The organism is Pseudoalteromonas sp. MEBiC 03607, assembly GCF_004792295.1.
Taxonomy (GTDB): Bacteria; Pseudomonadota; Gammaproteobacteria; order Enterobacterales; family Alteromonadaceae; genus Pseudoalteromonas; species Pseudoalteromonas lipolytica_C.
On the sequence record NZ_SRRY01000002.1, the window covers coordinates 173,015 to 634,387 of the forward strand.

General features: G+C 40.4%; 410 protein-coding genes and 2 pseudogenes (2 of these 412 only partly in view). 244 read left to right on the forward strand and 168 right to left on the reverse strand.

What is annotated here, in order from left to right:
* Positions 1–196, forward strand: the final stretch of a protein-coding gene (locus tag E5N72_RS17745) for an antitoxin Xre/MbcA/ParS toxin-binding domain-containing protein (RefSeq protein WP_135926452.1). The gene continues 257 nt to the left of window position 1, outside the view; 196 of the gene's 453 nt are visible here — the last part of the coding sequence; the start codon falls outside the window, past its left edge; the stop codon is at positions 194–196.
* Positions 196–666 carry an RES family NAD+ phosphorylase gene (locus tag E5N72_RS17750; protein ID WP_135926453.1) on the forward strand — a complete coding sequence of 157 codons (471 nt, stop codon included), beginning with the start codon at positions 196–198 and terminating at the stop codon, positions 664–666. Before E5N72_RS17745 ends, E5N72_RS17750 begins: the two co-directional genes overlap by 1 nt.
* Before the next feature lie 98 nt (positions 667–764).
* On the opposite strand, the gene E5N72_RS17755 is transcribed toward E5N72_RS17750, so the two are convergent.
* Positions 765–1,574, reverse strand: coding sequence for a hypothetical protein (locus tag E5N72_RS17755; protein WP_135926454.1), 810 nt, complete (start codon positions 1,572–1,574; stop codon positions 765–767).
* A 105-nt stretch (positions 1,575–1,679) separates the two neighbouring features.
* On the opposite strand from E5N72_RS17755, the gene E5N72_RS17760 reads away from it, so the two are divergent.
* The gene (locus E5N72_RS17760; protein WP_135926455.1) at positions 1,680–1,883 is read left to right on the forward strand and encodes a hypothetical protein; all 204 of its coding nucleotides are present in this window, start codon (positions 1,680–1,682) and stop codon (positions 1,881–1,883) included.
* Between the two features lie 125 nt (positions 1,884–2,008).
* Here E5N72_RS17760 and E5N72_RS17765 read toward each other — a convergent pair whose 3' ends face one another.
* Complete coding sequence (locus E5N72_RS17765; protein ID WP_062565606.1) at positions 2,009–2,494, reverse strand: GNAT family N-acetyltransferase; 486 nt, start codon at positions 2,492–2,494, stop codon at positions 2,009–2,011.
* 304 nt (positions 2,495–2,798) lie between these two features.
* Between E5N72_RS17765 and E5N72_RS17770 the strand changes: the two genes are divergently transcribed.
* The 18 genes from E5N72_RS17770 (at position 2,799) to E5N72_RS17855 (ending at position 25,442) form a co-directional block, all read left to right on the forward strand.
* Entirely contained in the window at positions 2,799–3,551 is a 753-nt protein-coding gene (locus E5N72_RS17770; protein WP_054552068.1) for a DUF3450 domain-containing protein, read from the forward strand.
* Positions 3,552–3,561: 10 nt separating this feature from the next.
* Complete coding sequence (locus tag E5N72_RS17775) at positions 3,562–4,929, forward strand: MotA/TolQ/ExbB proton channel family protein (protein ID WP_135926456.1); 1,368 nt, start codon at positions 3,562–3,564, stop codon at positions 4,927–4,929.
* Between the two features lie 3 nt (positions 4,930–4,932).
* Entirely contained in the window at positions 4,933–5,460 is a 528-nt protein-coding gene (locus E5N72_RS17780; RefSeq protein ID WP_054552070.1) for a MotA/TolQ/ExbB proton channel family protein, read from the forward strand.
* Between the two features lie 45 nt (positions 5,461–5,505).
* Complete coding sequence (locus tag E5N72_RS17785) at positions 5,506–5,919, forward strand: biopolymer transporter ExbD (protein ID WP_036971869.1); 414 nt, start codon at positions 5,506–5,508, stop codon at positions 5,917–5,919.
* A gap of 12 nt (positions 5,920–5,931) precedes the next feature.
* A complete protein-coding gene (locus tag E5N72_RS17790; protein ID WP_065979085.1) occupies positions 5,932–6,537 on the forward strand; it encodes an energy transducer TonB in 606 nt (201 codons plus the stop codon).
* A 17-nt stretch (positions 6,538–6,554) separates the two neighbouring features.
* On the forward strand, positions 6,555–7,862 hold the full coding sequence (locus tag E5N72_RS17795; protein WP_135926457.1) for a hypothetical protein: 1,308 nt from the start codon (positions 6,555–6,557) through the stop codon (positions 7,860–7,862).
* Between the two features lie 290 nt (positions 7,863–8,152).
* Positions 8,153–12,253: a hypothetical protein gene (locus E5N72_RS17800; protein ID WP_135926458.1), complete on the forward strand. Its 4,101-nt coding sequence runs from the start codon at positions 8,153–8,155 to the stop codon at positions 12,251–12,253.
* 65 nt (positions 12,254–12,318) lie between these two features.
* A complete protein-coding gene (locus E5N72_RS17805) occupies positions 12,319–15,009 on the forward strand; it encodes a TonB-dependent receptor plug domain-containing protein (protein WP_135926459.1) in 2,691 nt (896 codons plus the stop codon).
* A 125-nt stretch (positions 15,010–15,134) separates the two neighbouring features.
* Entirely contained in the window at positions 15,135–16,031 is an 897-nt protein-coding gene (yegS, locus tag E5N72_RS17810) for a lipid kinase YegS (RefSeq protein WP_135926460.1), read from the forward strand.
* Between the two features lie 122 nt (positions 16,032–16,153).
* Positions 16,154–17,296, forward strand: coding sequence for an aspartate-semialdehyde dehydrogenase (asd, locus tag E5N72_RS17815; RefSeq protein ID WP_135926461.1), 1,143 nt, complete (start codon positions 16,154–16,156; stop codon positions 17,294–17,296).
* 61 nt (positions 17,297–17,357) lie between these two features.
* Positions 17,358–17,981: an FMN-binding negative transcriptional regulator gene (locus tag E5N72_RS17820; RefSeq protein ID WP_135926462.1), complete on the forward strand. Its 624-nt coding sequence runs from the start codon at positions 17,358–17,360 to the stop codon at positions 17,979–17,981.
* 349 nt (positions 17,982–18,330) lie between these two features.
* Positions 18,331–20,289 carry a methyl-accepting chemotaxis protein gene (locus tag E5N72_RS17825; RefSeq protein ID WP_135926463.1) on the forward strand — a complete coding sequence of 653 codons (1,959 nt, stop codon included), beginning with the start codon at positions 18,331–18,333 and terminating at the stop codon, positions 20,287–20,289.
* Between the two features lie 130 nt (positions 20,290–20,419).
* Positions 20,420–21,958: an EAL domain-containing protein gene (locus tag E5N72_RS17830; protein ID WP_135926464.1), complete on the forward strand. Its 1,539-nt coding sequence runs from the start codon at positions 20,420–20,422 to the stop codon at positions 21,956–21,958.
* Entirely contained in the window at positions 21,955–22,410 is a 456-nt protein-coding gene (locus E5N72_RS17835) for a GNAT family N-acetyltransferase (protein ID WP_135926465.1), read from the forward strand. Before E5N72_RS17830 ends, E5N72_RS17835 begins: the two co-directional genes overlap by 4 nt.
* A gap of 240 nt (positions 22,411–22,650) precedes the next feature.
* Positions 22,651–23,028, forward strand: coding sequence for a hypothetical protein (locus E5N72_RS17840; RefSeq protein ID WP_135926466.1), 378 nt, complete (start codon positions 22,651–22,653; stop codon positions 23,026–23,028).
* Between the two features lie 56 nt (positions 23,029–23,084).
* Complete coding sequence (locus E5N72_RS17845; RefSeq protein ID WP_135926467.1) at positions 23,085–23,378, forward strand: hypothetical protein; 294 nt, start codon at positions 23,085–23,087, stop codon at positions 23,376–23,378.
* Positions 23,379–23,381: 3 nt separating this feature from the next.
* Entirely contained in the window at positions 23,382–24,860 is a 1,479-nt protein-coding gene (locus E5N72_RS17850; RefSeq protein ID WP_135926468.1) for an EAL domain-containing protein, read from the forward strand.
* 201 nt (positions 24,861–25,061) lie between these two features.
* Positions 25,062–25,442, forward strand: a complete 381-nt coding sequence (locus E5N72_RS17855; RefSeq protein ID WP_135926469.1) for a VOC family protein — start codon at positions 25,062–25,064, stop codon at positions 25,440–25,442.
* A gap of 73 nt (positions 25,443–25,515) precedes the next feature.
* Here the strand turns inward: E5N72_RS17855 and E5N72_RS17860 are convergent, their stop codons facing one another.
* Positions 25,516–26,322: an ion transporter gene (locus tag E5N72_RS17860; protein ID WP_205994341.1), complete on the reverse strand. Its 807-nt coding sequence runs from the start codon at positions 26,320–26,322 to the stop codon at positions 25,516–25,518.
* 88 nt (positions 26,323–26,410) lie between these two features.
* Here E5N72_RS17860 and E5N72_RS17865 point away from each other — a divergent pair, with 88 nt between their 5' ends.
* The 7 genes from E5N72_RS17865 to E5N72_RS17895 all read left to right on the forward strand — a co-directional run bounded on the left by E5N72_RS17865 (position 26,411) and on the right by E5N72_RS17895 (position 29,177).
* Positions 26,411–26,617 (forward strand): hypothetical protein, encoded by a 207-nt coding sequence (locus E5N72_RS17865; protein ID WP_135926471.1) that lies wholly within the window; start codon positions 26,411–26,413, stop codon positions 26,615–26,617.
* Entirely contained in the window at positions 26,610–26,882 is a 273-nt protein-coding gene (locus tag E5N72_RS17870; protein ID WP_135926472.1) for a hypothetical protein, read from the forward strand. The genes E5N72_RS17865 and E5N72_RS17870 overlap by 8 nt, the downstream gene beginning before the upstream one ends.
* A 2-nt stretch (positions 26,883–26,884) precedes the next feature.
* Positions 26,885–27,325, forward strand: a complete 441-nt coding sequence (locus E5N72_RS17875; protein ID WP_135926473.1) for a hypothetical protein — start codon at positions 26,885–26,887, stop codon at positions 27,323–27,325.
* Positions 27,326–27,384: 59 nt separating this feature from the next.
* A complete protein-coding gene (locus E5N72_RS17880; protein ID WP_036971837.1) occupies positions 27,385–27,579 on the forward strand; it encodes a YwbE family protein in 195 nt (64 codons plus the stop codon).
* On the forward strand, positions 27,576–28,103 hold the full coding sequence (locus E5N72_RS17885; RefSeq protein ID WP_135926474.1) for a DUF4240 domain-containing protein: 528 nt from the start codon (positions 27,576–27,578) through the stop codon (positions 28,101–28,103). Before E5N72_RS17880 ends, E5N72_RS17885 begins: the two co-directional genes overlap by 4 nt.
* 212 nt (positions 28,104–28,315) lie before the next feature.
* Positions 28,316–28,729: a DUF805 domain-containing protein gene (locus E5N72_RS17890; RefSeq protein WP_199527695.1), complete on the forward strand. Its 414-nt coding sequence runs from the start codon at positions 28,316–28,318 to the stop codon at positions 28,727–28,729.
* A gap of 55 nt (positions 28,730–28,784) precedes the next feature.
* A complete protein-coding gene (locus tag E5N72_RS17895; protein WP_135926476.1) occupies positions 28,785–29,177 on the forward strand; it encodes a DoxX-like family protein in 393 nt (130 codons plus the stop codon).
* Position 29,178: 1 nt separating this feature from the next.
* On the opposite strand, the gene E5N72_RS17900 is transcribed toward E5N72_RS17895, so the two are convergent.
* Entirely contained in the window at positions 29,179–30,075 is an 897-nt protein-coding gene (locus tag E5N72_RS17900; RefSeq protein ID WP_135926477.1) for a LysR family transcriptional regulator, read from the reverse strand.
* Positions 30,076–30,195: 120 nt separating this feature from the next.
* Here E5N72_RS17900 and hutH point away from each other — a divergent pair, with 120 nt between their 5' ends.
* Together hutH and E5N72_RS17910 are read left to right on the forward strand one after the other, a co-directional pair.
* Positions 30,196–31,701: a histidine ammonia-lyase gene (hutH, locus tag E5N72_RS17905; protein WP_135926478.1), complete on the forward strand. Its 1,506-nt coding sequence runs from the start codon at positions 30,196–30,198 to the stop codon at positions 31,699–31,701.
* A complete protein-coding gene (locus tag E5N72_RS17910; RefSeq protein ID WP_135926479.1) occupies positions 31,701–33,701 on the forward strand; it encodes a urocanate hydratase in 2,001 nt (666 codons plus the stop codon). Before hutH ends, E5N72_RS17910 begins: the two co-directional genes overlap by 1 nt.
* Positions 33,702–33,750: 49 nt before the next feature.
* On the opposite strand, the gene E5N72_RS17915 is transcribed toward E5N72_RS17910, so the two are convergent.
* The 3 genes from E5N72_RS17915 to E5N72_RS17925 are packed head-to-tail and all read right to left on the reverse strand — an operon-like array spanning position 33,751 to position 40,873.
* A complete protein-coding gene (locus E5N72_RS17915; RefSeq protein WP_135926480.1) occupies positions 33,751–34,974 on the reverse strand; it encodes a response regulator in 1,224 nt (407 codons plus the stop codon).
* Between the two features lie 26 nt (positions 34,975–35,000).
* Complete coding sequence (locus E5N72_RS17920; protein ID WP_135926481.1) at positions 35,001–36,206, reverse strand: EAL domain-containing response regulator; 1,206 nt, start codon at positions 36,204–36,206, stop codon at positions 35,001–35,003.
* A gap of 20 nt (positions 36,207–36,226) precedes the next feature.
* Positions 36,227–40,873, reverse strand: a complete 4,647-nt coding sequence (locus E5N72_RS17925; RefSeq protein WP_135926482.1) for an ATP-binding protein — start codon at positions 40,871–40,873, stop codon at positions 36,227–36,229.
* A gap of 69 nt (positions 40,874–40,942) precedes the next feature.
* Between E5N72_RS17925 and E5N72_RS17930 the strand changes: the two genes are divergently transcribed.
* The 8 genes from E5N72_RS17930 to E5N72_RS17965 all read left to right on the forward strand — a co-directional run bounded on the left by E5N72_RS17930 (position 40,943) and on the right by E5N72_RS17965 (position 45,653).
* Complete coding sequence (locus tag E5N72_RS17930; protein WP_135926483.1) at positions 40,943–41,425, forward strand: GAF domain-containing protein; 483 nt, start codon at positions 40,943–40,945, stop codon at positions 41,423–41,425.
* 153 nt (positions 41,426–41,578) lie between these two features.
* Positions 41,579–41,989, forward strand: coding sequence for a GFA family protein (locus E5N72_RS17935; protein WP_135926484.1), 411 nt, complete (start codon positions 41,579–41,581; stop codon positions 41,987–41,989).
* A gap of 89 nt (positions 41,990–42,078) precedes the next feature.
* Positions 42,079–42,471 carry a hypothetical protein gene (locus E5N72_RS17940; RefSeq protein WP_135926485.1) on the forward strand — a complete coding sequence of 131 codons (393 nt, stop codon included), beginning with the start codon at positions 42,079–42,081 and terminating at the stop codon, positions 42,469–42,471.
* 26 nt (positions 42,472–42,497) lie between these two features.
* Positions 42,498–42,860 carry a hypothetical protein gene (locus E5N72_RS17945; protein ID WP_135926486.1) on the forward strand — a complete coding sequence of 121 codons (363 nt, stop codon included), beginning with the start codon at positions 42,498–42,500 and terminating at the stop codon, positions 42,858–42,860.
* A 200-nt stretch (positions 42,861–43,060) separates the two neighbouring features.
* The gene (locus E5N72_RS17950) at positions 43,061–43,426 is read left to right on the forward strand and encodes a hypothetical protein (protein WP_135926487.1); all 366 of its coding nucleotides are present in this window, start codon (positions 43,061–43,063) and stop codon (positions 43,424–43,426) included.
* 59 nt (positions 43,427–43,485) lie between these two features.
* Positions 43,486–43,956, forward strand: a complete 471-nt coding sequence (locus E5N72_RS17955; protein WP_135926488.1) for a DUF4262 domain-containing protein — start codon at positions 43,486–43,488, stop codon at positions 43,954–43,956.
* A gap of 251 nt (positions 43,957–44,207) precedes the next feature.
* Positions 44,208–45,020, forward strand: coding sequence for an AraC family transcriptional regulator (locus E5N72_RS17960; RefSeq protein WP_135926489.1), 813 nt, complete (start codon positions 44,208–44,210; stop codon positions 45,018–45,020).
* A 75-nt stretch (positions 45,021–45,095) separates the two neighbouring features.
* Complete coding sequence (locus E5N72_RS17965; protein WP_135926490.1) at positions 45,096–45,653, forward strand: YbhB/YbcL family Raf kinase inhibitor-like protein; 558 nt, start codon at positions 45,096–45,098, stop codon at positions 45,651–45,653.
* Between the two features lie 692 nt (positions 45,654–46,345).
* On the opposite strand, the gene E5N72_RS17970 is transcribed toward E5N72_RS17965, so the two are convergent.
* The gene (locus tag E5N72_RS17970; protein ID WP_062567998.1) at positions 46,346–46,777 is read right to left on the reverse strand and encodes a hypothetical protein; all 432 of its coding nucleotides are present in this window, start codon (positions 46,775–46,777) and stop codon (positions 46,346–46,348) included.
* A gap of 183 nt (positions 46,778–46,960) precedes the next feature.
* On the opposite strand from E5N72_RS17970, the gene E5N72_RS17975 reads away from it, so the two are divergent.
* Both E5N72_RS17975 and E5N72_RS17980 read left to right on the forward strand, forming a co-directional pair.
* The gene (locus E5N72_RS17975) at positions 46,961–47,416 is read left to right on the forward strand and encodes a hypothetical protein (RefSeq protein WP_062567997.1); all 456 of its coding nucleotides are present in this window, start codon (positions 46,961–46,963) and stop codon (positions 47,414–47,416) included.
* Between the two features lie 58 nt (positions 47,417–47,474).
* Positions 47,475–47,948 (forward strand): mechanosensitive ion channel domain-containing protein, encoded by a 474-nt coding sequence (locus E5N72_RS17980; RefSeq protein WP_135926491.1) that lies wholly within the window; start codon positions 47,475–47,477, stop codon positions 47,946–47,948.
* A gap of 57 nt (positions 47,949–48,005) precedes the next feature.
* Here the strand turns inward: E5N72_RS17980 and bfr (E5N72_RS17985) are convergent, their stop codons facing one another.
* From bfr (E5N72_RS17985) to E5N72_RS18010, 6 genes are all read right to left on the reverse strand, one after another.
* Positions 48,006–48,470 carry a bacterioferritin gene (gene bfr / locus E5N72_RS17985; RefSeq protein WP_062567995.1) on the reverse strand — a complete coding sequence of 155 codons (465 nt, stop codon included), beginning with the start codon at positions 48,468–48,470 and terminating at the stop codon, positions 48,006–48,008.
* Between the two features lie 11 nt (positions 48,471–48,481).
* Positions 48,482–48,955 (reverse strand): bacterioferritin, encoded by a 474-nt coding sequence (bfr, locus tag E5N72_RS17990; protein ID WP_130052506.1) that lies wholly within the window; start codon positions 48,953–48,955, stop codon positions 48,482–48,484.
* A 209-nt stretch (positions 48,956–49,164) separates the two neighbouring features.
* On the reverse strand, positions 49,165–51,300 hold the full coding sequence (locus E5N72_RS17995) for a TonB-dependent receptor (protein ID WP_135926492.1): 2,136 nt from the start codon (positions 51,298–51,300) through the stop codon (positions 49,165–49,167).
* 163 nt (positions 51,301–51,463) lie between these two features.
* Positions 51,464–51,799: a DUF3703 domain-containing protein gene (locus E5N72_RS18000; RefSeq protein ID WP_135926493.1), complete on the reverse strand. Its 336-nt coding sequence runs from the start codon at positions 51,797–51,799 to the stop codon at positions 51,464–51,466.
* Positions 51,800–51,827: 28 nt separating this feature from the next.
* On the reverse strand, positions 51,828–52,898 hold the full coding sequence (locus tag E5N72_RS18005) for a PepSY-associated TM helix domain-containing protein (RefSeq protein ID WP_135926943.1): 1,071 nt from the start codon (positions 52,896–52,898) through the stop codon (positions 51,828–51,830).
* Positions 52,899–52,962: 64 nt separating this feature from the next.
* Positions 52,963–53,823 (reverse strand): cation diffusion facilitator family transporter, encoded by an 861-nt coding sequence (locus E5N72_RS18010; protein WP_062567993.1) that lies wholly within the window; start codon positions 53,821–53,823, stop codon positions 52,963–52,965.
* 170 nt (positions 53,824–53,993) lie between these two features.
* Between E5N72_RS18010 and E5N72_RS18015 the strand changes: the two genes are divergently transcribed.
* The 9 genes from E5N72_RS18015 to E5N72_RS18055 all read left to right on the forward strand — a co-directional run bounded on the left by E5N72_RS18015 (position 53,994) and on the right by E5N72_RS18055 (position 63,134).
* The gene (locus tag E5N72_RS18015; RefSeq protein ID WP_135926494.1) at positions 53,994–54,371 is read left to right on the forward strand and encodes a hypothetical protein; all 378 of its coding nucleotides are present in this window, start codon (positions 53,994–53,996) and stop codon (positions 54,369–54,371) included.
* A gap of 58 nt (positions 54,372–54,429) precedes the next feature.
* A complete protein-coding gene (locus tag E5N72_RS18020) occupies positions 54,430–55,554 on the forward strand; it encodes an efflux RND transporter periplasmic adaptor subunit (protein ID WP_135926495.1) in 1,125 nt (374 codons plus the stop codon).
* A 9-nt stretch (positions 55,555–55,563) separates the two neighbouring features.
* A complete protein-coding gene (locus E5N72_RS18025; protein WP_135926496.1) occupies positions 55,564–58,674 on the forward strand; it encodes a CusA/CzcA family heavy metal efflux RND transporter in 3,111 nt (1,036 codons plus the stop codon).
* 127 nt (positions 58,675–58,801) lie between these two features.
* Positions 58,802–59,287, forward strand: coding sequence for a GNAT family N-acetyltransferase (locus E5N72_RS18030; protein WP_135926497.1), 486 nt, complete (start codon positions 58,802–58,804; stop codon positions 59,285–59,287).
* Between the two features lie 122 nt (positions 59,288–59,409).
* On the forward strand, positions 59,410–59,916 hold the full coding sequence (locus E5N72_RS18035) for a hypothetical protein (RefSeq protein ID WP_135926498.1): 507 nt from the start codon (positions 59,410–59,412) through the stop codon (positions 59,914–59,916).
* A gap of 15 nt (positions 59,917–59,931) precedes the next feature.
* On the forward strand, positions 59,932–60,546 hold the full coding sequence (locus E5N72_RS18040) for a superoxide dismutase (protein ID WP_135926499.1): 615 nt from the start codon (positions 59,932–59,934) through the stop codon (positions 60,544–60,546).
* Positions 60,547–60,621: 75 nt separating this feature from the next.
* Positions 60,622–61,971: an AlkA N-terminal domain-containing protein gene (locus E5N72_RS18045; protein WP_135926500.1), complete on the forward strand. Its 1,350-nt coding sequence runs from the start codon at positions 60,622–60,624 to the stop codon at positions 61,969–61,971.
* 2 nt (positions 61,972–61,973) lie between these two features.
* The gene (locus E5N72_RS18050) at positions 61,974–62,441 is read left to right on the forward strand and encodes a methylated-DNA--[protein]-cysteine S-methyltransferase (RefSeq protein WP_135926944.1); all 468 of its coding nucleotides are present in this window, start codon (positions 61,974–61,976) and stop codon (positions 62,439–62,441) included.
* Between the two features lie 108 nt (positions 62,442–62,549).
* Positions 62,550–63,134, forward strand: coding sequence for a thymidine kinase (locus E5N72_RS18055; RefSeq protein WP_135926501.1), 585 nt, complete (start codon positions 62,550–62,552; stop codon positions 63,132–63,134).
* Here E5N72_RS18055 and ltaE read toward each other — a convergent pair.
* Both ltaE and rlmF read right to left on the reverse strand, forming a co-directional pair.
* Complete coding sequence (gene ltaE, locus E5N72_RS18060) at positions 63,117–64,124, reverse strand: low-specificity L-threonine aldolase (RefSeq protein WP_135926502.1); 1,008 nt, start codon at positions 64,122–64,124, stop codon at positions 63,117–63,119. The genes E5N72_RS18055 and ltaE overlap by 18 nt on opposite strands.
* A 10-nt stretch (positions 64,125–64,134) precedes the next feature.
* Positions 64,135–65,040, reverse strand: coding sequence for a 23S rRNA (adenine(1618)-N(6))-methyltransferase RlmF (gene rlmF / locus E5N72_RS18065; RefSeq protein ID WP_135926503.1), 906 nt, complete (start codon positions 65,038–65,040; stop codon positions 64,135–64,137).
* A 386-nt stretch (positions 65,041–65,426) separates the two neighbouring features.
* Here rlmF and E5N72_RS20650 point away from each other — a divergent pair, with 386 nt between their 5' ends.
* From E5N72_RS20650 to E5N72_RS18090, 6 genes are all read left to right on the forward strand, one after another.
* Positions 65,427–65,594 (forward strand): hypothetical protein, encoded by a 168-nt coding sequence (locus tag E5N72_RS20650; protein WP_168246760.1) that lies wholly within the window; start codon positions 65,427–65,429, stop codon positions 65,592–65,594.
* Positions 65,595–65,772: 178 nt separating this feature from the next.
* Complete coding sequence (locus E5N72_RS18070; protein ID WP_135926504.1) at positions 65,773–65,976, forward strand: hypothetical protein; 204 nt, start codon at positions 65,773–65,775, stop codon at positions 65,974–65,976.
* Between the two features lie 117 nt (positions 65,977–66,093).
* On the forward strand, positions 66,094–66,513 hold the full coding sequence (locus E5N72_RS18075) for a hypothetical protein (RefSeq protein WP_135926505.1): 420 nt from the start codon (positions 66,094–66,096) through the stop codon (positions 66,511–66,513).
* Positions 66,514–66,638: 125 nt separating this feature from the next.
* A complete protein-coding gene (gene fos / locus E5N72_RS18080; RefSeq protein WP_135926945.1) occupies positions 66,639–67,037 on the forward strand; it encodes a FosG/FosC2-related fosfomycin resistance glutathione transferase in 399 nt (132 codons plus the stop codon).
* Positions 67,038–67,179: 142 nt separating this feature from the next.
* Complete coding sequence (locus E5N72_RS18085) at positions 67,180–67,464, forward strand: hypothetical protein (protein ID WP_135926506.1); 285 nt, start codon at positions 67,180–67,182, stop codon at positions 67,462–67,464.
* A 1,066-nt stretch (positions 67,465–68,530) separates the two neighbouring features.
* Complete coding sequence (locus E5N72_RS18090; RefSeq protein ID WP_135926507.1) at positions 68,531–69,433, forward strand: alpha/beta hydrolase; 903 nt, start codon at positions 68,531–68,533, stop codon at positions 69,431–69,433.
* Here the strand turns inward: E5N72_RS18090 and E5N72_RS18095 are convergent.
* The 3 genes from E5N72_RS18095 to E5N72_RS18105 all read right to left on the reverse strand — a co-directional run bounded on the left by E5N72_RS18095 (position 69,366) and on the right by E5N72_RS18105 (position 74,022).
* Positions 69,366–70,850, reverse strand: a complete 1,485-nt coding sequence (locus tag E5N72_RS18095; protein ID WP_135926508.1) for a sulfotransferase — start codon at positions 70,848–70,850, stop codon at positions 69,366–69,368. The two genes, E5N72_RS18090 and E5N72_RS18095, sit on opposite strands and share 68 nt — an antisense overlap.
* 144 nt (positions 70,851–70,994) lie before the next feature.
* Complete coding sequence (locus E5N72_RS18100; protein ID WP_135926509.1) at positions 70,995–73,580, reverse strand: TonB-dependent receptor; 2,586 nt, start codon at positions 73,578–73,580, stop codon at positions 70,995–70,997.
* A 286-nt stretch (positions 73,581–73,866) separates the two neighbouring features.
* Complete coding sequence (locus E5N72_RS18105; RefSeq protein ID WP_135926510.1) at positions 73,867–74,022, reverse strand: oxidoreductase-like domain-containing protein; 156 nt, start codon at positions 74,020–74,022, stop codon at positions 73,867–73,869.
* 106 nt (positions 74,023–74,128) lie between these two features.
* On the opposite strand from E5N72_RS18105, the gene E5N72_RS18110 reads away from it, so the two are divergent.
* Together E5N72_RS18110 and E5N72_RS18115 are read left to right on the forward strand one after the other, a co-directional pair.
* The gene (locus E5N72_RS18110) at positions 74,129–74,539 is read left to right on the forward strand and encodes a hypothetical protein (RefSeq protein WP_135926511.1); all 411 of its coding nucleotides are present in this window, start codon (positions 74,129–74,131) and stop codon (positions 74,537–74,539) included.
* 88 nt (positions 74,540–74,627) lie between these two features.
* Positions 74,628–75,989, forward strand: coding sequence for a leucyl aminopeptidase family protein (locus E5N72_RS18115; protein WP_135926512.1), 1,362 nt, complete (start codon positions 74,628–74,630; stop codon positions 75,987–75,989).
* Between the two features lies 1 nt (position 75,990).
* On the opposite strand, the gene E5N72_RS18120 is transcribed toward E5N72_RS18115, so the two are convergent.
* Positions 75,991–76,377: a VOC family protein gene (locus tag E5N72_RS18120; protein ID WP_135926513.1), complete on the reverse strand. Its 387-nt coding sequence runs from the start codon at positions 76,375–76,377 to the stop codon at positions 75,991–75,993.
* Between the two features lie 70 nt (positions 76,378–76,447).
* Positions 76,448–77,521, reverse strand: coding sequence for a ketoacyl-ACP synthase III (locus tag E5N72_RS18125; RefSeq protein WP_135926514.1), 1,074 nt, complete (start codon positions 77,519–77,521; stop codon positions 76,448–76,450).
* Between the two features lie 151 nt (positions 77,522–77,672).
* Here E5N72_RS18125 and E5N72_RS18130 point away from each other — a divergent pair, with 151 nt between their 5' ends.
* From E5N72_RS18130 to E5N72_RS18190, 13 genes are all read left to right on the forward strand, one after another.
* Positions 77,673–78,983 carry an amidohydrolase family protein gene (locus E5N72_RS18130; protein WP_135926515.1) on the forward strand — a complete coding sequence of 437 codons (1,311 nt, stop codon included), beginning with the start codon at positions 77,673–77,675 and terminating at the stop codon, positions 78,981–78,983.
* A gap of 8 nt (positions 78,984–78,991) precedes the next feature.
* Positions 78,992–79,396, forward strand: coding sequence for a DUF4440 domain-containing protein (locus E5N72_RS18135; RefSeq protein WP_135926516.1), 405 nt, complete (start codon positions 78,992–78,994; stop codon positions 79,394–79,396).
* 17 nt (positions 79,397–79,413) lie between these two features.
* Positions 79,414–80,625: an ATP-binding protein gene (locus E5N72_RS18140; protein ID WP_135926517.1), complete on the forward strand. Its 1,212-nt coding sequence runs from the start codon at positions 79,414–79,416 to the stop codon at positions 80,623–80,625.
* Complete coding sequence (locus E5N72_RS18145; RefSeq protein WP_135926518.1) at positions 80,622–81,155, forward strand: response regulator; 534 nt, start codon at positions 80,622–80,624, stop codon at positions 81,153–81,155. The genes E5N72_RS18140 and E5N72_RS18145 overlap by 4 nt, the downstream gene beginning before the upstream one ends.
* 153 nt (positions 81,156–81,308) lie before the next feature.
* On the forward strand, positions 81,309–81,713 hold the full coding sequence (locus E5N72_RS18150) for a DUF1761 domain-containing protein (protein WP_135926519.1): 405 nt from the start codon (positions 81,309–81,311) through the stop codon (positions 81,711–81,713).
* A 41-nt stretch (positions 81,714–81,754) separates the two neighbouring features.
* On the forward strand, positions 81,755–82,006 hold the full coding sequence (locus E5N72_RS18155) for a hypothetical protein (RefSeq protein ID WP_135926520.1): 252 nt from the start codon (positions 81,755–81,757) through the stop codon (positions 82,004–82,006).
* 147 nt (positions 82,007–82,153) lie between these two features.
* Positions 82,154–82,423, forward strand: coding sequence for a hypothetical protein (locus E5N72_RS18160; protein ID WP_135926521.1), 270 nt, complete (start codon positions 82,154–82,156; stop codon positions 82,421–82,423).
* Between the two features lie 174 nt (positions 82,424–82,597).
* A complete protein-coding gene (locus tag E5N72_RS18165) occupies positions 82,598–84,580 on the forward strand; it encodes a TonB-dependent receptor (protein WP_135926522.1) in 1,983 nt (660 codons plus the stop codon).
* A 23-nt stretch (positions 84,581–84,603) separates the two neighbouring features.
* Positions 84,604–86,343: an ATP-binding protein gene (locus E5N72_RS18170; protein WP_135926523.1), complete on the forward strand. Its 1,740-nt coding sequence runs from the start codon at positions 84,604–84,606 to the stop codon at positions 86,341–86,343.
* Positions 86,340–87,710, forward strand: coding sequence for a sigma-54 dependent transcriptional regulator (locus E5N72_RS18175; RefSeq protein WP_135926524.1), 1,371 nt, complete (start codon positions 86,340–86,342; stop codon positions 87,708–87,710). Before E5N72_RS18170 ends, E5N72_RS18175 begins: the two co-directional genes overlap by 4 nt.
* A 213-nt stretch (positions 87,711–87,923) precedes the next feature.
* Complete coding sequence (locus E5N72_RS18180; protein ID WP_135926525.1) at positions 87,924–88,883, forward strand: porin; 960 nt, start codon at positions 87,924–87,926, stop codon at positions 88,881–88,883.
* A 57-nt stretch (positions 88,884–88,940) separates the two neighbouring features.
* On the forward strand, positions 88,941–90,371 hold the full coding sequence (locus tag E5N72_RS18185) for an SLC13 family permease (protein ID WP_240704577.1): 1,431 nt from the start codon (positions 88,941–88,943) through the stop codon (positions 90,369–90,371).
* Positions 90,372–90,509: 138 nt separating this feature from the next.
* The gene (locus tag E5N72_RS18190; protein ID WP_240704555.1) at positions 90,510–91,922 is read left to right on the forward strand and encodes a coniferyl aldehyde dehydrogenase; all 1,413 of its coding nucleotides are present in this window, start codon (positions 90,510–90,512) and stop codon (positions 91,920–91,922) included.
* Between the two features lie 71 nt (positions 91,923–91,993).
* On the opposite strand, the gene E5N72_RS18195 is transcribed toward E5N72_RS18190, so the two are convergent.
* Entirely contained in the window at positions 91,994–92,716 is a 723-nt protein-coding gene (locus tag E5N72_RS18195) for a tetratricopeptide repeat protein (protein ID WP_135926527.1), read from the reverse strand.
* A 549-nt stretch (positions 92,717–93,265) separates the two neighbouring features.
* Here E5N72_RS18195 and E5N72_RS18200 point away from each other — a divergent pair.
* The 3 genes from E5N72_RS18200 (at position 93,266) to E5N72_RS18210 (ending at position 97,226) form a co-directional block, all read left to right on the forward strand.
* On the forward strand, positions 93,266–94,117 hold the full coding sequence (locus E5N72_RS18200) for a DUF6279 family lipoprotein (RefSeq protein ID WP_135926528.1): 852 nt from the start codon (positions 93,266–93,268) through the stop codon (positions 94,115–94,117).
* 111 nt (positions 94,118–94,228) lie between these two features.
* A complete protein-coding gene (locus E5N72_RS18205; RefSeq protein ID WP_135926529.1) occupies positions 94,229–96,064 on the forward strand; it encodes a serine hydrolase domain-containing protein in 1,836 nt (611 codons plus the stop codon).
* Between the two features lie 118 nt (positions 96,065–96,182).
* Complete coding sequence (locus E5N72_RS18210) at positions 96,183–97,226, forward strand: GGDEF domain-containing protein (RefSeq protein WP_135926530.1); 1,044 nt, start codon at positions 96,183–96,185, stop codon at positions 97,224–97,226.
* Between the two features lie 12 nt (positions 97,227–97,238).
* Here the strand turns inward: E5N72_RS18210 and E5N72_RS18215 are convergent, their stop codons facing one another.
* Entirely contained in the window at positions 97,239–98,183 is a 945-nt protein-coding gene (locus E5N72_RS18215; RefSeq protein WP_135926531.1) for a LysR family transcriptional regulator, read from the reverse strand.
* A 118-nt stretch (positions 98,184–98,301) separates the two neighbouring features.
* Here E5N72_RS18215 and E5N72_RS18220 point away from each other — a divergent pair, with 118 nt between their 5' ends.
* From E5N72_RS18220 to ppiC, 7 genes are all read left to right on the forward strand, one after another.
* Positions 98,302–99,468, forward strand: coding sequence for an efflux RND transporter periplasmic adaptor subunit (locus E5N72_RS18220; protein WP_135926532.1), 1,167 nt, complete (start codon positions 98,302–98,304; stop codon positions 99,466–99,468).
* Positions 99,469–99,474: 6 nt separating this feature from the next.
* Positions 99,475–102,621 (forward strand): multidrug efflux RND transporter permease subunit, encoded by a 3,147-nt coding sequence (locus tag E5N72_RS18225; RefSeq protein ID WP_135926533.1) that lies wholly within the window; start codon positions 99,475–99,477, stop codon positions 102,619–102,621.
* Positions 102,614–104,020, forward strand: a complete 1,407-nt coding sequence (locus E5N72_RS18230) for a TolC family protein (RefSeq protein WP_135926534.1) — start codon at positions 102,614–102,616, stop codon at positions 104,018–104,020. The genes E5N72_RS18225 and E5N72_RS18230 overlap by 8 nt, the downstream gene beginning before the upstream one ends.
* A 13-nt stretch (positions 104,021–104,033) precedes the next feature.
* Positions 104,034–105,056, forward strand: a complete 1,023-nt coding sequence (locus tag E5N72_RS18235) for a zinc-binding dehydrogenase (RefSeq protein ID WP_135926535.1) — start codon at positions 104,034–104,036, stop codon at positions 105,054–105,056.
* 2 nt (positions 105,057–105,058) lie between these two features.
* A complete protein-coding gene (locus tag E5N72_RS18240; RefSeq protein ID WP_168246761.1) occupies positions 105,059–105,457 on the forward strand; it encodes a DCC1-like thiol-disulfide oxidoreductase family protein in 399 nt (132 codons plus the stop codon).
* 58 nt (positions 105,458–105,515) lie between these two features.
* Positions 105,516–106,148: a lysoplasmalogenase gene (locus E5N72_RS18245; protein ID WP_135926537.1), complete on the forward strand. Its 633-nt coding sequence runs from the start codon at positions 105,516–105,518 to the stop codon at positions 106,146–106,148.
* Between the two features lie 63 nt (positions 106,149–106,211).
* Positions 106,212–106,490 carry a peptidylprolyl isomerase PpiC gene (ppiC, locus tag E5N72_RS18250; protein WP_054552145.1) on the forward strand — a complete coding sequence of 93 codons (279 nt, stop codon included), beginning with the start codon at positions 106,212–106,214 and terminating at the stop codon, positions 106,488–106,490.
* Between the two features lie 209 nt (positions 106,491–106,699).
* Here ppiC and E5N72_RS18255 read toward each other — a convergent pair whose 3' ends face one another.
* From E5N72_RS18255 to E5N72_RS18275, 5 genes are all read right to left on the reverse strand, one after another.
* Entirely contained in the window at positions 106,700–107,065 is a 366-nt protein-coding gene (locus E5N72_RS18255; protein ID WP_135926538.1) for a hypothetical protein, read from the reverse strand.
* A 132-nt stretch (positions 107,066–107,197) separates the two neighbouring features.
* Positions 107,198–107,587 (reverse strand): hypothetical protein, encoded by a 390-nt coding sequence (locus E5N72_RS18260; RefSeq protein WP_135926539.1) that lies wholly within the window; start codon positions 107,585–107,587, stop codon positions 107,198–107,200.
* A 339-nt stretch (positions 107,588–107,926) separates the two neighbouring features.
* The gene (locus E5N72_RS20760) at positions 107,927–108,091 is read right to left on the reverse strand and encodes a hypothetical protein (protein WP_240704556.1); all 165 of its coding nucleotides are present in this window, start codon (positions 108,089–108,091) and stop codon (positions 107,927–107,929) included.
* Between the two features lie 86 nt (positions 108,092–108,177).
* Positions 108,178–108,882, reverse strand: coding sequence for a hypothetical protein (locus tag E5N72_RS18270; protein WP_168246762.1), 705 nt, complete (start codon positions 108,880–108,882; stop codon positions 108,178–108,180).
* Between the two features lie 119 nt (positions 108,883–109,001).
* Entirely contained in the window at positions 109,002–109,406 is a 405-nt protein-coding gene (locus E5N72_RS18275) for a hypothetical protein (RefSeq protein WP_135926541.1), read from the reverse strand.
* 364 nt (positions 109,407–109,770) lie between these two features.
* Here E5N72_RS18275 and E5N72_RS18280 point away from each other — a divergent pair, with 364 nt between their 5' ends.
* Both E5N72_RS18280 and E5N72_RS18285 read left to right on the forward strand, forming a co-directional pair.
* Entirely contained in the window at positions 109,771–110,058 is a 288-nt protein-coding gene (locus E5N72_RS18280) for a type II toxin-antitoxin system RelE/ParE family toxin (protein WP_135926542.1), read from the forward strand.
* Positions 110,059–110,068: 10 nt separating this feature from the next.
* Positions 110,069–110,398: a HigA family addiction module antitoxin gene (locus E5N72_RS18285; RefSeq protein ID WP_135926543.1), complete on the forward strand. Its 330-nt coding sequence runs from the start codon at positions 110,069–110,071 to the stop codon at positions 110,396–110,398.
* A 226-nt stretch (positions 110,399–110,624) separates the two neighbouring features.
* Here the strand turns inward: E5N72_RS18285 and E5N72_RS18290 are convergent, their stop codons facing one another.
* Positions 110,625–112,031, reverse strand: coding sequence for a TIGR00366 family protein (locus E5N72_RS18290; RefSeq protein ID WP_135926544.1), 1,407 nt, complete (start codon positions 112,029–112,031; stop codon positions 110,625–110,627).
* Positions 112,032–112,191: 160 nt separating this feature from the next.
* Positions 112,192–113,412, reverse strand: a complete 1,221-nt coding sequence (locus E5N72_RS18295) for a Xaa-Pro peptidase family protein (protein WP_135926545.1) — start codon at positions 113,410–113,412, stop codon at positions 112,192–112,194.
* A gap of 129 nt (positions 113,413–113,541) precedes the next feature.
* On the opposite strand from E5N72_RS18295, the gene E5N72_RS18300 reads away from it, so the two are divergent.
* Positions 113,542–114,621, forward strand: coding sequence for a Xaa-Pro peptidase family protein (locus E5N72_RS18300; protein ID WP_135926546.1), 1,080 nt, complete (start codon positions 113,542–113,544; stop codon positions 114,619–114,621).
* Positions 114,622–114,624: 3 nt separating this feature from the next.
* Here E5N72_RS18300 and E5N72_RS18305 read toward each other — a convergent pair whose 3' ends face one another.
* Together E5N72_RS18305 and E5N72_RS18310 are read right to left on the reverse strand one after the other, a co-directional pair.
* The gene (locus tag E5N72_RS18305) at positions 114,625–115,233 is read right to left on the reverse strand and encodes a flavin reductase (protein WP_135926547.1); all 609 of its coding nucleotides are present in this window, start codon (positions 115,231–115,233) and stop codon (positions 114,625–114,627) included.
* A 10-nt stretch (positions 115,234–115,243) separates the two neighbouring features.
* On the reverse strand, positions 115,244–115,990 hold the full coding sequence (locus E5N72_RS18310) for an SDR family NAD(P)-dependent oxidoreductase (RefSeq protein WP_135926548.1): 747 nt from the start codon (positions 115,988–115,990) through the stop codon (positions 115,244–115,246).
* Positions 115,991–116,413: 423 nt separating this feature from the next.
* Here E5N72_RS18310 and ppc point away from each other — a divergent pair, with 423 nt between their 5' ends.
* Positions 116,414–119,059, forward strand: coding sequence for a phosphoenolpyruvate carboxylase (ppc, locus tag E5N72_RS18315; protein WP_135926549.1), 2,646 nt, complete (start codon positions 116,414–116,416; stop codon positions 119,057–119,059).
* Here the strand turns inward: ppc and E5N72_RS18320 are convergent.
* Entirely contained in the window at positions 119,056–121,092 is a 2,037-nt protein-coding gene (locus tag E5N72_RS18320; protein ID WP_135926550.1) for a HAMP domain-containing sensor histidine kinase, read from the reverse strand. The genes ppc and E5N72_RS18320 overlap by 4 nt on opposite strands.
* Positions 121,093–121,431: 339 nt before the next feature.
* Between E5N72_RS18320 and E5N72_RS18325 the strand changes: the two genes are divergently transcribed.
* Together E5N72_RS18325 and cdd are read left to right on the forward strand one after the other, a co-directional pair.
* Positions 121,432–121,800 (forward strand): hypothetical protein, encoded by a 369-nt coding sequence (locus E5N72_RS18325; RefSeq protein ID WP_135926551.1) that lies wholly within the window; start codon positions 121,432–121,434, stop codon positions 121,798–121,800.
* Positions 121,801–121,998: 198 nt separating this feature from the next.
* Entirely contained in the window at positions 121,999–122,898 is a 900-nt protein-coding gene (gene cdd / locus E5N72_RS18330) for a cytidine deaminase (RefSeq protein ID WP_240704557.1), read from the forward strand.
* Here the strand turns inward: cdd and udp are convergent.
* Positions 122,895–123,650 carry a uridine phosphorylase gene (gene udp / locus E5N72_RS18335; RefSeq protein ID WP_135926553.1) on the reverse strand — a complete coding sequence of 252 codons (756 nt, stop codon included), beginning with the start codon at positions 123,648–123,650 and terminating at the stop codon, positions 122,895–122,897. The two genes, cdd and udp, sit on opposite strands and share 4 nt — an antisense overlap.
* Before the next feature lie 145 nt (positions 123,651–123,795).
* Here udp and E5N72_RS18340 point away from each other — a divergent pair, with 145 nt between their 5' ends.
* The 4 genes from E5N72_RS18340 to E5N72_RS18355 all read left to right on the forward strand — a co-directional run bounded on the left by E5N72_RS18340 (position 123,796) and on the right by E5N72_RS18355 (position 128,220).
* Entirely contained in the window at positions 123,796–124,575 is a 780-nt protein-coding gene (locus tag E5N72_RS18340; RefSeq protein ID WP_135926554.1) for a DUF2189 domain-containing protein, read from the forward strand.
* A gap of 288 nt (positions 124,576–124,863) precedes the next feature.
* Entirely contained in the window at positions 124,864–125,973 is a 1,110-nt protein-coding gene (locus E5N72_RS18345) for an arginase family protein (protein ID WP_135926555.1), read from the forward strand.
* Positions 125,974–126,101: 128 nt separating this feature from the next.
* Entirely contained in the window at positions 126,102–126,800 is a 699-nt protein-coding gene (locus E5N72_RS18350; protein WP_135926556.1) for a transporter substrate-binding domain-containing protein, read from the forward strand.
* A gap of 130 nt (positions 126,801–126,930) precedes the next feature.
* Complete coding sequence (locus tag E5N72_RS18355) at positions 126,931–128,220, forward strand: hemolysin family protein (protein ID WP_135926557.1); 1,290 nt, start codon at positions 126,931–126,933, stop codon at positions 128,218–128,220.
* Between the two features lie 17 nt (positions 128,221–128,237).
* On the opposite strand, the gene iadA is transcribed toward E5N72_RS18355, so the two are convergent.
* From iadA to E5N72_RS18370, 3 genes are all read right to left on the reverse strand, one after another.
* Positions 128,238–129,404, reverse strand: a complete 1,167-nt coding sequence (gene iadA, locus E5N72_RS18360; RefSeq protein WP_135926558.1) for a beta-aspartyl-peptidase — start codon at positions 129,402–129,404, stop codon at positions 128,238–128,240.
* An 11-nt stretch (positions 129,405–129,415) separates the two neighbouring features.
* Positions 129,416–130,825: a putative basic amino acid antiporter YfcC gene (yfcC, locus tag E5N72_RS18365; RefSeq protein ID WP_135926559.1), complete on the reverse strand. Its 1,410-nt coding sequence runs from the start codon at positions 130,823–130,825 to the stop codon at positions 129,416–129,418.
* A gap of 148 nt (positions 130,826–130,973) precedes the next feature.
* Positions 130,974–133,901 (reverse strand): TonB-dependent receptor, encoded by a 2,928-nt coding sequence (locus E5N72_RS18370; protein WP_135926560.1) that lies wholly within the window; start codon positions 133,899–133,901, stop codon positions 130,974–130,976.
* A gap of 383 nt (positions 133,902–134,284) precedes the next feature.
* Here E5N72_RS18370 and E5N72_RS18375 point away from each other — a divergent pair, with 383 nt between their 5' ends.
* The 7 genes from E5N72_RS18375 to E5N72_RS18405 all read left to right on the forward strand — a co-directional run bounded on the left by E5N72_RS18375 (position 134,285) and on the right by E5N72_RS18405 (position 144,291).
* Positions 134,285–135,979: a cyanophycinase gene (locus tag E5N72_RS18375; protein ID WP_135926561.1), complete on the forward strand. Its 1,695-nt coding sequence runs from the start codon at positions 134,285–134,287 to the stop codon at positions 135,977–135,979.
* Positions 135,980–136,066: 87 nt separating this feature from the next.
* Positions 136,067–136,480 carry a hypothetical protein gene (locus E5N72_RS18380; RefSeq protein ID WP_135926562.1) on the forward strand — a complete coding sequence of 138 codons (414 nt, stop codon included), beginning with the start codon at positions 136,067–136,069 and terminating at the stop codon, positions 136,478–136,480.
* A 71-nt stretch (positions 136,481–136,551) separates the two neighbouring features.
* On the forward strand, positions 136,552–137,640 hold the full coding sequence (locus tag E5N72_RS18385; RefSeq protein ID WP_135926563.1) for an ATP-dependent 6-phosphofructokinase: 1,089 nt from the start codon (positions 136,552–136,554) through the stop codon (positions 137,638–137,640).
* A gap of 195 nt (positions 137,641–137,835) precedes the next feature.
* Positions 137,836–138,999: an efflux RND transporter periplasmic adaptor subunit gene (locus E5N72_RS18390; protein WP_135926564.1), complete on the forward strand. Its 1,164-nt coding sequence runs from the start codon at positions 137,836–137,838 to the stop codon at positions 138,997–138,999.
* 12 nt (positions 139,000–139,011) lie between these two features.
* The gene (locus E5N72_RS18395) at positions 139,012–142,143 is read left to right on the forward strand and encodes an efflux RND transporter permease subunit (protein WP_135926565.1); all 3,132 of its coding nucleotides are present in this window, start codon (positions 139,012–139,014) and stop codon (positions 142,141–142,143) included.
* Entirely contained in the window at positions 142,143–143,546 is a 1,404-nt protein-coding gene (locus E5N72_RS18400; protein ID WP_135926566.1) for an efflux transporter outer membrane subunit, read from the forward strand. Before E5N72_RS18395 ends, E5N72_RS18400 begins: the two co-directional genes overlap by 1 nt.
* A 127-nt stretch (positions 143,547–143,673) precedes the next feature.
* Positions 143,674–144,291 (forward strand): TetR/AcrR family transcriptional regulator, encoded by a 618-nt coding sequence (locus E5N72_RS18405; protein WP_135926567.1) that lies wholly within the window; start codon positions 143,674–143,676, stop codon positions 144,289–144,291.
* 8 nt (positions 144,292–144,299) lie between these two features.
* Here the strand turns inward: E5N72_RS18405 and E5N72_RS18410 are convergent, their stop codons facing one another.
* The 6 genes from E5N72_RS18410 to E5N72_RS18435 all read right to left on the reverse strand — a co-directional run bounded on the left by E5N72_RS18410 (position 144,300) and on the right by E5N72_RS18435 (position 149,897).
* Positions 144,300–145,397 carry a HupE/UreJ family protein gene (locus tag E5N72_RS18410; protein ID WP_135926568.1) on the reverse strand — a complete coding sequence of 366 codons (1,098 nt, stop codon included), beginning with the start codon at positions 145,395–145,397 and terminating at the stop codon, positions 144,300–144,302.
* Between the two features lie 8 nt (positions 145,398–145,405).
* Positions 145,406–146,398: a tetratricopeptide repeat protein gene (locus E5N72_RS18415; protein WP_135926569.1), complete on the reverse strand. Its 993-nt coding sequence runs from the start codon at positions 146,396–146,398 to the stop codon at positions 145,406–145,408.
* 39 nt (positions 146,399–146,437) lie between these two features.
* Positions 146,438–146,956 (reverse strand): Ig-like domain-containing protein, encoded by a 519-nt coding sequence (locus E5N72_RS18420; protein ID WP_135926947.1) that lies wholly within the window; start codon positions 146,954–146,956, stop codon positions 146,438–146,440.
* Positions 146,957–146,970: 14 nt separating this feature from the next.
* Positions 146,971–148,563 carry a DUF4331 domain-containing protein gene (locus E5N72_RS18425; RefSeq protein WP_135926570.1) on the reverse strand — a complete coding sequence of 531 codons (1,593 nt, stop codon included), beginning with the start codon at positions 148,561–148,563 and terminating at the stop codon, positions 146,971–146,973.
* A 120-nt stretch (positions 148,564–148,683) separates the two neighbouring features.
* The gene (locus E5N72_RS18430) at positions 148,684–149,370 is read right to left on the reverse strand and encodes an anti-sigma factor (protein WP_135926571.1); all 687 of its coding nucleotides are present in this window, start codon (positions 149,368–149,370) and stop codon (positions 148,684–148,686) included.
* The gene (locus E5N72_RS18435) at positions 149,367–149,897 is read right to left on the reverse strand and encodes a sigma-70 family RNA polymerase sigma factor (protein ID WP_105180286.1); all 531 of its coding nucleotides are present in this window, start codon (positions 149,895–149,897) and stop codon (positions 149,367–149,369) included. The genes E5N72_RS18430 and E5N72_RS18435 overlap by 4 nt, the downstream gene beginning before the upstream one ends.
* Before the next feature lie 331 nt (positions 149,898–150,228).
* Between E5N72_RS18435 and E5N72_RS18440 the strand changes: the two genes are divergently transcribed.
* On the forward strand, positions 150,229–151,848 hold the full coding sequence (locus E5N72_RS18440) for a diacylglycerol kinase family protein (RefSeq protein ID WP_135926572.1): 1,620 nt from the start codon (positions 150,229–150,231) through the stop codon (positions 151,846–151,848).
* 3 nt (positions 151,849–151,851) lie between these two features.
* On the opposite strand, the gene E5N72_RS18445 is transcribed toward E5N72_RS18440, so the two are convergent.
* Positions 151,852–152,118: a VF530 family protein gene (locus E5N72_RS18445; protein WP_105180288.1), complete on the reverse strand. Its 267-nt coding sequence runs from the start codon at positions 152,116–152,118 to the stop codon at positions 151,852–151,854.
* Between the two features lie 57 nt (positions 152,119–152,175).
* Positions 152,176–152,475: a DUF1496 domain-containing protein gene (locus tag E5N72_RS18450; protein WP_135926573.1), complete on the reverse strand. Its 300-nt coding sequence runs from the start codon at positions 152,473–152,475 to the stop codon at positions 152,176–152,178.
* A 95-nt stretch (positions 152,476–152,570) separates the two neighbouring features.
* Here E5N72_RS18450 and E5N72_RS18455 point away from each other — a divergent pair, with 95 nt between their 5' ends.
* On the forward strand, positions 152,571–152,801 hold the full coding sequence (locus tag E5N72_RS18455; RefSeq protein ID WP_105180290.1) for a TIGR02647 family protein: 231 nt from the start codon (positions 152,571–152,573) through the stop codon (positions 152,799–152,801).
* Positions 152,802–152,858: 57 nt separating this feature from the next.
* Here E5N72_RS18455 and maiA read toward each other — a convergent pair whose 3' ends face one another.
* Both maiA and hmgA read right to left on the reverse strand, forming a co-directional pair.
* A complete protein-coding gene (gene maiA / locus E5N72_RS18460) occupies positions 152,859–153,488 on the reverse strand; it encodes a maleylacetoacetate isomerase (RefSeq protein ID WP_135926574.1) in 630 nt (209 codons plus the stop codon).
* Complete coding sequence (gene hmgA, locus E5N72_RS18465) at positions 153,488–154,792, reverse strand: homogentisate 1,2-dioxygenase (protein WP_135926575.1); 1,305 nt, start codon at positions 154,790–154,792, stop codon at positions 153,488–153,490. Before hmgA ends, maiA begins: the two co-directional genes overlap by 1 nt.
* A 103-nt stretch (positions 154,793–154,895) precedes the next feature.
* On the opposite strand from hmgA, the gene E5N72_RS18470 reads away from it, so the two are divergent.
* From E5N72_RS18470 to E5N72_RS18490, 5 genes are all read left to right on the forward strand, one after another.
* Positions 154,896–155,351 (forward strand): MarR family winged helix-turn-helix transcriptional regulator, encoded by a 456-nt coding sequence (locus tag E5N72_RS18470; RefSeq protein ID WP_135926576.1) that lies wholly within the window; start codon positions 154,896–154,898, stop codon positions 155,349–155,351.
* A 96-nt stretch (positions 155,352–155,447) separates the two neighbouring features.
* Positions 155,448–156,260: a hypothetical protein gene (locus E5N72_RS18475; protein ID WP_135926577.1), complete on the forward strand. Its 813-nt coding sequence runs from the start codon at positions 155,448–155,450 to the stop codon at positions 156,258–156,260.
* Positions 156,260–157,300: an extracellular solute-binding protein gene (locus tag E5N72_RS18480; protein ID WP_135926578.1), complete on the forward strand. Its 1,041-nt coding sequence runs from the start codon at positions 156,260–156,262 to the stop codon at positions 157,298–157,300. Before E5N72_RS18475 ends, E5N72_RS18480 begins: the two co-directional genes overlap by 1 nt.
* Positions 157,300–158,799, forward strand: coding sequence for an iron ABC transporter permease (locus E5N72_RS18485; protein ID WP_135926579.1), 1,500 nt, complete (start codon positions 157,300–157,302; stop codon positions 158,797–158,799). Before E5N72_RS18480 ends, E5N72_RS18485 begins: the two co-directional genes overlap by 1 nt.
* 11 nt (positions 158,800–158,810) lie before the next feature.
* Complete coding sequence (locus tag E5N72_RS18490; RefSeq protein ID WP_135926580.1) at positions 158,811–159,821, forward strand: ABC transporter ATP-binding protein; 1,011 nt, start codon at positions 158,811–158,813, stop codon at positions 159,819–159,821.
* A 313-nt stretch (positions 159,822–160,134) separates the two neighbouring features.
* Here E5N72_RS18490 and E5N72_RS18495 read toward each other — a convergent pair whose 3' ends face one another.
* Together E5N72_RS18495 and E5N72_RS18500 are read right to left on the reverse strand one after the other, a co-directional pair.
* Positions 160,135–163,257, reverse strand: a complete 3,123-nt coding sequence (locus tag E5N72_RS18495) for a TonB-dependent receptor (RefSeq protein ID WP_135926581.1) — start codon at positions 163,255–163,257, stop codon at positions 160,135–160,137.
* A gap of 34 nt (positions 163,258–163,291) precedes the next feature.
* Positions 163,292–164,155, reverse strand: coding sequence for a S1/P1 nuclease (locus tag E5N72_RS18500; protein ID WP_135926582.1), 864 nt, complete (start codon positions 164,153–164,155; stop codon positions 163,292–163,294).
* 219 nt (positions 164,156–164,374) lie between these two features.
* Between E5N72_RS18500 and E5N72_RS18505 the strand changes: the two genes are divergently transcribed.
* Positions 164,375–165,280 carry a hypothetical protein gene (locus E5N72_RS18505; protein ID WP_135926583.1) on the forward strand — a complete coding sequence of 302 codons (906 nt, stop codon included), beginning with the start codon at positions 164,375–164,377 and terminating at the stop codon, positions 165,278–165,280.
* Between the two features lie 106 nt (positions 165,281–165,386).
* Complete coding sequence (locus tag E5N72_RS18510; RefSeq protein WP_240704558.1) at positions 165,387–166,214, forward strand: hypothetical protein; 828 nt, start codon at positions 165,387–165,389, stop codon at positions 166,212–166,214.
* A gap of 47 nt (positions 166,215–166,261) precedes the next feature.
* Here the strand turns inward: E5N72_RS18510 and ushA are convergent, their stop codons facing one another.
* Complete coding sequence (ushA, locus tag E5N72_RS18515; protein WP_135926584.1) at positions 166,262–167,866, reverse strand: bifunctional UDP-sugar hydrolase/5'-nucleotidase UshA; 1,605 nt, start codon at positions 167,864–167,866, stop codon at positions 166,262–166,264.
* Positions 167,867–167,940: 74 nt separating this feature from the next.
* The gene (locus tag E5N72_RS18520) at positions 167,941–168,138 is read right to left on the reverse strand and encodes a hypothetical protein (protein WP_135926585.1); all 198 of its coding nucleotides are present in this window, start codon (positions 168,136–168,138) and stop codon (positions 167,941–167,943) included.
* A gap of 246 nt (positions 168,139–168,384) precedes the next feature.
* Here E5N72_RS18520 and E5N72_RS18525 point away from each other — a divergent pair, with 246 nt between their 5' ends.
* A complete protein-coding gene (locus E5N72_RS18525) occupies positions 168,385–169,122 on the forward strand; it encodes a peptidylprolyl isomerase (RefSeq protein ID WP_135926586.1) in 738 nt (245 codons plus the stop codon).
* Positions 169,123–169,172: 50 nt separating this feature from the next.
* Here the strand turns inward: E5N72_RS18525 and E5N72_RS18530 are convergent, their stop codons facing one another.
* On the reverse strand, positions 169,173–169,586 hold the full coding sequence (locus tag E5N72_RS18530) for an MAPEG family protein (protein WP_135926587.1): 414 nt from the start codon (positions 169,584–169,586) through the stop codon (positions 169,173–169,175).
* Positions 169,587–169,752: 166 nt separating this feature from the next.
* On the opposite strand from E5N72_RS18530, the gene E5N72_RS18535 reads away from it, so the two are divergent.
* Positions 169,753–172,638 (forward strand): insulinase family protein, encoded by a 2,886-nt coding sequence (locus E5N72_RS18535; RefSeq protein ID WP_135926588.1) that lies wholly within the window; start codon positions 169,753–169,755, stop codon positions 172,636–172,638.
* A 49-nt stretch (positions 172,639–172,687) separates the two neighbouring features.
* On the opposite strand, the gene E5N72_RS18540 is transcribed toward E5N72_RS18535, so the two are convergent.
* A complete protein-coding gene (locus E5N72_RS18540) occupies positions 172,688–174,070 on the reverse strand; it encodes a Na+/H+ antiporter NhaC family protein (protein ID WP_135926589.1) in 1,383 nt (460 codons plus the stop codon).
* A gap of 287 nt (positions 174,071–174,357) precedes the next feature.
* Here E5N72_RS18540 and E5N72_RS18545 point away from each other — a divergent pair, with 287 nt between their 5' ends.
* Both E5N72_RS18545 and E5N72_RS18550 read left to right on the forward strand, forming a co-directional pair.
* Entirely contained in the window at positions 174,358–174,762 is a 405-nt protein-coding gene (locus E5N72_RS18545) for an NUDIX domain-containing protein (RefSeq protein ID WP_135926590.1), read from the forward strand.
* Between the two features lie 3 nt (positions 174,763–174,765).
* Positions 174,766–175,257 carry a GNAT family N-acetyltransferase gene (locus E5N72_RS18550; RefSeq protein ID WP_135926591.1) on the forward strand — a complete coding sequence of 164 codons (492 nt, stop codon included), beginning with the start codon at positions 174,766–174,768 and terminating at the stop codon, positions 175,255–175,257.
* Here E5N72_RS18550 and E5N72_RS18555 read toward each other — a convergent pair.
* The 3 genes from E5N72_RS18555 to E5N72_RS18565 are packed head-to-tail and all read right to left on the reverse strand — an operon-like array spanning position 175,240 to position 178,741.
* Positions 175,240–175,851, reverse strand: a complete 612-nt coding sequence (locus tag E5N72_RS18555; protein ID WP_135926592.1) for a PqiC family protein — start codon at positions 175,849–175,851, stop codon at positions 175,240–175,242. The two genes, E5N72_RS18550 and E5N72_RS18555, sit on opposite strands and share 18 nt — an antisense overlap.
* On the reverse strand, positions 175,851–177,506 hold the full coding sequence (gene pqiB, locus E5N72_RS18560) for an intermembrane transport protein PqiB (protein ID WP_135926593.1): 1,656 nt from the start codon (positions 177,504–177,506) through the stop codon (positions 175,851–175,853). Before pqiB ends, E5N72_RS18555 begins: the two co-directional genes overlap by 1 nt.
* Positions 177,503–178,741, reverse strand: a complete 1,239-nt coding sequence (locus E5N72_RS18565; protein ID WP_135926594.1) for a paraquat-inducible protein A — start codon at positions 178,739–178,741, stop codon at positions 177,503–177,505. The genes pqiB and E5N72_RS18565 overlap by 4 nt, the downstream gene beginning before the upstream one ends.
* A 138-nt stretch (positions 178,742–178,879) precedes the next feature.
* Between E5N72_RS18565 and E5N72_RS18570 the strand changes: the two genes are divergently transcribed.
* Complete coding sequence (locus tag E5N72_RS18570; protein WP_235381942.1) at positions 178,880–179,653, forward strand: transporter substrate-binding domain-containing protein; 774 nt, start codon at positions 178,880–178,882, stop codon at positions 179,651–179,653.
* On the opposite strand, the gene E5N72_RS18575 is transcribed toward E5N72_RS18570, so the two are convergent.
* Positions 179,642–180,442 (reverse strand): thioesterase family protein, encoded by an 801-nt coding sequence (locus E5N72_RS18575; RefSeq protein ID WP_135926595.1) that lies wholly within the window; start codon positions 180,440–180,442, stop codon positions 179,642–179,644. The genes E5N72_RS18570 and E5N72_RS18575 overlap by 12 nt on opposite strands.
* Before the next feature lie 239 nt (positions 180,443–180,681).
* Between E5N72_RS18575 and dnaK the strand changes: the two genes are divergently transcribed.
* Entirely contained in the window at positions 180,682–182,604 is a 1,923-nt protein-coding gene (gene dnaK / locus E5N72_RS18580) for a molecular chaperone DnaK (RefSeq protein WP_135926596.1), read from the forward strand.
* Between the two features lie 183 nt (positions 182,605–182,787).
* On the forward strand, positions 182,788–183,924 hold the full coding sequence (gene dnaJ, locus E5N72_RS18585) for a molecular chaperone DnaJ (RefSeq protein WP_135926597.1): 1,137 nt from the start codon (positions 182,788–182,790) through the stop codon (positions 183,922–183,924).
* A 75-nt stretch (positions 183,925–183,999) separates the two neighbouring features.
* Here dnaJ and E5N72_RS18590 read toward each other — a convergent pair whose 3' ends face one another.
* Positions 184,000–185,130 carry an HlyD family secretion protein gene (locus tag E5N72_RS18590; RefSeq protein WP_135926598.1) on the reverse strand — a complete coding sequence of 377 codons (1,131 nt, stop codon included), beginning with the start codon at positions 185,128–185,130 and terminating at the stop codon, positions 184,000–184,002.
* A gap of 3 nt (positions 185,131–185,133) precedes the next feature.
* Positions 185,134–185,478 carry a DUF3302 domain-containing protein gene (locus E5N72_RS18595; protein ID WP_135926599.1) on the reverse strand — a complete coding sequence of 115 codons (345 nt, stop codon included), beginning with the start codon at positions 185,476–185,478 and terminating at the stop codon, positions 185,134–185,136.
* A 467-nt stretch (positions 185,479–185,945) separates the two neighbouring features.
* Here E5N72_RS18595 and ybaK point away from each other — a divergent pair, with 467 nt between their 5' ends.
* The 3 genes from ybaK (at position 185,946) to E5N72_RS18610 (ending at position 188,884) form a co-directional block, all read left to right on the forward strand.
* A complete protein-coding gene (gene ybaK / locus E5N72_RS18600; protein ID WP_135926600.1) occupies positions 185,946–186,407 on the forward strand; it encodes a Cys-tRNA(Pro) deacylase in 462 nt (153 codons plus the stop codon).
* A gap of 119 nt (positions 186,408–186,526) precedes the next feature.
* Positions 186,527–187,009 carry a DUF3015 domain-containing protein gene (locus E5N72_RS18605; RefSeq protein WP_135926601.1) on the forward strand — a complete coding sequence of 161 codons (483 nt, stop codon included), beginning with the start codon at positions 186,527–186,529 and terminating at the stop codon, positions 187,007–187,009.
* A gap of 33 nt (positions 187,010–187,042) precedes the next feature.
* Positions 187,043–188,884, forward strand: coding sequence for a DUF4105 domain-containing protein (locus E5N72_RS18610; protein WP_240704559.1), 1,842 nt, complete (start codon positions 187,043–187,045; stop codon positions 188,882–188,884).
* On the opposite strand, the gene E5N72_RS18615 is transcribed toward E5N72_RS18610, so the two are convergent.
* The 3 genes from E5N72_RS18615 to E5N72_RS18625 form a co-directional block, all read right to left on the reverse strand.
* Positions 188,881–190,137: a Y-family DNA polymerase gene (locus E5N72_RS18615; RefSeq protein ID WP_135926602.1), complete on the reverse strand. Its 1,257-nt coding sequence runs from the start codon at positions 190,135–190,137 to the stop codon at positions 188,881–188,883. The genes E5N72_RS18610 and E5N72_RS18615 overlap by 4 nt on opposite strands.
* Positions 190,125–190,538 carry a translesion error-prone DNA polymerase V autoproteolytic subunit gene (umuD, locus tag E5N72_RS18620; RefSeq protein ID WP_054552219.1) on the reverse strand — a complete coding sequence of 138 codons (414 nt, stop codon included), beginning with the start codon at positions 190,536–190,538 and terminating at the stop codon, positions 190,125–190,127. The genes E5N72_RS18615 and umuD overlap by 13 nt, the downstream gene beginning before the upstream one ends.
* Before the next feature lie 63 nt (positions 190,539–190,601).
* Positions 190,602–191,036: a MarR family winged helix-turn-helix transcriptional regulator gene (locus tag E5N72_RS18625; protein WP_135926603.1), complete on the reverse strand. Its 435-nt coding sequence runs from the start codon at positions 191,034–191,036 to the stop codon at positions 190,602–190,604.
* Between the two features lie 112 nt (positions 191,037–191,148).
* Between E5N72_RS18625 and E5N72_RS18630 the strand changes: the two genes are divergently transcribed.
* From E5N72_RS18630 to E5N72_RS18650, 5 genes are all read left to right on the forward strand, one after another.
* A complete protein-coding gene (locus tag E5N72_RS18630; protein WP_135926604.1) occupies positions 191,149–191,922 on the forward strand; it encodes a siderophore-interacting protein in 774 nt (257 codons plus the stop codon).
* Positions 191,923–191,989: 67 nt separating this feature from the next.
* The gene (locus tag E5N72_RS18635) at positions 191,990–192,985 is read left to right on the forward strand and encodes an LLM class flavin-dependent oxidoreductase (protein ID WP_135926605.1); all 996 of its coding nucleotides are present in this window, start codon (positions 191,990–191,992) and stop codon (positions 192,983–192,985) included.
* Between the two features lie 173 nt (positions 192,986–193,158).
* Positions 193,159–194,115: a patatin family protein gene (locus E5N72_RS18640; protein WP_135926606.1), complete on the forward strand. Its 957-nt coding sequence runs from the start codon at positions 193,159–193,161 to the stop codon at positions 194,113–194,115.
* Between the two features lie 120 nt (positions 194,116–194,235).
* Positions 194,236–195,645 carry an alanine/glycine:cation symporter family protein gene (locus E5N72_RS18645; protein ID WP_135926607.1) on the forward strand — a complete coding sequence of 470 codons (1,410 nt, stop codon included), beginning with the start codon at positions 194,236–194,238 and terminating at the stop codon, positions 195,643–195,645.
* Between the two features lie 30 nt (positions 195,646–195,675).
* Complete coding sequence (locus E5N72_RS18650; protein WP_135926608.1) at positions 195,676–196,725, forward strand: patatin-like phospholipase family protein; 1,050 nt, start codon at positions 195,676–195,678, stop codon at positions 196,723–196,725.
* On the opposite strand, the gene E5N72_RS18655 is transcribed toward E5N72_RS18650, so the two are convergent.
* From E5N72_RS18655 to E5N72_RS18715, 13 genes are all read right to left on the reverse strand, one after another.
* Positions 196,718–198,277 (reverse strand): PAS domain-containing methyl-accepting chemotaxis protein, encoded by a 1,560-nt coding sequence (locus tag E5N72_RS18655; RefSeq protein ID WP_135926609.1) that lies wholly within the window; start codon positions 198,275–198,277, stop codon positions 196,718–196,720. The genes E5N72_RS18650 and E5N72_RS18655 overlap by 8 nt on opposite strands.
* 398 nt (positions 198,278–198,675) lie before the next feature.
* Complete coding sequence (locus E5N72_RS18660; protein ID WP_235403975.1) at positions 198,676–198,990, reverse strand: excalibur calcium-binding domain-containing protein; 315 nt, start codon at positions 198,988–198,990, stop codon at positions 198,676–198,678.
* 738 nt (positions 198,991–199,728) lie between these two features.
* On the reverse strand, positions 199,729–200,040 hold the full coding sequence (locus tag E5N72_RS18665; RefSeq protein WP_240704560.1) for an excalibur calcium-binding domain-containing protein: 312 nt from the start codon (positions 200,038–200,040) through the stop codon (positions 199,729–199,731).
* A gap of 11 nt (positions 200,041–200,051) precedes the next feature.
* Positions 200,052–200,477: a hypothetical protein gene (locus tag E5N72_RS18670; protein WP_135926611.1), complete on the reverse strand. Its 426-nt coding sequence runs from the start codon at positions 200,475–200,477 to the stop codon at positions 200,052–200,054.
* 136 nt (positions 200,478–200,613) lie between these two features.
* A complete protein-coding gene (locus E5N72_RS18675; RefSeq protein WP_135926612.1) occupies positions 200,614–201,480 on the reverse strand; it encodes a hypothetical protein in 867 nt (288 codons plus the stop codon).
* 69 nt (positions 201,481–201,549) lie between these two features.
* Positions 201,550–201,960, reverse strand: a complete 411-nt coding sequence (locus E5N72_RS18680) for a hypothetical protein (RefSeq protein ID WP_135926613.1) — start codon at positions 201,958–201,960, stop codon at positions 201,550–201,552.
* A 342-nt stretch (positions 201,961–202,302) separates the two neighbouring features.
* Positions 202,303–203,514, reverse strand: coding sequence for a zonular occludens toxin domain-containing protein (locus tag E5N72_RS18685; protein WP_135926614.1), 1,212 nt, complete (start codon positions 203,512–203,514; stop codon positions 202,303–202,305).
* Between the two features lie 2 nt (positions 203,515–203,516).
* Entirely contained in the window at positions 203,517–203,858 is a 342-nt protein-coding gene (locus E5N72_RS18690; RefSeq protein WP_135926615.1) for a DUF5455 family protein, read from the reverse strand.
* Positions 203,859–203,869: 11 nt separating this feature from the next.
* A complete protein-coding gene (locus E5N72_RS20765; RefSeq protein ID WP_135926616.1) occupies positions 203,870–205,291 on the reverse strand; it encodes a hypothetical protein in 1,422 nt (473 codons plus the stop codon).
* A 55-nt stretch (positions 205,292–205,346) separates the two neighbouring features.
* Positions 205,347–205,583, reverse strand: a complete 237-nt coding sequence (locus tag E5N72_RS18700; RefSeq protein WP_135926617.1) for a hypothetical protein — start codon at positions 205,581–205,583, stop codon at positions 205,347–205,349.
* 268 nt (positions 205,584–205,851) lie between these two features.
* On the reverse strand, positions 205,852–206,169 hold the full coding sequence (locus E5N72_RS18705; protein WP_240704561.1) for a hypothetical protein: 318 nt from the start codon (positions 206,167–206,169) through the stop codon (positions 205,852–205,854).
* Between the two features lie 43 nt (positions 206,170–206,212).
* Complete coding sequence (locus tag E5N72_RS18710; protein ID WP_135926619.1) at positions 206,213–208,204, reverse strand: replication endonuclease; 1,992 nt, start codon at positions 208,202–208,204, stop codon at positions 206,213–206,215.
* 206 nt (positions 208,205–208,410) lie between these two features.
* Positions 208,411–208,599 (reverse strand): hypothetical protein, encoded by a 189-nt coding sequence (locus E5N72_RS18715; protein ID WP_135926620.1) that lies wholly within the window; start codon positions 208,597–208,599, stop codon positions 208,411–208,413.
* 133 nt (positions 208,600–208,732) lie between these two features.
* Here E5N72_RS18715 and E5N72_RS18720 point away from each other — a divergent pair, with 133 nt between their 5' ends.
* Positions 208,733–209,083 (forward strand): DUF3693 domain-containing protein, encoded by a 351-nt coding sequence (locus E5N72_RS18720; protein WP_135926621.1) that lies wholly within the window; start codon positions 208,733–208,735, stop codon positions 209,081–209,083.
* A gap of 92 nt (positions 209,084–209,175) precedes the next feature.
* On the opposite strand, the gene E5N72_RS18725 is transcribed toward E5N72_RS18720, so the two are convergent.
* On the reverse strand, positions 209,176–209,739 hold the full coding sequence (locus E5N72_RS18725) for a YSC84-related protein (protein WP_135926622.1): 564 nt from the start codon (positions 209,737–209,739) through the stop codon (positions 209,176–209,178).
* Between the two features lie 140 nt (positions 209,740–209,879).
* Here E5N72_RS18725 and E5N72_RS18730 point away from each other — a divergent pair, with 140 nt between their 5' ends.
* Together E5N72_RS18730 and E5N72_RS18735 are read left to right on the forward strand one after the other, a co-directional pair.
* Positions 209,880–211,091, forward strand: a complete 1,212-nt coding sequence (locus E5N72_RS18730) for a tyrosine-type recombinase/integrase (RefSeq protein WP_135926623.1) — start codon at positions 209,880–209,882, stop codon at positions 211,089–211,091.
* Positions 211,091–212,278 (forward strand): cation:proton antiporter, encoded by a 1,188-nt coding sequence (locus tag E5N72_RS18735; protein ID WP_135926624.1) that lies wholly within the window; start codon positions 211,091–211,093, stop codon positions 212,276–212,278. Before E5N72_RS18730 ends, E5N72_RS18735 begins: the two co-directional genes overlap by 1 nt.
* A gap of 53 nt (positions 212,279–212,331) precedes the next feature.
* Here E5N72_RS18735 and E5N72_RS18740 read toward each other — a convergent pair whose 3' ends face one another.
* Complete coding sequence (locus tag E5N72_RS18740; RefSeq protein ID WP_135926625.1) at positions 212,332–215,376, reverse strand: FAD-binding and (Fe-S)-binding domain-containing protein; 3,045 nt, start codon at positions 215,374–215,376, stop codon at positions 212,332–212,334.
* A 146-nt stretch (positions 215,377–215,522) separates the two neighbouring features.
* Here E5N72_RS18740 and E5N72_RS18745 point away from each other — a divergent pair, with 146 nt between their 5' ends.
* Positions 215,523–215,732 (forward strand): PGPGW domain-containing protein, encoded by a 210-nt coding sequence (locus E5N72_RS18745; RefSeq protein WP_135926626.1) that lies wholly within the window; start codon positions 215,523–215,525, stop codon positions 215,730–215,732.
* Positions 215,733–215,826: 94 nt separating this feature from the next.
* Here the strand turns inward: E5N72_RS18745 and ppsA are convergent, their stop codons facing one another.
* Positions 215,827–218,202, reverse strand: a complete 2,376-nt coding sequence (gene ppsA, locus E5N72_RS18750) for a phosphoenolpyruvate synthase (RefSeq protein WP_135926627.1) — start codon at positions 218,200–218,202, stop codon at positions 215,827–215,829.
* A 152-nt stretch (positions 218,203–218,354) separates the two neighbouring features.
* Between ppsA and E5N72_RS18755 the strand changes: the two genes are divergently transcribed.
* Entirely contained in the window at positions 218,355–219,164 is an 810-nt protein-coding gene (locus tag E5N72_RS18755; protein WP_135926628.1) for a pyruvate, water dikinase regulatory protein, read from the forward strand.
* 64 nt (positions 219,165–219,228) lie between these two features.
* Here E5N72_RS18755 and E5N72_RS18760 read toward each other — a convergent pair whose 3' ends face one another.
* Entirely contained in the window at positions 219,229–220,578 is a 1,350-nt protein-coding gene (locus tag E5N72_RS18760) for a 3-deoxy-7-phosphoheptulonate synthase class II (RefSeq protein ID WP_135926629.1), read from the reverse strand.
* 434 nt (positions 220,579–221,012) lie between these two features.
* On the opposite strand from E5N72_RS18760, the gene E5N72_RS18765 reads away from it, so the two are divergent.
* Positions 221,013–221,888 carry a DNA replication terminus site-binding protein gene (locus E5N72_RS18765; RefSeq protein ID WP_135926630.1) on the forward strand — a complete coding sequence of 292 codons (876 nt, stop codon included), beginning with the start codon at positions 221,013–221,015 and terminating at the stop codon, positions 221,886–221,888.
* Between the two features lie 58 nt (positions 221,889–221,946).
* On the opposite strand, the gene E5N72_RS18770 is transcribed toward E5N72_RS18765, so the two are convergent.
* Complete coding sequence (locus E5N72_RS18770) at positions 221,947–223,161, reverse strand: hypothetical protein (RefSeq protein ID WP_063703764.1); 1,215 nt, start codon at positions 223,159–223,161, stop codon at positions 221,947–221,949.
* Between the two features lie 770 nt (positions 223,162–223,931).
* On the opposite strand from E5N72_RS18770, the gene E5N72_RS18775 reads away from it, so the two are divergent.
* From E5N72_RS18775 to rmuC, 4 genes are all read left to right on the forward strand, one after another.
* A complete protein-coding gene (locus E5N72_RS18775; protein WP_135926631.1) occupies positions 223,932–225,170 on the forward strand; it encodes an AAA family ATPase in 1,239 nt (412 codons plus the stop codon).
* A gap of 14 nt (positions 225,171–225,184) precedes the next feature.
* Positions 225,185–226,147, forward strand: a complete 963-nt coding sequence (locus tag E5N72_RS18780; RefSeq protein ID WP_135926632.1) for a transcriptional regulator — start codon at positions 225,185–225,187, stop codon at positions 226,145–226,147.
* A gap of 415 nt (positions 226,148–226,562) precedes the next feature.
* On the forward strand, positions 226,563–229,706 hold the full coding sequence (locus E5N72_RS18785; protein ID WP_135926633.1) for a DEAD/DEAH box helicase: 3,144 nt from the start codon (positions 226,563–226,565) through the stop codon (positions 229,704–229,706).
* A gap of 228 nt (positions 229,707–229,934) precedes the next feature.
* The gene (rmuC, locus tag E5N72_RS18790) at positions 229,935–231,401 is read left to right on the forward strand and encodes a DNA recombination protein RmuC (RefSeq protein WP_135926634.1); all 1,467 of its coding nucleotides are present in this window, start codon (positions 229,935–229,937) and stop codon (positions 231,399–231,401) included.
* 71 nt (positions 231,402–231,472) lie between these two features.
* Here the strand turns inward: rmuC and E5N72_RS18795 are convergent, their stop codons facing one another.
* Entirely contained in the window at positions 231,473–232,177 is a 705-nt protein-coding gene (locus E5N72_RS18795) for a hypothetical protein (RefSeq protein ID WP_135926635.1), read from the reverse strand.
* 126 nt (positions 232,178–232,303) lie between these two features.
* Between E5N72_RS18795 and E5N72_RS18800 the strand changes: the two genes are divergently transcribed.
* The gene (locus tag E5N72_RS18800) at positions 232,304–232,879 is read left to right on the forward strand and encodes a DJ-1/PfpI family protein (protein ID WP_135926636.1); all 576 of its coding nucleotides are present in this window, start codon (positions 232,304–232,306) and stop codon (positions 232,877–232,879) included.
* On the opposite strand, the gene E5N72_RS18805 is transcribed toward E5N72_RS18800, so the two are convergent.
* Positions 232,874–233,755 carry a LysR family transcriptional regulator gene (locus E5N72_RS18805; RefSeq protein ID WP_135926637.1) on the reverse strand — a complete coding sequence of 294 codons (882 nt, stop codon included), beginning with the start codon at positions 233,753–233,755 and terminating at the stop codon, positions 232,874–232,876. The two genes, E5N72_RS18800 and E5N72_RS18805, sit on opposite strands and share 6 nt — an antisense overlap.
* A gap of 97 nt (positions 233,756–233,852) precedes the next feature.
* Between E5N72_RS18805 and tmpT the strand changes: the two genes are divergently transcribed.
* From tmpT to E5N72_RS18820, 3 genes are all read left to right on the forward strand, one after another.
* Positions 233,853–234,485 carry a thiopurine S-methyltransferase gene (tmpT, locus tag E5N72_RS18810; RefSeq protein WP_135926638.1) on the forward strand — a complete coding sequence of 211 codons (633 nt, stop codon included), beginning with the start codon at positions 233,853–233,855 and terminating at the stop codon, positions 234,483–234,485.
* Between the two features lie 112 nt (positions 234,486–234,597).
* Complete coding sequence (locus E5N72_RS18815; protein ID WP_135926639.1) at positions 234,598–235,398, forward strand: class III extradiol ring-cleavage dioxygenase; 801 nt, start codon at positions 234,598–234,600, stop codon at positions 235,396–235,398.
* 94 nt (positions 235,399–235,492) lie between these two features.
* The gene (locus E5N72_RS18820; RefSeq protein WP_135926640.1) at positions 235,493–237,823 is read left to right on the forward strand and encodes a DPP IV N-terminal domain-containing protein; all 2,331 of its coding nucleotides are present in this window, start codon (positions 235,493–235,495) and stop codon (positions 237,821–237,823) included.
* 218 nt (positions 237,824–238,041) lie between these two features.
* Here E5N72_RS18820 and E5N72_RS18825 read toward each other — a convergent pair whose 3' ends face one another.
* A complete protein-coding gene (locus tag E5N72_RS18825) occupies positions 238,042–239,052 on the reverse strand; it encodes a prolyl oligopeptidase family serine peptidase (protein ID WP_135926641.1) in 1,011 nt (336 codons plus the stop codon).
* A 70-nt stretch (positions 239,053–239,122) separates the two neighbouring features.
* A complete protein-coding gene (locus E5N72_RS18830) occupies positions 239,123–239,971 on the reverse strand; it encodes a LysR family transcriptional regulator (protein ID WP_135926642.1) in 849 nt (282 codons plus the stop codon).
* A gap of 119 nt (positions 239,972–240,090) precedes the next feature.
* On the opposite strand from E5N72_RS18830, the gene E5N72_RS18835 reads away from it, so the two are divergent.
* Entirely contained in the window at positions 240,091–240,753 is a 663-nt protein-coding gene (locus tag E5N72_RS18835) for an NAD(P)H-dependent oxidoreductase (RefSeq protein WP_135926643.1), read from the forward strand.
* A 70-nt stretch (positions 240,754–240,823) separates the two neighbouring features.
* On the opposite strand, the gene E5N72_RS18840 is transcribed toward E5N72_RS18835, so the two are convergent.
* A complete protein-coding gene (locus E5N72_RS18840; RefSeq protein ID WP_135926644.1) occupies positions 240,824–241,282 on the reverse strand; it encodes a GyrI-like domain-containing protein in 459 nt (152 codons plus the stop codon).
* 190 nt (positions 241,283–241,472) lie between these two features.
* Here E5N72_RS18840 and E5N72_RS18845 point away from each other — a divergent pair, with 190 nt between their 5' ends.
* The 6 genes from E5N72_RS18845 (at position 241,473) to E5N72_RS18870 (ending at position 246,173) form a co-directional block, all read left to right on the forward strand.
* Positions 241,473–242,099: a fused MFS/spermidine synthase gene (locus E5N72_RS18845; protein ID WP_135926645.1), complete on the forward strand. Its 627-nt coding sequence runs from the start codon at positions 241,473–241,475 to the stop codon at positions 242,097–242,099.
* Entirely contained in the window at positions 242,084–242,974 is an 891-nt protein-coding gene (locus E5N72_RS18850) for a fused MFS/spermidine synthase (protein ID WP_135926646.1), read from the forward strand. Before E5N72_RS18845 ends, E5N72_RS18850 begins: the two co-directional genes overlap by 16 nt.
* Positions 242,971–243,447 carry a TlpA disulfide reductase family protein gene (locus tag E5N72_RS18855; RefSeq protein WP_135926647.1) on the forward strand — a complete coding sequence of 159 codons (477 nt, stop codon included), beginning with the start codon at positions 242,971–242,973 and terminating at the stop codon, positions 243,445–243,447. Before E5N72_RS18850 ends, E5N72_RS18855 begins: the two co-directional genes overlap by 4 nt.
* A gap of 135 nt (positions 243,448–243,582) precedes the next feature.
* On the forward strand, positions 243,583–244,059 hold the full coding sequence (locus tag E5N72_RS18860) for a MarR family transcriptional regulator (RefSeq protein ID WP_135926648.1): 477 nt from the start codon (positions 243,583–243,585) through the stop codon (positions 244,057–244,059).
* Positions 244,060–244,063: 4 nt separating this feature from the next.
* Complete coding sequence (locus tag E5N72_RS18865; RefSeq protein ID WP_135926649.1) at positions 244,064–245,125, forward strand: HlyD family secretion protein; 1,062 nt, start codon at positions 244,064–244,066, stop codon at positions 245,123–245,125.
* A gap of 13 nt (positions 245,126–245,138) precedes the next feature.
* The gene (locus E5N72_RS18870; RefSeq protein ID WP_135926650.1) at positions 245,139–246,173 is read left to right on the forward strand and encodes a DUF2955 domain-containing protein; all 1,035 of its coding nucleotides are present in this window, start codon (positions 245,139–245,141) and stop codon (positions 246,171–246,173) included.
* 20 nt (positions 246,174–246,193) lie between these two features.
* Here E5N72_RS18870 and E5N72_RS18875 read toward each other — a convergent pair whose 3' ends face one another.
* Both E5N72_RS18875 and arfB read right to left on the reverse strand, forming a co-directional pair.
* Positions 246,194–246,511, reverse strand: coding sequence for a hypothetical protein (locus E5N72_RS18875; protein WP_135926651.1), 318 nt, complete (start codon positions 246,509–246,511; stop codon positions 246,194–246,196).
* Between the two features lie 135 nt (positions 246,512–246,646).
* The gene (arfB, locus tag E5N72_RS18880; RefSeq protein WP_135926652.1) at positions 246,647–247,060 is read right to left on the reverse strand and encodes an alternative ribosome rescue aminoacyl-tRNA hydrolase ArfB; all 414 of its coding nucleotides are present in this window, start codon (positions 247,058–247,060) and stop codon (positions 246,647–246,649) included.
* 111 nt (positions 247,061–247,171) lie between these two features.
* Between arfB and E5N72_RS18885 the strand changes: the two genes are divergently transcribed.
* On the forward strand, positions 247,172–247,720 hold the full coding sequence (locus E5N72_RS18885) for a short-chain dehydrogenase (RefSeq protein WP_135926653.1): 549 nt from the start codon (positions 247,172–247,174) through the stop codon (positions 247,718–247,720).
* A 47-nt stretch (positions 247,721–247,767) separates the two neighbouring features.
* On the opposite strand, the gene E5N72_RS18890 is transcribed toward E5N72_RS18885, so the two are convergent.
* From E5N72_RS18890 to E5N72_RS18905, 4 genes are read right to left on the reverse strand one after another with little or no spacing between them, the layout of a single operon-like run.
* Positions 247,768–248,502: a phytanoyl-CoA dioxygenase family protein gene (locus tag E5N72_RS18890; RefSeq protein WP_135926654.1), complete on the reverse strand. Its 735-nt coding sequence runs from the start codon at positions 248,500–248,502 to the stop codon at positions 247,768–247,770.
* Positions 248,503–248,505: 3 nt separating this feature from the next.
* Positions 248,506–249,087, reverse strand: coding sequence for a uracil-DNA glycosylase family protein (locus E5N72_RS18895; RefSeq protein ID WP_135926655.1), 582 nt, complete (start codon positions 249,085–249,087; stop codon positions 248,506–248,508).
* 19 nt (positions 249,088–249,106) lie between these two features.
* Positions 249,107–249,469 (reverse strand): VOC family protein, encoded by a 363-nt coding sequence (locus E5N72_RS18900; RefSeq protein WP_135926656.1) that lies wholly within the window; start codon positions 249,467–249,469, stop codon positions 249,107–249,109.
* Between the two features lie 9 nt (positions 249,470–249,478).
* On the reverse strand, positions 249,479–250,171 hold the full coding sequence (locus E5N72_RS18905; RefSeq protein WP_135926657.1) for an aspartate/glutamate racemase family protein: 693 nt from the start codon (positions 250,169–250,171) through the stop codon (positions 249,479–249,481).
* Between the two features lie 201 nt (positions 250,172–250,372).
* On the opposite strand from E5N72_RS18905, the gene E5N72_RS18910 reads away from it, so the two are divergent.
* Genes E5N72_RS18910 through E5N72_RS18920 form a run of 3 tightly spaced genes read left to right on the forward strand, consistent with a single transcriptional unit; the run spans position 250,373 to position 252,647 of the window.
* On the forward strand, positions 250,373–250,717 hold the full coding sequence (locus tag E5N72_RS18910; protein ID WP_240704562.1) for a hypothetical protein: 345 nt from the start codon (positions 250,373–250,375) through the stop codon (positions 250,715–250,717).
* A complete protein-coding gene (locus E5N72_RS18915) occupies positions 250,714–252,315 on the forward strand; it encodes a PepSY-associated TM helix domain-containing protein (protein ID WP_135926658.1) in 1,602 nt (533 codons plus the stop codon). The genes E5N72_RS18910 and E5N72_RS18915 overlap by 4 nt, the downstream gene beginning before the upstream one ends.
* Positions 252,312–252,647, forward strand: a complete 336-nt coding sequence (locus E5N72_RS18920; RefSeq protein WP_135926659.1) for a DUF3325 domain-containing protein — start codon at positions 252,312–252,314, stop codon at positions 252,645–252,647. Before E5N72_RS18915 ends, E5N72_RS18920 begins: the two co-directional genes overlap by 4 nt.
* Before the next feature lie 213 nt (positions 252,648–252,860).
* Here the strand turns inward: E5N72_RS18920 and E5N72_RS18925 are convergent, their stop codons facing one another.
* Positions 252,861–253,394 carry a lipocalin family protein gene (locus tag E5N72_RS18925; RefSeq protein ID WP_135926660.1) on the reverse strand — a complete coding sequence of 178 codons (534 nt, stop codon included), beginning with the start codon at positions 253,392–253,394 and terminating at the stop codon, positions 252,861–252,863.
* Positions 253,395–253,496: 102 nt separating this feature from the next.
* Here E5N72_RS18925 and E5N72_RS18930 point away from each other — a divergent pair, with 102 nt between their 5' ends.
* The 6 genes from E5N72_RS18930 (at position 253,497) to E5N72_RS18955 (ending at position 259,308) form a co-directional block, all read left to right on the forward strand.
* Positions 253,497–253,946, forward strand: a complete 450-nt coding sequence (locus tag E5N72_RS18930; protein WP_135926661.1) for a YaiI/YqxD family protein — start codon at positions 253,497–253,499, stop codon at positions 253,944–253,946.
* Complete coding sequence (locus tag E5N72_RS18935) at positions 253,943–254,485, forward strand: hypothetical protein (RefSeq protein ID WP_135926662.1); 543 nt, start codon at positions 253,943–253,945, stop codon at positions 254,483–254,485. Before E5N72_RS18930 ends, E5N72_RS18935 begins: the two co-directional genes overlap by 4 nt.
* A 69-nt stretch (positions 254,486–254,554) precedes the next feature.
* A complete protein-coding gene (locus E5N72_RS18940; protein WP_135926663.1) occupies positions 254,555–254,923 on the forward strand; it encodes a response regulator in 369 nt (122 codons plus the stop codon).
* A 13-nt stretch (positions 254,924–254,936) separates the two neighbouring features.
* Complete coding sequence (locus E5N72_RS18945; RefSeq protein WP_135926664.1) at positions 254,937–255,749, forward strand: transporter substrate-binding domain-containing protein; 813 nt, start codon at positions 254,937–254,939, stop codon at positions 255,747–255,749.
* A 135-nt stretch (positions 255,750–255,884) separates the two neighbouring features.
* Positions 255,885–257,582: a gamma-glutamyltransferase gene (gene ggt / locus E5N72_RS18950; RefSeq protein WP_135926665.1), complete on the forward strand. Its 1,698-nt coding sequence runs from the start codon at positions 255,885–255,887 to the stop codon at positions 257,580–257,582.
* A 340-nt stretch (positions 257,583–257,922) separates the two neighbouring features.
* Positions 257,923–259,308, forward strand: a complete 1,386-nt coding sequence (locus tag E5N72_RS18955; RefSeq protein ID WP_135926666.1) for a hypothetical protein — start codon at positions 257,923–257,925, stop codon at positions 259,306–259,308.
* A gap of 368 nt (positions 259,309–259,676) precedes the next feature.
* On the opposite strand, the gene E5N72_RS18960 is transcribed toward E5N72_RS18955, so the two are convergent.
* The 5 genes from E5N72_RS18960 to E5N72_RS18980 all read right to left on the reverse strand — a co-directional run bounded on the left by E5N72_RS18960 (position 259,677) and on the right by E5N72_RS18980 (position 265,908).
* Positions 259,677–260,339 (reverse strand): class I SAM-dependent methyltransferase, encoded by a 663-nt coding sequence (locus tag E5N72_RS18960; protein ID WP_135926667.1) that lies wholly within the window; start codon positions 260,337–260,339, stop codon positions 259,677–259,679.
* 9 nt (positions 260,340–260,348) lie between these two features.
* Positions 260,349–264,002: an SbcC/MukB-like Walker B domain-containing protein gene (locus E5N72_RS18965; RefSeq protein WP_135926668.1), complete on the reverse strand. Its 3,654-nt coding sequence runs from the start codon at positions 264,000–264,002 to the stop codon at positions 260,349–260,351.
* Positions 263,999–265,231, reverse strand: coding sequence for an exonuclease SbcCD subunit D C-terminal domain-containing protein (locus E5N72_RS18970; protein WP_135926669.1), 1,233 nt, complete (start codon positions 265,229–265,231; stop codon positions 263,999–264,001). The genes E5N72_RS18965 and E5N72_RS18970 overlap by 4 nt, the downstream gene beginning before the upstream one ends.
* A gap of 69 nt (positions 265,232–265,300) precedes the next feature.
* Entirely contained in the window at positions 265,301–265,537 is a 237-nt protein-coding gene (locus E5N72_RS18975) for a hypothetical protein (protein WP_135926670.1), read from the reverse strand.
* 134 nt (positions 265,538–265,671) lie between these two features.
* Positions 265,672–265,908: a hypothetical protein gene (locus tag E5N72_RS18980; protein ID WP_135926671.1), complete on the reverse strand. Its 237-nt coding sequence runs from the start codon at positions 265,906–265,908 to the stop codon at positions 265,672–265,674.
* Between the two features lie 363 nt (positions 265,909–266,271).
* Between E5N72_RS18980 and E5N72_RS18985 the strand changes: the two genes are divergently transcribed.
* The 4 genes from E5N72_RS18985 (at position 266,272) to E5N72_RS19000 (ending at position 270,812) form a co-directional block, all read left to right on the forward strand.
* On the forward strand, positions 266,272–268,710 hold the full coding sequence (locus E5N72_RS18985; protein ID WP_135926672.1) for a M1 family metallopeptidase: 2,439 nt from the start codon (positions 266,272–266,274) through the stop codon (positions 268,708–268,710).
* Positions 268,710–269,210 (forward strand): DUF6702 family protein, encoded by a 501-nt coding sequence (locus tag E5N72_RS18990; protein ID WP_135926673.1) that lies wholly within the window; start codon positions 268,710–268,712, stop codon positions 269,208–269,210. The genes E5N72_RS18985 and E5N72_RS18990 overlap by 1 nt, the downstream gene beginning before the upstream one ends.
* A 126-nt stretch (positions 269,211–269,336) precedes the next feature.
* A complete protein-coding gene (locus E5N72_RS18995) occupies positions 269,337–269,954 on the forward strand; it encodes an HAD family hydrolase (RefSeq protein WP_135926674.1) in 618 nt (205 codons plus the stop codon).
* Positions 269,955–270,086: 132 nt separating this feature from the next.
* Positions 270,087–270,812, forward strand: a complete 726-nt coding sequence (locus E5N72_RS19000; RefSeq protein ID WP_105180590.1) for a YebC/PmpR family DNA-binding transcriptional regulator — start codon at positions 270,087–270,089, stop codon at positions 270,810–270,812.
* Positions 270,813–271,008: 196 nt separating this feature from the next.
* Here E5N72_RS19000 and E5N72_RS19005 read toward each other — a convergent pair whose 3' ends face one another.
* Positions 271,009–273,186 (reverse strand): malate synthase G, encoded by a 2,178-nt coding sequence (locus E5N72_RS19005; protein WP_135926675.1) that lies wholly within the window; start codon positions 273,184–273,186, stop codon positions 271,009–271,011.
* 226 nt (positions 273,187–273,412) lie between these two features.
* Between E5N72_RS19005 and E5N72_RS19010 the strand changes: the two genes are divergently transcribed.
* Entirely contained in the window at positions 273,413–275,014 is a 1,602-nt protein-coding gene (locus E5N72_RS19010) for an isocitrate lyase (RefSeq protein ID WP_135926676.1), read from the forward strand.
* A 758-nt stretch (positions 275,015–275,772) separates the two neighbouring features.
* Here E5N72_RS19010 and E5N72_RS19015 read toward each other — a convergent pair.
* On the reverse strand, positions 275,773–277,794 hold the full coding sequence (locus E5N72_RS19015) for a S9 family peptidase (RefSeq protein ID WP_135926677.1): 2,022 nt from the start codon (positions 277,792–277,794) through the stop codon (positions 275,773–275,775).
* A gap of 152 nt (positions 277,795–277,946) precedes the next feature.
* Between E5N72_RS19015 and E5N72_RS19020 the strand changes: the two genes are divergently transcribed.
* The 3 genes from E5N72_RS19020 to E5N72_RS19030 all read left to right on the forward strand — a co-directional run bounded on the left by E5N72_RS19020 (position 277,947) and on the right by E5N72_RS19030 (position 280,234).
* A complete protein-coding gene (locus E5N72_RS19020) occupies positions 277,947–278,324 on the forward strand; it encodes a VOC family protein (protein WP_054563159.1) in 378 nt (125 codons plus the stop codon).
* A gap of 279 nt (positions 278,325–278,603) precedes the next feature.
* Positions 278,604–278,918: a hypothetical protein gene (locus E5N72_RS19025; RefSeq protein ID WP_135926678.1), complete on the forward strand. Its 315-nt coding sequence runs from the start codon at positions 278,604–278,606 to the stop codon at positions 278,916–278,918.
* Positions 278,919–279,253: 335 nt separating this feature from the next.
* Entirely contained in the window at positions 279,254–280,234 is a 981-nt protein-coding gene (locus E5N72_RS19030) for a WD40 repeat domain-containing protein (protein ID WP_168246763.1), read from the forward strand.
* Positions 280,235–280,283: 49 nt separating this feature from the next.
* On the opposite strand, the gene E5N72_RS19035 is transcribed toward E5N72_RS19030, so the two are convergent.
* The 5 genes from E5N72_RS19035 to E5N72_RS19055 are packed head-to-tail and all read right to left on the reverse strand — an operon-like array spanning position 280,284 to position 285,385.
* Complete coding sequence (locus E5N72_RS19035) at positions 280,284–281,141, reverse strand: aminotransferase class IV (RefSeq protein ID WP_135926680.1); 858 nt, start codon at positions 281,139–281,141, stop codon at positions 280,284–280,286.
* A 2-nt stretch (positions 281,142–281,143) separates the two neighbouring features.
* Positions 281,144–282,007 (reverse strand): glutamate cyclase domain-containing protein, encoded by an 864-nt coding sequence (locus E5N72_RS19040; RefSeq protein ID WP_135926681.1) that lies wholly within the window; start codon positions 282,005–282,007, stop codon positions 281,144–281,146.
* Positions 281,992–282,723 (reverse strand): 5-oxoprolinase subunit PxpA, encoded by a 732-nt coding sequence (locus tag E5N72_RS19045; RefSeq protein WP_135926953.1) that lies wholly within the window; start codon positions 282,721–282,723, stop codon positions 281,992–281,994. Before E5N72_RS19045 ends, E5N72_RS19040 begins: the two co-directional genes overlap by 16 nt.
* Before the next feature lie 7 nt (positions 282,724–282,730).
* Positions 282,731–283,528: a putative hydro-lyase gene (locus tag E5N72_RS19050; RefSeq protein WP_135926682.1), complete on the reverse strand. Its 798-nt coding sequence runs from the start codon at positions 283,526–283,528 to the stop codon at positions 282,731–282,733.
* Between the two features lie 48 nt (positions 283,529–283,576).
* Positions 283,577–285,385, reverse strand: a complete 1,809-nt coding sequence (locus E5N72_RS19055) for a glycoside hydrolase family 3 protein (protein WP_135926683.1) — start codon at positions 285,383–285,385, stop codon at positions 283,577–283,579.
* Positions 285,386–285,735: 350 nt separating this feature from the next.
* Here E5N72_RS19055 and E5N72_RS19060 point away from each other — a divergent pair, with 350 nt between their 5' ends.
* Complete coding sequence (locus E5N72_RS19060; protein WP_135926684.1) at positions 285,736–288,603, forward strand: FAD-binding and (Fe-S)-binding domain-containing protein; 2,868 nt, start codon at positions 285,736–285,738, stop codon at positions 288,601–288,603.
* A gap of 51 nt (positions 288,604–288,654) precedes the next feature.
* Here the strand turns inward: E5N72_RS19060 and E5N72_RS19065 are convergent, their stop codons facing one another.
* A complete protein-coding gene (locus E5N72_RS19065) occupies positions 288,655–289,842 on the reverse strand; it encodes a heparan-alpha-glucosaminide N-acetyltransferase domain-containing protein (protein ID WP_135926685.1) in 1,188 nt (395 codons plus the stop codon).
* Positions 289,843–290,195: 353 nt separating this feature from the next.
* Here E5N72_RS19065 and E5N72_RS19070 point away from each other — a divergent pair, with 353 nt between their 5' ends.
* Together E5N72_RS19070 and E5N72_RS19075 are read left to right on the forward strand one after the other, a co-directional pair.
* On the forward strand, positions 290,196–291,821 hold the full coding sequence (locus tag E5N72_RS19070) for a sensor domain-containing diguanylate cyclase (protein ID WP_346763509.1): 1,626 nt from the start codon (positions 290,196–290,198) through the stop codon (positions 291,819–291,821).
* Between the two features lie 53 nt (positions 291,822–291,874).
* On the forward strand, positions 291,875–292,576 hold the full coding sequence (locus E5N72_RS19075; RefSeq protein WP_205994331.1) for a M15 family metallopeptidase: 702 nt from the start codon (positions 291,875–291,877) through the stop codon (positions 292,574–292,576).
* Between the two features lie 211 nt (positions 292,577–292,787).
* Here the strand turns inward: E5N72_RS19075 and E5N72_RS19080 are convergent, their stop codons facing one another.
* Positions 292,788–293,282 (reverse strand): hypothetical protein, encoded by a 495-nt coding sequence (locus E5N72_RS19080; protein ID WP_135926686.1) that lies wholly within the window; start codon positions 293,280–293,282, stop codon positions 292,788–292,790.
* Positions 293,283–293,409: 127 nt separating this feature from the next.
* Between E5N72_RS19080 and E5N72_RS19085 the strand changes: the two genes are divergently transcribed.
* Positions 293,410–297,417, forward strand: coding sequence for a rhombosortase-dependent M36 family metallopeptidase (locus E5N72_RS19085; protein WP_135926687.1), 4,008 nt, complete (start codon positions 293,410–293,412; stop codon positions 297,415–297,417).
* A 321-nt stretch (positions 297,418–297,738) separates the two neighbouring features.
* On the opposite strand, the gene E5N72_RS19090 is transcribed toward E5N72_RS19085, so the two are convergent.
* The gene (locus tag E5N72_RS19090; RefSeq protein WP_135926688.1) at positions 297,739–299,904 is read right to left on the reverse strand and encodes a M3 family metallopeptidase; all 2,166 of its coding nucleotides are present in this window, start codon (positions 299,902–299,904) and stop codon (positions 297,739–297,741) included.
* Positions 299,905–300,393: 489 nt separating this feature from the next.
* Between E5N72_RS19090 and folE2 the strand changes: the two genes are divergently transcribed.
* The 14 genes and pseudogenes from folE2 (at position 300,394) to E5N72_RS19155 (ending at position 313,008) form a co-directional block, all read left to right on the forward strand.
* Entirely contained in the window at positions 300,394–301,278 is an 885-nt protein-coding gene (gene folE2, locus E5N72_RS19095) for a GTP cyclohydrolase FolE2 (protein WP_135926689.1), read from the forward strand.
* A gap of 124 nt (positions 301,279–301,402) precedes the next feature.
* Entirely contained in the window at positions 301,403–303,562 is a 2,160-nt protein-coding gene (locus E5N72_RS19100; protein ID WP_135926690.1) for a S46 family peptidase, read from the forward strand.
* A 186-nt stretch (positions 303,563–303,748) separates the two neighbouring features.
* Positions 303,749–304,390: a thermostable hemolysin gene (locus E5N72_RS19105; protein WP_135926691.1), complete on the forward strand. Its 642-nt coding sequence runs from the start codon at positions 303,749–303,751 to the stop codon at positions 304,388–304,390.
* 41 nt (positions 304,391–304,431) lie between these two features.
* Positions 304,432–305,382 (forward strand): annotated as a pseudogene (locus E5N72_RS19110) (AMP-binding protein); the annotation flags it as partial.
* Between the two features lie 474 nt (positions 305,383–305,856).
* Entirely contained in the window at positions 305,857–306,546 is a 690-nt protein-coding gene (locus E5N72_RS20675) for an iron-containing redox enzyme family protein (protein ID WP_205994345.1), read from the forward strand.
* Complete coding sequence (locus tag E5N72_RS19115) at positions 306,543–307,319, forward strand: SDR family oxidoreductase (RefSeq protein ID WP_135926692.1); 777 nt, start codon at positions 306,543–306,545, stop codon at positions 307,317–307,319. Before E5N72_RS20675 ends, E5N72_RS19115 begins: the two co-directional genes overlap by 4 nt.
* A 50-nt stretch (positions 307,320–307,369) precedes the next feature.
* Positions 307,370–307,987: a hypothetical protein gene (locus E5N72_RS19120; RefSeq protein WP_240704578.1), complete on the forward strand. Its 618-nt coding sequence runs from the start codon at positions 307,370–307,372 to the stop codon at positions 307,985–307,987.
* A gap of 3 nt (positions 307,988–307,990) precedes the next feature.
* Entirely contained in the window at positions 307,991–308,650 is a 660-nt protein-coding gene (locus E5N72_RS19125) for a response regulator transcription factor (RefSeq protein WP_135926694.1), read from the forward strand.
* Positions 308,650–309,960: an ATP-binding protein gene (locus tag E5N72_RS19130; RefSeq protein WP_135926695.1), complete on the forward strand. Its 1,311-nt coding sequence runs from the start codon at positions 308,650–308,652 to the stop codon at positions 309,958–309,960. The genes E5N72_RS19125 and E5N72_RS19130 overlap by 1 nt, the downstream gene beginning before the upstream one ends.
* Positions 309,961–309,979: 19 nt before the next feature.
* Positions 309,980–310,297, forward strand: coding sequence for a cupredoxin domain-containing protein (locus E5N72_RS19135; protein WP_135926956.1), 318 nt, complete (start codon positions 309,980–309,982; stop codon positions 310,295–310,297).
* Positions 310,284–311,030, forward strand: coding sequence for an iron transporter (locus E5N72_RS19140; RefSeq protein WP_135926696.1), 747 nt, complete (start codon positions 310,284–310,286; stop codon positions 311,028–311,030). The genes E5N72_RS19135 and E5N72_RS19140 overlap by 14 nt, the downstream gene beginning before the upstream one ends.
* Positions 311,018–311,722 (forward strand): hypothetical protein, encoded by a 705-nt coding sequence (locus tag E5N72_RS19145; protein ID WP_135926697.1) that lies wholly within the window; start codon positions 311,018–311,020, stop codon positions 311,720–311,722. The genes E5N72_RS19140 and E5N72_RS19145 overlap by 13 nt, the downstream gene beginning before the upstream one ends.
* Positions 311,723–311,923: 201 nt before the next feature.
* The gene (locus E5N72_RS19150; RefSeq protein ID WP_036972536.1) at positions 311,924–312,133 is read left to right on the forward strand and encodes a cold-shock protein; all 210 of its coding nucleotides are present in this window, start codon (positions 311,924–311,926) and stop codon (positions 312,131–312,133) included.
* A 173-nt stretch (positions 312,134–312,306) separates the two neighbouring features.
* Positions 312,307–313,008, forward strand: a complete 702-nt coding sequence (locus E5N72_RS19155) for a transporter substrate-binding domain-containing protein (RefSeq protein ID WP_135926698.1) — start codon at positions 312,307–312,309, stop codon at positions 313,006–313,008.
* Positions 313,009–313,010: 2 nt separating this feature from the next.
* On the opposite strand, the gene E5N72_RS19160 is transcribed toward E5N72_RS19155, so the two are convergent.
* The 3 genes from E5N72_RS19160 to udk all read right to left on the reverse strand — a co-directional run bounded on the left by E5N72_RS19160 (position 313,011) and on the right by udk (position 315,766).
* Positions 313,011–313,736, reverse strand: coding sequence for a transporter substrate-binding domain-containing protein (locus E5N72_RS19160; RefSeq protein ID WP_135926699.1), 726 nt, complete (start codon positions 313,734–313,736; stop codon positions 313,011–313,013).
* A gap of 158 nt (positions 313,737–313,894) precedes the next feature.
* Entirely contained in the window at positions 313,895–315,118 is a 1,224-nt protein-coding gene (locus E5N72_RS19165; protein WP_135926700.1) for a NupC/NupG family nucleoside CNT transporter, read from the reverse strand.
* A gap of 18 nt (positions 315,119–315,136) precedes the next feature.
* Positions 315,137–315,766 (reverse strand): uridine kinase, encoded by a 630-nt coding sequence (gene udk, locus E5N72_RS19170; protein ID WP_135926701.1) that lies wholly within the window; start codon positions 315,764–315,766, stop codon positions 315,137–315,139.
* A 191-nt stretch (positions 315,767–315,957) separates the two neighbouring features.
* Here udk and E5N72_RS19175 point away from each other — a divergent pair, with 191 nt between their 5' ends.
* The 4 genes from E5N72_RS19175 (at position 315,958) to E5N72_RS19190 (ending at position 319,691) form a co-directional block, all read left to right on the forward strand.
* Positions 315,958–317,187, forward strand: a complete 1,230-nt coding sequence (locus E5N72_RS19175) for a phosphopentomutase (RefSeq protein WP_135926702.1) — start codon at positions 315,958–315,960, stop codon at positions 317,185–317,187.
* Positions 317,187–317,888, forward strand: a complete 702-nt coding sequence (gene deoD / locus E5N72_RS19180) for a purine-nucleoside phosphorylase (RefSeq protein WP_036972525.1) — start codon at positions 317,187–317,189, stop codon at positions 317,886–317,888. The genes E5N72_RS19175 and deoD overlap by 1 nt, the downstream gene beginning before the upstream one ends.
* Positions 317,889–318,099: 211 nt before the next feature.
* A complete protein-coding gene (locus E5N72_RS19185) occupies positions 318,100–318,840 on the forward strand; it encodes a ferredoxin--NADP reductase (RefSeq protein WP_135926703.1) in 741 nt (246 codons plus the stop codon).
* A 71-nt stretch (positions 318,841–318,911) separates the two neighbouring features.
* A complete protein-coding gene (locus E5N72_RS19190) occupies positions 318,912–319,691 on the forward strand; it encodes a nuclear transport factor 2 family protein (RefSeq protein ID WP_135926704.1) in 780 nt (259 codons plus the stop codon).
* Between the two features lie 463 nt (positions 319,692–320,154).
* Here E5N72_RS19190 and E5N72_RS19195 read toward each other — a convergent pair whose 3' ends face one another.
* Positions 320,155–321,045, reverse strand: a complete 891-nt coding sequence (locus tag E5N72_RS19195; RefSeq protein WP_135926705.1) for a tetratricopeptide repeat protein — start codon at positions 321,043–321,045, stop codon at positions 320,155–320,157.
* A 272-nt stretch (positions 321,046–321,317) separates the two neighbouring features.
* Here E5N72_RS19195 and E5N72_RS19200 point away from each other — a divergent pair, with 272 nt between their 5' ends.
* Positions 321,318–322,691, forward strand: a complete 1,374-nt coding sequence (locus E5N72_RS19200) for a GAF domain-containing sensor histidine kinase (protein ID WP_135926706.1) — start codon at positions 321,318–321,320, stop codon at positions 322,689–322,691.
* Positions 322,692–322,754: 63 nt separating this feature from the next.
* On the opposite strand, the gene E5N72_RS19205 is transcribed toward E5N72_RS19200, so the two are convergent.
* Positions 322,755–323,012, reverse strand: a complete 258-nt coding sequence (locus E5N72_RS19205) for a hypothetical protein (protein WP_135926707.1) — start codon at positions 323,010–323,012, stop codon at positions 322,755–322,757.
* Between the two features lie 264 nt (positions 323,013–323,276).
* On the opposite strand from E5N72_RS19205, the gene katG reads away from it, so the two are divergent.
* Entirely contained in the window at positions 323,277–325,454 is a 2,178-nt protein-coding gene (gene katG / locus E5N72_RS19210) for a catalase/peroxidase HPI (RefSeq protein WP_135926708.1), read from the forward strand.
* Positions 325,455–326,040: 586 nt separating this feature from the next.
* Here katG and E5N72_RS19215 read toward each other — a convergent pair.
* On the reverse strand, positions 326,041–327,639 hold the full coding sequence (locus tag E5N72_RS19215) for an ABC-F family ATPase (protein ID WP_135926709.1): 1,599 nt from the start codon (positions 327,637–327,639) through the stop codon (positions 326,041–326,043).
* 484 nt (positions 327,640–328,123) lie between these two features.
* Between E5N72_RS19215 and E5N72_RS19220 the strand changes: the two genes are divergently transcribed.
* Positions 328,124–329,749 carry a methyl-accepting chemotaxis protein gene (locus E5N72_RS19220; protein WP_135926710.1) on the forward strand — a complete coding sequence of 542 codons (1,626 nt, stop codon included), beginning with the start codon at positions 328,124–328,126 and terminating at the stop codon, positions 329,747–329,749.
* Positions 329,750–329,817: 68 nt separating this feature from the next.
* On the opposite strand, the gene E5N72_RS19225 is transcribed toward E5N72_RS19220, so the two are convergent.
* Positions 329,818–330,225 (reverse strand): phosphate ABC transporter substrate-binding protein, encoded by a 408-nt coding sequence (locus E5N72_RS19225; protein ID WP_135926711.1) that lies wholly within the window; start codon positions 330,223–330,225, stop codon positions 329,818–329,820.
* Between the two features lie 12 nt (positions 330,226–330,237).
* The gene (locus E5N72_RS19230; protein ID WP_135926712.1) at positions 330,238–331,383 is read right to left on the reverse strand and encodes a porin; all 1,146 of its coding nucleotides are present in this window, start codon (positions 331,381–331,383) and stop codon (positions 330,238–330,240) included.
* Positions 331,384–332,220: 837 nt separating this feature from the next.
* On the opposite strand from E5N72_RS19230, the gene E5N72_RS19235 reads away from it, so the two are divergent.
* Entirely contained in the window at positions 332,221–333,240 is a 1,020-nt protein-coding gene (locus tag E5N72_RS19235; RefSeq protein WP_135926713.1) for a hypothetical protein, read from the forward strand.
* A complete protein-coding gene (locus tag E5N72_RS19240) occupies positions 333,240–333,581 on the forward strand; it encodes a hypothetical protein (protein ID WP_135926714.1) in 342 nt (113 codons plus the stop codon). Before E5N72_RS19235 ends, E5N72_RS19240 begins: the two co-directional genes overlap by 1 nt.
* 524 nt (positions 333,582–334,105) lie before the next feature.
* Here E5N72_RS19240 and E5N72_RS19245 read toward each other — a convergent pair.
* Positions 334,106–334,882: an EAL domain-containing protein gene (locus tag E5N72_RS19245; protein WP_135926715.1), complete on the reverse strand. Its 777-nt coding sequence runs from the start codon at positions 334,880–334,882 to the stop codon at positions 334,106–334,108.
* Positions 334,883–335,957: 1,075 nt separating this feature from the next.
* On the opposite strand from E5N72_RS19245, the gene E5N72_RS19250 reads away from it, so the two are divergent.
* The 4 genes from E5N72_RS19250 (at position 335,958) to E5N72_RS19265 (ending at position 339,955) form a co-directional block, all read left to right on the forward strand.
* On the forward strand, positions 335,958–336,551 hold the full coding sequence (locus E5N72_RS19250) for a class I SAM-dependent methyltransferase (protein ID WP_135926716.1): 594 nt from the start codon (positions 335,958–335,960) through the stop codon (positions 336,549–336,551).
* A 242-nt stretch (positions 336,552–336,793) separates the two neighbouring features.
* On the forward strand, positions 336,794–337,876 hold the full coding sequence (locus E5N72_RS19255) for an HNH endonuclease (protein WP_135926717.1): 1,083 nt from the start codon (positions 336,794–336,796) through the stop codon (positions 337,874–337,876).
* A gap of 328 nt (positions 337,877–338,204) precedes the next feature.
* Positions 338,205–339,077 (forward strand): nuclease-related domain-containing protein, encoded by an 873-nt coding sequence (locus E5N72_RS19260; protein WP_135926718.1) that lies wholly within the window; start codon positions 338,205–338,207, stop codon positions 339,075–339,077.
* Positions 339,078–339,229: 152 nt separating this feature from the next.
* Positions 339,230–339,955 (forward strand): hypothetical protein, encoded by a 726-nt coding sequence (locus E5N72_RS19265; RefSeq protein ID WP_135926719.1) that lies wholly within the window; start codon positions 339,230–339,232, stop codon positions 339,953–339,955.
* 76 nt (positions 339,956–340,031) lie between these two features.
* Here the strand turns inward: E5N72_RS19265 and E5N72_RS19270 are convergent, their stop codons facing one another.
* The gene (locus E5N72_RS19270) at positions 340,032–340,886 is read right to left on the reverse strand and encodes a LysR family transcriptional regulator (RefSeq protein WP_105173755.1); all 855 of its coding nucleotides are present in this window, start codon (positions 340,884–340,886) and stop codon (positions 340,032–340,034) included.
* A gap of 81 nt (positions 340,887–340,967) precedes the next feature.
* Between E5N72_RS19270 and E5N72_RS19275 the strand changes: the two genes are divergently transcribed.
* Together E5N72_RS19275 and E5N72_RS19280 are read left to right on the forward strand one after the other, a co-directional pair.
* A complete protein-coding gene (locus E5N72_RS19275) occupies positions 340,968–341,189 on the forward strand; it encodes a DUF2798 domain-containing protein (RefSeq protein WP_105173754.1) in 222 nt (73 codons plus the stop codon).
* On the forward strand, positions 341,186–341,476 hold the full coding sequence (locus E5N72_RS19280; RefSeq protein WP_135926720.1) for an antibiotic biosynthesis monooxygenase: 291 nt from the start codon (positions 341,186–341,188) through the stop codon (positions 341,474–341,476). The genes E5N72_RS19275 and E5N72_RS19280 overlap by 4 nt, the downstream gene beginning before the upstream one ends.
* 851 nt (positions 341,477–342,327) lie before the next feature.
* On the opposite strand, the gene E5N72_RS19285 is transcribed toward E5N72_RS19280, so the two are convergent.
* Positions 342,328–342,633, reverse strand: a complete 306-nt coding sequence (locus tag E5N72_RS19285) for a hypothetical protein (RefSeq protein WP_135926721.1) — start codon at positions 342,631–342,633, stop codon at positions 342,328–342,330.
* A 113-nt stretch (positions 342,634–342,746) separates the two neighbouring features.
* On the opposite strand from E5N72_RS19285, the gene E5N72_RS19290 reads away from it, so the two are divergent.
* Together E5N72_RS19290 and E5N72_RS19295 are read left to right on the forward strand one after the other, a co-directional pair.
* Positions 342,747–343,676, forward strand: a complete 930-nt coding sequence (locus E5N72_RS19290) for a LysR substrate-binding domain-containing protein (RefSeq protein WP_135926722.1) — start codon at positions 342,747–342,749, stop codon at positions 343,674–343,676.
* 87 nt (positions 343,677–343,763) lie between these two features.
* Entirely contained in the window at positions 343,764–344,456 is a 693-nt protein-coding gene (locus E5N72_RS19295) for a hypothetical protein (RefSeq protein ID WP_135926723.1), read from the forward strand.
* A 50-nt stretch (positions 344,457–344,506) separates the two neighbouring features.
* On the opposite strand, the gene E5N72_RS19300 is transcribed toward E5N72_RS19295, so the two are convergent.
* Positions 344,507–346,801: a hypothetical protein gene (locus E5N72_RS19300; protein WP_135926724.1), complete on the reverse strand. Its 2,295-nt coding sequence runs from the start codon at positions 346,799–346,801 to the stop codon at positions 344,507–344,509.
* A gap of 83 nt (positions 346,802–346,884) precedes the next feature.
* Positions 346,885–348,342, reverse strand: coding sequence for a dGTPase (gene dgt / locus E5N72_RS19305; RefSeq protein WP_135926725.1), 1,458 nt, complete (start codon positions 348,340–348,342; stop codon positions 346,885–346,887).
* A 353-nt stretch (positions 348,343–348,695) separates the two neighbouring features.
* On the opposite strand from dgt, the gene E5N72_RS19310 reads away from it, so the two are divergent.
* A complete protein-coding gene (locus tag E5N72_RS19310; RefSeq protein ID WP_135926726.1) occupies positions 348,696–349,889 on the forward strand; it encodes an ectonucleotide pyrophosphatase/phosphodiesterase in 1,194 nt (397 codons plus the stop codon).
* 165 nt (positions 349,890–350,054) lie between these two features.
* On the opposite strand, the gene E5N72_RS19315 is transcribed toward E5N72_RS19310, so the two are convergent.
* Positions 350,055–350,591 (reverse strand): hypothetical protein, encoded by a 537-nt coding sequence (locus tag E5N72_RS19315; protein WP_135926727.1) that lies wholly within the window; start codon positions 350,589–350,591, stop codon positions 350,055–350,057.
* Positions 350,592–350,785: 194 nt separating this feature from the next.
* On the opposite strand from E5N72_RS19315, the gene E5N72_RS19320 reads away from it, so the two are divergent.
* The 3 genes from E5N72_RS19320 (at position 350,786) to E5N72_RS19330 (ending at position 353,350) form a co-directional block, all read left to right on the forward strand.
* Entirely contained in the window at positions 350,786–351,733 is a 948-nt protein-coding gene (locus E5N72_RS19320; protein WP_135926728.1) for a RimK family alpha-L-glutamate ligase, read from the forward strand.
* Between the two features lie 143 nt (positions 351,734–351,876).
* Positions 351,877–353,025, forward strand: a complete 1,149-nt coding sequence (locus E5N72_RS19325) for a benzoate/H(+) symporter BenE family transporter (protein ID WP_135926729.1) — start codon at positions 351,877–351,879, stop codon at positions 353,023–353,025.
* A 13-nt stretch (positions 353,026–353,038) separates the two neighbouring features.
* Positions 353,039–353,350 (forward strand): cupin, encoded by a 312-nt coding sequence (locus E5N72_RS19330; RefSeq protein WP_135926730.1) that lies wholly within the window; start codon positions 353,039–353,041, stop codon positions 353,348–353,350.
* A 32-nt stretch (positions 353,351–353,382) separates the two neighbouring features.
* On the opposite strand, the gene hemH is transcribed toward E5N72_RS19330, so the two are convergent.
* On the reverse strand, positions 353,383–354,405 hold the full coding sequence (hemH, locus tag E5N72_RS19335; protein ID WP_135926731.1) for a ferrochelatase: 1,023 nt from the start codon (positions 354,403–354,405) through the stop codon (positions 353,383–353,385).
* Positions 354,406–354,483: 78 nt separating this feature from the next.
* The gene (locus E5N72_RS19340) at positions 354,484–355,791 is read right to left on the reverse strand and encodes an HD domain-containing phosphohydrolase (protein ID WP_135926732.1); all 1,308 of its coding nucleotides are present in this window, start codon (positions 355,789–355,791) and stop codon (positions 354,484–354,486) included.
* Between the two features lie 96 nt (positions 355,792–355,887).
* On the opposite strand from E5N72_RS19340, the gene E5N72_RS19345 reads away from it, so the two are divergent.
* The 5 genes from E5N72_RS19345 (at position 355,888) to E5N72_RS19365 (ending at position 361,461) form a co-directional block, all read left to right on the forward strand.
* A complete protein-coding gene (locus tag E5N72_RS19345; RefSeq protein WP_135926733.1) occupies positions 355,888–356,844 on the forward strand; it encodes an ATP-binding protein in 957 nt (318 codons plus the stop codon).
* Between the two features lie 86 nt (positions 356,845–356,930).
* Positions 356,931–357,578, forward strand: a complete 648-nt coding sequence (locus E5N72_RS19350) for a UPF0149 family protein (protein ID WP_135926734.1) — start codon at positions 356,931–356,933, stop codon at positions 357,576–357,578.
* A gap of 313 nt (positions 357,579–357,891) precedes the next feature.
* A complete protein-coding gene (locus E5N72_RS19355) occupies positions 357,892–360,435 on the forward strand; it encodes a TonB-dependent receptor (protein ID WP_135926735.1) in 2,544 nt (847 codons plus the stop codon).
* Positions 360,436–360,553: 118 nt separating this feature from the next.
* Positions 360,554–360,988 carry an antitoxin Xre/MbcA/ParS toxin-binding domain-containing protein gene (locus tag E5N72_RS19360; RefSeq protein ID WP_135926736.1) on the forward strand — a complete coding sequence of 145 codons (435 nt, stop codon included), beginning with the start codon at positions 360,554–360,556 and terminating at the stop codon, positions 360,986–360,988.
* Positions 360,988–361,461 (forward strand): RES family NAD+ phosphorylase, encoded by a 474-nt coding sequence (locus tag E5N72_RS19365; protein ID WP_135926737.1) that lies wholly within the window; start codon positions 360,988–360,990, stop codon positions 361,459–361,461. The genes E5N72_RS19360 and E5N72_RS19365 overlap by 1 nt, the downstream gene beginning before the upstream one ends.
* Positions 361,462–361,942: 481 nt before the next feature.
* Here E5N72_RS19365 and E5N72_RS19370 read toward each other — a convergent pair whose 3' ends face one another.
* The gene (locus tag E5N72_RS19370; protein WP_135926738.1) at positions 361,943–363,820 is read right to left on the reverse strand and encodes a monovalent cation:proton antiporter-2 (CPA2) family protein; all 1,878 of its coding nucleotides are present in this window, start codon (positions 363,818–363,820) and stop codon (positions 361,943–361,945) included.
* Between the two features lie 230 nt (positions 363,821–364,050).
* On the opposite strand from E5N72_RS19370, the gene arfA reads away from it, so the two are divergent.
* The 6 genes from arfA (at position 364,051) to E5N72_RS19400 (ending at position 374,619) form a co-directional block, all read left to right on the forward strand.
* Entirely contained in the window at positions 364,051–364,242 is a 192-nt protein-coding gene (arfA, locus tag E5N72_RS19375; protein ID WP_054563243.1) for an alternative ribosome rescue factor ArfA, read from the forward strand.
* A 464-nt stretch (positions 364,243–364,706) separates the two neighbouring features.
* Entirely contained in the window at positions 364,707–367,871 is a 3,165-nt protein-coding gene (locus E5N72_RS19380; RefSeq protein WP_135926739.1) for a glycosyl hydrolase family 18 protein, read from the forward strand.
* A 61-nt stretch (positions 367,872–367,932) separates the two neighbouring features.
* Complete coding sequence (locus tag E5N72_RS19385; protein ID WP_346763510.1) at positions 367,933–369,531, forward strand: lytic polysaccharide monooxygenase; 1,599 nt, start codon at positions 367,933–367,935, stop codon at positions 369,529–369,531.
* 65 nt (positions 369,532–369,596) lie between these two features.
* Positions 369,597–372,230, forward strand: a complete 2,634-nt coding sequence (locus E5N72_RS19390; RefSeq protein WP_135926741.1) for a glycosyl hydrolase family 18 protein — start codon at positions 369,597–369,599, stop codon at positions 372,228–372,230.
* 247 nt (positions 372,231–372,477) lie between these two features.
* Positions 372,478–373,305 carry a MipA/OmpV family protein gene (locus tag E5N72_RS19395; RefSeq protein WP_135926742.1) on the forward strand — a complete coding sequence of 276 codons (828 nt, stop codon included), beginning with the start codon at positions 372,478–372,480 and terminating at the stop codon, positions 373,303–373,305.
* A gap of 561 nt (positions 373,306–373,866) precedes the next feature.
* Positions 373,867–374,619 carry a transporter substrate-binding domain-containing protein gene (locus tag E5N72_RS19400; RefSeq protein ID WP_135926743.1) on the forward strand — a complete coding sequence of 251 codons (753 nt, stop codon included), beginning with the start codon at positions 373,867–373,869 and terminating at the stop codon, positions 374,617–374,619.
* Here the strand turns inward: E5N72_RS19400 and E5N72_RS19405 are convergent.
* The 3 genes from E5N72_RS19405 to E5N72_RS19415 all read right to left on the reverse strand — a co-directional run bounded on the left by E5N72_RS19405 (position 374,616) and on the right by E5N72_RS19415 (position 380,758).
* Positions 374,616–376,121 carry a DUF2235 domain-containing protein gene (locus tag E5N72_RS19405; RefSeq protein WP_135926744.1) on the reverse strand — a complete coding sequence of 502 codons (1,506 nt, stop codon included), beginning with the start codon at positions 376,119–376,121 and terminating at the stop codon, positions 374,616–374,618. The two genes, E5N72_RS19400 and E5N72_RS19405, sit on opposite strands and share 4 nt — an antisense overlap.
* Positions 376,122–376,249: 128 nt before the next feature.
* Positions 376,250–379,768 carry an ATP-binding protein gene (locus tag E5N72_RS19410; protein ID WP_135926745.1) on the reverse strand — a complete coding sequence of 1,173 codons (3,519 nt, stop codon included), beginning with the start codon at positions 379,766–379,768 and terminating at the stop codon, positions 376,250–376,252.
* 42 nt (positions 379,769–379,810) lie between these two features.
* Entirely contained in the window at positions 379,811–380,758 is a 948-nt protein-coding gene (locus tag E5N72_RS19415; protein ID WP_135926746.1) for a diguanylate cyclase, read from the reverse strand.
* A 118-nt stretch (positions 380,759–380,876) separates the two neighbouring features.
* On the opposite strand from E5N72_RS19415, the gene E5N72_RS20770 reads away from it, so the two are divergent.
* Entirely contained in the window at positions 380,877–382,157 is a 1,281-nt protein-coding gene (locus E5N72_RS20770; protein ID WP_240704563.1) for a response regulator, read from the forward strand.
* Positions 382,158–382,160: 3 nt separating this feature from the next.
* The gene (locus tag E5N72_RS20775; RefSeq protein ID WP_240704564.1) at positions 382,161–383,348 is read left to right on the forward strand and encodes a bifunctional diguanylate cyclase/phosphodiesterase; all 1,188 of its coding nucleotides are present in this window, start codon (positions 382,161–382,163) and stop codon (positions 383,346–383,348) included.
* On the opposite strand, the gene E5N72_RS19425 is transcribed toward E5N72_RS20775, so the two are convergent.
* The 3 genes from E5N72_RS19425 to E5N72_RS19435 all read right to left on the reverse strand — a co-directional run bounded on the left by E5N72_RS19425 (position 383,345) and on the right by E5N72_RS19435 (position 387,559).
* On the reverse strand, positions 383,345–383,917 hold the full coding sequence (locus tag E5N72_RS19425) for a manganese efflux pump MntP family protein (protein ID WP_135926747.1): 573 nt from the start codon (positions 383,915–383,917) through the stop codon (positions 383,345–383,347). The two genes, E5N72_RS20775 and E5N72_RS19425, sit on opposite strands and share 4 nt — an antisense overlap.
* A gap of 88 nt (positions 383,918–384,005) precedes the next feature.
* On the reverse strand, positions 384,006–386,129 hold the full coding sequence (locus tag E5N72_RS19430) for a hypothetical protein (RefSeq protein WP_135926748.1): 2,124 nt from the start codon (positions 386,127–386,129) through the stop codon (positions 384,006–384,008).
* A gap of 125 nt (positions 386,130–386,254) precedes the next feature.
* The gene (locus tag E5N72_RS19435) at positions 386,255–387,559 is read right to left on the reverse strand and encodes an NAD(P)/FAD-dependent oxidoreductase (protein WP_135926749.1); all 1,305 of its coding nucleotides are present in this window, start codon (positions 387,557–387,559) and stop codon (positions 386,255–386,257) included.
* 259 nt (positions 387,560–387,818) lie between these two features.
* Between E5N72_RS19435 and E5N72_RS19440 the strand changes: the two genes are divergently transcribed.
* On the forward strand, positions 387,819–389,753 hold the full coding sequence (locus E5N72_RS19440) for a RecQ family ATP-dependent DNA helicase (RefSeq protein ID WP_135926750.1): 1,935 nt from the start codon (positions 387,819–387,821) through the stop codon (positions 389,751–389,753).
* Positions 389,754–389,930: 177 nt separating this feature from the next.
* Here E5N72_RS19440 and E5N72_RS19445 read toward each other — a convergent pair whose 3' ends face one another.
* The gene (locus E5N72_RS19445; protein WP_135926751.1) at positions 389,931–391,385 is read right to left on the reverse strand and encodes a potassium transporter TrkG; all 1,455 of its coding nucleotides are present in this window, start codon (positions 391,383–391,385) and stop codon (positions 389,931–389,933) included.
* 189 nt (positions 391,386–391,574) lie between these two features.
* On the opposite strand from E5N72_RS19445, the gene E5N72_RS19450 reads away from it, so the two are divergent.
* The 3 genes from E5N72_RS19450 to E5N72_RS19460 all read left to right on the forward strand — a co-directional run bounded on the left by E5N72_RS19450 (position 391,575) and on the right by E5N72_RS19460 (position 394,545).
* Positions 391,575–392,876, forward strand: coding sequence for a DUF4118 domain-containing protein (locus E5N72_RS19450; protein WP_276605839.1), 1,302 nt, complete (start codon positions 391,575–391,577; stop codon positions 392,874–392,876).
* Positions 392,869–393,537, forward strand: coding sequence for a response regulator transcription factor (locus E5N72_RS19455; protein ID WP_135926753.1), 669 nt, complete (start codon positions 392,869–392,871; stop codon positions 393,535–393,537). Before E5N72_RS19450 ends, E5N72_RS19455 begins: the two co-directional genes overlap by 8 nt.
* A 99-nt stretch (positions 393,538–393,636) precedes the next feature.
* Positions 393,637–394,545, forward strand: a complete 909-nt coding sequence (locus E5N72_RS19460; protein WP_199527471.1) for a diguanylate cyclase — start codon at positions 393,637–393,639, stop codon at positions 394,543–394,545.
* Between the two features lie 74 nt (positions 394,546–394,619).
* Here E5N72_RS19460 and E5N72_RS19465 read toward each other — a convergent pair whose 3' ends face one another.
* Together E5N72_RS19465 and E5N72_RS19470 are read right to left on the reverse strand one after the other, a co-directional pair.
* Positions 394,620–395,237 (reverse strand): glutathione S-transferase, encoded by a 618-nt coding sequence (locus E5N72_RS19465; RefSeq protein ID WP_063527596.1) that lies wholly within the window; start codon positions 395,235–395,237, stop codon positions 394,620–394,622.
* Positions 395,238–395,284: 47 nt separating this feature from the next.
* Entirely contained in the window at positions 395,285–396,316 is a 1,032-nt protein-coding gene (locus tag E5N72_RS19470) for an NADP-dependent oxidoreductase (protein ID WP_135926754.1), read from the reverse strand.
* A gap of 185 nt (positions 396,317–396,501) precedes the next feature.
* On the opposite strand from E5N72_RS19470, the gene E5N72_RS19475 reads away from it, so the two are divergent.
* Both E5N72_RS19475 and E5N72_RS19480 read left to right on the forward strand, forming a co-directional pair.
* Entirely contained in the window at positions 396,502–396,903 is a 402-nt protein-coding gene (locus E5N72_RS19475) for a hypothetical protein (protein ID WP_135926755.1), read from the forward strand.
* Between the two features lie 10 nt (positions 396,904–396,913).
* The gene (locus tag E5N72_RS19480) at positions 396,914–397,759 is read left to right on the forward strand and encodes an SMP-30/gluconolactonase/LRE family protein (protein ID WP_135926756.1); all 846 of its coding nucleotides are present in this window, start codon (positions 396,914–396,916) and stop codon (positions 397,757–397,759) included.
* Here the strand turns inward: E5N72_RS19480 and E5N72_RS19485 are convergent.
* Entirely contained in the window at positions 397,756–397,989 is a 234-nt protein-coding gene (locus E5N72_RS19485; protein WP_135926757.1) for a helix-hairpin-helix domain-containing protein, read from the reverse strand. The two genes, E5N72_RS19480 and E5N72_RS19485, sit on opposite strands and share 4 nt — an antisense overlap.
* A gap of 143 nt (positions 397,990–398,132) precedes the next feature.
* Positions 398,133–400,868, reverse strand: coding sequence for a TonB-dependent receptor (locus E5N72_RS19490; RefSeq protein ID WP_135926758.1), 2,736 nt, complete (start codon positions 400,866–400,868; stop codon positions 398,133–398,135).
* A 258-nt stretch (positions 400,869–401,126) separates the two neighbouring features.
* On the opposite strand from E5N72_RS19490, the gene E5N72_RS19495 reads away from it, so the two are divergent.
* Positions 401,127–402,332: an anhydro-N-acetylmuramic acid kinase gene (locus E5N72_RS19495; protein WP_135926759.1), complete on the forward strand. Its 1,206-nt coding sequence runs from the start codon at positions 401,127–401,129 to the stop codon at positions 402,330–402,332.
* A 3-nt stretch (positions 402,333–402,335) separates the two neighbouring features.
* Here E5N72_RS19495 and E5N72_RS19500 read toward each other — a convergent pair whose 3' ends face one another.
* Together E5N72_RS19500 and E5N72_RS19505 are read right to left on the reverse strand one after the other, a co-directional pair.
* Positions 402,336–402,812 carry a hypothetical protein gene (locus E5N72_RS19500; protein WP_135926760.1) on the reverse strand — a complete coding sequence of 159 codons (477 nt, stop codon included), beginning with the start codon at positions 402,810–402,812 and terminating at the stop codon, positions 402,336–402,338.
* Positions 402,813–402,992: 180 nt separating this feature from the next.
* Positions 402,993–404,825 (reverse strand): GGDEF domain-containing protein, encoded by a 1,833-nt coding sequence (locus E5N72_RS19505; RefSeq protein ID WP_135926761.1) that lies wholly within the window; start codon positions 404,823–404,825, stop codon positions 402,993–402,995.
* 202 nt (positions 404,826–405,027) lie between these two features.
* Here E5N72_RS19505 and E5N72_RS19510 point away from each other — a divergent pair, with 202 nt between their 5' ends.
* Positions 405,028–405,891, forward strand: a complete 864-nt coding sequence (locus tag E5N72_RS19510) for a hypothetical protein (RefSeq protein WP_240704566.1) — start codon at positions 405,028–405,030, stop codon at positions 405,889–405,891.
* A gap of 420 nt (positions 405,892–406,311) precedes the next feature.
* Here E5N72_RS19510 and E5N72_RS19515 read toward each other — a convergent pair whose 3' ends face one another.
* Positions 406,312–406,647 carry a hypothetical protein gene (locus E5N72_RS19515; RefSeq protein WP_135926762.1) on the reverse strand — a complete coding sequence of 112 codons (336 nt, stop codon included), beginning with the start codon at positions 406,645–406,647 and terminating at the stop codon, positions 406,312–406,314.
* A gap of 344 nt (positions 406,648–406,991) precedes the next feature.
* A complete protein-coding gene (locus tag E5N72_RS19520) occupies positions 406,992–410,750 on the reverse strand; it encodes a TonB-dependent receptor (RefSeq protein WP_135926763.1) in 3,759 nt (1,252 codons plus the stop codon).
* Positions 410,751–411,243: 493 nt separating this feature from the next.
* Between E5N72_RS19520 and E5N72_RS19525 the strand changes: the two genes are divergently transcribed.
* Entirely contained in the window at positions 411,244–411,657 is a 414-nt protein-coding gene (locus E5N72_RS19525) for a VOC family protein (protein WP_135926764.1), read from the forward strand.
* Between the two features lie 242 nt (positions 411,658–411,899).
* A protein-coding gene (locus tag E5N72_RS19530; RefSeq protein ID WP_135924186.1) for an IS3 family transposase occupies positions 411,900–413,071 on the forward strand; the annotation gives its coding sequence in 2 pieces (ribosomal slippage) (positions 411,900–412,173 and positions 412,173–413,071; 1,173 coding nt in all).
* A gap of 65 nt (positions 413,072–413,136) precedes the next feature.
* Here the strand turns inward: E5N72_RS19530 and E5N72_RS19535 are convergent.
* Entirely contained in the window at positions 413,137–414,174 is a 1,038-nt protein-coding gene (locus E5N72_RS19535) for a methionine synthase (protein WP_135926765.1), read from the reverse strand.
* Positions 414,175–414,185: 11 nt separating this feature from the next.
* The gene (locus E5N72_RS19540; protein WP_135926766.1) at positions 414,186–415,163 is read right to left on the reverse strand and encodes a DUF1852 domain-containing protein; all 978 of its coding nucleotides are present in this window, start codon (positions 415,161–415,163) and stop codon (positions 414,186–414,188) included.
* Positions 415,164–415,538: 375 nt separating this feature from the next.
* On the opposite strand from E5N72_RS19540, the gene E5N72_RS19545 reads away from it, so the two are divergent.
* Entirely contained in the window at positions 415,539–416,348 is an 810-nt protein-coding gene (locus E5N72_RS19545; RefSeq protein ID WP_135926767.1) for a sulfite exporter TauE/SafE family protein, read from the forward strand.
* Positions 416,349–416,385: 37 nt separating this feature from the next.
* Here the strand turns inward: E5N72_RS19545 and E5N72_RS19550 are convergent, their stop codons facing one another.
* Positions 416,386–417,300, reverse strand: coding sequence for a LysR family transcriptional regulator (locus E5N72_RS19550; protein WP_205994333.1), 915 nt, complete (start codon positions 417,298–417,300; stop codon positions 416,386–416,388).
* A 97-nt stretch (positions 417,301–417,397) separates the two neighbouring features.
* Here E5N72_RS19550 and E5N72_RS19555 point away from each other — a divergent pair, with 97 nt between their 5' ends.
* The 8 genes from E5N72_RS19555 (at position 417,398) to E5N72_RS19590 (ending at position 423,797) form a co-directional block, all read left to right on the forward strand.
* Positions 417,398–417,814, forward strand: coding sequence for a lactoylglutathione lyase (locus tag E5N72_RS19555; RefSeq protein ID WP_135926769.1), 417 nt, complete (start codon positions 417,398–417,400; stop codon positions 417,812–417,814).
* A gap of 11 nt (positions 417,815–417,825) precedes the next feature.
* The gene (locus tag E5N72_RS19560; RefSeq protein ID WP_135926770.1) at positions 417,826–418,929 is read left to right on the forward strand and encodes an alkene reductase; all 1,104 of its coding nucleotides are present in this window, start codon (positions 417,826–417,828) and stop codon (positions 418,927–418,929) included.
* Positions 418,926–419,873, forward strand: coding sequence for a polysaccharide deacetylase family protein (locus E5N72_RS19565; protein ID WP_135926771.1), 948 nt, complete (start codon positions 418,926–418,928; stop codon positions 419,871–419,873). Before E5N72_RS19560 ends, E5N72_RS19565 begins: the two co-directional genes overlap by 4 nt.
* Positions 419,870–420,115, forward strand: a complete 246-nt coding sequence (locus E5N72_RS19570) for a hypothetical protein (RefSeq protein ID WP_135926772.1) — start codon at positions 419,870–419,872, stop codon at positions 420,113–420,115. Before E5N72_RS19565 ends, E5N72_RS19570 begins: the two co-directional genes overlap by 4 nt.
* 211 nt (positions 420,116–420,326) lie before the next feature.
* Positions 420,327–421,091, forward strand: coding sequence for a metalloregulator ArsR/SmtB family transcription factor (locus tag E5N72_RS19575; protein ID WP_135926773.1), 765 nt, complete (start codon positions 420,327–420,329; stop codon positions 421,089–421,091).
* Positions 421,092–421,167: 76 nt separating this feature from the next.
* Entirely contained in the window at positions 421,168–422,178 is a 1,011-nt protein-coding gene (locus E5N72_RS19580) for an ArsJ-associated glyceraldehyde-3-phosphate dehydrogenase (RefSeq protein ID WP_135926774.1), read from the forward strand.
* 5 nt (positions 422,179–422,183) lie between these two features.
* Positions 422,184–423,392, forward strand: coding sequence for an organoarsenical effux MFS transporter ArsJ (gene arsJ / locus E5N72_RS19585; protein WP_135926775.1), 1,209 nt, complete (start codon positions 422,184–422,186; stop codon positions 423,390–423,392).
* A gap of 126 nt (positions 423,393–423,518) precedes the next feature.
* Positions 423,519–423,797 (forward strand): hypothetical protein, encoded by a 279-nt coding sequence (locus E5N72_RS19590; RefSeq protein WP_135926776.1) that lies wholly within the window; start codon positions 423,519–423,521, stop codon positions 423,795–423,797.
* Positions 423,798–423,860: 63 nt separating this feature from the next.
* On the opposite strand, the gene E5N72_RS19595 is transcribed toward E5N72_RS19590, so the two are convergent.
* Together E5N72_RS19595 and E5N72_RS19600 are read right to left on the reverse strand one after the other, a co-directional pair.
* Positions 423,861–424,196: a zinc ribbon domain-containing protein YjdM gene (locus E5N72_RS19595; protein WP_135926777.1), complete on the reverse strand. Its 336-nt coding sequence runs from the start codon at positions 424,194–424,196 to the stop codon at positions 423,861–423,863.
* A gap of 74 nt (positions 424,197–424,270) precedes the next feature.
* Positions 424,271–424,837: a DUF3365 domain-containing protein gene (locus E5N72_RS19600; protein ID WP_135926778.1), complete on the reverse strand. Its 567-nt coding sequence runs from the start codon at positions 424,835–424,837 to the stop codon at positions 424,271–424,273.
* A gap of 153 nt (positions 424,838–424,990) precedes the next feature.
* Here E5N72_RS19600 and E5N72_RS19605 point away from each other — a divergent pair, with 153 nt between their 5' ends.
* From E5N72_RS19605 to E5N72_RS19615, 3 genes are all read left to right on the forward strand, one after another.
* On the forward strand, positions 424,991–425,446 hold the full coding sequence (locus tag E5N72_RS19605; protein WP_135926779.1) for a thioredoxin: 456 nt from the start codon (positions 424,991–424,993) through the stop codon (positions 425,444–425,446).
* 97 nt (positions 425,447–425,543) lie between these two features.
* On the forward strand, positions 425,544–426,131 hold the full coding sequence (locus tag E5N72_RS19610) for a DUF4202 domain-containing protein (RefSeq protein WP_135926959.1): 588 nt from the start codon (positions 425,544–425,546) through the stop codon (positions 426,129–426,131).
* Between the two features lie 21 nt (positions 426,132–426,152).
* Entirely contained in the window at positions 426,153–426,668 is a 516-nt protein-coding gene (locus E5N72_RS19615; RefSeq protein WP_135926780.1) for a zf-TFIIB domain-containing protein, read from the forward strand.
* 51 nt (positions 426,669–426,719) lie between these two features.
* Here E5N72_RS19615 and E5N72_RS19620 read toward each other — a convergent pair whose 3' ends face one another.
* The gene (locus E5N72_RS19620) at positions 426,720–427,718 is read right to left on the reverse strand and encodes an NADP-dependent oxidoreductase (RefSeq protein WP_135926781.1); all 999 of its coding nucleotides are present in this window, start codon (positions 427,716–427,718) and stop codon (positions 426,720–426,722) included.
* Between the two features lie 193 nt (positions 427,719–427,911).
* On the opposite strand from E5N72_RS19620, the gene E5N72_RS19625 reads away from it, so the two are divergent.
* Positions 427,912–428,352, forward strand: a complete 441-nt coding sequence (locus E5N72_RS19625; protein ID WP_135926782.1) for a MarR family transcriptional regulator — start codon at positions 427,912–427,914, stop codon at positions 428,350–428,352.
* A 12-nt stretch (positions 428,353–428,364) separates the two neighbouring features.
* Here E5N72_RS19625 and E5N72_RS19630 read toward each other — a convergent pair whose 3' ends face one another.
* The 10 genes from E5N72_RS19630 to ndk all read right to left on the reverse strand — a co-directional run bounded on the left by E5N72_RS19630 (position 428,365) and on the right by ndk (position 439,259).
* Positions 428,365–428,745, reverse strand: a complete 381-nt coding sequence (locus E5N72_RS19630; RefSeq protein WP_135926783.1) for a VOC family protein — start codon at positions 428,743–428,745, stop codon at positions 428,365–428,367.
* Positions 428,746–428,864: 119 nt separating this feature from the next.
* On the reverse strand, positions 428,865–430,334 hold the full coding sequence (der, locus tag E5N72_RS19635; RefSeq protein WP_135926784.1) for a ribosome biogenesis GTPase Der: 1,470 nt from the start codon (positions 430,332–430,334) through the stop codon (positions 428,865–428,867).
* Between the two features lie 75 nt (positions 430,335–430,409).
* On the reverse strand, positions 430,410–431,588 hold the full coding sequence (gene bamB / locus E5N72_RS19640; protein ID WP_135926785.1) for an outer membrane protein assembly factor BamB: 1,179 nt from the start codon (positions 431,586–431,588) through the stop codon (positions 430,410–430,412).
* A 9-nt stretch (positions 431,589–431,597) separates the two neighbouring features.
* A complete protein-coding gene (locus E5N72_RS19645; RefSeq protein WP_135926786.1) occupies positions 431,598–432,218 on the reverse strand; it encodes a tetratricopeptide repeat protein in 621 nt (206 codons plus the stop codon).
* Positions 432,219–432,242: 24 nt separating this feature from the next.
* Positions 432,243–433,517, reverse strand: coding sequence for a histidine--tRNA ligase (hisS, locus tag E5N72_RS19650; protein WP_135926787.1), 1,275 nt, complete (start codon positions 433,515–433,517; stop codon positions 432,243–432,245).
* Positions 433,518–433,649: 132 nt separating this feature from the next.
* Entirely contained in the window at positions 433,650–434,768 is a 1,119-nt protein-coding gene (ispG, locus tag E5N72_RS19655) for a flavodoxin-dependent (E)-4-hydroxy-3-methylbut-2-enyl-diphosphate synthase (protein ID WP_054553525.1), read from the reverse strand.
* Positions 434,769–434,773: 5 nt separating this feature from the next.
* A complete protein-coding gene (locus tag E5N72_RS19660; RefSeq protein ID WP_135926788.1) occupies positions 434,774–435,646 on the reverse strand; it encodes a RodZ domain-containing protein in 873 nt (290 codons plus the stop codon).
* A complete protein-coding gene (gene pilW / locus E5N72_RS19665; RefSeq protein ID WP_135926789.1) occupies positions 435,643–437,412 on the reverse strand; it encodes a type IV pilus biogenesis/stability protein PilW in 1,770 nt (589 codons plus the stop codon). The genes E5N72_RS19660 and pilW overlap by 4 nt, the downstream gene beginning before the upstream one ends.
* 114 nt (positions 437,413–437,526) lie before the next feature.
* A complete protein-coding gene (locus tag E5N72_RS19670; RefSeq protein ID WP_135926790.1) occupies positions 437,527–438,657 on the reverse strand; it encodes a bifunctional tRNA (adenosine(37)-C2)-methyltransferase TrmG/ribosomal RNA large subunit methyltransferase RlmN in 1,131 nt (376 codons plus the stop codon).
* A gap of 170 nt (positions 438,658–438,827) precedes the next feature.
* Positions 438,828–439,259 (reverse strand): nucleoside-diphosphate kinase, encoded by a 432-nt coding sequence (gene ndk / locus E5N72_RS19675; protein ID WP_036972405.1) that lies wholly within the window; start codon positions 439,257–439,259, stop codon positions 438,828–438,830.
* Positions 439,260–439,979: 720 nt separating this feature from the next.
* Between ndk and E5N72_RS19680 the strand changes: the two genes are divergently transcribed.
* The 4 genes from E5N72_RS19680 (at position 439,980) to yegQ (ending at position 445,508) form a co-directional block, all read left to right on the forward strand.
* Positions 439,980–440,591 (forward strand): hypothetical protein, encoded by a 612-nt coding sequence (locus tag E5N72_RS19680; protein WP_199527499.1) that lies wholly within the window; start codon positions 439,980–439,982, stop codon positions 440,589–440,591.
* On the forward strand, positions 440,591–443,212 hold the full coding sequence (locus E5N72_RS19685) for a hypothetical protein (protein ID WP_135926791.1): 2,622 nt from the start codon (positions 440,591–440,593) through the stop codon (positions 443,210–443,212). The genes E5N72_RS19680 and E5N72_RS19685 overlap by 1 nt, the downstream gene beginning before the upstream one ends.
* Before the next feature lie 79 nt (positions 443,213–443,291).
* The gene (locus tag E5N72_RS19690; protein ID WP_135926792.1) at positions 443,292–443,777 is read left to right on the forward strand and encodes a hypothetical protein; all 486 of its coding nucleotides are present in this window, start codon (positions 443,292–443,294) and stop codon (positions 443,775–443,777) included.
* A 345-nt stretch (positions 443,778–444,122) separates the two neighbouring features.
* Entirely contained in the window at positions 444,123–445,508 is a 1,386-nt protein-coding gene (yegQ, locus tag E5N72_RS19695) for a tRNA 5-hydroxyuridine modification protein YegQ (RefSeq protein ID WP_135926793.1), read from the forward strand.
* Between the two features lie 101 nt (positions 445,509–445,609).
* Here yegQ and E5N72_RS19700 read toward each other — a convergent pair whose 3' ends face one another.
* The 4 genes from E5N72_RS19700 to E5N72_RS19715 form a co-directional block, all read right to left on the reverse strand.
* Positions 445,610–446,530, reverse strand: a complete 921-nt coding sequence (locus E5N72_RS19700; protein ID WP_135926794.1) for an EamA family transporter — start codon at positions 446,528–446,530, stop codon at positions 445,610–445,612.
* Between the two features lie 98 nt (positions 446,531–446,628).
* A complete protein-coding gene (locus E5N72_RS19705; protein WP_135926795.1) occupies positions 446,629–447,336 on the reverse strand; it encodes a helix-turn-helix domain-containing protein in 708 nt (235 codons plus the stop codon).
* 62 nt (positions 447,337–447,398) lie between these two features.
* The gene (locus E5N72_RS19710; RefSeq protein ID WP_135926796.1) at positions 447,399–448,001 is read right to left on the reverse strand and encodes a LysE family transporter; all 603 of its coding nucleotides are present in this window, start codon (positions 447,999–448,001) and stop codon (positions 447,399–447,401) included.
* A 26-nt stretch (positions 448,002–448,027) separates the two neighbouring features.
* Positions 448,028–448,858 carry an AraC family transcriptional regulator gene (locus E5N72_RS19715; protein ID WP_135926797.1) on the reverse strand — a complete coding sequence of 277 codons (831 nt, stop codon included), beginning with the start codon at positions 448,856–448,858 and terminating at the stop codon, positions 448,028–448,030.
* A 264-nt stretch (positions 448,859–449,122) separates the two neighbouring features.
* Between E5N72_RS19715 and E5N72_RS19720 the strand changes: the two genes are divergently transcribed.
* Entirely contained in the window at positions 449,123–449,977 is an 855-nt protein-coding gene (locus E5N72_RS19720; protein WP_130167741.1) for a DUF417 family protein, read from the forward strand.
* 38 nt (positions 449,978–450,015) lie between these two features.
* On the opposite strand, the gene E5N72_RS19725 is transcribed toward E5N72_RS19720, so the two are convergent.
* The 6 genes and pseudogenes from E5N72_RS19725 to E5N72_RS19745 all read right to left on the reverse strand — a co-directional run bounded on the left by E5N72_RS19725 (position 450,016) and on the right by E5N72_RS19745 (position 454,741).
* Positions 450,016–450,900 carry an alcohol dehydrogenase catalytic domain-containing protein gene (locus E5N72_RS19725; protein ID WP_240704581.1) on the reverse strand — a complete coding sequence of 295 codons (885 nt, stop codon included), beginning with the start codon at positions 450,898–450,900 and terminating at the stop codon, positions 450,016–450,018.
* 60 nt (positions 450,901–450,960) lie between these two features.
* Positions 450,961–451,767: pseudogene (gene dkgB / locus E5N72_RS20780) on the reverse strand (2,5-didehydrogluconate reductase DkgB); the annotation flags it as partial.
* A gap of 244 nt (positions 451,768–452,011) precedes the next feature.
* Positions 452,012–453,214, reverse strand: coding sequence for a low temperature requirement protein A (locus tag E5N72_RS19730; RefSeq protein WP_135926798.1), 1,203 nt, complete (start codon positions 453,212–453,214; stop codon positions 452,012–452,014).
* Between the two features lie 12 nt (positions 453,215–453,226).
* Positions 453,227–453,592: a hypothetical protein gene (locus E5N72_RS19735; protein WP_240704567.1), complete on the reverse strand. Its 366-nt coding sequence runs from the start codon at positions 453,590–453,592 to the stop codon at positions 453,227–453,229.
* 9 nt (positions 453,593–453,601) lie between these two features.
* The gene (locus E5N72_RS19740; RefSeq protein ID WP_135926799.1) at positions 453,602–454,150 is read right to left on the reverse strand and encodes a redoxin domain-containing protein; all 549 of its coding nucleotides are present in this window, start codon (positions 454,148–454,150) and stop codon (positions 453,602–453,604) included.
* Between the two features lie 9 nt (positions 454,151–454,159).
* Positions 454,160–454,741: an NAD(P)H-dependent oxidoreductase gene (locus tag E5N72_RS19745; RefSeq protein WP_135926800.1), complete on the reverse strand. Its 582-nt coding sequence runs from the start codon at positions 454,739–454,741 to the stop codon at positions 454,160–454,162.
* Between the two features lie 127 nt (positions 454,742–454,868).
* Between E5N72_RS19745 and E5N72_RS19750 the strand changes: the two genes are divergently transcribed.
* Complete coding sequence (locus E5N72_RS19750; protein WP_054553546.1) at positions 454,869–455,225, forward strand: helix-turn-helix domain-containing protein; 357 nt, start codon at positions 454,869–454,871, stop codon at positions 455,223–455,225.
* A gap of 29 nt (positions 455,226–455,254) precedes the next feature.
* Here the strand turns inward: E5N72_RS19750 and E5N72_RS19755 are convergent, their stop codons facing one another.
* The 3 genes from E5N72_RS19755 to E5N72_RS19765 form a co-directional block, all read right to left on the reverse strand.
* On the reverse strand, positions 455,255–456,316 hold the full coding sequence (locus E5N72_RS19755) for an acyl-CoA desaturase (RefSeq protein WP_135926801.1): 1,062 nt from the start codon (positions 456,314–456,316) through the stop codon (positions 455,255–455,257).
* Positions 456,313–457,356 carry an iron-sulfur cluster-binding domain-containing protein gene (locus E5N72_RS19760; protein ID WP_240704568.1) on the reverse strand — a complete coding sequence of 348 codons (1,044 nt, stop codon included), beginning with the start codon at positions 457,354–457,356 and terminating at the stop codon, positions 456,313–456,315. Before E5N72_RS19760 ends, E5N72_RS19755 begins: the two co-directional genes overlap by 4 nt.
* Positions 457,357–457,757: 401 nt before the next feature.
* Positions 457,758–457,970 (reverse strand): DUF2061 domain-containing protein, encoded by a 213-nt coding sequence (locus E5N72_RS19765; RefSeq protein WP_063527308.1) that lies wholly within the window; start codon positions 457,968–457,970, stop codon positions 457,758–457,760.
* 473 nt (positions 457,971–458,443) lie between these two features.
* Between E5N72_RS19765 and E5N72_RS19770 the strand changes: the two genes are divergently transcribed.
* The 3 genes from E5N72_RS19770 to E5N72_RS19780 form a co-directional block, all read left to right on the forward strand.
* Entirely contained in the window at positions 458,444–459,016 is a 573-nt protein-coding gene (locus E5N72_RS19770; RefSeq protein WP_063528325.1) for a cytochrome b, read from the forward strand.
* Positions 459,017–459,295: 279 nt separating this feature from the next.
* On the forward strand, positions 459,296–460,045 hold the full coding sequence (bla, locus tag E5N72_RS19775) for a subclass B1 metallo-beta-lactamase (protein ID WP_135926802.1): 750 nt from the start codon (positions 459,296–459,298) through the stop codon (positions 460,043–460,045).
* Positions 460,046–460,277: 232 nt separating this feature from the next.
* On the forward strand, positions 460,278–461,373 hold the start of the coding sequence (locus tag E5N72_RS19780) for a TonB-dependent receptor (RefSeq protein WP_135926803.1). The gene runs 1,595 nt beyond the window's last position; 1,096 of the gene's 2,691 nt are visible here — the first part of the coding sequence; the start codon lies at positions 460,278–460,280; its stop codon lies beyond the right edge, outside the window.

The window sequence follows — 461,373 nt, forward strand, 5'->3', positions numbered from 1 at the left end:
CGCGATTTATAGGCTAGCAATGCTTATTAAGTTAGCTACTGAATTATTTAATGATGAGAAACGTGCATTAGAATGGATGCGTGAAAGTGTCTATGGGTTAGGAGGCAAAAGGCCGTTAGATATGGTGTCTACAACTGTAGACTTTGAAATTGTAAAAGATCTTATCGGTAGAGTTGAGCACGGTGTATTTTCATAATGAAAATGTACCGTTTAATACAAAAAAAATTTGCAGATACACCTTTTAGTCCTGCTGGAGCAAAGTTATTTGGTGGTAGATGGAACTCAAAAGGAACTGAAGCATTGTATTTCGCTGAATCAGAATCCCTTTGTTCATTAGAAGTCTTTGTTCATGTAAACAATGATCCAAATATTGTCGATAAATATGATCTTTACCGAATTGAAATTCCAGACGAATTTATAGCAAAACTTGATAAAGAAGACTTACCTAACACGTGGAGAAATATACCAGTTAGTGAGGAGACACAGGAAATTGGAGATGAATTTCTGAATGTGTCACAGCCCCAATTTGCGGCACTCCAGGTGCCATCTATAATCTCTCCTAGAGATAACAACTATGTTGTAAATCCAAACCATCCCGCAATGAAAGAAAGTTTTAAAAATTTTGAAAAGCTTGAGTTTGAGTTCGATCCACGAATTTTTAAATAGCCTTTATTATTAACGAAAATTTTATTGAGCAAGTTTATATCTGCGCCTGGCTAACGCTTTATAACTTCACTGTATCAATTTGATTTAAGCTTTGAATTTCATTCAGACTGTTGAGACCAATGGCTAATGATTGAGCTGATCTGATTTTGCGCTAAAGAAAACGTTGAAGAATGATTGCCATTTTCAATTTTTAATAAACTTATCCTATTACGCGTAACAACATCTTCAATTTGATTTAATGGCGTGATGCTATCTTGACTCCCTTGAACTATTAATATATTTGCCGTTTTTTGTTTCTGTAGTAAGTCTTCAATAATGTAGTTATGTGGTAATAACAGCTTAATCGGTAAAATCTGATAGGGGTATAAATACCATTTATTCTGAAGTTTAGTTTCTATTGCTCTATCAAGGGAGAGAGCTACGCTTTCAAGAATTATTCCTTGAGAATTTACATTCACCGAAACATTTGCAGCTAACATCGCACCTAAAGAGCGGCCATAAAAAAAGGTTTTTGAACAGTCACTATCTTTTTTAGTTTTATTTATAAGCTGAACGACTAAGTCATTAAAAGCTTCCAAGTTTGTAACTTTACCTGAAGCACCATCTTGAGATGGATAAGAAAGGATAATTGTATTAAAAGTTTTAAATTTGGTGTTATTTGCTATTTCTCTCTCATATCTAGTTATGCCACCATGTTGGCCAGGAAAGAAAAAAAGGCAAGGAGTTCCTTTCATACCGTATGATCGTGCAATGATTTCTAAACCATTTTCTTGAATTGTATATTTTTCGACTTCGAATGTGGGTTGCTCAAGCTCTATGGTTGGGAAAAGAAAAAATGGAATCGCGAAGCGTAATAAAGCCGCCCCAATTGCAAAATAGGCTGAAATTAAAAAAATGGTGACTTTCATATGCTCATCCATAAAACTGACTTATTTACCATGAGAAAAATATGTGCATCTAAATATTTTTCGGGCTCCAAGTGCTGCTAAGTTAGTATCAGAGTCATTAACTAATTGCTAGAAAAAAACGTATTCATTAACGAAATAGAAAGTGAAAAAATAAATTCGTTACTTATGGCCGAAATAAACCAAGCCAGAAGCTTTCCTATTCAAGGTTTTCCATCTTTAGTCCTTGAAAATAAAGGACTCTACATTGCTATTCCTGTTAATTACCAAGACTGGCAAAACAATTATCAGCAAATTATAGACGTTATTTAATTTGGTTGCTGGTTAAGCCTATTGAATTAAAAAGTTTTAAGCCAAACGTGATAATTAACCTCGTTTTGGCTTTGTAACGAGCCCGAAGATGAAAATAGCTCAAATAAAGATCATATATCAGGGAGTTAGGCCAAATGTATATGCTCAAAATTAAAAATCAATTCAATCTCATCATCTAGTCTTCTTCCTGTTGGAGCAAATCCAAGCTTTTGATAAATTGAAAGTGCATTACCATCTTCTTTATCCATTGTGGTTAGTGACACACCTTGCAAACCTACGAGTGAGGCGTATTGCTTACTAAAATTAATTGCTTGTTTTCCCAGCCCAAGACCTTGAAAATTATAGTCAACCATAACGCGCCACAAGTAGAGATAATCTTTTTGAAAATGTTCATCGAAATCTTCGAGTATTCTTGGATCGATTAAAGATATTAATCCAGCAGGTTTATTATCTACATAAATGCCATAACTGATACTATCTTCGTTGAAAATAGCCTGAATAATCCACTCGGCATTGTTGTCGATAAGATGCTTTTGAGATTCTTTAACTTTGAGGTTGATAACTTGATCTGCAATATTACCGTTTAATTTTAAGAAGCTGACTTTACCCATACTGTTTATCTCAGATATATTTTGAGTTGTAATATATCAAAGAAACTTTTTAGTATTCTACTTTGTTAGTATTTTACCTTTCTTTAGGGTAACAAACCGAACCCAAAGCTAAAAATTGAAAATTAATAAGGACACAATTCTGCAACTTTTGCCTTATTCTTGCCCAATATAAACTAATTGTTACAGCTGTCATATTTTTGTATTTTTTGCGCAACATGCTTGTCATTTTTCATCGTTATCCTTTCGCACAGTAAAACAACCCAACTAGCAAATTAAGCTAACTTAACGAGTAAAGGTGTATGCGATGAAAGGCGTTAAACCACTGATTTTAGCAGGTATTGTAGCGGCATCTGCAGCAGTACATGCAAACGATCTAGATAAAGTAATTGATAAAAGCAGCGAGATAAACAAATCTGCTGCGCAATCACAAACTAAAATCGACAAGATTGCAGATTCAATGCAAGGTCGTTTACAACAATTCAAAGCCCTTAATAAAGAAATTGACGGCTTAACTGTTTATAACGCGCAACTTACTAAGCAATTAAACAACCAAATTGCTGAAATGGACGCGTTAAACGAGTCAATGGATCAGGTATCGGTTATCGAGCGTCAAATCACGCCGTTAATGATGCGTATGATCACAGGTCTTGAGCAATTTGTTGCACTAGACGTACCTTTCTTAACTGAAGAGCGTAGCAAGCGTATTGCATCATTAAAAGAAATGATGGACCGCGCAGACATCACTTCAAGTGAAAAATTCCGCCGCTTACTTGAAGCTTACCAAGTAGAAGTTGATTACGGTCGCACTATCGAAGCGTACACATCATTACTGAATGTAGATGGCCAAGAGCGCGAAGTGGATTTCTTACGCATCGGTCGTTTAGAACTTATTTATTTAACACGCGACGGCAAAAAAGCAGGTAGCTGGGATAAAGAAACAAAATCGTTTGTTGAATTACCAGATTCTGCAATCAGCCAAATCAACAAAGGTTTACGCATTGCACGTAAGCAACTTGCCCCAGATATGTTAACACTGCCAGTCCACGCTGCTGAATAAGAGGTTTGAGATGAAATTATTAACGAAAATGACAAAAATGGCCGTGTTTGCAGCTGGCCTTGGTTTTGCTGGTAGCAGCCTAGCGGCTGAGCCAATGGATTTAGACTCATTACTAAAAACATTAGAGCAAGGTAAAGCACAACAAAGCGCTGAGAATAAGCAACGTGAACAAGAGTTCATGGCGCGTCAAAACGAACAAGTACAAATGCTTAAAGATACACAAGCAAAACGTACTGCAATGCTTAACGAGTCTGAGCGTTTAGAAACTCAGTTTGAAGAAAACGAAGTAAAGCTAGCTAACTTAACAGACACACTTTCAAACCGTATGGGTTCACTTAAAGAGCTATTCGGTGTGTTACAACAAGTAGCAGGCGATTCAAGCAACAAATTCATGACGTCAGTTGTTTCTGCTGAGCTTCCAGGTCGTAGTAACTTTATGGATGAGCTGGCACAAAAAATGGGTTCAACGTCAAAGCTTGCTTCTATCGATGATATCGAAAAAGTATGGTTTGAATTACAACGCGAAATGACTGAACAAGGTAAAGTATCTCGCTTTACAACAGATGTTATCGTTGAAGGTGGCAGCAAAGCACAAAAAGAAGTGGTGCGTGTTGGTGCATTTAACTTAATCGCAGATGGTAAATACCTAGAGTACACACCGGCTACAAATACAATCAGCCAGCTTACGCGTCAGCCAAGCAGCCGTTACACCGCAACTGCAGCTGACTTACAACAAGCAAAATCAGGCGTTGTACCGTTCGCACTTGACCCAACAGGTGGTTCAATTTTAGGTCTTTTAGTACAAGCACCAGATACTGAAGAGCAAGTTCACCAAGGTGGTACAGTTGGTTACATCATTTTAGGTGTTGGCTTAATCGCTTTACTAATTGCACTTGAGCGTTTTGTATCTCTGATGATTATGGGTAGCAAAATCCGTCGTCAGCTTAAAGACACAGTGGCACGTGATGACAACCCACTTGGTCGTGTAATGAAAGTGAAAGATCAGTACCCAGATGTTGCGTACGACACACTTGAGCTTAAATTAAGCGAAGCAATCATTCGTGAAATGCCAAAAATTACCCGTAACCTGACGCTAATTAAGATTATCTCTGTAGTAGCACCATTACTTGGTCTACTAGGTACGGTAACCGGTATGATTAACACCTTCCAAGCAATTACATTGTTCGGTACAGGTGACCCTAAACTAATGGCGGGTGGTATTTCTCAGGCACTTGTAACAACGGTACTTGGTCTGGTTGTGGCTATCCCAACAGTATTCTTATACACACTTCTTAACACGCGTTCTAAAAACATGCTGTTGATTTTACAAGAGCAAAGCGCAGGTATCATCGCAGAGCGAAGCGAGAAAGGAGCATAAATCATGGTGCTATTGATTGATGCAATCAATGCTCTACGTGATTTCCTCGACACAGGTGGCCAAGTTCTCTTGGTCATCGGGGTCCTCATCTTCGCGATGTGGTTATTGATACTTGAGCGTTTTATGTACTTCTTTGGTGGCTTTAAACGCTACAAGAAAGACGTAAAAAGCACTTGGAGCAATAGAGCAGAGCGTAACAGCTGGAACGCAGAGCAAATTCGCCAAGCGATGATTTCACGCGCTGGCATGCAACTAAATAATAACCTTGCGCTAATTAACGTAATGGTTGCGTTATGTCCACTTTTAGGTCTGTTAGGTACCGTAACCGGCATGATCGAAGTATTTGATGTAATGGCAATCACAGGCACAGGCAGTGCACGTTCGATGGCATCAGGGGTGTCTAAAGCCACTATCCCAACAATGGCCGGTATGGTGGGTGCACTTTCAGGGGTTTTCGCATCAACGTTCTTACAACGTCGTGCAAAACGCGAAGTGCAATTACTTGAAGACAACATGGTCTTAGACCACTAAACGAATTTTAGGGTGATGTAAGCATCACCCACTAGGAGACTAACAATGAGAGCGCCACTAGGTAATTTATTTCAAGAAGACGACGCTGAAGAAATCAACATGACGCCAATGCTAGACGTTGTTTTCATCATGCTTATCTTCTTTATCGTAACAGCATCATTCGTAAAAGAAGCCGGTATTGATGTAAACCGCCCTGAAGCGGCAACGGCAGTGAAAAAAGAGCGTGCCAATATCTTAGTTGCTATTTCTGACAAAGGTGAAATTTGGATCAACAAACGCCAAGTAGATGTTCGTGCAGTCCAAGCAAATATCGAGCGCTTAAAAGCAGAAAACCCACAAGGTAGCGTGGTTATTCAAGCTGATAAAAAAGCCACAACCGATGTACTTATCAAAGTAATGGATGCATCGCGAGCTGCAGGCGCATTTGATGTGTCGATTGCTGCGCAAGAAGCATCATAAGGAATGTGAGCAATGCGTTATATAGTTGCATTAATCATCGCGGGTATCGTGACTGTCATGCTGTTTTTAGGCATGCAGGCACTGATCACCGGTGGTGAAGGGGCCATGTCTGAGCCCGTAAAAGGAAACGTACTTGATTTTGTTCGTCTGAAAAAAGAAGAGACAGTGCAAAAGAAAGAACGTAAACCGCAAAAGCCACCAACGCCAAAAGAGCCACCTCCGCCAATGGAATCACCGCAAATGCAAAACAGTGATCCTAACGCGAGCAATGCCAATTTTGACTTTGGTGCCAGTGTTGAAGCCGACGTTAACTTATCCGGTGGTTTAGCGCTTGAATCAAGCGACGGTGAATACCTACCGATTGTAAAAGTAGCGCCTGTTTATCCGCGCCGAGCTTTATCACGTGGAATCGAAGGCTATGTGATTGTTGAGTTTACAGTAACGAAGCAAGGCACAGTACGTGACCCAAAAGTGATTAAAGCTGAACCTGAGTCACTGTTTGACCGCGCTGCGATGGATGCAGCACTTAAATTTAAATATAAACCGCGCGTTGTTAACGGTGAAGCCGTTGAAGTAGCGGGCGTACAGAACAAAATTTCTTTCCAGATTAACGGTTAGAAAAGAGGAATGCGATTATGAAACCTTTAAAAGTTGCCGTGGTTTGCGCGGCTGCTTTCACAAGCAGCCTGGTAATCCCAAGCGTTGTTAGCATGTTACCAGGTGTCACACTGGCAACAGCTTACGCTGAGGAACAAAAAACTAAACGAGTGCCTGCACTGCGTGAAAAAGTGTATAGCCAATTAGCGCGAGCACAAAAGCTGGCTGATGATGGAGATGCAAAAGCAGGGCTAGAAGCACTTGATAGTATTCAAGAGCGCTCTTCAAGCATGAACTCGTATGAAATTGCCATGATGCATAATTTCTACGGTTTTATTTATTACAACGAGAACGACTTAGATAAAGCAATTGCATCGTTTGAAAAAGTAGTAAACGAAGACGCGATCCCAGAAACATTACGTGTAAGTACTACGTTTAGCCTAGCGCAACTTGCCATGGCTAATAGTGATTACGAAAAGGTAATCAAATATTTAGCACAGTGGGATGCGATTAACGACAAGCCTAAAACAGATGCTTATTACGTATTGAAATCACAAGCTTATTATCAGCTTAAAGATTACCAAAAAGGCATTGAAAACATTAACCTTGCTATCGCAGAAGCCGACAGTAAAGGCGAAATGCCAAAAGAAAACTGGTTAATCTTACAGCGTGCTATGTACTACTCACTTAATCAGTCTGACAAAGTGGTCGAGGTACTTGAACGCTTAGTGAAGCTTTATAACAAGCCAGAGTACTGGGTTCAGTTAGGTGGCATGTACGGTGAAACGGGCGCAGAGAAAAAGCAATTAGCGATTTTAGAAGCGGCCTATCAACAAGGTTTCATGAAATCTAAATCAGATTTACGTCAATTATCACAAGTGTATTTATACAACGGCCTGGCTTTTAAAGCTGCGAACGTGATGAGTAAAGCAATGCAAGATGGTGTGGCTGAAAAATCAGCAAAAAACTACGCCTTTGTTGCAGAAGCAATGGTGCAAGCTAAAGAAGACGAAAAGTCGCTGCAATACTTTGCAAAAGCAGCTGATTTAGTAACTCATGGCCAGTACGATCAGCGTATTGCCGAGGTGAGTATCAACCTTGAAAAATACGAAGAAGCAGCGGATGCAGCGCGTAAAGCGCTCGATAAAGGCGGATTAGAGTTTGAATCAAATGTGTATGTTGCCTTAGGTATGGCGCAGTACAATTTACAAAACTTTGATGCCTCGATTTTAGCGTTTGAGCAAGCGGAAAAGCACAAAAAGTCACAGCGTTTAGCTGAGCAATGGATCAAGTATGTGAAGCGTGAAAAAGTGCACGCCGAAACATTACGTACCGCTTTACTCTAAATCGTATTCAACAGGTAAGCGTACAAAAGAACTAATTTATAATCGCAACACCAAAGCTGCCTTCGGGCGGCTTTTTTCCGTTTCTAAAATTAACTAACTTCCTCTTTTTTAAATAATTAATATTGTCATTTTATGTTTATTAAAGTGTAACTAGTTTGTCATACAGCTCCCGTAAGGTAGTCGCAGTTTAAAACTCAAGTGACCCAAAAGCATTAAGTTTCAGTGCTTTTTGGTGACTTGAGTTTATGCGCTAACACAATAATTAAATATCTATCTTAACGGAGTGAACAATGAAATTATCTGACTTATTTAAAGTTAGTCTGGTAGCTGCTGCAGTTTCTTTAGCTGGTTGTGGTGGTGATTTAGTCGTTAAAGAAGGCGACACCACTGTAAATGAAGGCGATAACATCACTAATATCATCGATAACGGTGGTGACAATGGTGATAACAGCGGCGATCAGTCAGGTCGTGATGATTCTCAAAATGCGACTACAGGTTTTCCAACTGACATCGAAAATGCCTTAACACAAGGTTTAGCGACAGATGTTTCTTCAGAATTCCCAACGATCACTGATAAGCCAGTTTACCGTTTGAAAGCAGATACTACTTTTACTGCAGATGTAACGTTAACAAATGACGCTCACTGGATTTTAAATGGTCGCACAGCGGTTGGTAACGATCGTGCAGATAATGCTGTTCTTTACATCCAACAAGGTACTACATTAATTGGCGAATCGGGTGACGACTTCTTAGTTGTTCGTCGTGGTTCACAAATCGAATCGGTAGGTACTGTAAGCCAGCCAATCACAATGACTTCGATTCAAGATGTGACTAATGTTGAAACGTCTATCGGTCAGTGGGGTGGTTTAGTTCTTCTTGGTAATGCTCCAGCAAACTCATGTGGTGACCAACAAGGCGAAGCAACGGCAGACGAACTTGCAAACTGTGGTGTTGCAGCAGAAGGTGATGCAGGCCAGTTCGGTGGTAATGTTGCAGATGATAACTCAGGTACATTGAAATACTTAGTTGTTAAACATGCAGGTAAAACACTGGGTAATGGTGACGAATTAAACGGTATTTCATTTGCAGGTGTTGGTTCTGCAACGACTGTTGATTACATTCAAGTACACGAAAACTTAGATGATGGTATTGAGTTCTTTGGTGGTACAGTAAACGTAAGCAACGTGGTACTTACAAGCATTGGTGATGACTCACTAGATTGGTCATTTGGTTGGACTGGTACTGCGAAAAACGTATACATTCAACAAGCTGCGAACTTAGGTGACAACGCGATTGAAGCGGATAACTCTGAGTTTGATTCAGACGCTACACCACTGACTAACCCTACAATTGAAAACGTAACAATCGTGGGTGCTGAAGGTAACAATGGTATTCGTCTACGTGCAGGTACTGCAGGTATGCTGAAAAACGTTTTCATTACAGGCCCTGCAACGTATGAAAACTGTTTACGTGTTGGTTCTGATTCAGTTCCTCGCGCTGAAGATGGTTCACTCACTATCACTAACTCTATTGTTGCTTGTCAAACACCTGCTAATAACTTCGGTAGTGAAACCATTAATGGCGGTACTGTAAAAGCATGGTTTGAAGGCCAAGATGGTAACCAAACTCTAACACCGGCTGATTTAATGCTAGATGATAATGGTTATATGCCTTTAGCTGGTTCACCATTATTAGCAAATGGTCAAATCGGTGCATTTAGCGCAACAAACAACTGGATGGAAGGTTGGACTGTTGCTATCAATGGTGGCTTCCCAACTGATATCGAAAATGCAATGGCGCAAGGTCTTGCAACAGACGTTTCATCTGAATTCCCACAAATCACTGACAAGCCTGTTTATCGTTTAGCTGAAGATACAACCTTCACAGCAGATGTAACATTAACAAATGACGCACACTGGATCTTAAACGGTCGTACAGCAGTGGGGGGTGACCGTACCGATAGCGCAACATTATATGTTCAAGCAGGTACTACATTAATCGGTGAAACAGGTGATGACTTCTTAGTTGTTCGTCGTGGTTCACAAATCAATGCTAATGGTAATGCAACAGCACCAATTACTATGACATCTATCCAAGATATGACAGGTGCAGAAACAGGCATCGGTCAATGGGGTGGTTTAGTATTACTTGGTAATGCACCGGCTAACTCATGTGGTGACCAACAAGGTGAAACAACAGCGGAGGAGCTTGCAAACTGTGGTGTTGCAGCTGAAGGTGATGCAGGTCAATTTGGTGGTGACGATGCTGAAGACAACTCAGGTGTTGTTCGTTATGTTGTTGTTAAACACGCAGGTAAAACATTAGGTAACGGCGATGAGCTAAATGGTATTTCATTCGCGGGTGTTGGTTCTAAAACAAAAGTTGAATACATCCAAGTTCACCAAAACCTTGACGATGGTATCGAGTTCTTCGGTGGTACTGTAAACGTTCGTAACGTTGTACTAACTGATATTGGTGATGACGCGTTTGACTGGTCATTTGGTTGGACAGGTCGTGCACAAAACGTATATATCCAACAATCATCAGTTGAAGGTGACAATGCAATCGAAGCTGACAACTCAGAATTCGATTCAAACGCTACACCATTAACTAAGCCATTACTTTCTAACGTAACGATTGTTGGTGCTGACGGTAAAAACGGTGTTCGTCTTCGCGCAGGTACAGCGGGTGTTATCCGTAACATGATTATCACAGGCCCAGAAGGTTACAAAAACTGTTTACGTGTAGGTTCTGACTCTGTTGCAAATGCTGAGTCTGGTGAGCTTTCTATCGAAAACTCAGTGGTAGCATGTAGTGCAGAGAATAACTTCGGTACTGAAGCAATTGGTTCTGGTAATGTTCAATCTTGGTTCGAAGGTCAAACTGGTAACCAAACGCTAACTGCAGCGACATTAAACCTTGCTACAGATGGTTTCACACCTAAATCAAGCTCGCCGCTATTAGGTGCAGGTGTTGATGCGTCAGAGCTTGACCCATTCTTCACTAAAACAAGCTACATTGGTGCATTTGACGGTGACAATAACTGGATGGAAGGTTGGACAGTTGCTGTTAACCCTAGCTTCCCTACAGATATCACAAACGCAATGGAACAAGGTCTAGCGACTGATGTTTCAGCAAGCTTCCCACAAATTACCGATAAGCCAGTGTATCAGTTAGCACAAGATGTTGTTTTCACATCTGACGTAACTCTAACTAACGATGCTCACTGGATCCTTAAAGGTCGTACAGCAGTGGGTGGTGACCGCACTGATAGTGCTACTCTTTATGTTCAATTTGGTACAACGCTAATCGGTGAAAGCGGTGATGACTTCTTAGTTGTTCGTCGTGATTCTAAGATTGAAGCGGTAGGTACTGCAACTCAACCAATCGTGATGACATCAATCCAAGATATGACAGGTGCTGAAACGGGCATTGGTCAATGGGGTGGTGTGGTACTTCTTGGTAACGCACCAGCTAACTCTTGTGGTGACCAAGTGGGTGAAACAACAGCCGATGAACTTGCAAACTGTGGTGTTGCTGCAGAAGGTGATGCTGGTCAATTCGGTGGTAACCAACCAGAAGATAACTCAGGTACACTTAAGTATGTTGTTGTAAAACAAGCCGGTAAAACACTTGGTAACGGTGATGAGCTTAACGGTATTTCACTTGCAGGTGTTGGTAGCCAAACTGAACTTGATTATATCCACGTTCACGAAAACCTGGATGACGGTGTTGAGTTCTTCGGTGGTACTGCAAGCATCAGCCACTTAGTACTGACAAACATCGGTGATGACTCGCTAGATTGGTCATTCGGTTGGACTGGTAATGCACAATATGTATTAATCAAGCAGTCTTTATCTGAAGGTGATAATGCAATTGAAGCTGATAACTCAGAATTTGACTCAAATGCATCACCTTTAACTACACCTACTATCTCTAACGTAACTATCATCGGCGCAGATGGTGTAAACGGTATCCGTTTACGTGCTGGTACTGCGGGTATGCTGAAAAACGTAGTAGTAACAGGTGGTGAAGGTTATAAAAACTGCTTACGAGTGGGTGCAGATTCAGCTCCTCGCGCTGAAGATGGTTCACTAACAATCAGCCACTCAGTAGTTGCATGTACAGCAGATAATAACTTCTCAAGCCAAGCAATTGGTACAGGTAATGTTCAATCTTGGTTCGAAGGCCAAGAAGGTAACTCTATCATGGACGCAGCAATGTTAGGCCTAAGCTCTAACGGTTATCAACCAAGTGCTGAATCAGCATTACTTGGTAGCGGTTTCGATGCTTCAAGCCTAAATAGCTTCTTCGACCAAGTAGATTACATCGGTGCAATGGATGCGCAAACAGACTGGACAGCAGGTTGGGTAAAAGTAGGTCTTAACTAAGCCCTTCTAATCCATGGTCGGGGGCAACCCCGGCCAGCTTCTAGTTTTGTTTTCGGAGTATAATAATGAAATCTTTTACCCCCTCTAAACTTGTGCGTTCAAAGATAAACCACGCAGTGCTTGCAGCATTAGTTGGCTTATCAGTCAATACTGCCTATGCAGCGGATGAAGCACAAGAAATTGAAGAAGTGGTTGCTGTAGGACAGCGTTTAAAAGGGAGTGCTGGCGCGGTTCTTCAAGAGCGTCAAAATCAAGCGTTTGTTGCCGATATCATGGGTGCAGAGCAAATCTCTCGTACTGGTGATGGCGATGCTGCATCGGCACTTCGTCGTGTAACAGGTTTGACACTGGTTGATGGCAAGTTCATTTATGTTCGTGGTTTAGGTGAGCGATATTCGAGTACTCAGCTCAATAGTATGTATGTGCCAAGTCCAGATCCAACTCGCTCAGTTGTACCGCTTGACTTATTCCCATCGGATATTATTGAAAGTTTAAGCGTTCAAAAATCGTTTTCACCCGATATGCCTGCGCATTTTGGTGGTGGTAACGTAAATATTAGAACAAAATCAATCCCGACTGATTTTTTGTTTAAAGTCGACATTGGTACTTCTTACAACACCAATAACAGTGATACAGGCTACTTTTATGAAGGTGGCGATGATGACTGGATGGGCCGTGATGATGGTACTCGTGCGTTACCTACTGAAATAATTAATGCCTTTTATGGTGCGGGCCTTGAAGGCGATATCAACACAACACTGGCTGAGCGCCAAGCATTGATGTCGGCTCTTGATTGGAACATTTCGGCAACTGAAAAAGACGTTGATCCTGAAATGAGCTTTTCAGTTTCGCTAGGCGATCGCTTTGAAAGTGAAATGGGTACGTTTGGTGTACTTGCCGCTGTTTCTTACGAAAATGAGTGGGAAGTAGCACAAGAAAAAAGTGGTACTAACCTTGGCAGCTTAGGTTGTGAAGACAAGTGTTTTGCACAGTATTACGATGGCACATCAACGGAACAAAATGTGCGTTGGAGTGGTACATTCAATATTGGTTATGAGTTTAATTCAAACCATAAAATTGAGATGACAAACATTGCACTGCATGACATGCGTGACCGTGTTCGTAATCGTAATTTCTATGATGCCAACGAAACTGAAGAAGGTGTTCGTGACCTTCGTCGCGTTGATGTTGTGTACGAAGAGCGTGAAATGTTCTCTAGCCAATTAAAAGGCACACACAACTTTATCGACTTTAACAACTTGTTTGTTGATTGGTATGCCGGCACAAGCCGTGCAAATCGTGATGCACCAGGTGGTGTAGATGCTGTTTTCCAACGTAACTACGACGATGGTTCGTTTGTTTCTGAGCAATTACAAGATGTTTCAGCTACTAACGTAACCCGTGAATTCCAAGTTCTTCATGATGAAGTTGATACTTGGGGTTGGAACATGGGCATGCCATTTTATGGTGAAGGCTATGAGCTTGAACTAAAAGTGGGTGGCGATTTCTCAGAGAAAACACGTACTGCAAATAATACGACATTTGGTATTACGCACCGTGGTATTGCTGATGATTTTACCTATGGCTCACGTTTAGATGAAATTTTTGCTTACGATAACATCAACAATGATGCTTTTTACGCAAGTTCAACCGGTTCTGGCATTTTTGATGACAGAACAACAGACGGTGATAAATACAGTGCGGCGCATAAGTTAGATGCTTATTACTTTATGGCTGATTATTTCATCAATAATACTTGGCGTATTACTGGTGGGGTTCGCTGGGAAGATTTTGCCCAAGTATCGGTTCCATTTAAGGCTCACAGTAATTTATTTGATGCGACAACAGAAGAGCTAGCTGAAGTAGCAATTAAAGAAGATGATTTCTATCCATCTTTAGCTGTGACTTATATTATGGATGAAGAAATGCAATTTCGTTTAAATTTAAGCGAAACAACCATTCGTCCAGATATGCGTGATGTAAGCTCAACGTTCTTCGTTGATCCATTAACTGAATTCCTAGTTCGTGGTTCACCGACACTGCAAAGTTCAAAACTTAAAAATGCTGATTTCCGTTTTGAATGGTATATGGCATCGGGCAATAACTTATCAGTTGCATTGTTCTACAAAGACATTACGAACCCTATCGAAATGGTAGAGCTTGCAGGTGTAGGTGGTGCTGCGCCACAGCTATTAACTGCAAACGCTGAATCGGGTGAGTTAACGGGTATTGAAGTTGATTTCTTGACTGATTTTAGTTTTATCAGTGCCGATTGGTCGAGTGTGTTCTTGTCGGGTAACGTTACGCTATCTGACTCAACTGTGAAACTAGGTATTGATGATTCTGACGGCGTTGATTCGTTGTTTGAGCAGCAATTAAAAGATGCACTTGATGCCGATACCGTGTCTAACATTGTTACTAACGATGAGCGCCGTTTAGTAGGTCACTCTGAGTGGGTAGCAAACTTACAGATGGGTTATGACTCTGCTGATGGTTTCCACTCGACATCGCTTGTATATAACGTGTTTGGTCCGCGTATTATTGTACCGGGTACTCGCGGTAATGAAGATGCAGAAGAGAAGCCATTCCATTCGCTTGATTTAGTTTACTCTTACTTCCCGAACTTTAACACAAAAGTGAAGTTCAAAATTGAAAACATCCTTGGTCAAGATAAAGAAATTGAGCAAGAAGGTTTATCACTTTGGAAGAAAGAAGAAGGCACTAAGTTTAGCTTAGGCTTCAGCTACGAGTTTTAATTAAACTCCCCAAGGAAGGATACAATAATAAATCCTAACGTTGATTTAGCCCTGCAATAGCAGGGCTTTTTTGTTTAAACCATTGCGTGTTATGGTAGTTCTAAGTGTTAAAACAGGGATTAAAAATGGACTTACGATTAATTTTAAATGGCAAAAAAGCGGCTGATGAGCAGCTTCGTGAAGCAATTAGTCAATTTCGAGCCAGTCAGTCTCTTGCTGTGCGTGTTACCTATGAAGGGGGTGACATTGAGCGCTTTATTAATGAGGCCGCTGACGAAGGCGTGAAACGTGTTGTTGTGGCTGGTGGCGATGGCACTGTTAATGAAGCCGTAAATGCATTAATGAAAATGGAAAAATCACAGCGTTTAGAGCTTGCTATTTTACCTATGGGCACGGCAAATGATTTTGCCACAGCCGCTAAGATTCCTGACGGGTACTTGCCAGCACTTGAACTTGCTGCAAATGGTCAGCCGCATGCTATTGATACAGTTGAGGTTGATAAGCGTTATTTTGTAAACGTAGCCAGTGCTGGCTTTGGGGCAAAAATTACCGCAACCACACCACCTGCACTGAAAAATTTACTCGGTGGTGGCGCATATACCTTGGCAGGGCTTGTTCAAGCGCTGAGTTTTGTACCTTACAGTGGCGAGCTTACCCTCCCTGATGGTGAACGAACTTCGGGCGATATTATTGCTGCTGCCGTTTGTAACGGCCGCCAAGCGGGTGGTGGTCAGCAACTTTCACCACATGCATACATAAACGATGGCTTGGTTGATTTAGTGGCGTTTACATCATTTGCAATTTCAGATGTACCAGCGGTTATAGAAGAGCTCAGCAATTATCCTAATTCATCACAACAGTGGGTAAAACGTTTTCAAGTGCCATGGCTTGAATGGCAAACACAAACAGAAATGCCAATAAACTTAGATGGCGAGCCAATCACTTCAAAACAACAACGTTTTGAAGTGCATGCTGGTGCGCTTAACTTAGTGCTGCCAGACGCTTGTCCGCTAATACGATGATGAAAAATTTTGATGTTACTCGGTTTGCGCTGGTTTTGCTTTGGCCGCAATGCTAGATTATCCCTGTAAAAATTAAACTCTCACGCAATGGACTTTAATTTTTAACAGTTTAGGTAATTGGAATGAATCAAACAGTGGAACAAACAATGAGAAAAGTAGGATTAGTCGGGTGGCGGGGCATGGTTGGCTCTGTGTTATTAGATCGTATGCAACAAGAAAATGATTTTTCTAAAATCGACACCACTTTTTTCACCACCTCACAAACCGGTCAATTAGGTCCTGATCTTGCGGGTCCTGCTAAACCGCTTTTAGATGCTAATGATATCGCTGAGCTTGCGAAGATGGACATTATTGTCACTTGCCAAGGCGGTGACTATACCAAAGCCGTTTACCCGCAATTACGCGAATCAGGTTGGCAAGGTTACTGGATTGACGCAGCATCGGCACTGCGTATGAGTGACGATAGCATTATTGTTCTTGATCCAGTCAATAAAGACGTGATTGATCAAGGCTTAGAGCAAGGTGTTAAAACCTATGTGGGTGGTAACTGTACTGTATCATTAATGCTGCTAGCGCTAGGCGGTTTATTTGAACAAGACTTGATTGAGTGGGTTAGCCCAATGACATATCAAGCCGCTTCAGGTGCTGGTGCACGCAACATGAAAGAGTTAATTGCGCAAATGGGTGCAATTCACGAAACAGTGGCAGACAAACTTGCTGATCCTAATGCTGCGATTCTTGAAATTGATAAATTAGTTACCGAAAAAATTGCCTCAAGCGATTTACCACAAGATCAGTTTGGTGTGCCTTTAGCCGGTAGCCTTATCCCTTGGATTGATGTACCAATGCCAAGCGGTCAGAGTAAAGAAGAGTGGAAAGCGCAAGTTGAAGCGAACAAAATTTTAGGTAGCAGCCAGCAGCCTATCCCTGTTGATGGTTTATGTGTGCGCATTGGTGCAATGCGTTGTCATTCGCAAGCAATGACAATTAAGCTACGCAAAGATATTAGCGTTGAGAAAATTGAAGAGATCCTTGCCTCTCACAACGAGTGGGTGAAAGTGATCCCGAATGATCGTGACATTACTGCAACAGACTTAACACCTGTAAAAGTAACCGGCACCTTGTCTATTCCGGTAGGTCGTATTCGTAAATTAGCGATGGGCCCTGAATATATCAGTGCGTTTACGGTTGGTGACCAACTGTTATGGGGTGCAGCAGAGCCACTTCGTCGCATGTTACGCATTATTGTTGATGGCCAACATTAATTACACATTTCAATATTAAGGCTAGCAGTTTGCTGGCCTTTTTTAGCACTAAAGGAAAGTAATGCACACCCCCAATAAATGGAAAATGACACCAGAGCGAGTGTCGCAGTTTATCAAAAACTACAGCTTTGCATTGATGGTTGATAGTGAGTTTGAGGCAACACATTTGCCTTTAGTTTATAAACCTGATGAAGGCGAGTTGGGCACTTTATATGGTCATGTGTCACGAGCGAATCGTCATGGCAAAAGCTTGCAAGATACGCGTGTATTAGTGGTTTTTAATGGCCCGCATAGTTATATTTCACCCACTTGGTATGCAGAAAAACCTGCTGTATCGACTTGGAACTACGCTGCGGTTCATGCCATGGGGAAAGTAGAGTACCTCGATGATGACAACACCTTAGCATGCCTCGATGAGCTAATTAGCCAATACGAGCCGAGTATTTTAAACGACACTAGTTTGTTGCCAGCCGATTACCAAGCAAAGTTACTACGTGGCATAGTGGGTATTAAAATTGAACTTGACTCAATTCAGGCAAAAGAGAAGTTAGGCCAGCATAAATCGGATGAAGATCAACAAGGTGTTGTAACAGGGTTAAAAGCAGATAAACACCCAGATGCTCAGGCTTTACTTAGCTATATGCTTAAATATGGGGTAGGGATAGGCAATTTAGACGCTAGCTGATTTATCGATTCAGTAACACTTACTACGCTAAGTTGTTTTAATACTATCTAAACTGCACTGCTGTTTATTAAATTAAGAGAAGAATAGGCAGCAATTTTGCTTCCTGCAAATGCTGCCAATTGGTTGGAAACCGCTAAGTCCATTGTTGTTAAAATCGTGTTAATCACAATATTTAAAGTTAGTACATTACAAGTTTGTGTCAATATAAAGTGTAGGTACATATCAATTCTTATTGCTTATTTTATTAATCTATCAATGGTGGTTTAGTTGTATTGAATATAAGTTAAATAGCTTGCTGAAAGTTAAGTGATTAACTATATTTTCGTAAGTACCTAGCTGAGAACTCTCCATGAACATTTCTAAAAAATTAAAGTTATCTTTTGCGTCGGCCATTGCGCTTCCTCTTATAATTATTGCCGTTTTAGTCATTACTCAATTAAGACAGCAGGCATTAGATAATTTCGCTGAACTAAGTGAACGAGAGGCGAGACAAGTCGATAACGGCATTAGTATGTTTTTTGACGAAATAGAGAAAAACGTCGATTATCTTGCTTCTCATTCCGCTATTTTAGACGCCGAGCAAGGCGTTAAAACCCACATGCAATCGCCTAATTCAGTGAAACTTGATCACGTCAATGGCAGTAACACAGAAAAAACCGCTTTTAACTTATTTGATCATTTTGGCAAAACCCATCCAGGCCTTGCTTACATCTACATGGGGAACGAGCAAGGTGGTTATATTCAATGGCCAGAGGGTGAAGTGACAGCAAATTATGACCCAAGAGTTAGGCCTTGGTATAAAACGGGTAAAGCAGCAAATGGTAAAACAGTAAGAACCAATGCCTATTATTGGGCGGCGGATGATATGGTTATAGTGTCCACAGTAAAAGCCATTAAACAAGCTGGTGAGTTTATTGGCGTACAGGGCATGGACGTCTCTTTGCAGGGCCTTACAGATATTATTGCTAACATTAAACTTGGTGAAACCGGCTATCTAATGCTGATTGAAGATAGCGGCAATGTGCTGGTTGATGTTAAAAATGCTGATTATCGGTTTAAACAATTAAGCCAGATTGATAATGGTAAATACAAACAGCTTGCCAATAACAATCATGGTCAGTTTGAAATAGACATTAATGGCAAAGATTACTTGGCTAATATTTATACTTCGCAAAAGCTAGACTGGAAATTTATCGGTCTAGTTGAAAAATCTGAAGTAATGAGTGCAGCAAACGCAACGACTATTACCATTTTAGTCATCAGTGCAATTCTGATTGCTGTATTCATTCTTGTTGCTAGCTATATTTCTAAATTAATTTCTGCACCAATTGTTGAGGTAAGTGATGGCCTTACGGAGATATCCCAAGGTGGAGGTGATTTAACTAAGCGTTTAGTTATTAAAACACGCGATGAAACAGCAAAACTAGCAAACAGCTTTAATTTATTTTTAAACTTGATATCGGACTTGGTTAAGCAAATTAATGACTGCGCACAGAATGTTAGTGAGACTTCTGCACACACCTCGTCACAAGCTTCTCAATTATCGGGTTCAACATCTCAACAACAGCAAGCTCTTGAAATGGCGGCAACAGCTATTAATGAAATGGCGGCAACAGCAAATGAGGTTTCTGCCAGTTGTGCAAATGCAGCCGAACTTGCTTCGCAAACTCAACAAGCCTCTGAACTTGGACAAAGTGTTATTACTGAGACGGTTGATAGCGTTGTATCTTTGTCAGAAGTGATCACCAAAGCAACTCAAGATATAAACCAACTCGATGCTGAAAGTGAAAATATCATGTCGATTCTCAGTGTTATACGTGGCATTGCTGAACAAACTAATTTATTAGCGCTAAATGCTGCTATTGAGGCTGCACGTGCCGGTGACCATGGTCGAGGATTTGCTGTTGTTGCAGACGAGGTCCGAGCGCTATCGCAAAGAACATCAGAGTCAACAGAAGAAATAGCAAGTCAACTCGATACGTTGCGCAAGATGTCTGATCAGGTGTCTAAAGAAATGACAACCAGCTTGAACCGCACAAATAAAACAGTTGAGTTGGCGCATTCTGCACAGCAGCAATTTAGCGAAATTACTGCTTCAATCGTTAATATAAGTGATTTAAACACACAAATAGCGACCGCAGCCGAAGAACAACAGCACGTAGCTGAAGATATTAATCGTAATGTTGTAGAAATTAAAAACGCCGCTGACGATGTTAGTGATATTGCACAGGGAGCGCGTGAAAATGGCGAGCGGTTGAATCAGCTATCTCATCTACTTACCGACCTAGTCGGTAAGTTTAAGGTGTAGTTAAAATTGGGTCAAAATGCATTTTCTATATCAGGAACAGATTTTCTGTTCCTTTTTTATTGGAATTTGTTGATTTAATGGTAATTAAGGTTTAGTTTTTGTAATAATATAACTAAAAGATAAGTTACGCATGAAAGGAAAAACATTAAAGACAAACAATAATAAACAAACTATCTATATAGTTTTTATCATGGTTTTTTTTATCTTTTCCTTTCACCTCATTGTTAGTTATCTACAACTAAATTACCAAAAACAGTTTGCCAATTCTTTATTATTAAAAGCAGAAAGCATATCGAGTGATTTAGCGGCTTCGATGCGAGATGTTTCTGCTATATCCCCGAGTCAGTGTGATGCAACGACAATAAACGAACTTCGTATAATTCTTTCAAAATATGAATACACCCATGATTTAGGATTGATTTTTGATGATAGGGTTTTGTGTTCAGCTAACTGGGGATTATTAGACGCTCCTTTTTTACTTGAAGGGGGTTTTTATCATTCACCTTCTGGTTATCAATTTGCTGCTAAAGTTGGTGGTATTTTCCCTGTTCCGGCTAAATATGACATTACAAAAAAAGATAACGTTATTGCTTTTACTATCAATCAGCCATTTAAGAGTTTTGATCATTTAGATAAGGGGTTTTCTTATAAAATTGTGTCAAAAAATAAGCAGCATACTTTTCATAATTACTCGTCGCAGTACCAATTAAAAAACAATACTTTTTTGAAATCTCAGGTATTAGAAATATGTAGTAAAAAGTTTCAATACTGTGTTGAAACAACGAATAATCGTCCTGGATTACTTTATTTACCTCTGTACGTATCTGCATTACTTATTTGTTTGATCGGGTTAGTCAGCTTTTTAATTGCTTACTCTATTATTTCATTTTTAGATAAGAATCATTCAATCGAGTTTAGGCTGCGTAAGGCCATTCAAAGCGGCGATTTATATTTAGAGTATCAACCAATTATTGAATTAAAAAATTGTAAAATTGTCGGTGTTGAGAGCTTGGTTAGGTGGAAAGACGCGGTTCATGGAAACGTATCACCTGAACTATTTTTAAGTATTGCAGAGCAGTTAAGTTTGTACTCAAAGTTGGCATATGACTCGGTTAAACGTGCATTTATAGAGCTTTCCCCGATTTTGCATCGTGACCCAGAATTCACAGTTGCCATTAATGTAAATGCTTATGAAATTAAGACTCCAGAATATTTAGACCGCTTGAATAAGCTTTGTGATAGGTATCAGATAAAACCTCAGCAAGTTAAAATTGAAATAACGGAGCGTATAGGTTTGCCTCTAAATGAGTTATCTGATTTTGCGACAAGGGCAAAAGATTTTGGCTTCGTCATAGCACTTGATGATTTTGGAACCGGGGTATCTAACCTTGTTTGGCTGACAGAGATTAACTTCGATATCATTAAAATTGATAAAATACTTACCCAATCGATCACAGATGAATTCAAAAAGGATATGGTATTAGCCATCATGTCTCTGGTTTCAAATCTAAATCGTCTGGTCATTTTTGAAGGTGTTGAGACCGTTGAAGAATACAGCTTTATAAAAGAATATAATTCTGATCATCAAGTCCAAGGTTGGTACTTTTATAAATCTTTATCATTAACCGAACTACATAAAGTACTTGATGATAAAAAAGGATTACAGTGAAAATAGAAAGTGTGAACTCTGATGATTATCCAGAGCTACTTGATGTGTGGGAAAACTCAGTACGAGCGACCCATGATTTTATAACAGAAGACGATATAGCCTTTTTTAAGCCAATTATTATTGAGCAAGCTTTTCCCAACGTAACTTTAAAGTGCATTAAGAGTGAACATAAAACAATTTTAGGCTTCGTTGGTGTACACGATAGCAAAATAGAAATGCTGTTCATTTTAGATGCCGCAAGAGGTAAGGGGGTTGGTAAAGCACTTCTGAACTATGCAATTGAGCAATTAGCTGCCAACAAAGTGGATGTAAATGAGCAAAACCCACTTGCAGTTGGGTTTTATCAGCACATGGGTTTTAAAGTTGCCTCACGTTCCCCTTTAGATGATATGGGCAAGCCTTTTCCAATATTGCATATGAGACTTAAAACACCCTGTGAGTCTAATCTATAAGACATAGATAGAATGAACACACTATGTGTTACAGCTTGTATTGCTAGGTATTTGGCGGAGTTGCTATACCATTATGTGGCATGTTTCCAATTTGTTTAATATTAACTTATTGAAATTGAATGTACTTAAAATAAAGAGACTTTAGAACTAAGGTAAGCTGTATTTTATAGTTAAAATTCACTGTTCAAAACAAGACTAATTTGTTAGTTTAAGGTTGTTGTCCCGATACCTGAGTTTTGTGTGAAATCAGTTTTCTCTATGTTGATTTGTGTATTACTACTCCAGCCTTTGCTGGACAGTTTTGATGTTGCAGATCACAACACTGCATTTAATTACACATCAGTACTTTTGTTAGAGGAAGTCGATCTTGAAACTCATTGCGCTGCTAATGGCGATCATCAACTACACCAATCTGAGCATGCTGAACTTGCAACAAAATTAGCTGACTCTGCCGAGAAAGGCCATTGTCATGTTTGTCATAGTCCAGCTTTTGTTGAATCATTAGCATTTTCAAAGCCGATATCAGCGTATTTTACTAAGATTGAGTCATTGAGTGTCGATTTTCAATCTGCCGATTTAACACCCATTCATCGCCCACCAATAACATCTCTTACATAACACTAACCTTTTATATTCGCTTTCGAGCTTAGTCTAATTTAAGTAAGAGTAACTATATGTATTTAAGTAATTTTATACGTTACGCACTGCTGTGCGTAAGTCTTGTGTATCAAAAAAATAATCATCAGAATATTGTTTTAGCAGAGCCTTTGTCAGTTTGCAGAACAGTGCAAATTTATTTAAGTTTAATCTCTAAACTAGATAATAAAACTACCGCCAATTTAAGAATTTACAGTAATCAATTTCCAGTAGGTGTAACAAAAGAAATTGATAGTATTAATCAGCTGATATTTATTATTGCAACACAGCTCGCAAAAGACGGACTTGATCCGCATGACTTGCAGAGGTGACGCATGTTTAATCTATCAATAGCAGCGATGAATAAAAACGGCTGTATTTTGCTTTTGGTTTTACTGGCGGGAACTGCACTGTGCACCTTGTTGGCGTTCAAATATAATTTTGAGTCAATTACTGACCTAGTCAACATGCATGAATCGCCGAGGCCAGCAAATGAAGATAATCGGCCTTTGCGTAAAAAACCAATCAAAAATGCTGTATATGTAATTTCTCAGGTAAACCAAATACGCTTTATTTTTAAAGCGGGGAGCTCGGTGCTTTCTAAATTAGTAAAAGATAAAGGTGGTATATCATTGATTTTTAGGGATAGCTATAAGCTTGGTCATGTTCATAGCTATTTACAACTAAACGAATCAGATACAAACAATCACATTAAAAAGTGGCTTGGAATCAATAAAAGAAGCAACAATTTGCTTCTTGTTTTAAGTAACCTAACAGACCTAGTGTTATTTGCTAAGCAAGAAGGGCTGCCTCAGGTTAAGGATAAGAGGCGCGAACCTTCTAAAATACTTGAACCATGCAGTTATGGTTTTAAATATGGTAATAATATTAAGGAAAAAAGTATAGCAGGCCTAATGGGCTTTCCCCCTTATATTTCTGTTCTTCTTATTTGCTTGCTTACTATTATCAGTTTCTTATTTATATATTCTTTAATTTCATACTTAGATTTGCGACGTTCAATAGAGTTCAGATTAAAAAGGGCAATTAGAAAAAGGGAAATATACCTTGAGTATCAACCAATAGTAGATGTTAAGACTAATAAAATTACTAGCGTTGAAAGTTTAGTGCGCTGGAAAGACTCTATTCATGGGCAAGTCTCACCTGAGCAATTTTTGGAACTCGCTGAGCAATTATCTCTTTATCCTATATTAGCAAAGCAATGTTTGACAAAAATGATTGCAGAGCTGGCTCAGCTTATGAACACTGATCGTCTTTTTTCAGTAGCGATAAATGTCAATAGCTATGAAATACAAGATCCTGAGTTCTTGGACTATTTGCATCAGTTATGTTGCAAGCATAAAGTAAATCATGAGCAAATAAGAATAGAGATCACTGAACGAATTGGCCTGCCTTTGCAAGAGATCTCTTGTTTTGCCTTAAAAGCCAAAACTTATGGCTTTAAAATAGCATTAGATGACTTTGGTACTGGAGTGTCTAACCTTCTCTGGCTAACAGAGATCAACTTTGATGTGATAAAAATTGACAAGGTGTTCATACAGTCAATCATGGATGATGAAAAGCAAAATATGATTGTAGCTATCATATCACTGGTAACTAATTTAAATCGAATCGTTATTTTTGAAGGTGTAGAGACTGTTGAACAATATAGTTTCATTAGGAAATATAATAAAGGGTACTTGGTTCAGGGTTGGTACTTTTATAAATCTTTATCATTAGCAGAGCTTCTAAGCGAGCTCAATAATCAGCAAGGTAAGCACGAAAATACACAATGTTGGGCTTCACTAAATACTTAGTTGTTGATCATACAGGATAAAACCTTACGCCCGATATGGATTTTGGGCGTGTATCTAAAATGTTCATTTTGTAAAATTAACCTGCAATTATGCTCCTGCTTCTTATGTTTAACTCAATAATTTGTTACAGCTTATCTTTTGCTTAATTAGCTGTACGCGATATGCTGAAGCAACGAATAAAGCATTACATTGGAGTGACTAATGAATCTCAATCAGGTGACGTTGCCTGTAAAGGATATGAACGAAGCGGTGGCTTTTTACTTAACACTGGGAATGATTCAGATTGTGGATACCCCGCATTACGCACGCTTTCAATGTCCAGATGGTGATGCCACATTTTCGTTGTCATTAGAAACTGAAGAGTTTAGTAATGATGCGGTCATTTATTTTGAACATGAGCAGCTCGATGAGTTTTACGCAAGCCTTGTTGAAAAAGGCATTAGTTTTGAACAGCCACCAACCGCCCAGCGCTATTTATGGACGGAAGCAATTCTAAAAGACCCATCAGGGAATAAAATTAAATTGTATTGGGCAGGAGAGAACCGCTTAAACCCACCATGGAAGGTAGAAAAACGAGGATAAAAAAGGCGCTAAGGTCTTGCCCCTAGCGCCTAATATCTAAAAGCTATTATCTAAAAAGTAAGCTCTAAAAACCTTAATGCTTTTCTTTCAGTAATTGTTTTAGTTCGGCCATTTCAGCTTGTAGCTGAGCAATTTGTCCTTTGGTTGCAGGCATGTCGGCATCAGATGTTTGCTCTTCGCGGGCGTTCCGATGCTCTTCAGACATAACTTCTAAAATTGCACCAACCATCATGTTTAAAAATACAAAGGCTGTTAAGAAGATGAACGTTAAGTAGAAAATCCAGCTGAGCTCATACACAGCCATAGTTTCATACATAACATCAGTCCAATCTTCAAACGTGGCAATTCTGAACAGGGTGAGCATAGAAATAGATACATCGCCCCATAATACCGGGTTAATATCAGCAAATAACATGCTACCCATAGCGGCATAAATATAGAAGATCACAAACATGAGTAGGGCGATATAGCCCATTTGTGGAATGGCTTTTAAAAGCGAGTTAACCAGCAGTCTAAGCTCTGGGATCATTGATACAAGTCGCAACACGCGGAAAATACGCAGTAATCGAGCGATAAAAATTGTTGAACCAGCTGCAGGGTAAAGGCTACCAACTACGATTATGAAATCGAAAATGTTCCAACCTTTGCTGAAGAAATCTTTAAAGCCCCGGCTTGCAATAAAGCGGATCACTAGCTCAACTAAAAAGAAAACCGTGATGCCTAAGTCCATCCAATGTAAGGCAAGCTCTGCCGTTGGATGAAGTGAATAGGTGTGTGCCCCGACTGTTAATGCCGAAATAACAATAACAGCAATAACAAATGATTGAAAAATTTTACTTTTATCGATACGCTGAAACAGCTGTTGTAACTGCGACAACATCATATAGAACCCTTTGGTAATAATATTAAAACCCACGCAATATACAGGAAAATGCAGCACCAATGTATAACTACATAAAGGAAATTAAATGTTTTTTAATGCTTTAAAATTGGCCGTAATCGCGACTGTTGCTGTGTGTTTATCAGCGTGTAGCTCAGATGCCCGTTATCATGAAATTCAATCGGCACGTTTAAGTGAATGCAATTATATGGCTGATAAAGAGTATCACGAGTGTGTAAAGCGCCAGCAGGACAGTTACGAAGAGTTTAAAAAACAACAAGCAGAACATGACTAAAACTGAAAAACGTCAAGACAAAGCAATTCGAGTTGCGTTAACACAAGCGTGTGAACTAGCAAAAGATCAGGTACATGAATTCTCATGGTTAACTCATACTGCTGATCTAAAAAAGCTACCGCAATCACTAAAAGTAAGTTGTTATTGTAAAGAACTGCCGTTAACCGCTGAGCAAACCCAGTTAATTACCAATCTAATTATCAAAGAATTGAGCGCTGTAGATTTAGCTATTAATGCAAAAGCAATTTCATTTTTAAAGGAATAATGATGAATTTAACCTCAAAAAAGTTAGTTACTCTAAATTTAGCACTGGCTGTGCTATGTGTTGGGTTCGGTGTCTATAGTGTGCAATCAGGCCCACATACTCTTGTATCTTATAACGGGTTTATATTTGCAATCGGTTTTATGGTGCAGGCCTATCGCTCAACAGAAAAATTCGCAGCCAAAACAGCCCTTAGTAAAACACTCACGACAACAGACACAAGCCTAACGGTTAAGCAGGTTTATTATGGCGATAAAGAAGAGACACTTGAATTAAGCCGTATTACCCAACTGAAAGTTGCTGATAACTATTTAGCCGTCATATTAGATGGCAACGGCCAAGGTTACGACTTTCAAATTAAAGGCAAGGCTGATGCTATCATTAAACGCTTAAATGAGATATTGCCAAAGGAGCTGCTTAAAAACAGCCCAATCAAACAGGTTTAATTTGGTAAGCCAGCCGCAAATAGCTATAATCTGCAAAAATTATTGAAAGAGATATTGCAATGGCAGTGCCTACGCGTTCACAAATTTCAATTGGCTGCGAAGTCAACATTGTATTAAAACAAGATCAACGAACAGGTCAGTTAACTCAAGGCGTGGTGTCACGTATTTTAACTAAATCACCGAATCACCCGCATGGCATTAAAGTTCAACTTGATGATGGTCAAGTAGGGCGCGTGAAAGAGATTTTATCATGAGTGTTTTAAGCGAAAGTGAATTTTGGCAACTCGTGACCGCCGAAGATAAAACTGCTGAGCCTGAGTCTGTTTGTAATGCATTAAAAGCAAAGCTGACTGATTTATCTGACGAACAGCTGATGGAATTTGATAAGCAGTTTAACCTACGTATGCGCAAAGCCTATACCTGGGACTTATTTGGTGCCGCTTATGTAATGGCCGGTTGTAATGACGATTATGGTTTCTCTGAGTTTTTATGTTGGCTTATTTCACGTGGTGAACAGGCGTTTTTAAAGGCGCTTGAAAACCCAGACTCAATTGCAGAGTGTACGCCGGTTTATCATTTAAACGAACAGCCTTACCCGTATTTAGATGAATACGATTTAATTGCCGGTATGCTTTACGAAGAACGTAATGACGACGAGTTACCTTTTATTCCATCAGGTCTTGAGCAACCAAAAGGTAAACGCTTTAAAGATAAAGCCAAGTATTTAAAACAAACCTATCCAAATTTATATGCCAAATATTGGCAACAACCGAGTTAATTAAAAGCACCTTCATGGTGCTTTTTTTATGCTCTGTAAGCTACTAACTTAGGGTAAAAGGTTACATAAAAAGAGCTAAGAAATTTATTAGTACCCAAATTAACTAAATTTATGTTATCTTATTCTTGCTAAAACTAGTTTAGTTAATGTTATAAATCAGTGAGCTAACAAATAATAGTAGCTTACTAAAACACAATTCAAAGGAAATGACAGTGTCAGAAAACGTATATCAAGCCCCAGAATCAAATGTAGTATCAACTTCAACAGAAACAACAAGCCTTAGTGTAAAAGAAATACTATTTTCTTTTAACGGCCGCATTCCTCGCAAAACCTATTGGTTTTCAGTACTAGGAATGATTGCTGCTTCATTCGTTTTAATGTTTATTGCCGCATTGCTTTCGGGTGGTAGCGAATCAGCTATTTCTATAATTATGCTTATCTTATATGTGCCACTTATATGGTGTTCGCTAGCTATTCAAATTAAACGCTGGCATGACCGTAATAAATCAGGCTGGTGGGTACTAATTGGTTTTGTTCCTGTAATCGGTGGGATCTGGGCACTCATAGAAAATGGTTTCCTAGCAGGTGATGCAGGTGAGAACCGTTTTGGAAAACCAACAGTATAATACTTATTTGTTGTGTGTTCTTTTAAAGAACACACAACGCGTTTAATAGGCTATTATGAAAAATCTAACGGTAGTGCAAATTTCACGGTTTATTATTAGCTTTACTTGGCTTTACCATGGCCTTTTCCCAAAAATTATCCATATCTCTCCACTTGAACAACGGATGACAGCCAGTTTTGGTTTTAATGCCGAAATATCAATGCTCATAACACGAGCTGCTGGGGTTGGTGAAATCATCTTTGCGGTGTTGTTTTTTATTTTCTATCGTTCAATTTTAATCAATATAGTCAATATTTTATCTTTAATAGGTTTAATACTGTTTGTAGCTTTTTTACAACCAGCACTATTGATTGAAGCATTCAATCCGGTGACTACAAATCTTGCGCTGATCGCGTTTAGTACTGTACTAATAATCGAGCTCAAGAATAGCGAAACTAGCAATAAGTAAATTAAACACCATAGCAGTCTTTGATTTCTTTGATCATGGCGCTTGCAAGTGGTGAATTGGCATTTGTTTTAGAGGTTATTAATACAACAGGAATATCGTAGTGATATTTGTTTGGTTGAATAGCTTTAAAAATGCCTTTATCAACCCAGAACTGAGCATAGTGGTCGGGTAAATAACCAATAAATTCACCCGATAAAATCAAATGTGCGATACCTTCATCATGGTAGGCTACCGCACTATTTTGGTAGTTTAAGCCATCGTTTCTACTTTCTTTATCGCGCATGTAGTTACTGGTAATAACTTCGGCTTCTTTTATAAGCTCATTGATTTGTTTGTCTTCACACTCAAACAGTGGGTGACCGACTGCGCAATACAAAAAGTTAGTTTCGTTATGTAGGGCAGTGTAATCTAATCCGCGAATATGATGACGGCTAACACCAATACCCACTAATGAACGGCCATTGGCTACTGCGGTTTCTACCTCACGGGCTTCACAGACGTTAATATCAAACTGAATGTTTTTACCTTTGCCTTTTAACCTTGCAATTGCGCGGGGAATGGCGCAGCGAGGGTCACTTACCATGGTATCTATCATAGCAATACTTAAACGCCCCGATAGCTCGTTTTTAGAGCTTGCGACGGTATTAGCAAAGGCTTCGCATTGCTGAAGCAGTTCAATTGATGCTTGGTAGGTAATAGCACCTGCATCTGTAATTTCAAAACCACTGCGGCCACGTTTACATAATTTAATGCCAAGCCTTACTTCTAAATCTGATAAATGCGCACTGATCGTTGAGCGGCCAATATTCAAACGTGACTCTGCGGCTGAAAGCCCGCCACACTCAACAATTGCTACAAAAACACGCAATAATCGTAGGTCTACATCATGAACTTGCATAGTGGCTCTTTTAGTTCGATAAATCTGGAATGAATAACGATAATTATGCATTTGTAAAACAACTAGAGCAAGCTAGACTGCCAATAATTAAAACTTAATCCTGTTTTTTAGGAGTTATAAATGACATTTAAGTATGGTGTTGACCAATTAACGATAGATAACGTTAATGCGATTGCAGCCGGTACGTTACAGGCAGAGCTTTGCCAAGAAGCCATTGATAAAATAAATAAAAGCCGCCAAAACGTAGATAAAATGGCTGCCTCAGATAAAGCCATTTATGGTATCAATACGGGCTTTGGTCCACTGTGTGATACACAAATTTCTCCACAAGAAACAAACCTATTACAAAAGAACTTATTGATCACACACGCTGTTGGTGTGGGTGAGCCAATAGCTAAGCCTATTTCAAAGTTAATGCTAATCACCAAAGTACATGCATTAAGCCAAGGTTTTTCAGGTATTCGTTTAACTGTTGTTGAGCGTATGCTTAAGTTTATTGAACTAGATATTATCCCGGTTGTACCAGAGCAAGGCTCAGTTGGCGCATCGGGTGACTTAGCACCATTATCACACCTATTTTTACCGCTTTTGGGTGAAGGCGAGTTCTGGGTAAACGACACAATCAAACCCGCGGCAGAGGTATTAAAAGAGCATGGCTTAGAGCCACTTGATCTGCACGCTAAAGAAGGTCTTGCGTTAATCAACGGTACTCAGTTTATTTTATCGCACGCCATTACAGCGCTTACTAAAATGCGTTACTTATTAGACCTTGCAGATATTGCAGGCGCTATGAGCATTGAAGGTATGCAAGGTAGCCAATCACCGTTCCGAGAAGAGTTACACGCAATTCGAGCTTTTAAAGGCAACGTTGAAGTTGCCGCGCGTATGCGTAGCTTTTTTGCTAATTCTGAGAATATGGCCTCACATACCAATTGTGATCGTGTACAAGACCCTTATTCACTGCGTTGTATTCCTCAAGTTCATGGTGCGTCACGCAATGCGTATTACCACTTAAAAGAGCTTGCAGAGATAGAAATGAACTCAGTGACTGATAACCCAATTGTTATTAGTGAGGAAGAAGCGATTTCGGGTGGTGGTTTTCATGGTCAACCATTAGCTATGGCTTTAGATTATGCATCTATAGCTGCGGCTGAGCTTGGTAACATTGCTGATCGTCGTTGTTACTTATTGCTTGAGGGTTTACACGGCTTACCACGCTTATTAACCACATCGGGTGGCTTAAATTCAGGCATGATGATCCCGCAATATGTAACCGCTGCTCTGGTTACAGAAAATAAGTCATTGTGTTTCCCACCATCAGCAGACAGCGTACCAACATCAATGGGCCAAGAAGATCACGTATCTATGGGGAGTATCTCTGGTCGTAAGTTAAACCAGATTTTAGGCAACCTAGATAAAATCTTTGCTATTGAGTTGATGTATGCCGCACAAGCAATCGAATTTAGACGTCCTAACAAGTGCTCAGACATTATTGAAGAAAACTTTGCATTAATTCGCAGTAAAGTTGCCAAACTAGAAGAAGACCGCTTACTTAAGCCAGACATTGATGCCATGGTTGCAATTGTTAAATCACAAGCGTTCACAGTAAATTTAGGGAGCAAATAATGACTTTTCAAGAACAAATTAAGCAAGGTATTCCAAGCGTATTGCCAGAGCCAAAACCGTATCCAAGTGATGCAAACCGTGCTCCAAAACGTAAAGACATTTTATCGGCTGATGAAAAGCAATTAGCGATTCGTAACGCATTGCGTTATTTCCCTAAAGAATGGCACAAAGAATTAGCCGCTGAATTTGCCGCTGAGCTTAAGCAATTTGGCCGTATTTACATGTATCGTTTTAAGCCTAACTATGAACTTAAAGCGCGCTCAATCAGCGATTATCCGGCTAAATGTGAGCAAGCTGCCGCTATCATGTTAATGATCGACAACAACCTTGATCCCGCAGTAGCACAGCACCCAGAAGAGCTTATCACTTACGGTGGTAACGGTGCGGTATTCCAAAACTGGGCGCAGTACTTATTAACCATGAAGTACTTAAGCGAAATGGAAGAAGATCAAACGCTTCATATGTATTCTGGTCACCCTATGGGATTATTCCCATCATCAGTAGAAGCACCGCGCGTGGTTGTGACTAACGGTATGATGATCCCGAACTATTCAAAACCGGATGATTGGGAAAAATTCAATGCACTGGGTGTAACTCAATACGGTCAAATGACTGCGGGTTCATTTATGTATATTGGCCCACAAGGTATTGTTCACGGAACAACTATTACGGTAATGAATGCATTCCGTAAAGTGCTTGAAAAAGGCGAATCACCAAAAGGTAAGATCTTCTTAACTGCTGGTTTAGGTGGTATGAGTGGTGCGCAGCCTAAAGCGGGTAACATTGCTAACTGTATAACCGTATGTGCTGAGGTTAACCCTAAGGCGGCTATTAAGCGTCACCAACAAGGTTGGGTTGATGAGCTAATCGATAACATGCCAGAGCTTGTTGAGCGTGTACGTACGGCTCAGCAAAATGAAGAAGTAGTTTCAATTGCCTTTATCGGGAACGTGGTTGATGTATGGGAAAGCTTCTTAGCAGAAGATATTTTCATTCACTTAGGTTCAGACCAAACTTCACTTCATAACCCATGGTCAGGCGGTTACTACCCGGTTGATATCAGCTATGAAGAGTCAAATCGTTTAATTCGTGAAGAGCCAGAAGTATTTAAAGAAAAAGTACAAGCGACACTTAAACGCCATGCTGATGCTGTTAACAAGCACACGGCAAAAGGCACTTACTTCTTTGATTACGGTAATGCGTTCTTGTTAGAAGCATCACGCGCTGGTGGCGATGTAATGGCCGACAATGGTATTGATTTTAAATACCCATCGTACGTACAAGATATTCTTGGCCCGATGTGTTTTGACTACGGCTTTGGCCCGTTCCGCTGGGTATGTACCTCAGGTAAACCAGAAGATCTTGATAAAACAGATGCCATTGCTGCAGATGTTTTAAATAAAATCATGGCGGAGTCGCCTGAAGAGATCCAACAGCAAATGCAAGACAACATCACTTGGATTAAAGATGCGAAGCAAAACAAACTCGTTGTTGGCTCGCAAGCTCGTATTCTATATGCAGACGCACAAGGCCGAGCTGAAATCGCTAAAGCCTTTAATGATGCCATTAACCGTGGCGAGATAGGGCCAGTTGTACTTGGGCGTGACCACCATGACGTAAGTGGTACGGACTCACCTTTCCGTGAAACATCAAACATTTATGATGGTAGCCGCTTCACAGCAGACATGGCGATTCACAATGTAATTGGTGATGGTTTCCGTGGTGCTACTTGGGTATCTATCCACAATGGTGGCGGTGTTGGCTGGGGCGAAGTGATCAACGGTGGTTTTGGTATGCTACTAGACGGTAGTGAAGCTGCCGAGCGTCGTTTGAAATCTATGCTATTATTTGATGTAAACAACGGTATTGCTCGTCGTAGTTGGGCGCGTAACGAAGAAGCTAATTTTGCGATTAAACGTGAAATGGCTCGTACCCCTAAACTTAAAGTGACCTTGTCTAATAACGTTGATGATGACGTTTTATCAAACTTAGATTTCTAATTTTGCATAAAATACTAAACCAGCTCGTTTTTGATTAAAAACGGGCTGGTTATAGTGTTTGCAGTAATGCTTTATCAACTGCCTTTAACAAAGAAGACTTTGTGGAAGGTTTGGTAATGTAGGCAGTTAAGCCAAGGGTTGCCCACTTGCGAATGATCTCTTTATTTTTGTTGGCACTAATTGCAACAATTGGCAGGTTTTTGCAATTTGGGATACTGCGTAAGTTTTTAGTTGTGTTATACCCATCTAAATTAGGCATGAATAAATCTAGTAACACGAGTGAAAAGCGCTGTTTTTTCAGTTTTTTTATTGCATCTAGCCCGCTTTCAACACTGACGACCTGATATCCCTCTCCAATCAAAATCCTCGATACCATTTCCCTGTAAAATTCGTTGTCTTCTACCACCATAATTTTTATATCGCTCTTTTTTTGTGGCGTCTCAGAGAGGGTACTATGCTGTTCTGATGGAATGGGAGAAGGTTTATCTTTCATTTCAGCAGTTTTATTTTTTGTTTCTTGAACGGTTTCAGCTGTGTCAGAATTATCTTTTTCATTTAATAACGCAGCAAGTTCAGCAAGAGAAAAGCGTCTTTCTTGTAACCTCTTTTTAAGCTCCTCAGCTACTTTTTCAAGCTGAGACTCTAAAGAGTCGATTAACGGTGACAGGTGCTCTTTTTGTAGGTCTTGTAGTAATTGGTCTTGTAAGACATTTATACCCTTATGATTATTCAGCTTTTCACGGGCATTATTTAAAGTCTCAGTGGCTTGACTGCGATAACTAGCAGCTTCATCAATTAAGTTTTTTAAATCGTCGTCAATTTTACCAAAGTGTTCATCTCTGAGTTTATTGACTTCAGTTTGGCTTTGAGTTCGTTTTAGCGCGTTATGTAAAATCATCTTAAAGCGATAATTTTCGTACATAGGTTTATAAACAAAGTAATCAGAAAAAATACCCTTAATACAACATTTAAAAGCGATCCCTGACTCTTTATTTTCGCATAGTAGAATATTTTCGTGCGGATAATTTAATAATCCAGACTCAGCAAGTAATTTATAACTTTCAATGCTTTTTGAGACACTCTCTCTGGCAAGAATAATGAGCTTTGGCTCTGTGGTAGCGATAACCTCTTCAGCATCTTTATGGCTTGTTAGTGTTCTAAATTCATCAACTTGAGAAGAAAGTACTTCTACTGCACCAGCTAACTCTGTAGGTTTGTCACATAAAATGATAACTTTTGGTCTTCTTTGCGCGTGGTCGACTTTTATTTGCATTGATAGTGGCTCATTTACTAGTCGTTTTATAAAGAATTTGAGTAAGTAACTTCTTTATTTTGCTGAAATAGTTGTAAAAACTCAGTTTGAGTGCATGGCTTAAAGTAATAAAACCCCTGAATTGACTTAACACCAAGGTTTTTTATCAATAGAAGATCTTCAAACTTCTCAACACCTTCGGCTACAATATCTAAACCGAGTTTATGGGCGATTTCACAGGTACTTACTACTATTGCTTTTTTACTTGGATCTTCGGCACTTCCGTTGACAAAACAGCGATCAATTTTGAGTTCATCAAAGGGAAGCTCATTAAGTTGCTTCATTGAAGAATAGCCTGTTCCAAAATCATCAATTGATAATTTAAAGCCTTTTAGTTTAAACCGTAAAAGAACATCCAACGAAGAACGTATATTGTTAATAATATTACTTTCCGTTAGCTCTAGGGTGATCTGTGAAGTGGGCATGGAAGCATCGGTGCATATGCGCTCAAGTTTTTCAGGAAGACTAACATCACTGAGTTCATTGGCACTAATATTAATACTAAATTGAAGGTTCGATAATAAGGTTCTGTTGATAGACCAAAATTCTACAGTTTGTTTTAAGAGTTGCTTGGTGAGCTCAGCTGTATGATTTGCACTTTCTAGTGTCTCAATAAAGTAGAATGGTGAAACAATACCATTTTGTGGGTGATTCCATCTCGCAAGCGTCTCAACACCAATAATCTTCTCAGTTCTACTACATACTTTAGGCTGGAAGTAAGCGATATATTCGTGTTTATAAAGTGCGTTGATTATCTCTTCACTTGGATAAGTGATATCTTTCTTTTGTGAAGGGGGAGCTTTATTAAACTGACATAGTGCTTTATATAACTCTGCCAACTTACTAACTGATAATGGTTTTTCAATGCATGATATAATATTCAAGCCGTGCAGGGAGGCGAGTGAAGCGGCATTTTTAAGAAAAAGGCTGTTCTCACCACTTAATAGAGCTAACGGTTGCTGAAGGTTTAACTCGCTTAGCTTTCTTAGCATTTCTACACCATCAATAGAAGGCATATTCATGTCTAATAAGATTAGAGAAGCTTGATGGATCTCGGGGCTTGATAAAGCCTTATAACCGCAATCAAAACCAATGAATTTACACGGTGTTTGATTAGAAATTAGAAACTCTAATTGCGTTAATACAAGTTGACTATCGTCGATGGCTAGAATCAAAGGAGGTTGCTCCAACATACGTTCTACCCTTGGGTGTCTTAATTAGTATTAATTAGTATAGATGTAATTTCATCTTGTGCACTCCTGAACAGCATTTTACACTGCTTAATTAACATTTCGATTTCTTGTAATGATCCTTTCTGACTCACCTCTTCTAATTCTTGAAGTGTGTCAGCTAGTTGGTTGCTCCCTACCGTTTTAGCAGAAGTTTTTAGCTGATGGGCAATATCTTTAATATTATTAGGCTCATCAAGATTCAACTGGTTAATTAGCTTCTCTGAGTCGCTAACAAATTTCTCTAGAAACAATTTTTGTAGGCTTTTATCTGTTCCTACATAGTTTTCTAGCACGTCTAATTGTATAAAAGGAGCTTTGTTTCTAGACTCAGTTTGTAACTTGCTAATTTGAGATGCTTGATCTTCCTTCTCAATTGGTTGTGTCGATTTACCATTTAACCAACGTTTTAATTTTTTATTCAATTCTTGCAGTAATATTGGCTTCGCTAAATAGTCATTCATGCCACACGCCAAGCAAATTTGCTCTTCGCCATCTAAAGCATTAGCAGTTGCGGCGATAATTGGTAATGCAGGCAGGTTATTTTGCTTTTCAATGATGCGCCTTTGTTTTGTGAACTCATAACCATCCATCACTGGCATATGGCAATCAGAAATAATTAGCGCAAAATCAAATTGCTCTAGCAATTGCAGTGCTATTTTGCCGTTGTCTGCAATGACGCATTGAAAGCCCAGAGTTGCTAACTGGCGTTTAAATAAGTCTTGATTATAAACATTGTCTTCAACAACAAGTATTAGCTCTTGCAAGCGCTCAGCCTCTTTAATACTTGGTAGTGACATTGCTGAGTTTAAGCTTCGGGAGTCTTCATTTTCTTTAGCGATGATATTTTCTAATTGTGCTATGTGTGTACTCACCTTTGAGGCATAGTATGGGTATAAAGGCAGACTAGAGATATTAACATTGCTTGGTTTAGGTAATTTATCTTGGTTATTATCAAGTAAGATATAATGGCAACGACTACCATCTATGAATACGTCTTTGCCTTCTGTAGTAAGCTGCTGGAAAGACTCTGCAGTGATAATAAGATAGTCATATCTTTGACTATCGACTAGTTGCGCATTGAATAATTCTCTTGGGATCACTTCGCAATTAGCTTGCAGTCTAGTGAGGTGAGCATTTAAGTCGGTTTCAAACTTATCTTCATCACCGACAACGGCAATTTTTATTTCTGTAAGCTTGAACGAAAAGTCTGCGACTTCTTGCTGCGCATTAAGTGGTAACTTTACAACAAACTGGCTACCAACACCTTCGAGACTTTGACAATCAATTTCACCCTGCATCATGCCAACCAGTTTGTTGGTGATAGATAACCCTAAACCTGTGCCGCCATATTGGCGCTGAATGCTGTTATCTGCTTGTTCAAAAGGTGTAAAAAGTTTATCTACTTGTTGATTCGACATGCCTTTACCATTGTCTTTTACACCGATTAAATAGAAGCCTGGCTGCTCACTTGGCGTTATAGACACTTCTATTAACCCAGATAAAGTCGCTGTTGTTTTAGTAAATTTAAGCGCATTTCCTACTAGGTTAAGTAAAATTTGTCTTAGCCTTACAGGGTCACCTAGCTGTTTAATTGCTAATTCAGAAGAAAAGTAAAAGGCTAACTTTAATTTTTTATTATTAGCTTGGTAGGCCAGCAGCTCAGCTAACTCTTTAATTATGTCTAGCCAATCAAATGCTAAGTATTCTAATTGCATTTTACCCGCTTCAATTTTAGAAAAGTCTAAAATATCATTGATTATACGAAGTAAAATTAATGCTGAGCTTTTCGCTACATGTGCTAAATGTTGTTGTTCAGGGTCTAAATGTGACTCACCCAACATATCCAACATTCCAATTACGCCATTCATAGGTGTCCTAATTTCATGGCTCATGGTTGCTAAGAAACGTGATTTAGCTTCACTTGCTAATTCTGCATTCACTTTAGCAGCTTGTAACTCTTTAGCTGAATTTATATTACTGGTTATATTCGTTTGGTAAATTAAGGTGTATTTTCCCGAATCAGTGGCAATATTCTTTAATAAGATTTCAAACCAATACTCAAAAGAGTCAACGAGATACTTGCATTTTAATTCGCAGCAATATTCTTCTGCTGCAGAACTGCTATGTAACATATCTAGTAATTCATCTTTTTCAACTAAAGGTAAATTTTTAATAATATTTAGTACGTTATCTCCTTTTGATATTTCAACCCCCATGAATGTAGCTGTATTAACTTGGCTCGTAACAAGCGGATCAGGGTAAAGGTTTTTCATCGTAATTTCTTGCTCACTATTAAGCATAATTATCGAAGCCGGAAAAGCATTTATTGCTTCTTGTAGCAGCTTCTCTGTAGAGCGTTTAATTGTCAGTAGTTTTTGTGTCTCTTTTCTTTCTTTTTCAGCTTCACTCATTTTGTTAAGAGCTTCTTTGCGAGCTGAGTCTAATTCAAGCTGGATCCTTTTTTGTTTTTCGGACTCGTAAACTTGAGTCGTTGTCTCTTTTACAACACCAACTAATGTGTATGTTTGAGAGCTTTCTTTGAAGCGTATTTTTGAAACAAGGTTGAAGTGTCTTGTTTGACGTTCTGCAAGCGTTAACTGTAACTCAGAGGTTTGCATTAAATTTTGGTTTTTTAATTGGTTAATAATTTTGTTTCGCTGAGTTTGATCAAAACGCTTTAGGATAGCTTTTATTTTTACGAATTCAGTATCTAAAGGAAGATTGAATAAGTTTCTAAATCCTTCAGATGTATTTACCCATTTTGTCTCTATGTCTACTTCAAAACTGCCAATAGAAGCGAGCTGTTCGGAAGCACTCATAAATAGCTGTCTTGTTTTTATATTGTCTTGTGCGAGTATTGCTTGTTTTCTATTTTTTTGTTGTGACTTATTACTTACATATAGGATTAGTAGAAATAAGAAAAACAACGAACTAACTTGCCAGATAAATTTACTTTGAATGGTAGATAAAAACGCATTTTTATTTTTTGAGCTTTCATATGAGTAGCTCCCTAAATTTAGCTCTTGATCCCATACATATGCACTGAGTAGCTCTGATTTATCATATTGATTAGAATTGTTGTTTATCAGGCTTTTAAATGAAAGTAAGTCGTCTTCTACAAAGTAACCAGCTCTGGGCATATTTTCTAATGTGATTATTTTCTCTCGCGCTTTAGCTATCAAATGGTTAAGACTCACCTCATAGACTATGAGTGTATTAGTTAATCCACTTTGCGAGATTTTTAAACCTGCGATGAGGTAAATAACACCATTTGCAGGTGTCTCAATTGCTTTTGAAATAATTCGACCTTCATTGATAGCTTCACGCTCAGATTGGATGATACTTTGCAGGTTCATACTATTTAGAAATTGAAGATCACGGGGCTCATCTAGATCCATATCGTTAAAATCTAGATGATTTTGATGTTGTATGGAGGAAAGTGCGCTCAACATTTGATTGGCTTTCTGCTTTTGCCAAAGTTGGTCAAATGTATAGATATTATCTATCGCTTGAAGGTTTAGGTTTCTTAATATCTCAATGTTTGATTGATATTTTAAAAGTTTTTGACTTGCATAGTGTTCAACAAACAAAACAGAGGTTATTCCCACAAAGGTAATAATAAGTTGAATTGTGGTTGCAGTACTGTAGTTTAAACGCTTGTCCTTGCTTAGCGATAATAGCCGAATAATCATACATATTGAAGCAACACATAATATCCCGCCAATAACGGCAAAGCAAAGTGCAAGCAAAGTCTTTTCTTCACCTTGCGTCTTCAATTTTTGTGCACTCAACCGCATTTCAGAGATGATGGTATTACTGTGTTCTATAAGCTCATTCAAATAAGCTGTACTGATATCCCACCATTCAAACTTGGTGATTTTTCCAGTTGCTTTGCCTTGAGATAGTGAGTTGATTAAATTTTCTATTAATAGCTTGTTTTGATTATTGTAGATATTAGCATCTTGGTCATTAAATAAATTTTTAATCAATGAATTATGTTGAGAATGAAGATTAAGTGCTTCTCGTAAGACTACTAATTTAACTTGTTCATCTTCAGATGTTATGTATCTTGCAACTTTTGCTCTGAGCTGCCCACCTAATTCAATTGCTCTTAGTAAAGTGTATAAATCTAACGCTTCAAGGTTATTATCATTACTTTGGCGAATAAAAAACTGCTGCTCGGCTTCAACAATTCGTACTTTTTTTAATAGCAGGGTAATTAAAACCGAGTAGCTTTTAAAAATACTTTCTTTGCTTTTACTTGCTAGTTGGTTTTCATTTCTAATAGACCTTATGTCATTTTCAACTTGCGTCGCAAACTCCTTAAAATAATCTGACTGATCGGCCGCTTTCACATCATCAATGCTAAAATTAGTTGCCTTGATATAGGTGTTAAGTCGCTCTAAATAATTCTTTTCACCCTTTAACCCAGTTGACATTCCGCGTTCACGTTGCAGGGAAAAAATAAGGTTATTTACTTTAGCTAGCCCTTCAAGGTTGACAATGTATTGATTAAGGCTTTTGTTAAAGACCTTTTGTTGGTTGTACTCGTTAATTTCGACATAAAAGAGTGATATGCCAATAATTGATAAAAGAAAGTACAGAATGAACTTAATAAAATAATTCACATCAGGTCCTAACAAAAACGGTTAATGGAAACTATAGTTTATTAATACAATCTGTCTAATGGCGAGAAAATGAAGGTTCCAATACAACCTGAAAATGAAACTTTGAGGCTTGAATATCTGAATTCGTTAAATTTGTTAGATTCAGAAGAAAATGTTGATATAGATCGAATTACAGATTTTATAGCTAAACTGTTTTGTGTTCCGATCGCATTAGTTAGTATTGTAGATTCGCACCGTCAATGGTTTAAATCTAAAGTAGGGCTGGATGTTTGCGAAACCCCTCGTGATATATCATTTTGTGGTCATGCAATCCTTGATACTAAACCCTTGATAGTTACTAATGCTCTATTTGATGAACGTTTTTTAGATAATCCGCTTGTTACTGGGGAGCCTTATATCCGCTTTTATGCCGGAGCACCTTTGATTGCTAAGACTGGTGTTATACTTGGGACACTTTGTATTATTGATACACAGCCAAGAGATTTTTCTGAAAATGATACTCAAATTTTAGTCAAACTAGCATCAGATGTAATGCAACTAATTGAAAATTAATTATCTTTATTGTTTTTCGTCGTAAATTGTTTTCTAATCTGTATCAATCACATAGATTATACTGAATGTCAGTATAAACTTTTTTATTACCTAAAATTAATTTTTAGCGCATTGTTAAACGCCGTTTTATAACACAATAATAAGGAGCATATAATGGCAAAAACTCTAACCGGTGGGTGTTGTTGTGGTGAAGTAAGCTACAAAGTAACTGACAACTTTAAACGTTTTTTCTTTTGTCATTGCGAGCAGTGTCGAAAATTATCAGGCACAGCACATGCCGCAAATTTGTTTACCTCGCCGGATGCTATTGAATGGGTAAAAGGCCAACAGCACATTACGCGATTTAATTACCCTGGTCGTGCGTTATCACGGGCGTTTTGTAAAACCTGTGGTTCCGCTTTGCCATTCACTGCAAAAGATAACAGTTATTTGCTTGTTCCTGCAGGCAGTCTAAACGAAGAGCCAAGTAAAGAATTAGATGCGCAGATTTTCTGTGAAGAGCAAACCGAATGGCATAAAAATGGCCTAAATGGCAAAAAGTTGATTGGTTTTGGTCGCGATTAAGCTCGTTGATAATTTGCTTTCTTGTATAAAGTTTGACCAGTTAATCTCGTTTGATTAATCTGTAAACACATTTTAAAGGGAGGTTTAATATGTTTAAAGTTTTAACCTTAGCTGCTTTAGTCTCGTTAGCAGTACCTACAAACGCAAATGAAATTACAGCTGAGTTTCTTAAAAAAGAGCTAGAACTTGCTCATTCTCAGTACATAAATGGCTCACATGATAGTGCGCTCTATGCGTTAAATTCACTTGCAAGAATTCTTGAGCTTGATACTGCTAAAACTCTGCAAACAGAAATAGGCCCAAATAATCTTGCTTTTACTTATCTTCGAATTGGAATCATTCATGAGCATGCAGGTGATCAGCAGCAAGCCAATAGCTATTTTGCCAAAGCGATGAATGCTCACCAAGGCGAAAAACTTCAGCTTGCAGAGCTCAAAGCTTATGTAACTAAATTAGACAAATCAGCTGCTCACTTAATTTAAATGTAACTGGGAATACAAAGAAAACGATGATCAAATGGCAAGAACTAACTAAATATCAAAAAGCTGCATTTTGGTGCTTGATAGCTATTGTTGGTTGGTTCTCACCTGAGATTGCACTGTTATTTCATTTTGGTGGAATAGAAGTTGTATTTGCTTTTTTAGCAATTTACAGCTTGCCAATCATCAGAGTAGCGTGTTCTTACCTTCAAAAAATTAGAGAAAACCTGTTACTTGCCTATGTGTCATTTCAAAAAAGTGCCACTGGTAAACCCAACGTCTTTTTAATGCAAACTGCATTTTGCTGTCTTGCAGTTGCACTCACCGGATCATTTTCTTTTGCAATGGTATTTTTAATGCCAGGAATGATATTAAACAGTATGCTTGTTTGATTGGGTTAAAGTTAGCAAGTTGCGAAAGTAAAGTTTGTAGGAGGCGTTTTAACGCCGAACAAGTAGCAGCGATTTTACATCGCGTCCTAGAGCCTAAATCCTAGTGCCTAATGTTTTCTAAAGTAGGCGTGAAACCTGTTTAGCATCTCTGTATGTCGTGCTTTAGCGCGTAAGGTATAAATTTAAAGGTTAATGCACAAATGGATTTAGATGAATTAAATGCTTACCTCGCAAGGTTGCATGGGCAGGCAACAGTTGAAAAAATTAATGTACCAACAGAACAAGCTTCTGGTTCCTTAAAAATAAAGTTTAATGGTGATATTGGTACTAGAGACAACGGGGAAATAGAAGTAGAGTTTTTAGATGTTGATTCTTTAAGTTTAGCATTTAGTTTAGTTGGGCCTATTAAAATTGTTATCGCAAATGAGCTTGTATCAAGCTACCTAAATGAGAATTACCTAGAAACAAATTTTAACTTTTATCAATTAATTGATGATGTAGGAGTTAAATGGTGGATATACGCTAAAAACTTTAGAGCAAAGAAATTGCCTGCTTTTTACAAATAATGTTTAAATTTTATAGTTTATTTTCGACCGTAAAAAAATTACTTAAATCAAAGGTTATCATGAACGAACAAGATCAGGTTGCTTTAAACAACATTGAACACTTTGGATGCCATGTATTGAAAGTTATGGAAGGGGAGGATGCGCCTGAATTTACTTACTCAATTGGTATTAATAAAAATCAGAAGAAACCGGACTTAATCATTCTAGGTTTAGATAATTCATTGGCTCACTCAATGATTAATAACTACAAAGATAGATTACTTAAAGGTGAGGTTTTTGAAGTAGGTAAATTTTATAGTGATTTTCTTGAAGGCTTCGATGTGACTTTCATCGATGTAGATAGTTCACATTATAAAGAATACTTAGGTTATGGCCTGTGGTTACATAATGGAAGTAATTTTAAGATGCTTCAAATGGTATGGCCAACAACAAAAGGTTTATGGCCATGGGATGAAGGTACTTCTGATTATTATCAATGGGCACAACCTATATTAAATAAGACAGGAATAATCGAAAAAGCTTGTATGTAGGAGGCGTTTTAACGCCGAACATCTAAGGTTCACGGCTGAAGCCGTTCCTACGTGAAAATCTTCAATGTTTTGTCGCCATAAATGGGCGACCTACAAGGGAATCATTGTAGGCGTGAAACTTGTTTCGCACCTTTGTAGGTCGTGCTTTAGCGCGATTAAAGTGTAAAGTTAGCCGGTAGCGTTTTACGCCGAATAACTAAGAATCACGGTCCAATCCGTTCCTTCGAGTTCAATAAAAAACACTGAAAAATATGAATGAATTGATAGAGATAGGTTTAAGCGCAGTAAAGCAACATCAGTCTTTACCGTTTTCGATTTATTGCGCTAATGATGAACAGCACATAGTTAATGTGCCTATCGCAAAACCATTACTTGTCGTTGTGTTGTCTGGCAGTAAAAGACTAATTGATACAGAAGAAGTTAACTGCAATGCAGGCGATTTTGTCTTTATGGCAAATACACCTAAGGTCGCCATGCGCAACATTCCGCAAAATATTGGTTATATGGCGTTATTGATTGAGTTTGATTACACAGACTTTGAGTGTTTGAAATATCAATCGGGAGCAAAGAAAAAGTTCATTAATGGGCAAGTAGACTCTTTGTTTCAAATGTCCTTAAAACAATTTATTGAATGGGCTGCAGTAACACCATCACAATTATGGCCAATTAGAAGGCAAGAGCTTCTACAGGTGTTATTTTTGCAGGGCTTTATAGATTTAGGTTCAATTATTGAGCCACCAACACTGACTCATAAAGTACATACTATTATCACCAGTGATTTAACGCGTGATTGGGATGCAAACAGTATTGCAACGACGTTAGCGATGAGCGAATCGACACTCAGAAGAAAGTTAACCGCAGAAGAAAGTAGTTTTCAGTTAATTAAAGACAAAGCGCGTTTAAGCCATGGGCTACATTTAATTCAAAGCAGCTCAGAGCCTATTGGAGCTATTGCCCAGCAATGTGGTTTTTCGTCGCAATCTAGATTCACAGATAAATTTAAACTGTTGTTTAATACGACTCCAACAGCTCTTCGTAAAACAATAATGAGCGAAGTAGGCTAATAATTGACAGTTTTGGTAGTAATTTGATCTCTCTTTGCTAGGTATTATGATTATTCTTATTAATCGGAGAATATTATGAAATCATCAACATTGAAAATTGCCACGCCATTATTCCTACTAAGTTTGTCTGGCACCACATTCGCTGAGTCTTTTACCTTAACAAGCAAAGACATTGCCCATGGTGACTTTATGGAGAGTGCGCAAGAGTTTAAAGGGTTTGGTTGTAATGGCGATAACCTTTCTCCACAACTTGCTTGGCAAAATGCACCTAAAGGAACTGAAGCATTCGCATTGACCGTTTATGATCCTGATGCCCCTACAGGCAGTGGCTGGTGGCATTGGCAAGTTGTAAACATTCCTAAATCAGTATCAAGCTTAGCGAGCGGTGCGGGAAATGCTGACAAGAATGCTTTGCCAAAAGGCAGTGTGCAGATCACAAATGATTATGGTTTCAAAGGCTTTGGCGGTGCCTGCCCACCAGAAGGCCATGGCGCTCACAGATATCAATTTACACTACATGCGTTATCACAAAAACTTGAATTACCAGAGAACGCATCAGGTGCGTTAGCAGGTTATATGATCAATGCTTATTCGCTTGATTCAGCAACAATTGAAGCGCTTTATAAGCGTTGAGAGAGTAACGAGCTGCAAGAGTAAAGTTAGCGAGTTTCGAGCGTTTGTAGGTCGTGCTTTAGCGCGATTAAGGGTAAAGTTATCGAGTTACAAGTTTGTAGGAGGCGTTTCAACGCCGAAGTTTTCAGGTTCACGGCTGAAGCAGTTCCTACGTGAAAATCTCCATGGTTTTTGTCGCCATAAATGGCGACCTACAAGGGCACTCGAAGGCGTAAAATTTGTTTCGCGCGATATTATGTAGGTCGTGCTTTAGCGCGATTAAAGGGTAAAGTTATCGAGTTACAAGTTTACAAGGGCGTTTTAACGCCGAACATCTAAGGTTGACGGTTGAAGCCGTTCCTACGTGAAAATCTCCATGGTTTTTGTCGCCATAAATGGCGACCTACAAGGGCACTCGAAGGCGTAAAATTTGTTTCGCGCGATATTATGTAGGTCGTGCTTTAGCGCGATTAAAGGGTAAAGTTATCGAGTTACAAGTTTACAAGGGCGTTTTAACGCCGAACATCTAAGGTTGACGGTTGAAGCCGTTCCTACGTGAAAATCTCCACGGTTTTTGTCGCCATAAATGGCGACCTACAAGGGCACTCGAAGACGTGAAACTTGTTTCGCGCGTCTGCTCTTAAAAAAGTAGCGGCATAAAGAGGCCGCTACTTGTGAAAGTGTATGGCCTCAAACATCATTGACTCGCAACTTTAATCATCTTTCTTTGCTTTTTTCGCGAGAATTTCAACTTCGGCTTTTTCGGTCACACCAGCCATACTAAGTGCTGTGCTGCCTACAGATTCATATTCAAGTTTTATTTTATCGAGTTTAGCGTCGTTTTTGTCTGGTAAACTTAAGCTACGTGATGACATCCCTTTGGTTAGAACACCCAGGTTTTCAAATACCTTTTCTTCACCATTGTTCATGATGACTTTAATACTTTTAAGGTTCACTGTGCCATGTGTGCATTTAACCTTAATGTGACTATAACGGCTGCTGGTAATAGGGTTTACGGTATCAGTTTCGCTCTTGTAACTAACTTTTTTCTCAGCGATAGTTTTCCACTCGTCATCACCAGCAAAACTATGTGTACTGGCTAATGTTAGTAAAGTAGTTAAAGCTAATAGTTTAATTATTTTCATTTGATTCCCTCCAAAATTATGATCATTCAAAGATATAGCACATAAATAAAGTAATTGCTTATCTAGAAATGACTAAATAAAACCAAATTCATATTTTAGTCGTATTAACAATATGGTTCTTAGATTCACCAAGCTTAAATGGCATGCTATGCTAATTAAGTGTTTATAGTTTATGGAATTTAAATGAGATCTTACTTTTGGATAGTTGCTTTTTTGTTCTCAAACTCAGCGTTAGCAAGTGCATTGCTAGATGTTAAGCCGAGTAATAAAACCCAATTTTTGTCTTTAATTAAAGATAAACAAGGGGAGTATGCAGCCAAAGAGGGCAGTGACGCAGTTTGCCAAAATGCATCATTCTCATTAATCAAAACACCCACACAAGGTTTTAGTTTAGGCACGCTAATTGACTTTAGTGATTTGCATAACGGTACGCAGGTAAAAAAAATCCCAAACTTTTGTGTTGTTAGCTCGAAGCTAAAGTACTTTGTAAATGGTATTGTTAGAACCAAGCGCTACTTTCGCTGTGATAATGAAGACGATAATGGCTCAACAACTGAAGATTTGCGTTTTAAAGATAATGGCAATATCACTTATACATTGGATAAACCTGACATTTCATGTGTGTTTGAAAAACAATAAATGTTTTCCTCATGCAAATTTAAGCCTATGATGGGCTTTATTTTTAATTGAAAACCTTATGACTAGCCAACTCATTCAAGCATTTTTAGTGCTTTCTGCCTTTTATATAGCAAGCCTCATAATTGACCGGGCAATTAAACAGTTTCAACGTCGGTTTGATTCAACTGCACTTGAAACTTTCCGGCTAATTTCTAACTCGCAGCGCGCTATTTTATTATTCATTGCTATTGTGCTTGCGTTATCGAAACTCGGTTTTGATGTTGCGGCGTTGGTCGCAGGCTTAGGCTTAACGGGCTTTGCACTGGGTTTTGCGTTGAAAGATGCTATTTCAAACCTAGTTGCTGGTGTCATGATTGTACTTTATAAACCTATTAAGCTTGGTAATTACATAGAAGTGAGTAATTCAAAGGGCACTGTGATTGATCTTAATTTGCGCTATATCACAATTAAAGGCGAAGGAGCTGTGCATTTAATCCCTAACTCTTTAATTTTAAGTAATAAAGTGTCAATCATTGATCGTGAAGACGATTAATAGCAAAAACTAGCTATAAAAAAAGCAGCCTAGGCTGCTTTTTGAAGTTTTAGCAAATTACATTTGAGATTGCAGGTAATTTTCAAGCCCTGCGGTTTTGATTAACTGCTGCTGTGTTTCAAGCCAATCAATCTGTTCTTCTTGCTCATTTAAGATGTTATCGAGCGCTTCACGGCTGATGTAATCTTTTTTCTCTTCAGCAAGTTTAATTGCTTCTTTAAGATCAGGTAATGAATCAAGTTCAAAGCTCATGTTAGCTTCGATCATTTCTTCAGAGTTTTCACCAATACGTAGTCGACCTAAATCTTGTAAATTTGGTAAACCTTCTAAAAACAAAATACGCTCGATTAAACGGTCGGCATTTTTCATTTTTTGAATAGATACTTTGTAATCAGCTTTGTCTAATTTTGAAAAACCAAAATCTTTAAACATACGAGCGTGTAAAAAGTATTGGTTGATACCCACTAATTCATTCGCTAATACTTTATTAAGTGCAGCAATGACGCTTTTATCGCCTTTCATACAATTAGCCTCTATTCGCCCATTTGAGATTGGTGGTAGTTTTGGCTACCAATTTTGTCGATTAGACCAAGCTGTTGTTCTAACCAGTACACATGATCTTCTTCTGTATCAAATAATAGCTTTTCAAGCACTTCGCGTGATTGATAGTCTTTTTCTTGTTCACAGATAGAAATTGCTTCTTTAACACAATCAACAACTTCTAATTCAAGTGTTAAATCGTTCTGCATCATGCTTTTAACGTCTGAACCAATTAATAAATCACGACGTTTAGTCATGTTTGGTACGCCTTCTAAGAATAGAATACGTTTAATTAACCAATCAGCGTGGTCTTTTTCTTCTTCCATTTCGTGGTTAAGACGCTCATACAGCTTATTTAGGCCCCAATCGTCATACATACGAGAATGAATAAAGTATTGATCTATAGCGGCTAATTCGTTTGCGAGTAGTTTGTTAAAACTATCGATGACTTTTTGGTTACCTTTCATAATGCTGTCCTCGAATTCCAAGTTGCGGTAATTGTAGTATATAAAAACAAGATTGCAAACTTTTTCCTTTGTAAATCAGTTATTTACTATTGAGTGTGATTCTCGTTTAAGTTTGCGTTAATGGTTGATAAATGAACAATTTATCGTTTTTATTCTTAAATGAAAAAAGCCCTTACTAAGAAGGGCTTGTTGTTCTAATAAAAATTAATTTAGAAGCGATAAGTTGCACCAAGTGTTACAGTGGTACCTAAACCTTTAATGTTATAGCCACCGTAGGTGTATGACTGGGCGCGGGCAGGGTAGTAATCATTGTTAAATAGGTTTTCAACACCCATAAACGCTTGCCAGTTTTTACTAAAGTTATAACGACCGCTTAGGTTGAATAGATTGTAACTGCTAATAGGGCCTTGATCGCCAACATAATCACCGTTTGCATTTGGTTCAAAGCGTTTGCGTGAACCCACATATAAATAACTCACCGTAAGTGATAATTCATCATTAGGCTGCCAGTTTAAGTTAGCTGTACCTTTTGGTGGGCTGATTTGGCGAGAACCTAAGTAAATATCGTCTTCGGTGTTTTTACCTTCAACATAGCTGTAAGTTGCAACCAGTTTTAGGGTTGGGTTAATTTTATAATCAACCAGTGTTTCGTAACCCCAAATCTCTTGCGGCGCACGTACTGGCTCATAAACCCCCGTTGCTTCATTAAAGCTATTCGTGGTGCCAAATTCTGATGTGCTGCGGTAAGCTGCAAATTCAAAGCGCAAGTCATCAAACTGTGAGGTAAAACCAACTTCATAGTTATCGATGATTGATGCTTCTGTTTGAATTAGACCAATATCGTTTACCGTTGCAGAGCGTAATAAGCGACCAATATCAGAGATATCAGATCCTTGCGAGTAATTGGCAAACGGGCTGAAGGCCTCAAGTAAATTGTATTTCACACCTACATTGTAAGTGGTTGCATCGTAATCAATGGTGTCACCTTTTACGCTAAGTGGTACTGAGCATTGTGTTGCTGAGCGGCACAGTTTTAAGGTTTCATAGTCCTCTACAGCAAGATCTATGCTTTCTTGGCGTACACCCGCTTTAATAACTAAATCATTATCGATTACCCACTTAGTTTGTAAAAAGCCAGCAAGGCTTTCCATATCCATTTCTGGTACCCAAACACGGCCATCTACTAGCGGCTGAGACGTCACATCATTAAGTGCATCTAGGCCATAAATGAAAGTGGCTTCAACATTGTCAAAATCAACAAGTGTATTGAAGGTAGCGCGCGCACCTTTCTTTTCAGAGCGAATAATTGATTGGCCGCCTTCGTAGCCTTCGTCTGGGTTAGCTAAGCTTGTAGAAAAGAAAAACACATTCTCGATATCTTGCATGTAAAGGTCGAGCGTCATTTGTGTATTACTAAACAGGGCGTAGTCTGTGTATTTTAAGGTAATGTTTTCGTTACCATCTGGGCCTTGTGGTTTACCTTGCTTTTGCAGCTCTTTAGGTACATGAATGGCATAGGTTTTTTCGCCATTATTAAGATCCCCTACAACATCACCTAAATCGGTTTTTTGCTGAGAGCTAAAGTAGTTATAGCTAAATTGTAGCTGCTTCTCTTCATCAAAATCATAACCCAGTTTGGTGAAGTAGTTTTCTGTTACTGCGTCAGATAAACCATATTGCAAGCCAAGAATATCACCTTCTGCGTCGCGTTGAACGCCATTTTCTTCGTAACTTGCGGTAAATAAATAGCTAATTTTATCAGCACGACCATTAATTGCCGCAGAGACTCGCGCACCGGCGCTTTCCTCTAGTTTTACTGCACTAAAACGTGACGATAGGCTGATCTCACCTTCTGGCTGACCATCACTTGTTGCTTGTTTTGTGATGTAGTTAATAATACCGCCCGATGCACCATTACCATAAACGGAGGTAGCACCTTTGATCACTTCGATACGAGCAATGGCACTTGGGTCGAGTGTTTTAACCCCTAAAGAGCCGTTTCTCAGTGGTGTAGATTGTGGCACACCATCAATCATCACAAGTGGTGCACGGCCACGTAAACTCTGACCTGTATTACTCGAGCTACCCGTATCTGGTGCAAGGCCAGGTACCATTTGCGCCAATAAGCTTTGTAGTTCTGGATTAACTTTTAAATGCTCTTCAATTTGCTTTTGGCTAATAATCGTGACTGAAGCGGGTACTTCATCAATGCTTTCAAATACACGGCTGCCTGATACAACAACGTGTTCCATTTCTTCTGCGGTGAGTTTTTTATTAATGGCATCATCAGCAAACGATTGGCTACTTAGTGCGAGTGCAATCAGAGTAAGTGAAGTTTTTAACATGTTTATCCTTGTTAAATCAGTATTAATTATTATGTGATTGTGCGGAAGTCTAAATGTAAAGAAGTGTAAAGGCAAGGCTAATGATAATTATTTGCAATAATAATTGTGGCTTTTTAGTTACTCGCGATAAGAAGGGTACAAGTAAGTGCGGTTCCAGTTGATGCTAGTTTAAATAACGTTTTAGGTCATCAGGAATAGGCATTGGTTTGAAAGGGCTAACATTGGTGCCGCCAGTGTTACCGAGTGGGACCCAAATACGCGAAAACATAATTGACGCAGCCATGCGAGCAAACTGACCAATTATTTCCTTGGCATTATGGTTTTTAAAACCAATTTTACACATCCACCAATGTGAGTAAGTATGCGCAATGATATAGCTTTGGCCAAGAATATGAGCCCGCTCTAAGTGATAAAAAGCGCTTGTGTAATCCGTCTTTGCATAACTAGTTTTAGCCAATATCATTTCAGTGTTAAAGGCTTTTTTGAGCTCAATATTCATGGCGAATGTCACTTTCAGTAATGGTTGTTCATTTGTAGTGCCGTTTGTACCAAAAGTAAACACCCGAAATCGTGAAAAATAACGGTGATAAAGCAAATAGTAACCATAGTAATTGCACAATAGGCCCTGCAAAATCACCAATATGAAACTTATATTTAAAGTTCCATGTTTGCGTGGTCCATGAGCTTTGGCTGGCGTCATAGCTTGCAACAATATCTGCTGAATATGGGTTTGCCCATACCCAACTATAGGCATGGCTTTCACCCGGGTTCTCTATTCTAAAACCTATGTTATCAGTTGGTTTTTTCGGTAAATAAATTCTAAATAACTTACCCTCAGGAAATACAGTTTGTGCGTTATCAAACGCTTTTTGCACTTGAAAAGGCGTATCAGCTGAAGGGGAAATAACTGCTGGTGGTTTAGGTCTATCTTCAACTGTGCCTTGCATCACAAATTCTAATACGGCTTTGGTTTGTTCTTTCCAGTTAAATGCCATACCTGTGTAGGCAATTAAAATGAGTGGAATTAAAAAATACACACCTAGAACGGTATGTAGTTGATACATCAGCACTCTAAACTTTGCTTTACGCTTAATAGCCAAGCGCTTAATACGATTTTTTGGCTTCACCCAAATATAAAAGCCAAGCAGAATTTCAATAATAAGAATCAGCGCACACACCGATACCCAGTTTCTTAAAGGGCGGTTTTTATCGCCACCTTCATAAAGCAGCCAGCGGTGCAAAGCCATGGTAAAGCCATAAATTGTACTGTAGTAATCGTACTCATGTAACACTTGACCGTTGTATGGATTAACACTGACATAGCGGTTGTTTGCCAACTGTAATTGCCAAGCAAGATCACTGCGCTGCTCTGGCATTAACAGGGTAACGGGTTGTTTTGTTGTAGCTGAAACGTGTTGGATGAGGTCATCGAAATCTAGTGCTGAAGGTGCTGGCGTTACTGTCCATTTATCGCTTTGAGTAAGGTATTGAATGTCTTTTGCGTAAATAAGCAACGCGCCGGTCAAGCTTAAACAAATTAAAAATAAACCGCTTACTAAGGCAAGCAATAAATGCGTACGACGTAACCACAACTTCAACAAAGTTTGTTCCTTCAGTTTGCTGTTAAAACAAAACTGAATTGTAAATGATAACGCGATACATTTACACTAAAACTTGTTCAATGGTGCAGCTTTCAATAGCAAAGTTTTCATGTAAAAAGTGACGTATTTCATCGTTTTGAATGCTTTGCTTGGCACTAAACTTAAGCTCACAATGAATGTGATGGTCATCTATCTGCCATGTTTTAAGGTAATCAATATCAGTGATTGCAAATTGGGCTTTAAGTTCAGTGATAGCTTCTGGTAGCGCAAAACTATCGGGGGCTGCCTGCATTAAAATTTTACTGCTCGCTATTAGCAGCAAAATACCATGGTAAATGACGTACACCGAAATCAGCATGGTGGCAATTAAATCAACAACATACCATTGATAAAGAATAATTAAGGTACCCGCAATGATCACCACCACAGACGCTAATGCATCAGACACATTATGTATAAACGCAGCACGAATATTCATGCTGTCTTTCGCACCTGCTTTGTAAGTTAAAAGCGCGGTGAATAGGTCAACAACCAGTGCAAAACCAGCAACCCAAATGATGATCCAACCATCAATGGGCTCAGGGTTTAAATAGTTGGATATGGCTTCAACAATTAGGTAACCACCAATCACGATTAAACTTAAACTGTTAAATAAGGTTGCTAAAATTTCAGCGCGTTTATAACCGTATTGATAACGATCATTGGCAGGTTTGGCACCTATTTTTCGGGCAATTATGGCAATGAATAACGATGAGGCATCACTTAAATTGTGCAGCGCATCAGCAATTAAAGATAAGCTGCCAGAAACGAGGCCGCCAATCACCTGAGCGACGGTTAATAACACATTAATTACCACTGCCAGCATGAGTTGGCGGGTGCTTTGGTTATTTGTATCGTGATGATGGTGGTGTCCGTGTCCCATAAAAATACCTAGTTATTGATTTGCTTTATTTTTATACCATGCGTGCTGTGATATTGAAAAGTTTATAATGATTTGTTCGTGTACAGATTATAATTTTCTGTTCAAATGCTGATGGATTTGTTAATTTAACACTGTTGTACCATTTTTTAGTTCTAATTTTTAGGCTCAATGTGAAAGCTGCATTTTTTATTTTGATTAGCGTATTATTGCTCCAGCCCACGCTGGATAGCTTTGATGTGGCCGATCATAATGCTGCGTTTAATCACACCTCGGTACTACTATCTGAAGAAATTGATCTTGAAGCCCATTGCGCTATCAATGGCGATCATCAGCTACACCAATTAGAGCACACCGAACTTAGCAAACAGTTGTCTGATTCAGCCGAAAAAGGCCATTGTCATGTTTGTCACAGCCCTGTGTTTGTCGATTCGCTGCAATTGACCGAGCCTGCTGATACCTATTTTACTAAAATTGAATCTCTCGATTTAAACTTCACATCAGCAGATTTAGCACCGTTACATCGCCCACCTATTTTAGCTCTTACTTAATCCAAAACCCTTTTTAGATTTTATTTGGGCTTAGCCCATTTTAAGTAAGAGACGATATATGTTTTTAAGAAATTTTATGCGTTACGCATTACTGTGCGTATGCTTTATGTATGTGACAAATAATTCTGCGAAAGAAGCACATGAACATCAAGAAAATGAACAAGCTGAGCATGCTAATGAAGTCAATTTAACTGAGCAGCAACAGCAACTAGCTAATATCAAGGTTGAGCGCCTTGTACTGAAAAAACACAATCAAACCTTATATGCACCGGGCGAAATTAAAGCCAATGGTTATGCAAGTTATGTGGTGTCACCGCGCGTTGATTCAATCGTTGTAAAGCGCCATGCCTTGTTAGGGCAACATGTCAATAAAGGTGACTCTTTAGTCACCTTATTTAGTGGCGAAGTTGCCAGCCAGCAAACTGAATTTAGATTGGCCGAAGCAGAGTTAAAACGGCTAACTAAAATGACACCAGGCACGGTGAGCAAAAAGCAAATCTTGACTGCCAAAGCCGAGTATGAAGTAGCTTATAGCCGCTTAGTTGCCTTTGGTTTATCAAAACAAGCCATAACTAAAACACTGACTATAAGCCCAGAAAAACTCGGCGAATACACCTTATTTGCACAAACATCTGGTGCTGTTTTAACCGATAACTTCGCACAAGGCCAGCGAGTTGATTCGGGGATTGAGTTGATGCTAATAGCCGATGAATCTGCGCTTTGGGTTGCAGCTCAGCTTTCATCGAACCAAGACCGTATTATTAATAATGGCTCGACAGCGCTGTTAGAAGTAAACGGTAATCGCTATCAAGCAACAGTCATTCAAGAAGCACATACCATTGATGAACAAACACGCTCACGAACCGTTAGGCTCGAAGTAAAAAACACTCAGCATAGTTTGCATCCGGGCATGTTTGCCGATGTGTATTTTCAGTTTGAAACAGAGCAAGCGGTACTTGCTGTACCAGAAAATGCTTTAACTCGCAGCGCAGATGGTGACTGGCAATTATTTGTTGTTGATGACGATGGTGGTTTTGTCGCACAAGAAGTAAGCCTTGGCAGAAGTTTTGGTGATTATCGCGAAGTATTTGGTATTGAAGCCGGACTTGAGGTTGTCACCCAAGGTGCATTTTTTATTGCATCACAGCTAGCTAAAGGCGGATTTGATCCGCATAACCACTAGAGGTGACGCATGTTTAATTTATTAATTGAAGCGGTGATAAAAAATCGTTTACTGGTGCTATTGGCCTTGCTTGCGGCGATTGCTGTGAGTTTATTTATGATCCCAAAACTCAATTTAGATGCCTTTCCTGACGTGACGAATGTGCAAGTTGCAGTTAATACCGAAGCGCCAGGGCTGGCGGCTGAAGAAGTTGAGCAGCTGATCACATACCCGATAGAAGCGGTTATGTATGCACTACCCGATGTAGAGCAAGTTCGTTCTATTTCTAAAACGGGGTTATCGGGCGTCACTGTTGTGTTCAAAGAAGGTGTTGATATTTACTTTGCTAGGCAGCTGGTTTTTGAACGTTTGCAGTCTGCTAAAGAGTTGATCCCAGACGGTGTAGGTATGCCAACAATGGGCCCTAACACATCAGGGCTTGGACAAGTTTATCAGTATTTACTTGAAGCAAAGCCAGATGCAAACATAGATAGCATGGCACTACGTAGCTTAAATGATTGGGTGGTTAAATTACTTATATTACCTATTGATGGTGTTACTGATATTTTGTCATTTGGCGGTGAGGTCAAGCAGTATCAAGTAAACTTAAATCCCAATAAGCTACTAGCCTATGACTTAACACAGCAAGATGTTAGTGACGCACTAGATGCTAACAATAGCAATGTGGGTGGCTGGTATATGAACCGAGGTCAAGAGCAGCTGGTTATTCGTGGTACAGGTTGGTTTACCCCAGGCGAAAAAGGGCTTACTGAAATTGCGCAAACGCCTATCAAAACCATTGATGGTACGGTCGTTAAAGTGGCTGATGTTGCGAATGTTGAGCTTGGCAGTGAAATTCGCCAAGGCTCAGTCACCTTATCTAAACGCAATGATCAAGGCGAAATAGTGAATCGGGGTGAAGTGGTCACAGGTATCGTGCTGAAAAGAATGGGCGCTAATACCAAGCAAACGATTGATGGCATTAACGCGCGTGTCGAGATGATAAATCAAGCACTGCCAAATGGGGTTGAATTTAAAGCAATTTACGACCAAGCAGAGCTTATAAGCCAAGCGGTACAAACAGTTATTGATGCACTGCTTTTAGCTTTTGTATTTATTATCATAGTATTAGCGCTATTTTTGTTGGATTTAAGAGCAACATTTTTGGTGTTATTATCGATCCCTATTTCGATTGGTTTAGCACTGAGTGTAATGGCATGGCTTGGCTTATCGGCTAACTTAATGTCATTAGGGGGTATAGCTGTTGCCATCGGCATGCTGGTAGATGGCTCGGTTGTTATGGTAGAAAATGTATTTAGGCACTTAGGGATGAAGCACAATCAACATAAGCCACCCGCCGAGCTGGTTGCAATTGCTGCAAAAGAAGTCGCACGGCCTATCTTTTTTGCCTCTTTGATTATTCTTACGGTATTTTTACCACTGTTTAGCTTTGAAGGCGTTGAGGCTAAGTTATTTCAGCCAATGGCTGTGAGTATTATGCTTGCGATTATTAGCGCTGTAATTGTTGCCTTAGTTGTGGTGCCAGCACTGTGTGTTTATTTATTTGCTAAGGGCGTGACAGTAAAGCAAAGTATCTTACTAAAACCTATCGATATGCTTTATCAACGGGCTTTACAAAAAGCATTGCAGGCTAAACACAGCGTTTTAGCTATTGCAGGTTTATTACTAATTGTAGCGGCTGTTATGCTACCAAAGCTGGGTACTGAATTTGTGCCAGAACTTGAAGAAGGCACGATTAATCTACGTGTGACTCTTGCTCCATCTGCAAGTCTCGAAACAGCAATCTCAGTGGCTCCAAAGCTTGAAGCCATGTTGCTTGAATTTAACGAGGTGGAATATGCACTGAGCCGAATCGGTCGGGCAGAAGTGGGGGGCGATCCTGAACCGGTTAACAACATTGAAATCTATTTAGGTTTAAAGCCACATGAGCAATGGGTTAACGCGAAAACACGTGTCGAATTGCAACAGTTAATGGAAGCCAAGCTTGAGCAATTTCCTGGGCTTTTGTTTAACTTTTCACAACCCATAGCAACCCGAGTAGATGAGCTTTTATCGGGTGTAAAGGCTCAATTGGCCATTAAGTTGTTCGGAAGTGATTTGGCTGTTTTAAGTGAAAAAGGCCAACAAATTGAGCTGCTAGTTCAGCAAATACCTGGCGCTAAAGATGTCGCGATGGAGCAAATAGGCGGCGAAGCACAGCTTATAGTTAAACCCAACCGTTTGGCGTTATCGCGTTTTGGTTTATCGGTAGCTGATCTAATGGATGTAGTCCAGCACGGTATTGGTGGTCAATCAGCAGGGCAAATTATTAATGCCAATGAGCGCTATGATATTTATGTGCGTATAGCGCAAAGTTATCGCCAAAACCCAAATGTGATTGCTGATCTTCGACTGCGTACTCCCGCGGGTGCCATTGTTAGGGTAGGTGATGTAGCCGATGTACAGATTGAGTCTGGCGCTCCGCAAGTTCGTCGCGATGATGTTCAAAGACGCATAGTCATTCAAGCGAATGTACAGGGGCGTGATATGGGCTCTGTGGTTGCGGATATTCGTACTGCGATTGCTGATAAAGTGCAGTTACCAAGTGGTTACAGCGTGGCGATTGGCGGCCAGTTCGAAAACCAACAACGGGCACAAAAGCGGCTAATGATAGTGGTGCCAGTGGCCTTATTACTCATCGCGTTATTGCTTTATTTTGCCTTTAGTAACTTATCGCAAGTGATGCTTATTCTTGTCAATGTTCCTCTCGCTGTAATTGGTGGGGTGATTGCATTGTATGTCTCTGGGCAATACTTATCTGTACCCAGTTCAGTAGGGTTCATTACGCTGTTTGGTGTTGCGGTATTGAATGGTGTGGTGATGGTTGAAAGCATTAATCACCGAGTGAGTCACGGCGATAGCAAAGATAAAGCGGTATTTGAAGGGGCTGTTTCACGGCTCAGACCCGTACTAATGACCGCGCTTACTTCAATGCTTGGGCTTATTCCGATGTTACTAAGCACAGGCATAGGGGCTGAAATACAAAAGCCACTTGCAACGGTTATCGTTGGCGGCTTGGTCAGTGCAACATTCTTAACTTTATTTGTACTGCCGGTACTTTATAAGTCGATGAGTAAATAAAGCAAATGGGGCTAACTTTTAGTAGCCCCCTTTTTTAATGCCGTGTAATTCTGTAAAGGGCGTTTACACCATGCTAAAGCCCTTATAAACTGGGCGTTACAATAATGATGTAAAAAAGGAATACAGAGTGAGTAACGCAATTACAATTCGTCCGGCAGTCGCAAGTGATGCTGCAACAATACTACATTTTATTACCGAACTTGCTATCTACGAAAAAGAACCCGACGCAGTTAAAACAGACGAGCAAGCTATTTTAAAAACGTTATTCAGTGAAGGCGCAACGGCGCATAGTATTATTTGTTTAGACGGCGACACACCAATTGGTTTTGCTGTGTATTTTTATAATTACTCTACATGGCTTGGCAAAAATGGTTTGTATTTAGAAGATCTTTACGTCAGTGCTGATAGCCGTGGTAAAGGCGCTGGTAAGCAAATTATGCAATATCTTGCTAAGCAAGCACTCGAAAAAGACTGTGGTCGTTTTGAGTGGGTGGTACTTGATTGGAATAAACCAGCCATTGATTTTTACGATAGTATTGGTGCTAAACCACAAAACGAATGGATTATTTACCGCCTGACAGGCCAAGAGCTTATCGACTTTGCGCATCAATAAGTAATTTTGATATAGCTCAAAATTGACAAACACCAATATAAATAAAAATCATTTGCATTTGGGTTTTTCTGTGTGTAGTTTAAATACACATACAAAGATTGGTATAAGTGCAGGTGATTTTTATGACTCAAACAACACGCCACACACCTTTAACTGCAAACGCCATTGATGATGCGCTTGCCCCTTGGCAAAGTGCAATTTATCAAGGCAACTTAGCATTTGAATCTGGCGAGCTTATTACTGCACGTGATCATTACATGGTTGCAAGCAGCTGCGCCGAAACACTTCTTGCGCAATTTTCTAATATCCCAGTCAATCAGTCGGTAACACGCTCGCTAGAACATTGTATTGCAGCATTTGTTGTTGCTACTTTGAATCTTGCCGACACTTTTAAAGTGATGCAAAAACCCGATAAAGCCTGCACCTGGCTTTGCCATGCTCATCAAAGATTAAGCGTGCTATTAAATCACCCTGAGCAGCAGGTTCGCACCTTGGTGCTGCACCATCATCATAAAACCTATTATGAGCTGGTTAAGTTTGGCAGCATGGCATCGGCATTTCCGACACTCATTAACCGTATTAATCAGCTATTAGCTGAGCATCCCCACAAAACGCAGTTATTACATTAACGATAAGGAATCAGTATGCCTTTTACATTACCCGATTTAGCGTATGACTATGATGCACTTGAACCGCACATTGATGCGAAAACCATGGAAATTCATCACACTTTGCATCATCAAACCTATATCAATAAAGCGAATGCTGCACTAGAGGGCAGCCATTATTCAGAGCAAGATGCTGAAACATTACTCCGCACTATTTCATCAATGCCTGAGTCATTACAAAAAGCAGTGCAAGAGCATGTAGGTGGCCATCATAATCACTCATTATTTTGGCAAGTTATGTCACCTAATGGCGGCGGTATGCCAAGTGCAGAGTTAAACACCGCCATTGTTGATACGTTTGGTAGCTTTGATGAGTTTAAAGAGCAATTTACTAATGCAGCGGTAAGCCGCTTTGGCAGTGGCTGGGCGTGGTTATGTGTTGATGATAATAACCAGTTGGTTGTTGAAAGTAGCCTTAATCAAGATAGCTCACTAATGCAAAATCACACGCCTATTTTAGGGCTTGATGTGTGGGAGCATGCGTATTACTTGAAGTATCAAAATCGTCGTCCTGAATATATTGCGGCATTTTACGAAGTGATCAATTGGCCGGAAGTTGAGCGCCGATATTTAGCAGCAATTAAAAAATAGTTAAGGTCCGAAACTGGCTAGTCAAAAAATAATATTCAGTTAAGCTAACGGTATTAGCGTGTAACGAGAATAATTATGACTAGCCAACAATGGCAAACTGCAAGGCAAAGCCGTGACCCACGCTTTGATGGGGTGTTCTTTGTAGCTGTAAAAAGCACCGGCATTTATTGCAGACCAATTTGCCCTGCACCAACGGCACAAGAAAAGAACGTTGAGTATTACCAATACGCGCACTTGGCTGCGCAAGATGGTTTTCGACCCTGCATTCGCTGTCGCCCAGACAGTGCTCCGAATAGCCCAGCTTGGTTAGGTACTAAAACCACCGCATTACGTGCCAAACAACTGATTGATAAAGGCGAGGCCTACGATTGCGAGGTTTTAGCAGACAGACTAGGGGTGTCAAGCCGCTATTTACGCCGTTTGTTTAACCAACATTTTGGACTGTCGATCACCCAATATCGATTATTTAACCAATGCAATTTTGCCAAGCAGCTATTACAACAAACTGATTTGTCGGTAGCTGATATCGCATTTGCGGCAGGCTTTAATAGTATTCGTCGTTTTAATGATGCTTTTTTAAAGCAGTTAAATATCGCCCCGTCAAAGTTACGCAAGTCAGATAAAAAACCAGCATCAACATTAACTTTAACACTAGCATTTAGGCCGCCTTATAACTGGCAAGCACTCCATGACTTTTTACAGCGCCGCTTAATTAGTGGTCTAGAATGGCTAAGCGCAACGAGCTATGGTCGCACTTTTAAAGATAAATATTGCCAAGGGCAATTTACCGCGCATTTTGTTGAGCATAAAAACCATTTTAAAGTGGTTATTGATATCGATAACACCCGCTATTTACAGCAAGTGATCCATAACATTCGTCGTGTGCTTGATTTAGATGCCGACACGCACACTATTGAACAGCATTTAAATGCAGAGCTAAAAGGTGCAATGCCGCTTTGTGTTGGACTTCGTTTGCCGGGAATTTGGTCTGAGTATGAAGCAGGTATTCGTGCGGTACTTGGTCAGCAGGTAAGTGTTACAGCGGCTCATAACTTAGTAACACAGCTTGTAAATGAGTTTAATCAGCAAAGTAATAACCACTATTTTCCAAGCCCTGAATGGGTTGCCAATTCTGAGCTCGATTTTTTTAAAATGCCACAATCACGCAAAGATGCGCTACGGCGTTTAAGTGCCTATTGTCAGCAAAACCCAGATAATCAAGAGCTTAATAATTGGTTAGAGCTCAAAGGCATTGGCCCATGGACAGTTAATTACGCCAAACTACGCGGTCAAAGCCACCCCGATATTCTATTGGCGGGCGACTTAGGGGTTAAAAAAGCCCTCGCTGAAATAAGCGAATTTAATAGCGAGCACTGTGCGCCATTTCGCTCTTATTTAACTTTTCAACTATGGCAACAATTATGAGTATGCAACAAGTTATTATGCCAAGCCCGATTGGCGATATTACCATTCAAAGTACGTCAAAAGGCGTCAGTTACGTTGGCTTTTACCCGGTGGTTGAGATGCAAACAGAGGTTGTTGATGAGCACACCCTTACACCCATTTTAATATGTGTAAGTGAGCTTAATGAATACTTTAACGGCGAGCGTACGCGTTTTACTGTTCCGCTAGATACCCAAGGTACCCAGTTTCAAAAGCAAGTATGGCGTGCACTGATGGATGTTGAGTTTGGTCAAAGCAGAAGTTACCAAGATATTGCAAGTGCCATTAATAATCCAAAAGCGGTGCGTGCAGTGGGGGCTGCAAATGGTAAAAACCCCATTAGTATTATTGTGCCATGTCATCGGATTATTGGCGCAAACGGTAAACTCACAGGCTATGCGGGTGGCCTTGAAAGAAAAGAGTGGTTACTGAAACACGAAGGCTTGTTATAAAACAGCAATTTTACTGGGACAAGGTTTCAAGTAATAAGAGTAAGGTAATAGATGATGTTGCCGCGCGATTAGGGTAGCATATTGCGACTTTAAAATTTGGGCAACATCATGGCACAGCTGTACTTTTATTATTCTGCAATGAATGCAGGCAAATCTACCACACTTTTACAATCTGCATTTAACTACCGCGAGCGTGGTATGGAACCGGTTATTTTAACTGCGGCTATTGATGATAGAGCAGGTGTTGGCAAGGTGTCTTCACGAATTGGTTTACAAGCTGATGCCCATATTTTTGATGCTGATATCGATGTATTTGAATTGATCAAATCATTAAATGCAGAGCAAAAGCGCCATTGTATTTTAGTTGATGAGTGCCAGTTCTTATCAAAAGAGCAAGTAATGCAATTAACAGATGTGGTTGATGAGCTTGGTATTCCGGTGCTGTGTTATGGCTTACGTAACGACTTTAGAGGTGAGTTATTTAGTGGCTCACAATATCTACTTGCCTGGGCTGACAAACTTATTGAGTTAAAAACGGTGTGTCATTGCGGGCGTAAAGCTAATCATGTATTGCGTACTGATGAGCATGGCAAAGCGATTGCAGATGGTAATCAGGTAGAAATTGGCGGCAACGACCGATATGTATCGGTGTGCCGCAAACATTACAAAGAAGCGTTAAATCTCGGCCGCTAATGCCGAGATAAAGCTATCAATATCTTGCTTAGTGACGCCTAAATGGGTCACTAATCGCAGTGGTTTACCCGGTGAAAACAGCATGTTTTGCTCTTTTAACGCATGTGCCACTGCTTTTAAATCGATATGTTCGGCAACATTTGCGTAAACAATGTTGGTATCGATTTGAAAAGTTGACGTATCAAAACCAGCTAACGTGTTTAACTGCTCAGCTAAATACGCCGCGTTATCGTGATCCTCAGCAAGCCTTGCTACGTGATGCTCAAGTGCATATTGGCCTGCAGCTGCAAGCATACCCGCTTGGCGCATACCACCGCCGAGCACTTTACGCCAGCGACGCGCTTTATCAATCAGTGCTTTGCTACCTAATAATAGTGAGCCAACCGGCGCACCGAGTCCTTTTGATAAGCAAATAGACACTGAATCAAAATACTGGGTGATTTCAGTGATATCAACACCTAACTTAACCGCAGCGTTATATACGCGGGCACCGTCTAAGTGCAGAGAAAGGTTATGTTTATCAACACACTCTCTAGCTTGTTTAAGATAACTAAGCGGGAGAACTTTGCCGCCAATGGTGTTTTCTAAGCTAAGTAGTTTGGTTTTAGCAAAGTGAAAATCATCAGCTTTAATCGCAGCCACAACTTTGTTTAAATCTATGCTGCCATCACTATTATTTTCAATTGGTTGCGGTTGAATAGACCCCAATACAGCGGCACCGCCACCCTCAAACTTGTAGTTATGCGCTTGTTGACCACAAATGTATTCGTCGCCACGCTCACAATGTGCCATTAATGCCAGTAAGTTTGCTTGCGTGCCTGAGCTACAATAAAGAGCACTTTCGAAGCCATGGCGCTCAACAGCATATTGTTCAAGCCGATTAACGCTTGGGTCGTCACCATAAACGTCGTCGCCTACTGGGGCGTCATTCATGACAGCGCGCATAGCTGCTGTTGGTTTTGTAACTGTGTCTGAACGAAAGTCGATCATTTTATTGTCCTTATACTAGTTCGTTAAGAATGGCTTCGCGGTCGGCTTGGTCAAAATAGCTCCAAGCAATAAAGCGGCTTATTTTTTGGCCTTGTGCCATTTTTATAACTTTTACGTCTTTCACATCAAGTGTGCTAAGTAACTTTTTTATATGCGGTAAAGTGTCAGACTTAGAAACAAGCGATGTAAACCAAATACATTGCTCTGCAAACTCTTGGCTCTCAATGCACATTTTACTGATAAATTCGCGCTCACCGCCTTCACACCAAAGCTCGTTTTGGCGGCCACCAAAATTAAGCGCTTTTTGTGGCGCTTTGTTTAGGTTATTCCATTTGCGCTCAGTACCTGCTTTGGCCTGTTGCTCGCTGGCATGAAACGGTGGGTTGCATAAAGTTAGGTGAAAGACATCTTTATTCGATATCACGCCCGTAAACATTTTATCGGCGTTGTTTTGCTGCTTAACATTAATTTTAAGGCGGTTGAATTGCACGATTTGTTTGGCAATTTTAACAGACAAAGCATCAATATCTGAGCCCGTGAAGTGCCAGCCATATTCGTGATTACCCGTAAGCGGGTAAATCACATTTGCACCCGTGCCTACATCAAGCACTTTTACTTGCTTACCCGTAGGAATATGACCTTGGTTATCGTTTGCTAATAAATCGGCCAAGTGGTGAATGTAATCAACTCTGCCAGGAACCGGTGGGCAAAGGTAGTTGTCGGGCAAATCCCAAAAATCGATTTTATAATGGCTTTTTAATAACGCTTGGTTGAGGGTTTTAACCGCTAATGCATTGGTGAAATCAATGGTATCAGTGCCCGCTGGAGTTTGCGTTATATAAGGTGTTAGGGCAGGAGTATCTTTGCATAGCAAAGTAAAGTCGTAGCCATTTAAGTGGCGATTTCGCGGATGCATTAAGGAAAACCTATCTGTTAGCCATATCAAAGGCTGATTGTACCAAATAAATCTTTGCTCTGAGTTAGTTTGCGGTGGATATTTTTGCTTAGTCTCATTAATAACATGGTATGCAAAAATCATTTTTAACTTGAAATAGTTAGAAAAAATAATTAAAAATGAAGATGAAGCACTTTATCTTGTAAAAGACAATCGAAGGAATCGAGCTTCTGTGTATTTTAATTGAATATTAAAAACAACAAGGAAGCTTATAAAAAATGACTAATAGTATTTTTCTTTGTTCTTTTACCTTTTACGTCTTAAGCAACTGGTAATGTGAGCCTCTATGCCCCATCAAAAGAGCAAAATCGTTGTGTTTTAAGTAGTCTGTTTTCAAAGGAATGTTTATGTCTAAATTTAAAAAAATAGTGATAGCTGTAGTAATTTTGCTAAGCCTTGGCGCAATTGCTAAACAATACAATGAGCGCAATCACACTGAAATGGCAATTAAAGCGTGTGGCAATAAAGACAACATTGTCAAAGTTGACTCTAAAGGTTTTGAGTGTAAAGACTAATTGAGGTAAGTGACAGCTGATTAATGTTATAAATACGAAACAGCAGCCGCTGCGTTAAATAATGCTTTTTGAGTAAGACGTTAGTTTAAACTATGAAGGAAGCAGAAAAGAAAATAGTACAAGTAATTGAGCAATAAGGGTGTTATGTAACATAAAGTTTAGATCGCGCGGTACTATTTTGTCTGATTTTAAAAAGCGGACAGATGAAAAAGCTAACTTGTTTCTGCCCCAAGACGTGTTTGGCGAATTTCTCAAAAAAGCGGGCTTCGAACGTCCGCAATTGCTTTTCTATTTTGTCAAAATATATTGCTTGCATAGTCAGAAAAACGACCCAATCGCTCGTTTTTATCCTGAGGTAAAAGCGAGAACTCCTAAATTTTAATAACACTGGTAATTAGTTAACAAGTTTGTTAGAAATAATCTAATAAGAAAAACGAGCTACGCTGTGGTAGAAAAACGCGCGATTAGCTCGCTATAAACATGTTAGGTGTACATATAGATGCAACCCAGATTAGAGCTCGAGTTTTTGCAAGATGATCCATCCAAAATATGGGTTAAGGCATGCAATGAGCGATTCGCAGGAGAAACGGAGCAGTATTTTAATGCTCAATCGCTGCGTGATCTCGCAGAAAATTTGTCTAGTTTTCCCAAGTCTAATTCGGATGAAATAATCTTCGAAGTAGGTGAAGTCGGCTCATCTTATGGACACTGTTTTCTTAAGTTTTATTGCATCGATTCTGCTGGCCATACTGCTGTATTTATTTCAGTTTCAGATGGCGAATCGAATTCAGCAAAATTTACGGTTCAATTTGAAGTTTTATCATTGGATATGTTTGTTTCTTCAATAAATTTCGCTTTAAAATCGGGTAATGGTGTTTTCGAATTAATTGGTATTAATGCATATACACAAAACATTTGAGTGTAAGTACACCTAACAAGCGCATTAAAAATGGACGTCTAAAGTTTGGCTGGCGCTCATTCTTCGCGATTTTAGCCAAGCTTTATCCGCCCATTATGCGGGCGTTATGTTTAATGGAGAAAGCGGTGATTTTAGGACTAAATCATATCACTATTGCAGTTAGTGACTTGGAATCCTCTCTTGAGTTTTATAGAGATATTTTGGGGTTCACTGCTCATGCTAAATGGGACAAGGGAGCTTACTTATCTGTAGGTGAACTCTGGTTTTGTCTTTCACTCGATGAACCTTGCCTAAAAGCCGACTATACCCACGTCGCTTTTGATATTGCATCTGAAGAATTTGACGCCTTTGCGAAGCGCATCGTTTCATTGGGGGTAGATGTTTGGAAAGAGAACAAAAGTGAAGGGCAATCACTGTACATTTTAGACCCTGATGGCCACAAGCTAGAGATACATTCAGGTTCGCTGGAAAGCAGGTTAGAATCTCTAAGAACGAAACCATATAGTGGGCTTGTTTGGCTTTAAACATAACAAACTGCTCAAGATGGACTGTCAACGCTCGGCAATTTTGATTCTAGTTTGATACAGTGTTTACGGTGGTTTGTTCAAGTAGAGTAGCTATGCGTTGTCAGCCACTTAGCAAGGGCGTTATGTTGCTAGGAGAGTTATGAGTACTACTGAGAAGTGGAAGCTAATATCAGAAGAGTTACTAGCCGCGTATAAACTTTTGCCCTCAGATATTAAAGAGTCTGATTTTGGTTACAGTAAAGAAGATTTTTTACATTACTTATCAGTAAACGAGCTTCGTTTGGCTATGGAAGAATTAGATGGTGTAATGGAAAACAACATCAGCCCTGGTGTTTTGTTTTGGGAGCATATGATTAATGCCGCAAACTTAATGAACCGACCTGAACATGCTACAAAATACGAGCGGTTTAAAATAGCAACATAACAAGGCAAATAAAGCGGGACTGCTAAAAGTTTGCTCGGTTCCTCTCCGCATCACATTTTAGCAAACTATTAATCAGCCCCTTATTGTGGGCGTTATTGATTAAATACTCTAACGTGTTTTTGTCCAAAGATGGGTTATAAATATAACTGCCACAAAGCGAGTTAACGTAAATGCTCTAAGGATCTATTCTTCAGAGGTAGCTAAACATTGAGGTTCCCTCTTGAGCGTTTTGTTACGGAACGACCTTCATCAAAATCTTTGTGTGCACACGTTGCTTCTCTACATTCTTGGTACCATAGCCCGAAGGGTATTTGCTTGATGTACTGGACGGAAAATAATTCGTATTGATTTGTATATTCGGATGCGGTGAGAAGTTCGAATTAAAAAGGCTCCGGTAAGTTTATTTTAAATCCAGAAGCTTTCTCATTCAGTATGTTTAGAATATCTAGGCCTAAAATACATTTTGATTTTTCGGTTCAATGCTCCATTGTTTCATAATATTGATGAAGGTCTTAAATCCTACTAGTGAAAGCTGGGAAGTCCAGTTTTCCGTAAGAAATAATCGTTCCTGGTTAGTAAAGGAAATACCAAACTTTGATAGCTTAAAGATATTAATAAACCTAAATAATGCCTAATAAAGCAAGCAATAAAGCATATAATGCCTACTTTATTGTGCATCATGATTGCTAGAACTTATAAGTGAAGCCCACGAAAAATGTTTGTTGGTTAGACATGCCCTCGCGTTTATTCGGTGTTTCCTACATAAAATTTTGTATCTTTATCTATAAAGACATCAGCCCCGAAACCATAGAAATCATCAAACAAACTTTTTCAGCACCATTTCATAGCTTTTCGTTAGTGATCATTTAGCCAAAGGCTTCTGTAACTCGAACTTCTAACATCGATAAATAATGGCTCTGCATTGGTGTTACAATTTAGTCAAAATCTCATCGTGCCTGAGATTCTCATTTTGAGTGGCACTCGCCACATTCACACTTGCTTTGCTGAATAGACTGGCGTAACTTAACACTGGTACGATGAGTCTATAAGAATAAAAAGGTCAAACGTGACGATTAAACAAGAATCGGTGTTTATTAAACTAGCCGAAAGCCAAACCTTACATTTACGCCGTATCAGTAAGACTGATACGAAAGGCCCTGCGGTGTTTTTTATGCATGGTGCCGTTGAAAATGGCAAAATTTTTTACACCCACAGCAATAAAGGCTTGGCGCCATTTTTAGCTGAGCATGGTTATGTTTGCTATGTAGCTGATTTGCGCGGTCGTGGTGAGAGTAAGCCTGCGATTTCAAAGCATGCAAAGTATGGTCAGACCGAGGCTATTTTAGAAGATATTCCTGCATTTCTAGATAAAATTAAACAGCTTGAAGGCGAGCCTGCCCGTTATTGGGTTGCTCACTCATGGGGCGGGGTGTTGATGAACAGTGTGTTTGCCCGTTTTCCTGAGTTGATTAATGATGTGAAAGCCTGCGGCTACTTTGGTTCTAAACGGTCTTTGTATAATCATCATCCGAGTAAGTATATTCAAGGTAATTTAATTTGGTATGGCTTGGCACCCTTAATTGCCCGTAAGCATGGCTTTGTGCCGGCTAAAAAGCTGAAGTGGGGCAGTGATGATGAAACCCGTAAATCGCATTACCAAAGCATGCAATGGGCTAAACGTAAACCTTGGGTCGACACCGATGATGGCTTTGATTATGCCAAAGCATTAGCCGATAAAGCGCTACCACCTATCATGCACGTTGCGGGTATCAAAGATAAAGCACTATGTCAGCCAATTGATATTGCAAAGTTTATGGAAGAGTCGGGCACAGGCAAGCAAACCATGACCATTTATGGCCGTAAGTTTGGCCATAAGGTCGATTATGATCACATTAATATGCTTACTCACCCACAGGCGCGTTTTGATCAGTTTGTTGATCTGCTGAACTGGTTTGAGGCTCATTCATAAGTGTGTGCATAGCGCTCTCGTAGCGTTTATATTTATCAATTGCTTTGTCGTTAAGCGGCTGTCTTACAGCCGTTTTACTGAGCGTTGCCACTGGCTTTTTCGATTTATAAAAAGTTAAAAATTGCTTGTTATACTCAATGTTTAAGAATTTACACAATGCTGTTAATGTTTGTTCGCTTTCTCTCACTAGTTCCTCATAGCTTAAATCAAAAATAGCTTCTGGCATTACGTTGTGCCAATGTGCCATTAACTGCTGATATAAATCACAGTATTGTTTAAACTCGGGTAGAGAACAAAAGTAGGGCTCATTTTCTGCGAAGTAGTTGCTAAACACCGACCAAGCAATGGCATTGTAATCCCGTTGCATATTGATGAATTTAGCGTTTGGAAACAATAAATAAATTAGCCCAAGTGATTGATAGTTTGAAGGTAGTTTATTGATCATAAAGGGGCGCACCACTGGTGCTTGCTTTAAGCGTTCAATATAAATATTCCGGGCTGTGTTGATAAGCCCTTGATCTAATTCAGCTAAGCAATCAGGGTAGGGGCGCTGAGTTTTTTGTTCAATATAAGCAACAACCTGATTACTGATACTGGCATCTTCTCCGAGGCTCGCAAAGTCACTATGACTTGTTAGCATTTGCTCTATGAGTGTAGAGCCGCTGCGTGGCATACCAATTATGAATATTGGTGTAACTGTCCCTTTAAAAGTTTTATCGCGTGAGGCAATTAATTGGGCGTGACTTTGTTCAATAACACGTTGATAAAATGGAACTAGCTCAGCGGTTTTAAATTGCGTCAATTTAGACTGAAACTTATTTGCAAGCTTGTAATAATCAAACGCCTGTTGTGTATCACCAAGTACATCGTAACTCTTGCCGAGGGCGTAGTAACAGACCATTTTTAAGCGGACGTTATCGGTTAGCGTTAAGAAGTGGTGGAGTTCGTTTATATAGTTTTGTTCGTTGTTAAACCGAGCAAACTGTACCAACTCAAATAAAATATAAGCTTTTACAGGGTAGTTACCCATAGTTAGCGCATGTTTTAAGATGTTATAGGCTTTATCGAGTTCGCCATAAGTCAAATAGTGTTGGGCTAAGTAATAATGTGGTTCAGGGTTATGGCTGGCAATTGATTTTGCGTATTCAAGTACAGTTACTGCATCTTGCGGTGAGTGAACGCCATTAAAAGCATCCGCTAAGGCATGCAGTGGCTCGAGCATGTGCGGCAGTCGCTCGCAAGCTCGCTGTAATAGATATACTGCCGCATCATAGCGTTCTAGGCGCAGAGCGATTCGCCCTAAACCAAATAATGCTTGGCCATTTTCGGGTTCAGCATCAAGAATCGTTTTAAAATGAAACTCTGCTTCTTTTAGTTTGTTTTCAGCAAGTAGTTGATTCGCTTTTTCTAACAGCATAATGATGGGGCGATGTTGATTATTTTTATTTACTATAAAACGAAAAAGGCGAAATGTCTTTCGCCTTGATTAACTATAAATATCCAGAAAAGTCTGGGGTATAGACTCTCTAGGTTGATCTCTCAACCTAGAAAGCACCTCTATTTAGAAAGTATATGTAGCTTTCACGTAATAGAAGCCACCGTTAATACCATATGGTGAAGTCTCGTAGTATTTACCACCCCAGTTGTTATTAGGGATGCCAGTACGGTCGAAGAAATCAAGCTTTTCTGCTTCTTGGTCGAATAAGTTTGTCGCACCAACTGACAAGCTAATTTCTTCAGTTAGGAAGTAAGTAACTTCTGCATCAATTGTTACTGCTGCATCAGCTGTTTTAGCTGTTGCATCGTAATCTACGTGAACGCCTTGGTATTCGCCATAGTAGTTAACACGTGTAAATGCAGAGAAGTTCTCCCACTGTTGTGCCCAGCTAAGCGTTGCACGGTGATTTGGTAAGTCATTTTCTAAACGGCTTACTTTAAATTCACCTGTAATTGGGCTCGACTTAGTTACTTCAGTGTCGTTCCAGTTATACGCTAAGCTGAATGTTGAACTACCACCTAATAATTCAGTTGAATAGTTTGCAACAGCGTCAACACCTTGTGTTGTTGTATCAAAGTCATTTGTGAAGAAGCTTACTTGCGCTAAGTTTTGTACGTTTGGTACACCAGCCGCTTCAAGCGTGTCTTTGTCTGCTTGGCTCAACTCAATTTTGTCTGATTGACTGATACGATCATCAACTTGGATGTTGTAGTAATCAATAGTGAAGAATAAGTCGCCAATTGTCCATACAGCACCAAAAGTGTAGCTTTGCGATTCTTCAGGTTGAAGTTCTGTACCACCTAATTGCACAGCAATTGGGTTTGTTGGTGGTAATAGTGCTGAGTCAACTAGAACACCGCTGCTTAAGTTAGTTTGTACGTTACTTACGTTAGCTTGACCAACTGTAGGAGCACGGAAACCAGTACTGATTGAACCACGAATATTCAGGTCTTCAGTTAAGTGGTATTGAGCAGTTAACTTATAGTTAGTTGTTGAACCGAATGTATCGTAATCTTCATAACGTAGCGCTAAGCCCATTAGGAAGTCGTCAGTGAATGGTGCTTCAACATCAACGTACGCTGCATAGTTACGACGTGTATATTCGCCTGCATCAGATGGTTTGAAACCAGGGAAACCATTTGAACCGATACCAAAACCTTGCTCTGTTAGTGGGCCCGCAGTAAATGAAGCTACGTCGCCAGATACAACTGTAAACGTTTCTTCGTGCCATTCAAGACCACCTGCAACGTTAACGTCATACGCTAAACCAAAGTCAAAACCTTTTGATAAATCAGCGTTAAAGTTTTTCTCTAATTGTGAGTACTTACCAGGGCTAAAGTCACGCGGGCTGTCTGGGCCTAATGACGCATTGATTGTGTCGTAGATGAAGTAACGAGATTCGTTGTAACCTACTGTACCGCTTAAGTCATAGTAAGCACCTTCAAGGAAACCAGAAGTGATTTCACCTTTAGTACCAATTGTTAATGCCGTATCTGTGATGTTACCACCGAAGTTAGGTGTAAAACCGCCCGGAAGCATTTCGTTAAATGCAAAACAGTCTGGGTTGTTAGCAACTAGATCGATGTATCTTTGGTTATCTAAAACGTTATCATCAATCATGATATCGGTAGGACAGTTACCGCTCATATCGCCAGTTAAATCACCAACAAGTAGTGTTTCACCGCCATCATTTGAATAAACACCCGGACGAGTATGTGGGTTACGATAGTAGAAACCACCACGTACATCACGCTCAGAGTAGTTACCAAACATATAGAATTGCGCTGTGTTGCTTATATCTAAACCGATGTTACCGAAGATCGAGATATCGTCATCTACCTCAGGTGCACCCCAAACTTGCGCAAGAGAAGATACTTCTGGTACACCCGCTGCGTTAAGTGCAGCAGCATCTGGGCGTTGAACTGAACGGCTTGTCGCGTCAGCTGTTTTATATTGGAAGCTTAAGTTAGCAAAGCCGCTATCGGTAAATGGTAAGCCCACGTTACCTGAAATTTGCGTTGTATCGCCATCGCCTTCATAGTATTCGCCTTGACGAATTTCGAAAGAGCCACCTTCTGAGGCATCTTTTAATACAAAGTTCATTACACCGGCGATTGCATCAGAACCGTATTGAGCTGCTGCACCATCACGAAGTACTTCAACTTGCTTTAAGGCAATGCTTGGAATAACTGAGATATCGGCACCCTGAGCACCATCATTGATACCACCACCTAAGAAAGCGATTACTGATGCACGGTGACGGCGTTTACCGTTAACAAGCACTAGTGTACTGTCAGAAGGAAGACCACGTAAGTTTGCTGGACGAACAAGTGATGCAGCATCACTGATTGGGTTTTGGTGAACGTTAAAAGATGGTACAGAGCCTTTTAGTAGCTCAAGCATATCGGTGTTACCACCTTTGTCTAGCTCTTCACCACCGATGATATCGATTGGTACCGGTGAGTCACCGATTGAGCGAGGTGCAGAGCGGGTACCAACTACCGCAATCTTCTCTACATTTTTATTAACCTTTGTTTCTTCAGTTGCTTCTTCTGCCGCAATTACAGATCCAGATACAAACAGACCTGCAGTTGTTGTTGCTAAAGCAAATTTAATTGCTTGTTGCAGCGCGCTATTTTTGAATTTCATTCTGACTTCCCCAGTTAGAATAGTTATGATTAGGTCACCAACTCTAAATTGGTGTAAATAACTTATACAGACTGTGAAAATAATTTGCAAATTGTTAATTTAATGTTGTTTTGCTTGTGTTGGTTATTCTGGTGTTCACTTTATTTGGATTATGTGTATGAATTTTAAGGGGATAATTTATTCTTTACGATTTATTTTTTTGTGAAAATTTATATAAAATATCTAAAAAAATTTTAAAAACAGAAAGTTTTGAGTGAAATGTAGGCAAAAAAGGAATTGGAACGGTCTATTTTGTTTGTTGCTTATCGTTCAGTAGTTGCCACTGTTGAAGCTTTTCTTTGTATTCATCCCACACGCATGGGCAACAGCTACCACCACCGCAACATTCATCAGAAGCAGGCTTTGTTGGTTTTTGCTCGTCCTTTAGTTGTTTTTGGTCCATTTGAATTAATGAAAAATAATTAATAATAGAGTGCTAAGGATAAGTCAAAAACTAATATAAGTAAATTATGCTTTGTGAACTTCGTATGCTGTGTGAAAATACCTAAATGCGATTATACAAAGTTATTCATAGGGCTCCGTTCAGAGTAGCCAAAATTACCAAAAAGCGTCAAACATTACGTTTTAAGCGCGCTATGGTAGCACTTAAAATCGCGCTTGCTCAAGAAAAGCAAGAAACCAAAGAAATGCTTCATATATATAGGCGGTACACTCAAGGCCTAGCTAGTAAAGAAGAGTTACATACTGCTAATGAACAATTCTTAGATATCTTGAAAGGCTTAGGTTTGGGTGTATTTGCTGTATTGCCATTTGCACCCATTACCATCCCCCTTGTTGTTAAGTTAGGGCAGTGGGTTGGTGTTGATGTATTACCAAGTTCATTCAATATTAATAAGTCACTTAAAGAGCTAGACCAACAAGTCGAAAAAGAAGAAAAAGAGAAGCAAAACAAACACTGATTTGGGTTTGGCAATCTGATTTTGCCTATACCTTTTGTACCAAGATATTGGTATGCTTAGTTATCTTTTCTTTATAACGAGTCGTTTAATGAGTGCATTAATTCGCCATTCTTCAACGGGTATTCCCCTTTCTTTTATTGCAAAAGCAAATCTTACCGATTGGTTAACTGAGCAACCACAATCACTTCAAAACTGGTTATCAAACTGTGATTTTAAAAATAAAGGCATTGCCCTTATTGCTGATAGTGAGTCGGGTTCATTGGAGCATGTTTATTGCTTAGTCAATGATCTTAATGACTTTTGGTTAGCAGGCGACCTATCTACGAAGCTTCCTGCAGGTTGCTATCAAATCCAGGGTGATGACACTTTCGTTGAGCAAGTTGCACTTGGTTTTGTGTTAGGTGGGTACGAGTTTAGTGAATATAAAGAAAAAGCTTCACCGCGAGCGCAGCTTGCTATTGCTGATGAGAGCCTAGTTAAGCGTTTAACTGAGCATGCCAGCGCAATTAATTTAGTGCGTGATTTAGTCAATACACCTGCTGCAGATATGATGCCACAACATTTATCACAAGTGATGGCTGATTTAGCTGACACCTTTGATGGTGAGTTCAGCGAATGGGTGGGTGATGAATTATTAGAGCAAAATTACCCAACGATTCACATGGTTGGTCGTGCTTCGGAAAACAAACCGCGTTTACTTGATTTACGTTGGGGTGCAAAAGATGCTCCGCAGATTACCTTAGTTGGTAAGGGTGTTTGCTTTGATTCTGGCGGTTTAGATTTAAAACCAAGTTCTGGCATGCGTAACATGAAAAAAGACATGGGCGGTGCCGCGCATGTTATTGGCCTTGCACAGTTAATTATGGCTGCCAACTTACCAATTCGCTTACGTGTATTGGTACCTGCGGTTGAAAATGCGGTTTCTAGAAATGCATTTAGACCAGGTGATGTGATCAAAACACGTAAAGGGATCACTGTTGAAATTGATAACACCGATGCCGAAGGCCGTTTAGTTCTGTGTGATGCACTTGCTGAAGCACAAAACGATAATCCAGATCTAATCGTAGACTTTGCAACCCTAACAGGCGCTTGTAGAGTAGCATTAGGTACTGAATTACCAGGCTTTTTCGCCAATAATCGTGATGTTGCGAACAAATTAATAGATGCAGGCGAAAGCTGTCATGACCCTGTTTGGCAACTTCCTTTATTTGATCAATACAAAGCATTATTAAAAAGTGATGTAGCAGATATCGCCAATTGTGCTTCAACGCCATTTGGTGGTGCAATCACTGCCGCGCTTTACTTAAAAGAGTTTATCGAACCAAGCACGCCTTGGGTTCACTTTGATGTGATGGCTTGGAACGTCCGCTCATTGCCGGGTCGTCCTGCAGGCGGTGAAGCATTGGGCATTCGTGCCGTGTTTAATTATCTACAAGATCGTTTTCAATAATTTAGAGTTGATATAGCTCTAACGGTAAATCATCGGGATCGGCAAAAAATGTAAATTGCTTCCCGGTGATTTCATCTACTCTTATTTCTTCTACGCTAATACCCTGTGTTTCTAAATAGTGTTTTGATTTTGCAATATCGGCAACTTTAAACGCTAAATGGCGAAGCCCTTGAGCTTCTGGGTAGCTTGGTCTTTGTGGCGCGCCAGGAAACGAAAACAACTCTAATTGGCTGCCATCAGGAAGCGCTAAATCTAATTTATACGAGTCACGTTCAGCGCGGTATAGTTCGTGAATAATCGGCAGTTTTAAAACTTCACTATAGAAGTGCTTTGACTTTTCATAGTTGCTACAGATGATTGCAGCGTGATGTATGCCTAATAATTCCATGGTCTAATCCTTTTATGCTCATAAAAAAACGCGGACTAAGCCGCGCTTTTCTATTAATGAGTGTAGGGTATTACTCTGCCGCTTTACATGCCGCAACAGCTGGCGCAACAAGTTCAAGACCTGTTTTATCACACTCAGGTAGAGCAGCATCAGATACCGCAATTGGTGTAACGCGTTCGCCCCATTTAATATAACTTGCAGCCCAAGTTAAACCAGCACCAAAGGCTGCTGACATAATGTTTGAGTTAGGCTTGATGAGGCCTTGCTCAACAGCTTCACAAATTGCAATTGCAATTGTCGCTGCAGAGGTATTACCGTAATCGGCAATGTTCACCATGACTTTGTCGTCAGCTACTTTTAAGCGTTGCTGAATGGCTTGGATGATACGTAAATTAGCTTGGTGAGGAACTAATACATCAATATCATCAAGTTGCAATTGCGCTTGGTTTAGCACGTCATCACAGGCTTCACTCATGCCTTTAACTGCACGTTTGAAGATTTCGCGACCTTCGAATAATAAGTTTGACGGACCAATTGGCTCATATTTATTTAAATCGCTACCAAAGTTCTCAATATGCAGGATATCGCGGTCTTCACTATCACAGCCTGTTTTAGTCGCAAGTAAGCCTGATGGCGTATCTGAGGCTTCTAACACAACGGCACCCGCACCATCACCAAACAGTACAGCACTGTCTCGACGTGACCAGTTGACATACCAAGTCATGCGCTCAGCAGCAATAACCACGGCCTTTTTAATCATACCGGCACGAATTTGTGCTGTGGCAGCTTGTAAAGCGTATAAAAAGCCTGAACATGCAGCGTTAGTATCCATTGCTGCAGCGCCAACAGCGCCAATGTTTTTTTGCACTAATGAAGCAGTATTTGCCACCATCGTTGATGGTGTACAGGTTGCTAATAACACTAAGTCTATGTCTTTGCCGTCAACGCCAGCACAAGCTAGGGCATGTTTTGCAGCAACAGTAGCAAGTTCAGCAGTAGAAACATGGCTGACACGGCGAGATTTAATGCCTGTACGTGTAGTGATCCATTCATCGTTGGTATCAACAATGTTACTTATTTCATCGTTGCTAATGCTAGCGGGTGGTATACATTTACCCCAGCCAGTAATTTGGGCATAAGACATAATGTGTTCTCTTTATGTGGTCAGACTTGTTAAAATTTTTCAAAGTTATACCAAAAATCACCTCTCAACACTAGCTTAACGCTTTACTGCATCGTAAATAATGGCATTTGTTCGATATTTAAGTTAAACCTAGTATAAAAAAGAGGCGATTATGAAAAAAATAAACTTAAAAATAAGCACATTATCGGTACTGTCCTTATTATCTTCGTTTACGGTTAATGCACAAACCACCATTATTCACGCTGGAAAAATGCTGGTAGGCACAGAGCAAGATGTCAAAGAGCAGCAAACACTGGTTATTGACGATACCAAAATTACTGCAATTAAAGCAGGCTATTTAACAAAACAGCAGTTAAACCTTAGTAATGCAGATGTTATTGATTTAAAAAATCAGATGGTTTTACCAGGCCTGATTGATATGCACGTTCATGTTACCTTTGAGCGTGATGCAAAGCGTAACCCACACCAATGGGCAACTGAATACGAAGCAGATTATGCACTTCGTTCTCTAAAATATTTACAGCACACGGTCGATGCCGGTTTTACTTCTGTGCGCGACCTTGGTAGCAGCTATAAAGTGATCTTCCCATTAAGACGAGCTGTTGAACGTGGCGACATTGTTGGTCCGCGTATTTTTGCTGCAGGAGACATGATCACACCGACCGGTGGTCACGGTGACATGCATGGCTATCGTCGTGATATTACCAAAGCAACACAAGGCGGTGGCTTGGGTGTGTGTGATGGTGCTGATGATTGTACTCGTGCGGTACGCGATGTTATCAAAAGTGGTGCCGATGTGATTAAAATTACCGCGACAGGTGGTGTGTTAAGTAATACCGCAGCGGGTGTGAATCAACAATTTACTGATGAAGAGCTCAGTGCCATTGTTAACACGGCTCATCATTTAGGTCGCAAGGTAACGGCCCATGCTCATGGCACAGAAGGTATAAAAGCGGCACTCAGAGCTGGGGTTGATTCAATAGAACATGGTTCATTTTTAGATAAAGAAACCGTTAAATTATTTAAAAAGCAAGATGCTTATTTAGTCCCAACTTTACTTGCTGGTGCTACAGTAAAAGAAGAAGTGCAGAATAACCCAAATATGCCAAAAGCAATTGCTGATAAAGTCGAAGTTGTAGCGCCCAAGATGGAAGCATCGTTTAAGTTAGCGCTTAAAAATAACGTGAAAATTGCTTTTGGTACTGATTCAGGAGTGTCTAAGCATGGTGATAATGCCAAAGAATTTGAATTACTGGTTAAATACGGTATGACACCTAAAGAGGCAATTAAGTCCGCAACTGTTGAAGCTGCTAAACTATTAGGCCAAAGTGATAACCTCGGTGACTTGAGTGTTGGTAAACAAGCAGATATTATCAGCGTTAATATGAATGTGCTTGATAACATTAGTGAACTTAGACAAGTTAACTTTGTTATGAAGGGCGGTAAAGTGCTCAAACAGTAAGGGTTACTATGGGCGGCAAAATTAAAGAAACTTTATTTAATCATTTGATTGATGCCGAAAGGCAGTTGTTAGAGCCTGAGGTAAGACAATCTGCAGAAGCACTTGATGCTTTGCTAGATGATGACTTCATCGAAATTGCAGCAGATGGCACGTCTTTTAATAAGTTCCAAGTATTAACCCGTTTGCCTACTGAGGTGGTACCGCAGTTTTACAACCAACATTTTAAAGGCCGTATGCTAAGCGATAACATAGCGCAATTGAGCTATCAGGCGGCCTTTAGACGTTCTGCTCGCTCAGAATTTAACTATTCAATTCGTATGTCATTGTGGCGTTTTAACGGTAAACAATGGCAAATGGTGTTTCATCAAGGCACGCCATGTGCTGTTTTTACAATTTCTATGGATGATGAATAATCATTAACACCTCTGCTATGCAAACTGATCCGGCTCTTAGCCGCTTACTGGTGTTAAGAAGTGCCGCAATTGCAGTGCAATTTATTGCTGTAATGGTTGTGTACTTCTTATTTGAACATCAAATTGCCTTACTGCCTTTACTATCCGTTATTCTAATTGAAGCTATTTTTCAGCTGTTGAGCATATTTGCTTATCGAAAAGTAACAAAAGCGAAACCTTCTGCTGTATTAATGCAGTTAACTGCTGATTTATTGTTTTTGACGATACTTTTGTCATTGAGTGGTGGGGCAACTAACGCGTTTGTGTCGTTATTGTTGTTACCAATTATGATAGCTGCGGTATCTGTTAATGCCAAAGGACTTGCCTATACCGCTGTGCTGGCAATTGCAGCTTATAGCTTTTTATTGATAAAGATGCCTGAACACACCATGCACCAAATGCAAATGACTCATCATTTTATTGGCATGTGGATTAATTTTGTTATCAGCGCCATTGTTATCGCATTTGTTATTGGCACATTAAATAGCACGTTAAGGGCCAGAGAAGCTACTATTGCAAAGGCCCGTGAACAGCAACTTAGGCATGAGCAGCTATTAACACTCGACGGCGCTGCCGCGCAAGTTACGCATCAATTAGCAACACCTCTTGCAAATTTGCAGCTTTTATTTGAAGAGTTGCAAGAACAACAAGCTGATGATCCCATTGTGCAAGAAATGGCTAAGCCATTGGCACAGTGTAAACAGCAACTTGAACATTTTAGGGCACTATCAAATGCCTTAAGAACCGGTGAAACACAAAAGGTGATCAGCGCTCAAACATTACAGCATACAATTGAAGATGCCATGACATTGCATTTTCCTGAGCAAAGCTTACAGTGGCTCAATGATGCACCACAGTGCTCCATTTTGAGTGATGCTATGTTATTACCAGCAATTTTGAACTTGTTACAAAATGCAGTTTTAGCGAATAAAAAAAACCAACAAAATACTATAGAAGCTCACTGGCAAATAGATAACCAACAACTGTCGCTTTCTTTAAGAGATTTTGGGCAAGGTTTTAGTGAGCAACAAATGTCCGCATTAGGAGGGCAGTTAATGCCAAGCAAAAGCGGTATGGGCATGGCAGTACTGTTATCAAATGTAACTTTAGAGCGTTTAGATGGTTCATTAACGCTATGTAATCACCAACAGCAGGGTGCAATTGCCACCGTAAGTCTTAAGATCGTATGAAACTGTTAATAATCGAAGATGATGTAAACCTTGCCACCACACTGGCAAGGCGTTTTACAAAACATGGCTTTGCATGTGAGCTTGCCCATAATAAAGAGCAAGCAATGCAAAAACTAAACGCTGTTGATGCGAGCCACTATTTGGTTGATCTAAAACTCGGTGACGACAATGGCTTAACCTTAATTAAACCGATAAGAACACAGTTTCCAACTGCTCGCATTGTGCTATTAACCGGTTTTGCAAGTATCGCTAGTGCTGTTGAAGCAATTCGTTTAGGTGCTGACGACTACCTACCAAAACCTGTTGATTTTAATTCATTATTAAAAACAATCTTGGGTGACGCTGAAGCAAACCCATCATTAGAAGATACAAAGCCGAGCCAAGTTATGTCGCCAGAGCGATTAGAATGGGAGCATATTCAACATGTACTCCATAGTAATAATGGCAATATTTCCGAAACAGCACGACAACTCAATATGCACAGGCGAACTTTGCAGCGCAAATTACAAAAAAAACCAGTTCAACAATAAATAAGCTGTTTCCTTGGTGGGAACGTGTGTTGAGTAACATCCTAAAGTATTATTTTGATATAGACAGGTATAAATCTAAGTCTTTTTGGTTTGCTGCATCGCAGATCCTTAACTACAGTCAAATTAGTACTGTTCGTTGTATGAGTTTGCAATATGCATTTTTCAGAACTTAATTTTTTTGCTATTTTTTTTGCTGGCCTTGCCTCATTTCTTTTAGGCGCGCTGTGGTACTCACCTTGGCTATTTAAGCGAATTTGGATGGAAAGCTGTGGTTTAACAGAGCTTGATTTACAAAGTATCAATCCAATTAAAGTCTTTGGTGGTAGTTTTATTTTATGCTGCATAATCGCCTTTAGTTTATCCTTATTCATTGGCTCGCACGTCAATGTAGGAGTGGCAGTAGGTACTGGCTTTATTATTGGTTTATGTTGGGTTAGCTGTGCCTTGGGGATTGGTTATATTTTTGAGCAGCGCCCATTAAAGCTTTTTTTGGTGAATGCAAGTTACTCTATATTACAGTTTTCACTTATTGGTCTAGTTTTGGGACTGTGGTCTTAACATGGTAGGATCACCGTTTTAGAAGTAAAATCGGGTAGTTAATGGCTAAACCAAATAAAAAAGGCCCAACTAAAACAGTCGATATTTTTTGCTCACAATGTAAAAGCCAATTATTTAAATACCGCAAAGGTGGAAAAGGGGCCTTGGTTAAATGCTTTATAGAGCGTATTAGCCAAGACTTTACCAATGAAACAGGCATTTGCCCTGACTGCCAACGTCAATTTGCCCGTGAGACCATGATCCGTGGCGCACCTGCTCTAAAAATCATCGGTGGTAAGGTGATACATAAATAGGTTTAAAATACGGACATTTATCCTCGTTTCTTCCTCATGCTCTGATACTATTGACCGGTTTGCTGTTTCAATGAATGAAAACAACCCTCCCCATGGATTGGGCCAGTTGTATGGGTATAAACACATGAACAAAATGGATTCACGCACGTGATAGCACTTTTATTTGATATTATTGGCATGACAGGCACATTCTTAGTGGTTGGTGCTTTCTTTTTATTACAACTGAATAAAGCATCGCCAACCGGCCTTGTTTATAACATGATGAACTTAACAGGGGCAATTCTGTTACTGATTAGTCTTTGTTATAACTTTAACCTTGCTAGTTTTGTTATCGAAATTTTCTGGATAGCAGCGTCACTTATTGGTTTATATAAGTACATCAAAGCAAAGCGGACAGGTAATATTGAAACAGCTTAATTAAGCTTCATATTAAAACCCATTTTTAGTTTAAAATGGGTTTTTTGTATCTACTTCCGAGAACTCTTCAACTAAAATTATAAAAACATTGCAAGCTTGCCAATCTTTTGTATTAATAGTGTAAACAGTGTGTTGCTTTTGCAGCATGGGCTATTAGTACAGGTATCTCGCAGCGTGAAGCTATTAAGATGTTCAGCACTTTTTTCAATTGTAGTTGCTTCAACCATCTCTTCGGTTGCTCATTCAACTGAAGAACAAGACTTATTTTCTTTAAGTTTTGAGGACTTGCTTGAGGTACATGTTGATCTGGCAACTAAAACTACTGAGACCTTGTCGTCAGTTCCTTCTACTATGACGGTGTTTAACCGCAAGCAAATTCAAGCACTCGGTATCGATAATGCGTATGAGATAATGAACTTCGTACCAGGTATGCAATCAACGCGTGGAGACTGGGTTGGCGCCGTGCCTAAAGACCATGCACGAGGCGTTTATCTTGATAGCGGTAATGTATTAGTGATGATCAATGGTGAGCGAGTTAATGAGTCATCATTTGGCAAAGCCTCTGTTTACATGCCTTATATTCCTATTGAAGTCATCGAAAAAATAGAGTTTATCCGCGGTCCAGGCTCAGCGATTTATGGTAGTAATGCGTTTTTAGGGGTGATGAATATTGTTACCTCTAAAGAGCGAAATGCTATGCAACTCGTGGTTGGCAATAATGGTCGCTATGGGGCAACAGGGCAGTTTAACCGCACTGTTAATGACAGTACCGCTGTGTATGCGACATTTTCTTATGATCAAAAAGACGGTGAAAGCTACCCGCAAGGGGTTAAAGATCCACTTGAAGCAATTTATCTCGAAGCGGGTGTCGATTACAAAAAGCTCAAACTAAGTGCTCGTTACAACAAAACAGAACTCGATGAGTTTTTAAATCTTGCAGGCTACTCAAAGCAAAACCAACATACTAGTGATAACACCTTTGTTGGTATTAAATATAACTGGGTTAATAACGATAAGCTAAAGCTTGACTCAAGTTATTCATACACTGAGCATAATATTTCTAGCGCAGGTTTAATCGTTGCATTTGATGATATGCCTGACTTTTTAGTTGGCCCAGCTTGGCAAACTACAGATAGTAAGTTTGAAACTGAGTTGAGTTATCAATTTAATAATCAATGGCAGCTTGCTGCAGGAGTAGAGTACTCAGAGGCTAAACAAGTTGAAGCTGGAGTTCGCACCAGTTATTACGACGACCAATCAGGTCTGATAATTATAGATCCTAGCTATTATCAGCAAGGTATTGTTACTGTGATGGATTTTCCCGAGTTTGCGGCCCTCAAATACACCTTTGAAACATATAGTGCGTATGGGCAACTAAAAATCCCTTACACAAAAGCATTTACTTTATATGTTGGAGCACGCTATGACGAGGTGAACAACATCGACAGCAAACTTTCGCCTCGTCTTGCTGGTGTATATGTCATAAACCCAGAGCATACCGTTAAGTTACAATATGGCGAGTCATTCAGAACACCTGTTACTAACGAGCTTTTTTCAAATGATGATGTCACAGTAGGCAACCCGGCACTTCGCTCTGAGTCAGTAAAAACCACTGAGCTGGTTTGGCATTTTCAAACATCTGAGTTACAAGCTAATGCAGTGCTTTTTTATAATGAATTAAACGACTTTATAAACATTGAACCTACACAATCTAATGATGCCTTATTTACCTTTGCAAACTCCTTTAATAGCCAAAACAGTGGTATTGAACTTGATGGTACTTGGCAATCAAATAAAGAGTTCTCTGTAACAGGCACCTATACTCAATACTTCGAAGACCCAATTAATGCAAGTTTCAAGCGGTTTGCAAGCTTAGTAACTAGTTATAACTTATCTGACAGTTGGCAACTAAGTTTAAATGTATTGTGGCGAGACAAAGTTGAGGTGAGCTCGGTGAGTGGTGCCTATTTTAAACAGTCAGCCTATACTTTGCTAGGCGGTAGCTTAAAGTGGCAGCTAAATGCCAAAAGCCAGCTAATGCTTAAGGCAGAAAACCTGTTAGGCAAACAATATAACGTGTTTGATCCACGCATGGACAATGGCGCAGTTGCTGGTACAACTGAAGATTTATCGTTACACTACCAGTTCAATTTCTAGTTGCGCTTATCTCAAAGGTTTGAATGTCGTCATTAAGTAAAAAGTTAGTTTTTGCAGGTGCAATGCTTTTATTGTTGCTTGTGTTAGTTTTTTACCTTGGACGCGCTCACGATTATCAACAAGCAGAGCAACAAAGTCGTGTTCAAGCTACTCAGTTAAGTCATTATTTTTCAAGCGAGTTAGCCCGCTTTAAAACTATTCCTACCTTAGTTAGCGCCAATGATTTGGTTAAATCTTTTTTGGTTAATAAAGGTACTGGCGAACAGGCTGTTAACTATTACCTCGAAGATATTCAACGAGCCAGCGGTGCATCTGATGTTTATTTAATGGATTTAACAGGCTCGGTCGTGGCAAGTAGTAACTGGCAAGTTGATTACACCTTTTTGGGCAGTAATTTTGCATTTCGGCCATATTTTTATTTAGCCAAGCAAGGTGAAAAAGTTGCTTATTTTGCTTTAGGTATGCGTTCCAGTGAGCGGGGAATTTACTTTTCAGAGCCCGTTATAGAGAAGGGCAAAGTGATTGCCGTTGTCACGTTAAAAGTGAATGCTAAAAAGTTTGAACAAGACCGCCAGCTTCTTAATGCATCAGACAGCACCCATTTTTATATCGCGCTAGAAGATAGCGTGATTGTGATGTCGGATGTCGCCGATTGGCGTTTAAAGTCACTTAATACACTAAGTGGTGAACAAATGGCCGCTTTGGTTAAGTCACGCCGATACTTATCACATAAACCAAGTTTGCTTAATCATAATCATAAGCCATTAAGTGAAAAAACCGCTCAGCAAAGTATTCAACTTGATGGCAAAGAAGCGCGCTTTATCAGTGCGACAGAAACAATAGATATTATAAACGCCAAAGCTAATGTGCTGGTGGATGTGACGAATGTAGAGCTTGCGCAAATCCCAAGGCTCCTCTGGTTTTGTGTGTTTTATGCCATTGCGGTGGTATTAATTCATATGGCAATGGTGCGTTTTGCTGGTTATAAAAAGCTTTTGTTTTCAAGACACAGCCTTGAGCAAGAAGTGATTGAACGAACTCAAGCGCTCGAAAAAGCCCAAAAAGCGCTGATCCAAACAGCCAAACTTGCAACGATAGGTCAATTAAGTGCAGGCATTAATCATGAAATCAATCAGCCTTTAAGTGCTATGAATACTTATTTAGTGAGTGCAAAACGGTTACTTATTAAAGGCAATATTGAGCAAGCCAGCGAAAATCTGGTACTGGTGCAGTCACTCATAGAACGTGTCCATAAGATTGTCGCGCAACTTAAGCATTTTAGTAAACCGGCGCAAACTCAACTTAGGCAGCAAAGCCTCGCAAGTATGTTAAAAAATGCCTTAATGATTGCCAGTGCACAATTAAAACAAGACGATATCGAAGTGAAAGCTGCTGATATTGACGCACACATAACCGTGTGGGTTGACAGCGTTAAGTTTGAACAAGTATTGGTAAATGTGATCACTAATGCCAGCCAAGCAATGAGTGAATCTGAAAAACGCGAATTGAGTTTTGAGCTCGAACTTTTCGATGACCGCGTAAAACTCTCTATTCTTGATACGGGCCCGGGTATTGATCAACACGCGTTAGGTAACATCTTTGAGCCATTTTACAGTACTAAAACCAGCAATGGCTTGGGTTTGGGCTTATCGATTTCACGGCAAATTATCGACTCATTTAACGGTCGATTATCTGCGCACAACCGCCCTGAAGGCGGCGCACAATTTATAATAACCTTACAAACAAATAAGGAACCATCATGAGTGTAGTTGCAGCGACCTGTAATCAGGTAATCGTTATTGATGACGAAGCGGTGATCCGCGATTCATTAAAGCAACTCCTTGAGATTGAAGGTTATCAAGTTCAGTGTTTTAGTGAACCAACCGCGGCGCTTTCAAAATTGAGTCGTCGTTTTGAGGGAATTGTATTAAGCGACATAAACATGCCAAAAATGGATGGCTTGGCATTTTTAGAACAAGTTAAAGCCTTCGATAGCGAGTTACCGGTTATTTTTCTTACCGGCTTTGCTGATGTATCTGTTGCCGTGAAAGCTATGCAGCTTGGCGCTTATGATTTATTTGAAAAGCCACTAACAGAGCAGTTGTTAGATTGTATCGCTCGCGCTTCAGAAAAGCGTGCTCTAGTGATGGAAAACCGCGCGTTAAAAATAGCAGTAGAGAAAACCTCTGCGCCCGGTGTGCGTATTTTAGGTGAAACTGAGCAAATGCAGCAAATGATGCATTTACTCAATGCGGTAATCGACACTCCCGCCGATGTTTTAATAGAAGGTGAAACAGGCACAGGTAAAGAGTTAGTTGCCCGTTACCTGCATGATCAAAGTAATCGTTCTGGGGCTAATTTTGTTGCCATAAACTGCGGCGCTATCCCTGAGCAACTCATTGAGAGTGAACTTTTTGGTGCAGCCAGTGGCGCGTACACTGGTGCAACGCAATCTCGCCAAGGTAAGTTTGAATTTGCTAAAGGCGGTACTGTGTTTTTAGATGAAATAGAGTCAACACCTGCAAGCTTACAAGTCAAGTTATTGAGAGTGCTTGAAGAGCGAAAAGTAACCCCTGTAGGTGATAACCACGCCATTGATTTAGACGTGCGCATAGTTGCGGCTACAAAAGTAGACTTAATGACACTGGTCGAAGCAGGGGAGTTTAGAGCCGATCTCTATTACCGCCTAAATTTAGTAAAAGTGAGTATTCCGGCATTGCGCGACAGAAAAGCCGATATTCCATTACTTTTTAAACATTTTAGCTCAATAGCGGCTACACGTTTTCATAAACCACCGGCACCATTGAGTAGTGAGGCAAAACAACGACTACTTGCTTATGATTGGCCTGGCAATGTGCGAGAGCTTAGAAATCAAGCCGAGCGTGCTGTATTGCTGGGCTCTGATCTAGCCTTTGCCTCATACAGCGATTCAAACAATGAGAACGAACTTGCTCAGGACTTAAGCCTAGCCGAAAAAATTAGCTTTTATGAACAATCACTCATCGAAGAAGCCCTTGAGCGTAACAACGGTAGCATCAAAGACACCATGGTCACCTTACAAATTGCGCGTAAAACTCTCTACGACAAGATGACCAAATACGGTATTAATCGCGAAATGTTCAAAGACTAAACAACCCTCTCAGATTAAACTCTTCACAATGGGTGGAACTGGTGACAGCATGTTTTTAAAAATGTGTGGATATCCACCCATAAAAGCCAGTCTTATATAGATAAATAAATCTAACGTATTGTTATTTATTATTTTTTATAAAATTAACTAAGTTGGCAACCAACTTGCCTTACTTGTTAGGAACAACAATTTGAACCTAATAAGGGGCGCATAATGACAACAATATTCACTCATACAAAAACACGCGTAGCAGCGGCTGTAATTTTAGCGAGCACAACAGGCTCAGCAATGGCAGCAGAGTACGCTGTATACGGTAAAGCAGAAGTTCAAATAGCAAACACAGATACCGGCGTTATGCGCTATGTTGACGAAGGTACACAAATTGAGGCACCTTTTTCGCGAATTGGTATTAAAGGCAGCCACAAACTAACAGAATCGCTTAAAGCGGTATTTAAATATGAAGTACAAGTAAAAGGCTTTGAGCACGATGACACAAACGAGCCATTTTCAGCGCGTAATACTTATTTAGGGCTTGCTGGAGATTTTGGTGAGGTCGTTGTGGGTCGTAACGACACTCGTTTTAAATACTCTGAAGGTAAACTAGACGGCTTTAATGAAACACAAGCAGATATCGCTCAGCTGATCCCAGGTCAAGACCGTATCGGCGATACCATTACCTATAGCTCAAAAACATACGGTGGCGCATCACTTGCGCTGACTTATGCACCAAAAGATGACAGCAGCAACGATGAAGATGGTTTTGCGGCAACGGTTATTTATGGTGACCGTGCATTAAAATCAAAAGACTACTATGTTGCTATTAGCCATGTCGATGCACTTAACAAATTGACGGCAAGCCGTGTGGTTGCAGCATGGAAACTTGAAAACCTCCAGCTTGCGGGTTTGTTCCAGCGCAGCGAGTCAACAGATGGCACGAAAGAAGGCAATGGCTATGCACTCAGTGCAAGCTATGCAATTGATAAATGGGTACCTAAACTGCAATACGTTAAAGATGACTCAAAAATTCGCCATGCTGAAGAAGGTAAACAATGGACAGCGGGTGTTGACTATAATTTTGATAAACAAACCACAGCATACTTATTCTATACTGATTTAGATTTAGAACTTGAATCAGACAACAGCGTTGCAATTGGCCTTAAATACAAGTTCTAAGGAGTCGGTATGTCATTAGTAAATCAAACAAAAGATGGCTCACAGCCACGCCCATTAATGAGCACAGTAATGTTACTTCTGGGCCCATTAATGATGTTATTAACCTGTATTATTGAGCCTCCTGCAGGTATGAGTGTAGCTGCACTTCGTACCGCAGGCCTAGCATTTTGGATGGCTTCTTGGTGGGTCAGTGAAGTTGTGCCAATTCCTGCGACTTCATTATTGCCACTTGTAATATCACCTCTTGCTGATATTGCAGCAATCAAAGGGGTCGCGTCACCGTATGCACACCCTTTGATCTTTTTATTCTTAGGCGGCTTTTTGATCTCAATCGCGATGGAGCGTTGGGGTTTACACAAGCGTATTGCACTTAACACAATGCTTCGTGCCGGAACTAAACCTAGCCTGCAAATTTTAGCCATGATGTTAGTAACAGCATTCTTATCAATGTGGATGTCAAATACTGCAACAGCAGTAATGATGCTACCTATTGCTATGTCGATTACTATGTTGGTTAAACAGTCTAACCCTGATAATGACCAATTTGGTAAAGCATTGTTATTATCAATTGCTTATGGCGCAAGTATCGGTGGTATTGCTACTTTAATTGGTACACCACCCAATGCATTAATGGCTGCGTATTTATCAGACAGCTACAAGATTGATATTGGCTTTGCCGAATGGATGAAAGTAGGTGTACCACTTGCGACTGTTATGCTTATTTTATGCTGGGTTTGGTTAACTAAATTTGCTTATAAAGTAGATACACAATGTGCAAAAGCAGCGAGTAAAGATACTAAATCGCTATTTTTATCACAGTTACAAGAGCTCGGTGCTATGCAGCGTGCAGAAAAAGGTGTAGCAATAGTATTTGTTTTGGCAGCTGTTTGTTGGATCTTCAGACCGTTACTGGCTGATCTTTCTGGCTTAAAAATTTCTGACACCGGTATAGCAATCGCAGCAGCCTTATTATTATTTGTGTTACCAGCGAACAAAGGTGATGGTGAGCGTATTCTTGACTGGGAAAGCGCAGCTAGAGTGCCATGGGGTGTGTTACTTTTATTCGGTGGTGGTTTAACACTGGCTGCACAAATCAAGTCATCAGGCCTTGCGGAATACATTGCCCATATGATTGAAGGGGCAAGTGCAATTCCATTGGTTTTAAGTGTACTAGCAGTGGCTACCTTAATTACCTTCTTAACTGAGATCACTAGTAACACAGCAACAGCAGCAGGTTTCTTACCACTATTAGGCCCGGTAGCTGAATCTGTATTTGGTACGCCGCTTGTGTGGGTTATTCCGGCAGCGATTGCGTGTAGTTGTGCGTTTATGATGCCAGTTGCGACACCGCCTAATGCGATTGTTTTTGGCTCTGGGCAAATTCAAATGCGCGATATGATCCGTTCTGGTTTTGCACTGAATATTATTGCGATTGTTATGATCACTCTTGTCACAATGACAATTGCAGGAGCAGTATTTGGTTTTTAATAACTAGATTATCTTCTCAACCATTTTCCAACCACCGACAGCGCTCCTAGTGAGCGCTGTTTTTTTGATACGACTAATGTTGCCCATACATGCATTGCTGGTTATAGTTGATAAAATCGCTTTGAAAGAGATGACGTTTTGACTGACACAGATGTACCTTTGCAAATACAATTTAAACAACTTGATGAGGCATTTTTAGCTCAGCCTTATTTACCTATCGCCAGTCGTATTAAGCTGTTGAAACAGATTAAAACTCGGCTTATTGAAAATGAACAAGCATTGGTCGCTGCAACGAGTAAAGATTTTGGTTATCGTACTTCCTTTGATACCGTACTTGGTGATTTATTACCAACGGTTAAAACAATTAGCGACATAATTAAACGTTTACCTAAATGGTCACGTAACGAAAAGCGTGCAGTTGGTATTAGTTTATGGCCTTCAAATGCACATATTCTGTACCAGCCAAAAGGTGTCGTAGGGGTTATAGCGCCGTGGAATTATCCTATTCAATTATCTTTAGTACCTGTGATAAGTGCCTTAGCAGCAGGTAATCGGGTAATGTTAAAGGTTAGTGAGTTTACACCCCACACTAACCAGGTAATCAAATCAATAATGACTGATGAGTTAGCACAGCACTGCGTTGTTGTTGAAGGAGATGCCCAAGTAGCCGCAAATTTTTGTGATATCCCATTTGCTCATTTGTTATTTACAGGTTCAACTTCTGTTGGTCGTAAAGTCATGCAAGCAGCAAGTAAGCATTTGACACCTGTTACTTTAGAGCTTGGCGGAAAATCACCCGTTGTTATTCTCGATGACGTAAATATTAAGATGGCGGCAAAAACACTGTTATTTGGAAAGCTCAACAATGCAGGCCAAATATGTGTTGCCCCAGACTATGTATTTGTACCTAAAAAGCTTGAGCACCAGTTGGTATTGCAGCTATGTGAACTGTATAAAAAAGTTTATAAACAAGGTGTTGAGGGCAAAAACTTAACTTCAATAATATCAGATGCTCAGTATCAACGTTTAAAGTCATACCTACACGATGCAGAGCAAAAGGGGGCGCAACTGTTTAGCCCACTTGATGATGATCAACATGATGACTTAAAACATCGTATGGGCTTGCATTTAATCACACAAGTGAATGACGATATGCAAGTTATGAAGGATGAAATTTTTGGCCCTCTGTTACCAATTATGACCTACGAAACAGAGCAGCAAGTCATAGATTACATCAATCACCGCTCTCAACCTTTAGCCCTGTATATTTTTGGCCATAATAAAGAACAAATCAAAAGAGTCAGTCAATCTATTCGCAGTGGAACTTTAGCAATTAATGATTTACTTATGCAGGTGACAGCAGATCAATTACCGTTTGGCGGAATTGGTGAGTCTGGAATGGGTAATTACCACGGTATTGAAGGGTTTAAAACTTTCAGTCATGCGCGCAATACTTTGGTTTCGGGTAAATTCAACCCACGCACACACTTGTTATTAAAGCAGAATAAGTGGCTTATTAAGATATTAAAATGGATGTACTTGCGCCCTTAGGCGCAAGTACAAAACATTTAATGCTCATTTTTAGCTAACTAGTTATCACTGAATTAAGCAAGTAGTTACACTTATAAGCGGCCATCAGGGGCATATAAACCTGCCTGAATTTTTGCGTAAATTGCATCAGCTTTTTCTTTTGCGGCTTCAATTTCTGCAGGTAACATACTGCGTTCATCAAGCTTGCGGCTATGGCTTGCATCCATGTTGCCGTTGTATTCAGCAATGGTATTCCAAATATAAGATTTCTCTAGGTTTTTTGGAACGCCAAGGCCTTCATAGTACATCAAAGCCATATTAAACTGGGCAAGTGTGAAATTATTCGCTGCCGCCTTTTGATACCAGCTAAGTGCAGTGCGGTAATCTTGTAATACACCTTCACCATTTGCATACATAACACCTAGGTTATATTGAGCTGCGGGGTGATTCTTCTTAGCTGCCATCTCAAACAGCGAAATAGCTTTTTCTTTGTCGAGTTTTACACCTTTGCCTTCTTGGTAAAGAACTCCAAGTGCAAACATCGAATCAGCGTGAACTTTTTTTACGGCTTGTTGATAAAGCTCAGCTGCTTTTTGGTAGTTACGCTGTACACCAAAACCACCTTCGTACATTTTAGCAAGTTCATACATTGCCGGCGCAAAGCCCCGATCTGCTAAATAGTTGTATTCTTTTAATGCTTCTTCAAAGCGACCTTCATTAGCCGCTAATTGAGCATCTTCTAGGCTAGCATGTACAAAAGGTGAGAGGATTAATGCGCTAGTAAGCAATAGTGATTTCAAGTTAGGCTTGATCATTGTCTGCCTCCAAATGTGTGTTAGTTATCAACAGCTACAAACTTAGATATTGATAAATGCATTGCCAAACTCGCAAAAGGGCAAAACATTATTTTTAGTTTAGACCCAACAGTATTAAATGCCCAATTTGAAGGCAATAGCAAGTACATAATTAAAAAAGTAGACACAAGATACAGATTTTACAGAAAAATTAAAGAAATAAAAAAAGCCCATGATGGGCTTTTTAGTGTCATATCTACCGTCACCGATATGAGCAATGTAGCAAGTAAAGTGTAACGTTTTATGTCGCTGCTTGGGTCGAGGAAGCCGCAAACAATCAAGTGTTAAATCTTGAACAAATCCAGAAAAACACCATCAAAGCCTTATAGACATTGATATTGTTGTGAGATTAATAGCCTACCTGAACTTGTTGATAACGATTATTACTTAGATTAACGTGGGCGTCAACACTTAAATGATAATTAATTTCATTTAGAGGATCTTGCTGATTATTTATTCTCAGTGTTAACTTAATAAGGTACTAATTAAAATTAGATTAATAAATTGAGCATGATGAAAAAAATAGCAAAGTGTTTAATCACATTGAGTTTACTTTTGGCAGTTGCTGGTTGTTCTCCTAGCTTCACTTATAACAATTTAGGTTGGCTGTCAGGATTCTGGATTGATGATTATGTTGACTTAAACAATGAGCAAGCTGAAAAGTTTGAACATATAGTTAAAACCAGCCGTGATTGGCATCGAGAGACTCAACTACCTCTTTATAAACATGACTTAGAAAGTTTAAAACTAATGTTAGAAACTGACGTTAATCACGCTCAATTAAAACAGCATTTCAGCCAAGCAAAGCAACATTGGCAAACACTAGTTGATAAGCTAGAACCAGAATTGATCGATTTAGCAAACGCATTGAGTTATGAACAACGAGTTGAATTTGTAGCGGCACTGCAAGATAAAATCAATGAAGAATATTTAGAGCATCAAGAAAAATCTGCTGAGCAGCACAAACAAGAACGTCTAGATGAAAATCTTGATAACTATAAAGAGTGGTTTGGCACAAAGTTATCAGCTGAACAAAAAGCACTGATCGAATCGGCATCTAACACTCGCATTAGTACATTTTTACTTTGGATGCAGTACAAACAAAAGCGCTTAGATGCTTTAAAATCCTTGTTTATGCAAAAAACTAAGCCTGCGGATTTTGATCAACAGTTAGCGGTGATCATTAATAATCGTTTGGCTTTTATGAGTGATGAATTAATCAAAGCAGACGATAAAAATCTAGATGACTACGTAACCTTACTGCTTGCCTTAAAACCCACTCTTACAGACAAACAGCGTCGAAATGTTCGTGAAGAGCTTGATGATCTAATCGATGATGTTACAGATTTAATGAATGACTAAATAATCACGCCTCGCTCATAGTCGTAATTTTAATAAATAACTTTCTAGCTTGCGGTTATCAAATACGCCGCAGGTCAACTTCTTGTTGCCTAAGGAATGGTTTAATAAAACATGAAACACCTTGTAAAATTTTTAGTTATTGCTGTAACGGCATTATTTTTTGTATCTCATGTAACCTTGGCTAACGAAAAGTTTGGGTCAGAAATAGAGTTAAGTAATCAAATTGAACACTCTTTGCATAACGAATCTCTAATAGGCGTTGTTTGGTCAACAGTGAGTGCAAATAAAATTGCGCAAGGTGCAAAAGGCTATGCAGACTTTACGAATTTAAAACCTATGACGACAGCTAATAAGGTGCAAACAGGCTCTATCGTTAAAACACTTATTGCTACAGGGGTGTTGCATCTTGTAACAGATAACAAACTCTCCTTGGATACCCCGGTTACTGAAATATTACCAGATATTGGCTTGCAAAATCCTTGGGCCTTGAACACACCTGTTCGGGTTAGACATTTACTTGATCATACGTCAGGGCTTGAAGACATTCGGCTTTGGCAATTATTAACGACACAAGCAAAGCCTGATACGGCTCTAAAAGAAACCTTTACTGAAAGTCAGTTGCGTATTAGAAATCGCCCCGGAAGCCGCTTATCCTATTCTAATCTTGGTTATGCAATTTTAGCTATGGTGATTGAAGCCGTTGTTAAAGAGCGCTATGAATCTTACTTAGATAAACACTTGCTTGAACCGCTGGGTATGCACATGAGTACATTTAATTTTGTTTCTCAAGTCGGGCAGTTTAGCGATCCTGCGCTTGCTATGGGCCATTTTGAAAATGGCGTTAGCCAAGCCACGTTACCAATGTTTTTAAGACCGGCAGGGCAGTTCACAACGACTGCTTATGATATGGCTTTGTTTGCGCAGTTTTTAATGGGCGATGGCAAGATTAATGACCGCATATTTATTGAACCGACATTATTAACAAGCATGGGAAAGCCTTTTAAAACAGAAGCTGCCTTAAATAATTTAACTGATATCGGCTATGCGCTAGGGGTAACTACACGCGACCGGCATAATGTGGTTGGCAAATGCCACAGTGGCTCTACTTTAGGTTACCGCACCAACTTTTGTTTTTTTCCTGAGCAAAAAAAAGCATTTTTTATCGCTTTTAATGCCGATGTAGAAACTGCAAATTACAAACAATTTGATAGCATGCTGATTAGCAACCTTGGTGTAAATAAGGCCGATGCAATAGCTCCATCAAAAGCGCAAGTAGCGCTTGATGATTGGCAAGGGTTTTACACGCTTTCCCCAAACAGAATGAAAAGATTTGCCTATTTTGATCGCCTACTTCATTTTGCAACAGTGAGCTCAAATGGCGAAACGCTAACACTGTCACCATTTCAGTCTCAGCAAAAAACCTTGCTAGCTATAGGCGGTAATTTGTTTCGTGAAGAAACAAAGCGATTTCCTTCACACACTCTGTATATTTCTGAAAATGGTCAACATATGATCAGTGATGGTTTTCGAACATATGAACAAACCAGTCTTTGGAAGTTACTGCCGATGTGGCTCAGCCTCGCCATCGGCGTAATCGCCATACTATGGATATTAGTATATGGCGCTATTTGCTTGGTTAAGGGACAATTACGCTTGTCGTCAGCTCTATTATTGCCTTTTACGGCGACGTTATTTCTTTTTGTACCGCTGCCTTTATTTTTAACTCAATCATTTTTAAATATTGGTGAGTTTACACTTGCCAGTGCATTGTTAGCATTAGCCACGACAATATTACCGTTTGCTATGACTTACGGGTTATGGCGTATATTTACTCATGAAAAGTTGAGTAAAATGAATTTGTTAAATAGTTTAGCAATGGTAGCAGCTTTGCAATGGTCACTCATTTTAGCACTTTGGGGTGTATTTCCGTTATTGCTTTGGAGCTAAAATGTTTAACAATTGTAGGTAAAAAAGCGCATTGTTATGCACTGTTTGGTAATAAAATGTTCCTAATTATGGTGAATCACGTTAAAATCTGCTGACTATAATTACGGCAGGAAATCTAATGGATATCGGCGCACTGAGAGGTACTCAGGCTTTACGAAATAACGTTCTGAAATGGATGGGATTTTGCTTGGGTGTGCTTGCTAGTATCTTTGCCGTTTTTAATTTACTTGTTACAAACATGATTTTATTAGGGGCACTTGAAGTTATCTTCGCCCTGTTCTGTTTTTATATTTTCTTTTATACACGAAATCACAATGGTCATCGCTGGCAATCCGTTACATTATGTATTTTTTTAACGGTTTTAATCACGCTCGGCACGTATTTAAGTAACATAAAAAGCGTGTTGTTTATTTGGACCTGTTCATTACCTATTTTGTTTTACTTGCTATTAGGTAAACAAGTTGGTTTGTACCTTTCATTAATAGCCGCTGTCACTCAAGCCGTGATTCTATTGGCTAAACCCAGTTTAGAACCCCTTAATACTATTAATTTCTTGCTTAATTTTTCTTTCACCTACATCAGTATTTGGGCGGTGTCTCATACCTTTGAAAACAGCCGTGCAGAGTATGGACAGCGGCTCGAAAACTTAGCTTTACTTGACCCGTTAACGGGGGCTGGTAATCGCTTAGCAATGACACACTATTTTGAAATTGAACAAACAAATAAACATGGTTTGTTTATCCTTATGTTAGACCTTGATTATTTTAAAAAAATTAATGATCACTATGGCCACGAAATGGGAGATCGCGTTTTAATTGAGGTGACTAGGTTTTTCAGACAAAGGATTACTAAAGGATATGTGTTTCGTATTGGTGGTGAAGAGTTTGCTATTTTTTTACCAAACAGCGACCCTCAAGGTGCATTAGATTTTGCACAAGAATTAAGAGAGCAGTTAGCATCGACAATTCACAATATTGACGAGCAAGCGATCAACCTCACTGTGAGTATCGGTGTTGCTTGCTATACACCAAACCAAACCCTAAAAAGCTTTATAAAACGAGCTGACGATGCACTTTATCAAGCTAAACAGCAAGGCCGAAATAGAGTCGTAACGGCTTATGAGTTAAACCAACAATTAACCCGGTGTAATAAAGCGAGCTAGCGCTTTATAGACTTAACCCTTGTACATAGTGTCAAAATCAGGAATGTTCGCTTCCCATATTGGAATATCTTTGCCTATGTACTCGCGCATAGCATCAAAAAATAAACGTGTTCTTACTGGTAAATCTCTGTGTGGGTAAACCGCGTACACGGCGCTGTAATCGAGTAATTCCATATCGGTTAAAATGGGCACTAAATCACCGCGTTTTACTTCATCATCAAGAATAAATGCCGGGGCAAGAACATAAGCATTGCCTGAAATAGCTTTCATCAAAAGTACTTCAGCATCGTTTGCACGAAAGACACTTTTAATGTTTTGCTCAATAATATCGCCATCGACATTACGATAGCGAATACCACTAATGCGTTTACTTGGGCTTGAATAGCTCGCAGCAGGCAACTCTTTTAAATCTTCAACATGCTTTGGCATACCGTAAGTTTCGATAAACTCAGGTGAGGCTAAAAGTAACATACGGTTGCGGGCAATTTTTCGGGCAATGAATGATGAGTCTTTTGGCTCGCCAACGCGAAAAGCTAAATCATAACCTTCTGACACTAAATCAATTAGTCTGTCGTCTAAGCGAAGCTCTACTTCTACTTGCGGAAAGCGTTTTTGAAAGTCATTAATGACTGGCTGAATGTATCGTTTGCCAATAATACTTGATGAGGTAATTTTTAACGTACCTCGGGGTTCTTGGTGGTAATTCTCTGCAAGTCTTACGGTATCTGATAACAAATCTCTGAGTTCAGCTGCTTTTTTTACCATTTCAGCGCCAGCGGCAGTTAACGAAAAGGAACGCGTAGTTCGATTAAGTAAACGTACCCCTAATTCATCTTCAAGACGGCTAATTTGTTTTGATATGACTGAACGGTCTATATTTCTAGACTCTGCGGCTTTAGCAAATGAGCCTCGTTCAATCACTTCGAGTAACATTAATAAGCGGCTGGTGGTATCCATAGCAGTTCCTTAAACTTTATTGGTGCCATTCTGGCATTAATGAATTTAAAAATCTATCGTTTTTATCCTCTAATTAGTTCCGTAACATTGTCTCCAATCTATTAACAGGAGAGTCGTGATGAACAAATCTATTCTTGCAGTGGCGGTGACCATTGCGAGCTTAACGCTTGCAGGGTGTGGCACAGAAGCCAACCAAGCAGCGCAGCAACAGCATTTACAACCTATCGATGTAGCACAAGTACTTGTTAAGCCAGTACAAAATTGGCACACCTATACAACGCGTTTAGAAGCACCCCAAGAAGTTGCCCTTATGCCGCGTGTTTCGGGTGTGATTGATAAAATTAACTTTAAAGAAGGTGACAGCGTTAAAGAAGGCGATTTGCTTTTCACCCTTGATGCTCGTCCTTTTGCTGCCGTGGTTGATAGCTTAAAAGCGCAAATCGAGAGCGCAAAGGCGGCACTTGAGCAAGCAAAAAGTGAAGCAAAACGAGCAGAGCGCTTAACTGAACGTAAAGCGATTTCTACTGAGCAAGCAGAGTCTCGTAAATCAACGCTAAGACAACGCGAAGCGCAATTGCTAGCTCTACAAGCTGAGCTTACTGCCGCTGAGCTTGATTTAGCATTTACCCAAGTGCGTTCGCCAATCGATGGCATTGTATCGCGTGCGAATATCACCAAAGGTAACAACGTACTTGCCGGTCAAAGCGTGTTAACAAGCATTGTTTCAAACCAGCAAATGTATGCTTATTTTGATATTGATGAGCGCACGTGGAATCAATCATTCGCTGATGTGACTGCGCAAAGCGAACAAGCGGTTGTGATGCAAAAAGTGGGTGAAACCAGCTTTAACTTTAATGGCAAAATCAACTTCATTGATAACCAAATTAACGAAACTACCGGTACTCTTCGTGTTCGTGCCGTGTTCGAAAACGATGAGCAACAACTGCGTGCAGGTTCATTTGCTCGTATTAAGCTTGCAGCCAATAAAGTAAGCGAAAAAGTAATCGTGCCAGAGCGTGCAATTGGGACAGATTTGAAAAACCGTTTTGTTCTCACTGTCGGTGAAGGCAATGTTCTTGAATATAAATTAGTGACAGTTGGTGAGCGTTACGGCAGCCTACGAGCGATTACATCGGGCTTAAACGAAAATGATGTGATAGCCGTAAATGGCCCTGCGCGTGTTGGCCCTGGTATGCCTATTTCACCAAACACAGTCACTATAAATAGCGACGGAATTGCATTCACTCTTTCAAATAATCAATCTGATCTAGTCGCGAAGAAGTAGGGCAAAATGAAATTTTCACACTTTTTTATCCAGCGACCCATCTTTGCAGCGATGCTGTCGCTTATCTTTCTCATTGCAGGGGCAATCTCGTTATTTCAATTGCCAGTGAGTGAGTACCCAGAGGTAGTGCCGCCAACGGTTGTTGTGACGGCAAGTTACCCAGGTGCAAACCCAACGGTGATTGCTGAAACAGTGGCGACGCCACTTGAGCAAGAAATCAATGGTACTGAAAACATGTTGTATATGTTTTCGCAAGCAACCAGTGATGGCCGCATGACGTTAACGGTAACATTTGCGTTAGGAACTGATTTAGACCGTGCACAAGTCCAAGTGCAAAACCGTGTAAACAGTGCACTACCACGCTTGCCACAAGAAGTTCAGCGTTTAGGTGTTGTAGCCGAAAAATCATCACCAGATTTAACTATGGTGGTTCATTTATATTCACCTGAAAAAACGCACGATACGACTTACTTAGCGAACTATGCTGACTTATATATCAAAGACCAAATTGCACGTCTTCCTGGGGTGGGTGATGTTCGGATGTTTGGTGGTGGTCAGTACTCGATGCGCGTTTGGCTAAACCCAGATGCACTCTCTGCACGCGATTTAACGGCAATGGATGTTGTTAACGCATTACGCGCGCAAAACCAACAAGTTGCTGCGGGTAGCTTAGGTGCACAACCTACCTCGAAAAGTAATCAGTTTCAAATTCTGATGAATGTTAAAGGGCGCTTAAGCTCACAGGAAGAATTTGAAAATGTGATTATCAAAGTAGGTGAGCAAGGTCAGCTTACACGCCTAAGTGATGTAGCACGCCTTGAATTAGGCCAAGACACCTATGCACTAAGAGCAATGTTAGATGGTCAACCAGCCTTGGCTATGCCAGTGTTCCAACGCCCGGGTTCAAATGCTATTGAGCTTTCTGATCAAGTGCGTGAAACCATGAAAGTATTATCAAAAGACTTTCCGGCAGGTGTTGAATACGACATAGTTTATGACCCAACAATTTTCGTACGCGGCTCTATCGATGCTGTTATTAAAACGCTACTTGAAGCAATTGCGTTAGTGGTAATCGTTGTTGTGGTGTTTTTACAAACATGGCGTGCATCGGTTATCCCACTGATTGCGGTACCGGTTTCTTTAATTGGTACGTTTGCGGTTATGCAATGGTTAGGTGTATCGATTAATACCTTATCGCTATTCGGTTTGGTTCTTGCCATTGGTATTGTTGTTGATGATGCCATCGTGGTGGTTGAAAACGTTGAGCGTAATATCGAGCAAGGCTTATCACCACTTGAAGCAACCCGAGTTGCGATGACAGAAGTAACAGGGCCGATTATCGCCATTGCACTTGTACTGTGTGCGGTATTTATTCCTACGGCTTTTATTACGGGTTTATCTGGTCAATTTTATAAGCAATTTGCATTAACCATTACTATTTCAACGGTTATCTCTGCGTTTAACTCGCTAACATTATCGCCTGCGTTATCGGCGTTATTATTAAAAGGACATGATGCAAAACCAGACCGTTTAACTAAGTTATTAAACCGCGTATTCGGAAATTGGCTGTTTAAACCTTTTAACCGCTTGTTTGATAAAGGCGCCAATGGCTACGAAAAGCTGGTGCAAAAACTGATTCGTATGAGTGTGATTGTATTAGTCGCTTATGTTGCACTTGTGGGTGGCACAGTTAAATTGTTTGATGCCGTTCCGGGTGGTTTTATTCCACAGCAAGACAAGCAATACTTAGTGGCTGTTGCACAGTTACCTGATGCGGCAAGCTTAGATAGAACCCAAGAAGTCGTGCAAGAAATGGAAAAAATTGCATTACAAGTACCGGGTGTTGCAAACACAGTATCGTTTCCTGGTTTATCTGTGAACGGTTTCACTAATAGCCCAAATAGCGGCATTGTGTTTACTCCGCTTGCCCCTTTTGAAGAGCGTCAAGATCCGAGTATGTCGGCAATGGCAATTGCGGCTCAGTTAAATCAAAAGTTTGCCAGTATTGATGAAGCGTTTGTTGCGGTATTCCCGCCACCGCCAATTCAAGGTTTAGGTACAACGGGTGGCTTTAAACTACAAATTGAAGACCGTGCTAATAAAGGCTTTGAAGCACTCTTTAATAGTTTACAAGCAACTATTGCTAAAGCGCAGCAAGACCCTGCATTAATGGGCCTTTACTCAAGCTTTAGAATTCAAGTGCCACAAATGGATATCGACATCGACCGTGAGCAAGCGCTTATTCAAGGTATTCCACTTGATGAAGTGTTCAATGCCTTACAAGTGTACTTAGGTTCGATGTACGTAAATGACTTTAACTTGTTTGGTCGTACTTATCAGGTTAATGCGCAAGCTGATGCTGATTACCGCCAAGATCCTGAGCAAATTTTGAATCTAAAAGTACGTAACCGCATGGGTGAGATGGTGCCATTAGGCTCTGTATTAACGGTAACGCCAACAACAGGGCCAGATCGAGTGATGCACTATAACGGTTATCCTACAGCTGAATTAAATGGTAGCCCAGCACCAGGTTATAGCTCTGACCAAGCACAGCATGCGATTGAAGCAATCCTTGCTGAGACATTACCAAATGGTATTGAGTTTGAGTGGACGGAAGTAACTTATCAGCAAATATTAGCGGGTAATACCATGGTGTATGTTTTCCCACTAGTTGTATTGCTTGTGTTCATGGTACTTGCGGCGCAATACGAGAGCTTAAGATTACCACTGGCTATTATTTTGATTGTGCCTATGACGATTTTCTCGGCCTTGTTAGGTGTTTGGTTTGTTGGTGATGACAACAACATCTTCACGCAAATCGCATTAATTGTACTGGTTGCACTAGCAAGTAAAAACGCCATCTTGATGGTTGAGTTTGCAAGAGATCAGCATAAAGGGGGGATGTCTCACCTTGAAGCTATCATCAAAGCGTGTCGCTTACGACTTCGCCCAATTTTAATGACATCAATAGCCTTTACGGCAGGTGTTGTACCCCTTGTTTTAGCAACAGGTGCTGGTGCTGAAATGCGTCATGCCATGGGTAACGCGGTGTTCTCAGGCATGATTGGTGTAACTGTGTTCGGCTTATTGTTTACTCCGGTGTTTTATATGTTAGTTACTAAAAAATCGCAGAAGGAGCAACACGATGCATAAGCCTCTTCATGCAATCTTTAAACAAGGCAAACTAGTCAGTGCGATGCTGTTAGCCGGTGCACTGGCAGGTTGCGCACAAAGCGTCGATATGCAAGAGCAGCAAGTGAGCCTGACACAATTTGTTAGCGATACACAAATAGGTGCACAAAACGAAGGTGCGAGCGAAAACAACTGGTGGCGCCGTTTAGATTCGCCGCAGTTAAACAATTTAGTGACTGATGCATTAGCAATGAATCACGACCTAAAAACCAGCCAACTTCAACTTGATGCAGCCATTGCCCGTTTAGGTGCAGCTCGTGCGGATTATTATCCGCAGGGCAGCTTAAGCGTAGGCGCAGATCGCAGCAGCTTAGATGGCGCAATTACCCGCCAATCAAACGCGGGGGTTAATGTTAATTGGCAACTTGATTTATTTGGTCGTATTACCGCATTAGTCGATGCTGCTAATGCAGGTGCACTAAACCAAGCAGAGCAACTAAGAGCATTACAGGTTGAAGTGGTTTCTGCTGTGGTGCAAGGCTATGTAAGCTATCAAGGTAATGTGCAAAAGCAAGCTATCATTGAGATGCAAATCGAAGCACTCGAGCAAAGTATTGATGTGCTCAATGCGCGAGTAGAAGAGGGGGTTGCAAATGAGCTTGATCTTAACCGCACCCTTGCGCAGTTAAAGCAGCAACAAGCGCTTATTCCTGAGCTTAGTTACTTGCAATATCGCGACTTAGCAACCCTAGCGGTGCTAACCGGCCGACTTGCAAGCGACATAACATTGATTGAAGAGCCTGAATTATTAAGCCACGAGTTTAGCGTGTCGTTTAGTAAAGCCAGCGAAGCAATGGCTCTCAGACCAGATATCACCAGTGCTTTATATCAGTTTAGTCAGGCTTATTCGCTAAGTGTTGCAGCCTCAAAAGCACTTTTGCCAGATATTAGTCTGGCAGGGTTTGCAGGTGTGGTGAGTTTAACCAGCAATGGTTTAGAAGATACCGTGCAACAATGGCAAGTAACGCCAAAAGTTGAATGGTCATTGCTCAGCTATCCTGCATTATTAGCTCAACGTGATGCACAGCAGTTTTTAAGTGAAGCCGCTTACAGTGACTATCAGAGTAAAGTATTAAAAGCGATTAGCGATAGTGAACTTACTTTGCAAAGACTAGTCAAACAGCAGCAACAGTTAAATTATGCTGATCAGCGTTTTAATTATGCGAATAAAGCATTTGGTCAAGCTCAAGCAATGTATCAAGAAGGACAAATTCCTTACTTAGAGTTGTTAGATGCGAGACAGGATGTTTTAATAGCGCAAGAGAACGCTGTTGATTCAACAATTGCTTCATTGCAGGCCAAAGTAAGTGCTTATCAAGCGTTTAATGGTCGTTGGAGCTTTGAACTAAACAACCTTTAACCCAGAGTATTAAATGTCGCATATTCAACAAACTACAGATCTTCCGTCAACAATGCGCGCGCTAGCAGTGGTTGAGCCAAATGACGCAATTGCGTTAGCTGAGCTTTCTTTGCCAGTACCGAGCCCTGAAGGCAATGAGCTTTTGATTAAAGTTGAATATGTGGGCTTAAATCATGTTGATGCCAACTTTGCAAAACAAGGTTTTTGTAAGTGGCATTACCCGCATGTATTAGGTCATGATGCTGTAGGGGTGGTTGTTCAGGCAAATAAAGGTGTATTCCCTGGTGTTGGTGCTCGCGTTGTATGGCACGCTAGCCTTGGTGATCAAGGGGTGTTATCTGAATACACCACGGTACCTAATTATGCGGTATCGGTTGTGCCAGATAACGTATCTCCTGCAGACGCTGCAACCTTACCTTGTTCAGGTATGACGGCATTAATTGCCCTTGATAAGTTGCAGCTGAGCGAAGGGGATTCACTATTTATTGACGCAGGGGCAGGTGGCGTTGGCCAATTTGCTATTCAATTTGCTAAGCAACGTGGCGCAACCGTATTTACCACTGCCAGCAAACACAATCATAAGTTACTTAAGCAATTAGGTGCTGATGTGGTGTTTGATTACAAAGACCCAAAACTTGAAGATAAGATTCGCCGTGAATTAGGCCCGCAAGGCTTTGATGCGGTGCTTGATTGTATTGGTGGCGATACCACCATTCGTAACGTTGAATTAATGCGTTTTTGTGGCCGTATTGCCTGTTTAAATGAATTACCTAAGTTTGAACAAGAACTGATGTTTAGACGCGCCCCAAATATTGGCATTGTATCGTTAGGCGGAGCGTGGCTTGCAAATAGCTTATGTGCGCAGCAAAAGCTGAGCTTTATGGGTAACTTATTACTCGATAATGCAGCCCGTGGCGAGATCAAATTACCGCAAATTCATGCTGTTGATTTTACCGCCGAGGCCGTTTCAGCGGCATTAAATAAACAACTTGCTGGTGGCTTTACCGGTAAACAAGTTGTGCAAGTAAGCGGTTAATTTTGCAAACTCACTGCCCAATCATACTGTTTGATGGTCAGTGCAATCTGTGCCATTTTTGTGTTCGTTTTATTGTTCGCTTTGATAAGCAAATAACCTTTAAGTTATGCCCCATGCAAAGCGATAAAGGTGAGCGTTTATTAAAGGCTCACAAAGTTAAAGATCCACTTTCCTCAATGTTAGTGATTGATAAAAACCAGCTATATAAACAAAGCGACGCTGTGTTATTTATCGCAACACAATTAGGTTTTCCATTCTCTTTGGCTAAGGTGTTCAAGCTACTGCCAAAAGGCTTTCGCGATCGTATGTATGATTGGCTTGGCCGTAATCGTTATCGGTTTTTTGGCAAACAAACACAATGTAAGTTACTGACCGAAAAACAAAAGCAGCATTTTTTATAAACATTTAAAGTAAAGCTTGCTATTCTCGTTATTGGGAACAAACAACAATAATAACAATATGAACATTGTCTTTCTAACCCTAAGTACGTTTTACATTGCTTTACTGCTATTACAGCCAGCATTGCCTCAGCCTTTACTGGCGCTTTTTAAAACCTTACCAATCGGTATATTGACTGTGATGGTATTAAAAGCACGAAGTCAGTTACAAAATCGCACTTTTACTACTTTATTATTCGCTCTTAGTTTTTCAGCACTAGGTGATGTGCTACTTGCAATCGATAGTGGGCAGCTGTTTATTAGCGGTTTAGCGGCATTCTTTGTAAGTCACGCTTTTTATATTATTACCATGTTGCCAATTAAAAATTGGCGAATAGAAGTTGTACTCCTTTATCTATTTTTGGCCATCATTGTTTTTTGCTTATTTTATCCAAACCTGAATGACATGCTCATTCCCGTGCTTTTCTATATGTTGGTGCTCACTATAATGGCAAGCCTTACTTGGATGACAGATAAATCGAACGGTTTATTAGTGCTAGGTGGCGCAGTGTTTGTTGTATCAGACTCTATACTTGGCCTAAACCGCTTTTATTTAGAAATAGCGCATGCAGATATCGCAATCATGTGTAGTTATTATTTAGCGCAATTTTGTTTGATTAAAGGGTTTTTGCAGGCAACGAGTAAACATAAATAGCCGCAGTGGCTCAGTGTTGATTGCCGTGATAAAATGCGTGCGTTTTAATTTTCGAGATTTCCCATGGCAAATACAGCGCACGCACTGCACATTCTTGTTAAACATAAAGAACAAGCTGAAGACATCATCAAGCAACTTAAAAAAGGGGCTAAGTTTCAGACTTTAGCTAAAAAATATTCAACCTGTCCGTCGGGTAAAAAAGGCGGCGACTTAGGTGAATTTAGGCGCGGGCAAATGGTGCCACAGTTTGACAAAGTAGCTTTCAGCGGCGAAATCTTAGAGCCACATTTAGTGAAAACGCGCTTTGGTTGGCATGTAATCAAAGTGCTATACAGAACGTAAAGTTTAACGCCTGCCTAAATAGTGTAAGACACGTTGTTAGTCTTTTTCATGTCATTATTAATGAGTTGATACTTTAGGTGTTAACTCATTTTTGTTCAAAAATGCGTTAGAACAATAGCTGTATTGGGTGAGTTTCGGATAAAAATTCTGATGAGGTAACGACGCAACCTAGAACGTTTAGTATCCACTGTTTAATTAATTTTTTAGGTTTATTTACCATTTTTAAGTCTGTTTTTGAGTTTTAAGTATATTGGCGGGCCAAAAATGATACTTAAAAAAATGAATACAGAAGACAGTAAAACATCATCCTTTTCAATAATGCCAAATTCATTAAGTCCAATCCCTGAAAAAAAAGAAATAAATACTAAACAAGTTAAGGTAAAAATATACTCCCATAATCTAGGGATGTTTTTATTCACATAAGTAACTATTCCACCAATAAGTACTATTGGTATCCACCATAGAGTTCCACCGCTACCTCCACGACCACGCCTAGCTTCAGCGACATCTGGAAATAAAATCATTAAGAAAATAACTATCAGCAAAAAAAAGAAAGTCTTTCTACTAAATGGCATTTAGATAAGCCCCTTGCTTGAGAAAACCTAACGCTTGCCTAACCGATGCAAAATAGCAGGCTAAACTTACAGACGAAGGAGCGTAAGTATGCTGTTTTACTATCATTGGTTTTGGCACTTGTTATACCCGTGTTACCTGCTTAGTGAAATCATGTGTAGAAGTGGTTTTTTTATCTGTTCTACTAATACAGGAAATAACGAAGCTATCAGTTGTTTTCTAACTTCATATCTTTCGTCGAACCATTTGATTTCATCTGGATCCAAATGTGATTCGTCAATTTCTGAGAGTAATGCTTTGAATCCACCTGATGGTGATTTGGTTAAGTCTTGAACAGTTTCGTAAAATCCGTCGACGCTATCTGGAATGTCTAAAAGTATTGTATTCTTATCTTCAGAGTACCAAAGGCTTTTGGGATAACTAGTGATGAGGTAACTTTCGAGACCTATGGTTGCATCAGATTGCTCTCTACGTTCAACTGGTAGCTCTATTTTAAATAAATTATACGAACTGACATTAGACATTGTTGCTCCTTTTATCTGTCATTATTTCACCGGAGAGTATAACACCGGTATACTTTTGGGATTTAAGCTTGGCTAGAATTAGCTATGAACGAGAGCAAGCCAAGCTATGTTCTTTCATTCATTAATGCGCTTGTTATAAATGCTTACACATATAGTGCGAAAACTCCTTTATTTCAGTGAGATAAGTATGCACATTTCAACTCTAATAAATGACCAGTTAAATCCATAGTGTCAACATCAGTTTTTTCCATGAGTGTTCCTACGACCTATTAACAGCTGTTCTTTTTAATTGCTCGTCATCAATCGTAACGAGTTATTCCGAAAAATCATAGGAAATACTCAAAGATTGTCGCTCACAGTGAGTGCAGAATAGTTAAAGCAACTAAGTAATTCACCGATTTGCTCTTTGGAAAAGCACCCATCACCTAGAATTGAGCCTTCAGGGACTTCTTCGAAACTATTTAGATCGCAATTTTCTTGTTCTGCGGAAAATGTAACGTTCATATTCAATCCTTTAGGTATTTATAACACCCGCATAAACGGCGGGGCGCGATAGCAGCGTCTGAGGTGGAGTGAATTAGATGCGATTGTTATACACTTTTCTTCCCTCGATTGCCGATAACAGCGGTTGCAAAACCTGCAACCATTGAGACAAGCATACCTAAACCTAGGGAGGTAACAATTGAACTATCTAAAAACTTTGGAATGATATCGAGACTCTCAGTAAAACCTGCGACAGTAAGGCTAGCCGCGATAACTGCAGCTAAGCTGGCAATAGCGCCAAATATCTCTGGGGCTTTCGAGGTTTCCGCAGATTTTTCTTGAATTGATTCGATGTCTTTTTGAATCTGCTCGGTAACTTTTTCTGAGTTGTCATTAGGTTTTACATGTTCTATAAATTCGGAAAAAACTGATCGGTCTTTTCTAATTGTATTGAATATTTGACCTAAAGTATGGACTTCACTCAATTCGTTGATCAGGGATTCCTTTTTAGTACTTTCTAAAAGAGGGCTAGAAACAGTTTCAGCGATTAAATCTTCAATAACTGAGTTTGATGATATTGATCCTGACTTAAGTCGTTTTTCACGGACTAAAGAATCGATGATTGCATTCAGCTCGAAAAGACCAATATTCCGACCTTCACCAATCTGATGAGATAGACGTTTAACAATTTCTCTTCGAACTTCGGTATATTTTTGTACTTGTCCCTTCAGGTACAAATATATAGCTAAGGGCACACCAACTATCGATGCAAGTGACCCAATTAGTTGCAAAAATTCATTCAACTCTGACACTCTCCATTGTCTATATAACGCCCAGTTAAGGTATAAAGCAAGTATACACTCCACTCAATTTGAGCACCATAATCACTAAACTTGCCATAAACCTTAATACCAAACGTTCTGATTCAATCTTAAATTGTTTGTTTTGAGCCTTTTGGCTTATTTAATGCTGACTTAATTCCAAAACCTGCCCCAACAGCGAGACTGGAAGTTAATATAGTTTTCACTAATTCTTTTTCACTAAGCAACATCGCTGTAAAAACCAAAGCAAAAACCCCCAAAACTGTAGCTCCTACAATAATAACAGAACGTTTATGAATAATATTTTCAAGATCGACTTCTCGCTGGTGCTTAGCATTATCGAGTTCTAGTTCTTTTTGCTGCGTTTCCTCTTTATGATCCATGTGCTTCACAAACGCTTCAACCCCTTTTTCTGCAAGGTCCTCAATAGTTGATGCGATGCGTTCTATATTAGCTACGCGATCATTTATACGTTCAATTTCATTGTTAACTTCGATTAATTCTTGTTTTTCCATCGCCATACTTCCTTATAAAACTCTTGGCTTATAATAATTTTATAGTGCGCATGTTGTGCACCTCTCTTTCGATGACACGCTCATCTATCTAATTAAACTACTATTAGCAAATAACGTATTGCATTGCCAACTATAAATTTCTCATTGGTACAAGAGATCTAAAAAATTTCTGTCGAAGCTCATTCTTTTTAATATATGAGCAATCTACAAATCGATAACTTGCACTGTCTCTATTCGCTTCACTTATCAGCTGGTTTTTAAAAATCTCGGATAGGCATTGTGGTTTTAAATTTATATGTATTGTGCACATTGCTACTGTGCGCTACTATTTGTACATTAATGCACAATAGGACAGTGCAAGGATATGGCTGTAAATTTTAAGGATGAATGGCTCGAAGCATTCTATGAAGAGGATAAACGACATCGATTAATCCCTAAGGTTATAGAGAATGCTTTATATCGTAAGCTAGAAATATTAGATGCAGCAAAGGCTGAAGCTGACTTAAGAGTACCACCAGGTAACCGGTTTGAACATCTTGAAGGTAACTTGAAAGATTGGTGTTCAATACGAGTGAATAAACAGTATCGATTGATTTTTAAGTGGGTTGATGGTGTAGCAGAAAACACCTATTTAGACCCTCATAAGTATTGAGGTAAGAGTTATGCGTATAACAAAGCGTCGTCCTGTGAGTGTAGGTGAAATGCTCAAGCTAGAGTTTTTAGAACCTATGGGCATTACATCAAAAATTTTAGCTGAAGCAATGGGTGTACATAGAAATACAGTTAGTAATTTGATTAATGGCGGTAGCTTAACAGCGCCCCTTGCAATTAAACTTGCTGCATCGTTAGGGAATACCCCAGAGTTTTGGCTTAATATCCAGCACTCTGTAGATTTATGGGATACGAGAAATCGTTATCAAGAAGAAGCTAAATCTGTAAAACCTTTGTTTTCTGCTCAAGAATCTTCACTACGTACATCACAAACTATTTAAAGAACCCATAACGTATATTGTTAATACACAATCTTGATCATTCCGGCAAATTCATTTGCTAGTGAAGCTGAAAAAGATGAGTTAAAAGCTTTCGTACAGAAGTTTTTATAATTAGCTTTTTCATCTGACAATATTTCGTGGCAAGTAATGCAAAAAGCCACGCTAACACATAGGTGTTAGCGTGTATCATTCATTTAATTGGAGCCAATTAACTCACTCAACTAACTTAATTAAGTGTGGGCTGCACATCTAAGCCATAGCCAAACATTACTGCTAAAACTAATACAACCGATGCTGCGACCATTAGCTTAATCAATAGTGGTAAACAGAATCTAAACCAATGGCCATAAGGGACACCAGCCATGCCTAAAATACCCATAAGTACGGCATTAGTAGGAATGATCATATTTGAAAAGCCATCACCAAATTGATAAGCAAGCACGGCAACTTGTCTCGGTACTCCGACTAAATCACCTAGTGGTGCCATCAGTGGCATGGTGACATAAGCTTGCCCTGAACCAGAAGGAATAAAGGTATTAAGCAGGGTTTGAATAACCAGCATGCCAATTGCTGATATTTCTGCTGATACATAAGAAAGCGGTAACGACATGCCATGTACAAGGCTATGCAGGATTTGGCCGTCTTCTAAAATAAGGGCAATACCCCGTGCAACACCAATTAACACTGCGGTGGTAACAAGATCAGATACGCCCTCTATAAATTTGTTTGCTGCTTCGTCAGCAGAGAGTTTGCCTAAAATGGAGACAACCACACCCCAAGCAATAAAAACACCGCCTAGTTCGTATAAGTACCAGCCCTTTGTAGCGATGCCCCATACTGCAATTGCAAGGGTAATAATAAAGCTGCCTAAAATGAGTTTATGGCGCAGGGCAAGTGCTGGGTAACTTGTTGCTGTTTGATTTTCGAGTGGGCAAGGCACGCCAATCATCATTGACTTAGATGGGTCGTTAGCTACCTTTTTGGTGTATTGCCAAACATGATGAAAACCAATGAGCACGAATGGAATAAAAATGGCTAAACGTAACCACAGGCCAGAGTAAACAGGAATACCTGCAATTTGTTGTGCGATTAATACGGTAAATGGGTTAAATGCCGAAACACCATAACCAATACCATAACCTGCGACTATCATACCTACGGCGGTCATTGCGTCTAAGCGCATTGCTTTACAAAGCGCGACGAGAATAATAACAAAAGGAATATATTCACCGGCGGTACCAATACTGCTTGATGCTAAGGCAAAGCAAAACACCACCATAAAAATTAACCGCTGCGGCTTTTTACCGTGGCGCTCTAAAAGCCTACCAATGAGTGCATCGACAGTGCCTGTCGCACGTGCAACAGCTAATACGCCGCCAACAATTAACACAAAGAAAATAACATCTTGAGCAGCAGCAAAAGCACGAGGTATGGCTTGTAATAAATCCCATGGGGTTAAGTAATGCCGCTCAGCAACCGTTTGATAGGTGCCTGCAACGACCATTTCGCGGCCAGATTCACTTAATGTGGTAGTGAAAAAACCTTGCGGTACTAACCATGTAGCAATAAGCGCAACGACCATCATGCTAAGCAGAAGTATCAAGGTATGTGGAACTTTAAAACGTAAACCCATTTATTCTCCGTAATTATGTTAGGTATTTAAGTTAAATTCTTAAAATCATAACATGATAAAAGCTGATAGGTTGTCTCTTAACTAAACACACTGTTAAAGATTGTAATAATTTAGATACAAAAAAGGCCAGAAAACTGGCCTTTTGATAATGATTGAAATTTTATTTAGCTAAACCAAATGGGTCATCAATGCTATGAGCAGGCTCGGTAAACCAGCGCGGGCCTTCGTCTGTCATATAAAAGTGATCTTCTAAGCGAATACCAAACTCATCAGGTACGACAATCATAGGTTCATTACTAAAACACATACCTGTTGCGAGTGGTGTAGGGTTTCCACCAACTAAGTATGGCCATTCATGAATATCTAAACCAATGCCATGACCTGTTCTGTGTGGGCAGCCTGGTGTTTGATATTCTGGCCCCATGCCATTTTCGGCTAGGTACTGTCTTGCAGCATCATCTACTTTGCCACATGGCTCACCATTTTTTGCAGCAGCAAAAGCAGCAAGTTGGGCATTTTTCTCGTGCTGCCAAAACATACGTTGACGTTCGGTTGCTTCACCAAATACATAAGTACGGGTAATGTCTGAGAGGTAATCATGCACTTTACAGCCAGTATCAATCAGTACCACATCACCTTTTTTTAGGGTTTGCGGGTTTTTAACGCCATGCGGGAAAGACGACGCAACACCAAATAACACAATACAAAAATAGTTACCCGGTGCGCCGACCTTTTGGTGCGCTTTTTTAATAAAGGCTTCAACCTCAGTGGTGGTAATACCTTCATAAAGCATACTTGCCGTTGCTTTATGTACTTCTAAAGTCATGTCCATAGCACGTTGCATTAAGGCAAGTTCACTGGCTGATTTATGCATGCGGCAGTGAGCTGTTACGCACTGTGCGTTAACAATGTTGTAATTGCTATTAGCTTTATTAATGCCGTCGTAGATGAAAAACTGTGCGCTTTCATCAATACCAAGGGTGCCGTTTTTGCTAATGCCCATTTCTGAAAGTACATCTACACACAGTTGGTAAGGATTTTCGTGCTCTTGCCAGCCACGAATTGGGCCATCAATCACCATAAAATCGTTTAAGCTGCCGATTTCAAAAAACGGTGCTATGTATTGCACATCACCTTTAGCAGGTAAAATCGCGCCAACTAAACGCTCACTTGCGTACCAACGCATACCCGTAAAATATGCAAGGTTAGTACCTGCATTTAAGTAAATTGCGTCAATATTGTTTGCTTGCATATACGCTTGTGCTTTTGCGATACGCGCATGAAATTCGTCGTTTTGAATAGGGGTTAAATCTGTTGTCATATCTGACAAAGAGTCAAGCGCCTGCTCTGGCGTTTGTGTGCCAATACCATATGTTGTCATTGTGTACTCCTTGGTTTTTTGTGCATTGTGGCTTGAGTAAACAGCTGATGCAAACTCACTGCGACTAATCGCATAATATTCGTATTTGTGGCGATTATTGTTAGCATGCGCAAAAAATAAGGAGCGACAATGCAAGTTAATTACTTAAAAAGACAAGCTGAATTTAAAGCCTTGCTAGAACAACAAGGTTACAGCGCCATGTTAGTACTAGGTCATGAAAATATTCGTTACTTAAGTGGTTTTAGTGGTAATGCCGCTTATGCATTAATTACTCAAAATGATTGTGTGTTGATCACTGATTACCGATACCACCAACGTGCAATTGCAGAAACAACAGGATTTGAAGTTATTTGCCGAGACAGAGACAACGAAACTCTTGGTCATTGTATTAACAGGCACCTTAGCCCAAACAGCCATGTCGCATTTGATGCAAGTTATGTCACAGTAGCAATTTGGCAAGGTGTGGCAGATGATCTTAGCGGCCATACTTTAACAGCAGTAAACGGCTTAATAGAAAAACTAAGACGCGTTAAAGATAGCTGGGAGGTGGCGCAAATCAAGGCTGCCGCAGCCATCGCTGATGAAGCATTAGCACAAACGCTACCTTATTTTAAACCGGGTGTAACTGAACGTGATCTTGCCTTAGAGCTTGAATTTAGAATGCAAAAACTAGGATCAGAGGGTATGTCGTTTGCAACCATTATGCTGTTTGCAGAGCGTTCTGCCTTGCCACATGGTAATCCCTCAGATCAGGTGTTAAAGCAAGGTGACTTTGTAACCCTTGATTTTGGTGCAGTTGTAAATGGTTATCGCTCAGATATGACTCGCAGTTACATTATTGGCGAAGCATCAGAAAAACAAACCCGTATTTATAATACTGTTCTAGATGCACAAAATGCAGCACTAGAAATGGTTAAACCGGGCGTTAATTGTTTAGATTTAAATGCCATATCAAACAAGGTAATTGCTGATGCGGGCTTTGGCGAGTACGCAGGTAAAGGTCTTGGCCATGGTTTAGGGTTATTTTTACATGAAGTGCCATTTATCAACACACTGACAGACTACAACCTTGAAGTAGGAAATGTGATCACCATTGAGCCTGGCATTTATATACCAGGCTACGGTGGTGTGCGCCTTGAAGATGACATAGTTGTCACTGAATCTGGCTTTGAGGTGTTAACCCAAGCGCCTAAGCCATTCATAATCTAAGATTCATTTTTTAGCATAGGCTAAGCGGGCTAAACGATCAGTTACGTGGTAACTATCAAGCCCGCTAACGGCCACAGTGCCAATGGCTTCAATATCGACAAAGCCATCTTCTTGCAGACACGCCTCATCTAAATAGATATCGGTTATTTCACCTATGATCAGCTCAGTGCCATTGATGGCAAGGTGGTGGTGTTCTTTGAGCTCAAGCGCATATTTAAGCTTACTTTCTTTAACAAAAGGCGCTGTAAAGTCATTTAGGTATTGAGTAGTAAGCCCTGTTGCATCAAATTCAGACTCGTCTTTATCGTAGCGTGCTGATGTTTGGTGCGCTTTGCTATAAATGTCTTTGTTGACATGGTTAATCGTATATTGCTTAGTCGCTAATAAGTTCTCTAGGGTGTGGCGAGGCACTGAATGAGGGCGAATTATCATACCCACTAAAGGGGGATGTGCGCCAAGATGAAATACTGAACTAACAATGGCTAAATTAGTTTGGCCGTTACTATCTTGTGTGCCGACTAGGTTAGCACTTTTAAATCCCGACAAACTATTAATTAAATGGGCGCGGTAGCGGCTTTCTAAATCTGCAATGGCTTGCTTTGTTAAATGCATAATTTTCCTGTTACCAGTCTATGGGTTTTCCTTGCCAGTCAAAGTAGGCTGGGCTGGGTGATTGTTGTAAATAATCAGCATCACTTATCAATGAATACAGCTGCTCGGCTACAAACTCAGGGGTAAATAACTTTCCTTCGGGTACATTTGCCTGAAACGGTTTTGATAGTGGTGTATCAGTGGTACCTGGGTGAAATAACACGCAGTGGCATTGTTTATAGCGCCTAATAAGTTCGATCGCAGCAGATTTAAATAACATATTTAAAGCTGCCTTCGAGGCACGGTAGCTATACCAACCGCCTAGATTATTATCACTAATGCTGCCAACCCGCGCACTAAGAGCACAAATCACTGTTGCTACTTGCGGCTTTAAAAGCGTTGAGAATAAAGTCACACAGCGAATTGGCAGTAGGGCGTTTGTATGCATACTATTGATAAAGTGCTGCTCAGATATTTGTTCAAGTTTACGTTCAGGCGCATTAGCTGGATCATGTAATAGGCCATTAAATATCATTAGTTGGGCTAAGTCATATTGGCTGCTGGCAAGTTCTTTGGCAATTTCACCTAAGCTTTGCTCTGAGTAATCAGTTGTAAAATGCTGGTGGCTGATTTCATTGTTCGATACCTCATCAAAATTAGCATTAAATTTATATCGGCTGATGGTGACGATATGACCACGACTGATTTGTTTTTTTAGTGTTGTGAAATAGGCTTTTGCGATTTCACTGCTTGCACCGCACAGAATAAAGAGTTGCATTTTTGACCTGTAATAAAATATTTAAAAAACTTTTTTAGCTCAATCTATCATCAATAAGTATTGCGATAGCGGTTTAGAATCTAATTTACCTAAACTAAAGTAGATAAAAAGGCTCGGTAAAAATTTGACCAAACTGATATTAAGAATGCCTTAATTTACGCGTATTTTGAGAATTTAATTGGTAAGTCCATTTTACCAATTGTGTTTGTCGCTAAACCTTGTATCAAAACAAACTGCGTATTTATTACACTTTTATGTTGATAGATTGGCTATTCTTTTTTACGAGTTTGTTAGAAAATTCGATCTATTAAATTAACGCCGACAATGATATTAATAGAAAGGATCAGTATTTAGCTGCGTTCGTGCTTGGTTAAATACTGCGCAGTAAGTACTTTCAACTTAGCTAAAGAAAGGAGTATGAGAATGAGTGAACAATATGCTGCACTTCGCGGTAATGTTAGTATGCTTGGACAAATGCTGGGTCAAACCATTAAAGATGCACAAGGACAAGCCATTTTAGATAAGGTAGAAGAAATTCGCGCTTTATCTAAATCGTCACGTAGTGGTAACGAAGCCGACAGACAAGCGCTTATCGATGTACTACACGCTCTCACAGATGAAGAACTATTACCGGTTGCACGCTCATTTAATCATTTTTTGAATCTTGCTAATGTTGCTGAACAATTTCATACCGTATCGCGTTTTAATGATGTTGGCTTTTGCCAATTAAACCCTCTCACTCAAACATTAAAAGCGTTAGCAACAGCGGCAAAACAAGGTCAAGTAGATCCAAATCACTTGGCACAAACACTCTCAAAACTCCACATAAACCTTGTACTAACCGCACACCCAACAGAGGTGACGCGTCGTACTATGATTAATAAACACGTTGAACTTAGTGATTGTCTTGCATCTTTGGAGCGTAAAGATAATTTACCAAGCGAACGTGCTGACTTATTAAACCGTATTGCTCAGCTAATTAGCCAAGCATGGCATACTGACGATATTCGCCGTTCACGGCCAACGCCAATTGACGAAGCAAAATGGGGCTTTGCTGTTATTGAAAATAGCTTATGGCATGCCGTACCGCGTTTCTTACGTGAATTTAGCGAAGATGTAAAAACTGAGCTCGATTTAGAGTTGCCGATTGATTACAGCCCAATTGAGTTCACTTCTTGGATGGGCGGAGACCGTGATGGTAACCCGTTTGTAACTGCTGAAGTGACACAGCAAGTACTTGATCATGGCCGCTGGATGGCGCTTGATTTGTATTCGCGTGATATCGAAACGCTAAGCAATGAGTTATCAATGTCAGATGCAAGTGATGAGCTTATTGAACTTGCAGGCCAAGACTTTGAACCATATCGTGCGGTACTTAAAAAACTCAAGAATCAAATTGCCGAAACTGTGACGCATTTAGGCGCTAAAATTAAGAAAAAGCGTACTGATTCTGAAGATTTAATTACAGATATAGCGCAAATTAAACACCCAATCGAAGTGTGTTATCGCTCGCTGATTAAAACCAATATGAAGGTAGTTGCCGATGGTTTACTGCTTGATGTACTGCGTCGTATTAACAGCTTTGGTCTACGCCTTGCTAAATTAGATGTTCGTCAGGATTCGTCGCGTCATGGTGATGTTTTCTCTGAGTTAACACGTTATTTAGGCTTAGGTGATTATCATCAATGGCAAGAAGAAGACAAACAAGCATTCTTACTTGCTGAGCTAAACTCTCGTCGTCCGCTTATTCCAAAACATTGGCAACCGAGCCCTGAAGTACAAGAAGTGCTTGATACATTTGATGTAATAGCAGCGCAAGATGCACAAACATTCGGCCTGTATATTATTTCGATGGCTCGTACTGCATCTGATGTACTGGCAGTGCAGTTATTGCTTAAAGAAAGCGGCTGTAAGTTTAACTTACCGGTTGCACCATTATTTGAAACGTTAGACGACTTAAATAATGGTAAAGATGTTATTGAATGTTTACTTGATAACACCTGGTACCGTGGTCATATTCAAAACCAACAAAATGTCATGATTGGCTACTCAGATTCTGCAAAAGATGCAGGTATGATGGCTGCAGGCTGGGCACAATATGAAGCAATGGATAAGCTGGTTCAACTAGCCGAGAATCGCGGTATTGAGCTTATTTTATTCCACGGACGTGGTGGTACGGTTGGTCGCGGTGGCGCGCCAGCTGCGCAAGCACTTCGCTCACAACCTCCTGGTTCACTAAAAGGTGGTCTGCGTGTAACAGAGCAGGGTGAAATGATCCGCTTTAAGTTTGGTTTACCAGCTGTTGCTCTACAAAGCTTAAATATTTATGCCGGTGCAGTACTTGAAAGTAACCTGCTACCACCGCCAGAGCCGAAAAGCGAGTGGCGTGAAGTGATGGAACTTATCAGTGCTGACTCGTGTGAGCATTACCGCCAAGTTGTGCGTCATGATGAAAACTTTGTACCTTACTTTAGAATGGCAACGCCAGAGCAAGAGCTTTCTAAATTACCACTGGGTTCTCGCCCTGCGAAGCGTAACCCAAATGGGGGTGTAGAAAGCCTTCGTGCAATTCCATGGATTTTTGCTTGGAGCCAAAACCGTTTAATGCTGCCTGCTTGGTTAGGTGCGTTAACAGGTCTTAAAGCTGCTTTAGATAAATATGGCATCGAGACACTTCACGAAATGAGCTTAAAGTGGCCTTTCTTCCGTGCTCGATTAGAAATGCTAGAGATGGTATTTAGTAAAGCCGATAGTTGGTTAAGTGCTCATTACGATGATGCATTGGTAACTGAGCAATATAAACCACTTGGTGTGAAGCTTCGCCAAGAGTTGAGTGAGGCAATTGAGCTGGTGCAGTCATTAAGCCCACAAAAAAGTTTACTTGCTGACCAACCTTGGATCAAAGAGTCGATTGCACTGCGTAACCCGTACACTGATCCACTTAACTTACTACAAGTGGAGTTATTACGTCGTTCACGTGCAGCAGATGAAAACTCTGAAGGTGATATCGATAATGCCCTAATGATTACAATGACTGGTATTGCTGCAGGTATGCGTAATACAGGTTAATTGATGTCGTCAACTAATCGTGCATCAATTGGTAATGTAATCACAAACCGTGCGCCGTGCTTTGATGGTACGGCGCATATATTGCCTTTCAAGTTATATTTCACAGCATTAAAAACCACGTTCAAACCAAGCCCTAAGTGATGGCCACCTAAATTAGTGGTATAGAATGGGGTAAAAATTTCTTGCAGGATTGATTCCTTAATGCCTACGCCGTTGTCTTGATAGATAATTTTGACATAGTCATGACCTGCGCGGATGGTAATGTCTACCTTTCCTTCTGCTGTATGTGTAAAACCATGTTCATAGGAATTAATAACCAGAGTTTTTAGAATATCCTCTAAAATTGAGGGGCAGGAAGTAATGGCTACACTGTCTCCATCAACATGATAAGTAATTTTCTTACCTAAATATTTACTCATAGGCTCTAGTTTATGATGAATAAAGTTTTTTAATGGAATACTTGATAACGGTTTGTCTAAGTTAATAGACACATTAAGTGCTTTAAATTCCTCAACAATACCTGCTAAGCGGTTAATAGCAGAAATAACAAGATCCTTGGCCTTGTCGGTGTTGGTAATAAATTCATGGAAGTATTTGCTTGATAAGTTTTGTTGTTTAAATTTATCTGACAAAGACTCTAAATATTCGTCGATGAGTGAGCTTGCTGTGACGATTGTGCCTATTGGTGTGTTTAATTGATGGGCCATGCCAGAGACTAATGAGGTTAAAGAGGCTATCTTCTCGATTTCAATTAAATGATCCTGCGTTTCATTTAATTGTACTAGTATCTTTTCAAGTTCTTGTTTTCGCTTATCAATATTATTTATCGCGATAAAAGAACCAAACAAGATGATTACCAAGCATATTGATATGACGATAGTAAGATCTTTAAACGCCTGCGCTTTTGTTGCTTTTAATTGCTCTGCCCGTGTAAGTTCTGCAATTTTGAGCTCTTTGGCTTTTGCATCAGCCTGCGCTAACGCTTTAGCTAAATTAACATTTGCTTGGCGTTTTAAAATTTCCGCATTGATCTGTGCATAGTGTTTGTATGCAATCAGTGCTTCAGCATACTGTTCTTGCTTTTCAAGTAGTTGTGCAGTCAACTTGGTTACTTCAAGCTGAGTCGTGATATCAGAGAGCTTAAAAGTATCTGTTTCAATCGAAGCGAGTAAATTTAGAGCTTTGTTCGCTGAATCTTGTGCATCGTATGTTTGCGCTAAACATAAAACCACACTTAAGTAATCACCGCTGTAGGCTTGAGTTTTTATAAGCTCTACAGCATCAGTTAGAAATTCTTCTGATTCATTTAACATACCTTTTAAACGTAATACCTTTCCCTTCAATACAAAACTTTTACTTAGATGAGCAGTAAAATCGTGGCGTTGTTGTAATATTATCGCGTCATTTAATACATCTAATGCATGATCAAAATCACCTAAACCAATTAGCGCCATTGCAAGGTGGGTACTTGCAAACGACTCATCTAGGGGCTGATTCTCTATTTTTGCGGTATTTCTGTATTGTTCAAAAGCGATGGTAGCGTCACGGTAACGTTTTAAATTGAGGTTAATCAGAGCAATATTGATTTCGGTTTGTTGTAAAAGGTGCTTTCCGATTGTTTTTGCCACAGGTAATGCATCGCTATAATAGTGTAATGCATCTTGATACATGCCTAATCGGGCATAAATACCGCCAGATATGTTTAAGTAGCCATACATTAAATCCTTATTACTCGACTGTAATGCTATATCCATGAAATGAACTAGTGTTTTCATGGCTTGCTCTAATTCATCGTTTTCAAGTAAAAACCAAGCCTTATAATTTGTGATTATTGCTCGTTGTTCTAATGAAAATATTACTGTGTCAGAGGATAATAATGAATTGACTAGCTGTAGGGCATTGGTAGGAGAGCTGGCATAGGTTTCAGTAATTGAGGTTTCTATTTCTTTAAATTCAGTTTCTGTGATTGCTTGTGACAGAGCAGTACTTGTGAACAGCATCAAGCATAGATAAAACAGAAAACGAATTTTCATTACAAATAATCCTTTATACAAACCAGAGTAAGGATGGAAAGTGCATAATCCTTTCGTCTACATATGTGAGGTTATTTATTATGGATTTTAATTAGAAATAGAGTTATACGAAAAAGCTTAATAATGGATTAGAAAACTCATACATGTTCAAAAGGTAAATAGATTATGAAAGTAGGTAACATTTGCGGGCATAAATCCAATCCTTAAGTGTGAACTTTGCAACTGGTCATACCTATTTTATTGCTAGGTATTGACTAAGCAAGGCAGATCCATAAAATAGCCCGGCTTTTATTCAGCAACCATTAATTTTACCTTTACCCACGCATTTTAGAGTAACCTATGTCGAACGTGTCAACGTGCATCACTTATGATGCATCGACGTCTTTAGTGATGATGACGTTAAGAGGGACTGCAAGTGCACAGGATGTGATTAATTTTTACCAAATAGCCCATCAATATTCAGTATTATATGGGTCAGAAAAAATTCTTGTTGATGTATCTGAGTTAACCCATGACTTCGCACCAGCAGACTTGTTTACTATAATGCCAGTGATTGCTAACTCGTTAAAGCGAGCTGTATTAGCTATTGTGGTGAGTTTCGATGGCTTTATGCATGACTTATTTGTGCAAAAAGCTAAACGTTACAACCTTCAAGCCGAGAATTTTGAGTGTTTTAGTAAAGCTAAAAATTGGCTAGTTCATCAATAAACAGAGAAACTAGCTGAAATTCATTTTCTGTGTATATTTGCGCTTACAAAAAATGCCTATTTAACACTTTTTTTGTTGTAAATTTCGAGACACAGCGCGTTGAAACCTAGTATTTAAATGCATAACCTTTTAAACTGTTTAGCCAATTAATAATTATAATTTGTTATGACAGTAACTAGGAAAGACGTATCTAATTCTGTGTCAAGAACAACACCTTTTGACTTCAGTGATGAGCAAAAGCAATCTCTTTTTAGTCAGTTGAAAAGCCAACGTGGCATCTTATCTCAAGCTGATATTTTATTACTTTGTGAGCAACATCAGTTAACAGAGTCACAACTCTTAAAAGCGTGTGTACCTGTTGCGAGTTTGTTTTCTGTCGCACCAATTTCAAAATTCTATGTCGGTGCTATTGCACAAGGTAAAAATCAGCAAGGTGAAACGACATTCTATTTTGGTGCTAATGTGGAGTTTTCTCATCAAGCGCTAAGTTTAGTTGTTCACGCAGAACAATCTGCGATAAATAATGCGTGGTTAAACGGTGCTCAATCAATAGATAAAATTGCGATCAGTGATGCCCCTTGTGGATACTGTCGCCAGTTTATGAATGAGCTCAGCACAGCGCAATCACTCGAAATATTACTTCCTGAAAGACACTTTACTTTACATGAGCTTTTACCGTATTCGTTTGGGCCAACAGACTTAGGGAATAACGAAAGCTTATTCTCACAGGAAAAAAACGACGGTCATTTCGATAGTGTTAATGAGCTCGATCAGAAATTAGCTGAAACAGCGCTAAAAGCTTACGTACCTTATACCGCGAACTACTGTAGCGTTAAAATCACGACTTTTGAAAACGGTAATTTTTACGGAAGCTATGCTGAAAATGCGGCTTACAGCCCAAGTTTATCACCGCTTCAAAGTGCTTTAAGTCAGTTTTATCTTGCTGGGTTAAAGTTTGATGATAAGACGGTTAAGTCGATCACCTTGTTAGAAACACAAGGGGCCGAAAATCAGTATGAGGTGGCTAAAAGTGTGCTGGCAAGTTTTGATAACCCACCAGCATTTAAGCACTGTATTGCTAAGCTAGTTAAAGATTAGTTTAGCAATAGTTTTGCAGCTTCAATGACTACGGCGACTGACTTTTTCTCAATCTCGCCGTGGTCAACATTAGGAATTTCTTGCTTAGTACGGTTTACTAATACACCTGCAACACACGCTGCGCGTAAGCCAAGTGCTGCACACATAGTGAAAAGTGTTGCTGATTCCATTTCATAGTTCATCACACCAAGCTTTTGCCACTCTTCACAGCTACCTTGTAATGAACGAGGAACATAACCTGAATAGGTATCGTAACGTTCTTGGCCTGGATAGAAGGTGTCACTTGAAGCTGTAATGCCAATATGGAAATTAATGCCTAAATTATCACAAGCATTAACCATAGCTTGTGTTGCAAAAAAGTCAGATACCGCAGGGTAGCTCAATGGCGCGAAGTGCTGACTTGCACCATCTAAACGAACAGATGCTTGGCTAATTAAAATGTCGCCTTCATTAATGTGTGGTTGAATAGCACCTGTTGTACCAATGCGTAAAAAGGTATCAATACCTAGCTGTGCAAGCTCTTCAACAGCAATTGATGTAGATGGCCCACCAATACCGGTTGAACAAACTACCACGCTGTGGCCGTTTAACTCACCACGATATACATGAAATTCACGGGTCTTCGCTAAGCACTTTGGGTTATCGAGAAGTGTTGAAATGCGGGCAGAGCGATCAGGATCACCAGGGACAATTGCCAGTGTTGCACCGTTTAAGTCCTCACGAGTGAGCCCTAAATGAAATACCTTTTCCATTATTAAACCTTATTTTTGTCTAAAGCGTAATACTTTAATCATACGTGTTTAAAGTACAGGACAGATGTCCTATTAGATTACGAATGTTGCAAGATTTGCACAGATAACCTAAACCTAAAGATGTAACGATAAAAGAGGACCTATTATGCCTGCTTCATCATCTATGAGTAAACATCATGAATTTGCTCGCTGTTTAGAGAGTGCTCATGTTTCTATGGCTGCTCCGTTTCATTGGCTTGCTTTAGCGTTTAAAGATATTGCCAATGCGCCAATCCTAAGCTTAGTGTACGGTTTAGTTTTTACACTAATACCTGCAGCAATAATGTACTTTGTGTATCAATTTGATACACATCTTGTCATTTTGCCAGCGGTTGTTGGCTTTGCTCTTATTGGCCCTGCATTTGCGGCTGGGCTTTACGATGTTGCTTGGGAGCTAGAAAAAGGGCATAAACCGACCTTAATGCACAGTTTAAAATCAATGTTTAGAAACCCCGCTGGTGAATGGGGATTTGCAGTATTATTAATGGTGATTATGATTGTGTGGATGAGACTTGCTGCATTGATCCACGCACTGTATCCGAATGTTGTAGATCCTAGCTTTGAACAGCTATCTGCGTTTCTTACGCTTGGCTCGATAGTTGGCGGCATTTTGCTGGTAACAGTCTTTGCTATTTCAGCATTTACCCCACAGATAATGATGGAAAGACGCGTAGATATAATGACGGCGGTTGTCTCATCGATGAATGCAGTAAAAACCAATGTAGGCGCAATGGTTGTTTGGGCTGCTTTAATAATATTCATGGTATTTCTGGGATTTGTCACAGGAACGGCAGGGTTTATTGTTATTATGCCATTATTAAGCTACGCGAGTTGGCATGCTTACATTGCGGTGATAAAAACTAAGAAGCCAAGGGGTTACGAATAATGAGTATTCACCTTGCTTGAATATAAATCTATTGCAGCAATCTAATAGGTTGCTGCAAAATTTGACTTTCCCTCCGTGCATGTTATACCTGCCAAAATACCACGCTCATTGAGTTATTGAGCACCCATAATAAGTCTCTTTAGAAATAATAAACTATAAATTTCAAGAGGTTAATTTTTCCTTCTTCTCATGATAAATGTGATGCTTGCATCGCGGTTTCTAGATTATGAGAAAGCGTAATTTTAACGATTACGAATGAATATGCAGTTATTTAGCAGCGGAGTAGAAATGAGTAACACACAAAAAGCATTTCACGAAAAACTAAGTCAATGTCTTTGCCCACCAGGCGATGGTGTTTTTACGGTAAATACAGCGAAAGAACGTAAAGATGCCTTACGAACAAAATTATACGGTCAGACAGAGAACGTAGACGTTCTTTGGAAAGAGTCATTAGAGACACTAGCAGACTCAGAACATAAAGCTGTGATTCTTGGGATCAGCTCTGATTGTGGTGGGGGTATTTTACGTGGTGCTAACTGGGGCCCGTTATTTTTACGTTCTACCTTAATTGATCAACAACCACAGGCTCGCGCGTTCGACTTAGGTGACGTTCGTGTTATTCCGCATTTATTGCATGATAAATACCTAAACGAAGCTACAATCACAAACTGTCAAAAAGCACTCTATGCTGATGAAAACAGCGAATACCATGTATCACCATTGTCTATCACTGAAGATGTGTGTGATGGGTTTTATGCCAACTACCCAGATAAAGGTATTTTCGGGATTGGCGGTGACCATTCAATCAGTTATCCGCTAACCAAAGCGTATTTAAAAGCAAAGCGTGACGCAGGTAAACGCACTGCAATTATACATTTTGACGCCCACACTGATTTACTTGTAGAGCGCTTAGGTATCGATTTATGTTTTGGTTCATGGTGTACACATATCCTTGAGTACCTACCTGCACCGCGTAACCTTATTCAATTTGGTATTCGTTCAAGTGGTAAACCGAAACAACACTGGGAAGAGACTTTTGGTGTTAAGCAGCACTGGGCACATGAAATTATTGAGCGTGGTGCTAAAGCTGTTGCTGAAGAAGTAATTGCCCAGCTTAAAGCTGATAAAGTTGATGAGCTTTATGTGAGCTTTGATATTGATGCACTAGACGAAGCATTTGCTTCTGCGACAGGCACACCTGAAGCAGGTGGCTTAACACCACAGCATGCGTTAGACATTTTAGTTGCTTTAGCTGATGAGTTTCCAATTACCGGGGCTGATATGATGGAAATTGCACCATTTACAGACAGCTCTTTGATTGGTCAAACGAGTTCTGAAACAACGCTTAAAGAAGGTGCAAAAATTTCTGCCTTTTTAATTGCTGCGATGAACAAGTAGTTTGCCTTGATGCAACAGGGGAGTGTGTTACTCCCCTTACTCATTCCTTAGTCTTAAAAAACATTCCATTATTCCTAACTACACGCTATATTATTATAAAAAATAATTATAAATTTGGTTTGTCTGCGATGTGGAAATCTCTAGCCTTGTTATTGCTTATTATTGCTAAACCTAGTTTTGCAGCAATAACAGTGGTAACTGAAAACTTTCCAAACTTCCAATATCAGAACGAACAAGGTGAGTTAGTTGGCTCTGTCGTGGGCAAAGTTAAAGCTGCCCTCGAAAAATCAGGGATGCAGTACGACATATCAATTAATACTTGGTCAATTACATACAATGCTGCTTTACGTGACGCAAACACGTGTATTTTTTCATTAGCACGTATTCCTTCGAGAGAGAAAAAATTTAAGTGGATACATAAACTTGAAGGCTTTTCAGCATCTTTTTATGCATTTAAATCAAATCGGCTGAGTATCAATAACCTCGATGATGCGAAAAAATATCGTACTGCAGTTCCAAAAAATAACTATTCCCATGTTTATTTAAAAGAGCAGGGGTTTAATGAAAATAAACAGTTAATCCTGCTTGATAGCTTTGAAAATATTTACGACATTCTTAAGAGTCGTCGTACAACTGTTGATTTAGTGGTATTAAGTGACCAACAATATCAATTTGAAAGTAAAAATGATCAAAGCCTTTCTTTTCTAGAGCCCGTTTATCAGCTACCTGTTGCACGCGCTGATTTATACTTTGCTTGTAACGGAAATATCGACCCAGTGACTTTAGATAAGCTCAATAAAGCCTTTGTATCCAGTGATTCAAAATAGCACTTGTTGATTGCTATAAAGCAGTTATAATCAGCTGCTTTTTGACCATTCTCGCCAAACTCTAAACAGCATAAGTGAGCAAAAAGTTGTTTGCATTCAACAGTCTGAATGCTTTTTACTAGGAGCCACAATGAGTGACTTACTCGTTATTATGATATTAATTTTGATCAGTGCGTTGTTTGCAATGAGCGAAATAGCTATTGCTGCATCACGTAAGATAAAATTAAGGGTTATGGTCGACGAAGGCAATAAAAAAGCCCAGGCAGTATTAACGTTGCAAGAGCAGCCGGGGGCATTTTTTGCGATGATACAAATTGCCTTGAATGCGATTGCTATTTTAGGTGGTATTGTCGGTGAGCAAGCCTTATCACCTTATATTGAACAAATTTTAGGGATGATTTATCAAGGCCCGTTACTAAGTCAAATTAGCTTTTTGATTTCGTTTTTTAGCATAACCTCATTATTCATTTTATTTGCAGATTTACTGCCTAAACGCCTGGCGATGATTATGCCAGAGGCTGTTGCTGTCAATGTGGTGTCTATAATGCGCTGGGTTACCTTTGCATTAACGCCATTTGTTGTGTTCTTTAATGGCACTACAAACTTTATTTTACGCGCCTTTAAAGTTCCGGCTGAACGAGAAGATATTGTTACCACAGAAGACATCGTTGCTATGATGGATGCTGGGGCTGAATATGGCAGCCTACAGCAACAGGAATATGAGTTAATAGGCAATGTGTTTGATTTGGAGGCCCGGTTTTTATCGAGTGTGATGACTCCACGTGATCAAATTGTATTTTTTGATGTAAAAGCTGATGCCCAAGAAGTCGCTACCAAAATTATTGAGCACCCGCATAATCACTTTTTAGTGTGTGATGGTAGTTTAGACAAATTAATTGGTTCGGTTGAATCAAAAGATATCCTTCGTAAAGTACTTAAAGGGCAAACTGCTGAGATAGATAGTGAGTTAATCAGCCGTGATATTTTTTACTTACCAGAAACACTCAGTCTTTCTGAAGCATTAAATACCTTTAAAAAAGCAGCAGAGCCATTTGCTGTTGTTGTTAATGAATATGCACTGATGGTTGGCATTGTCACTGTTAAAGATTTAATGAAAGGCTTTATGGGTGATTTGATCAGTCATCAGGGCGAAGAGTTAATTATTCAACGTGATAACACTTCTTGGTTAGTGGATGGCCTGACACCTGTGGTTGAGCTTGCTAAAGTGCTAGAGATAGAAGAGTTTCCTGATCAATCACATTATGAAACTGTTGCCGGATTCCTTATTTATACGATGAAGCGACTTCCGAAGCGCGCCGAGTTTATACACTTTGGCGGGTTTAAATTTGAAGTGGTTGATGTTGAAGGAGTGAAGGTCGAGCAACTCTTAGTTACTCGAATTTCAGAAGAAAGCAATTAAGGCTGCTCATGCAGCCTTTATTCAAAAGTATCTTTCACTATTGCCTTAGCTTGATGCACCATGTGTACGCCATTTGACCAACACTCAATGGGCTGCAGTGATGCATTATCAAGTAACACCAGATCTGCATCTGCATTGATAGTCACTCTACCTTTATTAATACCAAGCACATCAGCTGGATTTGAGGTAATAGCCATTAATGCGTGTTCAACCGATACACCATATTCTTGAACGGCTTCTACAAACGAGCTATGCAATGTTGATTCTTTACCAACTTCAAGACCTAATAGATTAAAGTTATCATCAAAAATAGGTAAGCTTGCATGACCATCAGAGCTCATGGTGAGCTTAGTCGGTTGTACATTATTTTTAAGGCAGTAAGCCAGTGCCTGCGCGGCTGAATATTCACCATGGGCAAGATCATACTCTGTCGTGCTTGTGGTAAAGTCGATAGTGCCACCCGCTTTGCAAAACGCCACGCCCGCATTGAGTAAAGCTAGATTACGATTCATATGCGTAGGATAAAACTGGCTAAGCGAAATATCAGTTAAGCTATCTATCTCATGTAATAAAGATAAGTGACTATCTACTGGACCTACATGAATACTAACCGTGCCTTTTTTGCCACTTAACATGCCAGCCACTTTTGCTTCAGCGGCTAGTTCAGCAAGTTGCTGAGCCGTTGGCTGACTACTGCGATGATCAGAAATGGCGACTTCACCGACACCAATAAACTCCTCAATATACATAATGTCATTCGTTATTGAACCAGTCAGTGTTTTAGCAGGTAAGTGATATGAACCTGTATGGCAAAAAACATTCAATCCTCGTTCTTTAAGTGCTTTTGCTTTTGCAATTAAATTACTATGGGTTCGACTACTTGAGTCAGTACCAAGCGCGGCGATAACCGTTGTTGTACCATGCAATGTTGCATCTGTTAGGTTCATTTCAGGTGTTCTGCTAGCAAAACCAGCCTCACCGCCACCACCTGTTATATGGACTAAAGAGTCAACAAACCCCGGAGTTAAAATGCAATTAGATCCATCAACGATGGTAACACCATGATAATTTTCGATATTAATTTCAGGCTGTATATCCACGATTTTTCCGCCCGCGATTAAAACATCTTGGTTTCCAAGCGGCGAAGGAGCGAAAATATCTGCGCCTTTTATAAGTGTTAACATAATTAAATCTTTTACTGATAGTTAATAAAATGTGCGAGAAAAATAAAGCAACTAGCAAGGCCAAAGAGCGCTAAGGTAAAACGCCAAATAAAGCTTGCCCACTCACTCCAATCAAGTTTGACAATGCCTAAACAGCCGATGAGGCTTGCTGAGGTGGGAATAAATATATTGGTTAGTCCATCACCTAATTGAAACGCCAGCACTACAATCTGCCGTGAAATATTTAATAGATCACCCAGTGGTGACATTAGCGGCATTGTGATTGCTGCTTGTCCTGAACCTGAAGATACAAAAAAGTTAAACACACTTTGAAATAATAGCATACCCCAAGCGGCTATATAGTCTGGTACAACTGAGATGCTGGTGGCGCTATAGTAAAGCAAAGTATTTAGAGTTGAAGGCGATGTTAAATCGCTACCGCCAAGTATTAAAATAACGCCTTTTGCTAAAGCAACCAAAAGCGCTGCGGGTAGGAGTTCTTGTGCACCCTCTTTAAATGCATTTGCGCTTTCATTTGCTGCTTGTTTTTTAAATAGACTAGCAATCACAGCAGAGGCTACACCTAAGCAGAAGAACTGCGCAGCTAATTCAGGAATATAATACTGCCTTGCCATAACACCCCAAATAACCCAAATAATACCTGCAATAAAGGTTATTAAGATAAGCTTATCTGCGCTGTCTAAGCTAATTGACTTGTTATTTTCTTGAGCACTTAGGTTCTTTGCCGATCTGATTGAATTAGCATATCGGATAGTAAATAGAAGGCCAAATGAGGTAAAAACCAGCCACGCAACCATTCTGAATCCGGCACCAGAAAACACCGGGATCTCTGCAATTGATTGAGCAATAGCGATACTAAATGGGTTCATCCAAGAGGTAGCAAAGCCAATCTGTGTCGCAACATAAGTTGTTAATACGGTTACTTTTGCATCATAACCGAGTTGTTTCATAATGGGGAATAACACAATACAAAAGGCGATGGCTTCTTCACCCATACCAAATACTGCGCCTCCTAATGAAAAAAGCACAAATAGCAAAGGAATGAATATCCACTCTACGTGTTGTGTTTTATTAATCAGCGCCATAATGCCGTTATTAATCGCACCCGTTTTTAAAATAACGCCAAAGGCGCCACCTGTGATTAAAATAAATGCCATTACCCCGATGGCTGCACCATATTTATCACCAGAGACTAAGCCTTCAAACAATACATTGGCTAGACCAATGCCTCCTCCTTCTGCAAAAAGGGCAGGTGGTGTATGTTCTGTTGCTTTTTGATACTGTGATAATTCAACACTGTGACTATCTTGTTCGGCATTAAACACACCGGGTGTTATAAATAAACTGGCTAAATAGGCGATGACTGCGACGCATAACAAAATGATGCTCGCATCAGGCATCGCAAACTGTTTGTTTTTCATAAAGTCACTTAACGATTGTTCGAAGAATGTGAGAAAAGCAAGGTATTGTAGCCCTTGCTGAGAAAGATTAACACTGAGAGTCGCGAGTTTGAGTTATTGATAACACAAACTTAGCAATGTGGGCGACATAGAGCCGCCCAGATTAATGTTAAAAGCGATAGCTCAGACTCAACGTATAGCGAGTGCCATATGCATTATGATTGATTGAATCAAACCCGCGGCTTGAGCCATATAGCTTAGGGGGTTCTTTATCGAAGATATTATCAATACGAGCGCGGATTGATAATGCATCATTGACAAAATAGCCAGCTGATAAATCCCATACTAACCAGTCATCAACGTCACGTTTTAACTCCTCGTTAAGCTCGCCAAGCTCTTCTAGTTCGTCTATTTCACGACCACGCAGCCCTTCGATATCATCCTCATAGCTACTGGTATAATTGGCGCCAAGGTTTAAATAATAACTATCGGCATCCCAATCGATAGAGAATCTGCCTATATTTTCAGGGTAACGATAAGTGCCGATTAGCTTTTCGATTGCATCTGAACCTGGTTTATTTCTCTCAAACTCTAAATAGTGTGTACCATCGAAAGCGAGTGTTAAACTACCTTTTGCAAAAAGAAAACGATGATCAAATTTAAAATCGATACCTGCTAATGTCTGGGTGCCAGTATTTTCAAGAGGAATAACATGGTCTCTAAATAATGGCAGGAATAGCTCATCTTCTCGCGGGTTAAACTCACTAATATAGTTTGTGAGGATCTCTGAAAGATTAGCGCCATCACTTTCGATATTGAGTCCAGCATTATCGGTTACTTCACACAGCTGCTTCTCGTACGAAATACCTTGTTGACCTTGTGGTACTAGCCCACAGTGACGAAGAGAAGCATCTGTTATAGCTCTATCTAGCACTGCAGTCATATTGGTATCGATAACTTGTTCGTGATCAAAATGCCAATAATCAACCGTTAAGTTAGTATTTACAGATGGGCTCCATGCAAAGCCAATGCTGAGCGCTTCAGACTCTTCGGCTTTAAGTGCTTGATTACCGAGTTCTAGGCTGTTAACACTGACCTCGGTGCCATCACCCATACAATATAAATCTGCAACAGCCTGATTAGCACCGCAATCGAAGCGTGATTGTGTGGTACGTAATTTTACGCCTGCTTGAGTTAATGAAGGTGCCCTAAATGACGTTGACCAAGAACTTCTAATGATAAGAGAATCTGAAGGACGATAGCTTAAACCAACTTTAGGGTTAAACGTTCCACCAAAGTCATCGTAATAATCGTAACGACCAGCGACTTGCAGTTCTAGCTGCTCAGTGAGTGGCACATTCAACTCTAAAAATGCAGCGTACTGAGTACGATCGGCCTCAGACAAGCTAGAGCCGAAACCAAATACATCTACCAAATAACCATTTTCAGGACGGGCTTGTGAGTCTAACGATGGAATATCTTTTAATTCTTCTCGTCGAGCTTCAATACCAAATGCAGCATAAATGGGTAACTCATTAAACGTAAATAAATCGCCATTAAAGTTTAAATCCCAACCGTATACTGTACTTTCACCGCTTCTACTTGGGTTTGCCTTTGCAAGATCAAGCACTGCATCGTTATTACTATCCCCCTGTAAAAACGGGTTGTAGAACGGCATTAACTGACCTTGTGCACAATTGAGCTGTGTTCCATCGTATGTAGTTAATGATCCGTCAGAGCATAATTCACCAGTGATAGCTGCATGAAATTGATAGCGGTTATAAATACCATCAATTGCTTGTTGCTCTGACTTAGAGCGAGAGAAGGTTACTCCCGACTCCCAACTCCAATCACCAATGTAACCGGCAAGGCTACTGACTAAGCGAAAGTTTTTGGTTTCGACTTCAACCGTTCGTGGTGAATTAAAGCGCGCATCAAATGCAAAGCCATACACATCTCGACCCGCTTGAGTGGTAAATGGATCAATATAAAGCTGGTCCATCAGCTCGTTACTGCCGTCAGCGTTATCATAAATAAATAACGCATCTTCAATAATATAAGGGCCGTCTTCGTCGTTTATTTGATTGATAGGGGCTGGTGATGAATACGCTTTTGATTTAGTTTGGCTATAGAAGAAATCGGTATGCCAATCTAAATCACCTAAGGTGCTGTTAAACATAAAGCCAGTTGATAGGCTTTCAAATGGGGTTTCTAGGTAATCATCTTGGTTAGCATAGTAAGCACAAATTTGCTCCCCATACTCAGTCGTAACAAGTTCTGTTTTACAGTTTGGCGCAGGTAGCTCATTGCCATCTCGACTACTGTAGTAATAAATGTTCGGCGAGTTCTCAAGTTTGGGTAAGTATGAGTAACCATTCACTAAATTTGGGGTTGCGGTATAGCTTCTGTCGGTCGCTTTAAAGGCATTGCGATCGTAAATATCGGCAAATACCGTTAAGTTACTCTCACCTATATTCGTGCCGTAAACTAAGTTAAGTTGTTTCTTACCTTCGTCATGACTGTCAAAACTATTGGTGTAAGAAGTGTTTACTTCAGCTCCTTGAAAGTCATCTTTAAGAATATAGTTAATAACACCAGCAACAGCATCAGCCCCATATATTGCCGATGCACCAGTGGCGAGAATATCAATGCGCTCGATTGCGGCAAGTGGAATTGAGTTCACATCAACAAAGTTTTCAGTGCCTGCTGCGAACGAGCTCGGCGCGACACGACGGCCATTAATCAGTGTTAATGTAGCTGAGGGCCCCATACCTCTAAGGCTCGCAGCGGATTGGCCCGCTGGCGTTGAGGTTGATGTACCGCCGCTTTCAGACGTCGAAAAGGTACCTGATCCGCCTTTGAATACAGATAAATCTTTTAATAACTCATGAATAGTGTTCGCTCCTGAGCGCTTGATTGCATCTTGGTCAAGCACTGTAAGCGGGATGGTTCCTTCTAGATCAACCCCTTTAATTCGTGATCCTGTTACTTCTACTCGTTCAATTTTTTCTGATTGTTGGTCGTTTTGAGCATACACAGCATGAACTGGGCACAGCACAGCGCTGATTGCTACAGCAATTGATAACTGACGAAACATATTGATTTACCTTTGTCTTATACCAATCCGCAAAAATACTTAATTAAGCGAATTGGTATTAAATACCCACGGCAAAACCGTGACATTTTAAATAATTGTTATAATTTTTTTAGACAGGGCAGTGGGTTATAGACACAACTAGCCCCTCACAGGAAGTGAGGTGTGGCTACTCGTCAAACCACTCCGAAAGGTAGTGTGGAGAGTAGAAATATGTACAAAGCGATAATGCGTTTTTCAACATAATTCCAATCCGTAAGGTCTTTTGACAAAGCTAGTAATACAGTGCTAGCTTACTCGCGTTTTAAATGTTCCTTTTTTTTATAGCAAGCAACAAAAAGCTGTGCAAGTAATTTTCTAATATTTTTTTACAAGAGTGTAACAATATGAACATCCTTAAGGAGCAAAGTGCTAAATACCACATTGGGTTTATTTTTGGGGTATTTAGTGTTGTTTTCGCGTCATTTGGCAGTAAAGTTTATGCAAGTGAGCAACAGCAAACGTTAGTTTTAATTGGTGGGGCATTGACAACCTGCTCAAGTATGAGCCCTAAAAACTGCCTTTCCAATAAACAGATTAGTGGTAAACAAACTAATCAATTTCGATTAAATAATGATGCTTTATCTGCAATAAAGACAAACTGGCCAACAAATAATGAAAAAAATCGCCAGCAAACGCTTAAGTTGTTAGCACAGATTGCACGTCAACAGTCTGATGTGAACACTAAAAGTGATATTTTATGGGCATGGCGTGATTTAGATAATACGTTATTGAACGCGTTAACAGATAAAGAGTATAACTTCGTGCTAGATACTCTCGAAGTTCCTGTGTTAACAGCCGATTCTACAAGACAAAAAGAGCAAGTTAGTGTACCGGATAACAATGAAAGTGCAGCAAGTGATATTTTAGACTTTGTGTCTGCTTCGTTAAAAACAACTGATGAATCACCAACCATTTTAGCGGTTACAGCTTCAAGCAGAGACCCTTATGAATCAGCAGATTTTTATGAAGGATTATTAAGCTTTAATGGTGTCGAATCAAAGTGGTTACCTTTAACACCCGCTTTAGCAAGAGCGATTACCAGTAAGCAATGTGAGAATTTAGATGCTTTACGTACTGAGACAATGGCTGTTTTTAACCGTGAGACTATTTACCCTGACCGAATTAAGGCCGAAAAAGCGCTTTGTGATCAAGGGGTAGAGCATTTAGTTAAACTGATTGAAAACGCAACGGGCATTATGTTTAACGGTGGTGATCAGAGCTTAACTAGACAGGTGCTTTTTGATGATAACGGCAAGCAATACCCTTGGACCCATGCAATTTTACAAAGGCCATTACTTGTTGGCACAAGTGCAGGAACAGCGGTGCAAAGTGGTGGTAAAAATGCCTACGGCACAGTGCCGATGATTTCAAATGGTACAAGTTTAGCGGCAATGAGAGAAGGCTCGTTTGCGGTGTCTGCGCCGAGTGAGCGCTGTAAAAATGAATGTGATAATAGCCTTTCAGCAGATTCATTAACCTATGAAAAACAAGGCGGTTTAGGTAGCTTTACTTATGGGGTTCTAGATACTCATTTTAGCGAGCGCAACAGAACCATGCGTTTGGCTAGATTACTGGCAGATTCTGGGCAAAAACATGGTTTTGGCATTGATGAAACTACGGCGCTTGTATCAATTCGAGCAGGTGAAACCGCATTAATGACGGTGATTGGTAAAAGTGGTGTAGTACATGTTCAATCAGACGCTAAAAACAAAGGAGCAATCAGTTATTGGCCTGCAGGGGCGGTTATTGATGTAACAAAGGATGGTTTTAGTCTTGCGAAGCGAACTGTTGATAATGCACTGCCTAGTATTAAAATTCCGCGATTACCGATGCAGCGTTTTGGCACTATTTTTTCTGATGCTAAATTGCGCTCGCTTGTGCAAGCTATGTGTTTAACTCAAGAACAACAAGCTGTAGCCCAGCATGATGAGTTTCTACTCGATTTAAATGCTACTGAAGATACGCATTACTACCGTGTTAATAAAAGTAGTACGGGCTGTGCTGTAGAGAATCTAGCCTTTAGTGTTAAATCCTTTTAACACTATAAAGCACTGAAAAAGTGGTAGATTATTTGTTCGTTATTAGTTAGCGTAACACTAATAACGAACAAATCATGGAATGAGTTAATGAAATATAATCTACTACTTTTATTTATTTTTGGCTGTTTGTTTGCTTATTTATCTATTCCAGTAGTAGGGGTTGGCTCAGCTTTAGCGATCCCTAGCGAAATTCTTACACCTCTTTATGATTTGTCACCTAAATTTGCTTTAACAGTGATTGATATTGTTACGTTAGGTATCCCACTAGTTGCATTACTTTTTGTGTTCTTATTATTAAGTAAATGGCTCTACCTAAAAGACAAAGCGTATTCATATTTTATATTACTGATACCTTTTTTAGCACTGCATTTATATTTTGCTTTTAATACCTTTTCTGCAATTTTTGATAATACGACTTTGCTTGCAAGTTTGCCTAAGTATCTATTATTAATAATTTTTGTGGCGCTGTTTTCTAATCATAAAAAACCGAACTTTAGTTGATGTAAGTCATACGCGAAAGTTCAACATATAAGCTAATCTCTAATTAATCAGTGAAAGAAGTTGGTCATAGAATGAAAAAATTACTGCTATTAACAAGTGGGGGTGATTGCCCTGGGCTAAATGGGGTGATCAGAGCTGTGGTTAAAGCAGCCGAACATGATGGCAATTGGCAGGTATATGGAAGCCGAAGAGCTTACTGTGGTGTTCTTGAAAAGCCAAATGATATTATTCACTTAACTAGTGAAGTAGTGGCCGGTATTCATGTTCGTGGCGGCACAATTCTAGAAACAGTTAATAAAGGGAATCCTACCGCATTTCCTGCAGAGATAGCAGGCGAGCAAGTATTTATTGACCGTTCAGATGAGTTAATAAGTATTGTTAAACAATTGGGTTTTGATGCAGTCATTAATATCGGGGGCGATGGTTCTCACAGAATTTCTCAGCATTTATTTGAGCATGGCTTAAATATCGTAGGCGTGCCAAAAACCATTGATAATGATTTATATGGCACTGATTACACAATTGGTTTTCAAACTGCCGTTGACACTGCAACAGAAGCCATTGATCGATTAATACCAACTGCGCAAAGTCATAATCGCGTGATTGTGACGGAAGTTATGGGTCGTGATGCGGGTTGGATTTGTTTACATTCAGCAATTGCAGCAGGCGCTGAAGTAGCACTTATTCCTGAAATTCCCTACGATATTGAAGCGATTAAAGCAAAACTTAAATCACGTTTTGATAATGGCCATGGATTTGCAAATATCGTTATTTCAGAGGGAGCTAAACCTGTTGCAGGAAGTGTTGTAAGTAAACAATCAAGTGAGTTTGGCTACGAAAACCCAGTTCTAGGTGGAATTGCTGAGCAACTGGCTTCGCAGATACGTATTGCACTTGACCTTGATGTAAGAGTCACTGTGTTGGGGCATATTCAACGTGGTGGCACACCCAATGCGTTTGATAGGGTGCTTGCAGCAGAGTTTGGGGTGCAAGCATTCGAACTTGTTAAGAAAGGCCAGTTTGGTTTTATCCCCGTAAGTAAAGAGGGTGAAATTAAACCAATCAGTTTAAAAGCCGCAACTTCTGAATATCGTGTTATCCCTTTAGAGCATTCATTAATAAGCAGTGCCCGCGCAATGGGTATGTGCTTAGGTGACTAATCAAGCAGTTCTAACTGATAGTTTTAAAATGATTTTCTTAACTAGCTGCTAAATTATTCAATTAGCAATTTATTTATTGCACAAAAAACACACTGCAAAGCAAGCAAAATATTTAATGTAAAGATACTTAAAGGTGGTTGATCTGTGCCTTTTTTAGTTTAGAATGATCGTTCACTCTAAATTAAGGAACTACACATGCAGCGCTCTCGCATTCCATTTTTTGCAGTGTCAGCTTTGGCTGGTGCTGTTTTATTATCAGGCTGCGGCCAATCAGAATCGGCTCAAGGGCAATCGCAGGCAGCTCAAGCTGTACCTGTTGGTGTTATTGAGATGCAAAGCAAACCACTTACGCTAACTAAAGAATTGCCAGGTCGTGTGGCTGCTTCACGTATCGCGCAAATTCGTCCACAGGTTAACGGTATTATTCAGTCTCGTATGTTCGTTGAAGGTGCTGAAGTAGAAAAGGGCCAAGCCTTATATCAAATTGACCCATCTACATTTGAAGCAGAGGTCGCTACCAGCAAAGCCGCTATTACTAAAGCTCAAGCAAGTATTGCTAATGCCAAAGCAAAAGCTGAACGCTATAAAGAGCTATTGAATATCAAAGCTGTCAGTCAGCAAGATTATGATGAAGCGGATGCGGCATACAAAAGTGCAAAAGCCGACTTATTGACTGCTCAAGCACAGCTTAAAACCGCTGAAATTAATTTAAACTACAGCAAAGTGTTAGCACCAATTAGTGGTCAAATTGGTAAATCGGATGTCACTGCCGGTGCCCTTGTTAGCGCTAATCAAGCAACAGCATTAGCTACTATCACTCAGCTTGATCCAATCTACGTTGATTTAACACAGTCAAGCAGTGAACTAACACGTTTGAAAAAAGCTATCGCCGCAGGTGAGCTTGATAAAGATGCCGCTTTACATTCAAAAGTTGAATTAATAATGGAAGATGGCAGCACTTATCAACACAAAGGCACATTACAATTTTCTGAAGTAACCGTTGATCCAAGTACAGGCTCTGTGACTTTACGTGCTGAATTTCCTAATCCTGAAAAATTACTTCTACCGGGTATGTATGTTCGCGCAGTGATTGTTGAAGGTGTGAAAAGTGATGCGATTTTAGCACCACAACGTGGTGTGAGCAGAAACACCAAAGGTGAACCTACTGCCATGGTCGTAAGTAAAGATAACACCGTTGAAGCACGTGTGCTGAAAACTGACCGTACTGTAGGCTCAAACTGGTTAGTGACAGATGGCCTAAATAATGGCGATAAGCTGATTGTTGAAGGTTTACAGAAAATCCGCCCAGGTGCCCCAGTAAACGCAATGCCAGCAGAATCAGTAGCTAACAGCCAGTAACGGAGAAACTTAATGTCACGATTTTTTATTGATCGGCCCATATTTGCATGGGTACTTGCTATCGTTGTTATGCTGGCAGGTATCTTAGCAATTAGAAGTTTGCCGGTTGCGCAGTATCCATCAATTGCACCGCCTGCAATTAGTATTCAAGCCTCATACCCTGGTGCGTCGGCCCGTACTTTAGAAGATACGGTTACACAGGTTATTGAACAAAAAATGAAAGGGCTTGATGGCTTGCTCTACATGTCGTCAACCTCTGAATCGAACGGCTCTGCGACTTTAACGTTAACCTTTAGTGCAGATACCGACCCTGATATCGCACAGGTTCAAGTGCAAAACAAATTGTCGCTTGCAACACCGTTATTACCAGAAGAAGTACAACGTCAAGGTGTCTCGGTTGCAAAATCGGCTCGTAACTTCTTAATGGTTGTAGGCTTTGTATCTGAAGACGGTAGCATGAACAACATCGATATCGGTGACTATGTTTCATCTAACGTACTTGATATTATTTCTCGTGTTAACGGGGTGGGTGAAGTACAACTTTTTGGCTCGCAATATGCAATGCGTATTTGGTTAGATCCAGCTAAATTACTTAAGTACTCATTAACTCCTGCTGATATTAGCGCTGCAATCAGTGCCCAAAATGCACAGGTGTCGGCAGGTCAACTTGGTGCCTTGCCAGCAGTGAGTGGCCAACAACTGAATGCAACAGTGACTGCGCAAAGCCGCTTACAAACACCTGAGCAATTTAGAAATATCTTTGTAAAAACCAATGCTGATGGCTCGGTTGTTCGTTTAAGTGACGTTGCCGATGTTGAATTAGGCGGTGAAAACTATGGTGTTGTCGCTCGTTTTAACGGCAAACCGGCATCAGGTTTAGGTGTTAAGCTTGCCAGTGGTGCTAATGCACTTGATACAGCTGATGGCGTAAAAGCGGCACTTGCTGAACTTGAGCCTTTTTTCCCTGAAGGTTTAACTACGGTTGTTCCTTACGATACGACACCATTCGTATCACTTTCAATTGAGAAAGTAGTTAGCACTCTAATTGAAGCTGTTGTGCTGGTATTCTTGGTAATGTACTTATTCTTACAGAACTTCAGAGCAACACTTATTCCAACTATTGCAGTACCTGTTGTATTGCTAGGTACGTTTGCCATCTTACAAGTGTTTGGCTTCTCAATTAATACTCTCACCATGTTTGCTATGGTCCTTGCCATTGGTCTACTGGTTGATGATGCGATCGTTGTTGTTGAAAACGTTGAACGTGTAATGACCGAAGAGAACTTGTCTCCTCTTGAAGCGACACGTAAATCAATGGATGAAATCAAAGGCGCGCTTGTGGGTATTGCCATGGTGCTCTCGGCAGTATTTGTGCCTATGGCGTTCTTCCCGGGCTCTACAGGTGTTATTTATCGTCAGTTCTCAATCACCTTGGTAACGGCAATGAGTTTATCAGTGCTGGTTGCGTTAATTCTAACACCGGCCCTTTGTGCAACAATGCTAAAACCAAGTCATGTTCATAATGATAAGTCTTTATTTGGTCGTTTCTTCCTTGGTTTTAACCGTGGTTTTGATAAAACAAACTCGGGTACACAAGGTTTTGTGTCTCGCATGATCAAACACAGTAAACGCTATTTACTTATTTACGGTTTAATCGTGGGTGGCATGGTGTTTATTTTCTCACAATTACCATCGGCATTCTTACCAGATGAAGACCAAGGGATTTTGTTTAACCAAGTAAGCCTACCTGCTGGAGCAACAACAGAACAAACCTTAAAAGTTGTTGAAAAGATGGAGCACCACTTCTTAGAAGATCAATCAGAAGCGGTTAAATCTATCTTTACGGTAACAGGTTTCAGCTTTGCAGGTTCTGGGCAAAACGCAGCAATCGGCTTTGTTGGCTTGAAACACTGGGATGAACGTCAACGCCCTGATTTATCAGTAGGCGCTGTTGCTGGTAAAGCCATGGGATACTTCTCAACCATTAAAGAAGCATTTGTGTTTGCTTTCCCACCGCCTGCGGTTGTTGAGCTTGGTACTGCAAATGGTTTCACTTTATACCTACAAGACCGTGTTGGTTTAGGGCATGACAAACTACTTGAAGCTCGAAACATGTTTTTAGGTATGGCGGCACAAAACCCTGTGTTATCGGGTGTGCGCCCAAATGGTCAAGAAGATAAACCAGAGCTGGAGCTTGATATTGACTTAGCAAAAGCCGAAGCATTAGGTCTGACTCAAGCAGATATCAATAATACGTTATCAACGGCTTGGGGTAGTCGCTATGTAAATGACTTTATTGACCGTGGTCGTGTTAAAAAAGTGTATTTACAAGGTACGCCTGAATCACGCATGGTGCCAGAAGATTTAGACAAATGGTACGTGCGCAATGCCAATGGCGATATGGTGCCATTCACTGCGTTTGCTCAATCTTATTGGACTTATGGCTCACCGCGTCTTGAGCGTTATAACGGTTTTTCAGCGATGGAAATCCAAGGTGCTGCTGCACCGGGTTATAGTACAGGTCAAGCGATGGCCGAAGTTGAGAAAATGGTTAAGAAGTTACCGCCAGGTGTGGCGTTCGAATGGACAGGTATTTCATATGAAGAGCGTTTAAGCGGTGGTCAAGCACCATTACTTTATGCACTTTCATTATTGGTTGTATTCCTATGTTTAGCGGCATTATACGAGAGCTGGTCAGTTCCTGCAGCGGTTATGCTCATTGTACCGCTTGGTGTATTTGGTGCGTCGATTGCGTCATTTGTATTTAATTTATCTAACGATATTTATCTACAAGTGGGTCTATTAACCACCATAGGTCTGGCATCAAAAAATGCCATACTAATTGTAGAGTTTGCTATTCATAAAATGGATGAAGGTATGAAACTTGTCGATGCTGCTGTTGCTGCTATTCGCCTTCGTTTACGTCCAATCTTTATGACATCAATGGCATTTGTGTGTGGTGTACTACCACTTGCAATTGCATCAAGTGCAGGCTCAGGTGCACAAAACGCACTAGGTATTGCTGTTATTGGCGGTACTCTTGCGTCATCGACCATTGTGGTGTTGTTTGTACCATTGTTCTTTGTACTGGTGCGCCGAGTATTCCCAGGCAAAACAAAATCAACTAATGAGGAGCAGGCATAATGAAAGCTAAACTTATCTCAGTGTCTGTTGCTGCACTTATGTTATCTGCCTGTAATATGGCGCCAGATATGGAGCAACGTGAATTACCCGTTGCTCAAAACTATGATATCCAAGGTACTGCAGGTGATATCAATGCACTTAATTGGCAGTCATTTTTCACTAATACTCAGCTGCAACAATTGATCGCACTAACACTTGAAAACAACAAAGACATTAAAACTGCTGCACTCAATGTGCAGCAGGTAAGAGCGATGTATCAGATTGAAGATTCTGCGCTTTACCCAAGCATTGATTTAAATGCAGCGGGAACCCGTCAGCGTCTTCCGGCAGATTTATCTGGTACTGGTCAAGCGACTATTTCTGAAAACTATTCAGCGACTGTTGGTTTAACTGCTTACGAAATTGATCTTTGGGGCAAAGTGCGCAACCAATCAGAGCAAGCTTTACAAAACCTCTATGCCGCTGAATACAGTTTAACCAGTGTGCGCATTAGCTTGATTTCGGAGTTAGTGAATGCGTGGCTTAACTATGCGACGGATAAAGAGCTATTGGCGCTTGCAAACGAGACTTTAAAGTCTCAGCAGGAGTCTTTAGAACTAACCCGTAAAACATTTGCTCTTGGTGCTGCGTCTCAGTTAACGCTATCGCAACTGGAAAGTACAGTAGCAACCGCTAAGGTCGATATTGCAAACTATCAGCGCTTACTAAAGCGTGATAAAAATGCTCTCGATTTTCTAGTGGGTAAAACCGTCACTGCTGATTTACTACCTAATCAAAATATAGATGATGTACTGAACTTACCGGATGTGCCTGTGGGGTTGCCGTCAGAGTTACTGACGCAACGACCAGACATTAAGGCCGCTGAGCATGATTTATTGGCTGCCAATGCAAACATTGGTGTGGCAAAAGCGGCATTTTATCCAAGCATCAGTTTAACCGCGAATGCGGGGACAGCTTCAGCTGACTTAAGTAATCTTTTTGATTCGGGCTCAGGTACATGGAGTTTTGTACCATCGATTAACTTACCTATCTTTAATATGGGTCGTAATCAAGCCAATCTCGATGTTGCAAAGGCACAACAAGAAATGGCGCTTACTAGCTATGAGCAAACCATACAACAAGCATTTAAAGAAGTATCTGATGCCCTTGCTGATCGAGAAGGTTATATGCATCAGCTAGATGCACTCAACGATTTGTACCAAAGTAATGAGTTATCTTTTACTTTATCAGATGCGCGTTTTCAAAAAGGAGCAGACAGTTACTTGCAAGTGTTGGATGCGCAACGAAATTGGTACAGTGCTGGGCAACAGTTAATTTTGGGTAAACAAGCGTATCTTGCTAGCCAAATTAATTTGTATAAAGCACTTGGTGGTGGCTGGAATGCGCAAAAAAATGTGCATTAAAACAGCAAAAGCATAATTTATTTAAGGTTTTGCAGGATCTTAGTTGTTTTGACTCTCCTGTGATATTAAGATCCTGTAAACCTTGTTTAAGTAAAAGTTAACCATTTCAAAAGAGCTTGGAGAAACCATGACGCAAAAAACGAAAAGACACAATGACCCTGCGCTTGCTGAGGCAAGACGTAATCAAGTGCTTTGTGCTGCAGCGGATTGTTTTCGACGTAAGGGCTATCATGGCGCGGGAATGGCTGAAATTTCTAAAACAGCAGGCATGAGTGCAGGCCATATCTATAATTATTTCGCTAGTAAAGAAGCGATTATAGAATCGATTGTTGAACGTGATATGGAAGAAATGTTCTCAATCTTTAAAGAGTTTGCAGATAAGCCGGGCGATCGTGTCACCGTGTTGCTAGATGGACTCGATAGAGGTGTTGAGCGCCATACCGATTTAAATCAAGGTGCGCTTGATTTAGAAATGCTCGCAGAAGCTGCGCGCAATGAAAAAATAGCTAACTTACTGCGTGAGTCAGATAGCCACGCCCGTGATTCTATGCGCGAATTATTAGTGGGTGAAAGAGGGCCGTTACAAGGTACCGCACTTGAAGAAGTGAATGCCCGTATTGAAGTGATGTTTTCTGTGATGGGGGGCTTACTACTACGTAAAATGCTTAATCCTTCTTTAAACATCAGTGAGCTTTTAAAAGCACTTCGTCCAGCGATGAAAACCTTATTGTTACCCTTTGAATAAAGCGCTTATTAAAAGCGCTCTATAGACCATTGGATTGCCATAATGGCAATTAGCACTGAGCCTGCTGGCATAATAGCTTTTTTGTACCAGGAGTTATTTCTAAGTAGCATTAGTAGTGGTAAACAGATTGCTAAAATAACCAGTTGACCAATCTCAACCCCTAAATTAAAGGCTAAAATACTCATTAGCTGGTATTCATTTGATAAACCAAGCTCACCTAACACACTTGCAAACCCCATACCGTGGAGTAGACCAAAACAGAAGGTGATCCAACCTAAACGGATAATCATTGGCCAGATATTATTTATTGCAGCAAATAATACAGAAAGCGCGATACCTAATTCTACCCATCGGGTGTTTGGCGATATGATATTCATAGCAGTCGCTGTTAGGGTCATTGAGTGAGCAAGTGTAAAAGCGGTGATGATCCACGCAGTATCAACAAGGATTTGTTTTTTAGACTCGACACGTTGCCACTGTCCTTGCTTACGAACTAACACACAGCCCAGCAATAAAGCGATTAAAAATAAGATATGATCTGTGCCCATCCAAATATGTAATATGCCTTGCTGTACATATTCAACAAACGTTTCTAAATAGCTCGTTTCATCAAAACTAAAAATTTGAGTTTGTTCATTTAAAGTAAAAACCCGGCTTATATTTCCAATTGCAGAAATGGCTTTGTGATTCGCATCGACTTCGAACAATGCACTGTAATTTATAGAAAAGCTTTGGCTATTTGGGCAGCTAATGTGTATAGGGGTAACGATATATGATTCATTAAAATGTGAGTCAATTTTTAAATCACCCTCACTGTTAATTGCACATAATTCATTATTTTGCTGTGCGCTAATCTTTTCAACTAGGTATTGATGAATAGCTCCTTTTTGATTTTTAATTTCTTGCCAAGTGATCACGTCATCTGCATTTTTATCAAATTCGACAACGTGTTCTAAGTCCATCACAGCCACTTTCCATTGACCATTTAAAGTTAATTGTTCATTTTCGGACTTCGTTAATTCTAAGTATGCCGTACTAAGTTGATGAGCGTTTAGTTTAAAACTAAAGACCAAAAGAATTAAAAAGACAGATGATAATATTTTCATAAATTTCCTCAATTAATGAGCCCTGTGAGTTCAAGCAGACGTTTATCGCTTTGTAGTTTCGCTTGTTGCCAATTTATTCGAGCCCAATATTTGGCCTTGGTCATATTCCTATTTATAGTTAAATAATACCAAGCTAAATCACTTGCGTGATAGGTGTCTTGTCTCAATTCTCTGAGTGTTACTCGCTTTGCCATCTGTTCTTGCCATTTAGTCGATTGGCTTTTAACTTTTTCAGCTTGTGCTAAACGCAGTAAAATAGCATCTTCAAGGTTGGCATTTTCAGATGTTAAAACGGCTAAAGTAGAAAGCACTGCCGAGCCATTTTTTTGAGCTAATTGTGCATCAGCCCAAAGAACCACTAGACTTACAGGTGCCGTTTTTAAATCAACGTTACTAAGATATGATAAAGTTTGTTCTGTGTAGCCTAATCGATATGCCATTTCAGCGAGTACATGACGAGTATTAATACTCATAGATGAAGAGCTCGCTATTTTTTGAAGCCCTTCATAGCTTTGTTTCAGTTCTCCATTTTGACTTTTAACATCTAAAGAACATGTTGATATTGTTTCAATGCTTGCCAAGCCAAACAATGATAAACACTGACCTAGCGCTTCATCAAATTTACCCTTTACCATCAATAAATTAGCTTTAAGTAAAATAGCATTAACGTGCTGAGGAGCTTGATCGGTCACATCACTTAGGATCCGAATTGCCTCGTCAAATTGATGTTCACGTTGTAATAGTCGTGCATAAAAGTAATGTATATCAGGATCATCGGACTGTGAAACTTTATGCTCTAAGTAACGCTTTAAAATACCTTGATTGCTTTCGGTGTTACCAACATGTTGGCTTTCTGAAAAAAGCTTGCTCAGCTGTGCTTTAGTAAAGTCGGTTTTGATCTTCTTGCTGGAAACGGCTATGACATCTGAATCTTTTGGAGTATAAGGTTCAGCATGAACAAAGACACTAATAACCATCGCAATGTAAAATAAATATTTCATGATTTCTCCAAAGAAAAGCCATCCGTGGCCAAGATTTAACTAATTCCCGTTCACTAAATCATCAAAATTTGCTTCATCACCCGTATTTATAAATTCACGGCCATTGATTCTTAAGGGCTGTGCGCTTGGGTCTTGATTAAATGCGGCCCGTCCTATGGTTGAAAAATCAACTTGCAATGTTTTTATGGTGATACTAACAGTCGCTGTAGCCTGACTATTAACGCCATCACTAACTGCAAATTGAAAACTATCCGAACCTACGGTCTCAGGGTTAGGTGTGTAGCTATAGCTGCCATCAGAATTTACATTTACGGTGCCTAAATTTGGTTCACTGACTAAACTGTACGTTAATTCATCGCCATCGGGGTCTGAGCCTTCAAGCATATCGTTAATAACGACTTCAGTTTGGGTTGTAACCATTGCATCAACAGCGCTTGGTGCATTATTGACAGGTTCAGGCTTCATCATATTTTTGTCATCTTTGTCATTATCACTACAAGCTGTTAATAATCCTGTGATAATAATGAGTGTGATGCTTGAGAGTTTTAAATTACGCATCATTAATTTCCTCATTACTTAGAGCCAGCAATCGGGGTAGCAAGATAAGGAAAACTGCTATCCATCATACTTGCATCAAGTGGTGCACCATCTGTAAATGGAACATTACCTACACTTGCATCCTCTGCTGTACACAAGCCAAGATCAGTATCTGTGCCATTCACTGGGATTGGGTAACATAAACGACCCATTACTACACGTAATGCAATGTCGACTACGTCATCTCCAGGTCGACGACCATTTGGGAAACCTGCTAAATCATCACCAGCTACACCAAAAGCTGATTGCTCATTTTGTGGAGTTGCAGCGATCGCTGTATTTAAACGCAGCATTTCAGATGGCGTAACAGTTGAAAGTTGATTAACACCAGGGAAACCCGTTAAAAATGCTGTAACTAAATCATTTCTTGGGAAGTTAGTAGGTGCCAATGTTTCAATATTGGTACCCAACGTTGAATTCACAGCATCTTTAAATAAGATATTTAAAAGCTCAGGTAGTGAAGGGTGGGTTACATAATCAGCAAATTGCGTATCATCAGATGGCGCTGATGTTGAAAATGTATCTTTGTCTTTCAAGCCAATAACTAACTCATTGACCAATGGGCTACCAAGGCGAGAAACCTGTGTTAACGCACCGCCATTTACTGCTGGTTTAGCAAATGATGCATTTGGGTTTAATATACGTGCTTGTGGCAAGCTTGCAGTTGTCCAACTACCAATTGTGCCATTACCTTCACCTGTTACACAGGCTTTTGGTACTTCGACAGCAATTGAAGTGACATTTTTCATTGCTAAATCATCATTATCGGCTGATTGAGTGATACCTCCAGGGAACCCTTCACCATCGCCTGCGCCAGGCGAACTGTCACCTTCGACTGGAACATAATTAACAAGGTCAAATGTTTTGCCTAGATTCACAACAAATGGGTCTTTTCTTTGACCTACAAACACTTTACCCATGCCATCACAACCTGGAAGTGCGACATTATAAATAAATTGATCAGCGTATTCTTGGTATGAAGCCATTGATGAGAATGTCTTATTACCAATGTAATCTAGTGGTTTATAAAAATCATTGCTGCTATTGGAGGTGTTAGTCAGCATGCTTTTTGTGCCAGAACGTTGTGGCCCAGAAATAACACTCACAGTATATGACTCACTGAAATTAACGGCAGAATTATTACCTGCAGAAACACCACCGACATTTTTTAGAGGAACTGCAACTGTTCTTTGATTACCTTCAGGTCCAACAGTAAGTGCTACACCCATATTATTGTTTGGCAACATACTTTTGAAATTAAATGCAAATGTCATGTCTTCAATAGCATCACCATCGTTATCAATATGGATGCTATAAGTAGCGTCTGGGTCCATAGCAAAGTAGTTAGGACCACCATAAGCATCTTGCAATGGGATGTAGTTAGCAATAAATGTTACGTAGTCACCTCGGCCTTCTTCGTAACTGTTAAATGCATAAAAGTCTGTCGAATCTAACGTTGGAAAGCGCGTAATATTTGGCGCTTCACGATGGCTAGATGCTTCAGATATAGAAGTAAATAAGGTACTACAAACTGCAATCGTAATTAGGGATGGTATTACTTTCTTCATGACTTTTTCCTTAGTTTTAATTTAAGTCATAATGAAAACGTTTACCTAATAAGATTGGATGCAAAAAAATTGAATTATATTTTAAAAAGTTTAAAAGCCGAGTTAAACACGGCTTTTATATTAAAGGATTACTAAATTTGTAGTGTAGAGTACTTCAGTTGGTGAGCCATTAGGGGAGCCACCTAATGGCTCTAAGCTGACTGCTAGAATAGAAATGTCGTCCGCATTAAATTGACTATTTTTTATCAGTTCTATGTTGCCACTTTTAGGTAGTAAACCTAATGAAATTGGTGCTTCTTGTCCTTTTAAAATCATCCAAAGCTCATAGTCTTTATCAGATCTTGGGCTAAGAACATTTGATGCTTTGACAGATAAGGTTTTATCTTTCACATCAATAAACCACAGTGGCTGCTCAGTTTCATTTTTAAATAATGCAATTTGTTGTGATCCAGTAGCAAGCTCTTGCTGTGGCTGCCAAATAATCAATGCTAAGACTATACATGCAGCTGAGGCAATTAATGACCATGCTTGGAGTAATGACCTATTTGTTTTCTTTGGTTTATTTATAGGGATAACATTAGGGTCAATGCGATTGATAATTTTTTCCCACACATGATCATCTGGTGGAACAGATTCAATTGAACTTGCAAGATTATTTAAATGTTGCTCCCACACCCAAGTTGCTTCTCTGGCACGTGTAGAGTTCAGCATTAAGCGAGCAAAACGGTCGCGTGCAGGACCTCGCAATGTACCTAGTACGTATTCGGCGGCTAACATGTCTATAAGCTTTTGGTTTTCATAATTCATAACGTTAAGCACCTCTGTAATTGCTGTAAACCACGTCTGATCCAGCTTTTAACTGTACCAAGAGGGGAAGCAATATGATCTACAAGCTCATGATGAGTCAGTCCTTTATAATAAGCTAAGTGAATAGCTTGCTTTTGTTGTGGATCAAGTTGTTCTATGCAATCTACTAATTTAGAGTCATCTTCATAGCTGATTTGAAGTGATGAACCATCCCCTAAGTCATGTTCATCTGTGAGGCTTTGCTCTTTACGTACTTTGTTGTGACGAATAAGGTCAAGGCTTCGATATCTCACTATGCTGATCATCCAGGACATAACAGCCCCTTTGGATACTTGATATTCACTAGCATTGTGCCAAATCTTAACAAATGAATCTTGCAAAACCTCTTCCGCTTGTGCTCGATTACCGAGCATCTTGAGGCTGATTGCAAATAGTTTGGCACTCGTATTTTGGTACAAATTTGCAAAGGCATTTTTATTACCTTTTGCTGTTGCACTCAAAAGCGCTAAAAGTTCATCGTTGTCCATATAATTCCTGTTATGTTATTAGTAACGCTTTAAAGGTGGTTTTAGATGCAAAAGAATTTTTAATAAAAAATAACCAGTGAATTTAAAACTCAAAGCATTTTTCTACTGGTTATCCTAGCAGTCTTGTTTAGGTTAGCAACCTACATGTAAATTATTTGTAAGTTAGTGTAAGTTATTCATAAAGTTGTGAAAAAATGTCCTAAACTTAAAGTGTAGGTTTTTAAGTGAACGCTAAGTTACTGATTTTAAATAGTCACCAAGTTTAAATAAGGCGGTTTTACTGGAGTGAAATTTGCAACGTACTATGTAATTAGAATAACAAGGAGTGATTATGTGGGCAGCAATTAGCTATCTTGCGCTGGCAATTATTTTTATAATCGTGGCTATTCGAGTTGAGCTCGTTTATTTTGCGCTATTTTTTTATTGGGCTGCATTGTCGCTACTACTAGTCAGTGGCGCTTATTTTTTTAACATTGCGCGAATTTTCAGAAAGCGTGAAAACGGTGTAATACCAATTTACATTCGTTGGGCGTTTATTCCCTTTTTACTAGGGGCTCAAATATACAATGCTTGGTCTCGTAAGCATGATAAAGTGCCTCCCTTACAACAAATAAATGAACATCTGTTTTTAGCTTGCAGGCTCTTTCCATCAGATATTGACACCATGAAAGAGTTAGGGATTACAGCAATCTTAGATGTTACCTGTGAGTTTGATGGCCTTGAATGGTCATCGACCCAAGAAAATATTCGCTATTTGAATATCCCCGTTTTAGACCACAGTGTGCCAACTCGCGCGCAATTACATCAAGCAATTAACTGGATCCACCATCAAGTAAAGGCTGATAGACGTGTTGTTGTGCATTGCGCATTAGGTCGCGGACGTTCAGTGTTTGTTATGGCTGCATACTTACTAAGCCAAGATAAAGATGCAGATGTTCATACTGTTTTGGAGCAAATCAAAGAAACTCGAGAAACTGCTAATTTAAACAAGCGCCAACTTCGTCACTTAATAAAACGTCATCGTCGAGGCGATTTAATAATTAAAAACAAAGCTGTCTTAATTGCTAATCCAGTCTCTGGTACAAAGCTGTGGCAAGAAAAGAAAAAGCAGATAACCGCAAGGTTAAGTGAATATTATGATTTAACTGTACACACTACAACAGAAGAAGTGGACGGTATTCAATTAGCTAAAGAGGCTATAGAAACAAATCCCGATGTTGTTATCGCATGTGGCGGTGACGGTACAGTGACAGAAGTAGCCAGTGTATTAGTCAATACCGACTGTAAGTTAGGCATTATTCCTTTAGGCACTGCTAATGCATTAGCTCATGTATTAATGGGGATCCAATCTAAGTTAATCCCAGTCGAACAAGCTTGTGAACTTATTATTGAGGGACAGGCAAGTCGGATCGATACCGCTTTGTGTAATGGCGAGCGAATGCTGTTATTAGCAGGAATTGGGTTTGAGCAGAAAATGATTGAAAAGGCGCATAGAGATGCTAAAAATGAGTCAGGCCAACTGGCTTATCTACAAGGATTTTGGCAGGCACTAAGCGAACATGAAGCACAAGATTATACAGTTACATTAGACGACAATGAACCTCAGTCTATAAATACCAATAGTTTAATCATTGCAAATGCAGCGCCGTTTACTACATTGTTGGCTCAATCAGCAGGTCAGCCAGATCATAATGATGGTTTACTTGATGTTAATTGGTTAACGCCTAATTCAGAGGCTAAAGCCAGTACGTTAAGTATTGCTGAATTAGTATTTTCAAGCATAACGCAAACAAGCTTTGCCATTAATAGCCATCATACAAATGCTAAACGAGTTTCTGTAAGTGCAGAAAAAGACATAAGTTATGTGATTGATGGTGAGGTTAAAACAGCAGAAAAGCTGGTGGTAGAGGTATCACCGAAGTCACTTTCGGTGATAATGGCGGAAACCTAACAGTTATTTTTTAATACTTTTCCATTCAAAAGGTGCGTCATCATCGGCCTTTTGAGAGGAGAAAGTATCAATGTATAGTTGTTCAACTTTTTCACGGGCCCAAGGTGTTTTACGTAAAAATTTTAAGCTTGATTTAACACTTGGGTCATTTTGAAAACAGCGCACATCAACATGCTCAGCTAGTCCTTCCCAGCCAAGTTTTTCTTCAAGTTGGGTTACGATGTCGGCAAGCTTGATACCGTGCAAAGGGTTATTTGGTTGATTGTCCATGCTTAATCTTTGGTTATTTCTAAACTGAGTAATAGTAACGTATCTAGCGTCTTTAAGCTAATTGACGTTTATACTCTTGCCTCGTTTTGGATAGACAATATCGCCGTTTTTATCCAGTCTTAACCACGCTAAGTCGCTGTTTGAAAAATTTGGCTGTTTGGCTGCACAAATTAACGTTATATCGCCAACAGCAATATAAGCGCCTTCGGTATAACGCTTATTTTCATACCAACACACTTTGTGGTTGTTAAGTGCTTCTTGGCCATCTAGCACAACTAATGCTTTATCCTTTGCTAAAACGAACTGTGAAAACAATAAAATAAACAAGGTAGTTAAGATTAAAATCTTTCTAAACAAAATACACCTCTCATTGTGCAGTTTTTTGTATCTACACTAAGCTTATGACTGTATTCTATAAAAGCACAATGACGTGATAATAAAAAGGTGAACACATGCAATTTAATAAAAATATGATTGACGAATTAACCCTGCTTGCTAAGTTTCCCCGCGACTCACAAATGCAAGGCATTAAAATCCACTCTGATGCAGAAGAAACAGTAAAAAATGCTGCAAAACGTCTTTATGACAAAGGCATTACTGATAGCCCTGATGGCGGCTATTTAACGGATTTAGGGCTAGATTTGATCAATCACGTGAGTGTTATTAATTCCGCACTGAGATAAAAATTAGATAATAAAAAGGCCCAAAATGATTGGGCCTTTAGTTTTAATAACAACGAATTAGATTGCGTCAGGTTGGTTCTGAGGAGCCGCATCAATAAAGGCATCTAGCTTATTACAATGCTCATAAACTGCGGAGATTTTTGGGTACTTACTCATATCAACGTTAAAGCGTAAGGCATTAAATACTTGCGGCACTAAACAGACATCAGCAAGTGTTGGTTTGTCGCCAACGCAAAAAGTGTTCGCTTCATCAAGTAACTTTTCGATACTCTCAAAGCCAACTTCTACCCAATGCTTATACCAAGCCGTTTTTGCTTCTTCATCAACACCAAGATCATTAGCTAAGTACTTTAATACTCGCAAATTATCGATAGGGTGGATATCGCACGCAACGGCATAACATAAATTGCGGATCTGGGCTTTTTGCCATGCATCACCTGTTAAAAGCGGTGTTTCTGGGTGCGTTTCTTCAAGCCAATCTAAAATAGCCAGTGATTGTGCAAGCACACCTTGATCAGTTTCTAGTGCCGGTAATAACCCTTGTGGGTTTTTTGCTAGGTACTGGTCGCTTTGCTGCTCTGATTTTAATAAATTAACGGTGACCAACTCGTGATCAATGTTCTTTAAATTAAGAGCAATGCGAACTCTGTAAGCGGCTGATGAACGAAAATAGCTATAAAGTTTCATTATGCGTCCTGTTTACCTGTGAAATGTTTTTTAATAGTGCGCCAACAGTCAGTGTAATTAGGCTGACGCTCTTTACCTTCAAGAGCATATTTAGTTGGTGAAATAACGTAACGCGATTCGAACATAAATGCCAAGGTGTTTTCGTAGCGTTGTGGTTTAAGTTCGGCATTTGATGCTTTTTGAAATACATCTGCTTCTGGACCATGTGGCGACATGCAATTATGTAAACTTGAACCCCCAGGCACAAAACCATGCTCTTTTGCATCGTATACGCCTTCGATAAGCCCCATGAATTCACTCATAATATTACGGTGGTAATAAGGTGGACGGAATGTGTTTTCAGCCACCATCCAACGTGGAGGGAAGATAGCAAAATCGATATTAGCGACACCTTCTGTACCCGATGGTGACGTTAGTACGGTGAAGATTGAAGGATCTGGGTGATCATAACTCACGGTATTCATAACATTGAATCGAGCAAGGTCATACTTGTATGGTGCACTATTACCTGTCCATGCAACGACATCTAATGGAGAATGACCAATATCGCAGCGGAACATATTGCCATTAAACTTTGCAACTAGTTCAAAGTCTCCCTCTACATCCTCATAAGCCGCAACAGGGTAGTGGAAGTCACGGTCATTGGCGTAACCATTAGCTCCTACAGGACCGCGCTCTGGTAAAATATAGGCATGGCCATAGTTTTCACAAATATAGCCGCGGGCTGTGTCCGTTAATAAATCAACAGCAAATTTAATCCCGCGAGGAATTACGGCAATTTCACCAGCTCGGACTGTTAGTTTTCCACACTCAGTTCTTAGTAATAGTTCACCTTGTTGTGGTACGAACAGCATTTCACCATCAGCATTATAAAAGTAACGGTGTTGCATTGATTTATTGGCTACATAGATATGAATACCTATACCTGTTTGTGCATTTGCACTGCCATTAGCTGCAATGGTAATCAAACCATCAATAAAATCTGTTGGCTGCTCAGGAATTTCAATTGGATCCCAACGTAGCATTGTCGGCGGCGTTGGGACTTCTGTGATAGGAGCGGTACGAATAAGGCCATTGTCTATAGGTTTATAATCACCTTGTACTACTGACGGGCGAATACGATAAAACCAAGTACGGCGGTTATCAGCACGCGGCGCTGTAAATGCTGTTGTGCTGAACTGTTCAGCATATAAATCGTATTTTACTTTTTGAGGGCTGAATTGACCGATAGGTAATGCACCGGGTAATGCTTCGGTTTCGAACTCATTACCAAAGCCTGTCATATATTGTAATTCGTTATTCATCACTAGACTCCTGAAAGGTTTTAGGTAAGATACTCTCATGTGAGACTAAATTCAAACTGCACTGAATTTACTTGTGTAAATAATTTTTGACAGTAGTGAAGCCATGACAACAAACAAACACCCAACGCTCGATTTACAGCAGTTCTTACCTTACTCATTAACCAATATTGCAATGCAGATGAGTGAGCAATTTAGTGAGCTATATCAAAAGCAGTTTGATTTAACCGTGCCACAATGGCGAGTAATCGCGAACCTAGCTCAATACGGTGAATGCACTGCTAAACAGTTGTGTGATATGGCACAAATGGATAAGTCAACGGTGTCCCGTGCAGTAAAGTCGTTATTAACAAGAAACCTTATCGCAGCAAAAGCGAACCCAACTGATAAACGCGCAAACTTGTTATCGTTATCAGAGGCAGGAGTAGGTTTGCATAAACAAATTGTTCCGTTAGCAAACGAATGGCAAGCAAGTTTAGTGAGTGACTTAGACAGCCAAGAAATTAAACAATTTATGAACACTCTTAGTAAGCTTTCCAATTACTTAAATAAAAATGTGTAAATCTGTAATCAATGCATTATAGCAATTGATTTAGGGAATCGATACGTATATGATAATGGCTATCATTTACAATTAGCAATTTGGATGTCTCCTGTTATGAAATTAGCGTTAAACACCGTGAAGACACTAGGTTTAAGCCTAGTATTAGCATCTACTTTTATTGCCCAACCTGTATTGGCAAATGGCCCAATTGGTGAGCACGTTAATCATCTAAAAGAAAATTTAAAAGATTACTCTGATGACGTTGAATGGATGATCAACAAAGTCGATGTCATGGTGAGTGATTACGAAAGCAAAGGTGCTAAAGCTGTAAAAAGTGATGACCTAATCGAATACTGGGAATCAGTAAAGTTCCATAGTGCAATTGAAACAAACTATGTACCGGTTTATGCATCAATTTGGCAAAGTATTTATGGCATCAAAATGGCTATTGATGATAAAAAACCTGCTGCTGAAGTACGCACTCATCAAAAGGCGTTGAATGCTGCCTTGTGGCAAGGTTTAGGGGCTGTTAAACTTGCCGCGGATTTCCAGCAAAATGGCTTGTTAAAAGCTGTAAAAGCGACTGCTTCAGAAGAAATGACGCAAAGTGCTACCATCGATGAAATCAAACACAAATTAGACCGTGTTGTTGCAAAGTACGCAGAGCGTTTAAGTGACGAAGCAACAAAAATCGTACATGATACTTACTTGCATTTATTCGAAGGTGTTGAAGGTACACTTATCGAAAAAGATGCGAAGTTAGTCGAAGTGCTCGAAAAAGATTTTAATGTAACCCTGCCAAAAGCGATTTCTGATAAAGGGTCTGTTGACCAAGTACGTGCAGTGGTTGTTGATATGCAAGAAAAGCTAGATCGCGCTAAGGTGTTATTAGAAGAAGCCGAAAAAGCTCGTAAGGATGTATTTTAGTGAAGCGTAGAACCTTTATTCAAGGACTTGCTGCGTTCGGGGTAGTAGGCGCAATGCCACTACCTCTTTCTCGTGCCTTCGCAGCCAGTGCTGCAAGCCCCGTTTCTGTAAAAGACTTACCCGCCCTTGAGGGTGACTTAACATTATATTTAGGCCGCGGCGAAGGCGGCTTGTACGAAAACGTACTGCAGTCGATCGAAAAGAATAATCCAAAATTAAATTTATCAATTCGTAGAGGCCCAACGGCTGCGCTTGGCAATATGATTGTCGCTGAAGCGAAAGCAGGAGTTAAACGTGCTGATTTATTTTGGGCTGTTGACTCAGGTGCGATTGGTTTAATTACCGACGCGGGTTTGGCTAAACCATTACCAAGTGATTTAGCAGCACAGTTACAGCCACAATTCCGTTACCCTGGTTGGGCACCGGTTACCGGGCGTATTCGAACTCTACCTTATAACACCAAGCGTCTGAGCAAAGATGATATCCCCGACAGTATCATGGCAATTGCTGACAGCGATTTATCAATAGGTTGGGCACCTGCTTATGCTTCTTTTCAATCATTCGTAACGGCTATGCGTATTCTTGAAGGTGAAGATAAAACCGCTAAGTGGCTTAAAAAGGTTCAAAAACGTTCGAAAACCTATGCTGGTGAGCTTGGTGTAGTAATGGCAGTTGAACGTGGTGAAGTCGATATTGGCTTTGCAAACCATTATTACACATTACGACTTAAGTCAGGTAAACCAGACGCTAATCTTGATCTTGCTTTTACCAATCAAGATGCCGGTTGTTTAGTTAATGCATCAGGTGTTTTATCGTTAACAGATAACCCTAATGCGATGAATTTTATGCGTTACTTACTAAGTTCTGAAGTACAAAGTTACTTAGCCCGTGAAGCCTATGAAATTCCACTGATCCAAGGTATTGAACAACCAGCTGGCTTACCAGCATTAACGGATGTGTCACCGCCGAAAATCGATTTAACTCAATTGGCAGATTTAAGGCCAACACTCGACCTTATGCGCAGTAGCGGTGTTTTATAATGCGCATACCTGCTTCTTATCCGATGGCGCTGCTTGCAGCGCTTTTGGCGTTAGTGCCAGTTTATATTCTGATCACTTTAGCAAGTGATGCGACTGCTGTATTTGATAGTCATAACTTAAAAATTCTTGGTAACACCTTATCACTTATGGTGTTAACGGTAATAGGCTCTATTTTAATTGGCGTACCTCTGGCGTTTATTAGTGCCTATGTTCAACTTCCTTTTAAAAAGCTGTGGCTTGTTCTGTTTGCCGCTCCACTAGCAATTCCAAGTTATATTGGAGCGTTTACTTTGTATGCTGCATTTGGCCCCGGTGGTGAGATAAATCAGCTGCTCGGCTTCGAAACGCCGCCTATGTATGGACTAACAGGCGCTGCCATTGTAATGACCCTGTATACGTTTCCTTTTGTAATGCTAACAACTCGATCATCTTTACTTAGCTTAGATGCCAGCATGGTTAATGCTGCACGTACTTTAGGTATGTCGATGACAATGAGTGTATTTAAAGTTATTTTACCTCGGGTTATCAATGGTATAGCGGCAGGCTCTTTACTGGTTGCGCTTTATACCTTATCAGACTTTGGTACACCGGCGATGATGCGTTTAGATACGTTCACTCGGGTTATTTATGTAGAATACAACGCTTTTGGTTTGAGTCGTGCGGCAATGTTATCGCTACAACTGATGGTTATCGTTGGATTTTTATTGTTTATCGAGTCACAAATTAAAACAGCTTCAGAACGCCATGGACGTTCATTGATGTTATTTCCATCGAATGGTCAAAAAGTTGCGATGTTACTGACATTTTTACCAGTATTGCTACTTGCGATTTGTTTACCTTTGGCAATTTTTTTACTTTGGCTTGCCCGTGATGGAGTTGCAGATTTTGACTTCAGTATTGCTTGGCATTCAGCCTATGCATCGGGTATTGCTGCTATCGTTGCTGTTGTTGTTGCTGTACCTGTTGCTCATGCAGCGTTGAGTGGAAAAGCAGGGCGTATTATGGAGCGTGTAACTTATTTTGGATTTGGTATTCCGGGTATTGTGATGGGAACGGCATTGGTATATGGCGGTCTACAGTTGCCACTCTTTTATCAAACCTTAGCTCTATTAGTAATTGCTTATGTGCTGCGCTTTTTGCCGCTTGCAGTTGGCTCTGTAAGAACCAGTACTGAGCATCTAGATTCAAGTTTAATAAAGTCAGCACGAGTACTGGGTGCCAGCCCGCGTGAAGCATTTATGCGAATTACTTTACCTTTAACTATGCGCGGTATTATCGCAGGTGCTGCTTTGGTATTTTTAGAATCAATGCGTGAACTTGAAGCAACACTTTTACTTGGCCCAACGGGTTTTGAAACCCTTTCAACATATTTGTGGCGTGTTTATGAAGCCGGTTACTTTGGCCGTGCTGCTATTCCTGGCTTATTGTTGGTAGTGATATCAGCTTGCGGCTTGGCTATAATGCTCTCAGGTGAAAAGCGCAGTCAATTAGAACATTAAGGATCAGTTTAATGCTATCAGTTAGTAAGCTGTCTATCGATTATGGTAGCAATCGTGTGGTAAGTGAACTTAACTTATCACTTGGGGAAAGTGAGATCCTCATGCTAGTTGGTCCAACTGGCTGTGGTAAAAGTACAATTTTACAAGCGTTAGCTGGGCTTATTCCTATTAGCGAAGGCGAAATAAATTTAGGTTCATGGCGAGCTACGCCAAAACTAAAAGTTCCCCCGGAAAAACGTAAAGTAGGAATGGTGTTTCAAGATTTTGCCCTTTTTCCACATTTAACTGTTGAACAGAATATTTGCTTTAGACTTAACGATACTTCTAAAGCCGATCATTGGATAAAGCTACTAGGTCTTGAAGCATTTCGAAGTAAAAAGCCGGCAACCTTATCTGGTGGTCAAAAGCAGCGTGTCGCACTCGCTCGAACTCTTGCTCATGAACCAGACTTTGTTTTACTTGATGAACCATTATCTAACCTAGATGCAGCTCTAAAAGATACTCTTCGATGGGATATTAGAAATGCATTAAAGGCTGCAGGTGTTCCCGCTATTTGGGTGACCCATGACCAAGAGGAAGCCTTATCTGTCGGTGACCGTGTAGGGGTGCTTAAAGAGGGGGTAATTCAGCAAATTGATACTCCTGAGCGTTGCTTTAGCTTGCCAAGTAATCGTTTTGTGGCACGCTTTTTAGGTGAGGCAAGTTTCATTGCCGGTAATTGTGTAGGTGATACAGCCACAACAGATATAGGCAATGCACCAGCAATCAAAATTGATCATGATGCAGCAAAGGTTGATGTATTGTTGCGCCCTGATGATGTGCATCTAATTAATAATGCTAATACAAATAACGGTGAAGTGACCTGGGTACGTTATGAGGGTGGCAGCCGATTATGCGCTGTTAAACTTGCATGCGATACTGTGGTGACAAGCCGTGTGAGCCATGAGGTGATAGTGCGCCCGGGTGATGCTGTGCATGTTTCAATCAATACAACCCATCCACTTGCGGTTTACGCAGCTTAAATAAAACTTTGTGTGCAGGTCAAATTGGCCTGCATTTTCATATCAGGGTAGGTCGGGCTTTAGTCCTTGATCATTCAAGTTTAAAGATTTGTCGCCATAAATGACGACTGACATAACAACGCTGGATCGCGTTAAACATCAGCCCTCAGCCATCAAACGCGATATAAAATCGCTGCTACTAGCAACTTGCTAACTTTACTCTTGTTCCTTGCTAACTTTCCCCTAGTAACCTGTAACTCACTCACTTTCTTCTAAACGTAAAAAGCCCGCCAGTAGGGGCGGGCTTTTGCTTTATAACAAGGTTAACTCGTTATTAGAATGTGTAACGTACACCTACACGCATTTCCCACACTGATGCGCTGCTTTGAGTTGCAGTTTTACCATTGTTAGGGGTAAAGTTTGAGTATACATAACGACCTTGGTCATCAAGGTCAACAGTCACCATGCTGTTACCAACAAAACTACCTTTCTTAAGTACGCCCCAGTCATCGTTTAACATGTTAGTTAAGTTATCGATAACGAAGAATACTTCACCTTTGTGACCAGGCATGAAACCAGGTAACTCTTGAGTCATCTTGAAGTTAACTTTCGTGAACCAATCAGCATTTTGACGGTTACGACCAGAGATTTGACCGCGTTCAAGGCCTTGAGCAGAAATCCATTGGTTAAACTCAGTTACTTCTTCAGGTGTCATGTTGTAAACAACGTTAGGATCATTCACTTCAGGGATATACATTAACTGACGACTACCGTTTGAGTTGTTATCACCCCAAACATCATTGTCTCTATCATTAAACGTGTAGCTGTAAGGTAGACCTTTATACGTTTCGCTGAATAGGTTGAAACGTGTGTTGTAACCATCAAACAACTCAGTTGTGTAACCTAATGTCATAGTAAAGCGATGTGGGATCTCGTAATCAGATGTGTGTGCACCCGGGTTAGTCGGATCGTATGTCGCTAAGTTACCATAGTTTGAGCTCGCTACCGAGCTTGTCATAGGGTTAACATCAGTTGAGTCAGTGTAAGCGTAAGCTAGTTGTAAGCTAATGCCGTTATCAAAGCGTTTGCTCATCGCAGCAGAGATAACATGCGACTCACCACTGTCGCCACTCACATTAGTAAGTAATAAGTCACCGCGACGACCTTCTTTAGACTTAAGAATTGGACGACCATCAAACGTTGTTTCACCAGAATCTTGTAACGCGATATCTTCTAGGAATGCAGCATCTTTACGTTTAGTGAATAAGTAATCTAGTGAGAATACGTACTCATCTTCAGTTGTGTATGTTGCACCCACTGAGTATTTCCACTCTGATGGCATTTCGAAATCAGGGTCAACAGCGTTTACAGATGAATCACCTGAACCAATAACTGTGTTTGCAACTTCATCATACATATCTTGTGGAACTTCGTAACCTGGCGTACCACCGTTAACGTTTGGCGTATTGAATAAATCGATACCGCCCGAACGGTAAGCACTGATATTAGTAATACCATCGTTAGAGTATGAGTTAGATAACCATACGTTCGGGTTACCACCAGAGAATAAGCCAACACCAGCGCGTACTTCTAATGCATCCGTTGCGTACCATTCAAAACCAACACGTGGTTGAATTAAATCGATACCATCGAATGTTGCTTGGTTGCTGAAACCGTAGCGATTAGTAAAGTTTTCATTGTAGTTTGGTTTGTCGTCACTTGTGTATTTGTCGTAACGAAGACCAAATGTTAATGTTGCATCTAAATCTGTGAAGCTGTACTCATCTTGTACATAGAAAGTGTGTTGTGCGTATGAGAAGTTAGCAGCTGCGTCAGTTGGGTTGTTTGTACCCGCTGCATTGTTATAGTAGATACGGTCTGCTAAACCTGCTTCAAAATCATTAACTGATTTAAAACGCCACTCACCTTGCGTATGCTGAACGAATTGGTTGAATACGTCTAATTCTTCAAACTCATATCCAGCAGTAATTGTGTGTTGATCAAGGTAATAAGTACCTGCAATTTTTGCTGTTACTGTTTCGTAGCTAAGAGCATTAGATTGACGAGAGTCATCTGGGCCAATATAGATTGTACCACCATCAGCAGTACGAATTTGCATCTCACCGAAGCTACTTGCCGCATCTAAAGAACGTACAGTTTGGTCAAGCTCAGATTTACCTAGACGAACCTCAGTTGAAAATTCATCAGACCAATCTGAGTAAAGTGAACCAATGATTGATGTAAATTCAGCACTTTGCTTGAAGAAGTGATTATCTAAAGTAACAGTGTTGCTGTAAGCATCCGATTGAGACAGTGTAAAACCATCATTGTAGTTATAGATTAAGTTTGCACGGTGATCGTCGTTGATGTTCCAGTCTAACTTAACTAAGATTTTTTCATCTTCAACTGGTGCGCTTGATGGCATTCCACCTGCGTCATAACCGTAAACGTCTTGAGCAATTTGCTGTACACGAGCAACATCTGCCGCTGAAACACTACCAGTGTCTAAACCGCCGTAGTTGTACTGTTTAACACCTTCAAGTTTTTCGTAAGATGTGAATAAGAAAAGGCTATCTTTAATAAGTGGTAAGCCAACGTTGAAGCCATAACGTTTTTCAGTGTAATCACCGTTGTCGTAGTCTTCACCTTCGATTTTGTCGCCTTTCATTGAATCATTTGTGTAATCGAAGAACATACCACCGTGTACTTCGTTACCACCAGATTTAGTAACTGCGTTAATGTTACACGATGTGAAACCACCGTATTGAACATCAAAAGGCGCTAGTTCAACGGCAACCTGCTCGATTGAATCGAAAGAGAAAGGAGCACGAATTGTCGGGTAACCGTTTGAGCTTAGACCGAAGTTATCGTTCATACGAACGCCGTCTAGCGTTAAGCTGTTGAAACGTGGGTTACCACCACCACAGTTGATTGAACCGCGGCTATCATCGATTGTTACACGTGGGTCAATACGAACGATGTCACGTAAGTCACGGTTGATGGCTGGTTGGTTTTCTAAATCTTCAAGTGTGAAAGTCGCAGCAGGACCTGTGCCACCAGACATACGGCTGATAGGACGACCTGTAACAACGATTTGTTCGATGTCTGATTGCGGCTCTAACGTAACATTAACAGGGTAGTCAGCACCAACTTGTAGGTTAATGTTGTTGAAAGTTTGATCTGCAAATACGTCAGAATCTACAACAACGCGGTAAGGACCACCTACGCGTAGGCCTTTAGCTGTGAAGTAACCCGCATCGTTCGTTTCAGTTTCTTTAGTTGAACCTGAAGGTAAGTGAACGATAGTAATCTTAGTGCCAGCAGCAGGGTTGCCGCTAGGACCTTTGATTTGACCCTTGATAGCAGATGTTGTTTCATTTGCTAACGCTGCACCACTCACACCAACACATGCTGCAATAGCAAGTGATAGAGCTGTTTTGCGGAGTTGGATTTTCATTATGTTATTTCCCGTGTTAGAGGTTATGTTTCATTTATAGTTTGCTGTCAGTTGGCATCTTAAGTGCCTTTACTAACGGTTTTGCTGATTTATCAAATAAACTATTTAATAAACCGGCCAATCTTATCCCGCCTTGCTGTAGGCGAGTTTTAACAATTGGTAAGTTTTTATAGATATAACTATAACTTACGTTTGTTTCATTTTCTTTATAGATTGAATTTGCAATATTATGTGATTCGATTAACCAATCGCTTGGTGAACTGGTAAGGTAGTCCATTATCAACGCTTGATTTGTTGTATTTATAAATTGCGCAAATTCAGTATAGGACAAATTTTCATTTTCAATGAGTTTTGAGTCCCATAGGCTATGTAAATTGGTATCTTGCCCGAAGAATGTGACAGAAATATTGTTGCCGCCACGATCTTCACTGCGACCTGCATGGAATGGTTGGTGACTATCACCAACAAGATGAACTAAAAAGCGTAAAGCAAACTGTTTTTCTGCAAGTGATGCTTTTTGGTTTTGTAAAACTGAAATTGAATATTCCATCCCTTCAAGGATGTCAGACACTGTGTCTTTATTGTGGTGGGCATGAGAGTCGAAATGGGGATCAGCATCACCCTCTTTGAAATTGATGTAATGCCAGCGAGATGACTTTTTTTGCCAAAATTTCTCAGGGGCAGAGCGCATTTCATCGGCCCAAGTGGCAATTTGAGGGAGTGACTCGCCATCAAGTAAAGGAATTAATGCTTGCCTCGTGGTGTCAGTAATATGCTTAGATGCAATTTCACCAACAATACGATGACCATTTTGTCCCCATGCATTAGCCGGAGTACTTAACACCGCTGAAATAACAGGTGTCGATAACAGCAACATCTTTATTGTTTTTTGTAACATTGACTCAGTGTCCAAAAATGAATGTGCCCTGAAGCACGATTACTTGGTGCTAATTCTCCTGAATTTTAAAACAAATAGAAAGGACTCAATAAGATTCATAATTTCTTGTTCATATATATTTAAAAACAATGAGTTATTTATTTCAGGTAAAATTACCTGTTGTAATAAGTAAGAATAATTGTTCAAATAGAGGCAAGGGTGCGTTGTTGGCTATAAAAATTGAATTTAAGAACAATACTAATAAAAAAATCTTTGATTGTTACATTTTTGTTTCTGTCGTTTGGCTTGTTTTGTTTTGTGGGAATTTTACAAGCAAATAAGCCTATATCTGATATCGATACGTTTATTGAAACTTCTTTTCAATGTGATACTAAATCTGAGGTTAATCTTAATGAACTTGTCGTATATTCATCTGGTAAACGGCTAGCTGAAGATGTCGCGTTTTCATTATGTCAAGACGACACTATCAGTAAGCAATATGGCAAGGTTACCTCTTATTGGGGTTACAAGACATCTGATACAGTTGAGTTTTTGGGTAAAGGATTAGCAGATTTGATCCTCGCAAAAGAAAACTTAATTAACGCTTTTATGGCAGAATCAACTTACAACTATAAAGCCGTTGTTGGTTTTCCTGATTACACCGCCTACTTTATTTCAAGCAAAGAAAAGCCGCGGCTAGATAAAAGTTATTTTCTTGACAAACGAATTGGCCTTTTAGATTACCCTACAAGCCGTTCTGGTCATATTTTGCCGAAACAGTTGTTTAAAAAGTTAGATATTAATTTAGAGAATTTAGACATTACCTATGCTGGCTCTCATTCAGAGCTGAGAGAATTACTAGCAAGCGGTAAAGTTGATCTAATTTCTTCTTATTGGCAAGACATAGACCAGCAACGTTTTTCAATCAATTATATTACTCCCATCAGTGACAACATTAGTGGCAGCCGTTGGTACCTTAAAATGCAAGATGAAAACACAGATCTTCTCTGTGCTGTTCAAAAACGTTTAATTGATTTAGCGCATGACCAAAATTCTCATTATTTCAATCACGTTCAATCATTCTTTAACTGTAAAACGCAACACTCGTTGCGAATTAATGCTGAGGTAAACAATGCTACCAATTAGAGTAAAGCTAATTTATGGTTGTTTATTCTTCGTTATTTGTCTGGTCTTATTTGGTAGCTATATTCTTGCAAAAGCGGTTAAGTCAACAGAGAATAATCAATTAAGCTTGGCAAATATAGAGAAGCGAATCGCCTTAGATTTAACTCATTTAAACCTTCCTGATGACTTTTTAAAGCATTCTGGTAGTAAAGAGGCTGTTATTGACTACCTTGCTAAGCTTAATTCGCAGCTCAAAGAAACCCCGATTTTTGTTTATTCCATCGAAGGAATTACAGAGTTTCCAGCAAGAGCAGATCTGATTGAAAAGCAACTTCAAACACCACAAAAAGTTTTTACTATTAGTTTTGTTATTAATAACAATATTTTAAATAAAAATGATATTGCAGTATTTATTTTGGTATGTTTGTTTTCACTTGCGATTAGTTATTTATTCTTCTTAAGTGAACGCACAAAATTACAAGTTGCAAAACAACTTCCTGAACCTGAACCGAATAGTAAAACAAAACCTATTTTGATTGTCGATCTTCAAAATAAAACATTGGCAGCAAATTGTAGCCCTGATAAACCTGTTGCATTAGCCAATAAGCCGTTATGTTTTTATTTGGCTTTGGTTGAGTTTTGTACTGAAAATCCTGATGTAGTGCTCAATCAGAATAAGGATGTTCCTGAAGAGTTACTTACACTTGCTAATAAGTATTTTTACCGGTTAGTTGAATTAGGTCATACAGTCCGTAAAAGACCAAATTTTACCAATAGTTTAGAAAAAACCTTGAGTGAAATCCGCGCTGCGCTTGATGATGTTTGGCAAGATCAACCAGAAGTTAAAGATGTTTATTATCCACCGAAAGCGCATGGTGAAGGTTCGCGTTCACGTTTACATCATTATGGATTAAAGAACATAACGTTAGAAAATATTGAAGTGATAGGTAAGTAAAACTAAAAAAGGGAAGTCATTGACTTCCCTTTTTACTTTTAATTTGTTTATTTAGGCGCGAAGTCGGCCGCTTTAACAGGACTATTTTGCTCAAAGAAACGTTTTAATGCCTGTGCGTCAGTATCATCTGTACTGACAAAGCCTTCTTTGTTTGTAAGAGTAGGGTAGCCATCACCACCTGAGGCGTTGTAGCTGTTAATACTCATACGATATGTTTTCGTCATATCAAGTGGTTTACCAGCAATTTTAACATCAGATAATGTGTCGTTTTCACGCTTAAAGCTTAATTTATAATATTGTAAGTAAGCACCTGAATCAGGTGGGAAAGAAGTCACAACAGATAGGTAATCAAATAATGCCTTCCCGGTCATATCAATATAGGTGATACGGTTTTTAAAAGGGTGAACTTTTAAAATGTCTTTATAGCTCACATCGCCAGCTTGAATGCTATCACGAATACCACCGCCACTTATTATACCAAAATCAGCACCAACAGATTGCATTTGTGCAGCAATTATTACCCGTGCTAGGTTTACTTGCTGGTAACGAACTTTGTTACGGTCACCCTCTAGCTTTTCATCAACTGCACCAATCTTTCCAGCAATTTGCGCTGCCCCTTTTGCTTGATAAACAGAAAGTACATCTTGTAAGTTTTTGTTTGGTTCGATGTAATCAGCTGCCAACTTTTTATTGCCGTTTTCATCATTGATATAAAGATTTACCGGAATAAGCGCGTAATTAAGTAGTGTTAGTTGACCATTTTCTAATTTGAATTCAGCTTTACCAACATATTTACCCCACTCATGTGCTTGCATGATCCAAGTACCATTTTGTTGATCTGGCTTACACTCTTTGCCTGGTATAAAACTCTCATCTGCAACGTTGGCTTCTTTCATACAGACCGGTTCTTGTGAATGCCCACCAACAATTATGTCAAGTGTACCCTTTGGTAGATTACGAGCCATTGTTACATCACCCGGTGCATTAATGCCAAAGTTTGCATCAACATAATGGCCCATGTGTGTAACTGCAATAGTGATATCAGGGTTGTATTGTTTATCGATTTCAGGAGCTAGCTTTGCTGTAACTGCTGTTGGGTCTTTAAACTCAAGGTTGCCAATATATTGAGGGTTACCTATTTTAGCTGTATCTGTGGTTGTTAAACCGATTACAGCTATTTTTAGGCCATTCTTCTCAAAGATCTTATATCCTTGATAACGTGTCTCGCCAGTTGCCTTATCTATAATATTGGCAGATAAAAATGGGAAGTTAGACCATTTTTGTTGTTGATCAAGTACTGCCAGTGGGTTATCAAATTCATGATTACCTATAGCCATGGCATCATAACCAATGATTGACATACCTTTAAAATCAGGCTCTGCATGCTGTAAGTCAGACTCGGGAATACCTGTATTGATGTCGCCACCTGAGAGTAATAATACTGCATGACCTTTTGCTTTAGCATCAGCTCTTAATTGATCAATTAAGGTCTTACGAGCTGCCATACCATACTCACCTTGCTCATTGTGCCAAAAGCGACCATGGTTGTCGTTTGTATGGAGTAATGTGAGGTATTGTACTGAATCAGTGTGAGTAGAAGAGCTGCAAGCCGCTAAGGTAAGCAGTAAAAAAGAAGATAAAAAAAAGCGCATAATTGTTTGCCTGTTAAAAGCAGTAGTTAATTAAGCGCTTAGTTTAAACGACTTATATTTAAATTAAATGTCTTTTATAGATTTTTATTGCTATTTTCGGTATTTAATTGTCCAGTCGCAGCGAGTTGCCTACGAATTAACTCTTGTTCTGCATAATGTGATTTTTGATGGTTATTACCAACCATCCAGTTTAAGAAGCTCGCTGGTAATTTACTATACGGCTCACCTTGGTGTAAGCCAAAATCGCATATTGCGTTTTCTTCATTCGCCATGGTTTATTCCTGTGTGTTCTTTGTTGTCATGCAAATACTAACAAACTCAGTCTATTTGATAAGACGATTTTGATTTAAGATTTATATTTTTTATAACCATAATGAATACGCGGTGTAAATAAATGTAACTAACTTGTAATTGATTTGGCGCGTTTTGTGTAACTATTTTGTTTGCTATTTAAGCGCCTAGCGTTTTTGTTTAGTCTTGCTGCAGTTTTAGAATAAAAATATCAGGAAAGATAAAAAATGAAAAAATATTTAATTGCCTCTGTGCTTTGTGCAGCAAGCTACAGCGCCAACTCAACTATCATTGAAATGCAAACTAACCAAGGCACGATTACAGTTAATCTATTTGATCAACACACCCCCATAACTGTAGAAAACTTTTTAAATTATGTAGAAGAGGGCACTTATAATAGTAGTGTCATTCATCGCTCTGTTGAGAATTTTGTTTTACAAGGCGGAGGATTTAAATTTGATTCTGATTTTAAAGCTATTGAAACAAATGATGCGATAAAAAATGAGCCTAAACTATCTAATGTGAAAGGCACCATTGCGATGGCTAAGCAAGGTGGTAATGCAAATAGTGCAACTAGCCAATGGTTTTTCAATTTAAAAGACAATAGTGCTAATTTAGATCTTCAAAATGGTGGTTTTACTGTGTTCGGCCAAATTACAGCTGAAAGCCAAATGGTGTTAGATAAAATCACTGAACTCACACACTGTGGTGATATTCCTGTTGTTGGTTTAAATAACGATCAATGTCCAACAGATACCTCAGGCTTTAATGGTGAGAATTTAGTAACTATTAATAGTGTGGTAATTCTTGATGATGATCCGAACTCTTCTCAATTATTAAAACCAAAAGAAAACACGCTGATCAAACAAGATAAGCCTTCAGGTGATTTAGACAGTGGCTCAGGTGGTAGTATGGCGTGGATGCTGTCTTTACTAGCTTTGTTTGGCTTTTGTCGTCGTAAATAATTCCTTGATAAGGCGCTTAAAAGCGCCTTATTTCTTAGTATTACTGAGTATTAAAAGATTGTTATTAATATCAGTACCCACATAATCAGCATAATAAAGCTACTGATAACAAAGCTATAATATCTAGCCTTTAACGTATTAGAGGTTAAATGTATAAAGCTATGGATTATGCGCAAAACGACATAAGCCCAAGCAAAGCCAACAAAAACAGTACCTACAGCATTTAGTTGTAGTGCAGTTAAACACGCAATAAAAAACAGTACAGGCATTTCGAACTGATTTATAAAGTTACGATCTGCAACACGCACGTGCGCACCTGCTTTTTCTAAATCCATTGTAAGAAAGTCTTTCATTTCTATGGTTTTTTTCTTAGCTGCGCTAAAGCGGCGCTTGCCCATAATGTACATTACTATGAATGTAAGTAATACCTGAGTAAACATCGCTACGATTAGCCACTTTTCCATAACTCATCCTTTTATATTGTAATTATTATGATTATTAGCCTTTTGCATTGCTTTTTCACAATGTGTTACAAACTTTTAGTGTTAGTCTGTTAAAAAGCATTGAATTGCGGCTGATGAAAACTCATCATAAATAAAAATTGATTCAATATCTAATGGATACATAATAATGAAAAAAATAATGGGCCTTAGTGCAATCGCATTTGCTGTATTAGCTGGGTGTTCTTCAACATCTACTATGACTTCATCTACAGCTAATAGCAGCCTTATACCTGATTCTTTGGTTGTCAGTCCAAATGATGCCCGAGAATATAAAACACTAAAACTAGATAATGAGATTGATGTTATTTTAATCTCAGATCCGAGTGTAGAAAAGTCAGCAGCTGCACTTAGTGTTGGTGTCGGTTTACTACACGACCCTATGTCGCAACAAGGTATGGCACATTATCTAGAACATATGCTTTTCCTAGGTACAGACCGCTATCCTGATACCAAAGGTTATAGTGATTTTATGACCAAAAACGGTGGTGCGCACAACGCTTACACTTGGTTAGATATCACTAATTATATGTTTAAAGTAAATAACGATGCCTATGATGAAGCATTAGACCGTTTTTCTGACTTTTTTAAAGCACCTAAGCTTTACCCTGAATACACTGATAAAGAAAAAAATGCGGTTAATGCTGAATGGTCAATGCGTCGTGAAATGGACTTTTTTGGACAATTTAAATTAGCACGCAAAATGATGGGAGACCATCCTGCAAACCGTTTCTTAATTGGTAACCTAGAAACGCTAGGTGATAAAGAAGGCAGTGATTTACATAAAGAAACGGTTGCTTTTTATAATAAATACTATTCATCTAATATCATGAAAGTGGCGATGATTTCTAACCGTCCGCTAGCTGAAATGGAAGCAAAAGCTAAACAGTATTTTGCAGATATCGAAAATAAACATATCGAAAAACCAACAGTAACAGATAAACTTGATTTTGATAAAGCTGGTGGTAAACGTGTTTACTATTCACCAAATGAAGACGTAAAACAATTACAACTTGAATTTACAATCACCGATAACAGTTCACAGTTTGCAGTTAAACCTAATCGCTTTGTGTCTTACTTGTTAAGTAATGAAATGCAAGGCAGCCCGGCACAAATATTACGCGATAAAGGCTGGGTATCACGTTTATCTGCTTCTGATTCACCTACACAATATGGTAACTACGGCAGCTTAACAGTAAGTATTGAACTAACTGACGCCGGCATGCAAAACCGTGAAGAAATTGTTGCTATGGTAATGCAGTATATTGCGTTAATTAAAGAGCAGGGTGTTGATAGCAAGTATTTTAATGAAATTCGTACTTCTTTAAACAATGAGTTTCAATTTCTTGAAAAAGGTGATGAGTTTGGCTACGTAAGTAACCTTACTGATAGTATGCAAAAGTTCCCAGTGAACAACGCAATTAATGCACCTTACTATTATGCAAAGTTTGATGCTGACGCTGTGCAAAACGTGCTTTCACAGTTAAACGAAGAGACGCTACGTATTTGGTATATTTCAAAGCAAGAAGAGACAGACTCGCAGCTACATTTTTACGATGGTAAATATCGTATTGAAGATATCAGCGACGAAGAAGTTGCAAGCTGGAATAAACCAAGCGAATATGCTTTAGCTTTACCTACTGTAAACCGCTTACTGCCAGAAAGTTTTGCTATTAAGACCGCGGAATTTAAACAGCAAGCACATCCTAAACTGGTCTTTGATAAGCAAGGTGTCAAAGTTTGGCGCCAAGCAAGTCAGCAATTTGCTGAGCAACCTAAAGGGCTTGTTGAAGTTTACATTAACACACCTGATGCATTAGTTGATGTAAAAGCACAGGTGCTTTACTCAATTTGGGCTGATCTGTATAACTTAGAGCAAAGTAAATTAAGCACTGAAGCGGCTGTAGCAGGTATGAGTTTGGGGTTACAGCCAAGCAATGGTCTTATATTATCACTGAGTGGTTTTACTGATAAGCAGGACGTATTATTGGCTCAGGCGCTTGAAAATCTTACTTTAAATGTATCAGAAGATGGTTTTGCACAAGCGATTGACCGTTATAAGCGTGATTTACTAAATCAACAAAAGCAATTTCCTTTCTATCAAGCATTTGGTGAATATTCTAAGCTAACACGAAGTGGTAAATTTGATACCGAAACCTTAATTGCGGCGGCAGATACGCTAACCCTTGCTGATTTTACTGCTATTAAGCAATCAACTCTTGCTGCAAATGATTTACGTGTATTCACGTTTGGTAACTACAACCAAAATGATGTTGAATCTATTGCTAATAAGCTAACAGCTATATTACCTAAGGCTCATAAATCTACTGAGTTTGCTCGCAGCAAAGCATGGTTGCCACAAATAGGTGAACGTATTGTATTGCAAAAGGATATTGATGTAGCTGATGTAGCGATTATCGATATGGTTGTTCATCCAACACCGGGTTATAAGCAAAAGGCTCAAGCGCAAGTGTTACAAAGCCACTTCAGAACGATTGCTTTTGATAAGCTTCGTACCGAAGAGCAGCTTGCTTATGCTGTTGGTGCGTTAGCCCGTCCGATTGAAGATTACTCTGCACTAGGTCTTTATATCCAAACACCAGTTAAAGGCCCTAAAGAAATGCAAGAACGCTTTGATGAGTTTAAAAAGCAATACGCAGTAGAGCTTGATAACATGACAGAAGAAACATTTTCACAACTTAAAAATGCAACGCTGGTATCTTTAAAAGAGCAACCTAAGAATCTAAGTGATGAAATGTCACCACTTATCACAGATTGGTATCGTGAAAACTTTAACTTTGACTCTAAAGAAAAGCTTATTGCTGAAGTTGAAAAAGTAACCTTGGCTGATTTGAAAGATTATTACAAGAAAACCATGCTGAACAGTGAAGCACCACGCTTGAACATTCAAATGCGTGGTAGCAAGTTCGCTGATAAGCCATTTGCAGATCTTAAAAACCAAACAAAAGTTGAAAACTTAGAAACTTATTACAAAGGAATTAAATTCCAAAAGTAACTTATTAGTTGATAAATAAAAGCCCAAGCAATTGCTTGGGCTTTTTAATTTAGGCGATGAGCAAAAACCCTATTAATGCAGCGGTTGCCGCCAGTAAGGTGTAAGGTAATTGAGTAACCGCATGGCTGACTAAGTCACACCCTGAGCCTTGTGCAGCAAGTACTGTGGAGTCAGAATAAAAGCATGCTTGACTACCAAACGATGACGCCGACAACAAAGCACCAATTACTAGAGGAATGTTGGCATCAATTGCATAAGCCAGTGGCATCACAATTGGAATAGTTACTGCGAAAATCCCCCAGCTAGAACCCGTTGCAAAAGCAAGTACTGCCATTGCTAAAAACACCACGGCAGGTAGGTACTGTGCTGTCATATAAGGGCTTAAAGTATTAATGACATATTGCGGAAGCATTAATTGATCACACACATCTTTAAATATAAAGGCCGCAACGACAGTACCAATTGCTGGGATCATACTTTTAAAACCATCTAACATACGCTCCACTAGTTCTGACAATGTCATTAGTTTTTGCAACATATAAAACGGTAACACCACAGCAAAGGTTGCAAGCAATCCTTTATATACGTCAATGTCGAAATAAACAGTAAACGCAACAAGTAAAATAATCGGCACTAAAAAGTTATAGAGTTTGCCATTGGATGCTGCTGTTTCAAAGTTCTCTTCTGCGGCTTTAACAGCGTATTCATCCGCAGTTTGTACATCGGTGTATTGGCTATTTGAGATCTCGATTTGATTATTCATTGCACGTAGTTGTGCCTTTTTCATCGGCCCAAAAGCAGGGATCACATTTAAGCTGACAAGCAATACAACAAGTACTGCAAACCATGCGTACAACATATAAGGGATTGCTTCGATGTATACGGCAATACCTTGGCCTTCTGCTGCAACATTATTATCGACTAATAGGCCACCAAAAAATACCGCCCATGTAGAGAGTGGTACAAGCACACAGATAGGTGCGGCAGTTGAGTCAACAACATAAGCTAGCATTTCGCGGCTAATTTTAAACTTATCGGTGATACGCTTCATGGTTTCACCAACTGTTAATGCATTGAGGTAATCATCGATAAAAATAATCACACCTAACACAAAGGTCATTAGCAAAGATGAGCGTTGACCTTTGGCAAACTTTAACGCTAATTCAGCAAATGCACTTGCTCCACCGGTTCTTACCAATAAGGCAATCAAGGCACCAAACCCGCCACAGACTAAAATTAGCCAGGCAATGGTTTCATCCTGCATCACTTTTAACGATATATCAGAAAAGTTTGACAGTATAGCTGTTGGCCCAAGCATGGCTAAACCAAACAAAGCTCCAACAAGTAAAGATAAAATAGGGCGGCGTAACAACACGGCCAAAACAACCACCAATACTGGCGGTAGTAAACTTAACGCAGAAGGTTCTTGCATTATATTTTTCACACAGTTAAGCAATGCGAGATTGCTTACAGAAATCCGAAGTCTATCGACTTAAGTAACTGCTTTACGCGAACACACTTTTATGGACCCAGTAGGGAAAGTGCCTGCGTTGGCTGGCGCCAGACAGTATAGAGGGTATACTGCTTTTGTTTTGCCCAAAACATCGAAAGAAAAATAATCTTGAATATAAATTTAGTCAATAAGAATTTTTATTGCGATGGTAATTATTTTACACTCTTCAACGGTGTTACTTTTTTAATTTAATTAAGCAAGGGTTTATGGCATTTTCAGATACATACAGACTCAGTAGTCACGCGGTTATAACTAACAACCAAGGTCAAGTGCTATTACTTAAAGCTAATTATGGTCAAAAAAGTTGGGGATTACCTGGCGGCGCTTTAGATAAAGGCGAAACAATTCATCAAGCGTTACTTCGCGAATGCCAAGAAGAGCTTAATTGTGAGGTAGACATCGTGTATTTAAGTGGTGTTTATTATCACACTGCATTTAATTCTCATGCGTTTATTTTTCGAGCACATCTGCCTAATGATGCCCAGATAGTGTTGAGTAATGAGCATACTGAGTATGCTTATTTCGCTATTGACGAGCTCTCAGCAGTGCAAAAAGAGCGTGTTTTAGATTGTCTTAATTTTACCAATGATGTGGTAAGTAAGGTATTTTAATATATGACAGATATATATTTACGTGCTGGCCAGCCTGATGATGCTGCATTTATTGTTGAGCTTTTAAACCAAGCAACATTTTTAGAGCATATCGGAAATAAAAATATAAATACACCAGCACAAGCAGAGCATTATATTCAACAAACGTTTATAAATAGCCACCAGCAATATGGCTTTGGTAGTTATATTGTCTGTTTAGCTGATGGTACACCGGTTGGTATGGTGGGGCTGTTTCAGCGTGATGCATTAGCTATTCCTGATTTAGGGTTCGCGTTGTTAGGCAACTATGAAGGCAAGGGCATTATTACATCGGCAGCTAGGTTGTTGATGGCCAAAAAACACGTATTAGATCTTGGGGTGCTTGCAGCAATAACCTCGCAAACAAATATTGGCTCGCAAAAGGTACTACAAAAACTAGGCTTTGAGTTTATAGGAGATGTCATCATTAACGATGACAATCAGCCACTTAAACTCTTATTAAATAGCAAGCTTTGACACTTCGTTTGCAACTTGTTTGTTAACCTTTAGCCAAGTTGATTCAAGGGTGGCTACAAGTCCCTCGTAATCACTTGCTTGTAACGGTGTAAGCTCATTGAAGTAATTGACCGCCTTCAACTTTCTGCCAGATTCAGGAGTTGTATAGTACAAGCGCCAAAGCCCCGCAATGTTGGCATTACCTTGCTCATCACCATTAAAGTGATGTAGCTCATACTCTAATTCATAAAAGCTTTGCTGGTCTAAATCGGTGATCACAGGTAAGCCTTTTATAACCATCCAATTATCAAGCTCAGTGTAAAGTTGTTGATGAGCACTGGCAGTTAACATCAAATCAGGAGATTCACTCCATAAATGATAGTTAGCAGCATTCACTCTGTTGTTATCAAGCACCATGGCGATACCACGATTATTTAGCGCACCACGTAACTTCACTGTGTTAATTCTGAGCTGAGCTTGGGTATTCTCCGCTAAGCGTTGCATTGCCACTATCGGCTGCGAAAATTGATAATACTCAATGGTTGAGAATGAAGTTTGGCTACAGGCCGAAAGTAACAGCACTGATGCAATTGAAGCACAGAGTTTAAAGTTCATTATTGTTTCCTCGGCGTTGGATCTGCAGGTAGCTCTTTATCAAAGATCAACATATTCGGTTGCTGGTTTAAACCACGTGTAAGTGGTTGTAGCTCTTCACTTAAACGTTTAAATTCAGACAAGGTTGTTTGTAATTGCTCATGGAATGTTGATCCTTGTTCGTAACTTGCCATGGTTTTTTCAAATTGCTTCATCGTCTTATCGAACTGTTGCATGCTTTTGGTCATCTCAGCAAAGTTGCGATTAATATCACCCGGTAAATCTTGAGTATCTTGTTTATTAAGCAATTCACGCATGTCATGTGCAAGTGCTTGGTATTCTGCAAAGGTCGTTTGCATTTGTGCCAAACTGTCTTCGATTTTGAGATTATTGACTTTATTTAATACATCAGAGACTTGATCAGCAATGACTGTAATTCCACTTGAAACACTCGGGAATACTGTATAGTCAGCAATAGTTGTTAATTCTGCAGGTTCAGCATTATCATAAATGTCCAAGTCCACATACACTGCACCTGTTAATAAGTTTCCTGGCTTTAATGAGGCTCTTAAACCACTTTTAATCCAGCCATCTAAACTTGACTGCCAGAACTCTCTGGCTGCAACATTGTCATGGTAGAGTCTTCCATACTCAATTTTAATCAGTGCTGGCACTGCAGTGTTATCGACCCTAAAGTGGGCTGGTTTGCCATTTATAATGACATTTGCAGGTGCTTCAACAACAGTACCGATGCGCATCCCTCGATATTCAACTGGCGCACCAGGACGTAATCCACGAATTGATTGTTCAAAGTCAATTAGATAATAATCAAAGTCATAAAATCGCTCTTCAAGAGCAGCTTTGTAGCTATTACTTAGTGAGAAGCTATGGCCATTTGTGGCAATTTCCCCTGGTTTCTGTTGCTCAGGAATACCAACAGAAATCCCTCCTTTAAGTAACTTACTCAAAGAGCCCGTATTGACATTAATACCATCGGCAGACAAATCAATTTGTATACCTGAGTTAACCCAAAAGATAGAATTAAGCGTGATCAGGTTTTGATAAGGCTCATTAATGAAAATACCATATTTCATGGCTTGATTTTTCCAATCAAAAGTAGCCGTTTCTATTTGCCCTATTTTGTAATCCTTAAAATAGATACCTGTACTCACATCGAGCACTTCAGCGTTATAGCCATGGAGGATAAAGCGACCTCCTTTTACATCATTGGCAATTAGCGCAGGTTCATCTTGTAGTTCAAATCGCTCGGATGTTTCTTTACTTTCGCCTGGAGCAAACTCCAGATAAACACCCGACAATAGGGTACTCATCCCACTAATACCGGTATCATCAATGCGTGGTTTAACAACCCAAATTTTCGCATCATCCGTTAAAAGGTCTTCATAGTGTTTATCTATTTGTGCTCGTGCAATTACACTATCTTGTTCATCTGAGAGTCTTACATGGTCAATTTGACCAATTTTTACACTGCGTACCTTTATTTCTGTTTTGCCTGCGATAATACCTTCAGCATGGGGCATTTTGATAAAGATTGTTGTACCTTTATTTGCTTGGTATTGATACAGCATCCATGCGCCGATGAATAAAGCGATTACAGGAATAATCCAGATTGCCGATATGTTTGGCGCTGTTTTTATATTTGCTTTTTCGCTCATGCCAAGGTCTCTTGTTTTACTTTATTTAAGTTATTAGGGGAATCCCACAATAAACGTGGATCAAATGCATGGGCTGCCAGCATCTGGCAAATCACCATTGTTGTAAAGAATATAGTTCCTATACCAGGCGTTACTGACATCAAATTTCCTAACTGTACTAAGGCTACTAAAATTGCCACAACAAATACATCGATCATTGACCATTTTCCAATAAATTCAGTTAATTGATAAATTCGTGTGTAGCTTTTGGTTTGTCTGTTTGCCGGCTGCATCACCATAAAGCATAAAAAACTCAAAATGAGAGCTTTTGCAAGTGGTACGACAACACTCGCTAAAAAGATGATCATTGCGATAGGATAAGAACCACTATTCCACAAGATCATCACCCCACCAATTATGGTTGAGGGGGTTTCATCACCTAGGCTAGTGGTGTACATGATTGGGTAAATATTTGCAGGTATATAGCAGGCAACGGAAGTGATCAGCCATGCTGCCGCTTTTTGTACACTAAAAGGGTTACGAGTGTATGTTTTAGATTCACAACGAGAACAGATTTCACTGTCGCATAGTTGACCACATACATGACAAGCCCTAAGGCCTTGGTCGATTGCACGAGTATTCGGCTTGATTTGCTCTATAAAAACAGGCTCTTTGAGTTGATACCATAGATTTTGTTTATTGAGCTTAGCTGTGGTGGCAATATAACTAATAACAAATGCGCCATAAGCCCAAAAGCTCACACCAAATTCAATGTCAGCCATCGACATTATTTTTACCATGCTGACCATGACGCCAATTAAAAATATTTCTGACATAATCCAAGGCTGCAGTGCAAATGTTGTTTTTAAGAGCCTTTTTCCCCATTGATAAGGGAGTATCTTAAGTAACCCTAAATGTAATGGGATTATCAGCACAAGCAGTAACATAGGTAAGCCTATAATGCTGATATCTATGAATAATCCTAAAAAATCATTGTCGTAGTTAAACAGAATACGTGCCGCATCAGGTAAGGTTATAGTTTGGGTGATGCCACTGCTTGAAAAAGATAAAAACGGGTAAAACATGCTACTTAACAGCATTAAGATCGCACTTAAGCTCAGCGCTACGACAGCACTATCTTGATTTGCTTGCGAAGAAGACAGTTTGGTTTTGCAATGAGGACAAACCGCTACTTGTTTCGCACTTAAATGTGGGATCTCAACGACAAGGTCGCAGCTAGGACAGGCTGTTTGCAAACTTAGGGTCTCATAAACAAGAACTTAGTTTAGTTTGCATCAATAACTCGATAAATTCAAATGCACCCTTTCCTAAAATAGGCTAGAATTTACGCAAGGCGCATAGATTAACTATGCAACTGTCTATTAAGGTGTGTAGTGAAACATTTTTTTATCCTTTTGTTGTTTGTAAGTTGTAAGGGCCTATGTTTATCAGAGCAAGCTGGAGAAGACCCTATTGTTGTTGCAGCCAGTTCTTATCTCCCTCCTTATGTTATTAAAGATAACGATAGTGGTATTCAATTAGAAATATTAAAAGCAGCGTTTAAATCTCAAGGGATCAGTAACATTGTTGTGCAATACATGCCAAACAAGCGTGTAGAGCAGCAGTTGCTGCAAGGAAAAGTTGATATAGCTTTAAATTTCGCTTCTGGAGCGAGTACAAATATATACCAAAGTGAACCACTATTACGCTATCAAAATGTAGCGATAAGTTTGGCTGAACAAAATTTAAAAATAGACAGCATTTATGATTTAGCTGGTAAAAGTGTGCTGGGTTTTCAAAATGCGACCAATTTTATTGAAGCACCTTTCAAATCAGTGACACGTATACTTCGTTCTTATGATGAGGTAGTAAACCAAGAGGCACAAGTTGACCATTTAATGAAGGGATGGGTTGACGTTATCATTCTCGAAAGACGTGTTTTTTTATATTATCTTGAACAATATAAGCAGACAGCCGAAATAAAACCTTTCGTTGTGCATCCAATATTTAATGAAGCACCTCGACCTGCATTTTTCAATAGTGAAGTTTTAAAGGATACCTTTAACACAGGTCTAGGCCAAATTGTAGAATCTGGCGAATATCAAGCGATAATTCGCCTTGATGGCACTGAATATGCGCAAATAAGCAGCCATGAATTACGCAAATAAAGCAACAGTTTGGCGGCTTAGTGCGATGAGCTTGCCATCATCACTCCAAATACAGCCATCTTCAAGACCGTAACCATCTTTACTATGATGTGTAACAGCTTCATAGCCAATCCAAGCATCATCAGCGATGTTTGGCTCTTCAACAAACTCGATATACCACGACATGCTACTGGCTGGGGCTGGCTGTTTATACATTTGTAATAGGGTAGGCGGCCATGCATCCGTAAGGGCAATGATATGCGCTTCGCTCATGTGTTCTGGTTTATGTTTAAATTTCATCCAGCCGCCTAAATGTGATGTGTCAGCGCCAGAAAATGGCATATTTCCGTCTTGTAAGCATAGTGCGACGTGCTGGAAAAATGCCGGCATTAAACCTTCTTTATAAGGCAGAGTAAAACGTTCGTCTACTGGTTTAAGCTGCATGCTTTTTGACACATCTACGCGTACTGCTGATTCTCTATTAGCGCCAAAACAGGCTTGTGTGATAACACAAACATCGCCATTTTGAATTACTTTAGCAAGTACTTGCGCACTGTTTTTACCTTCGCGTAAAACTTCAACATCAATTGAAAAGTCGCAGTCAGCGATTAACGGACCAACAAAGTTAGTGCTTAAAGATAGTAAACGACGAGAGTTGTCGATATGTTGACGAATTGCTTGATATAATAAAGCTGCTGATAAACCACCAAACGCAGTGCGACCTTGGCACCAGTTTTCTGGAAACTGCATTACTTTTGTTTTGTCTTTGCCAAGTTCTGTTGCCATGGCGAGTAATTGATCAAAATGCATAATTTTCCTTAACATTTATTGCTATGGACAAGGTTATAGCACAGCTAAAGTCATCAGACCAGTTTGTTTGTATTACTATAAGTGTTAAAAAACCCCTCTTTTTGAGGAAAAAATACCCATTTGGAAAATATTTCAAAAAAAAGTAAATTTTTTTCATTTTTACAGTTGAATTCAGTTTCCTGCACCCCTATTTACTAGTCATCGAACGTTTTAACGAATTTTGAAGTTGGAGAAGATTCATGGGTAGAATTATTGGAATCGATTTAGGTACTACTAACTCTTGTGTAGCAGTACTAGACGGTGATAAAGCACGCGTTATCGAAAACGCGGAAGGCGATCGCACAACACCATCGATCATTGCATACACGCAAGATGGTGAAACATTAGTTGGTCAACCTGCAAAACGCCAAGCAGTAACTAACCCAACTAACACATTATTTGCCATCAAGCGTCTAATTGGTCGTCGTTTTGAAGACGAAGAAGTACAACGCGATATCGGTATCATGCCTTTTAAAATTGTAAAAGCTGATAACGGTGATGCATGGGTTGAAGCGCGTGGCGAAAAACGTGCTGCACCACAAATTTCAGCAGAAGTGCTGAAGAAAATGAAGAAAACAGCAGAAGACTTCTTAGGTGAGCCAGTAACAGAAGCAGTAATCACAGTACCTGCTTATTTCAATGACTCACAACGTCAAGCTACTAAAGATGCTGGTCGTATTGCTGGTCTTGAAGTTAAACGTATCATCAATGAGCCAACAGCCGCTGCACTTGCATACGGTATGGACAAAAACAAAGGTGAAAACGTTGTTGCTGTTTACGACTTAGGTGGTGGTACTTTCGATATCTCTATCATCGAGATTGATGAAGTAGAAGGCGAGCACACGTTTGAAGTTCTTGCAACTAACGGTGACACTCACTTAGGTGGTGAAGACTTCGATAACCGTGTTATCAACTACTTAGTTGAAGAGTTCAAGAAAGATCAAGGTATCGACCTTAAGAACGACCCACTTGCAATGCAACGTGTTAAAGAAGCTGCTGAAAAAGCGAAGATTGAACTGTCTTCTGCACAGCAAACAGAAGTTAACTTACCGTACGTGACTGCTGACGCAACTGGTCCTAAGCACATGAACGTTAAAGTTACTCGTGCAAAACTTGAGTCTCTTGTTGAAGACTTAGTAACTAAGTCAATCGAGCCACTTAAGCGTGCACTAGCTGATGCTGATTTATCAGTAAGCGACGTAAATGACATCATCCTTGTTGGTGGTCAAACACGTATGCCTCTAGTACAAAAAACAGTTGCTGAGTTCTTTGGTAAAGAGCCACGTAAAGATGTTAATCCAGATGAAGCAGTTGCAGTAGGTGCAGCGATTCAAGGTGGTGTACTAGCTGGTGACGTTAAAGACGTACTACTACTTGACGTATCTCCGTTATCACTAGGTATCGAGACTATGGGTCAAGTAATGACAGCACTAATTGAGAAAAACACGACGATTCCTACTAAGAAATCGCAAGTATTCTCAACGGCTGAAGACAACCAATCAGCGGTAACGATTCACGTACTACAAGGTGAGCGTAAGCGTGCAAGCGATAACAAATCTCTAGGTCAATTTAACCTAGAAGGTATCCGCCCAGCGCAACGTGGTACACCACAAATCGAAGTAACATTCGACGTAGACGCGGACGGTATCTTACACGTATCTGCTAAAGATAAAGATACAGGTAAAGAGCAGAAGATCACGATTCAAGCTTCTTCAGGTCTAAGTGATGAAGAAGTAGAAAAAATGGTTCGTGATGCTGAAGCACACGCTGAAGAAGATAAAAAATTCGAAGAGCTAGTAGCTACACGTAACCAAGCTGATGCAATGGTTCACGGTACACGTAAGCAAATCGAAGAAGCGGGTGATGCATTACCAGCAGAAGATAAAGAAGCAATCGAAGCTGCGCTTACTGAGCTAGAAGCGGCGATTAAGAGTGATAACAAAGAAGAGATTGAAGCGAAAACACAAGCTCTTGCTGAAAAATCACAAAAGCTAATGGAAATTGCGCAAGCGAAAGCACAACAACAGCAAGGTAGTGCTGATGCAGGTGCACAGCAATCTTCTGCAAAACAAGACGACGATGTTGTTGATGCAGAGTTCGAAGAAGTGAAAGACGACAAGTAATTGCTCGTTTCGCTTCTGCCTAACGCAATAATGGCTGCTTTGTTTAGCCAATTAAGTTAGGATGAAATGATTGAGGCGCGCCAGCGATTTCGCTTGACGCGCCTTTTGCATGTATATGAACGGTAAAGTCGTTCGACTTACCTTACGCAGTGTAACTGCAGTAAAAAGAGTAGTGTGATAGATATGTCAAAAAGCGATTATTATGAAGTTCTCGGCGTGAGCAAAGATGCCAGCGAACGAGACATAAAAAAAGCGTATAAGCGCTTAGCGATGAAATATCATCCAGACCGTACCGCAGGTGATAAAGACCTTGAAACTAAATTCAAGGAAGTAAAAGATGCCTATGAAGTACTAACTGATCCACAAAAACGTCAGATGTATGATCAATACGGCCATGCAGCCTTTGAACAAGGTGGTGGTGGTCATGGCGGTGGCTTCGGCGGTGGTCATGGTGATTTTGGCGATATTTTTGGTGATGTGTTTGGAGATATCTTTGGTGGCGGTGGTCGTCGACAATCGCGCCAACAACGTGGGTCTGACTTACGTTACAACATGGACTTAAGCCTGGAAGAGGCGGTTCGTGGTAAAGATGTTGAAATTAAAGTGCCAACTTGGGTTAGCTGTAAACCATGTGACGGTAGCGGTGCAAAAGCGGGCTCTAAGCCAAAAACCTGTACTACGTGTCACGGTGCTGGCCAAGTACAAATGCGCCAAGGTTTCTTCGCGGTTCAGCAAACATGTCCTACGTGTCAGGGCACGGGTCAAATTATTTCTGACCCATGTGACAGCTGTCATGGCCAAGGTCGCGTAGAAAAAACGAAGACCTTATCAGTTAAGATCCCAGCAGGTGTTGATACAGGTGACCGTATTCGCTTATCAGGTGAAGGTGAAGCGGGGATGCATGGCGCACCGGCAGGTGACTTATATGTACAAGTGTCAGTACGTGAGCACCCAATCTTCCAACGTGATGGTAACAATCTGTACTGTGAAGTACCTATTGGCTTTACAACAGCTGCACTGGGTGGCGAAATTGAAGTACCAACTTTGGATGGTCGCGCAAAACTGAAGATCCCTTCAGAAAGCCAAACAGGCAAAATGTTCCGTATGCGTGGTAAAGGCGTTAAGTCTGTTCGTAGCGGCGCACAAGGCGACTTAATCTGTAAAGTGGTTATTGAAACACCGGTGAACTTAAATGACCGTCAACGTGAATTACTTGAAGAGCTTGAGCAAAGCATGGGTAAAGATGGCTCTAAAAATCGTCCAAAAGAAAAAGGTTTCTTTGACGGTGTGAAGAAATTCTTCGATGATCTAACTAAGTAACTCCTAGTTAAGTAACTTGAGTTAGATAGTAAAAAGGCGCTAATCAGCGCCTTTTTTTACGCTTCAATTTTGAGTTTAGTGATCTAAGAATAAGTAGTTTTGCCAGCTTTTCATTCTGATCAACACCTTACGCATCACAGAAACATGTTCAAAATGTTCTGAATAAACAGCTACTTCAGTGCTTGTTCCTTGTGGCAGATGATATTCACTCATGTCGTCAGTGATTTTTAAAGTAACAATTGCGCGGCCTTGACGGGCAAAAAATTCAGTGCCCATCAGTGTTCCTTGTGCTTGTACTTGTCCCTCACCAATTGCGGGTAACACATCGATTACTTCTCCAGCGAAGGTTTTGCCTGGAATTGCTTTAAAGATAAAGTCAGCTTTATAACCAGGTTCGAGTCTTAATAATGAATTTTGTCGAAATGCCGCAACATAAACAGTGTCTTCTTTATGCACAAAGGTCATTACTGGTCGCAGTGGCATAGGCACGGCAATCATCCCCGGACGTAATGTCAGTTGTGTGACATAGCCGTCGGTGGGTGCATGCACACTAGTGCTGTCTAAGTTAAATTGGGCTTGCTCTAAATTAGCGCGAGCAGTGGCTATTTTTGTTTGTTCGCCGTTAATTTCTGACTCAAATGCTAGTTTCTGACGTAACTCTTCGGCTTGTGCTGCTTCGTAACTTGCTTTTGCCGCTAAATACACCCCTAATTTATTATCAACTTGGCCTTTTGAATAGGCGCCGCTTTTTGCGCCTTTTTCATAGCGTTCGTATTCTTTCTTACTACGGTCATATTCAGCTTTAGCCATCAGCGCACTGGCTTGTGCTGATTTATAGGCAGCTTCTAAACCAAGTACCGATTGTTTTGCATCTTGTAAAGCTGCAATAGCTTGATTTAGTTTTGCTCGATATAAGGTGTCGTCTAGGCGAAACAATAAGTCGCCTTTTTTAACTGGTTGATTCGGCTTTACCGCAACTTCTTCTACTGTACCACGCACATTTGGCACAATCGGCGTTGTAACATACGCACTACTCGCCATATTTGAATGTGGGTGGTTATAGTTCATTAATAGAATTAATGCGCCGATCAGTACTACACCACCAAGAACAGCGGTTGGCACTGTCCATTTGTTAAGCGGGATTTTAAAGAGTTTGAAGATGCCAATGCACAATGCGGTATATGTAAGTATTAATAACAAATCCATATTCTATTTCTCTTTATTATTCGATTGAGCATTAATTTGTGCTTGTAGTGCTGCCACTGTGGCTGTCAGGCTAGCCACTTTCTCAGCTAAGTCTTCTTGTTCCTTTTGAATTTGGTTAAAACCCCAGCCGCGGTCATCACGCCACAAGGTGGCCCAAACCCATAAAAATGGCCATAGTACGTGTAGGGTAAATAGGCTAACCCAGCCTGCATAATGGATGGCATCTTGGTGGGGGTGATTACGTTTTTTGGCAATTTCGTAGGGAATATCGTGAATGGCTATCACACCATAAAATATTACGACGGTCACAAACACTAGCATGGCTAGTGCAAAGTAGTCTAAAAACATGTAGTTTCCTTTCCTTAACTAATACTGAATTCATAATACGTTATATTTTTTTAATTCCTAGTGGGTATTTTCAGATTCAGTTTAGTACTACGTAGTAATCATTTTCAGCTAGGCATCGGCATAATATGACATCGTCCTTAAAGGTTGTTTCTTGGATCTGACCTTTTTCTATTCCTAGTGTTTTGCATTTACTTTGGCAATCTATAAACGCGGTCCATGCTACGTATTCATTACAAACAAAATTAATTGAATACAAGAGTGTGATGATGATAAAACATTGTTTCGCCAAATAGAGACTAATGTGTTTTGACATAGTTGCCACGCTTTATCTATTGCTCATACTTTTAGTGTAGCTTATCAGTGTGGTTTTTCGGGATATTTACTATGCAAAGCCTGTATTTTCTTACTATGCCAAGTGCCCAAAGCTTTGATAAAGTTCAGGCGCTTTTTTGTTAAAGGAACTTTTAATGACACCTGCAATCAATTTATTAAAAAACAAAGGTATTTTTTATGATGTGCTGAGTTATCATCACGATCCTGCACATACCCAATTTGGCCTTGAAGCGGTTGAAAAGCTTAACTTGCCCGCTGAGCAAGTGTTTAAAACTTTAGTCCTTGAAAATGCCGAACAACAGCTTTTGGTTGCAGTAGTCCCTGTGAGTCAACAGGTAAATATGAAGATGCTTGCTAAGGCAGCAAAAGTAAAAAAAGTAACTATGGCCCCTCAGCAGAAAGTAGAAAACACAACTGGTTATATTTTGGGGGGAGTCAGTCCGCTTGGCCAAAAGAAGCGTTTACCGACTTTTATTCATCAATCTGCAATAAATTTCGATACTATCTATGTTTCAGCCGGTAAGCGAGGCCTTGAAATTGCGCTTAAGCCCCATGACTTGTGTAGTCTATTAAATGCTAGATTGGTTGATTTTTGAACATTTAATGTAACTAATTTTACTTTTTTTTAAAAAAGAGTTTGTCCTTAATCTGAATCTAGCTAAGCTAATAATGCGTTATTAATTCGAATAACGATTTATCTTAAAGGATTCAGGATATGAAAAAAATTATTGCTATTTCTGCACTTTCTCTACTTCCACTTTCAAATGCAATGGCTGATCAAGACATCGGTTGTGGTTTAGGTTCAATGTTATTTGCTGGTCAACAAGGTAAAGTTGTTAAAGTTCTTGGTGCAACGACAAATGGTATTTCAGGTAACCAAACATTTGGTATTACATTTGGTACTTTAGGATGTAACGGTAATGGTACAGTGACAGCTTCAACTAAAGTTGCGACATTCATTGATGGCAATATGGAACAACTTGCACGTGATATGTCACGTGGCGAAGGTGAAACTCTTGATACGCTGGCTGAAGTATGGGGCGTTCAAGCGCAAGATAAAGCAGCATTCAATAAGTTAGTACAGACACAGTTTACTAACGTATTCACATCAGAAAATGTGACATCTCAATTAGTTTTAGAGAACCTTAATACGCTTGTTGCTAGCGATGCGCAACTTGCTACTTACACACTATCTTAATCTAGCGTGTACTTTTTAAATATAAAGCCCTTAATGGGCTTTTATTCTATTATGCGTGGTATTTTACTTTCTTCTTGTTTGTTATTCAGCTGTTTAGCATATTCAACAACACCGACACTCGAAATAGCTCATCATCCTTATTGGCTTAAGCTCGGTCATTATAATCAGCCTTTTCTTTCTATGTATGAAAGTGAAGTGGATAGCTCAGAATTTTTCTTTTCTGAGGTGGGAAAAACAGACCCTCATGCAGAGCTTTTAGCGACTATAGCGGCGTTTAAAAGCGATGATGATAACCAGGCAAAGTGCCGTTTTCCTGCTCGCTATAACTGGCTAAAAGAACATTTCTTTACAAATTGGCCTGCACTTTCTTGCCCTGAATTTGAAACATGGCAACAGCTTATCAACCCAAAAGGTATGACTCTAGTCTTCCCGACCGCGTTTATGAATGATCCGTCCTCGATGTTTGGTCATACTCTATTACGTATTGATGCGAAGGACCAAACCCGCAGTAGAGAGCTCATCGCTTTTGCTGTTAACTTTGCTGCAGAGCCTGATGTTACTGATAATGCCGCTTTATATGCTTTAAAAGGTATTATTGGTCAATATCCAGGTAAGTTCACTTTAATGCCGTATTATCGCAAAGTCCGTGAATATAATGACTTAGAATCTCGTGATATATGGGAATATAAACTCTCATTATCTGATCAAGAAATTCAGCGTGTGTTATTACATTTATGGGAAATGCAGTGGGCCACGTTTGATTATTTTTTTGTTGATGAAAACTGCTCGTATCAGCTGTTAGCATTACTGCAACTTGCACGAGATGATTTATCTTTAACTGCTCCATTTTCTTCGCATGCGATCCCATCAGATACGGTTGCAGCTCTTAAGCAACATGGATTATTACAGCCGCCTCGATACCGTGCTGCATCGGGCACTAAATTGATCAATTATGAAAGCCAACTCACAGAGCAGCAGGTTTACCTTGCTCGTTTACTGCGTGATGGAGTAGCGCTAGATGAATTATCGCTCACACCTGAGCAGGCTGTGCCTATCCTTGAGATGGCGTATGAGTGGTTAAATTACCAATATTATGATCAAGGATTAGCACGTGATGCAATTGCTCCTCGATTAACAAAGCTGTTGCATCAACGCAGTCAATTCCATGTGGTTTCGCCTTTCAAGCCTGCGCCAAAGCCTCGAGTGAGTCCTGATAATGGTCATGGCTCTAGTCGTGTTGGTGTAATATTTAATGATTATGAGCATACCGCTAGTCGGTTTGGTTTAACATATCGTGTTGCTTATCATGATTTACTTGATAATCCCGGTGGTTTTATTCCTGGTGCGCAAATTAGTTTTTTTGACTTAGAGGTAAACCAAGATAGTAACGAGAATCTTCATCTCGAGCGTTTGCTTTTAATTGATGCAATGTCATTAGCACCTGACAATGGCTTATTTAATTCTTGGTCATGGAATGTTCGTGCTGGGTTTGACCGTCAACCAACACAGACGAAGCGAGAAGGTCGTCTGTTTTTACAAGGCGGCTATGGCAAGTCTTTTGGTGATGCATCACACTTGCAAAGCTATTTGCTTGGCTCATCAGTTGTTCAATCAGGTGATTTGATAGATTCTGTCTCGTTTGGGCTAGGAAGCGAAGCAGGTGTTATTTGGCAAGTTACCGATTCACAAAAGCTTGCTTTGAGTGGTCAGGCTTTTTGGCTGATGAATGAACCAAGTGTTGATTATCAGCTAACGTTTTCTGCTCATTGGCAAATAGCGTTGGCTCAGAATTGGGGGCTTAGAAGCTCAGCTATTTATCAAGATTGGCAACGTTCTGAACAGCAATTTAAATTGCAGCTTTTCCATTACTTTTAGCAGTGTATTTTTGGTAGGTTATGCCAGCGAGTAGTGTAGTGCGGTGATAAATACTCTCGCTTCATATGCCAACGAGTGGTTGTGGTTTCGCTTGCAAGGGCAAGCGTACCAACACCGTAACGAGCATTTATTTTGTCTAAACATTTCATTAGGCTTGGGTTATCGATAGGTGCTTGAAATAAATCAGGTTGCTGAAACATTTGGCTCGATAACTCTAGCGCACCGACACCACATTTGTAAAAGGGTACGCCGGGTTTATATAAGTCTTTAAAGACTTCGCTGATAGCGTTAGCAAATACACGGCTGTCAGCTGTGGCAACACTAAACTCATAAATATAGGATTTTTTATAATAGCCATCTTGATGAGGTGAGCTGGCGACAAACATTAATAAACGTTGTGTGAGTGACCCTTGTGTGCGTAACTTACGGGCAACAATAACGGCGTGATTAATAAGTGCGGTTTTTAGCGCTGTGGCATCGGTGATACGTTCCCCAAAACTACGGGTCGAAAATATCTCTTTTTTATCTTGGCGCACGTCATCCCATGCTAAACAGCTTTTACCACGTAACTCGTTTACTGTACGCTCGAGTACAATACTGAACAGGCGTTTCATTTTTCGAGGCTCTTGTTCGGCTAAATCAAAAGCAGTATTGATATTCATCGCTTTGAGCTTTTTAGCTAAGCGTCGACCAACCCCCCAAACATCTTGTACATCCATGGCTTTTAAAATGGCTATTCGTGACGCTTCTGAATCAATCACTGCTACGCCATCAAAGCCCGATAGTTTTTTTGCTGCATGATTGGCGGCTTTAGCAAGGGTTGCCGTTGGGCCAAAACCCACTCCAACAGGCAGTTTTGTTTCGCGCCATACGGTACGGCGAATATGATGACCATAACTATGCCAATCATCAACAAGCTTGTTGAAACCTGTAAAGTTTAAAAACGACTCATCAATAGAGTATATGTGCTGATTATCGCAAAAGCGGCCAATCACGTTCATCATCCGTTCGCTTAAATCCGCATACAGCTCATAGTTAGATGAGCGGATCACCACCTGGTTATCTTCGAGTAATTGTTTTACCTGAAAATAGGGCTGAAACTTTGGAATAGCTAGCTTTCGTGCAATAGGACACACAGCACAAATACAGCCATCATTGTTGGTGAGTACCACTACAGGTTTACTGCGAATAGCTGGATCAAATACTTTTTCGGCACTGGCATAAAAGGCCACCGCATCGACTAAGGCGTACATGCTAATAGCTCTTTACTACTGCGATGTAAGCGAATTGAGCGGGTGACCACGCCTTCTAATTGAAATTCATCAGATTGACGTAGTTGCACTGCAGGGTATTTAGGCGAGGCTGATAATAACTGTGCATTGTGTTTATCTAGTAGTTTACAAACAAATAAACCATTTAGATTCGCCACGATGACATCGCCATTTTTAACGTCTTCGGCGCGATCAACCAGTAATAAGTCACCATCAAAAATCCCCACACCTTGCATTGATTCGCCAGAGGCAATACCAATAAAGGTTGCATCAGGGTGTTTAATCAACAGCTGATCTAATGATAGGCCAAGCTCTTTGTATTGTGCTGCTGGTGATTCAAAACCACACACGCCAGCTTCGATATAAATAGGAATAACACGCATAACAAAACCACTATACTGTATGTTTGTACAGTATAGTGGTTTGTGGTTATCTTGCCAATAAGATCACGGGGTGTTGTGATTGATATTTTTGATCATGGTTGTGGCTATATCGATAAAATCACGTACTTGCTGATCAGTTAAACCTTGGCAAAGTTTGGCATCAACCTCTTGCTCAGCAACTTCTAAGCGCGAGAACAGAGCGTTACCTTGTTCAGTAAACGATAAAATTAAACAGCGCTTATCATTTTCGTCAGCACATTTAGAAACCAGTTCAAGTTTTATAAGCTCTTTTAATAAGCGTGCTATTTGTGCTTTATCTCGACCCGTTTTGGCAACAATATCATTCGCGGTACAGTGCTGTGTTTCGGCAATAATATGTAAGCAGCGGACATGTAGTGCATTAAGACCCAACTCGTTGGCGTTAATGGCTTTGCGTACAGTGACGCGATAACTTTGTGCCAGTGTAAATAAAGCAGAAGAAAGAGAGGTTTGTGGCATGGTTCACCTAAATTAAGCTAGTTAGCATTAGTTGACAAAGTCAATCAAAAGCGTATAGTTGACTATATCAACTATTGGGGCGTTGTGCAATTTAACCAGCTAGGAGACCAACATGGCTAGAAAAGTTCGTCGTGCAAACGTAATAAGTACTACACGTATTTCCCCACATCTACAAAGGATTGTCGTTGGCTCAGACGAGTTTGCCGATTTTCCACAAGACGCAAAAGGTGCGTACGTAAAGGTACTACTTCCTCATGCCGGTGAATCTAAGGTTGAACTTGATTTACACGCTGAACACCCAGCATTAATGCGCTCTTACACGATTCGCGAAATTAACCCTGCTAACGGTGCAATTACCCTCGACTTTGTGGTTAACCAACATCAAGGTGTGGCAACTAACTGGGCACAAAATGCGAGAGTTGGCGACGAGGTGGGTATTGCAGGCCCGGGCCCTAAAAAACTCACAGACTTCACGCAAACACATTATTTAATGCTGGCAGATTTAACCTCTGTAAATGCAATCAATGGCTATTTACAAGCGCTGCCGCAAGATGCCACTGTCGATGTCATTATTCATGTTGCTGATAAAGCCGACATCATTGAGCTTGAACAAATTAAAGCACACACTCAACATAGTGTTGAATGGCTAGTTACAGATGAACCAGAAACAGATTTACTCGACCAAGTAACACGCTTATGTGCAGGTTATAACACGCAACCAATGGTGTTTATGGCACTAGAAGCAAGCTTGGTAAAAGTAATTCGCCGTTTAGTAACAAGCAGTTTTGAAATTAACCGTGAGCACATTGTTGCATCTGCCTATTGGAAGCATGGAATTGATGCCGATGGCCTAAAGGTGGAAAAACAGCAACAAAGCCGTGCCTAATTAGCATTTGAAAAATAGCTATTCGCTCTCATTAACTAACTATAAAGAGTTAAATTTTGGAGAGCGGATGTCAGACCTTACAAATACACCTTTTTCATTGCTTGAATTAAGCCCAATGAAAGAGCACGAAACAGTTTCGCAAACACTCGCTAACAGTGTTACCTATGCGCAAACAGCTGATAAGCTTGGCTTTAATCGGTTTTGGATGGCAGAGCACCATAATATGCGTGGTATTGTGTGTGCAGCCACCTCAGTACTGATCGGCCATATAGCAGGTAAAACTCAGAATATCCGCGTAGGTGCGGGTGGGGTGATGCTACCTAACCATCCACCGCTGGTGGTCGCTGAGCAATTTGGCACCCTTGAAAGCTTATATCCGGGAAGGATTGATTTAGGTCTAGGCCGTGCTCCTGGTAGTGATCCAATTACCAGCCGCGCACTGCGCAGAGACGAGCAAAGGGCAGAACACTTTGCAAATGAAGTGACAGAGCTGCAAGGTTTACTTGGCCCATATAAAGGTGACTCTCCAGTACGCGCAATCCCAGGTGAAAACACTAATGTACCAATCTGGTTACTAGGCTCAAGCCTTTATAGTGCACAGCTTGCAGCTAAAAAAGGCTTGCCATATGCATTTGCAGGGCATTTTGCACCGCGCTTTGTTGAAGAGGCCATTGCATTGTATCGCAAAGAATTTCAACCATCTGACGTGTTAGATAAGCCATATGTGATGCTTGGCTTACCTGTTGTTGCAGCAGACACAGACGAACAAGCACAGTTTTTAGCAACCACAGCAAAACAACGTATTTTGGCACTTATGCGTGGCAAGCCACTTTGGCTAAAAGAGCCAGTTCAAACTATGGAAGGGTTATGGACAGCACAAGAAAAAATGCAAGTAGAGAGCTTTTTAGGGCTTTCAGTTGTTGGCGGTCAAGCGAGCGTTAAGCATAAGTTGAGTATGATTAAACAAACGCTACAGGTTGATGAGTTTATTTTTACTAATGACCTGTATGAATTGAGTGACAGGCAGCATGCGCTGGAAATACTAGCAAGTATTATGAAATAAACAGCTATTGCACTACTTGAGCGCGTGATTAGTCGATTACGCGCCTTTATAAAAACTTGTTACTTATTTAACAAACGGTTTTTTAGATTGAATTGATTTAATTATTCCGTTTTAAGGATTGAATTTAACTTAATACAATACATTTATTAATCATAACCCTAGGAAGGTGCACCGTGAAATCTCAAACAATTGCCGCAGTAGAGCCACAAACAAAAACAGCATTAATCGCTGAGGGTGGTGGGCAACGTGGGATTTTTACCGCAGGTGTACTCGATGCATGGTTAGAAAATAATTACGATCCATTCGATTTATTCATTGGTACATCAGCTGGTTCACAAAATTTAACGAGTTATTTAGCGCGTCAAAAGGGCTACGCAAAGCGTTTAATTAGAGGTCTTTCGCGCCATAAGCGTTTCTTTCAACTTGGCCGAGGTCTTATCGGAAAAAGCATCGTTGATCTTGATTGGTATTTTGAAAAAACCAAAGAAGTAAACCGTGCCCTTGATTTTAAAACCGCGACTCAAAGTTTAGGTAATCGCGAACTGTTGATCACAACCACAAATGCAGCAGATCGTAAACCGTATTACTTGAGCCCAAATGGAGAAGATACGCAATGGTTAGCACTGTTAAAGGCATCAAGCGCTTTACCTTTTTTGTATAAAGATGGTGTGAACTTAACGCCTTGGATGACAACCAAAGCGGCTAATGATGCTATTATTCAAAGTTCGAATACTGATTTAGTTCATGATATGTATTTAGATGGCGGCTTAGCAGCACCTTTGCCAGTTAAAGAAGCTTATAATCGTGGTGCACGGGACATTGTAGTAATTCGTACCGTTGACCAAGATTTTCAAATTCAGTCGGAGTGGGTGAATAAATTTAAATCATTTGTTCGCGTTTCTGGCTATTGCCCTAAAACAATCGATTACTTAGTTCAGCATGAACAAGCTTATCAAGACGAACTCGACTTTATCGCTAACCCACCAAGTGATGCGCGGATCACGCAAATTTTTGCAGGTGATAAACTACGCAGTAAGTTGCTGGGTAGTACAGATTCAGATCTGCGCTTTGATCACAAATTAGGCTTAGCGGCAGGTCGTGCCTTTTTACAGCAGCAACTGCTAAATTAGTCGGTAGCATGCACAGTTAATTAATCCCATTGCCTACTTGAGATATTCGTAAATAAAGTTAAAGTGGTTAGCTATTCACTTTTTGTGATTTTTTATCTAAAAGAACAATAAAGGCTTGCCATGTTTAACACTGCGGTATCGACAATAAATGGTCTTCTCTGGGGAGAAGGCCAAATTCTTATTTATATTCTACTGTTTGCTGGAATTTGGTTTTCGGTACGCTTAAAAGCAATTCAATTGGTTAAGTTTCGCCATATGTTTAGCTTGTTAAAGTCGAGTAGCAGCACCGATAAAAACTCAATCAGTTCATTTCAAGCTTTATGTACTGGCCTTTCTGCACGAGTAGGCACAGGAAACCTTGCAGGCGTTGCCGTAGCAATTTCGTTAGGTGGCAGTGGCGCAATATTTTGGATGTGGGTCATTGCCATTTTGGGCATGGCTACTGGCTTTGCAGAAAGCGTACTCGGGCAAGTGTATAAAGTCAGGGATGCCAACGGTGAGTTTAGGGGTGGGCCTGCTTATTATATCCAGCAAGGGCTAGGCAGCAGAGCACTGGCGGTGTGTTTTGCTTTTTGCCTGTTTCTTGGTTATGGCTTTACCTTCAGTGCCATGCAAACAAATACCATAACTGATGCCCTCAATTACGCATTCGAAATTCCAACATTGTATTCAGGCGTTGTGATCACAATACTGGCAGGCTCAATTATTTTAGGTGGCTTTAAAGCTATAGCCCGTTTTGCTGAACGTATCGTGCCAGTGATGGGGATTTTATTTGTTCTAGCCGCCATCATAATTACTTTACTAAATATCGGCAAAGTCCCTGCCATGATTGAAGATATTTTACTGTCGGCTTTTGGCTTACAAGAAGCAGGCGCAGGAGCTATGGGCGCAGCAATTAAAAACGGTATTCAGCGCGGGCTTTATTCGAATGAAGCGGGTGCCGGTAGTGTGCCACACGCATCAGGCTGTGCATCACCAGTACCCAATCACCCGGTCACTCAAGGCTACATTCAAATGCTAGGGGTGTTTTTCGACACTATTGTGCTGTGTAGTTGTACAGCCGTCATTATTCTATTAGCTGATATTGATATAAGCGGCGAAATGGAAGGAATACGTTTAACTCAATCTGCGATGACAGCACACATGGCCGCTGGTGGCATTTACTTTGTAGCGGCTGCGATTTGTTTATTTGCGTTTACTTCAGTGGTTGCAAACTATGCCTATGCAGAGAGTAACCTGCACTTATTTAAGCTAGATAATAAACTTGGTCGAGGTATTTATACCAGTTTATATTTATCAATGATGATTTGGGGCGCCTCGGCGACCATTAAACAAGTATGGGATCTCGCTGATATAGCACTTGGCCTAATGACAGTGGTGAACGTTATCGCTATCATACGCTTAACGCCAACTATCTTATCTGTTACTAAAGACTACCATAGTCAACGAGAAGCAGGACAAGAGCCTAGTTTTGATTCTGAAAAAGTAAAAGTACAAGGACAAACGGAACTGGGCATTTGGCGAAAATAACCGATAACAATAACCAAAAAGCAGTTGCACATGATAGATATTTACGCAGGCCCAAGCGCAGCAAAAGCGATTAAAGAACAAGGAATGACACCAGACCTATTTAGCACATTTTTAGGGGCGAGTGGTGGTCCAAAATGGTTTACATTATTTGGTCTTGATAAATATTTGTTTGGTGAGTTTTTTAAAGAGCGAAACACAACATTAAACTTATTAGGGTCAAGCGCTGGCGCATTTAGAGCTGCGTGTTTTGCTCAAAATGACCCCGTTGCAGCAATATCGCGATTAGCAAAGTCATACTCTGAAACACGTTATTCATCAAATAAAGCAAAGCCTGAAGAAATAACGACAAAAGCAAGAGAGTTATTAAGCACTGTTTTTGCTGAAAATGGCATTCAAGAAATCATAGATAACCCCGTTTTTAAAGCCCACTTTATTGTTGCAAAATCGAATGGGTTTGTAGCCTCAGAAAACAAACTGATGCAGTTAATGGGTTTATCTAAAAGTTACTTAGCGAATAGATTAAACAGACGCTTTTTAAACAAACAGTATGAGCGTTATGTGTTTCAACCTTCAGATAGCCAGTTATCATTTTCAGATAACAATACCTTCAATACCCATACTATTGAGCTAAACGAAGATAATTTAGCAGATGCTTTACTTGCTTCAGGCTCTATTCCGTTAGTGATGCAAGGTATTAAAAATATAACAGGAACACCACCAGGGATGTATCGTGATGGTGGTATCATCGATTATCACTTTGATTTAAATATTCATAATGATGGGCTTATCTTGTATCCGCACTTTAATAACAAACCAAAAGCAGGGTGGTTTGATAAAAGTTTAAAGCGCGGAATTACACCAAAAAACTATGACAAAGTAGTTATGATCACCCCATCAGCTGAGTTTATTGCGTCATTACCTTATGGCAAGATCCCCGATAGAACTGACTTCACCGAACTCGATGCTGACACACGTATTAAATACTGGCGACAAGTGCTCAGCGAAACAGAGCGCCTTGGCGAAGCCTTCGTTAAGCTTTGTGAGCACCCTATAGAGCCAAAAATTCAAATTATTACTTAAACTGATTAACTAGCGCTGTTTGTTCATTAACCTTGTTCAATAATGCTGCACAGAGTTGTTGCGAAGTATGGCCAAGCTCAGTGCATTCAAGAGTAAATTCTTGTGCTGAGGTTATGTTTGTTGCAATCAGCTGACTTGCTGTTAGTTGCTCAGTCATTGCGTGTGCAATAATGCTGTTAAGTTCACTCAGTTTCACTGATTGTGCTTTGATATGCTCTAAGCTCTCACCACTTTGATGAGCAAGTTCAACACTTTTAGCTGACAAAGCAAGGCCATCAGACATCGCATGCTGTGCTTGTTGCGAAGCCTCAGTTAAATGATTGAGGACAGTTTTAATTTCTTCTGTTGATTGTTGAGTCCGATAGGCAAGGGCACGTACTTCACCTGCGACAACAGCAAACCCGCGTCCATGTTCACCTGCTCTTGCTGCTTCTATTGCTGCATTAAGTGCTAATAAATTTGTTTGATCAGCAATTGCATTAATCTCATTCAAAATTGCAACAATATGTTTATTTCCCTCAATAAGGTCGACCACTTGTTCACTTGCAATGTGTAATTTTTTGTCTAATTCACTAATTGAATCAATAGTTTGGTGAACAGAAGTTACTCCTTGTTCTGTTGATTTTTTAGATGCTTCAGCAGCTTGAGTAGACGCTGAAGTACTCGATGAAAGTTCATTGATTGAAGCAGTCATTTGCTCTGTAGCAACAACAATTTGCGCAACTTCATCAGTTTGTTTGGTCAAAAGTTCTGTTACAGCTAACCCAGAATCAGCGCATTGCTGGGCATTGTTATTTACACCCATGGTCACATCGTTAACTCGACCAACAACAGCTTTTAACTTTGCTTGTTGCATTTCAAGAGCTAAGTGTAAAAAACCAATTTCATCATTACTACCAGAATATAAATAAGCCATGAGAGGGTTATCGTAAATACTTTTTGCTTTTTGTATGAGCGCTTTATATTTCATTCGCCAAAAAAACAAACCTAGATTTATTGAAACTAAACTGCAAAGTAATAATAAAGATACTGCAGAAAACCCACTTGTAAATAAAAGCACAAAAGAAAGAATTAAAGTTAAAAATAAAGACCATGATAAATATAAAGTTGAATCAAAAGGCTGTTTCAGTGCTTTTGAGTTAGAAACCTTATTAATCTTTTCGTATTCTTCAGTTGCTCTAGCTAAAACATCATCATTAAGTTTTGTACGTACAGATTGGTATTCTACAGTTTGGCCGCTCGCGTCTTTGATGGGGGTAACAAATGCATTAACCCAATAGTAATTACCATCTTTACAGCGATTCTTAACAGGGCCCATCCAAGATCTACCGTTATGTAGGTGTTGCCATAAATCAGCAAATGCAAGTTTAGGCATGTCGCTGTGGCGTACTAGGTTATGGGGCTGATTAACCATTTCAGCTAATGTAAAACCTGAAATATTACAAAACTCTTGGTTTGCATATGTTATGTAACTATCTAAATCGGTAGTTGAAAGCAAAATGTCAGAATCTGAAAATTTAACTTCTTTATTGTTTGTTTTATCAATTTTCACGTTTAAATTATCCAAATCAGAAATAGAGGAGGTATTTGTACAAGAAACTAAACTAAGATTTGAGATTTTAATTAATTACTAAAAAATCAATTTAAAGCAAGTTGTTGAATTTAATTACATAATGTAGCGGTAAATTGATTAGAAAGAAGTAGGAAATTTCTCATTTGTTGAATTATTTAGATTAATATAAATCACGCAACATTAAAAAAATTACAAATTGAAAAGTGATTTACTTAAATCAAAGGTGTCAAGCGTGTTTAAGTGAATTTTGGCTTTGTTTAACGTTGGATTCTGGAATCTTTGGTAGATTAAATGACTAGAATTTAAATGCTCAGAGATGGTTATTTAACTACACCAACAAGAGTCGTTGGTGTAGCAAGATTAATTATATTTAAATACTAGCGGTTATGTAACCTTGGTTCATCCTGACATGGAATGCCATCAAAATTTTTATCTAAATTTGTATCAGGGCAGTTACGCATAAAAAAAACAGCTTCTTCTAGAGAGTTCATTTGACTGCAGTATTTCCTACCATCACATGTATAGATAGGTTCTTGTGAAATATCAGTTTGTCTTTTATGCGTATATTTATTTTGAATTGGCTCAATGATTTGCTGCTGTATTGTGTCGACAGCAGAAGTTTCCCCGTAATTATTTGCATAGAATGCCCAAGCTCCAAAAGCAATTACAATTAGTAAGAAAATTTTTCTCATATGAGCTCCTGTTGAAGATACTAAAAAATGGATAGTAATATTTATAAAATCGAGATTAAGGTTGTAATACATATTAAAATCAAACGACTGATTTTTTAATGGGTATTCGCTGAAAATTAGAAAATCTGAAATATCTTAGAATTCGGATATATATACTTTTATTTATAGCAAGTATTAAAATCAATAAAACTTTAAAAATAGGGTGATAAATCAGAAAGGTAAAAGGTTGGAAATTTAAAAATATGAAATTTCTTATAGTATTTATTTTGGGTTTTACGTTTGTTTATACATTGCTATCATGATTTTTATAACCAATCCTTTAAAAGGATTGGTGAAAACTTTGAAAGCGTCGCTGACATTAAGCGTTATTTTTGTAGCATTTTTAAAGCTGTATTGCTTTAAAAAACTCAATACAGTGTAATAAACAGCAAAGAAACTTGATTGCACAGCAAAGGCATTCTTATCTGAACTTATGCGAGATAATAGATTGCTTAAAATTTAGTTTTTAAAGGGTTGATAAAAACATAGCTATTTCATCTATGAACACAGATGAAATGATTAACACATTAAAAATGTAGATGATGTTGATTGCTTGGTTGATAGAATAATTATACGTAAAAATTAAAATATCAATAACAGCCCATAAATTACGGTACGTAACATAAAAGAAAAGGGCGAAAAGCCCTTTTTTATTAGTTACTTAATACTGCTGTCGTTCTTGACAGTTTGGCATCGGGGCTAGTGAAACCTTGTGTCATTTTCACAAGGTCTACCATCATTATCACCATCCATTTTTGTATTAGGACAATTACGAATAAAGTAATTTGCTTCAGCCAGTGAATTCATCTGACTACAGTACTGCCTTCCATCACACTTGAAGTTTTCTTCTTCTAAGGAATACCTAAAAGAATCATTTTCTAGAGTATGAGATTGTATTGGTTCTATAATTTCATACTGGATGATATCAACAGGGGTTACATTGCTATAATTGTTTGAGTAGTACTTCCAAGCTCCCATTGAGAACAATAAAATTATGATAAGTTTTTTCATATTAAGTCCTTTTAATTTGATTTTTTGTCTAGCCAATCACCACGTAAGTTAACCTCAGTAGTTCCTGTACTTGGCCTTTTAGCAGCTCGTGCACAAGCACCATCCATCATTGATTTATTACGATCTGATTGCAACTTCTGGTATTCACTTCTCCAGAAATCACAAATCTCGTTATTGGTTCTTTGAGCATTATTAATTGCTTGTTGCTTTGCTGCCTGCTCAGCTTGTCTTTTTCTGAGTTGGCGTTGAGATTCTTCTAGCTTTAGCTTTGCACGAACGGCAGCAGCTTTAGCATCACGTTCTGCTTGATTGGCAATTGCTTTTGCTTCTTTAGCTAGAACATGTGCTCGGTATAAATAGTAACTTTCCATCGTAGCGAAGATGGAAATACCTGTAAAAGTAAGGCAGAAGTAAAGTTTGATGTAATTGATATGCATAACTAATCCTTTAGTAAAAATATATGATTCAGCGGAAACTTAAATTTTAAAACCATCTATAAGTTGTTGTTAATATAAAAAAGGGCGTGAACCCCTATTTATTTAACTGTAATATTATCTTTATAAGTTAAAAGTTTTACGAATCTATAATGTTATAAGTATTAAAAGAAATTTGGTCTTTCCCTATCGTCAATTGGTTAAGGTATGACTCAGAAAGTCTATTCTCAAGGTATTCATGGTAACCATACTCAAAGGTAAATCTAAAAGTATCAAATCGGTGAATAAATTCACCCTTTATCGGAACTGTGCATTGGCTGAGAGTATCAAGAATACTAGAATTAATTATTTTTTTAGGTTCTTTCTGATTGCATGTTTTTAATACTTCTAAGATATCTGAAGAAGATTCATTAGATAAAAATTCATCGACATTTTCTTTCATCTCGGTTTCCCATTGAGTTTTTATGAAGTTTTCAATCGCAGGGTTTATTTTGAATAAATATTTTGAATCTTTAATGTGGACTTTTTGCAGTATAAAGTTATTTGCTTTTAAAGGCTGGATGTCTTCATCATTAGAAATTAAAGTTCTTTCACTAATTGTTAAGTGCCTCAAGGTTTGTTTTTGCCAGTATGATAAGTGTGAAAATGAATCTTTAATTTTTTCCAAGATAATTTCATTAGTTTTATTGAGGTTATCAAGGGCTATATTTAACTGATTTTGTTCATCTTCTTTTGCTTTTTTTTGAGCAATATTAGCCTTATATCTTTTATGAAGCTTATCATAAATGGTGGAAAGTATATGTCCTATAAGAGCACCAGTACCAACTCCGATAAAAGAAAGAGCAATTGTAAGCCTATCTTTAGATAACTTTAAATCAACTAAAGCCGGTTCTACCCAGACCAATGTTATAAGAATAAATAGCCCAATAGATATGTATTTGATACAAGCTTGGGGTGAAGTTAAAGCCGATGTAATCTTAATCAGTGTAGCGGCAGTATCGCTCATATAAATCTCCATTTAATTTAAGGGCTACAATAGCCCTATTAGGATACACTAAAACATATATAAGAATATTTAGCTACCTGTTTTAATTGCAATTTCTCCCACAATCCCAAGCAAAGTCTCCTGAAGATCAAATAAATATTTATCTTGAACTTTTGTTTCAGATTTAAGCTTTTTGTACATACTTTCATGCTCTTTCGCTGACCATTTATATCGATGAACAAACTGTACGTCTGATGGCTTTACTTTACCCCAAGGTGTTGTCATAACGTTGTTGTGATATGAAATACTACATTCAGCCCAAGGGCCAGTATCTGGTAAGTATCCTCGATACATTATCCAAATCAATTTTTCGACTGGTTTACTTGCTTTGTTAGCTTTTACATATCTCCTTACTTGACGTTCACTTACTCCGAGTTCTTTAGCTCCTTTTGCGTAGTCATAACCGAATAGCGTAACGAACTGCAATTTAAAGTTGCCCATTGTGATTTACTCCTTTATTAAAAATCACAATGCACACTCGGTATCGGTGTAAGTGGTTTCGCTCCCCCCCTATTAGTTTTTGAGGGGAGGGTGTTTGCCTTGGCTGCTGTAATGTCGTTAACTCAGCTTGGTTTATCAGAAGGCAATCAACTTTTTTTGAATACAAACTGATACTTACAGTGCGTTTAGCATCACTATTGAATTGATATCCGACCATAATAAACCGTCTATAAATTGGAAACAGATTCTCGATGAACTGCTGATTTTCTGGAATGTTTGACATGGCTACGCCATGCCGCCAAGCCCAAAGTCAGCCGCGGCAAGCGCTGGCGTGACTTTGGGCTAATTGGCGGCTAGTAAGTCTTTGTTTTGTGAATTTTCTTGCTTAGCCGCTGAATAGGACTCGACCCGATAAGGCAAACAATGAAGAGTGTATTCAGAGTCCATATACTTAACTTTTGCAGTACAGGCTGATACAACATTTACAACCGCATCTATTGAGCTTGGGTAAAATGGTGTGCCATTTTTTTCAAAGCAATATGTTGAGTTTTGCTTGGTTGATATGACTGAGCAGGTGATATACACACCATCAAGAATATCGGGTAATTGTTGAGGTGAATTTGCTTGCTGCTTTGGTGTATCGCTACTGGCCTTTGCTGTTGATGTTGACTCAGTTGAATTTGCACCAGAGGGATAAAATAAATAAGTGAGATAACCAACAAGGGCAAAAAGGGCGAGTTTATGCCATGTTTTTAGTATGGGGTCTTTGTCTTTTGGGGCTTTCTTCTGTTCAATAACTTCGTTTACGCGGTCTTTGACTAAATACCACTTCTTAAGTTGTTCAGTTGGCACCATTGAATACATGGCGCGCATATCAACTAAACGACCGTCTTTAGCTGTCATTACATCAGGTAAAAATTTCTGTGCGGTGTTATACCAGGCATGTGTCCAATCTTTAATATAGAATTGATAACCGTGAGCTTTACGTGTTTTTGATTTACCATCATAGAAACGGGCAACAGAAAATTTCGGTATATGGAGCGCTGAAAATACACGTTGAACAACCGCATTGATAAAGCCAAAACCAAAGTAGTTAACACCAGATTTAACAGACACTAGTTGGTCAATCGTCGTATCTCGTAATTGTTTATCAACACCTTCAAAGTCTTGACCTATGAGCACTAAATCCCAACCGTATTTACCCATTTGAACAAACCAAGATACGATAGCTAAACGGTCTTTATCTTTGAAAGAACGTGAGTTCAAGTGTGTTAATAATTCATCGATAACAACTAAACCATTTTTCGATTCATCATAGTTTGAATCGCTTTGCTCAAGTTCTTCGTAACCAACACCGAGTGCATGCAAATCTTCACTGCGTGGGTGGTCGGGTAATCTGATTACATGGGGGTTTTGAACGGGCATTTTATCGAGAAATAAATCAAGATTTGTTGCGACTTTTCGACCACGTTTAAGGTAATCGTTAATTAAGTCGACAGCGTATTTTGTTTTGCCAGAGCGTTTTACGCCCTCTATAAATTTACCAGATGCCATAATTAAGCCTTAAGTCGAGAACGTAAAACACCAATCGTAAAATAAAACACCATTTGTGCAGCTTTAGCTGATACAACAACAGTTGCGCAGGTAATGGCATTGTTAGGAACAAGGGATAAACCTGCTAATGAAAATGAGTTGTTAGGTAAGGAGCGAAGTAAACCCGAAAACTCATTGTTTAATGTCGATACAAATGCAACAAGGGCAGCGGTATAGACAGTTATAAAAATTGTACCGATAACGACTTTACGGCCATATTTGGCTAAGAGTGTGGTTATAATTGAAGAAATACCCGCGGCTAAGCCTGCGAGTATGGCGGGAATTGCTGCTAAAATTGCGGGCATAAATCACCTATTTAAATGCTAGAAAATGCACGGAAAGATTGAGACGAAATGTTCAATAGCGCGATGGCTGTGAACGTCCAAATAAGCCACTCAACAAGTGGTTTAAAATAAGTTTCGTATGGCTCACAGTGTTGAGAGACTGTAATAGTTTTAGGCTTTCCAGCTACCGAAACATCAAGTGTGAAAGGTTGGCAGCTCCCCGTAAATCCAGCAAAATTTTGGCTCACAAATGATTTAAATTTGCCCGTTAAGGTGGTTACTTCTGGGGCTATTTTTACATCTTCTTCCATCCAATCTTGAAATTCTTGGTCTAAATCGGATAGTTCAGATTCGATATCTTGTTCACATAAATCACCAATACAGTCAGGTTGTTCGCCACCGTCATCTTGAAGAACATCTAAAATTTCAGAAGTATTATCTGATATATCTTGTAGGTGATTATTACTATCACCTTGACCGGATATAAGCTCTTCAACTGCGGATAGTAAATCCGATAGCAAGCCGTTAGCTTCGTCTAGGCCATCAACCAAATTATTGTTAATTGCATCTAAGTTATCGTTAGATTGATTTAACGCATCAATAATTTCTGTTTGGTCTGTATTGTCTGTCGGGTCTGGCTCATCAGGGTCTGTTGGGTCATCAGGGTCTGTTGGGTCATTAGGGTCTGTTGGGTCATCAGGGTCTGTTGGGTCATCAGGGTCTGTTGGGTCGTCAGGGTCTGTTGGGTCAGTCGGGTCTACTTGAGTACAAGCAACAGGTTCTTGGGAACCATAAGACGCAGGCATACGATAGCCGCCGTTTGAATCGGACTCGATAGAACATTGTGAACCATCCGGATTATTAAAACAGACTGTTCGTTGTTGGCCTGTACCAAATACAAATGGGTCATTTTCTGTTGGTGCAGGGCAATCAGGGTCAGGCTCTGGTTCGGGCTCTTCATCATCCAAAGGTTTGGCGCACATAAAAGTTGGGTCTTCTTCTGGTGTGGGATTTTTAGGTACAGCAATTCTATATAAGGGTGCATTGTCAGGTGGACAGCTATAAAACAACTCTTCACTAATTTTTGAACCAACAAAAGAGCCAGATGCCTTTTTAGTCTCACCTTTTCCGAATGTGCCACAGTCACCATAACGACAAAGAGTGTATGAATATTCATAATAGTTGGAGGACGTCCAAATAATAGCGCCCGCATTAGCATAAAAACCTGATGATAAGTGAGTATCGATTGTTGATTGAATTTTTGGTGTCCAAATTGATTGGCATGCAGCAATATCATCAGATTCTGAAGAAACAACAGGGGCATCAGAAGTTATTCCACATCTAAATTTATAAATAGCCTCTAATTTAGGGTTTTTTAAATCTGTTAAATCTGGCTGCTCTGAATAGACAAAAAAAGCGCTTGTAAGCGCCAATATAAATATTAGTATTCGCATAGTCGCGCCTATAAATTGGGAAAGGTGGAGACAAGCCCCACCAATTTAGGAGAGGTTAGCCCCCGTTAGCGCCTTTAGAAATAAAGCGACCAAGTAGAGAGAAACCGATAGATGATGCAAGAACAACAGCAAGCACTGCAAAACCAGCCTGAACTGCAGTACTCACATCACCAAGTACCTCAGTTTGAATTGCTGTTACGGTTGCTTCATCTAATGCAGCATGAGCGCTAGAGCTTAAAGTAGCTCCAACAGTTACGAAAGTTGCTATCACAGCAGCTTGTAGTTTTTTCATAGGAGTATTCCTTTTACATTTAATGTGAACGTGACGCTTTTTTAAATATTTCCGCCACGAAATGAAAAACTTTGCCAGTACAGTAACCTGTTAACCAACAAAGAATTGCTGACCCAATTATCTTGGCGAGTAATGGGTCAATACTATTAACGGTTTCCACTGATGAACCCCGCATAAAATGAACCAAGCATAATGGCTGTAACAATGAGTGTCTGATAATCCATAATGAGATCCTTTATTAATGGGTAAATCTGCGGCATACCGAAAATTACTTAGGCTTACTTTCAGTTGGTAGACTGTGTAAGCGGAAACCTTTCCAATCCATCTGGCGAGCTACGTTCGCACCTTCGTAATACTCGATATTGAGTAAAACAGGTTTTAAACCCCAGCCGTTCGGGTCTGATTGCATTTGCTCTAACAACTTGTAAGTGCCGTCTGTGTATTGGTCAGCTGAGACTTTTACAGACAGAATTTGTGCAGGGTTCTTCGTGTGAAGTTTAAACTCTGCGGTAGTTGGGAGTGGGGCACCTTTATCGTCAGTACGGTTTACTGGTGCTAAATCCGTAATTGCGCCTTCAATATTCATAATAAATTTCCTTAATAAGTGGTCTTAAAATTAAAAGTTACAGTTAATGACACAAGTCCAAGTTCGCGATTTCATCGCTCATAATGTTGCCTGCCAGTGCTTCGTAATCCATGAACAAACACATGTTTTGATAGTCTTCTAAAACACATGCTTCTAGGAATTGCATTTCTTCTTTGGTTGGCTCGAATAAACGACCATCGTCATGCCAGCCTTGAATCTGCTCTGATACGCCTATCATGATTTTGCGCTGAGCTTTGATGTCTGTTTCAGTCAAAATCTGTGACGTACCGCGACGAGTGATAACAACAACGGCATCCCATGCCACGCCTAAAATACGGTTGGCTGGTTGGTCGCCGTATTTGGTGGCAAAGTAGGGCGATTGGGTTTCGCTTCGGCTAATCTCACCTGTGATTTGGTCAACAATGTCAGGTATCTGGTAATGGAGTCTTAACGTTTGGTCTTTACGTTTAACTTGTACGCCGCCCATTGCTAAACAAAATGCTTTCCAGTCAGAGGAGTCAGCAGCTTGACGAACCTTTTCTAAGGCATATTTTGAAACTGTATCTAGTGTGGTTTTCATTGCGTTAGCAACCTCGCATTTGCCTTGTTCGCCTTGGCCTAGTCGTCTAAGTTCACGCCATAAACTGACAGATGGACCACCGATTTGTTGAAAGCGTCTAATGTTAAAAGTGCTTGCCCATGTTGATGCACGTTCGGCGGCATCAGCGGGGAGTACGTTCATTTCACCAGCTTGAGAGCAAGTGACTTTATCAATGCAATCACCAGTAACAGCTTTGGTAATGTATTTAGCAATGTAACCAGCAGCAGAGCCTTTATTTTTGTTTATGGCTATTGCTTTAAAGCGGGTTGTTTTTGATTTGAATTCGTCCGGTGTATCTTGGGTGCAAAGCTTTCTAAGTATGTTACGTACTTGAGTTGCATCACCTTTTTCCATGAATAAAAGCATGTGCCAGTGTGGGCAACCGTCATGATGTGGCTCTACAACTCTAAAACCGTATGGTCTTAAATCTTGCTTAGCGAATAGGGCGCGGGCACGTTTCCAAATATCGTTAAAATATTCTTGTGCTTCTTGGGGTGTAGAGCCGTTATATTTTTTGTTCGGTATACCTGTATGGTGTACTGAATGAAAACGACTCGGCGCTGATAAAGTATAAAACTCACCACGATGGCCATGCATGTCGGCCAGTTCTTCAAAACCACGAATACGAACCATGAGTTCGGCTGCTTGTTGTTTGCCCGATGTATGCGAACGTTCAATGATAGATTGGAGTGTTTCAAATTCTTCAAATGGATTTGATTCATTCGGAACAACAAATAAATCAGACATGATTTGTTCTGATTTTCGTTTTCTATCACGACGGTTTTGAATGGTTGGTTGTGAGACATACGCACTCGCTTTTTTGTGAACGAGTCTTAAATCACGCGCTAATTGTTCGATGGTTACAGCTTGGATTTTTCGTAATTTTCTACGCCACCAAATAGGGTCTGCAAAACGGTTAAGTGCGCCAACTAATGATGTTGCTGATAAGGTTGAACAGTAAGGTGAAACGAGAACCGGTGCATCGATATTAAATGAATTTGCCAATTCTTTTAATTGTACAAATACATGCAAGTTATGACCATTTTTAGCGATTTTAAGCTCGCAATAGCGAGCTTTTTGCTCTGCAATATCGCAAAGTTCATCATCAGAAACGGATAAATTAATGTGTCCAAACTTCACATTTCCAAGTTTTAACGCTTCATCAGCACGCTTTAAACGGGCGTTTGCATCGGCTAAATTGCCGAATTTTTCAGCTAAAAAATAGCCCGTACTAAGCATGTGAGCAAGGTTAGAATGACGTTCAAAGATACGATTTCGCCAAGTTTGATAGTCGAAAAAACGTTCTTTCATTGGTTTCGATAAGTTCTCGAAAACGTCTTTTGCCGTGTTTGCAGGGTGCAAATTTGCCGTTAAATTCATTGCAGCATTTAACGGGAATACTTGAGCGTATTGGGTAGATGATAGCGCAGCCATTATTTTTCACCTCGATTTTCAGAGGTAGAAGTGTATTTCACATATAATCGTAGTGACTGAAAAGCAAGTTCTAACAAAAGACAGATAATTATTGCAATACCAGTAAACAAATTAAGGGATGCAGATTCAAGAGTATCAATCTTTGAAGTGACTAAATATATTGAAAACATTCCAAGGAATGGGACTAGTCTATAAAAAAACATGGTCTAATCCTTACTATCCATATATGAATCTTTAAGTGTTTCGTTAATAGCCAAAAGCGCAGCAATGATTACAAACAAATACAGGCCGAAAAAAATAGTTAGAGTAACTGGGTCAGGAATATCGATTGAGAATGTATCGAGTAAATATTGAGATAAAGTTTGGTTTAGCTCATGTAATTTAGTGAAACTCATATCCGTATTCCTTGTTAAAATTATCGTTTGTCAAAATTGACAATTTGTCGAAGTGTAATTGTCATCTTTGACAATTGTCAACTTTTTATTTATCAACATTTAAAGTTATAATTAAAAAAGTGAGGAGAACGCTATGAACTTTAGTTACGAACTAATTGAAAAATATAAAATTTTTAAAGGTTATACTCAGGACAAACAAGTTGTTTCAGACTTTGCTGAATTTAACTCTGGAAACCTGACTCAGATTAAACAGGGCAAACGTCATTTAACAGCTAACCAATGTATTAATCTTGCTAATATTGTTGGTATGGATCAAAAAGAAGCTTTACTAAAACTTGCTATCGAAAAATCAAAATCGAAGGAAGAAGGTAAGATCTGGTCTGATATTGTAAAAAAGATTAGCGCTGCGTGTATTGCGGGAATCCTTGCAGCTGCGAGTCTTACTGGTCAAGTAGCGACCCCGCCTTTGCGGTATCGTAGATAGCTCATAAATTACGTTATGTTAAATAGGCTAGAATAATAAAAAGTGGACGTTAAGTTACTAACTAGCCCACTTTTAGAAGGGTCTTTACTTAGTTAATTCAGTTCAGAATCTACCCAAAATTTTGTGCCTTTTAGTACAGCTTGCAAAGCAAGGCCATTTTCGGTTAATGAATAGACAGTAACTTGATCAGCAATAGCTTCCGCAACTAATGCTCCACCTTTATCTTCATATTTTGCGGCTGCATCAGCGTTACCACCAAAGGTCCAGCCATGTTCAATGAAGCGATTTAATGCAGACTGGTTATGAAAGACCATTACTACATTAAAGTCTTTTACTCCTAAACCAAGCCCTAAACCAGCTTCGCCCATATTCATGTAAGTTGATTGGCCTGTTAGGTTATTTTTTACAACACCATAGCCGCCACCGAAACTTGCTAAAACAACATTTACATTTGCGTTATCAAAAACAGCATAACCTGCAGAATTTGCAATTTGTTGTTTAACATCAGGTTTTTCCGCATATAATTTGTTAAGTGTATTAGTTCTCATGCTTTGAACTAATGCACGTTTTTCTTGTGGTGATGCACTACCTGTTGTGGCACAACCCGTTAAAAGCGTTGTTAAAATAACAGAGGTAATGATTAATAACTTTTTCATACTTAATTCCTTGAATACTCGTATGGCAAAATGATACCTATATAATAGACTAATTTTCAGATATGTTAAGTCCAATACTAGACAGTATCGGACTTTATGGTAATCTTATAACTAGTTATTTTACAAGATATTTATATATTATGCTCGTTGCTCTCGTTGATACACTCAAACAACTTCGCTACCAAATTGCCCATCTTGAAGATGATACTCTCGCAACAGAATATCCTGAACTTGATACATTTATACATCAGGTTGGATTGACTGTTGCTGAATCAAAAAATGACTTAAGTTTCGTTTATCAATTCTTATACGTTTATGGCAGGAAATCTGAAGCAACGTTTAATCGCTTTCGAAATGAGCTTGAACGTTTTTGTTTATGGTCATGGTTAGTTGCTGAAAAATCAGTATTTGATCTGAAACGAGATGATATCGAAGCTTATGTAGATTTTATGGTTGATCCCGACTCTGCTTGGTTATCAGATTCGGTGCAATGGCGTTATAAAGATGAGCAAGGTATCAGGCGATTAAATTCAAATTGGCGCCCTTTTATAAATAAAGAAAATATTGCAAGCCAACAAACACTTGCTGCAATGTTTACTGCACTTAATGTATTTTATAAGTTTGCGATTTTAGAAGAAAAAACCTTTGCTAATTTTGTACCGGTAGTAAAAAAGAACAGCCCTTACCTAGTTGTGCAATCACAGATTAAAATTCCAGATACGCTCAGTGATATTCAATGGGAATATGTATTTGGTGTTACCCGGGATTTATGTGAACAACAACCTGATTTAGAAAGAAATTTATTCACGCTCGCTTGCTTAAAAGGATTGTATTTACGAATTTCTGAGTTATCAGAAAGACCACAGTGGTCGCCGGTTATGTCGCATTTTTGGCAAGACAATGATGGCTTTTGGTTTTTAAGAATTATGGGTAAAGGTAATAAATTACGTGATGTAACTTTAAGTGAAGATTTTATCACTTATTTAAAACGTTATAGGCTTTACCGTGGTTTACCTGCCCTGCCCCGAGTTGATGAATCGGAGCCATTAGTTCATAAAATTCGTGGTAAAGGTGGTATGACTGTTAGGCAAATTCGACGTTTAGTTCAACAAAGTTTTGATTTAGCAAAACAATCTTTATTAGACGATGGCTTTAAAGATGATGCTGAGCAACTTGAAGCGGCGACGGCACATTGGTTACGACATACCGGTGCAACACACGATGCACAAACAAGGCCGCTTAAACATTTATCTGAAGATTTAGGCCATGCCAAAATTGCCACAACAGACCAAATTTATATTCAAACAAATATAAAAGAACGCGCAAAGTCTGGAATAAAAAGGAAAGTTTAATGGAATATACAATACTAGCGATTGTTGGTTTAGCCCTGTTATTTTATTCTCTGACAATTCGTCAGCTAGAGCGAACTGAAATTACTGGTCCAATGTTTTTTGTTTTTGTTGGTATCGCAATGACTTATTTTTTGCCGAGCGAATTTAAGTTAGGAGAAGCAGGACTCAGTGACATCTTGCCTTTGGTTGAATTAACCCTAAGTATTTTTTTATTTACAGATGCTGCAAAATCAAAACTGCCTGTATTGAAACATAGTTTTCAATACCCTAGCCTATTACTGTTTGTTGCTTTACCAATGACACTAATGTTGGGTGTTGCTGGCGGATTATTTTTCTTTTCTGAGTTGTCACTTTATCAATCTGCCTTGATCGCTATTATTTTAACGCCCACTGATGCGGCGCTTAGTAAAGGCATTTTAGAATGTACTTCTGTACCTGAAAAAGTTCGAGAAGGAATAAATACAGAAAGCGGTTTAAACGATGGGCTTTGTGTTCCAATATTTTTAGTTCTTCTTTTGTTAGCTCAAAATCCAGAAAGTGCGGTAACAACGCTTGATACTCTATTTGTTTTTACAAGAGAGTTAGGCGTGGCGCTTGTTATTGCCGGCGTGTCAATGGCCATATTTATTCCATTATTAAAAATAGCATTAGCACGTCATTATTTTGCAAATAATAGCAGCCCATTTTTATTAATTGGTTTGGTCATGGCCATTTTTTCTTTGACACAAAACCTGCATGGCAGTGGATTTATAGCCGTATTTGTAGCGGGGCTTTTATTTGATTACTTAGCACCTAAAAAAATTCGTTCAACATTAGTTAAAGATTCTGAACATATTGCTGAATTTGTAGCATTACTTATATGGTGTTTATTCGGTTTTGTTTGTGGTCATTTAATTGTGAATGATATTACTTGGCCAAGTGTATTTTATGCTTTATTAAGTGTGACAGTTTTTAGAATTGTGCCGGTATTAGTTTCGCTGATGTTTACTAATTTAAATTTAAAAGACAAGTTCACGTTTGCTTGGTTTGGTCCGCGAGGATTAGCATCTATCGTATTCACTTTAATGGTGATGGACACTGCAATTGCGAACAAAGAGCAAATTGCTACAGTAACTTTAACAACAATTTTATTTAGCGTGTTCATTCATGGTATGAGCACCAAGCCCATCGCAAAAAGTTACCAATAATAAAGGCGCATTAAGCGCCTTTAATTTTTTTACTTTAAATTAAAATCTATTTTTTAAAGTAGCTCTGCAATTAATTGCAATGGATGCTTTGGTTTGAATTTTTCATACCGCTTAACTTGGCTACGGCATGAGAAACCTGTTGCTAAAATAGTTTCAGGCTCATTATTAGAAATAATTGGTTGCCAACTCATTTCATAAAGTGCGCGTGAATTTTCTTGGTTTTGTTTTTCGTGGCCATACGTTCCTGCCATACCACAACAACCCGTACTCGTTGTGTCTAGATGTAAATTTAAATCAGCAAAAATTGTTTGCCAAACTTTAGACGCATTTGGCATTGCTGTTGTTTCAGTACAATGACTTAATAATTTAAAAGTAGAATTCGACTTAGTGGTAAGTGAAAGCTGATTGAAGTTTTGTGTTTGAAGCCATTCATGTGCAAGCTCAACTTTAAAATCACCACGGTCTTCTTTTAAAATTGATACATACTCATCTCGGTAACACATAACTAAAGACGCATCGAGTCCGACAAGTGGCGCATTAATTTCACTGAGTGAATTTAAAAACTCTGCTGCATTTTTTGCTGTCGTTTTAAATTCATTTAGAAAACCTTTAACATGCTGTGCTTTACCATTTGGCTTAAAGGGTAATAGCATCGGTTTTTTGCCTAACGCTTTAATTACTTTAATAAAGCTTTCGACTAATTCTGCTTCGTAAAAACTAGTAAATGGATCTTGTACTATCAGTACATATTCGGCTTGTTGTTCTTTTGAGAGCGAATTTAGTAATTCAAAATTGAATTGCTGATCTTTTGAAATACGTTTTGAAAGTTGCGGTACGCTTAAACTTGGCGTATCAACATAACCGATGGTATTTTTAATTAGTCCAGATACAAGTTTGCTATTTACTATCGGATTAATAACTTTTGCAAACTTTGCCATAACCGGTGCTGTTTGTTCGATACCCGCAACAAGGTAATCTTTTGCAGGACGTGCATAATAACTATGGTAGAAATTTAAAAAGCGTGAACGGAATGTAGGAACATCAACTTTGATAGGACATGCAGTAGTACATGCTTTACAAGCTAAGCATTCGTCCATTGATTCTTTTACTTCGTGAGAGAAATCATAAACGCCTTTTTTCTTATCGCGACTATGTTGATAGCGCTCCCACCAAGTGATTACTTCACCATTCATCAATTCTTTTTCAACATTGAGTAAATCAATATTTTCAGACTCTTGCAGTCGTAACCATTCGCGCATTAAACTTGCGCGACCTTTTGGCGAATAACGGCGGTCACCTGTTACTTTATAAGATGGACACATTGGTGATTTTTCATCGTAATTAAAACACAGGCCATTACCGTTACAGGTCATAGCGTTATTAAATTCTGTTTTAACATCGATAGAAATTTCTTTGTCGAACCAGGCACGCTTTTGATCGTCAACAGAAACTAGTGAGTCTTTACTTTCAATTGGCGTACATATTTTTCCTGGGTTTACTCTGTTATTTGGATCAAATGCCGCTTTGATTTTTCTTAGTTGTGTAAATAAATGATCGCCGAAAAATTCAGGGCCATACTCACTACGATATCCTTTACCGTGCTCGCCCCACATTAAGCCGCCATATTTGGCAGTCAGTTTAACGACTTCATCTGAAATATGGCGAAGCAATTTTTCTTGTTCAGGATCACACATATCAAGTGCCGGTCGTACGTGTAGTACGCCAGCATCAACATGACCAAACATACCATATTGCAAATTATGGCTATCAAGTAGTTCGCGAAACTCTACAATAAAATCGGCTAAGTTTTCAGGTGGTACAGCGGTATCTTCGGCAAAAGCTAACGGTTTTTGACTGCCTTTTACATTGCCTAAAAGTCCAACTGATTTCTTACGCATTGCATAAATTTTTAAAATATCAGCTTTATCATTGGTTAACTGATAACCGATGACCCCATTAGTTTGCTCTTCGACACATTTATCAAGTAACTTACATAGGGACTCAACTTTATCTTTAATATCTTCTGGTGAAACCGCATTGAACTCAACCATGTTGAGGCCTTGCATATCTTTGTTTTCAACATCGGTTATTAAGTCCGATACTGAATGCCAAATAATATCTTCTCGAGCAAGATTCAGTACTTTGCTATCGACTGTTTCTACAGAAGTCGCATTTGCTGCGACTAAGAATGGCGAATGACGAAGAGCAGAATCAAAGCTATCGTATTTAATGTTGATTAATGTCTTAAATTCAGCAATTGGTGTAATGTTTAATTTTGCTTCGGTAACTATACCTAACGAACCTTCAGAACCAGTAATTAATCGGCTCATATCAAAGGTCTGTAAATCATCAGAAAAAATATGTTCTAAATCATAACCGGTCAGAAAACGGTTTAAACGTGGGAATTTTTCTAAAATAGCGTCTCGATTATCAAGGCCAATATCGATAACTGTTTTATATAATTTACCTACCGTGGTGTTTTGTTCAGCAATTACTTTAGCTTTTTCTATAGGCATGGGGGTTGTTGACATTTCAGTGCCATCAACAAGATAAGTTGTAAGACCTAAAACATGATCACTGGTCTTGCCATAAACCAAAGAGCCTTGACCTGATGCATCTGTATTTATCATTCCGCCAATTGTTGCGCGGTTACTAGTAGATAAATCGGGCGCAAAGAAAAAACCATAAGGCCGTAAAAAGTCGTTTAGTTGATCTTTTATTACACCTGTTTGTACTCTAACCCAGTTTTCTTCGACATTGATTTCTAATATTTCACGCATGTATCGTGATAAATCAACAACAATGCCAGGAGTTAGTGATTGACCATTGGTACCTGTACCACCGCCACGCGGGCCAAAAGTCAGTGATAAAAAAGGATCACGAGAGGCAATTTGCATAGCCAGTTGTATATCTTTCGCTGACTTTGGAAAGATAACACCCTGCGGTACTTGTTGATACACGCTGTTATCGGTCGATAAGCTCAAACGCGTTGAAAAACTTGCATCAGTATCGCCGTTAAAACCTTGCTTTTTAATCGTTTCTAAATAATTAGCGACTAATTCAGATGCGACTTGTTGTTGACTTATTGTTGCTATCATGACGGTGACAAATTAAGACATTTTGCAAATTATATCATGCTAGTAGCTAAGTTAAATTGAAGATTTTACAGTTTGTAACACTCTTTTTATCGATTTTGAAAGCATTACTTTTATACTGTTTATAAAAGCATCAAAGAGATATGGATATGAAGAAAATTGCATTAATCAGTTTGGGTTTACTAAGTTTACTACTGGGCTTAGTTTTTATTGTTGTACCTGGACCTTCGCTTATTTTTTTTATTGCCGGGCTTTTTTGTTTATCATTTTATTACCCTAAAGCGCGTGATTATTTAACCTTGTGTCAAAAGGCACTCACTAGGTCATGTGCTTATATTGATAAAAAACTTGCTCGCTGATTTAAAGGGCGTGTTGTCCTTCAAAGTAACAAAAATGCCAGCTAATTGCTGGCATTTTTTATATTAGGTTCTTTATTTTAGCTAAATAAAGTACTTAGTCGGCTAATTTTTTAGCAAGATATAACCAAGTTTCTAATACTGTATCTGGGTTTAGAGAAACAGAATCAATGCCCTGCTCAACTAACCAAGCTGCAAAGTCTTCATGATCTGAAGGACCCTGACCACAAATACCTACGTATTTGCCTTTTGCTTTAGCTGTTTGAATAGCCATTGATAATAGTTTCTTGATTGCAGGGTTACGCTCATCAAATAGATGTGCAATTAAACCTGAATCACGGTCAAGACCTAATGTTAACTGAGTTAAGTCGTTTGAACCGATAGAGAAACCATCGAAATACTCTAAGAACTCATCTGCTAGTAAAGCGTTTGATGGTAATTCACACATCATGATTACTTTAAGGCCATTTTCGCCACGTTTAAGACCGTGCTCTTCAAGTAATTCAATAACGCGTTTACCTTCTTCAAGTGTACGTACAAATGGGATCATGATTTCGATGTTAGTCATACCCATTTCGTTGCGAACACGTTTAATTGCTTCACACTCTAACGCGAAACAGTCACGGAAATCTTCAGAGATATAACGCGCTGCACCACGGAAACCAATCATTGGGTTTTCTTCTTCCGGCTCATATTGCTGGCCGCCAACAAGGTTTGCATATTCGTTAGACTTAAAGTCAGACATACGAACGATTACACGCTCAGGTGCAAATGCACAACCTAGTGTTGCAATACCTTCAACAAGCTTAGAAATATAGAATTCAACTGGCGATTCATAACCTGCCATCATTTCTGAAATTTCAGCTTTAAGCTCATCAGATTGCGCATCAAAGTTAAGAAGTGCTTTAGGGTGAACACCGATCATACGGTTGATTACGAATTCAACACGAGCAAGACCAACACCAGCATGTGGTAAACGCGCGAAGTCGAATGCACGATCTGGGTTACCCACGTTCATCATAATTTTCATTGGTAATTCGGGCATTTCATCAACACGTGAAGTAAGTACTTCGTAATCTAAAATACCTTCGTAGATATAACCTGTGTCACCTTCGGCACACGATACTGTTACATCCTGACCTGCTTGAATTAAATCAGTTGCATTACCACAACCAACAACTGCAGGAATACCAAGTTCACGAGCAATGATTGCAGCGTGACAAGTACGACCACCACGGTTTGTTACAATCGCAGCGGCACGTTTCATGATCGGCTCCCAATCTGGGTCAGTCATGTCAGTAACTAGGATGTCGCCTTGTTGTACTTTGTCCATTTCGTCAATTGAATTAAGTACACGAACAGTACCTGAACCAATTTTGTGACCAATAGCACGGCCTTCAACTACAACAGCACTTGTGCCGTTTAGTTGGAAACGTTCCATTACGTTTGCGTCTTCATTTGAGCGAACAGTTTCTGGACGTGCTTGAACAATATAAAGCTTGCCGTCGTTACCATCTTTTGCCCACTCGATGTCCATTGGACGACCGTAGTGTTTTTCAATGATCACAGCTTGCTTTGCAAGTTCTTGAACTTCAGCATCTGTGATTGAGAATTTGTTTGATAGTGCAGAATCTACATCAACAATTTCAACTTGCTTGCCGTGTGATTCATCTGCAGAGTAAATCATTTGGATTGCTTTAGAACCAATGTTACGGCGAACTACAGCAGGTTTACCGTTAGCAAGTGTTGGTTTGTGAACATAGAATTCATCTGGGTTTACAGCACCCTGTACAACCATTTCCCCAAGACCATAGCTTGACGTTACAAATACTACATCTTCAAAGCCAGATTCAGTATCAATACTGAACATAACACCTGAAGCTGCTTTATCTGAACGAACCATGCGTTGGATACCAGCTGATAATGCAACACCACGGTGATCATAACCTTGGTGAACACGGTAAGAAATAGCGCGGTCATTAAATAGTGAGGCAAACACGTGTTTGATTGCAGTCATAACTGAATCAATACCACGTACGTTTAAAAACGTTTCTTGTTGTCCTGCAAATGAAGCGTCTGGCATGTCTTCTGCTGTTGCAGATGAGCGAACTGCAAATGATACATCTTGAGATGCGTCGCCATGTAATTGGCTGTATGCGTCGCGAATGGCTTGGTCTAGGTTAGGTTGGAATGGTGTGTCGATAATCCATTGGCGGATTTCGGCACCGACTTTAGCGAGTGTATTTACATCATCCACATCCAATGTGTCTAAAATATCGTGGATTTTTGAGTTTAAACCAGATTGCTCTAGAAACTCATTGAATGCATCAGCGGTTGTAGCGAAACCACCTGGCACTTGAACACCAGCGTTAGCTAGGTTTGAGATCATTTCACCCAGTGAAGCGTTTTTACCGCCAACACGTGGAACATCTTGCATACCAAGCTCTTGATACCAGAGAACGTATTCTTGCACGGATCTTTCTCCATAAACAAATTGTAGTACTAACTGTGAGAGTTAAGAAAGAAAACCTTCTAAAAAGGTCGTAGTCATTCTACACTGGCAACAGACCTCACGTAAACCGTGAAGCCCCTATTTTGCAGATAAAGGTAATAAAAAGGTTAAATATGAGAACTGCATTTTATATCTCTGATGGAACAGCTATCACCTCCGAAGTCTTTGGTCATGCGACCTTATCTATGTTTCCTGTGGAGTTTAATCACAAAACGATTCCTTTTGTTGAAACAGAAAAAAAAGCAAACGAAGTTAGGAACTTAATTAACTCAACAGCTCAACGAGATGGTGAGCAACCTTTGGTATTTTTCACTTTTGTGAACCATGAATTAAGTGAAATTATAAAATCGTCATGTGCGGTATGTTATGACTTTTTATCTCAATACAGTGATAAAATCGCTCAAGAGCTCAATGTTGCCCCTGTACCAAAAGTACATAGAACACATTCAATGCATGAGAAAAGCTATGACTTTAGAATTGATGCGGTGAACTATGCACTGACCAATGATGATGGCGCTAATATAAAAAATTATTCTGAGGCAGACATTATTCTTGTCGGCGTTAGCCGAAGTGGTAAAACACCTACTAGTTTATATCTAGCATTGCAGTACGGCATAAAAGCAGCCAACTATCCACTTACAGAAGATGATTTAGAGCGTGGCACCCTTCCTGAATGTTTAAAGGCCTACAAACATAAGCTATTTGGTTTAACAATTGATCCTGTTCGCCTTGCTGATATTCGCCAACGTCGTATGGCGAACTCTAAATATGCGTCTTTAAAACAGTGTCGTATTGAAGTTCGTGAAGTAGAAATGCTTTATAAAAAACAAAAGATTCAATATTTAAATTCAACACATCATTCTGTTGAAGAAATATCTGCAAAGATTATATCTGATACAGGTCTTGAAAGACGTAAGTACTAACTTTCTTTAGTATCGGACATTAAAAAAGGCTGCAAATAGCAGCCTTTTTTGTATAACTTATAAGTTACTTACGTGCGTCTTTTAATAAATCTGCGACTAAGAAACCAAGTTCTAATACTTGGTCAGCATTTAAACGCGGGTCGCACTGTGTGCGATAACGTTGTGCTAAGTCTTCATCAGATAAACCATACGCACCACCGGTACATTCAGTTACGTGTTGGCCAGTCATTTCAAGGTGAACACCGCCTGGGTATGAACCCTCAGCTTTATGAACTGCGAAGAACTGGCTAATTTCACGAAGAATGTTATTAAAGCTTCGTGTTTTGTAGCCTGAGCTCGCTTTTTCTGTATTACCGTGCATTGGATCAGAGCTCCAAATTACTTTACGGCCTTCTTGTTGTACTTTGCGTACCAGTGCCGGCAGTTTCTCTGGAAGTACATCAGCACCCATTCTGGTAATTAATGTTAAGCGCCCAGGAATGTTATCTGGGTTAACAGCATCAATTAATTTAATAAGCTCGTCTGGGTCCATACCAGGGCCAACTTTCACACCGATTGGGTTTTTAATACCTTTAAAGAACTCGATATGTGCGTGATCTAACTGACGTGTACGCTCACCAATCCAAACAAAGTGTGCAGAACAATCGTACCAGTCACCTGATAGATGGTCACGACGTGTTAATGCTTCTTCGTAGCCTAATAATAATGCTTCGTGTGATGTAAATAAGTCTGTTTCTTTTAAGCTTGGTGCAACTGTTGAGTCGATACCGCACACTTCCATAAATTCAAGGGCATCTTGAATTCTGTCTGCTAACTGTTGGTATTTCTCTTTAAGTGGATTTGCTGCAACAAAACCCATGTTCCAACGGTTTACTTGATGTAAATCAGCTAATCCACCTTGGGCAAATGCACGTAATAAATTCAACGTTGCTGCACTGTGATGGTACGCCGTCATTAAGCGCTGTGGATCTGGGATACGCGCTTGCTCTGTAAATTCAAAGTTATTGATGATATCACCACGGTATGAAGGCAATGAAACACCGTCAATCGTTTCGTAATCTGATGAGCGTGGCTTAGCATACTGACCTGCCATACGTGCAATTTTAACAACAGGGCATTTACCACCATAAGTTAAAACGACGGCCATTTGTAAAAGTGTTTTAAAGGTGTCGCGGATATTCGCAGCGTTAAAGTCACTGAATGACTCTGCACAATCACCACCTTGTAATAAGAAGGCTCTGCCCTCACATACAGCTTCTAGTTGTTTATATAAGCTACGCGTCTCTTCAGCAAAAACTAAAGGTGGTGCACTTTTTAATTGCCCCTCAACTGATTTTAGGGCTTCTTGATCTGGGTACTCTGGCTGCTGAAGTATCGGCAGTTTTCTCCAGCTGTCTGGGTTCCACGATTGCATGTTCTTTCCTCATTCCTAACATAGACCGTTAACGAAAACTAACTTATTGCAGGTACTAAGTTCAAGGACAATATTCAGCTAATTGTAATTATTTAGTTATTTGATAAATACTTTAGCTATGAATAATTAAAAAATAACGATTTAAACATTATAGAACAGTAAGTTACCTGTTCTATATAGCGAGCTGCTATTACAGAAATATAAGAACACATCTTACTATAAGATAGCACTAGTGTAACCTCAGCTTTACGCTAGTTAAAAACACTTTTTATCACTAAGTTGAAATAATAAAAATACATGCTAAGCACCAATATATAAGAACACATCATACTTAATTAAAGTTCAATGTAAGGTCAACATATAAGTGAAATAAATATTTAAAACAACAGGTGATAAGGTTAAACTTAGGGAATCTATATGTAAGATGTGTTCCTATGAGTACTAAACTTGAAATTCGCAGTCAGTTTGATTTAGTTAATGAGTTAACCCACCTATTTTGTGATGAATTAAAACAGCTTGATTTTCATAAAGCGTCATATTATCAATTACCTGATATTGATATAAACGATGAGAAAAAAGTCCCTTCGGCAATACCTGTCATAAAAGTTGAAGGTGCTGATGCACAAAAACAAATCATTAATTCGTTTGGTGATTTTTATAAAAAGACGGGCTTAAGTAGTCGAGTACTTAAAAGGCATCCTGGCTTATTAGTGCTTAAAGATGTTGATAAACAAAATATTACCGCCAGAATCAATCAAATAAACAAAGCCAAAGCTGATTTTAAAAATTGTGTGTTGGCTATCGATAATAACGATGCACGCTTTGAAGCTGTTCATAATGCTGTGCCAAACTTAATTACTTTAGCTGCCTATCGTAAAATTCACTATGAAACAGAGTCACCCTACTCTGTTCGTTTTACTTGGATGCACAAACATGCAACTAAAACACTAACGAAAAAAATGGCACTCGCTATGTTAGAAAAGTCTGCAAGTTATTCAAATCCAAGAATGATCGATCAACATTCTTGGCAAGCACTTGTTGCACAAGAACAAAGTCGTGTTGCAAGTTTAGGTGATAAAGAGAAATTACGAATTCGTAGACCAACAAGGGTAAGCCCACAAGTTAATGTGAGATACACTGCTCAGAACAGATATCATGTTAGCGCTGCTTTACCATTTATATTGATAAACCCTGAACCAGTTGTAAAACTTGGTACGTTATCTGATTATCAAAAACCACAAAGCCATCCTCGTAAAAGAGAATATGATTTCTTAGTTGATAGACTTTACTTAGAACAAGTAACAGATTGATTATGTTAAAAAGGCCACTTACGTGGCCTTTTGTTTGTAGTTAGTAGTATTAAAAAAATTAGTCTTCTACTATTTCTTCAATTTTATCTTCATCAATTAAAACTGCATTCTCAACAATGCGTTTGCCACCTTGTATTTCGATTCGTTTATTATGCTTATTTAGTGTAAGAATCTCGTCACAAAATTGGTCAGACGGATGCATCTCGTAAGTGTAATCAATAATATTACCTGTTTTATCATCTTTAACGTTGGTAATGTTATATTCTGAAATTGCACCTTTTTCGATCAAATCTTTCATTGTTGTCGTCATATCACGACGCAATGCTTTCAATTTGTTTTCTGTTATTTCATCTGTCGAATAGATTGAGCCGTACTTTTCCATAATTGATAAAAGTCGAAAATGGTAGGTTTTACCCGGTGCAGCATAACGCCATAAATGATACAAACGCAGCATCATCCAACGTGATAAACCACGCTTTAATTCTTGTGCACTATTAAAGTAATAACCTTTATATTCAAGATTATCGATCATGTTATGTACGAACGCATTTAAACATGCAACACATTTTACGTTACCACCTTGACCTTTCTTGCCACTAAAGTGCAGTGACGATAAAAAGTTCATATTCGATTCGTAAAATGAATCATCAATATCAGAATTGCGGGTGTCGGTTGCTGAGTATCTAAATGAAAGTTTAGAACCTTGTAATGCTTCTAAAGATTCTTTAATTTGAGGATATGGCATCGACTGGCCAACAGCTTTCAGCTCTTGCGCCAATTCATTCATTGAAAAAACAACCGCGTATTGAATACCCGATTTAAAATTAATTTTTACAATTTTACCTTTAGAAGCTAAACGGATCAGAGCTCGCTCGACTTTTTCTTCTCGGTCAGATGGCCAAACAAGATATTCTACATCTTCACCATCTTTACGAGTGCTTACTACCGCAGGTGTAATTTTTATTTCGCCATCATAAAGAATGCCGTCTACTTTTTCAGAGATTCTGCGTGTGACGATTGTTTTCTTTGGTGCTTCTTCAACCGGAAGCTTTTTATGACCGGAACGGACAAAACGTCCCCATAAATCATAATGATTAAATGTATTTGAGTAAGCTCTCAAACCATGAGCAGCATTTTCAATTGAAACGCGCACATCTTTGTTGTCTGTAAATAGTGCTAGACTTTCATTATCTATTGCACTTTCCACCCCGTGGATCTGCCCGCGTAATGTATCGGGTAAGTTATCTACCGAGATGTTGACCTTTCGGCTCATTGTTCTTATTTCCAATTTTTCTTCGACAGTTAATAACAACACATAAAACTTAAAAAGTTAAATGTTTAAGTTAGTAAAAACTTGATCCGATCTCAATTAATTTCTTAGGATCAGATTTATACTAACTCTCTCGTAATTGCTAATTTTCAGATCAGATTTTTACTAAGTTATAGTTCATAGGTGGCGATTTTACTAACTCAGTTCAATTTATGTCCGGTGAATCTACTTTTTAAGGCTTATTTACACGACATAAATCTCTATTTTTTAAATCGCATGTGGATAAACCAAGTTTAAGTTAGCATAGATCTGATCTGTACCAACTATAGATCAGATCCGTACTAACTAAATGCTTAATTTTACCTGGGTACCAGTGTATAACTTTCTAATTTAGTTAGTAAAATTTTGATCTACACAGACATAATTGTGAGTAATTTGGTGATTAAGCTGTGCATAACTAAAAAGCCCATTTTTTACTTAGTAATAAGCTGATCTGTGAGTAATAAGAGATCTGATCTTAACCAAGTAAAACTATGATCTGCTATTTTATAAAATATTCAATCAAATCAGCTAGATATTACACTATTTTAGCATCTTAACCTTATATACCTATATATTTAACCGATATTAAACTTACTTATTTATACTTAGCATAAGTAAAGTTACAATTTTTTATTAAATGTCTTATTAATAAAAGGCATGTCGTCTTAAATACTTGTTTACAGCAATTTGAATGGACATTATACTTAAAGCATAACTTTGAGGAAGAAAGTATGTCTATCAATAATAATGCGCTAGCCACTTATAGGTTACTAAAAGCGACAGCAGAAGTTGCTGAAAAATCGCTAGAAGGACGTATTCAACATTACCGTGCCCATCTTAAGTCTGAAGAAAAAGAACTTCGCACTTACACTCAAAAAGCCGCTGCTGATCTACTAGGTTGTAATAATCGCACCCTTAAAAGACGCCATGACAATGGTGACTTTGATGAATTAAATATCAAACGTGGCGCAAATGGTCACTATGCTTATACGTTAGTCAATATTTTTGCTATGGCAGATATCATGGATATCAAGCCAGATCACCGAACTCTAGATGATAAATTACAAGTTATTGTTATTAATTCACTAAAAGGTGGATGTGGTAAAACAACTAGTATGGTTAATATAGCCGCAGCTCTGGCTACCACCAATATTAAACGTTATCGCATTGGTATCATTGACCTTGACCCACAAGGTTCATCTTCAAGCTTTTTCCCACCAAGTGAACCTGATCCAATCACTGTAGGTGACTTAATGCGTGATTGTATTGAACTTGAAGATAATGAAACCTGGGATGAATTAGTTACAAGCGCATTTCTACCTACTCATATTCCTAATATCCGTATCTTACCTTCAGGTATGGATGACTTTTATTTTGAGCATGAAACAGCCACTTTACTAAAAGACAGCTCAAGCTACGATAAAACACGTCATTACCACAAGTTATTAGAGAAAGTTATTGAGCCAGTAAAAGATCAATTTGATATCATTCTAATTGACACCGCTCCTTCTCTTAACTTTATGTTTTATAATGCATTAATGGCTTCTACATCAATGCTTATTCCTGTTCATCCAGAAGCAGTAGACTTTGATGCCAACAATAAATATTTAAAACGATTAGGTGAGATATACCATACAGTTGCAGCCCTTGGTCACGAGGGATGGGATTTTATGCAGTTCTTAGTTACTAACTATGTGAAAGGCAATCACTCACAGCGTGATATCGTAAAAGATGTACGTAGTGCCTTCGGTCGTCAAGTAATGAGTTACCCTATAAATCATAGTTCTGCTATAACAGCCAGCTCATCATCATTTAATACCATTTTTGATCAAAAGACTTCTGACAGCTTAGCAAGTCGCGAGTCACTATTACGTGCTCAAGAAAATATCAAAGATGTGGTTGATGAACTTGAAATGTTGATCAGATCTAACTGGCAATCAACTCAATCAACACTAAATACAGCTAAGTAAGGTTAATAATAAAGATGGCTAAAAAACGTAAAAATGATACCAGCTTAGATCCTTTTTCAACCTCTATTGAAAGTAGCAGTTTAGATGCATTGCTTGAAAAAGCATCTGCCGGTGATGTTATCAGTATGCCTGCTCCTAGTGATCCTACCCGTCAAATTACGTTGGTATGTAAAGTGATCCCTAGCTCTGAAATTGAAGCTAAAACAAAGGTATATGGTAAAAACCGCCGAGTACAATCACTTCTAAACGAAAAGTCAGTTGCCGATATTCTACCTGCAATTGCTGAAGACGGTCGTAACCAGCACCCTGCCCTATGTTGGGATAAAGGTGACGAAATGCTTGTATTAGCAGGCTCACGTCGTCGTAAAGCCTGTATTTTAAGTAATTCTGATTACTTAGTATTAAGCTCTGCAGACTTTACAGATCAAGATGCAAAAATTCTTGCCGTTTCTTCAGATCAATACATTGCCCCGAGTTTATGGGAGCTTGGTCAAGCATATCAACAGACCCGTGATGAGCTTATTGCTGAAGGTAAAAAAGGCTCTTATCGTGAAATTGCTGCTATTGAAGGCGTATCTCACACTGCAATTGCTGATGCAATCAAAGCTTATGAGAATCTTCCAGCAACGGTTTTAAGCCTTTACCCTACTGCAAATCACGTAGGTCGTGAGGTCGCTAAAAAGCTCATAGCAGCTAAAGAGCGAGACGAGCAAGCGTTTACTCAGCTTGTTGACGAAATCAGTTCTGATGCTGAGCTTGTGGCTATTAGCAGTGATGACAAACGCGCTTTAGCTATCACTAAACGTTTAACGGCAGAGCCAGTATCGGCCAGTCGCCGTGAAGCAATACTTGATAGTGAATTTGTTGTTGTACAGCGCAACATTAAAAGTGGTGATCTATCTGTGAAAATAGATAATAAAGTTATGACTGACAAACGCTTAGAGCAATTAACAAAGCTATTAAATAGCTTTAATTAGTTAGTAAAATAACGATCTATCACGCTTTTTATGTTAGTAAAAGCGTGATCTGTTCTCCTGTTTAGTTAGTAAAATAATGATCTCATTTGGCAATAATCATAAGATCCTACCCTCTCAGATCACTATTTTACTAACTTATAACCCCTTTACAGCTCTTTTTTGGTTTTCCTTACGTATCTTAGTAAAAAAGTGATCTGTAAAGCCCCTTCGTTGTTTATAAGTTGTTCATAACTTGTGCGATTGCTGTTTGTTAAATCAGCTTTTTATGTTTTAAGTCGATTTGCTGTTTTATAAAACACTTTTTTACCAACTTATCAGCTCCAACCAGTCCAAAATGGCTTATTAGTGCTTTAGCTCATCGCCGATAGATCATATACTGGCAGAATTATTTTTTGTTTTTACTGCCAAAAACTTTATGTCTGCTAACTTATCCAAAAATGACTTATTAGCTATCTTTGAGGAAATCAAACAAGAGCAAGAAACCCAGTTTCCTCTTTCTGAACGATTCATCAAACAGCTATTTAAGCCGCATGTGTTAAGTAAAGCTAAAGAGTATCATCAGAACGGTCAAATCAACTGGTTAGAACACAATAGTGATTTTAGTGTTATAGATGCATCTATGTTTGGTAATGAAGGGAATACATTTACCCAGCATATTGAGATCAGTAAATTACCAACTGGTTTTTCGGTTGATTCACACTGTACATGTGGTTCAAAAACAAAATGCCGCCACATCGCTGCAGTTTTACTTAAGTTAAAAATTGAACATTCAGGCAATTATGGCGAAGATTATATTATTAATGATTGGTTTAGTGAGCTTAAAACATTAAAGCAAGCATCGAATGATACAGCCAAACAAGTTCTACTTTTTGTTTTAGATGTTGAAAAATCGGTTGTAACATTAACGCCTAAAATAGCTAATTTCGATCCCGATCATAACTATACCCTTGGCCGCAACCTTACTGAACAACAATTAAATAGCTTTGTTACACCAACAGATTTACTAGAGTCTGACTTTCGACTTTATAGTTGGATCCGCTCGCAAAATGCCCTTGGTAAGTTAGAGCTTAAAGGTCAATGGGGGTTTGCGGCCCTGCAACAACTTATTGCCACACAGCGTTTATTTTTAGGTCGTTCTCGCCAAGCTATTAAAGCAGATACCATGCAAGCTCTAGAGTTTGATTGGAAACAAAATAAAGATCTAACCTCATTGAGTATGACACTCGCAGGTCAAGATAATTGGTTATTATTAAAAACAACACCGCCTACTTACCTTGACCCTGATAAGCTAAAAGTCGGTCGCATCAGAACACCTTTAACTGCTGATGAAATTGCCTTACTAGCAAATATGCCTGCAATACATAGTGAAAACTTTGATCGAGTCTATCAGCAGCTCAGTGATAATTTTGGTGAAGGGGTAATCCCTCATGCGTACAAAGAGAATAAAATTTGTAATGCGCGTAGTGTTTTTCCTGTCATTAGCTTAAATAATGATGAAGGAACTATTCGGTTATCACTTAAGTTTAATTACCAACGTTCTTTGTATGATTTAAGCCAAGCTCCTGCAGAGATTATTAATCAATCATTCGAGAATACCGTTGTAAATGAATTAATCAACCTTGGTTTTGAGCTTTGTAAAGGGGCTTTACAAACTGATTTTATATTTAATAAACAATCAGTTATACATGAGCACTGGTTAAAGTTTGAAATTATTCCAAACTTGTCAAAACGCTGTTGGAAAATTAACGACGATCTAAATGTAGGTAAAGCTTTAAAGCAACTTTCACTTCAAGTACAGCGCGGCAAAGGTCACCAAATAGTTAGTAAAATAGTGATCTCTGGTGTTAAGACGCAGCAGCTTTTCACTACTGATGATAAAAACTTTCAATCGCTTAACAGGCAAAGTGAGCAGTTCTTCTATTTTAATGTAGGCAAGCGTTTCGCTGTTATTAATAAAGCTGCCATAGCGCAACTAAATGAATACCGTGAACGTTTTGAACACATAAAAACACGTGATGAAATTTTAATGCCGCTGTCATTTTTACCACAATTAATAGAGCAGACAGCCATTAAAGTGAATATTGTTGATGATACGCTTGATGCCTATTTAGCGGAATTAAGTCATTCGCAACAGTTAATTAAAAAGTCCGATATTCAAGGATTAAACAAGGGAGTGCAGTTAAGAGAATATCAGCAACACGGTGTTGATTGGCTCAACTTTTTAAAACGACACCAACTAGGTGGGATTTTAGCTGATGACATGGGGCTAGGGAAAACCCTTCAAGTTATTGCCTTTTTGGCAAACGCAAAGCAATTACCTCAGGCAGGGCCAACTTTAATTATTTGCCCTACCAGTTTGGTTGGAAACTGGCAAAGTGAAATTAATAAGTTTGCCAGCCACCTTAAAATTACTACCGTGTTTGGTGCTGCTCGCAGCGAGCAATTGCAGCAGTTATCACAGGCTGATTGTATTTTAACGACCTACCCTTTACTTAAACGTGATATCGCTTTTTATTCACCGCTGTATTTTGAAAATATTATTCTTGATGAAGCGCAATACATTAAAAATGATGCTGCGCAGGTTTCGCGCTTAGTTAAACGACTTAATGCTGACTTTAAGTTATGTTTAAGTGGCACACCTATCGAAAACAACCTCTTTGAGCTTAAGTCGTTACTTGATTTTGCTATGCCTTCTTTACTTGGCTCACAAGCTCATTACAAAGATTATTTCCAGACGCCGATTGAGCGTGATAACGATGTACAGCGTGCTGATGAATTGAAGTCTTTGATCATGCCATTCATCTTACGCCGCACTAAAGCACAGGTTACTCAAGAGCTACCAGAAAAAACTGAGCTAATTAAAGAGTTTGAGTTTGAGGCAAAACAAAAAGAACTCTATACAGGAATTACAGAATCTCTTGAGCAAAAGCTTGTCGATTTATTTGCTCAGCAAGGTGTGCAAAAGAGTAAACTTGCGTTTTTAGATGCGTTATTAAAGTTACGCCAGATTTGTTGTCATCCAAAACTGATTGATCCAAGCTCTCAAGCTGGCAGCGCCAAGCTTGATTGGTTGTCTAAGCATTTACCAATTATGCTCAGTGAAGGTCGTAAGGTGATTATATTTAGTCAATTTACCATGGCGCTTGATGTCATTGCTGAACGATTAAATGAATTGGGTATCAGTTTTAGTATGCTCACAGGTCAAACGCGCCATCGCGATAAAGTAATTGCTGAGTTTACTCAGGGAGATACCTCTGTATTCTTAATTAGTTTAAAGGCCGGAGGAACCGGTTTGAACTTAACTCAGGCCGATACAGTGATTCACTTTGATCCTTGGTGGAACCCTGCCGTAGAAAAACAAGCAACAGATAGAGCCTATCGAATTGGCCAAACTAACCCTGTGTTTGTTTATAAATTAATTATGGCCAACTCAATTGAACAAAAAGTATTTAAAATGCAGCAGCATAAGCAAGCACTTGTTGATGCATTATTCACTGAAAAATCAATGAGTTTCACTCAGTTTGATGAAGATCAAATGCTTGCTCTGATAAAAAATTAAATTTTTTGAAAGTTTTTTTGAACTAATCAAATTTTAGGGCGTCTATTATTATGCTTGTTGTTAAATTGCAGTTTACATAAGCATTATGTTGATTTCCCATTTGGTTACTAAATTTTAGTAATGTTAGAGCCAGCTCACCTTGAGCTGGCTTTTTTTATGCTTGCTCCCCTACTCTGCCGAGTACTAATTCGTTATGATGATGTGTCTTCAAGTTATTGAGTTTTCGTTATGATTACAGAGCTAATTGCACAGATTAATTGGCAAAGTGTGGTACTTGGTGGTGCTGTAGGTGCAGTTGCAAGTGGTGTTATTTTTGCCTTGCAAAAAAGTCGCTTAAAAAATCAGTTAACCGAGCTGCAAAATAGCTATCAAATTCAGCAAAGCAATCTAGAGCAAAAGCAGCTGCAACTGCAAGAAAGCCAACTTTCGCTTTCACAGTTACAGCAAGATTACGCTGAACAGCGTGATGAATCGCAACATTTTAAAACCCGTTTTGTAGAACAAGAAAAACAAGCGCAACAATACAACCAATTTTGGCGTAGAGTTGAAGCCGAACTCACTGAGACTAAAGCGGCTCTTAATCAGCGAGATGTTGAATTAAGTACCTTACGCAGCACGATAGAGCAAAAAGAGCTGCACTTTAAAGAGCAGCTTAGTCATATCAAAGAGAGCAAAGAGCAACTCAAAAAAGAGTTTGAAAACCTCGCTAACCAAATCCTTGAAGAGAAGTCTCAGCGTTTTAAAACTCTAAACCAAGAAAGCATCGAACAACTATTAAAACCGGTTCAAGGTGAGCTAAAAGGCTTTCGCGATAAGATGGAATTGATCCACGTTGAAGATCTTAAACAACGTGCTGCGCTAAAAACAGAGTTATTGCATTTACAGGCTAAAAGCCAAGCTATTACTGAGCAAGCAGATAGGCTGAGTACAGCACTACAAGGACAAAAGAAAACCCAAGGTAATTGGGGAGAGTTAATGCTTGAAAATGTACTCGACAGCGCCGGACTGCGTGCTGGGGTAGACTATCAACGTGAAGTGTCGTTTAACACTGAAGATGGTCGTCTACGCCCAGATGTTGTGGTGTATTTACCCCAGCAACGCCATTTAGTTATTGATGCTAAAACCTCTTTAAACGCGTATACACGCTATGTAAACGCCGATACCGAGCTTGAAGCACAGCAAGCGATTAAAGAGCATGTAGCGGCGGTGCAATCACGTATTAACGAGTTAGCAAGCAAAGCCTACGATAGGCTACCCGGTATTAACTCACCTGAAGTGGTGATCATGTTTGTACCGATAGAGTCGGCTTTTGTTGAAGCACTTAAATACCAAAGTGATATATATCAGCAGGCTATCGAAAAAAATATCTTAGTTGCAACACCAACAACGTTATTAACCAGTTTGAACATCGTAAAACAACTGTGGCGTTTTGAAGAGCAAACTAAATACTCAAAAGAGCTAGCCGCCCGAGCAGAGCGTTTTTACAACAAGCTCAATGGTTTTCTAACCAGTATGGAAGGGGTTGGTAAGCAATTAGACCGCGCCAAAGAAAGCTACGATAAAGCGTTTTCTCAGCTGTACCGTGGTAAAGGAAACTTAATTAAGCAAGCCTCTGAGTTCAAAGAATTAGGGGTTTCTGTTCAAAAAGAATTACCCGCGGAAAGTGTTGAAAAAGCCCAATTAGAGTTAGATTAAATAGGATACAAAAAAGCCAACATGATGTTGGCTTTTTTGTATCCCAATTCGCTTAATTAAGCGGATTGGTATTAGTTAATTAGTTCTGCTGAAACAATATCGTTGAGCATTAAAAAGTGGTTAAGAACAGACTCCTCAAGTTCGAATACTTGCGCTACTTTTTCGCCACTTGCTGACATCCCCGTTTGCGCACCTGCAAACTCTATATGTAACCCTAAACGTTTTAGAGTTTGGGCATCGTAACTATACATAGCTGAATCACGTTTCTCGGTAATACCTGGCATCATCCCTATGATAGTAACGGCTTGTTCAACATTGATGATATCGAAAAATTGTCGCTCTGCGGTTTGCCATTTTGCAATATAGCTAGCAACTTCAGGAGGCTGTTCCATAGGCACGTATAGTGGCTGTAATGAGCCGCCATGCCAGCCTATAACGGCTTGCTCTTCAACAAGCACATGTGGACTAGCGGTAAGTACATAATTAGCGCAAGACGATGCACAAAGCTCGCGTACCACAACATTGAGTTGATACTCATGCACTAAGCCACCTAAATGTAGGCCGGCCATAACGTCGCCGCCTTCACTATTGATCACTAAGGTATCTATTTGGTTACGGCTACTAACTAATAGTTTTTCAAACTCTTCGACACTTTTTTTGGAAGTTTCGCCTTTGTAGTAAATTGTGCCCGGCGATATCTCACTGATTTCATTCACTGCATGCTCTGTTGTTTTACAGCCAACAAGCAATACTGTCAGTAATAATAATAAACGCATTAACAATGCCTTAAAGTTTTGTTTCTATACCGCGCTCAGTTTAATAATATGTTATTAACGGACTGCGAAAATCGCATAGTACGATTTTTTGCTTGAGAAATAAATCCAGTTATTAGGAACAATTGTATGAATATTGGAATTTACATTTATGATGATGCTGAAGTACTCGATTTCTCAGGCCCATTTGAGGTGTTTAGTACTGCCAGGCGTCTAGCGGATAATGACTGGCAAGTGAGTTTAATTGCTGAAAATGATAGGCCTGTACTTGCCCGCGGTGGTTATAGTGTAAACCCCCATTACAGCTTTGCTGACTGCCCTTTGCTTGATCTACTTGTTGTGGTTGGAGGTGATCATACACGAGAGCTAGAAAAAGCAGAGGTTCTTGCTTGGTTAAAAAACACAGCCACTAACACCAAGCGTGTTGCGAGTGTTTGTACAGGGGCGTTTTTGCTTGCTAAAACGGGGCTTTTAAGTGGTAAAAATGTCACGACACATTGGCAAGATCAACCTGAGCTGGCTGCTATGTTTTCTGATCTAAACGTGATTGCAGATACTCGTTGGGTCACTGATGGTAAGTTTACCAGCTCAGGTGGTATTTCTGCTGGCATTGATATGAGCTTGGCTTTAGTCGCTGAGTTTATTAGCTACGAACACGCCTTGTTGACTGCTAAACAGATGGAGTATCAATGGCAGAATTTATAATTTTTCAGCAATGTAGTCGGTTATAAACTGTTTTAAACAGGCAGCCTTTTTACTCAGTAAACGTGCGCTTGGCCAAATCGCATAAATATCGCGGTTTTCGCCTCGCCAGTGTGGCAATACTTGAACTAGTTGCTGAGATTTTAATTCATCTATTACCTCAAACCGAGGTAACAAAGCGATACCTTGCTCATCACAAACTAAGTATTTTACAAATCCAGTGTCGTTAAAAGTGCTCGCAAATCGGCACATATGGTTATAAGTTGCATTCGTTTGTGTATTGGTCAACTGCCATTTACTTCTTAGTGTGGTGCCAATTAACCTATGCTGTTTTAAATCAGCTGGCTCTTCTAAGGCAGGTGCCGAATCAAGGTATGCTTTAGTGCTTACAAATAAAGTATCAACACTGCCTAACTTTTTTTGATGAAGCATAGAATCGGCCTGTGGCCCTACTCTTATCGCTATATCAGCTTGGCTTTTACTCAGATCCTCAAGTTGATTATTAAGTAGCAGCTCAAGTTGAATATCGGGGTACTGTTTAGTAAATGCGAGCCACATTGGTTTTAAGAAACCATGACTAATATTCAGAGGTGCTAAAACTTTAAGCTTTCCTGACAATTGTGCTTTTTGCTCATTAAGCTGGCGATGGGTTTGTTCAAATTGCTCAATTAATTCAACATAACTTTGAAAATACACCTCCCCTGCTTGCGTTAACGTGCATTGCCTTGCTGAGCGGTTTAATAGCTGCTCCCCTAGGCGTTGCTCAAGTCGTTGTAAGCGTCTTGATACTGTCGCGGTAGGTAGCGACAAACTTTCAGCTGCGCTACTCAGGCCACCTTGTTTAACAATCTGTATGAATAGAGCGATATCGTCAATCATGTTCTCATTTATGCAATCATAGTTTGTTTATCTTGCTATTTTTATCACTTTTGTAATTAGTTATCATGTTTTTATTGAAACATTTTAGGAGCAACTAATGGACGCAACGCATTGGCATCAACGTTGGGAAAATAACGAAATAGGTTTTCACGAGGGAGACGTTAATCGTTATCTAGATCAGTATTTTACTAACTTAAATTTACAGCAAGGCGATACTGTTTTTGTGCCACTGTGCGGAAAAACTCACGACATTCATTATTTGCTAGCGCAAGGTATGCGTGTTGTAGGGGCTGAGCTTAGTGAAATTGCCATTAAGCAGTTATTTGATGAGTTAAAGCTTGAACCCGAAATTAGCCAACATGGCGAACTATTACGTTACCAAGGTGCAAATCTAACCGTTTGGGTAGGTGATATTTTTGCGCTTACCGCGAATGAACTTGGCACTATCAACGCGGTTTATGACCGTGCCGCTTTAGTTGCGCTGCCAAAGCCGATGCGTATTCGATATACCCAACATTTACTAGAGTTGACCAATAGGGCAAAGCAGTTAGTGGTGGTATTTGAGTATCAGCAAAGTGAGTTTTCGGGCCCGCCGTTTAGTGTGGTAGCCGATGAGCTACATCAGCACTACGATGCTTTTTATCAACTAACATTACTGTGTAAAGAGCCTCTCGAAGGTGGCTTAAGAGGGCAAGTCCCTGCCATGAACGTAGCTTGGAGTCTAAGTTAGTGCTTACAAACTAATGATGTGTAAATTCACACCCTAATTGTGCGTTTTTGTGGCTGGTTATTGTATCTCTGTGCGTGCACTATAGTGATAAGCGTATTTAAGGAGCACATTTATGCAAAAGCCACGCGTTTTCTTTGTTTCTCATGGCGGCGGTCCTATGCCTTTACTTGGCGATCCAAGTCATGCTGATATGGTTACTTGTTTGCAGTCTATTGCTGCAAAAATTCAAAAGCCGTCAGCTATTTTGATGTTGAGTGCGCATTGGGAAGCAAACCCTATTAGCATCACTTCGAGCGCTGCTCCAGAGCTAATTTATGATTACTATGGTTTTCCTGAGCCTGCTTACAGTATTGAGTACCCAAGCCCTGGCGAACCAGCCCTTGCCGAAAAAGTACATCAAGCATTGGCAAAGGCTAATATTGATAGCACTTTAAACCCATCTCGTGGCTTTGATCACGGTATGTATGTGCCTTTGAAGATTATGTATCCAGAAGCAGATATACCTTGTGTGCAATTGTCGTTACATCCAAGCCTTGAGCCAAGCTTACACCTAGCGATAGGTGAGGCTTTACAACAGCTTGATTACGATAATTTATTGATCATTGGTTCTGGCTTTACTTTTCATAATATGCGCGCATTTTTTACGCCTGAAACAGCTGAAATTAAAGCGCAAAATATCGCTTTTGAGCAATGGTTAGTCGATGTATGTGGCAATACTGAGCTGAGTGAGCAGCAGCGACAAGCTAAGTTATTAGAGTGGCAAATGGCCCCTGCGGCGCGTTTTAGTCACCCTCGTGAAGAGCACTTATTGCCGTTACATGTTTGCTATGGTGCGGCGATGCGCCCTTGTAGTGATATCTACGAACTACGTATTGCCAACAAGCAAGCCAGTATGTTCTTGTGGGACGATTGAGTTTAAGTTCAACCCCCCTGATAACACGATAAAAGCTCAGATTTTATAAGTTTATTTTGGTACGCTAGGTAAATTAAAACCTAGGAACAACAAAATGAACTTAATAAAAACATCAACCCTTGCGTTTGCTGTGGTTGCGGGTTTAGGTTTGCAAGCATGCTCAAGTACTGAGCAAGCGAGCACGCCATCAGCAACAGTGAACGCAACGGCTAATCCGCTCTCGCTTGAACAAATTTATAAAGAAAAAGACTTTAAAGCTGAGCGTAGCACCTATTTTACGTGGCTCGATGATGGTACTGGTTATACGGTACTTGAAGAGCGCGAAAGCGATAAAAACAACCAAGACGACAAAGCTAAAGACGATGAGCACGGCGTAAAAGGCAATGATATTGTGTTTTATAACGCCGATGGCACGGGTCGTAAGGTACTTGTTAGCTACGAAAAATTAATTCCCAAAGGTGATAAAGAGCCACTCACCGTTGAAAGCTACCAATGGTCTAAAGATGGTAAATGGCTGATGGTTTTTACCAATGGCGAGCAAGTGTGGCGCTCACGTAGCCGTGGTGATTTTTGGCTTTTAAACCTCGAAACTGATTCGCTATATCAGTTAGGTGGCGAAAACATCGAAGCGAAAAAGCTGATGTTTGCTAAGTTCTCACCAGATAGCTCAAAAGTAGCTTACGTGCGTGATAACAATATCTACATGGAAAAAGTGGGTAGCAAGGCTGTGACTGCTTTAACCACTGATGGTAACGACACCATTGTTAATGGTAATTTTGACTGGGTATACGAAGAAGAATTTACCATTCGTGATGGTTTCCGCTGGAGTCCAGACAACAAATCAATTGCCTATTGGCAGCTTGATACCAGTGGCGTTAAATACTTCACCATGATCAATAACACCGATGATCTCTACCCTACCCTTAAAGAATTTCCGTATCCAAAAGCCGGCGAGATGAACTCTGCGGTTAAAGTGGGTGTGGTCAGTCTTAGCGACAAGAAAACTCGCTGGGCTGAACTAGGTGGCGATAATCGCGATCGTTATATTCCACGTATTAGCTGGGCAGGCACTGGTGAATCTTTGATGATCCAAGATCTTAACCGTCCGCAAAGCCACAACAAGGTTTGGTTATTCGACTGGCAAAAACAGCAGCTGACTAAAATTCTTGAAGATAAAGACGATGCTTTTATTGAGTGGTTTTATAAAGCAAACTGGTCAAAAGACGGTAAGTTCTTTATTTGGCACAGTGAGCGTGATGGTTGGCGTCATCTATACCGTGTATCTCGCGATGGTAAAACGGTTGTTGATTTAACACCGGGCGAGTACGACATCATTGATATGCTAGCGCTCAACGAAGATAAAAACGTTATGTACTTTACTGCATCACCGGATGATCCTGGCCAGCGTTATTTATTCCGTACCTCGCTTGATGGCAGCTCTAAACCGGTGCGCGTAACGCCTGAGTCATTTGATGGTTCAAACAGCTATTACATGTCTAAAGACACCTCTTGGGCGATGCATACCTTCTCTAAATTTGGCACGCCACCAATGAAAGAGATCATCAAAGTAAGCGATCACAGTAATGTGAAAACCTTAGTTGAGAACAAAGCATTAAAAGAGAAATTAGCGACTGAACAATTACCGACTCACGAGTTCTTTAAAGTTAATGCCCGTGATGGTGTTGAGCTTGATGGCTACATCATGTTCCCAGCGAATATGGATAAAAGCAAAAAATACCCAATCGTCTTTTATGTTTACGGTGAGCCATGGGGCTCAACAGTTCAAGACCGCTGGGAAGGCGACAGTTACTTATACAAGTCGTATTTAACTCAGCAAGGCTTTATTGTTGCCTCAGTTGATAACCGCGGCACGCGCGCACCAAAAGGCAGAGATTGGCGTAAGTCTATCTACAAAAAAATAGGCTCTATTACCGTGCGTGACCAAGTTGACGCCCTTGATGCAATGGCAAAACGTTGGGATGTCATTGATACCGACCGTGTTGGTGTATGGGGTCACTCAGGTGGCGGTAGTTCAACGCTTAATTTGTTATTCCGCCATGGTGATAAATATAAAGTGGGTATTGCCTCTGCCCCAGTGCCAGATATTCGCTTGTACGATACTATCTACCAAGAGCGCTATGCGGGTAACCCAAATACCGATCCAGAAAGTTACGACAACACGTCTCCGATCACCTTTGCAAAAGACCTGCAAGGTAAGTTGCTACTGATCCATGGTACAGGAGATGATAACGTTCACTACCAAGGTTCAGAGCGTTTAATTAACGAATTAGTTAAGCACAATAAACAGTTCGAGTTTTTCTCTTACCCGAACCGTTCTCACAGTCTACGTGAAGGTGATGGCACTACCCTGCACTATCACACTATGATGGCTAACTTCTTCGAAAAGCATCTACTCAATAAGTAAATATGCTTTAGTTAAAAACCGCAGCTTAGACGTTAAGCTGCGGTTTTTTTATGCAAACTGTAAACCCCCGTTACACAAAGAAAGCGATTAGATGAAAGCTATCAAATGTTTGAAGCAAATTATCAGTGCTGGCAATGGCGGCTGCGAGCTATTGGATTATCGAGCGAAGTGTGTAATGAAAAGGGCCTTGTTTGGCCCTTTTTAGTTTCAAAACAAAGTTACAAATAGCTGTTAAACCAATCAACTAGCTCTGTTTCTAGTTGTTCTTTATGGTCCATTAAAAAGTGGTTGTCACCGTCATACACCACGAGTTTATGGGGTATATGATGCGCTTCTAGCGCTTTGGCAAATTGAATTGAGTTATCGACCGATACTCGTTTATCGTCACTGCCATGAATAAGTAATATGGGCACTTTAGGCGATAGCTTATCAACCCAGTTCATAACAGAGCGTGCTTCAAGCTCTGCTTGTTTGTTCTCTTTATAATTGGGGATACGACGCACATATACGTTTTTTTCCATGTTAGGTCTAAACGTAAGCTCTTTGACTAAATCGGTCGGCCCCGCAATGGTTGCAATGGCTTTAACCTTGTTTGTGTGTTGCATCGCAAGGTGGGTTTGCATGCCGCCTCTACTTACTCCTAACATGCCAATGCGGTTTTCATCTGCACTTGCTATGTGCGGAATAAAATCAATAAGCGCAAGTACGTCATTAACATCTTTGCCACCAAACTCATCTAAATCATCATTTTTAGTTAATGTACCGCGGTATTGGCTGCCGATAACCACAAAGCCTTGCTCTGCTAAAGGAAATAAATTGCGCATCATTGCAGCAAAATAAACATTGCCAAAATTACCGTTACCGCCGCGGTTATAAATTAATACTGGGAGCTTATTCTTGGTGACTTTAGGTTTGATGATATATCCAAGCACCTCAACATTATCGACCTGATATTTAAAAATATGGCAGGTTAAATTCGTTTTAAAGTTATCGAACATACTTTGTGGAAAGATTTCTTCAAAGGCTTTTATGCGCTTTAAGTATGCTTCTTCGTTTTTAGCTTTGCGTTTATTCTTTTGCGCTATAAATTGGTGCCACGATTCATAGTCAGCGAAGGTGCCTGTAAAGCAGTCTGTTTCTTTTGTGACGCGTTCATCATCGATAATTTTTGCTGCGCTAGTAGAAAAAACAGCGAGAGATAAGCAGGTAGATAAGAGTAATTTATACACAACAACATCCTTATTGGTGACTAAAAGTTACAAAACCACAGTAACTTAAATGATGGTTATTTGTACATCATTAATTCAGTAAGCGCTCAAGCCATTCAATCACAACGTTATGCGTTGCTGTTTCGAAGCGAGATTTTTCGGGAATGTAGTAACACAGTTTTGATTCAACATCTTGGCTATTAAACGATGTTAGTAACCCTGCATTTAGGTAAGGTTGCACTAAGGTTTTTGAGCAAAAAACCACGCCTTTATTGGCGAGCACCTGATTTATACCAAACAGTTCTTGATCGAATGTTTTTACCTTGAAACATGAATCACTTAGGTTATTTACTTTGAGCCACTGCATTAATGGTGGGGCTGGTAGGGCATTATTTTTCCATTGGCTGGTGTATAAAGTAACCTGCTTATCAAGCCAAGGGGCGCTTTGTTGCGCGTTTGCCGCAAACATATCAAAGCGCTCATATTTGATGATATCTGCTTTGTTTACTTCCTCACTATTTCCTAGCCTAACAGGCAAGGTATGCAGTTGCTTATCTAAAGTTTCACTGGTTGATATATCAAGCTGTAAATGCGGTTTTTCGTTATTTAGCTCTTCTAAAGCGGGTATTAATCTTAGGGCTGCTAGAGATGATGTTGTGGTGATGCGTACTTGGTTATGTGCTTGGCTCAATTGTTCAATTGCCGCAAAAATAAGCTTAAAGCCGCTAGTTGTGTTTTGGCTTAGGTACTCGCCTGATGCAGTTAAGGTAATCTTTCTCACTTCGCGATGAAATAAATCAGTATTCAAGCGACTTTCTAGATTAGCAATGTGGTGCGATACCGCTGTAGGCGTAATCGCAAGTTCAGCGGCGGCTGCTTTAAAGCTACCTAATCGTGCAGCTGACTCAAAGGCTTTTAAAGCTTGTAATGATATATGCATAGTTGAACCCGTCTAAATTTATAGATGAGTATAACTTACTTATAGTGAATTATAACTCGTTTGTTAAATGGCCCTCATTTAATGATGATACCAACACATTAACTAATGAGGTATTTACTATGACTACTCTGCTACACATTGATGCTAGTGTGCGTTCAGCTAAAAATGCAAACCCTAACCACGACTCAATCTCTAAAAATATTGCTAAGCAATTTGTAAATCATTTACAGCAAAACAATGCTATAGCTGAGTATATTTACCGTGATGTTGGGATTAATCCACCTTCATTTATTAACCAATCTTGGATTGCTGCTGTGTTTACGCCAGTCAACAAGTTAACGCTAGAGCAAAAAGAAGTACTGGCCGAATCTGATGAATTGATAAACGAATTAGTTAAGGCTGACACCATAGTGATATCAACGCCTATGTATAACTATGGCATGCCTGCGCAATTAAAAGCATGGTTTGATCAAATCGTTAGGATCAATAAAACGTTTGATTTTGACTTGCAGCGGGGGGATTTCCCTTTGCAACCCTTGTTAACTGGTAAACGTTTGCTGGTTATAAGCTCAACGGGTGAGTTTGGCTTTGAGGCCGGTGGAATACGCGAGAGTATGAGCCATTTAGTACCGCACATTAAAACCTTGAGTAAGTATTTAGGTGTTCAGCATATTGATGAAATAGCCTGTGAGTATCAAGAATTTAACGACCAAAGACACCAACGCTCTTTGACTAATGCTTATGCTAAAGCAGAACAATTAGCGCTGAGATACGCCAATTAAGCAAACAACAAAGCCGCAATAAGCGGCTTTATTTTGTAATGGGGCTTTACACTAAAAATAGGGTTTAGTGTTATTCAACCGAAATGAATACTTCAACTTCTTCACTGCTTTTATAAAACTCAAAGTCAGTTTTATATGCTCGAATATGCGGGCACTGTTCATTACTAAAGTACTGCCAAACTTGACCCCAGACATCGATAACGGTTTGTGGCATTGCACCTTTGCCGCTAAAGCGAAGGTAGTTACCTGTGGCGAGTGTAGTTTGTTCTATCTCTGGCAAAGTGACTTGCAGGTCAGTACAGGCAAATACATCAAACTCCCCTGTGACATCTGATTCATAATGAGTGTACACGCCATAAACTTGGCTAGATGGCGCTAATTTGGGCGCTATGTCTGTGTAAAACTGCTGCCATAAGCCTGCAATTTTGGCACCTTCGCCACTCAATTCGTTTATATTGCTAGTGCGAACTTTGAGGCCAAATAAGGTCGTTGGGTTGTCGATATTGATGTGTGTTACTTGCTGATCCATTGCATTTATCCTTGCTTATTTGTTCCCGTTAAAATACCAGAGCATATGTGCTTTAACCTAGCCTTTTTTACTATTTATTTCATTAGCTATCATTTTGTAAACGGCCTTTACAGCTTAAAAAACAGTCATGGCATCCTTAACTGCATCAGGTTAAGATGGGTAAAATAACAACAAAATCAGCGGGTGTTTAATGAATAAAATCAATGCGCTTATCTACTTTCTAGCCTTTAGTAGCGGCTTTTGTATTATGGGAATTGAGCTTTTAGGCGGGCGAATATTAGCGCCTTACTTTGGTAGTAGTGTGCATATATGGGGCAGTATTATCACTGTTTTTATGCTGAGCTTATCAATCGGTTATTTGCTTGGCGGCAAGCTCTCTACTCGCAACCCTTCGTTAACTAAATACGGTCTTATTTTCTTTGTTGCGAGCATTATGGTGGTGCCGATTGTACTATTTGCCGAGCCAATTATGACCTTTATTTTCACTCATGTTGAAGACAGCCGTTATGGCTCGTTACTGGCATCAACGGCGTTGTTTTTTATCCCTACAACAATACTGGGCATGATCTCTCCTTATTCAGTGCGATTATTGGTTACCGATCATGAAAAAAGTGGTCAGGTTGCCGGTGGTTTGTATTTTGTGAGCACCCTAGGAAGCGCTCTTGGCACGATTATTACCTCTTTTTATATGGTGTTAGCTTTTGATGTTAACGACATTATTAAAACCTTTGCAGCGGTATTAGGCGCGCTTGGTTTGCTTGCAATTGCTGTTAGTCAAATAAAAACAAAGGAGCGTACTGTATGTTTAGAGTCTTAATGATTTGTTTTCTCATAGTGCTGCCCTTTAGCGGGTTGGCTGAAGTAATCCATAAAGAGCGCTCGCTTTATCGCAATATCTTAGTTGAGAAGTCTGGCGACTTACTGTGTTTAAAATTCAACGAAAAAACTCGTAAAAGTACGCAAAGTTGTATGTATGAAAGTAAGCCTAAAAAGCTGGTGTTTAATTACACCAAAATGACCTTTGCAAGCCTACTATTTATTGATAACCCGCAAAATGTATTGATCATTGGTTTGGGAGGTGGCTCACTCTCTAATACTATACATGAGCTTTATCCTGAAGCGAGTATCGAAAATGTCGAAATTGACCCTGCAGTAATAAAAGTCGCCCGTGATTATTTTAGTTTTGTAGAAACCGATAATGTGACATCTAAAGTGCAAGATGGGCGTATTTTTATCAAACGCGCTGCACTTAAAAAGCAAAAGTACGATTGGATAATTCTTGATGCCTTTAATGGCGATTATATCCCTGAGCACCTTCTCACTAAGGAATTTTTTGCAGAAGTAAAAAGTATACTGGCTGATGGCGGCATTGTTGCAGCAAATACTTTTTCATCGAGTAAATTGTACCAGCATGAGTCGGCAACTTACTTTGATGTGTTTGGTGACTTTGTTAATGTTGTGACCGACGAAAACTCTAATCGCATTATTTTGGCAGGCTTCGAGACTATGCCTAGTCAGCAACAATTAGCAGAACGCGCCAATAAACTCGCAAATAAGTTAACCCCTTACGATGTTGATTTGCAGTTACTGCGTGAACATTTGTTTTATACTAAGGGTAATCAAGATTGGCCCGCGGATACCAAGGTACTCACTGACCAATATTCACCTGCGAACTTGTTAAATTATCAATGATCAAACACATCTTAATTGCACTTCTTTTATTAACGAGCTCTGCTGCTATGGCAGAGCAATCTTCTACAGCTCCTTTAACTGCAAGTCAGCAGCAATTGTCTAAACTACTGAGCCAATATAAAGGGAAAGTTGTGTTACTCGATTTTTGGGCATCTTGGTGTAGTCCATGTCGACGGTCGTTTCCTTGGTTTATAGCGATGCAGAACAAGTATCAACAGCAAGGACTTGAAGTGATAGCTGTAAATATTGATGTTGAGCGCAGTGATGCCGATGCGTTTTTAGCTGAGTTTGCAGTGAACTTTACTATTATTTACGACCCTGATGCTGTTATTGGCAGGCAATACCAACTTAAAGGAATGCCTAGTAGTTTTTTAATCGATAAAGAGGGCTTAGTACGGTTCCAACATACAGGATTTGTTGCTGATAAATTAGACCTCTATGAAAGTCATATCAAAGAGTTAATTGCAAAATAGTATTGTTCTTCGCATAACTCTTGCGGTTGTTCGCTTTTATCGAACATAGCTATCTGTTTTATTAATTGCATCAACATTTACTTAGCATGCTAACTACATTAAAATAGTTAGCATGCTAAGTAAATGGAGCGCATTATGTCTTCCACTCCCCCTTTTCACGAAACTCTTGATTTAACACTGTGCGGCAGTATGGGCCGTGTGCATCGTTTATGTCGCGATGCTGTAACCTTGGCGGTCGAGCCTTTGGGTCTTACTCAATCTCGTTGGACCGCGATGATGCATCTGTTTCATCTAAACCAAGGTTGCACCCAACAAGAGTTGGCAAATAGCTTGGGCATTGAAATGCCATCGTTAACTCGCACTATTAAGCAGCTTGAGCAACAAGAGATTATTGCTCGCAAAGCTGATGCAGACGATAAACGCAGTAAACGTCTGTACTTCACACAGCAAGGTCTACAATTGTTAGACACATTACAGGTGATTATCGCTGATGTGAAAGAGCACCTTTATGCTGACTTAACCACAGAGCAACTCGATACGATGGCGCATGGTTTAATTCAGATGGAGCAAAATGCTCGTCAGTGTATCCGTCATTATTCAGGAGATAAGTAACCTTATGACACCGGACCAAAAATTTGCCCGTTACGTAAAAATCTCTTTAGCGGGTTTTATTGTTTTATTTTTATATTTTGTGATTGCTGATCTGTACATGCCTGTCACACCGCAGGCCCGTGTTTATCACCCTGTTGTGCAAGTGACCCCGCAGGTAAGTGGTCGTGTGACTGATGTGTTAGTGACTAATAATCAAGCCGTCGAAAAACAGCAAGCCTTGTTTAAGATTAACGACGAGCCTTTTAAGCTTGCCGTTCAGCAGGCAGAACTCGCTTATGATGATGCGAAACTACAAAACCAACGTTTAGATAGCAGTGTTAAGGCAATAGAAGCTCAGCTTGCGGCAGCACAGGCAAAACTGCATGAACAAACGCTTTTATTTGAGCGCGGTGAGTCGTTATTGAAAAAGCGCTCTATTTCGGAGCAAGAGTACGAAACAATCAATGCGAACTACCAATCAAGCAAGGCAAATGTGGCTGCGATTGAAGCCCAGCTTAGCGAGGCCAAATTAGCACGCGGTAAAATAGGTGATGACAATTTAGCGCTTCGCCATGCCCAAAACCAGCTTGAGCAAGCGAAACTAAACCTGTCGTATACCACAGTGACAGCCGATACCGACGGTAAAACAGCCAACCTACAAGTAACACCGGGTACCTATGCAAATAAGGGCCAGCCGCTAATGGCGATTGTTGCTAATAAAGCTGATTTAGTGGCTGATTTTCGTGAAAAGTCTTTGGTTCATGTAGAAATTGGTAGCACTGCAAAAGTAAGCTTTGATGCGCTACCGGGCAAAGTGTTTACGGGCAAAATTATTAGCTTTGAAGCAGGTGTCAGTGATGGTCAGCTTAATGCAAACGGTTTGCTCAGTGCTACTGAAAGTAGTAATCGTTGGGTACGTGATGCACAGCGCCAACGTATTCATATTCAACTAGATGAGCACCAGATGTTAGCTAAATTTCCAAGTGGTGCGCGTGCAACTGTTCAGCTTTTGCCTGACTCAAGCATAGGCAGCTGGTTTGCGAGCATGCAAATTCGCTTCATCAGTGTTCTGCACTTTATTTACTAAGGCAGGGTGAGTTATGTCAGTATTGCAACTCGATGGTAATGGTTTGCGCCAAGCGCTTCGCATTGCCACGGGCTCAGCATTAGGGTTTGCACTGGCAAAATTGATGAACTGGCCTAATGGCATCTTTTTTACAGTTTACCCTATGTTATTGCTCGGCTTAGTACCCGTGCTTAACATGCATATTATTCGTCAGTTTTACGCAGGCGCGGTGTTTAGTGCACTGTTTGTGCTGGTTGTGCAAGGTCTATTTGCACACCTGCCTGTGGTTATGACGATGATGAGCTTTATCGCATTTGCTTTTTTGTTTTATCAAATGAGCCGTGGCGCTAACTTTTTATTTGGTGCCACAACGGTGGTGAGTTTGTCTATTCAATTGCATTTTTCGACCTACACCGGTGGTGGGGTAAGTATTTATCCGTTGATCATTAGCAATGCCGTTGCTGTTGTGGTTACTGTGGTGTTCTCGATGCTAATGCATGGTTTATTTCCTGATGTTGCACCACGCCAAGGTCGGGTTATGCCAGAAAAAGCAAAAGAAAGTGTGCGTCATGAAGTATTACTTTGTTCAACCGTAGCAACCTTGTCATTTGTTGTATTTCAGGTATTTGACTTACAAGATTCAATCTCAGCTCAAGCAGCGTCGGTACTGATTTTGTTTTCGTTATGCTGGAAAGCGGCAGGTATGGCTGCATGGCAACGTGCGATAGGTACATTGATTGGATGTAACTTAGCGTTAGTGGCACAGTTATTTTTGTATAACCATACCGATATTTTGATATTTCCGGCGTTAATTTTATGGATTTTGACTTTTATTTTTAGTCGTTATCACATTATTGCTGGCGGTATTCCGGGTGTTGGTTTTGGTATTATCACCACATTTGGCATTTTGTTTGGTCAATCATTAGGGCCGGGCCAAGATCTGGTATACAGCGCGTTATATCGATTTTCGTCGGTGTCAGTGGCAATTTTAGTAAGTCTTTGTGCGGTCTATGTAATGCATCACTTACTTAATCGTTTTGAAGTAACTCGTCACCATACATTTGACTAGTAAATCATTAAAAAAGAGAGCTAATTTGAGCTCTCTTTTTTCTGATTATTTTCAATAATAGTCGGTAACGATTTTAGTAGGTTTTCTTGTTTGTTAACGACGCTCTCTACACATGTTTTTGAAGCGACATCAGCGACCCATGCCCCCCATTGTGAACTACCTGGTTCTTCACCTGGCGTTGCCCACCATCTAGCTTTGTAAAGAATTTCATTGTAGCAAGTTTCACTTCCTTGCGGGTAAGCGCTTCCGGCTTGCCAAGAATCAACAGCGTGGCTGGTGATTGGCAGCGCTGACAGCGTTATCATTAACGACGCAACAATGTGTGTTTTGAGACCCATCAGCGGCTCCTTGCAAATAAGTGAGATAGTATGAATATTATAGTATTAGTGGAGTTAACCATCAATTAACTTTGTTAACACGTTACACTTCTTTACAGTTTTGTTTGCTTTTTGAGCGGTCTGTTAACAATAAAGTTATATATCGATGTTTTTCCTTAATGCTTTTGTTTGTCCCCTTTTTGTTTTGCTATCCATGCGTTTCCGCTGAGAACTTTTGGTGGGTTTTGTAGCCCTTCGCTTTTTTTGTACTTGAGTAGCACTGATGATCAATTCTTTTAATCGATTAAGTGCGTCTTCTTTATTTAATTCTTGAGTTCGATGTGTTTGCGACTTAATGACTATAACGCCTTCTTTGGTGATTCGAGAGTCATTTAAATTAAGTAAACGTTGTTTATAAAAGTCAGGTAGCTTAGAGCGTTTTATATCAAACCGTAAATGAATAGCACTGGCAACTTTATTGACATTTTGTCCGCCCGCACCCTGTGAGCGAATTGCGCTAAAGTCGAGCTCCCATTCATCGATAGTGACAGTATTAGAAATAATTAACATCAGGTTCAGTTAGCTGTGATAAAAATGCAAGTGTAACATTTGTAATTAGCTGAGTATAATTGCCCTTTGATTCATGCTAGTTGCGACAAATATGAACGAAAGGAGATCCACATGAAAGCCCTACTTTTTTCAATCAGTTTACTTGCAATGAGTTTTTCAAGTCTCGCTGAAGATATAACTGAGAACCAATTACAGCGTTACATTAAAGCATTACCTGCTGTAGTTAACTGGTCACAAAACCAGCCAGAACTGAATACTGTTGACCTAAGTGGTATGCTAGGAAGTGCAGATAGCTCGTCCGTTATGAATGCGTTAGGTCACATTAAAGAGCATGAGCTTTATACTGAGTTTGAAGCGTTAACCAAGCAATACGGGTTTACGCCAGAACAGTTAGTTACTGTTGGCTCAGAGGTATCAATGGCGTATTTAGAAAACCTTAAAGCGGGAATGTCAGAAGAGAACAAGCAACGTGTAAATCAAGCAATGAGTGGTTTACAGAGCTTAACGGCATCATCATCAGATGCGGGGACTCGCTCAATGGTGGGTGCTTTAGAAGGTGTTAAAGCAAGTACTGCAACAGTGGATGTAAGCGAAAGTAACGTTAACTTAGTTAAGCAATACATGCCGCAGTTAAAAGAATTGTTTGCAATGTTGCAGTAACAGCACAATGAAATAAAGAAAGCGGCTAAGTAGCCGCTTTTTTTTGCTTACTCAAATACCATCGCGTTTTTTAATTGCTGCTTTTGTTCTGCAGTTGGTAAAAATCCAGTTTGTACAAACTCATTAAGGCTTGGGTGCCGCTCAAAGTAAAGAATATCAAGGGCAAAACGATTCATGCCATATAAGCCACGATGGATCATATTTGCCGAAAATATAAGTAAGTCACCTTTTTTGAGTGCTACACGTTTACCGCGAGTCAATGAGTCACTATTGCGAGCACCCTGCTGCTCTAATCTAACTGCTAACTCTTCATCTGAATCCCAATTTTTATGACTACCCGGTATTAGCTCTATGCCCAGTTCATCTTCAAAAGCAACGCGGCAATGCAATACTTCAGGGCCGCAAAGTGCTGCCTTTTGCGCTTCAAGCTCTAAGTGATATTGCATATCGCGATGCCAATAGTTTGCTTGTTTGGGTTTGTAAGGATTAAAGAATAATTGAGTATTCATAAACTGAGGAACAGCAACAATGCCTTTAACCTGTTCTAATAATGTATCGGCACAGATAAATTCAAAAAGAGTACACTTTTCCTCAGTACTTAAACATGCGGCGCCAGTCAATCCTGAGCTATTAATCCCTTTCGATTGATAAAAGCCTTGGTTTTCTTGCAACCAATGATGATGAAATTTATCGAGAATAGGCCTTACTTTGCTAAGCTCACTCTCTGTGTAAAGGCCCTTTACATGGTAATAGCCGTGTTCAGCAAAAAAGGTATTTTTCATTTTTTACCTTGCTAAAATTGTACGTATTTTACTACTAAGCTCAGGCAATACTTGTTGCTCAAACCACGGATTTTTCTTCAGCCAGATATTATTGCGAGGGCTTGGGTGAGGCAGTGGCAAGTAACTTGGCCAATATTCACGCCACGATTTTACTAACTCAGTTAAGGGTAGCTGCTTAGTGTGAGGCAAATGATATGCCTGCGCGTATTTACCTAAGATAATGGTGAGCTCAATATTATTGAGCTGCGCTAAAAGTTTTTCGCGCCATGCTACAGCGCACTCTTTTCTTGGCGGTAAATCGCCAGACTTGCCTTTGCCTGGGTAGCAAAAGCCCATCGGTAAAATAGCAAAATTGCAGTCATCGTAAAACTCATCGCTCGTTACACCAAGCCAAGAGCGAAGCCTTTGGCCACTTGCATCATCGAATGGTTTGCCACTTTCATGTACTTTAATCCCCGGGGCTTGACCGGCAATTAAAATGCGAGCTTGTGGGTTAAATTGAATAACAGGGCGTGCCCCAAGTGGTAAATGCGGTTCACAGATCACGCATTTACTAACTTGTTGTAATAACGATTGAGTACTCATCAGTTAGTAAAAATATGATCTATGCTTGTTTTGACCAAACAGCTAACTCATTACCACTTGGCTCTATGAAGTGAAAACGACAGCCTCCAGGAAAATCAAACAAGGGCTTAATAATTGTGCCGCCGTGTTTTTCTACCTGCGCTTGAGTGTCTTTAATATTATTTGAATAAAGCACCAGTAGCGCGCCACCATTACTGGTTAAGCTAGTTAATGGCGCTTGATAAAAACCGCCATCAAGACCCGCAGATCCAGCGCTAAAAGCCGTATACTCAGGGCCATAATCGGTAAATTGCCATTTAAAAACCTGATGAAAAAATGCTTTTGTTGCAGCTAAATCTTTGGCGGCAAATTCAACATAATTTAAGCTATGGTGGTTCGACATAATCTGCTCCTATTTTAAACTATTCTCAAGCGCCATAGCGCAATGAACTGCTGTACTATCAAGTAATGGTATTGAGGTATCGGATTGTTGTACTAGTAATCCTATTTCTGTGCAGCCAAGAATAACCGCTTCTGCACCTTGCTGAGTTAGCTTATCAATAATAGTTAAATACTCAGCTTTGGATTCTGGCTTGATTATGCCTTTACATAGTTCATCATAAATGATGCGGTGCACTGTTTCACGCCCCTGAACATCAGGGATTAACACGTCTTTTGCGAATTTATCTGCTAAACGCTGTTTGTAAAAGTCTTGTTCCATAGTGAAGTGGGTACCCAACAAAGCCACTTTTTTAAAGTTGTGTTGGATCAGGTTTTCACCAACTGCATCGGCGATGTGTAACAAAGGAATTGCAACGGCTGCTTGTACTTGCTCTGCTAGTTTATGCATTGTATTGGTACAAATTAATAAATAATCTGCGCCAGCAGCTTCAACTTGTTTGGCTGCTTTAATGAGTATCTCGGCCATTTGTGGCCAATCTTGTTGCTGTTGTAGCGCTGCTATGCTGGCAAAATCGAGACTGACAAGCACTATCTTGGCACTGTGCAGCCCCCCCAGTTTATTTTTAATGCCTTGATTTAAAAGCTGGTAGTAACTTTGTGTAGACTCCCAACTCATGCCTCCGATTAAGCCTATCGTTTTCATTGCAACTCCCTTTGTATTTACTTAACACCATATGATATTGCACAGAACAAAGCTAGCAGATCATTATTTTACTAACATAACGACTTAGTTGGTTCTGTTTCATTATTTAATACGTTTATGCAAATGATAACTACTATCTTTTCTGTTTGCTGGCGATATAATACGGGTTTTTCTTCTTGTGTTATTTTCTAAGGGATTATCATGCATTCTCAATCATTAGATGCAATGGCAGGCAATCGCCCTAAAAATACAGCTAGAAAGCGCTCTGTGAGCCTCTCTTATCGTGTTGCTGTGTTTTTGCGTTTTGTTGCAGCCATCATGGGGGGTTACGCTTTTACCAGTGTACTTATTTCATTATTAGCTGTGTTACTACCTCTTAATAAACTCGACAGTGTGCTGTTGACCACGACTCTTTCGGTATTTTTTTACTGTTGCGTGTTTATTTGGGTGTTTGCCGTTAAGTCTTTGAAGACTGTTTGGATCACTATTTTACTAACTACTAGTGGGCAATTGCTGGCCCTTTCATTTATTAAGGGATGGCTATGAAAGAGAGTTTTTTCCGCTCCATGACATGGCTTCATACCTGGGTGGGCTTATTGGTATGCTGGTTATTATTCTTGATATTTTTTGCAGGCACTATCAGCTTTTTCAAAGATGAAATCACTATTTGGGCTGAGCCCGAAACGCATCATGTAAAGCAGCAAGTGCAACGTGTTCAGTCTCAAGCTGAGCAAATTAATTATGTGTTTGCGCAATTACAGCAACAGGCACCTAATTCATTATCTTGGCGGATAAACTTACCTGAGCCGCGTAACCCTGTTTTAAGCTATGGGTTTGCTGAGCCTAAACAGCCTGGTCAGCGCCGTGCACCTTTCAACTATACGCATCTAGATCCAAATACCTTAGAACAAATCCCCGAACCTCGGGAAACCAAGGGAGGTAACTTTTTCTATCGCTTGCACTTTGATTTACATTACATAGATGTATTTACTGCACGGATAATTGTTTGTTTAGCCTCATTATTTATGTTGGTAGCGCTTATAACAGGCATAGTGATCCACAAACGTATTTTTAAAGATATGTTTAGCTTTAGAGCAAACAAAGGCAGCCGAAGTTGGCTCGATGCACACAATGTTTCGTCAGTACTGGCACTGCCATTTCATATTATGATCACTTATACGGGGATTATCACTCTCATATTTATGTTGTTCCCCTACCCTGCTGAAACTGTATATGAAGATGGCTTGAAGCAAATGTTTGAAGAAGCGTTACCCATCAACAAACGTGCAAAGCCTAGTGAAGAGCAGCGCCCCTTGATTGCAATTAACGACGTGTTAGATCAGATTTATACTAAGTCACCAAATGCCGACATTAGCTATGTGTTTGTAAGAAATGCCAATACAGCGACCTCGCAAATAGTGGTTTATTTAGCAACCGGTAAAGATGTTGTAGATAACGGACCGCGCTACTTATTCAATGGTGTAACAGGTGAACTAGAAGCAAGTTCTGGTGAGGATTGGAGCGCTTCAGCGCAGTTTTATGACTCAATGACCGCATTGCATAGTGCTCGCTTAGCGGAGCCTTTACTGCGTTGGTTGTATTTTTTCTGTGGCGTAGCTGGTTGTGCCATGATTGCTACAGGCTGCATTATGTGGGCTAAGCGCTTACGTGAGAGACTCAAAGCAGACCAAAAACCAAGCTTTGGACTTAAGCTGGTTGAGACACTAAATTTGGCCACACTGATGGGCTTACCTTTTGCTACAGCAGCTTTCTTTATTGCTAACCGTTTATTGCCTTTAGAGTTAGCTGAGCGTGCCGATAAAGAAATACTCGTGTTTTTCTTAGCTTGGCTGGCGATGCTAATTATCGCTGTGAGCGGCCGAGAAAAACATCATTGGCGCTATAGTGCATGGCTTAATGCCATAGCTTGCTTTTTAGTGCCGGTGGTAAATGCACTGACGACTGATGGTAATTGGATCACGTATTTACTAACTAAACAGTGGGCTTTATTCGGTATCGATAGTGCGTTTATTTGTGCTGGGCTGCTGTTTTTACTACAAAGCAAAAAAATACCTAGCCATAAAACCGTGATAAATAAGGCTAAATCAAATAAAAACAGGCTGTTAAAGGAGCAACAAGGATGATGGAGTTACTGCAATTTAGTCTCTGCTTTTTGGGGTTTAATTGTTTTGCACTTGCAAAGTTCAATCATTTTCGTGATGTGTTTAAAAAGAAATTAACCGAAAAACAGCGGCATAGCTTTTTGATGAGTGGCTGGATCACTATTTTACTAAGTTTGCTGCTTAGTGTGCTTAATGATGGTGGTTATGGTGCTCTGCTGTTTTGTGGTTATATGGCATTAAGTGTAGTTATGCTCATGATTTTATACAGTTTTACCGTTTCTTGGGTGAAGTATGTCAGTGTATTAACTATGTCTGTTTTGCTGTTAAGTGGCTTTTCAGTGATGATTTTATAGTCTAGTTAGTAAAATGCTGATCTGATATCAACCGGCAATAATATTTAATTAATCGAAATGATATAAAAAAAATGGGTAGGCATTGCCTACCCAAGCAGGGGATTAAATTGGGGGATCACATGTTGCTTCAATTTAACGATGCATAGTTTGCATAATGTCCATTACAGTTGTGTTGCACATTCGTGATATTTCCAAGACAGTTGTAAAGCCCCTTTACAGGTTTTTATGGTCAACATAGATAAGTTCATCTGTTTTGAAGCCATACTGTTTAGCTGTATTTATAAAATCCTGCATTTGCTGTTCTGTTACAGTAGGTGTACGCGACAAAAACCATAAATAGTCTTTGTTGTAGCCTGTGATATAAGCGTATTGATAATCCTGTTTGTCTAATTCAAACACCACGTAAGAGCTGTAAAATGGCCCAAAGAATGATACTTCTAGGTGGCCTATGTCTTGCTGCTCTGCAAACTTCGCCTTTCCTTCTGCTTGCTGCCATGCTTTATCTTCAACGCTGTAGCCTTTATTGATGACTTTTACAGTGCCATCAGGATTAATCGAGTATTGAGCAGTAATACCTTCTAAGCCTCTTTCAAATGAGTGATCCAGACGTGCAATTTCGTACCAAGTTCCTGTGTATTTTTCTAGTTCAAAATTATCGACGGGTTTGATGTCATCCGGCACGCCAGTACAGGCCGAAATAATCGCAGTAATAAATATAACCCCTAAAAGTTTTAATGATTTTTGCACGCTTATACTCCTTTTAAATAAACAAATTAATACGTTAATAGCGGTAATTAAGTTCAAGTGAGGTAAACTATGCCAGTCTAGAATAGTTATATTGAGAATACCATGAAGATTTGGGTTGATGCAGATGCCTGTCCCGTTGTTATCAAAGAGATACTTTTTCGTGCTGCTGAGCGTACGCAAACGTTTACCACATTGGTTGCGAATCACGCGATGCGAGTACCTCCTTCTAAGTTTATTAGCCGTTTACAAGTTTCTTCGGGTTTTGATATTGCTGACAACGAAATCGTTAAACGTATCGAGCCGAATGATTTGGTAATTACTGGTGATATTCCTCTAGCTGCTGAAGTTATTGAAAAAGGCGCACAAGCGCTCAATCCTCGTGGTGAATTATATACAACCGAAAATATTCGCTCCCGTTTGAATGTTCGTGACTTTATGGAAACAATGCGTTCGAGTGGTGTTGAAATGGCCGGTGGCCCGCCGCCATTAAGCCAAGCTGACCGTCAAAACTTTGCAAATAACCTAGATCGGATCCTAGCTAAAAAGCCATGAATGTAGTTAATAGTGCATCACTACAGGGGTTTGGTGATGAGGCGTTTAAAGTCGCTGTTTATATAGAAAAGCGCCCGCCGATGCCTGCTTGGCAACAGCTTGACCATTTGCATGCAATGCAACCCGGCCAGATAAACGAAATAAACCAAGCTTGTGGTAATGGTTGGCGTAAAGTTTTTAATGTATACAGCAAAGTGCTGTTTGCCCTACCAAGCGAGTTTTATGATTTCGCTAAAAGGGCGCCTGATTGGCAAACTTTTCGTGATGAACAACTGCTGCAAGCACATAGCCAAACCACGTTACTGTTCAGCCCGCCGATATTAAACAAATCAAAGCAATTACACATCATTGCTGGTCGAACTTATGCTAAGCAGCTTATTAATAACGGACTTTTGCATTGCCAATTAACTTGGCTTGATGATGAGTTTGCAATTAGCAAGTCTAGTAAAGTGATTGTTTGCCCTTATTTTGACTATCGCCAATTGAGCAACATTAAAATTGCGCGCTTAAGTCAATTGGTCGCTGATGTTGTCTCTTAGCTGCTACTTTATTGCGTTATTGGGTTAGCAAACTAAGCTTAAAAAACCAAAACTTTAATAGTGCACTTAATGAAAATATTGGTTGTAGATGATATGCCCCTTATGCGTCACGTGTTGATAAACATGTTACGTAGGCTTGATTATAATGACATAACTGAGGCAACGGATGGTGCACAAGCATTTGACTTACTAGAGAAGCAAACCTTTGATCTAGTAATCACTGATTTGCATATGCCTAAAATGGATGGCAGATGTTTGCTGAACCATATCAGAGAAACGCCCACGCTTGCTAACTTGCCAGTACTAATGGTGACATGCGAAGACAGTAAGCAAACCGTCAATGAGATGATTACCGCAAGAGTTAACGGCTTTATTATTAAACCTTTTTGTTTAAATACATTGCAAAAGCAGCTGAGCCGAATTGTTAAACCTGATTAATGAGTTAAGAGCGATGTATAAGCATTTAACACTATTTAGTTTGTTCACAGTCAGCACTGCATTGGCTAGCACGGAACAACTGACTTTATATACCGAAGTGTTTCCTCCTTATAACTTTATGCAGCACAACCAACTCACTGGTATTAACACCAAAATCATGGAATCTTTGTGCGAAAAAGCCAAGCTAAATTGTACGTTCAATGTATTGCCTTGGAAGCGAGGCATGTCACTGACAATGAGCCAACCGCATACAGGAATATATTCAACATCGCGTACCGCAAAACGAGAGAAACAATTTTATTGGGTTGGGCCATTGGTGTCAGGGCACTCATGTTTATATCGTTTAAATGAGCGTAACGACATTAAAGTAAGTAGTACAAAGTCGTTGCAAAACTATACTATTGGCGTATCGCGTGGTGATGTTTATCAAACAGTTCTTGCTGATTTTAATCTTACTGAGGGCCAGCATTTTTTAACCTATTCAAAAAAGTTTGAAGAGCTAAAGATGTTTAAGCAAGGTAAGCATGACTTGCTGATTGGCTCGTCACTCACCCTAACATCGCAACTGATGAATGTAGGTATGAGTCCTCAGCAAGTGACCCCGGTATTTGAGCTAAAGCACCCTGCTTTAGTGGGTAATTATTTAGCGCTTAACAAAAACACATCGCCCGAGGTAGTTACCGCGCTGCAAAAGGCGCTTGATAGCATGAAGCAAGAAAACCAAATTGCGGCGATTATTGATCAGTTTGTCGCTGGGAACATAAACTCAACTGGTGAAACTTCACCAGTTGCAGAGCAATGTCTGAATGGTTCTGCTATTTACTAATTTGGCTTTGTTTAAGGTAAATTGGCTGCGGTTTTGGTATTTTTTGAAGTCAATCGTGTTTTCTCGCGCTCGATCGCAAAGCCATTGCCTGATCTTTAATTGCTTTTTATAGTGGTAAAAAAAAGGGCAAAAACTATGAAACCAACTCCACTTATTAAAAGTTTAGTACTAGCAGTATGCTTAGGTACAACAGGCGCTTCTCAAGCTTACGATCGCATCACCGGCCATAACTTTGCCAGTCGTTCTGAGGTCATCGCGCAATCAGGTATGGTTGCAACCTCACAGCCGTTAGCTACGCAAGTGGGCTTACAGGTATTAAAAGACGGTGGTAACGCTATTGATGCAGCCATTGCGGCAAATGCAGTGCTTGGCCTTGTTGAACCGACTGGCTGTGGAATTGGTGGCGATTTATTTGCCATTGTTTGGGATAACAAAACTAAGCAATTATATGGTTTAAATGCTTCTGGCCGTTCACCACAAAGTTTGTCTTTTGATACTTTAAAAGCACAGGGTGACTACATTCCAGCTTATGGACCCTTGCCTGTGTCGGTACCCGGTGCTGTAGATGGCTGGTTTGAGTTACATAAAAAGTTTGGCAAAACGCCAATGAAAAAGCTACTCCAACCTGCTATCGATTATGCTGAAAATGGCTTCCCTGTGTCTGAGTTGATTGCCTATTACATGCAAAAAAGTGTGGCTGCACGAGGTAAATACCCAGGTTTTAAAGATGTTTATATGCCTGATGGGGCAATGCCAGAAAAGGGTGACATTTTTAAAAACCCGGCCCTTGCAAACACCTATCGTAAAATTGCCAAAGGCGGCCGCGATGCCTTTTACAAAGGCGAGATTGCTAAAGAAATTGGTCGTTACATGAAAGAAAACGGCGGCTACTTATCGTATGAAGATTTAGCTGCGCACTATAGTGAATGGGTTAAGCCAGTAAGTGCTGACTATAGAGGATATACGCTTTGGGAATTGCCACCAAATGGCCAAGGTATTGCTGCACAGCAAATTCTCAATATTCTTGAGGGCTACGATATCAAAGGCATGGGCTTTGATAGTCCTGAATACGTTCACACCTTTGTTGAGGCGAAAAAGCTCGCGTTTGCAGATCGTGCAAAGTACTACGCCGATCCAGCGTTTAACACCATTCCCGTGCAAACACTTATTTCGCAGCAATATGCTGACCAAAGACGCAAACTGATAGACCCTAATAAAGCCGCAAAACGCGACCATGCAGGCCCAGTAGAAGGCGATACCATTTATATGACGACTGCCGATAAAGACGGCAACATGGTTTCGCTTATTCAAAGCAATTACCGTGGTATGGGCTCAGGTATGACACCTGCAAAATTAGGCTTTGTATTGCAAAACCGTGGCGAAATGTTCGCGCTTAAAAAAGGCCACATGAACCAATATGAGCCAGGCAAACGACCATTTCATACAATCATTCCTGCGTTTGTCACCAAAGATGGTAAGCCATATATGAGTTATGGCGTTATGGGAGGTGCGACACAGCCACAAATGCATGCTCAAATACTTATCAACATGATTGATTTTGGCATGAACCTGCAAGAAGCCGGTGATGCACCGCGTATTCTGCACACAGGTTCATCGCAACCAACCGGTGAGATCATGGAAGACGGCGGTTTTGTTAGCTTAGAGTCAGGTTTTTCGATGGAAACCCGCCGTGAGTTAATAAAGAAAGGCCACACCTTACAAGACGCAGTTGGCCCATACGGTGGTTATCAAGCAATATTGAAAGACCCGAAAACCGGCGTTTATTACGGCGCATCTGAAACCCGCAAAGACGGCCAGGCTGCGGGGTATTAGACTATTGTAGGTTGGGTAGAGCGGAGCGAAACCCAACAAACTTAGCTAAAGCTAGCGAGCTTTGATGCAGCAGCGTTTTACATCGCGTAGGCGTGAAATTTATTTCGCGCGATGGTTCATTGCCCGCTAACTCCCAACCACATACCCTGCAAATATGATGAAAATGAGCATTGAGCCATTTTTCTTTATGAATATCTTTAACATCAAAAAAAATTTACAGTTAGCAATGCATTCCGTTATTTGTTAATAATATATTTATTAAATATATGAGCGTGATATCGGAAGAAGGATGTGCGATGCGCGCATTATGAAATTGTTTGGCTTGTAGGATGTGGGCTCTATGCATAATGATATTAAAATGTTTGAATCTTTATATCAGAATAGTTTGATTGATATGGATGGAGTGAATGAAGAAATCATTAATAAAACACCCTTTTCTAAATTATTGGATATCTACGATGAGGTGTCTTCTTCGGTTTCTTATTTGCCTCAGGAGCAAAATCTGATAGGGAAAGTTTTTACCGCTTCAAACAACTTCGCAGGGAGCAGTTATGAGTGCCCCGCGATGAAATGTAGAATGAATCGAGTTGAAGAGCTATCAAAGTTTTCTACATTATTTGGAGAAAACGTACTTTTTCATAATTTTCTGGCAGATTCGTCCCCAACCTTTGGTCATGCACCTAGTAAAGACTCCAAAAAATTTAGAAATAGAGTAATAGCAGATATAAATGTTTTAATGGGGTTAAAGGGAGTTATATCTAAGGGAATAGCCGTTCCTTATACCATGCCACATGGTTTTTGTCTTAATTGCTTTACAAGAAAATTTTTAGGTAATTCATCTTCTCAATTAGTAGAGCGTGAGTTGAAAAATCTTGAAAATCATATATATAAATCTATGGATATGGAAATTATTAAAACTGAGAGTGGATTCAAATTACGGTGCTCATCCGACAATGATATACTCCCGCATACATATATTCATCAGTTATCATCAAAAGAGCAAGGTATGCTTCCCGATGATATTTTACAGAATATGCATGTCGAAGATAAACACACACTATCTCATGCACAAAAGAAAATGTTTTCAGAGGTAAAGAGGTTGTCTCGTCAGCTTATGGCGGAAGCTGTGCATCAAAAATCTATGTCTAAATTAACAGGAGGCTCAATTTTAACTCATAGCCTCGCAGAGGTTAATACACTTAAAAGGCTCGAATCTGACTCTCAAATAAGCCATGTAAATGACATTTTGTCAGAACATTGGAAAATTATTATCCCATATGCAGAACAATTATCAGTTGATAATCTTTTACTGCTCAGAGAACGTGAGCCAGAGTCCTTTATTCAATTTAGAGGGGCGATAGAAAAGTCAGTTTCTGAAGCTATTTCCCTGAATAAAGGCTTCAGTGTTAGAGATGCACGTGAATTATTCAGCGACACTATTGCACCTAACATAGCTAAGATTGAGCAAAGTACTAAGATTGCCACATTTGACTTAATTAAAAAACCATTGATTGCATCTGTGGGAATTGGCGCGGTTCTTGGTGTTGGCGCTTATACAGGGTTGTTAACAGGTGATTTGTCAGTTGCAGCTAAAGCATTAGGTCTCGGTAAAATAGTTTACGATGGTGTAACATCATCAGTTGAGGGGATTGATGCATTAAAAGAGAGAAAACAAGCAGATTATTATTTTCTTTGGAGAATGCAACGTCTTGCTAAGAAAGCCTAACAAAGTATCGTTGAATGGACGTCTTAAGCTTTGCTGATGCTCGTTCCTCGCTTATTTAGCCAAGCTTAATCTGCCCGCTATGCGGCGTTATCTCGATATAAACTTTACACCTAATACAACCGCCGACTTAAAACGCACTTGTTTAGAATTGAGTTGCTTGAATCAAGCAACAAAGCTGATATTTAAGGCTAGATTAAACTCAACTATTAAGTGAAGTTATCAAGTTCAAAGAGTAAAGTTAGAGCCATCGCGCGAAATAAATTTCACGTCTACGTGTTCTAACTTTACTCTTTCCCCTTGAAACTCAACAACTTGTTGGGTTTCGCTGCGCTCTACCCAACCTACGAGTTGACTGCTCTAGAACGTAGCTAACTCCCAATCACATACCCAGCAAAACCAAGCACTTTAAAATACTGTTTTGGGGTGCTGAAGCGGGTTTCATTCATTAACTCTGAAAAACGAATGCGGTCTAATGGGTAAAACTCGTGCTCTAGGTTGTGGCGCATGCGTTCTACGCCGACTTCTGTTAAACCTAACTGTGTACACAGCTGTAGTTGAGATTCGCGCTCAAAAGTGGTTTCTGGGCGCATTAAATCGGCAATGTATAAGTTGCTCGATTTCTTAAGCTTGCTGTGAATCGCTTTTAATAGCGCTTTTTTATCGCCGTTATCTTCAACAAAATGCATGACCAGTAAACACAGTGCTGCGTCACATTGAGTGTCGATGTCGTTGATATCACCGCAGTGTACTGATACGCGGTCGCTGATGTTGTGCTGGCCAAACTGTTGCTCGGCAATATCGAGCATGTCTTGTGAAATATCTTGAGCAATAAATTGCCAGCTTGGTTTTAGCGCCGCTAATTCGATGATTTCTTTACCTGTTCCGGCACCAACCACTAAAATGCGCGCATCATCGCTCAGCGTGGTTGCCAGTTGGGCGGCGGTTGCTTGATGTAATAACTCATAACCTGGAACTAGGCGCAAAATGCGTTCGTCGTAGTGACTTGCTTCTTCGTGATTAAAAGTTGGCATGCTAATCCTTTAAATAACAGAGATGGTCGAATAACCACCTGGTTTTTTCGCCACATGCACTTGCGTGGCAACGCGTTCGGTCATTTCAGATACGTGAGAAATAACCCCGACTTTGCGGCCTTGTGCTTGCAGAGAATCAAGAGCATCCATCGCGATGCTTAACGTTTCACTGTCCAACGTACCAAACCCTTCATCGATAAACAAAGAGTTTATTTGTACTTTATTCGACGACAACGAGGCAAGCCCTAGCGCCAGTGCTAACGACACTAAAAATGACTCGCCGCCCGATAATGTATTAACAGAGCGCTGCTCATCGGCCATGTCTTTATCGATAATAGCGATATCGAGCGTTTGCCCTATGGCTGTTAATTTGTAGCGTTTATTTAGAGTCTGTAAATGACTATTCGCGTAGTGCAGCAGTATTTTTAAGGTTTGCGTTTGCGCTAAATTACGCATGGTTTTGCCGCTGGCATCCCCGAGCACCTTATTGAGTAAATGCCAGTGCTCATAGCTTTTTTGCTGTTCAACTAATAGCTTTTGTTTATCTTCAAGTGCTTGGCTATTTTGTTGATGGGTTTTAAGCTCCGTTGCAACTTGCAATAATGCGTTATTCGCTTGTACTTGTTGCTCTGTGACTTGATTAAGCTGTAATTGCAGCTCATCTTCACGGAGAGCTGGCTTATCATTTTGATGCTGAGCCAATGCCTGTTGTCGTTGTTTTAATAGCGCCTCTGCATCTTTTAAACTACTCTCGCTAGTGTGATAATCAGCCAAAGTTTGTTTGATTTCAGTAGGGCTTATCGTTAATAGCTGACTAACGGCCTGCTCATCTAAGCTTGGGTGCTGCGCTTTAAAATCGTTAAACCACAGACTAAAGCGCTCATTAAGTGCCGATTGCTCAGCGGTGAGCTCTTTCTCACGCTCATCAAGGTTAGCTATTTGAATGGCTTGTTCGTCACGCGCCTTCACCGCATTATTATGGGTTGTCTGGGCAAGTTGTAGTGCTTGCTGCGCTGAATCTATCGCTTTTTCAAGCTCAGCAATAAACTCATCTACCGAAATCGCTGCGTTACTCAATAAGCCCTCGCGCTTTGATTGTATCTGCGTTAATTCGTTTTGAGTTTGGCTTAGTTGCTCGTTGCACTGAGTTAAAGAGGTATCTGCTTCGTTGAGCTGCGGCGTTAAATGCGCAAGATGCTGCTCAATGGCTTTTAAGTTCGTTTTAAGTTCATCTGCCGTTTGCAGCGAAGCTTGATAAGCCTCAACGTGCTCAGCAATGTTCTCTAAAGAAGTGTTTTGTGTATTGAGTGCCTGCCACCAAGGTGCACTGGTGAACTGTTGATTCAGTGTCGTATAAAGCTGCTGATGCTCATCATTGAGCTCATTTAAACGTGTTTGCAGATTATTTAGTTGTTGCTGCAACTCGTTTAACTGCTGCTCTTTGCTATAAAGCGCTTGTCCTTGCTGATTATACTCAGTTTGCTTAGCCGCAAGCGTGTTTTGCAACTGCTGTTGCTGCTCAAGGGTTTTGTAATATTGCTGTTTTTGCAAGCTGAGCTGTTGTTGACACTCGTTTAACTGAACTTCGGTCAAATCATTTAGCTCAGTACGATTAGCCGCCATGGTTTCTTTGAGGTTCTGTTGTTGAGCGCTCAGTTCTGAGATCTGCCCAGTTAACGAACTTATCTGTTGGCTACATGCCGCCAGTTCATTACTTTTAGTTTGCTGTAATGCTTGCTGAGCTTTTAAGTACTGTTTGGCGTTAGTTAACTGGTTGGTAAAGTCGTTAATAAGTTGACTAAATTGCTCGTTTACCATTTCTTCATGCATAAACGGGTGCTCTTTTGAGCCACATACTGCACACGGCTGCCCTGCTTTTAAAGTGGCGCGTAACTGGCTGACCCCTTCACTGGCTCTAAGCTGCACTTGCTGTAAGTTTTGCTCACAAAGCGAAACCTGCTGCTGTGCTTGCTCTGCACCTTGCTGCGCATCTTTTAATGCCGTTTGCAGTTGCTGCTCAGTCTGGCTTAATGTGTTTAATTGTGTTTGCCAATTTTTTAACTGCTGCTGATTAGTTTGCCATACTTGGCGCTTTTCAATCAGGTGCTTAATCGCATCAAGCCTAGCGTCGATATCGGCCATTGATTGAGTATTTAAACTCGATTTAAAGGCGGCATCTTGCTCGTTTAAGCGCTTAATTTCTTGCTCAAGGGCTTGGTATTTAGTTTTACACTGCTGCGCGGCTGCTTGCTGCTCATCAATCTTAGGTTGAAATGCTTTTACGTTTTGCTGTGATTGGTTAATTGTGTGCAGTTGCTGGCTAAAGCGGCTTAACTCACTTTTATAGAATGACCAGTCTTTTGCTAATGGTTGCCATTGTGCATGTGTTTCTAAATAGCTATTTATTTGTGCTTGTTGCTCTAGCTGTTTTTGCTGCTCTGCTTTATGGCTATTTAGTGTATTAGTCAGCTCTTGATGATGGTGCTTTGCTTTCTCTGCTTGTAATTTTTGCGCCGCTGTTTGCTGGTTTAATACAGCAAGTTGCTTATCTAGCTCACGGGCCTGACTGATAATAGGTTGCGCGTCTTTTTGTGCTTGCTTAGCTTGGTTTAGTTGTGCGGTTTGCTTTTCAAGGGTTTGCTCAGCGTCTTTGATCAGCGTTTTATGATCAACGTTTAAAAGCTGCTTACGGTTTTTAATTAGTTGCTCATGTTGAACGCTAAGAGTCGCCACACGTTCGCGGTTATCTTTTATTTCTAGGCATTGCTGAGCTTGTTTCGCTTCAGTGGCTTTTTCAGCAAGCGCGTGCATTTTTTGCTGTAACTCTTGCTTGGCTTGCTCAGCTTGGTTTAGTTGTTGCTTCTGCTGAGATGCTTGCTTATACCAAGCTTGGTACTGTTCAAATTGTTTTATTTGTTTTTGCAGCTCAGTGAGTTTAGCCTCAAGCGCTTTTTGGTCTGCTTGTTTCGTTTTGACCTGTTCAGGGCTTAAAACTTGATAGTTGCTTAAACTTAGCTTTAACTGTTCTAAAGCTTGCAGCTGTTCACGATGGCGCTCAAAAATTCGCTGACCAATACGGCTAAATTTATCGGTGCCTGTTAAACACTCAAGTAGTTGCGCACGCTCATCCCCAGTTGCTTTTAAAAAGGCGGCAAATTCATGCTGTGCAAGCAGTACTGCTCGTGAGAACTGTTCAAAGCTCAAGCCGATAATACGCTCGATTTCTTTACCAGCAGCACTCCTATCAGCAATTAGGGTTTCATCAGGTAATGAGTAGAGGCTATGTTGTGCGGGTTGTAATTTGCCATCGGCTTTATTACGCGCTCGGCTAAAGCTTAATCTTGCGCGATATGATTGTTTGTCTTGGCCAGTAAAGTCGACTTCGGCAAAGCCCTGCCCTGCCCCGCGGCGTAATAAGTTTCGCGAGTCATTGAGTTTGATATTGTCGCCGTTAAAGTCAATTTTATTGCCTGTATCACCACGTAATCTTGCTGTTTTGTTATAAAGCGCTAAGCAAATAGCATCGAGTAAAGTACTTTTACCCGCCCCGGTATCACCCGTGATGGCAAACAACCCCGCTTCTTTTAAAGGCGAAGCGCTAAAGTCGACTTCGGCGTCTAAGATAGAGGCTAGTTGATGAACACGAATCGCTAAAATTTTCATAGTAGATCCTCCGCATTCAATTCATCGATTACTTGGCTTAATAAGCTTTCTAGCTCTTTTGGCACAGCCTGCCCTGCCATATCTTTATTATTTGCGAATGCCTGCTCTAAAAGTGAGTGTGGGTTCAGCGCTTCAATTTGTGAGACATCTTCAAATAGGGTTTGTTCATCGTCTTGCTGGCTACTCTGTTGACGAACCCTTTCAATGCCACAGAACTTAACTTGCTTACCTTCAAGGGCTTGTTCTATTTGTTCTCTGAAAGTGGTGTCAGTGTCATGGGCGCTCAATTTAACCCGCAGGTATGGCGCTAAATCTTCATCTGTTAAATCGAGTTGTTTTATAAGCTCACAGAGTTCGTTTAGTGGCACACAGTCTTTTTCTGGCAGCAACATGACTTTACAAAAGCTAGGAATGTAAAGGGGGTTTACAGTAGTACCTGAGTCACTAAGCTCAACTATCACAACTTGATGCTGATAGCGTCTTTCAGAAAATGACATCGGCATTGGCGTGCCACTGTAGCGAATGGTGTCTTTCTTGGCGACGGTTTGTGCTTTATGTAGATGCCCTAGCGCAACATAATCAGGTTGATCTGTAAATATGCTAGCCGATATTGCATCTTCGCCACCTATAACTAAATTGCGTTCAGAATCTGATGAGATGTCTCCACCTTTTGCATGTAAGTGCCCCATCGCAATTAATGGCGCATTTGGTAATTTACTTGCGGCTTGTAATGCATCTTTGTAGGCAAGAGCAACGGCTTGGTTGTAACTTAACGGTTGCTCTTGTTGGCGGTTATAGCTGCTTAAATCACTACTGCGTAAAAATGGCATGGCAACAACATTCGCATCGCCGCTTTTGGTGCTGATTGGCAGTACTACTTCATGAGGGGCGTTACTATCAAAGCGGCCAACAACATGGGTATCAAACTGAGCTAATAAAGGTTTTGCAGCCATTATTCGATTTGCTGAGTCGTGGTTACCAGCAATAATGACTATGTGTAAGTCAGGGCAATGCTGCTTGGTGGTTTTAATAAATTGGTAGAGTTGGTTTTCTGCGCTGGCAGGTGGTGTTGCCGTATGATAAATGTCACCCGCAACTAGCAGTAAGTCGATCTGTTCTGACACAAGCGTATCGGTTAACCAAGCTAAAAACGCTTGATGTTCATCGAATCGGGAGTGCTCGTAGAATTGTTGGCCTAAATGCCAATCAGATGTATGAAGGACTTTCATTTAACGCTCTTATTATTTATTAAGAGCGTCAATATACCTAAGCTGAGCCAAGATGCCCAGCCTGGCTTGCTAACTTAAGCTATACCAGGCAAATACAACCATAGGTAACGCCAGTAGAGCCATAATTAATGGTACTTTAAGCGCTTTAGTTTGTTTTGCTTGTAATATTTTAAGTGCATTACTTTCATTACAAGCTGCTACTTTATCAATATAAAAATACCCTGAATCTAGGTACTGTTTACAATTTTGTTCGTCCGCTGGAATTGCAATTAGTTCTTGTTGTTTTTTTAGGATATAAAAATCCATACGCTCACCGAATTCTATGCTGATTACCAAAACATTTTGAGGCGCAATTACGAACTACGCAGACCCCAAAATCAAAAAAGTGGGCGATTTTAAATATAAATGGCAGTAAATTTCAATAGAAAATGCCATAAAATTTAATTTATTGCGAAAATAAATATTACAAAGGATAAAATTATGAAGGCAGTTGGGTAAATCAGCCATTTTTTTGGCCTTTTTATCACCGGGTTTGTGCGCGATAATGCATCTGACTCATCACAGGCGGCAATCACTTCTACAAATTCAAAACCACGATTTTCGTACTCGTTAAGAATTGCTTCTTGAGCTGGAATGGCTGCTAAACGAGAGTCTTTCTTTACAATATAAAACTTCATCTAATCACCCTTCATTTTTAAGCTTATGTGCAAAATTTGACGGTATCTTTATTACACTTCAGTCACACTATTTTATGCATTTAACAGACCATTTAATCTTTCTTTAGATAGTTAAACTAGTTAAACAAAAACCTTTATATTTAACATTAATACTTTGGCATGAATTTGTGCTGAACTAAAATTGAGCAAGTGTAATGTAAACCCCCTTTACACTTGTACTTAAAAGGCTATTTGGCAGGACAAAAACAAATAGTTTTAAAAGTATGAATACTACCTGAAAAATACCGCACTTTATCGTTATTTTATTGCAACTTTGTTAGCAGTTTGAGAAGGTACGCTCACGCAAAATTTACAGGATTAACAATGAAAAAAGCAGTTCTAACGCTGAGTGCTTTGGTATTGCCTTTAGCTGTATCGTCTACGGTTATGGCATCATCAGTTGAGCAAACAAAAGGTTCATTTGTTGACAAGTTTCGTCAACTGGATGAAGCACTCCCAACTCCCAATGTTTATCGTAGTGCCGCTGGAGCACCTGCAGAAAATTACTGGCAGCAACAAGTTAACTACGACATCGACGTAAAGCTTGATGAGAAAAAACGTCGTTTAACGGCAAGTCAGAAAATTGAGTACAAAAATAATTCACCTCATACATTAAAGTATCTTTGGTTACAGTTAGACCAAAATATCTTTAAATCTGACTCAATTGCAGAAATGACATCAACCTTCAATGGTAAAACGCTGCAAGGTGACCCTCAGCCAAAAGCGACAAAACTGAGCTTAGGTCAGTTACGTCGTCAGCAGTTTATGGCTGACAATGAGCTGGGCTATCAAATCGCCAATGTTAAAGACGAAGACGGAAAAGAGCTTAAAGTAACTGTGGTTGATACCTTAATGCGTATTGATCTAAATGAGCCACTTAAACCGGGTAAAGACGTTGAGTTCAGCATGGACTTCGCCTTTAACATTGTTGAAGAAGATGCCGTGGGTGCTCGTTCAGGTTATGAGCACTTTGAAGAAGATGGTAATGATATCTTTTTGCTAGCACAGTGGTTCCCGCGTCTTGCTGCATACACAGACTACGAAGCATGGACAAACAAAGCATTCTTAGGAAGTGGTGAATTTACGCTTGAATTTGGTAACTACGATGTAGAGATCACCGTGCCAGCTGATCACATTGTATCGGCAACCGGTAAACTTGATAATGCTCGTAATGTACTGACTAGCACGCAGCGTAAACGTTTAGAAGAAGCTGAAAACGCTAAACGACCTGTTTTCATCGTGACTGAAGAAGAAGCGCTAGAAAACGAAAAAGAAGGCACTGATAAAACGAAAACATGGCATTTCAAAGCTGAAAATGTTCGTGACTTTGCATGGGCTTCTTCACGTAAATTTATGTGGGATGCTAAAGGCTATCATCAAGGTGGTAACGATCAGCCGTTAGTGATGGCGATGTCTTTCTACCCGAAAGAAGGTGGCGACCTTTGGAAGAAGTATTCAACTGAAGCTGTCGTTCATACAATGGAAGTGTATTCGCGCTTCTCATTTGATTACCCTTACCCTGTTGCTCAGTCTGTAAATGGCCCTGTAGGTGGTATGGAGTACCCAATGATCACCTTTAATGGTCCGCGCACTGACCTACAAGACGATGGTACTCGTACATACTCACAAGCTGAAAAGCGCTTCTTAATTGGCGTTGTAATCCACGAAGTTGGTCATATTTACTTCCCTATGGTCGTTAACTCTGATGAACGTCAGTGGACGTGGATGGATGAAGGTTTAAATAGTTTCTTAGATGGAGTTGCAGGTCGTGAATGGGACCACACAATTCCGTGGGGAGTTGAGCCTCGCGATATCGTTGAGTATATGAAGTCAGAAAACCAAGTACCAGTGATGACTCAGTCAGACAGCGTATTGCGTTTAGGCCCAAATGCTTACACTAAGCCTGCGGCGGCACTTAACATTTTACGTGAAGTGATCCTTGGCCGTGAGTTATTCGACTTTGCATTTAAAGAATATGCACAGCGTTGGAAGTACAAACGCCCTACTCCGGCTGATTTTTTCCGTACTATGGAAGAAGCGTCTGGTGTTGATTTAGATTGGTTCTGGCGTGGCTGGTTCTACACCACAGATCACGTTGATATCTCGCTAGATAAAGTTTACCAACTACGTCTAGATACGAAAAACCCTGATATCGACTTTAATCGTTTACGCGATATCGAAGCTGATAAGCCAATGCCGTTATTCGTAAAACGTAATAAAGAAGAAGGTAAAAAACTGTGGGTTGAAGAAAACCCAGATGTAACTGACTTCTATGACGAAAATGACCGCTTCACGGTAACTAATAAAGAGCGTAACGCGTATAACAAATTCCTAAAAGGCTTAGAACCTTGGGAACGTAAAACGTTTGAGCGTGCAATCAAAGAAGATAAAAACTACTACGTACTTGAGTTCTCAAACTTAGGTGGTTTAGTAATGCCTATCTTATTAGAGCTTACTTATGAAGATGGTACGAAAGAAGAGCAGTACATTCCTGCTGAAATCTGGCGTCGTAATCACAAGCATGTTCAAAAGCTCATTGTCACTGAAAAAGGTAAAAACTTGGTGTCTGTTACGGTTGACCCGCGTTGGGAAACTGCGGATGTTGATGTAGAAAACAATAACTATCCGCGTCGTATTATTCCATCACGTATTGAAGTGTACAAACGTGAGAAGAGTAAAGCGAAAGTTAGCCGCGATATCATGCAAGATATTAAAACTGAGCTGAAAAAAGACGACGAAAAAGATGCTGAGGAGCAACAATAATGCGCTTAATCGCCATTATTTTTGCTTTATTACTGAGTGCGCCAACTATGGCGCACCAGTTGAAAGCGTCTGTAACAACGGTACTTTTTAATAAACGCACTAATAATATTGAGCTAATGCATCGCTTTTATTTACACGATACTGAGCATGCGGTAGAGCACTTATTTGACGGTCATGCTGATATTTTAAGTAATAAAGACGACCAAAAGCGTTTTGCTGATTATGTTGAGTCACATATTGCCCTACAAACTTTAGATGGTAAGCCGCTTGAGCTTAAAGATGTGGGTGCGCAAGTTGATGGTAAATTCTTTTGGGTTTATCAAGAAGTCACGATCCCTGAGGGAATTCATGGTATTCGAATGAGCAACGGAGCATTACGTGACCTGTGGCCAGCACAAGTTAATATGGTAAACATTGAAGGCAAAGGTAAAGTTAAAACTCTTACGTTTAGTCAAGATGACACTTGGCTTGAGGCAAGGTTTGAGCCTGTTGAACCATAATTTTCTTATACTAAAGGATTAAAAAAGTTACTTTTTTAATCCTTTGATCCTTTAATTAACTGATTTCGTAAACTATCTTATTAATGGGCACCAAAACTTTCCCAATTCTCATATACAGGGATTTATATGACTATCCATGACAACAATATACGCGGTGTAATCTTCGACTTAGATGGTACCTTGGTTTCTTCTGAACTTGATTTTTCATTAATCAAAGCGCAGGTTGGTTGTCCTGTCGAAAAAGACTTACTCGCTTATATCGCTTCTTTACCTTCACCTTATATGCGTGAAGAAGCGATGAACATAGTACATCAGCATGAATTGTTAGATGCCCAGCACTCACATTTACTTCCTGGTGTTGCAGATGCCATCACACGGTTAAAAGAAAACAATATCCCAATGGCAATTGTTACTCGAAACTATGACCGTGCTGCTGCCATTAAATTAAAGAATAACCCTTTACCTATAGAAACAGTGTTAACTCGCTCTGATGCGCCTGCTAAGCCCGATCCAAGCGCCTTGAATGCTATTGCGACATTATGGGAGCTTGATCAGTCTGAGCTACTTTATGTTGGTGATTACTTATTTGATATTCAAGCTGCCCATAATGCAAATATGCGCGCTTGTTTGTACGCTCCGGATGAAATTCCTGAATACGCAAATCAGGCTGACTACGTACTGCATCATTTTTCAGACTTACCTAAATTGGTTGGCTCATTTCAAGAAAATAAGATGTTATGTTAAATAGCCTTATTTTTTATTTTTCCTGAGATTTATTGTTAGTTTTTTATTTTTCAAAATGCCCTAGTACTAGCCCAAGCGTTCATGAGTTGCTAAAATATCGGCAATTATCAAATGTATTCATAGAGGCATAAGATGGGCAGAGCATTTGAAGTCCGCAAAAACGCCATGGCTAAAACAGCCAATGCAAAAACTAAAGTAAATTCTAAGTACGGTAAAGAAATCTACGTTGTTGCTAAAAATGGCGAACCTGATCCAGAAGTTAACCAAGCGCTAAAGCGTATTATTGAGCGTGCGAAACGAGACCAAGTTCCAGCACACGTAATCGACAATGCGATTAAAAAAGCGGCCGGTGGGGCAGGGGAAGACTATTCTCCAGCACGTTATGAAGGCTACGGCCCTGGTAACTGTATGGTTATTGTTGACTGTTTAACTGATAACCCTAACCGTACTATCAAAGATGTACGTTTACCGTTTACAAAAACAGATTCAAAAATTGGTACACCGGGTTGTGTAGCGCATATGTTCGACCACTTAGCTGTTTTAGGCTTTGCCGGTGATGACGACGAAGTGGTACTAGAAGCGCTAATGATGGCTGATGTAGACGTAACAGATGTAGAAGTAGAAGACGGCAAAGTGTCAGTATTCGCTCCTCACACAGAGTACTACAAAGCAAAAACAGCACTTGAAGAAGCATTTGAAGGTATTAACTTTGAAGTAGACGAAATCACGTTTGTTCCACAAGTTCATACAGACATCACAGATCCAGATGATATCGCAAACTTTGAAAAGTTTATTTCTATGCTAGATGACTGTGATGACGTGCAAAACGTTTATCACAATGCGATTGTCAAAAACTAATTTTAAAAAATTAGTACGTATTAGTACGTAAAAAGGGGCATTTGGTAACAAATGCCCCTTTTTTAATAGATTTTTATTATGCCATGAATGATGAGTATTCACTGTCGTTATGAGTTCAATTGATATTAGTCAAAAAAAAGCAGCCCTTAGGCTGCTATGAACGACACATGAAACTCGAAGGAGAGTTGTGTAGTGGCTAATTTAACGACTTATATTTTATACGGAACGCATGCAATAATGGTTCAGTATATCCACTAGGTTGTTTAACTCCCTCTAAAACAAGGGCTAACGCTGCTTGATAAGCAACGCTTTGCGCTAAGGTTTCGGCTGAATCAGCCATATTTTTGTAAGCAGGATCACCTTCATTTTGGCCATCAACGACTTTCGCCATGCGTGCCATGGTTTTTCTAATTTGCTCTTCAGAACAAACACCATGATACAGCCAGTTGGCCATGTGTTGGCTTGAAATACGCAGTGTGGCACGGTCTTCCATTAAGCCAACATGGTTGATGTCTGGTACTTTTGAGCAGCCAATACCTTGGTCAATCCAACGCACAACATAACCTAAAATACCCTGTGCATTGTTATCAAGTTCGGCTTGAATATCTTCTTTGCTTAAGCTGCTGGCATCTTTCATAAGCGGTGGAGTGAGTAAGCTGGTAAGGCTTGCTTCTTTACGGTCCATAAGCGCTTTTTGACAAGCAAATACATCAATATCGTGATAATGCATTGCATGCAGCGTTGCAGCAGTAGGAGAGGGCACCCACGCGGTATTTGCACCACTTTTCGGGTGACCACTTTTTTGTTCCATCATTAACGCCATTTTATCTGGCATTGGCCACATACCTTTACCAATTTGTGCTTTACCACTGAGACCTGTAGCTAAGCCAATATCAACGTTGCGATCTTCGTATGCGCTGATCCAAGGCTCAAGTTTAATTGCGCCTTTTGGCAATACCACACCTGCTTGCATTGAAGTATGAATTTCGTCACCAGTACGGTCTAAGAAACCGGTATTGATGAATACAACACGGTTTTTAGCCTCGAAAATACAGGCTTTTAAGTTAGCTGAAGTGCGGCGTTCTTCATCCATAATACCCATTTTAATGGTGTTTGCAGGCAAGCCTAGCAGCTGCTCAACGCGGGTAAATAGGGTATTAGTGAATGCCACTTCTTCCGGGCCATGCATTTTTGGTTTAACAATGTTAATGCTATTAGCCGTTGAATTTTTAAGGGGGCTTGTGCCTTTTAAATCATGAAGCGCTGCGGTGCTGGTGATAATGGCATCCATAATGCCTTCAAACACGTCATTGCCTTCACTATCTTGGATAGCTGGATTTGTCATTAAATGGCCAACGTTACGCACAAACATCATGCTACGGCCTTTAAGCGTGATTGTTTCGCCATTTACACCTTGATATTGGCGGTCTTGTGCTAAACGGCGCTCAATGGTTTTGCCATCTTTGTTAAATGCTTCTACTAGGTTTCCTTGCATTAAACCAAGCCAGTTTTGATAGACGTTTACTTTGTCTTCGGCATCAACGGCAGCAACGGAATCTTCACAGTCCATAATCGTTGTGAGGGCTGCTTCAAGTAGTACATCTTTTAGGCCTGCTTTATCTGCTTGGCCTATTGGGTGATGGTGGTCGATTTGCAGTTCTATATGTAAGCCATTATTTTTCAATAAGATAGCGCTAGGATTTTGTGCTTCACCTTGGTAGCCAATAAGTTGTTCAGGGTTAGCTAGGCGAACCTGACTGCTGTCACGTAATGTGATTAAAAGCTCATTATTTACCACTGCATAGCTGGTACTTTCGATGTGTGAGCCATTTGCTAAAGGTAATGCTTTATCGAGGAATTGGCGGGCATAAGCCATTACTTTAAAACCGCGTACTGGGTTGTATGTAGAGCCTTTTTCGGCGCCGTCATCTTCACTTAAAACATCAGTGCCGTATAGCGCATCATACAGTGAGCCCCAGCGAGCATTGGCTGCATTTAAGGCAAAGCGTGCATTGCTCACTGGCACAACAAGCTGCGGCCCCGCGGTGCTGGCGATTTCAGGCTCAACCTGCTCGGTTTCGATGCTGAAACTAGCTGGCTCAGGAACGAGATAGCCAATATCTTCAAGAAATGCTTGATAGTTAGCTGCATCCCATACCGGTTGCTGCTTGTGATAGTCATCAATCTTGGCTTGTAGTTGTTCGCGTTTTTCTAAAAGGGCGCGATTGATTGGCGTTAATTCATTGACGATATCAGCAAAACCTTGCCAAAAAGTATCTGTGCTAATGCCAGTTCCTGGTAGAAGTTGCTGTTCAACAAACTGTGCAAGTTGTTGATCAACGCTTAAACCGTTAAGTGAGAGAGTGGTCATAATAATGTCCTTTAAACGAGCGTAATTTGATCATTCATGGTTCAACCATATCGTAAAAAAGGCTAATAAGCAGGCTATTTACCATTCACTAAAAATATAGTGGCAATAACAACTATAAATTTACTAAATCCAAAAAATCCGCCTAATGTTGAATTAAGCGCTACGAAGCAAACGCCAGTAGCCACTCTCACTAACAAAAAATAGATAACCCGTTCGAAGGACTTTTATTATGACAACATATCAACGCGAAACCGATAACCTAGCTACTTTATGTCAAACACAAGGCAAAACGTGGCAGTCAATCAACCCTGAATACGCAAGCCGTATGCGCTTACAAAACCGTTTTCGTACGGGTCTAGACATTGCTCAATACACTGCAGACATTATGCGTGCAGACATGGCAGCTTACGATGCTGACCACAGCCAATACACACAATCATTAGGTTGTTGGCATGGTTTCACTGCACAGCAAATGATGATGGCAATTAAACGTCATAACAAAACAACCAAACGTAGCTATGTATACCTAAGTGGCTGGATGGTTGCGGCACTTCGCTCTGAGTTTGGTCCATTACCTGACCAAAGTATGCATGAAAAAACATCTGTTCCAGCGCTAATCGAAGAAATCTACACTTTCTTAAAGCAAGCTGATGCACGTGAGCTTGACCACCTTTACAAAGACCTAGACGAAGCGAAAGCAAACGGCGGTGACGTTCAAGCTGTGCTAGATAAAATTGATAACTTCGAAAGCCATGTTGTGCCAATTATTGCTGATATCGATGCGGGTTTCGGTAACGAAGAGGCAACTTACCTACTGGCTAAAAAGATGATTGAAGCGGGTGCATGTGCTATCCAAATCGAGAACCAAGTATCTGACGCAAAACAATGTGGTCACCAAGCAGGTAAAGTAACTGTACCGCATGAAGATTTCTTAGCAAAAATTAACGCAGTTCGTTACGCATTCTTAGAGCTGGGTATTGATAACGGCATTATCGTTGCTCGTACAGACTCATTAGGTGCAAGCCTTACTCAAAAAGTGCCTGTATCTAAAACACCTGGCGACCTTGCTAGCCAATACACGTCGTTCCTTGAAACAACACCAGTAAACAGTGTTGATGACTTAAACGAGGGCGACACAGCAATGAAGCTTAATGGCCAGCTTTGCAAACCAACACGTTTAGATAATGGTTTATACCAGTTCCGTGAAGGCACAGAGAAAGACCGCGTAGTTCTAGACTGTGTAACTAGCTTACAATCAGGCGCTGACTTACTGTGGATTGAAACAGAAAAACCAAACGTTAAACAAATCGCTGAGCTTGTTAACCGCGTTAAAGAGCAAGTACCTAATGCTAAGCTGGTATACAACAACTCTCCGTCGTTCAACTGGACACTTAAATTCCGTGAGCAAGTATATGCTGAGTGGCAAGAGCAAGGTAAAGACTTATCAGCTTACCCAAGCATCGATGACAATAAGGCATTAATGGCACCAGAAATGGATGACACAGAGCTTGCAGCGGCAGCAGACGTACTTGTGCAAAACTTCCAAAAAGATGGTGCACGTGAAGCGGGTATTTTCCACCACTTAATCACGCTACCAACTTACCATACAGCGGCGCTAAGCACTGATATTCTATCAGAAGGCTATTTCGGCAACCTAGGCATGCTAGCGTATGTTCGCGACGTACAACGTCAAGAAATTCGCCGTGAGCAAGCATCAGTGAAACACCAAGACCTAGCAGGTTCTAACATTGGTGATACTCATAAAGAGTACTTCTCTGGTGAAAATGCGCTTAAAGCCGGTGGTGAAGCAAATACTATGAACCAGTTCTAACCAAGTTGTAATTTCCTTTATAGCTATTCAATAATGTTGTTAGGGGCCTTCGGGCCCTTTTTCACATTTTAGCTATCAGCTTTCAGCCGTCAGCCATCAGACTCGCATCTCTCACCTTGCACCTCGCATCTCGAACCTCGAACCTCGCATCTCGGATCACTCTTTAACTAAGTCTTGGATCAGCCATTTACTAGCTTTATAAAAATACAGATCACGCATTTACCAGCCTAAAAATTTTAGATCAGGATTTAACTAGCTCCGCCTTATAAGCCTTAATTTAGGGGTTGTTGCCTGATTACTGACTCTAGAATCGCTAAAATTGGCTCATATAAACGGCAATATACTGCTGTTTTGTAAACTCTATCGATTTATAAACCGAATTTTTATCAACTCACGTCATTGATAAACCGATTTTTTACCAACTCAGCACCCTTACAAACCAAAATTTTACTAACTGAAGCTAGGTTTCTAGCGGCACAAACCGATTTTTTACTAACTCAAGTTACTGATTTTGTCTATAAACCGATTTTTTACCAACTGCTTTTGGATTAATGTCCGATATTTAAAAAAGGTATGTAAGGAGTTACTCACATTTTGACTGTAAAGGGGGTTTACAAGGGGAAGCTGGAAAGGAGAAAGTTAGCAAGAGTAAAGTTAGCAAGTAGCAGCGGGGTTGCCCCGCGTTATAGTTTTATTAGATGATGTTTCGGAAATGGCGCGATATAGAATCGCGCCTTCAATGCTTTGCTAACTTGCAACTACTTACTATGTTTATCAAACCACCATTGAATATACGCGACTTTACTCATCAGGTTTGATGGGCGAGCGGTAATACCATGTGATGCATTAGGAATGCGCACCATGGCGGTATCAACACCTTGTAGCTTTAACGCTTGGTAAAACTGCTCGGTTTCAGAAATCGGCGTGCGATAGTCTGATTCACCGGTTAATAGCATAGTTGGTGTTTTTACATTGCCCACATAGCTAATAGGTGAGCGCTTCATGTAATGCTCAATATTGTCCCATGGCTTACCAGGGAACCAATAATCAGCAAAGAAAGGGTAGAAGTCAGCAGTTAGTACAAAGCTGATCCAATTGATAACAGGTTTAGCAACAACAGCTGCTGCAAAGCGGTCTGTATGACCCACAATCCAAGCTGTTAATACCCCGCCACCTGAACCGCCGGTAACGAATAGTTTGCTTTCATCAATAAAGCCTTTATTGATGACAGCATCAACACCTGTCATTAAGTCATCAAAGTCATTACTTGGGTAGTTATGATGAATTGTTTGCGCAAACTCTTTACCGTATGAGTCACTGCCGCGCGGGTTCATATAAAGTACAACATTACCTTTGGCTGCGTATAATTGTACTTCAGGGCTAAAGTGAGGACCGTAGTTTGCAACAGGACCGCCGTGGATCTCTAAAACAAGTGGGTACTTTTTGTTTTTATCAAAACCCGGTGGGTAAGCAATCCAACCTTGAATAGCCAAACCGTCGTGGCTTGATTTAACCCAAATCTCTTCAACTTTGGCAAGCTCTTTGTCGCCAAGTGCATCCTCGTTTAATTGCGTTAAACGAGCCGTTTTACCACGCTTAATTAATGCTACATCAGCTGGGCGCTGGGTATCAGCGAGTGTGAATGCAACTTCACCATCTTCACTGACATCAAAGTCACCACCTGAATACGGGCGACCAAAGGCGACACTACCAATTTTGTCGGTAATTACTTTATGTTTACCACTACGCGGTTGGTAAGCTAGATGTGTTTTACCTTCGCTATCGTAGCTAAAATAAAGACCACTGCCGCTATCATCCCATTTTATATCTTCGACACTACGATCTAAATCTGCTGTGAGTACCGAGGTTTTTCCTGATTTCAAATCTAGTAAATAAATGTCGTTGTTTTCATAGTTAGTTTTTTTGTCATCATAGCCTGTATAAGCAAGGTAACGACCATTAGGTGACACTTTTGGGCGTGAATCAGGTCCAACACGGTCAGTGATTTGTGTGATCGATAAATCACTTAAACTTAGTTTATAAACTTCTGAATTTGTTGGTTTCAGTTCATTATCTGTATGGCGATTAGCAGAAAAATAAAATGCATCACCTTTTTCGTTAAAGCTAATAGCTCCGCCGTGATCAAAATCACCAGAGCTCAATTGGCGAGCATTGCCGCCCGTTGCACTGATGATAAAAAAGTGACGGTAACCTTTTTCTGAGTAGCCACCGCCATCAGCACGATAATAGGTATCGTCAATATATTTAGCTGGCTCTGCCCACTTAGCGCCTTCAGGCTTACCTGGTAAAGACACAGGGCTTGCTGATTTTGCAGGCACAAACTGGCTAAACACCAATTGTTTGCCATCTGGCGTCCAAGTTAATCCGCCGGGGCTTTGCGTTAGGTTACTAATTTTTGCTACGTTACCGGTTTTTAACCATTTCACATAGATTTGGCTACTGCCATCACGGGTAGAAATAAACGCTAAACGCGTTTCATCTGGTGACAGCACCGGTGAGTAATCCATATGCACGCCAGACGTTAGCGGCTGCATGGTTTTACCATCTGGGTTTACTGACCAAATATTACTGACTTTACGGTCGCTTTTGATATCCATGCGATTACGCACAAAGTAAATTGTATCGCCATTTTTTGTCATTTCTATTTGGTTGGCGTATTCAAGATCAAAAACATTTTCAAGTTGAAAAGTATTGCTAGCTCCTGCATGGCTGTAAAAGCTGGCTGCTGCAAGCAGTGCTAAAGGCGTTTTAAACTTCATTTTAATTCCTTGTTAGTGAGCAGTGTTTAATCTGTTATAAAGTAACAACCATCAGAAATATAGTCCATTGCGATGAATGGAGAAATCAATAGACAGATGGTCATTTCCCTTTTATGTTGAGTACAGACACTTTTAAACGTAAGGAGCACACAATGATAGGTTACATCATGTTAGGCACAAACAACCTAGCTAAAGCAGTAAAGTATTACGATGAATTGTTCGCCACTCTAAACGCCGAGCGCTTTTTAGAAACTGACCGCTTTGTCGCATGGAGTACAGGCCAAGATAAGCCCGGTTTTGCGGTTACCAAACCTTATAACGATGAAAAAGCCACTGTAGGTAACGGCACCATGATTGCTCTGGCAGTCGAAACCCCAGCCCAAGTAGACGCCTTTTATAAAAAAGCCATAGAATTAGGTGGCACAGACGAAGGCGCCCCCGGCCCACGCGAAATGCCCGGCTTTTATGCGGGGTACTTCAGAGACCTAGACGGTAACAAACTTAATGTGTTTTGTTTTACGCATGGGTGAGGGAAGTTAGCTGTCAGCTATCAGCCGTCAGCTATCAGATTGAAAGTTAATAGGGGCTAGGCTCTAGGAAACAGGGCCTAGCTTATGTAGTCGAGGTTTTAGATAATAAAGAGTAAGTTTCACCAGCTTAGAACATTATGGCTCATTTAGACTGGTTTTCAGGTAGCTATGAGTAGAACTGTTATAGCTTTGTAAAGTATGCATGCTCAAAATTGACAAGCTTCGGTGTTTTATACACATCTAGTGATAGCAATTCATTTAAAGTAAATGTGCAGAATTATGAAAAAATTAGTGTATCTCATTGTCTCTTGCTTAGTTTGGCATTCCGTATACGCAGAAGAACCTGACGATCTTTTTGGCGCCTTGAGTGGCTTATACTGGTGTTTGAAGAAAGAAACTCCAACAAGCTTCGAGCAAATTGATTCTGCGTTTGGATTTGAATTACCAGCTAGTGCAACTAAAGCCAGTTTTGATGATTGGTATAAAAATGTAAGTTTAACCGTTGAAAACGAGGAGCTTTTAGTGACTCGGAAGTTAGATAAAACATCAAAAAAATCGACTGTTAATTGTGAATCTGTTTCAAGTACCAATTAAAACAATAGATCTCATGGTAAGCAAAGCGAGCTTTTTTAGAAAACGCGCTAAAGCACGACCTACAATTCGCAAAAAGTCGCGCGAAATAAATTTCACGCCTACAAGAAAATCGTAGGGTAATCTTAAGCTGTGATTAGAAAGCTGTTGTTCGGCGCTAAAGCACCTCCTACCTCGCATTTCGTTACTCGTTCTATCTAACCACTAACGACTTAAATCTATCGACTCTCAACCTGATGGCTGACGGCTGAAAGCTGATGGCTAGTTCCCCTACCAACTTCCGCTTATTTTCATTACACTGCTCCAATATAAAATAATTATAAAAATTGAGAATGATCATGACGTCGAAACTTTTTAAACCTCTTGCTTGTGTATTTGCACTGAGCCTTGTGGGCTGTGGTGGAGGTGAGGTGTTTACTGCCCCTGCTAGCAGTGAATTTGCCCATGGCAATGAGCTACTAAGTGCCACGGCGCTAACCGAGGATGCGAGTCACGCGTTAGTGGCAAGCCAATCTGAGGTGTGCGTTTGGGATAATCAGTTAAAAGTGCGTCTATACGATTGTATAACAGGGCAGGGCGCTGAACATGTTGAGCTTGCGGGCTTTAGCGCTAACAAATCTCGTTTTTTCATTTCAAATCGGTTATCGGTGACTTTATACGATACTCGCACAGGGCGTAGTATTGGTACTTGGCTCACCGGACAAGAAATCGCTAGAGACATCGCTATTTCAGCAGTAGGCGATACGTTGGTTATTGCTTATCGTAGCGGCAAAGCTGAGGTGATAAATACCCGCACAGGCGATACTAAGCGTTTTGATATTCATCGTTTAGATATTAATAGCGTGGCGTTATCGGCTGATGGTCAGTGGGCGTTTACCGGCTCAAGCGACAAGTACGTTAAGCTTTGGTCAACGAACGATGGCAGCACTCGCTTTGAAGAGCGTTTAGCGACTAGAGTGAATCACGTTACGTTAAATAAAACAGCGAGCTTGGGCTTTGCAATTGACTCGGTTGATGATCGTGTATTTTTTGATTTAGCCAATAAAAAAGAGCTATCTGAAGTGTCTTCATACTCTAACTTTATTGAATTCACTGCATCGCAATTTATTAATCAAGATAAATGGCTATTAACGGGCTCACCAAAAATGAAGATGCGTTTATATCGCGTTGCAGATGGTGAACTCATTGCTGAATACGAAGCTAAACAACAGCGCCAACGTACGTCAGTACTAAGTGTGGCTTACGATGGTAAGCAGCTATATTCAGAAACCAGTGACGGCCTATTGCAAGCTTGGCCTTATAAACCAAATAAAAGCTAAAACAAAAACGCCTACTTTATGTAGGCGTTTGTTTTAAATTACGATTAAATTAGTAATCAAACTTATGCTTAGAAAACAGGCTTTGTACTTGTTGCCAAACTGCACCAGGTTTACCATCGCCAACTAACTTACCATTTACTTTTACGACTGGGCCAACTTCTTTAGTGGCGCTGGTGATCCATACTTCGTCGGCATCAAGTAACTCATCTTTACTAACAATGCGCTCTTGCACTTTAAAGTCACTGTGGCTGTGTAGAATGTTGATTATTAACCAGCGGGTTATTCCCGGTAAAATTTGGTTATCAAGAGGTGGAGTACTGATCACGCCATCTTTTACGATAAACACATTACTTGAACTTGCTTCGGTAATTTCTTCTAAGCGATTAAATAGAATGGTTTCTTTGTTACCCGCTGCTGCACCATGTTGGTAATGGATCACGTTGCCAAGCAGTGCCGTTGATTTAATATGGCAACGTTGCCAGCGACGGTCTTGCTCAAGCGATACGGTGTAAGTTGTTGCGCTATCTATGTCGCTTTTTGGCTCTGCCGGAATTTCAAAAGCAAACGCAAATACGGTTGGGGTAATATTCGTTGGGTAGCCGTGGGCACGTTTAGTGTCAGCGCCGCGACTAACGTGTAAATAAATCCCTAGGTTATCACCTTGGTTTTTCTCGCATAAATCATTACAGATTTTACGCCACGTATCGGCAGTGTAATCGAGCTTAATTTCAAGCTCATTTAAACCGTTATTCATACGTTCAATATGTGCACCAAAACCAAGCATTTTGCCGTGGTATGATGGGATCACTTCATAGATACCATCGCCAAATAAGAAACCGCGATCCATTGGTGAAATCTTTGCTTCATCAGCGCCAAGGTACTCACCGTTTAGGTATACCGTGCCCATTGTTAAACCTCATTCTCTGTCGTAAAGCCGCCAAGTTGGCGAAGCCGAGTTATTAATTGTTGGCCATGCATCGCGTGCAAGCCGTCTTCGGTGAGCTCATTTTTATGGGTGACGCCATCGACACTACCGCGCTCACTTAGGTAATTTAAAATGTTGAGTGGTTCAATATCAGCCAACAAATCTGTGTTATGCCAGCGACTTAAAAAAGCAATTAGCCCGTATGCCGCCCAGTTAGATACATCGGCAAGTAAAAGCTCATCGCAAGGGGTTATACAAGGAGTAATGTTAAGTGCTTGCATATGCTGTGCAAGGTTACCCATGCCTATTTCGTTACCGCCATCACCAATCGCTATGGTGGGGCAAGGTGCTTCTGTTATAAAAAAATCAAAGCAGCCGCAATGCTCCGAAATATCAATACCGCGCATATTATAATAACGCTGATGCTCGTTAAGCCCCGGGCGTTCTATTGATAAAACACACTCAGGTTTTAGCTGCTCAAGGGCTTTAATGCTAAAAGTGCGGGCATTTTCAATACTGTTAATCGGCAACTCAAAACAGTTAAAATCGTTTTTTAGAGCACTGTAAAGGGGGTTGCCAGTAACCAATATCGGCTGTTTACCAAGCTTTTCGAGTACTTTGTAAAGTGCTATAGCACCTACCGGGCCGTCGGTTTCGAAGGTATTATTGACCGCAAAGCCAGTTCCAATCAACACGGTTCCTTGCGCGTGATGAAGAGATTTTGCCGCACGCAAATAGGTGCCAGTCTCTTGCTTGGCGTACAAGTGCTGCATACCACGTGGATTTTGCTCAACCATCATGGTTTCAATGTGTGTGCTGAGCGAGTCGTCGCTTAGGCTTGCTGACATAATGCTTTGATCTCTTGAATTAGCGCAATACCCGCTTCATTATCGCCGTGTACACAGAGGCTGTCGGCATGAAGAGCCAGTTGCTGACCGCTTCGCGTTGTCACTGTGCCATGCTCCAATAGCTGCTTTACTTGTGCGATTAATGTTGATTTATCGTGAACACTGCCTGCAAGAGAGCGTGATACGAGCTTTCCTTCATCAGTGTATTGCCGATCGGCAAACGCCTCTAATATCAGCTCGAGTTCAACCTCGTTTGCCATGGCTTGATGTTTGGCAGAAAGATTAGTTGCTAAAATCATTAACTTTAATGGCTTAGGATAACTAGCAACAGCACGCATAACGACATTTAAAATACGCTCATCGCTCATCATATCGTTATATAGCGCGCCATGAGGTTTAACATATTCAAGCGTTAAACCATGTACTGCAGCCATCCCATCAATGGCTGCAATTTGATAATAAAGACAATTGCTCAGCTCTTTGTCACTCATTGCCATAGAGCGACGTCCAAATCCCTGTTTATCAGGGTAACTTGGGTGCGCACCAATGGTAACATTATGCTGCTTGGCAAGAGCTAAGGTTGCGGCCATTACATCGGCATCTCCGGCATGAAAACCGCAGGCAATATTAGCCATATCGATATGCGGCATTACTTGCTCGTCGAGGCCCATTTTCCACATTCCAAAGCTTTCGCCAAGGTCGCAATTGAGTTTTATTGTCATATTAAAAGGCTGCCATTTTGCTGTTTGGAATATCGGTGATCAGCATATGCCCTGGGCTGTGGGTTATACAAAAGTCAGGTGCTGCATTGGCAATGGCTATTTGTGGGGTTACACCACAGGCCCAAAATACCGGTACCTCACCTTCACGAATGCTAACCTGATCGCCAAATTCAGGTTTATTAATATCCTTAATCCCAATTGCTGCAGGGTCACCAAAATGTACTGGAGCGCCATGTACCCCCGGAAAGCGACTACAAATTTGAATCGCCCGAATAGCATCGGCAGGTTTCATCGGACGCATGCTTACTACCATGTTAGCATGAAAAATCCCCGCCTTTTGACATGCGATATTTGTAAGGTACATGGGAACATTTCTTTGTTCAGTAATGTTACGAATTTCAAGTCCTGCTGCAATAAGTGCTTCTTCAAACGAGAAAGAACAACCAATTAAAAAAGTGACTAAGTCATCACGCCAATACTCGGTAATGTTAGTAACTTCTTTAATCATTTGACCATTTTTGAAAACGCGATAACGTGGTAAGTCACTACGAATATCAATATCTTCCCCAACCGTAGGCATATCGGTTACGCCTGGTAATCGACTTGTTGCAATGATTGGGCAAGCTTTCGGATTTGCCTGACTAAATTGCAAAAAATCAAACGCGTATTGCTTGGGTAAAATGACCAAATTTGCCTGTACGAACCCTGGCGCAAAGCCAGATGTATTTCCGCTGTAGTCGCCCCCTCTCACTATTTTACGAATAGCGGCAGGGGTGGTTAATGATGCATCTTTTTGCATGTGTCTCTCCTTGAAATTAACACTCAACTGATGCTGCTACAATAGCACTCAGTTTAAGCCATTAACAGTTACTGGTAGTTGTCCATTTGCAGAGGCCTTACCCATCAGCACTTTTGCAAGTGCAGTAAACGCAGGGCCAGCAATCTTTTCTTCGGTGTCTATATCAATATTGTAAGCATAAGTGGCAAGAACTGCATCGGCAAATTTGCCAAATTGTGAAATATCGTATGGAGCTCGTAAGCTAACAAAAACAGTTTTCTTGTTCGCTAGCTTAGCTTGCTTTAGTAATGACTCTAGTGCTGCTGATTGATCTGCCTTAGCGATAGCAAATTCAGGATTATCAGCTAAATCATCCATTCCGCCTACTTCAACAGCACTTTGTTTTGGTGATGCATTTGCAGCAATGATCACATCGGCCTCATTCATTTCTTTTAAGGTCGAAATTGGCTCGTAGCCTTGTAAGCTAGTGCAGCTAAAGCTTAGTAGTGTATTAGTGTTATCAAGCAGTGCTTGTTGTAGGGCAAAACATTTGCGCGTATCAGGCATGATGATATGTACTTTTGTACCTGATTTAATGTTCAGTGGCAGTGTGTTGTTCTCGTTTTTTACTTCGGTGATAGCTGCAAGGGCTAACTCAGCCTCTACTTTTCTGTGACTTTGGTCACCCAGTAAAAGCTGTGCTTTTTTGATGGCTGCTTCATCATCAAGCTTTGTTGTGAGCTTAAACTTTTCTTTAAGCTTTAAAATACGTGTTGCAGAAGCTGTGATCTCATCGGCGTTTAAAGTACCGTGCTGAACTTCTTCCTCTAATCGGTCTATAAGAGCTTCAAGTACCTCTAAATCTTTTGGACTTCTGATTTCGATTGGCATAAGGGCAATATCAACACCTGCAGCGAAGGTATTTACAACCGCTTCGATTGGCTCAAAGAAGTGGCTGATACCAGCCATGTCTAGTGCATCTGTGATCACAACACCTTGATAACCAAGCTCATCACGTAGTAAATCAGTGATGATTTTACGCGACATGGTCGCTGGCTTGATCATGGTTTTCCCTTCTTTACTAACAAAGGTGCTGTCATCTAGGGCTGGGTATTGGATATGCGCAGTCATAATCATACCCGGTTGCTGATTTTTAATTATGTCTTTAAACGGCGGTAAGTCTTGCTGCCAAATAGTCTCTTTGTCATGCATTACTTTTGGCAGGCCAGTATGACTATCGACGTTTGTATCACCATGACCCGGAAAGTGCTTTAACGATGAAATAACGCCATTATTTTCAAACCCTGCCACTTGTGCGCCACCTAGTTTTGCAACCAACTGCGGATCTTCGCCGTATGAGCGCACGTTAATAACTGGGTTATCTGGGTTCATGTTCACATCAACTGTTGGCGCATAGTTAACATTTACACCAAGTGCCAACAGCTCTTCTGCTATTATACGGGCAGACTCTGTTGCGAAGTGTGTACCGTGTTCTTTATAAGTTGCGCCAATCGACATATTACCGGTAAATGAAGTGCCAACATCACGTGGTATACGAGCTACGCGGCCACCTTCTTGGTCTATTGAAATAAATAGCGGTAAGCCAAGTTCAGACTTTGCAGCAGCTTGTTGTAAGTCGTTATTAAGTTTGATTACTTGGGGCACGGTATCGATATTTTCAGCAAATAAAATAACACCACCAATGTTGTGTTTGCTGATGATATTAGCTAAATCAGCAGGTAAGCGGGTGACTGGCGTTCGACATTTTTGCTCGCCGGTGTCTTGCTCACAGTAATAGCGCAAGTCGAGCATCAGCTTTTGCCCTAACTGTTGTTTTAAAGTTAACGCAGATTCAGCAAATGATGATTGTAATGGCATGAAACACCCTAATCCGATAACCAGTGACGATAGTGCAAACTTATTTAACACAGCAAGCTCCAAAGCTAAACGCTTATTTGATTTTTAGAATAAATTATTCTTGATGTTAATGGGTTTTTAAATATAAATACAGTATTTTTTTGCTACCCTAGCGGTTTTTTTGTCTAACTGCAAAAAGCTAAGTTAGATCACCAAATAGGGCTATTAAGCTTAAATAACCAAGTCTTTATTACTGCAAAGGTGCTAGTGAATTGATAATTTATCAATTTAATTGGTCGCTTTTTAAGGCAAATTAAAGTAATAATATATTCCATAATTATCAGCGCAGATATGGCAGGCCAGGGGGCGAGATGGCTTTTACTCAATTGCACGCATTTAAACAGCAAATTACACCTTTTTTACCAGAGTCAGCATTAATAGAAGATTACTCACGTCGATATGCCTACGGCACTGATGCCAGTTTTTATCGTTTGGTGCCTGAGCTCATCGTATTGGTGAGTAACCAAAATCAAGCAAAGCATGTGATAAGTGCAGCACAACAACATAAGGTGGCTATTACCTTTCGAGCAGCTGGAACCAGTTTGTCTGGGCAAGCAATTACTGACTCAGTATTAGTGTTACTGTGTGATAGCTGGAGTCAATTTGAAGTTTTAGATGATGGTGAAGCTATTCGTCTAGAGCCTGCGATTATAGGAGCGCGAGTAAACCAAATACTGGCACCTTATGGTAAGAAAATAGGCCCTGATCCCGCATCGATTAACAGCTGTAAAGTAGCCGGCATGGCGGCAAATAATTCATCTGGAATGTGTTGTGGGGTGGCACAAAACAGCTACCATACAGTCAAAGATATGACCCTTATTTTTGCTGATGGTACTGTGCTTGATACCGCAGATAGTCAAAGTTGTGAAAAGTTTTTACAAAGTCATGGGGCATGGGTTGATGAGTTAATGAGCCTTGTTGACAGTGTTAAAGAAAATAGCGACTTAAGTGAGCGTATCGCCCATAAATACCGGTTAAAAAACACCACAGGTTATGGTTTAAATGCGTTGCTGGATTTTTCAGAGCCAATTGAAATCATTAAGCATTTAATTATTGGTTCTGAAGGAACTCTGGCGTTTATTGCTGATATTACCTATCACACAGTGATTGAGCACGCACACAAACATACCGGTTTCTTTATTTTTGATGATATCAGCAAGGTGTGTGAGCTGGTGCAAAGGCTGAGTGAGCTTGATGTTGCTGCGGTTGAGCTACTAGATAAACGTGCCCTGATGTCGGTGTCTGAGCATGCCATAATGCCAAAAGAAGTGGCCAGCTATCCCGAGCAGTCAGCGGCACTTTTAATTGAGTTAAGAGCAGAGAATACAGATGCCCTTGCGTTACTAACACAAACCACGCAGCAACTTATTGCACAGTTTAGTCAAAGCCAATTAGCTGCGATTGATTTTTCTGCTGATAGTGCCCGTAATGCGGCACTTTGGAATATCCGTAAAGGCACCTTTCCTGCTGTCGGTGCTGTGCGCGAAACAGGCACCACCGTAATTATTGAAGATGTTGCCTTCACGCTTGATAAATTAGCACAAGGCGTGAACGCACTTCATCAGCTCTTCATTAAATATGGCTATGATGAAGCCATCATTTTTGGTCATGCTTTAGCGGGTAACTTGCATTTTGTATTCACCCAAGCGTTCGATACACAAGATCAAGTTAATCGTTATGAGCAATTTATGGCCGATGTGGCTAACCTAGTAGCGGTTGAGCTAAAAGGATCTTTAAAAGCAGAGCATGGCACAGGGCGTAACATGGCACCTTTTGTAGCAACAGAGTGGGGCGATGATGGTTTCGCTGTAATGGTTAAGCTAAAACAGCTATTTGATCAACACAACATTCTTAATCCTGGTGTCATTATTAATCATGATAAAAATGCCCACACTCAGCATTTAAAAGTCATGCCAAAAAGTGATGATATTATCGATACCTGTATCGAATGTGGCTTTTGCGAAGTTGTTTGCCCATCAAAAGGTCTTACCTTAACACCAAGGCAGCGTATTACCTTGTGGCGACACCGCACTGAGCTACACAATCAATTGCTAACAACCGATGATTTAGCGAGTAAGCAGAAATTAAACCAAAAGCTCAGTGTTATCGAGGCTGACTTTAAATACCTTGGTATTGATTCGTGTGCGGCGACGGGACTTTGCGGGCTAAAATGCCCGGTCGGAATAAACACGGGCGAATTTATAAAATCGCTCAGAGCAGAGCAAGCTTCTTCAAGCAAAGTGACACGGTCATTATCTCGCTTTGCCAGTCAGCATTTTGCAGTTGTCGCATCTGGCGCTCGATTTGGCTTAAACGTGATGCACGTGCTCGAAAAAGCAATAGGTAGTAATAACCTAAGAAGTCTTAGTAAACCTGCTCATAAGTTGCTTGGTACGCCGTTGTATTACTCGGCTTGGCCAAGAGGGGAGCAACCAATAAATAATAATTCTAAACAACCCCAACAGGTTAAAAAGTTGGTGTATATGCCTAGCTGTGCAACTCGCGTTTTTGCAGCAGATAAACTTGCCGATGATAAACGACCACTGATTGATGTTATGCATTCATTAGCCCAAAAAGCGGGATTTGAGGTTGTAATACCTAAACAAGTAGATTCACTGTGTTGTGGAATGCCATTTGCGAGTAAAGGCTTGAATAAAGAGTTTTTAAACAAAAGTGAGCAGTTACTTACTGAGCTTGAGGCGCTTTCAAATAATGGCCAATATCCCATCGTTTTTGATGCCAGCCCTTGTGCGCTCACCACCTTTAATGCCGCGCAAAATGCATCACTCACAATTTACGAAAGTGCCGATTTTGCAGCCCAGCATTTACTGCCTAATTTGCAAGTAACGCCAGTGAATGAGCCTGTGATGCTGCATGTTACTTGTAGCTCAAAGCGATTAGGTAAAGAGCAAAGCTTAGTGTCGCTTGCCAAGGCATGTAGCAATGAAGTGATTATTCCAGCTGATATTGAGTGTTGTGGTTTTGCCGGAGATAAAGGATTTAACTTGCCAGAGCTAAATAGCAACGCGTTAAAAACCCTTAAACAACATGTGCCAAAAAATTGTAGTCGCGGTGTGTCTAACAGCCGTAGCTGTGAAATTGGTTTAACTGAGCACAGTGGCATTAGTTATCAGTCAATTTTGTATCTACTCGATAAACAAAGCCATGCAATACCATAGACTTAACGGCTAATTTAATGGGCTAGTCTGACTAGCCCATTTCTTAAAAACCTACACTTTCCAAAAAATGCCTTTGCGGTAGCAGCCATACATCACACTATAAGACACCACTAAAAACAACAGCGAAAATACAAATGATGCTAAATAATCGTTGCTTATAAACACTTGTATTAAGCCGTAAATACTGCCTTTTAAGCTGCTATCGCCTATTGGAATCATTATTAATAGGCGTGCAAATACGCCTGCAAACATAAAAAAGAGTATCGCATTGGCGCCAAATACAATAAAGGGTGCGCCCCAGCTTCGTACTTTATAAATATCTAAAATGGCACTGCACAGGGCATACGTAATAATAGCAAGCCCAGAGCTGAGCAACACATAGCTTGGTGTCCATAATGCTTTGTTGATAGGCGTTAATGGCGAAATAGCATAGCCGGCAAAAACAGCTAATATGCCTGCTAAGATAAATGCGTGGGCTTGCTTTTTAAGATCAGGTTGTTTTGTTAAGTAAACCGCAGCCAAGATGCCACTTAGCGCACTGGCAATGGCAGGCAGTGTTGAGAAAAGCCCCTCAGGATCAAATGGCAGTGGCTTAGCATTCGCATAATACACATGGTGACTACCTAAAACCGTACTATCAATAAAGGCACTTAAGTTATTGCCATGTAACCATAAGCCACTCACTACCTCGCCGGTTGGCAAGGTATAAGGGATATAAAACATGGCGGCGCCATAAAATAATAAAAGAGTGATGCAAGTAATGGCTATTTTCTTAGGCGATAAATAGAGATAACAACACAGAGCGACTAAATACACCAAACCAATACGTTGCAGAACGCCTAAAACTCGCAGTTGCAATAGTTTGTCATCAACCCAGCTGAAAGAGGGATCTCGAAAGTTGTAATAAAACAGGGCTAAAAACCAACCAAGAGCAATAAGCTTAAGGGTGCGAATAACACCTGCTTTTACTATTTGCTGATCACTCATTCCTTTAGCGCGCAAGTTATTTACTGATAGCGTGATAGACATGCCGACAATAAAAATAAAAAACGGAAAAATTAAATCAGTCGGTGTCCAACCATGCCATTGTGCATGCTTTAATGGCCAATACATCGCTCCCCAACTCCCCGGATTATTTACTAAGATCATAGCGGTGATAGTTAGCCCCCGCATTACGTCTAATGCCATAAGGCGGTGTGTGGGGAGTGACTTTATAATATCGGAACAATGTTGGCGCATAAGAAAACTTTATTTTTATTTTGTCTTAACATTGTAATAAATTATTACTTCAAAGCAAGTTACTTTTTGTTCAATTACTGACCCGTAAAGCTTTAAACGCTTAGCTTAGTATTTGATTGAAAAAACATTACAAGAAATGAATTGCCATTACTTGGTTGAACCATCTATTTGCAGATTTTTTCACTTAAATTAAGGATGTTTCCTTTGTAAAAATTAGTAACTTGCAATTAGAGTAATTACACTTATTTGTTTGCGCTAAATCAAATTCTGATAAAAGTTTTATAGAGGTACACAGAACAAATTGCTAGTATAAAGGTATTAGATGTACCCGATATGGAATTTTGGGCCCATATGTGAGAAGTATCGTGCTTAATAGTCTTAGCAAACGCTTAAACCTACGTCGTTTAATTTTATTATTAGCGTTTTCTGCAACGCTTATTACCTTTTTAAATAGTTATTACTCGAGCTACCAAGTTCAAAAACAACAACTAATAGATAAAACAATGAGTAATCACAAAGCCTATGCTGCTAAGTTGGTTTCGGCTACTGATAACTTTTTGTTAGCTGCTCAGCAACAGCTTGCTTATGTAGGCAAAATCCTTGAAGAAGACTTTAATAATCAGAAGCTTATCAGTGCTGAAGCAGAGCGCTTAAGATTACAAACTAATAGTTTTAACTCGATTATAATCGTTAATAAACAAGGCGAAATTCTTGGCGTATCGCCGCAGTCTCTTGAACTTCAAAATCGTAAAGTAGATAGTTTTGGCACCAAGGCTGCTTTGTCATACCGTATTCCTATGATAAGCGAGCCTTACATTTCTATGGCGGGTAATTTACTCATTTTTATCTCGCAACCTCTATTTGATAAAAACAGCAATTTTATTGGTTATGTTGGCGGAACTTTATACTTAAAGCGCGCCAGTATCTTAAATCAGTTATTGCAAGTTCATTTCTATCAAGACGGCTCTTATTTATATGTGGTTGATGAAAACCATCGTTTACTTTACCACCCCGATAAATACCGTATTGGTGAGCAAGTATTTGATAACCAAGTAATTGAAGAAGTACTAAAAGGGAACTCAGGGACTCAGCTTGTTACCAATAGCAAAGGCGTTGCAATGCTTGCTGGCTACGCACCGATGACAGTAGCTCCTTGGGGAGTAGTAACCCAGCGTCCACTAGACAGTACCCTTGCACCGCTCGACAGCTTAATGTGGCAAGTATTTGTAAAAACGGCACCTATTGGTTTACTCACTTTTGTATTTATTTGGGTGCTTGCGCGTTTAATTGCGCAACCTTTGAGACAATTAGCTGAAACCGCCAATACTCTCGATCGACCATCTACTTCGCTTGAGCTGACACAAATTCGTTCATGGTACTTTGAAAGCAATGAGCTAAGAAAAGCCATGCTTAGAGGTGTTGGCTTATTACACAGTAAAATTGGCTTGTTACGTCAAGAAGCACAAACGGATCCATTAACCTGTTTACATAACCGCCGTAGTCTCGATATGCAGTTAAGTCACTTTATAGAGCAGCGTTGTCCATTTGCGATACTGGCAATCGATATCGATCATTTTAAACGGGTAAATGACGAATATGGGCATGATATTGGCGATGTAGTATTGCAATCACTTGCTAAAATCTTGCTGGATGTCACGCGCGATGGCGATGTTGTTGCACGTACAGGAGGTGAAGAGTTCATTGTGATCATGCCAAAAGTTGAGGCAAAACGTGCGTATCAACTGGCTGAGCGTTTGCGTATGCGCGTCTCAGAAAGCTTTATAGATCCAGTGGGCTGCATTAATGTATCAATAGGTATTTCGGGCTGGCCTCTGGAACAATTGAGCCTCGAAGAGGTGTTTAAATTGGCTGATCAAGCTTTATATAAAGCTAAAAAGACCGGGCGCAATCGCTGTGTTGTTGATGGCAGCTACTATAAAGAGCTTACCCCTATTTCTGACACTCCAGTGTTGGAATAAGTTATTTTATATGCAATAGTGAATGTTATTAAGTTATTTACGGACAAATCGATATGGCATTTACTTTACTCGCTCGATTAATAAAACCAATTATGTTTGCAAGCGTTGCTCTGACATGGGGTAATAATGTTTACGCAAACTCTGATGACGACAAGCGCAGCGAGTTTATTGATGTAGGCGTATTGATACCGAATGCAGTGTTGGATATTCGTTATTTTGGTCATCATAATTTTGTTGGCAAACCTATAGATGGCTACAATGCACCTAAATGTTTATTACATAATAGTGCTGCTACAGCCCTTAAAAAAGTACAAAATGCCGCTCAAAATGAAGGGTTAAGCTTAAAGATATTTGATTGCTATCGACCACAACGAGCAGTCGATCACTTTGTGCGTTGGGTGAACGATTTAGAGGATACCCGCACTAAAGCTGAGTTTTATCCAAATCTAGGCAAAGACAAGCTACTAGGTGATTATATCGCCGCTAAATCGGGCCACAGCCGTGGCTCAACAATTGATCTAACCTTAGTCGATGAAAAAGGCAAAGAGCTCGATATGGGCTCACCCTTTGATATGTTCGACACCCTGTCAAACACCGACGACCCGCGCATAAGCGCAGAACAAAAAGTCAATCGATATAAACTAAAAACCCTCATGACTGATGCCGGTTTCGCCCCTTATTCAATGGAGTGGTGGCACTTTACCTATCAACCTCAAGCATACCCCGCTACCTATTTTGATTTTGTGGTGGAGTAGTTAAGTTAGCGAGTTTAGAGTTACGAGATGGCGAGCTGGCAGCGATTTTACATCGCGTCCTAGAACCCAGGGGCTAGAACCTAGAACTTAGCGCATGATGACGCGGGATAAACCCGCTGCTACAAGCTGCTACAAGTAGGCGTGAAACTTGTAGCAGCGCATCTGAAGGCTGAGAGCTCCTTCATGTTGGGTTTCGCTGGCTCTAGCCAACCTACATCACCTCTTTTATCGGTGAATAATCAACTTTAATTTCAACAATATCGACATTGGCATTTTGTTTAAAAACGTCTTGCACTTTTAATAAATCAGTATCTTTTTCAGCAAGGTATCGATATGTTTTGTTGGTCATTTTTTTTAACGTATATTGGCTGCTAAGCTCTACCGGTAAGCTATTATCTTTGAGAGTTAAATAGATAGCGCCGGTAGCAATACCAGGCTCTTTCATCGCGTGATTAAATACTTCAGTGCCTTTGGTTAAAGTAGGCGCGGCAAAGGTAATTTTTTCGCCATTATTGCTAAAAGCGTTAATTGGTTTTTGTTTGTTAATCTCGACCACTTTTTTAACATCTTTATCTAAAACTTGTTCTTTTTGTGAACTGCTTGCTGAGTGTTGCGAGCTATCTTGTTCGGATATTTCACTTTTTTGACAGCCTGATAAGAGTATTAGCGCTAGTGTAACTAACTGTATATTAATTGCTTTGTTCATTGTTGACCTGTTTGTTCGTTACTTTTGTTTACAATTGATTCTGTCTTTTGATTGCCAGATTAGGTACATTGGCTTTGGTTATGATTGTTAACCGAAAATAAAAATATAACAATAGGGAACGTAAGGAATGTCTCAATTTAAAGTAACTGCTGTTGCAACTATGGTAACGGCTATCTTGGCATCAACTCAAATACAAGCAAGTGAACAAACTCGCTTTTACAACGCATCAAGTGTTAGTTCTCAAGTACAGTTTAATCCTCAAGTATCTCAGCAACGTGCATTAGCTGAGCGTCGTACTGTATCAGGGCACAAATCAATTTTCGATGAGCAATTAGGTAAAGCTACGTTCCTTTGGAATGCGGTAGGTCAAGCTAAGCCAGACATGGCGATGATCCTTCCTGAGCAGCGCAATGCATACGCTGCTGATTTTTATCTAAATGCTTTAACGGGCGTTAGCGCTCTGAAAAAAGGTGTATCGAGCGCCGTACTAACTGATTTATCTGAGCAGAAGCTTGGTTCAATCACAGCTAAATACAAGCAAAAAGTACATGACATTGAAGTATTCAACCGTGAATACAACCTGATCATGGACAAAGAATATAACCTAGTTGCAGGTTCTGGCTACTTTGCAAACACAAGCGCTAGTGCAACCAAATCGTTCGCACCACTTGCTGAATTTGTTGGCGCGGAGCAAAGCATTAAACGTGCGATTAAAGAACTTGCTGATATCGACGTATCGCTAACTAAATCAACTGAACAAGGCGACTATGTTAAGTACAATGTGTCTAACCAAACTGGTGACAAAATTGTACTAGGCCAGCCACGTGCTAAGAAAGTATTCTTTGAAGTAGCGGGCGAGTTGCAATCTGCATACTACGTTGAAGTAGAAGTTGCTGATAAAAACAGCCTAGAAAGCGATTACTTCAGCTACGTTATTGGCGCACAAAACAGCAAAGTTTATTTCAAGAAAGACTTAAAAGCACACGCGGCAGACTTTAACTACCGTGTATGGGCTGACGAAGATGGTTATCCGTGGGAAGGTCCTCATGGCGACGTGATCCCAGCTGATGGTCCAGATCAAATCGATGAAACTGAAATCCTAGATGCACCACTTGTAAGTTTGTCTTACTATAAAAAACTAAGCACGATGGATCCGTGGCTTGCTGATGATGCTACAACCACTTCAGGTAACAACGTCTTTGCTTATGCCGATGTAATCGCACCTCAAGGTTACACTGAAGGTGACTTCACTGCTGAAACTACATCAGACTTTACATTCGATTACCCTTATCAAGTTGACCAAGTAGCAAACAGCTACGATAACCGTAAAGCGGCAATCGTAAACTTGTTCTACATGAACAACTTCTTACACGATTTCTTCTACGACCATGGTTTTGACGAAACATCAAATGTTGCGCAAGTATCGAACTACGGCCGTGGTGGTGTTGAAGGCGACCCAATCGAAGCGCAAGCACAAGATAATAGCGGTTTAAACAACGCAAACATGTCTACGCCTGCAGATGGTGCAAGCCCTCGCATGCAAATGTATTTATACAATAGTAAAGATGCAAAAGTAGGCATTGACTATGGTGTGGTTGTAACATCTGACGCGACCATTGGTCTTCTAGATTCGTCAAAAGTATCTAGCTTTGGTCAAATGCAATTTGCTGATATCGCTGGCGAAGTTGTTCGTCTAGTGGACGATAATAACGTTGATTCTGGTAGCGTAACTGATGGTTGTGAACCTGCAACAAACGCAGCAGAACTAGCTGGTAAAATTGCGCTAGTAGACCGTGGTTCTTGTAACTTCACTGCAAAAGTACTACACGCTCAAGAAGCGGGTGCAATTGGTGCAATTGTTGTGAATAACAACCCAGATACTGATGAGCCAGCGCCAATGGGCGGTGAAGATGATGCAGTGCTTATCCCTAACATGGGTCTTAACTTTGCTGACGGTCATGCACTTTACGATGGTATCGATGCTGGCGAAACTGTTACTGTTAACATGTTCAATAAAGCTACGTTAAAAGACGGTACGTTAGATAACGGTATTATTGCTCACGAATGGGGTCACTATATCAGTAACCGTTTAGTGGGTAACTCATCGGGTCTTATCAACTTCCAAGGCCGCGCGATGGGCGAAGGTTGGGGTGATTTCCACTCATTGATGTTCATTGCTAAAGCTGATGATATTAACATCCCGGGTAACGACAAGTTCCAAAAAGCATACGGCAGCGGTACTTTCGTAGAAGACTTCTATTATGGTATCCGTCGTGTTCCATATTCAACAAATATGGACGTTAACCCACTGTCTTTCCGTCACATTACTGAAGATGCTGGTGATGATGTAGGTATTGCACCAACGAGTGTTGCTTCACCACATGCTGCAGGTGAAATTTGGGCAACCATGCTTTGGGAAAGCTACGTAGCGCTTATCAACAAGCACGGCTTTGAAGATGCTCAAAACCGTATGGCTAACTACCTAGTTGCTGGTTACAAGTTAACACCAGTTGCACCATTATACACAGAAGCACGTGATGCAATCTTAGCGGCTGCATACGCAGTTGACCCTGAAGATTACAAACTAATCTTAGGTGCATTTGCTAAGCGTGGTATGGGCTTAGGTGCTCAAGCGCCAGATCGTTTCAGTGAAGATTTAACAGGTGTTGTTGAATCTGACAAAATGCAACTTGCAAGCTTTACCCTAAAAGATGTTGAAATGAATGCAAGCTACAATGGTGTTGAGCTTGGTTATTGTTCAAACGACAACATTCTTGATAAGGGTGAAACAGGTACTTTAACTGTTAGCATCATGAATACAGGTAGTGAAGTACTAACAGGTACACAAGCACAATTAACTGTTGTGAGTGGCCACGATGTTACATTTGAAAATGATGGCTTAATCACATTTGACGATACAACACCGTATGCTTCGCAAACAAGTGCGCCAATTAAGTTCACATTAAACGATGCTGGCACTGCTGATACGCTTGAAATCGAAGTGTCATTCCCTGAGCTTTCTGCTGATGATGAAATCGTTGAAGCTCTAAGCGATACAGTATCTTACCTTGTAAACATGGACTTTGAAGACAAGGCACCTGTTAGTTCACAAACTGCTGATGATATGGAAGTAGCAGGTACATCATTACGCGACTGGAAAGAGCACGTAATGACAGGTGATGACTTAGCTGTTGGCACGCAAAGCATGGCAACTGGCGGTAATGTTAACTTCTTCAACAGCTTTGGTTTTGGTCTTGGCGAGCAAACAATGTACTTGAACAACAATGACTTCCAGTCAGATGTTGCTATTGAGTCAAGAGAGTTCGATATTGGCTTTGCAGGTGAATTTGAAGTTTCATTCTGGCACTTCTACCTAATCGAAAACGAGTGGGATGGTGGTGTTGTAGAAATCAGCGTGAATGGTGGTAACTGGGTTGATGTTACTGAAATGGGCGGTTCATTTGATGTTGGTTACGACGGCCCACTAATCGAAAATGACGCACAAGCACTACAAGATCGCGATACCTTCACAGGTAACAATATTGATAATGGTGTTTATGGTAACTACGAAACTATTCGTTTTGGTACTGAACTAAACGGTAACCGTGCAAAATTACGCTTCCGTATCTCATCAGACAGCGCAGTACGTGAGTTCGGCTGGTGGATTGATAACGTGACTGTAAGCAATGTAACGTCACCAATCTTCTCGAACGTAATTGCTGGTGATACGTTAGCATGTGATAACGCACTTCCTATTATTAGTGTTTCTGGTGATGAAACGGTTACTGAATCGGCTTCAGGTACTGTGTCTGTTACAGCAACAGACCGTAACAACGACACACTAAGCTACACATGGACTCAAGTGAGCGGTACTACAGCAACGCTTACAGGTGCTGATACGGCTACTTTAGGCTTCAAGCCAGGTGCTATCTCAAGCGATGACGAGTTAGTATTTGAAGTAACTGTGAGCGATGGGACAGATTCTGTTTCAGAGCAGTTCACTGTTGCTGTAACTAACGAAGCTGAGCCAGTAGAAGAGAAAAAAGTAACTAAATCTAGCAATGGTAGCTTTGGTTTCTTAACGCTTCTACTTGCACCATTAGCGCTTATCGGCCGTCGCCGTAAACGTAAATAATACTTTTAAATAGTGATAACAAAGCCCTTACAGCTCGCTGTAAGGGCTTTTTTGTTTTTAAGTTAGCGAGAGTAAAGTTAGCGAGTTTCGAGTTTAGAGATACGAGATACAAGGTAGCAGATTTTACATCGCGTCCTAGAACCTAGCCCCTTTTTGTAGGCGTGAAACTTGTTTCGCGCGTCTGAAGACTGATAGCTGGAAGGTTCTTTACGTTGGGTATCGCTTCGCTCGACCCAACCTACGTGAAGAGTAAAGAGGTTAAATGTTGTGGGGTTATCAATACTCGATAACCCCACAATTCGGCTTAAAGCTTAAGGTAAACTATTGAACCGTTGCTTTTAAGCCACGGCGTTTTAACAACGCAGACGTATCAGGCTCTTGACCACGGAATGCTTTAAACGATTCCATCAGATCACGCGAGTTACCTACTTCTAAAATTTCTTTGCGGTATTTTTCACCCATTTCGCGAGTTAAACCACCTTGCTCTTGAACATAAGCAAACGCGTCTGCAGCTAGGATTTCACTCCACATATAAGCATAGTAACCAGCTGAGTAACCACCGCCCATTGAGTGTGAGAAGAACGCAGATTTATAACGTGGTGGTACAAATGGTACGTTAACACCATGCTTAGTAAGAGCTTGCTCTTCAAACTTTTCAATGTCTTGTAGTGGCGCATCAGCAGAAAGTGAGTGCCATTCCATATCAAGTAGTGCAGCAGCAACATACTCTAAGGTATCAAAACCTTGGTTAAAGCTACGAGATTGAATGACTTTTTCAAGTAGCTCATCAGGAATTGGCTCACCTGTTTTATGATGTTTCGCATAGTTAGCGATAACTTCAGGGTACATTGCCCAGTCTTCTTCAAAGGTAGAAGGAAACTCAACGAAGTCACGTGATACCGAGGTACCTGAAAGTGTTGGGTATTTAACTTTTGAGAACATACCGTGTAAGCCATGACCTAGCTCGTGGAAAATCGTTGTTGCTTCATCGTAGCTGATAAGTGTAGGTTCACCATTCGCGCCTTTTTGAATGTTCATTACATTCACAACTACAGGCTTTTGATTTTTTAGACCAGACTGCTTCACAAATGAGCTCATCCAAGCGCCACCACGTTTACCTTCACGAGCAAAGTAATCGGAATAGAAAATAGCTAGGCTTTTACCATTTTCGTCAAATAATTCATATGCTTTCACATCAGGGTGGTAAACTGGTAAGTCGCTACGTGGTTTAAAAGTAATCCCATATAAACGGTTCATTGTATAAAACACACCGTCTTCAAGAACACGATTAAATTCGAAATACTCTTTTACTGCATTTTCGTCTAGGTTGTATTTATCTTTGCGAACTTGCTCTGCGTAGAATAACCAATCCCATGGCTGTAGCTTAAATTCTTCACCAGACTCATCGATCTTAGCTTGAATAGCCGCTGCTTCAGCATTAACGTTTTGCATTAATGCAGGGATCATGCTCGCAAACATATCAAATACTGCTTGAGGTTTTTTCGCCATTTGTGACTCTAAACCAAAATCAGCCCAGCTGTCGTAGCCTAATAATTTAGCTTTTTGAGCGCGTAAGTGAGCAAGCTCTGCCACGATATCGCGGTTATTATTTTCACCTGATAGCGCACGCTCAGCCGATGCACGCCATACTTTTTCACGCAACTGACGGTTTTTAAGGGTTGCTAATATAGGCTGGCGAGTTGTATTGGTGATCTTAATTAAGTACTTACCGTCATGACCAGCTTCCGTTGCTGCATTAGCAAGCTGTTCAATTTGACCCGCTGGTAAGCCTTCAAGCTCAGCTTTGTCATCAACAATAACAACATTTGTTTTTGTCAGTGCTAATAAGTTTTGCGAAAACTGCGTCGTTAAACTTGAATGCTTAGTATTGATATCACGAATTTGCTGTTTTTGTTCGGCATTTAATTGTGCACCAGCGCGAACAAAACGCTTGTAGTAAACATCAAGTAAACGTTTTTCTTCGGCTGTTAATGCTAGTTTGTCTGCATCGTTATAAACCGCTGCTACTTTTTCAAAAAGTGCTTTATTAAGAAAAATATTATCGTTATGTGATGCTAACTTAGGTGCTAATTCTTTTTGGATTTCACGGCGAGCAGGGTTTGAGTCACTGCCTGCTAAGTTATAAAAAATGCTACGAGTACGGGTTAACAGCTCACCACTTTTTTCAAGAGCAACAACAGTATTGGCAAAATCAGGCTTTGCAGGGTTGTCGATGATAGCTTGTACTTCAGCCATTTGCTCTGCCATGCCTTTATTGAAAGCTGGCATAAAGTGTTCATCTTTAATAAGGCTAAAATCAGGCGCCTCGTATTGCAGTGCACTTTTAACAAATAGTGGGTTTGCTTGTTCAGCTGCAGTTACTTCTGCTGTTTGTTCAGTTTTACGCGTATCAGCTGTAGTTTGAGGCTCAGAACAGGCCGTTAGTAATAACGCTGAGCTGATCGCGGTTGCGACTAGGTGTTTCATAGTGTTTCTCTTGTCATTTTTTAAAGTAATTGTACTGATATAACGTTATGTCAGCACTTTATGTAATCCTAGTGTTGGTTGTTAGTATGAGATTACACAAAGATGGCACGAATGTGTGCATGAGTGAGGCTGATATAACTTTGCGGTTAATATATAGAGCATACTGTGTATCGATAGCAATAATCTCATTCGTTGCGATAAGGTGATTATTGGCTGCGATAAGTGGTTAATTTTCGTAAATGTCAGCGTATCTTTTTCGACTTCTCAAGCTAAATTGTTATCAGATACTGTTTAAAATTAATACTCATAATGCAAGTTCGTCCTTACGTTTATAGCTGCATGACAATGATGGTGTGAAAGGTCCAAAAATTAGCTCTTGATAAAGTTTTGTAATGTTATATTGTATCATTTTCTTTGGTGCGATAGCACTTATTCAGTTCATCAGAATTGATGCTTTAGCAATATATATAAATAATACAAGAAGTTGATATGCAATTACCCGATATAACCTCGCACTCTAATACAGATTTTCAATCACCTTTAAAATGGGTTGGCATGGAAGGTATCGCATTACCTTGTAAACTTGCACAACCTAATGTTGAGGCGCACCTTAATGCCAAAGCAGATATTTTTGTCAGCCTTGATAGCGATGCAAAAGGCATTCATATGTCGCGTCTCTATTTACTACTTAATCAGCTATTGGCTAAACAAAGCTTAACTAGTCAGCGTGTTAGTGAGTTTATGAATGCCGTTTTAGCATCACAAAAAGACTTAAGTAAAAGCGTAAAACTGGTGCTGCATTTTGATTTACCAGAGCTAAAACCTGCGCTCCTGAGCGACCATTGCGGTTACAATGCTTACCCTGTAGTTTTAACCATCACGAAGCAGCAATCACTTACCATTAACTTAAAAGTCGATATTGCCTATAGCAGCACGTGCCCATGTTCAGCGGCATTATCGAGGCAGCTTTTGAGCGAAGCGGTCGATAAACAGTTTAGCGATGCCGCTATTGATAAAGCATCTTTAATCAATTGGCTCACAAGTGAACAGGGCTCTATTGCAACCCCTCATAGCCAGCGCTCATATGCGTATATCGATGTCACTTTTAGTAACGAAAAGCTTCCGGATATTAGTGGCTTTATCACAGTCTGTGAGCAAGCCATAGGGACCCCAGTGCAAACCGCCGTTAAGCGTGAAGATGAACAAGCATTTGCCGCCCTTAACGCAAAAAACTTATTATTTTGCGAAGATGCAGCAAGGCGGCTAAAGCAGTGCTTCGAAACCATGCCAGGTATTACTGATTACCAATTTAAAGTGGAGCATCAAGAAAGCTTACACGGCCACAATGCTGTGGTTTATGAGTCTAAGTATTAGGCCCTACAGCCTTATTTGGTTTACAAACTTTGACATTAGCGGTCGCAAATTATTGCTATTGGCTAGCACAATGATAATGATAAGAGCGCTAACAAGATAAACATAACAAATATAAAGGACGACTATGCGTTTTAAATTTATTGCTGCTGCAGTGGGTCTGGCTGTAGCAAATGTTGCTGTTGCCGACGAAGGCATGTGGCAACCTCACCAGCTACCAGAACTTGAATCTATCCTAAAAGCGAAAGGCTTAAGCATTGATGTTGAGTCAATTTCAAAATTGACCGAGTTTCCGATGAACGCAGTAATTAGCCTTGGTGGTTGCACTGCTTCGTTTGTTTCACCAAAAGGCTTAGTTGTAACAAACCATCACTGTGCCTATGGTTCGATTCAATATAACTCAACCACCGAAAATAACATTTTAGAAAATGGCTTTTTAGCTAAAACAACGGGCGAAGAAGTACCTGCAGCGCCGGGTTCTCGTGTTTATGTGACAGAGCAAGTGACAGAAGTTACCGATAAAGTAAACCAAGGTACTGAACAGCTAACAGGTAAAGCACGTTTTGATGCCATTGAAGCAAATGAAAAAGCACTTGTTAGTGAGTGTGAGCAAGACCAAAGCTACCGCTGTAATGTGTATACCTTCCATGGTGGTCTTGAATATTACTTAATTAAAGCGCTTGAAATTAAAGATGTACGTTTAGCATATGCACCAGCGATGGGCGTAGGTAAATACGGCGGCGATATCGACAACTGGATGTGGCCGCGCCACACCGGTGATTTCTCGTTCTATCGCGCGTATGTTGGCAAAGATGGCAAGCCTGCTGAATATTCAGAAGATAACGTACCGTACCAGAGTGATGCGTTTTTAAAAGTAAGCGCTAAAGGCGTACAAGAAGGCGATTTTGTGATGGTTACCGGTTATCCGGGCAGCACAAACCGCTACCGTATTTCGCCTGAAGTTGATTACGTGTTTAACACAGCCTACCCATTAGCGCGTAAATATAATTCTAAATATGTCTCGTTAATTGAAGAAAATGCCCCGGATGGTTCAGAGGCACGAATCGCTTATGAAAGCACGATTGCGGGTTACAACAACTACATTAAAAACTATGGCTCAATGATTGAGAGCTTTAACAAAGGTTCAATGTATAGCCGTAAGCAACAATTTGAAAAAGATCTCACTGCGTGGATCAATGAAGATAGTAAGCGCAAAGCTAAATACGGACATGTACTTGCTGATTTAACGGCGTTAGTTGCTGAGTCTCAAGAGCACAACCAACGTGACCGTATGTTAGGTTACGTACACCGCTCACAAATGATGTCATCGGCTCGTATGCTGTATCGTTTAGCTTATGAAAAACAAAAGCCAGATGCTGAGCGCGAAAGCGGTTATCAAGAGCGTGATATGCCGCGTATTAAATCACGCCTAGAAAGCATGAGTCGTCGTTATGATGAAACCGTTGATAAAGCCATTTTATTGTACTTTATTGAGCAATATGCAGCTTTGCCAAACGATGAGCGAGTTGCAGAGGTAGATAAAGCGCTTGGTTTAACCAATGGTTTTGATAAACAAAAACAACAAGCGTTACTTGATGATATGTATGCTAAATCGGTTCTTGCAGATGAAAGCAAACGTTTATGGATGACAGAACTTGACCTTGCTCAGTTAAAGCAAAGTAGCGATCCATTCATTCAATACGCTCAGGCTGTTTTTGCCGTTACTAAAGACATTGAAGATGCGAAAAAAGAGCTGGCTGGTAAACAGCAAGCTGCTCGCCCTGCATTAATGGAAGCAATTATCGCTTATAACAAGGCACTTAATAAGCCTGTTTATGCTGATGCTAACAGCACCTTGCGTGTAACTTACGGCACGGTAGGCGGCTATTCACCGCAAGATGGCTTAGTGGCAACCCCCTTTACATCTTTAGAAGGCTTGCTTGCAAAAAATACCGGTGTTGAACCATTCAACTCACCAGAAAAGCAAAATGAGTTAATTAAGCAAAAGCTTTATGGCGATTACACCGGCGGTATGAATACGGTTCCGGTTAACTTTTTATCAAATGTAGATACCACAGGTGGTAACTCAGGTTCACCAACATTAAATGGTAATGCTGAGCTAGTTGGTTTGTTATTTGATGGTGTTTACGAAAGTATTATTGGTGATTGGGATTACGATGAAAACTTAAATCGCTCGATTCACGTTGATTCACGATACATGTTGTGGGTGATGGATAAAGTTGATAATGCTCAAAATCTACTTAAAGAGATGACTATCGTTAAGTAATCTAAGTTTAACGTTAATTTAAGCATTAAAATGCCAGTCTTATAGACTGGCATTTTTGTTTTTTATAAAAATAAAAACATTAAATATCATGAGGTTGAAAAATATTTATAAAAATTAATTTTTCTTAAGTTTTATTTAAGTTTCGCTCGATAAATTTTACACATAACCTAAGTGGAGCGAACAATTATGCTTTCAGTTCAACAATCACATCAAACTCAATTTCAAGAGCCTGCCTTTGTTTGCACGCGTGAAGGAGGTCAGTTCCGCGACCGTCTTGAGAGTAATATTAAGCAAGGTTTTGCTGCAGCTTATGATGCGAAAATTTCGCAGTTCATGCCGCTTCTTTGTGAGCTGAATGTTGATGATGAAGTATGTACGTTAGGTCTTCGCTCTGCATCACAACCTTTGTTTATTGAACAATACCTCCCTGTGTCTATTGAGCACTTTGTTGGTGCCAAGCGTGAGCACATTTTTGAGTTAGGTAATTTATGCTCAACGCATCGAAAAGCCACCTTGGCACATTTTGTTTTAATGAACGAAGCACTCTACCAAGCGGGAGCAAAATATTTAGTGTTTTGTGCAACCCGCAAAGTCAGAGCGCTATTAAAAATGCTAGGTGTTAATTGCAAAGAAATCGGTGTTGCAAATGCACAAGCACTCCAAGATCCAGCAAGCTGGGGTAGCTATTACGACAACCAACCAACCATTTGTGTGGTTGACCTAAACGAAGCACATCAACGTGTATTAAACACCCCAGTTTTATTCAATATTAAACAGCAGTGTTTACAGTCATCCCTTGAATTGGCTGTTTATTTGGAGGCGCTATGAGCTGGTTAACACAGTTACCACACAAAGATAGCGATACCTTAATGGTTTGCCATGAAAGTAATGGTGTGCGCTCAATAACTAAACAAGATTTTACTGAACAAGTAACTCGTCTGTTAGCTACTTTGGTTGAGTTTAATGCCGAGGGTGTTGCCTTTCAATTAGATAACACACCTGCTTGGTGTGTATTAGAAGCTGCGCTTAGCGAGCTTAAAAGAGTGGCTATTCCGCTACCAACGTTTTTTACGGCTCAGCAAATAGCGTTTGGTTTGCAAAACAGTGGGGCAGGGCTATTTGTATGTGACCGCGCTTACGAAGGCGAGCATGCTAAATTAGTGGCGTTAGTCGATGTATGTAAGCATTACCCTTTATATGTTTACCAATTGAGTAATACACAGCCAGTTCCTTATTTTGCAAACACGCAAAAGATTACCTTTACGTCTGGCTCAACGGGCACACCAAAAGGCGTGTGTTTATCGCTTGAAAGCCAATTGCAGGTGGCAACATCACTTTATCAAAGCATTGGTTTAGAAAAACCAAACCATTTATGTTTACTGCCGCTACCGGTTTTGCTTGAGAATTTAGCCGGTGTGTATGCGCCGCTATTAGCGGGTGGCACGGTTAACTTAGTGCCTTTAGCTGAACTTGGTTTTTCAGGTGCACAGCTACTTGAACCACATAAATTAATAGCCGCAATTGAACGCACTGAGCCACATACCCTTATTTTAGTGCCTGAGTTGCTGACTTGTTTAGTGGCTTTTGCAAAGCAAGGCTGGCAAGCACCTAAAAGCTTAAAGTTTATTGCAGTGGGTGGCGCGGTTGTAAGCCAAGCACTTATTAAGCAAGCCCGAGAGTTCGGTTTACCGGTTTATCAAGGCTATGGTTTGTCTGAGTCTTCATCGGTGGTGAGCCTAAACACGCGCGATGATGATGACATCGACACCGCAGGGCGAGTACTTAAGCACATTCAATACAAAATTGAAAATGGTCAGCTTTATATCAAAGGCTCATTGTTTTTAGGGTACTTAGGTCAAGCAGCGCAAAGTGCCGACGATTGGTATGCAACTGGCGATCTCGTCACTGAGCAAGCAGGCCGCTTGGTTATTCAAGGTCGCTTGAAAAATCAGCTGATCACCAGCTTTGGGCGCAATATCAGTGCCGAGTGGCCAGAGTCGTTATTGCTTAGCCACAGCCAGGTACAACAAGCGGTGGTGATTGGCGAAGGCCAAGCATTTTTAGCTGCGCTTATCTATGCAAACCAAGCGATGAGTGACGATGAACTTGCTGCTCATATTGCGGCACAAAACGCGCAACTACCCGAATACGCACAGATCAAAAAGTGGCATCGAATGGCAGAGCCTATGAGCCACACGCAAGGTTTATTAACCAGCAATAATCGCCCCAAACGCGATGTTATTAATCAATTTTTTGCTACAGAGATTTCAGCACTTTATCAAGAGGCGACGAGCATGAGTCAATTTTTCAATACATTACAAGCCGAAACACAGAAAGAGCGCGACTACCTTTTAGCTGCGCCAATTATTAGCCGCGTTTTTAAAGGTGAAGTCAGCCTGAGTGAATACGCATCGTTCTTAACGCAAGCTTATCACCATGTTAAACACACCGTGCCACTGCTAATGGCTGTAGGCGCAAAGCTAAGCGATAAACAAGAGTGGTTGCGCGAAGCTGTTGCAGAATACATCGAAGAAGAGTTAGGCCACCAAGAATGGGTGCTAAACGATATTGCAGCCTGTGGTTTTGATAAAGAGTTAGTGCGTCATTCTCGTCCACAATTTTCGACTGAATTAATGGTGTCGTATGCCTACGATACAATTAATCGCGGTAACCCATTGGCCTTCTTTGGCATGGTGCATGTGCTTGAAGGCACCTCGATTGCCTTAGCCGATAATGCAGCGGGGCAAATCCGTGAGGTTGTAGGTTTACCTAAAAAGGCGTTTACCTACCTTACCTCGCATGGTGCTCTTGATATTGAGCACGTGAAGTTTTTCGAAAATCTGATGAACAAAATAGATAACGAGGACGATCAGCAAGCGATTATTAACGCCGCAAAATGTTTTTATAAACTGTACGGCAATATTTTCCGTGACCTCGATTCAGAACCTTTCTTTAGCGAGGCTGACTTGGAGCAAAGCGCATGAGTAGCCCAGTGTGTGTGCTAACCGGTGCAACAGGGGGCATTGGCCGTGCCATTGCCCTTCGCCTTGCAAAAGAAGGTTGGCGTGTATTATTGGTAGGCCGAAATATAAAGCAACTTGCTGCATTGCAATTGGAGTGCGGCAATGACGCTGAGTATTTTCAAGCCGACCTAAGTAACAGTGAATCTCGCAATGATCTTGCTAAGTTTGCCCAGCAAATTGGCGGCGCAACGCTGCTTATCAATAACGCGGGCGTTAATGTGATGCAAGGCTTTAGTGAAATAAGCGAGCAGCAAATTGATCATCTGTTAAATATTAATCTAAATGTACCTATTAAATTGTGTCAGCTGTTTTTACCACAAATTACCCGTAATAAAGGCACGATTGTGAATATAGGTTCATCGTTTGGCAGCATCGGCTATCCATATCAAACCTTGTACTGTGCCAGCAAATTTGGCCTTAGAGGAATGACCGAAGCCCTTGCCAGAGAGCTTAGTCACAGTGATGTGAAAGTATTGTACTTAGCGCCTCGTGCCACCGATACCGCGATTAATTCGCCGCAAGTACGTGCGATGAACAAAGAGTTGGGTAACACCATGGACCCGCCTGAAAAAGTGGCTGATGCATTAATAGATTTAATTAAATCCAAAAAACGTCGCCGTTTTATCGGCTTCCCAGAAACATTATTTGCTCGTATTAACGGGGCATTTCCATCATTAGTTGATAACGCAATAGCAAAACAACTTCCTAAAATTAAAAGTTTTTTTGCCAACTAAATTGATTAAGGTGAATGATTATGACTAAACTAAATTTTAAAGCTCTAATGATGATAGCTGTTATCATGGCTGCGCCTGCAAAAGCCGACTTTAATAGCGATTTAAGTTCGGTGCAAAAGCAATGGGCTGTGGTTAATTACGAATTAGTTGACGATGCGCAGCTAGATGCCTTTGAAAAGTTAGCGAATGAAACCGCAGAGTTTACAAAAGCGAACGATCAGCAAGCGGCAAGCCATATTTGGTACGGTATCGTGTTATCGAGCTATGCAGGTGCGAAAGGGGGATTAGGTGCGCTGGGTCTTGCAAAAGATGCCAAAGCACAATTTGAAAAAGCGCTTAAGCTTGATCCACAAGCACTGAATGGTTCGGCTTATACAAGTTTGGCAACTTTATACGGCAAAGTGCCAGGTTGGCCAATTGGCTTTGGTGATGATGATGAAGCCAAAAAACTGTTTAAAAAAGCCCTTGAGCTAAATCCTTATGGAATCGATAGTAATTATTTATATGCGTCATTTTTATATGATGAGTATAAGTATCAGTCAGCTAAAGAATTTTTATTAGTAGCTCAGCAAGCGCCAGCGCGCCCTGATAGACCAAAGGCAGACCTTTACCGCCAACAAGAAATTACTAAACTATTGGCTAAGGTAGAGAAAAAATTAAAGAGATAAGCTATGCATTTATTGCTCGTTGAAGACGACCACTTAGTGGCAGAAGGCCTGTGTCGTTCTTTACGTCAACAAGGTTATAGTGTTGAACACAGTGCAACCGTTAAGTCAGCGATGCAATGGCTGCAAAATGATGAAATTGAGCTGGTAGTCCTTGATTTAGGACTACCAGACGGTGATGGCATCGACATTCTAAAGCACATCAAAAAGCATCGTAAAAACCTGCCGGTGGTGATTTTAACCGCTCGCGGTAGTATTGATGATAAAGTCATGGGGCTAGATTTAGGTGCTGATGATTATCTTGCAAAACCTTTCGATCCCGCAGAGTTATTTGCACGCCTTCGGGTTGCTAGTCGGCGATTGACCCAAGCTCAAACCAGCACCTTAAAAGTTGGCGATGTTGAAATGGACACCGCCGCATTTACCGTAAGATTTCAAGATGAGCCGGTAAACTTGCCGCGCAAAGAGTTTATGCTCCTTAAAGCCTTGCTAGAAAACCAAGGTCGCGTGCAATCAAAACAACAGTTAGAAAGTAAACTATACGAATGGGGCGAAGAGGTGGGGTCAAATACCATCGAAGTGCACATTCATCACTTGCGTAAAAAATTCCCAAAAGAGTTTATTAAAACCTTGCGTGGTATTGGTTATGTGGTGGGTAAACGCTAGTGTCAATTCGTAAAAGACTGACATTACTTATCTTATCCATGGTGATCCTAACCTGTTTTTTGGCTTTTACTAAAGGTTATCGTGAAAGCATGAATCAGGCTGAAGCGCTGCTCGATAACGAGCTGGTAACGTTGGCGCATGTGTTAATCGAGCAACCACTTAGTAATGAAACCCCAGCTTATACGAGTGATTTACCGCAGTTATTATTTCAAGTTTGGGTTGATGACAGCTTGGCCTCAAGCTCAAAGTCATTGCAGAATAACGCTATAAATCAAAGTCAGTGGCAAACCGGGTTTAGCGTTGAGAACTTGGCCGGGCAACGAGTCAAAGTGTATCGCTTAAGCGAAGGTAATAAGCGAGTGCTTATTGCTGAGCCTTTGAGTAAGCGAGTGGCGCTCACCGAAACTGTAATTTTATCGGCTATGACGCCGCTGTTATGGAGTGTGCCTATCCTTGCTCTCCTTATTAGTGTGTTTGTAAAACAAGGGCTTGCGCCACTAACTCGGTTGTCGAATCAACTTAAACATCGTCAGGCAAATGACTTTACGGCTATCCCTTGGCAAACCCCAGAGCAAGAAATAAAACCCGTAATTAGCCGCTTAAACGACCTATTTAAACGGGTTGAAAGTGCCTATTTACGAGAGCGCTTTTTTGCCTCTGATGCAGCCCATGAACTGCGCACGCCGCTGAGTAGTTTAAAAATAAATGTACATAATTTAGTTGCCCAAGGTGTCGATAGTGTTGAGCTTGATGCGATGGAAAAAGGCGTTGATAAGTTGAGCAATATCGTTGAGCAGATGCTAATTTTAGGGCGGACTTATCCAGAGCAATGGCAGGCGCAATTTAGTTCAGTGTCGGTGTTAGAAATTAGCCAGCAAGTTGTTGCACAACTTTATGATCGTATAGACGAAAAAGAGCATATCATCAGCATTGATGGCGATGATTTTATTATTGCTGGTGACGAATTTACCTTGATTACTTTGTTTGGCAATTTACTGAGTAACGCCATAAAATACACCCCAGCTGTGGGAGAGATTTGTATTACCCTGAAAACCGAAAATAATCGTTTTATCTGGCAAATAGATGACTCGGGACCCGGTATTGATGAAGCTCAAAAACAGCGCATTTTTAATCGCTTTTATCGCGTGGGTGGTGATAAACATCCATCGGGTGAGCAAGGAGCAGGGCTTGGTATGGCCATTGTTGAACACATAGTATCGATTTATAACGCTGATATTACTTTAGCAGACAGCCACCTTGGCGGCTTGCGAGTGAGCGTTTCCTTTATGCAAGGAGACGTCAGTGAATAAATGGATTGCTGCACTGTCTATGTTATTGTGTATGTCATCTTGGCTTGCTTATGCCAAAGAATACAAACTGATCTTAAAAGATCATTTGTTTTATCCCGCTGAAATAAAAGTACCTGCCAATAAAAAGCTACGTTTACTCATCGAAAATCAAGATAGCACTCCTGAAGAGTTCGATAGCTTTGATTTAAACCGCGAAAAAGTGCTTTATCCTGGCCGAACCAGTGTGATTTATATCGGCCCACTAAGCCCTGGGCGTTATGACTTTTTTGGCGAATTTTCTCCTAATACGGCCCGAGGAACGGTTGTGGCTACGGAGGTAGATAATGCTGATAACTAGTTTATTAATGAGCATTAATCAGCTTTTACCGGTTGTGATTTTAGCCGTGTTACTCAGGTTGATAGTACCTCTTAATCAGCGACAATTAGGTCTATATGCTGTTATTGGCACCATTATTAGTTTGCTATTTGTACAAGGTGCGGCGACGATGAGCCAGTTGTTTGAACACCGTGGTTTAGAGTTCATTCAAATGTTGCTATGTATCATGATTTTTGTTGCTGCATTAATCAGTTGTCAACAAAACACTGTAGCCGCCGCCGCTGCTCTCATTGCAACAATGACCCTATATTTGAGCCATTACATGATTTACCTAGTCAGTTTTTGGCACAATAAAGATGCTGCTGAGCCTTTACTGCTTGGCACCTTTCTAGGAATAGGAATTTGTGTCAGCTTTGGTATTTTATTGTTCTTTTTGCTGGAAAGTGTTGCCAGACGAGCGAAAATGCAGCCATTGATTGTATTGCTTGCCTTAAATGCAACAGCAAAGTTATTAATATTTCTTGATTTAGCGAGTCAGGTCGATTTAATTGATGTGACTTCAAGCTATCTAGATTGGCGCAACTTTTTAGCCGAAAACTCAGAACTTGGCCGGGTGCTAAAAGCCTTAGTCGGTTACGAAGCCACGCCAAGTAAAACCGCGCTTTGGGTATATGTAATTGCGAGCGCCGTATTTATTGCCTTGGCTCGCGCTCTAAAAGTTAAACATAAAAAGGAGCCTGTATGCGGTTCTTAATAATCAGTTTTAGCTATCTGTTTGCAATTTGCTTTGCACACGTTGTCCATGCAGATGGCATGGTCGTTGATAAAGTATATCACCCTTACGTGTTACCTTTTGAACGTGAAGTTGAGTGGCGCTTAGTGTCTAGGCAAACCGATAACGGTAATGTGCTTGCACAGCGCGCAGGTTTTGGTGGTGCAATTAACGACACCATGAGCCTTGAAGGGTATTTAGTTGGCGAACGCGATGATAACGGTGACTTTGGCTTATCTTCATATGAGGTGGAGTTACGTTGGCAACTTGTAGAACAAGGGCGTTTATGGGCAGATTGGGGGGCACTATTTGAACTTGAAAAGCAGCACACTATAGATGCATACGAAGCGACGACTGGCTTTTTATGGGAAAAAGAGTTTGGTCGTACTAGCCTGACTATGAATGCATTTTTAGTGTATGAGTGGGGGGCTGATATAGAAAATGAATGGGAAAGTGAGTTCCGTTTGCAGTACCGTTATCGCTATCGCTCTGCATTTCAGCCATCAATAGAAGTTTATGCTGGCGAGGACTTTTTTGGTGTGGGCCCTGGTTTTATTGGTTTGCATCGTTTTAGTGCGAAGCGTCAATTAAAATGGGAAGCAGGATTTATAAGCGAATTATCGCAATCAGGCCGCGACCATAGCTTTCGCTTGGCTTTAGAGTTTGAGTTTTAATTTCGATAGTGTTTGACTTATTCAAGTAACTCTATATAGTAGGCACCAGCTAGAAAGAAAGCGTGTAATTAATAAATCTTTATTTCGTTGTTGTATAAGTAATACTTGTAGTACCGTCCTGAAGTTTTTAAGTACCATCTCATTTTTTGCTACACCCGCCCATTAGGGCATGTTTAATTTTTTTATATCAGGAATAATACTATGTCTAACATCGTATCAGGTACAGTTAAGTGGTTTAACGAATCTAAAGGTTTTGGTTTCATCGAGCAAGAAAATGGCCCAGACGTGTTTGCACACTTCAGCGCTATCAAAAGCGACGGTTTCAAAACTTTAGCTGAAGGCCAACGTGTAGAGTTCACTCTTTCACAAGGTCAAAAAGGCCCACAAGCGGATAACATCACTCCGTTATAATATTTGCTGAAAAGTAAATATTAAGAAGAAGCAAGCTAAGGCTTGCTTTTTTTGTGCCTAAAAATTGACTGAAGATATGAATATTTCTATATTTAATTCGGCTATCTAATGAGGATGTACGAATTATCATAAAGTATTTGTTTTTAGCTTGTCTTAGCTTTGCTCCGAGTTTGATGGCAAAACAAACTATCACCATTTATACAGAGCAATTTCCACCCTATAACTTTTCCAACAAAGGTCACCTAGAGGGTATTAACCTAGAGTTTGTTAGGGCAATGTGTGTGGATGCAGAGATTGAGTGTCAATTTGAGCTATTGCCTTGGCCTAGAGCCTATCATTTAGCGCAAAAAAAGCCATTGTCTGGTTTAGTGTCAACTGCGCGTATTACCGACAGAGAAGCACTATTTAATTGGATAGGCCCGCTTGCGTCATCAAAAAACTTCTTTTATCGCCTCAAATCTAATGAGCACATCAACCCGCGTGACCTAGCACAAGTAAAAGAATACAGCGTATGTACTGTTAGAGAGAGTATTTACGAAAACTTTTTAGAGAGCTTAGGGTTTAAAGCAGACAAGAACTTATTAAAAGTAAGTCATTACTATGAATGTATAAATCTGTTTTTAAAAAACAAGGTTGAACTAATTGTTGGCTCTGAGTTGTCATTTCGGTATTTATTAATGCAATACGGCCATTATGGGCAAGAGGTTGTCAAACTGGTTGAGTTACCGCTTGAGAGAACACAAGGTAACTTTTTAGCTCTTAATAAAGATATCCCTGATGAAATCTTATCAAAACTACAGACAAGTTATGATCGATTGATTCAGCGCGGTTTACTCGAAAAATATATTGCAGATTATTTTGTCCCAATAGAGTAAAGCTAGTTTGTTGTCATCATCACGTTTTGGTATTGGGTTGTTTTTGAAACCTCAACAAACGCTTGTTTAAGCGCCTTAATATAGCTTGGCTGCGTATTTAGGCTCGCAGCTAAATAACCTTTCATAGTTAAAAAGTCGATAGCGTAAGCAAAGCTAAAGCGGGCCTCATCTAGTGCTAGCTGCTCAGCCATTGCACTTATATAATTTTTATCATCAATAATTAAATCGACCTTGCCCGCCATTAATAACTGATATGATTTAGTGATGTCTGAGGTATATACCACGACATAACCTCGCTCAGTTAAGCGCTGAGCCGCTAGGTCATGTCGTTGCACGGCAATCTTGTATTGTTTAGCCTGTTCGTTTGAGGTGATGTTTATATCGCTGCGAGAGCTTAATTTAACAAAGCCCATTTGATAAGTTGCTATTTCTCCAATCCAATGAAATAGAGCTTCTCGTTCGGGAGTTTTAGCCATGCTAAAAATAAGTGTGTTCGGTTTCTTTAGTGCCATGTTGTAAGCACGTGCCCACGGATAGAGCTCAATATTTGCCTGTAAATTTGCTTTAGCAAAAATAGCTTTGACTAACTCGGTGCTGTCACCTGTTACTTGATTATTAATTAACGTTTGATTTGGCGGAGAAAGCTCAGTGACAACCGTAAGTGTTGGTGTACTGAAGGCAGGCCAACTGAGAAAAAATATCAGTATAAAAAGTTGAAAACGGTTCATGCGGATACTTAAAAAGACTTAGTAAATAAATCTTAGCACATAAAAACGATAAAAGGGCCTTGCGGCCCTTGGTGAAGTATCGTTCAAGTCAGATAGACCTTTAACCCCTTAAAGTTCTATCCTATTGTTTTGCAACTACGGCTCATCTCATTAAGTTTCTAAGCTAGCGAGAGGAAAAAACCTGCAATTGCTGCACTCATGAGGTTAGCCATAGATCCTGCTAACACTGCTCTGAGCCCTAAGCGTGCGATATCCTTTCGCCGACCAGGCGCCATACCGCCCAATCCACCTAGTAAAATTGCTATCGATGATAAGTTAGCAAACCCACATAACGCGAATGTGACAATCGCTTGTGTGTGCGCGCTTAACGTATCGCGATAATTAATAAAGTCGAGGTAAGCAACAAATTCGTTAACTACAACCTTCTGACCTATAAAACTGCCTGCGATTACTGCTTCGTTCCACGGTACACCTAATAACCATGCCACTGGAGCGAATACGTAACCTAAAATTTCTTGTAGCGTTAATGTTGGGTGATCAAACCAACCACCAATACCGCCTAATAGCCCATTTAGAAGTGCAATAAGTGCTACGAAAGCAAGTAACATCGCACCTACATTTAGTGCTAGTTGCATCCCGTTTGCGGCACCTGATGCTGCTGCATCAATTACGTTAACCGGTTTTTCTTCTTGTATCTCTAAATCTGCTAAATCTTCTTTTGGTGTTTCTGTCTCTGGCACAATCATTTTTGCCATTAAGAAGCCACCCGGTGCTGCCATAAAGCTGGCTGCAATTAAGTATTTAAGCTCTACACCAATTGTTACGTAACCTGCCATAACTGAACCAGCTACAGTAGCAAGACCACCAACCATTACCGCAAATAGCTCTGACTTTGTCATGCTGGCGATAAATGGTTTAACAATCAATGGTGCTTCTGTTTGGCCAACGAAAATATTGGCGGTTGCAGAAAGCGATTCAGGGCGCGAGGTTTTCAATAGCTTTTGTAAGCCACCGCCTAGAATCTTGATTATCCAATCCATCACCCCGATGTGATACAACACAGCAACCAGTGCTGAGAAGAACACAATAACGGGCAATACTTGTATCGCAAAAATAAACCCTAGGGTATCTTGCGATGCCAGTGAGCCAAACAAGAAGCTAATCCCGTCATTGGCATAACCAATAACTGATGACACTCCTCGAGACATACTTGCCAGTACGTTTTTACCCACTTCGAAGAACAAGACAAAGCCACCAATTAGCACTTGTAGCAAGAAGGCGATGCCTACTGTTCTTAAATTAATTGCTTTACGGTTCGTTGAAGCCGCGAAAGCAATGGCTAGTAGCACAACAATGCCTACTAAGCTCATAAATGTCGTCATACTGACTATTTCCCGTTGTTATTGTTGCAGTAAATATTTTATTTTACTTTTAATTATATCAATGGCAACGCGATTCATACCGCCGCGTGTGACTACGAGATCAGCTTTGTGCTTTGATGGCTCAATAAACTGATAAAACATAGGTCGCACTGTCGCTTGATATTGATCAACAACGGACTGTAATGTTCTGCCACGCTGCTCCATATCTCGTTGCATACGGCGCATAAGGCAGATATCTAACGGTGTATCAATGAACACCTTAATATCAAATTCTTTTCGAAGTGCCGGATCACTCAGTAGCAAAATACCTTCAACGATAAGTACTTTTGCAGGTGCCACTCGACGCGATTCATCGCTGCGGGTGTGCATTGCATAGTCATAAGTTGGTACGTCTACTGATTTTCCAGCGCGCAACTGAAGTAAGTGCTCATGCAAAAGCTCATGCTCGAAAGCATCAGGATGGTCGTAATTTGTTTGCGTTCGATGGTCAAACGGCAAATGCGACTGATCTTTGTAATAAGCATCTTCTTCGATCACTGCGATCGCGCCCGGTTCAAGCTCATTGACTAATTCGTTATAAATCGTCTTGCTAAAAAGAGACTTGCCCGACGCAGATGCGCCAGCAATAGCTATAATTGTTCGTGTCACTAAAGTTCTCGCCCACACAGAAGGAAACATTGTTAGGTAGATCACAATAGCAAAAAAGACACGATTAATCTCTTTTGCTTCGCTTAGAGATGCAAATTTATAATGTTTCTGTTTTATGAAACAGGACTTATGTCCTGTACCAAAAATTCGAAGAGCATATAAAGTAGCCACATATTGATAACGAGGTACCCATGGCAAGAGCACTTATCTTAATGGCAGATAGCCTAGGAATTGGCGCAGCACCCGACGCAGAGAAGTTTGGTGATGTAGGCGCAAATACCTTTGCTCATTTACTTAAAGCCTATGCAGAAGAAACCGGTGAGCAGTTATCGCTACCTAATCTTACCCGTTTAGGTTTAGCTGATGCATGCGAAGCCGCAGGTAAAGAACCTTGTTTAGTCAGTGACCGCCAAGCACCTATTGGCGCATGGGGTTACGCTAAAGAGTTATCAAGTGGTAAAGACACGCCTTCAGGTCATTGGGAAATGGCCGGCGTACCTGTGTTATTTGATTGGGGTTACTTCCCAAACACACAGCCGTGTTTTCCACAAGAATTTGTTGACGAGCTAATTGCTCGTGCTGGTATTCCGGGCATTTTAGGTAACTGCTATGCCTCAGGAACAACCATTTTAGAACAACTAGGTGAAGAGCACATGCAAACCGGTATGCCGATTTGCTACACCTCAGTTGATAGCGTGTTTCAAATAGCCGCGCACGAAGAATCATTTGGACTGGAGAAACTTTATCAGGTTTGCGAAATCGCACGGGCGCTGCTTGATGAAATGAACATAGGAAGAGTGATTGCGCGGCCATTTTTGGGTTCGAGCCGTGACGATTTTGCCCGCACAGGTAATCGTCGTGACTATTCGGTGCTACCACCGTCGCCAACCTTGCTAGATAAATTATCGCAAGACGGCGGTGAAGTGATAAGTATTGGTAAAATTGCCGATATCTATGCGCATCAAGGCATCACCCAAAAACACAAAGCGCCAGGGCTGATGAACTTACTTGAAAAAACCTCAGAAGTCATCGCAAGCGCACCTGATCATAGTTTGATTTTTACAAACTTAGTTGATTTTGATGAAAAGTACGGTCATCGCCGTAATGCAGTCGGCTATGCTAAAGCATTAAAAGAGTTTGATGATTACCTACCAACCATCTTAAATCAGCTAAATAGCGATGATGTGTTAATCATCACTGCCGATCACGGATGTGATCCAACAGCAGCAGGTACTGACCATACACGTGAATACGTGCCAGTCCTTGCTTACCAACCGGGGATGACAAACACCCCGCTTGGAGAACGAGCTAGTTTTGCAGACATAGGTCAAACCCTTGCCCAGTGGTTTAATCTTCCTGCACTTGAATACGGTGATAGCTTTAAAGATGAGCTATTAGCGAACAAAAAAGGAAACCAATAATGAGTACTCCTCATATCAGTGCCAATGTAGGCGAATTTGCAGAAACGGTATTAATGCCGGGTGATCCGCTTCGCGCTCAATACATTGCTGAAAACTTTTTAGATGACGCAAAACAAGTAACAGGCGTTCGTAATATGTATGGTTTTACCGGTACCTACAAAGGTAAACCAGTGAGTATTATGGGCTCTGGGATGGGTATTCCATCAATGTCAATTTATGCCCGTGAATTGATCGTTAGTTACGGCGTTAAAAATCTAATTCGTATTGGTACCTGTGGCGGTATTGGTAGCGACATCAAAATCCGTGACGTTATCTTTGCACAAGGTGCAAGCACAGATTCAAATGTAAACCGTGCACGCGTGCGTGGTTACGACTTTGCCGCTATTGCTGATTTTGGTTTATTACTTAATGGTGTAAACGCAGCAAAAGAATTAGGCATTGAAGCTAAGGTAGGTAATGTATTTACAACAGATACATTCTATCAAGCAGATAACACATTCTATCAAGAATTAGACAAGCTAGGCGTACTTGCTGTTGATATGGAAACAGCTGGCATGTACGGCGTAGCCGCTGAGTACGGCGCAAAAGCGATGGCACTATTTACTGTTAGTGACCACGTAATCACTGGTGAAGCAACACCAAGTGAAGAGCGTCAAAGCACTTTTAACGAAATGGTTAAAATTGCTTTAGAATCAATTTAAATAAGTTCCTTGGTAACGTATTCACTGAAATTTGGAAACACGCCCAAAGTGAAGTGAGACTAACCTCAAAGCCGCATTTATGCGGCTTTTTTTATAGCTGCGTATTTATCTCGCGTAAAATCCAGTTTGCATCTCGCAACCGCCCCTTAAAACTTGAAAATTCAAGCAATTGTTGCCACCTTTAATAGAGGAACAATACTCGAGGGTTTGTATGTCTAATTGGATTGAAGCAAAAGTTAAAGACGTTAAATGGTGGACCGACTCATTATTTAGCTTAATTGTTAATGCCGATGTAGAGCCATTCACGGCTGGGCAGTTTACAAAGCTTGCAATGCAAGTGGGTGATAAACGCGTAGCACGCGCATATTCTTACGTGAATGCACCAAATAATCCTGATCTTGAGTTTTATCTTATTAATGTTAAAGACGGACAACTTTCTCAACAGCTTGCACAATTAAAGCCGGGCGACTCAGTGACAATTGAGCGTCGTGCTACAGGCTTTTTTACTCTTGATGAAGTGCCAAGCAGTGAACAGCTATATATGCTGAGCACAGGAACGGCGCTAGGGCCTTTTATATCAATATTAGAGCAGGGCGAAGTGTGGCAAAAGTTTGAGCATGTTCATTTGGTGCATGGTGTACGTTTTAACGAGGACTTAAGCTATCAAGAGCGAATCAAAGCGCTCCAGCATCAGTACCCAAATCTTTACTATTCGCCTGTAGTCAGCCGAGAGTCAGCCACTGTGGGATTTAATGGCCGGATCACAGATGTGATCAAAGACCGTCGTTTATTTCAAGTTATAGACCGTCCTGTTGCTCCCGACACCACACAGTTTATGATTTGCGGTAATCCAGAAATGGTAAAAGATACCACGGCTATTTTGTTAGAGCTTGGTTTTAGCCGTAATAGACGTCGTGAACCTGGGCAGATCACAGTAGAGCAATATTGGTAAAAAACTATGCCAAACAGCTATAATTTGCTACCTTAGCGCCTTTATTGAGGCATGATGCATTTAGGAAAATTATGAAACCGTTATTTTTTGCCATCAGTTTACTATTCACATGGCAGGTTTTTGCTAGTGACCAAACTAGTGAACAAAGCCAGCAACAAACCGAACAAAAAACAGAAAAGAAAGATGTTGCACGTTTAGAATTTATTGAAGACAAAGCTACAGAGAGCGAAAGCTCTGCGGTAATTAAAAGCCAAACTGAAGTAACTAAACCAGAAGTAACTAAACCAGAAGCCGTTAATAAGGACACTGAAAAGAAAGAAGCGGCAACCGCGACGGTTGCCGAAGCTGATGATAGTAAGGTAATAGGCTCTGTAAACCCGGCACCTGCTGCGCAACCTAAAACCGCAGCTGAAAAGCAAGAAGCAGTTGCTGAAGCAACAAAAGCAGTAAACCAAGCTAAAGAAGCCTTAACAGCCAAACAGCAAGAAAAAGCTCGTCAGTCACGAGAATCTATGGCTGTAATCGAGCAAGTTATTGCAGCGTACAACGCTCGTAATATCGATGCATTTATCAAAATGTATGATGAAAATGTAGAGTTTTATACGTTTCCAAATGAGCTTATGTTTACCGGTAAAGAAAAGCTAATTGCACGATACGGTATTATGTTTAAAAAATTAAAGTGCATTAAGTCTTCACCGATAAAACGCATTGTGCACGGTAATATAGTGATTGATCATGAACTATCAGAGACTTGTTCTGAGGATCCCAAAGTCGTTGATAAGCGAGCCGAGTTTGTAACTAGTTATCAAGTCGAAAACGGCAAAATAACCAAAGTGTTATTCTTCCGATAGAAAAAAGAGCAGCCTAGCTGCTCTTTTTTTATGGGTGAAAGTTAGTGGGTTCAAGTTAGCAAGAGTAAAGTTAGCAAGTTACAAGGGGAAAGATGCGAGTAACGAGGTAGCAGCGATTTTACATCGCGTCTTAGAACCTAAATCCTAGCGCCTATTGCGCGGGATAAACCCGCTGCTACATGTAGGCGTGAAACTTGTTTCGCGCGTCCGTCTGACTGACCGCTCTTTTCTACGTTCAATTCGGCACTAAAGTACCTCCTACAATGCCTCGAACAAGGTTTTCATTGCAGAGAAAAACACTCGAACTAACCAACCCCGCCGTTCGACTGACATCTAATATCTGACCTCTAACGGCTAAAAGCCAGCGATTTTACATCGCGTCCTAGCACCTAAATCCTAGAGCCTAAATCCTAAATCCTAGCGCCTATGACGCGGGATAAACCCGCTGCTACATGGGGTTAGGCTAAACCGTTTCATTTAACAACGAATTAAAGCTGTCGTTGTCGTGAAGGCTGGCAAAAGCGCTTTCGTGTAATAGCTCGTTACGAAGGTTGGGTGAGTATTCAAGTGCCATACGAATATCGGCCATCGCATCAGCATGTTTATGAAGTAATGCATAAGCACACGCACGTTGCCAGTATGCATAGCCATAGTCACTGTCTATTTCGAGGGCTTGATTACATAGCTCAATAGCCTCACCCGTTTCATTTATTTCTAACAGTGCATCTGCTTTATAGGCAATCGCTTCTACATCTTCAGGCTTACGTTTTAATATTTCGTCAAAAATTTCTACTTTATTGGCAACATCACTTTCTAAGTTAGCACGCATCCACAGTGAATGAACTTCGTTAGTGATCGAGATTTTTTGCTGATTTAATAAGATCTCTTCAGATCGCTCACGTAGTTTTTCTTCAAGAACTTTTAAGCGCTCTTCGTATTCTTTAGTGATGGCACTAACACGTGTATTTACAATATCTTCTACTTTGTTTTTCACATCACGCAGTGAATTCCAACCAACTAAAACCAAAATTGAGGCAGTAATTGTAATAATGAAAAACACATTATTGATGGTGTCTGTCGTGTAGGTTAACGCGCGATCAGCTGTATCTAACTGTGTATGAGTGACTTGCTTAGTGACATCTTCTCTCAGTTTTTGCTGATCTTGGCGAACTGCTTTTAACTCATCAAGAATATAACGCTCTAAAAGAGGCTTATACATTGGTTCTTGAAGGTTATTCAGTGCTTGTTGTTGTTCGGCTTCACTAAGGGCTGGGCGGTTTTCAGGTTCATTTTGGGCTGCCGCTAGCGTATGAAAGCTCATTAAAAAAGTGATTAAAATTAAGATATAACGCATAACTTATTTATGTTTAGTGAATTCTAGGTTCACTTTAACATGCGTGAGCACTGGGGACTAGGCAAAAAAAAGCCAACTCGGGGGAGAGCTGGCCAAACTGCTTAAACAACATAAAGTCGTAAGGGGTATCAACAGGAGTTAGGTATAAATATACCTGTGTCTATCTGAACAACCACTTAATACTAAAAGGTTTTTTAAATATTCAAAGTCAGTCTTTAAGAATGGCTATGTTCGTCTAGACTTAAGTTGATGTAAAACTAAAAGGTGATGGTATGCGCCAACAACTAGTCCAACTGCTCTATGGAGTATCAATTTCCTCTGATCTTGACAGTGGTAATGTTGAATTAGCTGAACGCTTAATCCTTAATGCTGTTCTTGATGGCCTAGAAATAGGCAGAGCTGGGATCTGGCTTCTAAATGCCGAAAACACCGCCATTGAGTGCCGATTATTACTTGATAGAGAGAATAATCAGGAAATTCAGACACTGGTTCTTCCACGCGATGCATATCCAGCATATTTTAAAGCGCTCGATACCCAGCGAACGATCACCGCAGAAGATGCCCATACCGATCCAGCCACCTTTGAGTTTAGTGAAAGCTACCTGAAACCGCTTAATATTGGCGCTATGCTCGATGCGCCGATTCGCTATAAAGGTAAAATGATCGGAATATTCTGTTGTGAGCATATTGGTGGAGCAAGGCACTGGAGTGAAGATGAGTGTTCATTTATCGGTGCATTAGCAGATTTATATGGCAGAGCACTGTCGGCTCAAGAAAATGAACGAACCAATGCAAAGCTTGAACGTGCCAATCAATTATTAGAGCAACGGGTGGCAGAGCGTACTCGCACGCTTGAAGTGACCTTATCTGAATTGACGACCATGCAAGAAAAGTTGATCGAATCAGAAAAAATGGCTTCGCTTGGTAACCTTGTAGCGGGTATAGCACATGAAGTAAATACCCCAATTGGCATTGCAGTCACCGCGAATAGCTCCGCAAAAGATAAACTTAATACCTTAAATAAATTAATAGAGTCTAATACGTTAACTAAAACGGCATTACTTGAAGGAATGAATCACTTAAATGAATGTTTTAAGATTTCTTTTGCAAATCTTGAGCGCGCGGCAAAGCTAATTAGTGATTTTAAGCAAACAGCTGTTGACCAATCATCTTTGAACTTACTTGAAACAAACATCAAAGACTACCTTGAAAATATTTTACATAGTTTAATGCCATTAACCCGAAGTCATAATATCGAAGTCGATATTCAATGTAATGACGACCTTAAGCTAATAACTGTACCTGGGGCATTAAGCCAAATTTTTCTGAATCTTGTTAACAACAGTTGTGTACATGGGTTTGTGGGCAGAGATCAAAATAAAATAACAATATCAGTAACCGTTGATAAACAAAGCGATACCTACTCTATTTGCTATTTAGACAATGGACATGGCATGAGTGAAGATGTAATGCATAAAGTGTTTGAGCCATTCTTCACCACCAAACGTGGCAATGGCGGTAGTGGTTTGGGTATGTCGATAGTTTATAACCTTGCAACGCAAGCACTGCAAGGTGAAGTAAGCATCGATAGCAAGCCAAATAACGGCGTTACTGTTACCTTCAAATTGCCGCAAAAACTTGCATAACTAATTAATTTTTAAACAAGTTGCAGGCTAAATAATCTGGTGACTGGGTAATAAAATTAAAAATTAATCAGTTTGCTTGGCAAGGCAAGAAATATCAGTGCATTTGTTGTCTTTGCAAAACTGTTTAATACGTTTCTTAGAATATAAATAATTAATGCTTAAAGGTGTGATTAACAGCGCCAGCCAAAACAACACCGAGCTTCTAAAGGTTAGCCCCACAAGCGAAGCAACTACCAGCCCCGTTAACATCAAAATAGGCAAATTGGCGATAAAAAAGTTAATGCTTAGTTGTCTAGCAACTTCAGGATTAATGGTTTTCATAAGGGCTACTCGCTGTTTAATAATACCCTTATAAAATGGACGGTTTTGCAAAATGAATCAAATCAGATTTTTCTATCGGTGCAATCGATTTAAAACTATGTTCTTAATCTAGCTTTATCGAAGTACAACTCCTATAGTTTTAAACAACAGGAACTTATTTGCTATTAGTTATTCATAACTATTAGAAAATCTCTCTTTATGACGAAAGGGATAAAAGTGAACTTTTAGCGTTTCGTCATATTTTTAGCTTATGAGGAGCATATAATGAGTAATGGAAAAACGGGCCAGTGCCCGGTAATGCATGGTAGTAACACTGTCACCGCTCAATCAAATACCGACTGGTGGCCAAACGCACTCAATTTCGACATTCTTCATCAACACGACAGCAAAACGAATCCTTACGGCAAAGACTTTAATTACGCAGAAGCATTCAAATCTCTAGACCTTGAAGCCGTTAAAACCGATTTAAAAAACCTAATGACCGAAAGCCAAGAATGGTGGCCTGCTGACTGGGGCCATTACGGTGGTTTAATGATCCGTATGGCGTGGCACTCAGCGGGTTCATACCGTTTAGAAGATGGTCGCGGCGGCGGTGGTACGGGTAACCAACGCTTTGCACCATTAAATTCATGGCCAGATAACGCCAACCTAGATAAAGCACGTCGTTTACTTTGGCCAATTAAAAAGAAATACGGTAACAAACTTTCTTGGGCTGATTTAATGATCTTAGCCGGTAATATGGCTTACGAATCAATGGGTTTAAAAACTTTTGGCTTTGCTGGTGGCCGCGAAGATATTTGGCACCCAGAAAAAGACGTTTACTGGGGCGCGGAAAAAGAATGGTTAGCACCCAGTGATGAGCGCTATTCAAATGTAGCTAAACCAGACACCATGGAAAACCCATTAGCAGCGGTACAAATGGGCTTAATTTATGTAAACCCAGAAGGGGTGAATGGCAACCCTGATCCGCTTAAAACGGCTGAACAAGTTCGCGAAACATTTGCCCGTATGGCAATGGATGACGAAGAAACTGCCGCACTTACAGTGGGTGGTCATACCGTGGGTAAAACTCATGGTAATGGTAGCGAAGAAAACGTTGGCCCTGAGCCAGAAGCGGCTGATGTGTTTGAGCAAGGCCTAGGCTGGAACAATCATAACTCACGCGGTATTGGCCGCGATACCATGACATCAGGCATCGAAGGTGCGTGGACAACTCACCCAACCAAATGGGATAACGGTTATTGCTACTTGCTGCTTAATTATGAGTGGGAGCTTAAGAAGAGCCCTGCAGGTGCGTGGCAATGGGAACCAATCGATATTAAAGAAGAAGACAAACCAGTTGATGTAGAAGATCCATCAATTCGTTTAAATCCTATTATGACCGACGCCGATATGGCAATGAAGATGGACCCAACCTATCGTAAGATTATCGAGCGTTTTAACGATGATTTTGAATACTTTAGTGATGTGTTTGCACGTGCATGGTTCAAGCTGACGCACCGCGACTTAGGTCCTAAATCACGTTATTTGGGTGCCGATGTACCAAGCGAAGATCTGATCTGGCAAGATCCGATCCCAGCGGTGGATTACACCTTATCAGACAGCGAAATTAGCGAGCTTAAAACCAAGCTACTTAACTGTGGTGTAAGCCAAGCAGACTTAATTGCAACAGCATGGGATAGCGCTCGTACTTACCGTGGTTCAGACCATCGCGGTGGTGCAAATGGTGCACGTATTCGCCTAGCACCGCAAAAAGATTGGCAAGGTAACGAGCCTGAGCGTTTAGCTAAAGTATTAAGCGCACTTGAGTCAGTACAAGCGGGTTTAAGCAAACCAGTAAGCCTCGCTGATTTAATTGTACTTGGTGGCTCTGCTGCGGTTGAACAAGCTGCAAAAGCAGCGGGTGTTGACGTCACCGTACCATTTGCCCCGGGTCGTGGTGATGCCACAGACGAGATGACAGATGCAGACTCGTTCGACGTACTTGAGCCAATTCACGATGGATTCCGTAACTGGTTGAAGAAAGACTATGCGGTTTCAGCAGAAGAGCTAATGTTAGAGCGTACGCAATTAATGGGCTTAACAGCACCAGAAATGACCGCTCTTGTTGGTGGTATGCGTGTACTTGGCACTAACCACGGCGGCTCTAAGCATGGCGTGTTTACAGATAATGTAGGCACACTTAGCACAGACTTTTTCGTAAACCTAACTGACATGGCTTACACATGGAAGCCAACAGGCAATGGTCTTTACGATATTGTCGAGCGCAGCACAGGTGCAACTAAATGGACAGCAACACGCGTTGATTTAGTGTTTGGCTCAAACTCAATCCTACGCTCTTACGCAGAGTTTTACGCACAAGACGACAACAAAGAGCGTTTTGTGAAAGACTTTGTCGACGCATGGGTAAAAGTAATGAATGCCGATCGCTTTGATATTTAATTTAAAATTCCTTTAAGTACAAAGGCTACACAATGTGTAGCCTTTTTTAATGTAGGGAAGTTAGCGAGTTACAAGGGGAAAGGGGAAAGTTACGAGGGGAAAGAGTAAAGTTACGAGATACGAGGTAGCAGCGATTTTACATCGCGTCTCAGCGCCTCGGTGCTTTCTATGGTTCTAATAACCTTTTCACAAAGAGAAGTGAATGAGCGGACTTCAGATAATTATTAAATGTGTATTAGCCTGCTGGATCTTTTTCTAACCACAGAGGACACAGAGAGCACAGAGTAAGAGAAGGAGAAACCATAATCTCTTTGTAAATATTGTTTTCTCTGTGTAGCGCGCAGCGCCTCTATGTACTCTGTGGTTCAATTGTCTTTACTCACAAAGAGAAGAGAACGAGAAGACAATGAGTATGCGAAATAGACAGCTACTCAATTAGAATCCTCTAAAGCGCAGCGTCTCTTATCCTTTTTGTGAATTTAGTTTCTTTGTGAAGCACTTAGCGCCTTAGTGGTTCAATGTTTAAATCTAAACAGAACCACCAAAGCCACCAAATAAAGGGAATAGCTATAAAACCTGTTTAAGCTTACTGCGCTTGTTGCGCAACATGGTCCATATATTCGTCAAACGTGCCCTGAAAATCGATAAGCTTTTTATCTTTAATATCGATGATACGAGTCGCTAATGACGATACAAACTCACGGTCGTGGCTCACAAAAATAAGCGTACCTTGGTAATCTTTTAAAGCATTATTGAGCGCTTCAATGGCTTCCATATCCATGTGGTTAGTTGGCTCATCCATAATTAGCACATTGATGTCTTGCATCATCAGCTTACCAAACAATAGACGGTTCTTTTCACCACCTGAACAGTTACGCGCTTTTTTGTTAGCGTCATCTGCAGTAAATAATAAACGGCCTAACATAGCACGCACCATTAAATCGTTGTGCTTAGCGGTGCGCCACTGCGACATCCAATCGAACAGAGTTAAGTCGTTATCAAACTCTTTGCTGCTGTCTTGTGGGCAATAACCAATACTGGCATTTTCAGACCACTTAACCACACCTTCGTTGCTTTGTATTTCATTCACTAGGCAGCGTAATAGGGTAGTTTTACCTACACCGTTTTCACCAATAACCGCAAGCTTAGCACCGGCTTCTAGCAATAAGTCACCGCCGCTAAACAGGGTTTCACCCTCAAAGCCATGACCTAGTTTAGTAAGCTCTAATGCTTGGCGATACATCTTTTTACCTTCGTCAAAACGAAGTGATGGGCTAATACGGCTTGATGCTTTTACTTCATCAAGCTTAATTTTATCCATGCGCTTAGCACGAGAGCTGGCTAGTTTTGCTTTTGATGCGTTAGCACCAAAGCGGTTTACGAACTCTTGTAGCTCGTCAATTTCAGCGCTTTTCTTAGCGTTTTCAGCAAGCAGTTGTTCGCGTTGTAAGCTTGAAGCTTCGATCCACTTTTCGTAGTTACCAGGATAAATTCTTAGCTCACCGTAGTCGATATCGGCCATGTGTGTACACACCGAGTTTAAGAAGTGACGGTCGTGCGAGATAATAATCATCGTACACTTTCGCTGGTTAAGCTCGTTAGCTAGCCAAGTAATAGTGTGAATATCAAGGTTATTGGTTGGCTCATCAAGTAGCAAAATATCAGGGTTTGCAAACAGTGCCTGCGCTAAAAGCACACGTAGTTTCCAGCCTGGCGCAACGTTCGCCATTAAGCCGTAATGAAACTCTTGCTCAATACCCGCTTGGATCAAAATTTCTTCTGCACGGCTTTCTGCTGTGTAGCCATCCATTTCGGCAAAAACGCTTTCAAGCTCAGCGACTTTCATGCCATCTTCTTCACTCATTTCTGGCAGTGAATAAATACGGTCGCGTTCTTGTTTTACTTTCCAAAGCTCGGCATCACCCATGATAACCGCATCAACTACAGTGTATTGCTCAAATGCAAACTGGTCTTGGCTAAGCGTACCGAGCTTTAAACCCGGTGCAATCGACACATTGCCAGAGGTTGGCACAAGCGCACCACTTAGAATTTTCATAAAGGTCGATTTGCCGCAGCCATTCGCGCCAATTAAACCATAGCGGTTGCCATTACCAAACTTAGCTGAAATGTTCTCAAACAAAGGCTCTGCACCAAACTGCATGGTGATATTTGCGGTTGAAATCAACGAATTATTCCTAGAAAAATACTGACAGGGTTATGGGCGCAGAAACTGCGAAAATAAACAAGCAATAGGGTAAATAATAGGCCGCGGATTATACAGATCAGCCCCAAAGAACGCCATTAAAAAAGAGAAAGTTTCAAGCTGAAAGGGGAAAGTTATGAGATGCGAGATTCGAGGTAGTAGCGATTTTACATCGCGTCCTAGCGCCTAGAACCTAGAACCCAGAACCCAGAACCCAGAACCCAGAACCCAGAACCCAGGTCCTAGCGCCTATGTTTCATTCGTAGGCGTGAAACTTGTTTCGCGCGTCTGACAGCTGAAGACTGAAAGCTCTTATTTATTTTTGGTTCGGCACTAAAGTACCTCCTACAAGACCTCCCACAAACGGCACAAAATAAGAAAAAAACCTGAAAATATATAAATATAGTTAATACTTTAGGGAAATCGGGCGATAATACTAAGTAATATGACAGCAAAGGTGGATTCAATGTCTGCAAGTATTTCATTCAATAACTTGAGCATCACAAAAAAAATACACGCCATAACATGCATTGCCATAACGGCATTCGTGATTATAGTGGTAACCAACTTTATCGCTATGAACGATAACAAAATTTCACTCGATGAATTAGAAAAGTCATCCTATCAAGTCGTAAAACTTACTACCGCCAATGTAGCCTTACTCGAAAAACTAGACGAACTATATACACAGGCAGTGACATTTGGTGAATCAGATTTAGTCGATAGCGCAGCACAAACCTATAAAAAGATTAACGAAAACCTACAAGACATCATCAGCATTAACGATGTCTACGTGAATAGCGATACAAAAAAACAGTTAGAGCTTTATGCACAAACGTCTTCGAGTATTGCAAGCTCGATGATTGAAGGAACTGCCGACTTCAGCAAAATTCAGCAGCAAGCCCAGCAAAAAACCAAACAGTACGAAGCCGTGCTTGAAGGTTTTAAGCGTGCTCAATCTCGCGCTGATGATCGCTTTTTTGAGCTTGTACAAGCAACCAAAGCTCGTTCAGACAATGCGCTTAATTTAATGCTGATTGTCTCGGTAGTTTCATTACTGTTACTAATTGCTACATCGATTTGGATTGCCCGTGGAATTGGCTCATCAGCCAGTGCTGCGGCAAGTAACTTACGTTTGTTAGCCGATGGTAAAGGCTCGCTGAGCACTCAACTTGAAGTACACGCTAAAGACGAAATAGGACAGGTATCAATTAATTTTAATGCCTTTATACAGCTACTAAAGGCTGCTGTACTTGAAGTAATAGCGGTGTGTGAGCCATTAATGGAAAACTCAACCCGGCTTGTGCAAGGTATGGAACGCGCCGAGCGTGCAACAACTAAACAAACATCAGATGCCGAAATCGTAAAGCAATCGATGGAAGAAATGCGTCAAAGTGTTGCTGATATTTCTCACTCAGCGGCAAACGCATCGCAAGCTGCGCAAACCGCAGAACGGGAAGTAGAGCAAAGCCGAACGCAAATAAGACGCTCTGTAAGTGAGTCACGTACATTAAGTGATGAAATTAACCAAGCTGCTTCGACAATTAACCAGCTGGCGAATGACACTAAAAATGTAACGCAAATTTTAAACGTAATTACCTCTATTGCTGAGCAAACTAATTTACTTGCTTTAAATGCGGCTATTGAAGCTGCGCGTGCAGGTGAACAAGGCCGTGGTTTTGCGGTTGTTGCTGACGAAGTGCGTGAGCTTGCTTCAAGAACATCACACTCAACTAACGAAATCAGAGAGCTACTTACAACGCTAACCACCGCAGCAAGCGATGCGGTAACTGCTATGAACTCAGCCCGAGATATGGCTACAAACAATGCTGAAGCTGCTGAAAATACAGGGCAATCTATTGATAAAATTTCTGAGCAGATATTATCAATTAACGGTATGAACTCTCAGATTGCCGCAGCCACCGAAGAACAAACATCTGTGGCAAGTATGGTGGTTGAGAACGTGTCGAATATGCATATGTCGTTTGAAGAAACAATGGATTCACTCTCGGCGGTACGTGATGTAGCGAAGAACCTTCACTACCTTTCTGATTCGTTACTCGACGCCACTGCAAAATTTAAAGTTGAGTAATTTAAGCGCATAAAAAACCAGGCATCGCCTGGTTTTTTATTAACGGTAGTGAGTATTTAAGCTAGCACTTAAAAAGTACCTACTACTTTAACTTTATCAGTTACTTTTGCTGCATCGATATAACCAATGGCGTCGCTATTGGCTGCAACAAAATCAATAACAGCTTGATCGTTTGCTAGTTTTTCAGGTGGCGTACCTTTACCTGTAAATACCAGTTTTGACCAATAAGCGTTAAGCTGGCTGCTCGATTTACCAACCACCTTATCGTTAAACTCGTCGCTTACGCTGTTGCCGTCTTGGTTTACCGGGTTTACTTTGGTGCCATCATCAAACGACTTTGCTTTGCCAAGGTAAATCTTTTTGATAGTTCCTTCATCAATAGCATTGCCATTTGCAGGGTTTACAATAACAGCAACATCAGCAAATGCAGTGTGCGAACAAACGGTGAGTGCTGTAGCGATTAATAATTTTTTCATCATAAACTCCAATTAAAAAACTAAATCAACAGCAACAGCAACAACGTCGGTTTCTGTATCTGTAATATCATCTTTAAAGCGGCTGAAATCTACTTTTAAAGCAGCTGATGGGTGGAAGTCATAACGAGTACCAATGGTATACACATTGCTCTTCGCTTTTACGCCCTCAAGCACCTGATTAATACCTGCGTTTAAAGCTGGTACTGCAGGTAGTGCGTTGTAGCGGTTGCTATCGTGTTTGTCGTCGTTATTTTCGTAAGTTAAGTGCACAACCCACTCATCCATACGGTAACCAACAGAGGTATAGTATTGAGTTTGTTTAGCAAGGGCGCTATTTTCTACTTCAAACTCAGTGTATTCAGCATCAAATAGAATGTCGTTGTAATCAATCGAAAAGCCCACAGCGAAGAAAGAGCCATCATCTTCGTTAACAGCAATATCATCAGCTTGATCAACAAAGCCCGCAGCTCTAAGTGTTTGCTCAAGGCCATTAAGCGCAACACCTGCATCGGTGTCGTTTTCGATTGCAATTGTTGTGTCTGCTACAAAGTATGCAGCACGAGCACTGAACCAGTCGTAGCTCATCGTCCAGTTGATACCTGCAATATCATTAAGCTCTGTATCGCCATTAACCGATACCACAGCAATGTTGCCATCGAAGCTACCGTAAATAACTTGAACGGTTGAATCCCAATCACCTAATTGCGTGTTATGTAACAGGCTTAGGCCTTCATACGTTGAAAACGGGAGGTTATAAACAGATTGCGGCGGACGAACCCAACGGTAAGTATAACCAACGTCTAAGAAGTCTGAATAACGGTAAAAAGGCACACGCATTTTACCAGCACTCACTTGTAGCTCATCGCTGAACTCATAGGTTAAATAAGCCCACTCAAACTCAGCATCAAAATCATCGCTACCACGCGCTACAATTTGTGCCGTAGCGCTTAGTTTTTCTTGTAAATCTGCAGAAAGCTGTAATGCGAACATACTTTCGTTTTTAAACGAAATATCGTCATCGTAACCATAAAGCGTTGCGTCATCGTCAAGGGCTTTACCGCCAACAATAGAAGCAAAGCCATTTATGCGAACCTCTGCCATTGTGTTTGCAGACACAAAAGCAGCACATAGAGCCAATGCAATAGGAAGTTTTTTCATTGTGTATCCCTAGTATTTAGTATGAAAATGTTGATTTCGCTTAATATTATAGTAGTGCGTAGCGAAATGGGCGACACAAGTTACAGATAAATTGTAATTACGGCAATCAGTAAGTTGTTATTTTTAAATTGAAAAAGGTACAAATTAAAGTTGGAAAGCGCCCTAAAAGCATCTGTTAGTGCTCTTAATCTTAAATCAGCCCGTAGGATTTTTTATGCGCACAGAGAGATGAATAAGGGTACATCAGTTAATTGTATATTAGCTTGATAGATCTTTTTCTAACCACAGGGACACAGAGAGAACTGAGGAAAACAAGGAACTCTCTAAAGCGAAGCGTCTCTTATCCTCTTTGTGAATTTTGGTGTCTCTGTGTAGCGCGCAGCGCCACGGTGTCCTCTGTGGTTCCAATATTTTTATTCACAAAGAGAAGTGAATGAGAAGACAACGAGGGAACCCAAATTAACTTCACCAACCTTCTTCTAAGACACAGCCAAGTAACCTATTTATCGAGAAGAGCAGTTTGCCAGATCTTTTTCGAACCACAGAGGACACAGAGAGCACAGAGGAAGAAACGGAGGTACTAAAGTGTACTTCTCTAAAGCGAAGCGTCTCTTATCCTCTTTGTGAATTTTGGTTTCTCTGTATAGCGCGCAGCGCCTCGGTGTACTCTGTGGTTCAAATCTTTATTTCACAAAGAGAAGTGAACGAGAAAACCATTAACTATTAGCTAAAATAATTTACCACATAACTTGTACCCATTTTTTATTCATTATTGACTCACTACAGTGATAAAGATAACCTTTAAATAAGGATGATTAATTAGTATGGATACTACTTATGGCATTAGAAATTAGAATTTGTATTGATTCAGTCACAGCTGAATTTGTGAAATGTAAAGAAGATAAAGAAGACACCTTTACTAAAGACAATAACCATATAAAAAACCAAGTTATCACTTCAGGCACACCTTATATATGGCGAAGAGAATACTCAGACTCTTACACTCCACCTACTAATGAACAACAAAGTATAGTTCGTCAATTTGATTTATTACCTGCGCAATCCCGCCGGAACATTGCATACATGCTTCGCGATTTTGGCAGTGAAACGCTTATGGCAATCTCTGATTTTCAAAATCAGGTTATGCCATTTTTGTCTGAAAACACACATGGAATTGTTGGGGCTGGAGCAACATCAATAGAGGCTCGTAGTTCAAAGTTCGCCACCTATGCCAACAAATATGAAGCCGCTTTAAGAGATATTCGCATGGCTCATAAATCAGGAATGCCCAAGTATCATATGGTTGCATTAGAACAAAAAGCATTCAGTATATTCAAAGAGCTGAACGGCCAGTTTCGTGCAGAATTGCAACGTTTTATGAGTGTAAACCGTGCAAGCCGTCGTGGCACGGTTTGGTCTAACCCGAATCGAGGAATCAATATAGCTAAATCAGCAAGGCATTCCGCCAAGCTCGATATAAGTAGCACCGCTGAATTCAATAAAATTAAGCGAATTGAAAATACCGGGCGCTGGCTTGGCAATGGCATGATTTTACTTGATGGTGCATTCAGAGCGAACAAAGTTTACAGCGACTATAAAAACAATAAGGATTGGCAGCGAAGTTTATCAACAGAGCTAGCTAGTTTTGGGGCTTCAACAGCATTAGGTATTTACACAGGTACAGTTTTAACAACTGCACTTAGCTCAGTTTTAATACTTACACCTTATGGTTGGGTAGTTGCAATTGGCTTGAGTATAATTGCTGGACTAACTGCAAGCATACAAATGAACAAATTCTCTAAGAAAGTTTCTGAAAACATCTATGATAGGAAACCTATATTTGAAGGTGCATTTTAATGCCTTTATCTCATTTTGCTGGATACTCCTTACTGATATTTACAGTAGTTACTTTTGCTTCAGGTGTGCTCTTTTATAGAGTGTCAGTTAAGTATATAGATAAGCATATGGAAAAAGATGGAGTATCTCCGCCTGGTTGGGATAAAGGCATCGGCGCAAGCGTTTCGTTTTATATATTTGCTATGTTTTTTGAGCGCTCAAGAATCCCAACCCCACTATTTGATGGTCGTTTTGTAGCAAAGTATGCACGGCCTATCGACAAAGTTATAGGAGCTGCGCACTTAATCTCGGTCTTTGGGGCAATTATTTGTCTATGTATCGTTTCTTATTATCAAAAATAGTTAACCCGTAACACCTTGATAAGATTGCTTATATTAAATGAAGCATCCTCGATGCTCTTTGTGGTTCCAATATTTTTATTCACAAAGAGAAGTGAATGAGAAGACAATGAGCATTTGAAATAGACAGCTACTTAATATGAATCCTCTAAAGCGCAGCGTCTCTTATCCTCTTTGTGAATTTTGGTGTCTCTGTGTAGCGCGCAGCGCCTCGGTGACCTCTGTGGTTCAAATCTTTATTTAACAAAGAGAAGTGAATGAGAAGACAATGAGCATTTGAAATAGACAGCTACTTAATATGAATCCTCTAAAGCGAAGCGTCTCTTATCCTCTTTGTGAATTTTGGTGTCTCAGTGTAGCGCGCAGCGCCTCGGTGACCTTTGTGGTTCAAATCTTTATTTAACAAAGAGAAGTGAATGAGCCTATATATTAAAAGATCTTACTGATATTCCTCTAAAGCGCAGCGTCTTATAATCTCTTTGTAAATTAGGTTTTTGATATAAATCTGATGCGGGCCGACGCGAGTTTTAAGCCTCACGCAACAGACTAAAATCTACCTCAGGCAAACTCTCAAAACCCGGACGTGCAAATAAATAACCTTGCATTAAACTCACCCCAGCTTGGCGTAACCATTGATATTCCTCAATCGTTTCAATACCCTCAGCCAGCGTAGTGATATTTAATTCATCAAACATCGCAATACAATGGCTCACAATTGCTTGACGAGTTTTATTTAAATGAATATCTCTAATTAGTGCCATATCAAGCTTAATAATATTGCTTTGAAAGTCAGCCAATAAATTTAAACCCGAATAACCAGAACCAAAATCATCCGTAGCCGTAATAAACCCCAACGACTGATAATATTCAACAACACGTTTAATGTGATTCGTGTCTTCAACTTGCTCAACCTCGGTAAATTCAAACATAATCTGCTCTACCGGAAAGTCATATTGTTTAGCTGCTTCAAGGGTTGTTCTAATACAGCGCTCAGGTTTGTAAATCGCGTTAGGTAAAAAGTTGATACTCAAAATAGAATCAAGCTTTAGCTTTGCTGCAAGCGAAATAGCTTTGATACGACAAAGTTGGTCGAAGGTATAGCGGTTCTCATCGTTCACTTGTGAGATAACAGAATAAGCCGACTCATTATTAGGCCCGCGAACTAATGCTTCATAACCAAAGATCTGCTTTGCTGCGCAGTCAATGATAGGCTGAAAAGCCATGGTGAAATCAAAGCCAAGTTCTAGTTTGTCTTTACAGTTATTGCAACCTGTTGGCTGGCAATGAGTTTGCTTGTCGTGCATGCTTACCTCAGACTAAAGTCTTCTTAATACATAATAGTGCTAGTAAATTGCCAATTGTGCAATGTTGTTGAGTTAAAAGTATAAAACTATAGGGAAAATATGTAGCTGCCGTTTTACATAGTGTCAAACAGGCATTTATTTACTGTAGGTTCTTTATGCACAATGAGATAATAGTTAAGCAAATTAGCTATTTTCCTCTAAAGCACAGCGCCTCTATGTACTCTGTAGTTCAAAAATCCTTATGCACAAAGAGAAGAGAATGAGAAGACAATGAGGTATAAAGACTTACTTTTCTAAAGCGCAGCGTCTCTTACTCTCTTTGTGAGTATTGGTTTTCTCTGTGAAGCGCGAAGCGCCTCGGTGTTCTCTGTGGTTCAAAACTTTATGCACAAAGAGAAGTGAATGAGAAAACAATGAGGTATTAAAACTTACTTCTTTAAAGCGTAGCGTCTCTTAGCCTCTTTGTGAGTATTGGTTTTACTCTGTGTAGCGCGCAGCGCCTCGATGAACTCTGTGGTTCAAATATCTTTTTGCACAAAGAGAAGTGAATGAGAAAACGATGAGGTATAAAGACTTACTTCTCTAAAGCGAAGCGTCTCTTAGCCTCTTTGTGAGTATTGGTTTTACTCTGTGTAGCGCGCAGCGCCTCTATGTACTCTGTGGTTCCAATATTTTTTGCACAAAGAGAAGAGAATGAGAAGACAATGAGATACTAGTTAAGCCAATTAGTTTTTACCTCTATAGCACAGCGCCTCATAAGCTCTTTGTGCATTAAGTTTCTCTGTGTAGCGCGAAGTGCCTCGGTGTACTCTGTGGTTCAATACCTTAATTCACAAAGAGAACTGAATGAGAAGACAATGAGATACTAGTTAATCCTATTAGTTTTTCCTCTAAAGCGCAGCGTCTCTTATCCTCTTTGTGAGTATTATTTCTTCAATATTGTGCCTCATCTATTACGCTGGAGTATAAAAATATTTCCCGCCAAAAATACTTAAAATCAATTTGATATCTTTTTAGTACCTAGCTTTAATGGTATTTTAGCGCCAAGCAATCTTGCCCCTATAAAGGAAGTAAAATGGCATCCAAAACCGTCGAATACTACAACCAAAATGCGCAAGCATTTGTAGATGCCACACTCGATGTAGACCTCAATGAACTTTACGACGAATTCTTACCGCTGATCCCAAAAAAAGGCGCTTTACTCGATGCCGGTTGTGGCTCTGGCCGCGACGCTTTCATCTTTAAAGAGCGTGGTTATAGCGTAGATGCATTCGATATCAGCCCAGTTATGGCAAAGCTGGCGTCAGAATACTTAAATCAAGACGTAGCAGTAAGCAGCTTTCTAGAGCTAAACCACGTTGCCAAATACGACGGCATTTGGTGCTGCGCAAGCCTTATTCACGTAGCAAAAAACGATTTAACCGAAGCATTCAACAACCTTGCCCGCGCATTAAAGCCACAAGGCATCGTGTATGTATCGTTTAAATACGGCGACGGCGAGCGCGAACACAACGGTCGCGAATTTACCGACCTAAACGAACAAGCACTTGAGAACATAATTAAAGGCACAGACCTATTTATCCTCAAGTCGTGGCAAAGCGCCGACCAACGCCCAGAGCGCGCCACAGAAACATGGCTAAACGCCATTTTGCATAGAAGAACGATATAGTAGTTTATTGCGGTATAGCAGGCTATACCGCAGCTCCCCCAATATTGTATGGGTTTTAAAGAGTAACTCTACCTAAAATCCTATATTTGCAATAGCTTTTCATGCTAGATTGTTCCTAAACTAAATCGCCAATATTCAAGCTACAACAATGCGTTATGAGCATAAGTGGCAAATAAGTCGGCGTAAACAGGGAACGGTTCATGAACTTTAAAGCACTTTTCAAAAGTACACATAAGGCTTGATTGATGATGGCCATGCAGCAGCAACTCGATTTTATTGCTTACATTCAGCGCATGCTGGTGGAAGGCGATTTTAGTGCGACATATAAGTTTGCACTATTGCATGCGTTGGCTGATGTTTGTGTTGAGCAACCAATGATGTATGAGGCTAGCGAGTTAAACATTGATCTTGCTAAGCTAGCTGAAAAGTTAATAGAGCTTTATTGGCACCATGCTGTGCCATTTTCTTCTGCTCACAGTGGTGAAAGTGCTTTACTAAAACAAAACTCGGGTGCGCAATCAAAAGTAATTGCGGTGCTATATGAGTGCCAGCAAAACAATATTCGTAGCTTGCGCCAGCTTAAATTAAGCCCTTACTGGCATACCACTTACAAAGCAGCTTTAGACACGTTAAAAACAGGCCCGTTGTGGCGCTTACAAATTCTTGCTAAACAAGAAGAGTGCTTTTTATATCCGCACACAAAAGGCAAAAGCTATATTACTCTAAACGCAGGCATAGCTGCTTGCTTTAGACGCTTTTACGATTTAGTTGTCTATTTAGCTAAAAATGCATGGCTACAAAAGATTCAAAGCATCAAGCACAATCAAGCACTTATTGGCCCGCAAAGCCAACTGCATGACTTTTTATTTGGTTTTGACCGCACAGCACTAAACAAAGCAAAACCAATTTTAGTCGAAATACAAAAAGGCCAGTGTTTTTATTGTCAAAAGCCACTCACAAGCGCGATAGAAGTTGATCACTTTATTCCCTTTGCCCGCTACGCTAACGATTTAGGCCATAATTTTGTTGCCGCCCATCGAAGTTGTAATAACAGTAAACGTGACTTTTTAGCTGCACAATTACACCGTGAACGTTGGCAAGATCAAAACCTAGATCGCCACAGTCAGCTGCTCACTGATGAACTAACTCGCTATTTTCATTGTGATGTAGATAAATCCCTTGCAGTAAGCAATTGGGCATACCAAGTTGCTAGCAGCAATGGCGCAAAACTTTGGCTTGCAAAAGATAGGTTCGAGTTGGCGGGAAGTAAAAATGTCCACGCGTTAGATTTAGTCGCGCAGACAAATCACTTATATGATTTTTAAAAGGTCTAGGTTTTAATTTTATATATCTTATTGAAATAAAATACCAATAGATCATTGTTTGGTTGCAGGCGAGTGCTGTGAAAAAGAGAAGCTTTTAACGAGAGGGTATGGATATCCGAGCTTGGGTGCGTACAGGGATGTGTAATTGTGCCTATCTATGTTGGTTACGTTCATTTAATTTTTTCAAAATGAGGGAACAGTGCGAACCCAGGGCGCCGAGAGATTCCAAAGAGAAGTCGGCGTTTACTTATCTTTGGTTGCCGTCGCCAACGCGACATTATTAAATAATTGATGTATAAAGAGGGAGTTAACTGAACAAGGACCTGAAATGGATAACTTCATAGCACAAGGACTCAGCCTCTTATTTGTAATAGGAGGAATATATTCAATATTGGGTGTTATTTTTTTTAGAGTATGGCTTCATCAGAAGCAAGCCAAATTACCCGTAGATAGAAAAAAGTTTACTCGAGTAGCCGCACAAACACTTAACGATCAAGTAAACGATAAGGTCTTTAATGTTGTTGGTTACATAGGTTTAGCTGCATTGATTATTACAATGCCGTTTGCCCTCAAAGGGATTACCGAAATGTTGGCAAGCGGTCAATTGAACTACTTTTTTATAATTGTAATTATTGTCGGTTTAATTTACACCGCCAGAAAATCGTGGTTTGAATCAGACCAGTTAATTAAACTAAAACTAGGGCGAGATGCTGAGTTAGCTGTTGCATCTGAATTAATTGAGCTTCAATCTCATGGGTATCAAATATTTCATGATATTCAAGCTGATGGGTTTAATATTGATCACTTAGTTATTGGGCCTAATGGTGTTTTTGCGATTGAAACAAAAGGAAGGCATAAGCGCGTTAAAGATGATACAAACTACAAAGTCCGATTCGAAAATAATCTACTTGCCTTTCCATCTTGGAATGAAAACAAGCCAATTGAACAGGCAGAAATACAAGCAAATTGGGTTTATAAATGGTTAAGTGAAGCAACTGGTTTTCAAACAAAAATAACCCCAATATTGTGCTTTCCAGGTTGGTTTATAGAGTTGAAGCAGCGACCACCATTTCCTATTGTTTCCCATAGACAGTTAGCAAAAACTATATTGTCGATGCGCCAAAACCAAATAGATGGAGCTATGCAAAAAGCTATTTGCTATCAAGCTGTGCAAAGAAGCTTAAATATTTCTAAGGTTTAATTGATAGAGACTAAATTTAATGCTTATTTTGAGTAGGCAATTTGCATCGGAAGTTTTCTAAAGCGATTGTTTTGGCTAGCTTCTATCGAATAAATATCTCCCTTGCTAACACATAGGGAGTAATTACAACCAAATTACACAGATGTAATGTTATGAATAAATGGATTTTATTACTCGCTATTTTGCTTGCGAGTTTCAACACGGTTGCTGAAGAGCAATATTCAAAAAGTCGCTGCGATAGTATAGAGGCTGAGCGCGAGGGCATTCGTAAAAGAATGAATCGTAGCTATACGGCTAAGCAAGGTGAACGTTGGAATCAACGTTTAGATGAGCTTTTTACGCTGCTGGCGAGACACTGCAAACACCCAAAAAGAAGTACTGGTAATGGCGGTAATTATACGTATCGCTCGAACCCTACCGCACTTTTAAACACCAAAGTACATAACTCTACGGTGTATTCAAATTCATATAATGACGATAAAAAGCGCCATGCTTGGGGGCAATTTTATCAATTACCTGATCGTTGTAGAGCGAAAGATATGGAGCAAGCTGATTTTGTATGGTGTAGCGAAAATAAAGCAGAGCAAAAGGCGCTATTTGAATCTGCTTGGAGTGGTAAAGCTAAAGCAGACTATAAAGATATTGTTATAACAGTAAAGCCAACCATTACAGTAATAAATACAAACAAAGTCACAAGCCAAGTTGCAATAAATAGCCCGATAATCGAAGCACCCATTAAACAAGCTTCAACTCCTTTAAATGAGAGTGTTGGTCCGCAATTAACAAAGTTGAATGACCTTAAAATTTGGCAATTAGCCTTGGCTGGCATAGCGGCCATGCTGTTTGTGTTTGGTCTTTATCGTTGGTTTAAAGATTGAGTTATTTGACGGGCTAAAGCCCGACCTACAATGCCTCGCAACTCGCAACTCGCAACTCGCAACTCGCATCTCGCAACTAAAGCCCTAATATTTCTCCTTGCAAGCTTGGTGAGTCTGCAATACTGGTTTGGAGTTGTTCTATCAACAACTGGGCATTCGCTGATGGTGTGCGTGAATGTGGCCAGAGGGCGTAAATTGGCCTTGCGGGAATACTGTGGGGGGAGTCGATATAACTAAAGTTGCTGGTGTCTTCTATGCAGCAAATTTCGCTCATGGGTAGTAAGCCAATGCCATAGCCTGCTTCAACCATTTTTCTGGCGATTGTAATATCAAAACAAAAACTTATGTGTTCATACTCGGTTTTTAATTTGTTTAGCAAACCGCTGGGGAGTTGTGACTCTGAATAGGGCAGTATCAACCTTGATGTTGGAGCATCTTTCTTTTTAATCAGCTTTATTGCGATCATGCCTAGGCGCTTTTGAAAATAACTTGAGTCTTGTTGTTCGCCGATGCGAATAGCTAAGTCAAAACGTTTTTGGCTTAGTTGGCTGTTGGCATTACTTGGGTAAATGTGGAGGTTTAGCGTAGGGTTTGCCATCGCAAACTGATTAACTGCACTCATCAGTGGGCCCGCAATGATGTTTTGTGGGCACAACAGGTAAAACTCTTTTGCAGCGGGCGAGTCATTTAATTGCTCAAGCTGGCTGTTAAGAGCAAGCACTTGTTCGCCTAACTCGTTATACAGTGATTCGCCTTTGGCGGTTAACACAATGCCTCGGGCTGTGCGTTGCAGTAATGGCTCAGCGAGTTTTTCTTCTAACGCCTGAATGCGCCTTGATAGGGTCGATAGATTCAGTCCTAAATCTTTTGCTGTTTGGCTCATGCTTTTACGGCGCGCTATTTCAATAAATAAATGCAGATCATCCAGCATACGACTCCCTCAATCTTAGTTTGCATTTTCGTGACTGTTGCCACTTAGCCTGTGCAAATATAGTAACGCCAAGGAGGACATATGAAAATTCATTTTACTTTTACTGCGGCATTTTCGTTTTTAATGTCGTTTTTACTTTCGGCATGGGTCACTTATGTCAACTTAGGGCTGAGCGATACATTTTTTCTAAGTTGGATGAAGGCGTTTGCTAATGCGTGGCCTGCTGCGTTTGTTGTGGCTTTTACGGTTGCCCCGCCTATTCGGGCATTGGTTTTAAAGTTATTTAGTAAGGATTCAGTATGATTAATATCGTGGCAAAAATTACCCCAAAGGCTGCATTATTTGATGACTGTAAAGGGCGTTTACAGGGCATTTTAGCAGCCACTCGTGCAGAGCCTGGTTGTAATCGTTTTGAGTTGTTTGCGAGCAAAGAGCAGCGTTGTTTGTTTTTAGTTGAGCAGTTTGAATCGCAAGCTGCCCTTGATGAGCATTATGCTCAGCCTTATACCAAAGCTGTGTTCGCGTTTTATGAGAATGCCTTTGCGGAGCCAGTTGAGGTAGAGAAGGTGGAGAAGGTGGAGGAGCTTTAGATTTAATATTCACAAAGAGGGTAAGAGGCGCTGCGCTTTAGAGGACTCCTTGTCTTTCTCTATGCTCTCTATGTCCTCTGTGGTTCGAAAAAAGTTAGTCTCGATAAATAGGTTACTGGCTGCGTCTGAGAAGAAGGTTGGAGAAGTTAATTTGGGTTTCCTCGTTGTCTTCTCATTCACTTCTCTTTGTGAATATAGATATTTGAACCACAGAGGGCACCGAGGCGCTGCGCGCTTCACAGAGAAACTTAATGCACAAAGAGATTAAGAGGCGCTTCGCTTTAGAGGACTCCTTGTCTTTCTCTGTGCTCTTTATGTCCTCTGTGGTTCGAAAAAAGATCTAGCGAACAGTTAGTCTCGATAAATAGATTACTTGGCTGTGTCTGAGAAGAAGGTTGGAGAAGTTAATTTGGGTTTCCTCGTTGTCTTCTCATTCACTTCTCTTTGTGAATAAAGATATTTGAACCACAGAGTTCACCGAGGCGCTGCGCTTTAGAGAACTCCTTGTATTCCTCTGTGCTCTCTATGTCCTCTGTGGTTCGAAAAAAGATCTAGCGAACAGTTAGTCTCGATAAATAGATTACTTGGCTGCGTCTGAGAAGAAGGTTGGTGAAGTTAATTTGGGTTTCCTCGTTGTCTTCTCATTCACTTCTCTTTGTGAATAAAGATATTTGAACCACAAAGTTTGTCTTTCTCTGTGCTCTCTATGTCCTCTGTGGTTCGAAAAAAGATCTAGCAAATCGCTCGTCTCTAAATTTAAACCCACGAAACACGTTTTACTTTGATAGGAAAAAACTAGGCTACTGGGGAAGTACAGCTATTCGTAGCCTAGTTTAACAAGGTTGAAATGGTTACAGCATATGCAGGATTTGCTTGGCCTTTTTGCGGGTTAAACACGCGGCCATTGGGCGTTTTGCAAATAGCTTGGCTGAAACTGTTTGTTCTTTGCCCATGTATTGGTTATGCAGTGTTTGCACATTGACTTTACAGGTCACCGAATGGCTGTTTTCTACATAGCGAATTTCTACTCGCTCTACTTTTTTAATTAAGTTTTTATAAGGGTAGCCTTCATCGGTATCAAGCTGAGTAATTACGGGTTGATTGGCATAACTAAAGCTTGTGGCAACTATAAGTAATAAAATAAGTAAGTATTTCATGGTGGTTGTCCTTGTCTTGTCGCGGTTGGCAATATGAGTATTACTCGTGTTACCACTACTGACAAACGATTAAAAATTGCCTATGCTTAAGTTTTTATTAATCATAAATGCGTATGCAGTTACCTCCATTAAAAAGCCTTTGGTATTTTAAGCACGCGGCAGAGTTAGGTAGTTTTAAGCTTGCGGCAGAGCAGTTGTTTGTTAGCCAAGCTGCGGTTAGCCAACAAATTCGCTTGTTAGAACAACAGCTTGATTGCAGCTTGTTTACTCGTCATACCCGTTATGTTGAGCTGACTCGCCAAGGCGAACACCTTTTACCCCATGTACTTAAGGGGTTTAGCCATTTGCAGGCAGGTGTGCAGGCAGTTAGCCAAGATAGCCACCCAAATACGTTAAACTTAACTGTGCTACCTTCGTTCGCCAGTGGTTGGTTGCTTGGCCGAATTAGCGACTTTCAAAACAAATATCCCCATATCAAAGTGCGTATTGAACCTAGCGATCAGCTTGCTGACTTTTCAGCGGGGCAGGTCGATTTAGGTATTCGTTTCGGTCAAGGCAGTTACCCAGGTTTGCATAGTGAGCTCATCAGTGACGACAGTTTATTTTTGGCTTATAAACCAGGGGCACTAGATACTTCTAAGTCACTAAAAAATCAGGTGTTAGAGCAAAAATTAATAAAAGATATTTGTCCTGACGCAGAGCGCGGTTGGCTAAAGTTGGCTGATGAACTTGCAGTCAGCCCTGATGCTTTGCCCTCGCTTGAGATAGATAACGCGGCATTGGTGATTCAAGCTACGCTTGCAGGACAAGGAATTGCTTTGGTTAGGCGGCGGTTAATTGAGTCTCAACTTTTACATGGGCAGTTAGAGATTTACCCTGATTTTGAATACCATTGCCAGTACAAGTATTACCTTGCAGCACCTTTAGAGCATTTTAAATGGCAAAAAGTTCAATTATTTAAAGACTGGCTGCAGAAGCAATTTGCATATGATGATCAACACTATAAATCGCGACAAGCCAAATTAATGGGAAATAAAAAGTAATTCTTTAGGATGATTGGTTAAGAAGTGTTGCAGTTTTAATTCAAAATGATACGCTGTACCTCTAAATTTTTACAGTGACGTAAATATATGTTTAAAAGGATTTTAATTGCAGCTTTTCTGTTTATTCCTGCATGTTTGTTAGCTCAGCCCACTGAGTCTCAGAATGAATGTAAACGTATGCAAACTGAACGCAAAGAGTTGCAATCTGCACTTCGTAAAGCCCATTTGCTTGATGAAATAAGTGTCTATAAATTACGTATTGATAATTTATCATCACGTATTTCTGAGTCATGTTTTACCAAAGAGCAAATAGCTGAAAAAACCAATGCTTTATACCGTAAAGATTTTTCTGATTTAGAAAGCTCAGTATCTCAACCTCTCACAGCGCAAGCGTTAAGCAGCAAACAAGCGGCATGGGAGCGTTTTTATGTAATGCCCACCCGGTGTATAGAAAAAGCGTTAGAGCTTAAAAATTTAGATTGGTGTATCGAAAACAAACAAATTCAGTTTCAACAATTTGATATGCTATGGCAGCAAAAAAATGTACAAACAACCCGCTCAGAAGCAAAACCAACAGACACATTTCATGAGTTTATTTTGCCAAGCAAAGCTGAGCGAGCAAAAATTCTTGCTCAGCAAGAGTCAAAGCGATATAGCCGTACAAGTGAAACTATATTACCAGCGAATATTATCGTGTTGTGCTGCATTGCGTTGACAGCTTTTTTCTCAATAATTTTTGTTTATCATTGGCTTATGCAATCAAGAGCGTCAATTAAATAATTCCATGTAGCAAGGAATGATGCCTTGTTACCTTGCTACATGGTGAGTTTTTAATCGTCAGTTTTAAATTTTTTTGCGCGCTCTTCTGCGTCAATTAAAGCTTGTGATTTTGGCTGTTTTGCTTTGTTTTCAATAACAGGCTTTTCGTTTGACTCTGGATCCCATGCTGGGTCTAGTGACAAATTAGCAAATGGGTTCTTGGGTTTTTCATCGGTTTGCTCATCGTCTGTTAGTACATCTTCTTTTTGCTGATCTGCCGTTTCTTCATCAGCTGAATAAGCATCTTTACCTTGATGGCTTTCATCTAGTGAAATTGTGGGGGTGTCGTCTTGCTCGGTATCGTCAAAGCTTACAGGCTCATCCTGCAACTCTAACTCAAGTGCTTGCAACGCTTTTGCTAAATCATCATCGCTAATATCATCATCTGCAGATATTTCATGTGTAGGTGTTTGATCTGTTTTACTAAAATCTTCAGTGAATGAAAGATCCTCATTAACTAATGATGATAAGTCGTACTCGGGTACGTCATCATGTTTAGGTTTTTCTTCGGTATTTGGTGTTTTGTATTCGTCAAAACCAAATGACGACGAGCTAAAGCGTGGCTCTTCAGGCTCGTTTTCTTCAGGTTGCTCTAGTGCTGGCTCATCATCGGTTACTGGTGCTTTGTATTCGTCAAAACCAAATGACGATGCGCTAAAGCGTGGCTCTTCGGGCTCGTTTTCTTCAGGTTGCTCTAGTGCTGGCTCATCATCAGTAACTGGTGCTTTGTATTCGTCAAAACCAAATGACGATGAGCTAAAGCGTGGCTCTTCAGAGTCGCTTTCTTCAGGTTGCTCTAGTGCTGGCTCATCATCGGTTACTGGTGCTTTGTATTCGTCAAAACCAAACGACGATGAGCTAAAGCGTGGCTCTTCAGAGTCGCTTTCTTCAGGTTGCTCTAGTGCTGGCTCATCATCGGTAATTGGTGTTTTGTATTCGTCAAAACCAAATGACGATGAGCTAAAGCGTGGCTCTTCAGGCTCGCTTTCTTCCGCTTGCTCTAGTGCTGGCTCATCATCAGTAGTTGGTGCTTTGTATTCGTCAAAACCAAATGACGATGCGCTAAAGCGTGGCTCTTCAGGCTCGTTTTCTTCAGGTTGCTCTAGTGCTGGCTCATCATCAATAGTTGGTGCTTTGTATTCGTCAAAACCAAATGACGACGAGCTAAAGTGCGGCTCTTCAGGCTCGCTTTCTTCAGGTTGCTCTAGTGCTGGCTCATCATCTATTAAAGCCGTGCTCTGTTTGTTTTGCGCGTAATTTAGATCAGCCCACGTATTATCAGTTGGAGCTTGATCTTCTGTTGTTGCATTTAAGCTCGCGAAATCGTCTTCTTGTTTTTCTGGTTGCTGGTTTTCAGAAGCAGAAAATGAATCATACGGCGCAGAAGTATTACTGTCATAAGCTGAAGAGCTGTTTAATTCTGGTGTTGGCTCAGGAGCTAAAAAGTCTGAGTCGTTTTGATTTTTTTGTGCTTTAGCCTCAGCTGCAGCTTTAATAGCCTGAGCATGGAGTAAATCTTGTGCTAACTCTGACTCTGAATCGTCTTGTTTATTTTGACGAATTCGAACAATAACTAATCCTGCGATAAGCAAAATGAGTAAAACGATTAAACTTGGCACTAACAGTGAACTTGATGAGCTAACTTCATTATTCTGAACCGGCGCTGGTGTTGGCTCGGGAATAGGAGTGTTATTTATTTGCGCATTATCTGTTTCTGTTGCAACAGGCTCTTGTACTGGTGTTTGTGGCTCGAACTCAGGCGAGATTTCAGTAGGTTCTTTAATAGCCTCAATTACCGGTTCAACAACAGTCTCTGCAGCACTTTGCTTAGGTTGTTCCGTCGTTGTTGCTAAATCATTGCTAGGGATACTCTCAACCTGAGGAGATTCTGGTGCAGCAGGCTCGTCGTTCACTCTATTTGTTAGGATTGCTTGTTCAGCTGTGGCGTCAGCTTGCTCGCTTTCGTTAATAGCATTTGCTTCTGGTGCTGTAGTTTCTTCAGGGGTGCCTAAAATAGCACCGGAGTGGCCGTTTGAGCGATTCACTTTATTAACCGAAACGGGAGGGGAGTCTATTGTCTGCTCTGCAATGTTTTCAAGCGCCGCTTCGTTATGCACTGGCGTTGGGTTCTGGCAATTTTTTTCAAAGCTTCTAGCAGCAGTTCGATAATTTTTGTTGCTGGTGTTAAAACGAAACTCATGCATTTGCTGTTTTAACAAAATACACATTGCTTCATTGTATTGTGCTTTAGTTGCAAAGCTCATGCTTATAAGAAACAGCAAAATAGATAGTTTTTTTATTGGCATAGTTCTCTGACCAGTAAGGTTAATCTGGTTACCCAAGTAGTTAATTAATTTTAAGCTCAGACCGGCAATTTATCCACAATCGCTTAATCTATCACCATGAGTGCGCGGTATTCATCATAGGCAAATTGGTCTGTCATACCGCTAATATAATCTTGAATTAATCGACAACGATAATAAAACTCATAGGCAGCAAAGTGATCGGGCTCTGCTTTTAACGCATCAATCGCCTTTTGATAGCTGTTCAAATGTTTATTTGAGAGTTTTTTCACTAGTCGTGTTTCTATTAAGTAATTTTGGTCGCCTTTTAACACACGCTTAAACGCATCAGCTTCAAGAGCAAGTAATGGTTTATAGCAATCAAGCAGGCCACTAATAATGCGGTAACCTTGTAGTTCTAAACGCTCCACTTCTTTGTGGCAAAAAACATGTTTTAGTGCAACCTGTTTTAAGGTAAGTGTGACAGCATGTAAGTGACTACGATCTTCTAATAAAGCTTGATTAAAGTCGCCGTGGTAAATAGCTTCGATATTATTAATAAAGCGCTCAGCTGCATAACTCACTAACGGATGCAATAAAGTGACACGTAAGTAGATGAAAAACTCACTATTAAAATTGTAAGGCTGTTCTTGAGCCTTACTTAGCGCATAATCAATGGCTTTTTCGGCAAAGTCACTATGCTTAGTATCGTCAATTGTGAGGTTAGTAAGTGTGCGACTGTATTGCTCTTTGAGTTTTTCACAGAGCGACTCTACGCTAATAATGCCTTTTTCTACGGCATCTTCTATGTCGGCTAGACAGTATGAGATATCGTCGGCAGCTTCCATAATATAGCTGATTGGATGGCGACAATATTGCTCTATATCAAGTTCGGTTTGGAGTGCTTCAACAAATGGTTTTTCGCTGAAGTAGTAACCGACTTTTTTCATTAAGTAGTTTTTGTCTTGTGGAATATCTGACTTGAGCATACTGGCCGGGCGTGTGTACTTTAAAATGCCCGCACTTTGGCTGTAAGTTAAATTAAGTGATAGCAATGAATGGATAATGCGGATCCCCTGCGCATTACCTTCAAAATTTTTAATATCCTCAGCGAGGTGTTTAAAAATAACACTTATACCAATTCCTTTGCAGCGCTCAGGAGTTAAAGCATCTAGATGCTTAGCAAACCATTGGTTGATTGCTGCTTCGCCAAAGTGGCCAAAGGGTGGGTTGCCTATGTCGTGCATTAAACACGCCATTTCGACGAGGCTTTCTAAAGGCCGTTCAAGCCCCACTAAACCATATTCTTTTTGCTTGGCATCGCTCAACTTATTAAAAATTGTTTGTACAATAAAGCGACCTACTTGTTGTACTTCAAGAGAGTGAGTAAGCCTTGAGCGCACGGCAGCATTGCGTTCAAGCGGAAAAACTTGGGTTTTTTGTTGTAAGCGACGAATAGCAGCGCTATTAATAATACGACCTCGATCACTTTCAAGCGCAGTATGCAAGTTATTGGTTGAACGCATTTCGCGTGCAGGGGTGATTTTCTTACCAAAATCGATCATTTATTTTTCCCACAAAGCAATATAAGCCGCGCAGTTGAGAGTTGTTAGCAAAACTTAGCCATAATTAAATTTAATCTAACAGCTTGTATCCAAAATTTAAATATCCTTTTTTTATTAATGTCTTACTTTAAATTAAGCCACTTATTCATATATGATTTGCTTTTACATACTTATCTCCTACCTTGGGATATAAAGTAAGGTCTTTTGGATGTTTGGCAACCATTTTTACGGTGGCATGCATAAAGCTAATTAGTAAAACGTTATATAAAAAGTTAGCAGTCATTATCACAAAATTTTCAAAACTATTTGCTAAAGTCTCTAAGCAAATTAAAAATTAAACGAAAGGGTTTTCTATGCGTATTTGGCAACTAGTTTTAGCTGGGGTATTGCTTTTCAGTTCGGGTGTAAAAGCTGAACAAGAGCAATCGGTGGTACTTATTTCGATAGATGGGTTTCGTTGGGATTACATTGAAAAACATCAGGCGAAACATTTAAAAGCAATCAGTGAGCAGGGCGTAAGAGCAACCAAAATGCGCCCCGTATACCCAACCAAAACTTTTCCGAATCATATTTCGATTATTACCGGTTTGCTGCCTGTTAATCATGGCATTGTCGAGAACCGCTTTTGTGATACTGAGCGCAACGACTGCTACAAAATGGGAAAAGGTAAAGACGATAGCACTTGGGTTAACGGCATTCCGCTTTGGAATTTAGCACAAATGCAGGGCTTAAAAGCAGCCACCTATTTTTGGCCAGAGTCAGATGCGCGTTTTAACGGTATGTTACCTGATTATTTTTACCATTATTCAAAACACAGTGATTACCAAAGACGCGTTGACCAAATTATTCAGTGGTTGAGCTTACCAAAAGCACAGCGACCACGTTTGGTGATTAGTTATTTTTCGCTGGTGGATAGTATGGGACATGAGTTTGGCCCAGATGCCAAAGAAACCTATGATGCAGTACAAAAGCTCGACAGTTTAATGGCTGATTTATCGAGCCGTTTAAAAGCACTTGATGAAAACATTAACTTAGTGATTTTGTCTGATCATGGTATGGCGTCTGTTGATCCAAGCCTTAGCATCAAAATTGATAGCCTGCCACAAGACGAAAACTTTATAGTGCAAAACACAGGCCCTCGCGTCTTGTATTATGCAAAACCAGATAGCAAAGCAGATATTAGCGGATTCAGTAAAAAGCTCGCTAAAGCCGCTGAAGGTCGTTACATCGTATTAAGTGAGAAGCAAAAGCACGATTATCACTATGATAAAGGCCCGCGAGTTGGCGATATTATTTTGCAAACCGAAGCGCCCCGCGTGTTTACCGATAGTAAAATGGCCGGTTATTTAGGCACTCATGGTTATGCCTATAGCGAAGATATGGCTGCCACCTTTATAGCCGAAGGCCCTGCTTTTAAACAAGGCATGCGCTTAGACGAAGTAAGTAATTTAGATGTGTACCCGCTCATCGCCAAAATACTCGGTCTTGAGATCTTAAGCCCAATTGATAGCGATGGCGCAAGTTTATGGCCGGCTAGGAAGCAGTAAGCTTTGAGTTAGCGAGGGGAAAGTTGTTAGGGAAAGAGTAAAGTTAGCGAGGGGAAAGGAGCTAGGCTCTAGGACGCGATGTAAAATCGCTGCTACAGACTCGCATCTCGTAACTTTACCCTTGTATCTTGTATCTCGCTAGCTTCCACTTTCCCCTTGTAACTCTTACAACTTCGTTACCCAGCCGTATTCTCCGTGGCTTACAAATTTATAGCTGTCAGTGTGAGTGTTAAGCTGCCCTTGCAGAGTATTTTTTGTTACGGTCATCACTGCTTGATGGCTAGTCTTGTCATCATCAGTGACTTTACCAAATACGCTCCGATCACCATTGCTCGCTTCAATAATATTGCTTATTTCTAGTGTGTAAGTGCGGCTTTCATCAACAGCTAAAATCAAGTTATCACCCGCTTGAAGTGTTTTTAGGGTATCTAAATCGAATTCACTAAACGCTGTGTCACTTAATTTCTCGGGCAAACGACCTTGTTTGTAGAGAAATTCATGGGCTTTGTTTGAAAGCTGATTTAGCGGTGCTGTTAAATTAACAGTAGGTTGCTGAGGTAGCACCTGTTGCTCTGAATTGTAAGTTGCAACATTCGGTTGTGTGTCTGGTTTTGATGTAAAACCATCACTTTGAATATGCCATTCATTCAATGCAAATGCAGTGAGTGGCAAAATGAAGATTAATGCAAGCGTCCTGTTCACATGTTTCTCTTACGGGTTTTAATGTTAACTTAATGTTGATTTTTACCTTAAGTTAACATATTGGTCAATAGATAATCAGTAAGTTGCGGTAATAATTGTCGTGACGATAAAATTAATTAATTTTACTTAGTTTGCAATGCTCAGCATAATCCGCGTTTTTTTGTCACATAAACCCAAGATTAGAGGTAACGAGTATGCGCGGGTGGATTATTTATAAAGATAGCCAAGGTTTGCTAAAGCAAGAGACCTACGAGGTAGAGCGCTTGCTTGCTGCTGCAAAAGAAGAAGGCATCGACTTACATGTTTACTCGCCTGATCAGTTTGATTTAACAATTACTCGCGAAGATGGCAAAAGCATCTTAATCGATGGGCAATCAGTTGCGTTACCAGATTTCGTTATTCCACGAATGGGTGCAAGCACAACCTATTTTGCGTTGGCAATTATTCGTCACTTGGAACGTTTAGGTGTGTATTGTGTAAATAGCTCGCAATCAATTGAAACGGTAAAAGACAAATTATTTGCACAGCAAATTTTAGCAGAATGTAATTTGCCTACACCAAATACCATGTTGGTTAAGTTTCCGGTGAACATTGATTTAGTGGAAAAACAGATTGGTTTTCCTGTCGTGATTAAGACGTTATCGGGCTCGCAGGGTAGTGGCGTATTTTTATCAAAATCAAAAGATGAGTTTGATGACTTAATGCAACTTATTGAAGCGGCAAACCCACAGGCAAATATTATTTTACAGCAGTTTGTTAAGTCGAGTCATGGTCGAGATTTGCGAGTGCTTACTATCGGTGGGCGTGCTGTTGCATGTATGGAGCGTAACTCACAGGGTAAAAACTTTAAAGCCAATGTAAGTGCCGGAGGAACAGGTAAGTCATTTACTATTACACCTGAAATCGAATGGCTTGCAACTCAAACTGCGAACGTACTCAACCTTGATGTAGCGGGCATTGACTTATTATTTGACGAGCAGCACTTTAAAATTTGTGAAGCAAACTCAAGCCCAGGTTTTGAAGGTTTAGAAGGGGCGTTAGGGATTGATGTAGCCAAAGAGATTTTGCACTTTATTCGCATTCGTCTGGGTATTTTTGATAAGCCCGAAGTACTCGAAGAGCCTTGTTTAGAGGCTGTTTAATATTTTTCAAGGTGTGTATATAACACGCCTTTTTTGTGTCATCTGTATAGTAAATAAACTTACAAATACTACAAAAGTGTACAGTGCTAATTAGCAAATCATAGGATAAGGTAGATTTTTTTATTGGCAAGGAGTGTGTGTACATGAGTCAGCTCATCAGTCGAGCAACTGCGGGTTTAGTGGCTGTTATTATCGGCTTTACCAGCTCAATCGCGCTTATTTATCAGGTTGTGATGGTGTTAGGCGGCACCCCCGATTTAGTTGCCAGCTGGGTGTTGATGCTCGGTCTTGCTATGGGCGTGAGCTCAATTGCTTTGTCTTATTACTACAAAGTGCCCATTCTTATCGCGTGGTCAACAACCGGAGCGGCATTACTCATTTCAAGTGCTCAAGGGTATAGCTTAAACCAAGCTATTGGCGCGTTTATGTTCTCTGCGGCGCTGGTGTTTTTGTCTGGAATTACCGGCGTGTTCGAAAAAATGATGAACAAAATTCCAAGCCAACTGGCTTGTGCCATGCTTGCAGGCGTACTGGTGAATTTTGGCATTGATGTATTTAATTTTATGAACGAACTGCCATTAGTAATTGGCTTAATGGTCGCGGTGTATTTATGTGGAAAACGTTACTTTGCGCGCTTTGCTATGCTCGCAGTGGTTGTGGCTGGCTTTTTAATGGCAGGCATAACAGGGCAAATCGATACCTCTAGCTGGCAGTGGAAAATGAGTGAGTTTGCTTATATAGCGCCAGTGTTCGACATTAATGCCATGATCAGTGTTGGTTTACCGCTGTTTATAGTAACGATGACATCGCAAAACTTACCTGGCATCGCCGTGTTAAAAGCGCATCAGTATAAAGCCCCTGTGTCGGCGGCGTTAAATGTAACGGGACTTTTAAATGTGTTTATTGCGCCTTTTGGTGGTTATGCAATTAATCTTGCTGCTATCACTGCGGCAATTTGTATGAGCCCTGAGGCTGATAAAGACCCAAGCAAGCGTTATTGGGCAAGCATTGCGGGTGGTGTGTTTTACATTATTATGGCGCTCCTTGCTGCAACGCTAGTTGGTTTGGTAGCAAGTTTGCCACAAGCACTTATTTTAGCGTTGGCAGGTATTGCGTTATTCGCCACCATTGCTAGTAGCTTACAGCAAGCTTTAACTGAGGCGTATTATACCGAAGCCGCAATCGTGACCTTTTTAGTCACAGCTTCTAACCTAACCTTATTTTCGGTCGGTTCTGCGTTTTGGGGGATTGTTGCTGGCACGGTGACCTTGGTTATGACACGTAAAGATTGAAGGATTTGAAACGATGCAAGTTATACGAAGCCACGAATTTACAGCTGAACGAGCTTGGGGAGCATTAGATATTGCCAATATGAATGGTATTACAACTCGTTTGCACTGGACGAATGAACCTTACAAATGGCACATCAATAATGGTGAAGAAGTTTTTGTGGTGTTAAGTGGTCAGGTTGAAATGCTTTATAAACAGCATGGTGAAGTATGTGCTGAGCTTCTTAATCCAGGGGATATCTTTTTTGCCAGTGTTGGCACGGAGCATGTTGCGCATCCCAAGGGAGAAGCGCGAATTTTGTTTATCGAATCGCAAGGCAGTGTATAACAAAAAAGCCCCAGCTTTACTGGGGCCTTTTGTTATTTAAGTAATGGTTTTATCACTTCAAATATGGCATTGATGTGATCACTGCGGGTATTGAGTGCTGGTATGTATCGGTACTTTTCACCACCTGCATGTTCAAAAATTTCACGATTTTCGCCTTCAATTTCTTCTAAGGTTTCTAGGCAATCGGCACTAAATGCAGGGCTGATAATCGCTATATCCTTAATACCTTGCTCTGGATAGCTTTCAAGTGTGGCATCGGTGTAAGGTTTTAACCACTCAGCTTTACCAAAGCGGCTTTGGAATGTTGTTACAGCAAAGTCTTTTTCAAAACCCAGCTTTTCAGCAACTAAACGGGTAGTTTGCATACAAAAGCAGTAGTAAGGGTCGCCATTTTCTAAAAATTGCTTAGGTGTACCGTGGTACGAAAACACTAGCTTTTGTGGTGTGCCATGGGCATTTAAGTCTTCACTAATGCTAGCGGCGAGGGCATCAATATAAGTTGGGTTATTGTGATAACCATTAATGAAATGAAGCTCTGGTACCCAGCGCCATTTACGAAGCACATTTGATACTGCATCAAATGTTGAACCTATGGTGGTGCTTGAATATTGCGGATACATAGGCAGCACGATTACGCGAGTGATGCCTTTGTCGCGAAGCTCTTCAAGGCCTGCTTCAATCGATGGGTTACCGTAGCGCATTGCCATAACCACTTCAGTGTCGTGGTGCCCTTTATCTTTTAATAGTGCTGCAAGGCGTTTACTTTGTTCTCGCGTAATGTGTGTTAGTGGTGAGCCGTTTTCAGTCCAGATGCTTTTGTAAAGTGCTGCTGAACGTTTCGGGCGCAGCGTTAAAACAAAGCAATACAGGATAATCATCCAAATAAAGCGAGGAATCTCGACGATACGAGGATCAGATAAAAACTCGCGTAAGTAAGTTCTAAGTGCCGCTGTTGTTGGCGCATCTGGGCTCCCTAAGTTGGTCAATAAAATACCCGTTTTTTTATTGAATCGGCCGTCATGCGGGTTATCGGTTATAGCGGAAAATCGCGACACTGAGCGCTCCTTGATGAAGTAAACGTTATATAAATCGTATTGTAACGAACTAACCTGACTATGTGATCACTTTATTCGCTAATTTTTGATCATGATCCTGAAAGGACTTGGTTTTTTAGCTTCAAGCTGTTGTAACTTGCTAATTGATTTAGGGCCAAATACATGCCCTTTTGGTAGTAAAAGAATTCCATCGTAGTTTCTTAGTGCATGACCTAAAACCATGCCATTTTTTAGTTGTTGAGCAGAGATAATTTTCATAGTGCCAACTTGCTGATCACTGGCACAGGTTATTTTTAAACTGCCGAGGGTTTCTAAAATCTTCGGGTGGTAGTAGGTGCCACTGTATAATTGCAATTGGTCAAGCGCACTTTCAAACTTGCTGTTGTCTTGCACATTTATATGGGCGATTGTTTGCCAAAAGTCTCTAGCCACCGCTAAAATCATTGCGGTAATCGGTATTTCTTTACCTTTTAAGCCTTTGGGTATGCCAGAGCCATTATAGTGTTCAAATTGATAATAAATAGCCTCAGAGACATCATGTAAATGTGGTGCAGGCATAAGCATTAACTGGGCTGTACTTGGGTGAGTATAAAATAACTTTTTTTGGTTTTCTGTAAGCTCTCTGGTTGGCTTTTTATACAGCTCTGGTTCCATTGCTAGCAGCCCTATTTGCGCAAGGTATCCAGCCATTTCAGCCATTTCGATGTGTTTCTTATCTAAACCAAGTTGCTCTGCAATTTGCTTGCTGGTAGTGGCAATGTTTTGTGCTTGCATACCGTCTAGATAAGGGTTTGCATTAATGAAGTTGTATAAAATCTCAAAGGTTGTGCGGTGCTCGTGTTTTTCACGCTCGTTTACTTCTTCGAGCTGTTTAAGCACTTTACGAATTTGTAGAGTTCGCTTTTCGACCATTTGCTCAAGGTTATTGTTGAGCTCTTTTAGTTGCGCATTTTGTGCTTTAATTTGCTGTTCAAGGCGTTTGTTTTCTCGTTTAAGAGAAGTTTTTTCAATGCCATCACTAATATTGCGAAGCAGTAATTCATTTTGCCAAGGTTTTTGAATATAAGCATGGATCTTACCTTTATTGACTGCGGCAATGGTATTGTCGATGTCTGAGTAACCGGTCAATAAAATACGTTGTGGATCTGGTGCAATACTAAGTGCTTGAGCAAAAAACTCCGCGCCATCCATCTGTGGCATGCGCATGTCACAAATAATCACATCAAAATTATAAGCTGCTAATAGCGTAAGACCTTCTGTCGGATCTGCTGTCGCTTTTGCTGAGATATTATGTGCAGATAACAACCTTAATAAAGTGCGTAAAACAATTTCGTCATCATCAATGCATAATACTTGAATATGCTCTTTGCTTACTTTTTCTGCCATAGCGATTTACTGTGAACCATCGTTAATCAATAACATAGCCTTAAATCTAGGCTTGTGCTAGGTTTTAAGTGATACAGGCTAAAGTTTGAGAGAAAAATGAATGACTTTAAGCAAGCTTATTTATTAGAAAAAGCAGCTAGGGAAGAGGCAGAGCAACTGTTAGCAGACAAGAGCCGTATTCTTGTTGCATTAAACAGTGAGCTTGAACAAAAAATTGCAGACTTAGAGCGTCATCAAGCAATGTTTATTCAAGCAGAAAAAATGGCCACTTTGGGCACACTATGCGCTGGGGTTGCCCATGAAATTAACAACCCCCTTGCTTATAGCATTAGTAATGTCGATACCCTTAAGGAGTATTGCAATTATTTCAGTGCATTATTAGCTAAATGTGATGAATTTGCCTGTAGTGAAATGGATAAAGCGGCGTTTTGTCAGCAATTAACCGATTTAAATAAAGTACACTCTGTTCGTTATTTAGCAGATGATTTGCCTGACTTAATAAATGACACAGCGCAAGGTTTACAAAGGATCAGCAAGATAGTTGCAAATTTGCTCGATTTCTCTCGACCAAAGGGCCATAACAAACAGTTTGCTGATATGACTGATGCGGTAAAAAGTGCAGTTAAGTTATTAGCGAATCAACTTAAAGAATGCGATTTACAAACTGACTACCATACGATTTCTGAGAGCTGGTGTAATTTAGCAGCTATCAGTCAAGTGATTGTGAATGTATTAATAAATGCAAAGCAAGCATGTGATGCGAGTAGCTCAAAAGCGCAGATCACTGTGTCGGTCTATGAACTTCAACATCATATTTATATTGATGTTGAAGACAATGGCGTGGGGATGTCAGCAGAAACTATCGCTAAAATATATGATCCTTTCTACACGACCAAACCGGTAGGGGAAGGCACTGGAATGGGAATGACCATGGTTTATGCGATTGTGCATGATCATCAAGGCACTATTGAAATACAAAGCACAGAGGGAACGGGCACGCGCATTAGTTGTGTATTTCCAGTGCAAAGTCACGTTAGAGATGTGGTTAACTAATTGACACAATTTAAGTTGTTGCAAAACGCTGTAGATTCGATAGTGTAAGACTAAGTACTGACCAACATTAAATATAAAGGCACACTATGTTTAACACAGAAAGCTCGGAAGTATTGAAAAACTATCTCGCAAGTCAAAGTGAGACGAATCAAGTTAGTTTAGATCAGGTCATTGGATTTATGGCTGGACTGCTTGCCTGCTCTGAGTTTTTTGGTGAGTCAGAGCTTGCAAATTATATCGCTGATAACGATGAATCAATATTCAATACATTAATGACCGATTCAGAGCCGCGCGATGCAATGATTGAGTTACTTGATAATGTGACAGAAGCTCAAGTTGAGCAAAAGAAAATACTTGCTCATTTATATTCCAATGATGCTGATGCAAATGAACCTAGCCAAGCATTACAAGACTTTTGCAGCGGTTACATTGCTGCATACATAGTTAATCAAGATATTTGGCACAGTGACTTACAGTTTTTACTGCAAGCTGATGAGCAAAAAGAAGCCAGTGAAGAAGGGCAGCTTTTCATTGATAACTTTGAAGCTACACTCGATTTATTAACTACTTTTGCAATGTGGGATCAAGCACTTGCTAATCACCCAGAGCCAGAAAAATTGGGTGAAGGGTTTGCGACTTTTTTTGCTGCATTAGACGAGAGTTTAGCCGAAATAGCCACCATGGCCTTAATGCTCGAAGATGAAAAGCTGGCGATGTTAGAGCAAGATCAATAAATAGATTGAGTTGGTAGAGATAAGTAAATGGTTGCATTAATTTGCTTATTTCTACTATTAATTGAATAATTCCTCCCTTATAAAATCTATTAATCATACAAATAGAAAAAATTATACCTAAGTCGTAACAAGTTTTTCTTTCATTTCATTTTTTTGTTGATAGGATGTTTCCCAAGGGGTAACTCGCAGGCTTGAGTTAGCTTTCAAATTTATGATTTTTAAAATCAACAGTACGTGCTTAGTGCTTTTCCTTAACTTCTCCAAAGGGGCGTCTTTTTGATTTAAGGAAAGCCAGAATATCAACAGGATACACATGACAACACATTCTTTAAGTATGCTGGCCGTAGCGGTCAGTGTGGCTGTTTCTGCGACTTCAGTGCAGGCAGCCGAGCAAGCATCTGGCGTAAAAGCAGATAAAAATATCGAACAAATCTCTGTATTAGGCTCACGAGTTGCCAATCGTACGGCTACCGAATCAACATCGCCGGTTGATTTGATTGATGCTGACGATTTGAACAAAGGTGGTTTCACTGAACTTGGCCAAAGCCTGCAAGCGACGGCTCCTTCATTTAACTTTTCTCGTACGCAAGTGTCAGATGGCTCTGACTTATTTAGACCTGCAACTCTTCGAGGCTTACAGCCAGACCAAACGTTAGTTCTAATCAATGGTAAGCGCCGTCATAATCAATCTATTTTTGGTTTAAATGGTACTGTCGGTGCCGGTGCTGCGGGTACTGATATGAACGCGATTCCACTTACCGCTTTAAAAGGCGTTGAAGTACTTCGTGATGGTGCTGCGGCGCAGTATGGCTCTGATGCGATAGCCGGTGTTATCAACTTATCGCTAAACGATTCAACAGGTGTTACAACGGGTTATGTGCAAGCAGGTAGCACAGGTGAAGGCGATGGTGACACCCTATCAATGGGTTTAAACCGTGGCTTTGATTTAGGCGATGAAGGCGGCTTCATTAACTTTTCTTTAGAATACCGTGATGCTGATGGCACCAACCGCGCACAGCGTGATATCGGTGGCTCAGTTGATGTACCAGCTGGCACGCTGTCTGACGAAGTCCGTTGGGGGCAAGGTAACGCAGATAGCGAATTTACGTCTGTGTTTTATAACATGGCGTTACCACTTGGCGAGAGCGAGCTTTACTCATTTGGTGGATACTCAAACCGTACGGCATTAGGCAATGGTTTTTACCGTAACTTTGACCAAGCAGCGAAGAACGTTGTGCAAGTATATGGCGATGGCTTTTTACCTCGCATCGACAACGAAGCCGAAGATATTTCGTTTTCACTTGGGCTGCGCGGTGAGCTAAACCCAGATTGGAGCTATGATGTTTCGGCCGTATATGGTGAAAATAGCTATGATTTCACCTCAAAAAATACTCTAAATGCCTCGTATGCTGCTGAATATGTGGCGAATAACCCAGGTGCAAGTGATGCTGATATTGCGGCAAATGCAGGCCCTTCAGGTGGTTACTCAGGTGGTTTTAGATTTGATCAAACAACAGTAAATGCAGATTTAAATGGTATTGTTGATATTGGTCGCAGTGAACCTGTTTATGTGTCGGTGGGTGCTGAATATCGTAAAGAAAATTACGAAATCGTGCCGGGCGAAGAAGCGTCTTACGCGTGTGGCTTAGCAAATTCAGATACCTCATACCCTGCGGTTAACGACAGCAGCGTATTTGCTGAGTGTGGCTTCCAAGCTTATAACGGTTTACGTCCTGAAGCGTCAAATAAAGAGAGCCGTCACAGCTATGCATTTTATGTTAATGCCGAAACACTGATCACGGACGCATGGCAGGTAAGTACAGCGCTTCGTTATGAAGACTTCTCTGATGCCGGTGATGACATCATTGGCAAGCTAGCAACGCGCTATGAAATTACCGATGACTTTGCCGTGCGTGGTGCGATTTCTTCTGGCTTTAGAGCACCATCACTGCAACAAAGCGCCTATACAGCTTACACCACAAACTTAGGTGCTGGTGGCGTGTTATTGCAATCATTCACTGCAACAGCGGGATCTGATTTCCCGTCAGCCCTTGGTGTTGATAGTCTTGGACTTGAGAGCTCAGAAAACTTAAGTGCGGGCTTTGTTTATAATGTAACAAGCGATTTATCACTGACCGTTGATTTTTACCATGTTGCAATTAAAGACAGAATTACCCTTGGCAGCTTAATGTCGGCGGACGATGTTTCGTTTAGCGCCGAAGCGGTGGCGGCACTTAATGCAACAGGTGCACAGCAAGCTAACTACTTCTCAAACTCGGTTGATTCAACCACCAAAGGGGTTGATATTATTGCTTCGTACCGCACCGATTTGTACGACGGTAATTTCTCAGCAACCTTTGCAGGTAACATTAACGAAACCGAAATTGATGATGTGAATGCGCCAGAAGGTGTTCCTGAGTCAATCGCTCTTGATGATTTACAACGTAGTTTCTTAACGGATGGTCAACCAGGTGAGCGTGCAACACTAACATTTGAATACGATCGTGGCGATTTCAACAGCATGCTACGTTTTAACTACTACGGCGAAACTGACGTTAAATACTTTGGTAATGACCACATAGGTTTACCTGATGAGTTATCGCCTACTGGTGAGTTTAAAGACACAAGCACGGTTGAGTCAGCAGTATTAGTTGATGTAAATGTTGGTTATCAGCTAACTGACGAGCTGATGCTATCGGCAGGTATTGATAATATCTTTGATGTAACACCAGACGAGTTAGGCGAAGATGAAGCGCTTGATTTTATTACTAATAAAGCATTTAAGTACCCTGTACGTGCATTGCCTTATGGTTTTGATGGTATGACTTACTACGCAAAACTAAGCTTTAGTTTTTAATTCCTAAGTTGAAATGAAGCTTAAATAGCGCCTAACGGCGCTATTTTTTTGTTTAATTGTAGTATGCGACATTTGTCACTATAATAAATGACAAGTGTCGAATTCGACGAGGTGTAAAATGAATGCTGTAGAAACTGATTATTTAGGTGTTGTTACTGATGGTAGGGTAACAATTCATTCTAATACAATTGATGAGATTAATGTTGCAACACAAGGTGTAACTGTCAGTGCGATTAAATCACTCGCTAAAGAGCTGAATTGGGATGCCAACATTTTAGCAACCTCCATTGGCACCACGACCCGTACACTTGAGCGCTACAGTAAAGACCGAAAACGTTTAAGTGCTAAGCTGAGCGAAAATGCTTTAGAGATTGCACGTATTTCATCGCAAGGCATTGCCTACTTTGGTGACGTTAAACGTTGGAATGAGTGGCTTAATACGCCCAACATTCAATTTGCGAATCAAGAGCCAAAGTCAGTGATCCATACTATCCGTGGCCGTGAACTGATAAAGCGAGTGATAATGGGGCTTGAGTACGGGTTCACAGCTTAATGATTTGCTACCGAATAGCACCGAAAGTTCATAATGATCTGGCTAACGCGTTATCTGGGCTTGGTGGTTTATATGCACAGGGGCGGTGGCATTTTGTTGGTAAACCCATTGTTTATACGGCGAGCTCGCGCTCTTTAGCAATGCTTGAGCGATTAGTGAATGACACAACCGACATATTAAGTAAAAACTTGAGTATCACCACTATACAGATACCTGATGATCTAAAGGTTATTAGGCTAGTAGCCAGCGAACTGCCAAAAGCATGGGATGATCACCCCTATATTACAGACACTCAGGCATTAGGTTCTGATTGGCTAGCATCGATGGAAGCAGCCGTGTTGCAAGTTCCTTCTAGTTTATGCCCCGACGAATACAATTTTTTAATTAATCCATTGCACACAGACATAAGCAAAATAAAATGCATTGATAGCAAAGACTTTTTCTATCCAAATCGGTTGGCTGTAAAGCTTTGAGTTAGTTAGCGAGGGGAAAGGGTAAAGTTTGCGAGATGCGAGTTTGTAGCAGCGATTTTATATCGCGTTTTATCCTATTCAATGCAGTCTCTTTGAGAGTATTTGTTTGCTCTGTGTAGTGCGAAGCGCCTCTGTGTTCTCTGCGGTTCAAATTATTTTCACAAAGAGAAGTTAATGAGAAGACAACGAGGAAACCCAAATTAACTTCTCCAACCTTCTTCTCAGACGCAGCCAGTAACCTATTTATCGAGACTAACTGTTTGCTAGATCTTTTTTCGAACCACAGGGACATAGAGAGCACAGAGAAAGACAAGGAGTTCTCTAAAGCGCAGCGCCTCTTATCCTCTTTGTGCATTAAGTTTCTCTGTGTAGCGCGAAGCACCTCTGTGTTCTCTGTGGTTCAAATTATTTTCACATAGAAAAGTTAATGAGAAGAAAAAGAGGAAGTGAAAACACCTCCTCCATAATTGTAATATTTTTGCTATTTCGAACTACTAACAACTCGCTCGCATATCTCGCGCATTTGTTGTTTTATTTTAGGTTCTTTTTCTTCAAACAGCTTATTAATGCAATCGATATAGGCTTGGTTCTCTTCAAACGGTACGCCTATTTCGTAAGCGTCTGCTGCTTCTCTAAGCATCTCTTTATCAAATTCACTGAAGATATCGACCATTTCTTGGGCTTTTTCTCGCTCAATACCAAGCGCTTCAAAAGCAGAACGGCCCATCCGCATAGTGCTGTCGTACGTTTCGCGAATAATATCGCGACAACCGTATGTCCATAATTCATACACATGGTGACGGTCTACTGCACGGGCAACAACATGTAAATGCGGGTAATTTTGCATAGCATAACGCACGAGTTTAGTTATTTGCTCGGCATCATCAAGTGCTACAACTAGTAATTTTGCATCCTCAATGCCAGCTGCACTGAGTAAATCTGGACGAGTTGCATCACCAAAGAAGTTACGAATACCAACATGTTCAAGTGCTTCAAGTTGTTTATAATTATAATCAATTACGGTGGTGTTATATCCACCTGCTTGCAAAATACGGTCAACAAGGCCACCCATTCTGCCTGAGCCTGCAATGATCACATGGCTATCATCAGGAAACTCTTCTTCATCTCGCTTGGCTTGCTCACAAATAAAGCGAGGCGCTATCACACGTTGATAGAGAATAAATAGCCCCGGCGAAAGCAGCATTGATAGGGTCACAACCAGTAATAACTGGTCGGCAAGGGCTGCTGCCAATACATTGTTAGACACACTGTAAGCAAGTAATACAAAACCAAATTCACCAGCTTGTGCAAGCCCTAGTGCTAACAACCAAAGTGAGGCGCCTCTTAAGCCAAAAATGCGGCCTAAAATTAATAGCACAACTGTTTTAGTTGCAATCAGTGCCCCAGTTAATAGCACGATGGTAGCTAGGTTATCTGTGAGTAATTGAAAATTGATACTTGCGCCAACGGTGATAAAGAATAATCCAAGTAATAGCCCTTTGAAGGGATCGATATTACTTTCAAGCTCATGTTTATAAGGTGAATTTGCAAGCACAACACCTGCCAAAAAAGTGCCAAGCGCAGGTGATAAGCCAACTAATGACATCATCAAAGCGATACCAATAACAAAGAATAAAGCCGTTGCAGTAAATAGTTCGCGAAGCCGTGCTTGTGCGACAAATCTAAAAATCGGTGCGGTTAAGTAGTTACCACCAAAGATCACTAGTGCAATCATACCCAAGGTTACCAGCGCAGCTTGCCAGCCCTCAAGATCTGCCACTAAACTTAAACCAGCATGCGCGTCTTCGCTTGCATGGGCTGTATCTGCAATTGCGGGTGCTAATTCTGGTAAAGCAAGCAATGGAATAAACGCAAGCATAGGAATAACGGCTATGTCTTGAGTGAGTAATACGCTAAATGAGGCTTGGCCACCATCTGACTTTAACAGCCCGCGCTCTGAAAGTGTTTGCAGCACAATCGCGGTAGATGAAAGCGATAATATTAAGCCTATTGTAAGAGCTGTTTGCCAAGCATGGCCAAACGCTAAGCCTATACCGGTAAAGGCGGCAGCAGATAAAATTACTTGGCCACCACCTAGACCAATAAGCTGTTTTCGCATAGACCAAAGTGCTTTGGGTTCAAGCTCTAAACCAACAATAAACAGCATCATTACCACACCAAACTCAGCAAAATGCTGGATGGCAATCACATCAACATTTAAAAATGTCAGTGTTGGCCCAATAACAATACCTGCGAGTAAGTAGCCAAGCACAGAGCCAAGCCCTAATTTACTTGCAATAGGTACGGCAATAATGCCGGCCAGAAGAAAAATGTAGGCGATTAAGAGAAAGTCAGTCATCGTAATCCTGTTTTTTAATTAACTATGGTTGTTTTTGCTAGTTTTGCCAGCAGTTAGGTAGTGAATGCAATCAAAATGCGAATTTAGTCTATAAAATGACAACAAGGCATGATGTTTAGTAAAAGTGCTTAAGACAAAGTGAGGGGTAAAAATCATTGTTTTTTCTTAAAAATCGCTTGCGTAGAGTTTGGCTAGGTATATACTCGCAACACATTTAATAGGAGCAAAAAATGAGCAAAAAGAAACAACGCACACAAGGCCAAGTTGATACTGGTCGCGGTGTAATTAACGACAATGTGTACGCCGCAATGGTGACATCTAAGCTGTTTACAGCAAAAGTAGAGAAACCAAAAAAAGGTAAAGGTGCTTATCAACGTAAGGCAAAACATGCAGGACGAGAGTCCTATTTAATCGCTGCTTAATTAAGTTGTGATCAAATAGGATTTTTGTGAAAAGCAAACACTCAGTGTTTGCTTTTTTTTTACCTAAAATTCGCGTTAAGAATAATTTTAAGTCAATTTTTTTAGAAATTTTTATCTAAAAACTAATTTATTCGTTATATACCTAAAATAGATACTTCAATTATTTTTGTTTTTCCTCACACAAGCTTTGCCTGTTTTTCATACAATCCAGATGTGCTGCACTTCCTGTGGTTAATTTATTGTTAATTTTGTGTTTACTTTTGCCTTGTAGAATCAGTTTGTTTTTTGCTGTTTGATATAAATAATTAATTCTTTTTTAGTGTTTTTCATTAAATTACACATAAAAAATAACTGGTAATTTACCGTTTATGGGTAATTTTGAGCTTGACGTAATAGTGCTTTGTGTTACTTTAAAGTTGTATTTGTAAAATAAATGTTATAAAAACTTTGGGCGGAGGGAGCGAATGAGCTCGCATAAATTAATAAAAAATGCCTTTAAACTGAGTGCGCTGTCGCTAGGTTTATACGGCTTTACAGCACAGGCTGCGATTGATTGCAGCAACTTAGAAGTGTGGCAACAAGGGCAAACTCATGTTGGTGGTGATCAGATTCAAGCACAAGGTAGCGCTTATGAAGCGAAGTGGTGGACGCAAACCAATCCTGTGGAGACCTCTGGTATCGATCAAGAGTGGCGTTTATTGGGTGCTTGTGACAGCGTTGTCAGTGAAAATCAAGCGCCTCAAATTAGTAGCTTAACACCAGTAGAAGGTTCTTTATTTACTAGTGGTGACAGCGTTGTCATAAATGCAATCGCCACTGATCCTGATGGTAGCGTGGCAAGTGTTGAGTTTTTTGTTGATGGTACATCGCTGAGTGTTGTGACAAGTGCACCTTATTCAGCGAGCTGGCAAGCAACGCAAGGCAGCCATGTGATAAGTGCGGTCGCAACGGATGATTTAGGGCTAACCTCTACAGCGGTTGCACATTCAGTGAGTGTGTCTGATGACGTAGAGCCGGTTAACCAAGCGCCCGTGGCGAGCATTGAATTTAGCTCACTACCATCACAAGTAACGGTGGGTGACAGTGTGGTGTTTGCGCTTTCTGGCACTGATAGCGATGGCCAAGTAACTGCGTTATCGTTAACTGAAAACAGCACTGAAGTTCATCAAGCCAGTGCCGCTTCTTCAAGTTATACGTGGCAGGCTCCAGCACTTGGGCAATTTTCATTTACCTTAACGGTGACAGATAACGAAGGCGCGACGGGTACACAAAGCAAAGTTGTGAATGTTGTTGAAGCTACAGAACCTGGTAGCGATTGTAAACCGCAAGGCTTATACCAAACACCGGGTGTGAATACCCCATACTGTAGCGTGTATGATGAAAATGGCCGTGAGAAAATGGGCGCCGATCATCCACGCCGAGTTATTGGCTATTTTACGAGTTGGCGAAATGGTGCCAATGGTCAGCCAAGCTACTTAGTGAATGATATTCCTTGGGACAAGATCACCCATATCAACTATGCCTTTGCGCATGTTGATGGTAATAACAAGGTCTCGATTGGTGATCCAAATGCAGTTGGCAACCCTGCGACAAACATGACTTGGCCGGGCGTTACAGGCGCTGAAATGGATCCAAGCTTTAGTTACACAGGTCACTTTAACTTACTCAATAAATTTAAAAAACAACACCCAGATGTAAAAACCTTAATCTCTGTAGGTGGTTGGGCTGAAACTGGCGGTTATTTTGGTGAAGACGGTACTCGCGTAAATAGCGGTGGTTTCTACACGATGACAACCAATGCTGATGGCTCAGTGAACCAAGCGGGGATTGATGCTTTTGCGAAAAGCGCCGTTGAATTTATTGAAACCTACGGCTTTGATGGTGTCGATATTGATTATGAATACCCATCGTCAATGAATGACTCAGGCCACCCTGATGATTTTCCTATCTCTAATGCACGTCGTGCAGGCCTTAATGCATCGTATCGTGTATTGATGCAAAAACTTCGTGAAGAACTTGATATTGCAGGTGAAAAGGCAGGTAAGCATTACTTATTAACGATTGCTTCGCCATCTTCAGGTTACTTATTACGTGGCATGGAAACATTCCAAAGCGTGAAGTATCTCGACTACGTTAACATTATGTCTTATGACTTACATGGTGCATGGAATTCACATGTAGGCCACAACGCAGCCTTGTTTGATACTGGCCTTGATTCTGAATTAGCGCAATGGGGCGTTTATACCACTGCAGAGTTTGAAGGAATTGGTTATTTAAATACGGATTGGGCAGTACGTTATTTCCGCGGTGCGGTCTCTGCAGGTCGAATCAATATTGGTATTCCATATTACACCCGTGGCTTTAAAGATGTGTCGGGTGGTACCAATGGTTTATGGGGCCAAGCAGCGCTACCCGATCAATCAAAATGTGCTAAAGGAACCGGCGTTGGTGAGAAAAACCAATGCGGTAATGGCGCACTTGGCATCGATAATCTATGGCACGATAAGAACGATGTTGGTGAAGAAATGCCAGCTGGTTCAAACCCGCTATGGCATGCGAAAAACCTCGAAAATGGTATTAATCCATCTTACCTTGAAATCTATGGTCTAACGCCAGAAACCGATGCAGATGATGTATTAACGGGTACTTACACACGTTACTACGATGATGTGGCGGTTGCTCCATGGCTTTGGAATGCAGAGAAAAAGGTTTTCTTATCAATTGAAGATGAGCAATCAATGGCAACCAAAGTTGATTATGTTATCAACAATGGCCTTGGCGGCATCATGTTTTGGGAGCTTGCCGGTGACTATGATTATGACTCAGCGAAAGGTGAGTATTTCATGGGCTCAAGCTTAACCACACTTGCTTACGATAAATTTAACCAAAGTGGTGTGGCTTACAACACTCATCAAGGTAATGTCGATTTTACCATTCCAAGCGAAGCGGTTGACGTAAGCTTTACGGTGAAAGACTTCCCAATTGGTGATGATAACTACCCGATTTCACCTACATTCGCATTCACCAATAACTCAGATATCGACTTAAGCGGCGCAAAAATCAGCTTTGATGTGCCCGTTTCTACCTCTGCAATTTTCAAATCAAATTGGAATGCACAAGAAAAGCTCGGTATGGCTGTTGAAGCGAATGGTTCTAATGCGGCTGGCGATAATATCGGCGGCTTTGAAAATGAGTTTCATCGTTTTTCAATCACCTTAGTGAATGAGTGGGGCGGTATCGAAAAGTCATTTAACACAGGTGAAACCGTTGAGGCACAAGTTATGTACTACATGCCAATTACGGGGCCAACTAATTTCACTATTGAGAAAAATGGCAAAACTTACGCTTTTAAATACGAATACCCAATGCTACCAGATGGCACTGCAGGCAGTGGTGATACTGGCGGTGATACCGGTGGTGATACGGGTGGCGAGGGAAGCTGTAATGGTGTTGATGTAGCAAGCATCCCTGTGTATCCAAATTGGCCGCAAACTGACTGGGCTGGTAACCCAAGCCATGCTGTTGGCGGCGACCTAATGAATCACAACAACGTGATTTACGAAGCAAAGTGGTGGACGAGCACAGAGCCAGGCACATCGGCTGACTGGACGGTGAGTTGCACGCTTTAACCAACTAAGCGGAGCAAGCACTTTGCTCCGCATTTCTACAGCGAGAACAACAATGAAAGTAATGAAATCAAAGGCATTGTCTTTATCGGCAGTGGCAACCAGCATGCTGCTTGCCTGTGCATCAAGCCATGTGAATGCCCACGGATTCTTAGAAAGCCCGAAGGCGCGCCAAGCATTTTGTAATGCCGATGGCGGTTACTGGTGGCCTGCTGATGGCACGGGGATCCCTAACCTTGCTTGTCGTGCAGCGTTTGTTGAAGCAGGGCATGTGCAATTTGTACAAGACATTGAATTTTCAGCTAATACCATTGAATACACAAACCTTGATGCAGTAAAACAAAGTGTACCTGATGGCCGATTATGTGCAGCAGGCGACCCAGAAAAACGCGGTATGGATTTACCTTCAGCGCATTGGCAACGCAGTGAGGTTATTCCTAATACAAATGGCGATATTTTAGTGCGCTTTTTAGCGAGTACGCCGCATAACCCAAGTTTCTGGCAGTTTTATTTAACAAAACCGGGCTTTGATAGTGCGACTCAAGTGCTTACGTGGGATGACCTAGAGCTTGTTGAAGAGTACGGCAATGTTGATTTTAGTATTGACGCTAACAACGACCGTTACTATGAAATGAGCGTATCGATTCCACAAGGACGCAGTGGCGATGCCATTTTATACACGCGCTGGCAACGAGATGATGCCGGTGGCGAAGGCTTCTACAACTGTAGCGATATTAATATTGTCAACGATGCGACCCCGACAGAGCCAAGCGATTGGACAGCAATCAGCTACTTTGTTCGTCAAGGACAAAACGGCGAGGTTGGCGGTAGTGTGTCAGCGCGGTTATTTGATGAAAATGGTCAAGAGTTACTTACTCAACAAATGCAGATCACAACTGATAATCAAGCTAATTGGCAGGCTGAATTTGCAGCGCTGTTAAACCTTAATTACGCGCACTTAGTTAATATTGGCGTGCAAAATAGCGCTGGAGATATTGCCTTTGATGCTACAGATTTATTGATAAATCAAGTCTTTACAACGAATACAAATTACAGCTTTGCATTAAGCGTACAAGCTGCACCTGACAATACCGCGCCGATTATTCATCAACCAGATGACCTTCAAGTCGAAGAAGGCAGCAGCACCGCGATACACCTGCACGCCTTTGATGATCAACAAAGCACATTAACTTATAGCTGGGATATTCCTGCACCACTGAGCTTTACGGGCAGCGATGCCAACATCACGCTAACTGCCCCTGCTGTGGATGCTGATGCAAGTTACACAGTGAGTGTATCGGTGTCAGATGGCGAGCTTACAAGCCAAGTAAGTTTTAACGTGACTGTACTTAATAGCACTGTAATCGACCCTGACCCTGTTGATCCGAGCGTGCCTGTTTGGAATAGCACAAGCCAATACAACACGGGCGATAAAGTGAGTTTTAACGGCGGAATCTACAGTGCGAAATGGTGGAACCAAGGCGCACAACCAGACAGTAGTGATGCATGGCAGCTTGAATCTGGCAGTGCATCAATCGAGTGGAACAGCGGCAAAGCCTATCAAGGCGGCGACGAAGTAACCTATCAAGGACAGCGCTATCGAGCGCAGTGGTGGACCCAAGGAGATGTACCGGGTGCCAGCCAAGTATGGACAGAAATCTAAAGTTTTGTAGTTCAAACTTTATCAATAACAGCGTAACGCTATATAAAAACAGATAAGAGAGAATCATGAATATAAAACAATTAACTGCAGCCATTGGTGTTGCACTCTTTGCAAGTGCAGCGAATGCAGCACCTTCAACACCAACCATTATTTGGGAGCCACAAGAATACTCATTTGTTGAGGTTGATCTTGAGGGTACAGGTTCATATAAGAGCTTGGTGAACCGTGTAGATGAAGTCACCATCAGCATTGAATGGAACGCATGGAGTGGGGATGGCGGCGACAGCTACAAAGTGTATTTCGATGATATGCTGGTTAATGAAGGGTCACTTGCAGCAGGCACCAAAAGTGGTGTTATTAGCTTCCCGTATGATAAAGCCGGTCGTCACACATTATATTTAGAACTATGTGAAGGCGGTACTACCTGTGCTCGCAGTGAAGGTAAGCCAATTGTTATTGCCGATACAGATGGCGGTCACTTAGCGCCATTACCGATGGATTATGATCCAAACAACCAAGATATTGGCACCAAAGACGGTCTTGTAACCGGTGCCTACTTTGTTGAGTGGGGTATTTATGGCCGTGACTATGATGTAACCAATATTCCAGCGCAAAACCTCAGTCATATCTTGTATGGATTTATTCCAATTTGTGGACCTAATGACTCGTTAACAGGTGGGCCTAAAAACGCGCTAAATACTGCCTGTGCAGGCTCACAAGATTTTGAAGTGGTGATCCACGACCCATGGGCTGCGATTCAAAAAGCGCTACCAGGTGTTGATAGTAATGATCCAATTCGTGGTACGTATTCGCAGTTAATGGCGTTAAAGCAGCGTTATCCTGATCTGAAAATTTTACCATCAGTAGGTGGTTGGACTTTATCAGATCCATTTGCTTACTTTACCGATAAAGCCAATCGCGACACGTTTGTGGCATCAATGGAAGAGTTTTTAAGAACGTGGAAGTTCTACGACGGTGTTGATATTGACTGGGAATACCCGGGTGGTCAGGGTGCTAATCCAAACTTAGGCGACCCAGTTGCTGACGGCCCAGCATACGTAGCGCTAATGCAAGAGCTGCGCGCGATGCTTGATAAGCTTGAAGCCGAGACAGGCCGTGAGTATGAGTTAACATCAGCGATTGGTGCAGGTTACGACAAAATTGAAGATGTAGACTACTCACAAGCTCAACAATATATGGATTACATTTTCTTAATGAGCTACGACTATTATGGTGCATGGAGCAATGTAACGGGCCATCAGGCTGCGCTTTATTGTTCATCGCATTTCCGTGTTGGTCAGTGTGATGGCACGGGTGTTGATGAAGAAGGCGTTCCATATAAAGGCCCTGCTTACACAACCGATAACGCAGTGCAAAATCTACTTGCGCAAAACGTACCGTCGAAGAAAATCGTGGTAGGTACTGCTATGTATGGTCGTGGTTGGGAAGGCGTTTATCCAGAAAACGCGACTATCGCTGATAACCCAATGACAGCCCCCGGTAATGGCAAACTAAAAGGCACTACAGCGCAAGGTGTATGGGAAGATGGTGTTATCGATTATAAAGGCATTAAAACCTACATGCTGGGCGCTGCAGAAAATGGCATAAATGGTTTTGAAACAGGTTATGACGAACAAGCCGAAGCCGCTTATGTATGGAACCGTAGTAACGGTAAATTAATTACATACGATAACCGTCGATCAGTTTTGGCAAAAGGTGCTTATGTTAATCAATATAATCTAGGTGGTCTGTTTGCATGGGAAATTGACGCAGATAATGGCGATATTCTTAATGCAATGCATGAGGGTTTAGGTGGTACCGTCACTGAGCCTAGCAATAGAGCGCCCGTGCTATCTGTATCAAGCACCGTATCTGTTAATGCGGGCGAAAGTGTATCTGTTAGTGCATCGGCAACTGACGCTGATAACGATCCGCTAAGCTTTAGCTGGACAGCTGACAGTGCGTTAACAGTAACCGGTGAAAATTCAAATACCCTTGTAATCACAGCGCCATCAGTGACTGCTGATACGCAATACTCGGTTGCTGTGAGTGTGAGCGATGGCGAGGCAAGTGTAAGCCGTAACGTTACAGTGAATGTGGTAGCACCAACGACAGGCGAGAACCAAGCACCAGTGGTTGCGGCAATTACTGATAAAACAGTGGCAGAAGACGCGAGTGTGGACGTGGCGGTTTCGGCATCTGATGCTGATGGCGATGCGCTTTCATACAGCTGGAGTGTGCCAGCCGGCTTAACGTTAGTAGGCTCTGGTGCTGATGTGAGTTTACAAGCGGGCAGCGTTGATGCTGATACTAGTTATGTTGTATCGGTTTCGGTAAGTGATGGTCAAACTGCAACAGCAGTGAGCTTTAATGTCACCGTGACAGATTCTGACACAACAACTCCGCCAGATGGTGAAACCAGCTGGAGTGATACTGCAATCTATGTAGGTGGTGATAAAGTAACTTACAACGGCATAGAGTACACAGCTAAGTGGTGGACACAAGGTGACCGCCCTGATTTAGGTGGCCCATGGGAAGCAAGTTCACAACCAACCGACGGTAATGGTGATGTTGTGTGGCAAGCGGCGGGTATCTACAACGGTGGCGACCAAGTCACTCACCAAGGCAATAAATACGAAGCGAAATGGTGGACTCAAGGAGACGAGCCAGGTGTCGCGGATGTATGGAAAGCACTTTAAGTGTAATAACCACATTTAATGCCCATCATTAAAATGTGATTTCCCTTCAAAGCAGCCTTATGGCTGCTTTTTTGTGGGTAGCAATTAGCGAGATGCGATAAAAGAGCTAATGACGGGGTGTAAATGTGCTGCTACGAGTTTGCTGCCGGGTTAGAAGAAAAAATACAAAAGTAGTTATGAACCATATCCTAAGCGAATTCGTAAAATTGTTTATGTAACAACCCTTTTAATAAACAGAATAAGTACCATGAAAAAATTTATATATTTAGCCGTTTTATTGTTTATACACACTACCTTTAATAACACAGCATTAGCTCAAGAAGATAAGACAGTTTTAGTTCCCCTTCCATCTATTGATGATTTCACCAAAGGTGAAGATGGCTGGGCATTTGGCTTAGGTGTGGGGTTAGAATATGAATCTGCTTACGAAGGATCTGATGAATTTGGACTGGAAGCACAGCCAGCCGGTGCCGTGCAATGGCGCAGTGGTGATAATATTTATTACTTTGCAGGAGAAGCATTTGGCTGGCGAGGATTACTTAATGATCAATGGCTGCTAGATGCTTTGATTGGATTTGAAGAAGGTCGAGAAGAAAGTGATTCTGACGATGGCAGATTAGATGGCCTTGGTAATCAAGAAGAAGGGTATGAACTAGTTTTACAAGCTCGCCGCTCATTTACCCAAGATTGGCGTTATTGGTTAGTTAGTCGTTTCGTTGCCAGTGAAAACGGCAATTTAGCCTTATTTGGTGTTGGACGTCGATTCGGTGAGCAAACGGACGGCACAGGCTCTGAAATCAATCTTGTGTTTGTAGTACACGACAGCGAATACGCCAATAATGGCTTTGGTGTTGATGCTATGCAATCAGCGTCATCAGGCCTAGAAGAAACAAATTTAAGTGGTGGATTGCGCTCGTTTGGTATTGATTATAATTATCGACAAAATCTCAACAGTGATTGGCAAATCTATGGTGAAGCGTTATTCGAGTATTTTAGTAGTGAAGTCAGAGATAGCCCTATAGCACGCAGTGATTACGAAGCTGAAGTGGGCCTTGGGGTTATTTATAAGTTTTAGTTTAACCACATATTTATTAACTGAACTAGGTAAACCAACAGCTTACCTTGGTAAATGCTAAGCCATATTGCCACCCTCTGAGCGCAATGAAATGACCATTCATTGCGTTCACATAATCTTTTTACACTACCTAAGGCTAACTTAAAATCGTAAAAAGTGTAGCCAACTGTTTCGATTAAAAACAACACCTAATTATTAGCAAAATAAACCCCGAAATAGAAACCTTGGTTCGGCTTTAATAAACACAGCTAACACTTTACAAGAAGTGGTTTTATGTTTACTTCATGCTCATCGCAGCCTGTCGGATGAAGCCCTTGCTATTCATAGACACAGCAGGAGAGCTTCTGCACTACACCCACGTAGCAGAGGCTTTATACCGCGAAGATTAACGCGATTTGCGAGACAAGAAAAACAACATAAAACGCGATATAAAATCGCTACTACATGCTCTAATCTTGAAACTAGTAACTTTCCCTTTCTTATTTTATACACTGGTCTTTCAGGTATTATCAACCATACTTGAATAAAGCGGTCTGTAGGTAGTTAAGCTAAGGTGGGTTGATGGGGTTAAAAGCGCTGTTTTTACTTGTTGTTGCTGTAGTAAGCAACTCGGCTTTTAGCTGCGATAAAACCTTAAAAGTGGGAATTAGTCAGCAGTGGGCGCCGTATACTTTTACGCAAAATGGAAAGCTCACAGGTATTGATATAGATGTGGTTAACTTAGTACTTAAAGAAGCTGGGTTTTGCGCTAAATACGTCATTATGCCTTCGTCAAAACGGGGCTTTGCTGAACTAAAGCATGGCAATGTTGATCTGTTGCCTGCGGCGAGTTATAGCAAAGAACGAGATGCATTTAGTTATTTTTCAGAGCCTTATCGTCTAGAAGTCATGCGGTTATTTTGGTATCCGAAACCATTTTTAGAAAAGCTTGATCTGCAAGGCTTGCTTGAACAACAACAAATTATCTTATCAAACAGCGGTAGTTATTATGGCCCCGAATTTTCACACTTTAGTACTGTGGAAAAATATAAATCGCAGCTGATCACTGTCCCTTCGTTACGTCAGCGCGTTGCTATGCTTAGCGCTAAGCGGGTTGATTTTTTTATTGATGACGAATTAGCAGGGCTTTATTTAATTCAAAATAATCAACACAGTGGTATCGCCCTTCACCCCTATATAATACACAATAACGATGTGTATTTGATGCTGAGTAAAGTAACTTTGGATGCTAATGAAAGGGCTGCGATTAGCCAAGCAATTGTGTCGAATAAGCAAGCGATAAAAGAAATTATCGCTCGCTATGTTACAAATTAACCTAAACGCGTAACACGAAGTTTTATGCGGCCCGCGTTTGCACCATAAAAGCGGTTTAGGTCGTTGGCAAAAGGGCAAAACTCACCCGATTTTGCAATTCGAATATCGGCACCTTCGGCAATCTCAAACAAGTTTTCGTCGTTGTTGTCTATTGCGCCAATCAGCGCAAACCATTGTGCGTGTGGCAAACGTCTAAATGGTTCAAGCACTGCCATTGGAATTTCTTTCACTCCAAGTTGAATATTGTCGCGATGCCAACCGCCGGGCCCACAGCTGATACCATCGTCATACCAAATTTGTTTTGGGTAGGGAGTGAATCGATAGGTACCACCTTGCTCTAACATTAAGCCTGTATGATTGTACTTTTCGGCGCCATACACAAATACATCTTTACTTTCATCTATGCTAAGTACCGTCATATTTTGTTTATCAAGTGCAATATGTGGGCTTAATCCTGTAAAACTTAAACGAGTTTCATCACTGTAAAGTACATCATAATTAAGGCTCTTTAGTGATTCAGGACGGTAACTTGTTAAGCGATTGATACGTTCTGCAACCGTGTAATGAATAGTAGGTGGGTGTTCGCTTTGTTCGTTATCAACCAACACGCAACACTCGCGATCTACAAGCTTGAATAACGGATTGAACCAAAAATAATTTTGCTGATGGCTCAGAGCAAGCGGATCTGGGGTTACTGTCACATCATCTTGCGCTATCAAATTGCGATGCTCAGCTGGGAGCAAACTGTTGTAGTTTATTTCTGCGCTTGTCAGTAGATTAAGTGAGACACTTTGTTCAATCAACCACTCAATGGCATAACGTAAGCAAATATCTGCTAATCCATCACGATAATAACCGCCACCTACGTCTGAATGAGCTCCCGCAAACCATATTTCTTCAACATGGGGGGCTTTGTTAATTAATGTTGGCTCAAAAGCACGGCGCTTTTCATCAAGAGCCACGCAATGAAGGGCTGATTTTATATTGCTTGCTAGCGTGTAGTTTTCAAAAATAACGTGCTCTGCACCGCGGGTTGCTTTAGTTACTTTTGAAAAACCAATTGATGCCACAGTGTCAAATACACAAAGGTATACGTCATCACTGATCAGTGGTTCAAGGCATTTTGCAAAGCGCCGCGCAAGAGCCGCACCGCGGCTAAAACCGGTTAATAAAACTTTATCACCTACAGCGTAGTAGCTTTTAAAGTCATTCATTGCACGGTTTAAAATGCTGGCAACGTCATCACCTCTAGGAGCTAAGGCCTGGTTAAATAAACGCTTAAAGCGACTACCTTGAGTACCTATACCTTGGTAATAAAAACTAAGCTGGCTCGGGAAGGGGGTCTCAGGTTCACTATTAAGTGCACCGCCAAACAGTAAATGAAGTTTGAGAATATTTGAGATACTGGCGTCTTCTTTGAAGTGTGCGGCACTAAATTGTTCTGCATCACGAGGCTCACTGCCCGTGCCATCAAAGTTGAAAATCAGCGTTTTAGCGTTCATAGCGTCATTCCTTTAGTGGTTTGTCATAACATACAGAGCATTTATTAAAATTAGAAGACAAATTCATAGCGCGATAAAAAAATACGGGCTTTGTTCTGACAAAGCCCGTATTTTTTTATCGTTATTTATTAACTTACTCTCGCTATGGTGTGCCTTTGTAATATGCTGAGTAATACCTCGTAATCTTTTTCGATATCGATTAGCTTATGTTGGATATCTTTAAGGTTATTTCCTTTGCTAGCAGCGAGTACTTCTAACTCTGTAAAATGCTGATGTAATTTAGTGGCGCCAACGTCACCACAGGTGCCTTTTAGGGCATGGCTTATTGTGGCAATACCGTGATAATCTTGCTCTTTAATTACTGTGATTAACTGCGTTATTTTTTCATTAGAACTGTCTAAGAACATCTTACACACTTTATTAAGAAGCACTTCGTTATTCATCAACCGGGCAAGGGCAGCTTCTTTGTTCCAATGAATTTTTTCGTCGGTAATTAGCTCGCTATGTTCTGGTGCTGTGGTAACTTGCGCCTGATTTTCGGGAGCTTTGTTCTTCGGGTGTGTCTGTTTAGGAAACACTGATGATATCCATTTTGCTGTTGTCATGATTAATTTATCAGCACTAATGGGTTTAGTTATGTAGTCGTTCATTCCTGCATTTAGACATTTATTACGTTCACCTAACATTGCATTTGCCGTCATAGCAATAATAGGTATATTAATATGATGCTCTCCTGCAGCTCCATTCCTAATTTCTGTGGCGGCATCATAGCCATTTAATACGGGCATTTGGCAGTCCATCAACACACAGTGAAAAGGATCATTTACATCTGTATTTGCCAAAATATCTACAGCTTGTCTACCGTTTGAAGCCACTTCAAAGCGAAGTGAAAGACTTGTCAAAGTACCTTTAGCAACTGCTGCGTTTATCTCGTTATCATCGACTATAAGTACTTTTGCACCTTCGACGCTGGCGTCAATGTGTGTTTGCGCATCGCTATCTCGACGTTTTTGGTTTTGCACACTCAGATCTTGTGCAACTCGTTCATCGGCGAGTTTTAGTAAAAACTCAGAAATAAGCACTGGTTTAGATAGTCGTGTGAAAGAGCAAAATCTTGCCTGAGGGGGGGGTTCTGTAGGATTTATTAGCACAACTAATTTAAATGGTAATGAGCTTGAACATTCATTTTCACAATAACTATCTAACTTAGCTAATAGTGGGTTTCCGGGTTCTAAAATAAGGGTTTCGAAAGGCATACTCTTAGTGAGTTCAAAGTCTTCAATGTCAATATTGGATAGTTCTCCGCCATACACGTTTATGAGTTTGGCCATGCTACTTTCGAGCTCTGGGTGCTTAACAAAAAGTGCAAATGTTTTGCCACTTAAACGCTGATTGCTAGGGGATTTTTGAACGTCATTAATTTTTAAGCGAATCGAAAACTCAAATGTACTACCTAGTCCTTCGATTGACTCAAAACTTATCTCGCCATCGAGTAAATTGGCAAGTTGCTTACAGATTGAAAGCCCAAGCCCCGTACCGCCATATTGTGATGCAATGGTGCTATCTGCTTGGGTAAATGCATTAAATAACTTGCTTTGATGTTCGTCAGGAATACCTGAGCCAGAGTCTTTAATAGTACATGTTAATACGGCGGTGTTTGTATCAATGGTACGGGTGTATGCTGAAAACTTAACATAACCAGTTTTGGTAAACTTAATCGCGTTATTAATAAGGTTGGTTAGTACTTGTGAATAGCGATGAGGGTCAGTGATGATAGAATTAAATTCTACATCGGCGATGTCTAATATAAATTCTAAGTTTTTCTCTTGTGCTTTAACGGCCATGCTGCCAGCTAAGCTTTCAAAAAACTTAATAGGATTAAACGCTTTTTTATCAAGGTCTAACTTGCCTGCTTCAATTTTAGATAGATCGAGAATATCGTTTATCAACACGTTGAGGTTATTCACACTTACCTCAGTCATTGCTAAGTAATGCCTTTGTTGATTACTAAGTGATTCGCGTTTAATTAAATTCAGAGTACCAATAATACCATTTAATGGTGTACGCATTTCATGGCTGATATTAGAGATAAAGGCGCTTTTAACTTGGCTGGCTTTTTCAAGTTGTGCGGTTCTTTTTGCAACTTTAACTTCGAGCTCATTGTTAGCTTGCTTTATTTTGTTACTAGCTTCTTTTTCGAGAGTGTTATCTCGAATAATAATTGCTGTGCCGCATTGCTGTTGATGCTCGTTAATAATGGCAGAAAATGCGACTGTTAAGTGACAGCTAGTCTGTGACTGAGGTGTAAAATCAATGTCAATTTCATATCGCTTGCGACTATCTCTTAACTCGGTACATACCTTTTGTATATCGATATTTGGCAAAAGTTTAAGTGTATTAATGTCAGTGCCGAGTACTTGCTCTCGTTGAAAGCTAAATAAATTTGTTGCTGCTTTATTCCAGCTGGTAACAACCCCTTTGTTGTTTATGCTAATGATTGCATCTTTAGAGCCACTAATTATAGCGGATGATACGGCTCTTGCCTGAGCAAGCTCTTGATTGCGCTTGAGGTTTCGATAAAAAAACACCAACATAAAAAGCAAAAATAGTGAAACACCAAGAAAGAAAACATACGTACTGATCCGTCGCTCGAGGCGGATTTTTGCAATGTCGTCATGGGAGAGTAAGATATGAGATGTTATAAAGCCTGATTCAGTATCACCTGAAAGTGGGATTCTGCGACTGAGCACTTCACTCTTTTTATTATTATCATAGGTAGCGTTAATACTCACTAAGCCACCGAGGTTTTCAGTATTAGTTTGATAAGTGGTATCCCAGCGATTCGAAGGTGCAAGATCTCGGCTAAAGTTAAAACGTTGATCTGGATGTATAAGAAAGTAACCTTCATTATCTGTGAGAATTAAGCTGTGAGGAGTTTGAACAAGCTCAGACAGAGAGTTAAACAGAATTTGGGTATTTACATTGGCTATAATAAAACCAAAACGTTGCATGTTTTCATCAAAAATAGGTAAAGCAAGTCGCAACATTGGTTTGTATGGAAACTCAAGCTTACCGTATTCACGGTTTAAGGTAATGGCAGATAGGTACATATCACCCAAAGAAAGCTGCGCACTTTGCTGATAGTAATCACGACTACTTTTATTCTGTAGTTGGTTGATCGCTTTTACGACGATGCCACCGGCTGCTCTATCAACACGAATCAATTCTTGGCCGGCATCTTGAGTACTGATAACCCGTAATTGCTCAAACTCAGAGTTTGCCTGTATGAAAGCAACAAAGATTGTTTCAAGTCGTTTTCTCCATTGTGCAGTTGTCGTGTTGTCGAGGGGGTCATTGCCATTATTTGCCGCTGCTCGTGCGAGTCCTGCAATAGGCGGTGTGGAGTATAGAAAATGTAAGTCATTTTTGTATTTACTGATATTTTCTTGGACTTGAAGGGTCACTGTACTACTTGAATCCTCAAGACGTGATTTAATCGAAGTAGTCAGCTCTTTTTCTAATTGTTGTTCAAATACAAAAATAGCTAAACACAACACCGTCATAATAAATAAAAAAGCCCAATAAAATTGATGACGACTTTCTGAATATTGATGAGAAGTTTTACGCACAAAGTTGTATGACATCATCTTAATCTTAGTTGGAAGGTGTTATTTTCGATTACATTTAGATTAGGCAATGATTGATATTTCAGCAAGTAGGCAAACGCTGCAGTTTCTGCCTCGATGTTTGGCTTGATACAGTGCTTTGTCAGCACATTTTATCAATTGTTCAGAATCTAAGTTTTCGTGCCCCTGCAAGGTAGCGCTGCCAATACTTATAGACACCGTTGTCGCTTCTGGGTTTGGGTGGGTGATATTTAACGCTTTGACATTAGCTAATAGTTTATGAGCTATATACTGAGCCCCTTGGATATCAGTATCTGGTAATACACATAAGAACTCTTCACCACCAAAACGCACAGTGGTGTCGGTTGAGCGGTTAACACTTCTTTTAATCTCTTGAGCGACTAACTTTAAACACTCATCACCTTGTTGGTGGCCGAAAGTGTCGTTGTATTCTTTAAACCAATCGATATCGATCATTAACACCGAAAGAGGATTATCATAACGTTTTGCTAAACGAATATTTTGCTCAAGTGTACTTTTTAAGTAGCGTCGGTTATTTAACCCTGTGAGGCTGTCTTGTTCGCACATTGTTTTTAGCAGGTCAGCTTGCTTTTTGATGGTTAAGTGAACATTAACTTTATTCAATAAGATATTGCCGTATACGGGCTTAGAGACAAAATCAACACCGCCCACTTGCCAGCATTTATCCTGAGCTTCAAGATCCATGATTGAGGTAATAAAAATAACCGGGATATGACTGTACTGAGAGTGTGCTTTTAACTGCTTACATACATCTAAACCATTTGTGTTGCCTAGATTAACATCTAAGAGGATTAAATCAGGAGAGTGAGACTCGCACATGGGCAAAACACTCTCACCGCAATCGGCGGTGAGAGTTTTAAAATGCGGAGCAAGTAAACTTTCAATCACTGTTGTATTAATTGGTTCGTCATCAACTATTAAAATAACAGACTCATCAAGTTTTAAATCGTTGGCTGCCAAAGGTTGCAAAATGATTCCTCTAGTTGTTGTATAAAGCGTAGCCGCATTTTTTAAATTCCTATAGTTAAAGGTGCTAAAAAATAATTTTAATTGGCGATGGCAATAATAAAGGACTAGAGTTTTCTTAATGATTTTAAAAGAGGCGACGGAAGTGCTTTTTACTCATCAAGAGAACAAACCCAGTAAAATTATGGTTGTTGATGACGAGCCAACAAGCTTAATGATTATGTTAGAGGCTTTAAACGACCTTGGTGAGATTGAATGTGTCGATAATGGCGCTGAGGCGCTTAAAAAAGCGGTTTTATTTCAACCAGATGTTATTTTACTTGATATTGAAATGCCAGATATGGATGGCTTTGAGGTTTGTAGACAGCTTAAAAACAACCCTATCACCCAATCAATTAGTGTCATATTTGTAACTTCACACAATGGACAAAAATTTGAATACCAGAGTTTTGCAAGCGGTGGTATCGATTTAATCATTAAACCTGTCGATTTAACTATTTGTCGTTTAAGAGTACAAAATCAATTAAAAATCAAACATCAAGAAAGACAAATTCTTGCAGCAAAAAATGATATTTCAACATTGGTTGAGCAAGTTCCTGTTTATATATCTTACTGGTCAAAAACAGAGGAAAATTTATTTAGTAATGATGAAACCGCCCATTGGTTTGCAAAAAGCAGTGAGCAAATGCTTGGTTGTTTCGCTAAAGATGTATTACCTGAAAAGCTGTATGAGGCTTTTCATCGTTGTATAACTGAAGGCATAGAACAAGAAGTTTTAAATATACAGTTGCCCAGTCCTCGTAATAGGATTGAATATGTTAGAGCGCAAATACATTTAAAAGTAATAGAGCAAGAGGTTACTGGTGTCATTCTTACTCTTTCGGACATCACCTCTATTACCAATACAAAAAAACAGCTATCGAATGAATCAGAACGTCTACGAGTTATGCTCAATTCGATTGGTGATGCAGTGATTGCCACGGACAACAACGCAATAATTAACTTTATGAACCCCATTGCAGAACGTTTGACGGGATGGCATGCCGATGACGCAAAAGGCAGGCATATTGAAGAAGTTATGAACCTAGTTGATGCATCATCAAATACACGCTTAGTGAATCCTATTTTAGTTGCTTTAAAAGAGCATCGTATTGTTGCAATGGCCCTTAATAGCCAATTGGTTGGTTTTGATGGCCGTGTTCATCGTGTTGAAGACTCTGCTGCTCCTATTCGTGATATTGAAAACAACATTATTGGTGGCATCATCGTTTTTCATGATGTCAGTGAGTCGGTAGCAATGGCAGTAAAAATGACCCACTTGGCAAATCATGATTTATTGACAGATTTGCCTAACCGAGTTTTGCTACATGATAGGGTGGTTCATGCGTGTAAAGTCGCCTAAAGCATGAAAAAAAGTGTGGCTTTGATGTTGATAGATATCGACCACTTTAAATATTTAAATGACACATTAGGGCATCATAAAGGCGATTTGATTATAAAGCATGTTGCCAATCGGCTAGAGTCATTGCTTGATTTAAATACTACACTCGCACGTATTGGTGGCGATGAGTTTGTGGTGCTGATCCCCGATGTAAAATCGACAAGTAACGTAGATAGTATTGCTCTAGAAATTATAAATACGATGGCAATGCCTTTTCGCATTGATTGCCAAGATTATAACTTGTCTGTGAGTGTTGGTGTGAGTATGAATCCAAACGACTCATCTACCGCAGAAGAGCTTATGACTCATGCAGACGCTGCTATGTACAGAGCAAAAGAACAAGGGCGAAACCGGTTTTGTTATTACTCTGACGACTTAGAACATCAATTTAAGCAGCGTCAAAGCATTGAAAAGCTATTAAGAAATGCAATTGAACACGAAGAGATAGACGTTTATTACCAACCCAAGCTGGCTCTTGCCAGTGGGGAAATTGTAGGCGTAGAGGCTTTAGTACGTTTACGGGATGAGAATAATAACCTTGTCTCGCCACTGGATTTTATTCCGCTTGCCGAAGAAACGGGCTTAATTCATGCGTTAGGGTTATCGGTTTTAAAACAAAGTTGTGCTGCAGCCAAAGATTGGGCTGATAAAGGCTATAAAATAAAAGTAGCGGTAAATATTGCCGCGAAACAATTTACTGACAAAAACTTTTGCAATACTGTTGCTCAAACACTCCAAGAGACAGGGCTTCCAAGTGAGTTGTTAGAGTTAGAGGTAACAGAAAGCGCACTGATGCATGATTTCGAAGAAATCAAAAGTATGTTGAATAACCTAGCTTCGTTGGGGTTAGCGATTGCTATTGATGACTTTGGTACAGGTTATTCAAGTTTGTCATATTTAAAACTGTTTCCGGTGGATGTGTTAAAAATTGATCAGTCATTTATTCGCGATATGCTCACTGATACGCAAAGTATGGATATTGTTAGAACCATTACAAGCTTAGCGCATACTCTAAATTTACAGATTGTAGCGGAAGGAATCGAAGAAAAAGCACATTTAGAGAGTTTAATTGAATTAGGCTGTGAGCTTGGGCAAGGGTATTATTTTTATAAACCAATGCCCAAAGAAGCGTTTGATGCGTTGTTAAATTAAGCCATAGTATGACTGTACAAAATACCGCAGCCAATTAACACTAGAGCTATACCACCAATCGCTTCAGCTTTTTTACCAACCCAGCCACTGATGACATTGCCAAGTAATGAACCAATAGTGACCATTATCGTTGTTGCAAGGCCAATCATGGCGGCTGCTAAGTAAATGTTTACTTTCATGAATGCGAGGCTGATACCCACTGTCATAGCATCAATACTAGTACCAACAGCAGTAAGTAAGGTGGCCATTAACGAGCGTTTATTTGTTGCTGTTAATGTATCGTCTTCATCGTCATCTTCTTTACGGCTTTCAAGCAACATATGAACACCTAGGCCTACCAATAGCACAAAAGCAATCCAGTGATCATAGGCTTCAACATATTCAGCACCTGCACTGCCAATTAGCCAGCCAATAACAGGGGCAATGGCCTCAATACAGCCGAAAATCAAACCCAATTTAATCGCACTTAAAACGCGCGGGCTTTTTAGTGTACTGCCTTTAGTGATTGATGCGGCAAATGCATCGGTAGACATAGCAAGAGATAATACACTCAGAGTAACAATGTTCAATTTTTGCGCCCCACAAAAAGTGCGTATTATACGCACTAGAACTTTAAACAGATAGGTTAATTTTTGTTTTTAGGGCTCTGTATTGAACTTATAAAGCGCTATATTGATAGTTATTCATGAGTGTACCTTCAGCAGGTGTGAGTTTTGGCTCAAGTTGAATAAGCGCTTCATAGACGCTTGGAGCGAGCTCTTTGAGTCGTTGTACCCGGCTAAAATGATTTTGCTCGAAATGGTTAACGAGCTTGAGTGCATTTGGCATATAGTCAACAAGAGTTTGCGTGTTATAACTTTGCTCAAGTGCTTGATCGAGAATATCTAGTCCTGGTTTTGAAAAGTCGTGGGGTACTCCCAATTTGATTAAAAACTCAATTGCTGTATTTGAGTGATCAGTCGCATAAAAATACATATCCATGTCAAATGTATCTGTTAACGAAAAATCAAAACCATTTTCGGCTAATGATTGCCAATCTGATAGTGGAAGATTCTTCAGTAAGTAAAGGGCGCTTGGTGGAGTTGGGTTAGCTCTGCTTTGCCAAATAGCGTTCATTTGTTCGATATTTTCTAAGGTTTTTGCAAGCAGTAAATTCGTTTGGTGCGTGCTGAGTTTGGCACCCTGCGTAATAGTTGCGAGGGCATTAAAGTCGTTATTGTTAATTGCTTCTTTAAAGGCATCTGGTTGATAAGGGGTTTGTTGCCTTAAATCACGAAAATGCATGAGATGCCAGTAATGAACAAGCATGGGGTCAATCTCTTGCAACATGTCAGCGGTCAATGGGCCTTGGCGCGCTTCGAGTTGTGTTAATTCATCCATTGCTTGTGAGCGGGTTTTAATCGCTTCTAAATTACTTAAATCTTGTTCTACCTGTTGGCAGGTTTCATCAGCGGGTTTAAATTGTTGCTTTTGCTTTTCGTAGGCACGCAGCGCGTCTGAAATAGCTGAATCATCTTTGCTTTGATGCTTGAAGGCTGCTTTGTTTGCAATCAGGGGAATATCGCTTAATTCATCAAATGCTTTTGCGGCAAATTGCTCACCTACGAACAATAAGCTGTTTGGTAAAAATGATGACTTAAACATCAACAAGCGATCTTCTGATGTGCCTCTCACATGCTCGCCATGGGCTTTGTAGCCTTTATCCTTAAGGTACTTTAATGTCTCTCGGTGTTTGTTTTCAATAGGTTGTACTTGACTGTTTGAGCTACCTTTTAAGTTAACAAGAGCGATATCCATCGCCGTGAATACATCGGGCAGATTGGTTGGCTCAATACCGCGCTCATTCAAAAGCTCTAATATCGGCACATTGAACTCACTGACTGCAACATCAGCCAGATTTAAATAGAGCTGCTCATGAATAAAATTATCACTCATGGCTGTTGGTACACCGCTTAACTGTGCCGTTTGCGCTATTAATGCTGCTATATACGTATTGGGTAAGTTGCTTTTTATGGCAATGGCTATGTCATTTATCGTAAAGTCTTTTGTCGATATGGCATTTTCAAATTCTGTCTCAGTTAAACTATGCGCGTTTAGAATAAATAAGATTGACGGCGAAATAAGTGCCGATGGACCTAGTTGAAAAGGTGATTTTAAATACGTATTAAAGTTATCAGTGTTATCTAATAATTTGTATAGCGCTGTTTTATTTACTTGCTCTGGGAGTGGTACGTCGAACATGATTGAATGGGTATTAATGTTCAGAGACTCAGCATTAGATGTTAATTTTTTAACAGTGTCGGCATCAAAATAATCAACAACCTCAAGTCCTTGCCAGTTTTTTAATATACTTATTGAGTCTGCATACTGAAACTGCTCTTCGGCATTACTTTTAATTGCGTTTATCAGTAAGGACTCAAATGAGCGATAAGATATTTTGGTTAGTTCTGAATAACTTAAAATTTCTGAGAGGGGTAAATCGTCTTTGAGTGCTTGCTTAAGAGCAGCATCAATTTGGCTATGATCAGTGGCCGCTTGTGTGGCTTTTATACTTTGTTGCTCACACTTAAGCTTTGCAAGTCGTAACTTTTTTAGAGCTGATGCTTTGCTGGTGTTTTGTTTATTTACATCTTCAGTTACAGAGCTCAGGCTAGCAACATTATTAGTGTGTATGGGCAATTTAGCAGTAACTGTCTCGCTTTGGGTCTGTTTATCAAAGTACAGGTAGGTTCCTACTGCACAAAGGCCTATAAATACTGTGAGTGAAATACCTTTTTTCATATTCAATCCATGGACTTAACTTGCAGAAATTGTATGGCTTTATATTGTGCTGTCAACGACTTAGGGACGAAGAGCATAAATAGCCGACAAACAACTGATTTGTCGACTATGTTTTGCACTGTAGCCTAATGCAGTTTCATTTTTGGCCTAACAACGCGCAGTACTTTTTCGCTGATCCACAATGCAAAGGTTTTTGCGCTGCCATGAATGGCACGTTGATGCATACGATAGAGCGAAATATACATAAATCGCGCTATTTTCCCTTCAATAAAAAAGCTATTACTGGTTAAGTTACCCATTAAACTACCTACCGTGCTGTATCGTGACAAATTAACTAAAGAGCCATGATCACTGTAAGTAAAGGCACTGAGTGGCTGGTTTTTGAGTGTGGCTATTAGGTTTTTTTCAACACATTGTGCCATTTGATGGGCCGATTGCGCTCTTGGGGGCACTTGTGTGCCATCTTCTTGGGTAAATGCGCAGCAATCACCAATTACAAAAATGTCGTCGTTAACACTACTTTGCAGGTATTGATTCACCTTAATTTGATTATTGCGGGTGAGTTCAAAAATACCAATGTCTTTAATGAAATCAGGGGCTTTTACGCCTGCAGCCCAAACCATGATATCGGCTTTAATATGTTCATCGTTTTTGGTGATAAAGCTGTTTTCTGTGGCTTCTTTTACTTGCGTGCCTTCGCGTACTGTTACTCCTAACTTAACCAGCTCTCGTTTAGCCGAATTTGCAATGCGCTCGGGTAAAGCGGGTAAAATTCGCGGCCCCGCTTCAATTAAATCAATGTGTAAGCGTTTAGCAGTCATTTTATTAAGGCCATACATTTTTAGCATGTCTGAGACATGATAAAGCTCTGCCGACAGCTCAACCCCGGTTGCACCACCGCCGACTATAGCAATGGTTAAAGAATGCTGTGGATCATCATCTTGATGTAAACGGGTGAAGTTATCGAGTAGGGCATGCTGAAAGCGTTCAGCTTGTTGGTTTGAATCAAGGTAGAAACAATGCTTGTTAACGCCTGGGGTATTAAAGTCGTTACTGACACTGCCTATAGCAAGTACTAGGTAGTCATAACTCACTTGGCGCTCAGGTAAAATACGGTGGCCGAGCTCGTCTTTTAACTCGCTTAAAGTAATGGTTTTGTTGGTTTGATCTAAGTGGCAAAAGCTGCCGAGTTGAAAATTATAATGATGTTTTGCTGCATGAGCTGAGTATACAACGCCGTCTAAATCGGCATCAATCGACCCCGTCGCTACTTCATGAAGTAACGGCTTCCAAATATGGCTGCGGTTTTTATCGATCAAAAGTATCTCTGCTTGGCGTTTTTTCCCGAGTTTGTGTCCTAATTGTGTTGCCAGTTCTAAGCCACCAGCGCCACCACCGACTATCACGATTTTAGGAGGTTGGTTAATCATTACGTTGCCCTCAAAAGTATAATACCTAAACACTCTTGCGAAAAAGCGCTTAGGTATTGCAAATCCATCCATCAATACCCCATGGCAACCCACCCATTGTGCGCCTTTTTGATGGTTTTGTCAGTACCCATTAAGAACAATGTAGTTAACTTAGTTATATGAATGACCTTGGGAGATTGAGCCAAACACGTTAGTATGGCTAATTCGCAGTAAGAGACCTATCATTACCTGAAAAAGGGAATGACAGTGAGGGATCAGGATGACTACACCACTACACACTTCGTTGAATCAATACTTTGGCTTTAATGAATTTCGCCAAGGTCAGCAACAAACCATTGAGCAGTTATTAAATCAGCAATCGTCGTTGGCAATTTTTCCAACTGGCTCGGGTAAATCTTTGTGCTATCAATTAAGTGCATTGCACTTACCTAACTTGACCTTAGTGGTATCGCCATTATTGGCACTGATGAAAGATCAAATTAGCTTTTTAAATAGCAAAGGTATTTACGCGGCAAGCCTTGATTCAAGCCAAACCAGTGAGCAAAGTCATACGGTAATGAGTGATGTGCGAACAGGGAAGGTGAAAATTTTAATGGTCTCAGTTGAGCGTTTTAAGAATGAGCGCTTTCGTGAATTTATTAAACAAGTGCCTATTTCAATGCTGGTGGTCGATGAAGCGCACTGTATATCTGAATGGGGTCACAACTTTAGGCCTGATTACCTAAAACTGCCGCGCTATCGTGAAGAGCTTAATATACCCTTGGTATTGCTACTTACCGCCACTGCCACTAAAAAAGTAAAGCGCGATATGTGTGAGCGTTTTGCTATTGCCCCAGAATGTGTGGTGCAAACTGGCTTTTACCGAAGCAACCTCGACTTATCAGTGCTCAGTGTTGCAAGCCAAGAAAAATCTCAGCAATTAGCCAGTATTATAGCCAGCCAACAAGGAGCTGGGATTGTTTATGTCACCTTACAACATACCGCCGAGCAAGTAGCCGAAGGCTTGGCAAGAGCGGGCTTTAATGCGGTGGCTTATCATGCAGGCCTTGAGGATGATAAACGCTGGCAAATTCAAGATGATTTTATGGCGGGTAAAATCAATATCGTTGTGGCAACCATTGCTTTTGGGATGGGCGTTGATAAGTCTGATATTCGCTTTGTGATCCACTATGATTTGCCAAAATCGATTGAAAATTATAGTCAAGAGATTGGCCGCGCAGGGCGAGATGGTGCGCCGTCAAACTGTTTTACCCTAGCAAACCTTGATGGCTTAAATACCGTTGAAAACTTCGTTTATGCCGACACTCCCGAGCAAAGTGGGATTGACTATGTCATCAATAACATTCGTAACGAGCAAACGAACAACCAGTGGGAAATGCAAGAGTACAGCTTATCGAGCGAAAGTAATATTCGTGCTTTAGCGTTAAAAACCTTACTGGTGCAGTTAGAAATGCAAGGGGCTATTACACCTTTATATGCCTATTACGCCGATTTTAAATATAAGTTTTTAACGGATCAAAATGAGCTGCTTGGCCAGTTTGATGCTGACCGACAAGCGTTTTTACAGCAGGTATTTAAACATACAGAGTTTAAGAAAATTTGGGGCACACTTAATTTTGATGCGTTAACCCGTGCCACTCAAGTTGATAGAAAGCGCGTGGTTGCAGCGCTCGATTATTTGGCTGAAAAGGGCCACATAGCCCTTGAAACTAAACGTATTACGCAAGTGTATGAGGTGAATAACTCGGTAATAAACCACGCTGATTTAGCACAGCAACTTCACCAATACTTTATCGAAAAAGAACAGGCTGAAATTAAACGTATCGCCACTTTAGTGCGCTTTTTTGAGCTAGATAGCTGCTTAAGTTATAACTTAGCCCGCTATTTTGATGACCAAAATGCACCCCAGCAATGTGGCCATTGTTCAGTGTGTAGAGGCCTGCAGGTAAAACTTAGTTACTCATTAGTGCATCAAATGCCTGAGCAAAATGTGATTGCCAGCAAAGTTGCTGAGCTTAAACAGCACTTAGCCGCTAAAGGAGTGAGTGATGTTAGCATCGATACTCAGTGCCGCTTTTTAGCGGGCATGAGCGTGCCTTTATTTACCCGTAATAAAGTCAGGCAGCTTTCAGGTTTTGGCCTTTGCGAACAGCAGCGATACAGTGATATTAAAGCCCTGCTACAGCAGTTGTAGCAGGGTCTTACATTTTAAAATCAGGCTCTGTAGCTTCGGTAAACATTTTTGACGAGCCTGTCTTGAATAACTCTGTCTGTGTATTTTGTAAGGACAACTGAAAGTTTTCTTTGTCAAGTGGTAACTATTGCAACGTGCCACTTATCAGTTTTGGGCTGAGTATTTAGGAGCTTCTTTTTATTGCTTCCAAAACGTACTCGTAAAAAGAGCAAAAACAGTAAAATATTCCAAGCGACCAACAAGCATTGCGCTGGTTAATATCCAGGTTCCTGCGTCTGAAACTGGTGCAAAGTTAGCGCCTACTTCACCAAACCCCGGTCCGAGCACATTGACACATGCGGCGACTGCTGAAAACGCACTCCAAAAATCCAGCCCTGTAAACATGAGTAATAATGTAAACAGCATGCTTGATCCTGCGGCAAAAGTCATAAATGCCATAACGGCATGAAGTACATCATCTTTTACAGGGCTGCCTTGGTACTTAATGGTGAATATAGCGCGGGGATGAAGAAGTTGTTTAAAGTTATTGTTGAGCATTTTAACCACTAGAATATTTCTGATGATTTTATTTCCGCCAGCCGTTGAGCCCGCGCATCCCCCTAAATAGCCGGTGATAATAAGTAAAAATCCGACAGCTTCGGGCCATTCAGTAAAGCTTGCTGCACCAAATCCGGTGCTGGTTATAAACGACACTATATGAAAAGTTGAAAAACTCAATGACTCAAAAATAGAGGAGTAGGTGTCGTGACTGTACAAAATAACGCCCGACAACACTGAAAGGGTTGTAATGATGTATATAAAATAACGCGTTTCTTCATCAGCATAGTAACTACCGAGCGCTCGTTTGTGTACGACTCTAAAGTGCAGTGCAAAATTAATAGCGCCTGCAATCATAAATAAGTTGGCGACCCATAAAATTAAATGACTTTTGTAAAACCACATACTGGCATCGTGGGTCGAGAACCCTCCCGTTGAAACGGTTGTCAGTGCATGAGCCAGTGCATCGTAAAAAGTCATGCCTGCAAAATAGTAAGAAACAGTACACAACACGGTTATGCTTAAGTATACACTCCAAAGGTAATGCGCCGTGTTTGCAATACGAGGTGATAGCTTTTCATCTTTAATTGGCCCAGGTGTTTCGGCTTTTAAGAGCTTCATGCCACCTATATTTAGCATGGGTAAAATAGCCACCACGAAAATCACAATGCCGAGCCCTCCCATCCATTGTAAAAACTGGCGGTATAATAAAAACGTACGCGGCATATCATCTAAGCCCGACAGAATTGTGGCGCCGGTGGTGGTTAATGCGCTTATTGATTCAAACATGCCATCTGTAAAGCTCACTTTGGTGACTAAAATGATTGGAATTGCCCCCAAAAAGCCTGCAATCACCCACGTGGCTGTCGCGTAAATCAGTGCATCTCTAAAGTTGGCCAGTGATGAATCAACATGCTGGGTTTTTAACAGTATGACACTTGCTGTAAAAAGCATTATTGACGCAGGCAATAGGAATGACACGGATACATTATCTTTAAATAAAAATGAAGATAAAGCTGCAAATATCAATTGCACTATACTCATCCACAAAATAGGGAAAGCGAGTAATCGAAATGTGATTTTCCAATTGATCATACGTCTACTGATTTAACGAACGGCTCTTAAATCAGCATGCTATTGAAATAGGCGTAGATGTCTTTAGAGAGAGTGAAAGCTTTATAAAGATTTTATGCCGAGATAAAAAAACTTTATAAAAACTTTATAGTGACAAGAATAAAAACACTTTAATCTAATGACAATTCGTTAGATGAGCATAAACAGATGATGCAGTCAGTATTCAAACCCCCGTTATTTAAGGCCATATTTTTAAGTGTATTGATGCCGCTTGTAGTGGTGCTTGCTATTTTTCCGTTTCGTGAGCTGTTTACAACTACCGATATTGTGATGTTACAGCTGTTGTGGGTGACGTGGGTGGCTGTACGAAGTAATCGCCGTGTTGCAGCGCTGACAACCCTAGTGAGTGTCGCCTGTACTGACTGGTTTTATGTGGTGCCTTACTTTACTTTTCATATCGAAAATATTGAATATGTGGTCACCTTTTTGGTGATGCTGATTGTGGGTTTAGTCATAAGCCACCTTGCTGGGGAGCTCAATACCAAGGTTCGCGATGTGCAAGCCCATGCAAGTAATAGTCGCTTATTGTATGAATTAGCTAAAAAACTTAATGATCTCGATAGCCTTGAGGAACAAAAGCAGCTGTTTTTAACAACCATGGCCGCGCATTTAAAGGTTGCGTGTGATTGGCAGCTAACAGCCTCTAAGCAGTTTATTTATTTAAATGAACAACAAGCGGAATTTGGCGGCATCGCGTTTGCTAAAGCGCTTAATGCAGAGCAACAGGCTTTGGCGAATACAGCGTGCTCTTTACTGTATCAGGTTCAAGAAAAAACCTTACTGCGAGAGCAATCAGCGGCGATTAAAGTACAGGCCGAGTTAGAAAGGTCAAAAAACACCTTGTTGCGCAGTTTATCCCATGACTTACGAACACCATTAGCGACCATTATGGGCGCATCAAGCATGTTGGCTGATGATGATATTCAACTAAGCTCTGAGGTTATCAAAGAGCAAGCTGCTAATATTTATGAGCAAAGTAAAATTCTTAACCAGCACTTTGATAAAGTCATGGAGCTCAGTAAAGTGAATAAGTTAGCTGAGAATATTAAATGGCAAAAACTACCCATTTTGACCTTAATTAGCGAAGCTAAATCACGCCGTCAGCAACAACTACAAAACTTTAAACTGCACATCGAAGCTCAGCAACAAAGCATCTGTTTTGGCGATGAAACCTTACTCGAAATTGCCTTTGCCAATATGCTCGAAAACGCAGCTCGTTACGGAGATGGTTCGGCGAACATGCAATTTATTGAAACACAAGACGAATACCAAATTGTGTTAACTAACCCTTTTGCTAATAAGCACGAGACGAGTCAAGATGAAGGCGTTGGCCTAGGGAGTGTTATTTGCGATGTGGTTGCTAAATGTCATCAGGGGCGCTTTGAATTAACCCTCAATGAGCAGGCAAAGCAGGCAACAGCTATATTAATTTGGAGTAACAGCCGTGGCTAATATTTTGGTTTTAGAGGACTCACCGCCTCTGCAAAGTTTTTTAAAAACACTGCTCAAAGCAAGTAACCATGAAGTCAGTGTGTGCGCGAAAGGGCTTGATGCGTTTGCACTTTTAAGCCAGCAGCAGTTTGATTTAGTGCTGCTTGATTTAGGTTTGCTCGATATGGATGGGCAAGATTGGCTGGTGGAGTTTAGGCAGTGGAGTCTGCTCCCTGTTCTGGTACTTTCTGCGCGCGACGGCGAAACAGAAAAAGTCACCGCCCTTGATAACGGCGCTAACGATTACCTAACCAAACCATTCAGCGCAAACGAATTATTAGCGCGTATTCGGGTGCTTCTGCGCACACAAACAACACCAAGCCTAACGTTGCAATGTGGCGATATTCACATCGACCCGCATAAACATGTGGTCCGTAAAGGCGCTGAAGAAGTTAAACTAACTAAAAAAGAGTACGCTATTTTGCTGTTGTTATTTCAGCAAAAAGACAAGGTGTTAACGCATAACGCTATTTTATCTGAGGTGTGGGGAGAGCAGTATATTAATCGCCCTGAATACGTGCGTGTACATATTGGTCAGTTAAGACAAAAGCTTGAGCAAAATGCGGCAAGCCCTAAACATATCTTAACTGAGCCCGCTGTGGGTTATCGATTAGTTGATTGAGTTTAATAATAGTCACGACTTTTTTAATTTGCTGTTGAGCTTATAGGCTTTTTAAACTATTGTTTTAGTTTACGAAAATAATGAAAAGGTGCTTGATAATTGGCTACTGCTGATCAAGGTGGCAAACGGATATTTTCACTTTCAAATAAACAACTTGAAGAACTCATTGCTGCAATTGAGCAAGCAATTGAATGGCATCAATGTTGGTACAAACGCTTATTGCGAAGCCTTATTGCCAATGTACCAGCATGTGAAGAAGATCTTGACGATAATGCTCATGCATTATGCGAATTTGGTCTTTGGTTTAATAAACTCCCCTCTAGTTCTAAAAATTTACACCCGTATTTTGCTGAAATTGAAATAGCACATCAAAAAATGCACCACGGGGCTAAAGTACTTTTATCTTTGAATGAAGCTAATTCAAAAATCCCGGTCAATCTTTTGGATCAATTTCATGAAGATTTAGATAGAGTCCGCTATTTATTTGAGGCAGTGAATGAAGACTTCTCTAAACTTTTGCATAATCGTGATCCCCTAACAGGTGCAAACAACCGCACTCATTTACTTAGCAATCTGCGAGAGGAGCATGAGCTTGCGAAAAGAAAGTCACTTAGCTGTGCGTTGATTATGATCGATCTCGATCATTTTAAACGTGTTAATGATCAATATGGTCATTCCGTAGGAGATAAAGTATTGGTTGCTCTTGTTAAGTGTATTAACTCTCACCTAAGAAAATATGATCATCTGTATCGCTATGGCGGCGAAGAGTTTTTAGTATGCTTACCACAAACAGACCTAAAAGGTGCTCAATCATTTGCTGAGCGCTTGAGAGTCGGTGTTGAAGAACTTGAAATAGATATAGGTAAAGATAAACAGATAAAAATTACCGGCTCTTTTGGGGTCTCTTCTATTCGCGCTGACGATGATATTGAAACAGCAATAGAGGCTGCGGATAAAGCTATGTATCAGGCAAAAGAATCGGGACGCAACCAAGTGTGTGTAACCTGATTGGTAGCTTTGCAGCTTTATTTTCTTGAAGAAGGAAAACAGTGACAGTTTATAAATTGTCACTGCATATTAGATCAGTCGTATTTTGCTTCTAACTCATTGGCTGTGTGATAGCTTTCGTGAGTTTTTAGCTGCTCAAAGTAGCGTTCGATTTCAGGGAAGTACGACAGCTTACCCGCCTGAGCAACTTGCTCTACAACAAAAGACATCATGAAATCAGCACCGGTCAATGTGTCATCGACTAAGTACTGCTTACCTTGTAATTGCTGGTTAACATAGCTCAGTATTTTTGCAATTTCATTATCGGCATAGTCGGCAATAAAGTTAGTTTGACAGCCGTCTTTAGTAATAAAGAGTTTTAGTAAAAGAGGCACCATGGCAGAACTTTCAGCAAAATGCAGCCATTGCTGATAGTCAACATAACTGTCGCTTTGCTGGCTTGGCATAAACTTGCCTTTGCCGTACTTACTAATTAAGTAGTCAGTAATTGCGCCAGACTCGGTAATTACTTTACCGTTATCTTCAATAACGGGCGATTTACCCAGCGGATGAATTTGTTTTAGTTCATCAGGTGCTAAGAAGGTTTCTTTATTGCGTTGATAAGCAACAATGTCGTAATCGACACCAAGCTCTTCCAGTAACCAAATAATACGTTTAGAGCGTGATTTATTTAAATGGTGTAATTTAATCATTCGTTATCCTTAAAAATGGCGTAGCCAAGCTGACTACGCCTTGAAATTTAAATTGGCTGCTGAACTTGCACGACAGTTTTACCGAAGTTCTCACCATTTAACATCGCATTAAAGGCGTTCAGCGTATTTTCGAAATTAGCTTCAAGATGCTCTTTATATTTGATTTTTCCTTCGCTTAACCATGTTTGCATGTCTTTTGCGAATTCCTCATAACGATGGGCGTAGTCATCAAAAATAATAAACCCTTGCACTTTAATGCGTTTCTTTAAAATGTGACCCATAAGCATAGATAAGCGATCTGGACCTGGCGGCAGCTCGGTAGCGTTGTACTGTGATACTAAACCACATAACGGAATACGTGCTTTTGTATTCAACAGGGGTAACACGGCATCAAATACATGGCCACCGACATTTTCGTAATAAACATCAATACCATTATTACACGCTGCGCTTAACTGCTCTGCAAAATCATTTGCTTTGTGATCAATACAGGCATCAAAGCCTAGGTTTTCAACGGCATGTTGGCATTTTTCTTTACCGCCAGCTACGCCAACGACCTTACAGCCTTTTAATTTAGCTATTTGCCCTACAGTTGCACCAACAGGCCCTGTAGCTGCAGCAACCACGACTGTTTCGCCCTGCTTTGGCTCACCAATATCTAAAAGCCCCATGTAAGCGGTAAAACCAGGCATACCCATAATACCAAGTGCATACGAAGGGTTTTCAGGGTTTTTCCCCAGTTTCATTAAGCCTTCAGTGTCGCTTATTGCGTATTCTTGCCAGCCCGTATAGGCCAATACCCATTCACCTTCTTGGTAGTCAGGGTGGTTTGATTGCTCAACTTGGCATACGGTTGCGCCTACCATCACATCACCAATCTTTACAGGATCAGCATATGATTCAGCATCGCTCATTCGTCCTCGCATATAGGGGTCAAGTGATAGATAAATGGTTCTGAGTAATACCTCGCCATCTTTTGGCGCTGATACTGAGTTAGTTTTTAAAACAACATTGTTTTCATTCGCTACGCCACTTGGGCGAGATTCAAGAATATATTGACGATTCTGAATATCAGACATACTAGGCTCCTTTTGCCAGCAGTAAATTAAGATACGCCTTTAACGTTTTGCGGGCATAACATTAAAAATCAACACTAAAATTGTAATTACTTGATAACGCATCTCCTTTTTTAGGATGAGTTTTTGCGCTAAATATGGGAACGGTGTATGCTGTTTTAAAATTAAGCTAACTTAAAAGGATAGTAATGAAGCGTATTTTGTTAGTGGGCTTGGTGACTGTTAATGCTTATGCAAATAACGACGTGTTATCGGTTGATCCAGTGATGCTGCAAAGCGGTAATTTTGCATTTGAAAATGATGACAAACATTACCCAAAGCAAAGTCAATTTAGAATTGTGCATAGTGTATTAATGAGCAGTGAAAGTGGTCGTCGTTTAGCTGTTGTGACGATTGAAAACAAAGCATCAGGCTCGCGTATTTTACAGGCTGACCACATTATGGCGCTGTTTGCTGATGGGCGTCGTGTACATCCGCAAAGCTTTGACGAAGGCATTAAGTTAGATGATGGTGAAAGGCGCTCATTGACTTTGTCTTTTGGTGAAAACGAATATCCCATATTAGCAGTGTATACCAGCTTAGATAATTAAAAGGATTACCATGAAATCAACGCGTCATTTTTTCGTTTTGAGCGCACTTATTTGCTCGCCTGCTGCGCTAGCGATAGATAGCCAAGACTTTGTTAAAGATAACGTTTTTACTCAAGGCGTTGAAGGGCCAACCATGTATAACGGTGCCTTGTACGCGGTGAACTATGCCCAGCAAGGAACCATTGGCCGCGTTGATAACATGGGCAAAACATCGTTATTTGTAAGGCTACCAAATGACAGCGTTGGTAATGGCTTACAGTTTGACTCGCAAGGTAATTTATTTATTGCCGATTACGTGAATCACAATATTTTAAAAGTACCTGCTGGCAGCAATAAAGCAGAAGTGTTCGCCCATAATAGCAACATGAATCAACCCAATGACATTGCTATCACCACAAGCGGGGCGCTGTTTGCAAGTGACCCTAATTGGACGAACGAAACGGGCCAACTTTGGCGTATTAATGCAGATGGCAGCACGCATTTACTCGAAAAAAACATGGGCACCACCAATGGTATTGCCGTTAATAACGACAACACTAAGCTCTATGTGAACGAGAGTGTGCAGCGAGTAGTTTGGCAATATGACTTAGATGAGAACTTAAACATTAGCAATAAAAAAGTTTTGATTAAGTTTGCTGAGCATGGCTTAGACGGCATGCGCGTTAATAATCAAGGACATGTGTTTATCACTCGTTACGGTGCTGGAAAGGTGCTTGAAGTATCGCCTACCGGCAAGCTATTAAATAGCTACCAATTAAAAGGCCAGCATCCAACTAATTTGACCTTTAACGATACGCAAAGCAAAGTGTATGTCACCATGCAAAAGCGCGGTGCAATAGAAGTGATTGAACTTTAGCCTTGCTTTGCTCGCGTTATAGCGGCGTTGATTGCCGCTTTCGCTTGCGAGCTATTTTGCCAACAACTTGAATGCAGCATTGACGCTACTCGCTCAGCAATGGTGTTGGCATCAAACCCGGCTAACTCCTCAAACGATTCAATACCGATTTCTTCAAACCGTTTTATCACCATAGGCCCCACACCTTTGAGCGCTAAAAGCGCGCAGCGCTCTTGCTGGTTAAATGGCATTTGTTACTCCTTATAAATCCTTTTTTTGGTACTTTGCCATATTAATTTTGCATAGCAAATCTAATTTTTGGGTAATAAAAAAGCGCACCGGGCAGGGTGCGCTTGAGGGGATCAATCCTGTGTAGCTAAAACAGTAGGATTAATTAAAAGCTTGGAGCATATCTTAGTGAAACACCGACCGAGCGGCCAATCACACTATAATCACTCACAGTGTTAAAGTGGTTTGCGCCTATTTCAGGTGTTGGTGGTTCACGGTCTAATAAGTTATCGACACCAAAGTTAACAGCAAGTTCCTCATTAACTTGCCAAGCAGCGGCAAAGTCTAAGTAATTTTGTGCTGAAATTGTTTCTGAACGGTCAACAGCATACTCTACTTCACCAATTCTGCGCCAGCCAAGTTGGAAGTTCATGTTATCTAACTGCCAATCAATGCTTGCTCGGTGTTTGTAGTCAGCTTGTAAAACACTGGCAAAGTCACCCGAACAGGCACTGCCATAAGTTCCTTTACAGTCAACTTCAGGCACTGTGCTGTTGTTTTGGCGCGTTTGTTTAGTAACAAAGTTACCTTGGTACGAGAATCTAAAACGACCACCCATTTGCTTTGGTGCATCAATGACATAATTTGCTGCAACGTCGATACCTTCTTGCTCAATTGCGGCTAAGTTAAAGTCATTAACGATAGCTGTGCTAATGAAACCGGTGTTTGGATCGCGAAGTACCGCTCCACACAATGGGTTGTTCGGGTTCGGGTCGTCAACATAACAGCTTTGTAGCGCAGCACCTGGCTGAATTTGGCTTACCGCATCTGTTACGCGAATACTGTAGTAATCGAGTGATAAGTCAAAGCCTTCTAAATAGCTAGGTGTGTAAACAATGCCTAATGTATCTGACTCGGCTTGCTCAGGCTTAATATTTGGGTTACCACCATAGGTATATTTTGCTGTACTTGAGTCGAACTCAGTGCCAACTGGCGGCGCACCAAACGCAGCACATTGGGTCGCATCACCGGTGCCCAGTAAACATGGATCGCCGTTATAACGCCCTGCTAGTCGTGGTACAAATTGATCGCTGTTTTGGTCAAATAATGATAACGATAGCGCTGTGATTGGGCTGGCAAACTCACCTAAGTTAGGTGCTCTAAACGCGGTTAAGCGGTTTGCACGAATACGAATATCGCTGTTAATTGCCCAGTTGATACCTAATTTGTAGGTGTCTTCTGCTTCGGTATTTGAGTAATCAGAAATACGGTAGGCACCTTCAAAGCTAAGCTCTTCAGCAAATGGTTTATCAACCAAGATAGGCACTAAAATTTCAGCGTAGAATTCTTCTGAGCTAAAGCTTGCATCCATATCAAATGCGCTAATAGATGCGAAGCTGGTACCGTTTCTAAATGCATCGCCCGGTGTTTGTTTACCGGTTTCTTTACGGTATTCATAACCGATAGCAAAATCAATAGCACCGGCTGGTAACTCAAATAAGAATCCAGAATCACCCGATAACGTTGCTGAGATTACGCTTTGTGTACGGTCGCGAGTGGTGTATAGCAGTGGGTCGCTAAAGTCACTGAAATCATGGTTTGGATCAAAAATATCTACCGAGTTTGCAAGGGCTGCAAAGCGACTATTACCACTGTTATCATTGCGATACGCATTATTATAAATGGTGGCTACTTCGTCGGTTTTACCGTACTGACCATATACGTCATAGTATAGGTAGTCTGTAATATCACCTTTTAAACCTAGTTGAAATTGCATTGAATCACGTACCGCTTCGGTGTGTTGCACACCTAAACCTAGGTTACGTTCAACATTAACAAGGGCATTGCCTTCACTGTCAAACGTCAGTTGGTTGCGCAGTTCATCAGGAATATATGCATTGTCTTGCGTTAGGGTTACTTGCTCGTTAACAAAAATCGGTGTTTGGCCACTGGCACCAGCACCATTTACGGTCACTTTAGAATACATTGCGCGGCCATAAGCAATGGCACTGTCGCTGACATCAACGTCGAATAATAAGCCCGCAGAAAAACGGTCCATTGGTTGAGTTAAATAACGATCAGGAGTGAAATCAGCTGTTTGACGCTCACTTGTTACAGCACCAGAATCAGCAATACCGATACTATTGCCAGATGCAACGTCAGTATAATAACCACCGCTGTTGATCATGGCTGTTGAGTTTTCAAGCGCGTAGTCACGCTCGCCAGCTAATAGCTCTTTACGCTCAGTATAACCAATATAGCCTGTTACATGACCGCTGCCATCAGCGATATCGCCACCAAAAATAGCTTCAAAGTTAAGCTTTTCGTTACCGCCGTCGGCACTTTCGTAACTGGTTGAGAATTCAGCGCCAGTAAAATCATCGTCTAAAACAAAGTTAACAACACCAGCTACGGCATCGGCACCGTAAACCGCTGCTGCACCACCAGTTAATACATCAACGCGTTTAATTAAGCCGGCAGGAATGGTATTTACGTCAACCGAGTTACGAAAACTAAATGGTACGGCGCGAGTACCGTCAATCAGCACCAATGTGCGGTTTTGGCCAAGGCCACGTAAATCAATGGTTGATGAGCCGAAAGAGTCACCCACTGTTGCACCTGTGCTGTTAGCACCTGCTGCAGCCTGTGGTAGTTTTGCGGTAATATCTTCAACGTTCACTGCGCGATCTAAGTGAATTTGTGCTTCATCAACACTTACGACAGGGCTGCTTGAAACCAGCTCAGTTCGTTGGATGCGTGAACCTGTAACAGTGATCACCTCAGGCTTTTTAACTTGTTCGGCGTCTTCTGCGTGGGCATAACTTATTACTGAACTTACAGCTAGAGCTAAAGGCGAGAGCAGCAATAGTGAGCGATGTCCGGTTGTTGTCTTTGCTTTCATGATGATTCCCTTGCGTTTTATCATTTAAATCAACGCAGGTTGGTTTACTACCTAGACCATTTAGTTAATTTAAAGAGTCATACTTTTTGTTATGATACGTCGTGTTCTCCTTTTGGGGAGAACACTGGTACAGTTTTAAAGCAATTTAAAAATCTTTGCAATAATTATTCTTTAAATCTATTATTTTAAAATATAAACTATTCCAAGTCGTCAACCCGCTTATTTACATCTAATAAGCTGATTTTAAGTGATTTATTTATGCATCAACATATTGAGAAACTGTATTTAAGCGCAAAAAAAGAAAAAAAATTAATTATTGGTCTGATGAGTGGTACCTCGTTAGATGGTCTTGATATCGCACTGTGTGAAGTATCAGGGCAGGGTATGAACACCCATGTAGAAGTATTAAAGTTTACCACCGTCGATTATGACGATGATTATAAAACGCGTGTAAAACGAGTATTTGCCAAACGCGATTGCGACCTTGAAGAAGTCACTTTACTCAACCCATGGATTGGCCAGTTACATGGTGAAATGGTCGCAAAAACGTTAGCCTCTTGGGGGGTCGAAAATGAGCAGATAGATGTGATTGCCAGTCATGGTCAAACAATTTATCACTGCCCTAAAAACCAACATAAGCGCCCAGAATATGGCAATGCAACGCTACAAATTGGCGATAGCGATCACCTTGCAGTGACTGCTGGCATTACCACCATAGGTGATTTTAGACAAAAACACATAGCAGCGGGTGGTGAAGGTGCACCGCTTGCTGTATATGGTGATTATTTGTACTTCACAAGTACCAGTGAAAACCGCATATTGTTAAACATGGGCGGCATTGCAAACTTAACCTACTTGCCAAAATCGGCTGATCCACGAGCGGTTTTTAGCTCTGATATTGGCCCAGGTAATACCATTATGGATGCCTATGTACAGCGTTACTTTGCACCCCTTCATTATGATAAAGATGCCGCTATTGCAACAAAAGGCGCGGTAAATGAAGCTTTACTCACTGCGCTGTGTGATGATGCATTTTTTGGTTTAGGGTTTCCAAAAACCACCGGGCCAGAAGTGTTCAATCTAGACTATTTAGCAGCGGCACAAGCACGTTCAAATACGCAAGCGTTATCGCACTTTGATGTTATGGCAACTTTAGTGCAGTTTTCAGGAGTCATGATTGCCAAGGCAATTAACCAATGCAGTGAAGGCTTAACTGATGTGGCTGTATACGCCAGTGGTGGTGGGGTTCATAATCCATTATTAATGAAGATTATTATGGCTCATTGCCCAGAGCTTACTGTAATAAATAACACTGATTCGTTAGGTATAAATCCAGATGCAAAAGAGGCTGTGTTATTTGCTATTTTAGCGAACGAATGCTTGTCGGGTGGGCAACAACGCTTTGGTAATACCGAGCAAGGGATCCCCGATATTACCATGGGTAAAATTAGCTTTGCTGACTAGGCCCTAAAAAAAAGCTAAAAAGGTTGCGCCAATATTGCTGATGTAACGGCGTAGACCTTGGTTTTTAGCTTGTTCGCTAGTTAAAAGTTCTGCTGATGTGCTTGCAGCAATGCTAACATCGAATTGGGCGCTGTCTTTAAGTGTTGCATGCATGCCATGCAGCATTAATTGCAGCACAAATTCGCCACTGTGCGTGACATTTTCTAAAGTAAGGCTGATCACGTGCTGTTCTAAATCGTGTTGTGTTAACGTGTACGCAGTAAAATAGGCAGACTCGCGGGCATCAGGGCGTGTTGCACTAATAGAGATCACATCACCTTCGTGAGCATCGTCAGGTAGCACACAACAAAATACAACACGCTTTTGCTCATTGGCAGCAAAATGCAATTGTTCATATTCCATAGTGTGCGCAAGCGCTGCACATAAAGGGTCTTCATTAGAGGGGAGTGCAAACGAAAGTTGCACCAAGGCACTGTCCATTACTTGTTCATTACATTAGGTGATTAAATTAGCGCCAATTATGAATTAATTAAATTACAGATTTATGACTATTGTCATATTACGTATTATTTATCGTAAAATCAGAACAAAGTTGAATGTTTAATTTGTTTATTAAAACCTAAGTCTATTTATTTGATTGTTGTTGAACTCCTACAAAAGTTAAGAGTAAACAGTATTTCGCCCCCCTTCTTTTGCCTTATAAAGGTGTAAATCAACCCTTTTCGCGGCCTGCTCCGTTGTTTCGTTAGGTGCAATTTCAATGACACCCAGACTAACAGTAGCGCTTATTGATAATGAGGTATGCTCCTTTTCGGCAACAGAGAGCCTTATACGCTCAGCAATCTCCTGTGCATTTTCTAAAGATTGATTCTCAAGCACAATTAAAAACTCTTCGCCACCAACACGACCTACCCGGTCAGAGCAACGGACTGTGTGCACAATCGTATTGGTTATGGAAATGATTAATTCATCACCTATATCGTGACCGTATTGATCATTGACCGCTTTGAAATAATCAATATCGATAGAAATCAAAGAGCTGACTTGTTTATTGAGTTTGTTTTGCTGCATGACACTTCGTTTTAAATTTAGAATAGCTCTTCGATTCGGTATGCCGGTAAGCTCATCTTTTAAAGCGAGTATTTCAAAATACTTTTTCTGGCGAACTTGTTTGAAGGTATAAATGGCGAATAGCAGTAAACATACGCAAGTTATCATCACCGTTAAGCCTTGCCAAAAAGACTTATCTTCGGCTACTGCTAAAAGCTTTTGTTGTAGCTTTGACTCATGTTCTAAACGAGTAATTTCACGGTTTTGTTGCTCATAGTTAAAGTTTAATCTGGCAGAAATAAGCATGTTATTTGCTAAAGCCTGCTGTTTTTTATTTATTAAATCGATTAATTGCCGCTGAGATGTTATTTGTAAGAAAGTATCTCCTGTTGCAGCGGCAAGCTGTGAGGTTAAATTTAAATAGCGCTCCTGTAAGCTCTCGGGCCAAGATTGTTGTTGCCCGGCTATTTTCTCATGAGATGTAACGGCTGCTTGCAACTGAGCTGTAGCCAAGTACCATTCTGATTTAGTGAAGTTGTAAAGAGTCAAAATCCAACAGTCATCAACAGAAAGTGTTTTTAGCTCAATTAGATATGGCTCTGCCTGAGATAACCTATTTAAATTTATATTGAGTTCTGTCAGCTTTATTAATATGTAAGAATAGCCATTATCACTTTCGAAACGACGAACATCTTTTTTAATCGACTCGTATAATTCAACCGCCTTTATTAAGTCGCCTTTTTCTTCATAAGCATACGCGAGTAAATCGAGTACCTTGTATTGCTCTTGCTCATTAAATTTCGATAGCGCTAAGTTAGCACGCTGCAATTGTTCAATTGCAAGTTCATAGTTGTACAACGCTATGTGAATATCGGCGATTTCTTTTAATGCGAGTGCTTTTTCGTAGTTGTTACCTGCTTTTTCAAATAACTGATAAGCTGTTTTTGCAGAGTCGAATGCCTCTTGATAGTTGCCTTTAGCTAACTGAATACGGTTAAGTACAATGTGAGCAGTAGCGATGGTTGATAATTGCTTAGGGGAGGTTGTTTTTTCTACTGATGTAGTGTTGATTATAGGCTTTAAGTGCTCAAGAGCTGTTTGATAATCACCTTGTGTATACTCTTGGTTTGCTTCACAGACAGCAAGCTCATGTTTTAAGGTAATATTATTTGCTTTTTGGATGATTGGCTTGGCTGTTTCTAGAAAATGTTTATATTCACTAAGCCCGCTAGGAGTAGATGTATTAGAAAACCAACATTTAAATGCCATTACATGCGCATCATCTTGCACATCTGCATAAGGCATTTGCTGCTCTAATCTAGCTAAAATTTCGACAGATTCAGAATATGTTGTATAACCGTAAAGAACACGGTTGATTTCACTCTGAACATCATTTGCAGCCACATTGGTTGCAAATAGCAATATGCACAATATCCTTATCATCTGAGCATTACTCCATACAGCTACTCTGATACCAATCAATGATATTTTTTATAATTGCAGCTAGCTTAGCATAATGAAATTGTTGCTTATAAGATTTTATGTTGAAAAAATATAAATAATTTAATGCTTTAATCTGTTTTGATTTTCTTTCAAGCTTGAAAGTGGCTCAACTGAAAATTATGTAATTTTTTACCCAAATGGTATGGTTTTCAAAATAGTTTTAATCAAAAGGATTTATTTTTTCATGTTAAACAAAATATTACTTTGTAGTGCTTTTTTATTTTCTGTTACAGCACTGGCTGAAAGACCAGACTATTTTAATGATGAAATAGATAAAGAGTATCGCGCGGTATTAAAGCACATGGATGAAATGATGCCGCAAACCGATTTAGAGCTTGCCTACTTACCCTCTTTTTATCCGTTTAGCATCTTTGATATTCATGCCACTAAATTTAAAAATGACAAAGATAAGCAAGCGTTCACTAACTTTAACTTAGGTGTGCTTGGTAGCCAGTTTTTAAATGTTAAAGAGCAAGTTGGAACAAAACTTCCAAATTTAGTTATTTGTAAAAAAGAAAAGTGTACTGAACAAAGACTTAAGTTAATTCGGTCATTTTTAGATGTATCGGAGGCAGAAATTTTGGCATTTAAAAATAGCCAAACTTTAAAACTTGTCCAGCAATCTGCGCCGCACGTGTACCGTGTTAACAATACTTTTTATTCTCCCACCCAATTAATAAGTTATACACCATCAAAATATGCTGGGTTTGTACCCTCTGCCGATTATAAAATTCTAAGCCCTGATGCAGAGCCAAACTTGATGGAGCTATCAGCTGATACACAAGAACTCAGAGATTTAATGGTTGAGTATAAGGTTGCAGCTATTACAAAAGATGAGTATGACAGTGTCAATGTGATCTTTGGTGGTCTTAGCGATAATCATTGGGGAGTAGTCCTTTTAGACAAATACACTATACCTAAAAGCGGTGATAGAAATGCTTTTGGCCTAGAGTACGACATAATAAAACCACTCTCTAAAACAAGCTTTTATTACCAAACAAATTAAAATTACTTTACCAATAAGCTGATGAATTAATTGGAATACACAATGAGGATGTTTGAAAATAGCCAATCAAAGCATCCTCGTTGTGTGTTTAAAAGTTTCACTTAGCATTCTTTAGCAGGAAGAACCAGCAAACTTAAAATACAGCAACGAGTAATTGCGTTTATTCAAGGCAATATAAAGGTTATTTCAAAAGTTAGTCATCTGATAAAGGTAAAGCATTTTTATCAGCGTAGTGATGGCAAAGCATCTATATTTTGGACACATCAAACCGGCAATGTTTGGCTAGATTAATGAAGAGCTTGCCATTTAATTGCGTGTATACAATAAAAGTGATCCACGTCACTGCTACAGCAAGAAATGGCAGTAACTTGATTAGTAACAGCCTGATAAAACTTTTTTTATCAGGCTATCACTCAGGTATCAACAAATATGGTACTCACCCTGCGGTTGGCTGCTTGATACAAAATACTCAAGTTCTGATTTTAGTACTTCAATAATATCTGATGTAAAAGGGGTTCTTATTTCACCTGAATCTAGGTATCTAAGTAAATCGATTTCGTATCTAAGTGCAGACTCAATTGAGTAACTAATTGGGTAAGTTATTTTAAACTGTTTCTGGGAGCATAAATTATCGCTGCTGTTTATGTTCACATAGAAAGTTAGTTGTTCATCTTCTTCATGAAGATCACTGCAGCTACCTTGCTCGCGTATGCAATTTAAAACAATATTTTTAATGAAAATATCAAATTCGTTCATTGTTGTTCCTTTAACTAAATCCCACTCCATGGTTCAGATAAATTTAGCAAAAAGATGCTAGGTTATCCAGTTAGACTTACTTCTTTATTATTGTTTTATTGAGGATTTAGAAAATAAGTATTGCTAAATAATGGCTTAAGTTTTTAGTAGAGGGTTATTTGCTTAAAGAATTTCTTTTTTAAAAGTTAGATTAATAGTTGGGCGTTAGAACAGGTTTGTTTATTTTGCAGATGATTAACAAGTATTAAGTAGTTACTTTAATCGAGTTGCTGTAAATGAGGTGCGAGGCTAGATGTAAACTATTAAGTGGCTATTTTAATAACCACTTAATAGAAAAATAATCGCTAAAAGGTCCAGTTTATACCTAAGTAGTAGCGACGGCCATTAGTCCACTCATTAACAAATATCTTATCTAAATGATTTTGGTAATAAGGTTTTAACTCTTCAACAGGAATACCACTTGCTTGCGATAAAATGGCAAAGGCCTCTTCTCCTGAGACAGAAGACTCAACAATATTGTTGCCATTTTCATCTTTAGCGACAACGCGATTGCCTGTTGCGACACCATCTTCGCCAATTTCGTCGATCCATTTCATTTTATTAATAACTGGGTCATTAACAATTTGTGATGTTTTTATGTATTGCACAACATTTTCATTGGTTAAGTTTGTTACTGCAAAGCTTGCTACTAAATTGTCTAGGATTTGATAGGTCGCTTTGAAGTCGAGTTGTTGGCGCGCATCAGTGTAACGAATACCGTCTGTAAAGCTGGCATTGGCGAATTCACTTCGATAGTTATATGACAACCGTGCCGAAAAAGTGTCATTTTCAAAATAAATAGATGCATTGAGGGTGTCTTGTGACTGTCCAAACATAGGTTCTGTTTGACTAACTGTTTGAGTATTAAACCCAGTAACTTCAAAGTACTCACGTTGAGACGGATCACTCAAATGAGTTTCTGTATCAGTCATATCAGCTATTTCATATGAAAAGGTTGAGGTGTTGAACTTTTGATCCGGCACATCTGTATAAGTGTAATTAATTAAGCCACCAAAACCATTACCGAAATCATGTTGTAACTGAAATTCTAGCCCTTTTACTTTTTGCTCACCTGTATTGAAGTAAGAACTAACAACGTAGTCTCCGTATATTGAGTAACCGTTATCATCTGTTTTCCCTTCATCCCCTAGGTAACTTAAGTCTTGAACTTGAGATGATGATCGCACCATATCTTTAATATCTTTTTGAAAGGCTGTAATGGCAAAAATAGATGACTCAGCAAAGTACCATTCTACGCCTACTTCAGAGTTGACTGATGAATATGAACCTAAGTTTGGATTACCAACCGATCCTCGGCGCTGCGAATCCATTGGTAGGCGCTCAGCATCTCCATTTGGGGTTAAATCTTGCTGTCTACCGTCAGTGTAGAATCGGTAACGTTCGGTTACTAAGCTAAAGTTACTTCTGAGCTGAGTAAGGCTCGGATGAGAAATATTCTTTGACGCGGCGGCTCTTAGAACAAGATCGTCAGCAAGGTCATAAGCAATATTAAAACTTGGTAAATAGTCTTTAGTACTACTTTTTTGCACAAGCGGCGAATACTGATTAAAACCAGCAAGACCCGCGACATAATTTGGGTCGGTTTCATCAATAGGGTATGAAAGAAGCTGACCATTTTCATCTTTTGCCACTTCATTACCGACAGATTCTCGTTGTGTGTCGACTACGCGAATACCTACATTACCTCTGAATTTTTCACCACTGAAGTTTGCCATTGCATAATAGGCTAGTAATTCTTCAGTTACTTTATAGGCTGATCCTGCCGATTCAGTTAAACCAGAACGACAGCCATAATAGTTTTCAGGGTTTGCTGAGTTTGCGATTGCATCTACACAAGCACCTTCATTCGGTGTGCCTTCTGAATTGAGTAATAAAAAGTGATCATTGAGCAATGAGTCACGTTTTGCTTGGTCGATATCAAAATATTCATTTGGTATATCATGACCCGCAGAGTCTAAGCCAGATACCGTACCACCTACAATTTGCTCTGCTAGAATGAGAGGGAAATCACTTGATTCATTTGCATAGCCATGAAAACGCGCTCCTTCTGTATAGTAGCGCTGTGTACGTTCTATATTGCGATACTTAGCGCCAAATTTGATGCTATCAATATAAAAGTCATTCTCGAAAGACCACGTAATATCTCCTTGCAGAAAATCTTCGGTGTTTTCACGGTAGCGAGCAGAGTTATTTAAGCCACCTGTTAGTAAATAAAACTCGTTAGTAGGCGCAAGCAAAAAGTTTTTAGCGCGCTGTTGTGCATCGATAAGCGCTTGCCCTGTTAGTGATGGGTCAGCCTCAAGCCCCCAATATACTTTGCCGGTATCGGGGTTATATCCATATCCTAAATTGACCCCTTCATAAGTTGGGATTTTTAAAGATGCATCGTCACCTGAGTAAAGCGTTTCGTAATCCCCATAACGACTGGCAAGTGTGGTTCCACGATCGAGTACGGTACTCTCTGCTTCTGTGTGACCAGCTTGAAACTTCATTACAAAGTCATTGTGTTCAAAATCAACAGTAAGATGGTAGCGATTTTGTTCAGTTTCGGTGCCACTTCTATCGTTTGAGTCGCGACGGATCATTTCACCCCATCGGATATCGCCATCGTAATAGTTGTTACCATCCCAGACCATGCCTGCACCGCGAACTAAATTTGTGCCATCAATAGGGTAGGTTGCTGATAAAACAATATCGCGTTCAGGATCCATCACGAGTCTGGGATCGATGCCAGGCACTTCGTTGCTATACAGCAGTTGCACAATACGGTGTGGTTGAGCATATAAATTGTCATTTTTATTATCTCGATCAGATTTATTCTGATTTATCTCTAGGTTTAAACTTAAGTTATCAATAGGTGCCCATTGAAAGTTTAAAGTTGTATCTAGGCGGCTTTCATCGGTTGAGAAAGCTGGCGCGTAGACCATGTTACCTAATGTTCTAGCAGGAGTTTGACCTAACCCTGCTTCTCTTCTGCTACCCCAAAAAAGCCCCCATACTGGGTCAATATAAGTTGGGTCTATCACTTCATCTAGTTGCCCCCAATTTTGTGTATAGTTGTTCCATACACCAGAGTTACTGGGATCTTCTGTTGGCCAATAAGCACCATTATTTGCGACTGCTTCTAAGTCACCGTAGGTATAACCATTTAACGCCATGTGACGTGTAATGATTAGGGCATGATTGTTCATATGGCGCAGATTGATATCGCTGCTGGCACATGCTTCTGTTGGACACTCTATTGCATCTGTTTGTGCAAAGCCTGTGCTGATCGCGCCTTCATTACCAGCAATACCATCTGATTCAAAACCGGTACGAAATGCCTTGCGTTGTTGATGACTTACGCTAATTGAAGCGCCAAACTTTTTATTTTCAGAGACAAAATTATAGGCTGTTGATACTTGTGGTGAATACTTCTTTGAAGAGTCGTTATACTCTGATTCAACATTAAAATACCCATAGCCATCTTCTTGTTCCAAAGGTTTTTTAGTATGTAATATGACGGTGCCGCCAATACCACCGGCATCAAGGTCGGCACGGGCTGATTTATGGACTTCAATTTTAGAAACACGCTCTGCTGGAATATTTGAAAAATCAAAGGCATTACTTTCTGATTGGCCTGGTAAATAGGATGCTGATTTGGCTGATTGACCATTAACTAGGGTATTGGTTAGTTCGGGTGACGTGCCACGAATAGACACTTTCGAGCCTTCACCAAATTGTCGCTCAATTTGTACCCCAGCCACACGTTGCAACGCTTCAGCCATATTTTTATCAGGGTTTTTGGCAATATCTTCTGTATTAATAGAATCAACAATAACATCTGAATATCGTTTGTTATTCAAGTTCTCACGCAAAGATGAGCGAATACCTGTTACTTGAATAACTTCGATTTCTTCATCTTTGAGATTTTTTTCAGAATTTTTATTTGTGGGTAAGTCCTTTTTCACCTCTTGTGAAAAGGTTGGCATTGACATACTTGCAGTCAATAGCATTGCTGACTGAACTGCAATGGTCATTTTAGATAAGCGAAGAGCTTTCATTTTGCACCTTTCAAATTTGTTATTATTTTAATCTGACTCGTTGTTACTGAGCATTAATAGCGAAACTAAGACCCTTAAAGGATCTTGCTTTTTAATTACCAGTGACCGAAATACAACACCTATACAGTCGCTGCTTAAATTAAAATAGTACAAATATAGAACAGATCAAGAATATTTTATTATTTATTTGATGTTTTTGGATTTTCTTTTGTTTTGTACCTAAAAACCTTTAACTTTTTGTATTTAATTGTGTTTTTCTTTTTGGGGACGAGGTGGTTTTTCTGGTGTTTATTTATACATGATCAATTAAAACAATTGGTTGAGCTTTTTTGGTGTCTTTGCTTTGAATATTTTATTCTTTATTTTCTTGTTTTTTATCCGCTGATATTGCTGTGCTGCGGCTTTAAACTGTCATTCACTTAATCAGTTGTTTTGTTTTTTGTTAATAGGCACACTGATAATCCAAATGGGTTTTATGCAGTAAGGTTTTGTAATGAAAAATGAGATAAAGCAACACATCGGCAGTGTTGCACTGGTGGTAAATGATTACGATGAAGCCATAGCCTTCTACACCGAAAAATTACAATTTACATTGATTGAAGATACCGATTTAGGCGAGGGAAAACGGTGGGTTTTAGTCTCGCCACCGGGTTCTAACGGTACACACCTGCTACTTGCAAAAGCCAGTAATCAACAGCAAATGCACGCTGTTGGTAATCAAACCGGTGGTCGAGTATTTTTGTTTTTACACAGCAATGACTTTTGGCGTGATTACAACAGCATGAAAAGTAAAGGTATTGTATTTAATGAATCACCAAGAGAAGAGCCTTACGGCACTGTGGTGGTGTTTCAAGATTTATATGGCAACAAATGGGACTTGCTTGAGCTTAAACACCCTAAAGGTTAACAATGGCGCTAGGGGTTAAGTTCTCGGGCGCGCGAAACACGTTTCACGCTTACGTATAATCCGGCTCTATTCTAAATTTAAAATTTGACGGGCTAAAGCCCGACCTACAAGGTCGTCATTTATGGCGACAAGGGATGAGGTAGGTGCACACCTCGATCCTCGCAACTTTCCCCTTTCCCCTAATAACTCGCTAACTATGATCTGACTCCATAAAAGTAGACACCTTTTTGGAGTCAGTAATCATGAAAGTAAAACCATATCGTAAACATTCGCTCGAATTTAAAATAAAAGTCGTTCAAGAGTCGTTAGACACCACAGATACAGTTAAGATGGTCGCTAATAAGTACGGTATTCATCCTGACATGCTATCAAGTTGGAGAAGTCACATGACCTCGAAAAAGAAAACGGCAAAGCCACTAAAGAACCAAGGCCCTGACAAATCATACACAGATTTAGAACGCCAAATTCGCAAGCTTGAGAAGCAACTCGAAGATGCTCAGTTGGAGAATGACGTTTTAAAAAAGGCGAAGGTCTACTTCGACAGCCTAAAAGAATAAGGTTCGAATATATCCACAAGGTCACAGACGCCAAACGCACAGTGAAGAAGTTGTGCAGCTGGTTATCTGTGTCGCCGGCTGGATACTATAAATGGTTAAAGCAATTACCTAGCACACGCCAGAAAGAAAACAGTTCGTTACTGAAATTTCTAAAGTATGTCAGCGACCAAGAGCACTGTATTCCTGGTTATAGGAAGCTCTGGGAGGCAGCGGTAGCACATGGTTTTGATTGCAGTAAAGGGCGTGTGCAGAGACTATTACAAAGCGTTGGCTATCGTTCAAAGTCAGGTAAAAGACGCTATACAAGCCGCTCGAAGAAAGAAGGTACAATCAAAGCGAGTAATTTATTACGGCGCCAGTTTAATGTTGATGCAGTAAATACCGTGTGGGTATCAGATATCACACAAGTACGCTGTAAAGATGGTTGGCAGTATTTATGCGTCATCCTTGACTTGTACTCTCGTAAGGTTGTTGGCTGGGTAACAAGCAGTATAAACAACGCCGAGTTAGTTATTAAAACACTGAGAAAAGCATGGTCAGCACGTAAACCTGATGGTTCGAACTTGCTCTTTCATTCAGACCAAGGAGCTCAGTATGTCGCAAAGGAAACAGTGAAGTGGTTAACTAATAGAGGTGTCACAGTGAGTATGTCTAGAAAAGGCAACTGCTGGGATAACGCATGCTCAGAAAGCTTCTTCGCGCAGTATAAAAAGGAGTGGATAAAGAATTTAAATGAACTGAGTCGTAGTGAAATGACAACACAAACGTATTTTTATATTGAAAAATACTACAACTCAGTAAGAAGGCATGGCACCCTAGGGTATAAAAGTCCCATGCAGTACGAACAAGTTAATTAAACCTTGTGTCTACTTTATCGGAGTCAGATCACTACTCCTAGAACCTAGAACCTAGAACCTAGAACCTAACCCCTAGCCCCTAAAACCTCCCCCCTCACAATCTCTGCGCCTTTACTTAGCGCACTGAGCTTGGCGCTTGCTATGTTGCGAGGGAGGGGAGCCATACCGCAGTTTGTGCATGGGTAAAGCTTGTCGGCATCAACATATTTAAGCGCTTCACGTAATGTGTGTGCTACCTCGTCAGGGGTTTCAACTTCATTGCTTGCTACATCGATGGCGCCAACCATCACTTTTTTGCCGCGTATCAGTGCTAATAGCTCAATGGGTACGCGAGAGTTGTGGCACTCCAGCGAAATAATATCGATATTCGACTTTTGAAGTTTTGGGAATACTTCTTCGTATTGGCGCCATTCATTGCCCAGTGTTTGTTTCCAGTCAGTGTTGGCTTTGATCCCATAGCCGTAGCAAATGTGTACGGCGGTTTCGCACTTTAAGCCTTCGATTGCTCTTTCTAGGCACTTAATGCCCCAGTCATTTACATCATCGAAGAACACATTAAACGCAGGCTCATCAAATTGAATAATATCAACACCCGCGGCTTCGAGCTCTTTTGCCTCTTGATTGAGGATTTTGGCAAATTCCCACGCCAATTGTTCACGGCTTTGATAGTGCGCGTCGTACAAGGTGTCGATCATGGTCATAGGCCCTGGCAGCGCCCATTTTATAGGTTGCTTGGTCTGTGAACGTAAAAACTTCGCGTCTTCAACAAACACTGGTTTGCTGCGTGATACCGGGCCAATAACACTCGGAACACTTGCTTCGTAGCGATTACGAATGGTTACGGTTTTACGGTTCTCAAAATCAACGCCATTTAAGTGTTCGATAAAGGTGGTCACAAAGTGCTGGCGGGTTTGCTCGCCATCGCCCACGATATCAACGCCAGCTTGTTGTTGCTCTTGTAAGGCAACGCGTAGTGCGTCTTGTTTGCCGTCGGTAAGCTCTGCACCTTGTAATTTCCACGGTGACCATAAGGTTTCAGGTTCAGCAAGCCAAGCAGGTTTTGGTAAACTGCCTGCTGTAGATGTCGGTAATAACTTTTTCATTTTTACTCTCATTAAATAGTGCAGTTAGCAGACCACTTCTCAAGTACTGATTGATAAGGCTTAATAAAGTGTTGTTCAGTAAATTTACCTTGTGCAACAGCCAGTTGGCTGCGCTCTTCACGGTCGTAAACGATTTGCGTGATAGAGTGATCGTTGTTTCTTAAATTTGGTTGATAGCAACTACCCGCCACGGCATTAGCGTTATAAATTTCTGGACGGTAGATTTTCTGAAATGTTTCCATGGTGCTGATGGTGCTGATCAATTCTAGGTTGGTGTAATCATTCAGCAGGTCACCAAAGAAATAAAACGCCAGCGGAGCAACCGTGTTTGGTGGCATAAAATAGCGCACCTGTAAGCCCATTTTTTTAAAGTATTGCTCGGTCAATGAGGACTCATTCGGTTGATACTCAACACCTAAAATCGGGTGTTGGTTTTCAGTGCGATGATAGGTTTTATTATCAGAAACGCTTAAACAAATAACAGGTGGTTTTTTAAAGTGTTGTTTATAGGTTTCTGAATTTATGAAGCTTTTAAAAAGTTTGCCATGAAGATCACCAAAGTTATCTGGAATAGTAAACTCTGTTTTGTTTTTATTATGGTCAAGCAATAGCACGCTAAAGTCGTAATCACGTACATACGATGAAAAGTTATTACCAACAATTCCTTCGATACGTTCATTAGTTTGGTGATCAATGATATTGGTTTTTAATACCTCAATAGATGGGAAAGCTTCAGCGCTCCCCGCAATTTCTAAATCAACCGAAATGATTTCAAGTTCTACTGAATAGCGGTTGCTTTGCGGGTTATCCCAATTTGCTAGTGCATTAAAGCGGCTATCAATCATTTTTAATGCATTACGCAAATTTTGTTGACGGCTTGCGCCTCGTGCCAAGTTAGCAAAGTTAGTTGTAATACGCGTGCTGTTAGATGGGTGATAGTTTTCGTCTAGCTTTAAACTTTTAACTGTATATTTAAAATCGTTGTTCATAGCAATGTGTCCATATTTCCTGAGATAAATGATTGCTGCTCACCTTCCTTAAATCGCTAGGTCATTAACTTTGAGGTGGCTTGGGTATCAATTTATACGTGCTCAGTATCATGAAGAAAAACGTTTTTATTTCAGGTAAAACATGAGGCAGATTCATAAATATTTACTGTTTTAGTAAAACTTTTAGGAACGGATAGTGAAAAAATGCTTTTAAGTCATTTTGGACGTCTAGATTTCTAAATTAATTTTTTAGAGTTGCAGTAATTTCATATAAAACGTGAGTAATATTCACTACTTAACAGGACTTTTGAGAGCAACCCCGTACTTTATTGTTGTTATACTCGGTTCCCTAAATCAACAACACAGACAAATACAATGAACGAATTAATCGTGCTTATTATTGCTTGCGCCGTACTTGGCAGCGGGGTTGGCTTTTTAGCTGGGCTATTAGGAATTGGTGGCGGTTTGGTGATTGTGCCCATATTAAGCATGATCTTGCTGCACTTTCAGGTGTTACCTGCTGAGCAAGTTGTGCTGGTGGCGATTGCTACATCGCTTGCCTCAATTCTGTTTACTTCAACCTCATCAGCTATTGCCCACCACAAAAATGGCAATGTGCCTTGGCAATTGGCTCCGTGGGTGATGACAGGGGTTGCATTAGGCGCACTTATCAGTGGCTTTTTGGCTTCACTATTACCAGAACATGTAGTGCGAATTGTATTTGCTGTGAGTGTATTGCTTATTGCACTAAAAATGATTTTAGGCAGTAAAAATGATAGCCAAACAACACGCTCGCTACCTAATAAAGGCCTTTTAACATTTTATACAAGCATCACGGGGGGGCTCTCTGCCATGATAGGCATTGGCGGTGGTGCGGTACTTGTGCCGTTACTGACGTTTTTCTCGGTCGATATGAAAAAAGCTATTGGCTGTGCTTCGGCGTGCGGTATTGTCATTGCGCTATTTGGCTCAGTGGGTTACATCAGTTCTGGCAGTCAGTACTTTACATTAAAAGAAGGCTTTGCTGGTTTTGTTTATTTGCCTGCCTTGTTTGGTATTGTTTGTACTTCGTGGTTTACCGCGCCATTAGGTGCAAAAGCAACGCATCATTTGCCTGTGTCTACCATCAAAAAAATCTTTGCGGGGCTTTTGGTTATTATGGCTGTGAATATGCTTATAAAGTAGTGTTAACGATTAAATCTACTTTGCGATTTATTTAAAGTTAGCAGTGCTCTTTAAACCAACACTCAAAGAACTCTATAAACGCTTTCACTTGCCGAGGTTGAAATTGCCTGCTTGGATATATCACCTGTAGGCCGACACTTTTTTTATCGCTGTGGCTAAATCCTCGAACATACTCATCCAGCACCAAAGTAAGGTCGCCTGTTTTGAGATCATTTTTGATATCAATGTATGATTTTAAGGCTATGCCATGGCCTTGATTTGCCCAGCGTCTAATCACCTCACCGTCTGAGCATGAAAGGTGGGGAGCTACTTTGATAGAAAAGTGCGTGTTATCTATCTCAAAATGCCAGTCATTTAGTGGTTGCCCGAGTCGCTCAAGTACAAGGCAACGATGATTTTTTAAATCTTCGGGATGCCTTGGCAAGCCAAACGATTCTATATAGCTAGGTGAGGCGCAAAGAACTCGGCGGTTATTATATAGCGGGCGGCTAATTAAGTTACTATCAGGCAAATTGCCGAATCTAAATGCCAGATCAATCCCCTCCTCAACAATATTGGTAACCCCATCTGTCAGTACTAAGTGCGGTTTAACATCTGGGTGGCTATTGATGAATTCTGCTAATGCGGGTGCAACAAACTGGCGGCCAAAGTCTGATGTTGCAGAGAGTTTTAGCTGGCCTCTTAGGCTTTGTTGCGACTCTTGAAGTATGTTTTCAGTGTTTTCGACTTCTGCTAATACTCTTAAACAGCCACTATAAAAACGTTCGCCTGCATCTGTTAAGGCAATACTGCGCGTATTACGCGTTAATAATCGCGTATCGTAACTTTGTTCAATTTTATTAATTCGTGCTGTCATGCTTGCAGGCGAAAGCCCCAATTTTCTTCCCGCAGCGGCTAAACCTCCCGCTTTTACAACGTGAACAAAAAGCGCCATATCATCAATTTTTGACATTATTCTTCAGTTTTAATGAATACTGATTTAACTTTAAGGTTAATTATCAATTTAGTCAAAATAGTTAAACTCATTTCATCACTTGAAGGAGATAGAAATGCAGTTTAACCACGCTCTGCTTTTAGCAACAAACATCCAGCACATGGCTCATTTTTTAGAGTCTTCGTTAGGCCTTAAAAAGGGGCCAAGGCCAGCATTTGGTTTTGATGGTGTTTGGTTATATGACGACTTGGATACGCCATGCATTCATATAGCAGCTAAGTTTGGGATAAATGAATCGCAGTCTGATTACTTAACCCAAGCTTCGGTATCAACAAATGTAAAGGGCTTATCAACAGTTGACCACCTTGCTTTTTTTGCAACTGATTATCCAGAAGTTAAAGCACGCCTAGAAGCAACTTCAATACCATTCGTTGAGCGGGAAGTGCCGGCAGCGAATGAGCATCAAGTGTTTATTCAAGGGCCTGATGGCTTAAAAATAGAAATTTTATTTACACGCAGTGAGCTTATTTAAAAGGTACACATATGAAAAGTAGAGTATTTAATAAAGGCCAAATTGGTCATCATAAAACCGCAAATAAAATAGTGATGGCTCCTATGACCCGTTCACGTACGGCTCAACCTGGCGATATTCCGACAAGTTTAATGGCAGAATATTATGCGCAGCGAGCCAGTGCAGGTTTTATTGTATCAGAGGCAACGCAAATTTCAGCACAAGGAAAGGGCTACTCATTTACTCCCGGGATTTACACTGAAGAGCAAATCAACGGATGGCGCAAAGTAACGCAGGCTGTTCATCAGCAAAATGGACTCATTTTTTCTCAGCTGTGGCATGTTGGCAGAATGTCGCATAGCGTCTTTCATCCAGACGGCTTGCCGGTTGCGCCAAGTGCTATTGCTCCAAATGCGCAAGTGTGGGTGGTTGATGAAAATGGCGAAGGGAATATGCTCGATTGCCCTACACCACGAGAATTATCGACCAGTGAAATTAAGAGCATTGTTCAAGACTATAAACAAGCTGCTTTGAATGCGATTGCAGCAGGGTTTGATGGTGTTGAGGTACATGCAGGCAATGGCTATTTAATAGATCAATTTCTAAGGCAAACATCAAACAAACGTACCGATGAATACGGCGGTAATATTGAAAATAGAGCAAAGTTCGCGCTGCAAATCATTACCGGCATTAGCCAAGCTATCGGCCCTGAAAGAACGGCTATTCGATTAGCACCTTTTATTACACAAAGAGGCATGGATGATCCGCAAGCAATCGATGCCATTTTATATTTAGCTAAAAAGTTTGATGAACTCGGCATTGCTTATCTGCATTTAGCAGAAGCTGATTGGGATGATGCTCCCATCGTAACAGATGAGTTTAGAGTTAAATTACGTGAAAGCTTTGGTGGCAAAATAGTGGTTGCAGGAAATTACACATTAACAAAGGCCGATAAACTAATTGCTGAAGGCTTAGTTGACTATGTTGCGTTTGGCAGAAAGTTTATTGCAAACCCAGATTTACCTTATCGCTTAGAGCACAATTTACCTCTAAATGAAATATCAGATCCTACTACTTTATTTGGTGGTGATGAGCGCGGTTACACAGACTACACAGCATACCAAGGGAATAAATGATGAAATTTTTAAAGCCAATTTTAATTGCTTCTGGGGTTGTTTTTAGTTGCTTAGGTGTAGTGCAAGCGAAGGGAGCAACACCTGCATTTTGGCCTGATGATGCTCAACTTGTGATCTCTATTTCGATGCAGTTTGAGGCAACAGCGCAAGACCCATCAGATCCTGGCCCGTTTCCACCGCAAGAGCTGGGTTATCCTGACACTATTTCGCCTTCTTGGTACCAGTATGGCATGAATGAAGGCATACCTAGACTACTAGACTTATGGGATAAGCATCAAATTAAAGTAACTTCTCATATGGTTGGCCGAGCTGTTGAATTAAATCCTGAATTAGCAAAAGAAGTCGTTCGGCGCGGGCATGAAGCATCAGGGCACGGACAAACATGGACCCCTCAATACTCTATGAGTGAAGAGCAAGAGCGACAGTCATACATAAAAAGTGCAAATATCATTGAAAAAGTAACAGGGCAACGGCCTGTGGGGTTTAACGCTTTTTGGATGAGGCACTCAAAAAACACACTCAAAATCCTTAAAGAATTAGGTTTTATTTATCATATAGACGATTTATCTCGTGATGAGCCATCGCTAACCCCCGTTGGAAGTGACGACATTGTTGTTGTTCCATACACTTATAGAAACAACGATATAGTTCGCTACACTGGCAGCACAGCCATAACTGGTAAAGCGTATTTACAAGAGCTTAAGGACGAGTTTGATGTGCTCTACGAAGAGGGCAAACAACGCAGAAGAATGATGTCTATCAGTGCTCACGATAGATTAGCGGGCACTCCAGCCAGAGTGAAAGCGTTGGATGACTTTATAACCTATGCAAAGCAGCACAAGAGGGTTAAGTTTATGCGTAAAGATGACATAGCAAAATGGATTTTACGCCAAGACAATGTGCCAAAAAACTCACCCCGAACTTTTGAAAAGGATTCGTTATGAAATACACGGTAACTTTTATTGCATTCCTTTTATCTGGCTGTGCCTCTCAGCAGCAAATGGGTGAGTTTGAGGATGTAGTGACCGCAGAACATCACTGCCCAGGGGAAATAGATCGAAGCTATAACACCACGATTTATAGCTCAGACGAACCAGAAAAAATTGGCAAAACTGAAGTCACTACGCGTTGCACTCCAGTTAAAACAGAAACTGAATTTGAAAGAGACTTAAGGGAGCATCAGTAACTTCTTAAAAGTCCTCAAAATAAGTTTGCTAAGGCTGCAACTATTAAAGCAGCCTTTTAAAAAATCACCCAAGCCTAAGTAAGTAAATAGCCAGATAAACCATCATTACCTCTCTTATAACTCTCACTAAGAGTCAGCATTAAACTAATAAATAACTTGCGTACTTTATATAACAAAAATATTATATAACCAAATTATTATGGAGTGAGTCGTGAAAGTTCTCTTTTTATGTACAGAAAATTCAGCCCGATCAATTATGGCTGAAGCGTTGCTTAAACATCATGGTAAAGGTGAGTTTGAGGTGTTTAGTGCGGGTACCGAACCTTATGCGGTAGACCCTCGTACGCTTGCGGCGATTGAACATTTTGGCTTAAAAACCGATGACTTACACTCAAAGCACTTAAACGATGTCAGTAATCTGCATTTTGATTACGTCATTACTCTATGTGATGACGCTGTAAAAGAATGCGCTAATCGCGTCGATGGCAGCCATTGCCTTGCATGGGACTTTATTGATCCTAAAACGCGTCCTGAACCTCACGCCTTTGAAAAAACCTTGCAAGAGCTCAATGAGCGAATTAAACAGTTTGTGCAATCCCAAAACAAAGAAAAACCATCATCGATTTCGCCAACCACATTTTATAAAGCGCTTGCCGATGATATTCGTTTAAAAAGCTTATTGCTTATCGCCGTTGAGCAAGAGGTTTGCGTATGCGAACTAATGACGGCACTTAATGAGCAGAGCCAACCAAAGGTTTCAAGGCATTTAGCACAGCTTAAAAAACAAGGCATTTTGTCGGATAGAAAACACCAGCAGTGGGTGTTTTACTCTTTAAACCCGACTCTACCTATGTGGATGAAACAAGCAATTACCTCGACCGTGGTAAACGAACCAAATTTCATAGAAAACGAGTTAGCAAGGCTAAATGCGATGGGGGATGATCGCCCAACTCGTGTGGCGCGCTGTTGCAATTAAACAAAACGGTTTGCTGTTAACTGTCGGCAAACCCGGTAAAACAAGTTAGACAATTTTAAAAAGTAGGAGCTTAACAATGGCAATTAAAGTAGGCATTAATGGTTTTGGCCGCATGGGGCGTTTATCGCTAAGAGCAGCGTTTGCATGGGACGACGTTGAGTTTGTGCAAATTAATGACCCTGCGGGTGATGCAGCTACATTAGCTCACTTACTAAAGTATGATTCGGTACACGGTATTTGGCCTCATGAGGTTGAAAGTAACGACAACAGTGTGATCATCGATGGTCACGTAATTAACGTCACGCAAAATAAAGCAATTGCAGACACCGATTGGTCTGGCTGCGATATCGTTATTGAAGCCTCTGGCGTGATGAAAGAAAAGTCACTACTTCAGGCATATCTTGATCAAGGTGTGAAGAAAGTCGTTGTAACTGCGCCTGTAAAAGAAGACGGTGTGCTGAATATTGTAATGGGTGTAAACGATGATTTATACGATGTAAAGCAGCATGATATCGTTACAGCAGCATCGTGCACTACCAACTGTTTAGCGCCTGTGGTTAAAGTTCTGCAAGAAAAAATTGGTATCAAACATGGGTCAATGACGACCATTCACGATATTACTAACACGCAAACTATCTTAGATGCGCCGCATAAAGATTTACGTCGTGCTCGCGCATGCGGCATGAGCTTAATTCCAACTACAACAGGCTCTGCAACAGCAATTACACATATTTTCCCTGAACTTAAAGGCAAATTAAACGGCCACGCGGTTCGTGTTCCTTTAGCAAATGCATCAATCACTGACTGTGTGTTTGAAGTTACAAAGCCAACCACCGCTGAGCAAATTAACCAATGGATGCAAGAAGCCGCAGAGGGCGAGCTAAAAGGCATTTTAGGCTATGAAGAAAAGCCACTTGTTTCTATCGATTACAAAACTGATCCACGCTCAAGCATTGTTGATGCGCTATCAACCATGGTTGTCAACGAGACTCAAGTTAAGCTGTATGTTTGGTACGATAACGAATGGGGTTATGCAAACCGCACCGCCGAACTTGCCCGTAAAGTTGCGCGATCACTACAAGGTTAAAAGCAATGACGCGTTTGGCTAATCTTCCCGCTGATATAAAGCAGTACTTAATTGTCACCGGGAATTACTGGGCATTTACGCTTACAGATGGCGCATTGAGAATGTTGGTGGTACTGCATTTTCATGCGCTTGGCTACTCGCCTTTGAGTATTGCCATGCTGTTTTTGTTTTATGAGATTTTTGGTGTTGTCACTAACTTAGTGGGCGGCTATTTAGGCGCAAGGCTTGGTTTAAACAAAACCATGAATATTGGCCTTGCCATACAGGTTGCAGCCTTGTTCATGTTGGCAGCCCCCCCTGAATGGCTGAGTGTTGCCTATGTGATGTTAGCGCAGGCTCTGTCGGGCATTGCAAAAGATCTCAATAAAATGAGTGCTAAAAGCTCAATTAAAATGCTGGTTGCCAGTGGTCAAGAAGGCACCTTGTTTAAATGGGTGGCGATACTTACGGGCTCTAAAAACGCATTAAAAGGTGTGGGCTTCTTTTTAGGTGGCTTACTACTGACATTAATGTCGTTTAAAGGCGCAATGCTTGCTATGGCTGCTACTTTGCTGGTGGTGTGGTGTTTTAGTATTTATGCACTTAAAAATGATTTAGGCAAAGCCAAAAACAAACCCAAGTTTAACGAGATATTTTCAAAAAGCAGTTCAATCAATATCTTGTCAGCAGCAAGATTGTTCTTGTTTGGTGCGCGTGATGTTTGGTTTGTAGTTGCACTACCGGTGTTTTTATCACAAGCCTTTGATTGGGATCATTGGACCGTGGGGGCTTTTATAGCTGCGTGGATCATTGGTTATGGGATAGTGCAATCTTTTGCACCTAAAATCATTAAGCTTAATAAGCAAACATCACCAAGTGCAGAAACAGTTAAGTGGGCATCCTTGCTTGCTTTAGTCACCTTGGTCATTGCCCTTGCTATTGGTTTTGACTGGGCTGTAAAACCAATGCTGATAGGCGGGTTGATGTTATTTGGCGTGTTATTCGCAATTAACTCATCTTTGCACAGCTACTTAATTGTTAGCATGGCTGACGCCGATGGCGTATCACTCGATGTCGGGTTTTACTATATGGCTAATGCTATGGGACGCTTAATTGGCACTGTGCTGTCGGGCTTAGTGTTTCAGGTGTATGGCTTAGCAGCGTGTTTGGCTATATCGCTGTTTTTTATTGTTGTTACCGCCGTTATATCGACTAAATTACCAAAACAATTTTAGTTAAATTTCAACACGCCCTATAAAGGTAAGCATGCTTTATTGCTTACCTTTATTCATGCATAGCATCAGAAATAACAAAATCAGTCACCTTCAGGCTTGAAAAGCACTTCGAGCATTGGCTGTGGGTTGTTTAAAAACGACGAAAAACAGTACAAACAAGCGGTGTTTGATGCTTATTGCGAGACGCTTCGCCACGATCTAACTATCAGTATTGATGATAATATTCTTTGGTTTTTAAGACCGTTTTCTAAGCAAGCTAAAGATATTACTCCCAGTACGTTTGCTGGCGAAGTTTGCCCACTTTGCAAAGGAAACCTTAGTGCAACCACATGGATTGCTGGCTGGCAGTTGAGCTGCGAACATTGTGAAGTAACGGGGATTGTTGTTGAAAAGTTTGGCTATTAAAAAAGTTAGCTTATTGAAATTGCTGTGTAATTATTCACAGCAATAACAATCTTGATTATGCTATCAGGCTTTTTTAACAAACTTAGCAGTTACCATCATTTCTCCTACGCCATCAACTTTACAGTCTAGTTCGTGGTCTTTTTTATCTAACACGCGGCGGATCACGGCTTTGGTACCAATTTTAATTACTTGTGAGCTGCCTTTAATTTTTAAATCTTTCGCAACAGTCACTTTGTCGCCATCGACCAATAAGGTGCCGTTAGCATCTCTTACATCGATCACATCATCGTTATTAACAGCATTTGGATCCCACTCATGAGCGCACTCTGGGCATACTAAGTTGTTTTGATCTTCATATACGTATTCAGAATTACATTTTGGACAAGGAGGAAAAGACATAAAAACACCTTGGTTAATTTTAAAAGCGTATTTTAATGGCTAAGAGCAAACTAAGCGAGCATAAGGCTTATATTTTATGGCTCAGACGTTTCAAGTGTTTTGGTAATAGAGAATATTCCTCTTAAATCACCAAGCCGATAGCCTGTGGCTAAATCATGGGGGTAATGCTCACTAAGCACTTGCTTTACTTCTGGAGCAATCGTTTGACCATGACAATTGAGGCAAACTGGCGCGACTTTTATCGCTTTAGCAAAGCGGAATTGGCCATCTTTATTGGTCGAGAAAGTCACATTATCAATGCTTTCTGAGTTTCTGATCATATCAACTAGCTGGGCGATTTTCTCAGCTTCCCAGTCATCCGGTTTATTGTTCGGATTTCGGTTTTTAGTGCTTTTACGTGCCACAGTCCAACCATCAGTTGATAAGCTATCGCTAATGGCAGGGGCTTGCATTTTGCACACGTTAATACCTTCAACTAAACCGCCTTGTTTTATAGCGGCTCCTAGTGCTGATTTGAGCGTAGTGGCAAATTCAGTTGCTCGCTCAGCTGCTTGGGTTTCTAGGGTAGCAGAATTCGTTTCAGCATAAAGGTTAGGTGAAAGCAATAGAGTGCAAAGCGCTATCGTAGTTAAAGTGTGCATTGTAAGGCCTTATATTAGATATATCTAATATAGTAGTTCGCATTTACTCTACATGCCAATCTAAGCTGCAAAAAAACAGGATTCACGCTAATAGCATGCTGGAGTGTTGCTGTTAAATTGGTTATGGTGAGAAAAATATTCAGAGAACAAAATATGAAAAAATTAGTTTATATCGCTTTATTGTTATTTTCTGCTTTTACATTTGCAAGCTCAGGTCCTTATAGTGGAGATATCAGCGTTGCCGACTTACTTAAAGACTATCCTGCTTTTAGTGAAGAATATAATGATTACTCACCCAGTGAAGTAGAGCTAAGTACTATAAGAGCACTGCAAGGTAAGCAAGTGCTAGTGTTTTTAGGCACTTGGTGCCATGACTCTAAACGTGAAGTCCCTCGTTTTTTAAAACTTATTGATACAGCGAATGTGCAATTAGGATCCCTTAAATTAGTGGCTGTAGGCTACGATAAGCTTGATCCTGCCGGTTTAGCAAAGCAGCACGATTTAATGTATACGCCAACCATTATCGTTAGCGATGGCGAAAAAGAGCTCGCGCGCATGATAGAAAAACCAAAGCAAAGTATTGCTACTGATTTAACTTTGCAAAACTAGATCTCAAGCTAGCAGTACCAGATCGCCTGATGCAATATAGCCAAAGTGATTGTTGCCATTTACAATCACTTTGAAGCAATAACAATGAGAACCCATGATGTATACCGCCGTTATTAAAGCCATTGATACAGCCAATGCAGTAGACCCAAACCGAGTTCTAGTCGATGAACAAGAATTTGCAAAAGAAGGTTTATATGCCATGCGTATGACCGATATGCTCAATCGTTTTAAGCCTCAAGCCGATGAGCTAATGCATATTGCTGCCCGAGGGCAACATATTGAGCGCTGGCGCTCTCCGCGCAGTGATTTTCCTATGGGTAAGCAAGGTTATTATCAATGGCGCACTGCTTTATATGATTTTCATGCTGAGCGTGTAACAGCTCTCATGAAAGCGGCTGGTTATTCAACGGCTGATTGTGAGCGTGTTTATGCAGCCGTTGCTAAAAAAAATATAAAACGAAATCCTGATAGCCAATTGATTGAAGATATCGCCAGCCTCGTGTTTATTGAGCATTACATGCTTGACTTTGCAAGTAGCAAGCCTGATTACGATGAGCAAAAATGGCTGGGTATTATTCGTAAAACATGGCAAAAAATGTCAGATGAAGCACATGAATTTGTATTAGCTGGACACATCAGCTTACCTGAGCCACTTAAGCCGTTAATAACAAAAGCGCTAAATTAATTATAAAAACAAGGATGTAATATGTTTTGCCCACGTACTAAAACAGCCCTTGAAGCAGTGAGTATTGGCGATGTTAAAGTATATTTATCAAAATCTGGTGGCGTATTTTTTGATAACCGACAAATATTTCACTTTAGCGATCCAAGTTTAAAACCCGCGCAAGTGCTGGTGGCTCATTTACAAACCTTGCCAACAGAATGTGTTGATATAGCAACGCGAATTAATTGCCCGAAGTGCCCTGACGTGGTGATGATGCGGCGTTTTTTTAGTCCACTAAAAGTGGTTGAAATAGACGAGTGCCCAAACTGTGCAGCTATTTGGCTCGATCATGGTGAGCTTGAAAAGATTCATGAAAATCATTTAACGCCAAAAGAGCGTGAAATGCTGCGTATTGATATGGCCAACAATCATGGTTTTATTCAAGTTAAAATCCCAAAAAGGCGTTACTCTGTTCATGCTAAAAAGCCAGATTCTAAAGCAACGTCATCATTAGAAAAACTAGCAGAACTTGCGTATTTATCGATTTTGAATGACTGAAAATAAGAAGCCTGTACCAATTAAGATACAGGCTTTATTAGCTATTAAGTGTTAAAGCTTAACTAGCATTTTTCCTTTATTTTTACCTTCGAACAGGCCAAGAAATGCATCAACGGCATTTTCGATGCCATGGTAAACTGTTTCTTCAGATTTAATTTTACCTTCGCTGATCCACGCGCCCATTTGCTCAATAAACTCAGGGAACTGATCAAAATAATCAATCACGATAAAGCCTTGCATGGTGAGCTTTTTCGAGTTGATATAAAACAGGTTGCTTGGCCCTGGCTGTGCTGTGTCGTTATTGTAACCTGAGATCATGCCACAAACAGGAATACGGCCGTAATCGTTCATTACATTGAGTGCTGCTTCAAGGTGATCGCCACCTACGTTTTCAAAGTACACATCAATACCTTGTGGTGCCGCTTGTTCAAGAGCTTCTGTTAGGTTTGCTACCGTTTTGTAATTAATTACTGCATCAACACCCAACGCTTTAACCATTTGTGCTTTTTCGTCAGAGCCAACCGATGCAATCACTTTACAGCCTTTTAGCTTAGCAATTTGGCAAACAACGCTACCTACAGCGCCTGATGCAGCTGAAACAAACACCGTGTCGGTTTCTTTTAGGCTAATTACCTTTGTTAAACCTGCCCATGCGGTTAACCCTGTCATGCCCATGGTGCTTAAAAATAGTTGGTCAGGCAGTGGCACATTAGGAAGTAGGGTTAAATCGCTGCCATCGCTAATGTGCATGGTACGCCAGCCACTAATATGACTTACTTTGCTTCCTACCGGAAAGTCGTTATTGCGTGATTCAACTACTTCGCCGATAGCACCGGCTTCCATCACTTCGTTTAAGTTAAATGGCGCAATATATGATTTACGATCAATCATGCGTGGGCGCATGTAAGGGTCGACAGACATCCAAGTATTTTTAATTAACACTTCGCCGTCGTTCAAATCTGGAAGTGATACGTCTACCTGCGCAAAATTAGCCTGTGTAGGCATGCCCGTTGGGCGTGAAACTAAGTGAATTTGTTGACTTGTAACCATATAAACCTCGAATACTTGAGCTAGCTAGGCTAGTGAGCGAATAATTATAGTTCGCACAAATTGTTTGCGCGCAAACTATTTGTGGCCAATTTAATGAAGTTTACGGTAAAAGGCAATAGATCGTCAGAAAATAATTTGCGCGCAAACTAAATTAAGGCAATAATACGGCTGTATTTCAGTTTAGGGTAATAGCATGAGCAACAACTTATCAGACAATGTGTGTTTCACTTTATACAGTGCAACAAATGCGTTGATCAGAGCGTTTCGACCAATCCTTGAAGCTTATGACTTGACCTATCCGCAATATATTGTGATGCACTCACTTTGGTATAAAAATCAGGTGAGTTTAAAAGCGCTTTCTCATGATACGCACTTAGATTCAGGCACCTTAACACCGATAGTTAAACGCTTAGAAACGAAAGGTTTATTGACGCGTCAGGTATCGAATGAAGATGAGCGCAAAAAAGTAATCTCATTAACAGAGCAGGGCATGCAGCTTAAAACTGATGCCGAAGCATTAACGGCTAAGTTAATGGCGCGCTCAAACATGAGTTTGGAGCGAATCGAGTTATTACGCGAGTTAACCCTTGAGCTACACACTGACCTTACTAAAACGGATCTTACAAAAGACTGACCTTACCAAAGGCTAATCTTCTACTAAACATACCAAGGTGCCCTCAATAGCACGAACATACGCATAATGCTGGGCGTCTTTTTTAGTTGGCGGACACAATGGCTCAGCGCCAGCAAGCACTGCTTTATCGTAACTTTCTACTAAATTATGGCAGCTGAACCTTAGCTCAAAACCAAGTGCAGGTTGCTTAGGGTGGGCACGAATATACCCTTGCTTAAAATACGATTGCGCATGCGGATGGGTTGCAAAAGCAAGCTTAACAGGCCCTGTAACAAGTTCACCGTAATCGGCATCATCACTGATATGATTGGTATTAAAACCAAATGCTTGATAGTAAAAGTCGAGTACTTCTTCTACGTTATCGACGTAAATAACCTGACTTAAAAAGTCCATTTATGTTGCTCTATTTATTGTTCGTTTATTAAATAAAGCATAGTTTTAGTAATAAAAAAACCTTGTAAGTCATACTCACAAGGTTTTTTTTAATACTTTACACTTAGTTTAGCAATTGGCTACGACTTGTTGCGATTTTCTTTCGCAAACGCACGGATTTTACGTTTTTGCGATAAGGTCACTTTGTTAGTACGACCAGCGTAAGGGTTGTCGCCTTCTCTAAATTCAATTTTGATTGGCGTACCCATGATATTTAATGCTTTGCGATAATAGTTCATTAAGTAGCGTTTATAGCTATCAGGTAAGTCATGAACTTGGTTACCGTGGATCACGATACGTGGTGGGTTATAGCCACCTGCGTGAGCATATTTAAGTTTAACACGACGACCGCGAACAAGTGGCGGTTGGTGATCGGCTTGTGCCATATCCATGATACGACGCAGCATAGCTGTGCTAATACGTTTAGTTGCTGACTCGTAGGCTTCGTCTACTGACTCAAATAGGTGACCCACACCTGTGCCGTGTAAGGCAGAGATAAAATGCAAACGTGCAAAATCGATAAAGCCCAAGCGGCGGTCAAGCTCTGACTTAATACGCTCTTTAACGTAATCATCAAGGCCGTCCCACTTATTTACAGCAACAACTAAAGAACGCCCTGCATTTAAAGCAAAGCCTAGTAGGCTTAAGTCTTGATCAGAAATACCTTCGCGCGCATCAACCACTAGTAACACGACGTTGGCATCTTCGATTGCTTGTAATGTTTTAATAACTGAGAACTTCTCAACAACATCACTTACTTTTTTACGCTTACGAACACCTGCGGTATCGATAAGGATGTATTCTTTATCGTTACGTGTCATCGGAATATAGATAGAGTCACGGGTGGTACCCGGCATATCGTAAACGATTACACGTTCTTCACCTAAGATACGGTTTGTAAGTGTTGACTTACCAACATTAGGGCGACCGATAATAGCAAGCTTTATAGGCTTGTCGGCAAAGGCTTGCTCGCTGTTTTCGCCTTCTTCATCTTCGCTGTAAAGATCAATTAGTTCGTCATCACTTTCTTCAAGCTCTTCACTTTCGCTTGCAAGTTCAGCAATAACAGGCTGTAAAGTCGTATCAAGGAGTTGCGTGATACCACGGCCGTGAGCCGCTGCAATATGATGCACTTCACCTAGGCTTAATTGATAGAATTCAGCACAATATGAGTCTGCATCAATACCGTCTACTTTATTTGCTACAACAAAACATTTCTTTTGTTGTTTGCGTAGATGGTTAGCAATCGCTTGGTCGGCAGCAGTCATACCTGCGCGAGCATCAACTAAAAATAACACGATATCGGCTTCTTCAATCGCTAATAGCGACTGCTCAGCCATTTCGGTTTCAATACCTTGCTCAGAGCCGTCAATACCACCCGTGTCTACCACGATAAATTCATAGCCATCGTAGTCAGCTTGGCCATATTTTCTATCTCGTGTTAAGCCTGGAAAGTCGGCTACGAGGGCGTCACGAGTACGTGTTAAACGGTTAAATAATGTGGATTTGCCCACATTGGGTCGCCCAACAAGAGCGATCACGGGAAGCATAAACTACCTCTTAAAAAAACAACAAAAGGCTTCGCCAAGCGAAGCCTTAGAAAAATAACGTTTACTATTAGTAAGTTAGTTTGGGATTTTAACCGCGCTAACTTCACCATCTCGGGTGTATAAAATTAATTTGTCACCGGCAACAACAGGCTCTATAAAGAAGCCTGAGCTGTCAAAGTCTTCGCGCGATACAAGCTCACCCGTTTCTTTGTCTAACCAGTGCAGGTTACCTTCTTGGTCACCCAGTGCTAAATACTTACCAGCCACAGTTGGGCCTGTTAAGTACCAGCCGCGTAGTGCCGGTTGGCTCCAACGCTCAATACCTGATGTCTTATCTAGACCGTAAACAACGCCATCGCTATCAACTACATAGATAGACTGGCTATCCATAGATAAATCACGGTAGCTGCTATATTCACGTTTCCAAACAACATTACCAGAACGAATATCAACAGCGGCTAAATTACCATTATAGGCAATTGCGTAAGCATATGGGCCACTGATCAGTGCTTGAGTATCCACATCAACTAAACGCTCAAATTCAGATGCCCCTTTTGGTGTGGCAATTTCAGCACTCCATGCAGAGTAACCGTTTTCTGAAATTAGTACGCTTAGCTTGCCTGTTTCAAGGCCAAGTAATACACCACCATTTGCGACGGTTGGTGAGCTTTGGCCACGCAATGTTAGCGGTGGTACTTCTTGTTCAAAGCGCCAGCGCTCTTCACCTGTATCTGGGTGCACAGCTAATAATTTGCCAGAAGCTAAGTTTACAAAAATTAGGCCATCGCCTGCAGCTGGTTTAGCAAGTACTTCGCCAGGCATTGTTTTGCGCCAAACAATTTCACCGGTTTCGCGATCAAGGGCTGTTAAATAGCCGTGTTCAGAGCCAATATAAATCTTGCCGTAAGCTTGTAAAATACCACCCGATAATTTGGCACTTTCAGTGGTTTCCCAAGGCCAAAAAGATGCATTTTCACGTACGTCTGTTTGCCATAGCGTGTTGCCATTTTCAAGCGATAGCGCTTCAACTAGGCCTTCACGGTTTGCAACATACACCACATCATCGTGCACCGCAGGTGTTAAACGTGAAAAATAGTGTTGAACACCATCACCTATTGATTCTTGCCACACTACGTCCGTTTCAAATTGATTAACAATTTGCGGTAATACAAGTTCTTCTTCGTCATCACTTGACGAACACCCAGTTAGGGTTGCGATACACAGAGCAAGTGTTGCCGCTGTTAACTTTTTCATCTTAACCCCTTACGCCGCTGGGCTAGTTTGTGCTAAGTCATCAAGTTTAATTTGTAATAACGGATTGTTATCAAGGCCACCATTGTCGGCAGCAGCTTGGTATTGACTGCGCGCCTCTGCTTTATCGCCTTGTGCAGCATAAACGTCGCCTTTTAATTCAGCAACTGCAGCGGTGAATGATGCTGGTAGCTGTGCATTCAAGGTTGTTAATGCTTGCTCAAATTGTTTTTGTGCAAGGTGAACACGTGCAAGACGCATTGTTGCCGTTGCTTTTAGCTCTTTATTTTGTTCATTAGTGATGATCCAGTTTAGCTTTTCGCTTGCTGTATCAAGGTCACCTTTCTCTACTGCTTCTTTAGCAGCAACAAAAGCAGCTAATGTGCTATAACTTGATTCGCTATTGTTTTTAATGAAGTTATCCGCATTCTCTAGCACGGCACCACTTTCAACAAGTTGATTGAATGAATCAGATGCATTTTCTGCATTGGTGATTTGGCTTTGGTTATACGCTTTCCACCCGTATAGTCCACCTAAACCAGCTACGATACCAATACCTAGTGCTAAACCGTTTTCACGGAAAAAGCGTTTTATTGCTTCTGCTTGTTGTTCTTCAGTTGAATAAATTTCCATGCTTACCTCTGTTGCTAGCTGGGCTTAAATAAGCTCAGCTAGTAGCGTTTTCGCTTCTTCTAGTTTTAAGGTGACTTGTTCTTTACGCTCACGTAAGTACTTAATTGTCACAACGCCTTGTTCTAATTCATCTTCACCGATAATAACGGCCACGAGTGCATCGCTTTTATCTGCGCGTTTTAACTGTTTTTTAAAGTTGCCGCCGCCAGCGTGAACCATAACACGAAGGCCAGCAACGTCATTGCGTAATTGAGCTGCAATAATTGGCGCTTGAATGCTTGCTTTGTCGCCCATGGCTGCCAAATATACATCAGCACTACGGCGGATGTCACCAACACATTCCAAGGCTTGAAGTAATAACACCAAACGCTCAAGACCCATAGCAAAACCAACTGCAGGGGTTGCTTTACCACCGAGTTGTTCTACAAGTCCATCATAACGGCCACCGGCACAAACAGTGCCTTGTGCGCCTAAACTATCGGTTACCCATTCAAACACAGTGCGGTTGTAGTAGTCTAAACCACGCACTAGTTTTTCATTAACCGTGTATTCGACGCCAGCAGCGTCTAAACGTTCACATAAATTTGCAAAATGTTCTTTTGATTCAGCGTCTAAGTGCTCTGATAATTTAGGTGCATCAGTCAAAATTGCTTGTACATCAGGGTTTTTACTATCTAAAATGCGTAACGGGTTAGTGTGCATACGACGTTTTGAGTCTTCGTCTAGTACATCTACATGCTGTTCTAAATAGGCAACAAGCGCATCACGGTAGTCAGCACGCGCTTCATTTGAGCCCAGTGAGTTAAGCTCAAGACGAACGTGTTCGCTAATACCAAACTCTTTCCATAATTGGGCTGTCAGCAAAATAACTTCTGCATCGATATCAGCAGTGGCGATGCCGAATGTCTCTAAGCCAAATTGGTGGAATTGACGGTAGCGGCCTTTTTGTGGGCGCTCGTGGCGGAACATCGGACCCATGTACCATAAGCGTTGTTCTTGGTTATACAGTAAACCGTTTTCATTACCTGCACGCACACATACTGCCGTACCTTCAGGGCGAAGTGTTAGGTTATCGCCATTACGGTCAGCAAAGGTATACATTTCTTTTTCTACGATATCAGTCACTTCACCGATAGAGCGCTTGAAAAGGTCGGTTGATTCAACAATTGGAAAACGAATTTCTTGATAACCAAACGATGAAACTGTTTCACGTAAAATGTCTTCTACTTTCTGCCAAATTTGCGTATCGCCTGGCAGACAATCGTTCATACCACGAACTGCCTGAATTTGTTTTGCCACTGATAAATCCTAAATACTGTACTTGCGCTGAAAAATCGCGCATCAAGAAAAACTAAAAAATTGACCCGCTATTATACCGTTTGGGCGATAAAGGTAAACGGCAAACCTGAGGGTTTGCCGAGTATATGCGAATTATTCAACGATTTTGATGTCGATTGGCGTTTCTTTCTCTTTTTTGGCGATAAAGTCACGCACATAACCTTCTAGCTGATCAACAATGTTATCGTTATCAATACGTGCTTTTTGACGCTCACCGTTAATGTATAAACCAGAACGGCGGTTAGCTCCTGCAAGACCTATGTCGCTAACGAGTGCTTCGCCTGGACCATTTACCACACAACCAATAACAGACACTGACATAGGCTCAACCACGTCTTCTAGTCGCTCTTCAAGCTGATTCATGGTGCTTACCACATCAAATTCTTGGCGTGAGCAACTCGGGCAGGCAATAAAGTTAATACCGCGTGAGCGAATGCGTAATGATTTTAAAATATCAAAACCCACTTTGATCTCTTGTACCGGATCGGCAGCAAGTGAAACGCGTAGTGTGTCACCAATGCCTTCGGCAAGCAGCATACCTAAGCCAACAGCTGATTTAACAGAGCCCGAACGCATACCACCTGCTTCGGTAATACCTAAATGCAAAGGCTGGTCGATTTCTTTAGCTAGTAGACGATATGCTCCCACCGCTAAAAATACATCAGAAGCTTTTACGGATACTTTAAATTGATCAAAGTCTAAACGCTGTAAGATTTCAACATGGCGCATTGCTGACTCAAGCAAGGCTTCTGGTGTTGGCTCACCGTATTTTTCTTGTAAGTCACGCTCTAATGAACCGCCGTTGACACCAATTCGAATAGGTATATTGTGCTCACGTGCTGAGTCTACAACGGCACGAATACGTTCTTCGCTACCTATGTTACCAGGGTTAATACGCAAACAATCCGCGCCATACTGAGCCACTTTTAATGCAATACGGTAATCAAAATGAATATCCGTTACCAACGGGATAGTGACTTGCTCTTTAATGCTTTTAAATGCTTCAGCCGCTTCCATGGTCGGCACAGATACGCGCACAATATCGGCACCCGCATCTTGAATAGCTTGAATTTGCGCAACCGTGGCATCGATATCTAAGGTGTTGGTGTTGGTCATCGACTGAACGGCAATTGGTGCACCATCACCAATTGGTACATTACCTACGTTAATACGGGTCGATTTTCTGCGTTTAATAGGAGATTCTGAAAACATTGCGATTACTCTGATAACGGTAAAGTAAATTTGGCTAAGCGATTTTTGGCAAAATGTGAGGTGTCGACGGCTTCACCTTGAAAAGTAATATCAACCACTTGGTGTTTGCCAAGTACAACATTAAACGGCTGAGGGCCTGTTACGGTCATCACGTAACCGGCTTTTTTAACTCCAAATGCGATACGATCGCCATTACCATCGTGAATTTCTACCCAGCTGTCTTCATTGAAGTGCATTACCACAGTGCTGTGCTCTGGGTCTAAATTACTCTGCTCTTCAATAGGCTTTTTAGCTTCAACGACGTTGGCATCATTGGTAGCAGGTTGTGCATTTTCACTCTCTGGTGGCACTGAACTTGTTGCTGGTTGCGCGTTAAGTTGCTCAGTTTCATTGTTCAACTGTTCTGCTGCAGGTGTAAGTTCACTGGTTTCGAGCTGATTTGGCATTACGGTCGCGGTTTGTTCTTCAAGTGCTGGTGAGCTATTTTGCCACCACCAAAAAACCGATGAGCCAATGATCACTGCTAAGATAAAGTAACTAAACAGCATCAAGCGGTTATCATTTGCTTCTTTTTCTGTACGACGCGAAAAGCTCTGCATCTTTGACTTTTTAGCTGGCTCAACTTGCTCAGGTAAAAGAGCAAGAATTGCCTGAGTATCAATTTTAAGCTCACGGCAATAGCTTTTAATGTAGCCTCTTACAAACGTAATAGGGCCGAGTAGTTCGTGCTCATCGTTCTCAAGGCGTTGCAGCTGTAAAACGGATAGTTTTAATGCACTGGCAAGTTGCTCAAGGCTCATTCCTGCTTCTTCGCGGCGCTTTTTTAGCGCTTGGCCGAGCGTTTCTTGCGGTTGTTCTAGGTTATTTTCTTCATTCATAATGAGTATGAGTCAGGGTCCACTAATAAGAGTCTATGCCCAGGTTCAAGGGCAACATCTGGGCTCAATTTATTCCAGCGCATTAATTGATCAATTAACACGCCATGCTGGGTGGCTATGCTGTACAACGTATCACCTTCAGTGATCGTGTGATAAATGTTCGGATCATTTAAATACACTTTGGTGCCGTTTTCGACCCGATCCGATTCTTTGAAGCCATTCCACTGCAAAATCTGCTGTAGTTTAACATTGTATCGCACCGAAATGCTAAATAGGTTTTCGCCATTTTGAATAATATGGTAGGGAATATTCAGCGCAGGTACACTTGGGTTTAGCATGGGGAGTTGTACTTGCTCTGCACTCACATTATAGCTAGGTTGGCTTGATGTAGATGAAAACCCAGAGTCGGTACTAAATACGCTTTCATCCTTTTGTGCTTCGTAAAATACCACACTGCCTGAACTGTCCGCTTCGACTTGATTTGATGAAAACGAGGGCTCTGGCTTATAAGCAGATTGTGGTTCACCAAACGAGACAATCGTTACGTCATCATTTTTAGTATTTGGTAAGCTGACTGAGGCAGTGGTCTGTGGGGTAACGTCAACAGATAGCGCGCTTATTACGGCTGACGTATCGACAGCTTGGTTACTATTTTTTGGTGTTGAAGTAACTGTTTTAAAGCCCGTACTTTCAGTTTCAATCTTTGCAGCTGTCTGCTGGCTTTTATTTTCATCAATTGTTGATGGTTCAATACCGTACGCTTGTTGATCATTACTTGATGTTGTTGCTAGCGCTTGCGCAGCTGGTTTTGAGTTAGATTCAGCAGACAGAGCCGTGCTTTGACCTGCTCGTGCCTTTGTTTGCGGTACTTTTTTCTTTACGATACGAATTTTTGGCTGCTCTTTACTCACAGCTAAGTTATCACTTGAAATTTGTAGCTCTTCTAACTGAGCTTGACGATATTTTTCGCGTAAAATTTCAAATTCTGAGCGTTTATTTTGGCCTGATGAAATTATTTTTGCTTCGCTCGAACCTGGATAAGTTTGTAAAATGATCCCGGCTGTTTTTTCAGCTTTCTCGATGTGGCCCATTCGCTGTTGAATTAAATAACTGAGCATTAATGCTCTTGGGGTAACACGGCCTGTTGATTCGTACTTTTCTAAAACGCTTTCTGCTTTGTGTAAATCACTTTTAGCGTAATGAATTCCAGCGAGAGTGATCAGCGATGAAGCGCGTTGTGAACTGTGATTTAAAGCAGATTTTAAGTATTTTTCTGCATTATCAAAGTCATCAAACTCAATTGCGCACAAAGCTAAATTTTCATAACTTTCTGCAACTCGAATATAGCTAGGAATTGCGATAGCTTTTAGAAATTCTTCAGCGGCACGGTCGTATTCGCCAATACCACACAAAAATACACCATAGTTATTTAAGGTGTTTGGATCATTTGGAGCAATTTTTAATGCGCGTTGATAGGCTTTATCGGCGAGTTCTGGTTCATCAACCTGTTGATAATAATAGGCAAGAGAGTAATGAACTTCGGGAATATCAGGTGCAAAATCGGCAGCACGTTCTAAGTTGTACTTAGCTTGAGAATTATTGCCTGTTTTTAAGTATTGTAAAGCAAGGGCTATACGGGTGCGCGCCGCACCACTGTTGTTTATTTCTTTTTCAACAACGGGTCTGTTACTGCCGTCGTAGCTATTTTCTGTGACACATCCTGCTAATGCCAATGTACTAACTGTTAGGGCAAGTATAGATCGCATTACCTAATCTCTTCTTTGATTCCGTATGCCTATCTTACCGAAAAGCCTTTGTGTTGCATCTATTATTTTAAAAATAAAAGGTTTAGCACAAAGGCTTTACTTTAAATACTGCGGTTATGCTTGGTGAACATTTACCGCAATTGCGTTATCTTCGCGCATTTTCTTCTTTGCTAAACGCTTAGTGCGGTCAACAACGTCGCCGACTAATTGGCCACAAGCTGCATCAATATCATCACCGCGTGTACGACGCACAATACAGGTAATGCCCGCTGCTTGTAGTACTTTTGAAAAACGGTCGATGCGGCTGTTACTTGAGCGACCATATTCGTTACCCGGGAATGGGTTAAACGGAATAAGGTTCACTTTTGAAGGCGTCCCTTTTAGTGTTTTAACCAATTCATGTGCTTGATCTGTGCTGTCGTTCACACCTTGCAGCATAACGTATTCGATAGTCACATCTTTATTTGCTTTAGAGCCATCAATATAACGACGGCACGCCGCTAAAAACTCTTCGATTGGGTACTTTTTATTGATTGGCACCAGTACATCACGCAGCTCATTGTTTGGTGCGTGCAGTGAAATAGCCAGCGCTACGTCGATTTTCTCTTTTAATAAGTCAAGCGCAGGCACCACACCAGATGTACTTAATGTAACGCGACGTTTTGATAAACCAAAACCCCAATCGTCCATCATAAGCTCCATCGCAGGTACGACGTTTTTAAGGTTAAGCAGAGGCTCACCCATACCCATCATTACCACGTTAGTTACAGGGCGCTTGGTGCTGTCGCCGTCTAAACCAATGTCTTTCGCTACACGCCAAACCTGACCAATGATCTCAGACACAGATAAGTTACGGTTAAAGCCTTGTTGTGCTGTAGAGCAGAACGTACATTCAAGAGCACAACCAACTTGTGATGAAACACATAAAGTTGCACGGTCTTTTTCAGGGATCCAAACAGCTTCGACTTCTTGGCCACCTTTAAGCAATAGAGCGTATTTGATGGTGCCATCACTTGCCACTTGCTTAACAGAGATTTCTGGGGCAACAATTTCGCATTCAGCTTTTAGTTTTTCTTTAAGCTTTTTATTGACGTTGGTCATGTCGTCAAAATTGTCTACACCAAAATGATAAATCCATTTCATCACCTGATCGCCACGGAATGGCTTTTCACCGAACGATACGAATAGCTCACGCATTGCGTCTCGGTTTAAATCTAACAAATTAATCTTTTTTTCAGTGGTCATGAAACAACCTCAATCAGTGACGGTGGTAAGTAGTTTTGGTGCGCGATTGTATATTATTTAATCGACTTAGTCATTAGCTAAACAGATTTACAATAGGCTTAGCTAATGACTAAAAAAGGGCCCGAAAGCCCTTTTTCTTCTGCATCACAGACTTAGCTGTGAACTCGAAATTAACGAGTACGTGGGCAGATTTCTTCGTCAGCGAAGAAGTATGCGATTTCACGTGCAGCTGATTCAACAGCGTCTGAACCGTGAACAGCATTTTCGTCGATGCTGTCTGCGTAGTCAGCACGTAAAGTACCAGCTAGTGCTTCAGCAGGGTTAGTAGCACCCATGATTTCACGGTTTTTAAGTACTGCGTTCTCACCTTCAAGAACAGTAACCATTACTGGACCAGATGTCATGAACTCAACTAAAGCACCGAAGAAAGGACGCTCGCTGTGCTCAGCGTAGAAACCTTCAGCTTTCTCTTTTGAAAGGTGAACCATTTTAGCTGCAACAATTTTAAGACCCGCAGTTTCGAAACGGTTGTAGATTGCACCGATGTGGTTTTTAGCAACTGCATCAGGTTTTACGATTGAAAAAGTACGCTCTAAAGCCATCTTTATGCTCCAATAATTTTGAATATAAAAGGATAAATATTAACGGGCGCGAATTATACGCGCTTTACGTGAAAATTCCTAATTTAATTAAACATTAGCGTGATGGCATTTTTATGAATGTATAAATTTTCCCTAGAGAAGTCATGCAGTCAACCAATAATCGTATGGTAAGTTAATGATACCAAAGTAATTGGTGCATAGTTTGTACTCGATACTCTTACCTTTAATGTCGCTGATGTAGATAAAGATGTTTTGCGAACTCTATGCTAAATGTCAGGCCTGAAGTGCAAAATCAGCACATTATTTTCACTGATATTTACTAAGCAATGACGAGGTGTTTTTTTAGTTTTAGGGCATTCAAATTTTAAAGCTGAAGTTAGCTTTATTTAGCTTAAACAAATAATTAACAATTAATGTGCGGTTGTTAATTTTAGGTTCATTTAAGTCTGTGTTTTCTATTCTTTATCATCCTTTTGTTTTTTATTTTCTTCTATTAATTAGTGTTTTAACTCTACTTTTTGCATCAATCTTTAATTAGTGGTTAGTAATTCATCTTACACCAAAATGTAACTCAAATGTTAAATTTGAGTGTACAAAACGCTACATGGTTTTACGTGAATTCCGACTTTTATTCAGTCATAAATTAGTAACGGATTGCTTCTTTGTCATGGGCAAAGTTCAGTTCTGAGAAAACAATTCTAATAATTGAAGGAGATATCAATGAAATTACGCAGCGCGTTTACCAAGCTGTCATGTGCTTCGGCCTTTGCTTTAGGCACGATGCTGACACTTTCGCCAGCAGCGAATGCAATGAAATTAAAACAACAAAATTTGCAACAGATGACGGTGGAATCACAAAGCATCATTTCAGGACGCGTAGTTAGTGTTACTGACGGTTTTGATAATAACCGCCCGTACACTGAAGTGACCATTGAAGTTTCGTCTGATGCAAAAGGCAAAGTAAAAGAAGACTCAACTTATACATTTCGCCAGTTTGGTTTGATTAAGCCTCGTTCAATGGGTAATGGCAAAGTTTACTTAGGGGCTACACCTGAGGGATTTTCTAAATGGCGCGAAGGCGAGCAAGTGATTGCTTTTATGTATAAACCAGCATCTATTACAGGCTTTCAAACTACGGTAGGTCTGGCACAAGGTAAGTTTGTTGTACGTAACGGTAAGGTAGAAAATATTTTTGCTAATCAAGGCGTTTTTGAAGGGTTAGACACCAGTAAGTTGTCAGCTGAACAACAGAACCTTTTAACCACACCAGGTGCGGTTGATGTAGGTGTTTTTATGGATTTAGTGGGTAAACTATCTGGAGTGCAACAATAATGAAATTTTCAAGAATCGCAGCAGCATTAGCGCTAGCAACAGTATCAACCGGTGCATTAGCTGGCGGCCCTTTGTATATTCATGAACAAACTATGCAGCCTTACAAATGGGATACTTCAAATGGCAGTATTCCTGTTTGGACCGATGGTGGTCAGCTGATCAAAGACAAAGATGGTAATGATGTTGAAACATTTAGTGTGCTTGAAAAAGGTACCGTATTTAACATTGATGTTACCTTACCTGATGGCACTGTGATCCCAGCGAATACAGAGCTAGACCGTGACTATACTTTTTTAACAGTTGAGCAAGCAAATGCAGTGACAGCGAACGCTGTAAAAGAGTGGACTGATGTTGAAACATCAACATTTGAGATGTCTATTCAAGGCACAATCTTTGAAAAGACCGGCATTGCTGATGTAACAGCTGAAAATGTAGACCAAATTTATGGCGTTGAAAACGGCTATGGTTTTTGGGTTAACTACGACACCGACGGTGGAATTTTAGAAAACTATTTTGGTGTACCTCGCAATTCAGTGCTTGGTATTGCATTCCCAGAATGGGCTGATGAAGAAACAGGTGAAATATTAGAAGCCACTGCGTTGATGAATGGCTGGTATGTTGATATTAACGATACTGACGGCACGCAAGTAGGTGGAGTATTTACCCATGAGTTCGGTCATGCGATTAATATGTCTCACTCTCAAGCAAATGGTCATTTAGTGTATATGTCGGCAAGCTATAGTCCGCAATACGATGGTGTGCCTGGTTGTGCTGGTGTAACTAAGTTTACCAGCTCAAGTATGCTAGATTTCTCAGCGATTGAAACAATGTTCCCGTTTATTAATGTTCGCTCAAGCGCAGGTTCTAATCAGCATACCATTAATGTAAAAGACGATATTGTAAACATCTCTGATCTTTACCCAACAGCCGAGTACAAATCACAGTTTGGTAGCATTCAAGGCAAGCTTTTTACAAAAGAAGGCGTTGAGTACTCAGGTATTAACTTGATAGCTCGAAATCTTGATAATCCTTATGAAGATGTGATCAGTCAGCAGTCAGGTAATATGACTCAAGGTCGTATTGGACCTGATGGATCATTTACTATTAATGGTTTAACTCCGGGTGCGCGTTATGCACTTTATACCCAAGAGATTAATGCTGGCGGCTACCCAACTCAGCAAACAAATATTCTGTCAGAAGCAGAGTATTGGAATGAAAATGAAAGTGCGGACCCAAGTACTGATAATGCATGTGCTTTAACTGAAATTGTTGTTTCAGCAGGCGAGACAAAGCAAGTTGAGATGATCTTTAACGGTTATCAAGACGGTATCCAATATACACCACTTATTTCAGCATTTGTTATGGACCACGCGAAAAATGGTAAGAAGGCGCTAGGAACAACGTCATCAGGTATCCCATTTTTATATGACAGCGCGACTAAGTCATTTGATACATTAGTTAGCCCTGATGGATACGCATTACTGAGCTCTACAAATACTGCGATGAATAAAACTGCAACTAAAGCAGCAATCACCGCACATTTTAATGACAACGGAATTAAGCAAGGCGGTATCTGGGATATTAACTCAGGCCACGTATCAATGCTTGAAGACTTGACGGGTAATAGCTGTGCGTTATCTAGCCAGCAAGGTTTTAGCTCGCAAAGCGTTTGGGATATGGATGATGCGGGTAAACTTGTCGTAGGTAATACACGCTTCCCTTATGACGGAACTAACCGCTGTGCAGAAGGTGAAGGCGCTCGTTCTGTCGGTATGCCAACAGTATGGGATGTTAAAACAGGTAAGGCAACACTGTTACCAGGTACTAAGATGGTTGACCGTTCGTATGGTTCAGGTAAAGAAATCGCTCTAGTGGATGGTGATACCGAGATCCGTCGTACAGCATGGGCTCGAGCTGACCGTATATCAGGCAATGGTAAGACTATTACAGGTTCTACAAATGGCTTTACCCAAATTGCTTGGGTAAATGGCGAACTTGTTGATACTCATACCGAGTTTGGTGCGATTGATAACTCAGTTATTTCTGTTGATGGTCGCTATGTTGCGTTTGGTGCAATTGAAAATCGTCGCGCTGTTGGCGTTAAAGTTTGGGACACAGTATCAAATACCACAGAGCAAATTGGTAGCCTGCGTTGGTGTGACAACATTCCAGCGGTAAGCTTTTGGACTAATTACTGTGACCTAGGCTACAGCCATGAAGAGTTAGTTGAATTAGGTTTTGGCTTACCTTCAGTCATGGTACTTGATGCAAACGACGACTTGTCAGTAATTACGGGTCGTGCTGGTAGCCCATTAGCGGGCGGTTTTGTTGGCGCTATTTACCTTAAAGGTATTGGTTGGATGTCAACAGAAGAGTTCTTTGGTAAACAAGGCGTAACCGAAGCAAAAGGTATCTTAACCGATAACATGTTTGGTTTAAGTGCGAATGGCTCTGAGATTATGGCTGGTGTGGCTGGATTAACACTGTCAATCGAAATTGATGCCAATAAAGCATTTGTATGTGATAACGGCCGCGACCGTGAGCTTAGCTTCCCTAAGCAAGTGGTTGAGGCAGTTAAACTAGGTGCTGAATTTGGTCGCTGCGCGCACTTAGATGACTAATCGTTTATTTTGTTAAGCGCATAAGACCCACTGAAAAGTGGGTCTTTATTTTAATTTTTACAGTATCAAAGAGTTTTCAATGTTTAAAAGAATCCCACTCTATGCTGCCGCCTTGTTGTTAAGCTTTACTTCTTTTAATGGATGGGCACAATCAAACCCAACAACAGATAACTACCAAGATAAAAGTGAATTTCCCAGCGAATTAATGACTGTATGGGAATTAGATGCGCCGGCATCGATAGAATATGCGAAAAAGTCAGCAAATTGGAATGACAGCTTCGCCAAACTTATGACTAAGTTAATAGCGACAAATAAAAATGTTAGGTATCAATTTGAGAATAATAGCCTAATAAGCTTTTATAATGACTCTCGGCAACAGCTCGCTATTCACTTAAATAAACAAACTACGCGCTTTTATCTATTTGAGTTTCAGCAAGCAGGCAAGCCCGCTGAGTTGAAAATTGAAAAAGCCGCAGGGGGGCGTATTAATATGCAAGCTGACGGTTTACTTGGCTATCAGTTTTTACTTTGGAAAAAGCGCAGAGAGCGTTTATCAGGAGTTTAAGGTTATAACTTTAATGAGAATAGCTTGTCAGTCGACTTTGCTATAAAGGTGACCATCTTACGGTCACTTTTTGCTTTAGACATCATTGTATTCATATGCATGCTATGTAATACCAATCCGCAATAATACTTAAACATTTTGAAGCATCAAACCTGTCGCTAACAAGGTTTTATTGCCTCAAAAGAGATCCCTTAATTAAGCGTATTGGTATAACCGTGCTGCTGAGTTTTATTGAATCATGATCTAGATCAATAAAATTACTGGGCAGATTATTATACTCCCGCGCTTCATTATCGTATTAATTCATGCAACCGACTTGTACTCGGTTCGATGTATGGAGCTTTCATGTCGTCACCTATTTTGACCCCTCGTCCTTTTACGCCTGAGTTGTTATCACCTGCAGGTAGTTTAAAGAATATGCGTTATGCCTTTGCCTATGGTGCAGATGCTGTTTACGCTGGGCAACCTCGTTATAGTCTTCGTGTTCGAAACAATGAGTTTGACCTAGATAACCTGCAAATCGGTATTAACGAAGCGCACGCGCAAAATAAAAAATTGTATGTGGTGTCGAACATTGCTCCTCACAATGCCAAAGTTAAATCGTACCTACGCGATATTGAGCCAGTCATTGCGATGCAGCCTGATGCACTGATCATGTCTGATCCTGGGCTTATCATGTTGGTGCGTGAAAAGTGGCCAGACATGCCGATTCACTTATCTGTGCAAGCGAATGCAGTAAACTATGCCACAGTGAACTTTTGGGCTCAGCAGGGTATTGAGCGAGTTATTTTATCGCGTGAATTATCGCTTGAAGAAATCGCTGAAATTCGTGAACTATGCCCAAATACAGAACTTGAAGTGTTTGTTCACGGTGCACTATGTATGGCGTACTCTGGCCGTTGTTTGTTATCAGGTTATATTAATAAACGCGATCCAAACCAAGGCACTTGCACTAATGCATGTCGTTGGAATTACGATGTGAAACCCGGCACCGAAAATGAAACCGGCGAAATGGTGCATAAAATCGACCCTAAAGCGGTGATCCCAACACTTGGTGATGGTGCACCAAGTAACGAAGTATTTATGCTTGAAGAGCAAGGCCGTCCTGGCGAGTACATGCCTGCTTTTGAAGACGAGCATGGTACTTACATTATGAACTCAAAAGACTTACGTGCAGTTCAATATGTTGATCAGCTTACAAAAATGGGCGTGCATAGTTTAAAAATTGAAGGCCGAACTAAGTCTTTCTACTATGTTGCTCGTACTGCGCAAGTATATCGTAAAGCCATAGATGATGCGGTTGCTGGTCGCCCATTTGATGCAAACTTATTTAAAACTCTCGAAAACTTAGCACACCGTGGTTATACCGAAGGGTTTTTAAAACGCCATGCACATCAAGACTATCAAAACTATGAGTACGGTCATTCGGTATCAGATAAACAGCAGTTTGTGGGTGAGGTATTAGGCCGCAACGATAATGGCTTAGTTGAAATTGATGTAAAAAATAAATTCTGTACTGGTCACTCACTAGAGCTTATGACGCCAAAAGGGAATATCAACTTCAAGCTAGATTTTATGGAAAACAAAAAAGGCGAAGCCATTAGCGATGCAAAAGGCTCAGGCCATATTGTTAAAATTCCTCTGCCAGAAGATATCGATTTAGATCACGCAATTTTGATGCGCAATCTTGATGCTAACCAAGATACGCGTAATCCTTTTAAAACAGCCTAAAGTAAACATGCGCTAAGTGAGTTTAAACTGACTTAGCGCATACATTTAATCTATATTATCAAGACATTGTCCTTTTGAGTTTCCTCTCTAATTATTTTAATTCAGGGTATAAGTAAACGTTTCGAGTAGCGCACTAATATTCGTTTAAAATTGACCGTTTGAATTATCAAGCTAACGCTCACTAAGCCAATTCCAAGCCAGCCAATTTGCTGAAATTGCTCATTTAAAATCACAATAGCCAGTATGGTGGCGATGATAGGCTCAAGTAAAGTAATGAGCACGGCTTGGCTGGCCGCGATGGTTTTTAAGCCAATACTAAATAGCCAATAACCTAAAAACATCGGTACTATGGCCATGTAAAGCGCCACGCAGGTGTTGGTAACTGAGGCAAAAAGCGCATCTCCAGTGATCAATAACGAAGGCAAAAGCACACACGCAGCGCCGCCAAATAGGCTTGCCATAGTCGCTCTTGAATGAACGCCGTTGCTAATTAAACGTTTGGCAACCCATGAATAACCTGCATAGGTAAGCCCTGCAATTAAGCCAAGTAAAATGCCGATGTTTTGGCTAAACAGCCCCTTAGCAGCAAGGTTATGTTCTTTACCTAACGCGATAAAGCCAATACCAATAGCACCAAAGCAAAAGCTGACTAGCCAGCGAGTTGCAATGGGCTTTTTCTCAATTAAGTATTCTAATAAGACGGTAAATAAAGGCGCGCTGGCAATCGAAACAACGGTACCAATTGCCACACCAGCACTATTCATTGAGGTATAAAATGCCAGCGGATAAATAGCCACACAAGCCGAGCCGAGTAAGGTTAGGCTGTAGTGCTTACGTAGTGCACTCGCATTGTTTATTAGCTGTTTTAGTGAGGTTAAACAAAGTAATACGCCGCCAAACCCCATCGCAAACGCACCTATTGCAAAAGGGCTAATGTCTGGTGCAAAGCTTGCGGCTGTGCCTGTTGTGCCCCAAAACACACTGGCAACTAAAACGGCAATGGTCGCGATGGTATGGTTCATTGATGATTCGCTTTAAATTTAAGATATCAAAAGCATAATCAAAATTGATGTGCAGTTTTTGACAAAAAGGACGGTTTTGTTGGCGTTTAAAACTAAAGTTATTTGTTGAATTTGCTCGGTGATAAACCAAAGAACTTTGAAAAACTGCGGCTAAAAGATGAAAGATCATTGTAACCAACTAACTCACTAATACGTTGTAGCGGGTAGTCGGTATGACTCAGCAAGGCTTGGGCTTTTTCCATTCGTTGTTTAGTTACATAGTGCATGACAGTCAATCCTGTTTGTTGCTTAAACAGCAGTTTAAATTGTGTTGGGCTCAAACAGGCAATGCTGGCAAGGTGTTTGATATGAAGAGGAGTGCTTAGATGACTGTCAATATAAAGCAGTGCCTCACTAATTCGGCTGTCGACCTTTGGCTGCATAATTTGCTCAGTTAGCAGCAAATTGAAGGTGTTAAACATGGCAAGTTCTAATTCACGATTAACCGCTTGCTCAAGTTGCTTTGCCACAAACTGCAAAAATGCCCAAAGTGATTGATTAATAGCAAACACGCAGCGCTCAGCAGTGGCCAGGTTATCAGGTAGCATTGACATATCGGCCACCACAAATCGTGCCTCTGGCATTGCGGTAAACAGGTGTGTTTGCGAAGCTTTGACAACCACGCATTCACCGGGGGCGACCTTACCTTGAAAATCACCCACACTAATAGCAATCACACCTTTTAAGGGCAGTACAAGTTGATGATAGTCATGGCTATGACTAACAGGCTTAGTACTGTATGAGCGGATAGATAGGTTGCCTTGCATCGTTTTGTGATAACCATTTTTTGAATAACGCTATTATGCCTGTTTGCTAGGGATGATCAATTTTAGGCCAATAACGGTGTCAGCACATGCTCGTAGGCAATCATTAGCGCGACATAAACCAACAAAACAGCCATCAGTTTATTAAACACATTAAAAATACCCGGCCGTGATACTTGTTTGCCAAGCACCAAGCCCGCTAACGAGTAACTTGTAGGCGCACCAAAGGCAAGAATGGCTAAAATAAGAGACCAAAATACGATTGCAGCGCCGGTAATATCTGCACTTGGGAACTGAATCGTAGCAATTGGCAGAGTAGCCACCAAGGCTTTTGGATTTAATAGCTGCATAAACAGGCCATCGAAAAAGCTAAGTGATGCATCAGCAGACGTATCACTCACCTGTACTTTTGCTTTTGCAACCTTCCAAGCAATGTACAAAATATAGCCGCAACCAATTAAGCTCACATAAGGCAAAAACTGCGGATTGATCACTTGTAAGCCAAGGTAGCCAAGCAGTACAAATAAGATAAACATCGCGCTACCCACACCGATAAAAAATCCAAGGTGTGAACGAGTTTGTTTATTTAAGCCGCTGCTTAAACCAAGTAAATTGATTGGCCCAGGGGTGTACATAATGCCAATAGCATATGCAAAGATATCTGCCATAACAGCTCCAAATCAGTAATTTAGCTCTATCTACGAGCCCATTGCAGTTGAAATTGTTTTGGTGTCATACCGAATACTCGTTTGAAGTTACGATTGAGGTGGCTGGCATCTGCAAAGCCAGATTCAACCGCCACGCTGGTGGCATCGCGGCCAACTTGTAACGCTCTACGGGCATAATTAATACGACAGTTCAAAACATATTGATGTGGAGTAATACCGAAGTGCTCGCGAAAGCGGCGGATAAAATGAAACTTAGACATAGTGGCAGCATGGGCAATGTCATCAATAGCAATGTCATTGTCGATATTTGCCAAAATGTAGTCTTTTGCGCGCAGTAGTAAGCTATCAACACGGGTGCTTAAAGTTGGCAAATCGAGGCTGCCGTTGAGCCTTACTAAAGACTGCGCCATTTGCAATAGCGCAGCTTCTCGCTCTATTTTGCTCGTGCTATTGGTTTGTAAAAGCCTCGATAAGTTAATCACTTGATTACGCAGTAATGGATCAGCATACAAGGTGTTTGCCATACGTAATGTGCAATCTTGCTTATACCCTAGCGCTTTGAACAAAGGCTGAAATTCATCGGGATGAATGTACAGCATTAGATACTCTAGGTTTTGCTCAGTGCCAGAGTGACCATCGTGAATATCTTCAGGATTAAACAAAATGACATTGCCAGGTACGCTTTTATAAAACGCATTACGACAAAAGAAATCTTGCCGCCCCTGTAGAGTAATGCCAATTGAATACTCTTCGTGAGCATGTTTTGCATAGGTAAAATCACTCATAGTCGCAGTCAACATCGAGATGCTCTGATGCTGTTCGTTGTTAATGTACTTAAAGTGATTGTCTTTGCTCACAGATGCTCCTGAAGGTTGTGCGCTTCGTTATTATTCCTACGCCAATATAGCGAAGCAGGCAACCTAAAAACTTGAACAAAATTGCTGATATTGAATTAAAGAGATTAATTTTTAACTAAATAACAGCAAATAGCAGTGATGATTTTATTTATTTTTCAATTTCTTATAAGTAATTCCGGTTAGGCTTTTCTTATATTTGATTTTAGTGTGAATGTTTTTATCCCTAACTTGGGTCTTTTAAATAAGCAGTAAAGTGGGGGTTAAATGAATTTACGTACAGCAAATAATTTAGTGGTTGCACTTATCACTATCAGTTTTTCGTTATTGGGCTTGTCTTTTATCTTAGGGGCAAACCCCAATGCCATTGGCAGTATTTTTTCGTTCTATAAATTAGACGCTCAGGTGCCAGCTCACATCATGAGTATGATCGCAGGCTTTGCTTTTTGCTTTGTTGGCATTACCAGTCTTCATTCACATTTGGGGTTTATCAATAGAGCGCTTCCGACCATCACTGCATTTGCTATATCAATGCTCTGTTTGATTACGCTGTTTGGCGCTAATCGTTGGCTTGCAAGTGAAGGAGGCTTTCCTGTGATTGGTTCAGGGCAGGGGATCATTAAGTATTTTGCTGTTATTCCACTGTTTTTATTTGTGTTTTACAAAGAGGCTTTAACTGATAAAGCGCATATTGCTTTAAATTATGCATCGGTGGCATTAGTGTTGGTTTGGATTGGCGCCATGAAGTTTTTTGCTTTTGAGGCGAAGGGAATTGTGAGCCTTGTAGAAACATCGCCGTTTATGTCGTGGTTATATCAGGTTTTTAGTGTGCAAGGTGCATCGAATGTAATTGGTGTGTTTGACATTGTCAGTGTGCTATTGCTTTGTGTTGGCTTGTTGATTAAAAACAACAAGCTAATAGTATTGGCAGGGCTTGCCTGTTGCTCGGTATTTATCATGACGCAAACTTTTTTAATTACCGCACCGAATGCGCTTAGCAGTTCGACGGTTTTAGCAGGACTTGGTCAATTTGTGATTAAAGATCTGTGGTTTATTGCAAACTTAGTGATTATTTATCACCTAGCTGTAATCAATAATACAGCCAACGAAACAGTCGCATAAAATAAAAAAGGCCTCAAAAGAGGCCTTTTAAATGATCACTAAACAACGACAACGGCTTTTTGCTTTTGAATTCTAGAAAACTCAAGCGCATCGTTGAGATTGTTAAATTCAAAGTCTGTAGGTTCTTCAACATTTAAACTACCCGACGCAATGTCATTAAGGAGCTTTTCGCCATCACTTACAAGACGTTGCCATTGCTGTGTATCACCATAATCATGTAATGCACCAAGGGCAATCTCGTGATAAGAAATAGTGCGCGTAAATGGCTCATCGACTGGGGTTTCAATACGTCCTAATATACTGATCACATGGCCATTTGCTTTTAGGAGTGGCACTAACTTTTTAGCTTCTTCAGGGCCGTTAGCATCAAAGAGTGCAAAGTAGCCACCTTCAGAAGGCGCGTCGCGTAATACTAACTTAACGCCAAGTTTTTCAGCTTGTTCTGTCGTTAAGCTTTTTGATAATGCATGAACTTCAAAGCCACTGTGGTTCAGCATTTGCGTCAGTAGTTTATTAACTGCCCCCATGCCGGTAACTAATACTTTTTCGCCTTTGCGTAATGGTATTTTGCTAAAGGCTTGCCACGCAGTAAGCAGTGGGCAAGGTAATGCAGCAGCAACATTAGCAGCTAACTCTTTTGGTACCTGCATAACACGTTCAGCATAAAGCACCGAGTGCTTAGCAAAGCTGCCGTTTTCACTTAAGCTATGATGATAAGCGACTGTTTTACCAATTAGTTTGCTATCGACGCCATCGCCTACCTTCTCAATAACCCCTGCACCGTCTACGCCTGGCGTGTGTGCATCTGGCCAATTAATAGGATTGGCTTGAATAAACTTCCAATCAACTGGATTGATACCAATTGCAAGGTTGCGGACTAAAATTTGCCCTGCTTTAAGTGCTGGTACAGCTTTTAATCCCAAAGCGAGTGCTTTATCAGCCCCTTGAAATTGCCAAGCTTGAGTTGTTTTTACTTCATCATGATCCCAGTCAGGAGAAAAATCCGGGTTTGCTTGCCTGTCGCCGCAGCTAAGGGCATCAATTTGATTAATCTCATCTTGGCTTAAGCTAAGCGAAAGGGCTTTTAAGTTGGTAGCCATATTTTCGCGTTTGGTCGATGACGGTATCGTCACCATATCATGCGCTAATTCCCAAGCAATGACCACTTCAGCGGTGCTCACTTGGTGTTTGTCTGCAATCGCTTTAATGGTTGGATCTTTAAGTACTTTACCTACAGCAAATGGCATATAGCCGGTAACGAGAATGTCGTTTTGCGCACAAAAATCACGTACCTTTTGGTTGGTTAGGTAGGGATGTACTTCTACTTGATTGGTAAATAACGCGCCTTTTGGCAAAATATTTAAGGCTTCTTCCATTTGTGCAATGGTAAAGTTTGAAACACCAATTTTTTTCGTTAAACCAAGCTCTTTTGCTGATTGTAACTCGGTTAAGTACTCATCCATGCTTTCGCCATTGGCTGGGCTTGGCCAATGAATAAGCAGTAAGTCGATGTAATCTAGTTGGAGCTTAGTCAGGCTTTCTTTTACGCTGTTAATAAAGTCCGTTTTATTTAACTTATCATTCCATACTTTGGTGGTAATAAATAACTCACCACGTGCAACACCACTGTCTTTAATCGCTCGGCCAACAGCTTCTTCGTTACCGTAAATTTGCGCGGTGTCGATGTGTCTAAAGCCCTCTTCAATAGCTGTTAGCACACTTTGATATGCAACTTCGTCTTGTAATCTAAATGTACCAAAACCCAGTTTTGGCATAATTGATTGTGACATCATAACTCCTTAATTATGGAACTTGGGCAAAACATATTCGCCGATGTGCTTTAATGCCCATTCGATGGGTTGATTCACACCGGCATTTTTCATTGCCTATTAGTAATGACATGAGTCCGTTAATGCTTGTTTCAACCCCTAAAAATGGATGATTGGATAGCGATATTATTGCGAGGAAAGTCTTTACGAAAAACAGCAAGGATAACAAAACACCTTTGTCATTTTTGCAAAGGTGTTTTAATCGTTATGAATTAGCTTCTTCTTTTGAAAGGGTAAAGTATGCGCGAGTGACAGGGTAGGCAATTTGTGAAATCAGTGCTGTGCCCCAAAGTAAGTTGCCAATGAGCGAAGGCACATGGGGTAAAATGGGAATGGTAACTAAAGCGAGTATAACGCCAAACATTCTTACTTTAGCTGTTGCAAAACGATGGGCTACACGGTGTTCGATCATTAACTGGATCCACAATAAACTCAATAAGTAGCTTGCTAACCCTACACAGCCAATGACACCATATTTAAGTGGGTAAGGTTGCCAAAACCCAGCTTTCACTTCGCCGGCGAGCGCAACGCCGACCATAACTGCACATAACATTAAAAATAGGTGTGCTAACCACCAACTTACGAGTGTCCATTTATGTTGATTCTTAGGTTTACCATTGCCAACAAAGTCAAAGTAAATCCAGCATTGAACAAATACTGCAATACCGCCAAACATAAAGTTAGCCAGTACAGAGGGGTCGACTTTATAAATTCCTTTTTCTGATAAAGTAATCACCAATTTAAAGAAACCTTCGCCTACGACAATGAGCAGTAAAAGGGCAAAGCGCTCAGACATATGCCCAAGGCGTGGTAAAAAACGTTTATTTTCAAGTACACCAATTTTTGGAGCCATATACAAAACTTGGATAGCGGCAATCGCAGTGCCAAATACCCAATAACGATAGGGTGCAGGCATAAAAGCTGTGGTCGCAAAGATAATGGCAAGTGCAAAGTAGTTACGGCTCACACTGCGTGCTAATTTAGTTGATTCGATCCCCAATTGATTGGTGCGATGAAATAGATACGCTGTAATAAGTCGGTTAGCTGCATAGGCCAATGCAAAATATGTCCAGCCTTTGTCAAGTACATGGGGAATAGAGGCTGCCATAACCATGGCTGTGACAATTTGGCAGGCCATTATCAGCCGATGTTTTACATCGGTACTGACATAGAGTGAGTTAAAAACGCTGGAGTCAGCCCACGCGAACCATACGGTGATGAATAAACCTGCAAAAGTAAGAAAACCACTTAAATGTAAGTGGTCGCTTAAAAAATTACCTAGCAGAAAAATGATTACCACATGAATAAGGTCATAAAATAATTCAACCCAATGAACATGGTCATGTGAACTTTTTAAATCTAGGTGATGCTTAGGTAAGCGCCACATTGGGTGGTTTTCTAATGCCATAATTGATCCTATCTATTTCCTTTCGACAATAATTGCAGTGATGGTGGTTTCACCCTCATTTTTGACTTGATGAGTCCATGCGTCATGCCACATCACATAGCCATTGGGGATCTCAAGTGTTGTTTGTGACTCTTTTGTACTGATGGTTGCCTTTCCACCTGTCTCAAAGTAGACAGTTTCAGCATTATGCTTATGCCAATTATCTTGCTCACCTGGTGCTAAAGTCATACGCAAAACAAGTACTTCACTGTTATCTAGCAATACTTCATAGTGATTAGGTGAAGCAATATGTGCATGGGGGAGTTGTGCTGAAAAGGCATGTGGTGAGCACATCATTATGCTCACCAAGCCAATCAGCAAAGTTGTAAATTTGCTCATGGCTACTCTCTACTTATGCATACCGCGAATTGGATAGTTATTTTTTGGGTCGCGTATCCAGCTAAGCCCACTTACCAAGGTTGCTAAATCAGGTCTTACAAATGGGTTATTAGAATAATCAACCACATGTACATTACCTTGCTCGTTAACCACAAACAGAGCAGGCTCTGCGAAAGGGTGATCTGTTTCTTGCGGTGAACGGGGATCAGATATGTAAGTACCTAATGTTTGCATTTGCTCTGTAGTCAAACCGTAAGCAAGTGGAAATGACACAGATAACTGTTCTAAATGCGCTTCTAACTGCTCTTTGCTATCACCTGAAACAGCAATTACATCAACACCCGTTTCTAATAGCGCAGCTTTGTACTGCTCGAGGCTGTTTAAATAGCGAGTACATAAAGGGCAATGCTTACCACGATAAACAACAACAAGCTGCCAGCTTGCACCGTGTTGAGGTTGACCAAGAACAGCCTCTTCACCATTCAAAAGTGCAGCACTAATACTAGGAAATGCACTGCCCGGATGGAGTTTATTGCTATAAACAGATTCGTTACTCATGAGTGCTCCTTAAAAGTTCTCGTTTAAGTGTTTTTCAAAGCGCGCAAAGTCGCTGTCGATGTCTGCATTTTTCATCACGTCATAACAGGCGAAAGTAGGTAACGCTTGCATACCGAAAAACTTAAAGTTCATATGCATTGGGAAAACAAGGTCATCAACACTTTTACCTTCAAAAAAGTCAGTGCCATCTGCAAATGATTCTGCAGGTGCATTTAAAGTCAGCGACATCATGTATTGAGTGTTATTCAAGGTGCCGCCTTTACCGTAATTGGCTTTTGGATTGTCTTGATGACGACCATCACCATGGCAAAGCGCTCCACCCATGCCCGCGGTGTACACTTCATCCATGTATTTTTTGAATGACCAAGTCATGCCCATCCAATTAATAGGTGATTGCAAAAAGACGATATCTGCCCATTGATGGTTCTCAAGTTCAGTTTCTACATCAAATTCGTCTTGTGTATTAACCACCCGAGTTTGATAGCCTTTTGCTTGAAAAAAAGCGTCGGCTTTTTCGATTAAAGCAGCATTTAACTTACCTTCAGAAAAAGGGTAATAGTGATGTGCGTTAAGAATTAATACGTTTTTCATAGTTGAGTATCCGTTTGCTAGTTACTTTATCGTGTTCAAAATACATTCTGTGGTATATAATAGTAACCTAGATTATTTAATCAACCAGTTACCTTTTTGTAACTAGGCTGAAAAATGCGAGGATGTTTTGGAAAGTTCAGTAGAAACAGATAGTAAGGGTAGAAAAAAAGTTTTAAATGCTTGCATGGAGCCGTGTGCTATTGAAAAAGGCATGCGTTTGATTGGCGGTAAATGGACGGGCTCTATTATCTATCATTTAAAAGATGGCCCTGTGCGCTTTAATGATTTAACGCGTATGCTGGGTGGTGCAAGTAAAAAAATGATCGACCAACGTCTAAAAGAGCTTGAAAGTAGAGCGATGATCACCCGTCATGTTATTAGCACCCGCCCGATAGCGGTGACCTATGAGCTTACTGACTTTGGCCGCTCAGCACTGCATATTCTTGATGAGTTACGGGTTTGGTCTGAATCGAATGAGATTTAACGCCAGTACTTTGCACTGGCGTTCATTATTTACGGAAAAGAGTAGCGCACAATTCGTTTTACAACAGAAAAGTACTGGCGAAAGAAGCCACCGGTATTGTAGTGAATACCGTGCTCTTTAAAGATAGCTTGCACCTTAGGGGCAATTTCGCGGTAGCGTTTTGCAGGTAAATCTGGGAATAAGTGATGCTCTATTTGATAGCTCAAGTGCCCAGTCATAACATGAAACAGGTTACCCCCTTTGATATTTGATGACCCCAACGCTTGGCGGTAATACCACTGACCTTGTGATTCATTTTCGCAGCCTTGCTGGTTAAATGTTTCAACTTCACCGGTAAAGTGCCCGCAAAAGATAATGGTTGAGGTCCACAGGTTACGTAATAAATTAGCCGCTAGGTTACCTGTGAAAACCCACAAAAATAAAGGCCCAGCAAGCAACGGAAAGAGCAGGTAGTCTTTCACTAGCTGGCGTGCACCTTTACTAAAAAAGCGCTTTTTAAGTTCGCTGTGCGGTACTTTGTAATCGCGGTCATCTTTTTTCTTGCCAAAAAATACTCGCTCGGCTGCCATTTCATGGTACGACACACCCCATTGGAACAGCACACTGAGTAATAGGTAAGTGACAAATTGCCACAGGTTTTTTACCCGCCAACGAAAGTCACTCGATAAGCGCAGTAATCCATAACCGAAGTCGCGATCTTTACCAATAATATTGGTATAGGTGTGGTGCTCGTAGTTGTGAACGCGGTTCCAGCTAGCTCCATCGCACGCTATATCCCACTCGTAAGACTTTGAATTTATGTATTTATCATTCATCCAGTCGTATTGGCCATGCATCACATTGTGGCCAATTTCCATGTTATCGAGGATTTTTGCTGTGGCTAAACTAAGCACACCCACGAGCCATAAAACAGGCTGAATAAAGCCTAGCATTAATAAAATTCGGCCACTCCATTCAAACACTCGTTGGCAAACAATAACGCGGCGAATGTATTTCGCGTCTTGCTCACCGAGTTTTGATTTTACATCTGCTTTAACGCTATCGAGTTGAGCTGCTAATTTTTCAAAATTGACTGTTTTTGTTGTCTTCATGCTGATAACTCCACGTCACTGACTGGTTGCGATATACAAAGTTGAATTAACTGCTCTGAGCTATCAGAGAGCTCACCGGTACGAATATCACGCACGATGCCTTGCTTTTTAACGCATTGGCATTGATGGCAAATGCCCATACCACAGCCAACTGTCACTGGTTGCTTATTCGCTTGTAAGTGGGTCAGTAAGGTTTGTTGGTTATCAATCGTGAATGTTTTGCCCTGATGAGTGAGTGTTAGTTCGTGCTTATCAGAGGTTGCTAAAACAGCGGGGACTGCACTGAAATGCTCACTGTCGATAGGCGTATCTAATTGCTTAGCTAAAGCGGCTGCTTGGTTATACAAAGCAGCTGGGCCGCACACTAACCAGTGTTTATGCGCATTTGGTGTCAGCCATGTCGTCGCATCGCCATCTTTGCTGCGCTCAAGTAAGTGGTAATCAAAATTGCTCAGTGATTGTTTTAGTTGCTCAAGCTCATCTTTAAGCCAGTGGCTGTTTGGTTTTGCGTAATAAAGCAAGGTTATGGTTTTTTTGCTATCAGCGGGTATAGATTTAAGCATAGCTATAAATGGCGTAATGCCAGAACCACCGGCAAGCATAATTAAAGAGCGAGCAGTATTTGGCATAACAAACTGGCCTTTAGGCTCAGAAATATTAAGCCATTGCCCAGACTTCAGACTAGTTAGCTTTGATGTAAACGCGCCTATCTCTTGACTGCGGATCAGTAACCTAATTTGACCTTGCTGTTTTGCCATGTGTGGTTCGCTGGCTATAGTAAATACACGCGTTAGTAATCGCCCATCTGTTTGTATAGTTAACGCAATATGCTGGCCTGCTTGATGAATTGGCCATGCTTTTTCTGGTTCAAGAACCAGCTCAACATTTTGCTCAGCAAACACTTGTACGTGTTTTACTTGTGCACGAAAGTAGCCTTCGCGCCAGCCAGGTTTAAAGCACTGGATCACAGGTTCCCAGTATCCAGCCCATGATTGATGATGTAATAAGTGTTTTGATAATGAATTAAATAACGCGCTCATTTTTTGCCTTTAGCTTACAGGTGTACGCTCAATTGGCGCACAAGTGTAAGTCGAAAAGTGATAATTGCAAGTCTAATTTGAGTATTAGCTCTAAATTGACGGAGCTATATGCAACTTTTAAGAATTTAAAATGTGATAAGGAGAGCTTTAGGAATAGCTGCTTTTTGGGGATATGCTTGATAGGTTCAGCTCATGTAGGTAATTATTCAGGGAAGTGAGAGTGTAGAGCCCATTTATAGGCCGTGTTCTTAAAAGGACGTGTTTGAATTTGGCTATAAAGCTTAACAACAATAGCCAGTTTAGTTTGCAGCTTTGCCACCGGCCCTAGTGGCAAAGCTTAATTGACAGTTTGATATGTAAGATGGGTATTCGTTGTTTTATAAACCAATTCAACCTAATTATTATGCAAACATTATCCCATCTGGGTTTTGTTTGAAGCTATCCTTACTCTCTAGATTGCGCCACACCTTTTCGTGAAAGTAAAACGCAACCGTATTGACCGCAGGCTCAACAATGGCAACCAAGCCACCAATTAAAAAACTACCTGTTAAAAAGTAGGTCACTGTAAACGCGATTGTGAAGTGCATTATTGCAAAAGTAACTGTTTTAATCATTTTGAATACCCTAACTCTCATAATTTGATGAGTTTAGTATTGCTCATTATTTTTAATCTTTAAAATGGAATAAAAAGATTGTTACAATCGGAAAAGTGGATTGTAATTTTCACGGTAATGCTCAGGAAGTTTTATTTCAAATTCTACGAACTCAAATAGAAGTAGATGGTGAGAGGTGTTCGGAAATATGCTTGTCAGTTGGGGTAATAAACTGCGTATTGCTCACGATAATGTAAGGCGGATCTTGAGGGCTATAAAGAGTAGTAAGCTTATATAATTAAATGACTTAAGTTTATTTTAAGTTTAAACAAGTACAGTAGAGTTTCGCTAATAAGTAAACAAGATAATTTTAGATAGCTCATTTTTTGTTTTAGATCATTACAACAAGAGCGCTCAAAGGATAGCTTAATTGTGAGTCTATATTACGTATAAATTGGGCACTTATCTAAAGGCGTTTTTACTAAAGAGGCATTATGAATATTAAAAATACAACGACTCATTACAATACTTTTTCTATTGTATTGCACTGGCTTATGTTTATTTTAATCGTCACTGTTTTTGGCAGTATTGAATTGCGCGAGTTGTTTGATAAAGGTACAGAAACCCGCGACGCTTTTAAAATGTGGCATTTTATGTTGGGTTTATCTGTTTTAGCTCTAGTAAGTATAAGGTTAGTGGTGCGTGTACTGGCAGGCTCAACGCCAGCGATAAAACCTGAGCCTGCAAAGTGGCAAAATACATTGGCTAAACTAGTGCACCTTGCGCTCTATGTCTTCATGATTGCAATGCCAATAGCAGGTTGGCTGATATTGAGTATGGCTGGTAAACCAGTGCCATTTTTTGGCTTAGAGCTTCCTCCATTAGCAAGTGAAAATAAAGACCTTGCTAAAACGATTAAAGAATTACACGAGACAGTGGGTGAAGTTGGCTACTACTTAATAGGTATACATGCCGCTGCTGCATTAGTTCACCATTACTTTTTGGCAGATAATACCTTAAAACGTATGTTACCTCTAAAAAGTGAACATTTAGATAAGTCTGAGTAGTTAAACCTTGATGCCACATACCATGATTTATGGTGTTATGTTTATGGCGCAAAGAGCCACTATTGCCACTTTCTTCAATCACACTGAAGAGAATTAGTTAGCGAACATCGTAAAAGCTATAACCGACTAATTCTCATACTCGCTTTCTATATCACTAAAAAATAGTACTACTTCTTATAGACTTACAAATAAATAGTGCTTCATAATTATATTCCTACCTATTGGTAGTTTTTATTATAATTTATTTTTTTTGGTCTTAATTTAGGGATATATAGAGCGATGATGAAATTTAGGATGCTCGGTTATTTTGTTTTTTTTCTTTTAATATGTAGTTTTCATGGTGCAGCGCAAGATAGCAAGCCTAATCAAGTCACTATCACTGCGCTAGATGAAGGGGTGTGGCTGCATACATCTTATTATACTTACCCAAATGGTACACGATTTCCTTCAAATGGCTTAATTGTTAAAGAAGGAGATAGTTTGACACTTATCGACACTGCGTGGGGAGAGTTACTCACTTTAGATCTTCTCGAAGCAATACACTCTGAAATTAAACTGCCAGTAAGCAAAGCATTTGTTACACATGCCCACGGCGACCGAGCAGCAGGAGTTGATGTACTTGAATCTAAGGGGATCGATGTTTTTGCCCATCCATTAACTGTTCAGCTAACGACAGAGCAAGGAGCGGCAGTGCCAAACAATACCATTAAAGAGCTTAAAGAAGCAGGCTCAGTTGTTAAATTTGGCTCACTTGAGCTGTTTTATCCTGGGGCTGGGCATGCAATGGACAATGTTATGGCATGGTTACCTGAAAAAAGAATTTTATTTGGTGGTTGTGCGGTTCGATCACTTCAGTCATCATCTGTTGGTAACTTAGTTCATGGCGACATTCATTCTTGGCTAAATATTACAAAGCAATTAAATAAACAATTTAAAAGCGCAGTGATGGTTGTTCCTGGGCATGGTGATGTAGGCGGATATGAGTTGCTCTCTCATACAGAAAAATTAATATCCGATCATCTTAAATAGACGTTGATGATGGTGGCTTTAAACTAAATCTGAACAGTTTAAAGCCCCTTTATTTCCTTGTGGTCTGCGCTCAAAAAGTACGTAAAATCCAACGTGAAAGTAACTTTAAATTCGCTTTGTATTATTTCAAACTCGTCTTGCCGAATTTGACTGGTAATGAAAAATGAACCTGCAGATACTGTTAATTAAAAGTAAATACTTTTAAATTTGAACACACATCTAAAGGTTGAATATGCACACAATAAATAAAAAGGCATTAGCAGTTGCTGTCGCTTTAGCTTGCTCATTACCTGTACATGCACAAAACGAAAATCAGCAGGATATTGACAATAAAGTATCAAAAGAGCCGCAAAGTGGCTTAGAAATCATTTCTGTTACGGCAACAAAACGCAAAACGAAGTTGATGGAAACACCGGTAGCAATTACGGCGTTAACAGAAGCTGAGCTTAAAAAAAATGGTGTTAATAATATTAAGGATATTGCGAACCTTGTTCCTAGTCTTGATATTTCAACAGCAACCGACCAATCAGCACCCGTTATTTCAATGCGCGGGGTACGCTCAACCAACCTAACAGAGCTAGGTGATCCTGCGGTTGGTGTGCACTTAGATGGTGTGTATTCACCGAGAATGCAAGGTGCGCTTGCATTGATGTACGATATTGACCGTGTTGAAGCATTACGTGGTCCTCAAGGCACCTTATTCGGCCGAAATTCTACGGTTGGTAGTATTAATGTTATATCTGCAAAGCCACAATTTGAAAATTTCTTTGGCAATGTGAATGTTGAGGCAGGTAAGTACAACAGCAAAAACATTGATGGCGTTGTTAATATTCCAATTAACGAGGAATTTGCAGTTCGTTTCGCAGCAAAAGGTTTGAAGCGTGATTCTTATTTAGAAGGCTACTATGATCCTAACCAATACGATACTCGCAGGCTTTCTGATGATGTATTAAATGCACCTGTAATATCAGAAGACTCTTATCAAGGTGTTGGTCAAACTGTTACTCAAAGAGAAAACTGGTGGATTGATGGTGCTGGTACCGATCCAGAAGCACAAAAAGTTCGCGCATTAACACCTGCAGATAAAAGTGATTTTTATAACAATGCAGATGAATATTCATTCCGTGTGAGCACACTTTGGGAGCCATTAAATGGTAATTTCTCAAACCATACGGTTTTCCAAAAGTACGTAAATAACAGCAACAATAATCTTGATTTAGTTAACTGTGATAAGTTAAGAGGACGTCCAGCTGAAATGGGGGGCGATTGCTCAAATTTCTTGCCAAGTGACAACACTTATCAAGCGGTTGTGAATGTTCCTGGACAAT

Bases quoted from the DNA above. Each gene is read 5' to 3' on its own strand.
- E5N72_RS19225 (WP_135926711.1), bottom strand. From the start codon at position 330,225: ATGAAAAAATTATTAATCGCTACAGCACTCACCGTTTGTTCGCACACT.
- E5N72_RS18920 (WP_135926659.1), top strand. From the start codon at position 252,312: ATGATGGAGTTACTGCAATTTAGTCTCTGCTTTTTGGGGTTTAATTGT.
- ybaK (WP_135926600.1), top strand. From the start codon at position 185,946: ATGACACCTGCAATCAATTTATTAAAAAACAAAGGTATTTTTTATGAT.
- E5N72_RS18390 (WP_135926564.1), top strand. From the start codon at position 137,836: ATGCAGCGCTCTCGCATTCCATTTTTTGCAGTGTCAGCTTTGGCTGGT.
- E5N72_RS17980 (WP_135926491.1), top strand. From the start codon at position 47,475: ATGACTAGCCAACTCATTCAAGCATTTTTAGTGCTTTCTGCCTTTTAT.
- E5N72_RS18150 (WP_135926519.1), top strand. From the start codon at position 81,309: ATGCATTTTTCAGAACTTAATTTTTTTGCTATTTTTTTTGCTGGCCTT.
- E5N72_RS18255 (WP_135926538.1), bottom strand. From the start codon at position 107,065: ATGCCATTTAGTAGAAAGACTTTCTTTTTTTTGCTGATAGTTATTTTC.
- E5N72_RS19765 (WP_063527308.1), bottom strand. From the start codon at position 457,970: ATGATTAAAACAGTTACTTTTGCAATAATGCACTTCACAATCGCGTTT.
- arsJ (WP_135926775.1), top strand. From the start codon at position 422,184: ATGACGCGTTTGGCTAATCTTCCCGCTGATATAAAGCAGTACTTAATT.
- E5N72_RS18910 (WP_240704562.1), top strand. From the start codon at position 250,373: ATGCATTCTCAATCATTAGATGCAATGGCAGGCAATCGCCCTAAAAAT.
- E5N72_RS17875 (WP_135926473.1), top strand. From the start codon at position 26,885: ATGAATTTAACCTCAAAAAAGTTAGTTACTCTAAATTTAGCACTGGCT.
- E5N72_RS19260 (WP_135926718.1), top strand. From the start codon at position 338,205: ATGGATAACTTCATAGCACAAGGACTCAGCCTCTTATTTGTAATAGGA.
- umuD (WP_054552219.1), bottom strand. From the start codon at position 190,538: ATGCGTGTTATTCCTATTTATATCGAAGCTGGCGTGTGTGGTTTTGAA.
- E5N72_RS18545 (WP_135926590.1), top strand. From the start codon at position 174,358: ATGGCATTTTCAGATACATACAGACTCAGTAGTCACGCGGTTATAACT.
- E5N72_RS19450 (WP_276605839.1), top strand. From the start codon at position 391,575: ATGCAGTCAGTATTCAAACCCCCGTTATTTAAGGCCATATTTTTAAGT.
- bla (WP_135926802.1), top strand. From the start codon at position 459,296: ATGATGAAATTTAGGATGCTCGGTTATTTTGTTTTTTTTCTTTTAATA.
- E5N72_RS17765 (WP_062565606.1), bottom strand. From the start codon at position 2,494: ATGGGTAAAGTCAGCTTCTTAAAATTAAACGGTAATATTGCAGATCAA.
- E5N72_RS19240 (WP_135926714.1), top strand. From the start codon at position 333,240: ATGCCTTTATCTCATTTTGCTGGATACTCCTTACTGATATTTACAGTA.
- E5N72_RS19125 (WP_135926694.1), top strand. From the start codon at position 307,991: ATGCATTTATTGCTCGTTGAAGACGACCACTTAGTGGCAGAAGGCCTG.
- E5N72_RS19445 (WP_135926751.1), bottom strand. From the start codon at position 391,385: ATGATCAATTGGAAAATCACATTTCGATTACTCGCTTTCCCTATTTTG.
- hutH (WP_135926478.1), top strand. From the start codon at position 30,196: ATGACATTTAAGTATGGTGTTGACCAATTAACGATAGATAACGTTAAT.
- E5N72_RS19310 (WP_135926726.1), top strand. From the start codon at position 348,696: ATGCGTATTTGGCAACTAGTTTTAGCTGGGGTATTGCTTTTCAGTTCG.
- E5N72_RS19570 (WP_135926772.1), top strand. From the start codon at position 419,870: ATGAAATACACGGTAACTTTTATTGCATTCCTTTTATCTGGCTGTGCC.
- E5N72_RS19025 (WP_135926678.1), top strand. From the start codon at position 278,604: ATGAAAAAATTAGTGTATCTCATTGTCTCTTGCTTAGTTTGGCATTCC.
- E5N72_RS19580 (WP_135926774.1), top strand. From the start codon at position 421,168: ATGGCAATTAAAGTAGGCATTAATGGTTTTGGCCGCATGGGGCGTTTA.
- E5N72_RS18690 (WP_135926615.1), bottom strand. From the start codon at position 203,858: ATGCCCGCAATTTTAGCAGCAATTCCCGCCATACTCGCAGGCTTAGCC.
- ppc (WP_135926549.1), top strand. From the start codon at position 116,414: ATGAGTGAACAATATGCTGCACTTCGCGGTAATGTTAGTATGCTTGGA.
- E5N72_RS18550 (WP_135926591.1), top strand. From the start codon at position 174,766: ATGACAGATATATATTTACGTGCTGGCCAGCCTGATGATGCTGCATTT.
- E5N72_RS19145 (WP_135926697.1), top strand. From the start codon at position 311,018: ATGCGGTTCTTAATAATCAGTTTTAGCTATCTGTTTGCAATTTGCTTT.
- E5N72_RS18095 (WP_135926508.1), bottom strand. From the start codon at position 70,850: ATGCTGTTAGAAAAAGCGAATCAACTACTTGCTGAAAACAAACTAAAA.
- E5N72_RS18735 (WP_135926624.1), top strand. From the start codon at position 211,091: ATGGAATATACAATACTAGCGATTGTTGGTTTAGCCCTGTTATTTTAT.
- E5N72_RS18485 (WP_135926579.1), top strand. From the start codon at position 157,300: ATGCGCATACCTGCTTCTTATCCGATGGCGCTGCTTGCAGCGCTTTTG.
- E5N72_RS19285 (WP_135926721.1), bottom strand. From the start codon at position 342,633: ATGAAATACTTACTTATTTTATTACTTATAGTTGCCACAAGCTTTAGT.
- bamB (WP_135926785.1), bottom strand. From the start codon at position 431,588: ATGAAAAAGTTAACAGCGGCAACACTTGCTCTGTGTATCGCAACCCTA.
- E5N72_RS18135 (WP_135926516.1), top strand. From the start codon at position 78,992: ATGGGCGGCAAAATTAAAGAAACTTTATTTAATCATTTGATTGATGCC.
- udp (WP_135926553.1), bottom strand. From the start codon at position 123,650: ATGGAAAAGGTATTTCATTTAGGGCTCACTCGTGAGGACTTAAACGGT.
- E5N72_RS19140 (WP_135926696.1), top strand. From the start codon at position 310,284: ATGCTGATAACTAGTTTATTAATGAGCATTAATCAGCTTTTACCGGTT.
- E5N72_RS17785 (WP_036971869.1), top strand. From the start codon at position 5,506: ATGAGAGCGCCACTAGGTAATTTATTTCAAGAAGACGACGCTGAAGAA.
- E5N72_RS18775 (WP_135926631.1), top strand. From the start codon at position 223,932: ATGTCTATCAATAATAATGCGCTAGCCACTTATAGGTTACTAAAAGCG.
- E5N72_RS18865 (WP_135926649.1), top strand. From the start codon at position 244,064: ATGACACCGGACCAAAAATTTGCCCGTTACGTAAAAATCTCTTTAGCG.
- E5N72_RS17995 (WP_135926492.1), bottom strand. From the start codon at position 51,300: ATGTTAAAAACTTCACTTACTCTGATTGCACTCGCACTAAGTAGCCAA.
- E5N72_RS19055 (WP_135926683.1), bottom strand. From the start codon at position 285,385: ATGCCATTACAATCATCATTTGCTGAATCTGCGTTAACTTTAAAACAA.
- E5N72_RS19205 (WP_135926707.1), bottom strand. From the start codon at position 323,012: ATGAAAACCATTAATCCTGAAGTTGCTAGACAACTAAGCATTAACTTT.
- E5N72_RS18670 (WP_135926611.1), bottom strand. From the start codon at position 200,477: ATGCATATCAATTACATCAAACTTTACTTCTGCCTTACTTTTACAGGT.
- E5N72_RS19035 (WP_135926680.1), bottom strand. From the start codon at position 281,141: ATGGGCACGGTATACCTAAACGGTGAGTACCTTGGCGCTGATGAAGCA.
- E5N72_RS18765 (WP_135926630.1), top strand. From the start codon at position 221,013: ATGAGTACTAAACTTGAAATTCGCAGTCAGTTTGATTTAGTTAATGAG.
- E5N72_RS19615 (WP_135926780.1), top strand. From the start codon at position 426,153: ATGTTTTGCCCACGTACTAAAACAGCCCTTGAAGCAGTGAGTATTGGC.
- E5N72_RS17855 (WP_135926469.1), top strand. From the start codon at position 25,062: ATGAATCTCAATCAGGTGACGTTGCCTGTAAAGGATATGAACGAAGCG.
- E5N72_RS18745 (WP_135926626.1), top strand. From the start codon at position 215,523: ATGAAGAAAATTGCATTAATCAGTTTGGGTTTACTAAGTTTACTACTG.
- E5N72_RS19770 (WP_063528325.1), top strand. From the start codon at position 458,444: ATGAATATTAAAAATACAACGACTCATTACAATACTTTTTCTATTGTA.
- E5N72_RS17940 (WP_135926485.1), top strand. From the start codon at position 42,079: ATGTTTAAAGTTTTAACCTTAGCTGCTTTAGTCTCGTTAGCAGTACCT.
- E5N72_RS19220 (WP_135926710.1), top strand. From the start codon at position 328,124: ATGTCTGCAAGTATTTCATTCAATAACTTGAGCATCACAAAAAAAATA.
- bfr (WP_130052506.1), bottom strand. From the start codon at position 48,955: ATGAAAGGTAACCAAAAAGTCATCGATAGTTTTAACAAACTACTCGCA.
- E5N72_RS19020 (WP_054563159.1), top strand. From the start codon at position 277,947: ATGATAGGTTACATCATGTTAGGCACAAACAACCTAGCTAAAGCAGTA.
- E5N72_RS19610 (WP_135926959.1), top strand. From the start codon at position 425,544: ATGTATACCGCCGTTATTAAAGCCATTGATACAGCCAATGCAGTAGAC.
- E5N72_RS18295 (WP_135926545.1), bottom strand. From the start codon at position 113,412: ATGACAACATATGGTATTGGCACACAAACGCCAGAGCAGGCGCTTGAC.
- E5N72_RS19195 (WP_135926705.1), bottom strand. From the start codon at position 321,045: ATGCGTTATATCTTAATTTTAATCACTTTTTTAATGAGCTTTCATACG.
- E5N72_RS19525 (WP_135926764.1), top strand. From the start codon at position 411,244: ATGAAAAATGAGATAAAGCAACACATCGGCAGTGTTGCACTGGTGGTA.
- deoD (WP_036972525.1), top strand. From the start codon at position 317,187: ATGAGTACTCCTCATATCAGTGCCAATGTAGGCGAATTTGCAGAAACG.
- E5N72_RS19275 (WP_105173754.1), top strand. From the start codon at position 340,968: ATGAAAATTCATTTTACTTTTACTGCGGCATTTTCGTTTTTAATGTCG.
- E5N72_RS19620 (WP_135926781.1), bottom strand. From the start codon at position 427,718: ATGGTTACAAGTCAACAAATTCACTTAGTTTCACGCCCAACGGGCATG.
- E5N72_RS18975 (WP_135926670.1), bottom strand. From the start codon at position 265,537: ATGGATTTTTATATCCTAAAAAAACAACAAGAACTAATTGCAATTCCA.
- E5N72_RS17800 (WP_135926458.1), top strand. From the start codon at position 8,153: ATGAAATTATCTGACTTATTTAAAGTTAGTCTGGTAGCTGCTGCAGTT.
- E5N72_RS18110 (WP_135926511.1), top strand. From the start codon at position 74,129: ATGCGATTATACAAAGTTATTCATAGGGCTCCGTTCAGAGTAGCCAAA.
- E5N72_RS19080 (WP_135926686.1), bottom strand. From the start codon at position 293,282: ATGAACAAAGCAATTAATATACAGTTAGTTACACTAGCGCTAATACTC.
- asd (WP_135926461.1), top strand. From the start codon at position 16,154: ATGAATCAAACAGTGGAACAAACAATGAGAAAAGTAGGATTAGTCGGG.
- E5N72_RS18965 (WP_135926668.1), bottom strand. From the start codon at position 264,002: ATGAAAATTTTAGCGATTCGTGTTCATCAACTAGCCTCTATCTTAGAC.
- E5N72_RS18835 (WP_135926643.1), top strand. From the start codon at position 240,091: ATGACTACTCTGCTACACATTGATGCTAGTGTGCGTTCAGCTAAAAAT.
- E5N72_RS17865 (WP_135926471.1), top strand. From the start codon at position 26,411: ATGTTTTTTAATGCTTTAAAATTGGCCGTAATCGCGACTGTTGCTGTG.
- E5N72_RS18730 (WP_135926623.1), top strand. From the start codon at position 209,880: ATGCTCGTTGCTCTCGTTGATACACTCAAACAACTTCGCTACCAAATT.
- E5N72_RS18260 (WP_135926539.1), bottom strand. From the start codon at position 107,587: ATGTCTAATGTCAGTTCGTATAATTTATTTAAAATAGAGCTACCAGTT.
- E5N72_RS18590 (WP_135926598.1), bottom strand. From the start codon at position 185,130: ATGGATTTGTTATTAATACTTACATATACCGCATTGTGCATTGGCATC.
- arfA (WP_054563243.1), top strand. From the start codon at position 364,051: ATGAGCAAAAAGAAACAACGCACACAAGGCCAAGTTGATACTGGTCGC.
- E5N72_RS18960 (WP_135926667.1), bottom strand. From the start codon at position 260,339: ATGCCAACTTTTAATCACGAAGAAGCAAGTCACTACGACGAACGCATT.
- pilW (WP_135926789.1), bottom strand. From the start codon at position 437,412: ATGCGATCTATACTTGCCCTAACAGTTAGTACATTGGCATTAGCAGGA.
- E5N72_RS18870 (WP_135926650.1), top strand. From the start codon at position 245,139: ATGTCAGTATTGCAACTCGATGGTAATGGTTTGCGCCAAGCGCTTCGC.
- E5N72_RS19520 (WP_135926763.1), bottom strand. From the start codon at position 410,750: ATGAAAGCTCTTCGCTTATCTAAAATGACCATTGCAGTTCAGTCAGCA.
- E5N72_RS18445 (WP_105180288.1), bottom strand. From the start codon at position 152,118: ATGGACAATCAACCAAATAACCCTTTGCACGGTATCAAGCTTGCCGAC.
- E5N72_RS19290 (WP_135926722.1), top strand. From the start codon at position 342,747: ATGCAGTTACCTCCATTAAAAAGCCTTTGGTATTTTAAGCACGCGGCA.
- ltaE (WP_135926502.1), bottom strand. From the start codon at position 64,124: ATGATCGACTTTCGTTCAGACACAGTTACAAAACCAACAGCAGCTATG.
- E5N72_RS18425 (WP_135926570.1), bottom strand. From the start codon at position 148,563: ATGAAGAAAGTAATACCATCCCTAATTACGATTGCAGTTTGTAGTACC.
- dnaK (WP_135926596.1), top strand. From the start codon at position 180,682: ATGGGTAGAATTATTGGAATCGATTTAGGTACTACTAACTCTTGTGTA.
- E5N72_RS18375 (WP_135926561.1), top strand. From the start codon at position 134,285: ATGAACATCCTTAAGGAGCAAAGTGCTAAATACCACATTGGGTTTATT.
- E5N72_RS18210 (WP_135926530.1), top strand. From the start codon at position 96,183: ATGGATATCGGCGCACTGAGAGGTACTCAGGCTTTACGAAATAACGTT.
- E5N72_RS17900 (WP_135926477.1), bottom strand. From the start codon at position 30,075: ATGCAAGTTCATGATGTAGACCTACGATTATTGCGTGTTTTTGTAGCA.
- E5N72_RS19190 (WP_135926704.1), top strand. From the start codon at position 318,912: ATGAAACCGTTATTTTTTGCCATCAGTTTACTATTCACATGGCAGGTT.
- E5N72_RS18785 (WP_135926633.1), top strand. From the start codon at position 226,563: ATGTCTGCTAACTTATCCAAAAATGACTTATTAGCTATCTTTGAGGAA.
- E5N72_RS20765 (WP_135926616.1), bottom strand. From the start codon at position 205,291: ATGCGAATACTAATATTTATATTGGCGCTTACAAGCGCTTTTTTTGTC.
- E5N72_RS19120 (WP_240704578.1), top strand. From the start codon at position 307,370: ATGATAGCTGTTATCATGGCTGCGCCTGCAAAAGCCGACTTTAATAGC.
- E5N72_RS18175 (WP_135926524.1), top strand. From the start codon at position 86,340: ATGAGTGTAGTTGCAGCGACCTGTAATCAGGTAATCGTTATTGATGAC.
- E5N72_RS19515 (WP_135926762.1), bottom strand. From the start codon at position 406,647: ATGAACGAATTTGATATTTTCATTAAAAATATTGTTTTAAATTGCATA.
- E5N72_RS17935 (WP_135926484.1), top strand. From the start codon at position 41,579: ATGGCAAAAACTCTAACCGGTGGGTGTTGTTGTGGTGAAGTAAGCTAC.
- E5N72_RS17945 (WP_135926486.1), top strand. From the start codon at position 42,498: ATGATCAAATGGCAAGAACTAACTAAATATCAAAAAGCTGCATTTTGG.
- E5N72_RS19400 (WP_135926743.1), top strand. From the start codon at position 373,867: ATGGGGTTAAAAGCGCTGTTTTTACTTGTTGTTGCTGTAGTAAGCAAC.
- E5N72_RS19345 (WP_135926733.1), top strand. From the start codon at position 355,888: ATGAATGACTTTAAGCAAGCTTATTTATTAGAAAAAGCAGCTAGGGAA.
- E5N72_RS19600 (WP_135926778.1), bottom strand. From the start codon at position 424,837: ATGCACACTTTAACTACGATAGCGCTTTGCACTCTATTGCTTTCACCT.
- E5N72_RS18020 (WP_135926495.1), top strand. From the start codon at position 54,430: ATGTTTTTAAGAAATTTTATGCGTTACGCATTACTGTGCGTATGCTTT.
- E5N72_RS18650 (WP_135926608.1), top strand. From the start codon at position 195,676: ATGATAGATATTTACGCAGGCCCAAGCGCAGCAAAAGCGATTAAAGAA.
- E5N72_RS19720 (WP_130167741.1), top strand. From the start codon at position 449,123: ATGAATTTACGTACAGCAAATAATTTAGTGGTTGCACTTATCACTATC.
- yegS (WP_135926460.1), top strand. From the start codon at position 15,135: ATGGACTTACGATTAATTTTAAATGGCAAAAAAGCGGCTGATGAGCAG.
- E5N72_RS19185 (WP_135926703.1), top strand. From the start codon at position 318,100: ATGTCTAATTGGATTGAAGCAAAAGTTAAAGACGTTAAATGGTGGACC.
- E5N72_RS18305 (WP_135926547.1), bottom strand. From the start codon at position 115,233: ATGCATTTAACAAAGCAAGCCATTGCAGATTTAGAAAGCCGCTACCGC.
- E5N72_RS17885 (WP_135926474.1), top strand. From the start codon at position 27,576: ATGAGTGTTTTAAGCGAAAGTGAATTTTGGCAACTCGTGACCGCCGAA.
- E5N72_RS19330 (WP_135926730.1), top strand. From the start codon at position 353,039: ATGCAAGTTATACGAAGCCACGAATTTACAGCTGAACGAGCTTGGGGA.
- E5N72_RS18500 (WP_135926582.1), bottom strand. From the start codon at position 164,155: ATGTTACAAAAAACAATAAAGATGTTGCTGTTATCGACACCTGTTATT.
- E5N72_RS19320 (WP_135926728.1), top strand. From the start codon at position 350,786: ATGCGCGGGTGGATTATTTATAAAGATAGCCAAGGTTTGCTAAAGCAA.
- E5N72_RS18010 (WP_062567993.1), bottom strand. From the start codon at position 53,823: ATGGGACACGGACACCACCATCATCACGATACAAATAACCAAAGCACC.
- E5N72_RS18435 (WP_105180286.1), bottom strand. From the start codon at position 149,897: ATGGACAACGATGAACTTTTAGCGCTTTTGAGTGCAACAGCAAAAGGT.
- E5N72_RS17910 (WP_135926479.1), top strand. From the start codon at position 31,701: ATGACTTTTCAAGAACAAATTAAGCAAGGTATTCCAAGCGTATTGCCA.
- E5N72_RS17770 (WP_054552068.1), top strand. From the start codon at position 2,799: ATGAAAGGCGTTAAACCACTGATTTTAGCAGGTATTGTAGCGGCATCT.
- E5N72_RS19115 (WP_135926692.1), top strand. From the start codon at position 306,543: ATGAGTAGCCCAGTGTGTGTGCTAACCGGTGCAACAGGGGGCATTGGC.
- E5N72_RS18680 (WP_135926613.1), bottom strand. From the start codon at position 201,960: ATGGGCAACTTTAAATTGCAGTTCGTTACGCTATTCGGTTATGACTAC.
- E5N72_RS19090 (WP_135926688.1), bottom strand. From the start codon at position 299,904: ATGAAACACCTAGTCGCAACCGCGATCAGCTCAGCGTTATTACTAACG.
- E5N72_RS19010 (WP_135926676.1), top strand. From the start codon at position 273,413: ATGACAACATATCAACGCGAAACCGATAACCTAGCTACTTTATGTCAA.
- E5N72_RS18625 (WP_135926603.1), bottom strand. From the start codon at position 191,036: ATGCCACAAACCTCTCTTTCTTCTGCTTTATTTACACTGGCACAAAGT.
- E5N72_RS19630 (WP_135926783.1), bottom strand. From the start codon at position 428,745: ATGGACTTTTTAAGTCAGGTTATTTACGTCGATAACGTAGAAGAAGTA.
- E5N72_RS18495 (WP_135926581.1), bottom strand. From the start codon at position 163,257: ATGAAAATCCAACTCCGCAAAACAGCTCTATCACTTGCTATTGCAGCA.
- E5N72_RS19755 (WP_135926801.1), bottom strand. From the start codon at position 456,316: ATGAAGACAACAAAAACAGTCAATTTTGAAAAATTAGCAGCTCAACTC.
- E5N72_RS17820 (WP_135926462.1), top strand. From the start codon at position 17,358: ATGCACACCCCCAATAAATGGAAAATGACACCAGAGCGAGTGTCGCAG.
- E5N72_RS18850 (WP_135926646.1), top strand. From the start codon at position 242,084: ATGTTTAGAGTCTTAATGATTTGTTTTCTCATAGTGCTGCCCTTTAGC.
- E5N72_RS19015 (WP_135926677.1), bottom strand. From the start codon at position 277,794: ATGAAGTTTAAAACGCCTTTAGCACTGCTTGCAGCAGCCAGCTTTTAC.
- E5N72_RS19480 (WP_135926756.1), top strand. From the start codon at position 396,914: ATGAAATCAACGCGTCATTTTTTCGTTTTGAGCGCACTTATTTGCTCG.
- E5N72_RS19325 (WP_135926729.1), top strand. From the start codon at position 351,877: ATGAGTCAGCTCATCAGTCGAGCAACTGCGGGTTTAGTGGCTGTTATT.
- E5N72_RS18935 (WP_135926662.1), top strand. From the start codon at position 253,943: ATGAATGTAGTTAATAGTGCATCACTACAGGGGTTTGGTGATGAGGCG.
- E5N72_RS19060 (WP_135926684.1), top strand. From the start codon at position 285,736: ATGGCTTTTACTCAATTGCACGCATTTAAACAGCAAATTACACCTTTT.
- E5N72_RS19435 (WP_135926749.1), bottom strand. From the start codon at position 387,559: ATGATTAACCAACCTCCTAAAATCGTGATAGTCGGTGGTGGCGCTGGT.
- E5N72_RS19710 (WP_135926796.1), bottom strand. From the start codon at position 448,001: ATGGCAGATATCTTTGCATATGCTATTGGCATTATGTACACCCCTGGG.
- E5N72_RS18235 (WP_135926535.1), top strand. From the start codon at position 104,034: ATGTCGCATATTCAACAAACTACAGATCTTCCGTCAACAATGCGCGCG.
- E5N72_RS18370 (WP_135926560.1), bottom strand. From the start codon at position 133,901: ATGTTTCGTCAGTTATCAATTGCTGTAGCAATCAGCGCTGTGCTGTGC.
- E5N72_RS19075 (WP_205994331.1), top strand. From the start codon at position 291,875: ATGGCATTTACTTTACTCGCTCGATTAATAAAACCAATTATGTTTGCA.
- bfr (WP_062567995.1), bottom strand. From the start codon at position 48,470: ATGAAAGGCGATAAAAGCGTCATTGCTGCACTTAATAAAGTATTAGCG.
- E5N72_RS18760 (WP_135926629.1), bottom strand. From the start codon at position 220,578: ATGCAATCGTGGAACCCAGACAGCTGGAGAAAACTGCCGATACTTCAG.
- E5N72_RS18535 (WP_135926588.1), top strand. From the start codon at position 169,753: ATGAAAAAAATAATGGGCCTTAGTGCAATCGCATTTGCTGTATTAGCT.
- E5N72_RS19475 (WP_135926755.1), top strand. From the start codon at position 396,502: ATGAAGCGTATTTTGTTAGTGGGCTTGGTGACTGTTAATGCTTATGCA.
- E5N72_RS18885 (WP_135926653.1), top strand. From the start codon at position 247,172: ATGAAAGCCCTACTTTTTTCAATCAGTTTACTTGCAATGAGTTTTTCA.
- E5N72_RS17960 (WP_135926489.1), top strand. From the start codon at position 44,208: ATGAATGAATTGATAGAGATAGGTTTAAGCGCAGTAAAGCAACATCAG.
- E5N72_RS18385 (WP_135926563.1), top strand. From the start codon at position 136,552: ATGAAAAAATTACTGCTATTAACAAGTGGGGGTGATTGCCCTGGGCTA.
- pqiB (WP_135926593.1), bottom strand. From the start codon at position 177,506: ATGAGCGAAAAAGCAAATATAAAAACAGCGCCAAACATATCGGCAATC.
- E5N72_RS18605 (WP_135926601.1), top strand. From the start codon at position 186,527: ATGAAAAAAATTATTGCTATTTCTGCACTTTCTCTACTTCCACTTTCA.
- E5N72_RS18530 (WP_135926587.1), bottom strand. From the start codon at position 169,586: ATGGAAAAGTGGCTAATCGTAGCGATGTTTACTCAGGTATTACTTACA.
- E5N72_RS18205 (WP_135926529.1), top strand. From the start codon at position 94,229: ATGAAACACCTTGTAAAATTTTTAGTTATTGCTGTAACGGCATTATTT.
- E5N72_RS18660 (WP_235403975.1), bottom strand. From the start codon at position 198,990: ATGAGAAAAATTTTCTTACTAATTGTAATTGCTTTTGGAGCTTGGGCA.
- E5N72_RS18780 (WP_135926632.1), top strand. From the start codon at position 225,185: ATGGCTAAAAAACGTAAAAATGATACCAGCTTAGATCCTTTTTCAACC.
- E5N72_RS18970 (WP_135926669.1), bottom strand. From the start codon at position 265,231: ATGAAAGTCCTTCATACATCTGATTGGCATTTAGGCCAACAATTCTAC.
- E5N72_RS18430 (WP_135926571.1), bottom strand. From the start codon at position 149,370: ATGAATTATGAAAACCAAAAGCTTATAGACATGTTAGCCGCCGAATAC.
- E5N72_RS18945 (WP_135926664.1), top strand. From the start codon at position 254,937: ATGTATAAGCATTTAACACTATTTAGTTTGTTCACAGTCAGCACTGCA.
- katG (WP_135926708.1), top strand. From the start codon at position 323,277: ATGAGTAATGGAAAAACGGGCCAGTGCCCGGTAATGCATGGTAGTAAC.
- E5N72_RS20650 (WP_168246760.1), top strand. From the start codon at position 65,427: ATGTCTAAATTTAAAAAAATAGTGATAGCTGTAGTAATTTTGCTAAGC.
- E5N72_RS18230 (WP_135926534.1), top strand. From the start codon at position 102,614: ATGCATAAGCCTCTTCATGCAATCTTTAAACAAGGCAAACTAGTCAGT.
- yegQ (WP_135926793.1), top strand. From the start codon at position 444,123: ATGTCGTCACCTATTTTGACCCCTCGTCCTTTTACGCCTGAGTTGTTA.
- E5N72_RS18195 (WP_135926527.1), bottom strand. From the start codon at position 92,716: ATGATCAAGCCTAACTTGAAATCACTATTGCTTACTAGCGCATTAATC.
- E5N72_RS18310 (WP_135926548.1), bottom strand. From the start codon at position 115,990: ATGCAACTCTTTATTCTGTGCGGTGCAAGCAGTGAAATCGCAAAAGCC.
- E5N72_RS19730 (WP_135926798.1), bottom strand. From the start codon at position 453,214: ATGGCATTAGAAAACCACCCAATGTGGCGCTTACCTAAGCATCACCTA.
- E5N72_RS19385 (WP_346763510.1), top strand. From the start codon at position 367,933: ATGAAATCAAAGGCATTGTCTTTATCGGCAGTGGCAACCAGCATGCTG.
- E5N72_RS18915 (WP_135926658.1), top strand. From the start codon at position 250,714: ATGAAAGAGAGTTTTTTCCGCTCCATGACATGGCTTCATACCTGGGTG.
- E5N72_RS18400 (WP_135926566.1), top strand. From the start codon at position 142,143: ATGAAAGCTAAACTTATCTCAGTGTCTGTTGCTGCACTTATGTTATCT.
- E5N72_RS17920 (WP_135926481.1), bottom strand. From the start codon at position 36,206: ATGTTGGAGCAACCTCCTTTGATTCTAGCCATCGACGATAGTCAACTT.
- E5N72_RS18990 (WP_135926673.1), top strand. From the start codon at position 268,710: ATGCGCTTAATCGCCATTATTTTTGCTTTATTACTGAGTGCGCCAACT.
- E5N72_RS19490 (WP_135926758.1), bottom strand. From the start codon at position 400,868: ATGAAAGCAAAGACAACAACCGGACATCGCTCACTATTGCTGCTCTCG.
- E5N72_RS19100 (WP_135926690.1), top strand. From the start codon at position 301,403: ATGCGTTTTAAATTTATTGCTGCTGCAGTGGGTCTGGCTGTAGCAAAT.
- E5N72_RS18980 (WP_135926671.1), bottom strand. From the start codon at position 265,908: ATGAAGTTTTATATTGTAAAGAAAGACTCTCGTTTAGCAGCCATTCCA.
- E5N72_RS18615 (WP_135926602.1), bottom strand. From the start codon at position 190,137: ATGTACGCCTTAGTCGATGCGGTGGCCTTTTATGCCAGTGCCGAAAAA.
- E5N72_RS19380 (WP_135926739.1), top strand. From the start codon at position 364,707: ATGAGCTCGCATAAATTAATAAAAAATGCCTTTAAACTGAGTGCGCTG.
- yfcC (WP_135926559.1), bottom strand. From the start codon at position 130,825: ATGAAAAACAAACAGTTTGCGATGCCTGATGCGAGCATCATTTTGTTA.
- E5N72_RS18300 (WP_135926546.1), top strand. From the start codon at position 113,542: ATGCAAGTTAATTACTTAAAAAGACAAGCTGAATTTAAAGCCTTGCTA.
- E5N72_RS18105 (WP_135926510.1), bottom strand. From the start codon at position 74,022: ATGGACCAAAAACAACTAAAGGACGAGCAAAAACCAACAAAGCCTGCT.
- E5N72_RS18285 (WP_135926543.1), top strand. From the start codon at position 110,069: ATGCGTATAACAAAGCGTCGTCCTGTGAGTGTAGGTGAAATGCTCAAG.
- E5N72_RS18770 (WP_063703764.1), bottom strand. From the start codon at position 223,161: ATGAGCCGAAAGGTCAACATCTCGGTAGATAACTTACCCGATACATTA.
- E5N72_RS18145 (WP_135926518.1), top strand. From the start codon at position 80,622: ATGAAACTGTTAATAATCGAAGATGATGTAAACCTTGCCACCACACTG.
- E5N72_RS18170 (WP_135926523.1), top strand. From the start codon at position 84,604: ATGTCGTCATTAAGTAAAAAGTTAGTTTTTGCAGGTGCAATGCTTTTA.
- E5N72_RS19560 (WP_135926770.1), top strand. From the start codon at position 417,826: ATGAAAAGTAGAGTATTTAATAAAGGCCAAATTGGTCATCATAAAACC.
- E5N72_RS19605 (WP_135926779.1), top strand. From the start codon at position 424,991: ATGAAAAAATTAGTTTATATCGCTTTATTGTTATTTTCTGCTTTTACA.
- E5N72_RS18905 (WP_135926657.1), bottom strand. From the start codon at position 250,171: ATGAAAACGATAGGCTTAATCGGAGGCATGAGTTGGGAGTCTACACAA.
- E5N72_RS19135 (WP_135926956.1), top strand. From the start codon at position 309,980: ATGTTATTGTGTATGTCATCTTGGCTTGCTTATGCCAAAGAATACAAA.
- E5N72_RS19155 (WP_135926698.1), top strand. From the start codon at position 312,307: ATGGCAAAACAAACTATCACCATTTATACAGAGCAATTTCCACCCTAT.
- E5N72_RS18155 (WP_135926520.1), top strand. From the start codon at position 81,755: ATGGCTAAACCAAATAAAAAAGGCCCAACTAAAACAGTCGATATTTTT.
- ushA (WP_135926584.1), bottom strand. From the start codon at position 167,866: ATGCGCTTTTTTTTATCTTCTTTTTTACTGCTTACCTTAGCGGCTTGC.
- E5N72_RS19700 (WP_135926794.1), bottom strand. From the start codon at position 446,530: ATGAACCATACCATCGCGACCATTGCCGTTTTAGTTGCCAGTGTGTTT.
- E5N72_RS18985 (WP_135926672.1), top strand. From the start codon at position 266,272: ATGAAAAAAGCAGTTCTAACGCTGAGTGCTTTGGTATTGCCTTTAGCT.
- E5N72_RS18125 (WP_135926514.1), bottom strand. From the start codon at position 77,521: ATGTCTTATGCCCAAATTACTGGCTGGGGTAAATGTATACCACCCGCT.
- E5N72_RS17775 (WP_135926456.1), top strand. From the start codon at position 3,562: ATGAAATTATTAACGAAAATGACAAAAATGGCCGTGTTTGCAGCTGGC.
- E5N72_RS17915 (WP_135926480.1), bottom strand. From the start codon at position 34,974: ATGCAAATAAAAGTCGACCACGCGCAAAGAAGACCAAAAGTTATCATT.
- E5N72_RS19350 (WP_135926734.1), top strand. From the start codon at position 356,931: ATGTTTAACACAGAAAGCTCGGAAGTATTGAAAAACTATCTCGCAAGT.
- E5N72_RS18455 (WP_105180290.1), top strand. From the start codon at position 152,571: ATGCAATTTAATAAAAATATGATTGACGAATTAACCCTGCTTGCTAAG.
- E5N72_RS17805 (WP_135926459.1), top strand. From the start codon at position 12,319: ATGAAATCTTTTACCCCCTCTAAACTTGTGCGTTCAAAGATAAACCAC.
- E5N72_RS18815 (WP_135926639.1), top strand. From the start codon at position 234,598: ATGCAAAAGCCACGCGTTTTCTTTGTTTCTCATGGCGGCGGTCCTATG.
- E5N72_RS17850 (WP_135926468.1), top strand. From the start codon at position 23,382: ATGTTTAATCTATCAATAGCAGCGATGAATAAAAACGGCTGTATTTTG.
- E5N72_RS18710 (WP_135926619.1), bottom strand. From the start codon at position 208,204: ATGGCTGCGCTATCATCTACCCAATACGCTCAAGTATTCCCGTTAAAT.
- E5N72_RS18280 (WP_135926542.1), top strand. From the start codon at position 109,771: ATGGCTGTAAATTTTAAGGATGAATGGCTCGAAGCATTCTATGAAGAG.
- E5N72_RS18040 (WP_135926499.1), top strand. From the start codon at position 59,932: ATGCCTTTTACATTACCCGATTTAGCGTATGACTATGATGCACTTGAA.
- E5N72_RS19670 (WP_135926790.1), bottom strand. From the start codon at position 438,657: ATGACCACTGAAAAAAAGATTAATTTGTTAGATTTAAACCGAGACGCA.
- ndk (WP_036972405.1), bottom strand. From the start codon at position 439,259: ATGGCTTTAGAGCGTACTTTTTCAATCGTAAAACCTGATGCAGTTGCT.
- E5N72_RS20675 (WP_205994345.1), top strand. From the start codon at position 305,857: ATGAGTCAATTTTTCAATACATTACAAGCCGAAACACAGAAAGAGCGC.
- E5N72_RS19705 (WP_135926795.1), bottom strand. From the start codon at position 447,336: ATGCAAGGCAACCTATCTATCCGCTCATACAGTACTAAGCCTGTTAGT.
- E5N72_RS18490 (WP_135926580.1), top strand. From the start codon at position 158,811: ATGCTATCAGTTAGTAAGCTGTCTATCGATTATGGTAGCAATCGTGTG.
- E5N72_RS17950 (WP_135926487.1), top strand. From the start codon at position 43,061: ATGGATTTAGATGAATTAAATGCTTACCTCGCAAGGTTGCATGGGCAG.
- dnaJ (WP_135926597.1), top strand. From the start codon at position 182,788: ATGTCAAAAAGCGATTATTATGAAGTTCTCGGCGTGAGCAAAGATGCC.
- E5N72_RS18085 (WP_135926506.1), top strand. From the start codon at position 67,180: ATGAGTACTACTGAGAAGTGGAAGCTAATATCAGAAGAGTTACTAGCC.
- E5N72_RS18610 (WP_240704559.1), top strand. From the start codon at position 187,043: ATGGGCTTTTATTCTATTATGCGTGGTATTTTACTTTCTTCTTGTTTG.
- E5N72_RS19645 (WP_135926786.1), bottom strand. From the start codon at position 432,218: ATGGAAATTTATTCAACTGAAGAACAACAAGCAGAAGCAATAAAACGC.
- E5N72_RS19040 (WP_135926681.1), bottom strand. From the start codon at position 282,007: ATGTCAGCAAGCCTAAGCGACGACTCGCTCAGCACACACATTGAAACC.
- E5N72_RS19105 (WP_135926691.1), top strand. From the start codon at position 303,749: ATGCTTTCAGTTCAACAATCACATCAAACTCAATTTCAAGAGCCTGCC.
- E5N72_RS18225 (WP_135926533.1), top strand. From the start codon at position 99,475: ATGAAATTTTCACACTTTTTTATCCAGCGACCCATCTTTGCAGCGATG.
- E5N72_RS19405 (WP_135926744.1), bottom strand. From the start codon at position 376,121: ATGAACGCTAAAACGCTGATTTTCAACTTTGATGGCACGGGCAGTGAG.
- E5N72_RS18200 (WP_135926528.1), top strand. From the start codon at position 93,266: ATGATGAAAAAAATAGCAAAGTGTTTAATCACATTGAGTTTACTTTTG.
- E5N72_RS19430 (WP_135926748.1), bottom strand. From the start codon at position 386,129: ATGAAAAAAGGTATTTCACTCACAGTATTTATAGGCCTTTGTGCAGTA.
- E5N72_RS20770 (WP_240704563.1), top strand. From the start codon at position 380,877: ATGATTTTAAAAGAGGCGACGGAAGTGCTTTTTACTCATCAAGAGAAC.
- E5N72_RS19030 (WP_168246763.1), top strand. From the start codon at position 279,254: ATGACGTCGAAACTTTTTAAACCTCTTGCTTGTGTATTTGCACTGAGC.
- E5N72_RS17880 (WP_036971837.1), top strand. From the start codon at position 27,385: ATGGCAGTGCCTACGCGTTCACAAATTTCAATTGGCTGCGAAGTCAAC.
- E5N72_RS18405 (WP_135926567.1), top strand. From the start codon at position 143,674: ATGACGCAAAAAACGAAAAGACACAATGACCCTGCGCTTGCTGAGGCA.
- E5N72_RS19410 (WP_135926745.1), bottom strand. From the start codon at position 379,768: ATGATGTCATACAACTTTGTGCGTAAAACTTCTCATCAATATTCAGAA.
- E5N72_RS18830 (WP_135926642.1), bottom strand. From the start codon at position 239,971: ATGCATATATCATTACAAGCTTTAAAAGCCTTTGAGTCAGCTGCACGA.
- E5N72_RS17895 (WP_135926476.1), top strand. From the start codon at position 28,785: ATGAAAAATCTAACGGTAGTGCAAATTTCACGGTTTATTATTAGCTTT.
- E5N72_RS19355 (WP_135926735.1), top strand. From the start codon at position 357,892: ATGACAACACATTCTTTAAGTATGCTGGCCGTAGCGGTCAGTGTGGCT.
- E5N72_RS18055 (WP_135926501.1), top strand. From the start codon at position 62,550: ATGGCACAGCTGTACTTTTATTATTCTGCAATGAATGCAGGCAAATCT.
- E5N72_RS18720 (WP_135926621.1), top strand. From the start codon at position 208,733: ATGAACTTTAGTTACGAACTAATTGAAAAATATAAAATTTTTAAAGGT.
- E5N72_RS18595 (WP_135926599.1), bottom strand. From the start codon at position 185,478: ATGTTTTTAGACTACTTTGCACTAGCCATGCTAGTGTTTGTGACCGTC.
- E5N72_RS19440 (WP_135926750.1), top strand. From the start codon at position 387,819: ATGACTACACCACTACACACTTCGTTGAATCAATACTTTGGCTTTAAT.
- E5N72_RS19270 (WP_105173755.1), bottom strand. From the start codon at position 340,886: ATGCTGGATGATCTGCATTTATTTATTGAAATAGCGCGCCGTAAAAGC.
- E5N72_RS19485 (WP_135926757.1), bottom strand. From the start codon at position 397,989: ATGCCATTTAACCAGCAAGAGCGCTGCGCGCTTTTAGCGCTCAAAGGT.
- E5N72_RS17870 (WP_135926472.1), top strand. From the start codon at position 26,610: ATGACTAAAACTGAAAAACGTCAAGACAAAGCAATTCGAGTTGCGTTA.
- E5N72_RS17955 (WP_135926488.1), top strand. From the start codon at position 43,486: ATGAACGAACAAGATCAGGTTGCTTTAAACAACATTGAACACTTTGGA.
- E5N72_RS17845 (WP_135926467.1), top strand. From the start codon at position 23,085: ATGTATTTAAGTAATTTTATACGTTACGCACTGCTGTGCGTAAGTCTT.
- E5N72_RS19760 (WP_240704568.1), bottom strand. From the start codon at position 457,356: ATGAGCGCGTTATTTAATTCATTATCAAAACACTTATTACATCATCAA.
- E5N72_RS17755 (WP_135926454.1), bottom strand. From the start codon at position 1,574: ATGAAAGTCACCATTTTTTTAATTTCAGCCTATTTTGCAATTGGGGCG.
- E5N72_RS18520 (WP_135926585.1), bottom strand. From the start codon at position 168,138: ATGGCGAATGAAGAAAACGCAATATGCGATTTTGGCTTACACCAAGGT.
- E5N72_RS19740 (WP_135926799.1), bottom strand. From the start codon at position 454,150: ATGAGTAACGAATCTGTTTATAGCAATAAACTCCATCCGGGCAGTGCA.
- E5N72_RS18700 (WP_135926617.1), bottom strand. From the start codon at position 205,583: ATGAAAAAACTACAAGCTGCTGTGATAGCAACTTTCGTAACTGTTGGA.
- E5N72_RS19505 (WP_135926761.1), bottom strand. From the start codon at position 404,825: ATGATAAGGATATTGTGCATATTGCTATTTGCAACCAATGTGGCTGCA.
- E5N72_RS17970 (WP_062567998.1), bottom strand. From the start codon at position 46,777: ATGAAAATAATTAAACTATTAGCTTTAACTACTTTACTAACATTAGCC.
- E5N72_RS17795 (WP_135926457.1), top strand. From the start codon at position 6,555: ATGAAACCTTTAAAAGTTGCCGTGGTTTGCGCGGCTGCTTTCACAAGC.
- E5N72_RS19470 (WP_135926754.1), bottom strand. From the start codon at position 396,316: ATGTCTGATATTCAGAATCGTCAATATATTCTTGAATCTCGCCCAAGT.
- E5N72_RS19565 (WP_135926771.1), top strand. From the start codon at position 418,926: ATGATGAAATTTTTAAAGCCAATTTTAATTGCTTCTGGGGTTGTTTTT.
- E5N72_RS18215 (WP_135926531.1), bottom strand. From the start codon at position 98,183: ATGGATACCACCAGCCGCTTATTAATGTTACTCGAAGTGATTGAACGA.
- E5N72_RS18325 (WP_135926551.1), top strand. From the start codon at position 121,432: ATGTCGAACGTGTCAACGTGCATCACTTATGATGCATCGACGTCTTTA.
- folE2 (WP_135926689.1), top strand. From the start codon at position 300,394: ATGCAATTACCCGATATAACCTCGCACTCTAATACAGATTTTCAATCA.
- E5N72_RS19265 (WP_135926719.1), top strand. From the start codon at position 339,230: ATGAATAAATGGATTTTATTACTCGCTATTTTGCTTGCGAGTTTCAAC.
- E5N72_RS19050 (WP_135926682.1), bottom strand. From the start codon at position 283,528: ATGCAAAAAGATGCATCATTAACCACCCCTGCCGCTATTCGTAAAATA.
- E5N72_RS19510 (WP_240704566.1), top strand. From the start codon at position 405,028: ATGGTTTTCAAAATAGTTTTAATCAAAAGGATTTATTTTTTCATGTTA.
- E5N72_RS18900 (WP_135926656.1), bottom strand. From the start codon at position 249,469: ATGTCGAACCACCATAGCTTAAATTATGTTGAATTTGCCGCCAAAGAT.
- E5N72_RS18395 (WP_135926565.1), top strand. From the start codon at position 139,012: ATGTCACGATTTTTTATTGATCGGCCCATATTTGCATGGGTACTTGCT.
- E5N72_RS18220 (WP_135926532.1), top strand. From the start codon at position 98,302: ATGAACAAATCTATTCTTGCAGTGGCGGTGACCATTGCGAGCTTAACG.
- E5N72_RS18050 (WP_135926944.1), top strand. From the start codon at position 61,974: ATGCAACAAGTTATTATGCCAAGCCCGATTGGCGATATTACCATTCAA.
- E5N72_RS18025 (WP_135926496.1), top strand. From the start codon at position 55,564: ATGTTTAATTTATTAATTGAAGCGGTGATAAAAAATCGTTTACTGGTG.
- E5N72_RS19250 (WP_135926716.1), top strand. From the start codon at position 335,958: ATGGCATCCAAAACCGTCGAATACTACAACCAAAATGCGCAAGCATTT.
- E5N72_RS18895 (WP_135926655.1), bottom strand. From the start codon at position 249,087: ATGAGTACTCAATCGTTATTACAACAAGTTAGTAAATGCGTGATCTGT.
- E5N72_RS18140 (WP_135926517.1), top strand. From the start codon at position 79,414: ATGCAAACTGATCCGGCTCTTAGCCGCTTACTGGTGTTAAGAAGTGCC.
- E5N72_RS17965 (WP_135926490.1), top strand. From the start codon at position 45,096: ATGAAATCATCAACATTGAAAATTGCCACGCCATTATTCCTACTAAGT.
- E5N72_RS18740 (WP_135926625.1), bottom strand. From the start codon at position 215,376: ATGATAGCAACAATAAGTCAACAACAAGTCGCATCTGAATTAGTCGCT.
- E5N72_RS18685 (WP_135926614.1), bottom strand. From the start codon at position 203,514: ATGGCATCTGGTAAATTTATAGAGGGCGTAAAACGCTCTGGCAAAACA.
- E5N72_RS18795 (WP_135926635.1), bottom strand. From the start codon at position 232,177: ATGCGTTTATTATTATTACTGACAGTATTGCTTGTTGGCTGTAAAACA.
- arfB (WP_135926652.1), bottom strand. From the start codon at position 247,060: ATGTTAATTATTTCTAATACTGTCACTATCGATGAATGGGAGCTCGAC.
- maiA (WP_135926574.1), bottom strand. From the start codon at position 153,488: ATGAAACTTTATAGCTATTTTCGTTCATCAGCCGCTTACAGAGTTCGC.
- E5N72_RS18645 (WP_135926607.1), top strand. From the start codon at position 194,236: ATGTTTAACACTGCGGTATCGACAATAAATGGTCTTCTCTGGGGAGAA.
- E5N72_RS19685 (WP_135926791.1), top strand. From the start codon at position 440,591: ATGAAATTTTCAAGAATCGCAGCAGCATTAGCGCTAGCAACAGTATCA.
- E5N72_RS18845 (WP_135926645.1), top strand. From the start codon at position 241,473: ATGAATAAAATCAATGCGCTTATCTACTTTCTAGCCTTTAGTAGCGGC.
- E5N72_RS18575 (WP_135926595.1), bottom strand. From the start codon at position 180,442: ATGCATTTTGATCAATTACTCGCCATGGCAACAGAACTTGGCAAAGAC.
- E5N72_RS19200 (WP_135926706.1), top strand. From the start codon at position 321,318: ATGCGCCAACAACTAGTCCAACTGCTCTATGGAGTATCAATTTCCTCT.
- E5N72_RS18840 (WP_135926644.1), bottom strand. From the start codon at position 241,282: ATGGATCAGCAAGTAACACACATCAATATCGACAACCCAACGACCTTA.
- E5N72_RS18180 (WP_135926525.1), top strand. From the start codon at position 87,924: ATGACAACAATATTCACTCATACAAAAACACGCGTAGCAGCGGCTGTA.
- E5N72_RS18470 (WP_135926576.1), top strand. From the start codon at position 154,896: ATGACAACAAACAAACACCCAACGCTCGATTTACAGCAGTTCTTACCT.
- E5N72_RS18475 (WP_135926577.1), top strand. From the start codon at position 155,448: ATGAAATTAGCGTTAAACACCGTGAAGACACTAGGTTTAAGCCTAGTA.
- E5N72_RS19065 (WP_135926685.1), bottom strand. From the start codon at position 289,842: ATGCGCCAACATTGTTCCGATATTATAAAGTCACTCCCCACACACCGC.
- E5N72_RS18955 (WP_135926666.1), top strand. From the start codon at position 257,923: ATGCATAATGATATTAAAATGTTTGAATCTTTATATCAGAATAGTTTG.
- E5N72_RS18185 (WP_240704577.1), top strand. From the start codon at position 88,941: ATGAGCACAGTAATGTTACTTCTGGGCCCATTAATGATGTTATTAACC.
- ggt (WP_135926665.1), top strand. From the start codon at position 255,885: ATGAAACCAACTCCACTTATTAAAAGTTTAGTACTAGCAGTATGCTTA.
- E5N72_RS18290 (WP_135926544.1), bottom strand. From the start codon at position 112,031: ATGGGTTTACGTTTTAAAGTTCCACATACCTTGATACTTCTGCTTAGC.
- E5N72_RS19540 (WP_135926766.1), bottom strand. From the start codon at position 415,163: ATGAACAACGATTTTAAATATACAGTTAAAAGTTTAAAGCTAGACGAA.
- dgt (WP_135926725.1), bottom strand. From the start codon at position 348,342: ATGATCGATTTTGGTAAGAAAATCACCCCTGCACGCGAAATGCGTTCA.
- E5N72_RS18045 (WP_135926500.1), top strand. From the start codon at position 60,622: ATGACTAGCCAACAATGGCAAACTGCAAGGCAAAGCCGTGACCCACGC.
- ppiC (WP_054552145.1), top strand. From the start codon at position 106,212: ATGGCAAATACAGCGCACGCACTGCACATTCTTGTTAAACATAAAGAA.
- E5N72_RS18855 (WP_135926647.1), top strand. From the start codon at position 242,971: ATGATCAAACACATCTTAATTGCACTTCTTTTATTAACGAGCTCTGCT.
- E5N72_RS19595 (WP_135926777.1), bottom strand. From the start codon at position 424,196: ATGTCTTTTCCTCCTTGTCCAAAATGTAATTCTGAATACGTATATGAA.
- E5N72_RS19680 (WP_199527499.1), top strand. From the start codon at position 439,980: ATGAAATTACGCAGCGCGTTTACCAAGCTGTCATGTGCTTCGGCCTTT.
- E5N72_RS19395 (WP_135926742.1), top strand. From the start codon at position 372,478: ATGAAAAAATTTATATATTTAGCCGTTTTATTGTTTATACACACTACC.
- E5N72_RS18420 (WP_135926947.1), bottom strand. From the start codon at position 146,956: ATGCGTAATTTAAAACTCTCAAGCATCACACTCATTATTATCACAGGA.
- E5N72_RS18890 (WP_135926654.1), bottom strand. From the start codon at position 248,502: ATGAAAAATACCTTTTTTGCTGAACACGGCTATTACCATGTAAAGGGC.
- E5N72_RS18355 (WP_135926557.1), top strand. From the start codon at position 126,931: ATGAGTGACTTACTCGTTATTATGATATTAATTTTGATCAGTGCGTTG.
- E5N72_RS19690 (WP_135926792.1), top strand. From the start codon at position 443,292: ATGTTTAAAAGAATCCCACTCTATGCTGCCGCCTTGTTGTTAAGCTTT.
- E5N72_RS17860 (WP_205994341.1), bottom strand. From the start codon at position 26,322: ATGTTGTCGCAGTTACAACAGCTGTTTCAGCGTATCGATAAAAGTAAA.
- E5N72_RS19535 (WP_135926765.1), bottom strand. From the start codon at position 414,174: ATGAAAAAGTTATTACCGACATCTACAGCAGGCAGTTTACCAAAACCT.
- E5N72_RS18635 (WP_135926605.1), top strand. From the start codon at position 191,990: ATGTCAGACCTTACAAATACACCTTTTTCATTGCTTGAATTAAGCCCA.
- E5N72_RS17975 (WP_062567997.1), top strand. From the start codon at position 46,961: ATGAGATCTTACTTTTGGATAGTTGCTTTTTTGTTCTCAAACTCAGCG.
- E5N72_RS19245 (WP_135926715.1), bottom strand. From the start codon at position 334,882: ATGCACGACAAGCAAACTCATTGCCAGCCAACAGGTTGCAATAACTGT.
- E5N72_RS18525 (WP_135926586.1), top strand. From the start codon at position 168,385: ATGAAAAAATATTTAATTGCCTCTGTGCTTTGTGCAGCAAGCTACAGC.
- E5N72_RS18320 (WP_135926550.1), bottom strand. From the start codon at position 121,092: ATGAAAATTCGTTTTCTGTTTTATCTATGCTTGATGCTGTTCACAAGT.
- E5N72_RS18115 (WP_135926512.1), top strand. From the start codon at position 74,628: ATGAGTGCATTAATTCGCCATTCTTCAACGGGTATTCCCCTTTCTTTT.
- E5N72_RS18930 (WP_135926661.1), top strand. From the start codon at position 253,497: ATGAAGATTTGGGTTGATGCAGATGCCTGTCCCGTTGTTATCAAAGAG.
- E5N72_RS18130 (WP_135926515.1), top strand. From the start codon at position 77,673: ATGAAAAAAATAAACTTAAAAATAAGCACATTATCGGTACTGTCCTTA.
- E5N72_RS18705 (WP_240704561.1), bottom strand. From the start codon at position 206,169: ATGAATATTGAAGGCGCAATTACGGATTTAGCACCAGTAAACCGTACT.
- E5N72_RS19280 (WP_135926720.1), top strand. From the start codon at position 341,186: ATGATTAATATCGTGGCAAAAATTACCCCAAAGGCTGCATTATTTGAT.
- E5N72_RS19175 (WP_135926702.1), top strand. From the start codon at position 315,958: ATGGCAAGAGCACTTATCTTAATGGCAGATAGCCTAGGAATTGGCGCA.
- E5N72_RS18630 (WP_135926604.1), top strand. From the start codon at position 191,149: ATGGCTAGAAAAGTTCGTCGTGCAAACGTAATAAGTACTACACGTATT.
- E5N72_RS17930 (WP_135926483.1), top strand. From the start codon at position 40,943: ATGAAGGTTCCAATACAACCTGAAAATGAAACTTTGAGGCTTGAATAT.
- E5N72_RS18440 (WP_135926572.1), top strand. From the start codon at position 150,229: ATGTGGGCAGCAATTAGCTATCTTGCGCTGGCAATTATTTTTATAATC.
- E5N72_RS19365 (WP_135926737.1), top strand. From the start codon at position 360,988: ATGATTTGCTACCGAATAGCACCGAAAGTTCATAATGATCTGGCTAAC.
- E5N72_RS19340 (WP_135926732.1), bottom strand. From the start codon at position 355,791: ATGGCAGAAAAAGTAAGCAAAGAGCATATTCAAGTATTATGCATTGAT.
- E5N72_RS19160 (WP_135926699.1), bottom strand. From the start codon at position 313,736: ATGAACCGTTTTCAACTTTTTATACTGATATTTTTTCTCAGTTGGCCT.
- E5N72_RS18875 (WP_135926651.1), bottom strand. From the start codon at position 246,511: ATGGGTCTCAAAACACACATTGTTGCGTCGTTAATGATAACGCTGTCA.
- E5N72_RS19735 (WP_240704567.1), bottom strand. From the start codon at position 453,592: ATGAGCAAATTTACAACTTTGCTGATTGGCTTGGTGAGCATAATGATG.
- E5N72_RS18715 (WP_135926620.1), bottom strand. From the start codon at position 208,599: ATGAGTTTCACTAAATTACATGAGCTAAACCAAACTTTATCTCAATAT.
- E5N72_RS20775 (WP_240704564.1), top strand. From the start codon at position 382,161: ATGAAAAAAAGTGTGGCTTTGATGTTGATAGATATCGACCACTTTAAA.
- rmuC (WP_135926634.1), top strand. From the start codon at position 229,935: ATGATTACAGAGCTAATTGCACAGATTAATTGGCAAAGTGTGGTACTT.
- E5N72_RS17780 (WP_054552070.1), top strand. From the start codon at position 4,933: ATGGTGCTATTGATTGATGCAATCAATGCTCTACGTGATTTCCTCGAC.
- E5N72_RS19495 (WP_135926759.1), top strand. From the start codon at position 401,127: ATGCATCAACATATTGAGAAACTGTATTTAAGCGCAAAAAAAGAAAAA.
- E5N72_RS18035 (WP_135926498.1), top strand. From the start codon at position 59,410: ATGACTCAAACAACACGCCACACACCTTTAACTGCAAACGCCATTGAT.
- E5N72_RS18075 (WP_135926505.1), top strand. From the start codon at position 66,094: ATGCAACCCAGATTAGAGCTCGAGTTTTTGCAAGATGATCCATCCAAA.
- ispG (WP_054553525.1), bottom strand. From the start codon at position 434,768: ATGTTTTCAGAATCTCCTATTAAACGCAGAAAATCGACCCGTATTAAC.
- E5N72_RS19230 (WP_135926712.1), bottom strand. From the start codon at position 331,383: ATGAAAAAACTTCCTATTGCATTGGCTCTATGTGCTGCTTTTGTGTCT.
- E5N72_RS19625 (WP_135926782.1), top strand. From the start codon at position 427,912: ATGAGCAACAACTTATCAGACAATGTGTGTTTCACTTTATACAGTGCA.
- E5N72_RS19370 (WP_135926738.1), bottom strand. From the start codon at position 363,820: ATGACTGACTTTCTCTTAATCGCCTACATTTTTCTTCTGGCCGGCATT.
- E5N72_RS18100 (WP_135926509.1), bottom strand. From the start codon at position 73,580: ATGAAATTCAAAAATAGCGCGCTGCAACAAGCAATTAAATTTGCTTTA.
- E5N72_RS18800 (WP_135926636.1), top strand. From the start codon at position 232,304: ATGAATATTGGAATTTACATTTATGATGATGCTGAAGTACTCGATTTC.
- E5N72_RS19550 (WP_205994333.1), bottom strand. From the start codon at position 417,300: ATGTCAAAAATTGATGATATGGCGCTTTTTGTTCACGTTGTAAAAGCG.
- E5N72_RS18940 (WP_135926663.1), top strand. From the start codon at position 254,555: ATGAAAATATTGGTTGTAGATGATATGCCCCTTATGCGTCACGTGTTG.
- der (WP_135926784.1), bottom strand. From the start codon at position 430,334: ATGCTTCCCGTGATCGCTCTTGTTGGGCGACCCAATGTGGGCAAATCC.
- E5N72_RS18755 (WP_135926628.1), top strand. From the start codon at position 218,355: ATGAGAACTGCATTTTATATCTCTGATGGAACAGCTATCACCTCCGAA.
- E5N72_RS19150 (WP_036972536.1), top strand. From the start codon at position 311,924: ATGTCTAACATCGTATCAGGTACAGTTAAGTGGTTTAACGAATCTAAA.
- E5N72_RS17830 (WP_135926464.1), top strand. From the start codon at position 20,420: ATGAAAGGAAAAACATTAAAGACAAACAATAATAAACAAACTATCTAT.
- iadA (WP_135926558.1), bottom strand. From the start codon at position 129,404: ATGTTAACACTTATAAAAGGCGCAGATATTTTCGCTCCTTCGCCGCTT.
- E5N72_RS19360 (WP_135926736.1), top strand. From the start codon at position 360,554: ATGAATGCTGTAGAAACTGATTATTTAGGTGTTGTTACTGATGGTAGG.
- E5N72_RS18380 (WP_135926562.1), top strand. From the start codon at position 136,067: ATGAAATATAATCTACTACTTTTATTTATTTTTGGCTGTTTGTTTGCT.
- E5N72_RS17750 (WP_135926453.1), top strand. From the start codon at position 196: ATGAAAATGTACCGTTTAATACAAAAAAAATTTGCAGATACACCTTTT.
- E5N72_RS19545 (WP_135926767.1), top strand. From the start codon at position 415,539: ATGAACGAATTAATCGTGCTTATTATTGCTTGCGCCGTACTTGGCAGC.
- E5N72_RS18340 (WP_135926554.1), top strand. From the start codon at position 123,796: ATGCCTGCTTCATCATCTATGAGTAAACATCATGAATTTGCTCGCTGT.
- rlmF (WP_135926503.1), bottom strand. From the start codon at position 65,040: ATGCATCCGCGAAATCGCCACTTAAATGGCTACGACTTTACTTTGCTA.
- E5N72_RS18345 (WP_135926555.1), top strand. From the start codon at position 124,864: ATGAGTAACACACAAAAAGCATTTCACGAAAAACTAAGTCAATGTCTT.
- E5N72_RS19390 (WP_135926741.1), top strand. From the start codon at position 369,597: ATGAATATAAAACAATTAACTGCAGCCATTGGTGTTGCACTCTTTGCA.
- E5N72_RS19660 (WP_135926788.1), bottom strand. From the start codon at position 435,646: ATGAATGAAGAAAATAACCTAGAACAACCGCAAGAAACGCTCGGCCAA.
- E5N72_RS18675 (WP_135926612.1), bottom strand. From the start codon at position 201,480: ATGAGCGATACTGCCGCTACACTGATTAAGATTACATCGGCTTTAACT.
- E5N72_RS19085 (WP_135926687.1), top strand. From the start codon at position 293,410: ATGTCTCAATTTAAAGTAACTGCTGTTGCAACTATGGTAACGGCTATC.
- E5N72_RS18540 (WP_135926589.1), bottom strand. From the start codon at position 174,070: ATGCAAGAACCTTCTGCGTTAAGTTTACTACCGCCAGTATTGGTGGTT.
- E5N72_RS18415 (WP_135926569.1), bottom strand. From the start codon at position 146,398: ATGAAATATTTATTTTACATTGCGATGGTTATTAGTGTCTTTGTTCAT.
- E5N72_RS19500 (WP_135926760.1), bottom strand. From the start codon at position 402,812: ATGGACAGTGCCTTGGTGCAACTTTCGTTTGCACTCCCCTCTAATGAA.
- E5N72_RS18665 (WP_240704560.1), bottom strand. From the start codon at position 200,040: ATGAAAAAACTTATCATAATTTTATTGTTCTCAATGGGAGCTTGGAAG.
- E5N72_RS19295 (WP_135926723.1), top strand. From the start codon at position 343,764: ATGTTTAAAAGGATTTTAATTGCAGCTTTTCTGTTTATTCCTGCATGT.
- E5N72_RS19745 (WP_135926800.1), bottom strand. From the start codon at position 454,741: ATGAAAAACGTATTAATTCTTAACGCACATCACTATTACCCTTTTTCT.
- E5N72_RS17790 (WP_065979085.1), top strand. From the start codon at position 5,932: ATGCGTTATATAGTTGCATTAATCATCGCGGGTATCGTGACTGTCATG.
- E5N72_RS19000 (WP_105180590.1), top strand. From the start codon at position 270,087: ATGGGCAGAGCATTTGAAGTCCGCAAAAACGCCATGGCTAAAACAGCC.
- E5N72_RS19235 (WP_135926713.1), top strand. From the start codon at position 332,221: ATGGCATTAGAAATTAGAATTTGTATTGATTCAGTCACAGCTGAATTT.
- E5N72_RS19465 (WP_063527596.1), bottom strand. From the start codon at position 395,237: ATGATTAAATTACACCATTTAAATAAATCACGCTCTAAACGTATTATT.
- E5N72_RS18120 (WP_135926513.1), bottom strand. From the start codon at position 76,377: ATGGAATTATTAGGCATACATCACGCTGCAATCATCTGTAGCAACTAT.
- E5N72_RS18410 (WP_135926568.1), bottom strand. From the start codon at position 145,397: ATGAAAATATTATCATCTGTCTTTTTAATTCTTTTGGTCTTTAGTTTT.
- E5N72_RS18000 (WP_135926493.1), bottom strand. From the start codon at position 51,799: ATGAATATTGAGCTCAAAAAAGCCTTTAACACTGAAATGATATTGGCT.
- hmgA (WP_135926575.1), bottom strand. From the start codon at position 154,792: ATGAATAACGAATTACAATATATGACAGGCTTTGGTAATGAGTTCGAA.
- E5N72_RS20760 (WP_240704556.1), bottom strand. From the start codon at position 108,091: ATGAACGTTACATTTTCCGCAGAACAAGAAAATTGCGATCTAAATAGT.
- E5N72_RS18245 (WP_135926537.1), top strand. From the start codon at position 105,516: ATGAACATTGTCTTTCTAACCCTAAGTACGTTTTACATTGCTTTACTG.
- E5N72_RS19165 (WP_135926700.1), bottom strand. From the start codon at position 315,118: ATGACGACATTTATGAGCTTAGTAGGCATTGTTGTGCTACTAGCCATT.
- E5N72_RS18350 (WP_135926556.1), top strand. From the start codon at position 126,102: ATGTGGAAATCTCTAGCCTTGTTATTGCTTATTATTGCTAAACCTAGT.
- E5N72_RS19555 (WP_135926769.1), top strand. From the start codon at position 417,398: ATGCAGTTTAACCACGCTCTGCTTTTAGCAACAAACATCCAGCACATG.
- E5N72_RS18860 (WP_135926648.1), top strand. From the start codon at position 243,583: ATGTCTTCCACTCCCCCTTTTCACGAAACTCTTGATTTAACACTGTGC.
- tmpT (WP_135926638.1), top strand. From the start codon at position 233,853: ATGGACGCAACGCATTGGCATCAACGTTGGGAAAATAACGAAATAGGT.
- E5N72_RS18995 (WP_135926674.1), top strand. From the start codon at position 269,337: ATGACTATCCATGACAACAATATACGCGGTGTAATCTTCGACTTAGAT.
- E5N72_RS18725 (WP_135926622.1), bottom strand. From the start codon at position 209,739: ATGAAAAAGTTATTAATCATTACCTCTGTTATTTTAACAACGCTTTTA.
- E5N72_RS18805 (WP_135926637.1), bottom strand. From the start codon at position 233,755: ATGATTGACGATATCGCTCTATTCATACAGATTGTTAAACAAGGTGGC.
- E5N72_RS18555 (WP_135926592.1), bottom strand. From the start codon at position 175,851: ATGAACTTTAAACTCTGTGCTTCAATTGCATCAGTGCTGTTACTTTCG.
- E5N72_RS18820 (WP_135926640.1), top strand. From the start codon at position 235,493: ATGAACTTAATAAAAACATCAACCCTTGCGTTTGCTGTGGTTGCGGGT.
- E5N72_RS18275 (WP_135926541.1), bottom strand. From the start codon at position 109,406: ATGGAAAAACAAGAATTAATCGAAGTTAACAATGAAATTGAACGTATA.
- E5N72_RS19300 (WP_135926724.1), bottom strand. From the start codon at position 346,801: ATGCCAATAAAAAAACTATCTATTTTGCTGTTTCTTATAAGCATGAGC.
- E5N72_RS17825 (WP_135926463.1), top strand. From the start codon at position 18,331: ATGAACATTTCTAAAAAATTAAAGTTATCTTTTGCGTCGGCCATTGCG.